This window comes from Paenibacillus campi, assembly GCF_034659835.1.
In the GTDB taxonomy this organism is placed as follows: Bacteria; Bacillota; Bacilli; order Paenibacillales; family Paenibacillaceae; genus Saccharibacillus; species Saccharibacillus campi.
The window spans coordinates 1-362,768 of the sequence record NZ_JAXSQZ010000006.1 but is presented as its reverse complement, the minus strand read 5'-3'; the positions used below and the strand labels follow the sequence as shown (position 1 = coordinate 362,768).

Annotated in this window: 281 protein-coding genes, 1 tRNA gene, 1 rRNA gene, 3 pseudogenes and 4 riboswitches; of the genes and pseudogenes, 204 read left to right on the top strand and 82 right to left on the bottom strand. The window is 46.5% G+C overall.

Translation table 11 applies throughout. The annotated features are described in order from the left end of the window. From U1I11_RS16155 to dnaA, 8 genes are all read right to left on the bottom strand, one after another. Positions 1 to 221 (bottom strand): 16S ribosomal RNA (locus U1I11_RS16155); the annotation flags it as partial. Between the two features lie 1,662 nt (positions 222 to 1,883). Next, on the bottom strand, positions 1,884 to 4,427 hold the full coding sequence (gene gyrA, locus U1I11_RS16150; protein WP_322907169.1) for a DNA gyrase subunit A: 2,544 nt from the start codon (positions 4,425 to 4,427) through the stop codon (positions 1,884 to 1,886). 412 nt (positions 4,428 to 4,839) lie between these two features. Further along, positions 4,840 to 6,759, bottom strand: coding sequence for a DNA topoisomerase (ATP-hydrolyzing) subunit B (gene gyrB / locus U1I11_RS16145; protein ID WP_322907168.1), 1,920 nt, complete (start codon positions 6,757 to 6,759; stop codon positions 4,840 to 4,842). A gap of 47 nt (positions 6,760 to 6,806) precedes the next feature. Continuing rightward, positions 6,807 to 7,058 carry an extracellular matrix regulator RemB gene (gene remB, locus U1I11_RS16140; RefSeq protein ID WP_322907167.1) on the bottom strand — a complete coding sequence of 84 codons (252 nt, stop codon included), beginning with the start codon at positions 7,056 to 7,058 and terminating at the stop codon, positions 6,807 to 6,809. 14 nt (positions 7,059 to 7,072) lie between these two features. Beyond that, positions 7,073 to 8,185, bottom strand: coding sequence for a DNA replication/repair protein RecF (gene recF / locus U1I11_RS16135; RefSeq protein WP_322907166.1), 1,113 nt, complete (start codon positions 8,183 to 8,185; stop codon positions 7,073 to 7,075). 17 nt (positions 8,186 to 8,202) lie between these two features. Beyond that, positions 8,203 to 8,421, bottom strand: coding sequence for a S4 domain-containing protein YaaA (gene yaaA / locus U1I11_RS16130; RefSeq protein WP_188778279.1), 219 nt, complete (start codon positions 8,419 to 8,421; stop codon positions 8,203 to 8,205). 232 nt (positions 8,422 to 8,653) lie between these two features. Continuing rightward, the gene (gene dnaN / locus U1I11_RS16125) at positions 8,654 to 9,796 is read right to left on the bottom strand and encodes a DNA polymerase III subunit beta (protein WP_322907165.1); all 1,143 of its coding nucleotides are present in this window, start codon (positions 9,794 to 9,796) and stop codon (positions 8,654 to 8,656) included. Between the two features lie 204 nt (positions 9,797 to 10,000). Continuing rightward, positions 10,001 to 11,353 (bottom strand): chromosomal replication initiator protein DnaA, encoded by a 1,353-nt coding sequence (gene dnaA, locus U1I11_RS16120; protein WP_322907164.1) that lies wholly within the window; start codon positions 11,351 to 11,353, stop codon positions 10,001 to 10,003. Between the two features lie 986 nt (positions 11,354 to 12,339). Between dnaA and rpmH the strand changes: the two genes are divergently transcribed. From rpmH to U1I11_RS16020, 20 genes are all read left to right on the top strand, one after another. Then, positions 12,340 to 12,474 (top strand): 50S ribosomal protein L34, encoded by a 135-nt coding sequence (gene rpmH / locus U1I11_RS16115; protein WP_017815451.1) that lies wholly within the window; start codon positions 12,340 to 12,342, stop codon positions 12,472 to 12,474. 153 nt (positions 12,475 to 12,627) lie between these two features. Then, positions 12,628 to 12,978, top strand: coding sequence for a ribonuclease P protein component (gene rnpA / locus U1I11_RS16110; protein ID WP_188778287.1), 351 nt, complete (start codon positions 12,628 to 12,630; stop codon positions 12,976 to 12,978). A gap of 76 nt (positions 12,979 to 13,054) precedes the next feature. After that, positions 13,055 to 13,912: a YidC/Oxa1 family membrane protein insertase gene (locus U1I11_RS16105; RefSeq protein WP_322907163.1), complete on the top strand. Its 858-nt coding sequence runs from the start codon at positions 13,055 to 13,057 to the stop codon at positions 13,910 to 13,912. An 80-nt stretch (positions 13,913 to 13,992) separates the two neighbouring features. Continuing rightward, the gene (jag, locus tag U1I11_RS16100; protein WP_322907162.1) at positions 13,993 to 14,784 is read left to right on the top strand and encodes an RNA-binding cell elongation regulator Jag/EloR; all 792 of its coding nucleotides are present in this window, start codon (positions 13,993 to 13,995) and stop codon (positions 14,782 to 14,784) included. Between the two features lie 173 nt (positions 14,785 to 14,957). Then, positions 14,958 to 16,334, top strand: a complete 1,377-nt coding sequence (mnmE, locus tag U1I11_RS16095; RefSeq protein ID WP_322907180.1) for a tRNA uridine-5-carboxymethylaminomethyl(34) synthesis GTPase MnmE — start codon at positions 14,958 to 14,960, stop codon at positions 16,332 to 16,334. A gap of 597 nt (positions 16,335 to 16,931) precedes the next feature. Beyond that, positions 16,932 to 20,120: a lantibiotic dehydratase gene (locus U1I11_RS16090; protein ID WP_322907161.1), complete on the top strand. Its 3,189-nt coding sequence runs from the start codon at positions 16,932 to 16,934 to the stop codon at positions 20,118 to 20,120. After that, positions 20,107 to 21,414: a lanthionine synthetase C family protein gene (locus tag U1I11_RS16085; protein ID WP_322907160.1), complete on the top strand. Its 1,308-nt coding sequence runs from the start codon at positions 20,107 to 20,109 to the stop codon at positions 21,412 to 21,414. Before U1I11_RS16090 ends, U1I11_RS16085 begins: the two co-directional genes overlap by 14 nt. A gap of 21 nt (positions 21,415 to 21,435) precedes the next feature. After that, positions 21,436 to 23,259, top strand: coding sequence for an ABC transporter ATP-binding protein (locus tag U1I11_RS16080; RefSeq protein WP_322907159.1), 1,824 nt, complete (start codon positions 21,436 to 21,438; stop codon positions 23,257 to 23,259). A 25-nt stretch (positions 23,260 to 23,284) separates the two neighbouring features. After that, positions 23,285 to 24,514 (top strand): erythromycin esterase family protein, encoded by a 1,230-nt coding sequence (locus tag U1I11_RS16075; RefSeq protein WP_322907158.1) that lies wholly within the window; start codon positions 23,285 to 23,287, stop codon positions 24,512 to 24,514. Between the two features lie 421 nt (positions 24,515 to 24,935). Next, positions 24,936 to 26,822, top strand: coding sequence for a tRNA uridine-5-carboxymethylaminomethyl(34) synthesis enzyme MnmG (gene mnmG, locus U1I11_RS16070; protein WP_322907157.1), 1,887 nt, complete (start codon positions 24,936 to 24,938; stop codon positions 26,820 to 26,822). A gap of 2 nt (positions 26,823 to 26,824) precedes the next feature. Continuing rightward, entirely contained in the window at positions 26,825 to 27,547 is a 723-nt protein-coding gene (rsmG, locus tag U1I11_RS16065) for a 16S rRNA (guanine(527)-N(7))-methyltransferase RsmG (protein WP_322907179.1), read from the top strand. 698 nt (positions 27,548 to 28,245) lie between these two features. After that, positions 28,246 to 29,064: a nucleoid occlusion protein gene (gene noc, locus U1I11_RS16060; protein ID WP_322907156.1), complete on the top strand. Its 819-nt coding sequence runs from the start codon at positions 28,246 to 28,248 to the stop codon at positions 29,062 to 29,064. A gap of 81 nt (positions 29,065 to 29,145) precedes the next feature. Continuing rightward, positions 29,146 to 29,907, top strand: coding sequence for a ParA family protein (locus tag U1I11_RS16055; protein ID WP_322907155.1), 762 nt, complete (start codon positions 29,146 to 29,148; stop codon positions 29,905 to 29,907). After that, a complete protein-coding gene (locus U1I11_RS16050) occupies positions 29,900 to 30,748 on the top strand; it encodes a ParB/RepB/Spo0J family partition protein (RefSeq protein WP_322907154.1) in 849 nt (282 codons plus the stop codon). Before U1I11_RS16055 ends, U1I11_RS16050 begins: the two co-directional genes overlap by 8 nt. 515 nt (positions 30,749 to 31,263) lie before the next feature. Continuing rightward, positions 31,264 to 32,451: an aminotransferase class V-fold PLP-dependent enzyme gene (locus tag U1I11_RS16045; RefSeq protein WP_322907153.1), complete on the top strand. Its 1,188-nt coding sequence runs from the start codon at positions 31,264 to 31,266 to the stop codon at positions 32,449 to 32,451. Positions 32,452 to 32,599: 148 nt separating this feature from the next. Next, a complete protein-coding gene (locus U1I11_RS16040; protein WP_322907151.1) occupies positions 32,600 to 32,749 on the top strand; it encodes a hypothetical protein in 150 nt (49 codons plus the stop codon). Next, entirely contained in the window at positions 32,737 to 33,243 is a 507-nt protein-coding gene (locus U1I11_RS16035) for a DUF4446 family protein (protein WP_322907150.1), read from the top strand. Before U1I11_RS16040 ends, U1I11_RS16035 begins: the two co-directional genes overlap by 13 nt. Before the next feature lie 458 nt (positions 33,244 to 33,701). Further along, the gene (locus U1I11_RS16030; protein ID WP_322907149.1) at positions 33,702 to 33,953 is read left to right on the top strand and encodes a putative Se/S carrier protein; all 252 of its coding nucleotides are present in this window, start codon (positions 33,702 to 33,704) and stop codon (positions 33,951 to 33,953) included. A gap of 45 nt (positions 33,954 to 33,998) precedes the next feature. Further along, positions 33,999 to 35,012 carry a mechanosensitive ion channel family protein gene (locus tag U1I11_RS16025; RefSeq protein WP_322907148.1) on the top strand — a complete coding sequence of 338 codons (1,014 nt, stop codon included), beginning with the start codon at positions 33,999 to 34,001 and terminating at the stop codon, positions 35,010 to 35,012. A 360-nt stretch (positions 35,013 to 35,372) separates the two neighbouring features. Continuing rightward, on the top strand, positions 35,373 to 35,597 hold the full coding sequence (locus tag U1I11_RS16020) for a DUF951 domain-containing protein (RefSeq protein WP_322907147.1): 225 nt from the start codon (positions 35,373 to 35,375) through the stop codon (positions 35,595 to 35,597). 532 nt (positions 35,598 to 36,129) lie between these two features. Here U1I11_RS16020 and U1I11_RS16015 read toward each other — a convergent pair. Then, a complete protein-coding gene (locus U1I11_RS16015; RefSeq protein ID WP_322907146.1) occupies positions 36,130 to 36,951 on the bottom strand; it encodes a purine-nucleoside phosphorylase in 822 nt (273 codons plus the stop codon). 345 nt (positions 36,952 to 37,296) lie between these two features. Here U1I11_RS16015 and U1I11_RS16010 point away from each other — a divergent pair. The 22 genes from U1I11_RS16010 (at position 37,297) to rlmH (ending at position 62,367) form a co-directional block, all read left to right on the top strand. Continuing rightward, positions 37,297 to 37,388 (top strand) — tRNA-Ser (locus U1I11_RS16010). A gap of 211 nt (positions 37,389 to 37,599) precedes the next feature. Next, the gene (gene rpsF / locus U1I11_RS16005; RefSeq protein ID WP_322907145.1) at positions 37,600 to 37,887 is read left to right on the top strand and encodes a 30S ribosomal protein S6; all 288 of its coding nucleotides are present in this window, start codon (positions 37,600 to 37,602) and stop codon (positions 37,885 to 37,887) included. Between the two features lie 42 nt (positions 37,888 to 37,929). Beyond that, positions 37,930 to 38,427: a single-stranded DNA-binding protein gene (gene ssb, locus U1I11_RS16000; RefSeq protein ID WP_322907143.1), complete on the top strand. Its 498-nt coding sequence runs from the start codon at positions 37,930 to 37,932 to the stop codon at positions 38,425 to 38,427. Between the two features lie 21 nt (positions 38,428 to 38,448). Next, positions 38,449 to 38,724: a 30S ribosomal protein S18 gene (gene rpsR, locus U1I11_RS15995; RefSeq protein ID WP_188778322.1), complete on the top strand. Its 276-nt coding sequence runs from the start codon at positions 38,449 to 38,451 to the stop codon at positions 38,722 to 38,724. Between the two features lie 383 nt (positions 38,725 to 39,107). Continuing rightward, the gene (locus U1I11_RS15990; protein ID WP_322907141.1) at positions 39,108 to 40,142 is read left to right on the top strand and encodes an LCP family protein; all 1,035 of its coding nucleotides are present in this window, start codon (positions 39,108 to 39,110) and stop codon (positions 40,140 to 40,142) included. Between the two features lie 212 nt (positions 40,143 to 40,354). Continuing rightward, positions 40,355 to 40,801, top strand: a complete 447-nt coding sequence (locus U1I11_RS15985) for a CBS domain-containing protein (protein WP_322907140.1) — start codon at positions 40,355 to 40,357, stop codon at positions 40,799 to 40,801. Between the two features lie 107 nt (positions 40,802 to 40,908). Next, positions 40,909 to 41,844, top strand: a complete 936-nt coding sequence (locus tag U1I11_RS15980) for a DUF2232 domain-containing protein (protein ID WP_322907139.1) — start codon at positions 40,909 to 40,911, stop codon at positions 41,842 to 41,844. A gap of 12 nt (positions 41,845 to 41,856) precedes the next feature. After that, entirely contained in the window at positions 41,857 to 43,866 is a 2,010-nt protein-coding gene (locus tag U1I11_RS15975) for a DHH family phosphoesterase (protein ID WP_322907178.1), read from the top strand. Continuing rightward, on the top strand, positions 43,863 to 44,306 hold the full coding sequence (rplI, locus tag U1I11_RS15970) for a 50S ribosomal protein L9 (protein ID WP_322907138.1): 444 nt from the start codon (positions 43,863 to 43,865) through the stop codon (positions 44,304 to 44,306). The genes U1I11_RS15975 and rplI overlap by 4 nt, the downstream gene beginning before the upstream one ends. Positions 44,307 to 44,308: 2 nt before the next feature. After that, positions 44,309 to 45,667: a replicative DNA helicase gene (gene dnaB / locus U1I11_RS15965; RefSeq protein ID WP_322907137.1), complete on the top strand. Its 1,359-nt coding sequence runs from the start codon at positions 44,309 to 44,311 to the stop codon at positions 45,665 to 45,667. 83 nt (positions 45,668 to 45,750) lie between these two features. Continuing rightward, complete coding sequence (locus U1I11_RS15960; protein ID WP_322907136.1) at positions 45,751 to 46,527, top strand: DUF3800 domain-containing protein; 777 nt, start codon at positions 45,751 to 45,753, stop codon at positions 46,525 to 46,527. A gap of 580 nt (positions 46,528 to 47,107) precedes the next feature. Further along, complete coding sequence (locus tag U1I11_RS15955; protein WP_322907135.1) at positions 47,108 to 48,394, top strand: adenylosuccinate synthase; 1,287 nt, start codon at positions 47,108 to 47,110, stop codon at positions 48,392 to 48,394. A 451-nt stretch (positions 48,395 to 48,845) separates the two neighbouring features. After that, entirely contained in the window at positions 48,846 to 50,411 is a 1,566-nt protein-coding gene (locus tag U1I11_RS15950) for a peptidoglycan DD-metalloendopeptidase family protein (protein WP_322907134.1), read from the top strand. A 397-nt stretch (positions 50,412 to 50,808) separates the two neighbouring features. Further along, the gene (gene yycF, locus U1I11_RS15945) at positions 50,809 to 51,543 is read left to right on the top strand and encodes a response regulator YycF (RefSeq protein WP_322907133.1); all 735 of its coding nucleotides are present in this window, start codon (positions 50,809 to 50,811) and stop codon (positions 51,541 to 51,543) included. A gap of 13 nt (positions 51,544 to 51,556) precedes the next feature. After that, entirely contained in the window at positions 51,557 to 53,404 is a 1,848-nt protein-coding gene (walK, locus tag U1I11_RS15940; protein ID WP_322907177.1) for a cell wall metabolism sensor histidine kinase WalK, read from the top strand. Continuing rightward, positions 53,401 to 54,750: a YycH family regulatory protein gene (locus tag U1I11_RS15935; protein ID WP_322907132.1), complete on the top strand. Its 1,350-nt coding sequence runs from the start codon at positions 53,401 to 53,403 to the stop codon at positions 54,748 to 54,750. Before walK ends, U1I11_RS15935 begins: the two co-directional genes overlap by 4 nt. Positions 54,751 to 54,883: 133 nt before the next feature. Next, positions 54,884 to 55,630: a two-component system regulatory protein YycI gene (yycI, locus tag U1I11_RS15930; protein WP_322907131.1), complete on the top strand. Its 747-nt coding sequence runs from the start codon at positions 54,884 to 54,886 to the stop codon at positions 55,628 to 55,630. A 6-nt stretch (positions 55,631 to 55,636) separates the two neighbouring features. Continuing rightward, positions 55,637 to 56,452, top strand: coding sequence for an MBL fold metallo-hydrolase (locus tag U1I11_RS15925; protein ID WP_322907130.1), 816 nt, complete (start codon positions 55,637 to 55,639; stop codon positions 56,450 to 56,452). A gap of 504 nt (positions 56,453 to 56,956) precedes the next feature. After that, positions 56,957 to 58,228, top strand: coding sequence for a trypsin-like peptidase domain-containing protein (locus tag U1I11_RS15920; protein WP_322907129.1), 1,272 nt, complete (start codon positions 56,957 to 56,959; stop codon positions 58,226 to 58,228). Between the two features lie 104 nt (positions 58,229 to 58,332). Next, complete coding sequence (locus tag U1I11_RS15915) at positions 58,333 to 58,500, top strand: CxxH/CxxC protein (RefSeq protein WP_188778351.1); 168 nt, start codon at positions 58,333 to 58,335, stop codon at positions 58,498 to 58,500. Positions 58,501 to 59,014: 514 nt separating this feature from the next. After that, positions 59,015 to 61,126 (top strand): acyltransferase family protein, encoded by a 2,112-nt coding sequence (locus U1I11_RS15910; protein WP_322907128.1) that lies wholly within the window; start codon positions 59,015 to 59,017, stop codon positions 61,124 to 61,126. A gap of 761 nt (positions 61,127 to 61,887) precedes the next feature. Next, complete coding sequence (gene rlmH / locus U1I11_RS15905) at positions 61,888 to 62,367, top strand: 23S rRNA (pseudouridine(1915)-N(3))-methyltransferase RlmH (protein ID WP_322907127.1); 480 nt, start codon at positions 61,888 to 61,890, stop codon at positions 62,365 to 62,367. Positions 62,368 to 62,802: 435 nt separating this feature from the next. Here the strand turns inward: rlmH and U1I11_RS15900 are convergent, their stop codons facing one another. Beyond that, positions 62,803 to 63,690 (bottom strand): LysR family transcriptional regulator, encoded by an 888-nt coding sequence (locus U1I11_RS15900; RefSeq protein ID WP_322907126.1) that lies wholly within the window; start codon positions 63,688 to 63,690, stop codon positions 62,803 to 62,805. Then, positions 63,687 to 64,160, bottom strand: coding sequence for a hypothetical protein (locus U1I11_RS15895; protein WP_322907125.1), 474 nt, complete (start codon positions 64,158 to 64,160; stop codon positions 63,687 to 63,689). Before U1I11_RS15895 ends, U1I11_RS15900 begins: the two co-directional genes overlap by 4 nt. Before the next feature lie 240 nt (positions 64,161 to 64,400). Between U1I11_RS15895 and moaA the strand changes: the two genes are divergently transcribed. The 8 genes and pseudogenes from moaA to U1I11_RS15855 all read left to right on the top strand — a co-directional run bounded on the left by moaA (position 64,401) and on the right by U1I11_RS15855 (position 73,756). Beyond that, on the top strand, positions 64,401 to 65,408 hold the full coding sequence (gene moaA, locus U1I11_RS15890; protein WP_322907124.1) for a GTP 3',8-cyclase MoaA: 1,008 nt from the start codon (positions 64,401 to 64,403) through the stop codon (positions 65,406 to 65,408). 65 nt (positions 65,409 to 65,473) lie between these two features. Next, positions 65,474 to 67,597, top strand: coding sequence for a molybdopterin-containing oxidoreductase family protein (locus tag U1I11_RS15885; RefSeq protein WP_322907123.1), 2,124 nt, complete (start codon positions 65,474 to 65,476; stop codon positions 67,595 to 67,597). Between the two features lie 325 nt (positions 67,598 to 67,922). Further along, entirely contained in the window at positions 67,923 to 68,909 is a 987-nt protein-coding gene (locus tag U1I11_RS15880; protein WP_322907122.1) for an NAD(P)/FAD-dependent oxidoreductase, read from the top strand. Between the two features lie 190 nt (positions 68,910 to 69,099). Continuing rightward, positions 69,100 to 69,330: a ferredoxin gene (locus tag U1I11_RS15875; protein ID WP_322907121.1), complete on the top strand. Its 231-nt coding sequence runs from the start codon at positions 69,100 to 69,102 to the stop codon at positions 69,328 to 69,330. Between the two features lie 509 nt (positions 69,331 to 69,839). Further along, a pseudogene (locus U1I11_RS15870) lies at positions 69,840 to 70,082 on the top strand (5-methyltetrahydropteroyltriglutamate--homocysteine S-methyltransferase); the annotation flags it as partial. A gap of 28 nt (positions 70,083 to 70,110) precedes the next feature. Further along, the gene (locus tag U1I11_RS15865; RefSeq protein WP_322907120.1) at positions 70,111 to 71,610 is read left to right on the top strand and encodes an aldehyde dehydrogenase family protein; all 1,500 of its coding nucleotides are present in this window, start codon (positions 70,111 to 70,113) and stop codon (positions 71,608 to 71,610) included. A gap of 464 nt (positions 71,611 to 72,074) precedes the next feature. Next, positions 72,075 to 72,836, top strand: a complete 762-nt coding sequence (locus tag U1I11_RS15860; RefSeq protein WP_322907119.1) for a type IV toxin-antitoxin system AbiEi family antitoxin domain-containing protein — start codon at positions 72,075 to 72,077, stop codon at positions 72,834 to 72,836. 407 nt (positions 72,837 to 73,243) lie between these two features. Next, the gene (locus tag U1I11_RS15855; RefSeq protein WP_322907176.1) at positions 73,244 to 73,756 is read left to right on the top strand and encodes a nucleotidyl transferase AbiEii/AbiGii toxin family protein; all 513 of its coding nucleotides are present in this window, start codon (positions 73,244 to 73,246) and stop codon (positions 73,754 to 73,756) included. A gap of 363 nt (positions 73,757 to 74,119) precedes the next feature. Here U1I11_RS15855 and U1I11_RS15850 read toward each other — a convergent pair whose 3' ends face one another. After that, on the bottom strand, positions 74,120 to 76,162 hold the full coding sequence (locus U1I11_RS15850) for a right-handed parallel beta-helix repeat-containing protein (RefSeq protein WP_322907118.1): 2,043 nt from the start codon (positions 76,160 to 76,162) through the stop codon (positions 74,120 to 74,122). A gap of 695 nt (positions 76,163 to 76,857) precedes the next feature. Then, a complete protein-coding gene (locus U1I11_RS15845; RefSeq protein ID WP_322907117.1) occupies positions 76,858 to 77,838 on the bottom strand; it encodes a YndJ family transporter in 981 nt (326 codons plus the stop codon). 289 nt (positions 77,839 to 78,127) lie between these two features. Between U1I11_RS15845 and U1I11_RS15840 the strand changes: the two genes are divergently transcribed. From U1I11_RS15840 to U1I11_RS15830, 3 genes are all read left to right on the top strand, one after another. Next, entirely contained in the window at positions 78,128 to 78,958 is an 831-nt protein-coding gene (locus U1I11_RS15840) for a serine/threonine-protein kinase (RefSeq protein WP_322907116.1), read from the top strand. Positions 78,959 to 79,146: 188 nt separating this feature from the next. Continuing rightward, positions 79,147 to 80,460, top strand: coding sequence for a TerD family protein (locus U1I11_RS15835; RefSeq protein WP_322907115.1), 1,314 nt, complete (start codon positions 79,147 to 79,149; stop codon positions 80,458 to 80,460). A gap of 290 nt (positions 80,461 to 80,750) precedes the next feature. Continuing rightward, complete coding sequence (locus U1I11_RS15830) at positions 80,751 to 81,275, top strand: hypothetical protein (RefSeq protein WP_322907114.1); 525 nt, start codon at positions 80,751 to 80,753, stop codon at positions 81,273 to 81,275. 152 nt (positions 81,276 to 81,427) lie between these two features. Here U1I11_RS15830 and U1I11_RS21690 read toward each other — a convergent pair whose 3' ends face one another. Beyond that, a complete protein-coding gene (locus U1I11_RS21690; protein WP_416235628.1) occupies positions 81,428 to 81,535 on the bottom strand; it encodes an IS3 family transposase in 108 nt (35 codons plus the stop codon). Here U1I11_RS21690 and U1I11_RS15825 point away from each other — a divergent pair. From U1I11_RS15825 to U1I11_RS15800, 6 genes are all read left to right on the top strand, one after another. Beyond that, positions 81,482 to 81,916 (top strand): hypothetical protein, encoded by a 435-nt coding sequence (locus U1I11_RS15825; protein ID WP_322907113.1) that lies wholly within the window; start codon positions 81,482 to 81,484, stop codon positions 81,914 to 81,916. The two genes, U1I11_RS21690 and U1I11_RS15825, sit on opposite strands and share 54 nt — an antisense overlap. A 184-nt stretch (positions 81,917 to 82,100) precedes the next feature. Continuing rightward, positions 82,101 to 83,843, top strand: a complete 1,743-nt coding sequence (locus tag U1I11_RS15820) for an ABC-F family ATP-binding cassette domain-containing protein (RefSeq protein WP_322907112.1) — start codon at positions 82,101 to 82,103, stop codon at positions 83,841 to 83,843. Between the two features lie 80 nt (positions 83,844 to 83,923). Further along, a complete protein-coding gene (locus U1I11_RS15815) occupies positions 83,924 to 84,067 on the top strand; it encodes an NUDIX hydrolase (protein ID WP_322907111.1) in 144 nt (47 codons plus the stop codon). A gap of 430 nt (positions 84,068 to 84,497) precedes the next feature. Beyond that, positions 84,498 to 84,764, top strand: a complete 267-nt coding sequence (locus U1I11_RS15810) for a SunI/YnzG family protein (RefSeq protein ID WP_322907110.1) — start codon at positions 84,498 to 84,500, stop codon at positions 84,762 to 84,764. Between the two features lie 32 nt (positions 84,765 to 84,796). Next, complete coding sequence (locus U1I11_RS15805) at positions 84,797 to 85,498, top strand: aspartate/glutamate racemase family protein (protein WP_322907109.1); 702 nt, start codon at positions 84,797 to 84,799, stop codon at positions 85,496 to 85,498. A gap of 259 nt (positions 85,499 to 85,757) precedes the next feature. Further along, a complete protein-coding gene (locus U1I11_RS15800) occupies positions 85,758 to 86,165 on the top strand; it encodes a VOC family protein (RefSeq protein WP_322907108.1) in 408 nt (135 codons plus the stop codon). Positions 86,166 to 86,315: 150 nt separating this feature from the next. Here U1I11_RS15800 and U1I11_RS15795 read toward each other — a convergent pair whose 3' ends face one another. Then, complete coding sequence (locus U1I11_RS15795; protein WP_322907107.1) at positions 86,316 to 86,699, bottom strand: RidA family protein; 384 nt, start codon at positions 86,697 to 86,699, stop codon at positions 86,316 to 86,318. A gap of 105 nt (positions 86,700 to 86,804) precedes the next feature. Between U1I11_RS15795 and U1I11_RS15790 the strand changes: the two genes are divergently transcribed. The 3 genes from U1I11_RS15790 (at position 86,805) to U1I11_RS15780 (ending at position 89,025) form a co-directional block, all read left to right on the top strand. Continuing rightward, entirely contained in the window at positions 86,805 to 87,140 is a 336-nt protein-coding gene (locus U1I11_RS15790; RefSeq protein WP_322907106.1) for a winged helix-turn-helix transcriptional regulator, read from the top strand. A gap of 121 nt (positions 87,141 to 87,261) precedes the next feature. Next, on the top strand, positions 87,262 to 88,209 hold the full coding sequence (locus tag U1I11_RS15785; protein ID WP_322907105.1) for a helix-turn-helix transcriptional regulator: 948 nt from the start codon (positions 87,262 to 87,264) through the stop codon (positions 88,207 to 88,209). Positions 88,210 to 88,281: 72 nt separating this feature from the next. Beyond that, on the top strand, positions 88,282 to 89,025 hold the full coding sequence (locus U1I11_RS15780) for a DinB family protein (protein WP_322907104.1): 744 nt from the start codon (positions 88,282 to 88,284) through the stop codon (positions 89,023 to 89,025). Positions 89,026 to 89,338: 313 nt separating this feature from the next. Here U1I11_RS15780 and U1I11_RS15775 read toward each other — a convergent pair whose 3' ends face one another. Further along, positions 89,339 to 89,719, bottom strand: coding sequence for a winged helix-turn-helix transcriptional regulator (locus U1I11_RS15775; RefSeq protein WP_322907103.1), 381 nt, complete (start codon positions 89,717 to 89,719; stop codon positions 89,339 to 89,341). Positions 89,720 to 89,999: 280 nt separating this feature from the next. Here U1I11_RS15775 and U1I11_RS15770 point away from each other — a divergent pair, with 280 nt between their 5' ends. Next, positions 90,000 to 90,599, top strand: a complete 600-nt coding sequence (locus U1I11_RS15770) for an NAD(P)H oxidoreductase (protein WP_322907102.1) — start codon at positions 90,000 to 90,002, stop codon at positions 90,597 to 90,599. Between the two features lie 234 nt (positions 90,600 to 90,833). Here U1I11_RS15770 and U1I11_RS15765 read toward each other — a convergent pair whose 3' ends face one another. Beyond that, positions 90,834 to 92,186, bottom strand: a complete 1,353-nt coding sequence (locus U1I11_RS15765) for an MATE family efflux transporter (RefSeq protein WP_322907101.1) — start codon at positions 92,184 to 92,186, stop codon at positions 90,834 to 90,836. Between the two features lie 314 nt (positions 92,187 to 92,500). On the opposite strand from U1I11_RS15765, the gene U1I11_RS15760 reads away from it, so the two are divergent. From U1I11_RS15760 to U1I11_RS15705, 12 genes are all read left to right on the top strand, one after another. Further along, a complete protein-coding gene (locus U1I11_RS15760) occupies positions 92,501 to 93,187 on the top strand; it encodes a TetR/AcrR family transcriptional regulator (RefSeq protein ID WP_322907100.1) in 687 nt (228 codons plus the stop codon). A gap of 234 nt (positions 93,188 to 93,421) precedes the next feature. Then, positions 93,422 to 94,774 carry an SMI1/KNR4 family protein gene (locus tag U1I11_RS15755; RefSeq protein WP_322907099.1) on the top strand — a complete coding sequence of 451 codons (1,353 nt, stop codon included), beginning with the start codon at positions 93,422 to 93,424 and terminating at the stop codon, positions 94,772 to 94,774. 521 nt (positions 94,775 to 95,295) lie between these two features. Next, the gene (locus U1I11_RS15750) at positions 95,296 to 95,799 is read left to right on the top strand and encodes an RrF2 family transcriptional regulator (protein WP_322907098.1); all 504 of its coding nucleotides are present in this window, start codon (positions 95,296 to 95,298) and stop codon (positions 95,797 to 95,799) included. A 57-nt stretch (positions 95,800 to 95,856) separates the two neighbouring features. Continuing rightward, positions 95,857 to 99,060, top strand: coding sequence for a bifunctional cytochrome P450/NADPH--P450 reductase (locus U1I11_RS15745; protein WP_322907097.1), 3,204 nt, complete (start codon positions 95,857 to 95,859; stop codon positions 99,058 to 99,060). A gap of 234 nt (positions 99,061 to 99,294) precedes the next feature. Next, positions 99,295 to 101,019, top strand: a complete 1,725-nt coding sequence (locus tag U1I11_RS15740; RefSeq protein WP_322907096.1) for a tetratricopeptide repeat protein — start codon at positions 99,295 to 99,297, stop codon at positions 101,017 to 101,019. 614 nt (positions 101,020 to 101,633) lie between these two features. Beyond that, positions 101,634 to 103,235, top strand: a complete 1,602-nt coding sequence (locus U1I11_RS15735) for a xylulokinase (protein WP_322907095.1) — start codon at positions 101,634 to 101,636, stop codon at positions 103,233 to 103,235. Between the two features lie 16 nt (positions 103,236 to 103,251). Next, entirely contained in the window at positions 103,252 to 103,947 is a 696-nt protein-coding gene (locus U1I11_RS15730) for an L-ribulose-5-phosphate 4-epimerase (RefSeq protein WP_322907094.1), read from the top strand. A 252-nt stretch (positions 103,948 to 104,199) separates the two neighbouring features. Next, positions 104,200 to 105,624, top strand: coding sequence for an L-arabinose isomerase (araA, locus tag U1I11_RS15725; RefSeq protein WP_322907093.1), 1,425 nt, complete (start codon positions 104,200 to 104,202; stop codon positions 105,622 to 105,624). A gap of 557 nt (positions 105,625 to 106,181) precedes the next feature. Then, positions 106,182 to 107,378 (top strand): PQQ-dependent sugar dehydrogenase, encoded by a 1,197-nt coding sequence (locus tag U1I11_RS15720; RefSeq protein ID WP_322907092.1) that lies wholly within the window; start codon positions 106,182 to 106,184, stop codon positions 107,376 to 107,378. A gap of 740 nt (positions 107,379 to 108,118) precedes the next feature. Next, a complete protein-coding gene (locus U1I11_RS15715) occupies positions 108,119 to 109,126 on the top strand; it encodes a glycoside hydrolase family 43 protein (protein WP_322907091.1) in 1,008 nt (335 codons plus the stop codon). Positions 109,127 to 109,769: 643 nt separating this feature from the next. Further along, a complete protein-coding gene (locus tag U1I11_RS15710; RefSeq protein ID WP_322907090.1) occupies positions 109,770 to 111,308 on the top strand; it encodes a malate:quinone oxidoreductase in 1,539 nt (512 codons plus the stop codon). A gap of 511 nt (positions 111,309 to 111,819) precedes the next feature. Then, complete coding sequence (locus U1I11_RS15705; RefSeq protein ID WP_322907089.1) at positions 111,820 to 115,968, top strand: glycosyl hydrolase 53 family protein; 4,149 nt, start codon at positions 111,820 to 111,822, stop codon at positions 115,966 to 115,968. A gap of 226 nt (positions 115,969 to 116,194) precedes the next feature. Here U1I11_RS15705 and U1I11_RS15700 read toward each other — a convergent pair. Further along, positions 116,195 to 116,389, bottom strand: a pseudogene (locus U1I11_RS15700) (helix-turn-helix domain-containing protein); the annotation flags it as partial. Between the two features lie 961 nt (positions 116,390 to 117,350). On the opposite strand from U1I11_RS15700, the gene U1I11_RS15695 reads away from it, so the two are divergent. Further along, positions 117,351 to 119,000: a rhamnogalacturonan lyase B N-terminal domain-containing protein gene (locus U1I11_RS15695; RefSeq protein WP_322907088.1), complete on the top strand. Its 1,650-nt coding sequence runs from the start codon at positions 117,351 to 117,353 to the stop codon at positions 118,998 to 119,000. 531 nt (positions 119,001 to 119,531) lie between these two features. Then, on the top strand, positions 119,532 to 120,050 hold the full coding sequence (locus tag U1I11_RS15690; protein ID WP_322907087.1) for an SRPBCC family protein: 519 nt from the start codon (positions 119,532 to 119,534) through the stop codon (positions 120,048 to 120,050). 190 nt (positions 120,051 to 120,240) lie between these two features. On the opposite strand, the gene U1I11_RS15685 is transcribed toward U1I11_RS15690, so the two are convergent. Both U1I11_RS15685 and U1I11_RS15680 read right to left on the bottom strand, forming a co-directional pair. Next, positions 120,241 to 121,035: an HNH endonuclease gene (locus tag U1I11_RS15685; protein ID WP_322907086.1), complete on the bottom strand. Its 795-nt coding sequence runs from the start codon at positions 121,033 to 121,035 to the stop codon at positions 120,241 to 120,243. Between the two features lie 281 nt (positions 121,036 to 121,316). Beyond that, entirely contained in the window at positions 121,317 to 121,931 is a 615-nt protein-coding gene (locus tag U1I11_RS15680) for a sugar O-acetyltransferase (protein ID WP_322907085.1), read from the bottom strand. Between the two features lie 405 nt (positions 121,932 to 122,336). On the opposite strand from U1I11_RS15680, the gene U1I11_RS15675 reads away from it, so the two are divergent. From U1I11_RS15675 to U1I11_RS15660, 4 genes are read left to right on the top strand one after another with little or no spacing between them, the layout of a single operon-like run. Continuing rightward, positions 122,337 to 122,891: a PadR family transcriptional regulator gene (locus U1I11_RS15675; RefSeq protein WP_322907084.1), complete on the top strand. Its 555-nt coding sequence runs from the start codon at positions 122,337 to 122,339 to the stop codon at positions 122,889 to 122,891. 40 nt (positions 122,892 to 122,931) lie between these two features. After that, positions 122,932 to 123,585 carry an HlyD family efflux transporter periplasmic adaptor subunit gene (locus U1I11_RS15670; protein ID WP_322907083.1) on the top strand — a complete coding sequence of 218 codons (654 nt, stop codon included), beginning with the start codon at positions 122,932 to 122,934 and terminating at the stop codon, positions 123,583 to 123,585. Between the two features lie 15 nt (positions 123,586 to 123,600). Next, positions 123,601 to 125,163, top strand: a complete 1,563-nt coding sequence (locus U1I11_RS15665; RefSeq protein WP_322907082.1) for a DHA2 family efflux MFS transporter permease subunit — start codon at positions 123,601 to 123,603, stop codon at positions 125,161 to 125,163. A gap of 48 nt (positions 125,164 to 125,211) precedes the next feature. After that, the gene (locus U1I11_RS15660; protein WP_322907081.1) at positions 125,212 to 126,726 is read left to right on the top strand and encodes an efflux RND transporter periplasmic adaptor subunit; all 1,515 of its coding nucleotides are present in this window, start codon (positions 125,212 to 125,214) and stop codon (positions 126,724 to 126,726) included. A gap of 508 nt (positions 126,727 to 127,234) precedes the next feature. Here U1I11_RS15660 and mtnK read toward each other — a convergent pair. From mtnK to U1I11_RS15635, 5 genes are all read right to left on the bottom strand, one after another. Further along, positions 127,235 to 128,449, bottom strand: coding sequence for an S-methyl-5-thioribose kinase (mtnK, locus tag U1I11_RS15655; protein ID WP_322907080.1), 1,215 nt, complete (start codon positions 128,447 to 128,449; stop codon positions 127,235 to 127,237). Between the two features lie 236 nt (positions 128,450 to 128,685). After that, a complete protein-coding gene (locus U1I11_RS15650; RefSeq protein ID WP_322907079.1) occupies positions 128,686 to 129,672 on the bottom strand; it encodes an ABC transporter permease in 987 nt (328 codons plus the stop codon). Further along, the gene (locus U1I11_RS15645; RefSeq protein ID WP_322907078.1) at positions 129,669 to 131,198 is read right to left on the bottom strand and encodes a sugar ABC transporter ATP-binding protein; all 1,530 of its coding nucleotides are present in this window, start codon (positions 131,196 to 131,198) and stop codon (positions 129,669 to 129,671) included. The genes U1I11_RS15650 and U1I11_RS15645 overlap by 4 nt, the downstream gene beginning before the upstream one ends. 216 nt (positions 131,199 to 131,414) lie before the next feature. After that, complete coding sequence (locus tag U1I11_RS15640) at positions 131,415 to 132,515, bottom strand: sugar ABC transporter substrate-binding protein (RefSeq protein ID WP_322907077.1); 1,101 nt, start codon at positions 132,513 to 132,515, stop codon at positions 131,415 to 131,417. A 597-nt stretch (positions 132,516 to 133,112) separates the two neighbouring features. After that, the gene (locus U1I11_RS15635) at positions 133,113 to 133,742 is read right to left on the bottom strand and encodes a LysE family translocator (RefSeq protein ID WP_322907076.1); all 630 of its coding nucleotides are present in this window, start codon (positions 133,740 to 133,742) and stop codon (positions 133,113 to 133,115) included. Positions 133,743 to 134,443: 701 nt separating this feature from the next. On the opposite strand from U1I11_RS15635, the gene U1I11_RS15630 reads away from it, so the two are divergent. Beyond that, on the top strand, positions 134,444 to 135,337 hold the full coding sequence (locus U1I11_RS15630; RefSeq protein ID WP_322907075.1) for an alpha/beta hydrolase: 894 nt from the start codon (positions 134,444 to 134,446) through the stop codon (positions 135,335 to 135,337). Positions 135,338 to 135,535: 198 nt separating this feature from the next. Here U1I11_RS15630 and U1I11_RS15625 read toward each other — a convergent pair whose 3' ends face one another. Then, complete coding sequence (locus U1I11_RS15625; protein WP_322907074.1) at positions 135,536 to 136,450, bottom strand: phosphatidate cytidylyltransferase; 915 nt, start codon at positions 136,448 to 136,450, stop codon at positions 135,536 to 135,538. Between the two features lie 119 nt (positions 136,451 to 136,569). On the opposite strand from U1I11_RS15625, the gene U1I11_RS15620 reads away from it, so the two are divergent. Further along, positions 136,570 to 137,133, top strand: coding sequence for a hypothetical protein (locus tag U1I11_RS15620; protein WP_322907073.1), 564 nt, complete (start codon positions 136,570 to 136,572; stop codon positions 137,131 to 137,133). Positions 137,134 to 137,264: 131 nt separating this feature from the next. On the opposite strand, the gene U1I11_RS15615 is transcribed toward U1I11_RS15620, so the two are convergent. Both U1I11_RS15615 and U1I11_RS15610 read right to left on the bottom strand, forming a co-directional pair. Further along, positions 137,265 to 138,341: a bifunctional transcriptional activator/DNA repair enzyme AdaA gene (locus U1I11_RS15615; protein ID WP_322907072.1), complete on the bottom strand. Its 1,077-nt coding sequence runs from the start codon at positions 138,339 to 138,341 to the stop codon at positions 137,265 to 137,267. 469 nt (positions 138,342 to 138,810) lie between these two features. Then, positions 138,811 to 139,707 (bottom strand): diacylglycerol/lipid kinase family protein, encoded by an 897-nt coding sequence (locus U1I11_RS15610; protein WP_322907071.1) that lies wholly within the window; start codon positions 139,705 to 139,707, stop codon positions 138,811 to 138,813. A 276-nt stretch (positions 139,708 to 139,983) separates the two neighbouring features. Here U1I11_RS15610 and U1I11_RS15605 point away from each other — a divergent pair, with 276 nt between their 5' ends. Next, a complete protein-coding gene (locus U1I11_RS15605; protein WP_322907070.1) occupies positions 139,984 to 140,181 on the top strand; it encodes a hypothetical protein in 198 nt (65 codons plus the stop codon). Between the two features lie 21 nt (positions 140,182 to 140,202). Then, complete coding sequence (locus tag U1I11_RS15600) at positions 140,203 to 140,418, top strand: hypothetical protein (RefSeq protein ID WP_322907069.1); 216 nt, start codon at positions 140,203 to 140,205, stop codon at positions 140,416 to 140,418. A 68-nt stretch (positions 140,419 to 140,486) separates the two neighbouring features. Here U1I11_RS15600 and U1I11_RS15595 read toward each other — a convergent pair whose 3' ends face one another. Together U1I11_RS15595 and U1I11_RS15590 are read right to left on the bottom strand one after the other, a co-directional pair. Beyond that, on the bottom strand, positions 140,487 to 141,188 hold the full coding sequence (locus U1I11_RS15595) for a hypothetical protein (protein WP_322907068.1): 702 nt from the start codon (positions 141,186 to 141,188) through the stop codon (positions 140,487 to 140,489). A gap of 484 nt (positions 141,189 to 141,672) precedes the next feature. Continuing rightward, positions 141,673 to 143,316 (bottom strand): glycoside hydrolase, encoded by a 1,644-nt coding sequence (locus tag U1I11_RS15590; RefSeq protein ID WP_322907067.1) that lies wholly within the window; start codon positions 143,314 to 143,316, stop codon positions 141,673 to 141,675. Between the two features lie 299 nt (positions 143,317 to 143,615). Between U1I11_RS15590 and U1I11_RS15585 the strand changes: the two genes are divergently transcribed. Further along, on the top strand, positions 143,616 to 143,978 hold the full coding sequence (locus tag U1I11_RS15585; RefSeq protein WP_322907066.1) for a hypothetical protein: 363 nt from the start codon (positions 143,616 to 143,618) through the stop codon (positions 143,976 to 143,978). A gap of 441 nt (positions 143,979 to 144,419) precedes the next feature. Next, a complete protein-coding gene (locus U1I11_RS15580; RefSeq protein ID WP_322907065.1) occupies positions 144,420 to 145,028 on the top strand; it encodes a type II toxin-antitoxin system PemK/MazF family toxin in 609 nt (202 codons plus the stop codon). A 160-nt stretch (positions 145,029 to 145,188) separates the two neighbouring features. Here U1I11_RS15580 and U1I11_RS15575 read toward each other — a convergent pair whose 3' ends face one another. Then, complete coding sequence (locus U1I11_RS15575) at positions 145,189 to 146,124, bottom strand: prenyltransferase (RefSeq protein WP_322907064.1); 936 nt, start codon at positions 146,122 to 146,124, stop codon at positions 145,189 to 145,191. 216 nt (positions 146,125 to 146,340) lie between these two features. Between U1I11_RS15575 and U1I11_RS15570 the strand changes: the two genes are divergently transcribed. Continuing rightward, positions 146,341 to 146,688 (top strand): zinc ribbon domain-containing protein YjdM, encoded by a 348-nt coding sequence (locus U1I11_RS15570; protein ID WP_322907063.1) that lies wholly within the window; start codon positions 146,341 to 146,343, stop codon positions 146,686 to 146,688. Between the two features lie 440 nt (positions 146,689 to 147,128). Beyond that, the gene (locus U1I11_RS15565; RefSeq protein WP_322907062.1) at positions 147,129 to 148,187 is read left to right on the top strand and encodes an LLM class flavin-dependent oxidoreductase; all 1,059 of its coding nucleotides are present in this window, start codon (positions 147,129 to 147,131) and stop codon (positions 148,185 to 148,187) included. Between the two features lie 545 nt (positions 148,188 to 148,732). On the opposite strand, the gene U1I11_RS15560 is transcribed toward U1I11_RS15565, so the two are convergent. Next, positions 148,733 to 149,926 carry a hypothetical protein gene (locus U1I11_RS15560; protein WP_322907061.1) on the bottom strand — a complete coding sequence of 398 codons (1,194 nt, stop codon included), beginning with the start codon at positions 149,924 to 149,926 and terminating at the stop codon, positions 148,733 to 148,735. Positions 149,927 to 150,283: 357 nt separating this feature from the next. Here U1I11_RS15560 and U1I11_RS15555 point away from each other — a divergent pair, with 357 nt between their 5' ends. Beyond that, positions 150,284 to 151,300: an SDR family oxidoreductase gene (locus U1I11_RS15555; protein WP_322907060.1), complete on the top strand. Its 1,017-nt coding sequence runs from the start codon at positions 150,284 to 150,286 to the stop codon at positions 151,298 to 151,300. Between the two features lie 250 nt (positions 151,301 to 151,550). Here the strand turns inward: U1I11_RS15555 and U1I11_RS15550 are convergent, their stop codons facing one another. Continuing rightward, positions 151,551 to 151,979: a MarR family winged helix-turn-helix transcriptional regulator gene (locus U1I11_RS15550; RefSeq protein WP_322907059.1), complete on the bottom strand. Its 429-nt coding sequence runs from the start codon at positions 151,977 to 151,979 to the stop codon at positions 151,551 to 151,553. A 119-nt stretch (positions 151,980 to 152,098) separates the two neighbouring features. Here U1I11_RS15550 and U1I11_RS15545 point away from each other — a divergent pair, with 119 nt between their 5' ends. Then, positions 152,099 to 152,770 carry an NAD(P)H-dependent oxidoreductase gene (locus tag U1I11_RS15545; protein ID WP_322907058.1) on the top strand — a complete coding sequence of 224 codons (672 nt, stop codon included), beginning with the start codon at positions 152,099 to 152,101 and terminating at the stop codon, positions 152,768 to 152,770. 242 nt (positions 152,771 to 153,012) lie between these two features. Here the strand turns inward: U1I11_RS15545 and U1I11_RS15540 are convergent, their stop codons facing one another. After that, positions 153,013 to 153,771 carry an MBL fold metallo-hydrolase gene (locus tag U1I11_RS15540; RefSeq protein WP_322907057.1) on the bottom strand — a complete coding sequence of 253 codons (759 nt, stop codon included), beginning with the start codon at positions 153,769 to 153,771 and terminating at the stop codon, positions 153,013 to 153,015. A gap of 137 nt (positions 153,772 to 153,908) precedes the next feature. Further along, positions 153,909 to 154,316, bottom strand: coding sequence for an Lrp/AsnC family transcriptional regulator (locus U1I11_RS15535; RefSeq protein ID WP_322907056.1), 408 nt, complete (start codon positions 154,314 to 154,316; stop codon positions 153,909 to 153,911). Positions 154,317 to 154,483: 167 nt separating this feature from the next. On the opposite strand from U1I11_RS15535, the gene U1I11_RS15530 reads away from it, so the two are divergent. Then, a complete protein-coding gene (locus U1I11_RS15530; RefSeq protein ID WP_322907055.1) occupies positions 154,484 to 156,073 on the top strand; it encodes a histidine kinase N-terminal 7TM domain-containing diguanylate cyclase in 1,590 nt (529 codons plus the stop codon). Between the two features lie 317 nt (positions 156,074 to 156,390). On the opposite strand, the gene U1I11_RS15525 is transcribed toward U1I11_RS15530, so the two are convergent. From U1I11_RS15525 to U1I11_RS15515, 3 genes are all read right to left on the bottom strand, one after another. Next, on the bottom strand, positions 156,391 to 157,185 hold the full coding sequence (locus U1I11_RS15525; RefSeq protein WP_322907054.1) for a sulfite exporter TauE/SafE family protein: 795 nt from the start codon (positions 157,183 to 157,185) through the stop codon (positions 156,391 to 156,393). A 425-nt stretch (positions 157,186 to 157,610) separates the two neighbouring features. Next, entirely contained in the window at positions 157,611 to 158,642 is a 1,032-nt protein-coding gene (locus tag U1I11_RS15520; protein ID WP_322907053.1) for a YkgJ family cysteine cluster protein, read from the bottom strand. A 130-nt stretch (positions 158,643 to 158,772) separates the two neighbouring features. Further along, the gene (locus U1I11_RS15515; protein WP_322907175.1) at positions 158,773 to 160,410 is read right to left on the bottom strand and encodes a glycoside hydrolase family 43 protein; all 1,638 of its coding nucleotides are present in this window, start codon (positions 160,408 to 160,410) and stop codon (positions 158,773 to 158,775) included. A 674-nt stretch (positions 160,411 to 161,084) separates the two neighbouring features. On the opposite strand from U1I11_RS15515, the gene U1I11_RS15510 reads away from it, so the two are divergent. Next, complete coding sequence (locus U1I11_RS15510; RefSeq protein WP_322907052.1) at positions 161,085 to 161,876, top strand: class I SAM-dependent methyltransferase; 792 nt, start codon at positions 161,085 to 161,087, stop codon at positions 161,874 to 161,876. Positions 161,877 to 162,283: 407 nt separating this feature from the next. Here U1I11_RS15510 and U1I11_RS15505 read toward each other — a convergent pair whose 3' ends face one another. Further along, positions 162,284 to 165,004: a DUF4084 domain-containing protein gene (locus U1I11_RS15505; protein WP_322907051.1), complete on the bottom strand. Its 2,721-nt coding sequence runs from the start codon at positions 165,002 to 165,004 to the stop codon at positions 162,284 to 162,286. A 490-nt stretch (positions 165,005 to 165,494) separates the two neighbouring features. On the opposite strand from U1I11_RS15505, the gene U1I11_RS15500 reads away from it, so the two are divergent. The 3 genes and pseudogenes from U1I11_RS15500 to U1I11_RS15490 all read left to right on the top strand — a co-directional run bounded on the left by U1I11_RS15500 (position 165,495) and on the right by U1I11_RS15490 (position 169,008). Further along, positions 165,495 to 166,055 carry an ECF-type riboflavin transporter substrate-binding protein gene (locus U1I11_RS15500; RefSeq protein ID WP_322907050.1) on the top strand — a complete coding sequence of 187 codons (561 nt, stop codon included), beginning with the start codon at positions 165,495 to 165,497 and terminating at the stop codon, positions 166,053 to 166,055. A 418-nt stretch (positions 166,056 to 166,473) separates the two neighbouring features. Beyond that, on the top strand, positions 166,474 to 168,180 hold the full coding sequence (locus U1I11_RS15495) for an ABC transporter ATP-binding protein (protein WP_322907049.1): 1,707 nt from the start codon (positions 166,474 to 166,476) through the stop codon (positions 168,178 to 168,180). Continuing rightward, a pseudogene (locus U1I11_RS15490) lies at positions 168,177 to 169,008 on the top strand (energy-coupling factor transporter transmembrane component T family protein). The gene U1I11_RS15495 and the pseudogene U1I11_RS15490 overlap by 4 nt, the downstream one beginning before the upstream one ends. A 519-nt stretch (positions 169,009 to 169,527) precedes the next feature. On the opposite strand, the gene U1I11_RS15485 reads toward U1I11_RS15490, so the two are convergent. Further along, positions 169,528 to 170,385, bottom strand: a complete 858-nt coding sequence (locus U1I11_RS15485; protein WP_322907048.1) for an alpha/beta fold hydrolase — start codon at positions 170,383 to 170,385, stop codon at positions 169,528 to 169,530. Positions 170,386 to 170,923: 538 nt separating this feature from the next. On the opposite strand from U1I11_RS15485, the gene ypfJ reads away from it, so the two are divergent. Beyond that, positions 170,924 to 171,784 (top strand): KPN_02809 family neutral zinc metallopeptidase, encoded by an 861-nt coding sequence (gene ypfJ, locus U1I11_RS15480; protein WP_322907047.1) that lies wholly within the window; start codon positions 170,924 to 170,926, stop codon positions 171,782 to 171,784. 547 nt (positions 171,785 to 172,331) lie between these two features. Beyond that, positions 172,332 to 173,126: a TIM barrel protein gene (locus U1I11_RS15475; RefSeq protein ID WP_322907046.1), complete on the top strand. Its 795-nt coding sequence runs from the start codon at positions 172,332 to 172,334 to the stop codon at positions 173,124 to 173,126. Positions 173,127 to 173,235: 109 nt separating this feature from the next. Here U1I11_RS15475 and U1I11_RS15470 read toward each other — a convergent pair whose 3' ends face one another. Next, on the bottom strand, positions 173,236 to 174,606 hold the full coding sequence (locus U1I11_RS15470; RefSeq protein ID WP_322907045.1) for a hydroxysqualene dehydroxylase: 1,371 nt from the start codon (positions 174,604 to 174,606) through the stop codon (positions 173,236 to 173,238). A 635-nt stretch (positions 174,607 to 175,241) separates the two neighbouring features. Here U1I11_RS15470 and U1I11_RS15465 point away from each other — a divergent pair. The 9 genes from U1I11_RS15465 (at position 175,242) to U1I11_RS15425 (ending at position 191,800) form a co-directional block, all read left to right on the top strand. Next, positions 175,242 to 178,133: an S-layer homology domain-containing protein gene (locus tag U1I11_RS15465; RefSeq protein WP_322907044.1), complete on the top strand. Its 2,892-nt coding sequence runs from the start codon at positions 175,242 to 175,244 to the stop codon at positions 178,131 to 178,133. Between the two features lie 63 nt (positions 178,134 to 178,196). After that, entirely contained in the window at positions 178,197 to 182,189 is a 3,993-nt protein-coding gene (locus U1I11_RS15460; RefSeq protein WP_322907043.1) for an S-layer homology domain-containing protein, read from the top strand. Between the two features lie 126 nt (positions 182,190 to 182,315). Next, a riboswitch (TPP riboswitch) is annotated at positions 182,316 to 182,418 on the top strand. A gap of 118 nt (positions 182,419 to 182,536) precedes the next feature. Next, positions 182,537 to 183,241 carry a thiaminase II gene (tenA, locus tag U1I11_RS15455; protein WP_322907174.1) on the top strand — a complete coding sequence of 235 codons (705 nt, stop codon included), beginning with the start codon at positions 182,537 to 182,539 and terminating at the stop codon, positions 183,239 to 183,241. Further along, positions 183,238 to 183,840, top strand: a complete 603-nt coding sequence (locus tag U1I11_RS15450) for an ECF transporter S component (protein WP_322907042.1) — start codon at positions 183,238 to 183,240, stop codon at positions 183,838 to 183,840. The genes tenA and U1I11_RS15450 overlap by 4 nt, the downstream gene beginning before the upstream one ends. Next, positions 183,818 to 185,758, top strand: a complete 1,941-nt coding sequence (locus U1I11_RS15445; RefSeq protein ID WP_322907041.1) for an ABC transporter ATP-binding protein — start codon at positions 183,818 to 183,820, stop codon at positions 185,756 to 185,758. Before U1I11_RS15450 ends, U1I11_RS15445 begins: the two co-directional genes overlap by 23 nt. Further along, positions 185,755 to 186,489 (top strand): energy-coupling factor transporter transmembrane component T family protein, encoded by a 735-nt coding sequence (locus U1I11_RS15440; RefSeq protein ID WP_322907040.1) that lies wholly within the window; start codon positions 185,755 to 185,757, stop codon positions 186,487 to 186,489. The genes U1I11_RS15445 and U1I11_RS15440 overlap by 4 nt, the downstream gene beginning before the upstream one ends. Positions 186,490 to 187,281: 792 nt before the next feature. Continuing rightward, a complete protein-coding gene (locus U1I11_RS15435) occupies positions 187,282 to 189,063 on the top strand; it encodes a sensor histidine kinase (protein ID WP_322907039.1) in 1,782 nt (593 codons plus the stop codon). Then, positions 189,038 to 189,766: a LytR/AlgR family response regulator transcription factor gene (locus U1I11_RS15430; RefSeq protein ID WP_322907038.1), complete on the top strand. Its 729-nt coding sequence runs from the start codon at positions 189,038 to 189,040 to the stop codon at positions 189,764 to 189,766. Before U1I11_RS15435 ends, U1I11_RS15430 begins: the two co-directional genes overlap by 26 nt. A gap of 180 nt (positions 189,767 to 189,946) precedes the next feature. After that, entirely contained in the window at positions 189,947 to 191,800 is a 1,854-nt protein-coding gene (locus U1I11_RS15425) for a carbon starvation CstA family protein (protein ID WP_322907037.1), read from the top strand. Positions 191,801 to 191,931: 131 nt separating this feature from the next. Here the strand turns inward: U1I11_RS15425 and U1I11_RS15420 are convergent, their stop codons facing one another. Then, positions 191,932 to 192,450 carry a hypothetical protein gene (locus U1I11_RS15420; RefSeq protein WP_322907036.1) on the bottom strand — a complete coding sequence of 173 codons (519 nt, stop codon included), beginning with the start codon at positions 192,448 to 192,450 and terminating at the stop codon, positions 191,932 to 191,934. Positions 192,451 to 192,657: 207 nt separating this feature from the next. On the opposite strand from U1I11_RS15420, the gene U1I11_RS15415 reads away from it, so the two are divergent. Next, positions 192,658 to 192,990 (top strand): DUF3139 domain-containing protein, encoded by a 333-nt coding sequence (locus tag U1I11_RS15415; RefSeq protein WP_322907035.1) that lies wholly within the window; start codon positions 192,658 to 192,660, stop codon positions 192,988 to 192,990. 262 nt (positions 192,991 to 193,252) lie between these two features. On the opposite strand, the gene U1I11_RS15410 is transcribed toward U1I11_RS15415, so the two are convergent. Next, positions 193,253 to 194,656, bottom strand: a complete 1,404-nt coding sequence (locus U1I11_RS15410) for an amino acid permease (RefSeq protein ID WP_322907034.1) — start codon at positions 194,654 to 194,656, stop codon at positions 193,253 to 193,255. Between the two features lie 426 nt (positions 194,657 to 195,082). Here U1I11_RS15410 and rlmN point away from each other — a divergent pair, with 426 nt between their 5' ends. The 5 genes from rlmN (at position 195,083) to U1I11_RS15385 (ending at position 200,016) form a co-directional block, all read left to right on the top strand. Continuing rightward, positions 195,083 to 196,180, top strand: coding sequence for a dual-specificity RNA methyltransferase RlmN (rlmN, locus tag U1I11_RS15405; RefSeq protein ID WP_322907033.1), 1,098 nt, complete (start codon positions 195,083 to 195,085; stop codon positions 196,178 to 196,180). A gap of 365 nt (positions 196,181 to 196,545) precedes the next feature. Then, positions 196,546 to 197,646: a glycosyl hydrolase gene (locus tag U1I11_RS15400; RefSeq protein WP_322907032.1), complete on the top strand. Its 1,101-nt coding sequence runs from the start codon at positions 196,546 to 196,548 to the stop codon at positions 197,644 to 197,646. Positions 197,647 to 197,671: 25 nt separating this feature from the next. Next, positions 197,672 to 198,547, top strand: coding sequence for a GGDEF domain-containing protein (locus U1I11_RS15395; RefSeq protein ID WP_322907031.1), 876 nt, complete (start codon positions 197,672 to 197,674; stop codon positions 198,545 to 198,547). Positions 198,548 to 198,578: 31 nt separating this feature from the next. After that, a complete protein-coding gene (locus tag U1I11_RS15390) occupies positions 198,579 to 198,716 on the top strand; it encodes a hypothetical protein (RefSeq protein WP_322907030.1) in 138 nt (45 codons plus the stop codon). A gap of 4 nt (positions 198,717 to 198,720) precedes the next feature. Next, the gene (locus tag U1I11_RS15385; protein WP_322907029.1) at positions 198,721 to 200,016 is read left to right on the top strand and encodes a glycosyltransferase family 2 protein; all 1,296 of its coding nucleotides are present in this window, start codon (positions 198,721 to 198,723) and stop codon (positions 200,014 to 200,016) included. A gap of 369 nt (positions 200,017 to 200,385) precedes the next feature. Here U1I11_RS15385 and U1I11_RS15380 read toward each other — a convergent pair whose 3' ends face one another. Beyond that, positions 200,386 to 201,879, bottom strand: coding sequence for a peptide MFS transporter (locus tag U1I11_RS15380; RefSeq protein ID WP_322907028.1), 1,494 nt, complete (start codon positions 201,877 to 201,879; stop codon positions 200,386 to 200,388). Between the two features lie 348 nt (positions 201,880 to 202,227). On the opposite strand from U1I11_RS15380, the gene greA reads away from it, so the two are divergent. Together greA and U1I11_RS15370 are read left to right on the top strand one after the other, a co-directional pair. Next, the gene (gene greA, locus U1I11_RS15375) at positions 202,228 to 202,716 is read left to right on the top strand and encodes a transcription elongation factor GreA (RefSeq protein ID WP_322907027.1); all 489 of its coding nucleotides are present in this window, start codon (positions 202,228 to 202,230) and stop codon (positions 202,714 to 202,716) included. A gap of 701 nt (positions 202,717 to 203,417) precedes the next feature. Next, complete coding sequence (locus U1I11_RS15370; RefSeq protein ID WP_322907026.1) at positions 203,418 to 204,596, top strand: metallophosphoesterase; 1,179 nt, start codon at positions 203,418 to 203,420, stop codon at positions 204,594 to 204,596. Between the two features lie 130 nt (positions 204,597 to 204,726). Here the strand turns inward: U1I11_RS15370 and U1I11_RS15365 are convergent, their stop codons facing one another. Both U1I11_RS15365 and U1I11_RS15360 read right to left on the bottom strand, forming a co-directional pair. Beyond that, the gene (locus tag U1I11_RS15365; protein WP_322907025.1) at positions 204,727 to 206,625 is read right to left on the bottom strand and encodes an ABC transporter permease; all 1,899 of its coding nucleotides are present in this window, start codon (positions 206,623 to 206,625) and stop codon (positions 204,727 to 204,729) included. Beyond that, positions 206,600 to 207,364 (bottom strand): ABC transporter ATP-binding protein, encoded by a 765-nt coding sequence (locus U1I11_RS15360; protein ID WP_322907024.1) that lies wholly within the window; start codon positions 207,362 to 207,364, stop codon positions 206,600 to 206,602. The genes U1I11_RS15365 and U1I11_RS15360 overlap by 26 nt, the downstream gene beginning before the upstream one ends. A 372-nt stretch (positions 207,365 to 207,736) precedes the next feature. On the opposite strand from U1I11_RS15360, the gene U1I11_RS15355 reads away from it, so the two are divergent. Then, positions 207,737 to 208,150 carry a copper amine oxidase N-terminal domain-containing protein gene (locus tag U1I11_RS15355; protein WP_322907023.1) on the top strand — a complete coding sequence of 138 codons (414 nt, stop codon included), beginning with the start codon at positions 207,737 to 207,739 and terminating at the stop codon, positions 208,148 to 208,150. A 199-nt stretch (positions 208,151 to 208,349) separates the two neighbouring features. On the opposite strand, the gene U1I11_RS15350 is transcribed toward U1I11_RS15355, so the two are convergent. The 3 genes from U1I11_RS15350 to U1I11_RS15340 all read right to left on the bottom strand — a co-directional run bounded on the left by U1I11_RS15350 (position 208,350) and on the right by U1I11_RS15340 (position 210,967). Further along, the gene (locus tag U1I11_RS15350; protein WP_322907022.1) at positions 208,350 to 209,342 is read right to left on the bottom strand and encodes a sensor histidine kinase; all 993 of its coding nucleotides are present in this window, start codon (positions 209,340 to 209,342) and stop codon (positions 208,350 to 208,352) included. Further along, a complete protein-coding gene (locus U1I11_RS15345; protein ID WP_322907021.1) occupies positions 209,339 to 210,052 on the bottom strand; it encodes a response regulator transcription factor in 714 nt (237 codons plus the stop codon). Before U1I11_RS15345 ends, U1I11_RS15350 begins: the two co-directional genes overlap by 4 nt. A gap of 537 nt (positions 210,053 to 210,589) precedes the next feature. Beyond that, complete coding sequence (locus U1I11_RS15340) at positions 210,590 to 210,967, bottom strand: YxeA family protein (protein WP_322907020.1); 378 nt, start codon at positions 210,965 to 210,967, stop codon at positions 210,590 to 210,592. A gap of 523 nt (positions 210,968 to 211,490) precedes the next feature. Between U1I11_RS15340 and U1I11_RS15335 the strand changes: the two genes are divergently transcribed. From U1I11_RS15335 to U1I11_RS15305, 7 genes are all read left to right on the top strand, one after another. After that, positions 211,491 to 212,561: a YdcF family protein gene (locus tag U1I11_RS15335; RefSeq protein WP_322907019.1), complete on the top strand. Its 1,071-nt coding sequence runs from the start codon at positions 211,491 to 211,493 to the stop codon at positions 212,559 to 212,561. Positions 212,562 to 212,856: 295 nt separating this feature from the next. Further along, a complete protein-coding gene (locus tag U1I11_RS15330) occupies positions 212,857 to 213,756 on the top strand; it encodes a DMT family transporter (protein WP_322907018.1) in 900 nt (299 codons plus the stop codon). Positions 213,757 to 213,907: 151 nt separating this feature from the next. Beyond that, positions 213,908 to 214,012: riboswitch (purine riboswitch) on the top strand. 307 nt (positions 214,013 to 214,319) lie between these two features. Beyond that, on the top strand, positions 214,320 to 214,949 hold the full coding sequence (locus U1I11_RS15325; RefSeq protein ID WP_322907017.1) for a xanthine phosphoribosyltransferase: 630 nt from the start codon (positions 214,320 to 214,322) through the stop codon (positions 214,947 to 214,949). Beyond that, complete coding sequence (locus U1I11_RS15320) at positions 214,949 to 216,298, top strand: nucleobase:cation symporter-2 family protein (protein WP_322907016.1); 1,350 nt, start codon at positions 214,949 to 214,951, stop codon at positions 216,296 to 216,298. The genes U1I11_RS15325 and U1I11_RS15320 overlap by 1 nt, the downstream gene beginning before the upstream one ends. Positions 216,299 to 216,913: 615 nt before the next feature. Then, a complete protein-coding gene (locus U1I11_RS15315) occupies positions 216,914 to 217,348 on the top strand; it encodes an Lrp/AsnC family transcriptional regulator (RefSeq protein WP_322907015.1) in 435 nt (144 codons plus the stop codon). Between the two features lie 14 nt (positions 217,349 to 217,362). After that, positions 217,363 to 218,046 (top strand): LysE family translocator, encoded by a 684-nt coding sequence (locus U1I11_RS15310; RefSeq protein WP_322907014.1) that lies wholly within the window; start codon positions 217,363 to 217,365, stop codon positions 218,044 to 218,046. Positions 218,047 to 218,188: 142 nt separating this feature from the next. After that, entirely contained in the window at positions 218,189 to 219,196 is a 1,008-nt protein-coding gene (locus U1I11_RS15305; protein WP_322907013.1) for an asparaginase, read from the top strand. Between the two features lie 663 nt (positions 219,197 to 219,859). Here the strand turns inward: U1I11_RS15305 and U1I11_RS15300 are convergent. Together U1I11_RS15300 and U1I11_RS15295 are read right to left on the bottom strand one after the other, a co-directional pair. Then, complete coding sequence (locus U1I11_RS15300; RefSeq protein ID WP_322907012.1) at positions 219,860 to 220,198, bottom strand: general stress protein; 339 nt, start codon at positions 220,196 to 220,198, stop codon at positions 219,860 to 219,862. Positions 220,199 to 220,885: 687 nt separating this feature from the next. Continuing rightward, on the bottom strand, positions 220,886 to 222,685 hold the full coding sequence (locus U1I11_RS15295) for an ABC transporter substrate-binding protein (RefSeq protein ID WP_322907011.1): 1,800 nt from the start codon (positions 222,683 to 222,685) through the stop codon (positions 220,886 to 220,888). A gap of 269 nt (positions 222,686 to 222,954) precedes the next feature. On the opposite strand from U1I11_RS15295, the gene U1I11_RS15290 reads away from it, so the two are divergent. Together U1I11_RS15290 and U1I11_RS15285 are read left to right on the top strand one after the other, a co-directional pair. After that, the gene (locus U1I11_RS15290) at positions 222,955 to 224,724 is read left to right on the top strand and encodes a DUF4153 domain-containing protein (protein ID WP_322907010.1); all 1,770 of its coding nucleotides are present in this window, start codon (positions 222,955 to 222,957) and stop codon (positions 224,722 to 224,724) included. A gap of 52 nt (positions 224,725 to 224,776) precedes the next feature. Beyond that, the gene (locus U1I11_RS15285; RefSeq protein WP_322907009.1) at positions 224,777 to 225,280 is read left to right on the top strand and encodes a hypothetical protein; all 504 of its coding nucleotides are present in this window, start codon (positions 224,777 to 224,779) and stop codon (positions 225,278 to 225,280) included. 128 nt (positions 225,281 to 225,408) lie between these two features. Here U1I11_RS15285 and U1I11_RS15280 read toward each other — a convergent pair whose 3' ends face one another. Both U1I11_RS15280 and U1I11_RS15275 read right to left on the bottom strand, forming a co-directional pair. Beyond that, entirely contained in the window at positions 225,409 to 226,065 is a 657-nt protein-coding gene (locus U1I11_RS15280; protein WP_322907008.1) for a universal stress protein, read from the bottom strand. Between the two features lie 540 nt (positions 226,066 to 226,605). Further along, a complete protein-coding gene (locus tag U1I11_RS15275) occupies positions 226,606 to 227,103 on the bottom strand; it encodes a hypothetical protein (RefSeq protein WP_322907007.1) in 498 nt (165 codons plus the stop codon). A 388-nt stretch (positions 227,104 to 227,491) separates the two neighbouring features. Then, positions 227,492 to 227,672, top strand: a riboswitch (cyclic di-AMP (ydaO/yuaA leader). 122 nt (positions 227,673 to 227,794) lie between these two features. Here U1I11_RS15275 and U1I11_RS15270 point away from each other — a divergent pair. The 5 genes from U1I11_RS15270 to U1I11_RS15250 all read left to right on the top strand — a co-directional run bounded on the left by U1I11_RS15270 (position 227,795) and on the right by U1I11_RS15250 (position 231,617). Further along, on the top strand, positions 227,795 to 228,208 hold the full coding sequence (locus tag U1I11_RS15270) for an MDR/zinc-dependent alcohol dehydrogenase-like family protein (RefSeq protein ID WP_322907006.1): 414 nt from the start codon (positions 227,795 to 227,797) through the stop codon (positions 228,206 to 228,208). Positions 228,209 to 228,474: 266 nt separating this feature from the next. Then, positions 228,475 to 229,146: an oxidoreductase gene (locus U1I11_RS15265; RefSeq protein ID WP_322907005.1), complete on the top strand. Its 672-nt coding sequence runs from the start codon at positions 228,475 to 228,477 to the stop codon at positions 229,144 to 229,146. Positions 229,147 to 229,426: 280 nt separating this feature from the next. Beyond that, positions 229,427 to 230,161 carry a hypothetical protein gene (locus tag U1I11_RS15260; protein WP_322907004.1) on the top strand — a complete coding sequence of 245 codons (735 nt, stop codon included), beginning with the start codon at positions 229,427 to 229,429 and terminating at the stop codon, positions 230,159 to 230,161. 157 nt (positions 230,162 to 230,318) lie between these two features. Next, positions 230,319 to 230,918 carry a GNAT family N-acetyltransferase gene (locus tag U1I11_RS15255; protein ID WP_322907003.1) on the top strand — a complete coding sequence of 200 codons (600 nt, stop codon included), beginning with the start codon at positions 230,319 to 230,321 and terminating at the stop codon, positions 230,916 to 230,918. A gap of 198 nt (positions 230,919 to 231,116) precedes the next feature. Next, positions 231,117 to 231,617: a DinB family protein gene (locus tag U1I11_RS15250; RefSeq protein ID WP_322907002.1), complete on the top strand. Its 501-nt coding sequence runs from the start codon at positions 231,117 to 231,119 to the stop codon at positions 231,615 to 231,617. A gap of 325 nt (positions 231,618 to 231,942) precedes the next feature. On the opposite strand, the gene U1I11_RS15245 is transcribed toward U1I11_RS15250, so the two are convergent. After that, positions 231,943 to 232,878 carry an aldo/keto reductase gene (locus tag U1I11_RS15245; protein ID WP_322907173.1) on the bottom strand — a complete coding sequence of 312 codons (936 nt, stop codon included), beginning with the start codon at positions 232,876 to 232,878 and terminating at the stop codon, positions 231,943 to 231,945. 970 nt (positions 232,879 to 233,848) lie between these two features. Between U1I11_RS15245 and U1I11_RS15240 the strand changes: the two genes are divergently transcribed. The 6 genes from U1I11_RS15240 to U1I11_RS15215 all read left to right on the top strand — a co-directional run bounded on the left by U1I11_RS15240 (position 233,849) and on the right by U1I11_RS15215 (position 242,081). Beyond that, the gene (locus U1I11_RS15240; RefSeq protein WP_322907001.1) at positions 233,849 to 235,282 is read left to right on the top strand and encodes an ABC transporter substrate-binding protein; all 1,434 of its coding nucleotides are present in this window, start codon (positions 233,849 to 233,851) and stop codon (positions 235,280 to 235,282) included. A 162-nt stretch (positions 235,283 to 235,444) separates the two neighbouring features. After that, positions 235,445 to 236,545 carry a carbohydrate ABC transporter permease gene (locus U1I11_RS15235; protein WP_322907000.1) on the top strand — a complete coding sequence of 367 codons (1,101 nt, stop codon included), beginning with the start codon at positions 235,445 to 235,447 and terminating at the stop codon, positions 236,543 to 236,545. Further along, on the top strand, positions 236,545 to 237,639 hold the full coding sequence (locus tag U1I11_RS15230) for a carbohydrate ABC transporter permease (RefSeq protein ID WP_322906999.1): 1,095 nt from the start codon (positions 236,545 to 236,547) through the stop codon (positions 237,637 to 237,639). Before U1I11_RS15235 ends, U1I11_RS15230 begins: the two co-directional genes overlap by 1 nt. 730 nt (positions 237,640 to 238,369) lie before the next feature. After that, the gene (locus U1I11_RS15225; RefSeq protein WP_322906998.1) at positions 238,370 to 239,152 is read left to right on the top strand and encodes a class I SAM-dependent methyltransferase; all 783 of its coding nucleotides are present in this window, start codon (positions 238,370 to 238,372) and stop codon (positions 239,150 to 239,152) included. A 396-nt stretch (positions 239,153 to 239,548) separates the two neighbouring features. Then, a complete protein-coding gene (locus tag U1I11_RS15220) occupies positions 239,549 to 240,964 on the top strand; it encodes a hypothetical protein (RefSeq protein WP_322906997.1) in 1,416 nt (471 codons plus the stop codon). 223 nt (positions 240,965 to 241,187) lie between these two features. Beyond that, positions 241,188 to 242,081, top strand: coding sequence for a hypothetical protein (locus tag U1I11_RS15215; protein WP_322906996.1), 894 nt, complete (start codon positions 241,188 to 241,190; stop codon positions 242,079 to 242,081). 36 nt (positions 242,082 to 242,117) lie between these two features. Here the strand turns inward: U1I11_RS15215 and U1I11_RS15210 are convergent, their stop codons facing one another. Beyond that, the gene (locus U1I11_RS15210; RefSeq protein ID WP_322906995.1) at positions 242,118 to 242,609 is read right to left on the bottom strand and encodes a hypothetical protein; all 492 of its coding nucleotides are present in this window, start codon (positions 242,607 to 242,609) and stop codon (positions 242,118 to 242,120) included. A 1,198-nt stretch (positions 242,610 to 243,807) separates the two neighbouring features. Between U1I11_RS15210 and U1I11_RS15205 the strand changes: the two genes are divergently transcribed. The 5 genes from U1I11_RS15205 to U1I11_RS15185 all read left to right on the top strand — a co-directional run bounded on the left by U1I11_RS15205 (position 243,808) and on the right by U1I11_RS15185 (position 250,875). Next, a complete protein-coding gene (locus tag U1I11_RS15205) occupies positions 243,808 to 244,479 on the top strand; it encodes a GntR family transcriptional regulator (protein WP_322907172.1) in 672 nt (223 codons plus the stop codon). Between the two features lie 497 nt (positions 244,480 to 244,976). Next, on the top strand, positions 244,977 to 246,338 hold the full coding sequence (locus U1I11_RS15200) for a GntT/GntP/DsdX family permease (RefSeq protein WP_322906994.1): 1,362 nt from the start codon (positions 244,977 to 244,979) through the stop codon (positions 246,336 to 246,338). A 183-nt stretch (positions 246,339 to 246,521) separates the two neighbouring features. Beyond that, positions 246,522 to 248,063, top strand: a complete 1,542-nt coding sequence (gene gntK / locus U1I11_RS15195; protein ID WP_322907171.1) for a gluconokinase — start codon at positions 246,522 to 246,524, stop codon at positions 248,061 to 248,063. Positions 248,064 to 248,236: 173 nt separating this feature from the next. Then, positions 248,237 to 249,433, top strand: coding sequence for a GGDEF domain-containing protein (locus U1I11_RS15190; RefSeq protein WP_322906993.1), 1,197 nt, complete (start codon positions 248,237 to 248,239; stop codon positions 249,431 to 249,433). Between the two features lie 245 nt (positions 249,434 to 249,678). Then, on the top strand, positions 249,679 to 250,875 hold the full coding sequence (locus U1I11_RS15185) for an aminotransferase-like domain-containing protein (protein WP_322906992.1): 1,197 nt from the start codon (positions 249,679 to 249,681) through the stop codon (positions 250,873 to 250,875). Positions 250,876 to 251,167: 292 nt separating this feature from the next. On the opposite strand, the gene U1I11_RS15180 is transcribed toward U1I11_RS15185, so the two are convergent. Then, positions 251,168 to 252,013 carry a methyl-accepting chemotaxis protein gene (locus tag U1I11_RS15180; protein WP_322906991.1) on the bottom strand — a complete coding sequence of 282 codons (846 nt, stop codon included), beginning with the start codon at positions 252,011 to 252,013 and terminating at the stop codon, positions 251,168 to 251,170. Between the two features lie 335 nt (positions 252,014 to 252,348). After that, on the bottom strand, positions 252,349 to 252,618 hold the full coding sequence (locus tag U1I11_RS15175) for a YkgJ family cysteine cluster protein (protein ID WP_322906990.1): 270 nt from the start codon (positions 252,616 to 252,618) through the stop codon (positions 252,349 to 252,351). A gap of 162 nt (positions 252,619 to 252,780) precedes the next feature. Between U1I11_RS15175 and U1I11_RS15170 the strand changes: the two genes are divergently transcribed. Next, positions 252,781 to 253,050 (top strand): hypothetical protein, encoded by a 270-nt coding sequence (locus U1I11_RS15170; protein WP_322906989.1) that lies wholly within the window; start codon positions 252,781 to 252,783, stop codon positions 253,048 to 253,050. Here U1I11_RS15170 and U1I11_RS15165 read toward each other — a convergent pair. The 3 genes from U1I11_RS15165 to U1I11_RS15155 form a co-directional block, all read right to left on the bottom strand. Further along, a complete protein-coding gene (locus tag U1I11_RS15165) occupies positions 253,014 to 254,132 on the bottom strand; it encodes a 5-methyltetrahydropteroyltriglutamate--homocysteine S-methyltransferase (protein WP_322906988.1) in 1,119 nt (372 codons plus the stop codon). The genes U1I11_RS15170 and U1I11_RS15165 overlap by 37 nt on opposite strands. 226 nt (positions 254,133 to 254,358) lie before the next feature. Beyond that, positions 254,359 to 255,588, bottom strand: coding sequence for a peptidase T (gene pepT, locus U1I11_RS15160; RefSeq protein ID WP_322906987.1), 1,230 nt, complete (start codon positions 255,586 to 255,588; stop codon positions 254,359 to 254,361). A 327-nt stretch (positions 255,589 to 255,915) separates the two neighbouring features. Beyond that, positions 255,916 to 257,556 carry an NAD(P)H-binding protein gene (locus U1I11_RS15155; protein ID WP_322906986.1) on the bottom strand — a complete coding sequence of 547 codons (1,641 nt, stop codon included), beginning with the start codon at positions 257,554 to 257,556 and terminating at the stop codon, positions 255,916 to 255,918. Positions 257,557 to 257,848: 292 nt separating this feature from the next. On the opposite strand from U1I11_RS15155, the gene U1I11_RS15150 reads away from it, so the two are divergent. Continuing rightward, a complete protein-coding gene (locus tag U1I11_RS15150) occupies positions 257,849 to 258,442 on the top strand; it encodes a YjgB family protein (RefSeq protein ID WP_322906985.1) in 594 nt (197 codons plus the stop codon). Positions 258,443 to 258,800: 358 nt separating this feature from the next. On the opposite strand, the gene U1I11_RS15145 is transcribed toward U1I11_RS15150, so the two are convergent. Next, on the bottom strand, positions 258,801 to 259,628 hold the full coding sequence (locus U1I11_RS15145; protein ID WP_322906984.1) for a class I SAM-dependent methyltransferase: 828 nt from the start codon (positions 259,626 to 259,628) through the stop codon (positions 258,801 to 258,803). Between the two features lie 228 nt (positions 259,629 to 259,856). Here U1I11_RS15145 and U1I11_RS15140 point away from each other — a divergent pair, with 228 nt between their 5' ends. Together U1I11_RS15140 and U1I11_RS15135 are read left to right on the top strand one after the other, a co-directional pair. Then, on the top strand, positions 259,857 to 260,177 hold the full coding sequence (locus U1I11_RS15140) for a hypothetical protein (protein ID WP_322906983.1): 321 nt from the start codon (positions 259,857 to 259,859) through the stop codon (positions 260,175 to 260,177). 93 nt (positions 260,178 to 260,270) lie between these two features. Beyond that, the gene (locus U1I11_RS15135) at positions 260,271 to 261,341 is read left to right on the top strand and encodes a branched-chain amino acid aminotransferase (protein WP_322906982.1); all 1,071 of its coding nucleotides are present in this window, start codon (positions 260,271 to 260,273) and stop codon (positions 261,339 to 261,341) included. Positions 261,342 to 261,862: 521 nt separating this feature from the next. Here the strand turns inward: U1I11_RS15135 and U1I11_RS15130 are convergent. Continuing rightward, positions 261,863 to 263,347 (bottom strand): cohesin domain-containing protein, encoded by a 1,485-nt coding sequence (locus U1I11_RS15130; RefSeq protein ID WP_322906981.1) that lies wholly within the window; start codon positions 263,345 to 263,347, stop codon positions 261,863 to 261,865. A 472-nt stretch (positions 263,348 to 263,819) separates the two neighbouring features. After that, complete coding sequence (locus U1I11_RS15125; RefSeq protein ID WP_322906980.1) at positions 263,820 to 264,719, bottom strand: helix-turn-helix domain-containing protein; 900 nt, start codon at positions 264,717 to 264,719, stop codon at positions 263,820 to 263,822. Between the two features lie 342 nt (positions 264,720 to 265,061). On the opposite strand from U1I11_RS15125, the gene U1I11_RS15120 reads away from it, so the two are divergent. Continuing rightward, positions 265,062 to 269,213 carry a non-ribosomal peptide synthetase gene (locus tag U1I11_RS15120; RefSeq protein WP_322906979.1) on the top strand — a complete coding sequence of 1,384 codons (4,152 nt, stop codon included), beginning with the start codon at positions 265,062 to 265,064 and terminating at the stop codon, positions 269,211 to 269,213. A gap of 62 nt (positions 269,214 to 269,275) precedes the next feature. On the opposite strand, the gene U1I11_RS15115 is transcribed toward U1I11_RS15120, so the two are convergent. Beyond that, positions 269,276 to 269,737 carry a DinB family protein gene (locus U1I11_RS15115; RefSeq protein ID WP_322906978.1) on the bottom strand — a complete coding sequence of 154 codons (462 nt, stop codon included), beginning with the start codon at positions 269,735 to 269,737 and terminating at the stop codon, positions 269,276 to 269,278. 153 nt (positions 269,738 to 269,890) lie between these two features. On the opposite strand from U1I11_RS15115, the gene U1I11_RS15110 reads away from it, so the two are divergent. The 22 genes from U1I11_RS15110 (at position 269,891) to U1I11_RS15005 (ending at position 294,994) form a co-directional block, all read left to right on the top strand. Continuing rightward, a complete protein-coding gene (locus tag U1I11_RS15110) occupies positions 269,891 to 270,112 on the top strand; it encodes a response regulator transcription factor (RefSeq protein WP_322906977.1) in 222 nt (73 codons plus the stop codon). 83 nt (positions 270,113 to 270,195) lie between these two features. Then, positions 270,196 to 270,777 (top strand): hypothetical protein, encoded by a 582-nt coding sequence (locus tag U1I11_RS15105; protein ID WP_322906976.1) that lies wholly within the window; start codon positions 270,196 to 270,198, stop codon positions 270,775 to 270,777. Between the two features lie 26 nt (positions 270,778 to 270,803). Then, a complete protein-coding gene (locus U1I11_RS15100; RefSeq protein WP_322906975.1) occupies positions 270,804 to 271,820 on the top strand; it encodes a BtrH N-terminal domain-containing protein in 1,017 nt (338 codons plus the stop codon). 15 nt (positions 271,821 to 271,835) lie between these two features. Further along, positions 271,836 to 273,287, top strand: coding sequence for an alkaline phosphatase family protein (locus U1I11_RS15095; protein ID WP_322906974.1), 1,452 nt, complete (start codon positions 271,836 to 271,838; stop codon positions 273,285 to 273,287). Between the two features lie 10 nt (positions 273,288 to 273,297). Further along, positions 273,298 to 274,644, top strand: a complete 1,347-nt coding sequence (locus U1I11_RS15090; RefSeq protein WP_322906973.1) for a DegT/DnrJ/EryC1/StrS family aminotransferase — start codon at positions 273,298 to 273,300, stop codon at positions 274,642 to 274,644. A gap of 1 nt (position 274,645) precedes the next feature. Then, positions 274,646 to 275,467, top strand: a complete 822-nt coding sequence (locus U1I11_RS15085) for a transketolase (RefSeq protein WP_322906972.1) — start codon at positions 274,646 to 274,648, stop codon at positions 275,465 to 275,467. Between the two features lie 8 nt (positions 275,468 to 275,475). Then, positions 275,476 to 276,450, top strand: coding sequence for a transketolase family protein (locus U1I11_RS15080; RefSeq protein WP_322906971.1), 975 nt, complete (start codon positions 275,476 to 275,478; stop codon positions 276,448 to 276,450). Positions 276,451 to 276,465: 15 nt separating this feature from the next. Continuing rightward, positions 276,466 to 276,627, top strand: a complete 162-nt coding sequence (locus tag U1I11_RS15075) for a lysine biosynthesis protein LysW (RefSeq protein ID WP_322906970.1) — start codon at positions 276,466 to 276,468, stop codon at positions 276,625 to 276,627. A gap of 3 nt (positions 276,628 to 276,630) precedes the next feature. Next, positions 276,631 to 277,479 carry a lysine biosynthesis protein LysX gene (gene lysX / locus U1I11_RS15070; protein WP_322906969.1) on the top strand — a complete coding sequence of 283 codons (849 nt, stop codon included), beginning with the start codon at positions 276,631 to 276,633 and terminating at the stop codon, positions 277,477 to 277,479. Beyond that, a complete protein-coding gene (argC, locus tag U1I11_RS15065) occupies positions 277,476 to 278,501 on the top strand; it encodes an N-acetyl-gamma-glutamyl-phosphate reductase (RefSeq protein ID WP_322906968.1) in 1,026 nt (341 codons plus the stop codon). Before lysX ends, argC begins: the two co-directional genes overlap by 4 nt. A gap of 27 nt (positions 278,502 to 278,528) precedes the next feature. Further along, positions 278,529 to 279,650, top strand: a complete 1,122-nt coding sequence (locus tag U1I11_RS15060) for an acyl-CoA dehydrogenase family protein (protein ID WP_322906967.1) — start codon at positions 278,529 to 278,531, stop codon at positions 279,648 to 279,650. A 7-nt stretch (positions 279,651 to 279,657) separates the two neighbouring features. Then, positions 279,658 to 280,671 carry an acyl-CoA dehydrogenase gene (locus U1I11_RS15055; protein WP_322906966.1) on the top strand — a complete coding sequence of 338 codons (1,014 nt, stop codon included), beginning with the start codon at positions 279,658 to 279,660 and terminating at the stop codon, positions 280,669 to 280,671. After that, complete coding sequence (locus U1I11_RS15050; protein ID WP_322906965.1) at positions 280,668 to 283,970, top strand: non-ribosomal peptide synthetase; 3,303 nt, start codon at positions 280,668 to 280,670, stop codon at positions 283,968 to 283,970. The genes U1I11_RS15055 and U1I11_RS15050 overlap by 4 nt, the downstream gene beginning before the upstream one ends. Positions 283,971 to 284,016: 46 nt before the next feature. After that, on the top strand, positions 284,017 to 284,856 hold the full coding sequence (locus tag U1I11_RS15045; protein WP_322906964.1) for a [LysW]-aminoadipate kinase: 840 nt from the start codon (positions 284,017 to 284,019) through the stop codon (positions 284,854 to 284,856). Beyond that, positions 284,849 to 285,964 carry a M20/M25/M40 family metallo-hydrolase gene (locus U1I11_RS15040; protein ID WP_322906963.1) on the top strand — a complete coding sequence of 372 codons (1,116 nt, stop codon included), beginning with the start codon at positions 284,849 to 284,851 and terminating at the stop codon, positions 285,962 to 285,964. Before U1I11_RS15045 ends, U1I11_RS15040 begins: the two co-directional genes overlap by 8 nt. 21 nt (positions 285,965 to 285,985) lie before the next feature. Further along, complete coding sequence (locus U1I11_RS15035; RefSeq protein WP_322906962.1) at positions 285,986 to 287,374, top strand: alkaline phosphatase family protein; 1,389 nt, start codon at positions 285,986 to 285,988, stop codon at positions 287,372 to 287,374. Beyond that, positions 287,361 to 287,912 carry an adenylyl-sulfate kinase gene (cysC, locus tag U1I11_RS15030; RefSeq protein ID WP_322906961.1) on the top strand — a complete coding sequence of 184 codons (552 nt, stop codon included), beginning with the start codon at positions 287,361 to 287,363 and terminating at the stop codon, positions 287,910 to 287,912. The genes U1I11_RS15035 and cysC overlap by 14 nt, the downstream gene beginning before the upstream one ends. Positions 287,913 to 287,921: 9 nt before the next feature. After that, positions 287,922 to 289,895, top strand: coding sequence for an alkaline phosphatase family protein (locus U1I11_RS15025; RefSeq protein ID WP_322906960.1), 1,974 nt, complete (start codon positions 287,922 to 287,924; stop codon positions 289,893 to 289,895). A gap of 24 nt (positions 289,896 to 289,919) precedes the next feature. Then, the gene (locus U1I11_RS15020) at positions 289,920 to 291,224 is read left to right on the top strand and encodes an MFS transporter (RefSeq protein WP_322906959.1); all 1,305 of its coding nucleotides are present in this window, start codon (positions 289,920 to 289,922) and stop codon (positions 291,222 to 291,224) included. Between the two features lie 268 nt (positions 291,225 to 291,492). After that, positions 291,493 to 292,206, top strand: coding sequence for a 2,3,4,5-tetrahydropyridine-2,6-dicarboxylate N-acetyltransferase (dapD, locus tag U1I11_RS15015; RefSeq protein WP_322906958.1), 714 nt, complete (start codon positions 291,493 to 291,495; stop codon positions 292,204 to 292,206). Between the two features lie 102 nt (positions 292,207 to 292,308). After that, a complete protein-coding gene (locus tag U1I11_RS15010) occupies positions 292,309 to 293,436 on the top strand; it encodes an N-acetyldiaminopimelate deacetylase (RefSeq protein ID WP_322906957.1) in 1,128 nt (375 codons plus the stop codon). Positions 293,437 to 294,157: 721 nt separating this feature from the next. Continuing rightward, complete coding sequence (locus U1I11_RS15005; RefSeq protein WP_322906956.1) at positions 294,158 to 294,994, top strand: YitT family protein; 837 nt, start codon at positions 294,158 to 294,160, stop codon at positions 294,992 to 294,994. Between the two features lie 273 nt (positions 294,995 to 295,267). Here U1I11_RS15005 and U1I11_RS15000 read toward each other — a convergent pair whose 3' ends face one another. Both U1I11_RS15000 and U1I11_RS14995 read right to left on the bottom strand, forming a co-directional pair. After that, positions 295,268 to 297,250, bottom strand: a complete 1,983-nt coding sequence (locus U1I11_RS15000; protein ID WP_322906955.1) for a methyl-accepting chemotaxis protein — start codon at positions 297,248 to 297,250, stop codon at positions 295,268 to 295,270. Positions 297,251 to 297,888: 638 nt separating this feature from the next. Beyond that, positions 297,889 to 299,049, bottom strand: a complete 1,161-nt coding sequence (locus tag U1I11_RS14995; RefSeq protein WP_322906954.1) for an aminotransferase A — start codon at positions 299,047 to 299,049, stop codon at positions 297,889 to 297,891. A gap of 679 nt (positions 299,050 to 299,728) precedes the next feature. Here U1I11_RS14995 and U1I11_RS14990 point away from each other — a divergent pair. The 4 genes from U1I11_RS14990 to U1I11_RS14975 are packed head-to-tail and all read left to right on the top strand — an operon-like array spanning position 299,729 to position 303,523. Continuing rightward, on the top strand, positions 299,729 to 300,838 hold the full coding sequence (locus U1I11_RS14990) for an ABC transporter ATP-binding protein (protein ID WP_322906953.1): 1,110 nt from the start codon (positions 299,729 to 299,731) through the stop codon (positions 300,836 to 300,838). Continuing rightward, positions 300,828 to 301,640, top strand: coding sequence for an ABC transporter permease (locus tag U1I11_RS14985; protein ID WP_322906952.1), 813 nt, complete (start codon positions 300,828 to 300,830; stop codon positions 301,638 to 301,640). The genes U1I11_RS14990 and U1I11_RS14985 overlap by 11 nt, the downstream gene beginning before the upstream one ends. Beyond that, the gene (locus tag U1I11_RS14980; protein WP_322906951.1) at positions 301,630 to 302,454 is read left to right on the top strand and encodes an ABC transporter permease; all 825 of its coding nucleotides are present in this window, start codon (positions 301,630 to 301,632) and stop codon (positions 302,452 to 302,454) included. The genes U1I11_RS14985 and U1I11_RS14980 overlap by 11 nt, the downstream gene beginning before the upstream one ends. Position 302,455: 1 nt before the next feature. Beyond that, positions 302,456 to 303,523, top strand: coding sequence for an ABC transporter substrate-binding protein (locus tag U1I11_RS14975; protein WP_322906950.1), 1,068 nt, complete (start codon positions 302,456 to 302,458; stop codon positions 303,521 to 303,523). A 276-nt stretch (positions 303,524 to 303,799) separates the two neighbouring features. Here U1I11_RS14975 and tenpIN read toward each other — a convergent pair whose 3' ends face one another. After that, a complete protein-coding gene (gene tenpIN, locus U1I11_RS14970; RefSeq protein WP_322906949.1) occupies positions 303,800 to 304,285 on the bottom strand; it encodes a type III toxin-antitoxin system TenpIN family toxin in 486 nt (161 codons plus the stop codon). Positions 304,286 to 305,249: 964 nt separating this feature from the next. On the opposite strand from tenpIN, the gene U1I11_RS14965 reads away from it, so the two are divergent. The 8 genes from U1I11_RS14965 (at position 305,250) to U1I11_RS14930 (ending at position 316,606) form a co-directional block, all read left to right on the top strand. Then, on the top strand, positions 305,250 to 306,206 hold the full coding sequence (locus U1I11_RS14965) for an aldo/keto reductase (RefSeq protein WP_322906948.1): 957 nt from the start codon (positions 305,250 to 305,252) through the stop codon (positions 306,204 to 306,206). After that, the gene (locus tag U1I11_RS14960; protein WP_322906947.1) at positions 306,206 to 307,225 is read left to right on the top strand and encodes a zinc-binding alcohol dehydrogenase family protein; all 1,020 of its coding nucleotides are present in this window, start codon (positions 306,206 to 306,208) and stop codon (positions 307,223 to 307,225) included. The genes U1I11_RS14965 and U1I11_RS14960 overlap by 1 nt, the downstream gene beginning before the upstream one ends. A gap of 75 nt (positions 307,226 to 307,300) precedes the next feature. Then, entirely contained in the window at positions 307,301 to 309,670 is a 2,370-nt protein-coding gene (locus U1I11_RS14955) for a glycoside hydrolase family 95 protein (protein WP_322906946.1), read from the top strand. A 435-nt stretch (positions 309,671 to 310,105) separates the two neighbouring features. Then, positions 310,106 to 311,425 (top strand): extracellular solute-binding protein, encoded by a 1,320-nt coding sequence (locus tag U1I11_RS14950; RefSeq protein WP_322906945.1) that lies wholly within the window; start codon positions 310,106 to 310,108, stop codon positions 311,423 to 311,425. Positions 311,426 to 311,551: 126 nt separating this feature from the next. Then, a complete protein-coding gene (locus U1I11_RS14945; RefSeq protein ID WP_322906944.1) occupies positions 311,552 to 312,442 on the top strand; it encodes a carbohydrate ABC transporter permease in 891 nt (296 codons plus the stop codon). A 16-nt stretch (positions 312,443 to 312,458) separates the two neighbouring features. Then, on the top strand, positions 312,459 to 313,283 hold the full coding sequence (locus U1I11_RS14940) for a carbohydrate ABC transporter permease (RefSeq protein ID WP_322906943.1): 825 nt from the start codon (positions 312,459 to 312,461) through the stop codon (positions 313,281 to 313,283). 301 nt (positions 313,284 to 313,584) lie between these two features. After that, entirely contained in the window at positions 313,585 to 315,438 is a 1,854-nt protein-coding gene (locus U1I11_RS14935) for a sensor histidine kinase (RefSeq protein ID WP_322906942.1), read from the top strand. Next, positions 315,419 to 316,606 (top strand): response regulator, encoded by a 1,188-nt coding sequence (locus U1I11_RS14930; protein ID WP_322906941.1) that lies wholly within the window; start codon positions 315,419 to 315,421, stop codon positions 316,604 to 316,606. Before U1I11_RS14935 ends, U1I11_RS14930 begins: the two co-directional genes overlap by 20 nt. Positions 316,607 to 316,808: 202 nt before the next feature. Here U1I11_RS14930 and U1I11_RS14925 read toward each other — a convergent pair whose 3' ends face one another. Beyond that, positions 316,809 to 317,567 carry an NAD(P)-dependent oxidoreductase gene (locus tag U1I11_RS14925; RefSeq protein ID WP_322906940.1) on the bottom strand — a complete coding sequence of 253 codons (759 nt, stop codon included), beginning with the start codon at positions 317,565 to 317,567 and terminating at the stop codon, positions 316,809 to 316,811. Positions 317,568 to 317,600: 33 nt separating this feature from the next. Further along, the gene (locus tag U1I11_RS14920) at positions 317,601 to 317,894 is read right to left on the bottom strand and encodes a DUF6509 family protein (RefSeq protein ID WP_322906939.1); all 294 of its coding nucleotides are present in this window, start codon (positions 317,892 to 317,894) and stop codon (positions 317,601 to 317,603) included. A gap of 549 nt (positions 317,895 to 318,443) precedes the next feature. Between U1I11_RS14920 and U1I11_RS14915 the strand changes: the two genes are divergently transcribed. After that, positions 318,444 to 319,007 carry a guanylate kinase gene (locus tag U1I11_RS14915; protein ID WP_322906938.1) on the top strand — a complete coding sequence of 188 codons (564 nt, stop codon included), beginning with the start codon at positions 318,444 to 318,446 and terminating at the stop codon, positions 319,005 to 319,007. A gap of 756 nt (positions 319,008 to 319,763) precedes the next feature. Here the strand turns inward: U1I11_RS14915 and U1I11_RS14910 are convergent. Then, positions 319,764 to 320,639, bottom strand: a complete 876-nt coding sequence (locus tag U1I11_RS14910; RefSeq protein WP_322906937.1) for an NAD(P)-dependent oxidoreductase — start codon at positions 320,637 to 320,639, stop codon at positions 319,764 to 319,766. Between the two features lie 499 nt (positions 320,640 to 321,138). On the opposite strand from U1I11_RS14910, the gene U1I11_RS14905 reads away from it, so the two are divergent. Both U1I11_RS14905 and U1I11_RS14900 read left to right on the top strand, forming a co-directional pair. Next, positions 321,139 to 321,780, top strand: a complete 642-nt coding sequence (locus U1I11_RS14905; protein WP_322906936.1) for an NAD(P)-dependent oxidoreductase — start codon at positions 321,139 to 321,141, stop codon at positions 321,778 to 321,780. Positions 321,781 to 322,195: 415 nt separating this feature from the next. Next, complete coding sequence (locus tag U1I11_RS14900; protein WP_322906935.1) at positions 322,196 to 323,398, top strand: ROK family transcriptional regulator; 1,203 nt, start codon at positions 322,196 to 322,198, stop codon at positions 323,396 to 323,398. A gap of 485 nt (positions 323,399 to 323,883) precedes the next feature. Here the strand turns inward: U1I11_RS14900 and U1I11_RS14895 are convergent, their stop codons facing one another. The 4 genes from U1I11_RS14895 to U1I11_RS14880 all read right to left on the bottom strand — a co-directional run bounded on the left by U1I11_RS14895 (position 323,884) and on the right by U1I11_RS14880 (position 331,184). Continuing rightward, positions 323,884 to 328,950 carry a DUF4132 domain-containing protein gene (locus U1I11_RS14895; protein WP_322906934.1) on the bottom strand — a complete coding sequence of 1,689 codons (5,067 nt, stop codon included), beginning with the start codon at positions 328,948 to 328,950 and terminating at the stop codon, positions 323,884 to 323,886. A gap of 53 nt (positions 328,951 to 329,003) precedes the next feature. Then, entirely contained in the window at positions 329,004 to 329,330 is a 327-nt protein-coding gene (locus U1I11_RS14890) for a hypothetical protein (protein WP_322906933.1), read from the bottom strand. Between the two features lie 225 nt (positions 329,331 to 329,555). Next, entirely contained in the window at positions 329,556 to 329,978 is a 423-nt protein-coding gene (locus U1I11_RS14885) for a hypothetical protein (protein ID WP_322906932.1), read from the bottom strand. Positions 329,979 to 330,380: 402 nt separating this feature from the next. After that, a complete protein-coding gene (locus U1I11_RS14880; protein ID WP_322906931.1) occupies positions 330,381 to 331,184 on the bottom strand; it encodes a VLRF1 family aeRF1-type release factor in 804 nt (267 codons plus the stop codon). A gap of 544 nt (positions 331,185 to 331,728) precedes the next feature. On the opposite strand from U1I11_RS14880, the gene U1I11_RS14875 reads away from it, so the two are divergent. The 9 genes from U1I11_RS14875 to U1I11_RS14835 all read left to right on the top strand — a co-directional run bounded on the left by U1I11_RS14875 (position 331,729) and on the right by U1I11_RS14835 (position 338,906). After that, entirely contained in the window at positions 331,729 to 332,673 is a 945-nt protein-coding gene (locus U1I11_RS14875) for a hypothetical protein (RefSeq protein ID WP_322906930.1), read from the top strand. Positions 332,674 to 332,932: 259 nt separating this feature from the next. Then, positions 332,933 to 333,196, top strand: a complete 264-nt coding sequence (locus U1I11_RS14870; RefSeq protein WP_322906929.1) for an AbrB/MazE/SpoVT family DNA-binding domain-containing protein — start codon at positions 332,933 to 332,935, stop codon at positions 333,194 to 333,196. After that, positions 333,193 to 333,618 carry a type II toxin-antitoxin system death-on-curing family toxin gene (locus U1I11_RS14865; protein ID WP_322906928.1) on the top strand — a complete coding sequence of 142 codons (426 nt, stop codon included), beginning with the start codon at positions 333,193 to 333,195 and terminating at the stop codon, positions 333,616 to 333,618. The genes U1I11_RS14870 and U1I11_RS14865 overlap by 4 nt, the downstream gene beginning before the upstream one ends. Before the next feature lie 356 nt (positions 333,619 to 333,974). Then, the gene (locus U1I11_RS14860) at positions 333,975 to 334,646 is read left to right on the top strand and encodes an NAD(P)H-dependent oxidoreductase (RefSeq protein WP_322906927.1); all 672 of its coding nucleotides are present in this window, start codon (positions 333,975 to 333,977) and stop codon (positions 334,644 to 334,646) included. A 201-nt stretch (positions 334,647 to 334,847) separates the two neighbouring features. Next, positions 334,848 to 336,005 (top strand): YhgE/Pip domain-containing protein, encoded by a 1,158-nt coding sequence (locus U1I11_RS14855; protein WP_322906926.1) that lies wholly within the window; start codon positions 334,848 to 334,850, stop codon positions 336,003 to 336,005. 37 nt (positions 336,006 to 336,042) lie between these two features. Beyond that, positions 336,043 to 336,669 carry a TetR/AcrR family transcriptional regulator gene (locus tag U1I11_RS14850; protein WP_322906925.1) on the top strand — a complete coding sequence of 209 codons (627 nt, stop codon included), beginning with the start codon at positions 336,043 to 336,045 and terminating at the stop codon, positions 336,667 to 336,669. 785 nt (positions 336,670 to 337,454) lie between these two features. Beyond that, positions 337,455 to 338,012 carry an alkaline shock response membrane anchor protein AmaP gene (gene amaP / locus U1I11_RS14845; protein WP_322906924.1) on the top strand — a complete coding sequence of 186 codons (558 nt, stop codon included), beginning with the start codon at positions 337,455 to 337,457 and terminating at the stop codon, positions 338,010 to 338,012. 17 nt (positions 338,013 to 338,029) lie between these two features. Further along, positions 338,030 to 338,227, top strand: coding sequence for a DUF2273 domain-containing protein (locus U1I11_RS14840; protein ID WP_322907170.1), 198 nt, complete (start codon positions 338,030 to 338,032; stop codon positions 338,225 to 338,227). Between the two features lie 226 nt (positions 338,228 to 338,453). After that, entirely contained in the window at positions 338,454 to 338,906 is a 453-nt protein-coding gene (locus U1I11_RS14835) for an Asp23/Gls24 family envelope stress response protein (RefSeq protein WP_322906923.1), read from the top strand. A gap of 105 nt (positions 338,907 to 339,011) precedes the next feature. Here the strand turns inward: U1I11_RS14835 and U1I11_RS14830 are convergent, their stop codons facing one another. After that, the gene (locus U1I11_RS14830; RefSeq protein WP_322906922.1) at positions 339,012 to 339,584 is read right to left on the bottom strand and encodes a thymidine kinase; all 573 of its coding nucleotides are present in this window, start codon (positions 339,582 to 339,584) and stop codon (positions 339,012 to 339,014) included. Positions 339,585 to 339,730: 146 nt separating this feature from the next. Beyond that, the gene (locus tag U1I11_RS14825) at positions 339,731 to 340,099 is read right to left on the bottom strand and encodes an Hpt domain-containing protein (protein ID WP_322906921.1); all 369 of its coding nucleotides are present in this window, start codon (positions 340,097 to 340,099) and stop codon (positions 339,731 to 339,733) included. Positions 340,100 to 340,141: 42 nt separating this feature from the next. Here U1I11_RS14825 and U1I11_RS14820 point away from each other — a divergent pair, with 42 nt between their 5' ends. The 5 genes from U1I11_RS14820 (at position 340,142) to nfsA (ending at position 345,554) form a co-directional block, all read left to right on the top strand. Next, complete coding sequence (locus U1I11_RS14820) at positions 340,142 to 340,612, top strand: response regulator (protein ID WP_322906920.1); 471 nt, start codon at positions 340,142 to 340,144, stop codon at positions 340,610 to 340,612. 349 nt (positions 340,613 to 340,961) lie between these two features. Then, complete coding sequence (locus U1I11_RS14815; protein ID WP_322906919.1) at positions 340,962 to 341,333, top strand: metal-sensitive transcriptional regulator; 372 nt, start codon at positions 340,962 to 340,964, stop codon at positions 341,331 to 341,333. 31 nt (positions 341,334 to 341,364) lie between these two features. After that, positions 341,365 to 341,577: a copper ion binding protein gene (locus U1I11_RS14810; RefSeq protein WP_322906918.1), complete on the top strand. Its 213-nt coding sequence runs from the start codon at positions 341,365 to 341,367 to the stop codon at positions 341,575 to 341,577. A 571-nt stretch (positions 341,578 to 342,148) separates the two neighbouring features. Next, positions 342,149 to 344,644, top strand: a complete 2,496-nt coding sequence (locus tag U1I11_RS14805; protein WP_322906917.1) for a heavy metal translocating P-type ATPase — start codon at positions 342,149 to 342,151, stop codon at positions 344,642 to 344,644. A 166-nt stretch (positions 344,645 to 344,810) separates the two neighbouring features. Then, on the top strand, positions 344,811 to 345,554 hold the full coding sequence (nfsA, locus tag U1I11_RS14800; RefSeq protein WP_322906916.1) for an oxygen-insensitive NADPH nitroreductase: 744 nt from the start codon (positions 344,811 to 344,813) through the stop codon (positions 345,552 to 345,554). A gap of 273 nt (positions 345,555 to 345,827) precedes the next feature. Here nfsA and U1I11_RS14795 read toward each other — a convergent pair whose 3' ends face one another. The 6 genes from U1I11_RS14795 to U1I11_RS14770 all read right to left on the bottom strand — a co-directional run bounded on the left by U1I11_RS14795 (position 345,828) and on the right by U1I11_RS14770 (position 351,339). After that, a complete protein-coding gene (locus U1I11_RS14795; RefSeq protein ID WP_322906915.1) occupies positions 345,828 to 347,213 on the bottom strand; it encodes an MDR family MFS transporter in 1,386 nt (461 codons plus the stop codon). A 244-nt stretch (positions 347,214 to 347,457) separates the two neighbouring features. Continuing rightward, the gene (locus U1I11_RS14790) at positions 347,458 to 348,243 is read right to left on the bottom strand and encodes a TatD family hydrolase (RefSeq protein ID WP_322906914.1); all 786 of its coding nucleotides are present in this window, start codon (positions 348,241 to 348,243) and stop codon (positions 347,458 to 347,460) included. Continuing rightward, positions 348,240 to 349,100, bottom strand: coding sequence for an ABC transporter ATP-binding protein (locus U1I11_RS14785; RefSeq protein ID WP_322906913.1), 861 nt, complete (start codon positions 349,098 to 349,100; stop codon positions 348,240 to 348,242). The genes U1I11_RS14790 and U1I11_RS14785 overlap by 4 nt, the downstream gene beginning before the upstream one ends. A gap of 1 nt (position 349,101) precedes the next feature. Continuing rightward, entirely contained in the window at positions 349,102 to 349,884 is a 783-nt protein-coding gene (locus U1I11_RS14780; RefSeq protein WP_322906912.1) for an ABC transporter permease, read from the bottom strand. Beyond that, positions 349,884 to 350,174, bottom strand: coding sequence for an MTH1187 family thiamine-binding protein (locus U1I11_RS14775; RefSeq protein ID WP_322906911.1), 291 nt, complete (start codon positions 350,172 to 350,174; stop codon positions 349,884 to 349,886). The genes U1I11_RS14780 and U1I11_RS14775 overlap by 1 nt, the downstream gene beginning before the upstream one ends. Before the next feature lie 184 nt (positions 350,175 to 350,358). Next, entirely contained in the window at positions 350,359 to 351,339 is a 981-nt protein-coding gene (locus U1I11_RS14770) for an ABC transporter substrate-binding protein (RefSeq protein WP_416235627.1), read from the bottom strand. Positions 351,340 to 351,503: 164 nt separating this feature from the next. Further along, a riboswitch (TPP riboswitch) is annotated at positions 351,504 to 351,613 on the bottom strand. Between the two features lie 152 nt (positions 351,614 to 351,765). Between U1I11_RS14770 and U1I11_RS14765 the strand changes: the two genes are divergently transcribed. The 7 genes from U1I11_RS14765 to U1I11_RS14735 form a co-directional block, all read left to right on the top strand. Then, positions 351,766 to 352,182, top strand: a complete 417-nt coding sequence (locus tag U1I11_RS14765; protein WP_322906909.1) for a pyridoxamine 5'-phosphate oxidase family protein — start codon at positions 351,766 to 351,768, stop codon at positions 352,180 to 352,182. 503 nt (positions 352,183 to 352,685) lie between these two features. After that, positions 352,686 to 352,886: an aspartyl-phosphate phosphatase Spo0E family protein gene (locus tag U1I11_RS14760; protein ID WP_322906908.1), complete on the top strand. Its 201-nt coding sequence runs from the start codon at positions 352,686 to 352,688 to the stop codon at positions 352,884 to 352,886. A 356-nt stretch (positions 352,887 to 353,242) separates the two neighbouring features. Beyond that, positions 353,243 to 354,919 carry a hypothetical protein gene (locus U1I11_RS14755; RefSeq protein ID WP_322906907.1) on the top strand — a complete coding sequence of 559 codons (1,677 nt, stop codon included), beginning with the start codon at positions 353,243 to 353,245 and terminating at the stop codon, positions 354,917 to 354,919. A gap of 292 nt (positions 354,920 to 355,211) precedes the next feature. Then, positions 355,212 to 357,500 carry a bifunctional 2',3'-cyclic-nucleotide 2'-phosphodiesterase/3'-nucleotidase gene (locus U1I11_RS14750; protein ID WP_322906906.1) on the top strand — a complete coding sequence of 763 codons (2,289 nt, stop codon included), beginning with the start codon at positions 355,212 to 355,214 and terminating at the stop codon, positions 357,498 to 357,500. Positions 357,501 to 358,474: 974 nt separating this feature from the next. Continuing rightward, positions 358,475 to 359,497 carry an EAL domain-containing protein gene (locus tag U1I11_RS14745; RefSeq protein ID WP_322906905.1) on the top strand — a complete coding sequence of 341 codons (1,023 nt, stop codon included), beginning with the start codon at positions 358,475 to 358,477 and terminating at the stop codon, positions 359,495 to 359,497. A gap of 595 nt (positions 359,498 to 360,092) precedes the next feature. Continuing rightward, positions 360,093 to 361,160: a copper amine oxidase N-terminal domain-containing protein gene (locus U1I11_RS14740; protein WP_322906904.1), complete on the top strand. Its 1,068-nt coding sequence runs from the start codon at positions 360,093 to 360,095 to the stop codon at positions 361,158 to 361,160. A gap of 214 nt (positions 361,161 to 361,374) precedes the next feature. Beyond that, on the top strand, positions 361,375 to 362,768 hold a 1,394-nt coding region (locus tag U1I11_RS14735; protein ID WP_322906903.1), incomplete at its 3' end, for a DUF5704 domain-containing protein.

Below are 362,768 nucleotides of genomic sequence, written 5' to 3'. Positions count from 1 at the left end.
GCTCCGTCTTTCGTTCCTCTCCCATGCAGGACAAGAAAGTATCCGGTATTAGCTACCGTTTCCGGTAGTTATCCCAGGCTAAAGGGCAGGTTGCCTACGTGTTACTCACCCGTCCGCCGCTAACTATTAGAGAAGCAAGCTTCTCGTCAAGTCCGCTCGACTTGCATGTATTAGGCACGCCGCCAGCGTTCGTCCTGAGCCAGGATCAAACTCTCCAATAAAGTGTTTGACTTGCTCATTTGTTGCTGGCGAGAACATTGCTGTTCTCTATAGTTTGAAGAACCGAAGTTCTTCACTCACTCGTTGTTCAGTTTTCAAAGATCAAACTCTTTCGTCGCTGCTCAGTGTCTCTCGCAACAACTCTTATATCATATCATGTTGTGTTTCGTTCGTCAAGCACTTTTTTTGAAGTGTTTTTCAGCTTCAACATGCTTCATGGACGAAGTGTATGATATGTTTTCTTTCATTGTCACTCGTTCGCGACAACTTTTATACTTTATCATCTTCTCAGCTATTCGTCAACAACTTTTTTTGAAAGTTGGTTCAAGCTCGTTTTGGAAACAAGTTTGAATGAAGAATGTCTTTCGAAAACTTATACATAAGACTATATCATACTCTAAAAGATATAGTCAACACTTGTTTTAGCAAAACTTCAAAATTATATTTTTACTGTGATATCGCTTGTTATATGGCTGTTATATAGATGGATTGCAGTTAATGTTGGATGCACTTCGCTTCGTTCATTTCATTAAATACAGAAATTGATTACATTATTATAGAATACGTATATACCTTCTTATTGCCGAACTCTATGTACAGTTAACGATGATGACCAACACGCTGTTACTCTTAACGGATGTATTTAAACGTTACTAGTTATCATTTGTATTTTGATCAGCTGATCGCTCCTGTATAATTAACGCTTTGTCTAAAAATAAACTGGTTAGATAGTTAGTTTAATCTATCCATTTGATAGCCTAACATTTATTAGTTAAAAATCACTTGTTTTAGTCTCTTATTATTTTAGTGCTCGACTTTCTTCTGGTTATACACCTCCTCATAGTAGTCAAACAAGAAACTGGTTCTCATTATATAGTAGCTGTTTCGTCTAATACGTGTTTTCTGTTTATACTTATATCTTCTTCGTTCAGCGCCTACTTGCTTTATGTATGAAAAATAGCAATCATATCTTGATCGAATTGGGTGTTAGACTCTTAGTTTTATTTTTAATGCTGCTGTTATGAATGTATTTGTAAAGCAACTTTAATAAAATACTACATCCTATCATTTGATAAAAATTGTCTATGACTTAGCAAACTGATTATCCGCTATATGCGTATGTATAATTGAGTGCGTATATAGTTGTAATCCGCGATCAGATTGCAAATTATTTATGCTACCTCTATTTTGACTAGGCGGCGTTTTCAAACGATTCTACGTATCCTTTTGTTGTTTACAAAGGTCGTTTTTAAAATGAAACAACATCTTGTACAGCTTACTCTGACGCAAACTACCCGTATCGAATGGTCTATAAAGCAGCTTGCAGACATGTTCTAACTTGTGTACTTTCGCTTTATATCGATTCCATATAAAATAAAAAATGCTGCAGCGTTCCGTCCATATTTGGACTTTAGAGAACACTGCAGCTCTTTATTATAATCGTTATCTATCATCTTTATCGAATAACCTTCTATAACAGCACAATCTGTGTAGCATCATCATACGAATCCGCGTCTGTATGATTTGTCATGTTACAGTCCAAATACACTGTCGCTCCATGAATTTGTGAGCTGGACAACAATACGGTAATTGGGCTGTCTGGATCAGGTCTCGATTAGAACTTACAGATGGTCTACACAAATCGCTAAAAACGATTATATCTATTATTCTGTTGGTTCGTTCTCGGATGCTTCTGTAGAAGCTTCAGTAGCCGTTGTAGCGGATTCCATTCCTTCTGTCTCCGCGCCTACTTCTGTTTGCTCTAGCTCATCTTCTTCGCTGTCCTCACTTTTCGCGGTCACGCACACGGTTGCGACTGCATCCTCATCGCGGATATGAATCAAGCGTACACCTTGCGTATTACGTCCCATCGTCGAAATCGTCTCAATCCCCATGCGAATGAGCGTACCGCTAGTCGTAATAATCATCAAGTCATCGGTATCGCCAACTACTTTCAGACCAGACAACTCACCGTTTTTGTCGGTAACATTCATCGTTTTGATCCCTTTACCACCGCGACTTTGCAGACGGTATTCTTCACCTGATGTGCGTTTACCGTAGCCTTTGGCGGTTACGATGAGCACTTTCATATCGTCGCTCACAATATCCATACCGACGACACGGTCGCCTTCATCCAGCGTAACACCTTTTACACCGGTAGCGCTGCGTCCCATCGAACGCACATCGTTTTCATTAAAGCGGATCGACATTCCGTAAGCAGTACCCATAATGATATCCTGCTTGCCATCGGTCAGTTTCACTTCGATCAGTTCATCGTCTTCACGCATATTGATCGCGATCAGACCGCCTTTACGGATGTTCACATAATCATCCAGACGTGTCTTTTTCACAACTCCTTGGCGTGTACCAAAGAATAGATATTGATCGCCCTCGAAGTCCTGTACCGGGATAACCGCATTCACCGATTCACCCTGTTCAATCTGAATCAGGTTGATAACTGGTGTGCCGCGTGCGGTACGTCCCAGCTCCGGAATTTCGTATGCTTTGATCCGGTACACTTTACCTTTGTCGGTAAAGAATAGCAAATGATGATGAGAGTTCGTTACGAACAGATGCTGGACAAAGTCCTGATCCTTCATATCAACGCCCATAACCCCTCTACCGCCACGACGTTGGCTACGATATGTCGTTACCGGAGAACGTTTAATATATCCGGTATGCGTCACCGTTACGACAACTTCTTCCTGCGGAATCAGGTCTTCATCCAGAATGCTTTCTTCGCCCACGGTAATCTCTGTACGACGTTCATCGCCAAAGCGCTGTTTGACTTCGTTCAGTTCTTCGCTAATAATTTCCAAAACTCTGGATTCATTAGCCAAAATATAACGATATTCTGTGATCAGACGTTGCAGCTCGTTGTATTCATTTTCTATCTTGTCGCGTTCAAGACCAGTCAGACGTTGCAGACGCATATCCAAAATCGCCTGTGCCTGCTCCTGGCTTAACGAGAAGCGTTCGATCAATGCTTCACGTGCTGCCTCTGTCGTTTGTGAGCCGCGAATCAGTGCGATCATTGCATCGACATTGTCCAGCGCGATACGCAAGCCTTCCAGTATATGAGCGCGCGCTTCGGCTTTTTTGAGATCGAATTCAGTACGACGACGAATCACTTCGATCTGGTGCTGAATGTAATGATAGATCACTTCTCGCAAACCGAGCAGCTTTGGCTCGTTATTTACGATTGCCAGCATATTGACACCAAATGTCGATTGCATCGCTGTATGTTTGTACAGATTGTTCAGTACAACATTCGGATTCACATCACGGCGCAGCTCGATCACAATTCGCATACCGTTACGATCGGATTCATCGCGTAGATCGGTAATGCCTTCGATACGCTTCTCACGTACTAGCTCAGCGATTTTCTCAACGAGACGCGCTTTGTTCACTTGATACGGAATTTCGTTTACAACGATACGTGCCTTGTTATTGTTTTCTTCGATAGTCGCTTTTGCTCTCATCGTGATCGCTCCGCGACCGGTCTGATACGCTTGACGAATGCCGGAACGACCAAGAATATAGCCGGATGTCGGGAAATCCGGGCCGTGGATATAATCCATCAGCTCCATCGACGTAATATCCGGATTCTCAATCATCGCCTGAACACCGTCGATCACTTCGCCCAGATTATGAGGCGGAATGTTAGTCGCCATACCGACAGCGATACCAGACACCCCGTTAACGAGCAGGTTAGGATAACGAGCCGGCAATACGACCGGTTCGCGTTCTTCACCGTCATAGTTAGGAATAAAATCAACGGTTTCTTTATTCAGATCACGCAGCATTTCTAGCGCCATCTTGGACATACGTGCTTCAGTATAACGCATCGCAGCTGCCATATCGCCATCGACCGAACCGAAGTTACCATGACCATCAATCAGCATATATCGCATCGAGAAGTCCTGTGCCATACGAACCATCGTATCGTAAACAGCAGTATCTCCGTGCGGGTGGTATTTACCGATAACTTCACCGACGATTCTCGCCGACTTTTTGTAAGGCTTATCCGGTGCCATGCCGAGTTCCGACATTGCATATAAAATACGCCGGTGTACCGGTTTGAGTCCGTCACGCACGTCAGGCAAAGCCCGGCTGACGATAATACTCATCGCATAGTCCATAAAGGACTCGCGCATCTCGGTTCCGATATCCCGGTCTTTAATTTGCGAAAATTTTTCTTCCGCCATGCTAAGCTTAGCCTCCTTATTGCAGCCTTCGTTTGCACAATTAAATGCGCTCTCGTTCTGCCTGTGAATGACCTTGATCACCCACAACTAAATTCTGTATAAAAATAAGTTTCCTTCTTGCCAGAATGATAGGAAAATTGCTCGCCATAAGGGCGAAATATTGATGCTGCTATGCCCGGTGCTACATCACTTTATTATACCATTTTTTTCGTGTTATGTCCTGTGTTTTCACGCTATTTACAGTACTTTTCAGGCTGTTTAGACATAAATGGCTGCCTGCAACATCACCTGCTTCATCTCACGCTCATCCAAAAGCAAAAGGGGCATCCACCATGTGGCAGATACCCCTTGCTATTTGCATATTTACACCGATTTGCTTATCGTTCATGTCTGTATAACAGCAACGTACGAGTTAGAAATCGAGGTTTTTAACGTATTTGGCATTTTCCTGAATGAAATCACGGCGCGGCTCTACATTGTCGCCCATCAACGTATCAAAAATCGCATCCGCCAAAATCGCATCCTGAATGCTAACTTGCAACATAATCCGGCTTTCCGGGTCCATCGTCGTTTCCCACAGCTGGGAAGCGTTCATCTCACCCAGACCTTTATAGCGCTGTACGTTGAATTTGGCATTTTCGCCAAAGGCTGCAATGATCTCGTCGCGCTCACGTTCCGAATTCGCATAAACCGCCGTTTTGTTGCGCTCGATTTTGAACAGTGGCGGCTGTGCGATATACACATAACCTGCCTCAATAATCTGACGCATATAACGGTAAAAGAACGTCAACAGCAATGTACGAATGTGCGCACCGTCCACATCGGCATCGGTCATAATGATAACTTTATGATACCGAGCTTTCGATAGATCGAATTCATCGCCAATGCCTGTACCGAGCGCCGTAATAATCGCACGAATCTCAGCATTGCCGAGAATACGATCCAAACGCGCTTTTTCCACGTTCAAAATTTTACCTCGTAGCGGCAAAATCGCCTGAAAGTGACGATCACGTCCCTGCTTAGCAGAGCCGCCCGCAGAGTCACCTTCAACGATGTACAGTTCGCTGATCGAAGCATCTTTGGACGAGCAGTCTGCCAGTTTACCTGGCAATGCGCTCACTTCGAGTACACTTTTACGACGGGTCAGCTCGCGCGCTTTACGCGCTGCTTCTCGTGCACGGGAAGCTTGTAAAGCTTTATCGAGCACACGACGTGCTACAGAAGGGTTCTCATTGAGGAACTCCTGCAATTTTTCGGAAAATAACGATTCTACGATGCCGCGTACTTCACTGTTGCCAAGCTTTGTTTTCGTCTGACCTTCAAATTGCGGTTCTGGAATTTTGACGGAGATGATCGCCGTCAAACCTTCACGCACATCTTCACCGGTCAAGTTACCCGTATTGTCTTTGAGCAAGCCATTGCGACGGGCATAATCGTTAATAATACGCGTCAATGCGCTCTTAAAGCCGGATTCGTGTGTACCGCCTTCATGCGTATTGATGTTGTTAGCAAAAGAATAGATGCTCTCGGTATAGCCTTCGTTGTATTGCAGGGCAACTTCAACCTGAATCTGTTCACGCATGCCTTCCACATAGATCGGCTGCTCGTTAATCACTTCGCGATTCTGGTTCAAATACTGCACATATTCGATAATACCGCCTTCGTATCTGAAATGGTTCGATACTTCGGTGCGCTCATCCGTTAACGTCATAGCGATGCCTTTGTTCAGAAACGCCAGCTCACGAATACGTCCAAGCAATGTATCGTAATCATATACAGTCGTTTCGGTAAAAATTTCATGATCCGGTCTGAATGTTACGGTCGTGCCTGTACCTTCATCCTCGGTCATATCGCGCAACACTTTAATGTCTTCGACTGGTGCACCACGCTTGTATTCCTGCTCGTACACTTTGCCTTCACGTTTAACGACTACACGTACATGCTCAGATAATGCATTCACAACAGACACACCAACACCGTGCAAACCGCCGGACACTTTATATCCGCCACCGCCGAATTTACCGCCGGCATGCAATACGGTCATTACGACTTCGAGTGCAGAGCGCTGTGTTTTCGCCTCTACGCCTACTGGAATACCGCGTCCGTTATCGACAACAGTCACGCTGTTATCTTCATGAATCGTTACTTCGATATGATCACAGTACCCGGCAAGCGCCTCGTCAATACTGTTATCTACAATTTCCCAGACCAGGTGATGCAAACCTTTGGAGCTGGTCGATCCGATATACATACCCGGACGTTTACGTACCGCTTCCAAACCTTCAAGCACCTGTATCTGACTGGCATCATAAGCCGGTTGATTCGTCGACATGCTATTTCACCTACTTCTGTATTTTAGACAGCCGTCTCAAGCTGTAACTAAGCGTTCATCAAAAAGCTGTTCGTCCGCTTTTTCAGTGTGGCAGAGGAAATGGGGGAGTAATACACTTTATTTTTGGTCACTACGATCGACTTCGGTTCTTCTTCACCGATCGCTTCGACCTTTTTGTCTTCGTGGGCAAAGCTGACGAATTGTTTGGAGATTTTGGATGACTTTTCAATCGATATATCGAAAATGGCAACAAGCTCCGAAAAACGGATGATCTTCTCGCCACCCAAATGTATATACATGGAACGGTCCTCCCTTACTTCTCAATATGCCCTTGATGGACATGGAAAATCTGGGCTTCCTTCAGACGACCGGCATTAAGGCTTTCGATTCCGGTAGCCGTGATGAAAGTCTGCACTTTGTCCTGAAATGTCTCAATCAACTGAGTTTGACGGTAAGGATCAAGTTCGGATAAAACGTCATCCAGCAAAAGAATCGGGTATTCCCCGATTTCTTCGTGAATTAATTCGATTTCAGCCAGTTTCAGTGATAAAGCGGTTGTGCGCTGCTGACCTTGTGAGCCAAACACCGCTGCTTCATTGCCGTTAATGTGAAAGGCAAGATCGTCCCGATGCGGACCTGCCAGAGTCGCACCACGGCGATATTCCTGTTCTTTCACTTGTGATAATTTTATCATAAATTGCTCAAATAAGACAGCTTCATCTTCTTCTTCCACCGCACCAAATGAGGGTACATACGATAAAAGAAGCTGCTCCGTGCCGCCGGTTATCCCCATGTGGATATTTTCCGCCCAGCCTTGCAGCTTGTGGATAAAACGTTTACGTTTCTGCACAACTTTGACACCGTGTTCAACTAGCTGCTCATTCCAAATATCGAGCATCGTATTGTCTTTGCTGCCAGAACCCCAAGCTTGCTTGAGAAAGTTGTTGCGCTGCTGAAGCACCTTCTGATACTGCTGTAAATGATGCAAATAGCTCGGTTGCACTTGACCGATCTCCATATCGAGAAAACGGCGGCGTATGCCAGGTGAGCCTTTCACGATTTCCAGGTCTTCCGGCGCAAACATGACCGCATTGATCGTGCCGATAAAATCGCTTAGCTTGCGCTGCTCCAGCCCGTTAATCTTTGCTTTTTTGCCGCGTGCGGAAAAATTCAGTTCCAGCTTTACTTTGCCGTACCGTTTGTCCGCATCGCACGCAATGCGCGCATGATCGGCGCCAAACGAAATCAACTCTTTATCTTTGCTCGTTCGATGCGACTTGGACAATGCTAGCACAAACAGCGCCTCGATCAGATTCGTTTTGCCCTGTGCATTTTGCCCAATAAACAAATTGACCGGAGCAAAACAATCGAGCCTCAGCTGCTCATAGTTGCGATAGTTTTGTAGGCTGATTTGGTTGATGAACATGGATAAGCTCCTCCGGTCTATTGCCCGCTCTGAACCTTAAAGCTGCCTTCGCCTTGTACTTCAACTTCATCGCCAGGATAAAGTTTGCGGCCGCGACGTTCCTCTAGCTCTCCGTTAACTTTGACCATTTGCTCTTGCAGCAATGCTTTGGCACTGCCACCGGTCGACACGCAATCCGCCAGTTTTAAAAATTGATCAAGCTTAATATATTCCGTGGAAATGGAAATGTTTTTCATAATCTTTATAAACCGTCCTTTCGACGATAAGGTAATGGGACCGATCCAAATGAATAGCCAGGTCTTAGCATCATACCATAGTCAAACTTGCACTACTATGATTATGGGCAAAGTACCTGGCTCTTTTTTGCCGAATCGGCGTGTATGGTGGATAAAATGTTATGAATTTCGGCATAAGATGTTATACACATGTGCATAACATTTGGCGCCAATCAAACTATTCACAGAAGGATTAATTTGTCGTGCGGTAAGGCAGAATAATGTACAGGCTGCGGCTTTCATCGAGCGGCTTAATGATGATCGGACTCATAATGCCGGTAAACTGAATTGAAAGCTGCTCGCTTTCGATCACTTTTAGCACATCTAGCATATATTTAGAGTTAAACGAAATACGCAGCGGTTCACCTTCAAACCGAGCGATATCGAGCTGTTCGGTGACGCGTCCCAGCTCGGAGGAGCTAGAGGAAATTTCCACAGCGCCGTTTTCGAGCGTTTGCATCCGTACGATATTCGTTTTTTCCTCACGGGAAAGCAAATAAGCGCGATCGATCGAGTCCGCCAGCTTTTTTGTATCGATAACGAGTTCGGTTTTGAAGCTGGTCGGGATGATTTTGGATGTGTCTGGATAGGTGCCGTCGAGAATGCGTGAGTAGAACAATACGCGATCGATTTTGAACAGCACCTGATTGTCGGCAACGACGATATCGAGCAGTTGATTTTGGTCGGGAATGATTTTGCTTAGCTCATTCAGCGTTTTGCCGGCAATCACGACATTGCTAAAACGAACGCCGGTATCTTCGCCCAGATTTACCGTACGGCTAGCGAGACGGTGACGGTCAGTAGCGACAAATTTCAGTTCGCCTTCAACGAGATTCCAGAGCACACCGGTTAGGATCGGCGTCGTTTCCTGGGTGGAGATGGAAAAAGCGGTCTGCTTGATCATGTTTTTCAGCAGATCACCAGGCACGGAAATTTGTTGATTTTCTTCGATGTTAGGCAGTACCGGGAATTCTTCCGGATCAAGACCGACAAGCTGGATATCGGTAGCACCTGCACGGATAAACGTTTGAAAGCCGTCTTTGACTTCCATTTCGATTTCTTGCGAAGGTAGCTTTTTAATAATTTCGACGAAAAATTTAGCTGGCAATACGACGCTGCCTGGACGTTCGATCTCAACGATCGTTTTGCTGTCGGTTTCAGCGGGTATGAAAGATTGAATGGAAATATCGGTATCGCTCGCTGTTAATGTCACACCGGCGTAGCTCACATCGAACTTGATTCCGCTCAAAATGGGAATCGTCGTCCGACTGGAGATCGCTTTGGATACATGTTGTATCGCTTCGTTCAGATGGTTTTTGGAAATTTGAATCTTCATGTTTTCACTCCTAATCAGCATCGTTCATGCTTGTCCCTATCCTTTTTGTAACCGGCACCGTGAGGTGGCTGTAGCAAGAAGAATGTTTTAATTATTTAATAGCAGTAGTAGTAGGGGCACTGAATATGTGGATAAGTGCCCAAAAGCCGCATAAAACTAAGCCTATCCACATGTGTATAAAGTGTGTATAGGCTTGCTTGTTGTTCAGGATGGATTTTTGATTTTGTCCATCAAGCTGTTTACTACTTTAAACAAATCCTGGTCGGATTTTAGTGACTGGGATATTTTTTCGTGCGCATGGATTACTGTCGTATGATCGCGACCGCCAAATGCTTCACCGATCTTGGGCAGCGAGTAATCGGTCAGCTCGCGCGATAAATACATAGCGATCTGACGCGGAAACGCGACCGCTTTTGTCCGTTTACGCGCCTTGAAATCTTCAAGCTTCAAGTTGTAATACTCGCCTACCCGTTGCTGAATGTCCTGAATGGTGATCATTTTGGGACGGCTGGACGGAATGATATCCTTTAGCGCTTCGGCGGCAAGATGTGAAGTCACATCCTGATTCGTTAGCGACGAATAGGCGACAACACGGATGAGCGCGCCTTCCAGTTCACGTATGTTCGTATCGATCTGATTGGCGATATACATCATCGCTTCGTTGGGAATGTCCAGATTTTCGGCTTTTGCTTTTTTGCGCAAAATCGCAATCCGTGTCTCCAAATCCGGCGGCTGGATATCGGTAATTAACCCCCACTCAAACCGCGACCGCAGACGTTCTTCCAGCGTCGGAATTTCCTTTGGTGGACGGTCACTGGAAATAATAATCTGCTTGCTCTCCTCATGTAGCGCGTTAAACGTATGGAAAAACTCCTCCTGCGTCGATTCCTTTCCCGCCAAAAACTGAATATCATCGATCAGCAAAATATCGATGTTGCGGTACTTGTTACGGAAGCTTTCGCCCCGGTTATCGCGGATCGAGTTAATGAACTCATTGGTGAATTTTTCGGACGAAATGTAGACGACTTTGCTGTTCGGATTATGCTGCAAAATATAATGCCCGATCGCATGCATCAGATGCGTCTTGCCAAGCCCTACACCACCATACAAAAACAGCGGGTTATACGCTTTGGCTGGCGCTTCCGCAACTGCCAGCGAAGCCGCATGGGCAAAGCGATTGCCCGCTCCGATCACAAATGTATCGAATGTGTATTTAGGATTGAGCATATTGGCGACCGGTTCTTCTGTCTGCACGGCTGCCGGTTGTGCTGGTGTGTGCTGCAAAATAAGCGCTTCTTCTGGCATCGCTTCTTCAATAACGAATTTGACATCTACTTGTCTGCCCAAAAACTCATATACTGTGGAGCTCACCAGCTTAGTGTAACGGCTTTCCAGCCATTCGACAGCGAAGGTAGTCGGTGCTGAGATCACGATCGAATGTTCCGTAAATGTCAGCGCTTTGGTTGCCTTGAACCAAGTATCAAAGCTCGGCTTGCTGAGCTTTGTCTGAATGATTGATAGTATTTGCTGCCATAATTCGGAGGTATGGCTGTCCACAGACTGTCACTCCTTTTAAACTTCCAATTGTGGCTGAAGCCATGCGAGGATATCGAAAGTGATGAAAATATTTATAATCAATAGCGTACATTATCCCCATATACCAAGGCTGTGGATAAAATAAAAAATGGATAAGAGGAAATTGTTCACAACTTTATCCACAGGTTGTTGATAATTTTTAGATTAATCCTATCTATTCACAACGAAAACAATATCATAATAGCAAAAAGAACCCTTGATTTCAATGAAAACTAACATTTTATCCACAAATTCAATCTGTTGTGTATAAAAGTTATGCACACCACTAGATATTGTTTATAAATTGTTTGGAACCTAGGTAGAGGCTGTGGAAAAAGTTTTTTCACTATTCACAGGAAAAATAGCTATCCGTGGATAACTGTGTATAATTTACGGAGCGGTTATGATTGTGGATAAATCGCTTGTAGTACATAAAGCATACGAAATATGAAGTTCAGTTATAGTTCATACAACAAAGTTTTAGCTTGACCTAATTTGAATATGTATCGCTCGCATGTTTGCACGCCATTTAAGTTCGCTAGCTGCTCACAAAATGACGCTCAAGCTAGCATGCTCTGGAGAAGGTAGTTTGGATCATTTTACCTATCGTCATGCGGGGATATACAACGCTGGGGGATATACAACGCTAATGAGGCGATTGATATGACCTATTTATGTGTTGGAGCAAATGTTACGCAGCAGCGTTTATGTCCATGCAATCGCCAAAATGATCGTTTTGCAGTCTGGCGCTCTCATCGACGTTTTATGTTATCTTTTCCCCCGCATCTATAGAAGTAAAATTTCAAATCTTCAGCGTAAGCGATCGATCGCAAAAATTATTGTACCAAAATGCAGAAAATCCATTGACGGCATAGTCATTTCCGTGATTAAATATAAATTGGTATTTTTATGTGAACAGACATAGAATCAATAATGGGATATAGTTTAACTGCAAGGAGGTGCACAATATGAGACCGACGTTTAAACCAAACGTAAGAAAACGCAGCAAAGTACATGGATTCCGTAAAAGAATGAGTACAAAAAACGGCCGTAAAGTGCTGGCGGCTCGTCGCCTTAAAGGCAGAAAAGTCATCAGTGCCTAATATGTACACAAAGACCACTGCGGTGGTCTTTTTTTCTTAATTAGAGACAATGAAGCATTTTTGCCCTGCATCATCGTATGGCAAAAATAGAGTGTACCGGCTGGCTGCCAGTGGCTTATATGCCGGATACGCCATAGCTAAGGAGAATGAAAGGTGCAAAAAAAGCTGCGTTTGCGAAACCGCGCTGACTTCAGTCGCGTATACCGTCATGGACGGTCTTTTGCCAATCACCAGTTTGTGGTGTACTGGTTTCAAAAAAAAGACATCGAGCAATTCCGCATGGGCGTCTCCGTCAGCAAAAAGGTAGGTAACGCGGTTGTGCGCAACCGGATGCGCCGGGTCGTGAAAGAAATCGTGCGCCATCATGCCGAGGAGATCGTACCGCATATCGATATGATCTTTATCGTACGCAAAGGAGCGCTTACGCTTTCGTATCAGGAGCTGGAGAAAAGCATTTTGCATGTGTTGCGTAAATCTTCGCTGCTTAAACGCTCGCGGCGGTAACGCTTTCGGTTTATTTGTGCTGTCAAATATGATATGATTTGCAAGGAAATGCAATGGTCAAGAGAGGGGTTATGAAGTGTCGCAATTGAAGACTCGTGGGGGAAAATGGTTCCTCCTTATCGCTGCTCTGGCAGCGGTAGCCCTGTTGGCTGGTTGTACGCCTAGTACGGTACAGACCCATACAACAGCAGATTTATTAAACCACGGATGGTGGAACCGGTATGTCGTGTATTGGTTTGCGTATGCACTGGACACATTTGCCAACTGGTTTGGCGGCGAATATGGTCTGGCTGTCCTTGTCCTGGTGTTGATTGTACGTACATTAATTTTGCCGTTGACAATGAAGTCTGTGAAAAGTTCCAAAGCGATGCAGGCGATTCAGCCGCAAATTCAAAAATTGCGCGAGCAATACAAAGATGATCCACAAAAGCAACAAGCGGAAACGATGAAGTTATTTCAGGAAAATCAGGTGAATCCGGCTGCCGGTTGTTTACCGATGTTAGTGCAGATGCCTGTCATAATAGCTTTGTATAATGCGATTTTGTACAATAGCGAATTAAGAGAGCATACGTTTTTATGGTTACAACTTGGACAGCCTGACAAATTTTTCGTTTTGCCGATTTTGGCTGCGGTCACAACGTTTATCCAAACATGGATGATGATGCGTATGAATCCGGCGTCGATGCAAGGACCTATGCAGATTATGATGTATTTATATCCGGTCATTATTTTGTTTATGGCGTGGAGTTTCCCGGCAGCATTGCCGTTGTACTGGATTTACAGTAATATTTATACAATTGTGCAGAACTACTTTTTGTATCGCAACAAGCAAACGGTTGTTACCGATTTGGGCGTCGCTGTAGATACACGCGATTTTAAAACGAATGCTAACCGAAATCGCAACAAAAAGAAATCTAAAAAGAAACGTCGTTAATTATAAATAGTATTTCTTTTACCGAAATCCGGAATGTTCTCAAGTATCCCGACTACGATTGAGGAGGGCCGAACATATAGATGACTACAGTCATTGCGTCTGGAAAAACAGTTGATGATGCTATTGCAGAAGGACTTGCCCAACTGAATACGACCAAAGAATATGTGAACGTAACCGTGTTGCAGGCACCTTCCAAAGGATTCCTCGGCTTGATTGGCGTTAAATCAGCCAAAGTAGAGCTGACTTTGCTAGATGTGCAGCCTCTGGCAGGCAATGGGGCTGACCGTGTGTCCCCATCGGCACCAGCAGCTCAGGCGCAACGCCAGAGTGCCTCATCTGCAACGGTCGAAGCTGTGCCGGTTATGGACGAAGACGAAACGGAACATACGCCGCAACAGTCTAGCGGTTCCCGCGCGTTCGCAGCTGTTGAGGCATGCGACGAAGCGGCTCAATTTATTCGCGATGTTGGCGACAGTATCGGGTTGGAACTGGATGTGGATGTTAAACGCGGACGTGACGGTTATGTGATGAGCATTTCCGGTAGTGATCTGGGCTTGCTAATCGGGCGTCGTGGTCAAACGTTAGATGCGCTTCAGTATCTCGTTAACATCGTAGCTAACCGCTATTCTGACAAATACATTCGGATTATGCTGGATGCGGAAAATTTCCGTGATCGTCGTCGCAAAACATTAGAGGAATTGGCAGATCGTCTGGCTGGTAAAGTGATTCGTTCCGGCAAAGAAGTCGTGCTGGAGCCGATGTCTTCACAGGAACGCAAAGTGATCCATGCCCGTCTGCAAAACCATACTAAGGTGAAAACGGCGAGCAAAGGTGATGAGCCTAATCGGCGTGTCGTAATTACGTTGCGCTAAAGCTTGCGCACGTACCATCATTTTGCCAAGTGAACACAATCAATAGCTACAATAATGACCGGCTACTCCTCGGAAAGCTGGTATATATGCAATGATTTTTTGCCTATGGCAGAGAATCATTGCTTTTTCTTTAGTAGATGTGGAAAGTGATTAGAGAGAGGTGGAACAATATGATGATTAGCGATACAATCGCAGCTATTGCCACAGCGGTTGGCGAAGCAAGCATTTCAGTTATTAGAGTGAGTGGGCCTGAAGCGGTGGAGGAAGTAAGCCGTATTTTTAAAGGAAAGATCGCGCTGGAGCAAGCGGACAGCCATACCGTTCATTACGGATTTATGATCGACCCGCACACTGGTGCCAAGCTGGAAGAAGTGCTAGTGACGATTATGCGCGCCCCACGTTCGTTTACGATGGAAGATGTGGTAGAAATCAGCTCACACGGCGGTGTAGTAGCTGTACGGCGTGTAATGGACTTATTGTTGCAGCAGCGCATTCGGATTGCCGAGCCGGGGGAGTTTACGAAGCGTGCCTTTTTAAACGGACGGATCGATCTGTCGCAGGCGGAAGGTGTGATCGATCTTATTCGCTCTAAATCAGATCGTGCCTTTTCGGTGGCACTTCAGCAAGTTGAAGGGAAGCTATCGCGTCAAATTAAGCCATTACAGCAAACATTGATTGAAACGCTCGCTCATATCGAGGTCAATATCGATTATCCCGAGCATGATGTCGAATCGTTCACTTCGGAATTGATTAAGGAAAAATCATCTGCCGTGATGACGGAAATCGATAAACTGCTGCGGCTAGCAAATGAAGGCAAAATACTGCGTGAAGGCATTACGACTGCGATCGTTGGGCGTCCGAATGTGGGAAAATCTTCATTGCTTAACGCGCTCGCACATAATAATAGAGCGATTGTAACAGATATTCCAGGCACGACGCGTGATGTGATCGAGGAGTTTGTCACGATTAACAATATTCCATTAAAGCTGCTCGATACAGCCGGTATTCGCGAAACGATGGATGTAGTGGAAAAGATCGGGGTTGAGCGTTCGCGTAGTGCCGTTGATGCTGCTGATCTATTGTTATTAGTACTGAATAATAGCGAGCCACTGCATGAGGATGAAATCGAACTGATGCAGCAAATTAGCGGTCGTCAGGTGATCGTGATTTTAAACAAAATCGATCTGCCGTCTCAGTTGGATCGTCATGTATTGCTGCACTATTTTGATCAGCAACAGATTGTGGAAATGTCGGTTCGTGATGATCAGGGGATCGATCGGTTGGAATTAGCGATTTCAGCCTTATTTTTCGGTGGTAAGCTGGAAGCGCAAGATATGACTTATGTGAGCAATGTGCGCCATATCGGCTTGCTCAAGCAGGCGAAGCAGTCATTGCAAGAAGCGTATGATGCTGCCGATCAATTCGTGCCGATCGATATGATTCAAATCGATGTTCGTTTAGCTTGGGAACAACTCGGTGAAATTATTGGCGATTCTGCTCCGGATTCGTTAATTGATCAAATTTTCTCGCAATTCTGTTTAGGTAAATAGCACCATTTTATTTGTATACAATTTTAAAAAAGAAAAATGTAGTATTTTTTAGAAAATTTTAACTATTAGCGGTACTGTTAAGTTTGAAATGCAGTGTACGAAAGCGTTTTCCATATTTTTTACAAAATAATACGGAACAATCATTGCAGGCATTATACCTCGTTTAGGCTAGGTATTAATGCCTGTTTTTTGCATAAAAATAAAATCATATAAAAAAATACATATATTTACTTATGAGTAATTTAGCTTTAGTGTTTTGTGTAGCAAGAAACAGTATAGCTAGCGTTTGTAAATTTCTTTCGGCACACCATGATAAAAATAAATCTAAGGGAGCGATATGAAATGAACAAAGAACTGTTTGAGTTGGATTATCAAGTACAAAATATTGGTACAAACGAAGTGGAGCCAAATACGATCAGAACGACAGTATGTTGGGTCACTAAAATTACATGTAAAGTTACCTGTGGATGCAATCTGACTAGCATGTGTACACCAGGCTGCCCATTCTAATCGCTTCATACGTACTTAATTTCAAATTGAATTAATACATTTGTTTATCATGGTGTGTCTAAAAAACTTTATAAAGGAGTACATATAATGCCCAAAACCGCTTATTTGTATCGCCCAATGAATTATTTTATGATCAGAACGCCGATTATACATATGAATCACTTGTTTAAAACAGCAGATTACACAACGGAACACCAGCATGAACCGACCGACAATGAATATGATGAGCTGTTAAGTTATATGAACCATCCTGTCATTCGAGAAGCGATTGCGGTATCAAGCCCGTCGCTGTACAAACATTTTATGAAAAACAAACTTGATCATAAGCAGAAGAAAAAGCTGGAAAATAGTATATTCAAATATGTAAATCGTATTTCTACACGTCCAACACCGTTTGGTTTGTTTGCCGGCGTAACGATCGGGGAGTTTGGTGATCAGACGCAGCTTGAAATAGCTACTGCCGCTCAGCATCACAAAAGAGCTAGAGCGGACATGCAATGGCTACTAAAATTAATTAAAAAAATGATGAGTGATGAACAGATTGTGGAACAGCTACAGCTCATCACGAATGAGGCAAATTATAAAATTGGCGATCGGCTTAAAATCCCGTTTATTAACAATTACGGCGATATGGATCAAAAAGAATTTAACAGCATCTCGGTCAATTACAATGAATTAGTCGGATTTACGTTAACACAAGCATCAAAACCGATCCCGATGCTGGAGTTAACGCAATTGATTCAACAACAATATCAAGATGTGGAATTACATACGATTAAAAATTTTGTACACGGCTTGATACGTAATGAGTTTTTGATGAGTACGATCCGCCCTACGTTTATGGATGAAGACCCGTTCCAATATTTGATCAATCAGCTCGAACGATTAACCGGGATCGACGCATTAACAGAGCAATTGAAACGGATTAAACTCCATATTGATCAATACAATCAAACGACGATCGGTGATGGATTAGCGTCTTTTAATGCCATTACCGACATGATGAATGAGCTGATTGAAGCGCCGAATCCGTTGCAGATCGATGTAAAGCTTACTATGAATGAGGCGATCTTGAACGAGCATATCGGTCAGATGGTTAGCGATACGGCTCATGCTTTGTGGAACATCACCCCACAGACGATCTGGTTTAAACATTTGAATTTTTATGCAGAACAGTTAGTCGAGAAATACGGTATCGCTACAGAAATAGGATTGCTGGAATTATTGGATGAAGATTGGGGGCTAGGTGCTCCACCTACATACGATAATCCGCAAAGTTATCAAACGTATACAGAACAATACCATGAAGATTTGGTCTATTCCAAAAAATTAATGGAATTGGTGCAGCAAGCGATGATCACCGGGCAGCCGATTGAATTAACCGATCCGATCATCGAAAGTTTAAATGTGTTTGAATCGAATATAACAAAGCGTCCTGCTCCGTCGATGGAGCTGTATGCATCGATTTATCATACTGACGATCATGACAAGGGCTATCGCTTAGTAGTGGGACCTACGAATGGATCGAATGCGGCGGGCAAAAGTTTTGGACGTTTTATGGATATGTTAAACGATCAAGTAAAGCATCAGTTTGCGGCGATGACGACTGAACAGGAACAACAGGAAGATGTCATTTTTGCTGAAGTCGTTTATTTGCCTAAATATTCACGGACGATGAATGTTTCGATCACATCGCCTGTATGCAATTACCAGATTGTGCTCGGAGCGACACCTTCGCTTAACCAGTCTCAAATCGCTCTGTCTGACCTCGTCGTTGGCGTCGTAAATGGACGGCTGTATATTAAATCCAAAACATTAAACAAAGAAGTTGTACCTGTCACGACTCATATGTTGGATGTGACACAAAGCACACCGAATGTATATCGCTTTTTGTGCGAAGTTGGTGTAGCGAGATATGAAAACTGGCGTGGTTTTTATTGGAGTCTATTATCCGAGCTTTCGTATTTGCCGCGTGTCGTTTATAAACATAACATATTGTCGTTAGCGACTTGGAATCTCAATGGCAAAAGTTTGAAAATCGCGCCGTCCGCCACATTCGAGCAATGGCAAGAGGCAGTACACGGCTGGATTAGCACCTACAATGTTCCACGTTATGTGTATGTGACCGAATCGGACAATCGTATTTTGTTCGATCTGAACAGTGAATTACATGTGCAGCAATTGTATATGGAATGGAGTAAGCTCGGTGATCAAGCGGTGATGGTGCTGACGGAAACCGGGTTTGATAACATCGAGCAGTTTATCGTCCATGATCATAAGCAGCGTAAATATAATATGGAATGTGTATTCCCTTTAACACTTGATCCGGCGCAACAGTCCGTATATGAGCAGTATCAAATGCAGGAAAATACGACTATCCGCAGCCATTATACGATTGAGCAAGCGTTGGATTATACGTATTTGCCAGGCACAGCATGGACCTATTTTAAAGTGTATGGTGTGAAAAATAGATTAAACGAATTTTTTAATCGTTATTTGCATCCGTTTATTTACAAGCAAGACGATGTGTCATTTGAGCAATTCTTTTTTATGCGTTATGCCGATCCGGAGCCGCATATTCGCATTCGTTTTAAAAATGATTCCGCGCACCAAAATCAAAAGTTGTTAGCTGATTTTAGTATGTTTATGAATCAGTTAAAACAAAAAGGAATGGTGTCTTATTTTACGATCGATACGTATGTGCCGGAAATAGGCAGATATGGAGGGCCTTCATTAATTGCTGCCGCCGAAGCTGTGTTTGATGAAGATAGTCGGTTTGCGCTGGAATGTCATCGTTTGCTGGCAGATCAACAGTTTGGCTTGTCGATGCAATCGCTTGCTATGATCAATACGATCGATTATGTTGCATGCTTTTTCCCAGAGCAAGAGCAGCAATTAAATTGGCTTAGTCAATTTACTTCTTTTAAAAATTATACAAAAGAGTTTAGAGCGGTTCGCACTGCGTATATGAAAATTTGCGATACGACCAATGAGTGGGAGCAATTGCGCACTTCGCCGGAAGGTCAGTTGCTTTATCCATTGCTGCAAAAGCGTCGCCATCGTATCGAAGCGTACGTACAGCAGATGAACAGTCTGTCTCGTGTTAATCATACGCTCGATCATATCGTTTCCAGTTTTATTCATCTAAGTTTAAATCGTTTGAACGGCTGTTCAAATGTGGAGGAAGAAAAAATCATCACATTAGCGAATCATACGCTCTATAACATTAAAGCGAAAAAAAGCAAAAAAGGAGTCATTTTGAATGTGGAGGAGTGAACAGATTGAGCTGATGAGTGAACAGATTGCGCCAATCGTGGAACATTTAAAAACGACGTATCGTGACCCGGAGCAAATGATGCAGTTGTATAGCGATAAACAGGCAGATGTATTTGAAATGTGCTCGCTTGCTGCTGGCATTCCTGGCATTTGTATTGTCGTGTCCGTATTAGATCAACTGTATCCGCAAGAAAATTGGCAGCCTATCGGTCATCAGTATGCGCTCAAACTGCAATCGATGCTTAATGAAGCTGATGTACAATCGATTGGATTGTGGACAGGCTTGACTGGTGTAGCGCAAGCGTTCAGATTGTTGTCCAATGAACAGAGAGCGTACCGCCAAGTGATCCAAACGTTGGATGAATTTATGATCGATCAGTTGCACGAACTGATCGATCATGCTACCGACAATTTGCATGGCAATGTAGAAATGTCCGATTACGATGTGATTGAAGGGTTAACCGGGATCGGTCGCTATTTTATACAGTATTATGATCGTGACCATCCGGCAGTGATTGACATTATTCAATATATGATTCAGCTTACCGAATCATTCGTGCATGATCAGCAGCTTGTGCCTGGATGGTATATATCGTCGGCTAATCAATTTCTGCTGCATGAACAAGCCAAATATGCACAAGGTAATTTTAATTTGGGTTTATCGCATGGCATAGCGGGACCACTTGCTTTGTTAAGTACAGCATGGTGCAAAGCAATAGAGCTGCCTGGACAATACGAAGCGATCCAAACGATTGTCGATTTTTATCAAGCTAACTCGTCCAGCGATGAGATTGGCACGATATGGCCGGAACGCATTTCATTTGAACATTATAGCGGTTCGGAATTTATGGTGGATATCCGTAACAATGAATCATGGTGTTATGGCTATCCAGCGATCTGTAATGCGCTTTTGCTCGCTAGTGAAGCATTGCAAAATAACGAGTTACAACATGATACATTACAAGCGCTGAGCGGGTTGGCTAAACGGGAGCTGCAACAGCTTTCGATCCATTCGCCTACTTTTTGCCACGGATATGCCGGTTTATTACATATGAATGCACATATTCAGCTGCGCTATCCGTTGCCAGAGCTAATGGCTGTCAATGATCGTCTGCTCCAGCAAATGATGAAATCGTTTGATCCACAGCAACCGTTAGGTTTTTTGAATGTCGAATATGAGGAAAGTAGCCCTCATCCGGGTTTGTTAACAGGCAGTGCAGGCATTTTGCTCGTGCTGGCTGAATATATGCATGGTCACCATAGCTCATGGGACCACATCTTTTTATTACATTAATGAAATGAGCTGGAGGTCGACTTGAATTCTAACCATGAAAATATAAGCTTTTCACAAATTGTGCAGGCGTTTAAATATTGGCCTAAATTGTTCTCGCTATTTTTTAATGTGAATAAATTTTATGTGATCTGTATTGCGATTTTAACGATTTTCACCGGGATTAGTCCGATCATTTCGCTCTATTTGATTCAATCGTTAGTTAATGCGCTCGCTACACCTGATGGCGTCCATTTTAATTATGTGGCGCTTATTTTTGCCAGTTTTATCGGGTTTTTGTTTTTGAAGGAAATGTTAAGTTTGCTGCATAGCTATTTGGAAGGCATTTTTCAGTCGTTATTGACGAATAAGCTGAATGCGCTGATTTTGGAAAAGGCAGCTACGCTCGGTCAGGAAGATTTCGAAAATGCGGAGCTGCAAGATCAGTTAAAACGTGCGCAACAGGAAACGAGCTACAGACCGTATCAAATTTTCGCACAAATGCTGTCTATTTTTACGAGTTTTATTACGATCGTATCGTCGGTATTGTTTTTATTGTATTGGAAATGGTGGTTGGCACTTATTTTGGTATTGTTGCCATTTATATCGTTTCAAGCGTTTATTAAGCTTAGTAATTACGAGTTTATCGTGCAGTGGAAGCGTAGTTATCAAAACCGGAAATTGTGGTATGTTACGCATTTGCTAACGCATGATAAAGCGTTTAAAGAAGTTAAAACGTATAATTTTAGCGGTACATTGGTCGAGCAGTACAAGACGATTGTTCATCAATTTTTCCTGCAAGATAAAGGGATAGCGACCCGCCGCTTTAAAATGACGGCGCTCTTTAATTTGATCAATGTCGCCTTTATTTCGGTCTGCATTTATCTAATTATTCGCGCTACGTATGTAAAAGAAATTTTGATCGGCAGCTTGGTCAGTTATATTCAAGCCGTGATGTTGGTGCAAAGTACGGCACAAAGCTTAATTTATACCGTCATTAATCTTTGTCAGCAAAATATGTTTATTGAGCAATTGTTTATGTTTTTAAATCATTCTTCCAAAGACCCGTCATTTACTAGAACTAATCATGACCCGGTACAATTGACGGACATATACGAAATTGAATTTAGACATGTATATTTTGCTTATCCGGGCACTGAACATAATGTGCTTAACGATTTGAATTTGGTGTTGAAGCGTGGGGAAACGTACGCATTTATCGGTAAAAACGGTTCAGGCAAATCGACGTTGATCAAATTGATTGCTCAGTTGTACGATACGTATGACGGTGAAATTTTGATTAATGGTTTAAATATTAAACATTATGATGTGCAATCGGTTCGTGATCGAGTCGGCATTTTATTTCAGGATTTTATGCAATATGAGATGTCGCTGCGTGAAAATATTTCTATGAATGATGGCGGTCATCACGCTAATGATCGATTGATGATGGCAGCGATGCATAAAGCAGGCATGCACGAGTTTCGTCATAAACTGCCCAATGGATTGGATACACAGCTTGGCAAATGGTTTCCGGAAGGACAGCAGTTATCCGGTGGACAATGGCAACGGGTGGCGATTGCTAGAGCTTTTTTCAAAAATGCCGATGTGTGCATATTGGATGAACCGAGCGCTGCGCTTGATCCGGAAGCCGAACAAAAGGTGTTTGAGCAATTTAATGATTTGATGACAGGAAAAATCGGCATTTTTATTTCCCATCGTTATACATCTACCCGGATGGCGCAAAAAATTGTCTACATGAAACAAGGAACCGTACTCGCTGAAGGCAATCATGAAACATTGCTGAAAACATGCCATGAATATTATGAGTTTTATCATATTCAAGCATCGGCTTATCAAGAAGCATGATGCAAGAAAGGAATAGGAGGCAGAAATGTTCTTCAAATCCGATCATAAACAAAAGTTGGCGTGGACGCGGCAACAATGCTGCCCAATTGTAAAGTCGAGCGCTGAGAGCACTTATGATTTTAGTTCGCTCACGTCGATTTTAAAACATAAACGTGTCGTTTGGTTAGGCGAGAATGGGCATCAAATCGCTGAAGTAAATCATTTGAAAGCCGAACTAGTTCGTTTTTTGTACGAGCAGCTTGATTTTAAAGTGGTGATTTTTGAAAGTGGAATTGGGGAATGTTTTGCCGCTAACATAAACAAACAACATAAGCAAGCACAGGCATTAATGCAGCAGTCCATTTTTTCACTTTGGCATACAGAGGAGATGGTGCCGCTGTTTCAAATGCTGTCTAATACCGATTTGCAGATGGCAGGTATGGATATGCAGCCTTCAGCGGATATGGCGCATATGTATGAAGTGATCGCACACAATGAGCAGTTGTCTGCCGATGGGAAGGAACATTTTAGAACAGTCCAGCATTTTTGCAAACATTGGTATGCCAAAATGAGTACGTATCGTGCCAAACATCGCTTTCGTAAACAATTGCCGGCTGATTTGAAAAATGAGTATGAGCTTGCAAAACAGAATATGCAGCAACGATGTATAGAGGTGGAGACGGAATTGCACGCATTGCTAGCACAGACAGATGATGACGATGCATCCTTATTTCAGTTTCTGTTGCACTATTTAAAAAATTTGCAGCAATTTATAGCAGTCATCGATCAACCGGTAACCGTTTATATCGAACGCAGAGATCAGCAAATGGCGGAAAATGTGAATTGGTTGCTGCATCATTATTATCCACATCAAAAAGCGATTATATTGGCGCATAATAATCATATTTTTAAATCGACCCGTTCGGTAAACAGCTTTTGTGCGGCAGGTTCACAAATTAGCGATGATTTGCTGCAAAGCTCGTATTATATAGGCACATTTATGTATGAAGGAGAAACGCATACGGCTAGCGGTGTCCAATATAAACTAAGTAAACCGCCGAAAAACAGTGTAGAAGCGTATATGAATGCAAGTGATCATTTTATTTCCTTTATGGATGTACAGTCGGTTGCACATACGGAATCGTATAGCTGGTTGAATGATAAAGTGTATTTTATGGATTCCGGCACGATTGCGAAACGAATGATCGTAAAGCAAGAGTTCGATGGTTTGTTTTTTATTAAAACGATCTCTTTGCCGCATTATATTCATAAATAGCTGCTAGGGCGTGTACGCAAACTCGTATATTGCTCTAACACGCCAAATTTGCGCACACACTTAATTGTGCAATAGTGTTGCTATATCGTTTGGCGGAATCGTCAGTAGCATCGTATCAAGCGCAACTTAGCTATTGTTCAAAAAATCAGCGCTCATTGTTTGTACTACAGCCCTCTATGACACAATAGGGGGCTTTTGCATAGCTTCAGCGATGTATTGAAATCGATTACTTTAAAATAATTATAATTAGGTGACCATAAAGTTCATTTTCATGATAAAATTCATTAGATGTGCGGTATACTTGATTGTTGAGCAGTGTATACTAAACATGCAACTACAACGTAATCTATTGCACATGTCACTTTATTAATAAAGTTTTCGGATATAGAATTCGGGATATAGAAGTAGAGGAGGAATACCCATGAGCTATGTGGGTGGAGAATACGACGTTATCGTCATCGGTGCTGGTCATGCGGGTGCTGAAGCAGCGCTGGCAGCGGCACGGATGGGCTGTAACACGCTGATGGTGACTATTAATCTGGATATGATCGCATTTATGCCATGTAATCCGTCGATTGGCGGCCCGGCTAAAGGTCATGTTGTGCGTGAAATCGATGCGCTCGGTGGGGAAATGGGTCGTAATATCGACAAAACATTTATTCAAATGCGGATGCTAAACACCGGTAAAGGCCCGGCTGTACATGCGCTGCGTGCGCAGGCGGACAAGTTTCTGTATCAGCATGCAATGAAAGAAACGATGGAAAATGAGCCGAATTTAACGCTGCGTCAAGGGATGGTCGATCGCCTTGTGATCGAAGATGGCGTCTGTACAGGTGTAATTACACAAACCGGTACGACATACAAAGGCAAATCGATCGTATTGACGACAGGTACGTATTTGCGTGGCAAAATCATTATGGGTGAGCTTGCGTATGAAAGCGGCCCGAACAACCAGCAGCCATCGCTAAAGCTGTCCGAACATTTGCGTGAGCTTGGTTTTGAGCTCGTACGCTTTAAAACGGGTACACCACCGCGTGTACATCGCGATACGATCGATTTTAGCAAAACGGAAATTCAGCCTGGTGACGAGCAGCCGAAATTTTTCTCCTATGAAACGAAATCGTCCAGCAATGAGCAAATGCCGTGTTGGTTGACGTACACATCGGAAGAAACGCACCAGATTATTAACGATAATTTGCATCGGGCACCGATGTTCTCTGGCATTATTGAAGGGACAGGTCCACGTTATTGCCCGTCGATTGAAGATAAAATCGTCCGTTTTAGCGATAAGCCAAAGCATCAGATTTTCCTAGAACCAGAAGGCAAAAACACTTCGGAATATTATGTGCAAGGTTTGTCGACCAGTTTGCCGGAAGATGTACAGCTGCGTGTGTTGCGCTCGATTCCGGGTATGGAAAATGTCAAAATGATGCGTAACGGTTATGCGATCGAATACGATGCGATGGTGCCAACACAATTGTGGCCAACATTGGAAACGAAGCGTGTGCCAGGTCTATTTACCGCGGGTCAGATTAACGGTACTTCCGGTTATGAAGAAGCAGCTGGACAAGGTGTTATGGCAGGCATTAATGCAGCTCGCCGTGCACAGGGCAAAGCAGGGATCGTGCTCGATCGTTCACAAGGTTATATCGGCGTATTGATCGATGATCTAGTAACGAAAGGGACGAATGAGCCGTATCGTTTGCTCACATCGCGTGCGGAATATCGCTTGCTGCTGCGCCACGATAATGCCGATCTGCGTTTGACTGAAATCGGTTATGATATCGGTCTGATTACCGAAGATCGTTATCATCATTTCCTTGATAAAAAAGCAAAAGTAGAGCGTGAAATCGAGCGTCTGCGCAAACAAAAAGTAAAGCCGGTCGATGTGAACGATATGCTGGAATCGCTGCAATCCGCACCGCTGCAAAACGGCACTGATCTGCTGACCGTACTGCGCCGTCCAGAAGTGACGTATGCGCATATCGAAACGATCTCGCCGGCATCGGAACAACTGACTGACGATATGAAAGAGCAAGTTGAAATTCAAACGAAATATGCCGGTTATATCGAAAAACAGCTTGCCCATGTGGAACGACTGAAAAAGATGGAGCAAAAGAAATTGCCGGAAGATATCGTCTATGAAGAAGTGAAAGGGTTGGCGATTGAAGCGAAGCAAAAGCTTGCCAAAATTCGCCCATTGTCGATCGGACAAGCTTCCCGTATTTCAGGTGTCACACCAGCCGATATTTCGATTTTGCTCGTCTATTTGGAGTACTATAACCGCGTAACTGCATCACGGGGGTAATGATGGATTTAATACAGCAACAGTTTACCGAGCTGCTGGCAGCTAAAGGCATAATGCTGAATGAACAACAGCTCCAGCAATTCGAAGCTTATTATGAAGAACTGATCACCTGGAATGAAAAGATGAATTTAACTGGGATTACCGAGCGCGATCAAGTGTATACGAAGCATTTTTACGATTCGCTAACCCTTGCTTTTTATACCGATATGAGCGCGGTATCTACGATCGCTGATATCGGCTCTGGTGCTGGTTTCCCTGGCATTCCGCTTAAAATTGTGTTTCCACATCTAAAGCTGCGCATTATCGATTCGCTGAACAAGCGCATTACATTTTTGCAAAGTGTAGTCGATCGACTCGGGCTGGAACAGGTGGAACCGATCCACGGACGTGCCGAAGAATGGGGACGCAAACAAGGTTACCGTGATGCCCATGATCTCGTTACGGCACGCGCGGTAGCACGACTGGCGGTATTGAATGAATTTTGCCTGCCCTTTGTAAAGCCAGGCGGTACGTTTGCGGCGATGAAAGGCAGCGACCTTACTGAGGAGATCAAGGAAGCTCGCCGTAGTTTAGCACTGTTAAAAGGCAAGCTGGGACACGTACACCATTTTCAGCTACCGATTGAACAGTCTGATCGCCATATCGTACTGATTGAAAAAGAAGCCGCTACTCCGGCAAAATATCCACGTAAGCCGGGTACGCCGCTCAAAGAACCGCTTATTTAATGGCAGCTTGTGCTATATTGGAACTGAATAATAGCAGTATAATGATGTGGTTGAACGTGGCGGTTGTACGATGCTATGTATAGATCATGTGAATGGATAAACTGAACAGAATCGGCAAGTAATAGCGATTGTATTATCAATATAGCTACAAATAGAGATCACGATATGCAGCCCCTTTATCCGCTACGGTGGAAAGGGGCTTTTTAATATGCACAAAATAAGATTATGTTGCAGTTTATGATAAGGGATATAGGTATGACTTAGTATGTGTAAACATAACGGGTTACATTATAGCTATGAAAATCAAAATGATACTTACTGAATGTTTCACGTGGAACATTGAATAAACAGCTTTGCATCTGATTTGTAGCCTATAAAATAATAGATATACTTGGATCATGTATATTACGAAACAATTAGCGGCAGTTCGATGATAACGTAACTTTTACAACTATAACATAGCGAAAAACGCTGCAAATGATCACCGTTTTCCAAAACGATTTCAATGCCAAGTTTTCACAGAAATTTATACAGTTATCGTAGGATTATGTAGGGAAAAGTGATAAAATGAGGAGACGAAACATGCCTCGACTAGAGGTGTACAGGCAGCCAACCCGCTTGCCGGTTATCGGATTTTAAGTACGCCTGCTTTTTATAGACAGGTGCTGCTATCATAAGATTAGGTGGTCTCATACGGAATGAAAGAACAAATTTCCAAATTGTTTGGTCTGTCCGAACGAGTAAATGGGGATGAAGTCAAACAAATCCCGGTTGCGAACATCACGACCAGTCCATATCAGCCCCGCACAATATTTGATGATAACAAAATCGATGAATTATGCCAGACGATTAAAACGCATGGTGTTATTCAGCCGATTGTTGTGCGCGTACGCGATGGAAAATATGAGATTATCGCAGGTGAACGGCGTTGGAGAGCGGTAAGCAAGCTCGGTTTACCAACTGTGCCAGCGATTGTACGTGAATTCAACGATTCTCAGGCGGCTTCCATCGCGCTGATCGAAAACTTGCAGCGTGAAGGGCTGACTTCGATTGAGGAAGCAATCGCGTATCAAAAGCTGCTTGATCTGCATTCGCTAACACAGGAAAGTCTCGCTCAGCGACTTGGTAAAAGCCAGTCGACCATCGCCAATAAAATTCGTCTGTTGCAACTTCCGGAGGAGATTAAGCAGGCGCTGATGGCGCGCCAATTGACCGAACGCCATGCGCGTGCATTGTTGTCGCTCGATAGTGAGGAATTGCAGCTGCGCATCATGAAGGAAGTTATCGAAAAAGAACTGAATGTGAAGCAAACCGAAGCGCGGGTTGCTTTTTACAAGGAGAAAAGTCAGACGAAGAAAAAATCCAAGCGTGTCTCGTATAGCAAGGATGTTCGTCTCGCACTAAATACGATCCGTCAATCGATCGATATCGTATCTGGCTCAGGGCTTGCCATTGATACGTCCGAGCAAGATCATGACGATCATTACGAAATTGTAATTAAAATACCAAAGCGCTGACAGACAGGCGGCATGATGCCGCTTTTTCTGTATTCACAAAGCCGCACATCAAGTGACTTTCATAACATTGGGGTGAAGTAGTTGTCCAAAGTGATTGCGATAGCGAATCAAAAGGGTGGTGTCGGCAAAACGACCACATCCGTAAATCTGGGCGCTTGCCTAGCTACACTAGGTAAACGTGTGTTGTTGATTGATATCGACCCGCAGGGCAATACGACCAGCGGTGTTGGCATTAATAAGGCGGATGTGGAAAATTGCATTTACGATGTTATTATTAATGATATAGCGCCAAGCGATGCGGTACAATCGACAGCGATTGAAGGGCTCGATATTATTCCGGCGACGATTCAATTAGCTGGGGCAGAAGTAGAACTTGTGCCGGCGATTTCGCGTGAGCTGCGCTTAAAAAATGCAATTGAGCAGGTCAAGCGAGGCTATGACTACATATTGATCGATTGTCCGCCTTCGCTTGGTATTTTGACGATTAATTCATTGACAGCTGCCAATTCGGTCATTATACCGATTCAGTGTGAGTATTATGCGCTGGAAGGATTAAGTCAATTGTTGAATACGGTTCGACTTGTGCAAAAACATCTGAATACCGATTTGCAAATTGAGGGCGTTTTGCTAACGATGTTAGATGCACGTACGAATCTCGGTTTGCAAGTAATTGAAGAAGTGAAGAAATATTTTCAAGATAAAGTATACCGGACGATTATTCCGCGCAATGTACGATTAGGTGAAGCGCCTTCCCACGGAAAAGCGATTATCTCTTATGATCCGCGTTCCAAAGGGGCAGAGGTATATTTAGAGCTGGCAAAGGAAGTGGTATCATATGAGTAAACGTCTCGGTAAGGGACTGGATGCACTGATTCCTTCCCTGTCTGTAAGCGAGGATGATAAAGTGATCGAAATTCCAATCAAAGAACTGCGTCCAAATCCGTATCAGCCACGTAAAACATTTGACGATGAAGGCATGCAAGAGCTAGCAGATTCGATCGCCCAACACGGTGTCATTCAGCCGATTATCGTCCGCAAAGTATTAAAAGGTTATGAGATCATTGCTGGTGAACGCCGTTTCCGTGCGGCACAAATCGCTGGCAAAACGACTGTTCCGGCTGTTATCCGTCCATTTAGCGATCAACAAGTAATGGAAATTGCGCTGATCGAAAATTTGCAGCGTGAAAACTTAAATGCAATGGAAATTGCGACCGCTTATCAAGCATTAATGGACGAATTTAAGCTGACCCAGGAAGATTTGTCTGCTCGTGTCGGTAAATCGCGTTCCCATATCGCCAACTTTCTACGACTATTATCATTGCCAGAAGAAATTAAAGAGTATGTTTCACGTGGAACATTATCGATGGGACATGCACGCGCACTTGCCAGCATAAAAAAAGAAGATGTACTGCTCGCGCTCGCTCATAAAGCGATTGAGGGTGAATGGAGTGTACGTCAGCTAGAAGAAGCGGTGCAAAACCTGGAACAAAAACGCAAACATCAAGATGCCGATAAGGAAAAGAAAGCTGATCCGTACTTGGCAGATGTGGAATACTCATTGCGTGATCGTTTCCAAACAACGGTGAAAATCCGCAATAGCAGTAAAGATAAAGGCAAGATTGAGCTGAGTTATCATAATCGGCAGGAGTTGGAACGACTGCTGGAAATGCTGAATAAGCTGTAATAATTACTAGAGGGATTAATAGGTAGCATGATGTGCAGCGTATAGAAATGCGAACAGAGACGCTAAAGACTGTATCCTATTAAGACACATTTGAAACTAGCAGCAGTTTATTATTATGATATAAAAAGTGAATATTAAAACGGATAGCAATTTTTAAGTATAGTGGTGAGTGTACGCGAGTGTATGTATGTAACTCGTCATAAACTGATATACAAATAGCGATCATAACCGCTTATTAAGCATTAATCGAACGCTAAAATTTTAGCTTTACTTATTACATCAGCTACAGCGTTCATTGTGTAAACGATGCTTTATGCTCCGCATAGCGTGTGTGCTCCATTGTCTATCTTATACAACAAAAACTATAATCAGGCTGATTGGACGCCCGTCTTTGTCATGTCGGGTGTCCAGTTTCATGTTTAATAGGCTGCACATATTCAATAGTTGTTCTCGTAGCATCAATTAACTGCTCCAATAACTGCTCCAATCATTAACTTATGTCTGATGGAGGGTATATGTTGAACGTTCATAAATCGGTTCTAGCTACAGCGAATGATATTGTTTATTTGGATCATGCAGCTACATCATGGCCTAAGCCGCCTGCTGTACTGGAAGCTGTTCAGCAGGCGTTAGCGCATGAGTCCGCCAATCCGGGCAGAGGTAGTCACCGGATGGCTGTACAGGCGAGCCGTACATTGCTTAAAGGACGGCAACTGCTGGCGAAGCTGCTGGATGTGCGCAATCCGGTCGATATTGCGTTTACAGCCAATACGACGATCGCGCTTAATATGGCGATTTTTGGTTATGTGCGTCCTGGAGATCATGTGATTGCGACGATGACGGAGCATAATTCGGTCTGGCGACCGTTAGAGGCGTTACAGCGCTCGGCTGGTGTGCAGGTGACCTATATTCCGGTTGATGCGCACGGACATATACAGCTTTATGACGTAGAACGTGCGTTTACCGCCAACACACGGCTATTAATCTGTAATCACAGTTCCAATCTGCTAGGCAGCATACTGCCTGTGGCACAATTGGCACAGCTTGCTCATCGGCATGGTGCACGTATTTTACTCGACATTGCGCAAAGTGCCGGACATATTCCGGTTCATTTGCAGGCGTGGGGAATCGATATGGCAGCATTTCCAGGGCATAAAGGGTTGCTCGGTCCCCAAGGAACAGGCGGGTTATACATCGCCCCAGACCTTGATCTATCGCCTTGGTTATATGGCGGTACAGGCAGTCAATCCGAGCAAGCGGATCAGCCATCGGTTCGTCCGGATCGTTATGAACCAGGCACGCCTAATACACCTGGTATCGCAGGCTTGGCGGCAGGTGTACAATTTGTGCTTGATCAAGGTGTCGAAGCGATTGTTGCCCATGAGCAGCGACTTGTGACACGTTTAATGGATGGTTTGTCCAGTATAGACGGATTACATGTGCTAGGACCAGCAGTAGGGGAACTACGAACCGGTATCGTCTCCTTTACAATGGAGCAAAAAGACCCGGCGCAAATTGCTTTTCTGCTAGATCGCCATTATGGCATCGCGGTGCGTGCCGGTATGCATTGTACGCCACTTGCCCATCGTGTAGCTGGTACGCTGGCGACAGGGGCGGTACGAACGAGTGTAGGCTACGGTACAACCGAGCAGCATGTGGATCATTTGCTAGAGGCGATTCGCTTCATTCAACGTACAGATTGAGCATCATTGAGGATCAAAGTAAACATGAACAGCGTAAAATTGTATACCGATTAAGGTAAAGCAATCAGTCACTTTTTTAACAGATTACAAATTTGTAACGATAATGGAACAAACTCGTTCAGCCAAGTATAATTCTATAGGATTCACAATGAACGAGGAGCCGCATCAGCCGGCACAAATGAACGAAACGATCATGACGGATGGCGGACAGGCAGAGCACAGGCGCTCTATCGGCAAAAGACAGCAGCCTGGCAAGGTAAAGAAACAAGAGGAGAGCGGACAACGATGGCGGAATTGAACAGTCTGGTTGCGGAGCAACTATTTTTGATTTTGGGTGTGGTCGCATTTCTAATCCTGTTGCTATTAATTATAGTCATAGTACAGGGTACCAAGCTTCGTAAAATGCGCAAGCGGTATGAATTGATGATGTCCGGCAGTGGCGTGGAAAATTTGGAATCGTTACTGCTTGATTTAAAACTGCAAATGGATTCGTTGGAAGATGGGGAAAAGCAAAAATTGGCACGCTTTGCGGCGATTGAAGCAAAGCTGTATAAAGTACAGGCGTATACAGGCATTAAACGTTATAATGCGTTTGCTGATCATGGCAGCGACCTAAGCTTCTCGGTTGCACTGTTAAATGAAAATATGGATGGATTGGTGCTGACCGGTTTGCACAATCGGGATAGCTCCTATGTGTACGCCAAACCGATTGCAGGTGGTCAATCGACCTACAATTTGTCATCGGAAGAACAGGAAGCGATTAGCCTGGCACGATCTTCAGCGAAAGGCTGAGCAGACAGCAGCAGCGACTGAGCCTGCCTAGCCGCAAACAGACATAGCGATCGATATTATGAACCGTCAAATGTAGCGCTGTAAAGCTGGCGCAGCAGTTGACGGTTTTTTCGTTAAGTGTATTTTCAAATTGCTAGATAAACCGTCCATTTAAGCTCGTCAAGATAACCATTTGGCAGAAACGAGTTGTTAATGAATAGATTCATCAGATCAATACAGTGTTGGCGTATGATGATTGATCTGACATAACAAGCATTACTGTAACAGTGACATTGAACAACTCGATTCATTTTGCGTACAATAGGGATATTATGTGGAGCTGTATCGTGTTATGGCAAACGTATAACTTTCACATTTAGCATGAGCTAAGTAATCGCTACAATTGCCAATAGGATGTATACAACCGGCTGTATCAAGCTTGTGCGTGACAGTCGATGCCAGGAGGGGTAAAAGTAAAGATGGGTACAAATCTGGTGATGGCGTTTGACTCGACTCAACAGGCGTTGCGTGCGGAAATGCTGCTGGAATATGCGGACATTGAAAATGATATGTTTCCGACTCCTAAGCAAATTACAGCAGGCTGCGCGCTGTCGCTACAGTTTCCTGGCGAGGAATTGGAGCAAGTGCAGCATATAATCGTGCAGGAGCAGGTGGAGATTAGAGGGATATTTCGCCAGCAGGGGGATACGTATATTCGAGTCGATTTATAATTTATAACGATAACAAATTATGATCAACAGCAAGGAGGACAATGTATGAAATTGTATACTACAGCAAACCAGTGGATGACCGGTCTGCTGAGCAGCGGAATTACGGATAGTGCTACAGGGGAGATCAATCGTTTTACAGACAGCTTATGGGCATGGGTAACGGATGGGGCGATGTGGACCCATTTTGCTTTTTCGTTAATTCGGATTATTATTATTTTTGTACTGACTCGTGTAGCGATCAAGCTAATTAACAAAGTGTTGGAACGTTCATTATCAGGGCGTGATAAGAGTCGGATTGCAGCCAATCCAAGACGGTTCGTCACGATCGGTGAATTGTGTAAAAATGTCGTTTCCAGCGTATTTAATTTTATTATGATTATGCTTATTTTGAACGAGTTTGGCTTTAATTTGGGGCCGTTGCTGGCAGGTGCGGGGGTAGCTGGTCTGGCAATCAGTTTTGGCGCACAAAGTATTGTAAAAGATATTATTACCGGTTTTTTCATTATTTTTGAGGATCAATTTGCGGTGGGCGATGTGATTCAGACCGGTACATATAAAGGCACAGTACAGATGGTTGGGCTACGTACGACACGGCTCGTAAGTTGGAATGGTGAAGTGAATATTATTCCAAACGGCTCGATTCTCAGTGTAACGAACTTTTCACTTTCCAATTCGCTCGCTGTTGTCGATATTCCGATGAGTATGGATCGTTCGCTGGAAGATGCACAGGAACTAGTCATTCGCGCCACTGAAACGATGAAAGCGGACAAACTGGAAGTGCTGGACGTGCCGGAAATGCTCGGTATTCAGACGCTCACGACTGGCGAATATTCACTGCGCATTATCGCCAAATGTCAGCCCAACTCACGTGCAAGTGTGGAGCGGGCGATCCAGACGGCGGTAAAACAAGAGTTAGATGCGGAAAAAGAGCGTGAGCGGCAAGCAGAGGAGCAAAAAGCTGCCGCAGAAGCTGAGCGTATGGCAGCACAACAAACAACAGGAGAGCCGCTGCGTACGGATGCTAATGAAAAACGTGATCCGAACATTTCCAATGACTAAAATGGTAAATACGCAATACGAGTGCATACGGTAGATCATAACGAATTAAACGAAAGATTGAAACAAACTGAAAAAATGAAAACAGCTTTAGCATTGTAATCATTACGTTATCCACATAATCGAAAATGACAATCCCAACGATTCAAAACGTACAATAAACGACCTGCCATAAATGAGAGGCAGGTCGTTTTGCAATACAGAATTTTATCCACAACACCCAAATCGCACAAAATCTGCTAAAATAGTTGTGGATAATAACATGCCTATTGAAACGGAATGAATACACATCGTTATCCACAGGCTAATCACAATTGTAGGATGACGTATAAATGGGGCAAATGAGCGGAGGGAGCGAACCGAATGGAGCGCAAGCAATTTGAGCTAGGTGATATCGTACAAATGAAAAAGCCGCATCCGTGCGGAAGCAACGAAATGGAAATTATTCGCATGGGCATGGATATTCGCATCAAGTGCGTAGGCTGTAAACACAGTGTGCTCGTGCCACGAGCCAAGTTTGAGAAAAATATGAAAAAGGTACTTCGTTCCGCAGCTGATCCGAATGGGACAGCATCAACGATCGAATAATGGAGCGACGATCAAGGTCGGTTTGACGAATATACAGTCGTATATCGTCGTTTGTAGACGTTATGCATTAGGCTGTAAAGAAGTTAACCAAAAAGGAGTCATAAACAGTTTATCCACAGCTATAGAGAAAGCATAGGTGCAAAAATGTAAAGCGCTTTATAACCAAAAAGAGATGAAAAAAGGTTATCCACTGTGGATAACCTTTTTTGATAGCGATAAAGCTAATCTATCGGCAATAGCTGCTACTATAGATCAGCATGCTATGCAAATCAGCAAGCAAAAGCTCGACCTCTTTTGCTAAAATCCTAATTGCAAGAATGCATAATCTGCCTCATTTTGCTGCATCATCATATTTACAAATGAATATTTTCTGCAAATAAATGATAATAGCATAATTTCAGCAATATACAATACTATTATCATTTATGACGAAAAGACTATTAACTACAAATGGTTCATTACCAAAAGACAACATCCCCAAATGGTAATGACGTTATTACGCTGATTGTATATCAATCCGTCCTTATGGTGTTCAAACCGCTTGCAAAATGCCTTTGATTAGCCCTACAAATGTCGTTCTTACTTTAGCAGCAACTTCGATCACTTCATCATGACTGAGCGGCTGATCGAGAATGCCACAAGCCATATTAGTCAAACAGGAAATGCCGAGCACTTTCATACCGCCATGTACGGCGACGATCGCTTCCGGTACGGTAGACATACCGACTGCATCTGCGCCAAGTGTACGAATCATACGGATTTCGGCAGGTGTCTCATATGCAGGCCCTGTCCACCACGCATATACACCTTGTTGTAAAGAAACGCCTTGCTCCGCCGCTACGCGCAGTGCAATTTCACGCATTTGTGGATGATATGTTTGCGACAAATCGGGAAAACGTGTGCCTAGCTCCGGATTGTTCGGCCCGATTAGCGGATTGTTCATTACCAGATTAATATGATCGGTAATGAGCATCAATTCGCCAGGAGCAAAACTGGTGTTCACTGCGCCACAAGCATTGGTGACGATTAGCTTGTCCACGCCGAGCGCATGCATGAGGCGCACCGGAAACGTAACTTCAGCTAGTGTAAAACCTTCATAGTAATGGAGGCGTCCTTTCATAGCGATCACCGTCTGACCCATCAGCTGACCGATGACCAACTCATTCGCATGTCCTACCGCAGCGGATGTAGCAAAATGAGGGATTTCCTCATAAGGTATAACGGTCGCTTGCTCGATTTCGTCGGCAAGCCCGCCTAACCCGGAGCCGAGAATTAAACCGATTGTCGGTGTGATCGCACCTGTGCGGCTCCAAATATAATCTTTGGCTGCCTGAATATGTTGTGATTGATGCATACTGAACATTCCCCCTGGTTGAAATAAGATTGACTGTCTGCGCGCTGTTTTATCCGTTTACTTTTCTAAATTGTACGTTGCGGGTCATAAGCGTTGCTGCACTTTTAGTGTAAAAGATGCCGTATACCGTGTAAACAAACAGGCGCGTACAGCATCGTTCGACTGTATTCATCGTCATCTTCGTCTGTGTCATCCTATCGTCATTTGCGCCATCTCCTCGTCATTTCTGTACACGTAATAAAAATGTAACCGTATCTATTGCCAAGTCGAGCTGGATAGAGTATAATCAATTTTGTTGTAAATTGATTGCTTTGTTCGGTACGATAGAACAGCGATTATAGTCATGGAGAGGTACCCAAGCGGTTATAAGGGGACTGACTCGAAATCAGTTAGGCGTCTTAGGGCGTGCGAGGGTTCGAATCCCTCTCTCTCCGCCATCCCATTATTGATTTATGTTACATATATGATTCGTGACTAAGCTCTGTTGCAGTTTTCTGCGGCGGAGTTTTTTTATTTTATGTACTTATATTAACAATTAAACTGTTGTACATAGCTTCTATATATGATATGATATTATAGTTCGAGTTTGTGCTCGTTCCTTGCTCCTGGCATTGATCAGGGGCCTTAGTCCAAGAGGAGGTGAAAACTATGCGCAACTATGAAGTAATGTATATCCTGCGTCCAGAACTGGAACAGGAGGCTGTTGAAGCGTTGACTGAACGTTTCAAAGGCATCATTGCAGCTGATGGTGAAGTAACTGCCCATGATGTTCAGGGTAAGCGCCGTCTTGCGTATGAGATCAACAAAATTCGTGACGGTATCTTTGTTCTGGTGAACTTTACAGCAACTCCTGCTGTCGTTTCCGAGCTTGAGCGGATCATGAAGATCTCTGATGACGTTATCCGTTATCTGATTACTGTAGACGTAACGAAGTAAGTTTATTTTTGAATTGTAAACTCGTTTGAGGAGGGGATTGGATTGTTAAACCGTGTCATTTTGATCGGACGGTTGACCAAAGACCCGGAACTTCGCTATACACCAGCAGGTGTGGCTGTGACGCAGTTTACGCTGGCAGTGGATCGTCCTTTTACGAGCCAGGGTGGAGAGCGCGAAGCGGACTTTATTCCGGTCGTAACTTGGAGACAATTGGCAGAAACCTGCGCCAACTACTTGCGTAAAGGCCGCTTAACAGCGGTTGAAGGTCGCATTCAAGTGCGTAATTATGAAAATAATGAAGGTAAACGTGTATACGTGACTGAAGTTATTGCTGATAATGTACGTTTTCTTGAATCGAGCCGCGAGGGTGGTAACAGCAATAGTGGAGGCAATCGTGAGGAAGCACCTTACGGCGGCGGTAGTAGCAATAATGTTAGCAACCGCAGCAGCAATGGAAACAGCTCTTCTCGCGACAATCATGATCCATTTTCCGATGACGGTAAACCGATAGATATTTCCGATGATGATTTACCATTTTAATGTAAGAAAGGAATGAATCAGATGAGCTTTAATAGACGTGAAAGCGGAGATGGCGAAGGCAGACGTCCAGGTGGACGCCGCGGTCGCAACAAACGCCGTAAAGTATGTTACTTCACTGTAAACAAAATCACTCACATCGACTATAAAGATACGGACCTGCTTCGTAAATTTATTAGCGAGCGTGGCAAAATCTTGCCGCGTCGTGTGACTGGTACAAGTGCCAAATATCAGCGTATGCTGACGACTGCGATTAAACGTTCCCGTCAAATCGCATTGCTGCCATACACTACTGAATAGTATCTGACTTTGCAGTTTAGCTGCAGATCAGACGGAGCGTACAGCGCCGTATTTCCTCGTGAAATCGGTAAGTCTGTGCGCTTTTTTGTATAGTAGGTATGTAGATTGTAATGGGAGCGATGTATAGGTTGCTATAAAGCGATATAGGTTATGAAGTACGTATCATTCGGTGAATATACATACGCAAAAGGAATGTGACGTTGTAAGCAGCGTTTGTGAAAAGAAGGCAAGTATGCACGCCTGATTCGCCAAAACACTTGCAATGATGCCGATCATCCGCCACACTGAAGTTGGTGGGTAAAGTCACACAATTTGTGTCAGTGTGCGCATCTTACGTTTAATGAATTGAAAACATACGCCTGCCTGAAATGAGGAATGGGACAATGACAAGAAAGCAAAAAATAGCGTCTGGAATCGCGGCAACGTGCATCGTGTTAGTCGCGAGTTTGTGGATATGGTGGAAGCCAATTTCAGCGACCATGTTTGACTGGTTTGTTGCCGATTCACTGCAATCTCAGCTTCAGCAGACGTATCAGCCTGTACGTCAAATTGGTGGCGAACAGCAAGAGACGACCCCGGCTGTAGTAATGACGGAACCGTTCTCGATTTTGCTCGTCGGCAGTGATCAGCGTGAGAACGAGCGGGCACGTTCGGACACGCTTATTTATGCTGTGGTGCGACCGCTGGACAATCGCATTTTGCTCATTTCGATTCCGCGTGATACGTATACCGAAATTGTCGGGCGCGGTCGGATGGACAAGATCAATCATGCTTATGCATTTGGTGGTATCAAAATGACGATGGATACGGTTGAGCATTTTCTAGACGAAAAGCTGAATTATTATGCGTCGATTAATTTTCACGGTCTAGTCGATGCCGTCGACGCGCTTGGTGGGGTGAAACTGCCGATCGACAAAGATATTGTGAACCGTGATCCGAATCATGAGCAGTTTACCGTCAAAGCGAACAAACCGATCTATTCGGGACAGGAAGCGCTTTATTATGTGCGTTACCGTGAGGATAGCGATTTTAATCGTACAAAACGGCAGCAGATTTTTTTGCAGGCGATGGCGGATCAGGCGTTTCAATTAAAGCAGCTTGATCGCGTGCCAGAGCTGCTTACGATTATGGGCAATAATTTTAAAACCGATATGCGTCCTGAGCAATTGACCGGAATCGTCAGTCAGTTGCTGCGAACTGGCGAGCCGGAAGTGACTTCATTTACGATCGCAGGTGACGGCAAAAAGATCGATGGTGTGTATTACGATATGCCGCATGAAGATGAATTAAAAGAAGCCAAACAACTGATCGATGATTGGATGAGCAAGGAAGGGCCGGATGCAGCGCCGTCCGTACCAAGCCGCGAAGCCGCTGAAGGCGGTGCGGAAGCGGCGACGCCAGCGTCGGAAGTACGCTAACTTGGACAACTTGCTTTATTGTAATCTGTTTATCGCTTAAAATAGAAAAGAAGCATCGTCACTTGCCATACGGCACGATATCGATCTACTGCGATAGAGCTAGCGCAGACGTTAGTCATACGCTGTACTGTCGCTACATGGAGTCATTCTTTGCTGCACCAGGCTCGATTGTGGAGCCTGAAGGCGTAATACGACGAGGAGGAAGTTTGTTCATGAATATCGCGTTTTTTCTGCTGCCCAAGCAGGAGGTCGTTTGCGTTACCCTTAATTCGACGCTGCGCCAGACGCTGGAACGGATGGAATACCACCGCTATACATCAATTCCGATGCTGGATAAGAACGGAAAGTACGTCGGTACGATTACGGAAGGGGACCTGCTCTGGTTTATGAAAAATTCCGGTGGCAAGGTCACGTTTGAAAATGCTTCAAAGTTTCTATTGTCGGAAATTCCGTTAAAGCGAGATGACAAAGCGGTATCGATTGATGCCAATATGGAAGACTTGATTAATCTTGCCAAAGTACAAAACTTTGTGCCGGTCGTTGACGATATGAACCGTTTTATCGGCATCGTGCGCCGGAGTCAGATTATCGAATATTGTGAGCAATTTGTACGTGGCGGCGAATATGCTGCTGACAAAAACCGCATCTCCGGCAGCTAAAGTAGGAGACATAACCCGCTGTATAAATCCGTGCGTCCGTGCCTTTGTCTATGCTATAATTATGAGTAAATCTTTTTTAGCGATGCCGAACAACTTGTGCGTAAGAGGTGAATCGTTTGAAACTGCGCTGGACATCCATAGCTTGGAGTGTTGCATATCTGCTCCTGCTGCTATCTTTAATAACATCTGTCAGAGTCATCGGTATGCTATTTCTCATCGTACCCATCGTCGTGCTGTATTCAACATTGACCTTGCGCCAATTCATTATGCATATGATTCCGGTATGGCTGATCGCCTTGATTTTTGCCGGACATGCGGGCTTGTTTTTACCGTTGCTCGGATTGTTTTTTATGATCCCGGGCATTGTAATGGGCAGGATGTACAAAAAATTCACACCTGCATTACGGATTATTTTTGCCGGTGGATTGACGACATTGCTGGAACTGCTCGTATTGTTGCTAATTGCGACTACCGTATTCCATTTCAGTCTCGGTCAGTATGTGCGTGATGTGATCGAAATTGCAATCACGCCGCTGCGTGCGATGGCGGATGTGAACAATGATCTGAGCGATGTGCTAACACCGGAGTATATTATCGGGCTGAGCAATTATACGCTAACGCTCATTCCGAGCGGACTCATTATTGCCTCCTTTACGATGGCGATCATTACGCATGCGATTTCGCGTCCGCTTTTGGAAAGTATGGGCTATTCGGTACCGCGTCTGAAACCGGCGCGTGACTGGCGTTTGCCGCGCTCGCTCATTTGGTATTATTTGATCGCTGTATTTCTAGAAATTATTGCGCGTGCGAATATTACCGGTGTGCTTGCCGCGATTGTATTAAACTTTATGCCGCTAGTGCATCTGGCGTTTACGATCCAGACGATTGGCTTTGTATTTTTCTGGGCGAACTATCGGAAATGGGGTTCTTTCCTGCCCTTTGTGCTGTCGATCGTTGTCATGCTCATTCCGCCACTGCGGATTATCGGCATTATTGATCTAGCATTTCCGCTCCGCGAGTATATTACGAGATCGAAACGGTAAGGGTGATGAATGATGCCTAATTTTTTGCTAAACCGCTGGCACGGATACCGGTCAGTATGGGCATCACTGCTCATGCTCGTACTTGTGATCGTGCTCTCCTGGTTCAATTGGATCGTCGGGCTGGTGGCGCTATGTGCGGTCGCCGTGTTCGCGGCGATTCTGGTTCGTTCAGAGCTTGCCTTTCGTCGTGAATTGGATGAATACATTGCCGGTTTGTCGTTTCGTATTCGGCGTGTCGAAGAAGAAGCGGTCAGTACGCTTCCGTTTGGTCTTGTTTTGTATGACAACAAGTTTTCGATTGAATGGCATAACCGTTATATCGCTGGTCTGTTTGGTCGCAAGACGTTGGTCGGTTCGCCGCTTGACGAATGCTTTCAAGATTTTCAGGAGTACTATAAAAAGGCGCTGGACGCTCGTAAAGAAGCATCCCGTGATAAAAGTGCGATCAAAGAAGTACGTTTTGAGCTAACCCATGCCAATCGCACATTGCAATGTATCGTGTTGACGGATGAGCGACTCATTTATGTGCAAGATGTGACCGAATTTGCCGGTTTGCGTGATCGGTATGAAAATGAGCGGCTGGCGATTGGCGTTGTGCTGCTCGATAACTTTGATGAAGCTTCACAAGGGATGGACGATCAGCAGCGTGCCAGTCTGATTGCACGCGTAGCGACGCGTATTACCGATTGGGCGAAAACGTACCGTATTTATGTGCGCCGTCTGTCATCGGAACGCTATTTGCTACTGCTTGATCGCAAATCGCTGCGTGAGTTGGAGCAGAGCCGATTTGTCATTTTGGATGAAGTACGTGAGATGACGGCAGATTTGAAAGTTCCGCTCACGCTTAGTATCGGCATTGGCTTCGGTACACAGACGATCAGCGAGCTGGGCGAGCTGGCGCAATCGAGTCTCGATATGGCGCTTGGACGCGGTGGTGATCAGGCGGCTGTGCGTGCCGAGCAGCGTTTATCGTTTTACGGCGGCAAATCAAATGCGATTGAGAAGCGTACACGGGTGCGTGCGCGTGTAATTGCGCATGCGCTGCGCGATCTGATGCTGGATAGCGATCAAGTGTTAGTGATGGGGCATAAAATTCCGGATATGGACGTCGTTGGTGCTTGCATCGGGATGCTCAAGGCAGCGGATATGTATGAGGTTGAAGCGTATATCGTGCTGGACGGTGTCAATCCGTCGATTGAGCGTATGATGGAGCGCATTAACAATGATGATCGACTGTCAGTACGTTTTATTACGCCGGAGGAAGCGCTCAGCATTATGACCGAACGTACATTGATGGTCGTCGTCGATACGCATAAAGCGTCGATGACGATTGAGCCAAAGCTGGTGGAACGCGCGCGTCGTGTCGTCGTCGTTGATCATCACCGCCGGGGCGAGGAATTTATCAATGAGGCAGTGCTCGTCTATTTGGAGCCGTATGCATCATCGACCTGTGAGCTGGTGACCGAGCTATTGCAATATATTCATGATAAAGTGCAGTTTACGACATTGGAAGCGACGTCACTGCTGGCGGGTATTACGGTCGATACGAAGCATTTTGCACTGCATACCGGGTCGCGTACATTCGAAGCGGCAGGCTTTTTGCGCCGCAACGGTGCCGATACGGTAATGGTACAGCAGATGATGAAAGAGGATTTGTCCGAATATATCGCCAAATCGGAAATTATTCGGCAGACGCGCATCATTCATGAACATATCGCGCTAGCGGTAACCGCATCTGGTCAACAGGTGTCACAGTTACTCATTGCACAGGTGGCGGATTCGCTGCTGAATATGAACAATGTGTATGCGTCGTTTGTCATTAGCGAGCGGATGGATGGCTTAATTGGCATTAGCGCCCGTTCGATGGGCAAAATGAATGTACAGGTTGTGATGGAACGGCTAGGTGGCGGTGGTCATTTGACGAATGCTGCTGCACAGCTCGAAGGCAATATTGCAGACGCTGAAGCGCGTTTGCTGGACGTATTGAATCAAATGAATGAGGAAGAGGGGTTATTCGAATGAAAGTCATTTTGTTAAAAGATGTTAAAGGAACAGGTAAAAAAGGCGAGGTTAAAGAAGTATCCGACGGTTATGCACAAAACTTTCTAATTAAAAATGGTCATGCCAAACCGGCAACCGGCGGTAATATTAAAATTTTGGAAACACAGCATGCGGCGGTTGAGCGTCACAAACAAGAGGAAAAAGAAGCTGCTCAGGAGCTAGGCAAAACGCTGGAGGAGCTTACGGTACAATTGAAAGCCAAATCCGGTGAAGCTGGTCGTTTGTTTGGCGCCATTACGAGCAAACAAATTGCAGAAGCGCTAGCTAAACAAGGCCACAAAATCGACAAGCGCAAAATTGAGCTGGATGAGCCAATCCGTACGTTAGGTGTGACGCAAGTAACGGTCAAACTACATCCGGAAGTGAAAGCGACGCTTAAAGTCCAAGTTACAGAGGAATAAGCATGGGCGGCGAAATATTTTACGACCGAGTCCCACCGCAAAATCTGGAAGCTGAACAGGCGGTTCTGGGTGCGGTATTGCTGCAATCAGAAGCATTGATCAGCGTCATGGAGCGCATTGACACCGAAGACTTTTACGACAAATCCCATCAATTGATCTATGAAGCTATGGTCAATCTGGGAGAAGAAAATCAGCCGATTGACCTGATTACATTAACATCCCTGTTGCAAGATCGCGGGCAGCTTGAGGATGTTGGCGGTGTTAGCTATTTAGCCAAACTGGCTAATGCTGTACCGACAGCAGCCAACGTAGATTATTACGCACAGATTATTGAAGAAAAATCGATGCTGCGGCGACTCATTCGGACAGCAACACAGATCGTCAGCGAAGGGTATACCGGTGGCGAAGATGTGGGCAGTATGCTGGGCGATGCCGAGCGCAAAATTCTCGAAATTTCCAATCGGCGCAGTGGCAGCGGCTTTATCGCTATTCGTGATGTGTTGATGGAAGTGTTCGAGCGGGTGGAAATGCTAAGTGAGAATAGCGGCAATACGACCGGTATTCCGACTGGCTTTATCGATCTGGACAAAATGACTGCCGGTTTCCAGCGCAGTGACTTGATTATCGTCGCGGCACGTCCATCGGTAGGGAAAACGGCGTTTGCGCTCAATATCGCGCAAAACGTCGCTGTACGTGCCAAAGAGACGGTCGCTATTTTCAGCCTGGAGATGTCGGCGGCACAACTTGTACAGCGTATGATTTGTGCGGAGGCGAATTTGGACGCAAGCGTCATGCGTACGGGTGAATTTAAGGAAGAAGACTGGATGAAGCTGACGATGGGCATCGCCTCATTGTCTGAATCGGACATTTATATCGATGATACGCCTGGCATTACCGTATCCGAAATTCGTGCCAAATGCCGTCGTCTGAAAAAGGAAAAAGGGCTTGGCATGATCGTGATCGACTACTTACAGTTGATCTCCGGTCGCGGTAAAGCAGGTGAGAACCGGCAGCAGGAAGTATCCGAAATTTCGCGTACGCTAAAACAGATCGCCCGTGAGCTGCATGTGCCGGTCATCGCACTGTCACAGCTTAGCCGCGGGGTCGAGCAACGTCAAGACAAGCGTCCGATGATGTCTGACTTGCGGGAATCCGGATCGATTGAGCAAGATGCGGATATCGTATCATTTCTGTATCGGGACGATTATTACAATCAGGACACCGAGAAAAAAAACATTATCGAGATCATTATCGCCAAACAGCGTAATGGCCCGGTCGGTACGGTCGAATTGGTGTTTTTGAAAAACTTTAATAAATTCGTTAATTATGAGCGTGTCCAGTCGGATATGTTTATAGGGTAAAATCAAAATCATTAGGGTACTATTTAAAACAAATTGTAGTTATAAATAGTACTTCTAATGATTTTTTGATTTTTAAAATGTATGTGAACGTATTTGTAAAGGAAAGGAGAGTTATCATTATAGCTTACATAGATGAGAGCGGTTTACCGCATCCTAAAGACAGTACTAAAAATCCAGTTTTAGCAGCAGTTTGTATTCCAAAAGAAGAAGTGCGATCTATAATGCAAAAAATGTATAAAATAAAGCTAGATATCTTTGGAGAAAATGATGTAGAACTTAAAGCTGTAAATGTATTAAAACCTAAGTCTCTAACACGCAATATAAATAACAAAAATTTTGCTGATCGTGTAGTTCATGAAGTTATAAATACTACATTAAACTTAAAAATTTTTGCTATCGTAATGGATCAGATTTCTACTCCATTATTAACTTCTAATGATACATTCCCTAATCATTATCGATTTCTTTTGCAACGTATAAATGGTTATTCTACTATTCGCGGTAAAAAATGCATTGTAAGCTTTGATTCTCAAAATGAAGGAAATGACAAGCTGATTTCTAATAAAATGAAAAATTATTTATTTCGTTCTGGAGAAGGAAATAATTGTAGTTCTATTATAGAGTCAGCCTTTTTTGTAAGTTCTAAAGTGGAAGAAAGTATACAACTTGCTGACTTGTGTGCAGGTATTATCAGACATTATTATGAACATTGTATTGATGCGATAGAATTAGATTCTTTTTCTGCTTGGATTACGGAAATGTATTATATCATTCAATCTCGTACATGTTTAGTTCCATCACCACTTGGAGACCGACAATTGCAAGGAATATATAAACTACCACGAAAATTTCTAATTTGATACAGAAATTGACGAATTGCATATACAGTGTTAATCTTTAAATAAGACTGGCTTTGTGGTTCTGTCTAGGAGCTGCCGTGCGCTAGTCTTGTTTATTTTAAGGGTATAGTGATGTTCTTAAACATTAAGAATATCACTATACCCTTTTGTATTTCTATACTTAGTAAAACTTGGTTAAATATAAAGAATATAATTTTTACAATCACATTACTTCACTTTCTATCAACAATTTCCGAACGATGATAATTTTACATCATGTTATCGTTCGCTTTTCATTTGACTTTAAAAAATTGTCCTGTTACACTGTAAATGCTGCGGTAAAGCGCAATAGTGCTTATGGATGTAAGTATGCTGTCAGATCGGAAAGCGACTGATCTTTTACCGCAATGGGACGAACTTCCGCCCGCGAAAACGGTTTGTATGCTTGCATTTGCCTAGCCGTTCCTCGCAAGGAGGTTTCATGCTGTGTTTTTGTAGCGCTGGTGAGCCGGTTGTGGCGTTGATGCCAAGCAGGTAAGCCGCTAATGCAGAAAGCGACAGCGCAAATATACGGTGTACATACACCTACGGAGGAATGAATATGTCAACTGTAGTCGTTGTGGGAACACAATGGGGAGACGAAGGCAAAGGTAAAATTACCGACTATCTTTCGGAGAGTGCGGACGTTGTTGCACGTTATCAAGGCGGTAATAATGCTGGACATACGATTTTGATTAATGAGAAAAAATATAAATTGACGATGGTACCATCCGGTATTTTCTATGAAGATAAAGCCTGTGTAATCGGTAACGGTATGGTCATCAACCCGGCTGCATTGATCGATGAGATCAACTATGTGCATGAAAACGGATTTTCGACGAAAAATCTGTCGATTAGCGATCGTGCGCATGTCATTTTACCATATCATATGGTGCTTGATCTGTTGGAAGAAGAACGCAAAGGCCCGAACAAAATCGGTACAACCGGTAAAGGGATCGGCCCTTGTTATATGGACAAAGCTTCCCGCGTCGGTATTCGGATCGCTGATCTGATGGATGCACAAGAGTTTGAGCAAAAGCTGCGCCATCTCGTCAAAGAGAAAAACCAGGTCATTACGCAAGTATACGGCGGTGAGCCGGTTGATGTAGAGCAAATTTTGTCTGACTATCTCGGTTATGCCGAAACGCTGCGTCCGTACGTGCGCGATACGTCGGTTGTGCTAAACGATGCGATCGATGACGGCAAAAAAGTGCTGTTTGAAGGTGCACAAGGTGTAATGCTCGATATCGACCAAGGTACGTATCCATTTGTTACATCGTCCAACCCGTCCGCAGGTGGTGTATGCATCGGTTCCGGTGTAGGCCCTGCGCGTATTCAGCAAGTGATCGGCGTAGCCAAAGCTTATACAACCCGTGTTGGCGATGGCCCATTCCCAACCGAGCTGCATAATGAAATCGGTGATACGATTCGTGAAAAAGGTCATGAGTATGGCACGGTTACAGGGCGTCCACGTCGTGTAGGCTGGTTCGATACGGTCGTTGTACGCCATGCGCGCCGTGTGAGCGGAATTACTGGTCTGTCTTTGAACTCGCTCGATGTACTGACCGGTCTGGACACTGTAAAAATCTGTACAGGTTACAAATACAAAGGCGAATTTATTACGCACTATCCGGCAAGCCTGAAACATCTGGCTGACTGTGAAGCGGTATACGAAGAAATGCCGGGTTGGAGCGAAGATATTACCGGTGTGAAAACGCTGGAACAATTGCCTGCAACGACGCGCAACTATGTGAATCGTGTCTCCGAGCTGACTGGTATTCCGATCGCAATCTTCTCGGTTGGTCGTAACCGTGAGCAGACGAATCAAGTTGCGCCAATTTACACTTAATTTATAACGCTACTGATCAGGTCGAAATGGAGTAGATCGATTAGCTGTTACAGTATTTTCCGGTTACTGTACAGTCATAGGCGGCAGACCGACGATCGTCGCTATAACTCGTCTCCATATCCGTGCTGCTCATATGATTGAATATAGAAATGACCCGTAACAATATTCATTGTGCTATGAAAGGCATCCCGATGGGATGCCTTTTTGTGATGTACGGATGAGGGCGGGATTGGAACAGAATAAGAGCTGTTATATGAATTGTAAAGTTGAAACTGTAGCAGGGATTATGGTAAAGTAAACGGGGAGTTAAAAAGGTTAATTTTTTGACACTTTTATATGACAGATTTTAATAATTTTGGTGGAATTTCATTTTACTACTAATCGCGCTTAGATGGATAAGGAACGGGACATGAGGATTGAATTTTAGCATGAACAGCAAAAGGAGACGGTCATGAAAAGTTTGAAAGGAAAAGGGGAAGCTAATCTGCCGCAACAACATTCCAAGACTGAGCCACAACAACAGGCACAGTCACCGGCAGGGGAGCAGGATACACAGTCAAACAAATGGTATACGATCACAGTTGATCATCTGCGTCAGGGGAAAAACAAAGTGCGTCGTCGTTTGCTGGTCGTGATGGGCAGCGTTGTAGTAGCAGGCGGGCTTGTTTTGGCGGGGAATCATTATGTGACAGCGAACACGGTTCCTTATTATGTCGTGTCAGTCAAAGGGCAAGCGATCGGCAGCATTTTGCATAAGTCGGAGCTGGATCAACTGTTTCAACAAAAGCGTGCCGCTTATCAGCAAAAATATCCAAATGCGAATATGGTGCTGAACACAAATGGCATTACGACGACCGAAGAAAAAGCGTTCAAAGCGCAAGTTAATTCCAAAAGCACGCTACAGCAGCTTGATAAAATGCTGACCGCTTATGCTAAAGGCGTTGAAGTAACGGTCGGCGGTAAAGCGATCGGGGTCGCCAAAGATCAAGCAACGATCGATGCTGCACTGCATATCGTCGAAAAAACATACACGCAAAAAGCCGAGACAGCAGCGATCAATATGAACAAAAGCTCGGTCAAAAAACTGGCGCAGAGTTATGCTTACAGCAAAAAGGTAAACAAGCTCGAATCGGTTAAAATTAATCAAAAGGTCACCGCCAATCCGATCAAAGCGAATCCGCAAAAGCTGCTTAGCAGCAAGCAGCTCGCTAAAGTGATGTTGACCGGTGTGGAAGCGCCGCTGAAATATACAGTACGCGAGGGCGATACGATTAGCTCGATCGCAGCCAGCTACGATATTCCGCAAAAGGAAATTTTCGCTCATAATCCAGACATCAAAGAAACTTCGATGCAAATCGGGGATGAGCTGACATTGACGGTGCCGCAGCCGCCGGTTACGGTGACGACAGTCGAAGATTATTCCGAGCAAGTGGTCACCGAACCGGATGTGGAAATTCGCAAAAGCGATAATATGCGCGCAGGCGAGTCCAAAGTAATCTCTGCCGGTGCACAAGGTTTGAAACGGATCGATTATCGCGTGGTGAAAGCAAACGGTCAAGTGTTGCGCGAGGAATGGGTAGGTCAGGAAGTTGTGAAGGAATCATCACCGAAAATTATCGTTAAAGGCACGAAGGTTGTTGTCGGTGAAGGTAGCGGTAACTTTATTTGGCCGGTTAGCGGTGCTATCGTAACGAGTCCGTTTGGTGAGCGTTGGGGACGATTGCATAAAGGGATCGATATCGTCGGCAGTTCGTCTGTTATGGCAGCCGATGATGGTGTCGTTACGTATGCCGGTACGATGACCGGTTACGGTAATGTGATCATTATTAACCATCGCAACGGCTATGAGACATTGTACGGTCACCTGAATCAGATCGATGTGAGCAATGGTGCAGTCGTTGAGAAAGGTCAACATATCGGTGTGATGGGCAATACGGGTCACTCGTTTGGTAGGCATTTGCATTTTGAAGTGCATAGTAGCGGTGCGTTGCAAAATCCGTTATCGTATTTGCGTTGATAGAAGGTAGTGTAGTGGCTTGTCTCGTTTTCAGTTATGAACGGCAGCTACATTCATATAGTTGCGAGCATTAACAATTTCCTATAACTATAAAGCTTTTTGACCAACAGAGTCAGATTGTTGCCTATTGTATTGAAATTGAATATAGGTTGCAGCATAGTATAGATAACAGTTCCCACCCGGCTTAGCAGGTCATAATTGATCTGATGCATAAAAGGGTGGGCCATTTTTTTATGTGCTATGCCGTATACATAAGTTCTAAATGAGTGGATCGGTAATATGTTGCAAACTTGCTTTTATTTCCAATGTTAATGAATGCTCTCCATCGCCCCCACAAGAATACGTCTACATAATATGATAAAATAAAAAAATCAAAGCCGTTATGAGGTGAAGCACCATGCAGGGGAAAATACTAGTCGTTGACGATGAACAACCGATTGCCGATATTTTGAAATTTAATCTTGAAAAAGAAGGCTATGAAGTCATCTGTGCCTTTGATGGTATTAGTGCGGTGGAGCAGGCATTTGCAGAGGAGCCTGATCTCATACTGCTTGATCTGATGCTGCCCGGCAAAGATGGTATGGATGTGTGCCGTGAGGTGCGAACCCGGCTCGATATGCCGATCATTATGCTAACCGCCAAAGATGCGGAGATCGATAAAGTGCTCGGATTGGAGCTTGGGGCAGATGATTATGTGACTAAGCCGTTCAGCACGCGTGAATTGCTGGCGCGAGTGAAAGCCCATATGCGCCGCCGTCAGAAACAGCCCACTGTTACAGCCGCCGTTGTTGTACCGACAGTGGATGAACCGAAAAATGGGTTGGCGCTGTTCGGCCTGTTTATCGATACCGATATGTATATGGTGTACAAAGATGGCGAACCGCTTGATCTGACCCATCGTGAATATGAACTTGTTTATTATATGGCTAAAAATGCAGGTCGGGTGATGACCCGTGAACATCTGTTGCAGGCGGTATGGGGATTTGAATATTTTGGGGATGTGCGTACTGTCGATGTGACGATTCGCCGTCTGCGCGAAAAGATCGAAGACGATCCGAGCAAGCCGGAGTATATTTTGACTCGGCGTGGGCTTGGTTATATGATGCGCAGCCCGAAAGCGGGAGGCATGTAAGGTGAAGCGCAAGCTGCGTCTGTTATCCGGCTTCAGCCGCACCATTCAGGCGCGGCTGATTATTATTTATGTGCTGCTCATTTTGATTGCGATGCAGCTCATTGGTGTGTATTTTGTCAGTGCGATGAAAAACTCGCTCACAAGTAATTTTACCCAAGATTTGCAAGAGCGTGCACAGCTATTATCGGTGCTGGCGGCGGATAAATGGTCAGGCAGTGGGGAGACATTTTCCAGCTCGGTGAACGATCTGAAGCTGATGGTGGACAATTTGTACAATATGAGCGGCACACAAATTCAGGAAATTCAAATATTGGATGTGAGCGGACGGATTTTGATTTCATCGATGAATAACGATTCCGGCACCGAGGCGCGCCGTAATACACAAACCGTCGTTAGCCGTGCATTACAAGGCATTAGAGACAATGAAGAATATATTATCGACGATACAGGTGAACGCAAGCGTGTCGTTGCCGAGCCGATCATTAGCGGTAATCGCACGGTCGGTGCGGTTTATATCGTGGCATCAATGGCAGAGCTGTATGATACGATGAAACGTATCAATGGTATTTTTCTGTCAGGCATATTGATTGCACTCGGGATGACGGCAGTGCTCGGTGTTATTTTGGCGCACACGATTACGCAGCCGATCAAAGAAATGACCAGGCGGGCGAAACAGGTCGCTGAAGGGGAATTTGATCATCATATGACCGTGTACAGCAATGATGAGATCGGTCAACTTAGCGAAGCGTTTAACTATATGACCAGTCGATTACGTGATGCGCTCGCGCAAAATGAGGAGGAAAAGGAAAAGCTCGCCTCCATTTTGAAAAATATGAGCGATGGTGTGATCGCTACCGATGAACATGGCTGCATTATTTTGGTGAACCGCGTCGCTGCCGCGATGTTAGGTGATACCGAATCACATCTATCCGGTAAAGAGCTGTCCGTTTTACTGCCGCTGTCTGAAGCGGAGCAGACGAAGCTGCAACACGGCACGCTCCGTCAGACGATTTTGAAGCTGGATGCGCATGAAGAAGGCAGCAACTCGGTTGTCCGTGTTACATTTAGCCCGGTGCATCGGCGCAAAGAGCATAGCGGTGCAGGCGGTGTGATCGCCGTATTGCAGGATGTGACCGAGCAAGAGAAGCTGGAAGCGGCACGGCGCGAATTTGTCGCCAATGTATCGCATGAGCTACGTACACCGCTCACAACGATTAAAAGTTATACGGAAGCATTGGAAGATGGCGCATTGGACGAACGGGCGCTGGCGGAACGCTTTATCGGTGTCATCCGTAACGAAACACAGCGTATGATCCGGCTCGTTAGCGATTTGCTACATTTGTCGCGTCTTGATTCAAGCGAAGCGACACTGCGCAAACAGCGTACCGATGTGCTGGAATTGTTGGAAGATACGGCAGATCGTTTTTATGTGCAAATGAAGCAAAAACAGATCGAATGCACGATCGATTTGCAGCCAGGTGTTGGCAGCGTCTGGATCGATCGCGATCAAATTGATCAGGTGCTCGATAATCTCGTCTCCAATGCGCTTAAATATACGATGGAAGGCGGCAGCATTACGTTAGGCGCTTACAGTGCGCCGGATGAAGATATGTTGGCGCTACGAATTCAGGATACAGGTATGGGGATTCCAAAGCAGGATTTGCATCGTATTTTTGAGCGGTTTTATCGGGTTGATAAAGCGCGCTCGCGCAATATGGGCGGAACAGGGCTTGGACTGTCGATTGCCCAGGAAATAGTGTTCGCTCATAACGGTACGATTGAACTGGAGTCCGAACTTGATCGAGGCACTACCGTCACCGTACGGTTACCGCTGCATGAGGAAGGGAATGTGGACGCATGAAGGAAAAGCTCAAATCCGGCATGCTTGCCGCACTTATTGTCGTCAGTTTGATCCAGAGTTATTTTCTGATTTATCGTATGCCTGGTGCCAATTCGGTCGTTAATTCGGAAGCCGGTTATGTGCAGGCAGAAGATATCGGGCCACGTTCCAGTATCGAGAATTTGATTTTCCCTGATAAAATGATCGTGCATATGGGCGGTAATCGGCATACGCTTTTCTATCCATCTTCATCCGAATATACATCCATCTATAATCAGGTACGCAAAAGCAGTTTCGGTCAATTTCGCCGCTTATCGGTGCAAAGTATGGACTGGAACCAAATTCGTAACGATCAAGGGATCGAGCTGCTGTTTAGTAGCGGCATTCCGGTCAGTTTGCTGGAACGCAGCATGCGCATTAACCCGGATTCGCTGTTTGAAGGCGATGCGGTGAATCGGATTTGGCTGTATACGGCACCGGATGATCGTACGACACGGGCGTTCTTTTTTAGTGCGAGCGGGGATGTTGTCTATGAAGCGACCGATATGGAGCTAAAAGCCGACGATATTAGCCGTAGCGTACAGCTCGGCACTAATGGCATTAGTTATCAGTACACGGCAGCCGGTTATTATTTGCCGCGCACAACGATTGCAGCAGCAACGGTAACGTTAAAGCTGGACAGTTTGACGACCGAGCAAATGCAGCGTAATCTGTTTTTTGATCCAGGTGCTACACGTAACATCAATGAGGAAAATGGTACGGAAATTTATACCGATAGCAAGCGCAGTTTGCAAGTGGATACCCGGCAACGCTGGATGATCTATACCGATCCGACTGCACCGACATCCGGTACGAACAATGTGAGCGATAATGTGCTGTCAGCGGTTGATTTTGTCAATCAGCATGGTGGATGGCCGGGTACGTATACACTTAGTATGGGTACAGGCAACAGTGACAAAAATGGCTTTGTATTCCGTCAATATTACGGTTCCTACCCGATTATAGAAACCGATCAATTTAAATTTGGTTATATCCGGCTGGCGGTAGAGCGTAATACGGTATCTACGTATGAGCGCTCGATGCTCTATTTGGCATCAAATCAGACAGTGCAAAAGTCGTCTAATAAAGCCGCTTCCGCCAACGGAAATGAAGATACAGGCATTCATTCCATTGTACAAATCCGCCAACTGCCTGCTGGACAACAGCTTTTGCAAATGATCAAACTACAAATTCCAGCCAGCAAGCAAATTGTTGATCTGTCGCCTGTATATCGCCCTTCACTCGGCAACGGTGTCATTGTGTTAACGCCGGTATGGATGGCTAAATTGCAAGATGGCAGCACCCAATTTCTGACCGTAAACGAATGAGTACAGCCTATCGCTGTCCGCATCATCAGAGGCAGGCGGCAATAGGCTTTATGTTTAACGAATAATAAACAATGCATAACGAGCAAATCGACAATACAGCCGCAGCAGGCTGATGACAGGCAGGAGGAAGACGATGGATTGGGGACGAGCCAAAAGTGTACTGATCAGTGCCTTTTTATTGCTGAATATCGTATTGGGCTACCAGCTCTGGATGGATGTGCGCGATCAGGCTCAATCGAACCTGGATATCGCTTCGCTCAGTGAAAATGCGCAGCGTGCACTGGAAAATAAACGCATTCAGGTGACCGCTCAAATTCCACGCGAAACGCCGATGTTGGCGCCAATTCCATATCAGAGTACAGCATCATCCGGCAACCAGCCTGTCCCGCTGCAACGCCCGGTCGATAGCCAGTTGATTTTTAATGAGGATGAGCTTGCTGTGCAGCTTGCCTCACAGATTCCGAATATCGGACAATATCAATATGATGCTTTTATTGCTAAACAGGGAATTTTTGTGTTGCATCCGCTACTAAATAACGATTTACCCCTGTTTAATATGAATCTGGAGCTGTATTATAGTAATCAGAAGATTATTTCTTACACTGTCCCACGTTTTACATTGGAGCAGGATCGTGCAAGCAAGCCGAATCAGGAAATTTTGTCGGCATCAACTGCACTAGGCACACTAATTGAAAACGATCTGCCGGAAGGCGCGGTCGTTAAAGATATTACGCTTGGTTATTATGGACAAAAGATCAGTGACAATTTCCATATCGCAGTACCGGTATGGCGCATTGCACTGGAAAGCGGAGCCTTTTATTATGTACAGGCAATTACCGGGGAAGTGACCACAACCCCAGCGGCAGAAAATGAGGAGTAGACACGAATGATAGGCACGGGTATACAATTTACAGTATTATCGAGCGGTTCAACAGGCAATGCCACCATCGTTCGCAACAAAGATGCAGCCTTGTTGATCGATGCAGGGCTAAGCGCAAAACGGATCGATGAATTGATGAAAGAGCGTGATTTTAGCGGCGATCAGTTGGAAGGCATTCTGATCACACATGAACATTCCGATCATATTCGCGGTTTGGGTGCGGTCGCACGCAAATACAATTTGCCGATCTATGCCAATGAACAAACATGGCTAGCGATGGAAAAAGCGGTCGGCAAAATTACACCGGAACAAAAGCAAGTGATGCAGACGGGCGACTATTTAAGCTTTGGCTCGCTGCGGATTGAGTCATTTGGCATCTCGCATGATGCGGCAGAGCCGGTCGGTTATTTTTTTCGGGATGGTGAGCAAAAGCTAAGTCTCGCTACCGATCTCGGTTATGTGAGCGACAAAGTAATGCAAAGTATTGCCGATTCGGATGTGCTCGTATTGGAAGCGAATCATGATATCGAAATGCTGCGGATGGGTCGTTACCCGTGGAATACGAAGCGGCGTATTTTGAGCGATATCGGTCATTTGTCGAACGATACGGCTGGCGAAGTGCTTAGCGAGCTGCTCAGCAAAAAGCTGAAACGTACGTATTTGGCACATTTAAGCCGTGATCACAATATGATGGAAATCGCCAAAATGACGGTACGTGATGCGATGGAAAGTCGGGGCTGCTTTTATAAGGAGCATGAATTTAAGCTATGTGACACGTATTATGATCGTCCTACACCGTGGGATGCGCTAAGTGAATCTTGAACCGGAGCGGTGAATGGTATAAAGTGGGAAAGTACGGTCTAAGTTATACAGCAAGCGCTTATATGATGTTATCGAACACAACACATAAAGCTTGTAGGCGCTACGATGAACAAAATGAACATAGAGGCATACACCGCTGCCAACTCAAGCGGTGTTCAAGTTGACGATGATCGTTATGCGTTGTTATAACGTTTTGCAATTGGTATATGAGCGTATTTGAATCGTTTTGATGCTCTATTCATGACGATGCGCGAGTTATAAAAAGGTCGTCATAGGTGGAAAGTTGTGCTTCATTCGTCTGTATCCATTTGCCAATGAATAAAAGATGCCATCGCAGATGAACGTATGGCTCATACAATACACAGTAAGCAAAATTGAGGCAATACAACATATATTATTAATAATAGGTAAGCAAAAAGGGTAAAAGCTGCTTGCGCCGATAGGCGATGCAGATCAAGGTGGGTAGAGTGACACATAGGGAAACACAGCAGAGGAGCGATGAGTATGGCGCTATTTGATGACGATTTCTACTCCACCAAAGTATCCCGCCATTCCAAACGACATGTGATGGCGGATGAGCGTAATTCATCATTTCGGTCTGTTTACGAACCGGTGCGTCGTGGGATGTCCACCGTTCGTGTCGTCATGATTAGCGCGCTCACAAGTGCGGTGACGATCAGTGCGATTATGGGCGGACTATTTCTGTATCATGATCATTATTCCGGTGCGGCTACTGCAAGCGGCATGCTGCCGACTCAGCAAACGTCAGGCAATCCGTATGAGAGCATCGTTCAGGTTGCCCAGCAAGTGCGCCCCGCCGTCGTCAGCATCGTAAACTACAAAGATGACAACAAACCGGAAATGTCCACATTGGATGAATCCGCGCTCGGTTCTGGTGTAATTTTCCGCAAAACGGACGGCAAAGCGTATATCGTCACTAACAATCATGTCATCTCCGGCGCAGATGAAGTCGATGCGGTGCTGACCGATGGCACGATGTTAAAGGCAAATGTGATCGGTTCAGACTTTATTAGCGATATCGCGGTATTGTCTGTCGATGGCAAACATATCGATCATACCGTCGCGCTCGGTAACTCCGATCAGCTTCGTCCAGGCGAAACCGTGCTCGCTATTGGCAATCCACTCGGATTTAATGGTACGATGACATCAGGTATTGTTAGTTATGATCATCGTCTAATCCCGGTGTCGCTTAATCAGGATGGCAATTATGACTGGGAGCAGAACGTCATTCAAACCGATGCGGCGATCAATGAAGGCAATAGCGGCGGCGCACTTGTCAATATGCGCGGTCAGCTCATCGGTATCAATACGATGAAAATTTCCGATACCGGCGTAGAAGGTCTCGGTTTTGCGATTCCGATCAATGAAGTGATGCGCAATGTACAACAATTGCTTGATCATGGCAAAATTAACCGCCCTTATCTGGGTGTGTACAGCATCGATCTAGATAACGAATCCGCCTACCGTTCCTATGATGCAGAGGCGAATAGCGATGCGCCCAAACTTCGTTTGCCTGACGATGTGACCAAAGGTGCAGTTGTGCTTGAAGTGAGCGGTCCTGCCAAAGACGCAGGTTTAAAAGTTAACGATGTGATCGTCCAGCTGGACGGACAAACGATCGGCTCGACACTTGAACTGCGCAAATATTTATACGACAAAAAACAAATCGGTAACTCGATTAAAATAACGTATTATCGTGATGGACAAAAACAGACGGCTACGACAACGTTGCTAGATACACCGGAGCGTAAATAGCGGTTGGCAAACAGCGCCACATAATGGCTAGCGTTGGCACACTGAAACAACGGAACAGTAACGGTTATCAAGCCGGAACTGCGGGAAAAGGGAGCTTATTATTTATGTATGTAGTATGCAAAGAGCATGTAGAAGACGCGCTTGAAGCGTTTGTTGATGAATATGAAGATGCACCGGATGTGGTCGATCTGAAAGAAACGGAATTTTCCGATTGGGACCCACCTGCAAAATGTGTTTATTGTGATCAGCACGGCGAATTTCTGGTCGTCTGATCTCCCTGCCGATCCGGCACGATCATGAATCTGCTGATCACGGAGCTATACGATATCGGCTGCTGGCTGAATTGCAATTCAGCCAGCAGCCGATTGAATACGAATGCGATACACTACTCAACATACCAGCCATACATTCCCATTAGCGAGTATAGATCATGATGCCATACAGGGTAGGGACCGCAATTTCCGAGTCCTTGTTTTCCTGTGTCTTTATTGGGCACAGATGCAAGGCGAACATGATTAGGTTAAAAGTAAAATACGACGTTGCTGTAAACCAATTTTAACTCGTTTGAGACGATTCGCGCAGAATACTTGGATATAATGGGTCTTGTCGATTCCTGCCAGCTGTGCTGTGCACGGAATAAGAGTGACCACTGGAAAGGATAAAAGAATATGAAAGACATCAAGGCTCTGAAGCTACGAACGGAACACTTGACGCTAATGCAACATAACTGTTGTGAGATCGCCGTGGCAAACGGCTTAACTATACATAGAGGGCGGTGGACTTATTATGTCTAAGCCGCTCCAGCAGCATCGTTATATGCCGGGTTTGGATGGATTGCGCGCATTCGCGGTGCTGGCGGTTATTTTATATCATTTGAATACGGACTGGGCACCAGGTGGATTGCTCGGGGTAGGCATCTTTTTCGTATTATCCGGTTATCTGATCACCGATATACTTGCAGGTCAATGGGAACGTAATCAACGATTTGATATGATCGACTTTTGGAAAAGGCGTGCACGTAGGCTATTGCCAGCAATGTACGTCATGATCGTCGTCGTCGGGCTATGGTGTCTGATCGGAGATCATGGTCGTCTTGCCGCACTACAGGGCGATATTCCGGCTGCGTTATTGTATGTGAGCAACTGGTGGTTTATTTTCCACAAAGTGTCGTATTTTGAAAGCTTTGGCCCAGCTTCCCCACTCGGTCATTTATGGTCGCTGGCGGTGGAGGAGCAGTTTTATCTGTTATGGCCGTTTATGCTAATGCTGGGGCTTAAATTTTTGCCGAAGCGCGGTAATTTGGCAGGCTGGATTATGAGTTTGGCGCTGATCTCCGCCTTGCTGATGGCGGTATTGTATGTGCCCGGTTCAGACCCAAGCCGTGTATATTATGGCACCGATACACGCATTTTTGCACTGTTAATCGGTTCCGCACTGGCGATCGTTTGGCCAAGTATGAAGCTAAAGTCCAATGTATCCGCCCCGGCGCAAACGTTACTGGATGGCGTAGGGTTAGGCGCACTGCTCGTGTTAGTCTGGTCGATCTGGCATACAAACGAATACGATCCATTTTTGTACCGTGGCGGTCTAGTACTGCTCTCGCTTGTGACCGGTCTGCTGATCGCTGTGCTGGCACATCCGGCAAGCCGGCTAGCTGTGCTCATCGGCTGCAAGCCGCTGCGCTGGCTCGGACAGCGTTCATACGGACTGTACCTATGGCATTATCCAGTCATTACGCTGAGCACGCCACAGGTCGATACCGGCGAGCCATCGATCGTGCGCGCGATACTTCAAGTATTGGTCAGTCTGGCATTGGCAGAGCTGTCATGGCGCTTCGTCGAACAGCCGATTCGTCGCCAAGGCTTCCGCTACGCGTTCGGTCGTGTCGGCAGCTCCAACTGGCGCAGCCGTCGCGGTTGGATGATCGGTGGTGCATCTGCCGCTGTATTTATCATGTTGGCTGCTGTGCTCGGTCATCTGTTAACGAACAAAGCCGTCTCAGAAACGGCAGAAGCGCAGCAACAGCCTCAATCCGTGTTCATCACAGGCTCATCTTCTACGACAACACCGACCAATGTGTCGCATACGAATAAAGATGGCAAAGAAGGCGATAAAAATGCTTCCGGTTCTGGTGAATCCAGGTCGTCGGAAGGTAAAACGACAGATCAAGATAGTCAATCAGCGACACATAAAAAGGATACAAACAAAGACGAAAACGGAGCTGTTGCAACGGACGGTAGCAACGATACATCTTCTACCTCAGATAGCGATTCATCCGACAAATCAACATCCGGTAGTGATACGAATGACACTGGAACAGATAACAGCGACGATTCCGGTTCGACGAGTGGCAACGGGCCAAAGGCAGCCGCACCAGCGCCATCGTTACCAGCCGCCGCAACGAAGAAAAACTTGGATGAGATCGTATCCGGTAACGGCGTTACCGCCATCGGTGACTCGGTAATGCTGGACGTCGCGCATTACCTAACCGAGACGATGCCAGGCATTACGATCGACGGTCGTGTCGGCCGCCAGATGACCGAAGCACCTGACGTGATCCGCCAGTTACGCCGTGGCGGTCATCTCGGTTCTACCGTCATTCTCGAACTGGGCACGAACGGATCATTTACGCAAGAACAGCTCGAAGATTTACTGGATGAGCTAAGCAGCGCCCGCAAAATTATACTCGTCAACACCCGTGTCCCACGCCCGTGGGAAACGCTCGTCAACAATACGATCAATACGGTTGCTGCCGAGGATAGCCGCATTCGTGTAGTCGATTGGTATTCTGCGAGTAAAGGACAAGACAGCTTCTTCGCGACAGATGGCGTACACGTGAATCCGGCTGGAGCGCGAGTGTATGCGACGATTGTAGCTGAAGCGGTGAAAGGGAAATAATAAGCAGAATAAAGATTTACACAATATTCCAATAATGTATTAAATATTGAAATTGGATTGCCGATAGTAATGAAGGAATGAAATAAGATTGGCAAGCGCTCTCTTTGCGCCAACCGTAGGTGGTTGGTGTGGAGGGAGTTTTCAATTTGGGTGGGGGAGTGGCGCACGAAGTTTCTATAGTGCACGATAACAGTAGTTATCCAATGGTAGGAGAGATGGTAGTTTATGCTGTTCTAGTAGGCTGTCTCAAATGAAAATTGTGTTTGAACGTCCCTAAATCTGTTCAACACCAAGCGATTGTTGGATCGATAAATTGTAAATGTATTTAAGACAAGCTTCTAGTAGGCTGACCGCGTTAAATCAGTAGTTTGATCGTACAGAGCAACGATGTTCTCCTGCTACGATTCCAGTGTATCTTTCATAAGATGGAGTGAATCAGACATTGCATTTAAGCTGGTCAGCCTACTGCATAGCGGGGAATCTTTTCGATATAAGGCGACTATCTGATCTTAGTTGCATTTGACTTAGTTTATCATGAGTTTATTTTAAAGGAATAGGGTTAGGGTAGAGATGAAAGGGATTTTTTGAATGTTATGTTGTAACGAATGGGGATGTATGGAACTGACATGGGCTAGCGTCTGGGATTGGAGAGGATGGTATACTTTAGTTAAGAGTTAAGGCGAAAATTTACTTTATGAGGCGAATGGTCTGGTGACTATTTTACATAATGAAGTATTTAATACGGGAAAAGGGGCAGATATATGCATATTCAAATTATCGGTGTGGGCAAATTAAAGGAGAAGTATCTGGTGCAAGGGATCGCAGAGTATAGTAAGCGACTTGCACCGTATATTAAGTTTCAAATTACCGAGGTGAACGATGAGAAAGCGCCGGACACGCTCAGTGATGCCGAGGTGAAGATCGTCAAGGATAAAGAAGGCGAGCGGATTTTGGCGCAGCTTAAGCCGGATGCACATGTGGTGGCATTGACGCTGGACGGGAAGCTGTGGAGTTCAGAGGAGATGGCGGCGGAGATTGATCGACTCGGGACGTATGGGAGTAGTCATGTAGTGTTTGTGATCGGTGGGAGTCATGGGATTGGAGATGAGGTGCTGAAACGAGCGCAGCAGCGACTTTGTTTTGGACGAATGACGTTGCCGCATCAGTTGATGCGGTTGGTGCTGGTGGAGCAGGTGTATCGGGCGGTGAAGATTAATCGGGGGGAGCCGTATCATAAGTAGGGGAAATGACCATAATAGAACGCAAGAGTTCGAAGAAGCCAGCTCAGCTCATCGTCTGGAGCGCGATGATTCGTGCTTCAACTTCATGATTGAGAAACTTTACCATTTTCTAGAAAGCGGACGATTAACCCATCTGCGGGCAGATCAAAGCACTCGGTCAGAAGCCGCGCGCTGCAAAATCAAAACAAATACTCACAGAGCCGCCAGAGCCGCGCTTCTGCCACTATGCAACAGCAACCAAGCAGATAACAACTTGCATCAAACCAGGCTTCAGCATGCAGCCGTTTTCTGATTGGTGAACTTAATAATGAACTTGATCCTATACGATCCACGTAAGACATAGCTTTTTGCATTACTCGAAAAGGCAAGCTTCACCATTCAGTCGATAGCTTCATTAACGACACGGAGTACATTTCAAACTATCCTCACCCACCCTCACTCCATGCTAGTCAAATCGAGAAAAATCTCAATAAACTCGATCACAGGTGAGGTCACGCGATACTGCGCGATAATTGGGAAATTGATCTCAGGCATGGGGGTTTGCAGCACTTGCAGCTTACGGGATTGTACTTCATCAGCAACACTATAGAGTGGAAGGATACATAACCCTAAATCAGCTTCGACCAGTCTTTTTTGCATAGTCAGACTGCCAATTTCAAGATGACGACTAACCGTTCTTTTATACAGCAGACGGTTATAATGCTGGAAAGACGCGATAATAGACCCGAAAGGGTCTTCTTTTGGGAAAGTGATCCATTTGGCATCGGCAAGCTGTTGGATGGAATGAGGTTCTTTAATATATTGGCTGTTATAGGCGGCGATGATGGCTAATTGTTCATTGCCGATTTTGATTTGCTCTAAATTTTTGACATTGTTATCTTGAAAATATTTAATGCCGAGATCGACTAGTCCATTTGCGACCATCTCGGTAATTTTATCGTTCGTAGCCGTATACAACTTAATATCGACCAAAGGATACATTTGGCAAAAGTGTCTAAACACAAGCGATAGCCTTGTTTCTGCAAGTACATCCACCATTCCGACGGTGAATGTTTGTAGGTTCTCGGATACGGAACGGATGGCGTGCTCCATCTCCTTCATATCCGCCATAAAAGAGATACAGTACTTTAGGAAAACTTTCCCCGCTGGCGTCAAAACGAGCTTCGGCCCGATTCGTTCGAACAGCTCATATCCTAAATCTTTCTCCAAAACTCCGATTCTTCGACTAATCGCAGGCTGAGAAAGATGAAGATTTTCCGCTGCTGCTGAGATGCTGCCATAGGCGTTGATTTGCGCAAAAATCTCCATATCTCTAATATTCAAGGGACATCTCTCCAAACGGTATCAGGCATTTCTGCCAGAGTATTGCTTTGAATTTCGAGGAAGGCATACGCTTTGCGCAGCAGCTTATCCTGATCTTTGTCATAAAATGATCTCAAAATCTTGTAGGAACCGCTCTGCTTGGATAAGCGATTCGTCTGAGCTTTCATAGCAAGCGTTCCGCACAGGACGGCAACGGCAGGACTATGCGAGATGAGCCATTCTTGCAGCCTCATCCATTCATCGCTGACACTACGGCTGAAAATTAGAGCATGACCATATTTGTCATACGAATACCGTTTGTCGGCGATAATTTTCGCTTTCATATGCGGCATGCTTAAAACGAGACTTTTAATCAAATCGCATATCTTTTTGCACTCCATATAATCCAACTGATCGGTGACGCGCCAGACTAACACATTATTTTCTCTATCCAATTCATATATTAATTTTCCCAAGTAGTTATGGAACATACAATCAATCCTCACCTTTATCTAGTAGATCAATAATAACATATTTTCCGAGCCTTTAAGTAACATTAAATGAAAGGAAATCTGTCTTAATATTATGAAAAAATCATCTTTATATTCGTTTTGTTATAGGGGGTATGTTAAATCTGCATTGGATTCTCGAATAAAATAAAAATATAATAAAAAAAACATCATTCATAGTTTTAAATGTTAATTTACATCACATTATGAAGGGGTGACCAAGTGACAGAATCTATATTACAGGATCGGTTCGGGCGGAAACATGATTACTTGCGCATCTCAGTTACCGATAAATGCAACTTAAGCTGCGTGTATTGCATGCCTGAGGAAGGAATGGAATTTGAGCCTGAAGAAAAGTTGCTGTCTGATGATGAAATCGTCGAAGTGGTCACGGTCGCTGCCAGCATGGGAGTTCGTAAGCTTCGCATAACAGGCGGAGAGCCTTTAGTGCGAAGAAATTTGGATCGATTGATTTCGAGATTAACTACCATTCCAGGTATTGAAGATACGGCGTTAACGACGAACGGTATATTTCTTGCAGCTAAAGCCGAAAAGCTGAAGGCAGCAGGATTGACGCGAATTAACATCAGTCTTGATTCCATGCGAGCAGACCGGTTTCGGCTTATTACGCGAGGGGGAGACGTACGCAAAGTACTGGCGGCGCTTGAAGCCTCTATCCGGGTTGGATTCGATCCGATCAAAATTAATGTCGTGCTAATGAAAGGCATGAATGACGATGAAATAGACGATTTCCTAGCGTTAACGCTAAATAGTAAGCTGACCGTCCGTTTTATCGAATATATGCCGATCGGTCATGAGAGCAACGATTGGAGAAGCCAGTATGTGCCGCTGTCAACCGTATTACAGCGCTGCCAGGCGCTCGGGATGTCCTATCAGCGTATTCATGAAGTGTATGGCAATGGCCCCAGCGACAATTACCAAATCGCCGGCGCGCAAGGATCGTTCGGATTAATTCATCCAGTCAGCGACCATTTCTGTTCCAATTGCAACCGATTGAGGTTAACGGCGGACGGCATGATCAAGCCATGTCTCTACTGGAACTACGAGACCAATGTTCGCCCAGCAATCGGTCAGCCGGAGCTGATCGAGCATGTATTAAAGCAGGCGCTCGCCCAGAAGCCGGAGACGCATGAAATGGCTCAAGCGTTAGCTAACGAACAGCGTTCTCACCAGCCAACAGTCAGAAGAATGTCGCAAATTGGAGGATAGTATGCTGCTGTGCTAGTCCGATCTAGCTTGACTACAAAATGATATATAAGGAGTTGACGAGAACTATGAGTACACCATCTGTTCTGTCCAAACGTGTCGTAAAGGCAGCCTGTCCGCTTGATTGTCCTGACACTTGCACGATGTTGGTGACGATTGAAGATGGTGTGGCAACATCGGTCAAGGGCGACCCGACACATCCTATGACTGCCGGGCATCTGTGCGCCAAAATGAATCATTATCAAGAGAAAGTGTATAGCACGGAGCGAATTTTGTATCCATTGAAGCGGATCGGCGCGAAAGGTGAAGCCCAATTCGTAAAAATAACGTGGGATGAAGCACTTGACGAAATAGCGGCAAAGTTCAAATCGATCGTGTCCGAATACGGCTCGCAAGCGATCTTGCCTTACAGTTACTTGGGCACTCAAGGGATTCTCAATGGACTAACCGTCGGCGACGCTTTTTTCCATAAGCTGGGCGCTTCCGTATCCGAACGTACTTTTTGCGATAGCGGCGCAACATCCGCCTATGATTTTACACTTGGGCCAGCAGTGGGCTTGGACCCGGAAAGTATCGTTCACTCGAAATATATTATCATCTGGGGAGCTAATGTGCTGAGCAACAATCTCCACCAATGGAAGTTTATGGCGGAAGCGCGCAAACGAGGCGCCAAAATTGTCGTTATCGACCCTGTTCATACGAAGACGGCTGCACAAGCGGATTGGCATATCGCGCTTCGTCCAGGTACAGATAGCGCTCTGGCGCTCGGCATGATGAATGTAATTATCAACGAGAATCTGATCGATGCCGATTATGTGGCGAACTATACGGTCGGATATGCGGAGCTTAAAGAGCGGGCGCAGCAGTTCCCGCCTTCCCGAGTCGCGGAGATTACAGGTTTGTCTGAAGAAACCATTGTGCAATTGGCTCGCGAATATGCGACGATTCAGCCTGCGGCTATTCGGGTTGGTGTCGGGATGGAACGCAACCGCAATGGCGGTCAGTCTATGAGAGCGATCGCAAGCCTGCCAGCGCTAGTCGGAGCGTTCCGCAAACCAGGCGGAGGTATCCTGCAACTGAGCTTATATAACTTCCCGCTCCGCTGGGATCGTATGCTTCGTCCGGATATGATCAAGCCTGGTACTCGGGTCATTAACCAATGGCGTCTTGGCAAGGCATTGGCTGGAGAAGTGGAAGGCCCACCGGTCAAGGCGCTGGTCGTTTACAACTCCAATCCTGCCGTATCGACAGCCGATCAAGGCGGAGTTCTACGCGGTCTCGCTCGGGAAGATTTGTTTACGGTCGTCAGCGAGCAATTTATGACCGATACGGCTCGTTATGCTGATTTGATCTTACCGGCAGCGTCTCAGCTTGAGCAACTCGACATTATGTTCTCTTGGGGACATCATTATCTGACGTTGAATCAACCTGCCATTGCTCCACTAGGAGAGGCTGTCCCGAATACGGAATTGTTTCGTCGCCTGGCAGAGCGGATGGGATTTGACGATGATTGCTTCAAATTGACCGATGCAGAAATGGTAGAGCAATTTTTGGAATGGTCAGCGCCTCAATTGCAAGGAATTACAGTGGAGAGCCTTCAGGAAACCGGGTTTGCGCGTTTAAATTTGCCGCATCCGGACGAATATGCGCCGTTCGCAGAAGGCGGTTTCCCAACGCCTTCGGGTAAAGTGGAATTGTATTCCGCTACGGCAGCTAAAGGAAATGTAGTATCTATTCTGTTCCGCGAAGGCTATAGCGAATTTCAGCCTGGCGAGCCGTTGGACCCGTTACCAAATTATCGGGAGTCTGCGGAGCTGCATCTTAAAGATAAGTATCCGCTAAATATGATATCGCCCAAATCACACGCATTTATCAATTCAAGCTTTGGCAACTTCGATCGGCAGCGGCGGATTGTCGGGGAGCCTCACATCGTGCTGCACCCGAACGATGCTGACAAGCGTTCCATTCAAGATGGCGAGAAAGTTAGGATGTTTAATTCACGAGGTTCGATGGAAGTCGTCGCTAAAGTTAACGATACCGTGCTTCCAGGTGTGGTAGTAGCTCCGGTAGGTTATTGGTCAAGCCTTTCCAACTCACCTACATCCAATGCGCTGACCGCTTTGGAATACGCCGATTTCGGTCGCGCGCCCACTTTTTCGGATACACAGGTGGAAGTGGAAAGCGTTAAATAACGGAATAACATAAAAGTTTCTGCTTCGTCGATCAATAGGCGAAGTAGAAACGATAGGCTGGATTGCCGTTTGTAAGGTGGATGTTCGAGCACAGAACTAACGCACATTATCGCAGAGTGACGACTTGATGATTTGTAGCTTTAGGAGCGACCTTTCAATGCCAAAGCTCGCACAGATGCTTGTGGTCGATACCGTTGCCGCAACCGGTAACGTGTCATCCCAATTGTTGGCTAGCTCACTATGGACAACATAAATATTATCTGCCGCTTTCAAGGCTTGGTCGAACGAATCGCACAATATAGTACGGAGAGGGAGATCGTGCATAATGGAACAGACAACGGATTTAATTGTTATCGGAGGGGGGCCTGTCGGGTTGTTCGCCTGCTTCTATAGCGGCATGCGGAAGGCTACCGTCAAAGTTATTGATAGCATGCCACAACTGGGCGGACAATTAGCGGCTCTATATCCGGAGAAATATATTTACGATGTGGCTGGATTTCCCAAAGTTACGGCACAGGAGCTGGTGGATCGGCTTGTCGAGCAGATGAGACAATTTCCGGTACACATTCAGCTGGAGGAAAAGGTACTTTCGGTCGCTAAGCTGGAAGATCACAAATTTGCGATCACAACGGACAAAAACATCCATTATGCAAAGGCGGTTATTTTGACAGGTGGAGCGGGAGCGTTCCAGCCGCGCCGCCTAAACCTGCCGGAAGCGCAACGATTTGAAGGGGGGAATTTGCATTACTTCGTAAGTGATATTCAGCGATTCGCGGGCAAGCGAGTGCTGATCACCGGCGGCGGTGACTCCGCGGTGGACTGGGCACTGATGCTTGAGCCGGTAGCAGCACAGGTCATTCTTGTGCATCGGCGCGATAAATTCCGTGCTCACGAGCACAGTATCGACAAATTGAGAAGTTCGAACGTAGACATACAGACGCCTTGGGAGCTGGATGAGCTTCACGGAGAAGGCACTGTGGAGAAGGTAAAACTGCGCCATACGACTTCCGGGCAAGAACGGCAGATCGAGGTGGATGAGGTGATTGTCAATTACGGCTTTGTTTCTTCGATTGGACCGATTGCGGAGTGGGGATTGGCGATCAAAAGTGGATCGGTTGTCGTGGATACGCGTATGGAGACGAATATACCGGGCTTTTTTGCGGCAGGTGACATCGTCCATTATTCTGGCAAAGTGAAGCTGATTGCCGCTGGCTTCGGCGAGGCACCAACGGCGGTCAACAATGCGATAGTGTATATCAATCCGGAAGCAAAGCTATCGCCTGGTCACAGCAGCAATATGACGTTTGCATAGCACAAATGATATTTCAGTAGATTAGACGACTAGCTTGTTTCATTCTAATTGAGAATATGCCTGGCTACGAATCGCTTGATCATGAATACGGTTAAGTACGTTTAAACCTGTATATCGTTACACGATTATGAGACGCTTATATTATAAATTAAAATGAAACAAAGTATTATGATCAATAGGAGAGTTTAGTATGGCTATTTATACTTGGGTAGATCAAGATACTTGTATTGCTTGCGGGGCTTGTGGATCAACAGCTCCCGATATTTTCGAATACAATGATGAAGGACTAGCGGAAGTCATCTATGCCGGTGACGGGAATAGCGGAACGACCCAAATTCCTGCCGCCCTGGAAGACGATCTGCATGACGCGGTGGACGGATGTCCGACAGATTCGATTAAGTTAGCTGATGCACCTAAATGACTTTTCTAGCTTTAATTTCCCGTGAACCTGTATGCTTCGTTTGCCGGTTAAGACGATTGAAGGTATGATGCTTTATTGAAGATATGATGCTTTTATTTTTAAAGAAGCCACTCCATATACGGAGTGGTTTTGTGTTTGGATATAGATATATTGTATGGTCAAACTGCACTTTGTGTTTAGCTATATCGTGGGGAGAACTATATTATACATAAATACGACAATCGATGAACGATTGCTATAGCTATGTCGCTGCCAGCGATCGTATACGAACGTGTACGAATGATCAATACACTTAAACGAAACGCTAGCTATAGCCCAAAAGTATGACCAGACATGCCTTTTTCGTATGACAGCACTTCTTTTCACTCATGTTATACTCATTACAATAAACAGCAGGAGCAAGTCATATGATCCCTTTTCGACACGATCACGTAGGTAGCTTTTTACGTCCTGGCAACTTGAGTCAGGCGCGTGAACTATATAAAGCAGATAGCATCACGTATGAACAATTGCAGCGAAAAGACCTGAAAATCGTGCTCGGTCTGCTCACATCCAAAACCGGTGAGTTAGAACATAAAGCACATATCCAAGCCCGGATTGCTGAAGCGGCTACGTATGTGCCGCTGGAACAGCTTTGTTTAAGCCCGCAATGCGGATTTTCGTCGACGGAAGAAGGCAATATTTTAACCGAAGACGAACAATGGCGTAAGCTGTGTTATGTGAAAGAAATTGCCGACGAAGTATGGACGTAATCTATTTAGATAAAAAAGGGGTTATCAAATGACAATTCAAGCAGACCAGGATGCTGTTAACGTCATCACCGTTGCAGCGTTGATCAATGGACAGAATGTAAAGTCGCTTTCCCAATTAGCGAAAGAGAATCCGGCTAACCCGACCGAGATCGTCGGTTATTTCCCTGTCACGACCAAAGAACAAGCTGTCGAAGCGATCGAAGCAGCGGCAGCAGCTTTTCAAACATGGAAGAAAACCGCCATCGCAGACCGCATTACAAGCATGCGCAAAGCGATCGCGAAGATTAGAGCAGCCGAGAACGAAATTGTGCATTTGCTATCTAGAGAGCATGGTAAACCGCTATATGATGCGCACGGCGAAATTTATGTTTCGTTAATGTGGATGGAGTTTGTTTGCAATGAAGCGACAGCGGCTCTGCAAGGAGAGGTTCAAGAGCATGATCACGGCAAAACGATCGTTTCGTATGACCCGATCGGCGTAGTCGCTGCGATTAGTCCGTGGAACTATCCGATCGCATTGTCTACGATCAAGATCGCTCCTGCCTTGTTGGCGGGTAATACAATCGTGCTTAAACCAAGTCCGTATGCGCCGCTGGCAGCAGCAAAAGTAGCGGAGATTATCGCAAGCGAATTCCCGGCAGGCGTCATTAATGTCGTGCATGGGGCTGCCGATGTGGGCGCTGAACTGACTACGAATGCCCATGTGGCTAAAATCGCTTTTACAGGCGGAACCGAAACCGCCAAGCATATTATGAGAGCCGCTTCGGACACAATTAAACAGATGACGCTTGAGCTTGGCGGCAATGATGCAGCGATCTTCCTGGACAGCTTTGATGTGGAAGATGAGCGCGCGATGCGTCGGATTGTCGTTTCCAATTTCTTGACGACTGGGCAGATTTGCATGATCGCTAAACGTGTGTATGTACACCGTTCGATCTACGATCAGTTTGTGGACAAATATATCGAGGCGGCAAATCGCTGGATTCGCATCGGTGATCCATTCGATCCAGAGACGACAGTCGGACCGGTCAACAATGTGAAGCAGCGGGATTACGTGCTAAGTCTGGTCGAAGATGCCAAGCAGCGCGGGGCGAAGGTGATCCCGCTTGGTCGCATTTTGGATCAGCAGCGGTTTGAGCAAGGATACTATGTGCAACCGACGCTCGTGCTCGGTTGCGATGTGCATGATCCGATCGTGGTGGAAGAACAGTTCGGCCCGACAGTTCCGATTTTGCCATTTGATAATGAAGAACAGGTAATTCAGCTGCACAATGAAAGCATCTACGGATTGACGAGTTCGGTGTGGGGGCAAGAGGAAGATGCGATTTCGGTTGCGCGTCAACTCGAAGCCGGAACGACGATGATTAATACCGCTGCCGTTCAGGGGCTGGACGTGCGGTTCCCATTTGGCGGCGTTAAGCAATCCGGAGTTGGTCGCGAATATGGCACAGAAGGTATTCGCACGTATACAGAACAGCATGTGATCAATGTGCCGAAGCTGCTTGATCTGCCTTATATTCCGGAGTAAGTAGTGTAGACGTTGTGTGGAACTTTTGGCTGTAGATGGTGAGGATCGATTTTAATCAAGCGCCCTGTTTACTGATTGTTGAGAATCGGTAAATAGGGCGTTTTTGTATTTTTGTAGTAGGAAGGCGAAGTTGGGTGTTCCAGAGGAAGTTTCCGGCCAGTTGAGAGCCAATATGCAGCGAATGTAAGATATAACACAATCGTATGAGTATCCATTAATCGATTGCAGCCGAGAAGATGGATTAGTATTAAGTAAACGTATCCTTTATTAAAAGTACAAGCAATCATATGTTCAATAAAAATTCCGTTTTGAAAATTCTCCCTATTTTCAAAAACGATTAACACTTTTTTATAAATGTATACTATTTATTTAAAAAATCATTAAAAATGATTTTAATATTAAACAAAATATATACACTTATTTTTATGTGTATATATTTATAATAAATAATGGAGGTGATTGATTTGGATGATATCATCCTAAAGCAAATAAAAGAAAGTTTTGAACAGTCTGGTCTTACGGAAGAAAGTTTTTTTGAGATTATACGACAAAATCCTAATATTAATAGTATGGATGATTTTATTTTAGCGATTAAGGAACAATATAAGCTGGTAGATTTGAACAATAATTATAAAAATAACTCGGACATACAACAACTATTTAAGGAACATAACGGGATTATTGATTCAGCTTCCCTTCGGGAAAAAGGGTTTAGTTATTATCAGTTAAACAAGCTCGAGAAAATGGGTATAATTACAAAAGTAAAACGTGGACTTTATGCGCTATCAGATGTCAAAAAAGAGTTGCATGATATGGTGGAAGCGGCATTGTATGTACCTAGAGGGGTACTATGTCTCTATTCCGCATTGGCTCATCATGAACTAAGTACATTTACCCCTAGTGAGTATAACTTTGCAATATCAAGGAAGGAAAGCAAACCGTCACTTCCAATTTATCCACCAATTCGTCTGCACTATTTTGATAATTATACATTCGGTATAGGCATTGAGAAGTTCAGTATAAGTGGGCATTCTGTAAAAGTTTACGATCTTGAACGGACTATTTGCGATGTCGTAAAGTTCAGAAACAAACTGGATACTAATATCGTGAAGGAAAGCCTAAAACAGTACTTCACTCATAGAAAGGTCAATTATGGTAAGTTAATTCAGTATGCGGAGAAAATGAGGGTTAAATCTATATTAAATAATTATCTTGAGGTGTTGTAATTGGTTACGAACATCGCTGCTTCTGTGATTGATAAACTTAAGAATATTGCTAAAGAAAATAACAAAGCCTTTAATGTAATATCTATTCTTTACTATCAGGAACGTTTTCTTAAACGCTTGTCCATGTCCAACTATAAGGAAAATTTCATCCTTAAAGGTGGATTATATTTATAGTCAGTCACAAAATTCAAATCTAGACCGACGAGGGATATGGATTTCTCTGGTCGAAGGTTAAGCAATGACTCCGTTATTTTGGCGAATATTATTATGGATATTTGTAAGTTACAGCCTGATGATGTTGAAAATGACGGAATTGTTTTTCATACTGAACAGACCCAACATATGATCATTAAAGAAGACCTGAGTATGAAGGTGTGCGCATTACAATTCCTTGCTCACTTGGTAACATGAAAGAAAGACTACAGTTGGACATTGGTTTTGGTGATGTTATCATCCCCAATCCGCAAACAATCCATTATCCTGTACTGTTACCTCATATGAGTACATCGGAATTATTGGTTTGCACGAATGAATCAGTCATTGCTGAAAAGTTTGAAGCGATGGTTTCCTTATCAGTTGTGAACAGTCGAATGAAAGATTTCTATGATATCTTTACACTGGCACGAACCAATTCGTTTGAGGGGTCTTACTTGTGCAAGGCAGTTTCCGAAACGTTTAAGCGGAGGGCAACGATTACTGATAAAGATCATATTATTTTTGCTAAAGAGTTCTACAATGACAAGCGTCGATTAACAATGTGGAGTAACTTCATTAGGAATTTAAAGCCTGATGATTCGCCTACTTTTCAAGAAGTAATGGAATTCATTCGTGTTTTTCTCAAACCGATTTACAATCATGTACTGGATGAAAGGGATTTTTTTGGTGAATGGAACCACCACAACGCAAGTTGGGAAGACTGACAAGCTAAAAATCAATGAAATTCGATTTATGCCACTTCGCTATTGACCTAACATTAATTTTGAGTAACTCTAGAATTAGAACTATCTACGAGAGTTTATTTACTAAATAATAAGGCTCAGTTCTAAAGATTCAACCTAGCGTCCGCTACTTAATTCTATAAATAATATGGAGAGCTATACCATAAGTAGAATGGACATTTCCCGGTGAAAAAAGAACTCTCTTAAGGAGAGCGAAGCATTAATGACCATCCTACAATTATTACTTAATTTTACTATTAAATCCTCTAGACCGATAAGCGAAGTAGAAATTTCACACATGAAAAAGATTCAGCCACCCAAACTGGCTGAATCTTCTCTAAAAAACTAAATCTCAAACTCAACCGCACCATGTTCAGTAAATTCAAATGGCCCCGCCGTCACAACGCCATCTAGTCTCTTTGTCCCGAAAAAGTCAGTATCCAACGGATACGAACTGCCATCCGGCTCCTCATATCCCATATTTGCATGATACGCTTTCCCAAGCAGCTCTGTTGTAACTAGCATCGCAGTTCCAGATTGTCCCCGAATCAATTCAGACGCATGTGTCTGAATATGTATCTTAACCGTACCTTGCGCAGCATTAGTTTCAACATGAACAACTTTTCCTGTATAACTCTCCGTCCTAGCTTCATGCCGACTCGGAACCGCCCCATTCAGAAACATATTCCCACCCATCGCAACCGGAAGCACCGCATTGCCGATAAAAAAGTCCTTTGCCGCCTCGCCCAGCTCGATAAGCTCCTCTTTCGTGTACTCCCACCACCGCTTATCTTTTACATTTGGATGCTGATTATAGCCACCCAACCCGACAGCATGCAAATAACAAATCGAATCATCCGGCACACCATCCATTACCGTCTTGCCATCCGCTCCAGCTTCATCCCTCGGTTTAAGCGGAAGATGTTCAAAAAATGTAATCGGAACCGGCTCCCGCTTAGCGTCCTCATCACCATCACCCAAAAATATATTGTTATAGTAGCGATCATCGCCACCTGTAATATTCGAGTACCCCGCCAGCGCTGTCTCATGTGGAAAATGATACGGTGTAGTCCGAGTAACCTCGGCACGAACGACAAACTGCCCTGCAAACAAATTATGTGCAAATGCTCCACCTTGCGCCATATTTCGGAAATTCATCGGTGACAGAAACAGATTATGATCGACCATATACGGCCCATGACACACTTCAACGAACAGGTCTTCCGACAAGTTATCAAAAAATACATTGCGGCTAATTCGTGTCCCTTGTGCTTGCCAATCGAGCCAAAGTGCACGGTAACAGCTATACAGCGTATTGTCACTAATTTGCGTATCTAATGCAGCATGCAGTTTAATACCGGCGACTTCTGCACCGTGGCGCAGTCGTTTATGATGAATATTGTAAATCCGATTCCGATAAATGTGGCTAAACGCTGCGCCCATATGACCGACAATCCCTGCCTGTTCGCAATCATGAATCACATTGCCACGCACGATATGACTGCCGACCGTATCCTTATGCCAGCCGGAGCGTAATGCTCGCAAAATCACTTCCTGCTCCCGCTGCGTTCCACCTTTACTTTGCTGCTCCAACGACTGCCGATGCCCTGTACCGATAGCAGTACCGAGACTAATGCCAACGCATTTCGATTCGCTGATCGTATTGTTTTCAATGATCCAGCCTTTGCTCCAATGCGGCCCGATCAAACCTTCCTGGTAGTCCGTCGGCGGTGCCCATTGAGGAGAGGCTTGACGAAGGGTGAATCCGCTTACAGTAATATAGTTAAGCCCTGGTTTTTCCGGCCAAAAGCAATGCGGACGCACGTTGATTTCGACATTTTCATGCCGAGGGTCTTTCCCGCCCAAATTCGCCCAGATGGTTGTTGTCGTCGCACCGACTTCGGCATACCATGTTAACAGTGAGTCGTCGGGATATTTCGCTTCCGACCAAACGCTAGGCTTGCGAACGCTTTCAATATTAGCGCATTCATACAATGATTTCCCATCCAAATACACATCGCCAAGATGAACCGGGAACTGTCCATCAAACAACCAGTCTCCACTAAGCTCGGTTTCAAACGGATTACGTACGGAAAAGAGCGAATTGGGCACTTCGGTACTCCACACATCATCTCCTTCCGACTGCCAATTCGTAATCTGCTCCGCGCCTGTAATGACCACTTCCCCATCGCCTGCCGAACGATAGACGATTCGATGCTCGGCGGTTCCTCCATGCGCGGGATTTACCCATTCCCGGTACACGCCGGCATGTACAATGACCGTATCCCCAGCGAGCGCATAAGCAGCAGCGCGCGATATCGTACGTAGCGGTTGCTCCGCTGTTCCTTTGTTCCGATCATTTCCATGTATGGATACATGATATTCCATAACGATTCTCCTTTTTCCTACCTTAAATGGCTATAAAAATAGCTTACAAACCGCAGGCAGGCTCATTTTAAAATGATGGTTATATCGAATTATTATACTAGAAAGTAGAGGTGATGAGAGATATAGGAAAGTGGAAGTTGGGTGAATAAGTGCCGTAGAAATGTACATGTTTATCGGACGGAAGCTGTTTGGCTAGTAGACTGATCGCGTTAAATAGGCAGTTTGATATTGTATAGCAGACATAGGCTGAGGCTACGATTGCAGTGTTTTTTTCATAAGATGTAGTCCATCCGACATGAATTTAAGCTGGACAGCCCACTAGTAGTCTGTCTCAAATGAAAATTGTATTTGAACGTACCTTAACCTATTCATCATCAAGCAATGGTTAGATCGACAAACCGTCAATGTATATGAGACAATTTACTAGTGACTTGTCTCAGAAAGATGTAAGGTTGCATTCATCTGAAACCTGCTTGAATCGTACAGGTTTCAGATGAACGTAACCCTTGGAGGATTTGAGACAAGCTACTAGATGATATGTTCAAATCGTTATGCTCGTCATGTTATAGTGCGAAAAATTACGTTACAAATAAGATGAGCCACATGCACAGCGTCATCTAAACAAAACTAATCGCATCAGACGGTTTTTAAAGCAGTTTGAAGACATGCTCTACTATAATCGTTCACAAATGAGCTCACGCATCTAGTGGCATTGGCGTACGATTTCCCCGAAAACAACCTGCCATCCATACCCATCCGATCAACCCACATAATACAAAGCCAAACGCATGTAACGCCCCGTAAATGGGAATGAAATCAAAAATCGTTAAATTAAACATTCTTTTCAGCAGCGGATACAACATGGAAACGACGACAACGGTGTAAAAGGCGAGGCAAGAAACAATTAAACACAAATTTGCCGCTTTGTATAGCATGTTTCGCTTTAAATATGTCAGCAGATAGGTGGTGTAAACGAAGATATTACAAGCAAACAGCGTAACACCAATGTATTCGAGTGGCTTGGACCAAATCATACCGATCGCGATCAAGATCGGCCCGATAATATCGATCGCCACGACCCACGGATACCAGCTTTTCTTCGTCATCATCCGCCCCAGCATGCCGATAAAAATCGGAACGATTGCTGATGAAAAATGAAAGTGAACCGCACTTAATGCGTGTGTTGCGGGATGAGCCTGGAATAGATGGAATTGATACTGATATAAAGTAAACCAAATGCCTCCGATAAAAAAATAAACAAGTCCTGCGCCGATCGCAATTTCCGCTGTTTTTCCTTTATGTACGGTTATCGTAGCTAGCCCATACAAACCGAGCAGCAATGTGAGCAATAGCCAACCAAGTGAGAGTGTGCCCGGTATAACGGTACCTTGTAATCCCCATAGTTTAGCGCTCATTACAGACAAGAGGGCAAGCAATGCGGCGGGGAACTGAAACCATTGTATTGCCGTATAGATCGTCTGTTGCCAGGCGTGTTTGGCGTCATAGTTTAATAGTAAAATGACTAGAGGGACAATCACAAAAGCGGCAAACAGCAGGAATTTTTCGACGAGTGCAAATTGGAAATAATTTAGGGAGAATATGAGCATGATTAGGACTGCACCTGGAATAACGGGTGCGAATAAGGATAGTATTCGTTGTTGCTGGAAATGAGGCATGGCGGCTCCTTTTTGCATAGGATGAATAGTATATAAATAAGTGTTGCTGTTGTCATAGTTTAACATAGTTATTCGTTGCTAGACCTGCTATAGTAAGCTGCGCTGTGTATAGGAACGTACACAAGTAGAGTTATCGTTAGTCCTATCATCCATCAAACGATCGTATTATGCCCGTATATACTACACGAATGAAAGTGGGAATTCATGAGGAATTTTATTGTTTGCGGAGCAAGTCCATAGTGCGGCGAGGCATTTGGCAAAGATTGATCGGAACAGGGGGAGGGGCGAGATGATCACTAAAATGATCGATGGAATGACGTTTCAGTTACAAGCAGACTTTGATTTTCATTTTCTGTCTGCATATGGCAAAGTGTTTGCTGTATTTGACAGGCAAGATTCTGGATATATCTGTTTTGGTGTGCATAATGATCAGCGGAAGCTTTTTATCAAAGTAGCAGGTGCAGCAACGGTATTCAGCGCGATCAGTACACAGACGGCGATTATGCGACTTCAAGCTACCGTTTCAGTTTATGAGGATTTGCGTCACCCGACCCTGATTGCAATGATTGAACATAAGGCGATCCAAGGTGGCTATCTAACCGTATTTGAATGGTTTGAAGGAGATTGCATGGGCAGGCAATACGATTCGTATGCGAAATTTTTGGCGCTGCCGTTAGCGCAGAAATTTGATATGTACGCTGACATTTTGCTGTTTCATATCCATGCCAATGAAAAAGGATATATTGCTTTGGACTTTTATGACGGTTGTATCATGTATGATTTTGCTGTGGGGGAAACCCGAATTTGTGATATCGAATTTTATGCAAAACGTCCAGTGATAAACACGATGGGGCGTATGTGGGGTTCAAGTCGTTATATGTGTCCAGAGGAATACCAACTAGGGGCGGAGATTGATGAAAGGTCGAATGTATTCCTAATGGGCGCCACAGCTTTCCAACTGTTTGGCGGTGGGACAGAGCGGAACGTTGATACATGGCAAGCTAATGAACAGTTATTTAAAATTGCTTTGCGAGCGGTCAGTGTGCATAAAGAGGATCGCTATTCATCGATCGATGCATATTTCAAAGCGTGGGATGCCGCTATGAAGCGTGGCAGTTAAGCAAAGCGATATCTAAGAAGATTACTCGGCAAAATAGGGCTGTCCAAACAGCATTCTAATTGTACCTATATGCATATCCTAACTAATTCCTTTATGTGTTAATATAAGGGGGTTAGTACATAGTTTTAATTGTTATGTTTACACAAACAAACGGAATACAAGCCATTAACGAATGGAGTGATTTTGAAATGAATCAATTTCTTCCAATGGGTGCTAATACTAATTTGAATGCTGCAAACGGTCACATTACGATCAGTCACGACCTATCTCCTTCCATTGATATCTCTCTAACCGCATTCCTGCTCACCGACGCCGACAAAGTGCAAGGCGATAGCGGCATCATTTTCTACAATCAACCAACTAGCGCTTCCGGTACAGCCACTCTTTTGCCATCCGAGCAAATTGGCAATACAAAAGTGCATAAGCTGCAATTTGCGCTGCACAAAGTTCCTGTCGGCATTACCAAAATAGCGGTCACATTGACCGAGGATAACAACACCGGCTTTGCGAATGTGCACAATTTGCAAGCAGAGATCACCGCCGGAAATACAACTATTCAACTCATACCGTCCCCATTTACCAATGAAAATGGGATTATCATATTAGAATTGTATCTCAGAAACGGTCAAACAAAAGTCAAATCGATCTGGCGCGGATTTCATTCCGGGTTGGAAGGTTTGTGCAACAATTATGGTGTGGAATTTGAAGTAGATGATCCGCATCAATCTTCTGCATCCCCAACGATTCCCAATCATGTAGCTTCATCTACACCTCAATCTGCACCTCAACCTATCGTTCAACCGCCTGTTGCGCCTACCTCTGTGTCTGCACAGCCAGTTGCTCCACCTACGTCTACTCCTGCATCACAACAACATCCGTTATCTTCATCGATCAATTTGCAAAAGGTAACCGGTATGATCAATCTGGAAAAAGGACAAACATCCGTTATAATCGAAAAAACACCGGAGATTACAGCTACGGTATCGTGGCAGACTGGTACGGATTATGATATTTATGCTTTAGTTTATACGAAACAAGGCAAGCAGATCGATGTTGCTATGTTTGGGGCGAAAGGTGTAAAGCCTTTGCAAAGTTTTGGTGATGGTGCGGTCGAGCATATGGGCGATGTGGGGAGAGACAAACAGGCGATCAAGACAGAGGTGATCCGATTACGGCTACGAGATGATATCGTTGCCGTCGTGCCTGTCGTATATTCCGCTCAGTCTAATGGAACCGGCTCATTTTATAAATATAAAGTGTCGATGAGTATCGATAATCATCATGGCACCTCTGTCACGATTTCCGCCAAAAATGCCAACAATAAAAATACGGTATATACATGTGTACCCGGAATTTTGCATAATACGCCAGATGGCGTCATCATTAGCCCATTGGAGCTGTACAGCAGACCAGGTTCAGAGTTTAGACCGAAGCTGCGTATGGGGGCGGCTGATATGGTGGAAGTGATCATGGATGAAGGGCCTGTTAATGATTTCAAGTAATCTGTTCTGCTTTAGATAAGGAATCAATATAAGCTCAAGCAGATAAATGGCTTGAGCTTTTTATACTATATCGTATCCTAATGATTAAAAAACGATTTGATTACAAATCTAGGAAGCTTTAGAAAAGTAATTTGTATTAGAATAGCTGTTTTTAATGGGTCTAAGTTACTTTTTTAATTATTAATGAAGATCAAATCTATTGAGTATCAATAATTTGAGTATTGACAATAAATTGTTACTTTTGTAACCTTTATAATGAGGATCAAAGAGGATGAAAGAAGGCGGATGGATTGATCAATAAATTTTGGACAACAAATGAAGATGAGTATTTTTTAGCTACAATTATAGATGTAGTGGGCGATAAGTCTGGAACATTGAAAGATGCTTTTCAAATTGTTAGTAAAAAGCTGGATAGATCAATGCCGGGGTGTAAAGCACGTTATAAAAATAAAATTAAAAATCAGGTTCCGCAACATATTCAAAGCTTGATTTTTGCAAATAATCCAAGAAATGCTTCGTTTAAAAGTAAAGGACATAAAGAGGAGGACTTATTTGAGCTTAGTAAAGATGAGCTTAATGAGGTAAGTGAGTCTGAAAACGGTAACTTAATTGATATTGTCGAGCATAATGAAGAAATGAAGCTTATTCCTCAAGATAGAGCTGCTCTGACTGATGATGTCCCAACAGAACAAGATTTATCTGACCTCCCACATTTATTAAAAGAACTTATGGAAGTTGATGCAAGAAGATTAATTATAAAAGAGAAAATAAAAATATATCATGAATTCATTGGTAATGTACTGAGCAATAAGTAAAAGAGTGTGGAGAATCTAGCCTATACCTTACGAAATAGCCGCTCTTAAGGAGTCTAACGGTTCGCAATCAGATTCTGAAAGTAATATTCTAAAATCTAAATTATAAAACTGATAATTGGTTATACTCCTGTCAAGTAAACAGATGTAAAAAGCTAAGCTATGAGCGCGCATCGGTACTCAACCGGTGCGCGCTGTTTGAGTTTGTCTTGAAAACGCTGATAGATATAAAAGTAGATGTAATCCTCGGCAGCTTGATGAATTTTGGCTTCGGATTTACACTGTTGAATATCGACCTTCTCCTTTTTCCAGAATGGAAAGTCAGTGTGGACGCAATAGACTCGGATTATTACGTGATCATCATGAGCTTCCGCTATAAAGACTATGTACGCCTCAAAGAAGGCGGATACCACTCTGTAGGCAAATTTGGTGACGATATTTATGCGTATGAAGTTTTAACAGGCTTTACAGATACACCGGAGTATCATCAAATTTCCAAAGCGGAATTCGATTCATTTGAAGTTTGGGGTCGGAGCGATAATATGGATATGCAGAAATTTTATGAGATCGCCGGGCGTCCTGTGCTGTGTAGCGGGTATTTGGGAAAAGCGGAGTTGGATACGTCATTGCTGCAATACCTGTAGCATAGGTAAGCAAGCTCATCGGGGGATGTAGATAGCGCATCTATTTAGGCGCGCGTACGATCCACAAATTCGTTGTACTCCCACATAAACAATGGTACTCTGAGGAGTGGCAAACATAAACCGGATGTTATGCAGCACATCCAAGTATCAACCCCCATTTTAGCTGCAAAGAAAGGTAACACAAATGATCAAAGTGGATAAACTATCCTTCTCTTTTCCGCAGAAGGAATTGTATACAACTATTTCATTTACACTAGAGGAAGGTCAGCATTGCGCCTTTATCGGAACGAGTGGCAGTGGTAAAAGTACGCTGGTCGATATTTTGCTGGAACCTAACAACTATTTGTTCGACGGTAAATTGGAGATCGATCCAGCTTGCACGATCGGGTATGTTAGTCAGTTCTCCCAAATGGACAACACACAAGCGGTTACCGTATTTGATTATATCGGTGAAACGTTTATTAAGCTGCAACATGACATTAACGCCATCTACGCCGAAATGGAAACGACTGACGATATGGAGGCGCTGATGGAGCGGTGCCAATTGGCGCTGGACGCATTCGAGGCGATCGATGGGCATAATTTTGAAAATACGATCAATAAGCAGCTTAATCTTGCTAACTTGATCAAACTGAAAGATACGAACGTATCTTCATTAAGCGGTGGCGAATTCAAATTGATTCAAGTGATGAAAGAAATGCTTAAGCGCCCGGACTTGATCATTATGGACGAACCTGACGTATTTTTGGATTTTGAAAATTTAAATGCGCTCAAAAAGCTAATCAATGCCCACAAAGGCATGTTGCTCGTCGTCACCCATAACCGCTATCTGCTCAATCATTGTTTTAACAAAATTATTCATCTGGAAAACAAAGAGCTGCAACAGTTCGATGGACGATATATCGACTATAATTTCTCGCTGTTACAGACGAAGATTGAGATGCAGGAAATTGCGGTAGCAGAAGCGGAAGAAGTGGAGCGCAATGAAGTCATTATCGACAATCTACGCACGATTGCGACGTACAATTCCGATGAATCCCGCGGCAGAGCGTTAAAAGCGAGAATGAAGCTACAGGAACGCTTGGAAGCGAGTCGTATTAAAGCACCATTCGTACATGTGAAGCAGCCGACGATTCAGTTTGAGTTGGAGCAGCCGTTGGAGCCAGATGCGGTAGTTGTAAGCGTACAGGGCTATGGTGTTACTTTCGATGAACTGTTGCTGGAAAATGTAAGCTTCGAGATTGGAGCGACGGATAAAGTGGCGATTATCGGTGCCAATGGCACCGGCAAAACGACGCTACTGCGTGAAATTGCGCAAAATCGCCATGAAGCGATTGCGATTAATACGGATGCGAAAGTAGCGTATTTGTCACAAATTCAAGACGAAACGCTGCAAAGTTCCAATACGATGCTCAACGAGTTGATCGAAGCTGGCTTCGCAACGTATGATGATGTGCGCGCATACCTGGCTACGTATGGCTTTGAAGGTGAAATTTTGAATCAGCAGATTGAATCGTTGTCTGGTGGTGAGAAAAATATGCTGCAACTGGCGAAAGTGGCTGCCAGTGGAGCGAATCTGTTGCTGCTGGATGAGCCGACGAGTCATCTGGATATTTATACGCAAATGGCTTTAGAGAAAGCGATTGTAGCGTATAAAGGGGCAATTGTGATGATTTCGCATGATTTTTATTCGGTTGTGAACGGGATGGATTATGTGCTAATCATCGATAAGCAGACGATTCGGAAAATGAGCATGCGCAAGTTCAGACAGATGATCTATGCGAGCCATTTTAGTAAAGATTATTTGCAGGCTGAGGAGAAGAAGAAGGCTGTAGAGATGCAGATTGAGCTGGCGTTGCAGGCTGGGGAGTTTGAGAAGGCGAAGGTGTTGGTGGAGGAATTGGAAGGGTTGATTGGGTTGGTGTAGGGGGCTTGAGGTTATCGTCGGCTATGGGATCAAATATATCTCATAGCCGTTTTAACCATTGCCCCAAAGGAGTTCACACTTTGAAACTACGTGCAAATGCTTTAGAAATGGTCATGCATCATCAAAAAACACTCGTGGAACAACAATACGGCAAGTATTCCACTGGCACAGGATTTTATTACAGACCTATCGGTGGCATGATTGAATTTGGAGAGCATTTCTAACAAACGATCGTGAGAGAGTTTCAAGTGGAAATTGGCGTACAAGTGACGAGTCGAAAGTATGTACAATGCCTAGACATTATTTTCCAAATCGACGGTAATATCGGTCATAAAATTACGCAATAAACTCTTTAAACTGAACACACTTTACCATGCTGCAACCTAGACTGGCTTTGGATCAGAATCGCCCATCTGCTCTAAAATCTCCTCCGTCCAATCGATCGTTTGCGGTTTGGTTTGTAACTACAGTTCCGGTCGCTTTTGTAGCAAAAAAGCGAGAATTTCAGCGATATGCTTCGGTCGGGCGAAGTGAAGTTTTTATATGCTTATCTGTCTCCTTTATTTCCGTCTATGTATCGCGCTAAAAATGGATTTTCCTCCCACTTATGCTATCATAAACGTATCCCGTTTTATCCAAAGGAGGAATTCCAACATGCTAGCACTCGACGTAAAGAAAGTAGATCAGGATATCATTATCAAGCACCAACTTACCAAGATTGTCATTCCAGTTGCCGACATCATTAGCGTCTCACTAGATGATACGTATGGTGGCAAAGAAGCGGATGCGATTCGAATCGGTATGCCCTATGGAACGACCGATCGGGTGGCAATTCAGACGAAGCATAGGAACTACATATTGTTCACTACGAATTATACGCAAATTATGAATACGATCAACTCCGCGATTGAAGTTGGATAAATCCCTAAAAAGAAAAGCAAGGAGCGCATGCGATGAAAACGATAGGTTTGATCGGTGGGATGAGCTGGGAATCTTCGATGCTCTATTACCAGATCGTGAACGAAACGGTGAAGCGGCGGCTGGGTGGGCATCATTCGGCTCAATGTTTGATGTATTCGGTAGATTTTCAACAAATTAAAGACCTTCAGCATCGAGGGGATTGGGCAGCGGCGACAGAGATGATGGTGGAAGCGGCGCAAAAGCTGCAAGCCGGTGGAGCAGATATGATTGTCATTTGCACGAATACGATGCATAAAATGGCGGCTGAAGTGATGCAAGCGGTATCGATTCCTTTACTACATATTGCCGATGCGACAGCAAGCCGGATTGTGGCGGATCGTGTGCACAAGGTTGCGTTGTTAGGCACGGCGTTTACGATGGAACAAGATTTTTATAAAGGGCGTCTAGTTGATACATTTGGGCTGGACGTTATCGTTCCCGAGGCGGAGGAGCGTGCGATTGTGCATGATGTAATTTATGAGGAACTATGTCTTGGGATAATCAATGAGTCATCCAAGCAAAAGTATATCGACATTATTGATCGTCTGGTCGATCGGGGAGCGGAAGCGGTCATTTTGGGCTGTACGGAAATTACGATGCTGATCGGTCAAACAGATTGCCGAATTCCGGTGTATGATACGACACGGCTGCATGCGGAGGCGGCGGTTGCGTTTGCGCTGGAACAGACGGATTGAAATGAGGTTATACATTAAACTGTACAGTTGAAGCTTTGTTGAAGCTTGAAGTATGTGAAGTATAAGGAGAGCACACTAATTCAGATTGCTGAAAATAACGAGCAATATTTTTGGAAAAGGTTACTGACATTACGCTGTCAGTAGCCTTTTTTTATAATTGTGTCTGTGGAGAGCAGCACAGGAGTAGCGATATATACTATCTCTACTTTCTCCCTCTACCATTTGCAATTGCATTCATCACAAGGAAGGATGATAGACGTTGAATTTTACTTCTGTACGTGTCATTACAGACGATATCGATCGTCTTGTTTTATTTTATGAAAAATTGTTGAGGGTTGAAGCCGAGCGACTTGCACCTGTATTTGCGGAGCTGGTGTTGCCTGCGTGTACGCTAGCGATTGGGCATTCGCAGACGGCGCAGTTATTTGGTATGGATGCGGTGCAGGCAGCGAGCAATCGTACGGTTATTTTAGAGTTTCGCGTGGACGATGTTGAAGCCGAATATGTACGTTTGCACACATTGGTAGAGCAGTGGCAATGGGTGCAAGAGCCGACCACGATGCCGTGGGGCAATCGCTCCTTGCTTGTTCGCGATCCGGATGGGAATCTGGTGAATTTGTTTGAGCCGGTGACAGAAGAAGCGATGCGGCGGTTTGATGGTAGATAAATAAGCAAGCGATTCAAAACATCGATTCCAGCTTTATGCGCACAGTATAGAATATTCGGACAAAGGAGCAACTGCACTGGCAGTCCTCCTTTGTCAACGATATTCATTCGACGTCTGCGATTCTTTCTACGATCTACTCCTGACTAGCTATTATCCGGTATGCGCAACAGCACGAATCTCGACCAGTTGCTCTGGAAATGCCAAATACGTAACACCGATCATACTGCCTGCTGGACGATGCTCGCCAATGTATGCTTTGAACAGCTCAATCGCCATCTCTCCATGTGCCTGTGCATCGGTTAAATAGAGCTCTACATAGGCTAAGTTGGATTTGGTCACACCGAATTGTTTTAATACGCGATCCAGATTGTGCAGTGTTTGTCGTACTTGTGCTTCAAAATTGTCTGTTCCTACCAATTCGCCGTCTGCATGATGGGAAAATTGACCGGAAATATAAATGGTGTGGTCGACGCGATAGCCCTGAGAAATGCCGTGATCCCATAGGGAGTGGTTATACGTTTGAATCGTTGTCATAAGCGTAGCCCCTTTACTTTGAATTAAGGCTAGTATAAACTGGGCAAAAATGATACGGTAGTACGCACATTAAAGATAGGTACGATCTGAAAGGATAGTGTAACGATGGGCATGATGGACTTAAAAGGGAATGATACAGTTATTGCGGACACGCCATTCGGTTATACGATGTCGGTCATTGGCGGTAAATGGAAGCTGGCGATTGTGTACTTGCTGGCGGCGCGGCAACCGGTTCGTTTTAATGAGATGCAGCGCCAGCTAGGGAAGATTACGTATAAAGTACTGAGTGCACAACTGAAGGAGCTAGAAGCAGACGGACTGGTAAAGCGTACGGAGTATCCGCAAATTCCGCCTAAAGTAGAATACTCGCTCACACCGAGGGCAGAAACGCTGCTGCCTGTGCTGGAACAGTTATGTGAATGGGGGGCAAACAATCGATGACGTGTTGATGACGGTTCGAAGCGTACTATGAAGCGTACTATATGGAAGCCACTACCGAAACTCCATCAGCATCATATACGGTACAACGGTCATGCGCTCATACCGAAAGGATGAACACTATATGAACAAAACAGACCGGATGCTGGCGATCGTCATTGAGCTACAACGCTATGGCATGCGGCGAGCGGAAGATTTGGCAATGCAGTTTGAAACGAGTGTGCGCACGATTTATCGGGATGTGCAGGCGCTGAGTGAGGCGGGCATTCCTGTAATCGGTGCGCCGGGGATAGGGTATTCGCTGCTGGACGGGTATTTTCTGCCTCCGGTTAGTTTTACGGCGGAAGAAGCGGTGACGTTGCTCGTTGGTGCGGACTTTGTGCATATGCTACTGGATGCGGAATATGGGACGAAGGCGCGTCATGCGCAGAAGAAGATTGAAGCGATTTTAACGAAGCCGGTGCAGGACGAAGCGACGCGGGTACGCTCAGCGATTCGCTTGCTGCATGAGCGCATGGCAGGCACGACTGCACTAGACAAGGAGCGAATGGAGCCGCTGCGACGAGCGATTTTACATAAGCAAAGCGTACATTTTCATTATTTTAAAAGTTTATCTGAACCGGAGCAGTCACGGCATAGTGTACGCACGGTTGATCCGTATGGGTTGGTATTTACACAGGTGGCATGGATGTTAGTTGCCTTTTGCCATGAGCGGCAGGCGATTCGGCATTTTCGGCTATCACGTATGCGAGAGTTGACAGTGTTGGAGCAGACGTTTGAGGTGCAACCGGGTTTTGATCTGCATGCACGCAAATCGCTAGATGATCGTCATGTGCTCGTACAAATGCGCTTCGAAGCGTCTGTCGGAGCACAGGTGCAGGAGACCGGAAATTTCTATATGGAATCACTGGAACCTGATGACGACGGCTGGCTAGTGACGTTTCGGGTGCGACGCATCGAGGAGTTAGTACAATGGACGCTAAGCTGGGGAGCGGCTGTCGAAGTATTAGAGCCGGAATCGCTTCGCCAGCGACTGCGTGCAGAAGTTGAAAAGATGCATAAACGCTACTGACATAATGCTGTCAGTAGCGTTTTGTTATGCTGAATCCATCTTCCATATTGCCTATAAGGAGCTGGTTAAGCAATGAATAAAACGAAACAGGTAGCTGTCCATGAAGTATTACGCCGTTTGGAGCAAACGGTGAATGATTATGTGGAAACGTTGGAGCGTGTATCGCTAGCGCAATTGCTATGGAAACCTGCCGTAGATGAATGGTCGCTTGGTCAGATGCTAATGCATCTTATTCAATCTGCACAGGGAATGCAATTGGCTCATGTTCGGCATTGTTTGGCGGTAGCGGGGATGTATGTAACTGAAGCCGATTATGCCAAGATAGCAGCGGAGCATGCAACACGTATAGCAAATGTGCCAAAAACGCTGCAAGGTGAAGCATTATTTCAATATGGCAGTTTTCCCGCAGAGCGTATTCAAGTGCCGCCATCGCCGCAATATACGCCACTACAGCCGGACAATAAGCAGCAACTGATAAATGGGTTGCAGGAAACAGTTCGTCAGATGGTTGAAGTGGCGCCAGTTGTGACGGATGTGCGTGCACAGTGGCTGGCAAGATCAGCGGTGAATGGATGGGAAATCGACAGTATGGATGGCGAGGCAATAGATACTCTAGAGCAGAGGAAGTCAGCGTATGTTGAACAACATAGCGAAAGCTGTGCTGAACGTGCTGAGCTATCGCTACCAACTGCTACGCATCCGCGCTTAGGTGGACTGAACGCATGGGAATGGTTTTGGCTGGTAGAGATGCATTATCGTCATCATTTACATCAGCAACAGCGGTTGGAGGATAGCTGGAGGCAAGCGCATGCTTAAAGCGGACAAAGCCGTAAGAGATGCCGATACGTGTGAAGCGGATCAACATGCAAAAGATAGGAGCATGTATAAAGTTGATAAGCATGTGGATGTCAACATTAGGTGCAATAAGACATGCATGTGTAACGGCATTTGCATAATTACATCACCATCCTATTGGAACCGTGTCGTTTCACAAGCTCATGTACAGCGTGGGGTTGCAGGCAGATTTGCACAATTATGCTACGGTAAAGCGGCGCTTTTGCGTAAAATGAAGCAGGGCGATTGATTTGTGTATTATTTGCCGCGCACTGTGTTAAATAAAAAGGAATGCTCAAAATTTGTCCAACACTTTGGACTTATCTCCGTATACTTTATCCAGATGCTGTTCTCCCCAATAACAGAGCAAATCGAGTGCAGGCTTGAGTCCTCGTCCATATGCTGTCAGTTCGTAATCGACGCGGGGCGGGATTTCACCGTATACGTTGCGTAAAATAATATCGTCTTTTTCAAGCGCTCTGAGCTGGGTCGTTAGCATCTTTTGCGTAATTTCCGGAATAAGGCGGCGCAGCTCGGATGTGCGTTTGGAGCCGTTGATGAGATGGTAAATAATTAGCGGTTTCCATTTGCCGCCCATGACTTCGAGTGCAGCTTCAACGCCGACTTTGTACTTTTTGATAGGCTGCTGGTCATTTGGCTCGGTGTGGTCGGTCATAGTTAATTCCTCCTTTGCCAAGATTGGATATGGAGAGCGTATCGTTTGCCCTCGTACGGAACGAGGCGAGCGCTAGTGATGATCGATAGATGCGGATCGATTTGTGCGCTGCTCCTCGTCGCCACAATGCAAGTACTTGGATGTTCCTAACGTACATAAACGTGCCTATGGCACATCAAAGTGCGTACTTCCGCGTGTCTGTAACCATGTTTATAATAGCATCAGACACAGGGGAATGACTACTCTGCATATCCATTACAAAGCGAGGAATGATAACGCTATGAACGTATTGATTGTAGTTTCGCATCCAAGACCGGATTCATTGACTTTTCAAGCGGCAAACCGTTTGGCACAGGGACTGACAGACGCCGGGCATACGTATGAGCTATTGGATTTGCATGCGCTTGGTTTTGATCCGATTTTGCGGGGGATCGATGAGCCGGATATGACGGTGCAGCAGCAAACGTTTTCGCCGGAAGTGCAGCGGGAGATGCAGCGCCTCCAACAGCATGATGCGGTAGCGTTTGTATTTCCGCTCTGGTGGTGGCATTTGCCAGCAATGCTGAAAGGGTATATCGATCGGGTGATGAATAATGGTTTTGCTTATGGCGCCAATCAGCTTCATTTGCAGCAAGTTTTGTGGCTGACGCTGACAGGTGTATCACAGGCGCAGATGGATAAGCGCAATTACAGGGAAGCGATTACGCATTTGCTTAATGTTGGCATTGCCGATTATTGCGGAGTATCCAACTCCAAAGTGGAATTTTTGTATGAGACAGGCGGAATGGAGCCGGCACATTATGAGCGCTTGTTAGAACAGGCGTATCGCGCCGGGCTAGAATATGCGCAGGAGCCGGTGCGGGTGGAGGAGCGGCAGTAATAGCGCAGCAGTAAGTAGATGGGAGAGCTGTAAAAGTTCGAATCATCGTACTCATTTTGAGTAGCCTAAGTTAAATTAGACTGCTACACATGAATAAAACGATAGCAGCATGAATTATAAGCGATAGATAACAATAACAGCCCGCCAAATGAGAAGTTTGGTGGGCTTTATGCTTATATGCGCACAAATGGAAATGTACTTTTTTAGAACACGATCTTACTACATCAGATGATGTTATTGCACTAAACTTTCCACATCCGGCTGTAGTCGATGCCGCAAGCTGTACAACAGCCCCGCGCCAACGAGAAATGCTACCGTATCGGCGATGACAAGCGACCAGACGACACCGTGGAAGCCGTTTAGCTGATTGGCTACAAACAGCACCGGAATAAGCGTTACCCCTTGAATGACCGACATGATCAATGCCGCCGTACCTTGCCCGGTCGCCTGGAAAATGCCCATAAACAACGTCGTTATCCCGGTAATGAACAGCGATAGAAAGGTTACATGCAAAATATAACTGCCCATCATAATCAACTGTGGATCGCTCGTAAACAACCCGATCAGATGATCCGCTACGAGGTAGACGACGATACCAAACACGATCGCAAGCGTCACGATCGTTTTAATCGTAAAATGAATCGTCTGCTTCATCCGCACGATGTTGGCAGTGAATGAAAAGGCGATTAATGGCACGACCCCTTCACATAACCCCATTAGCACAAACTCTGGAAATTGCATCAGGCGCGATGAAATGCCATACGCCGCCACCGCCCGATCGCCATATTCAATCAGAAAATAGTTAAACATGAGCGACATCGCCCCCAAGAAAACGCTCATAACAAACACCGGTGTGCCGATTTTGCATACATTGCTCATTATTTCCTTGCTCGCTTTAAATGAGCGAATCGAGATGGTCAGAAACTGACTGCGGTAACCGAGATGGTACGTGTACAAAGCGCTGCCGATCAAATTGGAGGCAGCCGTCGCCGTCGCCACACCGATTACGCCCCAATGCAGCACGAAGATGGCAACCGCATCGAGCAATACGTTCATGATCACACTCACAATCATGCCCACCATCGAGGTAATTGCTGAGCCTTCAGAACGCACGATATTTTCAAGGCTAAAAAATAAGATTACAAATGGCGAGCTGAGCAGCATAACCGTTACATATTGTTTCGTATAACCAAATGATTCTGGCGTAGCGCCGAGGCTGGCGACAATGTTGTTAATAAGCGGTAAGCCTGCCAATATGACGAGCATGCCCAGCAGCAAGCTGCTATAAAAAGCGAATGAGGAGACATGCTTTACATCTTCATATCGTTTTTCGCCGAGCAGACGGGAAATAAACGTACCGCCGCCCATACCGATCAAATTGCCAAGTGCCATAATGACAGCCAGCAACGGTAATGTTAGCGCAAGTGCGGTTAGCATCGCGGTGTTGTGCAGCGTGCCGAGAAAGTAGGCGTTTAAGATTGAATAAATGACACTCATCGATGTGCCGAGCATAATCGGGAGCGCAAAATAGGCGACAGATCGGGCAATCGGAGCTTTTTCAAAATAATGCAAGTTGGCGGTATCCATCGTATCACTGCTTTCTGTTGGTAATGTGAAGCATCGCGTATAAAGTGACCCAAGTGACGGTAAGTGTTCATAAAGCTATGAAAGAAATGGCTCGTTATGAAGCGGATGTAGAGGGATGCAGCTACATAAACTGTCACGCTAATGTATCGCTGCAATCGCTTCATAATTGACAACAGTAATAAAAACGATCATTCGATGCTAATCTAACACTGTTAGTTTGTGCCTTACAGTGTTAGATGTTATCATGAGCATAGCCAAATGTAAAGTATAAACTTACAGTGTTAGATAAAATGCAAATTAAAGGATGAGCCCGTATGAAAAAACAACAGCCTCAAATTTCGGAGGAAAAGATTTTGGAAGCATCCTGGGAGCTGCTCGGTACAGATGGGATCGAAAAATTAAGTATGCGGCGCCTTGCCGAGCGGCTTGGTATTCAGGCACCTTCGCTGTATTGGCATTTTAAAAGCAAACAGCATTTGTATCAGGGACTGGCGAGTCAAGTGTCCAAAACGATTGTGGAACAATGTAGCGGCAATGGCGATTGGAAGGATCGATTAAGCGAGCTGGCAATCACGATGCGGCAGGTGCTGAATCGTTATCCATGCTCAGCGCAGATCATGATGATGACGATGCCGTCCGATCCGGACATTATTCGGTTTATGAACTATATGTTAGGTTGCGTAGAGGATACGCCGCTGGAAGCGGAACAAAAAATGCAAGTGGTGACGACGCTGCTAAATTATGTACTCTTTTTCGTGATGGATCATTACCAGCATATGCGTGCGGTCGAAGCGATTCCCGAGCAGCAGCACTCCACATTGGAGCAGGAATTGCTACACACGATGGATACGATGCGTGTAGAAGATAGCTTTTTGTTTCGGCGTATGTTTACGGATCAATTGTTTGAGCTGATGGGTTCGGATCAGTCGTTTGCATTTGGTTTGCGTGTCGTTTTGTTAGGGATTGAGCAAGTGGTTGCGGAGCAGGGGCAGCAGCAGTGACATGGTGAACTAGTGTTGGGCGTATTTTCAAACTGTTTTACAGACAACTTGATGGGGTTGGTGTTTATTAGGCTATGCTGTTTTGTAACTCATTTCATTTTTGAAACGTAATGATGTTGATCGATGAAATGACGAGGGTTTGAAGGCACTGCCTAGTGGAGCAGAATCAAGATGCGGAATCATGACAAATTGCTGGATGTATAAAATAGTTCAGCGATCAAAGGAGCGATTCGGATGACTACGAACGATATGGCGACTCGGCTTGCAGCGATTCAGCGTAAATTGGAGCAGGTTAAAGCGAACGACACCGAGTTTACGGAATTCGGTTCCGCTTCGCATCAATATACGATGCAACCGCCGCTGGAGCGAGCGGAATTGGAACGGTGGCAGGCTATGCACGGCATAACGCTACCGGAACCGTTTGCCTGTTTTTTGCTGACGATTGGTAATGGTGGAGCCGGGCCGTATTATGGCATCTATACGCTCGCTCAAGCGACTGCTTATACCGAACCGGACGCATTATCTTTGCCGGCTATATTGCGTCCGCGGATGCCCAAAGCGGAATGGAATGAGTTGATTGCCCCGCTCATCGCGGATGATAACATTTCCGATGAGCAATACGAACAGGTGAAAAGTGAGCGATTAGGCGGTATGCTGTGCATCGGTACACAAGGGTGCGATTATGATATGTATCTCGTGCTGGACGGGCAATATCGTGGTAGATTGGTGTATACGAACGATTTTTATGAGGATACTCCATTTTTCTTTGTATATGACGATCATTTTGTGGACTGGTATGAACGCTGGTTGGATGAAATTATACTCGATTATGATCGCAGTTGGTTTGGTAGCCGGATGCCTGGGGATGAAGCAACATTGTTAGCGGCGTATGAACAGACGACAGATACGGCTATGCAAGCTGAAGTGCTGGATGCGCTGTTTAAATTTAAAATGATATCGGCGGACGGATTAGCATTTTTGCATACGCTGGCAGTGCGTGATGCTGCTTATGATGCGGCAGTCCGTCAGCAGCGTTTAATTGCCATTCGTTTAATTTGTAAAAGTGCGCCGCCGCAAGGTAAGCCTTATGTCATTGCATTGTTACAGTCCGATGATGCGGATGAGCTGCTGAGCGGTTTGCAGATCGTCTATCATACGCGTGAACGCTGGAATACAGCGGAGTTTGTGCCGATTATTGTGCAGCAACTGCACCGAATCGATAACGCGGAAGCGCTACGTTATGCAGGGTACAGTCTGGATGGACAAGCAGGCGTAATGTTGCGCGATTTCTCCACTGCATTGCTTAGTCGGGATGAACAGTTACAGTTGGCGGCGATTTATGCGACCAAAGATTGTCCTGACAAACTTGCTGACATCCAGCTAGTGGAGCAACTATTGGCTGACGCTTCGCCACAGATTCGGCACCAAATTGTGCTATATTGGGGCATGATTGCCGATGAACGTTTACTGCCGTATTATGCCGAGCTGTGGCAGCAGTATCGGAATCAGCCGACAGTTAGCGAGAAATTGCAGCACGGATTGCAGCAGCTTGGCTTGCCGGCGGATTATTGGGAGCGTCAGCGTTAATTTTGCATAGACGGCTTGTAACATATCGATCGCAAATGAAGGCATATACGCTAACGGATCGCTGCGAATCGTGCAAGCTGTTATGCTCGTTGATCTGCTTGAAAGATCGCTGCGAATCCGTATGTTATTTGCGTAAAAGATAACAGAAAGTACGCTCTCCAATGTGCTATCATCTGCTCTTATAGTCTGTAGGATAATATGAAGGGTGGAAAATATAGCCGATCAGTGAGCGTATACGCTGTATAGCCTGTTCGTACATTATCCGCAAACATAACAGATGTAAACGAACCTTTTCCCGGCAGTCTGGCTGGGGAAAGGTTATTTAGCATGCAGTTTACGTCAACGGGTTACTGAGGCGTAAACTTGAAATGTAGGTTGGGAGAGATTTACAATAGATATACGACATCATTGTGGATATGAAATGTCCAGTTTGAAATGATGGATGATGAGCTGTCATAGATTCGTAATTCATTCGTTTGATCGTATGGTCAAATGAAGTGCGCAATAAGGAGGTTGAGCATTTGAAATTTAATCCGAGCTTGGAGCAGGCGATCTGTTTACTCGTTTTGCTCGCTACACAGCAGCCGGGTGTGCCATTATCCTCGGATCGGGCGAGCGATATTCTTGGTGTATCCCGTTCTTATTTTCGCAAAATTACGCGCAAGTTAGTGTTGCAAGGCATCGTCCGTTCAGCACCTGGTAATAATGGCGGGCTATCGCTTGGACGGGCGCCTGCTGAAATTACGTTGTTACATGTGATCGAAGCGATGGAAGGTGAGCTGTCATTGTATGCAGATGGTGGCGTGATGCGCAATATTTTTCAAGATGGTACGTATGTGGAGCGCGGCGTCGAGCTGCTAAATGATGTGTTCGCTGGTGCGGATGGGCTGCTCAAGCAGTATTTTTCCGGTTTTACACTAGCGAGCATGATGGAGCAATCGATGGGCAACGACCATTCTACACTGAATTGGAATACGACCACACTGCGCGAGTGGCTGAACAATGCAGGCATTCGCTTGTCTTAATGGATCGGTAAACTAACACTGACATATATGCATCATTAATCGGGAGGTACGAACAACATGGAAAAAAATACATCGATTCCGCAATCCAAAACGTATGGGCCGCTGGGCAGTATTCCGCTTATTGATCGTGATACCCCTTCAATTTCGCTCGGTGAGCTGGCGCATCAGTATGGGCCGATTTATCGGTTTGAGCATATGGGTGGGCATTCCGTCCTGATTGTGACAGGGCAGGAGCTGATGAAAGAGCTTGAGGATGAGCAGCGTTTTGATAAAAGTATCGGCGGCTCATTGGAAAAAGTACGTGATTTTACCGGCGATGGGCTGTTTACAAGTCGTACGGACGAACCGAACTGGCGTAAGGCACACAGCATTTTGATGCCTGCGTTCAGTCAGCAGGCGATGAAAGGCTATCATAGTATGATGGCGGATATCGCGCTGCAACTTGTGCAAAAATGGGCAAGGCTAAACCCGGATGAAGCGGTTAATGTGCCGGAAGATATGACACGGTTAACGCTCGATACGATCGGTCTGTGCGGGTTTAATTATCGGTTTAATAGCTTTTACCGTGAGGAAGCGAATCCGTTTATTCAAAGTATGGTGCGTGCGCTCGATGAAGCGATGCATGCAACGACCCGTTCACCGCTGCAAAGCAAGCTGATGGTCGCTAAACGCAAACAATACAAGCATGATATCGAATCGATGTTTTCGCTCGTCGACAAAATTGTTGCCGATCGTCAGCAGCAGGGCGATCACGGCGAAACCGATCTGCTCGCACGGATGCTCAATGTGGCTGATCCGGAAACCGGCGAGACGCTCGATAATGAAAATATTCGCTACCAGATGATTACGTTTCTAATTGCCGGGCATGAAACGACGAGTGGATTGCTGTCATTTGCGACCTATTTTCTGCTGAAAAATCCGGCTGCACTTGCCAAAGCAAGAGAGGAAGCGGAACGTGTCATCACCGGCGATGTACCGACGTATCAGGAAGTGTTGCAATTACCGTATATCCGTATGGTGCTGAACGAATCGTTGCGGTTATGGCCAACAGCGCCAGGTATCGGTCTGTATGCCAAAGAAGATACAATTATCGGCGGCAAATATGCGATTGCCAAAGGCGATGAAATTCGCGTCATTTTGCCGGAGCTGCATCGTGACCGGGAAGCATGGGGCGATGATGTCGAACAGTTCAAACCGGAGCGTTTCGCTGATCCGGCTAAAGTGCCAAGTCATGCGTACAAGCCGTTTGGCAACGGGCAACGTGCATGTATCGGGATGCAGTTTGCACTGCATGAAGCGGTGCTCGTGCTGGGGATGATATTGAAGCATTTTGAGCTGGCGTTTAACGGCAATTATGAGCTGAAGATCAAACAGACGCTCACGCTCAAACCGGATCGATTTACGATTAAAGTCAAATTGCGCAGCGATCATCTGCCAGCGTTTGGAGGTGCCGAAGCCAATGTAGCGGCTACCGCAATAGGCACAGACAAGCAGCAGAGCGTTACAGCGGAACGAGTAGGTGCGTTAAGCGGACTCAATGATCGACCACTGTTAGTACTGTACGGCTCCAATATGGGCACATCAGAGTCGATTGCCCGTTCGCTCGCAGACACCGCCAGTTTGCACGGGGTGCGCAGCGAGGTGGCAGCGCTCAATGATCGTGTTGGCAATTTGCCGCGCGAAGGTGCGTTGCTAATCGTCGCTTCATCGTACAATGGCAAGCCGACGACCAATGCCGTACAGTTTCTGCAATGGCTTGACAATGCAGATGAGGGCGAGTTGGAAGGTGTTACTTATGCCGTATTCGGCTGTGGTGATCATAACTGGGCGAGCACGTATCAGCAGGTGCCACGTATGATCGACGAGCAGATGGAGCAAAAGGGTGCGAAACGCTTTTCCGCTCGCGGTGAAGGCGATGCTAGCGGTGATTTTGAAAAGCAATTGGACGATTGGAAGCAAACGATGTGGGCGGATGCAATCGAAGCGTTTGGGCTGCGATTTAACCGGGATGCCGAGCAGGAACGCGCTGCGCTTAGCTTGCAGTTTGTGAGCAATGTGGCGGAGACGCCGCTCGCTTCGTCGTATGAAGCGGTGTATGCTACTGTGCTGGACAATCGTGAATTGCAGCAAGCGGGCAGCGGACGAAGTACACGCCATATTGAGCTACAGTTGCCGGATGATATGGAATACCATGAAGGCGATCATCTGGGCGTGCTGCCGCACAATCCGGCAGAGCTAGTACAGCGTGCGCTGCGGCGCTTCGGGTTGCAAGCGAGCGATCAGGTCGTGTTGACCGCCAGCGGCTGGAGTGCAGGCCATTTGCCGCTGGATCGTCCGGTACGTTTGCAGGAGCTGCTCACATCAAGCGTTGAATTGCAGGAACCCGCTAGCCGGGCGCAATTGCGTGAATTAGCAGCTTACACCGTCTGTCCGCCGCATAAACGCGAGCTGGAGCAATTGCTGCAAGAAGAACAATATTATAGCGAAGTGCTGTACAAACGGGTAACGATGCTTGATTTGCTGGAAAAATATATGGCGTGCGAAATGCCGTTTGAACGCTTTTTGGAGTTGTTGCCTGCATTGAAGCCACGTTACTATTCGATTTCCAGTTCACCAAAACAAACGCCGGAGCGGGTGAGCATTACGGTCGCTGTCGTAAATGCACCTGCCCGCAATGGATCAGGCACATACAAAGGTATCGCCTCCAATTATCTTGCTGAACGCACGCCGCAGGAGCAAATTCTCGTGTTTGTACGCACACCAGAATCCGGTTTCCAATTGCCGCAAGACCCGCAGGTGCCGCTCGTAATGGTAGGACCGGGTACAGGGGTAGCACCGTTCCGTGGTTTCCTGCAAGCGCGAGCCGCTTTGCAGCAGCAAGGGCAAGAGCTGGGCGAAGCGCATCTGTATTTTGGCTGCCGAAATGCGGCGGATTTCCTGTATCGCGACGAATTGGAGCACTATGCACAACAGGGCATCGTCAGCTTGCATACCGCTTTTTCACGTGAAACGCCAGAGCAGAAAACGTATGTACAACATCTAATGGCGCAAAATGCTGAGCAAATTATGGATGTGCTGCACGAGCGCGGCGGAATGTTGTACATTTGCGGAGACGGCACACGTATGGCACCCGATGTGGAACAAGCGCTACGAACCGCTTATCAGTCGCGTTATGGCAAAGATGAGCAAGAAGCTGCGGTTTGGCTGGATAGGCTACAACAGCAGGGGCGGTATGCTAAAGATGTGTGGGCTGGCGTGTAATTGGGCTGAGGCTACGTATTCTAGATGTAGATTAGATTAATATGAATAATGAAGCAAACCCCATAGAAACAATCATATATGTACAACAGATATGTACAACAGGGAGTCGTAAGTTTGCGGCTCTCTGTTGTCTTTTGTATGCCTGGTATTGTTTTGCCAAAGACCTGAATCGGTTCGTGCATCTGTAGTATGATGGATAACATCAACAACATTGAAGAAAGCAGGACTTTATCTATGACAGAACAATTGAATCAACGGCAACGGTATCGTTTTAGCGAGGCGCCTATTTGGCAGCTGTTGCGGACGTATTATGAGCGGCATGGTCTGGACGCTTGGCGCAATGATCAAGTGCCGCAATATGTAACGAGCAATCCGATGATTGCGGCGGCGTATGTGGATATGATCGTTGCCTTTTTGCTTGATCGCAAGCAGCAAGGAGGGGCGCAGGAAACGATCTATATCGTGGAAATTGGGGCAGGTGCTGGGCGCTTAGCTGCTCATATGCTGCATGAATTATGTCGGGTACGTGATGAAGTGGTGGAGGATTTGCCGTCATTTTGTTATGTGATGACCGATTTGGCAGCGGACAATGTGGCTGCTTGGCAGCAGCATCCGGCGCTGCAAACGTATATCGCACAAGGGGTGCTTGATTTTGCCTGTTTTGATGCATTGTCAGATACGGAGCTAACGCTTGCGGTGAGTGGTCATCCATTACGTGCAGGCGGATTGCAGGAGCCGATCGTACTCGTTGCAAATTACTTTTTTGACAGTTTGCCGCAGGAATTGATCCGGCTTGATCATGGGCAGGTGTATGAAGCGGAGGTGGAGCTGGACGAGTTGGCAGCGCCTGAGTTTGCGTTAGGGACGGCTGAGCATCGTGATGTGGACAATGAGCAGCATATGCACGAACAGGCTACGATGTCCGCTGAAACGAACATCATCGATACAACTTCCATAACCGATCGATCCGACATAGTGAACGAAACGGATAAGGCAATAGACGATCATTTTACGTACACCGGGCTAAGTTATACGTATCGTCATACACCGGCATATGAACAGCCTGATCATCCGTATGCCGATTTGTTGACGCTGTATCGGGAGCAATTGGAAGATGCGTATGTGTTGTTGCCGCTAGTTAGCATCGATTGTTTGCAGCGTTTAAATGCTTTGTCGACGGCGGGCTTTGTGCTCATTACCGCTGACAAAGGAGAGCATTTGCTGGATAGCTGGAATTTGGAAGAACCGCCCCAGCTTACGTTAAATGGTGGCGGTGGATTTTCGCTTAATGCAAATTATCATGCGATCGGCTATGTGTTCCAGCAGCAAGGGGCGCAAATTATGTTTCCACGGCATCATTATAACGGCATTAATGTAGGCTGTATGCTACATGTGGCACAGCCGCGCCGTTATTCCGGTTTACGCTTGGCATACGATCGGGCGGTGGCGCGCTTTGGACCGGATGACTTTTATAGTTTGAAGCAGTGGATGGATGAACGAATCGATGAGCTGGAATTGCCGCAATGGCTCGCTTTTTGGCGGCTAGGCAATTATGATGCGGAATTTTTTATTCAGAGTACGGAGCGCATTTCGCTGCTGCTGCCGGAAGCGAGCGATGAGGAAATGCTTGATTTGCTGCACGGAATTAGACGGATGTGGTCGTCTCATTATGCGATGGCACAGCGTTATGATCTGGCGCTCGATACAGGACTGGTGCTGTTCGAGATGGAGCGGTATGAGGAAGCACGCAGCTATTTGGAACAATCGATCGCAGAGGAGCAGGACGATGTGGTCGCGACGGTATTTTACTGTCTGGCGATCTGTTGTCTGGAGCTTGGAGCAATGCAGCAGGCAAGCGATTATTTGGAACGGTTATTGCAGATGGAACCGCAGCATGAGGAAGCGCTCGGATTGATTGAGGCATTGCAGGCTGACGATGCGGACGATGAGACAGATTGAGCTTTCATAGCGCATCGATCGGGCGGAATGGATCAGCATATCAGTTTTATGTATCGTTTGCATTCGAAAAATAGGTTGCTGTTATCATTAATCAGACCGCATCTACGTATGACGGTCTTTTTTCATACTGTTTATGTGGGATTGATTAGGTGCGCATAGATCAATCGCCCCGGAATGAGCATGTAGCAGCACTTCATATCGTCATTTACATACTTGTACGTACATATAATGATATCGTTAACAAATATCGTATAAAATACAACAACAGTTATAGCATCGATGTTATTATCCCTTTATTTTACGCCAATTTACGTCTATTATAGTTCATCATTGCAGTCGTTCAAAAGCTCATCCTTGCTCCTAAATAACATGCCTCCAACACCTTTATTAACCTTGTAACGATAACCTTTAGCTAAAATTGACAAATGTACGTACAATAACTATACTGAAATTGTTGATTGAAAAGAAAGCGCATTCTTTTGGAAGCTAGATAATATGAACGATATGAACGCGGAAGCGGGAGCGCTCCATCCAAAGCAATTTGCGCCAGATGGAGTATACACTGACCGTGCTCTGCAATGAAAAACGGGATTGGGGAAAGGAGTCACACGATCATGAGTGATAGGAGTGCAAAAGATGTTATCACTAGCGGAGCTGCTGCGCTTGGTATCGAATTCGGATCGACCCGCATTAAGGCGGTGTTGATCGACAAGCAATTTGAGACGATTGCATCGGGCAGCTATGAATGGGAAAACCAGTTAAAAGACGGCTATTGGACATATGACCGGGACATTATCATCACAGGCATGCAGACCGCTTACCGTGAATTAAAGCAAGATGTGCAGCAGCGTTATGGTGTGACATTACGGCAGATCGGTTCGATCGGCTTTTCAGCGATGATGCACGGTTATATTGCACTGGATGCCGAGGGCGAGTTGCTCGTTCCTTTCCGCACCTGGCGCAATTCGACGACAGGTGCAGCAGCGCGTGAATTAACCGAATTGTTCGGGTTTAACATTCCGGAACGCTGGAGTATTGCACATCTGTATCAGGCGATTCTAAATGATGAACCTCATGTCGCTCTGCTCGCTTCCATCACTACATTGTCCGGTTATATTCATTCATTGCTGACCGGAGAGCGTGTGATCGGCATCGGTGACGCTTCCGGTATGTTCCCGATTGAAGATGCCAGCCATGCATATCATCCAGCGATGATCGAGCAATTTCATAACCATATCGCTAGCAAAAATTATCCGTGGACACTAGTGCAGTTATTGCCGACGATTCGGCTTGCTGGCGAACAGGCAGGCGAGTTGACCGCAGCAGGCGCTGTTTTGCTTGATCCGGATGGCGACTTGCAAGTTGGCATTCCATTTTGCCCGCCGGAAGGTGATGCCGGTACCGGTATGGTAGCGACGAACAGTGTGCGTAAGCGCACCGGTAACATCTCGGTCGGTACATCTGTATTTGCGATGATCGTACTCGAACATGAGCTGTCACGCGTCTATCCCGAAATCGATATGGTCACTACACCGGACGGCAGCCCGGTCGGTATGGTACATGCTAACAACTGTTCCAGCGATCTGAACGCCTGGATGGGCTTGTTCCGTGAATTTGCGGTGGCGATGGGCTATGAAAGCGATCCGTCCAAGCTGTTTAGCGTATTGCTGAACAAAGCGCTGGAAGCCGATCCGGATGGCGGCGGTTTGCTAAGCTATGGTTATTATTCCGGCGAAAATATTACCGGTTTGGAACATGGACGACCATTATTCGTCCGTACACCGGAAAGTCGGTTTAACCTCGCCAACTTTATGCGTACCCATCTGTTCACCGCTTTTGGTGCACTCAAGCTCGGTATGGATATTTTGACGGAACAAGAGCGGGTCGCGATCGATTCGGTGCTTGCGCATGGCGGTCTGTTCAAAACGCCTGTTGTCGGTCAGCGTATCGTGGCGGCAGCGCTGAATGTGCCGGTATCGGTTATGTCGACGGCAGGTGAAGGCGGAGCATGGGGAATGGCATTGCTCGCTTCGTATGCGGTCGATCGTGAACCGGGGCAGTCGCTTGCCGATTTCTTGGAACAACAGGTGTTTAGCGGCGTATCGGCAGAGCGGATCGAGCCGGACGCGGCGGATGTGGACGGATTTGGCAGCTTTATCGAACGGTATCGTCAAGGGCTGGCGATTGAACGCGCAGCGGTTGAACATCTGAGCTGAAACGGAGGCATCCAATATGTTAGAGCAACTGAAAGAGCAAGTATATGAAGCGAATTTGGAACTGCCCAAACACGGGCTGGTTAAATTTACATGGGGCAATGCCAGCGCGGTCGATCGCGACAGCGGCTTGTTCGTTATTAAACCGAGTGGTGTAAGCTATGACCGTATGAAGCCGAGCGATATGGTCGTCGTTGATTTGGACGGCAATGTAGTGGAAGGCGATATGCGTCCGTCTTCGGATACGGCGACCCATGCGGTGTTGTACAAACATTATGAGCAGATCGGCGGCATTGTGCATACGCACTCGACTTGGGCAACGATCTGGGCGCAAGCGGGGCTAGATGTGCCGGTAATGGGCACAACGCATGCGGATACATTTTATGGTGCCGTGCCATGCGCACGCTTTCTAACACAGGCGGAAATCGACCGTGGTTATGAAGCGGAGACAGGCAATGTCATTATCGAGACATTTGAGCAGCGCGGGCTGGATGTGATGGCGATTCCGGCGGTGTTGCTGCACGGACATGCTCCTTTCACATGGGGCAAAGATGCACAGTCAGCGGTCGTGAATAGCGTCGTACTGGAAGAAGTGTGCAAAATGAATCTGTATGCGCGCCAGCTAAACCATTTTGCCAAAGAGCTGCCGCAAGGCATTCTGGATAAGCACTATTTGCGCAAGCATGGGAAAGATGCGTATTACGGGCAGAAATAACGTTATACAGTATGGATGCTGTAAGCGTACAAAGCAGTGCCTAAATGACATCGTATATGTGCATGCCGATCGATTGGCGTTTGCAAATGCTTGATGTACGGTACGAATGAATCGGGGCAAACGGATAGCACGAGTACGTATGCAGCGCATCGTTGATGTTCGTGTTGCAATTCCAGTAGTAACGATAGATTGAAAACGGCGGGTATTACCAAACCTAGCCATACCTAATAATCCGAAAAGAGGATGATAAGCATGACAGCAACAGCAGCGAAACAATTTTGGTTTGTTGTAGGTTCACAGCATTTGTATGGAGAAGAAGCGCTCGGACAAGTAAAAGCTAACGCGCAAAAAATTACCGATGCGCTAAATGCAAGCGGTGTGCTGCCGTATCCGCTCGTATTGCAAGAGCTTGCCGTCAGTGCAGAAGCGATCACAAACGTGATGAAAGAGATCAACTACCGTGATGAAGTAGCCGGAGTGATCACTTGGATGCACACTTTCTCACCTGCGAAAATGTGGATTCGTGGCACGAAGCTGTTGCAAAAGCCATTGCTGCATCTTGCGACACAATATAACGAAAGCATTCCGTGGTCTACGATCGATATGGACTTTATGAACTTGAATCAAGCGGCACACGGCGACCGTGAATATGGCTTTATTAATGCACGCTTAGGCAAACAAAACAAAATCGTGGTCGGTTACTGGGAGCGTCCAGAAGTACAGCAGCAAATTGCGGACTGGATGGATGTGGCGGTTGCTTACAATGAGAGCTTTAACATTAAAGTTGCCCGGTTTGGCGACAATATGCGCAATGTTGGCGTAACGGAAGGTGACAAGGTAGAGGCGCAAATTCAGTTTGGCTGGACGGTCGATTATTTTGGCATCGGTGATCTGGTCAAAGAGATTAGCGATGTGACCGAACAAGAAATCGACAAGCTAATGGCGGAGTACAAAGAGCTGTATGACTTTGATTACGGCGATTATGAGCAAAGCGCCTGGGAAGCAAGTGTGCGTGTGCAGGCAAGCTACGAAATTGCGCTCAAGCGTTTTCTCGATCGCGGCGGCTATAGCGCGTTTACGACTAACTTTGAAGACCTGTACGGCATGAAACAATTGCCAGGTTTGGCGGTACAGCGTCTGATGGCACAAGGCTACGGCTTTGCTGGTGAAGGTGACTGGAAAACAGCCGCGCTTGATCGCCTGCTGAAAGTGATGAGCCATAACCAAAATACCGGCTTTATGGAAGATTATACGTACGAGCTGGCAGCGGGACAGGAAGCGATTTTGCAATCGCATATGTTGGAAGTTGATCCATCGCTGGCGGCAAACAAACCGAAAGTTGTCGTTTCCCCGCTCGGTATTGGCGATCGTGAAGACCCGGCACGCCTTGTGTTTGACGGTAAAGCAGGCGAAGGTGTCGTCGTATCGATGGCGGACTTTGGCACCCATTACAAACTGCTTATTAACGAAGTGTCTGCATTTGAACCAACCGTGCCAGCACCAAAGTTGCCTGTAGCACGCGTGCTATGGAAGGTAAAACCAAGCTTCCAAGATGGCGTACGCGCATGGATCGAAAATGGCGGCGGTCACCATACGGTCGTATCGTTGAACTTGACGACCGATCAGATCGTAACGTATGCCAAGCTGGTCAATCTGCAATATGTCGTGATTAAGTAATATGTATACACAGTCATTACGTCGTCATCGCTAGCATACGGCGTACATGCAGCATATCGGTAATGTATATGTATATGTATATGTATATGTATATGTACAATGTTTGGCGCTGAAGATGACAAGTAAAGCGCATCGTTACAGCCGAAATGAAATAGCGTGACGCAAATAGGGATGCCTGTCAAAATGGGTGTCCTTATTTGCTGTATATCGCTTGTCGTATGGATCGTTTTTTCGACAAATCGTCCTGCTTTAGGATGATCGTATAAGGAATGATCGGTAGGCTGCTAGCTATTGAGAAAGCAGCTGCATATTCAATATTAACAATAAGGCGCTACCATTCAAACATGGTGTCCCAGCCGCTACGTCCAACAACAAATTCAACGACACGTCCTACAGCCGAGCGTCTGCTTCGACGGTTAGTAGTATGCGACCAATGTTGTAACACTTAGCGGTGGCAAATTACACGAATCACACGCCTGACCACAATATTTATGTATATGCTGTTACCGTCGTGCACGATTGGGTAAAAACGGAAAAAGAGCCAAAGGAGGAACAGCATGTTATATGTCCATGCAAAAGCAAAGCTAGTCCTGTCTGCGCTGTTGCTTGCCCTGCCGTTGTCTGCCTGTGCTACCGAACGTGAAGCGATGGAAACCGGAACGGAAACGACGTTGCAAGAGGAGGTACGGCAGCCAGTAATGGCGGCGGAGCGCACAACAGCAACGAATTCTGGTGTGAGCGGTAATGTCGATTTGGTCGATTCGTTGCAAGGCGGCTATACCGAGCTAGCAACTGGTTTGGATATCCCGTGGTCGCTGCAATTTGCTGGTGATACCGTGTACATTACCCAGCGTGGCGGCGGTATTGTACAAGTAAAAGACGGTAAACAAACCGTACAAAAAGTACAGACGAGCAAGCCGCTGCGTGTCGTTGGCGAAGCAGGCTTGACCGGGCTTGTGCTTGATCCTGATTTTGCCAATAACCGCAGCGCTTATATTTACCATGCGTACACGCAAAACGGCAAAGGCATGAACCGAATCGTCAAAATAAAGCTGACCAATGGTGTCTGGAAAGAACAAAAGGCGCTGCTTGAAGGCATTCCGGGCGGACGCATTCATGAAGGTGGACGACTTGCTTTTGGACCGGACGGATTGCTGTACAGCACTTCCGGCGAAACGGGACAGCGTGAACTGTCGCAAGATCGCTCCAGTCTGGGCGGCAAAATTTTGCGGATGACCAAAGACGGCAAAGTGCCTAAAGATAATCCGTTTGCCAATTCGTATGTGTATGCGTACGGATTGCGCAACTCGCAAGGGCTTGCCTGGACGTCCAATGGTACATTATATGCGTCAGATCATGGCCCAAGCGGCGCACCGATTCCAGGGGGCGGCACCGACCGTACCGGATTGGATGAGATCAATATTATTAAAAAAGGCGCCAATTATGGTTGGCCGAAAGTGATGGGTACACAGACAGCCAAAGGTATGACCGCTCCGATCTATGTAGCCGGTGCGCGTGCAATCGCACCGTCCGGCATTGCCGTGACACCGGAAAATACGATTCTGGTGGCGACGCTGGCAGGCGAAAGCTTAAAGCTATTCGATCCATCTACCCGCCAAATGACGAATATATTAACCGATGTGGGGCGTGTGCGTGATGTGGCGGTGCATAACGGGCATATTTATGTGCTGACTAATAACACAGCTCGCGGTTCGGCGGCAGACAATGATGATCGGTTGTTAAAATTGAAATAGGTTGGCAAAACGGAATGGCGAATACATCACAATTAAATCGTCTAAAGCGCTTAAATTATGAATTTATACACATATAGTAGTGCTTTGACCGCATTAAATAAGCAGTTTGATCGTGCAGAGTAGAGATGTTTTTAGACTACGATTCCAGTGTATCTTTCATAGGATGTAGTCAATTAGATATTGAATTTAAGCTGGTCAAGCTAGGGCGTGTACGCAAACGCGTAGGCTGCTCCACCGCGCTAGGTTTGCGTACACGCCCTAATAGCTTCTATATAAGCGACAAATAAGTTGCTACGATGCTACAATCGCTAGGCTAAAATATAGAAAAACGTTGTACATGATGTTGACTGTTATCCATAATCATCTACAGCAGGCAGTGCCCGTAAAAAGCAACGGGAACTGTCTATTTATGTGTGCAGCAGCAGTTTTAAATGTAGGCTGATAGAAGCGCGAGATGAATTTGCATAAGAAAAGAGAAGTTTTAATACTCGTTTTTATTTGGCATTTCGCGCCATGAACGAGTATACTACAATTATATTGTACGGACATTAGAGCAGTAACGGGCTAAAGTGGATGCTTGTGCTTGCAGCTTGATCGGCTGTGTATTTGTAGCTAGATGTCCAATACAGACAACGACCGCTAGCAGGCTGTTCTGATGGATAGGTAGGCGCTAAGCTATATTTTCATAAAATAAATTGAAAGCGTATTCAGTCACAAAACGTGCAAAGGAGTTGTTACTCATGCTGATCTACAATGCTGCCTCCGATGTGTCCCAACCACAAGATCATCATCGGCTGGAACATATTCCGGCTCATGATCCGTTTGTGCTGGCGGATGCAAATACACAAACGTATTATTTGTACACAGGTGGTATGCCGGATTTGCATGGAATGGATCGTTATGGTGTACTGCTGTACAAAAGCAATGACCTGGAGCGATGGGCGGGACCGTATATCGTATTTGAGATTCCAGACACGAGCTGGGCACATCCGCAGCATGGCGCATGGGCACCGGAAGTGCATGCATATAAGGGACGCTATTATTTGTTTGTAACATTGCATCATGAAGGGCGATCATTGGAAGGCGAGCCGATTCAAGGTTATACGAAGCATTGGCGCAGTACGGTTATAGCGGTGAGTGATACACCGGAGGGACCATTCGAGCTGCTGCATGAGGAGCATCCGCTATTGCCGGAAACGATGATGACGCTGGATGGTACGCTATATATTGATGAACAGCAGCAACCGTGGCTCGTTTACTGTCATGAATGGGTGCAGACAATCGATGGGACGATCGAAGCGATACGGCTACAGGAAGATTTGTCGGCAGTGGTAGGTGAGCCGATAACATTGTTTAGCGGTTCGGCAGCGCCGTGGCTGTCTTCAATATCAGCGCGACAAGCGACAACGGCAACGGAATCAGCACAGCTTCAGCCTGAGCCGCAAGTGTATGTAACCGATGGCTGCCAGCTGTATCGCACATCAGGTGGCACGCTTATGATGCTCTGGTCAAGCTATGAGCATGGCAGCTATGTGCAGACGATCGCTCGTTCGATTAGCGGCAAACTTGCCGGGCCGTGGGAGCAGCTTGATCCGCTCGTGCGTGACGATAGCGGGCATGGGATGTTGTTTCGTACGTTTGATGGCAGATGGAAATTAATTTTGCATCGTCCGTTTCGAATACCGGAATCGCGCTGTTGGCTGTTTGAAGTGGAGGATGTGGGCGATCGCTTTAGATTGGCGCAATGAGAAGATTTTGTCGATTCGGTTCGATTGACTTGCGCATAGAGGCTGGCAAGGGGATTGAACGCAAACGATCGTATTGATGATGTGTGTGTAAACACGAAATTGATCGCTTGATTTTACGAAAAAGGCGTATCGGATTTTATATTTTTTGTATACGATGAATATTGTACGGTGTATATATTCGATTCGTAGCTTGGCTGGCGATTCGTTCGATTGGATGAGCGTTGTGATTTTATACTAAACACTATAATTTCGAAACGTTTTGCTGTATAATATATGTCAAAAAATATATAATAGATGAGATGGATCGCAATACGATCTGCCAACATATGCGCTGGGATGATGTCTACGTGGCAGTAAAATGCTGCAATCCGCGTGCCATGCTCGTTTTTTCGTCCTGTTAGCCCTTTTCGAGCAAACTTTTCATTTTTTACCAACTCTAAATAGTATATAATTAGATGATGACTGTCGATTGTATTTTTAAGGGACTTTAATTGCGTTATAATGAAGGTATTGGTTGATCGCCCGATCGGGTAATGGAAAATAGTCAGTCTTATGATGTTCCTGAGTGGAGCCTTGCTTCTTGGATTACCTGAGCAGGAGCGACTGCTCTTTTTTGCAAATATACGAGATAAGGAAGGTTTTTATGAGCAGCGTACAGAAAAAAACAGACGTTATCTTAATTGGTGCCGGGGTCATGAGTGCGACACTGGGATCATTGCTGAAAGAGTTAGCCCCAGAATGGGAAATTAAAGTGTTTGAGAAATTGGCAAGCCCTGGAGAAGAAAGCTCCAACGAATGGAACAACGCCGGTACCGGTCATGCGGCACTGTGCGAACTGAACTATACGTCCGAAAAGCCGGATGGCTCGATCGACATTACCAAAGCGGTGCAGATCAACGAGCAATTCCAGCTATCCCGTCAATTTTGGGCGCATCTGATTCAAACCGGAGTGCTTCATCATCCACAGCAATTTATTAAGCCGATCCCGCATATGAGCCTGGTGCTTGGCGAAAGCAATGTGTCTTTTTTGAAAAAGAGATTTAAAGCGCTTACCCAAAACCCGCTGTTTCAAGGAATGGAATATGCGGATGAACCGGCAAAGCTTAAAGAGTGGATTCCACTCATTATGGACGGACGCACATCCAGCGAACCGATTGCCGCAACTAAAATCGACACCGGTACAGATGTGAACTTTGGCGCGCTAACGCGCATGATGTTCGATTATTTGAAAGAAAAAGGCGTCGAAGTCCATTATAAGCAGAGCATCAAAGATATTAAACGTACAGAAGACGGTTCATGGAACGTGAAAGTACACAATCTCGACAACGGTCGGGTCGAAAACCATAGCGCACGCTTCGTATTTATCGGCGCAGGCGGCGGCAGTTTGCCATTGCTGCAAAAAACCGGCATTCCGGAATCCCGCCAAATCGGTGGTTTTCCGGTCAGCGGTGTGTTTATGGTCTGTAAAAATCCAGATGTGATTGAACAGCATCATGCCAAAGTGTATGGCAAGGCAAAAGTAGGCGCGCCGCCGATGTCTGTCCCGCATCTGGATACCCGTTATATCGATAACAAAAAAGCACTGTTATTCGGTCCCTTTGCCGGTTTCTCGCCAAAGTTTCTGAAAACAGGCTCCAATATGGACTTAATCGGCTCCGTCAAACCTAACAATCTGCTGACGATGTTGGCGGCAGGCATGAAAGAAATGGCGCTCACTCGCTATCTCGTACAGCAAGTGATGCTGACGAGCGAGCAACGGATGCAAGAACTGCGTGAGTTCATTCCCACTGCCAAAAGCGAAGATTGGGAGCTGGTCGTTGCCGGTCAACGCGTACAGGTCATCAAAGACACACCAAGCGGCAAAGGCACACTGCAATTCGGCACCGAAGTGGTAAGTGCTGCCGACGGTTCTGTCGCCGCACTGCTCGGCGCATCGCCTGGCGCATCGACCGCTGTACACGTTATGTTGGAAGTGCTGCGTCGCTGCTTCCCGCAAGAAATGCCAGCATGGGAGCCGAAAATCAAAGAAATGATTCCATCCTACGGCGTATCGCTATCTGAACATCCTGACCTGTTCCGCCAAATTTTCGATTCAACGTCCGAGACGCTGAAATTGAACGGGCATAAGCCAGTGACGACAGGTGTGGAAACGTCGCCGGATGTAGTGACGCGGAGTATTTGAATAGAGGCGGTATAATAAAGTTCGTTTATAGTCCTGCAAGGAGAAAAGGTAGTGTCACCGCTCGTTTAATCTTGCAGGACAGCACGTATTAGCATGGATACTGCCGAGCATATAGCATGTGCAATCATATGCGATCGAACAAATATTTAGTTTGCATTGAATGAGGAACAGTCACCGATTTGAATAATAAATCTGATATGCTGGATTATAGGGAAATCGTCAACTAAGGAGCAGAACCTCATTAAACGGTTTGCTCCTTTTGTATGTTGAAAAATTATTTGTATCTAATTAAATTGCAGTATAAGACATATTCTTGGCTATTCGGTATTTAAACTACGACTTATTTGTTCCAATCCTCCCAAATCCCTTGCTTAAAAACACAAAATATTGCAATCCTCCCCTACTCCCCTTTCCGACCGTCTGCTATAGTGATCACAGTTATAATGTAAGCGCTTTACAAAAAGTGGAAACGAAGCGCAAAACGGTTGATAGAGAGAAGGGGGATACATAAATGGGAAGTAAGAAACGGGCAGCGCTGTTAGTATTCATCGTAGCGATCGTATTAAGCACATTGCCGCTTGGGACGGATCATGCAGCGGCGGCGGATGGGGAGGTTATGCTAGCTAATGCTAGTTTTGAAAGTGATTTTTGGAGCGATCATTCATGGGAGGTCGCTGCGTCCGATTGGAATGCAGTCGAGCTTAGTCGGTATGCGTACGCTAACGATTCATTTATTACTGCCGCCGCAGGCAGTTATGCATTTAAATATTGGATCAAAGACAGTGCAACTTCCACACAGCAAATTACGGTCAGCCAATCGGTTTATGCGCTACCTGCGGGTAGTTATGAGCTGACACTGCAAGCGATGGGCGGCGGGGGGAGCGAAGCGGCGCAGGTGCAAGTATTTGCAGGCGATGCACAAGGAACCGCTATCGCGACGACCGGTTATAACAACTGGGGCACACTCAAGCTACAGTTTGTGTTGAAGCAACCGACAACGAATGTAGTCATCGGTGCGCATATTGCTGGCAATGCGAAGGCATGGGGCTATGTGGACGATGTGCGTCTTAAGCAATTGAGCAGTGATCCATCACAGCCGGTTACAGCGGACATTGTAGTGAAAAAGATCGATGGGCTTAGCCCCGATTTTATTAAAGGTGTCGACGTATCGAGCATCATCTCGCTAGAGCAAAGCGGTGTGAAATTTTATAATGAGCAGGGCGAAATTCAGGACATTTTCACAACGCTTCATGCGGCAGGTGTGAACTATGTGCGTGTACGTGTATGGAATGATCCGTATACCGCCGCCGGTAAAGGTTATGGTGGCGGAGACAATGACCTCGCCAAAGCGATTGAAATCGGCAAACGAGCGACCGCTAACGGGATGAAGCTGCTGGTCGATTTGCATTATTCGGATTTCTGGGCAGACCCGGCGAAGCAGCATGTGCCTAAAGCATGGGCAAACTTAAGCTTTGCGGACAAAGAGCAGGCGGTTTATGATTTTACAAAAAACAGTTTGCAGCAGATCATTCATGCCGGTGTGAATGTAGGCATGGTGCAGGTTGGCAATGAGACGAACGAGTATTTTATCGGGGAAAAAGATTGGACGAACATTAGCAAACTGTTTAACAAAGGCAGTCAGGCGATTCGGGCGGTTGATCCGCATATTCTAGTTGCGCTACATTTTGCGAATCCGGAAGCGGCGGGGCGATATGCTTTTTATGCCAAATCGCTCGCTGACAATGGCGTCGATTACGATGTGTTTGCTTCATCATATTATCCATTTTGGCACGGTACACTTAGCAATTTAACCGCTGTGTTAAAGCAGGTGGCAGATACGTATGGCAAAAAGGTGATGGTCGCGGAAACGTCTTACGCCTACACGGCTACAGATGGGGATGGCCATGAAAATACAGCGCCACGCCGTAGCGGGCAAACGCTGGATTATCCGATCACCGTGCAGGGGCAAGCGACATCGGTGCGCAATGTGATGCAGGCGGTGGCGAATGTAGGCTCGGCGGGAATCGGTGTCTTTTACTGGGAGCCAGCTTGGTTACCGGTTGGTCCAGCCCATGAGCTGGCACATAACCAGAAATTATGGGAACAATACGGCTCTGGCTGGGCGTCCAGCTATGCGGGCGAATATGACCCGGATGATGCTGGCAAATGGTATGGCGGCAGTGCGGTCGATAACCAGGCATTGTTTGATTTTACCGGGCATCCGTTGCCATCGCTACATGTGTTCAAATACGTCAATACCGGCGCAACCGCTCCGCTCCAAGTGGATGCGATCCAATCGGTTTCGTTAACCGTCAACGCTGGTGATTCGATAACATTGCCGGAAACGGCGACAGCTACGTACAACGATAGCAGCACTGGCATCGTGCATGTCGTCTGGAATGAGCAGCAACTGCAACAGGCGATCACTAGCGGTGCAGGCAATTATACGATCGATGGTCAAGCAGATGGTGGGTATCCGGTACAGGCGTATCTATCGATCCGTAAGCCGAATTTGCTGCTGAACGGCAGCTTTGAGCAAACCGACCGCAGCATGTGGAAAATAACGTATGGCGACGGGTTGTCTCCCCATACAGACTACCAAAATAAAGCGTCCGATGCCAAAACCGGGCAGTATTCGCTGCACTTTTACAATGCGGACAACGTGAATTTCCGGGTTGAGCAAGCTGTGTACGGATTGAAGCCGGGTTATTACGATCTGTCTATGAATATTCAAGGCGGCAATGCGACCGCTGCCGATATGAAATTGTACGCCAGCACAGGTGGACAAACGGTGGAACAGCCAACAAGCGTTAACGGCTGGGTGCAATGGAGTCAGCCGGTGATCCATGATGTGTATGTGGCAGATGGATCGCTAACCGTAGGTGCGCTCGTTCGTGCCGGAGCCGGGGCATGGGGCACGTTAGATGACTTTTATTTGACATTTGTACGGGCTGCGGATAGTGTGTCTGCGCCGGAGCCGACGCCAGTACCGGAGCCAACACCAACAGAACCAACGCCGATACCGCAGCCAAGCGTAGAGCCGACACCGACACCAGAGCCGCTGCCAGTACCTGTACCGACTCCGACACAATCAACGCCAGCACCAACAGAAACAGCACCAACAGAATCAACGCCAACACCAATACCAACAGAACCAACGCCGATACCGATACGACTGCCTGAATCCAATGCGGGCAGTAGCTCCTCCGGTTCATCCGGTAAGAGCAGCGGTAATGGAGCAAGCCCAGCGGCACAAAGCCAGCTTATTAATAGTGCTGCAAATACGCAAACTGGTACCGTTACGTCCGCATTTACACTTCAGCGCGATCTGCGTACAGATGGGCAGGTGCGTGAACAGATTAGCTATACTGCGACGGAAGCGAATACCGCTTTACAAGCGATACAATTAGCAGGGGGAAATCGTGTCCATCTGGTCGTACCGACAAGCACAACACCAGCGACAGAAATTGGCTTTACGTTACCAACCGATACAGCACGTACGCTATCGGCAGCTTCCGCTAGTCTGGAACTAAGCACGTCAGCGATCGGGCTAGTGCTGCCGTCAGCGACACTTGCCGTATTAAACGAACCAAGCCAGTTTACGATCACTACCAGAACGGGGACGGCTGTTGTGAATGCGGCTGTCACGCGTGCGAGCAGTGATCCGCTCGTGCAACAAGCCGCTGGTCAGGCAGCTATTCATGTGATTGGCAAACCGGTTGAAATTACGACGAATGTGCAAGGCAAGCCAGTTCAGCTCTCCTTACCAGTACCGGCACAGCAATTGCCTGCTGATGCTGCTGAGCGTGCCCGCTTCCTGAAGCAGCTTGTCGTCTATGTGGAGCATAGCGACGGCAGTAAAGAGCTGATTCGACCGGAGCTGACAACCGGAACGGATCAAGCGCTAGCGATGCAGTTTACTGTCAGCAAATTTAGCACATTTACATTGCTGCAATTGGAACCGTTTAAGGCAACCGATAAGGCAACTGAGTCAGCAATAGGATCAGTACAGCAGATGAAAGCTTATATGCAAGGCTACTCGGATCATACATTCCGTCCGTCACGCACCGTAACCCGCGCCGAGCTAGCTGTGATGCTAACCCGCATAGTGGCAGCCGGGCATAACGTTGCTATAGCAGACACACAAATCGCTACAATTGCAGCAGATCGGTCGACTGCGACTGCTATTACCATCGCTAACCGATATCATGATGTGCAGGCAGACAACTGGGCGCTATCTGCAATTGGAGCAGTGACTGATGCGGGCTGGATGAAAGGGGATACGTCGAACCATTTTGCACCAGCGCGTGCGATCACGCGTGCTGAGTTGGCAACGGTACTGTCTCGCTGGATGAAGCTAAACGGTGCCGAGGCGACCTATTCATTTCACGATACGGTGAACCATTGGGCAGCAACAGATATTGCGCGCGTGCAACAGGCAGGTTATATGCAAGGCGATCCAGACGGCAGTTTTGCGCCGGATCGTACATTGACCCGTGCGGAGGCGGTGACGCTGTTTAATCGGGTGCTAGGGGTGAAGGCGAATACATCTACGGAAACTGCGCTCCATTCGACCACGGATACGTCTGTAGTTTGGGCGGATGTGCCTTCCTCTTATTGGGCAGCCGATGATATTACGCTAGCTACGGGCTTACAATAAATTCATATTATAGTTTAGCTGCCTGTACGCAAACTTCGCTTATACAAATAAAACTGCAATAAAAAACCTACCTACATCCTGGTACAGTGCATCCCTTTGCAATGAACATTAGGAACCCCTTCGGGGAAACGCATGAGCATTGATTTGGGGATGCAGCTTACCGGATATAGGTAGGTTTTTCACTTTTGCAGTAGGATTGAACCATTTCATTCGATACGACTACCGGATCGTTCGTGTAAAAATACTTACTTTTCACATTGAAAATTTCCTTGAGTTGATTAATAATTTGTATCTTGGGAGCCGTATAGCCGTGTTCATACTGCCATACTGCTTGTTCCGTAATGCCTAGCATGTCGGAGAGTTGTTTTCTGGAATAACCGCGCATGATTCTTAGGTTGGTAAGATTCTCACCGATGAACATGCAAGTTCCCTCCTTATTTAATCGAAACCATTTTATGAGTCTAGTGACTTGTCTCAAGAAGATGTAAGGTTGCGTCCATCTGAACCCTGCTTGAACCGTGCAGCATTCAGACGAACGCCATCCCTGAATAAATTTGAGACAAGCTACTAGGTTGTCTTGTTCGGCAATAATGCTAATATCATATGCGACTGGATCAAGAATATGCTCGGCTTCCGGAGCCAATAGTTCGCGTTCTTCATTCGTTAATTCAGCACCGGCAATGAGTTCAGATAAGTCTTCAATCAAGTAAGCGATATTGTCTGCCGGATTCGGTAAATAATGCAAAACTTTAGCCATTTGATACGCATCATCCAATGCATAAGTCAAAATGTGAAATTCATCATAGTATCTTTGCAAATGATGTAGCTCCTCATTGACTTGGCTCTCTTGCTAATCTTCATTTTTTGTTTGCAGTCGAATCGATGTGCAATATATTCGTGGTATTCATCTACCATAGCATCAACAATCATTTTGCTATGATCTGCTCTGAATTTATATTGATCCATCCAAACCCCTCCACATTTTTAGACTGAGAAATTTATCTATATTACTAGAAAAAACGAGATAGTAAAATGATTTTTCTCAAAAAAACTAAAGTTTAATCGGTGAAATTATAAAAATATTAAAGTGGGTCATCCTTGTACCATACTATTAAAAATTAGAATAAAAAAACCGATCTACCTCATAAAAATTCCGAAAACAACTTCAAAAGGTGCACTTAAACACGTACTATAAGGTAAGAATGAAGAAATATCTGTTGAAGAAATACCTGTTATGACACCCCGCCATTTCGTATGCAGTCGGACAAGCGATGTTGTAATCATCCAGATGAAATCAGAGGCAGAAATGTAAGCGTTATCTTTTCGAAGCGATAACGTTTATGTTATCGCTATCCTATGTTCATCACACAGGAGGGTTTTGTATGTTTAACCGTTTGGCAATGTCACCAACTTTGTTTCGTCGCACCGTTATGATCGTCTTGTTACTGGCGCTTAGTATAACCGGTAGTTGGCTCTCACCTGCTTATGTACATGCCGCATCGATCGGTGTGACCGACAATGGTTCGACGATCGTCGTTACTACAGGCGCTGGACTGCAATATACGGTCAATAAAAACAACGGCGATCTCATTTCTAGCAAAATGAACGGCACCGAACTAAGCAGCTCCGGTGGTAAAGGCTCCCATATCGGCTCTGGTCTCGGCTCTGGTGCCGAAGTCACTTGGAACACATCCCCGTCCGGCTCAACCGTGCTCATTACAGCCAAAACAGACACATTAACCCACTACTACGCATCCCGTAATGGCGAAAATATAATTTACATGGCAACATACATAACGGCTGAACCTGCGGTTGGCGAGCTGCGCTATATTTTCCGTGGCAACAGCAATGTGCTTACCGGCGTACCGATAGCCTCCGATTTGCGCGGTAATACCGGCGCGATCGAAAGTAAGGATGTGTTTGGCTTTTCTAACGGGCATACTGCTTCCAAATATTACGGCAATGATCAGGCGCGCGAGCTGAGTGTTCGCGGTGTGACGGGCAACAATGTCGGTGTGTTTATGGCGTATGGCAATCGGGAAAAAAGTTCAGGCGGTCCTTTTTTCCGTGATATTCAATTTCAAAGTGGCGGCGATACCGAGGTGTACAATTACATGAACTCTGGTCATGAACAGACCGAGGCGTTTCGGATGGGCTTGCATGGCCCGTATGCATTGATCTTTACGACCGGTGGAGCGCCAGCCGCACCGGATTTTAGCTGGATGGCTGGGCTGAATTTGACTGGCTGGGTATCGAGTCGTGGTGCGGTTGTGCTGAACGGTTTGTCCGGGATGGATAATAACTATGGGTATACGATCGGTTTTGCAAATAGCACTGCCCAATACTGGGCAACTGCATCGACAAGCGGCGCTGCTGTTAGCCGTGATATGATTCCGGGCACCTATACGATGACCGTGTATAAAGGGGAGCTGGCATTGCACACCGAAAGTGTAACGGTGAACGCTGGCAGTACGACGACAGTGAATACACGCACGATTACCGGCGATCCGGCGACCCGTGCTGCGATCTGGCGCATCGGTAACTGGGACGGTACACCGCGTGAGTTGCTGAATGGACAGACGATTCCGCTTCGTCATCCATCCGACAGCCGCAATGCAAGCTGGGGTCCAGTCACGTATGCGGTAGGCAGCGCAACCAATCGTTTCCCGGCGATTCAATTCCGTCAGCAAAATTCGCCAACGACGATCACCTTCAATCTGGATGCCGCGCAAGCAAGTGCACCACATGTGCTTAATATCGGCATTACCGCCGCTTACATTGGTGGACGCCCAAGTGTGACTGTCAACGATACGACACTGACCAATCCGGGCGCATCGGCGCAGCCGAACTCGCGCAGCTTTACGATCGGTACGTATCGTGGCAACAATCATACCTTTTCATGGACAGTGCCTGCTTCAGCACTGCGTACAGGCTCCAATACGTTGAAAATTACGCCGATTAGCGGTTCTAGCGATCTGGGTACGTGGCTGAGTGCAGGCTGGGTGTATGATGCGGTAGAGCTGTTGCAGTGAGAGCGATGAACTAAATCTGAAATAGCCTACAATTCAAAGGTTCACTTACTGTTGCTTCGTGCAGCAGAGGTGAGCCTTTTGGTCGTTATAACGAGCATTTTGACCATGCTTTATTTGAATGTTCAAGCGACTTTGAGTCGGTATAGATAGCGATATGTACGAGAAGTCCAAATGAGGATATAATACCGCGCCTATTGCCAATATTGCTGTTCATGTTGCAACGCTGCCTTACAGCTAAATAGTTCAAGCGACTCCAAGCCTGCGCAAATGTATTCGTTAGACAATACGCTTTTGTTTATATAGTAAAATGGCTGCAAAATAATTCCTGTTTTCCCAGTACAACTATAACGGGTGATGATGATATGATACAGGTAAGCGCAACCATTACGGTAGCGTATGTAAACGAGCCGGATAGCGTATCATTATGCAGCTATAGTGCTCGTACCGTGTACTTGATCGATCCTCTTTTCACTCAATCGGTTATCTCGACTTGAAGTGCCCAATTATTCGAAGCTCAGGAGGTTATCATTTATGTCAGATCAGATGATTATTAAAACCGACGGTCAGGAACTCACATTGGAACGTATTTTCGATGCACCGACAGAGCTGGTATTCCAAGCGTTTGCCGAAGCAGCGCAGCTTCGCGAATGGTGGGGACCCCACGGCTGGGAGCTGACGGTATGCCAGATCGATTTTCGCCCAGGTGGTGAATGGCATTATTGTATGACCTGTATCGATAAAAACCAAGGTGATTTATATGGACAGGAATCGTGGGGCAAAGCGGTCTACGATCTGATCGAAAAACCAAGCCAGATCGTGTACACTGATTATTTCTCTAATGCAGACGGCAGTGTGTCTGAAGATATGCCAAGCAGCCGCATCCAGACCGTATTCCATAACCAGGCAGGCAAAACGAGACTGATTAGTCGCGCTTATTTTGATTCAGAGGAGTCGCTTCAGCAGGTGATGGAGATGGGCATGGCGGAAGGCATTACGCAGACATGGGATCGGTTGGAGGCGCATTTGGAGCGGGTGAAGAAGTTCAAATAAAAGTTATTGCATACACGATGACATAGTAGCCAAGCATGAATGACTAAACCACACAACAAAAACGAAGCTGATCCGCTGTGGATCGCTTCGTTTTTTGAATTGGAATCGTATGAAACGCGATGGGCACGATCTGTAATATGTGCGCTGGAATGTCTATGATGAAGGCGATTACGTTTTGTCACACATTGAGTTATCCCCTATAATTCGGGCCTGTAAATAAATTATAGCGCACTCCGCCAGAACCGATGCTAGAATTGCATGGTCCGCACAAATACCGATGATTGGTTGTATCGCTGTACCATTCATTACGTGTATCACGATCTGTATTGTAACCCGTCGTATTCCAATGTGTAGCTACAGGTGTAATATGATCGATCGTCATACTTGTTTTGGCTACTTGTGTATTACAATGCGGACATAAACACTGACTAGTATTTAGCGGATTTTGATGGTTAGTTTTATAAGTAGTCAGTGCATCTTTAGCTTGTTGACTATAAGAGCTTGGATAATTGGAATTACGCACATTGCCTGTAATTAGACCTTCCATGTGACGATCTAATTCTCTCAAAACAGCACTCGCAGAATTTCGTGTAAGTGTTCTGATTTCTTCGATCGTCTCCATAGTTAATGAGCCTGTACCAAAATTATTGTATAGATTATATAAATTTACATACTCTGTAGGATCGGTATCATCCCGCTCATTCATTGCATCTAATGCGATATCAATTGCATTTTCCATAGAGTTAACCGTAGCTGCATTCAACTGGACTGTACGCTGAATCACAGGTCTAGCTTGCGAAGTCGTTGAACTCCCCTGACTTGCCAGCCATTTGCCAAATTGCTGATTCCCTAATTGAGCGGATAATTGCAACAGCTGACGTGAGGCAGGGGCAGCAGCCGTTGGGGTTGACTGGGATTGTCGCTGTATGGCAGGCGTGTGAATCGATGGTAAGGCTGGTTGCTTGGACGTCGGATCATGGTACATACGTATCCTCCTCTCATAACGATAAATGAAACAAAAGCGATTCAAATTATGCGTACATGCCAACGTGAACAACTCATTTGCTCTAATCTGCGCTTCGCCGCCTAGCGTATCTGTTTGCAACCTTTTGCTACACGGCGTGGCGATCGATTGTCTACTTTCCTATCTGACCACTCGCTTGTTGATTCAGGCGAGTAATCCAACTTCGCTTGCGCAGCCTGCTTGTTATCCATCATCGACATCGTGGAAATCGTAAGCGATTTCGGTCCGCTTACCACGATAACTTATAGATCATCTGCTGTGATATCGAACGGACGATCGCGGTAATAATACGCGCGATCTTGTTCTGTAATCGTACGAATGACTCGGCACGGATTGCCGGCGGCGACTACGTTAGCCGGAATATGTTTGGTCACGACGCTGCCAGCGCCGATCACGACATTATCGCCAATCGTAACGCCGGGTGTAATAACCGCATTACCACCGATCCATACATTATCGCCAATCGTGATCGGCAGCGCATATTCATAGCCAGCATTACGCGGAATGTGATGAATTGGATGTCCGGCTGTATATAACGATACATTGGGCGCAAACATTACCTCATGTCCAATCGTCACTTTGCCGCCATCCAAAATCGTACAATTGTAATTTGCATAAAATTGATCGCCCACTTCGATATTGCTGCCATAATCGCATCGAAACGGCGCTTCGATATGAAGCTCACTGCCCGCTTTGCCCAATATACTGCGCATAAGTATATCGCGCTGTTCATACTCATCCGGGCGCAGACGATTGTAATCGTACAATTTGAGCTGGCATGCTTCACGTGCTTCTTTTAGACCATCGAGTGCAGATTTGTACGGCAGACCTTGTTGCATCCGTTGTTTCTGGTTCATCTGTGTTGAACTCCTTTGGCTGGAAAATAGGTCAAATCACCGCTGATGATCGGATGGGATAGAGTATGGACTGTTGGGGTAAGTAACGACGATTTCATCAGACAGCATCATAAAAAAATTCCGTAATTAGGTATAACGTAATATGCGTTTGTAGCGATGTCAAACGAAGTTTGCCTGCTTGCTTTAGCGGTTGCAGTGGCACTGTTTGTGCAAGGCTATTATTTTTACAAAAGTAGGTTACCTAATAGATTGACACACTAACTTAAATTTTGTATAGTATCAACAGAATTACTCTGTGCAGAGTACTTTATACAGAGTTTTGTACGATTACAGTCATCATAAAATGAACATTGTACTTTTATACCGATAGTATGAACGAACGATAAGAAGGAGAGTGGCAACCTATTGTCTTTGCAAATTTATATTCTCGGCTCGTTATGGGAGCGTGATATCCATCCTTATGAGATCAAAAAGCGCATTACCGAAAATACAGGCGGCACCGTTAACATTACCGACGGCAATCTATATTACAATTTCGATTCACTGCACAAAAAGGGTTATATCGAGAAGATCGAAGTTGTGCAATCCGACAACTACCCGGACAAAAGCTTTTATCGTATTACAGACAAGGGGCGTACGGGGCTGCGGAATATGATTTACAAAAGTTTTGCCAAGCCGAGCGATGTCAAATCGTTGATGGCGCCGCTGTTATTTTTACAGCTGGTCGATCGGAAGCGGATCGTATTTTTATTGCAGGAGGCGATCGAGCAACGCGAAGTTGAGCTGACGACGATGCAACAGCGCATCGTGGAGGGCGCAGCGAGCAGCAACGAAACTGAGGAACAGCAATTGTATGCGTTTATCGTCCGCTATTCGCTGTCGAGACGAGAACATGAACTGGCTGCATTAAAGGAGATGCTCGGCGTGGTTGAGCAGATGCATAACGGGCAGTCATCCTAATTTAGATACAGGCAAAATTTACATGGTTGAGGTGGAGAAATTGAAGAAGAAACTCGTATTATCGATTCTGGTTGTGCTGCTGCTCATTAGCGGCGGGACGCTCGGTTACTACTATTGGTATGAAGGCAAATATTATATCAAAAGCGATGATGCCCGCATTACAGCCGATCAGTACAAGGTGATGCCACAAATTAGCGCCAAATTAACCCATCTCGACGTGGAGGAAGGCGATACACTAACACGCAATCAGCCGATTGCCGAGCAGGACGTATCCGGCTTGCCACCGGAAAACATTAGCAAGTCGATTTTGCGTGCACCGATCGATGGCACGATCCTTAAACTGTATTCCAGAACAGGCGAGATCGCTTCGCCAGCCGCTCCGGTAGCGATTATGGCAGATATGAACAATCTGTATGTGTCCACCAACATCGAAGAAACGGATATTAATCGTGTGAAGCTCGGTGAGCTTGTCGATATTACGCTTGATGCCGACAACAATCAGACGATTCAAGGTAAAGTACGCCGTATCGGTCAGGCGTCCAACTCGGTCTTTTCCGCTATTCCGGCACTGAATACAAGCGGTAACTTTAACAAAGTGACACAGCGGATTCCGGTCGAAATTGCGCTGAATGTACCCAAAGGATTGCAGTTAATTCCCGGCACGAATGTGGAAGTTAAGATTCATACACCGTAAAAGGAGCGTGTTTCGATGTCAACGGAAGCTTTACACACCGCTCCGGTCGGGCCGGAAAGTTTTACAGCGCGTGAACGCTGGTTTGCCTTCTTTGCGATCGTACTCGGCACGTTTGTGGCGGTGTTAAACAACAGCCTCATTAACGTGGCGATTCCGCAATTAACGAACGATCTAGGCTCAACGACGACGCGTATTCAGTGGGTAATTACCGGCTATTCGCTCGCTTCCGGTATTGTCGTGCCGATTACCGGCTTTATGGAGCAGCGCATCGGCTATAAGAAATTTATGATGTTGGCGTTAGCAGTGTTTGCATTGGGCACGCTGATGTGTTGTTTTGCCTGGAGTGATATGTCGCTAATTGTGGCGCGTATTATTGCAGGTCTCGGCGGCGGTCTCATTATGCCGCTCGGGATGACGATCATCTACAAAATTATGCGGCGTGAGCAGGTAGGACTAGCGATCGGTCTATGGGGCATTGCTGCGATGGCGGCGCCAGCGATCGGACCGACGTTAAGCGGTTATTTGATCCAATGGTTTAACTGGCGCTTTCTGTTTATCGCTTGTTTACCGATTGCGATGTTTGCGATTTTGATGGTATTTCTATTGATCAAAGAGCCGCCAAAAAATCAGCCGATCAAATTCGATCTGACCGGTTTTCTGTTAGCGGCGACATGTGCAGGTACATTGTTATATGCACTTTCAAACGGTTCTTCGTCCGGCTGGACGTCTTTTAAAATCGTAGGTTTGTTTTTTATCGCATTTTGGGCGCTTGTGTTTCTGATCGTCGTGGAACGTGGCAAAGATAATGCGGTGATCGATGTATCGCTGTTTAAAAACTATAAATTTTCGATCAGTGTGATCGCATCCAGCTTTGTCATGATGGGCATGATGGGCGGAACGTTTCTGGCACCGATCTTTTTGCAAAATGTATTGTCGTTTTCAGCGATTGAGACCGGGCTTACTTTGCTGCCGCAAGCGGTGGCGATGGCAGCGATGATGCCGATTGCTGGTAAACTGGTCGACCGTATCGGCATCGTGCCGCTGGCGGTTGTTGGATTAACGTTAACGAGTTTGATGACATATCATCTGCATGTGCTGTCTCCGCAAACATCCAGAGGTTGGTTTGAAGTCGTTATGTCGCTGCGCGGGATGGGCATCGGGCTATGTCTGATGCCATTATCGACGGTCGGGATGAATGCGATTGCGGATGAAGTATCACCGGCAAAAGTGAGCAGCGCCTCGGCTGCTTCCAACTTAATTCGCACGATTGCTGGCTCGATGGCGATTGCGATTTTAACGTTTATTATGCAGAGCCGCGCCGCGCTGCATACACAGCATATTGCTGAAGCGGTAACGGCGGATCGTGCGCAATATTTGCAGTCTGTGCTGGGCAGCTCATGGTTATCGAGCGTGAGTGGGCTGATTTCGCTTGATGCTTATGCGCGCGGGATTGCCGATGCATTCCTGTTGTCAGCGATTCCGTTATTTTGCTGTATTCCGCTTATGTTTTTGTTTCTTGTCCGCAAGAAAAAGCCCCAACCTGCACGTATAACTGAGGAAATACAGACCGCACGCTAAACGCATCATCGGTATGCAATCCATTACAGAACGAAAGGGAAACGAGCTATGAGAACAACAAAATGGGAAATGACTGCCGCTGCACTCGTATTAAGCACGGTGCTGCTGGCAGGTTGCTCTAATGCGAATGAAGCTGCATCCAATATGAATGTGACCGTCAAGGTCGCTTCCGCCCAGCAAGGACGGATCGGTCAAGGCGAAGTATATACCGGTACGGTCAATCCGTCCGCAACGGTCAATATCGTACCGAAAATGATGGGCAAAATCGCCGCCGTCTCCGTCGATGTCGGCACACAGGTGAAACCAGGTCAAGTATTGTTCAAATTGGAAGATGACGATTTGCAAAATAATTTGAAAATCGCACAATCGAACGTCGATGCCGCCGCTGCCGGTGTACAAACGGCACAAGCTTCGCGTGAATCAGGCATCGTCGCCGCCAATTCCGGTGTCGTCGGTTCGAAAAGCGGTGTAATCTCCGCCAAAAGTGCAATTACACAGGCACAAAATGGAATCAATCAGGCGCAATCCGCTGTCAACCAGACGAATACGGCACTAAAACAAGCACAGATTGGTGTATCGACCGCTAACAATGTGATCAAACAAACGGCAGAGGCGCTCAAAACCGCGCAATCTACATTAACACGTACACAGTCGCTGCTAAGCAACGGTTTGGCTACACAGGCTGCACTGGAACAGGCGCAAGCTGCCGTCAGCAGTGCACAGGCAGCATACAATAATGCAGTCAATGCCAAAGCAAATGCAGAAGATCAACTGCAAGCTGCTCAAAATGCGGTAACTACAGCCAATAAAAGCCTCACTACAGCACGCGAAGCGTACAGCAACGCCACTAGCGGCTATGCAAACGCTAGCGACGGCTATAGCAATGCCCAGCGTCAAGTGGCAGTAGCACAGAGCACGGCTGGCATCGCAGCAAGTCAGCAAAAGTTGACACAAGCACAGCTTAGCGTCAATATCGCCCGTGATCAACTGAACAATGCGGTCGTCAAATCACCGCTAAACGGTATCGTCGTCACCAAAAATATCGAAGTCGGCGAAATGACACCGACAGGCGCAGCTTCACTCGTCATTACCGATTTGGATACCGTGCATATTATTATTTATGTACCAGCTAGTGAAATCGATCATGTGCAAACAGGAAATGCGGTACAGATTAACGTCTCCGCCTCCGATGTGCTGGCAACCGGGCAAGTAACACGGATCGATCCACAATCGACCGATGGCAATGGCTATCCGGTGGAAATCGCTGTTTCCAACAAAGACGGCAAACTAAAACCGGGTATGCTCGCCAATGTAAGCTTTATCGGCAATGATGCCAAAACTGGTCTGATCATCCCAACCAAAGCGGTCGTCAAAGACGGTAACGATGCTTACGTGTATGTTGCTGTAAATGGCAAAGCTGTACGCAAACAAGTCACGCTTGGCACGATTAGCGGTTACCAAACGCTCATTACGAGCGGTTTAAAAGCAGGCGATCAAGTGATCGAGAACAACCAGGCATTGCTGGATGACCATACGACGATTACGTTGTCGCAAAATGGATGAGTGAGCGATAACGCTAATATCGTGTTAAAGAAAGGGATGCAGGAGCAACCGGTGCGGGCTGTGATCGGATACAATTTGAGCAACGCCGCTAAGGTTGAGCGTATACGTGAGCGTGTACAGCGTATGAATAGACAGATTTCATCGTCATGGAATATGCAGAAAAGAAAAGAGAGCCGCATCGTCTGCGTGCTCTCTTTTTCTACATGTAATGATGATCGTTCCCGTTACATGCTCGTTAGTTATCGTTCTTTCACAAGTGTAGTAGGCTGTCTCAAGTGAAAATTGTGTTTGAACGTACTTCAATCGATTCAGTACCAAGCAATGGTTAGATCGACAAACCGTAAATTTATTTGAGACAAGCTACTAGTGACTTGTCTCAAGAAGATGTAAGGTTTCGTCCATCTGAACTCTGCTTGAACCGTGCAGCATTCAGACGAACGCAATCCCTGAATAAATTTGAGACAAGCTACTAGTTCTGATCACATCTATTTATTGCAAGCCTGTCTTCCTACGCATGAACATGAATTTCCGCACCTTGATCCGCTTGCTGCAATGCTTGCACAATCTGCTCGGCATTGCGATAACGGCTGCGGTTAACGATGAAGTCGCGTGCCAGGCGTGCTGCACTCGATTTAATATGCAGGCGTTTAGCATCATCCTCAATCGCTTCGATATCTTTGGCATGCGCCAGTCCGATCACACGCCGCATCATTTCGCTGCCAGCATAGCCGACTGTATCTTCCAAAATATGTTGTAACTGATAATCCAAATAGCCCGGCACATGGGCAAAATATTCCTGATTATCCTGCTGCCACAGCTCGGTATACTGAGCTTGGAACACATCCCATACGGTCGTCACATGGCGCAGCAACGCACTGCGTGTATCGTCTTGACGAGCGAATGCTGACAGCAGCGTATTGGCGATAAACAGCCCGATATCATAGCCGATTGGTCCGTAAAAGGCAAACTCTGGATCGATCACCTTTGTTTCGTCATCGCTCGCAAAAATACTGCCGGTATGCAAATCGCCATGCAGCAATGCTTCGGCAGAAGTCATAAAATGCTGTTTGAGCTTGGCGCCTTCCAGCAGCAGTGCATTGTCTTGCCAAAGCTGCTTGGCAAGCTCGCTTAGACCGGGTTCCACCGCATTGCTCTCATCGTTGATTAGCGGATAGGTGAATACGAAATTTTCGGTAATTTTGCACAGTTCTGGGTTATGGAATTGCAATGCCAGCTCGCGCCGCGCATCCGCACCGAGCGCAAAATCCGAAGTGCCGTACAGCGTACGCGCCAAATATGCACCGATATGTGTGGATAGCAGCGGATAGATTGCCCCTTCAGCAAAGCCAGTGCGCACAATTTTCAATCTGGACAAGTCTTCCATTACCGTAATCGCATACTGCTCATCCGTATGATGCACGACCGGCACATAATCCGGTGCATAGCGGGCAAAAATTTGCAGCGCTTCACTTTCCATCCGCGCCCGTTCCAGCGTCAGCGGCCAGCTTTCTCCGATCACACGCACATAAGGCAGTGCCTGCTTAATAATGATGCCGCGTCCGGTTGCGGACTCCGTAATATGAAAAACGAGATTCAGATTGCCGTCTCCAATCTCACGACAACTTAGCTCTGTATCGCCAGCAAACAGATGCAGTTTGACGGCAAGCGCAATCGCTGTCTGTTCGTTTAACGGCTCATACGTTCCTTGGGCAGCTATGCTCATAATCGACCATCCCTCCTATTTTGTGTACGCCAACCAAGTTAACTTTCAATTTTGATTGTATGCTGAAGCCGTTATAAATAAAATGGTGCGCCCGTTTCAAAATTAAAATTATGCTCGGTTAAGCGACCAAAAGTCGTCCTCCCTTTATCTCCTTGCCGCAGTGAAATGTACTGCATACATTGCACATCAATAATGTTGCCTTAAGCGCCGATTCGTAACTTGAAGCGCAGTTAAACTTACACCTTTTGTCGAGCACGGTGCACAAACGTAACCGCAAGTGCCAATACGAGTACAACGCCTTTGACGATATCGGTAGCGTAATATTGTACGTTGAGCATCGTCATGCCGTTAACGAGAATGCCCATCAGTACAGCGCCGAAAAAGGTGCCGATGACGTTAGGGCGACCTGCGCCGAAGACGGAATAACCGACAAATACGGCTGCCAGTGCGTCCATTTGCATCGAGGAACCGGCATCGACTTGTCCGGAGCCGACGCGGGCGGCGAACAGAATGCCGCCGATCGCCGCGAAAATGCCAGATGTGACATAAGCGAGCGTACGGATACGGTTGACGCGTAAGCCGGATAAGCGTGCCGCTTCTTCATTGCTACCAGTCATAATCATTTGGCGACCGCCGCGTGTATATTTGAAAAATAGATGCATCCCAATGACCGCCAAAATCATTAAAATGACTGGAAACGGAATGCCCAGCAACCTGCCTTGACCGATCCATAGAAATGAATCGAGCATGACGCCTGGCGCTTTGGTGCCATCCTGAAATTGCATATTGTTGTAGATTGCATAACCTTTAGTGTACGTACGGTGAATCCCGCTAATGATGTACATGACCGCCAGTGTGGCGAGCAAATCGGGAATCCGAATTTTGACGATTAATAAGGAATTGAGCAAGCCAACGAGCGCACCGAGAATGAGCGGTACGATAATGACGACGATGAGTGGCATTTGATACCAGACCATGATCGCTGCCGCGACGACGGTCGTGAGCGATACGGTCGAACCTGCGGACAGATCGAAGCCGTCTACGGTGAGCGAAACGGTAATGCCGATCGCGACAAAGGTGACGATCGAGATCGAGCGCAAAATATCGGTAATATTGTTGTACGTCAAAAAGTGTGTGTTATACACGGAAAAGAAAATCAGCACCAGACCGATAAAGATCAGCGCTCCATAACGATATGACAATTGGCCCAACTGGTGTTTCATACAAGTTCCTCCCGGCCTGCGCTGGCGTAATATAACAAATCCTGATGCGAAGCTTCGCCATAAGCGAATGACTTAATAATCCGTCCGTCACACATCACCAGTATGCGATCAGCCAGTCCAAGCGCTTCTTCAAACTCGCAGGTCAGATACAAAATGCCTTTGCCCTGCTGAGCCAAACCGCCGATCACCTTAAAAATATCGCGTTTGGCTCCAATATCGACCCCTTTGGTCGGTTCATCCAAAATGTAAATGTCAGCGTTCGTTTCCATCCATTTGCCGATCGCTACCTTTTGCTGATTGCCGCCGCTTAAATAGCCGGTTAGCTGGCGATCCGATGCGGCTTTGATGCCAAGCGCACCGATCAGGCGATCGCCGTGTTTGCGTTCAGCGCGTCCTGAGATGATGCCGAGCGACGTAATCTTTTGCAGCATCGGTAGACTGAGATTGTGCAGTACCGATTGTTTGACGAGTATGCCTTCCTTACGCCGTTCTTCCGGCACAAGCACGATGCCTGCTTTGATCGCTTGCTGTGGCGAGCGCGCCCGCACTCGTTTGCCATTGAGTTCGATCGTACCGCGCTCCGGCACATCCGCACCGAATAGCAGCTTGGACAGCTCGGTTTTGCCAGCGCCGACAAGTCCGACGATCGCAACAATTTCGCCGCTGCACACTTCAAGGCTCACATCCTGCACATGTCGTCCTGCTGCCAGATGGCGTACAGACAGTAGCGGATCGCCAATATCGACAAACACTTTTGGATATTCTTCTTCAAACGCACGCCCTAGCATCGAATGTACGACTTCATTCGCGTTCGTGTCGGCAGTAGGCAATGTGCTCACCCGCTTGCCGTCCCGCATCACCGTAATTCGATCACATACCCGGAAAATTTCCGGCAAACGATGCGAAATGAAAATAACGCCGATGCCTTGCGCTTTCAGTTCCTGCATAATCGTAAACAAACGCTGCGCTTCTTCGATACTAAGCGGTGCGGTCGGCTCATCCAAAATGACAAACCGCGCTTGTTCCGCCATCACGCGCGCGATTAGCACGAGCTGTTTTTCCGCCAATGTTAGCGTGCTCACCTGTTTGCGTGCATCGATCGCAAAGCCGAGCCGTTTGAGCATATGTTCCGCTTCAGCATAGAGCGATTTCCAATTTACGATTGGACTGCCGCCGGAAGCGGTAATACGATGCAGCAAAATATTTTCGGCTACCGACAATTGCGGAATAAGCGACGTATCGACTTCTTGGTATACACATTGAATGCCAGCACGCTTGGCGGCGGCAGGTGAATCGATCGTGATCGGTTTGCCGTCAATCGTAATGCTGCCCTGGTCGGCGCTGTAGGCACCGGACAATATTTTCATCAGCGTACTTTTGCCTGCGCCATTGGCACCGAGCAAAGCGTGAATCTCACCGCTGTTCACCTGAAAGTCCACATCCTGCAGCGCGGGTACATTGGCAAACGATTTGAACATACCGGTCATCTGGAGGCTGCCACCGGCTGTCGCTGCGGAATTACTCATGATGATGCTCCTTTCTGTTGCTGCTTGTAATAGCAAAGTATCCACCTGCACGGGCATAAACCGCACAGGTGGATCGGTACTATTATAGGTTGATAGAGATGATCGCGGTTAGACATAGCGGCACTGTCGGCATATAACAGCGGTACAGCAAACATCAAAGCGAGCCTGTTCATTCACCGCTATGTGCGTACAATGATCATGTCTGACTGACGCTACTTATTTGCCAGCAGCGACGGAAGCTTCCAGCTCTTTCAATTGATCGGTATTGCCTTGATCGCTGTCACCCCAGCCTTTTACGTACTGGTTCAGGTCAGCGGTCGTTACTTTTTTGTCTTTTGGCAGTTCTTCGCGAGTGACGTATACCGGTTCCAGCTCGACTTTGTCATCGGTTTTGTTACCGGCGAATTTCTGATACAAATAACGAACTTGTACGCGACCGATTGTAGTCGGATCAACGGCTGCGGAAGCGACCCACGGGCTTTTCGGGTCTTGGATCATGCTCAAGTCCTCATCGCTCATATCGATACCGTACACTTTGATTTCATCGCGTCCGGCTTGTTTGATCGCATTCGATGCACCTTTGGCAAATTCATCCCATGCTGCCCATACAGCGGTAATATCGCCTTTGTTCGGGTATTGCTTCAAAATCGCTTCCATTTGTGTTTGGGCATCCAACTGCGCGTTGTCCGCTGTACCAAAAGCGGCGATTTCTTTAATGTTTGGATATTTTTCCTGGAACTTTTTATAGGAGATTTGGCGCGATTCCATCGGTGGGAAACCAGCGACCCAGATTTTTACGATATTGCCTTTGCCGCCTGCATCTTTGGCAAGCTGCTCCAGCGTCATTTCAGCCATTTTTTGATCGTTTTGCGCCAGGCTCGTTACGCCTTGGATGCCGTCCAGTGCAGAGTCAAACGCCACGACCGGAATGCCAGCTTGCACCGCTTTTTGCACACCAGCAGTCAATGCGCCTGCATCGCCGTGGTCGATCAAAATACCGTCAAATTGACCTTGGTTTACGGCTGCATCTAGCGAGGATGCCATTTTGCTCAAATCGTTGTCTGCGGCAATGACGGTCACCGTACCGCCGTATTTGGCGACTTGATTTTTAACCCCGTCTACATATTGTGCGGAAAATGTACCGTTGTTCAGACGCATAATCAATGCAATATTTTTACCTGCGAGCGGATTGCCGGATGTTTTCTCTGCGCTTCCGGAGGCAGTCGTATTGGCGTTACCACTTCCACAAGCACTTAGCACGACGGCGAAGATCACCAGGATAGCAAGCAAGGCTGTCGATTTCAAACGAATATTCATTTTCTTTTTCCCCCTGTACATGGTTGCATTAAAGCTTTAAATGAGTTATGACCAGCGATATTAGAATTTAATATAGAAGCTAAAACCAAGTATGTCAATTGGTTTTGTGAAAATAAAAATAATGACTTTTTTACTTCTTATAAAATTCAGGATAAATGGATATTAATGTATGAATTATGAATAAAAATAAATAGGATCGTCGTAAAGAGTGTTGGAACATTCAGGGTATGTCTGCATATGATTTCTTGTATTTGTAAATTATGACGGATCATTTTGGCATCATGGATAAAATGGAGCAGCCGGCGAAGCAAAATGGGGATAGTTCATATCTATGCATGTTCATAGGTGAAGCTCATACCCGTAACAATAGCGAACTTGCGTAAGCCTGGATATTAGTTTACCACCTTATATGATATTGGGGAGTGGGTGTAGGTATATCTTTTTCCTATAACAGATTGGAGATAGGAGCGAGCATAAGCAAAAGGTTGGAATACAAACAAAGGCAACGGTATATCGATTGCAGATGCCATCGCCGCAGTCGCGCTATTAAACATTTTATGCCCAGATCAACATCGTACGAATGAAGTGCTTCATCTACTAACGGCTGCTTAAAGCGACTTTCAATCCAATCACGGCAAAAATCACACCTTGAATCCGGTTCATATGGTGCGAAATGAGCGGGCTGCGCAGCATCAATCCCCGTACACGATCGGCAAACAGGCTAATTAAGCCGAACAGCAGCAATGCTTGCAACAGGAAAATCGTGCCGAGCACGAGCATTTGCACCGGCACCAGCCCGGCTTCACGGTGGATAAATGGTGGTAACAGAGCAAGGAAAAATAGCGATACTTTCGGATTAAGCACATTCATCAAAATGCCACGGCGATACAATGCTGTTAACGTATAGTGCGGAACACGATGGTCTCCGCTCCATGCGGCACCGCTCTGCACACGAAAGGAACGCCATGCCAAATAGAGCAAATAGGCGGCACCGGCATATTTGACCAGATTAAAAGCGAGTGCCGATTGATAAATAAGCACCGAAATGCCGAGCGTAGCGGCTGTAATATGTACAATTAGCCCGGTACAGAGACCGAGTGTGGTGGCAAAACCGGCTCGTTTGCCCTGTACGATACTCTGGGCAAGTACAAACATATTGTCCGGACCAGGAATAAGTGTTAGCAACATAGCCGTGCCAAGAAACGAGACAAGCGTCCATACATCCATATGAAATCAGCTCCTTTATTACACCTCGTGTTTGAAACCCACAAACACTAAAGGTATGGTTTTTGCTGTGCAAAAACCTTTTTTCATTACACCTCGTGTTTGAAACCCACAAACACTAAAGGTATGGTTTTTGCTGTGCAAAAACCTTTTTTTATTGCACCTCGTGTTTGAAACCCACAAACACTAATTGCTATTGATTATAACGGGATTTGCTGGAAATGGCATTTGTTTGCAGACAAATGCAAGTTTGGCGGGTAGAAATGACGTTGTGGGCATGTTAGCTATAGCGGATAGTTATAGGCAAATAAGCCAATGGCGCGCCATGAAAGGGGGTATACGCTAGAATAGGGAACATTTGTCTGGTCAGTTATGTATTTGCTTGGCTCGCTTCGTTGCAGCATTCATTGTAGCAGCAAGTTTGAATCGTCGATAAAATGGGCATATAGTAAAAGTAAGGCAAATAGCAGACTATAATTGTGTAAACAGAGCAGTACGATGCACGGTCAATTATCGCGCTGAACATATACGTGTACAACAGCATCATAATCGATGCTGTACATACCGCATTACAGTCAGTACAGCTCAGTAGTAACAACTACAGATAGCATGCTGTCTATTGCCTATTCATGTTAACCGGTTAGCAGGCGTTTGTATTTCATGCTATTTTTGCATATTTCAAATGACGAAACGGAGTGAATCACATGAACCAACAGCAACAGATCGAAATGGCACGTCAAATTAGAGAGCGGAGTTTTGCACAGGTGGATGGCTCGGTGCTGGCTCCGCCGCATCTGCCGGCAGCACAGCGCGAACAAATTCGGATTCCAACTTCGCTTGTGGACGCGCGCGCCAATGTGTATCGTCCGCTTGAGCAGGAAGTGCCATTGCCTGTGTTTATTAATTTGCACGGTGGTGGCTTTATTATGGGAGCACCGGAAATGGACGATCCGTGGTGCGCTTTAATTGCGGAACGTACCGGCTGTGTTGTTGTGAATGTCGATTATGTGCTAGCACCAGAGCATAAATTTCCGGCACCTGTCTATCAGTGCTATGAAATTGCGCAATGGGTGTACCAACATGCCGATCAATTAGGGATCGATCCGCAGCGAATGGCGATCGGTGGGCATAGTGCAGGCGGCAATCTATCGGCGGCGGTGTGTATTTTGAATCGTGAGCGTGGCGATGAGCTGCCGATCCGGTATCAGATTTTGGACTATCCACCGCTTGATTTGGCAACCGATCCGGGTGATAAGCCTGATTTTGCCGAAGCGATTCCGGCGGAGATGGCACGTACATTTAATGCGATGTATATCGATCATGTGGACGATGCGCGCGACCGACTCGCTTCGCCAGTTTGGGCAGCGGATGAAGCGTTACAAGGGTTGCCGCCTGCGCTTGTCATTACGGCAGGCAAAGATTCACTAGCTGCTGAAGCGAAGAAATATGCGCAGCGTCTGCAAGCAGCTGGTGTGCCGGTGCTGTATCGCGACTATCCGGGTGAAGCGCATGGTTTTACGCATAACGGTACTGCCGCCAATTCGTTGGAAGCATGGGAGCTGATGGCAGATCAGTTGCAGGCGGCATTTGCAAAATAGAAATAAATAAACAATAAATAAAACACAATAGACTAATAGCCACCATTGCCTGTCACTCGGCGCTGGTGGCTATTGAAGATGGGCAGATCGTTGCAACGGATGATGAACATCGTCCTACGTCTCCCTTAAAAATCAGGTGTGTATGTCATATGATCAAGATCATAGGGCAGATGCTGTACATAAGCGAAAACTGTACGTTTACATAAAATCAAATACATAACGCACGACATGAAAAAAGACGGGCGCCGTATACGTCAAACTATCGACTCGACTTAAATAGCTTTCTTTGAGCGCTTCGGCACGGTCGCTGTCACCGATCAGCAAATCACGCTTAAGCACCGACAACGTTAAACTGCCAAAAAATCCGGCAAGGCTCGTTAACGCCCCAATAATGAGCGCAAACTTCCAGCCAAATGGGGTCAAATACGGATGAATCCAATACGAAGCGAGCGTCGTTGCCACAAATGCACAGGCAAACCCTTCCCATGTAATATGCGGATTCGAAGTCGGCACGATGCGGCGTTTGCCGATATACATCGATGCCACATAATGCACCACATCGTTCAGTTGGGTTAGCACGACGAGGAACAGCACTAAACCGCCACCATATTGCGGCGTCGCAAACGGAAAATACGCCAAATGGCTAAGCCCGAACACCATAAGCATAAGCCCCCATTGGGTCGAGCTGACACTGCGTAAAAAGCCGCCGGTTCCTTTGTTAATTAAACGTGGCAACGGCAACAGCAAAAACACATAAATCGGGATAAACACGATAAACATGCCGTACCAGCCGATATAAATCCAGTAAAATTGCAGCGGAATCGCCAAATACGACCATAAGAACAGCCGCCGATCGGCTTTGCGGGTGCGAATCATCGAATAATATTCTTGAAGCGCAAAAAAGGTCAACACCATCAGCGATAGCAGCGACACGATCGGATTAAACAATGTCGCGAGGCAGAAAATAACAAACATCCCCCACCATGTCTTAATGCGCGCGCCAATCACGCGATAATCTTTTGCCGGTTGCAGTTTGCCGATCACTATGTATACGACTTGAATGACGAGCATTGCCGCAAAAATTAAACTAAGCGTAAGCACAGAAGCACTCATATCGCCTCACCATCCTATCTTCCCATCCATAATTGTCTGTCAAATGATGACTGAGCAGACAGGTACTCCTATGTTATTATGAAGCAATAACGTTAACTTGATAAGAGGGGAATCGCAGCATGAGTGAAGCACAGGCAGAAAAGTCAGTTTATATTTTGCTGACCAACACCGGAACATTATTCACGCGCATGATCCAATTGTATACGAAGGCACCGTACAACCATGCTTCGATTTCATTTGACCGGGAGCTGCAAGAGCTGTACAGCTTTGGACGCAAACATCCGAGCAACCCGCTGCACGGCGGTTTTGTGAAGGAAAATATCGCGACAGGTACATACAGCAAATATCCGAAGACGACCTGTGTCATTTACGAGCTGAACGTAACGGAGCGTGAAGTCGAGAAGATGAAGCGTGTGCTGAACATTTTTATCCGCAGCAGTCCGAAATATGGCTACAACTTGCTCGGTGTGATCGGCGTGGCGCTACAGGAGCCGGTGGAGTTTAGCAATTCTTATTTTTGCTCGCAATTTGTAGCGGAGATTTTGCATCGTTCCGGTATTAAGTTGTGGCATAAATTGCCTGCATTGGTAACGCCTAATGATCTGCGGATGAGCGAGCGGCTACGGATTGTGTATGAGGGCAAATTGCGCGATTATCGCCCAGAGACAGAGGAAGCGGATTAGGCTAGTGGCAAGGTAGACAGATCGGTTAAAAAGGCGCAACAGGAAGCAACTGTTTATGCGTCAAAGTCCATTTCTCAAACAGAGCATCGGTAACGACAAATCGCTCATTTACGTCTATATAAACAACAAATTCAACTACTTTCCTGCTCCGTCGCTGCCTGCATGCGCTGCTTATATTCATGCTTTAGCAGCCAATCTTTACGCGTCAGCCCACCTGCATAGCCGCCCAGTTCGCCGCCTGATGTGATCACACGGTGGCATGGGATAATGACGGCGAGCTGGTTGGAACCATTCGCTCGTGCGACCGCGCGGGAAGCGGTTGGGCGTCCAAGTGCGCTGGCGATTTGCTGATACGAACGCGTTTCGCCGGACGGAATTTGCATAAGCTGCTGCCATACACTTTGCTGAAATGGGGAGCCGATCATACGAATCGGTGTGTTAAACTGCGTTAATGTTCCGGCAAAATAGTGTTCTAGCTCGCGCTCAATCTCATCGATCGGTTCCGTGCGCCCCGGAATGATCGCCGCCTTTTCCCGTAGTCGCAGCCGCTCCACTTCGCGCTCTAGCCCGCGTCGGTCGACGAATTCCAGCAGTACGAGCGACTGCTCATCAGCGATCGCCAGCATCGGGCCAAGCGGTGTGTCAAGCCAGGTCGCTTTGAGCACATGATCGCCGTCCAACCGTGTCGGAGCATTGCCCATAATGCGTGCAAACGCATCGCGGAAGCCGCTGCTCGATTCGTAGCCTGTATCTAATTGGCTATCGATCACACTGCGACCGGAGCGGATATTTTGGAGTGCAATGCCCATCCGGCGTGCCCGTGCGTATTCGACAAATGTCATACCAAACCGCTTTTTGAACTGGCGTCGTGCGGTCGATTCGTCGATGGCTAGCTCGCGAAAATCTTGCGTTTTCCAGCGCTTTTCCGGATTGCGTTCGACCGCTTCCACCAATGTGCGGATGACGGCAGACACATGATTCGGGTGGGACAGTGGACGACAGCGCTGGCATGGGCGAAAGGAAGCGAGCAGCGCTTGCTGCGCCGTCTCGAAAAAGTCGCAATTTTCAAACTTTGGCTTACGCGCCGGGCATGTGGGACGGCAGAAAATACCGGTCGTTTTGACACCAACGTAAAATAAACCTTCATATTCCGTATTTTTGGACACTAATGCCTCGTAATATTCCTGTTTGCGATCCAGTGTAATCATCCGTACACGTCCTTTCCTGTATCGACTTCATATATGTATTATATCGTCTGTACGGTTGGAGAAGCGCCGAAAATCAGGCATGTATTTTGGTGTTTTGAGAAAATAGGATGAGGAATAGAGGGGATAGAGAGCGTATATTGTACGTAGCTTGCCGTTTATTCATAGGTCTATTTTTCTAATAGACAAAATTAATATGTAACATAGTCAATATAGCGAGTGTATGTTATACGTTTGCACGACAAACGAAGATGGAACGGTATTCAAGCGCGAGCACAAAAAATGAAGGGTGATGTTCAAGCCCTTCATTTTTATGCCCTATTTAATTCAATCGACGATTCGTCACATAGTGATCATTAGCGTTGTGGTCATATCGGATTCGGAGTGCTATCATTTTGGCAGCAGTCGGAGTACGATTTGCTAATCCGCCGATTGGCTACGACGATAAACTTACATACATGCAGCTCCAACCTTACTCCGTATCCTCCGGCACGATCACTTCCACATACGCCGGCAAAATATGCATTTCAATCGGCAATGCTGGGCCTTCTTCACCATCCACATTCGTTCGTACCGGTTCATCCGAGCGCACGACGATTTGGCGTGCGGTGAAATAAGTGACATCATGATGCGCTTTGAGCTGACCGAACAGCAGTGAGGTGCCTACGGCGAGCGAGTTGAGCAGACTGAGATTGTGGATAATAAATCCGTGCAGCAGTCCGTCATCGACTTTAGCATCCGGGGCGATCTGCTCAAAGCCGCCGACCGAATTCGTTAATGTGGCGAGAAATAATGGCGATTCACCAGACCATGTTTTGCCATCATATTCGATCGTTAGTGGCGAAGCAGCACCACCGAGTAGCTCTTTGAACCCTTCGCGAAAATAGGCGAACGCGCCTAGCTTGGATTTATCTTCCGAGCTGACCGAAGATAATGATTCGGCAAGCGATCCAGCAGCGACAACATTGGCGAACAGCCGATCATTAAGCCGCGCCATATCTACTTTACGCCGTTTAGGTGATAACAATGTACGAATCGCTTCGTCCGTATGGAGCGGAATATGTAATGCTCGTGCAAAGTCATTGACCGTTCCGAGCGGGATAACACCGAGCAGCGGACGATGTTCCTGATCGAGCAACCCGTTAATCGTCTCGTGCAGTGTACCGTCCCCACCGACCGAGATGACCAGATCAAAACAATCTGCACAGGCGGACGCGCAATATTTGGTCGCATCGAGTTCTTTGGCAGTTTCATTGATTACCACATCATAGTCGGCTTCATCACGCAGCAGTTGCTCGATTTTGTCCACATACTGCTGCGCCTGCTCTTTACCGGAGGAAGGATTAATAATAATCATAGCTCGCTTCACGGGAATGTTCCTTTCTGTATTTAAAGTGATATTTGCCCAGCGATATGTCTTACTTGTATATACCCCAAAATTACGGCTGTGCTCTATGATTTGTGTTAGTGTGTAGTATTATTCATCCACCCAAAAGTACGTAGAACAAGTTTGCCTACTGCCGATCAGCTGTTATGTATGCAGAAGTATACTGGAACCATTTATGTACTGTGAAATGATTAAATGTTTTTAGTAGTGGACATGTAGCTTCTACTAACAGGGGGCAAAACGTTTGGGCAGAAAGTAATGGAAGATGTGAAAAGTAATATCATACCTAATGCAAGACATGGTGCAGAAGCAGGTGCTGTTGAAGGAGCGATCGCTTTTTCGGAATTTGGTCCACCTGAAGTTATTATGGGAGGGATTACGGGAGCCTCTTTCGGAACGCTTGGAGGAGTTATAACAACGGGTTGGCAAGCGATAAATAATGCGATTTTCAAATAAATTGCTAATGGAGTGAGCGCAATGAGACCAAAAACAGCCTTCCTTTTAAAAAACTCTTTCATTACAGGAGTTATTTGTAATGTAACTATAATGATACTGCTCGGGATCGACCATAGCTTTACAACTGCAAAAGATACATGGATTCAGCTAAGCACATGGATTCCAGTATGTTTTATTATCGGTTATGGAATCAGCGAAGTGAAATGGAGATTTAAACATGGACGATTTGGCAAATGAATAGGCTAACCGTTACATGCTTTGGCTGAATCTCGTACTGGGTTGGATATAAAAGTATAGTAAACTATTTACCCCGGATACTCAATATCCTGCTCACTATACACATACGCATACCAGTTTGCCGAGCCGGTAATGGAATAGGTGAGTCGCATGAAGCCGTTTGGGTTCATATCCAACTGGGCAGAGGTGATGCCTTGTTCGTAAAAGTCACCGTTCACTACATAATGAATCGTATTCGGGTCGGCAAGCAATACGTCAATCTTGCCGGCAAACGGTTTGTTCAAACTGCCAAAGGTGTGTACAAGATGGTAGGAGATAATGCGTTTGATTGAACGGGTCGAGCCGTTTTGCTCGGTTTCGCAGTATAGTTTGACATACGGGGTAAATGTATCGGTTGCATGAAAAAAAGAGGTGAATACGACATAGCGCGCCTGCTCGTTCGCCATCGCCTCAGCGCTTTGATCGGTTGCAATCCACTGGCGCGCTTGCTCCATCGTAATGTTCGTATCGGTTGCCATTTGTGCGGCGAGACCGTCCAGTGTCATACTTTCGCTTGTGATCGTACGTGCCGGTAAAGCGCCGAGTGCGGTAGGGCGGCTCGTTTCGGCTTCGGCGGTGTGCTCGTTATTCGCGACCGCAAGCGGAGCAGCCGCTTGACCTGCCAACAAATCCGGTGATGACGTAGAGACAACGTGACGCTCGTTAGCAACATGCACATACGCTACGAGCGCAATCGCGGCAGCAAGCAGTGCGGCAGCTTTTTTTTGCATCGTCATCTCTCCTCCCGTAAAATGGATGTTGCGACAGCGGGGTAGCGGCGGATGGGGACAAACTACATAGCGTAATACCGAATGACGCACGATGATGCATTACGCATCGGTGCAATAAACAAGCTCGGTACGATAAACAAAAAGTAAAGCAGCAAGTTCAAGCGACGATAACAAAAAACAAGCAGTAAACAAGCAGGTTCAAGCGACGATAATCAATGAAAGCTACGCTATGAAAAGCGATCGATAGGAAAGCCATAAATATACGAACAGATCATCTAAACGAACGTTTCATCTAATTCTCTAAATTTTAGCATAATTGGAATCCTAATAGTTAACTACCCGAAAATAAAAACAGGCTTTCATCCACGTTTGCCTCATGTGTATAAGCGGCAGTGAGCGCGTGGATAAAAGCCTGTTTAGGTTAGCTTTGTGTGAGCACATATTTCATTTGCATCCAGCAATGAATTGGTGATCCAGCGTACGCTCAGTTATGCCCAACAAGCGTCATCACCGAGCGAGCCGGGATCGTCACCGTCTGTTGTACTGGAACAGCGGGCAGCGCTTGCAGATCACTCGTATCGGATGTCAAATAAGGCTGGAGTTGTGTGACCGCTTTGCCACCTGGCAGCTGATCGATATCCAGCTGGACTGTACGTGCTTCATTGCTATAGTTTACAAATACGATCGACAATTGCTGATCATCGTTGTGGTAATAAGCGGAACCCATCAGCCCATTCGGATCGTTCGCGCCATCGAGGGCGATACGTTCTGCGCCTGGACGCACGAAGCGGCTGTAATTGCCCATCGTCCATAGCAATTTGGATTCAATAATCGATTCCGGGTCGCCGGGCTGTTTGTAATCGGTGTAGATCAGTCCGTCTTTGTAGTCTTCTTTGGATACGGCGAGCCACCATTGCCATGCGGATGCCTGTGTTTCCACTAGATCAAAATGGATCACACGCGCCACATCCAGCGCTGTTTTCATCGTCAAATCACGTCCAGGCCCACGATCGCCCAAAATGCAATATTCCGACATCCAGAACTGTGCGGACGGAGTGTACCGTTCCAAATTTTCATGCACAAGCTGGCGCAATCGTACGAGTCGATCATCGCCTTCATTCGGCTGATCTGACCAGTAGGCATGGGCGCTAATTTTGTTGCCGAGCAGCGCTGCGGTAGTCGGATCGCCAAGCAGCTCGCGGATGTATTCGCTATATTTGCCTGGATAGTTGCCACCTGCGTTGCCGCTCGTATATTGGCTGCCCGGTTTGCCGGTAAACTTGGCATACAGATCATTGTCCAGCAATGACAAATATTCGACCGCTTCAATCGCATCGATTTCGGTAGACAATCCGTGCTGTTTCAGTTGTTGGTGCAGGGCAGTCAGTACAGCTTTAATATCGTCGATATTGTAGCGATTGCCCTCCTGTCCGGCTTTGTTCCAATCCCATGTCGGTTCGTTGATTGGGCTAATATAATCGAAACCAAGCTTTTGCTTGTCAAAATGCTCCAGCACATCGGCAAGGAATACGGCATAATCATGTACCGCCTCCGGCTTTAGATTCGTGCTGCCGACCGAATCGTCAGGCTGTCCATGCCCGTTTTTGGTCATCCACACCGGTGGGCTGTTTACAAAAGCGACCGTTTTGCCAACACCGCGCTGCTTGGCAGCTTGCAAAAACCACTGCTGTCCTGACTGCTTTGACCAATCGTATGGAGCTGTAGCGCTGGACTTAAAGCTGTCAGCACGCCGCCACGGATCGCTAATAATCGTTTGATCGGTTTCGGTACTGCCCGCCCCGATGTTAAAGCGCCAGATCGACAGACCAATACCCTTGTCTTGTGAAAAGAGCAGATCAGCGATTTTCTGCTTGTTTTGCTCTGACCATTCGGAACCGATATGGTCGATGCTCCATGCACCTGAAGCGCCAAAACCATCGATCTGCTGGTACTGCTGTTGTCCATTGACATGAATTTGTTGCACCTCACTAACCTCCTTGGAGATGGTAGCGTTATCCTGTGCGTGCGTCATCTGTGAGGCTGTGCCCGACAGAAGCAGCGCGGCTAGAGACAATGCTCCGAGCTTCACACCCATACGCATTCGTTTGCTTCCAGTATGCTGCATCATATTGAACCTCCTTCAATCGGATTGTAAAGTAGCAGCAACCATCGTCTTCAGTATGCTGCCAAACTATGTAGAGCCGTATGGAAACAGATACAATATGCAAACGCATATCGATGTATACGCTTACATTAAAAGTATAGAACATTCCAATTGATTTATGTATAGGGAATTTTAGGCAAATTAATTTCAGTATCGATTTAGCGTTCGATTTGGATAACCGATTGAAATAACAAAAGCTACACTTTATATTTGAAAATATGACCCAGAACAGGTCGATGATCGATGGAAAGTGAGGAGTTGCGATGAAGCCTGTTAGCGAGGAAATTCAATATATGTCCATTGTATCGTTGGAGTCAACATACACCAAGCTGTTACATGCTCATCAAAGTACAGTCGCTAAAGGTTCATCCACAACACGGATTGCAAAGAGGCTACGTGCAGTGAAGATCGGGTTGGACAGTGTAAAAGAGATGTGGCGAGGCGAGCGGTTTGAGTATGACGAAGCAGGCATATTAGCGTCCAAACAAATGCTGAAAAGTATCCTTCCATCGATCGAACAACAAATCGCCAAGGCAAAACAAGGCAGCCCGCAAAAAACATTAAATGAGCATCGCTTAACAGCGCTACAATTGGCAATCGAATCGTTAAAGAGCCGTCTGCACTAAGATTATGACCAATCCAGGCTGAAGGGGCTAAGATGAATGCAGATCGCGATTCATCCTTCATGATCGTTCAACTACAATAATGGAGTGTAAATCTAGTGAGCATTTCAAAAATTTAAAATATCAGTTTATATCCAAGAGGGATTTTCATTTTCTTCAATCTAAACAATTTAGAAAATATCTAGAAAAGGATGTAGGAAAGTATCTAGGGAGTGTACGCAAACTTAGCGTATTGGGGCAGGCACTAGTGCGGTACGGAATAAGGGGAAGGACTCCCGTCTCGCACAGGAATCAACGAATAGAGAAAGAAGGTTAGGTAGATGTTTCCTATCAATGAAGAAGAAGTAAAAAAACATATTAACTCTGATCCTACTAAAAAAAATCCACCAGAATATCTATTTATTTCAAGTATTGAAGACTCAATTTTGGAACCTTTATGATCATTTGAGTCTTCAGTCTGTTTATGAAATGGGACAGTGGATTATTAGCACAAATCGCTTATTAAACAATTATTCTTATGAAAATGGAAAGGATTACCCACGTGGAACGATTATTCAAGTTGATCTAGGTGCAGCAAATTTTCGATACGAGCCCTCCTTTGCTCATCCATGTATTGTATTAGTATCTAGGAAGTCAGCTCTTTATGTAGTACCTTGTAGTTCAAAAAAATATGGTAAAGGCTATAGAGATATTATTGATGCCACAAATTTAGATGGATTTTTAAAAAATACAGGTGTACAGGTGGAGTCTGGTAGATGGATTCATCGTAACCGTATCATTCAACAACATGGGAAGGCTAGTATGTCATTACTTACAAAAATTGATAATCATTTAATTCAATTAAATCCAACAGCTCGTACTAAAATTGCATCAATACATCATATTCAACGTGATTTAGATCATAACAAACAAGAGCTTATGAATGCACAGGAAATTATAAAAGAGAGAGAACAAGAGATATTTATGTTGAAAGAGCAAATTAAAGCATTGGAAGATCGATCTAAGATTGTGGAAGAACATTCACATTTGAATAAAAGCACGGATGAAGTATAGATATATACTTTATTGAGTTTGTCTTGACGTTTTCACTTTTTGTTATTATAACTTTAATTACAGAAGGCCACCGGCCGCATTGCTCATACTATTTTAGTATGATATCACAGAGAAAAGGATTTGAACTTAGTTCAGGTCCTTTTTTTATTTTGATTCTGTTTTACACCCCAATACCAAGCAACACCGCTCCGGCGATCGCGAGTAGCAGCAGTTTCTTTTCACAGGCGGTCACGGAAGCGGGATTGTGCACGTCCATTTGCCAAATCCACCAGAACGATAGCAGCACGATGATGCCGATACTAGCAGCGGCAATATACCGCCCGCTGATGGCAAGCCAAAGCGAGCATAGGGCGATCAGCAGCATATAAGCTAGCGCTGGCAAACGGCTAAATTCGACACCCCAGCGGTCAGCACACCAGACCACACTCGTACGTTTGACCGGCGAAGCTTGACGATCTGCGTCCAGATCAGGAATATGATGCACCATTACCCAAGCGATACAATAGAGCGCGTTAATGAGCGCATTTTGCACCGACCAGAGCGGAAATTCGCCGGTTGCCAGCCATGCTCCGCCTAGCCCCAAAAACAATGCGGACGGAAAAGTGCTGATCCATTCGCCGGCGAGTGGATAGTAGCTAAGCCGCAGTGCAGGCAACGAATACGACGCCGCACCCCAAATGCCCACCAGCAGCAAAATCGCCAATCGGTACTGTCCGGTCAGCAGCAAGATCACATCCAGCACGAGCAAAATACCGGTTAACCATAGACCGAACCGATACAGCAGCCCTGGTGTAATCCGTCCTTCCTGAATGACACGACTGCCGCCGGACAGCATTGCCGGGCTATGCTGATCTGTACCTGACAGATGATCGATATAGTCATTAAGCGCATGTGTGAGCATACCGTGGATGAGAATACAGCCGACTAGCAGCACCACAGAGATGAGCACAATGGTCGATATGGGAACGTCTCCGTATGTAACCAGCGGGAAAACGCCGGAGAAAATAATCGCCACACTGGAGCAAAGCACAGCGATTGGACGTACTAGACGCAGCGCATTGCGTAGCGTCAACGCCTGCAAAATGTAATGGCTCATGCGACCCTCCCTTTCAGCACTCATTTTGTCGTTCTTTCATGTATACCACCACTGCGCATTCGTTTAACAGGTTGGAAAGCATTTAGAGGGCGTTTAAGGGAATTGTTGGTACTTTCCCGAAAATATTTGCAATTTGAATGGAAATATCCGACATTGTCAGATGATGCAGTCTGTGGGAAAATAGGCGCATTGAACTCATGAATGGAGAAGTGAACGATGAACGAATTGCCAAATTGCCCGCAATGCAACTCTGCTTACACGTACGAAGACGGTAGCGGTCTGCTCGTATGCCCGGAATGCGCCCATGAATGGACAGCAGGCGGTGAAATGGATGGAGCGGAAGACGCGTTTGTCGTACGCGATGCCAACGGCAATATATTGCAGGACGGAGACAGTGTGACGATTATTAAAGACCTCAAAGTTAAAGGCAGCTCATCCGTCTTGAAAATCGGTACCCGTGTCAAAAGTATTCGTCTGATCGCAGAAGGCGACCACAATATCGATTGCAAAATCGACGGTTTTGGTGCGATGAAGCTCAAGTCTGAATTTGTGAAAAAGGCATGATCTAACCGCATTAGTATTGCTGTAACGCTGCACTATTATAGCCTGCTGTTCGCTGATGAAGCGTAGCAGGCTATTTGGCGTGGATCGTTTTGCATTTGCTGCGCATGGTCTGCCAGTCGTTGAAGCGAAATGAATTGGAATAGGAACGCGAATTGGAGCCTTGCATGATCGTGATACTAGCACATTAGCGCTACTATAATGGAGTAGAGGTAAGGTGTGGGCAGTAGTTGTAGTTACGAATGCTGCAAAACGGTAATCCAGAAAGGCTTGCAATAAATGGAGAAATAGTTTTAAATAAAGATATATAATATTTTGAAATAAAGATATTTAGCGGACATTTGAATACGATCGGTTTTGCAGCGATCTTCATTTCATATAGCAACATCGATCACGAAGGACATTAACGATAATATGCAACCAACACAGGGAGGTTATACAGCATGGAAATAGGAATTAGTACATTTGTAGAGACAACGCCGGATACGGAGACAGGGCAGACGATCAGTCATGCCGAGCGCATTCGTCAAGTAGTGGACGAGATTGTGCTCGCGGATAAGGTCGGTTTGGATATTTTTGGCGTAGGGGAGCATCATCGTGCCGATTATGCAGCGTCTGCACCGGCTGTTATTTTGGCAGCCGCAGCTGCGCGCACCGAGCGCATTCGCTTGACGAGTGCGGTAACGGTGCTATCATCGGCTGATCCGGTACGTGTATTTCAAGAGTTTGCCACTGTAGATGCGATCTCGAATGGACGGGCAGAAATTATGGCTGGGCGTGGCTCATTTATCGAGTCATTCCCGCTGTTTGGATATAATCTGGACGATTATGACGCATTGTTTGACGAAAAGTTGGAACTGCTGCTGCAAATTCAGCAAGCGGAAAAAGTAACCTGGCGCGGCGGTCATCGTCCGGCGATCGACAATCGTGGCATTTATCCGCGTCCGGTACAAGACCTGTTGCCTGTCTGGATCGGCAGCGGCGGTAATAGCGAATCGGTTGTGCGTGCAGGCTTGCTCGGTCTGCCGCTCGTGCTGGCGATTATTGGGGGGCGTCCGACCCAATTTGCCCCGCTCGTGGAGCTGTATTACAAAGCTGCCGCACATGCCGGACATGATACGTCCAAACTGTCGGTTGCGTCGCATTCCCACGGCTTTATCGCCGATACGAACGAGCTGGCGGCGGACAAGTTTTTCCCGTCTACACAGGCGGTAATGAATGCGCTTGGACGCGAACGTGGCTGGGGTCCTTACACACGCGCCAGCTTTGACGCTGCGCGCAGCTTTGAAGGTGCCCTCTATGTCGGCGATGTCGAAACGGTTGCCAACAAAATTATTCATCTGCGCAAACAGGTCGGTATTACCCGCTTTATGCTGCATACACCGGTTGGCACGATGTCCAACCATGACGATGTGCTGCGTGCGATTGAATTGCTCGGTAAAGAGGTGGCGCCGATCGTGCGCGCGGAAATTGCGCGGTGGGAGCAGGAGAACGGGAAGTAATACGATGCGATGCAATGTGGAGTATGAAGTGTAGTTGAGGCAATCATGTAAGTGAATATGTATTTTAAAATAAATTGAATTCGAGTCATTAGTCGATTGATTTTGTGATCTATATAAGCTTATGATCAGCATAAGAGTTCTCGCCCGCACGTTGCCGATGGCAAGTGGAACAGGGCGGGACATTTTTTTATAAAGTTAGTTTTTTAATGTCAAATGAATGCATATTAAAAAAGCCGACAATTATAAAGTACATCAAGAAAGAGCAAGCTTTTTTGGAGAACAATCGGGTCTATGGAATCATTTATAACTCTAAATATTTAAGTAAAGATCAGGAAATTTGGACAAATTAGGTAGATAGACTTGCAGACTTAATATCAACAATTAACGAGGTCGATCTTGCTTTTCTTGCTTTGAGGGGCTTTCCTTCAAATTGGAACGAGCTACTGACTTCGCCATCATATGCGTTGAAAGACAAAAGGCTACCGACATCGTATCGGCAGCCTTTTTGTATCTATTTATGACCGGATCATCATCGCTCAAACTATTCAAAACTTAGCTGGATAGCGCTTCACAATCGCTTCGGACAATGTATTCGCGGTTTTCCACATATGGTTATAACCCGTACGTAGCGCTTCGTATGATTTGGCATAATCGCCGTTATGGTACGAATCGAATGCGGTAATGACATGGGCACCATGCATCGCATTGGCTTGATAGGTAGCCGTTTTGTTAAGCGATGGCAGGCGACCGGTTTGGAATGCGGTTAAGTCAGCGACAAAGCCGCCCAGATCGGTTTTAGCTGCTTGGCGTTTGGCAGTATCGCCTGCCAATGTTGCGTTCAGGTACATCACGTAATCGTTAATATGGCGATTCCAGAGCGTATTAAATGTTTGCGCGGTTGCTGTGCCAAAAATAAGTTTATGGGTCGCTGTCAATGCATCGGTATTGCGGTTCAGCGCTGCTTTTACATTGGGCAGGTCAGGCGCGTTATCATTGCCTTTTTGCATAACGAGTATGGACAGAATCGCATGTTCACCGAGCGCTTCGCCTGTTTTTTGACGGAAATAGGCGGCATCGGTCTGTGTCGTCGATTGTTTAAAACGGGACGGATAGCGTTTAGTCGTTGCGGTGGCGAGTGAAGCGCCAACCGTACTTGCGCGTACATAAGCATTATGCACTTCGGAGTAAGTAGTACCGTATTGCCCTTTCGCATAGGCGTCAAAGGAACGGATCAGTGAATTATTATGTGCGGTCAAATCTTTGAGCAATTGCTGCTCGTTAATGTACGGGTTTTGCTGTTTTAGTATCGTCACCATCATCGATGTGGCGGATTTGATGCTAGCGAGAGCGCCTTGCTGATTCGTCGTATTTTTGTCGCGCATCGCTACCGCGTATTCGCTAAAGCGTTGATTGTGTGTATTCCACTGCGCTTTTAGCTCGGCAGCCGCTTGATCGGTGTAGGTGCCGGTCAGCAGTGAAGCGATGCTGTTCGTATTGGCGTTCAGTGCGTCCAGCGCTTGCTGGGTGTCTTTGGCTTGATTAAACTGTTTTTGCATAACAAGCATGGCTAGATAGCTATGTTCGCCAAACACTTTGGCAGCGGTTGCGCGCAAATCGGCAGCAGGTGTTTTAGTCGTTTTGGCAGTTGCTGCAAAAGTGCTAGTAGGCGCCATCCCAAAGCTGAAAATAAGAGATAGGCAGACGAGCAGGAGAGTGAGTGTGCGGGATTTGCTTTTCATTCATGTCGCTCCTTTAGGGGATAAGTTTATACAGGATTAATAAAGAAGAATGATTTATTTGAACCATAAATATTACCAGATAAAGAATTATTTTGTGGAACATGCGGCTAATAAGCATCATGCGCGTATACGTTCTGGATCGTCACACGACAGATGCAGTAGAAGTCGGACAAAATCGGCATGCCAAGTTGATAAAGTTAAGTTTGGCATTTGTAACCGCTTCCTTAAGCGTGGTATGGTTAACGAGGCAAATGAGCCGATTTGCTCGATCGAGCCAGTAGATCAGTTAATGAACACAGTTAATGAACAGACGGACGTTATAGCACAGCGTCCATTTCATTTCATGGAGGTGCAGCAATGAAAGCATTGTTTATCGGAGGCACAGGCACGATTAGTGAATCGATTTCCAGACAATGGTTGGAGCAAGGACATGAACTATTTTTACTTAATCGTGGCAACCGCAATGAACATTTGCCGGATGGGGCATATTGGTTGCAAGCCGATATTAATGATGAGCAGCAGGTGGCGAGCCTAATCGCGGAGCTGGAGTTTGATGTGGTCGCTGATTTTATCGCATTTGTGCCGGAGCAATTGGAGCGGGATTATCGGTTGTTTGCCGGACGGACGAAGCAGTTTATATTTATTAGCTCAGCATCCGCATATCAGACACCATTGTCCGATTACCGGATTACCGAAGGTACACCGCTCTCGAATCCGTACTGGGACTATTCGCGCAACAAAATCGCCTGTGAAGATTATTTGCTAAAACAGTACCGCGAACAAGGCTTCCCGATTACGATCGTGCGTCCAAGTCATACGTACAGCGATCGCGCATTACCGCTCGGTGTACATGGTGCCAACGGAAGCTGGCAGGTGGCGCGCCGCATGCAGCAACATAAACCGGTCATTATTCACGGAGACGGCACATCGCTTTGGACGCTAACACATAGCGATGATTTTGCACGTGGATTTATCGGATTGATGGGCAATTTGCATGCGCTAGGTGAGTCGGTACATATTACTTCAGATGAATCGGTCACCTGGAATCAAATTCACGAGACGATCGCGGATGCATTAGGTGTGAAGCTGAATGCGGTGCATGTGGCATCCTCATTTCTCGATGCATGCAGCAGCGAAGATTATCGCGGTAGCCTGCTTGGGGACAAAGCGAATACGGTCGTATTTGATAACAGTAAGTTAAAGCGGCTCGTACCGGGCTTTAACGCTACGATCCGTGTCGATCAAGGCATTAAGCGTGTCGTACAACATATTCTCGCCCATCCGGAGCTGCAACAGGAGGATGGCGAATTTGATGCCTGGTGCGACCGCGTGATCGCGGCATTGGAACAGGCAAAGGCAGCGCTGCAACAGTAACAGTAAGCTGTCTTAAGTGAAAATCGCGTTGGAACGTACCTTTTAAAATAGGATTCGGTTTGTAGCATAATATGCTCTTTGCTCCGTTATGCTGTATTGAACGAATCGATAGGTGTTATCAATCGTAAGCGCAGTCTGTTTTTGAACATAAATACAGATAAAATAGCCGCAGTCCATAAGCCGGAGTGCGGCTATTTGCGGTGTGCCTGTAGGGGGCGGATGATGTTGAATAGGCTACAACATATCCTCCTCAAAAAAACACCTGCTTTTGCAACAACTGTAACGCCTGTTCGACCTGTTCCACTTCCTCGGCGGTCAGATGTTGGATGCGTTCGTGGAAACGGACTTCGATTTGGCTAAAGATGTCGTCCATTAGCTGCTTACCGGCGGCGGTCAGGTAGATCATCTGTTTTCTGCCGTCGGACGGGTCGGATGTTTTCGCGCACAATCCTTTTTCGCTAAGCTTGCGCAGTTCACGGCTCGTATTCGGCAGTGACATATTCATACACACACTGATCGAGCTAGGTGTTTGCGGCGGGCTGACGGCAAGATATTCCAATATTTTATATTGAACAGGCGTGATCGTGTCGTGCTGAATATCGCTTGTCATCGCGGTCGTCGTTTGGTGGACGGATGTAATAAATGGAATCAATTGCTGAAATAGTGCAGAATGCTGCATATACTCACCTCTCTTTCATAAAATAACAAAGTCATTATCTTAAAACAATTATCATTTGACAACTAAATCAGAAATTGGTATCGTTTTAGTTATCAAATGATAATTAAAGGTGGGCGAAAATGAACATATTGCTGATCTATACACATCCGAATCACAATAGTCTCTGTCATGCGATGCTAGAGCAAGTGCAGCGCGGACTTGGAGCACATGTACATCACAATCGGATCGAAACGAAAACGATCGATCTGTACGCGGAAGGTTTCCATCCAGCGCTGCTGTTTAACGAGCATAAACGCAGACGGGATATGCATCGTGATCCTGAGCTGGAACTGTATCGGGAACGCGTGCGCTGGGCAGATCAACTTGTATTCATTTATCCGATCTGGTGGGGCAGACCGCCAGCGATGCTGCTTGGCTTTTTTGATCGGATGATGGCATCCGGTTTTGCGTATCGGCATCGCAAACCGTATGATTTGTTGCCAGAAGGGTTGCTGCAAGGCAAGTCGGTCGTATGTATTTCCACGATGAAAGGGCCATCCGGTTATTTGCAGCTCTGGCTCGGCAATGCCCATCGTATATTGATGCGGCGTGCATTGTTTAACTATATCGGCATTCGTAAAGTAAAGTTCTGGGAGTTCGGTGGTATGGAACAAGCGCATGGCAAGCAGCGGCAGAAGCTGGAACGGGTGTATCGTTATTTTCGCGATTTACGGCTTGTGAGTGAGAATAAGATAACGCTGAATGGAGCGGAAAGTGAGGCGTCGGCAGGTGCGAAACAGTCGCTGGGGTAAGGATCACACGTTGTTATGCAGCATTTTATTCGCTATGTTAACTTTATCTGGCATGAGCGACATGATTAAATGATCATTAGATGATTAGCCTTTACGATTGGCTGATCCGTGATGAGCAGGCACAATAAAGCGGCTGTACATTAGCTTTAGCAAAGTACAGCCGTTTTTAATTACAATTTCGATCATAGCAGCGATTTCACCAAGTATCTTAAGCAGCTCAAGCAGCTTATTCACTTGCCAATCTACAGCGTATAACACTCGCCATCTTCCGGCACAAGCACATGTCCATGCATGCCCTTTTCCGTTACAAATGCCCGTAGCTCCTCACGCGACAATGCCCAGTGATTGACCGCTTCCATATGCACTGAAATGATCGTCGCCTGCGGCGCAGCTCGAAACACTTCGTAAATATCTTGCTTGCCCATTACGAGCGAGCCACCTTGCACAAATTGATTGTCCCCGCCATTGACGACAATGACTTGCGGCTTGTACGTATCCAGCGCTTGCTGTACGCCATCATACCAGACGGTATCACCGGCTACATACAATGTTGCCTCCTGCTCGTGTTGGAATACGACGCCGCACACTTGTCCGGTTCGTTGCAAAATCGCGCCTCTGCCGTGCTCGCCTGCCGTTTTGCTCAAGCAGATGCCTTGAAATATCGTATGTTCATCCAGCACAGTCACTTGCTTGAAGCCATCTTGCCGTACTTTGGCGGCATCGGCTTCATTTTGCACAAACATCGGCACATCGTGCGACAGCACTTCGGCAGCGCGTGCATCGTAATGATCGAGATGCAGATGGGTAACGATGACCGCATCCACTGCGGCAAGCTGCTGCACATCGACCGGCAAGCCGACGAGTGGATTGTATTGATCTTGTCTCACTGAATCGGTAAATGGAGGATATGTTCCTTGCTCCGCCAAAAAAGGATCGATCAGAAACCGCACCCCTGCATAATGGACGACCAGTGTCGCATTGCGAATGAATTGTATATTCATATGAGTAACCCCTTTACTTTTCGTAATCATTGTATACAGTTTATTGTAGCGAGGAAACGAAGGCAAAGGAATGGGCTAGCTCAAGTGTTTGTTTCATTTGACTTGAATAATGAAAGTGATGTCTCTATTGTAGCGATTTATTTGCTGATGACGATCGATAGCTGGTAATTGACATAGCGATTTAGTTCCACTAGAAATTTATCCAATTCGAGATTGGACGGAAAGCGGCATTCTAGCAAATAACAGCCTTTACCGCTCACTTTGTAATTGGCGCACACATATTCCGGCTGCGTATCGACAAAAGCAAGATACGGCTGATGATGCACATGCTGTGTCACAATCGTCAAAAACACATGCACTGGATAACCGAGGCGGGCGGGATTTGTTTTGATCGTATAACCTTCGATTATGCCTTGTTCTTCCAAACGTAGGACACGGGTAGCGGTAGCCTGTCCGGTCAGATGTATGCGTTCGCCAAGCTCTTTCATCGTCATCCGACCATTTTCGGTCAGATGGGCTATAATGTGCTGATCGATTCGATCCATAAGTGTATGTTGTCCTTTCACTGCGTGTATATAAAATATCTTTTTGGTTCATTCGACAAAAAGCGCTATACTGTGCCACTCTGTCCTCCGATATAATAAGTAGAACGATACAATGCCGGACTGGAAGTTATGTTATACAGATTTATCATCGGTAAAGCAGGTGAGGAATGGAACAAGAGTTATTAACCTATGCCTTGATCATTATGTTGGGCGGTCTGCTAAGTTTGGGATTATCGTTCTATGCGCTGTTTCGATTGCAGGATACGCCAGGTGGAGTATATTATTGCCTCGCTACGTTTTTGACGTCTATGTTTGGTTTTTCGTATTTGTTTGAATTGTTAAGCTCAACGCTGCAATCGACCTGGTTTTGGCTGCGTGCTGAATATGTGTTTTTGCCGTTTATTCCGGCGGTTACGTTGTTGATGTGCTGCGCTTATATCGGTTATCGTCCGCAGCGCTGGATGCGTATAATTTTGTTTGCGATCCCGTTGTCAACATTAGTGATGCAGCATACGAATGAGTGGCATCATCTGTATTATACATCGATCGCTTTGAGCACGGATACGCCATTTCCGGTAACTCGGATTGAACATGGGCCGTATTTTTATGTTCATTCTCTATATTTATACGGTTGCCTTGCGCTTAGTGTGCTCCTGTTGCTGAATCAGGCGCGCCGTATACCGGTTCGGTTTCGACTGCAAATTTTTATGATGATCGCGGGTTTGTTGACACCGGTCATTGCCAGTCTATTTTATGTAAGTGGGCAAAGTATGTATGGCATCGATCTGGGACCGGTATTTATTAGCGTATCGTTTGTATTTCACAGTTTTGCGCTGTTTCGTTACCGCATGTTTGATGTGGCGCCGATTGCGCGCGATATCGTATTCGAAAGTATGGCGGATGGCGTGCTCGTCATTAATGAAAATGATGTCGTTGTCGATTACAATCGCGCCATGAAGCAGCTTATGCACGGATTGACTGCGAATCTGATCGGTCGCCGTTTAACCGATATTTTGCGAAGCCGACCTGATTTGCAGCAATTGCTGGACACAGGCAAAGATTGTGATTATGTGTATCGGTATGAAAATATGCGGTATTGCTATCGGATTCGCTTCTCGCCCGTATTCAACAAAAGTAATATCCAAGTCGGACGTATTATTCACGTCTCCGATATTACCGAACAGGCAGAATTGCAAGATCAGCTTCAGTATCTCGCAGATATGGACGGGCTGACCCATCTGTTGAACAAAACAGCGCTCATGTACCGTGCCGAACAAGAGCTAGAGCAGCTCGCCAGTAGCGGTGGCGGGCATCTGTCGATATTGATGTTTGATATCGATGAGTTTAAGCTGGTGAACGATACATTCGGTCATGAAGCAGGCGATGTGGCGCTATTGTATTTGGCAGAAGCGGTGCGAGAATATGCGGATGAATGCATGCTCGCCGGTCGTTATGGTGGCGATGAATTTATTCTGTGCATGCCTGGCAGTGATGTGCACACAGCTTGTGCAATGGCGGAAAAGCTGCGCCGACATATCGCCAGCGGCGAAATTTGCATCGATCGCGAGCAACTGCGCATTACGTCCAGCTTTGGCGTTGCCTCGGTTTACGTTCCATCCGGAACAAGGGAGCTATCGACTAAGCTGCTCGTGAAGCAGGCGGATCAGGCGTTATACGTCTCCAAACGTGCCGGTCGTAATCGTGTACAGGTGTATGGAACGGCGGAAGTTTCAGCGGAGACAGGCAGTGTGCGATGAAAGCTGGAATGTAGTCGCACACTTTTGTACATGCGAAAAGCACGGTTATACAGGCAGTTGCCGATGCCTGGATAGACAGAAAAGGCATGGCGTTTTCATAAGCACACAGGCAGTGCGTGCTAAAAAGCGGGCTTCATTTTTGTACTGTGTTTTATTTTATTGCATTTTGAAGCGAGCGTGAACTTTAACGTCTACAATCCATTCAAAAAAGCGTCTGTTACGTTGACTGCAACAGACGCTTTTTACGTATTCATTTATCGTTACGTCTACATCTACAATCGCATGATGCAAGCACGATGACGCCAATCAACAAAGCTTTACCCTTTAAATAACATCCGCACCGCCACCACAAACAAACATATCGCCAGCACGCGCACGACCGCTTTCGCCGGAATTTTCGACGCAATCCGTGCGCCAATCTGTCCACCGACCAGTGCGCCAAGCGCCAGCCAAATAAACTTGTCCCATAACACATGTCCGAGGCTAACATGCGAAATCGTCCCGACGAATGATGACAGCAAAATCGAAAACATCGACGTCGCTGTAGCAATATGCGGCGGAAAAGCGAGAAACAGAATCATCGTCGGCACCATTACCGAACCACCGCCGATGCCAAACAGACTCGACAGAAAGCCGACAAACAAGGCGACAATACAGCCAAACGATAGATTAAACGAATATTCATACACCTGCCCGCTTTGATCAAGCAGGCGATGACTTACATTCGGACGCAGCCAGCCACCACGGCTGGAAGTCGGTTTGAAATTAATCAACACCGCCATTATCATTAGAAAGATGCCAAGCGCAACAAAAAACGTACGGCTGCCTACGACCGTTGTTGTTAATGCGCCCAGCACAGAACCGGGAATCATCGCGACCGAGAATGCGATTCCGCTGCGATAATCGATGCGGCGCTGACGTGCGTACGCAATCGTACTGGAAATGGCACTTACGAACAGCACCGCCATCGACGTGCCGGAGATGCTGGCTACCGGAATCGTATACAAAAATGCCATCACCGGCACGATAATAAAGCCACCGCCCAGCCCGGCGACCGCCCCGCAAATCGATGCGAGCATACCGACAGCAAGCAAAAGCAATGATTCAAGCATAAATATCCGTATCCTTTCCCGCTAAATTCATCCATGTAAGCAGTATAGCATGGAGCAGCATCCATTTACCCGCTTGAACGCTTAATCTAATAGATACGAACACGAGACACGGAGCGATTTCAATTGTTGATGCTGTCTATAAACACTCGACGTACAGTCGAAACTCGACGCCAGGCAGGGAATTTCAATCGTTGATGCTGTCTAGGGACGTTGTATAGGTCGTCAAGCAGATGATACAGACTAGGCAGTGTCTTCAAACGTTCAGCGTTGTCATTTTATTGTTCAAGTGGGTCGCGTTTTAAGTGAGTTGAGCTGCGTATACAAGCGCAATCTCACGAATAAACGCATCGAACTGCCTAGGAAGCCGTTTGAAGACACGCCCTAGTCAATCCGACGAGAACAACGCTAAAACAGACCGCCCCCGCTTAGGAGCGATCTGTTCCGTATGCAGCCATCTGTGCATTATGCTGTTCCAATGACAGCTCAAAATTATCGCGATTGCCGATCTGTGTCGTCGCACCACCGCCGTGGCGTTGATACAGCACGAGCCAGTAAAAGATCGGGTACTGACGTAGTGGCTGGCGTTGAGCGCCAACATACACATCGGCAAGCTGCTCATAAGGTTGCCAGTAATCGGCAATATTCGGCGTAATGCGGCGATGCGCACGGCTGCTCGGAATATGTTCGCATACCCGTTCCGAACTGAAACGCTCGCGCCATGTGCCATAAAATGTATGGGAACTGCCATGTGTACGGCAAATGAACGGGCGTACCGGATACACGCGGCAGATGCCTTGTTCCGGATCAAGCAGCGGACAAGCAAAATTATTGCGTCCGGCATGATGGCGAATCGAATCCAGCTCTTGTTTGCGATTCGTCCGGTTGACGAGCGCCGCATACATCGGCTCATTGTGCTGCCGAAATTGCTCCAAATTACGCTCTGCTTGCCGGAAAGCAGCATCGATATCCGCCTGGCTCCAACTATGTTCCATATACGTTAACAACAGCTCAAATTCGACCTGTGATACCGGAAAATAGTCCGAACAACAGCTACTGCAACCTGCTGCACACGGCGGATGTTTGCTCGTGTTAGCATGATACTGTTCGATCGTCGTATCCACCTGTTTGTACAATGCGGTCATATGCATCGCCCGGCTATTCGCCGCTGCGCGTGGATGGCAGTCTTTCAGCGCACGTCCACTGCCGCAAAAGCACGGACGGTCTGCTGACAGCTTGGATGCGGCTGCATTGCGGTCATTCGCTTGGATCGATAATGGATCGTATGGCTGTTGCTGCCGATTTGGTTCGTTATGTTCAGTTTGCCCGATCGCTTGTTGTGTAGCATAAGGCTGCCGGGAATGTTGTTCATTCGCGTGTGGCTGTTGTTGAGCGGTGTCTTGGTTGTGACGATGACGATTGTGTTGTCGTTTCTGATGGCGCTGTGGCATGGGAATCATATCCTTTCCGCTCCGCTGCTGTTGCCGATGGCTGGCTGGGCAGCAGCCGATTCGGACGCACTGTCATCCCGGCATCATCCGGCACGGCAGCACGCCACAGCGAAGCTTATGTTTCCCATTATACCTCAACTTATAATGTAACCCGACAATCGGCTTCATGTTCCAGCTCTTTGTACATAAAATAATCAAAATCCGCATGGCGACGTCTGCCGCCCATATCGATACAGTTCATCCCGACAAATGCGCCGGTGAAAAAGCCGCCACCCTGCACATAATCGTCAGACAGCTTGTAACATTCCAGCTCGACTGGCACCGTATGCCAATGTTGCCCGTCAAATGAATAACTGTACCGATATTGCTGCACACGCACTTCAACTTTAATATGCACCAGCTCGGTTTCTTCCGGCACTGGAATCGGCTTGCGTCCGAACGGCTGCGCAAATTGCCCGTTATCGCAAATAAGCATATCGAGTACACGTCCATATTTTTCATGCCAGGTCACTTGCAGTGTCGACCAGTTTTCCGTGTTGTAATAACACGTTAATCCGGCGCTTTGCTGGAACGTTTCCGGGCGGAAGTCGATCGCTGTCGCAGCGTCAAACGAAAAAGCTTGCCAGCGACGTGCCACATATGCCTGCGTAAACAGCGAGCTAAGCGATTCGCGTCCATACAGACGCAAATAGCCCGGACGTGTTTCCAGACAAGCGATTTCTTTAGTAAGCGGAATGCGCAGCGTTTGGAAATGAATATTCAGCTCTGTGCTGTCAAAATCATCGTGTTCCGCGTAATCTTGCTCCCATGTTACCGGCTCCATTTGCGGTGCAGGTACGTCCACCTTGCCTTGTTTGCCGCCAACGACCATTGGCCAACCGTCCACCCATTCGATCTGCTGTAAGGCGGTTTCGCGTCCAAGCGGACAATAGCCACGATTGTCCAAAATCGGCAGCGTATCATTAGGCAGCGGTCGTCCGGTCAGATGTGCCAAATACCATTCATCTGTATGGGTATGCAGAAGTGAGGCATGACCGCATTTTTGCAATGGATGGCGAGGGTCTTGCCATGCGCTTAGCATCGGATAATCCGGCTGTGTTTCGTACGGCCCGAACAGATCGCGTGAGCGTGCGACCGTCTCGGCGTGTTGATACGTCGTCCCCCCCTCTGCGACGAACAAATAATAATAGTCATTTACCCGGTACAGATGCGGGCCTTCGGTATAACGCAAATCGGTGCCTTTGTAAATGATCTGCGGCTCACCGATTAACTGCCCTGCTTCATGATCGTATTCCTGTAACGAAATGCCATAAAACGGATGATGGTATGTACGATGATCCCAATACATATTGAGCAAATATTTACGTCCATCTTCATCATGGAACAATGAGGCATCAAAGCCAACACCGTTCAGCAAAATCGGCTCTGACCATTCGCCATCAATCGTATCGCAGGTGACGAGATAGTTCAGGCAGTCTTTCCAAATGCCACTAACGACTTTGACATCGGTATATACAAGCCAAAATTTGCCGTCATAATAACTTAAGTCAGGCGCCCAAATGCCGCCGGAGTTCGGATTGCCTTTCATATCAAGTTGGGACAAGCGATTAAGTGGACGATGTACGAGATGCCAGTTCACCAGATCGCGGGAATGATGAAGTTGTACGCCGGGGAACCATTCAAATGTCGATGTAGCGATATAATAGTCTTCCCCGGCACGACAAATGCTCGGATCGGGGTTAAAGCCGCGTAATACAGGATTTTGGATTGTCATGATTTGTACCTCCATCGGGATTTGTTTAGGACGTGTACGCAAATTAGTGTCTCGGAGCATCGACCACTGTAGCTGTAGCATACGAGTTGGCGTATACGCCCTAACATAACACTGCCTTACATATGCCTTAGCGGGCACTCCAACCATTTCCACATAAAGCGCTTACAAATAAGCTGTAAATTATACAATAATCGTTTACAAATGGGACAGCGCATAGGACGGCAATCGATGCTGCAATCGATGTGAATGATACACTGACGGTTGACAAAGCTTGTCGACCGAGCAATCCAGCGGGAATAAATTGTACAGGTCGTATACCGTTTCTGCACAGCTAAAACAATAGGCAGTATGACACAGTAATGGATAACTGCCCATATTAACCAAAACAAAAAACTTTGTATAATGGTTAAACTAACTTTTCTTGAAGGTAACACAATTTACGCAGGAGCGCAATGCGTAAACCGGATTATGGTACAATGAATGGACGCAAACGATGTAAGCGGCTTGTAATCCGGCGCTGAACTATGATCGATTTGCCGATCAAGCGCACTCCTAAGATCGATCTGTGAATATAGGCTACAAATTCAAGCGCTGAATTCAATTTAACAGTTGATCCATAACGGATACTTGCCAATCGCACGGTATTATTTTAAACGCACAATGGAGGCTAATTAGCTATGCAATCATCCGATCAAAATAAATCTGCCTGGAATGGCAGCACGTATCAATCATGGCTGAATCGATTTGGTACACCAGAGGAAGCTGCCGCCAAAATCGTCGCTGATCCTGCCAAACGTGTCAGCGGTGCACTGCTTCATATGGGCGGAGACATTACCGGACAGCGCATTATTAATCTGATGGGCTCGAACGGTAACAAGGCGGTCGCGCTTGCACTGCTTGGTGCGGAGCTGACGGTCGCGGATTTTTCAACGGAAAATGAGCAATACGCACTGGCATTGGCAGCAGCGGCTAGTGTACCGCTGCATTATATCGTTGCGGATGTGCTGGAACTGCCGCAGACGTTGAACGGAAGCTATACGATCGCTTTTATGGAGTTTGGCATTTTGCATTATTTTACCGATCTGCATCCACTGTTTGAAGTGGTGGCAAGACTGCTACAGCCAGGTGGTAGACTCGTATTGCAAGATTTTCACCCGATCTCGACCAAATTGATCTCCTCGCGCGGCACGACTGCCAAAATTCGCAAACATAAAGTGGACGGCGATTATTTTGACACTTCGCTAGTCGAAAAGGAAGTGTCCTATTCCAAATATGCCGCATCCGGTCAAATGGAAGAAGCTAAACAAAAAGTGTATTTACGCAATTGGACGCTCGGCGAAATTGTGACGGCGATTGCCGATACCGGTCTGATCATTAAAACGCTGGAAGAATTGCCGAACCAGTCATCCGATGTGTTTGATAAAGGCATTCCAAAGACGTTTACGATCGTAGCGGAAAAAGCACACTAATCGCTAAACCATTCATCCATAAGCAAGCCAAAAAGCACGAACAGTTCGATCTGCGTGGCAGCCGTATAGGAAAGATGATCCTATGCGGCTGTCTGTAGACGGTGTTCGTGCTTTTGAGTATAACGATCCAAATGTGTCGCTCGGTGTGGATGAAGGCTGTTATAACAAACGATTTTGCGTATCAAAACGTTGTACGCTGGCAAAACATTGGCTATAGTCAGCTGGCTGTTTGTATTGAATGGAATGAATAGTAAGCCGACTAAGTTAAATTTTAACGATTGTGTACTGATATGTTTACCAATAAGAGCTTGAACTAGCTTCAATGCGCAAATGCAGTTTGATCAAAGTAATAGATTACCGATGATGCCATCCGATCGGATACCGTATACGCTGTTAGAAACGCCACTTTATAACGTCGGCTTCTGTTTAAAATCGACTTTAAAAGGAGCTTTGATCAGCAATTTACTCAATTCTTCCGCAGAGATCGGCTTGCTGAACAGATAGCCTTGCATCTCATGGCAACGAATTTTTTTGAGCGCTGATGCTTGTTCGTGATTTTCCACTCCTTCAGCGATCACATTCATATTCAGGCTGCGCGCCAAATTGACGATAGAGCTAATAATCATATGGTTGGCACGACTGCTACCGATGCGGCTAGTGAATTCACGGGCGATTTTGAGCTTGTCGACCGGAAAGTTTTCCAAATAGGCGAGTGATGAATACCCGGTGCCAAAATCATCGATAGAGATCGATACACCGAGCTGTTTCAGCGCATTCAGCTTAACGATGACATTGTTAATACTCGTCATCGCTATCGTTTCGGTAATTTCCAGATCGATATAGGCGGGATTAACACCGGTCTGCTTCAGAATGCGTGCGACGGTGGTGACAAAGTTTTCTTGCTCAAATTGCCGTGCCGACAAATTAATGCCGATTTTGATCAAATGCCCTTCATTTTGCCAGCGCTTCGCTTGTTCACAAGCTTCCCTAAGCACCCATTCACCGATCGGTAACATCAGCCCGGTTTCCTCGGCAATCGGGATAAACTCACCCGGCATAATCATACCGAGCGTTCCATGCTCCCAGCGAATGAGCGCTTCGACACCGACTACACTCCCACGTGTTGCATCGATTTGGGGCTGATAATGGAGCATCAATTCATTGCGATAAAGCGCCTGGCTCAGTTCCTTTTCCAGCATTAGCTTTTTGGAATAGATCAGATCGTTGTCGTTATAAAAGCGATAATGCCCTTTGCCGTTCTTCTTCACCTGATACATGGCGATATCGGCTTTTTTCATCAGTGTAATCGGAGATTCATCTTCACCATCGTAGAGGGCGATCCCGATACTTGGCGTAGCGATAATTTCATAGCCTTGAATAAAATGCGGCGCATTCATACTATCCAAAATACGCTGTGCTACGACCGATGCTTCGCGTGTATCTTTCATATGGCGAATGAGCAGTGTGAATTCGTCACCGCCCAGCCGTGCAACCATATCGTTATCACGTACACAGCTCTGTAAACGTTGCGCGACTGAACGCAGCAGTTGGTCACCGACATCATGACCAAGTGTATCGTTAATATTTTTGAAGCGATCCAGATCGATAAACAAAATCGAAAACAGCTCCTCATTAACACGGGCAACTTGAACGGTTTCGCTCAGCTCGCTCTCAAAGGCGGCACGGTTCATCAGCCCGGTCAATGCATCATGATAGGCGAGATAATGAACCTGTTCTTCATGGCGTTTGTTCTCGGTAATATCTTTGGCGATGCCATACATACCGACGACTTTACCTTGTACGATAATCGGCACATTCGTCATACGCACCGGAAACGAATCCCCCCGGCAATTGCTAAGTGTTGTCTCGTAAATTTGCGGATGTCCTTGCAACACCATCTCAATTCGTTTCAGCACATTGTTAGTTTGCGCATCACAGAAATAATGGATCGCATACTTGCCGATCATCTCTTGTTCACTGACACCATGCATTAGTTCCGCTTGTGGATTGGCGCTTTCAATTCGTCCGTCCAAGCCGATCGCCATGATCGCATCGGGGTGAAAATCAACGATGGAACGGTAGCGATTTTCGCTATTTTCCAGCTCAAGTTTTTTGTCGTACAGCGTGCGTGCCAGTCGGTGATTTTCTATAATGACCATCACCTGCCGGATCATTACGAGCACAATCGCTAGCCCTGTTCCGATCGTTAACATATACCGTCCATCTGCATTCAAGATCATAAACAAAAATAGCGCTGTAATGCCCAAATACGGAATTACCAGATGCGGAATGTCCAGCCGTGGCTGCTCGGGTTTTAATACACGAGATACATTTGGATCACACGGCTGCTTCAGCTCATCGATATGCACGATGCCTGCATAGCCAGCTAGCAGCAGACCCGCGGTGAACAACGGGTCCAACCAGCTACCTGAATTGTCATTGTTAAGCGTAATACTATACAAAAATAAAGTGTCACCGACCACCTGTAGTAACAGCCCAGCACATAAAAACAGCACGACCTTACTAGAGAGCGTCCGTATCTTGCTCAAATACAAACTTGACGCACCACCAAGCAGCACCAGATCACTGATCGCATAAGTGATCGACAGCAGTACTTCCGGCGAAATATACGACATTCCTGTCAAAGCGATAATAAATCGAATCAGAAAATGCCAGCTTAACGTCGTTAACACCGTCATCAAAATGGCAATATCGAGCAAAAGCCGAATAACTGACAAACTACCCTTTTCTCGTTGCAGTTTATAAAAAAACGCCAGCATATAAAAGAGCACTTGGATCACATAAAAAATATCGGCATAGCTTGGAAAAGGAACTTTGACATTCATCACGTTCTCATAAGTAAGCCAAATCAGCTCAGCGACTGTATAGCTGATACAACCAAGTAGCAGTAGCAACCAAAACGGTCGATGCCTGCGTTTGCTGCTCATCCAGGCGATATATAACCAGTAACAAGCGATAATCGTGCCGGTCACACTTAGCAGATTGCCACCTAGTGTGCGTACGATTTCGTTATCCGACCAAGCCCAAATCCACACATAATATATAACGATGAAGCCGATCATAAACAGAAGTGACAGCGGCCTTGCGGTTTGAGCCTTTTTAGGCATATTCATTCCCTCTAATTTTAATTTGTTTAGTTAATAATACCCAAATATAGACGGTGTATACCTAAATGTATAATGAATTTTATAGGTCTAAAGGTGTGATAACTTAACTAGTTAAATAGTACGTTATTTCATATGTAATTGAAATACATAATGCATTGTTTTTTATGGGAAACAGGGATTAAATTTAAAAAATAGCCGGTATAAGCATACTCATATCATTGATTAACATATCGATTAAAATGATCTAGTTTCCTTTTAACGAAATAGCGATAAACTTCGGTGTGACGAGTCGAACGTTGTAGCGGTTAGCGATCGCGATCTTTTTAGAGGGGGTGTTGCTGCAATTACACCTATTTACGGTGTCAAAAGTCTGTCATTACGCGCGGAAACTATAGTATTTCCTAACATTCGATTGTATAATCGAACAGAAAGTAAGGAATGCGGTACATACCGCTAACTGTTTATTTTAGATGAAAAGAGGGGTTAGAGGATGGCAGGATCAAGCGGATTATCGGTGAAAACGATCGTTGCGATCGGGATCGGTTCGGCACTGTTTGTCATTCTGGGCCGTTTTGCTTCGATACCAAGTTTTATTCCGGACACGAATATCGAAACGACCTATGCGTTGCTGGCGTTGTTTGCGCTTTTGTACGGGCCGTGGGCAGGGCTATTGATCGGCTTAATCGGTCACACGCTGAAGGATGCTATTTTCTATGGTGCACCGTGGTTTAGCTGGGTGATCGCTTCAGCATTGTTCGGTTTGATTGTCGGTCTGATGACACGCCGTATTCGCATTGCAGATGGGGAATTTGGCGGCAAGGAGATCATCCGCTTTAATGTGGCACAGCTAACCGCCAATATTGTATGCTGGCTGATCGTTGCGCCTGTGCTGGACATTCTGATCTATTCGGAGCCAGCGAACAAAGTGTTTGTACAAGGAATTGGGGCAGCGGTGTCCAATACGTTGTCGGTAGCGATCATCGGTACACTGCTGGCGATTGCATATGCCAAAACAAGAACGAAGCGCGGCAGTTTGAGCCGGGAAGCTTGATCGGTGTGTCGTGTACGGCAATATCGGTCAGGACGGCAGTTGCCGTGTGCTGCAATAGAGTGTTACAGTGAGTGCTACAGTAAGTAAGCGATAGACCGGTGGGTATCACCGGTCTTTTTCGTTGACAGGATGACATGCTTCATTGTTCGATTTTGATAGAGATAGACGTGCAAGGATGTAGTGTAATGGACACTTCTAGATAGCAAGCTATGCAGGTGAGCCGGAGATGGATGGCTCGTCTGTCCGAGTAATGGATGCTCATTGGTAGCGAGCGCTTGCAAGTGATAACGATTCAACATCGTGCGGATCGTTATCGCCGGTCAGCGAGAATGCGCATATTGATATAGAGATTAAAGCTAGAGCAAGGCTGCGAGTAGCGTGATGGCGGCTCGTTTATAAGCCAGGAGGAAGGAAAGGTATGAGAAAACCAGTCATTGAATTTGGGCAGTTTAGCTTTCAATATCGTGCGCAAGCAGAGCCGACGCTGCACGAGATCAATTTGACCGTTTATGAAGGCGAGAAAGTGCTGATTATCGGGCCATCCGGTTCAGGTAAAAGCACATTGGCGCATTGCATCAATGGGCTGATCCCGTTTATGTACGAAGGGGAGACGAGCGGCACATTGCACGTAGCTGGACAAGTGGTTAGCGAGCGCGGCATTGCGCTATTGTCGGACGAAGTAGGCACGGTGATGCAAGACCCGGACGGGCAATTTGTCGGTTTGACGGTGGCGGAAGATATCGCTTTTAAGCTGGAAAATGATGCTGTACCACAAGCGGAGATGATGCGGCGTGTGTTTGCTGCTGCCGATACGGTCGATTTTGCCCATTTTTTGGAAGCATCGCCGCATTCGTTATCCGGTGGGCAAAAGCAAAAGACGACGCTTGCTGGCGTGCTCGTCAGCGAAGCGGGCATTTTGCTGTTTGACGAGCCGCTTGCAAGCCTTGATCCGCATACTGGCAAGCTGACGGTCGAGCTGATCGATTGCATTCACCGTGACACCGGCAAAACGATCGTTATTATCGAACATCGGCTGGAAGAAGTGTTGGCGTGTCCAGTCGATCGGATTATCGTTATGCATGAAGGGCGTATTATCGGTGATATGACGCCAGATGAGCTGCTTTGCACTGAGCTGCTGCGGACGACAGGTATTCGTGAGCCGTTATATTTGACTGCACTGCATTATGCCGGTTGTCAGATTACGAAGCCGATGCAGCCTGGTCATATCGACCGTATTCAGCTTGCCAACTGTGTGGAGCCATTGCAGCGTTGGTATGACTGTATCGCACAAGAAGCGCTACCGATGATCGAGCAAACTGTACTAGAATTGGAGCATGTTTCGTTTAGTTATGAAAAAGGGCAGCCGCTTTTGCATGATGTATCGTTTGCGATTGGTAAAGGGGAGATCGTCTGTATTGCCGGACGCAACGGGGCAGGCAAGTCGACGATTTCGAAGCTGATTTGCGGCTTTTATAAACCTGACAGCGGACGGATATTGCTAGGCGGGCGTGATCTAAGCGGATCGACGATCAAAGAGCGAGCGGACAAAATCGGCTTTGTGATGCAAAATCCGAACCATATGCTGTCCAAGCCGCTGCTGTATGATGAAGTGGCGCTGGGGCTGCGGACGCGTGGTGTACATGAAGATACGATCCGCGAGCGCGTGCATCATGTGCTTAAAGTGTGCGGTCTGTATCCGTTTCGCAGCTGGCCGATCTCGGCACTGAGCTACGGACAGAAAAAACGAGTGACGATCGCTTCGATTCTCGTGCTGGAACCGGAAATTATTATTTTGGACGAACCGACCGCCGGACAGGATTTCCGCCATTATAACGAGATGATGGAATTTTTGAATCAGTTGAACCGGCAGGGGATGACGATTATTTTGATTACCCATGATATGCATCTGATGATGGAATACGGTCAGCGTGCGATCGTGATGGCAGACGGGAAAAAGATCGCGGACGATTGTCCATCCCGTGTGCTCGTACAGCGTCATATTATCGCTGCCGCCAATCTCAAGCAGACGTCACTGCATACGCTTGCCGAGCGTGCGGGCATTGCCGAGCCAGCGGAATTTGTCGGACGGTTTATCGCTTATGACAGGGGGCTACGTCATCCATGAGTACGAAAATGCTCACGTATACGAACCAAAATACGCCTATTCATCGGCTAACCGGGGCGAGCAAGTTGTTGTTTTTTGTATTATGGGCGCTGACGGCGATGATTATTTATGATACGCGCTGCCTGCTGGTGATGTTGGTCATTGCGATCGTTATTTTTGCTATGTCACGGGTGCCGCTGTCGAGTTATTCGTTTGTGCTCGTATTGATTTTGATCTTTTTTTGTGCTGAATCAGATTGCGATTTTTCTGTTTGCTCCGTTGTATGGGGTAGAGTTGTATGGTACACGGCATAATATTGTGCATCTGTTTGCCTGGTATACGCTCACTTGGGAGCAGTTATTTTACCAGTTTAATGTGGCGCTAAAATATGCTGTCGTCGTGCCGATCGGCTTGCTGTTCCTGCTTGTGACCGATCCGAGCGAATTTGCCGCTTCGCTTAGTCGACTTGGCGTTAGTTACAAAGTGGCATATTCGGTCGCCATCGCGCTGCGCTATATTCCGGATATCCAGCAGGATTTTCAAAATATTTCGTTCTCTGCTCAAGCGCGTGGTATCGATATTTCGCGCAAAGAAAAGTTTGGCAAACGGCTCAAAAATATCGTGTCCATTTTGCTGCCGCTCATTTTGACGAGTGTAGAACGGATCGAGAAAATTAGCACCGCGATGGAGCTACGCGGCTTCGGTCGCGGCAAAAAGCGCACTTGGTACCGCGCCCGCCCACTGCGCACAGGCGATTACATCGCGATCAGTATGGCGATCGTCGTGACGGTAACGTGTATGGCGGTAACGTTTGCGGATGGGTCGAGGTTTTATAATATTTTTAAGTGATGAATAGGTGGACGGTGAATATGTCTTTTACAAGTCGAAAAGCATGTACTTGTGAAAGGCATATTTAGTTTGTATTAATTTAAATTTATTACTTAAATTTTAATATATGTAATTAATTAAGATTAAATAAGTTGGAATTTAGGAAAGAGGAGTTGAATGATGATGAATTGTTCTCATCGTTAAGTATGTGCGACTAATTAGTTTTTGAGCGAACTTGTTTAAATAAGTAAACTATAGGGAATACTAATACAGTCAATAAAATCCCAGCAATCAAAGCTTGCTCGCTATTGATAAGATTGGATTGATTTAAAAGAAAAAGGACAACACAAACAAGCTCGTCCTGCTCAAGGTATCCACCAACTGAGACAAGGACGAGCTGTCGTTATTTATAGGTTTAGACTGTGAAGTTATAGGGCGAGATGTTCGCCAGCTTATTGCTGTTAGGAGCGAGATCGCTTGGTTGATTTACCGGCTTGTTTGTACGGATCATCCGGCAATCGGTAGTTCTGCGCTGTCCGCTTACAAATTCTGACTTGCTGGACGCGGAATCTGGTTCGTCGCTGCCATCTGATCGAGGAACAGCAGCAGTTCTTTGTTGAATTTGTCCATTTCGTCAAACATCATCGCATGTCCGCTCTGTTCAAATGGCACCACACGCGCATCGGTAATGCTCTCGCTCAGCAGCTGGGCAAATTGCGGATCACAGATTTTGTCTTTCATACCCTGGAAAATAACGGTCGGCACATTGACCGCCGCCAGATCGCCGCGCAAGTCTTCGTCACGTAGAGCGATTGCCGCTTTGATCGTACCGTGATGAGACGCTTGCAAACAGAGCGATTCCAGCCATACCATCATGCCGGCGCGCTTTTTGTCATGCGTAAATTGCAGACCGAATTTGCCTAGCATTTTCGGGCGGTCTTCATAGGTTGCTTCGATTAGATCGTTTGTCAAATCATCCGCTGTCATCAGTCCATAATCAAAATCAGGACGCTTCACAAATACAGGTGCCGCCGCGCCCATCAGCGCGAGTTGGGCAATGCCATGCCCTTGATGGCGTGCCATATAACGGATCGCTACCGCACCGCCCATCGAGAAGCCGACAAGTACCGCATTGTCCAAATGAAGCTCATCGATGACCGCGCGCACATCGTCTGCCATCCGATCATACGTATATCCGTCCCACGGTGCATCCGATTTGCCAAAGCCCCGGAAATCGATCCCGATACAACGATACCCATTTATCGGCAACCGGGAAAATTGATATTCAAACATCAATTGATTCGCTGGCCATCCATGCAAAAAGATCACCGGAATTCCTTCACCGAGGTCTTGCACAAACAGTTTCACGCCATCTTCAACTTGTATATATTTGCCCATTCTAATCGCCTCCATTTTTATATTCGTCCATCTTGCTAATATGACGCTGTTTTTTGCTTTATGTTCACCATGAATGCAAGTGATCCGGCACGTTGCTAATACTTTAAACCATTCCATTTCCGCACAAACCTTGCTGTCTGACTGAACGGTTAGCGATTAACCAATAAGCTAGCTAGCTTATTTGCCGCTATGATTGGCGGTATAACCGCATTCGTCTAGGTTTGTTCATGCCTATAAATTTCGTTTCTTCCCATCAGCATTGCGGGTACAATAGTTGAGATGGAAGCAATAAGGTACGTCCATATCGTATTGTGGCACATGAAAGCCGAGCTGGATCAACCACATAGCCAGTGCTCAACAACACGTAGTATGTCGATTCACGTCACATAATTATCAATAATACGCTTGATTGGGTACATCGATTGCCAATGATCCTATTTGCCAATCCAGCCGAAGCGCTGAATAGCACTGTTGGCACAAACTAGCATACAGGCGTATTAGCAATCAAAATAACAAACAACCCCGAGGAGGTCAGCCGATGAAGTGGCAAGGAAGACGAACGAGTAACAATGTGGAAGATCGCCGCGGTATGGGCGGCAAAAAGCTTGTTGGCGGTGGAATTGGCGGTATTATCGTCATCATTATTGTCATTTTGCTCGGTGGCAATCCGTCCAGTTTGTTAGGCGATCTCGGTTCAAGCTCAAGCAGCACGACACAGACTGCGAGCAATTATCAAGGTACAGAGCAGGAGCAAGAGCTGGCGAATTTTGTGTCGGTCGTACTAGCGGATACCGAGGATGTGTGGAGCGATATATTCCGGCAGCAAGGGCTAACGTATACGAATCCGACGCTTGTATTGTATAGTGGCAGTGTGCAATCCGCCTGTGGGATGGCAAGTTCGGCGGTTGGGCCTTTTTACTGTCCTGGCGATCAGAAATTGTATATCGATCTGAGCTTTTATGATGAGTTGAAGCAGCAATTCCAAGCACCAGGGGATTTTGCGATGGCATATGTAGTCGCACATGAAGTCGGTCACCATGTGCAAAATTTGCTCGGTACGATGGACAAGCTGGAGCCGTATCGTCAGCAGTTGAGCGAGCAGCAATTTAATACGAAGTATCAGGTACGATTGGAGCTGCAAGCGGATTATTATGCCGGTGTATGGGCGCACTATGAACAGGGCAAAAACTTGCTGGAGCAAGGTGATTTGGAGGAAGCATTAACAGCGGCAAGCGCGGTAGGTGATGACACGATTCAGCAGCGTACACGCGGCTATGTCGTGCCAGACAGCTTTACACACGGTACATCCGAGCAGCGCAAACGCTGGTTTTACAAAGGCTTTGAATCCGGCAGCTTGACAGGTGGCGACACATTCAGTGTTAGCAATAGCCAGTTGTAAACGAGGATCGGTTAATATGGATTTTATATCGTTAATATCGATGGTATGTAATGGTGACAATGCTGTGTTATACAAATTTATAATAGTGCTGACCGGTTATGTTTAAAAATAGTGTAATTGATGATGATAAGATTGAACTACAGCTGTATGATGAGATACTGCCAGATGAATGGGTCATTGCGAATAGGCGATGCGATTGCGACTGGCTCGGATCAAATCCGGTATATGAATAGGCTGTAAGGGAGTCAACGGAAACGGATCATCTACGACATAGAGAACGTCATTCACAGGCTGTCTTTTAATGAGCACATTAGGATCATATATAGTTATACATTGCACCCGAATTATAGACTACATCGACCTTGCCATCCGTTTGCCTAGCATTCGTAACGTCAAGGTCTGTTGGTATGTCATTTGGTCACGGTAGCGCCACGTTCATCTTCCATTGACAATAGCGTGATATGCTAAGCGGGGGATTAGCGAATGAGTGGTAGTTTATATTAAAATAAAGACAGACATATAACGGAAGTGGAAAAGGAGTGGGATCATGAATAACATACGCCTAAAAAGCAATTTGAATCGTGCAAGTTTGGATAACCGTCTGCAATATGATCCGGAAATTATCGAGCTGTATTTGCGAACCGATGATTTGCAGCAGGAATCGCTCATTCGCGAGCGCATTCAGGAGCTGAAGCAGCGTGGCATTCGTGTATATTTGCACCATCCGAGTCGGTATAATGGCAAATACTTGGACATTATGAGTACAGAGCCGGAGATGTATCGATTTTACCGTGAGTCGACCGAGCAACTCGTAAATATTTGTCAGGAGGAAGGCAGTCAGTGCGTCATTCATGCGAATTATTTACGCAGTGACAATCCCGAAATTTCACGCGCACGCACGCTTGCATTGCGGCAGGAAATCGAGGCGATTTTGACGTATGGGCGGGATACATTGCTGTGGGAAGATTCGACCGAAGGGCTGTTTTGTTATAACAATCCGTATTTGATCGATGAGGTGATCATTCCGCTCAAGCTGCCGATTAATGTCGATGTTAGCCATACATTTATTAGTTTTCGTGGCGATAATGAACGTCTGCGTGAAGTGCTAGAACGGACAGCGCCGTATGCGGTGTATTATCATCTGGTGGACAGTATGGGGCAGTTCCACGACTCCTTGCCGCTAGGACAAGGGCTGATCGATTGGAAGATGGTCAAGTCGTTTGTGCAAGGTAAAGAGTATATTTTTGAAATTAATTTGGAGGGCGCACATATCGACTGTACACCGATGGTGGAGAGTGCACGCTTTTTCGATCAGCTTCGTATTGAAGCGGCAAATTTGTAATGCTAATAAATTGGTGACGCTCAAAAAGGCTCTGCCAAGCCATCACTAGCCTATTGGATGCTAGGTGACGGGGCAGAGCCTTTTTCATGTGCATTTATGATGCATACAATTAACGCACAGTTTCCTGCTGCGCTTTGAGCAGAGCACGTGCAGCGCGTTGACCGGAAATAACAGCGCCTTCCATCGTGGCAAGCAATGGCTGATTCGTATAATCGCCAGCGAGCAATAAACCTGGAATGGGAGTCATCTGTCTTGGACGGTGTTTTTCATTACCTGCGGACAGGCGATAAAAACTGTTGTGTTTGCGGATAACACGATAATTCGTCATCGTATTAGCACCGGAAAGACCGATCTGTTGCAGTGAGGTAAGCGCCCGCTTCCATACTTCCTCATCCGGCAAATCGATCAACTCATCCGGGTTAACCAAAATGAGCGAGGCGCGACCACTGTCGCGTTTGAACGTTGTGCGTGATTGCTCGCTGAACGAACCGAGCTGAGTGCCGGGTCCAAACAAAGTATGGTCGGCATGAGCGAGCTTTTCCTCCGCTTCAAACTGCACCGTCACATACGGCATGCTTTCCAGCTTCATCAAATCCGCCAAACCTTCGTGTTCGCCAAAATGCTGTCCGACCAGTCGTTTCGCCTGCCCGATATCGACTGCAACGATCGTATGCTCCGCCTGCAAAACCGTACCATCTTGCAGCTGCACACCGTTCACCCGTCCATCCTGTACGCTCAGTTGTTCCACTGGCGCATTGGTTAACACCTGACCACCACGCTGCTCGATTGCACGGGCAAGCGGCGCAGTCATTACATCCGTCATCCCGCCTTCAAATGCACCAATCCGCACCAATTGCGGACGCGGCAAAGCAGGCGCAAACAGTCCAAAAAACGCATAACTCGAATACTGCTCCACCGGCAAAAAGAAAATCCCTGACGATAACGGCTCAATCAGCCGCTCCAATGCATCGATCGTGACCCCATGCTCAAACGCATAATCGCGAATCGGAATCCGATCCAACTTGTCGGGATGAGCGATATAATCTTTAAAACCAGCCGTAAAAAACGGAATTAGCGACGCTTTGTCCATCGGTGACAACAAATGATTGTTACCAAGCGCGCCAGCAATCGTTTTAAGTGGCGCTTTGAGCGGGTCTAGACCGAAAATACCTTGCGCTTCCGGATGACAAATTTGCGCGGTTTTTTCCCAATGTACGATTTTGTCTACTTCAATCCCTGCACGCTCGAGCAGCTCCGGCAAAGCAACATAATAGCCGATAAACTTATGAAACCCTGACTCTACCGCCATCCCATCCTCATTCCAATTTGCTGTCCGCCCACCTACATGCGGCGCAGCCTCCAATACCGTCACCGCGATCCCTTTTTCAGCAAGCTCAAACGCACAACTTAACCCTGCCAACCCAGCACCGACAACGATCACCTGTGCAGTAAATTCGGATTGCTGCGATATGTCACTCATTCCGTGCACCTGCCTTTCCTAAGCAAATAATGGCATTTTATTATCTACCATTATTAACCTATTTCAGCAAGTATGCTTTGCCAGTACGACCAACTCTCCGATGTATACATAACACAAAAGTCACCTAACTACTGTTAATACCGCTGCATCTGTCTACCTTATGTTCGCATAACATAGAACTAACAGCACCTACAACACTCTCATAAATAATGTACAAGCGATGCAGGCAGGCATACCTTCAAATGATCTCAATGAATTATTGCACAACATTACAATAGCTATGTTCGCTAAACTACCTCGTAAAACAGATTCGTGTCCATTTAAAAGCAGCTACTCCTGCTCCAATCCAAAACAGACATTAAATATGCCTGAACATATACGGTTCACCATGAGCTACAAGTCAGATACTCATATTCCCAATCAGATCGAAAAAAGTCACCCGTACAGTAACATTCAGCTAACAACACAATCTCAAATGCGCGGAAAATTTTTATTGTTTATACAATAAAAACCCTTAGAAAATAAGCAATACCGTCCGATAATGTGTGTGTTATCCTGATTGCAGTTACGAAAAAAAGTCAGGTGACCATACGATATGGATCAAATATAGCAGACTAATCAACGGGGGTTTATCGATGGCGCAAGAGTGGAATCACGAGGTTTACAAATGGCTGTTGGCAGCTGTGCTGGCAGGTACGGCATGGGTGCCTGCATCCGCAAGTTTTGCCGCTGGGGAAAGCGATCTTTCGCAGGGAAGCGTCTCCGGCAATCGCAGTGCAATCGTAGCATTAAACGATCTGAATGAGCTACCAGCTGCTCAGATGCAAGGTATTACTGCAGCTGTGCAAAAAGGAATATTGTCCGGCTACCCGGATGGGTCGTTCCGTCCGCAAATGAATATGACTCGGATGGAGTTTGCCGTCGTCCTGGCAAAGGCGCTTCAATTGGCACCGGTTACGGACAGCACTTCTTTTAGCGATGTGAAAAGCAATTGGGCGAGCGGTTATATCGAAGCGGTAAAACGCGCTGGTTTGATGAACGGCGATGCGAACGGCAAATTTAATCCGAATGCATTAGTGAACCGTGAGCAGTTGGCGGCGATTTTTGTGCGTGCAATTGGTGCTGATAATATGCACAGTGATCTGACCGGAGCTGCGGCGAATGGAGGAGACGTAAGCCGATGGGCAGATGCCGCTGTCAAGACGGCATTAGCACTTGATCTATTGCCTGCCGGAGCGAACGGATTCGGTTCATCCCAGCCGGTCAACCGTGCCGATGTGGCGCAATTGATAATGAATGTATTGCAATCCGAGCAACGTTCAGCTAGCATCACCGCTGTAAATGGCGATCTAGTTACTGTTGACGGTAAAAATTATATGATCGGGCAACAGCTTAAGCAACTGTTTAAAACCGATAATCTGAACGCATTAATCGGGTCGACGATTACGTTTGAATCGCTCAACCATCGTCTGGCGAATCTGTCTGCGATTGAGTTGAAAACAAGCGGCACTGAGCAAACACCGCTCGTGTTTGACGCAGCCAATGCTTTTTCCGGTAATCTTACACTGTCCGGCGATCATATCGTTGTGCAAGGTAGCGGGTTCAATCAGATTAATGTGCAACCAGGTGTAACTCAGATTGAACTGCAAGCAAATATGAAAAAGTTAATCATTAATACCGATCAGCGTTTGCAAATTAAAGGTATAGGCGAAATCGGGCAAATTCAAGTTCAGTCTCCAGACAGCCGTATTCAGCTAGACGAACGCATTGTGCCAACGCAAATTAAGCTGCCGAGCGGCGTTAACGACAAGCAAATTATTTTCGGTGCATTAATATCATCTACTCCGTCCGGTACAGGCGGTTCTACAACGGTTCCCTCCGTTAACATTAGCGATCGTAAAGACAACAAACGCAATCATATTCCCGTCGTAACGCGTCCATTGTCTGATCGTTCGGTTACGCTTGGCGATGACGAGAGCATGATCGAATTGGACGGACTGTTTCAAGCTGAAAATGGAGATGCGCTAACTTATGCGGCAGTCAGTTCGGATGTGTACGTTGCTGATGCCAGCATTCAGCATTCGCGTCTGCGCGTCCATCCAAACGCTATCGGCACTACCCGTATTTCCGTCACTGCTCAAGATACAAAAGGCAATACAGCACAATCGTCATTTACGTATACGGTCATCGCCGCTACGTATGAGCAGCTCAATCACATCCCGCTCGTACTGAACATACCAAGTGATCTGAATTTGCTGGCAGGCATGGCATCGGCGCCAATCTCGCTGTCCACACTGTTCAGTGATCCAGATGATGATGTGCTTAGCTATACGTATACGGTCGATGATACGAGCGTTGCCAGCGCAGCGCTAACGAATGGTGAACTGGTGCTGTCAGCGCACAATGCTGGCACAACAGGCGTAACGATCAATGCGAGCGACGGTAAAGGCGGCAGTACGTATGTGCGTTTTAATGTGCAAGTGCAGCCAGTGATCCCGATCAATCACAAGCCGATCGTGATTCGTCAAATGGACAATTTGACACTGAGCGCAACCGATGCTGTATATTCGATCGATCTGTCGAAGCTGTTTAGTGACCCGGATGGCGATCCGCTCGTCTATGATGCATTGGTGACGATGCCATTTATGGTCGGTGCAACGTTGACCGGCAATAAGCTGGATTTGCAACCGATGGGAGCTGGGCAGTTGACGATTATTTTGCGTGCATTCGATCCGTCTGGTAAATATGCGAGCCAAATGTTTACAGTACAGGTGACTGTTCCTGCATTGAACAATGCCCCTTATATTAAACAAACGCCAGCACCGTTCAGCCTCGGCTTGCTCGATAAGCCATATACACTTGATCTGGCGACGATTTTTGGCGATCAGGATCATGACACATTAAGTTATACGGCGATCAGCTCGAACATTGGTGTGCTGCAAACGTCGGTCAACGGTTCGCTGTTAACGGCTACACCGGTTGGCGTAGGAACTTCGACACTTACGCTTAACGTCAATGATAGTCATGGCGGTACCAATTCGGTCAACGTCAACGTATCGATTGTCAAAAACGGGCCGTTTATTTCGGAACTAGTATGGAAAGACGATCAAAGTCAAGCGATTGAGCTGTATAATCCGACGACTACACCGATTCAATACGATGATCTCGTACTGTTGCTGTCCAATATGAATCAAACGTTTAATTTTAACGATCCTAGCGTGCTGACTACCAAATCCACACTCGTCGTTCATTCAAACTTGAGTATGCTGAACAGCGAAGGGGCAACCTATTATGGCAATCTTGGAATGGGCAATCCTGACTTTCCTGTATCGCAAACAGGTCCAGTAACCGTCAAATTGTATTACAAAGGTCAATTGATGGATATCGCCACTTTCTCGGCGGATCAAACGCTGCGCAGGCTCGATCGTACCGTCGGCAATCCGAATGGGTTTAACAGCGCAGAATGGAATATCACTACAGGCGGCAACGATACCGACCTCGGCGTGTACGCACCGGTAAAACCGTAAACGTTCATGGGTGGCTGCTATAACATTGGCTGAGTTTAGTTTGCGAGAAGGGTAGGATTATGCATGAACAAACAGACAACCCGCGCGCTGAAAGTAGCGGCAGCATTGCTCGTTGCGATGCCAGCCGCTCCATTTCCACTAGCCGCAGAAGCGGCACAGGCGACGCAAGTACAAGCTATTTCAACTGTACAAGGACAAACATTAACAGATATCGATGAGCTGTCTACTATACAACAAGAGCAGCTGCATCGCGCGCTGGCGGTTGGGCTAATTCAAAGTGCGCCGGATGGGCATTTTCGCCCACAGGCATCGTTAAGCAGGCAGGAACTTGCCGCATTGCTCGTGCAGGCGCTCCATTTGCCTGTATTACAGCACCAGTCATCTTTTCGCGATGTATCGCAATCGGCATGGAGCGCACCGGCGATTGCAGCGGTCAAACAGGCAGGTTTGATGCAAGGCGATCGTGACGGACGATTCCGTCCTTATGATTCGGTGACCGTTCAGGAATTGATTGCGCTGGCGGTGCGCACTTCCCAAGTTAAGCCGGTCGTCGCTGCCGATACGAAACTGCCGCAGCAGTGGAGCGGTGCGAGTGTATGGGCAGAGCCAGCATTGCTCGCGGCATCTCAACATCAGCTGTTAAGTGAGTTCAGCGGCACATTGTCGCCCAAAGCAGCCGTCAAGCGTGCGGATGCGGTCAGCATTTTGCTATCGGCATTATTTCCGCAGGGGCGTGCTGTCACTGTACAGACCGTCGCGGACAAGCATATACAGCTGAACGGCATCACATATGAAATCGGTCAAACGGTAACAGGGTTGCTGAATGATCGTAATAGCGCGGCATTGGCAGGAGCGCAGCTAACATTTGAGCGTAGCGGACGTACGATCACGTCGGTACGTTCGTTGCAACTGAACGCCGCCGGTCATGCCGCAGCTGCAAATCAATCGGAATTTAGCGGCAATATGCAGCTGGATGCGGGCAATACGGTCATTGATGGCGATGTGACGGTGGCAGGCGATTATACATCATTGCTAAATGCGCACATTAAAGGCAAGCTGATGATCAGCGAGCATGTCGCCAATGATTTTTATTCCGCAGGACTTCAAGTAGAAGGAACGACGATCGTTAAAGGTGGGGATGATAATACCGTCGTATTTAACAGCGCCGTATTAAACGATGTGAATGTGAGCAAACAGGATGTACACATCGTACTGGATGCCAATTCGGTCGTATCTACCGTTAATGTGAATACAGATGCCAATATTGAAGCTGGCTCGGTATTGCCGCTCGTCAATATTAACAACGGAGCGAGCAATGTAAAGCTGCAAGGTAATGTAACGAATCTCAATGTGACGAACAACCAATCGACACAGCTGACTGGCACCAGCTCTATTGCGCAACTGAATGTGAGCGGAACCGGCTCGCTAGCACTCGGTACGACAGGTACGGTACAGACGTTACAAGTCACCAATCCGGCGGCATTGGTCAGTGTAGGCGTTGCCGCTCAAGTCGGTAATGTGTCATTGGCGAACGGGGTAGCGAGCAATAATGTGAGCGGGATAACGACGACAACCGGTTCGCCGGGCACGACGAACGGCCCGGTCAGCTCTGGTTCTTCCGGCACTAGCAATCGTACGCCGCTCGTCACGGCAGCGATTACGGATATCGTCGCCACTGAGAAAACGAACGATCAGGTGATCGAATTAAACGATCATTTTAATGATCCTGACGGCGATTTGCTCGTCTATGCCACATCATCATCCAAATCAACGGTTGCCAAAACATCGGTAAGTGGAAGCAAACTGGCGGTTAGCCTGCTGTCTGCAGGCACGTCTACCATTACGATTGCTGCCAATGATGGCAGAGGCAAACGGGTAAATGCTACGTTTAAAGTGACCGTGAATGGCAATCCGATAAGTACGAACGCCGCCGATCAGACGCTCACATTGGAGCAGCCTGGCGTAGCGCTGACGCTAAGTGATTATTTTACCGATCCCGAGCAAGGGACGCTAACGTATGACGCCACTGTAGATCAACCGAGCCTCGTTAAGCTGACACTGAACAATAGCGGTCAATTGCAACTCGACCCATTGCAAGTCGGTACCGCTACCGTAACAGTAACGGCAAAGGACAACGCGATTACCGATGATGGCATACCAGGACAGGCGACGATCACATTCCAAGTGAACGTGTTGCCGGTTCCTAACCATAAGCCTGTTGCTACGCCATTGTTGCCTATAACGGTAACGGTGCGTGGTGACGATGAAATCGTTGATCTGGGCTATACGTTTACCGATCCGGATGGCGATCCGCTACAACTGTCCGCTGTTTCCAATGATACCGGCATCGCCAGTACGACATTAAGCGGTCATCAGCTTGCCGTGCATGCGGTCAAAGCAGGAGTTACGCAAATTGCGATCACGGCAAAAGACGGACGCGGCGGTCAAACGGTCGTCGACTTGACGGTGACAGTATTGCCAGCGCCCAATCGTAGCCCGGTTGTGGCGAACATACCACAAGCAGCAACGCTCATTATAGGGCGAGCGGCAACGACCGTCGAGCTGTCCACTTTATTCTCTGACCCGGATGATGATGTGCTGACGTATGAAGCGGTGACAGCAGATGTGTATGCAGTACAGACTTCGATCAGTGCCAGCACGCTGAGCATTACAGCCGCAACCGCAGGCAATACAACGATTAAAGTGTACGCACGCGATGGACGCGGCGGTGAGATTACGACGAATATTCCGGTGACGGTATTGGAAGATGCTACGATCGCCTTCATTCCGAAGCAGATCGTTAATCTGAACAAGCCGCCCGTATGGTTCGGACTGTTGCCGTATTTGCAAAATCTCGACATCGATTCGGTCAGTGTAACGGCGGATACGTATGATCATGCTACAGCTACCGTATCAGGCAAAAATGCCCGTATTTTGCTCACGCCGCTCCAGATCGGTGACACGACCGTCACATTTGACGTTTATGACAAATACGGTCGTCGCAACAGTTCTTCATTCGCTTTGCAAGTCGTCAAAATCAACCATGCGCCAACCGTTGTCGCTTCCATCTCGGAGCAAATGCTTACCCCAGGCGTGACGATGGATCGCGACTATGATCTGGGTCAATTGTTTAGCGATGAGGATGGCGATACGCTGACGTATACGTTCACATCAAGCAATCCGAATGTGACTAACGCCTCAATCAACGGCAATACGCTCACACTCAAAGCAGGCACGATCAATGGTGCATCCGATGTGGTCATTACCGCTGATGATGGTGCAGGTGGAACGGTACAATATACGCTAAAAGTGCATAATGCGCTGCTGGTGAACGCAGCGGTCATTACGGTCAATTTGAAATACGGCATCCAGGCGATCGACTACGATCTATCCGATCTGTTCCCAGGTCAGACCTCATTCACGACGTATATGGGCACTGCCAATTCAACCTTTACCGGCCCGACGGCATTAAACGGTACGTCGCTGTCATTGACTTCGCTGCCGGTTATGCAGTGGGTCGTCGGTGCAGACGGACGTGCTGCCGTATTTACGGTCAAGCAAGACCCGATCACGACGAAAGATATGTATTTCTCACAATATGTAGAAGGTTCGAACGGACGGATCGCACTGCTGATGAATACGAGTTCGGCTACTAGCACAACTAAAGATTACAGCCTCACCTTTTATAAATGGATGAAACAAACGAATACGATTAGCAGCTTTACGCTCCCGTTATTGTACGACGGCAGTTCGCAAGGCATGAACTATATCGTAATTAACTCGACGTTTTACGACTTTTTTGATATTACGAACGCCGCTTATTTTAACGATGAAGCGATGATGTACTCGCCAAACGATTACAATTTGACCGGTATCGTGCTGAAGCGTGGCAATACCGTGCTGGATGTGCTTGGTGATCCGACTTCGCAAACTCCGATCCTGCCAAACGGCGGTACGATTTTGCGCAAAGACGGCATCGGTTATGGTTCCAATCCGTTTCATGTAGCGTATGAGTGGAATAAGTATCCAAAAGACACGTATCAATTTATAAAATAGACCGCTTTCCATTGCATTGACAGTTGTGCCGCTTGACATACTGAATCTCGCTGTGTAGAGTAAAAGGCAATTAAACAGCCTTACCGCCAGCCGCTACGATTGCGCCTGGTGCAAGGTTTATACGAGAAAGACCACTAGGGGAGCCATATACTGGCTGAGACGAAATTGCTTCGGACCCTTGGAACCTGATCTAGTTCGTACTAGCGTAGGAAAGTGGAGCTTGTGCAGGGATAGCATCATGTATGCCGTTTATACTGCCGCTCCATTTGGGGCGGCTTTTTTGCGTACCCCTTTAGCTCAGGGAGGCTCTTTCCGCATACTTTTATTGGCAAAGGAGCGAGGAAATGATGCGATTTTCACAGGAAATTAGAGCGGCAGCCGATCCGGTATTTGAGGCGATTTACAATCATCCTTTTGTGCGGGGCATTGCCGACGGCAAGTTGCAGCCGGAACAGCTTATGCATTATGTAAAACAGGATTTTGAATATTTAAATGCCTTTATGCGCATTTACGGCATGGCAATCGCCAAATGTCAGCATCGTGACGATATGGCGATGTTTAACGAGCAGATCGGTTTTGTGCTGCATAGTGAAATTCACCCACACAACAATTTTTGCCAAGTTGCAGGGGTGCCGTATGAGCAATTGCAAGGTTATCCACTTGCACCGTCAGCGCACAATTATATTCGTCATATGCTGACGGCAGCGCAAGAGGGCGATTTGGGCGATATTTTGGCGGTGTTGCTGCCATGCCCGTGGACGTACTGGGAAATCGGTAAACGGCTGCTGGAAGAAGTGCAGCCGGATGCATCGCATCCGTTTTACGAGTGGATCGACTTTTATGGCAATCGCACCGATACGATTACCGCTCGTTTTTGCCAGCGACTGGACGAGCTTGCCGAGCGGACGACGGCGGAGCATCGGGAGCGGATGAAGCGGCATTTTATTTTGAGTTGTCAGTATGAATATTTGTTTTGGGAGATGGCGTATACGCTGGAAGATTGGCCGGTACCGCTCGACGATGATAACGCTGTGGAGGTGACACACGTATGAATCGGACGTGGAATATGAAGGAGGTCGTGCTCGCGGTTATTTTATCCGTAGCATGTGGGGTCGTGTATCTCGGCTGGTCAACGCTGTGGATTCCGATCTCGGCATTGGTCGGGCCGGTTGGAGCGGGCTTTATGTTTGGCATCTGGGTTATCGCCAGCCCGATTGTCGCTTATATTATTCGCAAGCCTGGCGCGGCGTTGATCGCTGAAGTGGCGGCGGCGGCGGTCGAGATGCTGACAGGTAGCCATTTTGGACTGTCGGCGTTATTGATCGGCATATTCCAAGGTTTGGGCGCCGAGCTGGCGTTTGCGATATTCGGTTATCGCCGTTTTAATGTATGGACATTAATGCTGTCCGGCGCGCTGGCAGCGGTTGGTAGTATGATCTATAGCGTTATTGCGAACGGGATGGGCTATTACACGTTAACGATGTTCTGGCTGACGCTAGGCATTCAAGTCGTAAGCGGTATCGTGCTGGGCGGACTGCTCGCCCAAATCGTCGTCGAAGCGCTGGCGCGCACCGGTGTGTTAAATTCATACGAGCTGATGAAAGCGCGCCGCAGAAAAGGAACAGGCAATGGTCTTCCAACCGGTTCCTAAGCAGACCTATCTTGGCTGCGATCATCTGTCAGTACGCTTTTACAGTCAGGAGCGCCCGGTATTGCAGCAGCTTAGCCTAACGATCCGGCAAGGCGAAAAGGTGCTCATTCTCGGCCCGAGCGGCAGCGGTAAATCAACGCTGCTATCGGTATTGGCAGGCATTATTCCGCAGCATGTTGAAGCGGAGCTAGAAGGGCATGTACAAAGCCAGCCCGCATGTGGCGTCATGTTCCAAGACCCGGATTCGCAATTTTGTATGCTGCGCGTAGACGAGGAAATTGCCTTCAGTCTGGAAAATCGCTCGATTCCGCGCGCACAGATGGAGCCGCTAATCGAGCGGGCGATGGAGCAGGTCGGACTGCATATTCCGCGTCAAACGCCGATCGAAACGCTATCCGGTGGGATGAAGCAGCGGCTCGCACTGGCGTGTTTGCTCGCATTAGAGCCGGAGGTGCTGTTTTTCGACGAGCCGACCGCCCAGCTTGATCCTGTTAGTCGTAATGATGTTTTTAAGTTATTACACCAGCTTAGTAATAAAGGGCACCATACGATGATTGTCGTAGAGCATGTGCTGGACGGATGTATCGAATGGATGGATCGGGTCATATTGTTAGATCGTAATGGTCGCTTGCTTGCGGACGGTTCGCCCGCTGAGATCATCGCCAATTATCGCCAGGAGATGGAGCGAGCGGGTGTATGGCTGCCACGGTTGTTCCCATATCGCTGGGAAGACGTGCGCCGCAATCCTGCTCATCCGCTGGCAGTGGAATTGACCGAGCAGCTACAGCAACGTCTGGAACGGCGAAATGGGCAAGCAGGCGCTAAGGCAGACATAGACATGTTATCAACGACCATGACTACAATGCTAGCAACGTCTGACGAGCATATACCGACCGGCGCTAAGCCAGACAGAGCAACGACGCGAATAATCGCAACGCCAGCAACGTCGGATGAGCATCATTCGACTGGCGCTACAGCTCTATTTGAACGCACACCGATTCAGTCGAGCGATGATAAGCAAGTAGCTAAAACGGATGGAGTAGCTGCAAATGCGATACATGCTGCGCAAGCTGTACAAACGGACAGCACGGCGCCATCGATTGGGCATACCGAGTATGCTGCAACCGACACTTACTCGTCCGCAAGCGATAAACTACCCGCTTTACTGCAAACGGATCAGCTAACGATCGGCTATGGACGTCAAGCGATTATGCACGGGTTACATGTACACATCCCTGCCGGTCAATGGGTGGCGATCGTAGGCGAGAACGGCAGTGGCAAAAGCACATTTTTGAAAAGTTTACTGCGCCTCGTGCCCGCGCTGTCCGGTACTGTGCGTTTGCATAATAAAGAGCTGCGCAAATGGCATGATCGCGAGCTGTATGCCCGCGCAGGCTTTGTGTTCCAAAATCCGGAGCTGCAATTTGTGACCGATACGGTATACGATGAAGTCGCTTTTGGCGGGCGGCAACGTGGATGGGATGAGCAGCAGCTACAGCAGCGAACATTGCAATTGCTGCGTGAATTTGGATTGGAGCATTTACGAGACGAACATCCATTTGCACTTAGTCTTGGGCAAAAGCGTCGACTGAGCGTGGCGACGATGCTGCTGTTTGATCAGGAGTTGTTGCTGCTAGATGAGCCTACATTTGGTCAGGATGCGCGTACAGCAGCAGAACTGATCGGTCGGCTGCATCGCCGTCAGCAAGCGGGCACGACGATCGTGATGGTGACGCATGATATGGAGTTGGTCGATCGGTATGCGGATCGGGTACTGCTATTTCAAGCTGGTGACATCGCCTATGATGGCGATCCACCAGGCTTGTTTTTGAACGGAACATTGCTGCAACAGAGCGCGATCGAAGCGCCGCTACCATACCGTCTCCATTTGGAACGAAAGGGGCTGCATCAGCTATGAAAAGCAATGGTTCATGGTTGTCCACACTCAATCCGTCCGGCAAGCTGATCGTGCATGTGCTCGTTATGGCGGTATTAATGGGCATTCGCGACCCGCTGCTTACGCTGGCAATCTGGCTAGTCGCCGTCGTGATCGGCATTAGCATCGGCGGTTGGACGCCTGTCTATTTGCTGCGCCGCTTGCTACCGTATACGCTGTTTTTCGTACTCGTATGTTGGATGCTAGCGGCGTTTGGCAAAGGCGAGCATGTACTGTGGCAATCGGCATGGTTTCGCGTGACGACCGAAAGCTTGCATAATGGGCTGCTAATCGGCTTGCGGATGCTCGGTTTTGTCACCTATGGCATGCTGTTCACTTCTACTACCGATTTGAATCGGTTGATGATGAGCCTCATTCACCAATTGCGTTTGTCGCCCAAATGGGCATACGGCATGCTGGCAGGCTTTCGGTTTATTCCACTTTTCCAAAGCGAATTGCAACAAATGAAAATCGCCCACCGCATTCGCGGCTACCGCCACGGACATGGTGGCAAAGCGTTTCTGCGCTATGCACTCCCCCTATTCAGCCAAGGCGTCCGCAAATCCGAACGCATCGCGATCGCAATGGAAGCAAGAGGTTTTACCGGCACACGAGAGCGCACTTATTATGTACACCCAGCGTTGACCTATCGTGATGCGGTGTATGCCGTGGCATTGCTTGGTGCGACGGTGCTGTTGATCGTATGGTTGTAAAGCGATCGCAAAAGAACATTGTCGATTTTCATTCAATTTGTACAGCGATGCAGTTCATTTGACTTCTACAACACCCTGCTCCATCCAGATGGGGATTAAGCTGTCAGCAGACACGTTCTCACAAAATGAATAAACACCAACGAGCACCGATCCCGAATCGGTGTTCTTTTCGCTAATCGAACGGATTGAAGGTAACTGATACGACATGTACATAAATCGTATAGTCGACTGGGTAGGCAGTTCGATACGGGGAGTTTGTGTCAGAGTAAGCTGTATGAGTTCTTGTTTCATTTTCATCATCAAGCGATAGTCAGATCGACAAACTGTAAATGTACTTAAGACAAGCTGCTAGTTCCAGTGAAGCGACTACATATTGTTAAGCTTCCCCCAATATGTCCCTTGCTCCTTATAAATAGCCTGTCTACAATCAAGCATTAAGGGATACGCGAAAATTGTATGTTGCAAGCCGCACTTCATTGCGGGAAGGAATAAGAGGTAAGGACGATCGCTTTAACTATGTCGTTTGGGATTGTATAGATTATTACTGTACATAAGATCATGTAGCGGATGCAAAAACAATGGGCTGCACAGTTGGTGTACGCTGCGTATGTCATAAGCGATATATAGATTGGTATACGCTTACATGCTAAAATGGCGATATTAATATATCGTTCATTTGCGTCAGCCTGTGCTATACATTGTACATGCAAACGATGTGAATGATGCAGATTGCGCAAATGATGTAAATTAAATCGTATACACGGAGCATTGCCATCTAAAGGAGGGCGAGTGATGATTCATCTGTTGCCGTTAATGCTGGAACGGGTCGGGATTTTGATCATTCTCGCCTTTGTGCTGTCCCAGTTTAAAATTTTCCGCCATATGGTGCACAATCGGCGTGGACGGGTCGGCACGTTGCTGCTAATCGTCGTGTTCGGTCTGTTTGGAGTGATTAGCAATTATACCGGGATCGAAATTCATCTGAACGAAGTCGTCTCGCAAAACTGGCTAAGCGGGATTGACTCCAGCAGTGCGATCGCCAATACACGCATTATGGGCGTTAGCATTGGCGGTTTGCTCGGCGGCCCGTTGGTCGGTCTGGGCGTTGGGTTGATTGCGGGGCTGCATCGTTATCCGCTAGGCGGTTTTACGGCGCTGGAATGTGCGATATCGTCGGTGCTGGCGGGCGTTGTGTCCGGCTGGCTTGGCAACTGGTATCGTCGTCACGGTCTTGTGCCGCCGTGGTTTGCGGCGCTGGTCGGAATGGCGATGCAGGCGGTGGAAATGCTGCTCATTGTGCTCTTTTCCAAACCGTATGGGGATGCGGTGATGCTTGTGCAGACGATTGGCATGCCGATGATTTTGCTGAATGGGTTTGGGACGCTATTGTTTATGCTGATCATTCGCTCGATTTTAAAAGAACAGGAACGGCAAAGCGCATCGCAGACACAGCTGGCGTTTCATATTGCCGACCGGACATTGCCGTTTTTTCGGCAAGGGTTGAACCCGGATTCATGCCGGGAAGCGGCGCATATTTTGCTGCGGCTAACCGAGGCGGATGCGGTGTCGATTACGGATCGCACTCATATTTTGGCGCATGTCGGTGCGGCGGCGGATCATCATGTGGCAGGGCAGGAGGTCGGCACCGAATTGACGCGCACCGTGTTGGAGCAAGGCAAGCTGATGCTTGCGCACTTGCCGCAACATATTCGCTGCTCGCATCAGGATTGTCCGCTAGAGGCGGCGGTCGTGCTGCCGCTGCTTGTGCATGGCGAAGCTGTGGGCACGCTCAAGCTGTATTTTTGCCAAGCGAATCATCTGAGCAAAGTCGAGCAGGAGCTTGCCGAAGGGTTGGGCAAGCTATTTTCGGCACAATTGGAATTGGCGGAAGCTGAGCAGCAAAGTGCACTACTGAAAACAGCGCGCATTAAAGCGTTGCAGGCGCAAGTACATCCGCATTTTCTGTTTAATGCGATCAATACGATTTCGGTGCTATGCCGTACCGATTCCGAGCGTGCGCGCCGGTTGCTGCTGGAACTCGGTACGTTTTTCCGCAGCAATTTGCAGGGGGCACAGCAATTGCTCGTGCCGCTGCACAAAGAGCTGGACTATGTGGAGGCATATCTTCAATTAGAGCAAGCGCGTTTTCCGGATAAATATAAGGTGGAACTGCATATCGAGCCAGGGCTGGAACAGGTACAATTGCCGCCGTTTATCATTCAGCCGCTAGTGGAAAATGCCGTTCGGCACGGCTTTCGCCGCCTGCAAACGCTTGGACTAATCCGGGTAACGGTCAGCAGTGTTGCCGGTGAGCTAAAGCTGATCGTCGAAGATAACGGCACCGGCATTGCTGCCGATCGGCTGGCATTGCTTGGGCAGGAGACGACTTCATCTAGCGAAGGCAGTGGAACGGCATTGTACAATATTCGCGAGCGGCTAGAAGGCATTTATCGTCATGCGGCAAGCTTTGCTATTCGAAGTGTGGAAGGTGAAGGTACGGCGATTCATATTACATTGCCGCTGCAATATCAGGAAGGGGGGAAAGTGCATGCTGACAGCGTTTATCGTGGATGATGAGCCGCTCGCCAGAGACGAGCTGGTCTATTTACTGAGACGAAGCAAGCTGGTCGAAGTGGTCGGTGAAGCGGAACGATTGGAGCAGGCGCATGAAGAAATTGTACGGCTTGAGCCTGAACTTGTATTTCTCGATATCGAGCTGGCGGAGCATAGCGGACTAGAACTGGCACGGCAATTGCTTGATCTGCCTAAGCCGCCAGCGGTTATTTTCGCAACTGCTTTTGATGAATATGCATTGCAGGCGTTTAATCTGAATGCGATCGACTATGTGCTAAAGCCGTTTGATGAGCGGCGTATTCGTCAGGCGCTGGACAAGCTTGTACGTTTGAAAAAGGAACCGGCTATTCCCGCTCCTACTTTCCCACGCGCACAGCTGCAAAAGCTTGCCGTCTCGCTGGATGATCGTATTCTCATGCTCGATACGGAGCAAATTATCGCGCTTAGCTCAGAGGAAGGCAAAGTGATCGTCGCAACGGCAAAAGGCAGATTTACGCTAAATGAGCCGCTTGCTCATATGGAACGACGGCTGGACAATGGGCGCTTTATGCGCGTGCATCGCAACTATATCGTCAATCTATCCGGTATTACCGAAATTCAGCCGTGGTTTAATTCCACCTATCTGCTTGTGATGAGCGATGATTCGCGTATTCCGGTCAGTCGCAGTTATGTGAAGCAGTTACGCGAGCAGCTTGGGTTTTGAATAGTGTGTTGGAGCGATTGTTTTTGGACGATTGTAATTGGGCAACCGATTGTTGCAACTCATCCGGTTATTCCGGCAATTCGGCGTGAAACCCTTATGATTACGCTTACATTTGCTATCTTTAAGCATATAGACGAGACAAAAAAGGCAAGCTTAAGGCGATAAGGGAGGAATGATGGGATGAGTGCAATTCCAATTATGATCGCTACGATTTGTGTACTGTTGATTGCGTACAGACTGTATGGAACATTTATGGCGGTTAAAGTGCTAAAGCTTAAACAGATGGACGAACAGAGCCAAACGCCAGCTTATAAGCTGGAAGACGGTAAAGATTATGTACCGACGAACAAAGTCGTTTCGTTTGGACATCATTTTGCTGCGATTGCCGCTGCTGGGCCGTTGGTTGGGCCAATTTTGGCGGCGCAGTTTGGTTATTTGCCGGGGCTAATCTGGCTGTTGGTCGGTGCGGTCGTCGGCGGTGCGGTGCATGATGCGGTCGTATTGTTCGCTTCGATGCGCAAGGACGGGCAATCGCTGTCCGAAGTCGCCAAAAAGGAGCTTGGACCGGTTGCCGGTTTTTGTACAGGGTTGGCGATGTTGTTTATTATTACGATTACGATGGCAGGACTATCGCTCGTCGTGCTGCATGCGCTAGAGCGTAATCCGTGGGGTACATTTGCGGTTGGGATTACGATCCCGATTGCGATGGCGGTCGGTCTGTATTATAAACGTACCGGAGATTTGAAAACGCCTTCGATTATCGGCTTTCTGCTTATTATGGTCGGCGTAGCGGTCGGGCCGTTTATCCAGCATTCGGTAATTGGACAATGGCTGACATTGGAAATGTCCACATTGGCGATTATACTGCCAGTGTACGCGTTTTTTGCGGCGGCATTGCCGGTCTGGTTGTTATTGGCACCGCGTGATTATTTGAGCAGTATTATGAAAATCGGTGTGTTTGTCGCGCTTGTCATCGGTGTGTTTATCGTCAATCCGGCGATTTCGTTTCCGGCGGTAACCGAATTTATTCATGGCGGCGGCCCGATTCTTGCTGGCCCGGTCTGGCCGTTTATTTCGATTACGATTGCGTGTGGCGCGATTTCAGGTTTCCATGCATTTGTCGGTTCAGGCACAACGCCGAAGATGTTAATGCGCTGGACGGATATTAAGTCGGTCGGCTTTGGCGCGATGCTGGTGGAATGTTTGGTAGCGGTGATGGCGCTGATCGCGGCAATTTCGCTGCAACCAGGTGACTATTTTGCGATTAACTCCAAGCCGGAAGTGTTCCAGACGCTTGGCATGTCAACCGTGCATTTGGCAGAGCTAAGCCGTGAGATCGGCATCGATCTGGAAGGACGGACAGGCGGTGCGGTGACACTGGCGGTCGGGATGACGTATATTTTCAAAAGTATTCCGTGGTTTGAAACGATGGCAGCGTATTTCTTCCAGTTTGTCATTTTGTTTGAAGCGGTATTTATTTTGACAGCGGTTGATGCGGGTACACGGGTATCGCGTTATTTGATTCAAGATTTCTTCGGTGAGTTTTATAAGCCGCTCAAACGGCTGGATTGGATGCCGGGTGCGATACTGGCAAGTGCGCTGGCGTGTTTTGCCTGGGGCTATCTGCTCTTTTCCGGCGATATCGGTTCAGTGTGGGCACTGTTTGGTGTATCGAACCAGCTAATGGCATCGATCGGGCTAATTATCGGAGCGACGGTTATTTTGAAATTTGCCGATAAACGTCGTTATATGCTCACTTGCTTGATCCCGCTGGCGTATTTGTACGTTACAGTCAACTATGCAGGCTACTGGATGGTGCGACATGTGTATTTGAACCCGGAAGCAGGCGGGTTTAGCGTACTGAATGGTGTGCTGTCGATCATTATGCTGATTCTTGGCGCAATCATCTTAGTGACAGCGATCTTGAAATGGCGCGAGCTGTGGAGTGATCCGAAAGGGTTGAATACGCAGGTAATAGGCAAGGCGGAGCATAAAGCGGAGCCGGTGGTGCTGGCGTCTTCGTCGCGGTCTTGAAAGGTGGATGCTTGAAGATATACTGATATACAACTCAAAAAATGGACAGCAGGCTTATACCGCTGTCCATTTTTTGTATTATTTTGAATTATTAAAGCAATTATTAGTCAATATAATTTTAAGATATTATTTTATGAACGGTTAAAACTGGTAACCTTCACAACTTTACTGGAAATATTGATTTGATTAGGTCCGATAAACTGAGCATGTCCAATAGCTCCACTTACATTAGTGTCTGATATGTCTCGATTAACTCCGTACCAATACGCCTGCCAAACAAATTTAGAACAGTAATTATCAGCAACATTATCTGTGTAAATATTAAAGCTATAAGATTTTAAACGATTTATATTATTTTTTGCCCAAGTTCCAGCTTGTAATCCTCCTCCATTTCGCACTCGTAATACTGTAAAAGGATCACCGCTGTTAAAATTGGAGATATAAGCTTGTAAAGAATCTCTTTTTCCTGGACCATAAGGATGAGAATGATATACAGCATAATCTGGACCCACAATTCCAATATGCCCAACAAGAAAAGTCGATACAGTAGCGGTAGTGTAAATTAAATCTCCAGGTTGCATAGCGATGCCATTAAGATATGTAGGACCGATTTGAGCAGAAGGCGCTATACTAAAATTATCATGTGGCAAATATGTATTATCTGTAACAGTGGAACTATTTGCATAAGCAGAATTACTTAAAAAAAGAATAAAAAAATAGAAAAAAAAGAACTAAATAAAAAAGGGGAGAAAATTTTCTTCAATGTAAATACCTCCCTAAATATGTTATTTTAGTTAATTAAAGTTGCTTGCAGAATAAATGTCAATCATTATGTTCTTAGATGAGGAGGCGTTACGATGAATAAAAAAACAATTGTTTTTATAATAGGAATTATTTTTATTTTTATTATTATTGTCTCTAAAATTGTTGAATACAATATTGAGGAAGAAGTGAAAAACTATCTCATAAATGACAAACATATCAATATCAATAACATCGCCTATTTAAAAGCAGAGATCGGTAAAGCTCCATTATTGGCTGTTGAAGTTCGTTTTACTGATGAGCCAGGCATGCGTTATTTTTACAGACGAGAGCATGGACAAATCGTTCAATTTAATACAGCTCCGCCTATTGGATCAGATGTAAATGGAAACTATACGTATAAACATAAAGAGCACTCCGATGAATAGTGAGTTCATCGTCTATAAATGAAGATGCAGGTCTAATTTATAGTGTTGTTGATCTCTAAACAACGTTTTTTGCGAATGCACCAGACTACACAGCTTCGGAGTCTGAGCATCTACATACAATTGTAAGCTGTAGGTGCTTAGACTCCGTAAGAGAAAGCTTGTTTTATGGTTTGTTTTAGAAGATGTTGCTCCTACCACATCCGTTTGCTTATCTGCTTTAACAACAGTTCAATCATCATCATACGCGTACTTGTATCAGCCGTCACGCCTGCTTCGCTCGCAGCTGCCGCAACAACAACGGATAAAACACAATCCCGCTCACAATCATCAACACGCCAAATCCAAACGTCTTCCAATCCGCGGTGCCGGCATAGATGACCCAGACCGAATATATCGTCGCCAGCACCGCGATCACACCGTCACGCACACGGCTTTCCTGTGCGCCATAGCCTTCACCGGTGGCAACGAGCCGAAGCTGGTACAGCGCTGAGATCAAATACGGGACTAAATATGCCAGCGTCGCAATCGCAATAATAAAATCAAACGCCTGCGAGATCGAGCCGGAGATGGTGGAGAAGATAAGCAATTGTCCGATGCCGTTCGATACCCATAGTGATAGACGTGGCATGCCTTTGCTGTTCACATCGCGGAACGGGCGCAGGAATACGCCTTGACGCGCCGCTTCATACGGCACTTCCGCACTGAGTAGCACCCAGCCGATCGTAGAGCCGATTAAGCTAATCAAACCAAGCCCGGCAAGCAGATAGCCGCCGCTTGGACCGAGTACCGCACTCATTGCATCGACGAGCGGATTTTGCGATTGCATCAACTGATTGCCTGGCAGCAAGCCCATCGTCAAAATGCTAATACCGACATACAGCGCCAGCGCAATCAGCAGACCGACCATCGTCGCGCGCGATACATCCTGCTTGCGTTTTGCCCGTGCAGCGAATACCATCGCTGATTCGACCCCGATAAACGCCCATAACGTCACAACCGCCGCACTGTTCACCTGTGACAGTAGACCGACCGTCTGCCCGTCCGCATTCATATGTGGCGCTGCAAATGGCCCGATATTCGCCTCTTGGAACGCAAACAATGCGATCACAATAAACAGCGCAAACCCGATCACTTTGGTGGCGGTCGCCAGCAGGTTCATTTTGCCCGCCCCTTCGATCCCGCGCAAAGCAAGTGTATGTGTACCCCATAACAGCAACGAACAGACGATAAAGTTAAGCGCATTGCCGGTTTTAATATCAAAACTGCCGATCGCAAACCAGACGGCATCGCTTTTCATTGCCGGAATGAATGTAGACAGATAGCTGGAAAAGGTCGTAATGACCGCAACAAAACCCGCCACATTGCCGACCCAGTAGCCCCATGTGGACATAAAACCGGACAGCAGCGCGAATACCGGCTGGTTAGGGAACAGCTCTTTGGCATAAATTTGCGGCCCGCCGCTCAATTCCGGCTTGCGCAGCGCCAAATTGCCAAATACGAGCGCCAGCATCAATACGCCAAATCCAGTCACACTCCAAGCCAGCACCGTACCGGCTGGATTGGACACTTCCGCTAGCGAACGCGGCAACATAAAGATACCGGAACCGACCATATTGCCCACAACAAGGGCGGTCAGAATCCAGAATCCAACTTTATTTTGACTCATATAATGGAACTCCTTCCGTTCGGAAAAGGTTAACGTTTGAAACGATGTACATATCATAACAGTATCCTACTATACACTTTTCTCTGGTAAAGCGAAAGAGTGTTTTTTTGAAAATGAAATGAATATCTTAAATTTGCTGTATCGATTTGCATGTTATCTATTGTTTTCAGCGCTGAATTTTGGGACAATAGAATGCATAAGCAGTATAGGACTGGCGATTGGACAGCCGGGTCTGTACTGCATTTTATTGTGTCCGTCCATGAAATGATTAACGAGCGGTTGTCATGAGCGTCATTTCGATCATATACGTTTCGTTGTACGATAGATCGTAAGCAACATTACTGCTGTCGATGACTGCCATTTTGATGATGTCATTCAATCATTGAATGATGCAGCTCATCCATACAGGTGAAAAGAGGGTTAACGATGAACAAACGATCCATTTACGGATTAACATTAAGCCAGCTGGCGGATTGGCTGGAGCAGCACGGACAGAAACGTTCGCGCTCGGTGCAAGTGTGGAACAGTCTGTACAAGCAGCGCGTGTTGCGCTTTGCAGATATGGATGTGCGTGAGGAATGTCGTACATTGCTGGCGGAACATTTTAGCATGCGCACGTTGGAAGAACATGTGAAACAGGAAGCAGCGGACGGTACGGTGAAATTTTTGCTGCGTTTGCAAGATGGCAATTTGATCGAAACGGTGCTGATGCGCCAAAAATACGGTCAATCCGTCTGTGTAACGACACAGGTCGGCTGTAATATCGGTTGCAGCTTTTGCGCCAGCGGTTTGATCAAAAAAAGCCGTGATCTGAACGCCGGCGAGATCGTCGAGCAAATTATGAAAGTGCAGCAGCATTTGGACGAGCAAGGCGAAGGCAAGCTCGTTACGCATATCGTCGTGATGGGCATTGGCGAGCCGTTTGATAATTTTGACAATATGGTCGATTTTATTAATATCGTCAAAGACCAAAAAGGTCTCGTGATCGCACCGAAACGCATTACCGTCTCCACTAGCGGCTTGCCGGACAAAATTCGCGAGTTTGCCGACAGCGATCTGCTCGTCAATCTGGCGCTGTCCTTGCATGCGCCGAACAATGAGCTGCGCACACGTATTATGAAAATTAACCGCGCGTTCCCATTGGAGCAGCTGATGGATGCGGTCGACTACTATTTGCACAAAACGAATCGCCGTATTATGATGGAATACATTTTGCTGCAAGGCGTTAACGACCAGAAGCAACATGCCCAAGAGCTTGCCGAACTGCTGGCAGACAAAAAGCAGATGACTAGCATTAACTTGATTCCGTACAATCCGGTCGATGAGCATAGCCAATATCAGCGCAGCCAGCAGGAAGATATTCTCGCCTTCTACGATGTGTTGAAAAAGAACGGCATTAACTGCACGATCCGCATGGAGCACGGCACCGATATCGACGCCGCCTGCGGTCAATTGCGCAGCAAACAGATGAAAAAGGCAGAACGCAGTCGTGATAACGGCTCGGCAACGCTGATTAGCGGGTAATACGCTACTATATGATTAAGCGTATGATTGTAGTGCATTGTGAGCTGTACTTGTTCATGTTTGTTCATGATTGATAAACAATCCAAGCCATCGGTATGCGTATCGATGGCTTTATGTATAATATGCTACTGTAACAATTTTTTTCACGATTTCTCTTTGAAATTCTCTTATCCCATCCGATAAATAATTAAATGAAAAATTTAGTGAATTCAATGTAAATCGCTTGATTGGCTCTATACGAATACGGCAAGATATGTGAAAATAATTCCAAAGAGTAAGCAACAAAGCGACAATGTAAACCTGCTTGTCTACGAATCCAATCCATAACGAGCTGGCTCTATTGAAGTCCGGCAAAGGAGGTGCAAATGCGCGTAACTCAAAACCGTCGCGTCCTCATCGCACTCGTCATCGGAATTGCAGTCATTGTGATCGGGCTGACCGCTCTGTTTACGATCCGGGCGTTGAACCAACAACCATCGCCTACCGCATCGTTCATCGAGCAGTCGATGGTCAATGCTAACGGTACGATCGCTTCGTACTTAAAACCTGCTCCTTCCACTGACCCCAATGTCGTCGCTGGACGAGAGGCATTGTCCGAGTCGCTCGGATTATGGATGCAATATACGTTGTTGGAAAATAGTCAACCCGATTTCGATCGAAGTTACCAGCTGCTTAATCAGTATTTTATGTCGCCCCAGCATTATATTTGGTGGAAACTGCAACCAGATGGACAGTCAATTGTCCATACGTATGCGCTTGGGGATGATCTGCGGATCGTCAGCGCTTTGCTGGAAGCGTATGGACGCTGGAATGTGCCGGGTTATTTGACGACATCTAAACAAATTACCGATACGCTGTGGCAATATGGACTGAATAACGGTTATTTGGTCGATTATCATGATTTTGAGCATAACACGTCTAGTAATCTGCTTAGTTTGACGTATATCGATACACTTGCTTTTGAACGGATGAAACAATACGGACTCATTAGCGATGAATTGTATGAGCGGCATATGCAGTTGCTGCGCACGATTCCGAATGATGGACTGTTTTATCCGCGTACATTTGATGTGATCAATGGCAAGTATGGTTATGATACCGAGGTTAATCTGATCGACCAGTTGATCATCGGCTTGCATCTGGCGGAAATGAATCGTCCACCGGACAAGCTGGTTGCGTTTTTGAAGCAGCAATTTGCTGAGGATGGGCATCTGTATGGACGTTATTATGCGTCCAATCATCAGCCAGCGGTACGGTATGAATCGCCTTCGGTGTACGGGCTGGCGATTTTGCTCGCTGTACAGATGAATGATCGCGCATGGGCACAGCAGCTGTATGAACGTATGATCATGTTCCGCGCTTCGACAGGCAGCGATATCGGCGGTTATGTATCGGACGGAGACACACACGCATTTGACAATTTACTTGCGCTGCTGGCGGAAACGACGCTGCAGCAGATACGTTAAACCAATGGATAAAGGAAGCGGAAAAATGAAAAAACGTATACCGATTCGGCGTACGATGATCGGATACACGTTGCTTATTGTAGTTGCCATCCTCGAACAATTGATTTTGTTCTGGCATGTTGCTATGCAGCAAAGCTTCGGCGTGACCGAGCTGCTTGTGATGCTCGGCTCATTGCTAGGTCTAATCATCGGCTTTTGGCTGCCGCGAGGCGTGTCTGTCGTACTAATCTATATCTTTTTTGTGACGTATTTTGTATGGATGGTGACGATTGCACCGCTGAATACGGTCGTCTTTTTTAATATATTTTTGATCCCGGCGAACACATTGTTGGCGCTAGTCGTCAAATACAGCCTGATCGATACGCGCAGGCTGTATGAGCGGCTAGAGGAGCTGCATCGGATCACACCGCAGGTCGATGTGGATACGACGCTAGGCAACCGGGAGGCGCTGAATGAAGCGCTGATCAAGCATTCCAATCTGGCGCGTCGTTATGCGGATGAATACAGCTTTTGTATGGCGATGTTCAAAATTGAGTTTTTGCCGCTTGTGCAGGAATCGGTCGGATCGGCAGGTTATGCGCGCCTGCTGCTTGAATTGTCCGATACGATTCAGAAACAGCTTCGGTTTGAAGATTATAAATTTTCGATCGACAATGGTCGCTTTATTATTATTTGTCCGATGACGAACAAAGATTATTTGCAGCCACTCACCCGGCGTATTCGTGATGCGATGATGAATGTGCATTTCCCCGATGCGAGGGGGCGGGAACTGCAACTGGTCATTCGCTCTGGTGCGCTCGTGTTTCAAAAGGATCAATTTGAAAAGTATGAAAGCCTCGATTCTGTGATCGCTGCCTTGGAACGGAATACGGAAACCGATCTGATCGGTGAATACATTTGATCGGTATCATACATGTAGGAGAAGATGAAGTATGACTTACACCGAATGGTTTATCCCATTATGTACGGCAGTCAGCATCCTATTTTTTATCGCCATTACGCTATTGACGATTGCGACGCTTCGGTTTCGTAGCCATGTGAATCGTAAATACAATCGAGGGCGGGGGTAATACGATGGCGGATGGCATTCTAATTTTTTCGATCATTAGCATCTGGATCGCCGTGCTGGAAGCGATCATCATTATGGCGGGAGCGATTCGCTTTTTGTCGCGTCAAAATAAAGCAGGCATTGTGTTTCCGGAAAGTATGGACGACTATCCAACTGTTACTGTGATGGTGCCAGCTCATAATGAAGAAGTTGTAGTCGGCATTACGACCGAGCATATTTTGAGCCTGAACTATCCGTCGCATAAAGTGCAGGTGATCGTCATTGCCGACAATTGCAGTGATGGCACGGCGGAATCATTATATCGCTTAAAAGAAAGACCGGAATTTGCCGGGCGCGACTTTACGATTATTGAGCGTACCGGAACTGGCGGCAAGTCCGGCGCATTGAATGAAGCGCTCAAAATTACGAAGGGCGAGTGGATTCTCGTCTATGACGCGGATGCTGCACCAGAGCGCAATGCGTTGATGTTTCTAATGCAAAAGGCATTGGAGGAGCCGGACAAATACGGCGCTGTGTTCGGACGCAACAAAGCGCGTAACCGTGGGCAAAATTTCCTTTCGCGCTGCATTAATTTGGAGCTGGTGACGATCCAGCGTGTGCACCATACCGGACTATGGGAGCTGTTCAAAGTCGGGACGATTCCAGGCACAAATTTTATCGTCAAAACCGCGCTCATCCGCGATATCGGCGGCTGGGACCCGGATGCGATTACCGAGGACACGGCGATTACGTTTGATATTTTGACGCGTGGGCAATTGATCGCACTCGCTCCGCAGGCGGAAGCGTATCAACAGGAACCAGAGCAACTAAGCGTTTATATGAGTCAGCGGCAACGCTGGTCAAAAGGCAATTACCGCGTTATTTTGGACAATATTCATCATCTGTTTAACAATTCCAGTTGGCGCATCAAAATTCAGGTGCTATATTATGCAGCTAGCTATTTTTGGTTTATGGTCGCGATCATTATTTCGGATATTATTTTTGTAGCGAATATCGTGTACCAGATTATTGCGCTATTCGATCCGCATGTGCTCTCACCGTTCCAGTTTGCCGGGGATGTGTACGTGTATCTCGTCATTTCATGGGCGCTTATGTATTACATTTATGTGCTACAAATCAATCTGGCGCTCGCCTCGGATATCGGGCAGAGCAATACGATGAACTTTGTGCTCGCCTGTATTTCGTATTTTACGTACGCGCAGTTGTTCCTAATCATCTCGATCAAAGCGTTTTACTCGCTGATGGTCGATATTATGACCGGACGTAAGTCGAGCTGGTATAAGACGAAGCGATTTAACTGAGTGCTATAACGGAGCGATTTGGAATAGGAACAGGGTGAAGTTTGATCCACTCCATCTTACGAACAGCACATCTCCATCACGGAATAAATTTATGTTTGTTATACAACATTCGCCTTTACCGCCGTTAACATACGCTGTTTGTCGGAGTGCGATATACGCGCTGTACGGATGGGCACGTCTACAGTCATAAGCTAGAGAAAAACCGAGGCGGATCGATCGCTCTATACAGCGGTCGACTAGCCTCGGTTTTTATATGGAATGTGTGTGTCCAGCTTGGATAACTTTGGAATGTTTGATCCGCTGGGCATGGCGATAGTATACGTTTGCTGTAGCCTGTCCACTAGTTTTACTTCTCGCTAGCAGGCAGTGTTATTTGATGCCTTTCATATAGCTCTGAATTTTCGGACCCATTACGAACAAAATAATACCGAGCACGATCGAGACACCGCCGATTGCACCAAAATAAAGCAGTTCAGTCTCTTTATTGTACAGCGTCGTCAACACGGCATTAATCGCTTGTGCCGCTGCATTGGACAGAAACCATAAACTCATCGTTTGGGCGGAAAAGGCGGCTGGCGCAAGTTTGGTCGTGGCGGACAGACCGACCGGCGACAAACATAGCTCACCAAGTACGATAATAAAATAACTGAGTACGAGCCAGAGCGGGCTAACGAGTTCATGTTCACCGCTAAAATAAACAGGCAGCAAAATGACGAGGAACGATAACCCGGCAAACAAAATACCGATCGCAAACTTGCGCGGAATAGACGGCTGGCGATCGCCCAGTTTCATCCAAATCCAGGCGAAGACCGGCGCCAGCACAATAATAAACAGCGGATTAAGCGACTGAAACCAGGTTGGCGAAATGTTGATGCCCATATATTGTAGCTGGGTACGCTGATCCGCAAACAGTGCCAATACGGTCGATGTCTGCTCCTGAATCGCCCAGAACATAACCGCTGCGATAAACAGTGGGATATAGGCGGTCAGACGCGAACGCTCTACATCGTTCGTTTTCGGACTGCGATACATGACGACAAAATAGCAGATCGGGATCAATACCCCAAGCACCGCTACGACGAGCACGAACGTTTCCAGCGTCAGCCAGCCGAACGTGATCGCCAGCGCCAACAGAATCGCTACGACAATCGCACCGATACCGATGAGTTTGGCTACTTTGCGCTGTTCTTGTGTGCTCATCGGATTCGGAACGATCATACCGGCAAGACCGAGACTGCGCTTACGGGTAATCATAAACACGATCAAGCCGATCAACATCCCGATCGCCGCCAGCCCAAAGCCAAGATGGAAATTGTACTCGGTGCCAACCGTACCGACGATAAGCGGTGCGATAAAGCCACCTAAGTTAATGCCCATATAAAAAATGCTAAAGCCGGAATCACGGCGCGCATCTGCTTCGCTGTACATCTCGCCAACGATCGTCGAGACGTTAGGCTTCAGCAGACCGGTGCCGAGCACGATTAGCCCCATCGAAGTGAACAGCATCGCCGCTCCACCGGGGAAAGCAAGTACAATATGACCGAACATAATCAATATGCCGCCATAAAAGACGGAGCGCGATGGCCCGAGCACACGGTCAGCTAGCCAACCGCCGATAATGCCGGACATGTAAACGAGCGAGCCATAGATAGACATAATGGCAGTTGCCATCGTCTGATCGAGACCAAGCCCACCTTTACTCACCTCGTAATACATGTAGTAGATCAGAATCGCTCTCATGCCATAATAAGAAAAGCGCTCCCAGAACTCCGTGAAAAAGAGTGTGAACAGTCCGCGTGGATGTCCGAAAAATCCATGCTGAGGCACACTATCGACGATCTCTTGTTTTGTTGGATTGGACACGTTACGTTATACCTCCTTGAAATGGTCATGTCCGGAGCAGTGGAAAGGAGTCGTGAGCGTCTTCCTTCTGCTGTCCATAACACTGCCCACTACCGTACCTTGTAAGTTGCTTATTGCAATGTACTTACACGTTTGGTAAGTAGGCGAACCATTACGATATAATATAATGTGCATATACGCAATCGAAAAAATTGGAAAAAGATGATATTTTCGTGTAAAAATGAGTACATTTTTCGAGGAAAGCAATTATACGACATGTCCCTTTTCCAATCGCATCATTTAATTTGCCGTGAAGCGGGGCAAATAGCGCCAGGTAAGGTATAATACAAAATAAGGAGTTGAGAGTAAATGGCAAACGAAAATGAAGAAGTTATTTTGACCCCGGAAGGGCTCGCCAAGCTTGAAGATGAGCTAAAAGAGCTGAAAGGTCCACGCCGTAAAGAGCTGGCGGCACGTCTAAAAACAGCGATCAGCTATGGCGATTTGAAAGAAAATAGTGAATATCACTCCGCCAAAGAAGATCAAGCGTTTATGGAAACACGTATTTTGACGTTGGAGCGGATGCTGCGTAATTCGCGCGTCATCAGTGCGGAGCAAATGGACACCTCGAAGGTGAGCATCGGCTCGATCGCGGTGCTGAAAGATATTGAATTTGACGAAGTGATCGAATATCAGCTCGTTGGTCCTGCGGAAGCGGACCTTGCCAACAACAAGTTGTCATACGAAAGTCCGCTTGGCAAAGCGCTGATGGGGCATCAGGCGGGAGATAAAATCGCCTTTGAAGCACCGATGGGCACATTCCATTATGAACTGTTGGAGATTAAGCCGGGTCAGTAATGAATACGGCTGATGACCAGGGCATGTATGCGTACACGTAGTATGTTCGGATAGCCACCACTGCGGCAAAACATAATGGCAGCTGTGTGTACTAGTGGATTGTCTCAAATATATTTACGGTTTGTCGATCTAACCATTGCTTGATGATGAATCGGTTAAGGTGCGTTCAAACACAATTTCCATTTGAGACAGCCTACTAGTATGCTGACCAAGTTAAATTCAAATTTTGAATGTGCATTAAATTGTTTGTAAATAAGAGATTGATCGAGTTTGAAAACGCAAATTAATCGCGGTCAATGTACTAGACTTGAACGAGTCGCTACCCCTCCACAGCACAGGCACACCTTGATCGAAGCTGGAAACAAGCAGCATGAGCGATTGGCTGCTCGTCATCGTAACTAGGATCGGTTAGCGCTATAAAGGATTGGCGGCTCGCCACGTAGTTGCTGCTGTTGCTGTGCGTACTTCTGTACACATCGTCAGCCGTATAGCCGCTTACCGTACACTTTAAAATTAAGGCGATGCCAAAGCTGCTGTCTGTATTATACAGGCAGCAGCTTTTTGCTAGTTGTTACTATATTTATACACGTTACGTTTTGTAAATCGATGATTGAAGTTATATACTGAATGAAGATTGAAATAATACAGTCAGTGGCATACTATTCGTATGTCAGAATATGATGGAATAGGGGATACCGACTTTGTGGATAGGGATTGCAATACTGATAGTGTATCATCTGCTCATCTTGTACATCGGCTGGAACGGTTGGGTATGGCTCGCTACGATGTTTCCACAGCAGATGTTACCACGTTATGTGTGGGTGATCGTGCTGCTGATTTTGGCATATGCGCTGTTTCTCGGTTTTTGGCAGAGTGAAATTAGCGCCTTCAAATGGATCGGCGCGGTCTGGATCGCGTTAGTGTATTTCTCGGTATTATGGTTGCCGGTGATGAACCTCATCTTATGGCTGCTGCGCTGGTCGCCGTTATCGATGACAACCGCTGTCATCTGGGCAGGTTGGTTGACGCTGGCAGGACTTATTTTGACCGTATGTATAGGTGCATATAACGCTTACAGCCCGGTCGTACGCTCGTATGCGATCGAGATCGATAAGCCGGTTACCGGCAAGTCGGAACTGAATATTGTGATGGCGTCGGATATGCATTTTGGCGCGCTGTCCAATGAAAGTCATGCTCGCCGTCTGGTGGAAGGGGTCAATGCATTAAAACCTGATCTGATTTTGCTGCCAGGCGATATTATCGACGATAATTTACTGTATTATACAAAGACCGATATTCCGAACATTTTAAAAGGATTTCAGGCACCGGTATATTCTTCACTCGGCAATCATGATCGTTTTGAACAAGGTGTGGATTTGGTCGATGTGTTGAATAAAAGCAATTTGCATGTGTTATATGATGAATCGGTCGTACTCGATAATGGCATTACGCTCGTCGGACGTCGCGATTATAGCGATCGACCACGTACCGAACTGGGCAAGCTGCTGGACGAAGTCGATCACACGCATCCGGTCATCGTACTTGATCATCAGCCGTATGAGCTGGATGCAGAGCAGAAGCTGGGCACTGATCTGGTGTTATCCGGGCATACGCATCGCGGGCAGATGGCACCGTTCTCGCTAGTGACGAAGCGGATTTTTGAAAATGATTGGGGATATTTGCGCAAAGGGCAGCTACATTCGATCGTATCCTCCGGCTTCGGCTTCTGGGGGGCGCCGCTGCGCATTGGTACGCGGTCTGAGATTGTGCAGATTCATGTGAAGTTTCGCGGGGCGGCTGCGGGAGCAGACGTGAATACAGGAGCAGGTAATTCTGGTGGGACGGCTGGTGCTTCGGTTTCAGTTGATGGAGGGGCTTGAAGCGATAGTGGAATGAAGACGTGTATGCGAGTGAGTTTGCGTACACACTTAATATGCAAAAAGGACGCTGTTCTCCGTATGGAGGACAGGCGTCCTTTTTGTATTGCAGCACGTAGCGGTATTGCAGCGCTCACTGCAATGCTTCACGCACCTGCTTGATATAGAAGAAGCGTACGATGAAGAAGTACACGACTTGGATCATAAAGAAAATGCCGAGCACGGTTGCGCATTCTGTTAGTAATTGGGCGTTAAACAGATGGGCGAGTGTCGTTAGTGCGATGGAGCCGTGCAGCAGGGCGATGATAATAGGGGCGAAGAACAGCAGCGCAATTTGCCTTGTTAGCACGCGATTTAGCTCGCGGTCGGTCAAGCCGAGTTTGGCGATAGCGCGGAATTTTTGTTTGTCTTCGTCCAGATCGCTGTAGAGACGGAAGTAGAGAAAGCTGCCTGCTGAGACGAAGAAGACGATGCCGATGAACAGTCCGATGAATAATGAGATGCCGTATAGACTTTGTACGATATAGAGCGTGTACATCGGGATGTCTGTCATGTAATGTTCGTCGTATTGTTTGATCGTACCGTTTGTCAAAATTTGTTCAGCGGCTGTGATCCATTGTTTTTTGCTGGCATCGCTTTGCCATACGTACGCTTTGGTAACTTTAACGGGCGAGCCGAGGCGTTGATACTGTTCATCCGAGACGATGAGCGTTTCACTGCTGTCCGGAATCGCTTGTGAAATGACCGTTTCGGCAGGTTGCAGCTTAATTCCACCGGATAGGCTGATGCCGTGCTGTTTTAATCGATTTGCCGCTTCCAGCCGGTTGTCGCTTGATATAGCGATTGCTGCTTGATTGCCTTGTACTCCGATCGGCGTCCCGCCAAGTAAAGCATTGGCTTGGTTGAATGCGGTGACGTTGATGATTACGCGTTCAGTTTCATCTTGTTGTAGCTTATAGTAGTTCAGCGTCAGTTGCAGTTGTTGAGGCTGAATACCCGCAGCTTGAATTGCCCGGTTGATCTGTTGCACATGGGCATCGCGCTCGGTATCGCCAGCTTGTGAAATATAGGTGATCGGATATGTTTGTGCAGACGGCGCACCATTGTGCACAAGCAGCGTCTGCATGCCATACAGTGTGCCGATCGCGCAAAACGATATGGTTGATACCATCGCCACTAGGAAAAAGGTGCGTGCATTATCTTTCATCCGATACGACAGATCGGACAGCAGCAACATATTCGTACGGTGCCAGAAAAAAGAGGGGCGTTTTTTCAGGCTGCCGATCACATACACGCTCAGTTGAGTAAACAGCAAATAGGTGGCGATGCTGACCATAACAATAATCGGCAGCAGCAATTGCACCGCCATTTCGGTAGTAATGGATAGTGACAAGCTATAGCTAAGCGCCAGCAGAATCACCACAAGCAGCGAGAGCCAGACGGAAGCACGTGGCTCGCTTTTAGGTGCGCGCTGGCTGCGGATGAGTGAGATCAACGATTCGCTGCGCACAATGGCGGCGATAAACAGCGACATAAGTACAAACAGCAGTAGAAACGACACTACCGTAATCACAATTGCCTGCAAAGGGATGTAAAAGTTCAACCGTTCATCAAGCACCAAAATATTTTCGCCAATGAGCAAAATCGCTTTGGCAAACACAAGTCCGATTAGGATGCCGCCAACCGTTGCACCAGCACCGATCCATATATTTTCCAGAAACACCATCCGCTTTAGCTGACCGGGTGACATGCCTTGCAACATGAGCAGACCGAATTCACGTTTGCGTGTTTTCAAAAAGGCGCTCATCGAATAGAGGACAAAAAAGAATGAAAATGTATAAATGAGCCATTTGGATGTCGACAACGCTTTGTGCGCGTTCACGTGTATATCGTTCCCGTTCAATGCCGGATGATACGCAAATACAGCAAACGTAAAAAAGATCATGACCGTAAACATGCTGCTTAGAAAATAAGCGGCATACAATCGTTTGTTGCGCAGCACGTTATTAAACGCGAATTGACGAAATGTCACTGGAATGCCCTCCTAACAAAGACAGTGTATCGATAATTTTTTGGAAAAATGCCTGCCGATTATCGCCGCGATGAATCTCGCTATACAGCTGTCCGTCACGGATAAAAATAACGCGGCTACAATAGCTGGCGGCGACCGCATCATGGGTGACAAGCATCATCGTTTTGCCTTGCTCATGGTTTAATTGTTCCAGCATCTCCATCACATCACGTGCTGATTTGGAGTCCAAATTGCCGGTTGGCTCATCGGCAAGCAGCAATTGTGGCGAATGAATCATCGCGCGCGCAATTGCGGTTCGTTGCGCCTGTCCGCCGGAAATTTCGTACGTGCGTTTGTTCATAATCGAGCTGATGCCGAGTCGTTCAGCGATGGCAGCGGCTTTTTGCTTCATTTCACTGACCGGACGACCGTCGAGTGTGAGCGGTAGCACGATATTTTCTTCAATGGTGAGTGTGTTCAACAGATTGAAGTCTTGAAATACAAAGCCAAGTTCCCGGCGGCGAAACTCAGCTAGCTCGTTTTTGCGTAATTGGTTCACATTGCGTCCGCCGATCAAAATCTCGCCTGTTGTAGGACGATCGATCGTGGCGATCAGATTGAGCAGCGTCGTTTTGCCGCTACCAGACGGGCCCATAATGCCGACAAATTCGCCGTCCTCAATCGTAAACTGAATATCGCTTAGCGCCTTATATGCGACTTTACCTTCATAAATTTTACTGACATGCTGTACTTGTAACATGCTGAAAAACCTCCCTGTATGCGTGATCACCGTTGCAGGTTTTGACTGTCTATACGTTGATCCGATATTTTGTTGTAAGCTGCGTGCGGGTTGCTGTTGCGGTATGAACCTGTATAGCTACAGTATAGAAGGGTTGCCGATGATGGACTATCGAATTGCCTTTCATCTGTCTTACAGTGATGTAAGGTGGGGGCTTGCATACGCGAATTTTTGTTGCTTTGGGACTTATATGAATTGGCGGAAAAATCAATTACACTAAAAGTGGAACTGCTAAGAGCTACGTGTTCTCGGTGAATGAAATAAAATGAACAGAACGGAGTAAGACGATGCTAAAAAAATCGGTTTGCTATTCGTTCTAGTTGGTGCAATGCTATGCACGAACCCGATTCAGACAAGTTGGGTTGCTATACCTGCTATAGCTCGGGGGTACACTTAAGCATAAATGGAGAGAATGTAAAGACAGATTATGAAGCTTATATTGTCAGGGCGACTCAAACCGCTTATGTACCGATCCGTTTTGTAACCGAAGCACTTGGAGGGACGGTAAGCTGGGATAAAACAAAACAGCAGGTTACGATCCATTCCAAAGATAAAAAAGACATTATTTTAACAGTAGGTAGTAACGTAGCCTATGTGGATGGAGCGCAAAAAGTTTTGCCTAATTCTCCGCAATTGACCACGCCTAGAGTTATAGTTCCGGTTCGCTTTGTATCTGAAGTGATGGGCGCCAAAGTGAACGCATATAAACATACCGATGACGTAGAATATATTGATCTAAAATGGTGAACAATATAGGACACTTATTGGATCACTATGAGCCTGTTGAGATAAAAATCAATACAAAGAGTCATCGTTAATTCGATTGCTCTTTGTATTGATAACATATCTCCATCACCCGTTAGACAACATCAGCGAGCCGCTCAAGGACATACCTTTTTATTGATGATATGTCTGCATCACTCTCTGACCGCTCATGCCTATCCCTCTATGCCTTCACCTGATACGACCGCAACAAAACCCGTACCGTTGTGCCTTCACCAGGCGTAGATTCTAGTTCTAATTTATGATCAAGCCGTTGTGCTGCTTCTTTGGTCAAATACAGACCCATGCCGGTCGATTCGCGGAAATGGCGACCGTTTTCGCCGGTGAAAAAAGGGTCGAATACGCGCCGGATATCATGTGCCGGGATGCCGACGCCGTGATCTTGCACTTCGATGATGGCGTGATCATTAGCGATCCGGGTAATGAGATGCACTTTTTTTCCGCTGCCGGATGAATATTTTACCGCATTGCTCACCAGTTGGCTGATCATGAAAAAGAGCCATTTTTCATCCGTTTCAACGACGATTTGTCCGGATTGTTCCTGTACGTCAGGGTATACGCCGCTGCGGATAAAGGAGCGCTTTTGCTCATGTACGACTTCGCTAATTAACTGTGACAGCACGACTGGTTTGACATGAAAATCGTGCTGGAAATTGCGCAAGCGTGCCATATACAGCACCATATTCAAATTGGCGCGCATTTGCTCGGCTTCCTCACGAATGCTGGCAAATTCCGGTTCGTCCACCTGCTGCACGGTCAATTCAATGACTGATAACGGCGTTTTCATCTGATGTACCCATTGATCCATAAACGTCAGATGCTCGCGCTGCTCGTGTCGATTAGCATCCAGTTGCTGCTGGTAATAACGATATTGCGTGCGCAATAGCTCTTGCAGCGCTTCACCAATTGGCGTCAAATCGCGCTGTAACACGTCTTCCGGCACTTGTAGTGGTTTGCTAAGCAATGCGTAAAAACGTCTCCGGCTTACATAATGGTATGCCAAATAAACAGCGGTCAGAAATGCGCCCAGAAATACCGAATATAGCGCTGGCAGCAGATGATGATACCCATCCAGCCAGTAAATGCCGAGCACGCCAAACAGCACGACCAGTTGCATTATGATCAACAGCCTATGCTCACGCCAAAATAGCTTCATAGCAGCTCACGTCCTGACGTCGATTCCGGCAAATGTAGGCGGTAGCCGATACCTCGCACCGTTTCTACTGCTTGCTGCAATCCTAGCTCGTACAGCTTTTTACGCACACGGGTAATGTTGACGTTAAGCGTATTTTCATCGACAAAGGTTTGGTCATCCCACAGCTTTTCCAGCAGTGCTTCACGGCTGGCGACACGCGGATAACGTTCCATTAGACTTTCAATAATGTCCGCTTCTTTTTTGGTCAGCGCGACGAGCTGTTCGCCATAGGTCAGCTCTAGCCGTTCGGAATATAGCGTCAGCGCTTCTTTTTGCACGATTCGTTCCTCCTGCCTGGTGGCGTATTCGCCATAAGCACGCCGCAGTTGGCTGCGAATTTTTGCCATCACAACCCCGTAATCAAACGGCTTTGTAATGTAGTCGTCTGCACCGTTTTCAAGCGCCATAATTTGATCCATCTCACCGGCACGCGCTGAAATAAACAGCACTGGACAGATGGAGTGATTGCGAATTTGACGGCACCAATAATAGCCGTCATAGCTCGGTAAATTCACATCCAGCAGCACCAGATCAGGCTGCATCGCTGTAAACTGCTCCATAACCCGTTCAAAATCAGTCGTTAATACGACCCGGTAGCCATAGCGTTCCATTTGAGCTTGCAGCAAACCGGCAATTTTATGGTCATCCTCGACAATCATAATCGTTTGCATGATGATCCGCTCCTATTCGTTGTGGGCATAAAAAGATGATTGGACTTGTATCCGGCTTAAATATCGGTATAATCAGTTTGTTGTTATTGTATGTTCGTAAACTGATTTGCAGATCGCCGCGTATAAGTTGGTATATACATGCTAGTAGTAACTTGTCTCAAGAAGATGTAAAGTTGCGTCCGTCTGAACCCTGCTTGAACCGTGCAACATTCAGACGAACGCCATCCCTGAATAAATTTGAGACAAGCTACTAGACGGCATGTTCAAACGTTCATCATGATTTCAGCCGTCAAGCAGCCGCAATATGATCTACACATCGATGGCATACCGTATGCCAATGCTATACGTTGTATCATATACTTAAACCGTTATCCGAATAAACGAAAGCAAATACCCTGCGGATGTCAGCTACTATCGCTCACAAGGCAGGGTATTCAACCTTTGCATACAACCAGATCGTATCTATACCGCGCTATAACGGCTCGACTCTCTCTGTTTATGCAAAGTTTATCCAAATGATTGCAATCGTGTTGCCGTTTACTGCCCGCTCGCTGTTTGCAAATGAGCGCTTACGGTAGCAGGTAAATCTGCTTGTTTTACCTCATTGTACGATAAAATATAACCGCCTTTGGAGACGAGGCGGATATAGGCGCCTGAGCGTAATTTTTTCGTGCTTGTAAATGTCGTCTGCTGCATGGTTCCATCTTCATGCCAAGCGGGTAATGTGTATTCGACCGTTCCAAATGAACCCGTTTTGACGGCGCTGTTATCGATTTGCACATACGCATATTGTTCACGCATAAACGGATTGAATTGTACTTGATTGCGTTCAGACATGAGGTGATATAACCCGTAACCGACTACCGCCGTGGCGATCACAATCAGTGCGCTTAACGTTAAAATCCACTTTTTCATTTAAATAATCGTCCTTTCAAATAGGATGCACCTAGAGCGTATATGCAAACTCTTAGGCTGCGTACCGCAGCGGTAGATGCTCTAACGCAATAGTTTGCGTACGCGCTCTAGTAGGCTGACCAGCTTACATTCAGTGTCTGCTTCACTCCATCTTCTGAAAGATACACTGGAATCGTAGCAGGAGAACATCGCTGTTCTGCACGATCAAACCACTTATTTAACGCGGTCAGTCTACTAGCTAGCGGATACGTTCATATCGCGTCCACTCCGGTTGCTATGCATCGGATTGTAATGAAATAAACATATGCCTACTCAGCCGCTATTGCTGTTACTATAGAACTAATATCGCTGTACAGTTGCTGTTCATGTTCATATTCCCATCGTACCGGATCACGCTGCCAACGGGGATCGATTTGGCTTACGGTAACCTTACATTACTGTAAGACGGCAACGTCTTTTCAAAAGATCGATGTTTTACATACAATAAAGAGACAATCGAATGATGAGCTGGAGGAGATGGAGGATGAGGGTATACATACTAGGTGCGGCACTGCTGTTGCTGGCGTTGTTTGCGTTTAGCCATGCAGCAGATCGAAGGCGATTGCAAAATGGGGTCTATTTGACGAGTGGGCTGCTACTATTGCTGTTTGCCTTTGCCATTTATATGCTGCGTAGCCCGGATAGTTTTTGGCAATATGCTAGTTTGCTGCTGCTGTTGATCGCGGTTGCGCTTTTGCCGGTCATGGTGCTGGCGATCAGTGTCGGGCTGTTGTATAACGGGCGTATTTTGCTGAAACGGGAAGGGTGGAAGTTGCGTAATACGATTCCTGCACTGGCAGGGATTGCTATTATCGTCGTGCCGGTGCTGACATTATTAGCACCGCCGGTGCGCTGGGTGCAGTTGCCGGTATTGCTGCTGGAGCTGTATATGATATATTTTGGCTTTTTGTTTGTCTGTTATCTCGTATCGTCGTTTTTGTATAACCGGTATAAGCCGCAGTATATGACCGATTTTATTATCGTGCTTGGCAGCGGGCTCATTCGTGATCGGGTGCCGCCGCTGCTTGCCAGCCGACTCGATGGCGGAATCAAGCTATACCATCAGCAAAAGCTGCGTGGACAGGCACCGGTGTTTATCGTCTCCGGCGGGCAAGGTGCGGATGAACTGATTTCCGAAGGTGCGGCGATGCGGCTGTATTTGCTGCAACATCACATTCCGGATCATCATATTATTGTGGAAGATCGTTCGGTTAATACGATGCAAAATATGCGTTTTTCGCGCAGCATTATGGATGATATTATGGGCGCACGCTCGTATCGCTGTGTGTTTGTTACGAATAATTTTCATCTGTTTCGCGCAGGCATTTATGCACGGATTGCCGGTATTCGTGGCGACGGAATCGGCACGCATACGGCGCCGTATTATTTGCCCGGTGCCTTTATTCGTGAATATATTGCCGTGCTGGTGATGCATAGGCGGATTCATGTGTCGATTATGCTGTTTATGTTACTGAGCATTTTGACATTGTTCGAGTTGATTCCGAATATGATGTATATGCTGGCGGATAATGCACAGGATTCGTTTACACGTTAATCGTACTTGAGCAGACTTAGTACATTGACCGAGATTAATATGAGTTTTGAAGCCGGATCAAGCTCTTACTGATAAGGTACTTCGTACACAATCCAAGTTGAAATTTAACTTGGTCTGCGTACTCAGGATTGGCTTGAAATTGCATACCGACTCGGCATCATGGAAAGCAATGCCTGATTTTCGTTCATCACGGTTCCGTATGTTCGTTATAATCGAAACATGAACTATAAAGCAGTTAGCCGAGTGTCAGCATAGTGCAGTTGACAACTGGCTAGCGTGCCGGGATGGAGGAACGATGATGAGAATAAAAGATACCGTGATGCTGCTAATGCTTGCTGCGCTATGGGGCGCATCATTTTTGTTTATGCGGGTTGCGGTGCCTGTGCTCGGTCCGATCGTGCTGATCGATTTGCGCGTATTGATCGCCGCTATTGCACTGTTGCTGTACGCCGGGTTATTGCGCCAGCGACCACGATTGCGGCACCGCTGGCGTGCGTATTTGTTGCTGGGGGCTTGTAATGCTGCGATTCCGTTTTGTCTGATTGCGGCGGCAGAGCTAAGTATGACCGCTTCGCTGGCGGCGATTTTGAACTCGATGACACCGCTGTTTGCAGCGATCATCGCCAGCATATGGCTGAAGGAAAAGCTGACGCTGCAAAAGGCGCTTGGTCTACTGCTCGGCATCGCCGGGGTGACCGTGCTAATGAGCTGGAATATGCAGCATGAAGCGGCAAACGCAAACCATTGGGGCGCGGTATGGATGTCGCTTGGTGCAGCGCTCTTTTACGGCATTGGTGGCATTTATTCCGCCCAAGCATTCCGTGAGGAACAGCCGCTTAATCTGGCAATTGGACAACAGCTGGCGGCAGCATTGTTGCTACTACCGTTTGCGCTATTTCATTTACCGACGGCATTGCCTAATGCCGCAGTCATCGGCTCAGTACTGGCACTGGCGGTATTGTCGACTGCGCTCGGTTATTTGTTATATTTCCGCTTAATTCTGAATGTGGGCGCGGTGCGCACTGTAAGTGTAACGTTTCTCGTACCGATTTTTGGCATCGTATGGGGCTGGATGTTTCTCAGTGAAGCATTGTCGGTCGGTATGCTGCTGGGGTTGTCGATTATTTTGCTTGGTGTAGGGTTAGTTATGGGGCTGACGTTTAAACGGCGCCGTGCGGATCGGTCGTCACTGTGAATAGGAACCCATGACAGCCTCCCAAGTATGCCCATACCACTGCATAACAACTATGAAAATATGAAAAACAACCTTGAAAGCAAGCATGAATACGTGTAGTATACATATATAATTTCATAAAGCGGCGCCAAATGATCGCTAATTAGCGCATCATTGGCTTGACCGCGGCACTCATATAATATTTGGGAATAGGGCCCTGAAGTTTCTACCGGATAACCATTGCAATTATCCGACTATGAGTGAAGAACGTGCTGGCTGCTGTGCTACCCGAAGGAAGGGAGCCGCAGGCGGGAATAGGCAGACTAGTAGCTTGTCTCAAATTTATCCAGGGATGGCGTTCGTCTAAATGCTGCACGGTTCAAGCAGGGTTCAGATGGACGCAACCTTACATCTTCCTGAGAAAAGTCACTAGACTGCATATTCTGTATTGAAACAACTATACAGACAGGCTTCACTTAAGCGCATCGACTTAAGGAGCCTGTCTTTTTTGTTATGTACGGCATGGGTTCAGTTGGACATAGGTACTACCTATACGATGAGAGCGATACAGGGGGAATAATGAAATGAAAATATTGGAGCAGCGCATACAGGCGGAAGGTAATATTTTATCCGAGCGTGTGTTAAAAGTAGACTCGTTCCTTAATCATCAGGTCGATACACAGCTCGCTTTGGCGATTGGACAGGAATTTGCGCGTTTGTTTGCGCATGAACAGATTACAAAGGTGCTGACGATTGAAGCGAGTGGCATCCAGTTTGCGATGGCAGCCGGGATTGCATTAAACGTACCGTTTGTATATGCGAAAAAGAAAAAAGCGATCACACAAGGCGATCAAGTGTACGCCGCCACCGTGCATTCGTTCACACGTGGCGAGACGTACCAGGTGACGATCGTACAAGATTATGTGCAGCCTGGGGAGCGCGTATTGATCGTTGACGACTTTCTCGCCACCGGTGCAGCTTTAATCGGGCTAGCGGATATTGTAGAGCAGGCAGGCGCTACGCTCGTTGGTGTCGGTTGTGTGATCGAGAAGACGTTTCAAGAAGGACGCGGTTTGCTCGAGCAGCGCGGCATCCCGATTCAATCGCTCGCACGTATCGCAGCGATGGCACCGGGCCGTGTTGAATTTATAGCGGAGCAACCGTTAATCGGACAGACGGAATTAAGCCAGAGCAGAACAGGAGCGGGTGTATAATGCTGGCAAAACATAAAGTGTTGGCGCTTGGTTTACAGCATGTGATGGCGATGTATGCTGGCGCGATTGCGGTGCCGCTCATTATCGGTAATGCGCTGCATTTGACACCAGAGCAGCTTGCGTATTTAATCGCTGCCGATATGTTCACTTGCGGATTGGCAACGCTGTTGCAAGTGCTCGGGACGCGTTATTTTGGCAGCGGGTTGCCGGTTGTGCTCGGTTGTACGTTTACGGCGGTCGGACCGATTATTGCGATTGCATCAACGAGCAATTTGCCGACCGCGTACGGGGCAATTATTGTTTCCGGCTTGTTTGTCGTGCTGGCGGCACCGTTATATGGGAAACTGTTGCGCTTTTTCCCGAAAATCGTAACCGGCTCGGTCGTAACGATTATCGGGCTGTCACTCATTCCGGTGGCGATGAACAATGTAGCTGGCGGTCAAGGCAGTGCTGACTTTGGGGCGCTGCACAATTTGCTGCTGGCGTTAGTAACGCTCGTTGTTATTTTGTTAGTGAATCGGTTGGCGACCGGATTTTTGCGTTCGATTTCGGTGCTGATTGGACTAGCGGTCGGTACGCTACTGGCATATATGATGGGCATCGTTCATTTTGGTGCCGTTGGTGAAGCATCGTGGTTGCGTGTCGCGCAGCCGTTTTATTTTGGCATTCCGCAATTTAGCTGGGTGGCGATTGCGACGATGATCATCGTTAATATCGTCAGCATGGTAGAGTCAACCGGTGTGTACATTGCCGTTGGCAAAGCGATCGAGCAAAAGGTAGAGCAGCGCCGGATCGTGAGCGGTTTGCGCTCGGAAGGTTTGGCGATTATGTTGGGCGGTATTTTTAATGCGTTTCCGTATACGGCGTTTTCGCAAAATGTTGGCTTGATCTCGCTGACGCGTGTGAAGACGCGCAATGTTATTTTCGCGGCAGGTGGTATTATGGTCGTGCTCGGTTTGCTGCCTAAACTGGCGGCACTTACGACCGTCATTCCGAGCGCTGTATTGGGTGGGGCGATGGTCGTGATGTTTGGCTCGGTAGCAGCGTCTGGCATGTCGATTTTGGCAGAGGTGAATTTGCGCAATGACCGCAATCTGATGATCGTGGCGTGCAGCATCGCGATCGGCGTCGGTTCAGCGGTATTGCCAGCGATCTTCGGGCAAATGCCGGGCTTTTTGCAACCGCTGCTGCAAAACGGGATCGTTACCGGTTCGATCGCTGCGGTGTTGCTCAATTTGCTGCTAGCGGATAAACATACGACAGAGACGGAGGACGAAGATGGATCGGTGTCTGGTCTTGGGATGGATGCAGGTGAGAGCGCGTCGGTAGCAACGACTGTGAAGCAGTAAGCTGTCTGATTAGGATGTATACTCAAATGTATGACGGTACGAAAGGCTGGTGTGACTCGTTTGCGCTAGCTGATCTGTATACGAGGCGTATGTTGCTTGTCACTAGACATATGCACCGATAATATGACGATTACGATCGTTGAACAATACAGTGCCTATAATTCAGTTAAGTTTGCATACACAGCATGCTCTCTTGATGTAACGAAACATAGTAGCAGTGAAAGTTCTAGCCTAATACGCACAACTGCGGACGCATCGACAGGCGCTCACCTGTACGATGCGTTTTTTGGCGTTTGGGCGTAAAGCTGGATGGCAGAGAGGAGGGGCAGTTTCATGTTCCGAGACGATACAATCGGTCTAACCCCACTCCATCAAGGCGAAGCAGCAAGTGAAAATCGCCTGCTTAAAATAATAAAGTACAGCGGCTTTAGCTAAAATGAATACGATAAAAAATAAAGTTTCGATGCTATAATTTCTGCATTTTTATCGTATTTCCGCAAAATATTGCAATGATTAAGCCTAAACCTATAATTAACTTTAAATCATAAAGCCCACGTTTGCGGCTGACAAGCGTGCTCTGATTGCTACTATTTCTGAATGAAGCGAGGTTTTGTTATGGATGAGCTGGATCGACGGATTGTGGAGTTGTTGCGTCGCAATGGACGGATGAGCAGTTCGGATATTGGCAAAGAGATTCATCTGTCTGTACCCGCTGTGACGGAGCGCATTCGTAAGCTGGAGCAGCAAGGTGTGATCGAGCAATTTACCGTACGGCTCAATCCGAAAGCGCTAGGACGCTATTGCACCGTATTTATTTTGGTTAACGTACAAGGATATGAAGAAACAGAGCAATTTCGCCGTGCGATCATCCAGTCAGAGTATGTGCTGGAATGTAATCATATTGCCGGTGAATATGATTATTTGCTCAAAGTTGCCTTGCCGGACATCGAAGCGCTGGAACATTTTATTAGTCGGACGCTCAAAGCGACCTATGGTGTAATACGAACGAATACGATCTTTAGCTTATCCCAGCTCAAAGCTGATCTGTAAACGAGGTGGATACGATGAACATTACGGATTGGCTAACTACCGAACTGCACAGTGTGTTTAAAGGCATGCTGCTTGGCTTGCTGGTGGCGGCACCTGTAGGACCGATCGGCATTTTGTGCATTCAGCGTACACTGCTGTACGGCTGGCGTATCGGTTTATTAACCGGATTGGGAGCAGCAAGTGCGGATGGATTGTATGCGGCAGTGGCAGCTTTTGGCTTAATTTCTGCGGTTAGTTATGTGACGGCAGCAGAGCCGATCATTCGTATTATAGGGGGAATGTTAGTATTGTGGATCGGTGTGAAACTGTGGCGTAGTCGACCAGCGACACATGCAGCACAGGACAAGTACAGCACATGGGGCGCTTACGGCTCCACTGTACTGCTCACACTGTCCAATCCGCTTACGATCCTATCGTTTATCGGCTTATTTGGCGCTTCCGGTATTACCGTGTCCAGCGGCGGTGCAAATGATCTCGTACCGAGCGGCACAGCGGTAGCGCTGTTGCTGTCGCCCGGCGCGCTTGCGGCTGGTGTACTAATCGGATCGGCTTGCTGGTGGCTTGCACTGAGTAGCACCGTACAGCTGCTCCGTCTGCGTACACTTGCGCCGAATTGGATGCAGCCTATTAATCGACTATCCGGTGCATCGTTAATATTGCTTGGTGTGCTGGCGATCGGACAAATATGTTTCCGTTAAAAAAGCATTATAGCGCTTATTAGCAAGCATTGCTAAACTATTGCGAATTTCTCGCTTTTTCGTCGAAACCTAATTTACACTCCCCTCCAAAAGTGTTACATTAAATTGTTGTCAGGCATACGATACGGAGGGAAGACGGGCGATGAAAAATATTTTGTTTATTAATACAGGCGGTACGATTTCTTCTTCAGCAGAAGGGCATGGTTTGACACCGACACAATCGGCGGAAAATATCGTGGCTGCTGTGCCGGAGCTGAAAGGCATTTGCAATATTGCAGCGATGAATTTGATGAGTGTGGACAGCACGAATATTCAGCCAGAGGAATGGGTCACGATTGCACGTACAGTGCATGAGCAATTGCCTAGCTATGACGGCATCGTTATCGCACATGGCACCGATACGATGGCATATACCGCGTCAGCGCTTAGCTTTATGCTCGGTAAGCTGGACAAGCCGGTTGTGATTACAGGCTCGCAAGTGTCCGTGCTTGCCGAGTACAGCGATTCCCGCAAAAATATTAAAGATGCATTCCGCACCGCATCCAGTAACTTAACCGGTGTATTCGTCGTGTTCAATGGCAAAATTATTAATGGCGCCCGCGCTTCCAAAGTGAAAACGAAAAGTTATGATGCCTTTGAAAGCATTAATCATCCGTATATCGGCTATTTGGAGGAGGACGGGATCGTTTTTAACGATATTCCCAATACTCGTCAAACTGAAGGGCATATGTATAATGATGTGTATTCGCCGGATGTGTTTTTGCTCAAGTTGATTCCGGGTATGCGACCGGATATTTTTGATGCGGTACACAAACTCGGTTACCGTGGCATCATTGTAGAAGGTTTTGGCATGGGCGGTGTACCGTTTAAAGAGATTAATCTAATCGACAAAATCGAAGAACTGGTACAGGTCGGTGTGAGTATCGTTGTGACGACGCAGTGTTTGTACGAAGGCGGCGATTTAACGATTTATGAAGTCGGACAGCGCGCGCTGGAAAAAGGCGTCATTCCTTGCTACGATATGACGACCGAGGCGCTGACGACCAAAATGATGTGGGTACTCGGGCAAACATCCGACCCGGCACAGGTGGCACGGATGATGGCGACTAATTATGTCGATGAAATTACGTTGCCAGACAAACAACATTGAGTCGGTTGTGAGTGGAGAAGAATGTCCATTTGGATGTATAAATTAGGCGTAGCATCGATAAGCATATGTCCGTGCAATCGTCACAACATGACGTATTATGAATCGTCTGTATCGATAGGCTTCGGCGTCGATAGAGGCGATTTTTTATTGCTCGATAACTTGCATTATGACATACTTACATAGCAAATTTAAGCTTGGAAAAGTTAATTTTAGCGCGAAATCAACGCAAAAATCGATCAATGATAGCGTGTTATAATGAGCATCATCGTATTGATATCGGTTCAATGGCGCGAAATTTATTTATCCAAATCAAGCTATTTATTTAGCGGGATATAGCTAGCTGAATATAGTGGGAAACGACCGTAACACGTATGGCATCTTCTGCTCTAGGAACAGGATGATGCTAAAACCGAAGCAGAGCGAAACGTAACCGGATGGCTATCCTTTGGCAGCGTACGCATGTGAAGCGAACTTGCGCACAATGTGCATTTTTATATACGGGATTTTCAGTTCAATAACCGAACAATATACCAAAAAGAGAATCCCTGTACATTTGTACGGGATTCTCCTCATTCACGTTTATCCATGTCTACTCGCCGTTAAAGCGAGTAGGGTGGAACATCTACGCTCATAGCGCTTTCCCAGCGCGGGCAAACTTGCGGATCAGTCTTTATTGTTATTGTTGGAACGTGCCTGACCGCCTTTACGTCCTGCTTCTTCACGGCTCATACCATCAGAGTCGCTGCGCGCTTTACCGCCTTCGCTGCCGATCTCTTGGTAAAACTCTTTACCGTGCGATTCGGATGTTGCTTCGCCGCCTTTTTGACCGATCTCTTGATAGAATTGTTTGTCATGAGAATCGGATGTGGATTGACCGCCCTTTTGACCGATTTCCTGGTAAAATTCTTTGTCGTGATTTTTAGAAGTGGCTTCTCCACCTAGGCGACCAGCTTCTTCTCTGCTCATTTTGCCATCGTTGTTGTTACGATTATTGTTTGCCATTTTCTATTCACTCCTCATAAGAATTTTTCGTAATTTCGGTGCGCCATGTTAGCGTCACGATATGTTATTACCCTTACCTAAGTAGAATAAACAGCCAAAAGAGAAGAATATTGTTTTATTCTATTTTTATTTCATCAAATTTTTACGTTGCATATAGCTAGCCCACTAATGAATTGACCAAAATTAATGTGGGTGATGAATATGGCTAAACTGTTATGAATAAGCATTTCAGCACAGAATCAAAATTGAAATTTAACGTAGTCTGCACACTGGGCTGTCTCACGTAAAAATTTTGCTTGAACGTACCTTAATTAATTCATCATCAAGCGATTATTCGATCGACCGACTGTAAATGTACTTAACACAAGCTACTCCATTAGAAATCGGGATCAATGCACACCTTATGTTATTACCCGTACAGCTGAGCGATTTGGCAGCTGGCTCGGCACAAAAGAAGGGCTATTTTTATGGCGCGTTCTATATGTCTTTATGCCTTATAGTGCCTGGTCGCTGCTAGATCGTAAGACATACACATACACCTAAATATAGACGGGCAGATGGGGATTGCATACGGAGCGATAATCCATTTTTCTCGCTAATTGCTAATGCAGCAAGCACTATAACTTTGATGAGAGCATAGAGCGCTACGACAGTCATCCTACTCCTACAGCTTTACCCAGCCCATATTCAAGCGAGTGGTTTGCCCGGTGGTAACCAAATATGACGCAGATCGACCCAGCCTTGGCTGTTAAATGTAATGCCACGCACAGTAGGCAGATAGGTCGTTTGCATCGGCTTTTCGTATAACATATGCAGCTGATAACTTTGCACGAGACGCTGCTCAATTTCATCGAATAGCTGTTGCCGCAGCTTGGCATCCGGTTGCCTGAGTACGTCTTGCAGCCGGTACGCGATATCGGTCGTTACATACGGTTCCACATGTCCTGCCATCGTCTGGTACAGATCGAATACGCGCAATTGCTCATCCTGATCGCGAATGAGCGAGAAGACGAGCAGATCGGATTCCATCCGTACATCGCCTTTGAATTGCTCGATTGGAACGGAGCGCACTTCGCATGTATATCCGGCATGCTGCAAGCTTTCCGCTATATTGATCGCATCACGTCGATAGTGTGGAATCGTCAAAATACGTAGCGGTGGTAGTTCGGAAGGAAGATAGGCATTGTTCGCATCTTTTATCCGTTGCTCATGTTCGTCATTATGCTGGGAACGATCTGTTGCGGTTGTCGTTTCAGCAGCAGCTGCAGCCGGGTTTGGATTAGCATGAAGCAAGCGCAAACAATGACAAATATGACGGCGTACGTCCGGCTGTTGCAACACACCTGGCTTGTGCGTATTAAATGTCACAAATTTGCGTACCGACACCGGCGAAGGCAGCTGGCTCCAACTTCCACCCTGCTCGCCTTCCACAGGGCCAGGAATGACCTGAAACGGCGAAGCGGTCTCGCTTTCAGCGCGTGCCCTTTTATCATAATCCGTACTGTGCACTCGCCACGGAATATGAATAATTTCCACCTGATCCAGGTGTGGTCTACCGCGAAAATAAGGCTTAAACGCCTCCAATACGACCCGATCTTGATCCCGCTCCACTAACCGAAATGGCCCGGTGCCACTCGGACGATACCCAAACTCCTGCTCATCCGTACGATTTAAACTTACCGGCACAATGCCCGCCCGGCTTGTACATAGAAACGGCAAAAAAAGCTCACACGGCTGATGTAACCGAATGACGACCGCATTGCCTTGCAGCGCTTCAACCGTAGCGATTTGCTGAAAAATAAAGCGATACAACGCCGGGCGCGAACTGTGAATAAGCCGCAAAAACGTATATACGACATCATCCGCCGTCAACGTTTGCCCGTGATGAAACAACACATCTTTGCGCAAATAAAACGTCCACACTGTGCGCGTCTCATCCGTCTCCCAAGCATGCGCGAGATGAGGCACAATACGCCCGCTGTCATTTTCTTTACGCACAAGCCCATCGAAAATATGACTGGATACAAACGACTCTGCCAGCAGATTCATATAGAGCGGATCGACCGTATGAATCTGCTGCCGCATCGGCAGCCGGAGCTGGTCAATTTGCCGATCATGCCGCATTTCCGAATGTGGGCCAAAATACGTTAGCAACCATTGCTGCAACTGATCGTCCAGCTCTGGCGAACGTGCTTGTTCGCGAATTTGCTCAATGCTAGTGCGAATATCTCCGCGCCGAATCGTCTGCATCATCGATTCAAGCGCGATCTGCTCCGCTGTCACTAGAAACCGCAGCAATGAACGTTTACCGCGTCCACGCTGTGCTTGCCAGTCGATCCAGCCCGCCTGCCGCATATTGCCGATAATCGTAAGCGCACTGCGATGGGTACGCTCCAGCACGTCAGCAATCTCGCCTAACGTCACCGAGCGCCCTTCCGGATTAGCAAATTGACGATGCAGCAGTAAAAATTGGCGATGCAACTTCATATGAGCGACCTCCTTGTTAAGCCGTTGTCGAGCTGCTATTAATGAGTCCATTTATAAAATACGAAATGAATCGGTTCAATTCTTCTATTTATTTTCTTATTTTAACATCTACAATGAGACTTGTACGACAGGGGAATCGTCCGTTTCTGTTGGATGATCAGGCAGGTCGCTCCCTGATACGAGCAATGGTGTTATCAAAATAAAGTTTGGATTTCACATACCGCTAAACAAACACCTCGATAACTAATTCCTGATAAGGAGGTATAACGATGTATCAAAAACTGATTGTCGCCCCGCAGCGTGCAGTGATTGCATGTATAACGGCGCTCGTGCTGGCGGTTATTCATCATTATTTATTTTACGGGCATGCGATTGGTGTGTCGTATCCGGTGTTTGTGATTTTGTTTTATTTCTATATGTACACGTATGCAGGTGATCGGTTGCGAGCAGGTTCTGTCATTAGTCGGCTGCTGACGAGCGCGATTATATTGCTGTCGTTAACGTATGCACTGTTTACGAATCCGCTTTTTTATGCGCTGAATATGCTAGTTGTGCCCGGTCTTATTTTGATTCATATGGCGTATATGCTGAGTGCAAGGCGTCCGCATTGGAGTAGCCCGGCGGTGCTGCAAGCCGCGTTGGAGCAAGTGTTCATTCATATGATGGTTCATTTGTCGACACCGCTGCGATTGCTGTATGAGCAGGTCACCAAACGGATGCAGCAAGAGCGAAAGCGTACGCTGGCGCGTATTTTGATCGGTATCGTCGTCGCCTTGCCGCTACTCTGTGTCGTATTGCTGTTGCTTACTGCTGCGGATCGTCTGTTCGGTGAGTTATTGTCGAATTTGCCAGCATGGTTTACCGGTCTGTCTCCCGGCACGGCGCTCGTGCACACGGTATGGATCGTTGGTATGACATTGGTGCTATTCGCTTATTTATGGGGCTTTGTATGTCCGCTGCATCGTGATTCGCTAAGCGGGCGTTATAGGGCTGGGCAATATGAATCGTCGTCAGCATGTACGCCGGCGCAAGCAAGCGTTGCTATGACAGACAATACTAATCTGGAATCGATATTATCGAATCAACAGCGTGCATCGTTACGTCATCAATTACCGCATGTAGATGATGCGGCTACACTATCCATCATTGCTCCAACAAACGCTGTCTGCGCCGAGCAGCAGGCACTATTGGGCAAGCAAACGGCTGTTGCCTCCACTCATTCTCAAGCTACAGCGGTACAGTCGGATGTACCGTCCAAGCCTGCCCAACCCGCAGTTCCATTACGCCTTGATCCGCTCATAGTGGCAACGGTGCTAGTGCTGGTGAATTTGGTTTATATGTTATTTGTTTGGTTGCAATTTACGTATTTGTTTGGAGCAGGGCAAGGTAAATTGCCGGATGGCAGTACGTATGCCGAATATGCACGAAGTGGATTTGGTGAGTTAGTAGTAGTGACAGGCATTAATTTCACATTGTTGTTATCCGTGTTGTATCGATGCGCACCAGCCAGTGTCCGTCTAACTAAGCTGAATCGCTGGTTGTTGTTCATTCTAGTCATCTGCTCCGCCGTGATGCTCGGTTCTGCTTGTACACGGCTCGTGCTATATGAGCAAGCGTATAGTTATACAAGTACCCGTTTTCTCGTGCATGCGTTTATGCTGTTGCTTGGGCTGCTGTTTGTGCTGGCGGGATTGCGTATTTGGTTCGCCCGTTTACCGCTAGGCAAATGCGTATTGTTGCTCGGTTTAAGCGCGTATGTAATTTTGAATTATGTCGGCATGGACAGTTGGATTGTAGAGCGCAATCTAGAGCGGTACGCGCAGAGTGGGCAGCTGGATCAGGACTATTTATTGCATTCGTCCGCAGAGACGGTGCCGCTATTGTTGCAGTTTGCCGAGCAGCAACCACAGCTTGGGCTGGAACGGCGTTTGCGCGCGAGTTATGCCTACATGCTGGAACAAGATCATAGCTGGCAAGCATTTGACTGGTCTACGTACCGGGCAGTGCGCGCGCTTCGTCTCAACGATGCTGGATGGTGACGACGGTTGGAATAAAATGTTCAATTCACAATCATTCAAGGAGTGATCAACGATGATGATCCCTGTACATTTGCAATGGGAGATTGATCCGGCACGATTGCCGTATCGACAATGGTTTGGCACAACCGGCTTGGCGGCAAGGCTGACCGCAGAAACGGCGATATGTGCGGACGATAAAGGCAGTCTGTTTGGAAATACGCATGCAATGGACAGTGCTGACGACAACTATCGTTTGGCTGAATCGTTTACAGGTACAAGTACAATTGAACATGATGTGCAACTTTATATTACAAGTCGTAGCGTGCACAGTTGGGATACGCTAGGCAAATTGCGTTTACAAGCTGGAGAGCTAATAGCAATGGACAGCTTGGAGCCAGGCAGCCAATTTTGGCTGTGGGAAGGGGACGTGCTCGCTGTAGTGACAGTGCTCGATTGTACGATCGCAGTGTCGGAGCTGTCCATGTCGCTGCAATCTTCTTTTTCTAGGAAAGATGCAGCAACACGGCACATAGTACATCATAGCTTTGACAACAGTACAAGCCGCCCGGTGTTTTAACCGGGCGGCTTTATTATACGCAGCCACCGCACCGCAGCCACCGCACCGCAGCCACCGCACCGCAGCCACCGCACCGCAGCCACCGCACCGCAGCCACCGCACCGCAGCCACCGCACCGCAGCCACCGCCTAATTGCTCGCTTCCAGCATCCGCTCCAATGGCTCTGTATCGATTAATATGCCTTTGCGCACTTTCAAATATTGATATTCCCCATCGATATGCAGCTTAAGCAATCCATTTTCAAAGTCGGTATGCATTTCTTTGAAAAAGACGCCTTCCGCTACGACAGGTTGATCGGTTTCATAACGAATCTGGTAGCCTTTTGGCGTACGGATTACATCTACTTCGACCCCATCCTCATGCGTTTCTTCCAAATTCGCCTTCATCCGCTGTACGGCGACGATATGCAGGTCGATCGCGCCCAGATGTTCCAACAGATCGTTCACGAGCGAGCCGCGTGTAATTTCTTCCCAGAACGAACGCACCGATTGTCCGATAATCAATTGGGTTACCCCATGCTGGTGCGCTACGTCTGCGATCGCTTCTGCCAGCTCACGATCCTCATTGAGCTTTACGAGAAAGGTGCCGCCCGCTTCTTCGGTCAATTTTTTCCATGAATTATAATATTGCTGCATATTCATATCCAGTTCACTTACCGGCTCGCTAAGTACGCTAAGTACAATTAGCGGGGCATGCAATAGCTCTGCCAGGCGAATGCCACGCCGGATTAGCCGCTCCCCGTTTACACTGTAATGAACACCAACCATAATTTTCTCTCCGCTCATTGCGATAACAACGCTCCTTTAATCCGTAATAGAGTGTTCTTCAGCATAGCTGCGCGGTCGTTTCTCTTTGACTTTGACAAAATCGTAAAGTTTACCGCTGTATAGCCATTCGTGTGCAACTATAGAGGCACCGGGCAGACCTTATCCAGCTATGCCGCCACATTCGCCCCAACTGACTGCCGATGCTGACTGGCTACATGCGCTAATACATAGATAGCGGCTGTGCTGAGGTGACGAACACATTGACCGTAATGAATGTGCAAGGTATAGCCATTTGGCGTCGATTACGATCTTCTAGCTTGACTGTGGTACATTTAAATTTTGGCTCTGTATTCACATTGCTATCGTGCAGAACGTGAAACAGATTTAAAGGTAAGCTTCATCTCGGTCAATGCACTAGGGCGTGGCTACACTAACACGCCATGCTTGCGTACACGCCCTAGCTCGTCATGCAAATGCAAACCGGATATCGAGCGATCTACTTACGCATTCTCCTGTTGCCCTGCCGCTCACCCTTTATAGACACTTAACCAGCATAACTCAAAAAGAATAATAAGATTGGCAATAATAACTAAGAAATTCCCGCTCCGTAGGCGGTACTGTCATTCCTGCCATATGATGAATATGCCGCCGTATCGACTCGCTGCTCGGTGTATCCGAGCTTTCGCTCAGCGCCTTTTGCCACGACGCCAGTGCCTCTGCTGCTAGATGAGTACGTGTAAAGCCCCATTGCTGTTCATACTGGTGTATCATTGCGAACGCTTCTGCCGCTTGCCGTCGTTTCAAATGTCGGAATACTTGTCCCCACTTGATCAGATCAAGCTGTGCTGCTCCATCGGAAAACTCAAACTCTGCCCACCCGAACGCACCGCTGCCTGCGATACGCAGCAAGCCGCAATGCAGCGGACGATACGCTTCTGGCAAAGCGAGTTTTGTCTGATCATACAAAAACAGCTCCAAACGGTGAATATGCGCCTCAACGATGACGGATTGGGCACGTACAGCAGATGGAATGAGCGGAATGACAGCAGATTGCATACAAGGATGCACTCCTTTACATGTAAGGTTTAGTTGTGAGCCATCATAGGTCATTTTGCAGTGGACGTAAATGGCGGATAACTACGTTAGATTGTCATGTACGTCATTGGCGAGCCATGTAATCGGATTCATTGTATCGATTCACGGTAATTCATAACGAATGCTCCGTTTTACTCAATTTGATATAAAATTAGAGCATTCATCAAAAATATGACGCAAGCGAGCGAAAATGGAAGCAAAACGTTGACTGTACACTGCGTAATCAACAAATAGCTACAAAATGCGAAACTGTGCGTCTTTACTTTGTCAAGGCAGGAGAGTATGATTCGTGTCAAGTTCATAAATTACGGTGTACGACATAAATTGGCGCCGTAACCAGCTTAATGTCCGTGTATGCAGGCAAATCCGTCTGTAGCCGGAGAGCGGGGGAACCAGCGAACAGCTCGTAAGCGGAACTGTTCAGGGGTGAATCGGTACGGTAGCTGTCCAAACGTGCAGTCTACAGTCTGTAGGGAGACTCTTACTTCCGAATCCGTCAGCTAACCTCGTAAGCTGAATATAAGAGAGGCGACAATGATCATGACATCCGGTAAGCACAGCTATGCCTGTGTGTGGAATGTTTGAGAAGCTGGCGAGAAATCTCTTGTGCAGCTTCTTTTTGTTTGCCTTCACCCAATTGGAGGAGAAAGAGATGGAGTTGGAGCAGGAATCGGAGCTACCGAAGGAGTATGTGCTAGTATGTCCAGCGACGCGTGCAGGGGAGCAGTTTATGCAACTGCTTAAGATCAAAGGGATCGACTTTATCGCGCTCGTAAACAGCTATGCAGACAAGGTAAAACTGGAGCGAATGGGTGTGACTCATGTGCTGTTGCTTGATACACAGCGACAGCAAGAATGGACGATTCCACCACTGGCGGTCGGCAAAGTGTATTTGTTTGAACGCAGCTTGCCGCTCTGCTGCCGGTACATTCAGATGTGCCGCACATGGACGAGCGAACCGATCTATGTGATTACCGAAAGCAGCAATTCACGCATGATCTACAGAGGGCTTGGTGCCGATCATATTGTGCATACGAATGGCGGCAGTGTCGCCTTTTTGCTCTGAATAGCATCGCAGCTGTACACCCGAATGACGCGTAGTGTGCGCATTCGGGTGTACAAGTTTACACGATAATTCCGCTACGCATACACATACGTTGCAGCTACACAGCATGACTCCCTTTTCTAAAAGGAAGGGCGTTTCCAATCAATGGAAATGACAACATATTGCTCGCTCCCATACATGTACACGATTAAACCGCTGCGGTCGCTCGGCTGTAACATTATATCCGTACAGCTATACAACCGCTGCGATGGAAAGGAAATAAGCGAATGAGCGAACGAATTGCACTGATCGCAGGCGCTACCGGGCTAGTAGGACGCGCACTAGTCGATGTGCTGCTGCAAAACGAGACGTATGATCGCATCAAAGTGCTCGTGCGCCAAGTCGTACCCGAGTGGCAGCAGCACGAACGCTTGCAGCAGCTTGTTGTCGATTATGATCATCTGGAACGACATGCCGCCAATCTGCAAGCGAACGACGTATACTGTTGCCTCGGCACAACGATCAAACAAGCAGGCAGCCAAGCGCGCATGTATGAAATTGACGTCACCTACCCGCTGCGGTTGGCAGAGCTTGCGCGCCAGCAAGGAGCGACGCATTGGCTCGTCGTAAGTGCGATGGGCGCGGATGCCAGCGCACGCATTTTCTATTCCCGTATAAAAGGTGAACTGGAGCAGCAATTGCGTACGCTCGGCTATCCGTTTCTATCGATCGTTCAGCCCTCATTACTACTCGGTAAACGTGAGCAGTTTCGCGCTGGCGAGCGAGCCGCTGCGGTAGCATCCAGCGTATTGTCGCCGCTGCTGCGCGGCAATCTTGCCAAATACAAGCCGATTCAGGCGGAGACGGTAGCGCGGGCGATGTATCGTCTTGCATTGGAGCTGCAACGAGGGACGAATGTGTATACATCGAGCCAATTGCAGCAGCTCGGTTCGGAGTGAAGGGCGGTAGGATGGAAGGCAGACATAGGCACGAATCGTTATCATATCTTATGAAAAACACATTGGAGTCGTAGCATGAGAACATCGCTGCTCTGCAATAGCAAACGGCTTATTTAACACGGTCAAGCTACTAGCTTATGCTGCCCAACTCACTGTACGTCACATGACAGAGCGGCTACAATAGTAGGATGGACTCGGCTATTTTGCGTAGTGAACGTAATTTGCCGGGCAATTTACATGTGCGGCTACGAGCTGCGATGAAACGGAGAATGAATACAATATGTCACAGATGGATGCCAAGCAGGCTGCTTCATTAATTGAGAAATGGATCGCTTTTTACGATATGGATAATCCGCAGGCATGGGATCGAGACGACTATGCCTTTGTGCAGCAAGCGTGTCGCGATATGCGTGCGGCAGTGCAGACGCTGCGCGGCAAAGGAAATACCGTTGCCGCGCAGCAACGCAAGCTGGCGGATGGGCTGGAGGAATTTATTGAAGATTCATTTATGGATGATCCGCATGAATGGGAGCCGGAAAACCGTGCTTTTGTCAAACAGGCGATGGAGGCGCTACAGTATACGGCAGCTCAGCTACGCAAATCAGCCCCTGTTGCTGGAAAGCCTGTGCCAGGTGGTGCCAAGCCGCATAACCAAGCTGTGCACAGCAAGACGACTGCACGCCCAAATGTTACGCATAACAAAGGTACCAACCATCGTGCTACGAACCAAAGCGCTACTAACAAGAGCAGCACAAACCGCAGCGCCACCTATACAAATGCTACCCATCAAAATGCTACCAGTAACAACAGCACAAACAAGCATAGTACAAGCAAAAACGCTGCAACTAGAAGCACCGCAAGTATAGGCGCACCGCATCGGGCTGCTACAACAGGCAAACCCGCTACAGGCAAAACGAACAACAGCAACACGTACAAGCCTACCACTGGCAAAATCAATGAACAGGCAAACGGACAAGGTAAAAGCGGTCGTAAAGGCAAACCCGGAGGACGTTAAGTTCTCGGCAATAGTGGGATAGTGTTTTGTTATGCCACACCTCTTTTCACTGCATATCGTGCTTGAATAACGCAAACACGATAAGTATAGTGTGTTGCTATGCCCACCTTTTTTGTTGCACCCGTGTTTACATGCACAAACACTATAGGAGGCTGATATGAACAGTAATCCAGATATCGAACAAGCGGCGCTGGAACATGTCGTTCAGATAGAACTTTGTCCGGCTGCGGACAAACATATTATTTGCAATATGTATCCTTTTTATTTGTATGATTTATCGGAAATATGGGAACGGCTGCCGAATCGGTATGGCGTATTTGAAGACGATGATCATTGTGCTACACTTGCTCAGCAAAGTGAGATGTTTCATATTTGGTGGCGTCATCCGGGCACATTGTTTCCATTTTTGCTTCGTGTAGATGGAACGCCGGCAGGTTTTGCGCTTGTCTCGACACCGCCGTACGTACCGACAGGGGAGCAGGTCGATTATTTTTTGCATGACTTTTTCCTGATGCGTCCGTTTCGTGGCAAAGGCATTGCGCAGCAAGCGGCTAAACATGTGTTTGACACCTTTGCAGGACGCTGGGCGTTGCATACGAATCCAACTGGACGCAATATGCATACCCGCCGCTTTTGGCGCCAGTTGCTGACGGATTATACAAGCTACAAATACGATGAGCAGCCGTTTGAATCGGATGAACAGGAGCAATTTTTGACGTTCCGGTTTGTCAGTCATGCGGCGTCAGCGTCAGTGTAATTTCTATATAAAATAATAATCCGATCATCAAAGCTGCACCAAAGCATTTGTTGCCTAGCGATAGTGCACGTTTGCACACGAAGTGACCGCTCTGTACTTCATTTATGCCTTCAACCTAGGAGTTCAATCCACATATGTGCATAAGTTGAAATTCACTGCTGAATGGGATACATTAAGCTGGAAATGGAGGATACGAATATGAATGTTACAGCAGAACAAGCCTTTGCGAGAGCGTTAGTGCAGTCTTTAGTAGGCGAACGGGGGCATCTGCCGATTGCGCGTGCGCTGTCAGATATCGATTTGCAGCTGGCAGGTCAGCAGGTCGCAGGGCTTCCGTATACGATTTATCAGCTCGTCAGTCATATGCGGTACTGGCAGGACTTTATGCTAGCCCATGTGCGCGGCGAGCAGCCATCCCGCCCGCCGTCGGTAGCCGATAGTTGGCTAGAGCATACGAATGCAGCTGATGAAGCAAGCTGGCAGGTCGTGCTTGATGATTTCCTGCAAGGGATCGATAGCGCCTGTGAGCTTGCCAACACATTGGAGCTTGCCCAGCCGCTGGCATTAATCCCAACCGAAACGATTGCCGGATTTCTGCGCAATATCGCTTCCCATAATACGTACCATCTTGGTGAGATCGTCATCATCCGCAGATTGCTCGGATCATGGCCGCCACCAGGCGGAGGCTATCCGGCGTAAATGAAGGTCATTTTGTGAAGCACGGTCAAGGCAATAGACGTGTTTGCTGGACAAGTGCGTAATGGAACGGATGAATAGGTGGGCATGTTTAGCATCATTGATCATCGCAGCGACATAAGAGACAGTTTGTATCTTTTACAGCTGCAATGATAGATAGCATAGTTAACCTGAATAATACCAGCATACAGACGCTTAATGCAGCGGCTCTGTATGCTGGTATTTGCATTTCTCTAATAATGAAGTTGGACGGTTCGGAAATAGAGGATGCGTTGCAGACGACTGACTGTTCAACGCTTAACCGATAGATTCAACGTATCCGTTTCGTTTATGCAAAAATATGCTCGATCTGCTCGATCTCCTGCGGAGTCAACTGTACAGCTAGCGTTTTCAAATTGTCGAGCACTTGGTCAGCACGCTTGGCGCCTGGAATAATCGCATCGATCGAGTCGCGAGTGAGATACCAAGCGAGTACGAGATGGGCGATTTCGATACCTTTTGCCTGTGCGATCGGACGCAACATATCGACCTTTTGCAAATTTTGCTGGAACGCTTCGCCGGTAAACAACGGACTTTTGGCACGCAGATCGTCAAAGCGTGTATCCGCATCATATTTACCAGCAAGCAGACCGGATGCGAGCGGAAAATACGGGATAAAGCTAATTTCATGCGCTGCCGTATATGGCAATAGCTCCTGCTCAGCAGAGCGTTTGAACAAATTGTACTCAGCTTGCAGCACATCGACATCACCGTGCTTGTTCGCCTCTTTTAACTGGTCAATCGAGAAGTTGGACACGCCAATCGCCCGAATTTTACCTTCGTCTTTCAGCTTCTTCAGCTCACCAACCGCTTCATCTTTCGGTGTATGCTCATCTGGGAAATGAATATAAAACAGGTCGATATAATCGGTTTGCAACCGCTGCAAACTGCCTTCCACACTGGAACGCAAAAAGGCAGGCGAGTTATCGAACACAACATCACCTTGCTCGGTAAATTTATGCGCCCCTTTGGTGGCGATGACCAGTTTGTCACGCCCGCCTACCTCTTTGAGCACTTCACCGATTAATTCCTCCGAACGTTTCGGGCCATAAATAAAAGCTGTATCGATAAAGTTCAGCCCATGCGCAATCGCAGTGCGCACGACCTCTTTGCCTGCTTCTTCATCGAGATTTGGATACAGATTGTGACCGCCAACCGCATTTGCGCCAAGTCCGATCGGATTGACGAGCAGCTCGCTTTTACCAAGTTTCGTATATTGAGTCATCATTCATTCAGCTCCCTTTCGTATAACATAAGGCGATAATGACATATTAGACATTGCAACCGCTTGCTGAAACGCGAACGGACAATAAACCCGCTGCCACCAAGCGGATTAGCGGAAATGATGCTGGCAAATGAGTACGATAGCAGTTTGAGCACTATTTTAGCGTTTCTTTTGTATAAATAAAATAAATCATTTTTATCAAGAAAGTGTTATTTTTGAATAAGTACTAGTGGATGATTATCCAGAAAATATTGAAATAAATACGGCAAATAGAACATATATCCGTCAGCAAAGCGCTAGATCAGTTCGCTGACATTATAAAAAACCGCCTTTTTCTGCCGCATATTAAACGAGGTCGGCAAGGGATAAATAAGGAAAAGTTTACCTTTATACAGAACACGGTGCGTACGATTGCACAGCATTTGGCGGCAAAAATGGAATTGGTTCCACAATTGTCCGTTTGCCCGAAAAAGGAATCGGTTTCACAAGGGTGATCGAGTCGTCGAATCGATACTGTAAATGGTTCAGAACGTTGAATTGACAGCTTTTTTTGAAATACCAATGTTGCAGTTGGTGACGATGGTGTAGCGCATGAAAATCGTATTTTGGCATCGTTTTTAAATATGCTTATGATTAATGATTTTGCTGATGAAAGATAAGGGCAAAAAATAATATTTTCATTTATAAAAAAAGGATTGCTTATCTGGAAGCGGTATCATAAAATGTTCTTGCGAGCAACTGTAAACGCTTACAGTCAGATGGCTGATTTTGTCAAGCTTTACCAAACATCAGGATCATTCAACGAACGCAAGAATTTGATAAAATTTTGTAATCGTTATCAAATTATTGTTTACTTTTCCTGATAAAAATAAGAAAATGGGATAAAAGTAAAAATTATCTATTTGTAACTAAGTGTTTGTGCTCAGAGATCGCAAAAAGGGATGTATATTCAAAAGAGAGGGTTGAGTCCATGAAACAAAGCAAACTGAAAAGAAATGGTTCTTTAAGTTTAATGCTGGTGTTGTTGTTCTCCGTCGTGCTAAGCGCTTGTTCCGGAGGTAATGGCGCCAATACAACAAATAACGCGCAAACCGGCAGCGAAGGCACAACCGGTACAACAGCAACTACAAGCGGTGCCGACTTGATCAAAACAGCACAAGTTCCGGCTGGCTCTGATCTGGAAAAGGCGCTAAATGGTGAATACAAAGGTAAAAAAGTAACGATGTACGGCCCGTTCGTTGATGCGGATGAGCAGAAGTTCAATGCCAGCATCAAAGCATTTGAAGAAGCGACCGGCATCGATATCGCGTATGAAGGCTCCAAAGAGTTTGAAGCGACGATCAATGTGCGCGTAAATGGCGGTAATGCGCCGGATATCGCGGACTTCCCACAACCGGGCTTGCTGGAAACATTTGCGAAAGCCGGCAAAGTAGTTGACGTATCGACATTTATGGATGCCGATTATATGAAAAAACAATACAAACAAAGCTGGCTGGACATGGCGCAAATGCCAGGTGCAGACAACAAAAATATTACCGCTGGCGTCTGGGCGCGCAGCAGTGTGAAAAGCTTAGTATGGTACAACAAAAAAGCGTTCGACGAAGCAGGCTACACCATTCCAAAAACATGGGATGAAATGATGAAGCTGACCGAGCAAATCGCTGCTGACGGCGACCCTGCATGGAGTATCGGTATCGAGAGCGGCGCGGCAACCGGTTGGCCTGCTACCGACTGGGTAGAGGACATTATGCTGCGTACAACGACGCCTGAAAACTATGACAAATGGGTCAAAGGCGAGCTGCCATTCACCGATCCAATCGTGAAAAATGCAGTCGAGAAAATGTCCCAAATCTGGTTTAACAAAGACTATGTATACGGTGGACGCAGTTCGATCGCAACGACGAACTTCGGTGATGCGATCGCTCCACTGTTCACCAATCCGCCCAAAGCATGGCTGCACCGTCAAGCCGGCTTTATCACTTCCTTCATTCCTGAAGGCGTGAAACCGGAAGATTACGACTGGTTCCCATTCCCATCGATCGATGCGCAATACGGCACACCAGCGCTAATCTCTGGCGACATTTATGCGATGTTTAACGATCGTCCTGAAGTGCGTGCAGTGATGGAGTTTTTCACTACAGCCGAATCGCTGCAAAGCTGGATCAAATCCGGCGGTGTAACACCTCCAATGAACGGTACACCGGATGATTGGTTTGCGAACGAGCAAGAGCGTCGTATGTCCGAGTTTGTGCAAACAGCCAAAACGATTCGTTTTGACGGTTCCGACTTAATGCCTGGTGCTGTTGGCGCAGGTACATTTTGGAAAGGCATGACCGACTATGTGAGCGGTACAGCCAACCTCGATCAAGCGATGCAAGAAATTCAAGCCGGCTGGAAAAAATAAACCGGTGAAGGCGTGTATGCAAACGACGAATAAGCTTGTGTACACGCCTTCATACCAATTGAGACCAACCGCCAAAACGGACCGGGATTAATTCGGTCCGCTTTGGTTTGATTAGAGCTTGTTTTTCCGATTTGTTTGCAAATTGTTGAAGGGGGAAAGCCAATGGACGTAAGCAAAACAGTGGATACGCGTGCCAAGCAACGATTCACGCCCAGAATCATTCTGTTATCGATCCTTGTCCCGTTACTGAATCTCGGACTGCATACGCTGATCTTTCTGTTTTTTAGAGGATCGGAATTGCCGCCGATCTTTAATGCACTGCTGGCGGTCATCTGGGGCATATTCGGCATTTATTCCATTTATTTTTCCTTAAACTGGGTCGTGGAACAGTACCCGGATAAATGGAAAGAACGCGTAATCCCGTATGTGTTCGTTGGCCCGGCGGTATTGCTGCTTGGCTGGCTGTTATTTTTGCCAACGCTGCGTACGCTGTACTTAAGTTTTTTTAATGCCGATTCGACCCAGTTTGTCGGGCTTGCCAACTTTGTGGCGGTATTTACCGACCGACTGCTCGTAACGGCGCTGCGTAACAACTTGATGTGGGTTGCCTTCGGTACGTTAGCATGCGTCATTCTCGGTCTGTTGGTTGCGGTATTGGCAGATCGCAGCAGCTTTGAGCGTGTTGCCAAAGCGATCGTGTTTATGCCGATGGCGATCTCGTTCGTCGCGGCAGGCGTCATCTGGAAGTTCATTTACTACTATCAACCAGGCAACGATCAAATCGGTTTGCTGAATGCGATTATCGTCAATATGGGCTTTCAGCCGCAAGGCTGGCTCAGTATGGTGCAGCCGTGGAACAATCTGTTCCTGATCGTTATTCTCGTCTGGATGCAGACCGGGTTCGCAATGGTTATTTTCTCGGCTGCGATCAAAGGCATTCCGGAAGATATGCTAGAAGCGGCACGGATGGACGGTGCGGGCGAAATTCGCATTTTCTTCAAAATTATGCTGCCGGTCATTTCCAGCACCGTACTGGCGGTAACGACGACCATTATCGTGTTCACCCTGAAAATATTTGACGTCGTAATGATCATGACGGGCGGTCAATACGGGACGGAAGTCGTAGCGACCGAGTTTTATCGTCAGTTGTTTATGTATCAGAATGCAGGCTACGGCTCGACGCTGGCGATTGTGCTGCTCATTGCCGTCATTCCGGTCATCATCCTGAACGTGCGTCAGCTTAAGAAGGGAGGAACATTGTAATGCGCAAAGCCAAAGGACAAAAACGCAAAGCGAGCTGGATCGTCAATCTGGTGCTTGGCATCATCTGTGTCATCTGGTTTATCCCGACGCTGGGGCTGCTCATCTCCTCGGTGCGCCCGGCAGCCGACATTTTACAAAGCGGCTGGTGGACGGTGTTCCCGCATCGTCAATGGGACACGGTAAGTCAGCTTAAGCTTGATCGCGATACCGATCTGCGACAGCCGATTACAGTTAACGGCAAAACATTTACCGACGATCAGCTTAAAGCCGGTGTCGAAGATGGCAATCAGCGTCTAATCTGGGAAAATCGCCGCGCCCGTACGGTGGATGTGCAAGAGAAGAAATGGGGCGCGTCGAGCAATTTTACGCTGCAAAACTATGAAACCGTGCTTGGCGGTAAAGAATACAAAATTACGCAGCCGGACGGTACGATCAAAACCGAACAGGGCAGCGGCATGGGACGCTCGTTCTGGAATACGATCGCGGTCGTTATTCCATCGACCGTCATTCCGATCTTTATCGCTTCCTTTGCAGCATATGCGTTTGCCTGGTTAAAGTTTAAAGGGCGTAAAATTTTCTTTGTCGTCATTATCGCATTGCTCGTAGTGCCGTTACAGGTTGCGCTAATTCCGATTTTGCGGGATTATACGACGCTTGGACTGAACGGTACGTACTTCGGGATATGGATGGCACATACGGCGTTTGGCTTGCCGCTGATCACGTACTTTATGTACAACTCGATCAGTCAGTTGCCCAAAGACTTGTTCGAATCGGCATTTATGGATGGAGCGACCAACTTTACTATTTTCTCCAAGCTGATTTTGCCGCTGTCCGTACCGGCGCTGGCATCGATCTCGATCTTTCAGTTTTTGTGGGTATGGAACGATTATCTCGTATCGCTCATCTTCCTCGGCTCACAGCCTGATGTGCAAGTATTGTCGATGAGCATCGCCAACCTGGTCGGCTCGCGTGGTAATGACTGGCATCTGCTCACAGCGGCTGCATTTGTATCGATGTTAACGCCGCTGGCTGTATTTTTCGCACTGCAAAAGTATTTTGTACGCGGCTTGCTGGGCGGTTCGGTTAAAGGCTAATCCGTCAGCACAGTATAAGACAGTATGTCCAATTGGTGTACAGACGCTGACCGATCTGGCTAATGATTCGTCAGCATAGTACAGACCCTATGGCAGGTAGATCGGAGTCCAGAATCAGGTATGCCCCCTTCTGCTGCGATTCGCTCTGCTACCTGTCTTGTCAGTGTTATTAGTGTTATTATTGAACATCACGCCGTCTGTGCGCCGGTTGCTGCGCTGCTGGAATGGGCAAACAGGCAAGTTGGCTGTTTATGCTTGGTGTAGCGATGACATTCCATGCGTCTGAATTTGAAACGGAGTGAAATGCACGGCGATCCAGACAAGTCCAAGTCCGGTGCCAAAGCTGCCGCTGAGTCTACTAAGAAAGATCAATTCGATCATAAATGGCAGCAAAAGTGCATAGACTGACAAGTGTGCGGAGTAAACTACCACGATGCACGTATGCAATATGTTTTACGTATGTTGCACAACGCTCAAGCTAAACACGTTAAATGATGGGCTTCGCATACCGATGATGTGTAGGTGCTAACGGTAGAAGTAGTGAATAAACTCGAACTATCCAGAATGGTCAAAAGAGTGCTGTCGATTCATTTGGCGGCACTCTTTTGTCTATGTTTTATACATAATGGATTAGGGAGTACGCAGGGACGTTTATACAGACAACGATGTGAAAGCGGACATTGTACAACCAAAGGATGACTGCATTGACAGACGACAGGAGGAATCAGCATTGAATACATACGCAGCCATCCTATTCATAATCATACTCATCGTAGCGATTCCAGCGCTGCTCTTGCTTGTGTATTATAGCTGGCGTAATGGCATATCCCCGTTGCCTGCTTCGGCATCGATTCGTAGTGAAGTGAGCAAGCAGGTACAGACGGTAACCGCGCAACTGGCTAATGTTAGAAGGCAGGAGCAGGAACGAATGCGGTTTGCAAGAGATGCGGGGCGTGCGGGTACAGGGATGACGTTGCAGCAGCCATCCAACAGCGAGACGGCAATTCGATCAAGGAAACCTCATAAGGAGCAGGGGATAGCAGATGCTCGTCATCAGCATGAGCAAGACGTGACAGCTACACTACTCGCTACATTATGCGCTCAGCAGCAAGCGATCCATGTCGTGGAAGCGGGTTCTGGCTGGGGCACGCTGGCACTACGTATCGCTGCGGAGTGTCCAACTGTACAAGTGATCGGAATTGAAAATTCACCATTACCGCTGCTCTGCTCACGCCTATTCGCTTGGCTAAAACGTGCTGATATCCACTTTCAGCAAGGCGATCTGTATCGATATCATTATGAACAGGCGGACGTGATCGTCTGTTATTTGTTTCCGCGCGCGATGCGCAAATTAAGCTCACTACTGGAACATCAATGTCGTCCGAATACGTATGTGATTAGCGTCTATTTTGCCTTGCCAGACTGGGAACCGGAACGGGTAATCATTTGCCAGGATTGGTATCGCACACCGGTGTATGTGTATCGGTGTGGGCATCGGAGTTATTTAGTGTGAGTAATTAAGATGCAGTTTCCATATCGTATCAACGAGCGATACGGACAATGATCGAACAAATATACGGATGCCGAAGCCGCCTGACGACAATGCGAACAGGCGAAAATTCACAACAACACATCGTCGACCATAGTTAAAGCGGATCGACAGTCAGCCAATTCAAGTGGTGGTAAAGGCAATTCCATTTGCGACATTGCCTATCATTGAATCCTGTGTACACGGCATAAAGCAAGCGGCAACGAGCAGTCAGCTACGATGTAGCTGGCTTATTTTTTCGTTGACACTGCATATTTATTCATGCTAAATTCATTGCAATATTTTAATTCGCATCGGAATTATAAGAATTGGAATATACTGTGTTTTTCCTACCATTCCCCTATCTGAGGAGGCATTTGTTTGAAAAAGATAACCCGTTTCACACTGGCGGCACTTGTTGCTGCACCTGCTGTATTCGGAGCAAGCGTGTTGCCGACTGCATCCGTGTTTGCAGCTGTACCACAGCAGACGGCAGCCAAAGCATCCGCTCTGTTAAACACTAACGGCAGCGCCGCACACGAGGAAACCGCGGCGGAATATGCACAATTTTTGCAAGCAAAATACAATATTCAACTTCCGCAGCAGGTGAAACGAGGCGACTTTTTGCGAGCGCTTGCCGCGATCGTACCGGCTGCGAACACAACGGCAGCAGCCGCGAAAATACCGACATTTACCGATCTCAAGCGAGGTGATGCTGCTTATGATGCAGCGGTGACGCTGTCCCAGCAAGGGATTGTAGCGGAGCAAACGATTCATGCAGACGCTCCGTTAACGGTCTATGCGGCTGTGTTTGCTGCCGTAAAAGCAGCAGGCTTCAAAGAGCTTGCCTACACGTATCCGCAAACGAAAATAACCGCCGCTTTTGCCAAAGTCGGTATTGCAGCAAACCGTGTACAAGGACAAGCCGCACAGGAGCTTGCCGCTGCGATCGACACCGGGCTTGTCCCGTCAAAACTGTACCCGTCACTGCGTAAAGGCGGTACGATTGACCGCAATACCGCGAACATCCTGCTCGGCAAGACGCTGACCAGTTTGGGCAAATACAAAAACGAACTGGGACGCACAAGCGACAGCGATATTTACGAAAAGCTATATGCCGCTTATCGTACTGCCGATCTGATTCAAGCGCCGGAACTGCGTACGATCGTCGATCAGGCGCTGCGCAGCAATCTGGTGACCGGATACAATCTGAAAGACAGCCGTTATAATTCCAATTTTATCGATAGTCTAACGATTACGTATGGGCATGATGATATTAAACATGCGGTGCAATTGATCGGCTTACTGCGTAGCGAAGGCATCGATGCAGACGTACAATTCCAGCCGAAAACATCCGCGTTTATTTACCTTAAGGAATGGGGCACACCAAAGGAAACAGCCGATTATAAAGTGACTCAGATCGAAAATGGTAACTATATCGCTTATGCAAAAGAGTACGATATTCAGTTTGAATTTAACGATGCTGCCGATAAAGAGCGCTTTAACCAGATTATCGCAACTTACGCCAAAAAGAACAGCGATACGAAAACACCGCTAATCTACGGTTCCTGGTGGCAGCCGCTGTACTATTCACCAACCGAGCTATCCGGTTACCCGGTCATTTCCAATACGAAAATTACACTCGGCAACCAGTATGCCCAATCGTTCTCGCTGCCGAGCCAAGCATCTGCCATCCGCGACGGATTCCGCAAGCTTGCCCCGGACGATACGATTACAGGCTATGATTTTTGGGTGGATCAGCCGTTTTTTAATTATTTGAATGGGGAGTCGGAGTGATAGGGGAAGCTGAGCTAAAGCATAAATTTATAAATAGCTTGGATTCATGGCAGCCCCGAATCCAAGCTATTTTGTATATATTCAAAGTCGAACACAATCCACTTTTGTTTTCTGATATGGTAATTATTTGATTTAGATACTTTTTTATAGTAATATTTAAAACTGTTAATAATTTAGTTAGAGCGAATATATACTTAAAATTTTAATCAGTAAGGAGGAGTATATGAAAAGTTTAAAGATTTCTTTTTTTATTCTTTTAGCTGTCTCAATGTTAATATCACTTCCTGTTTCAGCATCAGAAACTTCAAATCATTTATTGAATAATAGCGAGATTCAAAGGTTAAAAAGTTTTGGATTTACTGAAGAAGAATTACTTACTTATACACATGCAGATTATAATGCTTTTAATCAAGCTGTTGGGGATGATGTATACGGTGAAGTTGTTAATGAAACTACTACTTACTATAAAGTGACCAAACAAGAGACGATTCCAGTCGACGAGAACGAGGCGGTCGCAGGAGCTAACCAGGCTAATTTAAATAAGACTTTAGGTTTAGGTGATTTTCGCATCCAAGCTTTGCCATCAGATAGTACAGATTCAGGGTGGTTAAAAATGACACTTTCTGTATCAAAAGTTCTTGATTCTAGTGGCAATTGGCATGGTGTTTATAAGCTTAAAAATTCTTGGAAATGGCTTAGTTTCCCAACCTTCAAATTACACGATGTAGTAGGTATAACATTCAATCCTAATTTAACGTATATCCAAGATAGTGAGTTTGCACAATATCGTTATCGTGATGGAAGTGTTGGGCATACATGGGCATCGAAGACCTATAATAAGGCACCGCATAAATCAGCAAGTGCTGGAATAGCTTTTGAAATTGATATGCAACTTTATGGAGCAGATGGTGGCTCTACGGATCAACACGAAGGCTATATGATGATCAATGTTAAGCGTAATAGTAGTAGCGCAACTTCTACAAATGCTTATGGTCATTATGCTCATATAGCTATAAATGCATCTTATAGTGTTAGCATTACAACTGGTTCTATAAGTGTATCTGGAGTAGCTAAAAAGTATTATGCAAATGACACAGCAGTAAGCTGGAGTATTTAACAAAAGAGGTCGCTCATTTTGAGCGACCTCTCTCTTTTAAAAGCTTTCCTTTAATATTATGTTTTGTTGTTTGTCTAAAAACTCAATTGTAACTTGTGGAGTTGGATTCCATATTCTTTGATCTTGAACAACTAAATATATCTCATGGTTATATTCATAAGTTTTACTTTCGCCGTCTATGATTAAGTTATATTTACTTGCATTTTTAAGAATATTATCGTTTTGAATAATAAGACCAAACGATCCTGGTTCTAACCCACCAAACACAATACCATTTCTAGGAACACTATGACTAGTATGCGAGTTCCCGTTTCTTTCATATACATATACACTATTACTTTTATTTGAAAATAAGTAATACTTTGAGTCACTGATTCTTACTATATTAGGGTCTTGTATTTTCTCTTTTTGAATAAAGGCGTTTATATTTTCCGATTGTATAGATTTAGTATCATTATTAGAATTATGAAATAAGAGAAGTGATCCTAAAATAATTATGCCTGCAATTGCAGTAGTTCTCAACAGCATAATAAAGCCTCCTTACTGTTCTCATTTAACATTTTAACCTAATTTAACTATAATGAACAGATATATGTTAAATTCTTACATCGTGAAAAATTGAAGTGTATAGATATTTATTTATAAAACGCTTACAGGAAAAGCTTTACATTCGTAAATAGGAGTAGTAACATAAAAATCAAAGTTTTAAAGTTGTATACAAGTACACAACAATTTCTTTTATAATAAGCATTAATCTTCGTGCAATGTTTTCTTTTAGCGTAGAGGTTATTGTGATCATGCGTTTTTGCTTATGTCGCTCCTATTAATATTCAAGCGCCGTATCACACTATCGTCTAAAGCTCGGCAAGCAAAGGGGGCGTTGATGCGCGGTAAAACAACACGGTTGCTGTTGCAGCAAACAAGCAACGCCAGCGCCGTCTACAGGTAGGTTGGGGTTATTATTCCATGCCAAGCGTTATTGCTCCAATCGGATTGTTCATTGAAAACGATACATCCGTTCTGCCGGTTTGTGCTAAAATCGGGATAATGACAAGCAGCAGCTGGTGCTGCATAAAGCACAACAGCATAGCGTGCAGAAGCATAGTAGGCTGTCTCAAGTGGAAATTGTGTTTGAACGTCCCTAAATCGATTCAGCACTAAGCGATGATTAGATCGCTAAACTGTAAATGTACTTGAGACAAGCTAATAGTGTCTTGACCATGTTAAATATTAATTTTGATTATTTGCTGAACTGGCTATATTTCAAGATTTAAACTATCTTCAAAATCTAAATTCATCTCGGTCAAGCTAATAGTAGGCTGTCTCAAATGAAAATTGTGTTTAAACGTCCCTAAATCGATTCAGCACCAAGCGATTTTTGGATCGCCAAACTGCAAATATATTGAAGACAAGCTAATAGTGCGATGACCGTTTTAAATATCTAGTTTAATATTGTACAGATTCCCTGTCTAAATAAGGACATCTAGCAGATGTAAAACTAATATTGAAAATCGTCAAAGTGATAGTGCATTGACCACATTTAATTTGAATTTTGGGGCGGATTCAATCTCTTATTTGTAATAGTTTCAGTATACAGCTACAGCTTAAATTTAACTTGGTTATTAGAGTAGTATGCACGAACAGGATCAGCAGCTCCTGTTCACCTATTCTATGCGGCTCACGTTGCTTGTCCACTAGCGATTATGCACAGAAGGGAACGTTGACGATGCAATATCCATCCGCCTGGCTACAAGGGGCTTCCCGTGGGGAAATGATTGCCTGTGAGTTAAGGCTGCATATTATAAATGAAACGATCAAGCCGGGAGAGATTATTTCAGAAAATCGTATTGCCGCCGAGTTTGGCAGCAGCCGTTCACCGGTACGTGATGCGCTGAAGGCGTTGGCGGGCGAAGGTTTAATTCGGCTGGAACGTATGGGTGCGGTTGTACTGGGGCTAAATTTGGAAGATGTGAAAGAGCTGTATGATGTGCGTTATTTGATCGAAAGCTTTGTGCAACATCGACTGGCTGAAGGACAGCATGAAGCATTGCTCGTGCAGCTTGATCGTACGATCGACAAAATGAAGCTGGCGGTTAAACACGGTGATTATGTTGATTTTGCATATCAAGATTTTATGTTCCATGAAACGATTGTGATGCAGGCACAGCATAAGCGTATGATCCATCTGTGGAACAGCATTCGCGGGATCGTCATGACCGTCATTTTGATCACCACCGAAAAAGGCTTCCAAACCGGAGCAGAACGTATGAACTGGGTCGCTGACAAGCATTATAAAATATTAAATGGACTGCGTTCCCATGATGCGGATACGATTCGCCGTGCTGTCGATGATTATTTTGCCGATTCTGCACAAACATTAAGTCGTACATTGCCTTAAAATAGGTGCTGTATTTCATCGCTGCCATCTAGCTTGCTTGTGAGTTGGATAATGAAAAACAGATACAGTCAACGATACCTATCATTCGCTTTAACTTGTCGACAAGTATACAAGAATGCTAAAACAGCGCCACAACTACGCTTTATGAGCATACATTATACATCGATCCTAATTCATTTGAATGTTAAAGCTGGTTTAAGCGTTATGTTATGCCGATGCTAGCACAAGGTTAGTGTTAGTCTGTAATTTGGTCAACCTGCTAGTTTGACCGAGATTCATTTGATTTTTGCAGATAGCTTAAGTTTTTAAGGATGAGGACATTAACACATCATCAAAATTGAAATTTAACTCGGTTTGCGTACATGCCCTAGCTGATCACAACAACTTATCAACATGACACAGCAGATCAGTGATTTTGTAAGCGCTCTATTAACTTACGGAAAATATTTCAAATTTGCAAAAACTACTTTGATAATTTTCATAGGGAGGTTATTTCCTTGGATCAATTGTTTGGGCTTAGCCATCATGCCACACTGCTCGTGTGGACGTTGATTGCGATCGTATTTCTGATTGTATTAATCGCCAAATTTAAATGGAACCCGTTTGTAACGCTGCTATTGGCGGCATTAATGCTTGGCTTGTTAGCTGGTATGAATCCGCAAGCACTGATTAAATCGATCACTGGTGGACTTGGCGGTACGCTTGGGACGATTGCGATCGTCATCGGTTTAGGGACGATGCTGGGCAAAATGATGGCGGAATCCGGTGGTGCTGAACGGATTGCGACGACGCTAATCGACCGGTTTGGCGAAAAGCGTGTACATTGGGCGATGATGTTAGTCGGCTTTATCGTCGGGATTCCGGTCTTTTTTGAAGTCGGGTTGATTTTGTTAATCCCGATCGTCTTTTTGGTAGCACGCAAAACCGGGCTATCACTGCTGAAAATCGGGATTCCCATTTTGGCAGGGCTATCAACCGTGCACGGTTTGGTGCCACCGCATCCGGCTCCGATGATCGCAATTGATGCGTACAATGCCAACCTGGGTCGGACGATTTTATATTCACTGATCGTCGGGTTGCCGACAGCGATTATCGCTGGGCCGATCTTTGGCAAGTTTATCGGTAGCCGAATTGACGTGCAGCCACCAACGGAACTAGCAGCGCAATTTGCATCGAGTGGTGAGCGCCAATTGCCTAGTTTTGGCATTACATTGTTTACGATTTTGCTGCCGGTCATTTTAATGCTGACCGGATCGATCGCTACGATCGTTGATCCACAAGCGGTCAACGGGTTTACGCATGTAGCTGAATTTATCGGTAATGAGATTATTGCGCTTTTAATTGCAGCGGTATTTGCCTTTTTCTCACTTGGGTTTGCACGTGGTTTTAGCAAGGAAGACATTTCGCGGTTTACGAGTGACTGTTTGGCGCCAACCGCTGGTATTATTTTGATTATCGGTGGTGGCGGTGCTTTTAAGCAGGTGCTAATCGATAGTGGTGTCGGCAAAGCGATCGCCGATATTGCCAGCCATAGCCATATTAATGTCATTTTGTTCGCCTGGCTGGTCGCGGCGCTGATCCGCGTTGCTACCGGCTCGGCAACGGTGGCGATGACGACTGCCGCTGGTATCGTCGCGCCCGTGCTCGCTGTAAGCACAGGGGTGAATGTAGAGCTGGTCGTGCTGGCAACCGGTGCTGGATCGCTCATTTTGTCGCATGTGAATGATGCGGGGTTCTGGATGATCAAAGAATTTTTCGGGATGACGGTCGGGCAGACGCTCAAGTCGTGGACGGCGATGGAGACGATTTTGTCGGTCGTTGGTTTGATCTTTATTATGATTTTGAGTGTGTTTGTGTAAAAACGAATTAGCAGAGCGGGAAGTAACTTTGTTCCTGTTCTGTTTTGCTTTGTTTATGTACTACAAACGATCCGTATGAGATGAACGCAACAATGATGTTTATTTTACAAAACAAGGGTGATAACGATGAATCAAGCTATAACGAACAGTACACGATCTTGCTCACATGATGAGGCGGCAAATATGCCGTATTATATGATCGGGGTCGATATTGGCACGACGAGCACGAAGGCGGTTTTATTTCAGGAAAATGGAACGGTAATAACGACAGCGAATATCGGTTACCCGCTCTATACACCTACGCCAGCTACCGCAGAGCAAGACCCGGATGAAATCTGGCAGGCGGTGCTCGATACGATCGCTAGTGTGATGAAGGAGAGCGGCATATCGCCGCAACAGGTGTTGTTTGTATCGTTCAGCTCTGCGATGCATAGCCTAATTGCGGTCGATGAGCAAGGCAAGCCGCTAACGCGCTGTATTACATGGGCGGACAATCGCAGTGCACCGTATGCGCGTAAGCTCAAGCAGGAGCTAAACGGACACGATCTTTATATGCGTACGGGCACGCCGATTCATCCGATGTCACCGTTAACAAAGCTAATGTGGCTCAGTGAGGAGCAGCCTGATCTAGTTGCGCGTACGTATAAATTTATTTCGATCAAAGAATATGTGTTTGCCCGTCTGTTCGATCAATATGTAGTCGATCATTCGATTGCATCGTGCACAGGTTTGTTTCATTTGCGACAACTTGATTGGGATGCAGAAGTGCTACGCATTGCCGGAATTTCGGCAAGCAAGCTATCTCGTCCGGTGCCAACGACATATAAGCTGCAAGGAATGAGCGCTGAAGCCGCGCTAGCGATGGGGCTGTCCCGGCAGACGCCATTTATCATAGGTGCTAGTGATGGTGTGCTGTCCAATCTGGGTGTAGGTGCGACGGAGCCGGGCGTGGTGGCGGTTACGATCGGCACGAGCGGTGCGATTCGGACGGTAGTGAATGAGCCGGTCACCGATCCAAAAGGACGTATTTTCTGTTATGCACTTACCGCGGATAAATGGGTAATCGGTGGCCCGGTCAACAATGGCGGGATGCTGTTCCGCTGGGTACGGGATGAATTTGCCGCTTCCGAAGTAGAGACGGCAAAACGGCTCGGTATCGATTCCTATGATGTGCTGACCCGGATTGCCGAGCAGGTGCCTGCTGGCTCGGAAGGGCTGTTGTTTCACCCGTATTTAACTGGTGAACGCGCCCCGTTATGGAACCCGGATGCACGCGGCTCGTTTATCGGGCTGACGATGAAGCATCGCAAAGAGCATATGATTCGCGCGGTGCTGGAAGGTGTTATTTTCAATCTGTATACGGTGATGTTGGCGATGAAAGAGCAGATCGGTCATCCCGCCAAAATTCATGCGACCGGTGGCTTTGCCCGTTCTTCGTTATGGCGGCAAATGATGGCGGACATTTTCGACCAAGAGGTGAGCGTACCGGAAAGTATCGAAAGCTCTTGTCTTGGTGCGGTCGTGCTCGGTCTGTACGGATTAGGGCGAATCGAATCGCTTGATGCGGTCAACGGCATGATCGGTTCCACACATGCGCATGTACCGACTCCGGAGCATACGCATGTGTATCATCAGCTGTTGCCGATTTATGTATCGATTTTCCGCAGTCTGGAACAGCAATATAGTGCGCTAGCACAATTCCAAAATCGGGAACAAACGCATTAAAGGCATTAAAATTTTTATGCTGATTGTTTTGCAACTGTGCGCTTTGCCATTGATAAAGGTGATATACTAATTCCACAGTCATCCGTTTAGGCTGGCAAGTACGTATTGCCGCGTCTGTCCCTATCTCATTTATGCCAGGGCGCTGCGCAAGATACGGAGTTGTGAGATCGGCTATGAGTTTTAATTTGGATATGAAGACGATTTTTATATCGCTCGTGTTTGGTCATATTTTTACGGTCATTTTGATTAGTGCCTATCGCAGACGAACGGTAACAGATCATTCGGTCAATGCGTTTTTTTTATCCAAAATTATTCAGGCGCTTGCGTGGGCTTTATTGATGTTTCGTGGACTGGTGCCGGAGCTGTTGTCGATTGTGATAGCGAATGCATTACTGTTTATCGGCGCAGGGTTGGAGACAGGCGCATTGCTTATTTTGCAAAAAGCATGTTCACCTAGGATCAAAAAGTTGTATGTTAGCGGCACATTGCTCTGTATTGCAGGTTTTGTGCTCATTTATGGGCTAGGTGTGTCGGAAGCGACACGTATTGTATATGCTTCGATCGGAACGGCGTTATTTTTATTTTATCCGGTATACCATATGACGACCGACCGTACCGCTTCAACGTTGCGGCGGCTGATGGGCATATTGTACGGGATCGTCGCACTTAGTCTACTGCTGCGTGCCGCCGCTGCCATTCGATTAGGGGATCAGGTCGGTTTGTTTACCGAGGGATTGTATCAGAGCTTTTCATTTATTGCGCTATATTTGATTATGATTTTGGGCAATACCGGTTATGTGCTGCTGTCCAAGGAGCAGGCAGATGCCGATTTACTGCATATGGCGAGTTATGATGAGATGACCGGTGTACTCAATCGGCGTACATTTATGGTGGAGAGCCGTAATATGATTCATCAGTTAGCGATGCGAAAGGGGCAGGTATCGTTTATTTTGTTCGATATCGATGCGTACAAAACGATTAACGACACTTATGGTCATTTTACCGGGGATCGTGTATTACAACAGATGACCGAGCGGCTGAAAGCAAAGTTGTTGGAGCTGACCGGAGGACGGTATCTGTTTGGGCGTTATGGCGGGGATGAATTTGCCGTCTTGTTGCCGGATACCGATGAACAGCAGGCAGGCTGTATTGCCGAACAGTTGCGGCTGGCGGTGGCAAATAGTCGTTCGCACGTACTGCCGATTCCATATACGATTAGCCTCGGTGTCGTGTCGGTGCCTACGCAGCGGGATATCCAGCTAAATACGCTATATGAGCTGAGCGATCATGCGCTATACAATGCCAAACGAGCTGGTAAAAATCAGGTTGCAATTTACAATCGTGAACAGGCGGAAGCGGTATTAACGTAACGCTATCCCTGTATGAACGCTTGTTCCATATAAGTAAATAACTATACTTCAATCCTCTAGCGCTGGCTCTTTGGTCACGGTGGAGGATTATTTTTATCGCATAAATGACGGGGAACTATTTCCAGTCTATAGCGATATAGGATAAGCTAGAACAAACGACGAGCTGGCAGCCGGGTTGCATTAGACGTACGATGCAATCGCTGCATATATCGACTCGATCTTTATTGGGCAAGGAGAGAAACGGTATGAACTACAAATTTGCCGCACGGATGACGGCGATGAAGCCATCGATTATTCGTGAAATTTTAAAATCAAGCGCTGGGCAAGCGGTTATCCCGTTTGCGGCAGGCAATCCGGCTGCCGAGACATTTCCGTTGGAGGCGATTCGTTCGTTTACCGAGTCGATTTTGGCTGAAAATCCGATTGCAGCGCTGCAATACGGTGTGACCGAAGGATATGAGCCGCTGCGCGAGTGTCTGCTGCAACATGTGCAGCAGCGCTTTGCCGTCGATCCGACAGGCAACTCGCTGATGGTCGTATCCGGTGCACAGCAGGGCATTGAGCTGGCGTGTAAAGTGTTTTGCAGTGAAGGCGATACGATTATTTGTGAAAGCCCGAGCTTTATCGGCTCGCTGAACACGTTTCGTGCTGCTGGTATTCGGCTTGCTGGCGTACCGATGGAAGCGGATGGTATCGATCTGGAACGGCTGGAATATGCGTTGCAGCACGAGCCGAATGTGAAGCTGATCTATCTAATTCCAAGCTTTCAAAATCCGACCGGCATTACGACTTCGCTTGCCAAACGCCAAGGCATCTATGCGCTTGCACGCAAATATGATGTGATGATTCTCGAAGATAACCCATATGGCGAACTGCGCTTTCAAGGTGCAGATGTGCCTGTATTGAAATCGATCGATGACGATCAACGGGTAATTTATGTCGGCTCTTTCTCGAAAGTGCTGTCTGCCGGTTTACGGGTCGGTTATGTGTTAGCACCGGATGAGGTGATCCAGAAGATGGCGGTAGCGAAGCAAGGGGAAGACGTACATACTGCGACTTTGCCACAGATGATCGCCCACCGTTTTATGACCGAATACGATTATGATCGCCATATTGCACTCGTATGTGATGTGTATCGCCGCAAAAGCGAGCTGATGCTGCAAGCGTTAGAGCAGCAGATGAACCCGGCGGTTACATTTACGCGCCCGGATGGCGGATTATTCCTCTGGTGCGAGCTGCCTGCAAGCGTACCGATGCTCGATTATTGCAAACAAGCCGCTACAAACGGTGTTGCGGTCGTGCCTGGCAATGCTTTTCTTGTCGATGAATCGGAGCCGTGCCAAGCGTTGCGTTTGAATTTCTCTACGCCATCGGATGAGCAGATTGTGCGCGGGATCGATATATTGGCACAATTGTTTACGAAAAGTATAGCAGGCATGTGAGCGATAGCTGAGCAGCAATAACGATCAATTGTACTCTGATAAAAATGACAAAAACCGCCATCTGCATGTGGAGGAATCTAACAGCAACGGAGCGAGCAGGCGAGCTGATTAAGCTACATCTGTCTGTGCCGATGAACGTATAGATTCTCCCGCAAATGATGGCGTTTTTTGGTCTGTTATTCAGTAATATAAATCACGCTCTTGAAGTGATCCAAACGGTACGAAACGATAGTTTGCTTATTAAGTACAGTATGATGATCAAACACCATCCATGCTTACAAAGCGAGATTACTTAATTTTTACCAGGAATGGAATTGTAGTAATACATATTGTCCGCAATATCTTGCATCGATACACTGGCATTTTGCAGACGATCGATTACATCGGTAAACGAGCTAACGAGCAATGCCTGTTCTTTGGACGACGAGGTAATTTGTTCGATTTCACGTTCCATTTTGCGAATCGATTCTTGCACATCGCGCAATGCACTTTCGATATCACCGGTTGCTTGTTTGGCATTGACGGACAGCTTGCGCACTTCGGTTGCAACGACGCCAAAACCGGCGCCTAGTTCACCGACACGTGCTGCTTCAATCGCCGCATTTAGACCGAGCAAGTTTGTTTGTTCCGAAATTTCTTTGATTAAAGTAGCAACTTCGTTAATTTTGGATGACTTTTCCACGGTAATGCGGCTGTTATCCAAAATTTGTTCACTTGTTGCTTGCAGTTGCTGTGCATGAGAGGCAATATGTTGTACCATGTCGACCAGGCTTTGCGAGATCGATTGACTGTTGGATACGAGTTCATTCAGGTTTTGCGCATTCGTTTGCTCATAATAAATACCAAATACAGCGACCAATTCACCGTTTTCGTGCACAGGCACCATAATGCCTTCAAGCGGAGTACCAAACATTTCGGCAGGCAAATCGATAATTGTTGGATTTTGTTTGTCCGCCAACATCGCAAAGTTTTCAAATCCTGGTGCGACCGGGTCGCCTGTTTTAAAACCAAGATCAAAATTACCAATCTGCCGATAAAAAATAATGTGCGACTTGTCATACACTGAAACCGTTACGGATTCACGCAACGCTTTGGTGAAAAAAGGAATCGTTTGAATCAATGCTTCAATCATACTCATATCGGTACCCACCCTTATAATTATAAATTACAGTACATTGTATATGTATCGGGCAGTGCAGAATAAAAGTGTAGCGGTGCGCTCATAGTAAATGTTTTGTAGAAACTATATTTTTAGGGAAAAAATGAAATATAAGCATTATTTTATGGCGTATATATACATAATTAGTAATAAAAGTAGTGAAAACCTAACTTAATTCCACTACTCCATCATTTGAATCAGTTGAAAAAATTTTCGAAATATATTTAATCTACAGCTTTTTAGCGCAAAATCGTGCCCATATATACCGATCAGAGTGGAAATCGATGACTCACACTGCTTATGCACAAGCTAAATTAATGAGCATGCTCGCTGGGGGCGGTCAAACGTTCCAATTCCTCCAAATAAGCAAAAGCGTGCGCGTCCGTCGTTCCACACATATCAAGCGAAGCAGGCAATTCGCCGCAGACAGCAGGGCGTTCAGGTTGACCGAACAGACGACAGCGGCGTTCAGCAGTCAGATGGGGACAAGGCATTCCAGCAGGCTTGCCTTGCGGCAGCCCAGGCAGTGGTGATGAGATAGAGATGACGATACAGCAAGCAGCACAACCAGCGCGGCATTCCATGACAATAAGTTCCTCCTTACGTGTCCAAGCGATTCACCGGGCGATGTGATGCCGAGTGCAAGCACGCATGCAGTCCGATACCGATTAACTTGATCGGGTAGCTGCACAGCAATCGGGTATGGACGTTTAGCAAGCATATCGTTAATCGACACGACTGTCCAGATGCTGATTGGACTGGACGATCGATTGCATTTAAAATGCTTACAACAGCAACAGCAACAGCAACAGCAACAGCAACAGCAACAGCAACAGCAACAGCAACAGCAACAGCAACAGCAACAGCAACAGCAACAGCAACAGCAACAGCAACAGCAACAGCAACAGCAACAGCCAGCCGTGCATACTCCGTTTAAGGAAAACGCCGACTGGCTGCTATTACAAAACACTGCTTTCGATTATGACCATACCTCATCAGCGATTTCGATCACATGACGAAGCTTGTCCCACTGCTGTTGTTCAGTCAGCAAATTGCCTTCTTCTGTCGAAGCAAAGCCGCATTGTGGGCTCAAACAAAGCTGATCAATATTTACAAACCGAGCCGCTTCATCGATCCGGCGCTTAATCTCGTCTTTACTTTCCAGTTCGCCTGTTTTGGACGTTACGAGCCCGAGCACGATTTGCAAATCTTTGCGTTTAACATGGCTCAGTACATCGAGCGAACCGGAACGCTCATCATCAAACTCCATAAACAGACCGTTCAAATTTAGCTGATCCAAAATCGCATCGGCTGCACCGTCATAACCGCCCGCTGCTGTCCAAGTAGAGCGGAAATTACCACGGCAAATATGCATCGTAATGACCATATCGTCCGGGCGATCCGCGATCGACAGATTGAGCAGCTTCACCGCATCGGCAAGCATACGATCCGGGTCTTTGCCGTCCGCACGCAGCTTTTGCTTCGTTTCGTCCGAGAAAAACGATGCCCATGACGTATCATCAAGCTGCAAATAACGACAGCCTGCATCGTAAAAAGCACGCAATGCTTTTTGGTAAGCGAGACCGAGGTCTTGCAGCAGCACATCGCTGTCCGCATAACGCTCGGTGGCGATTTTACCACGGAATTGCAGCATATTCGGGCTTGGAATCGTCATTTTGGGCGTACGATCCGGGCTGACGATGCTATGCAGAAATTTGTAATCATCCAGATGCGGATGGTTCGTAAAATCAATCCGGTCGTTCACCTGAATGCCGCGTGGCTTAGTCGTTACCCCGTGAAACTGGATACCCTGTTCGGCTTGGAATGCTTCCACACCATCGAGATTTTCCAGAAAGTCAAAATGCCACCATGCACGGCGAAACTCGCCATCTGTAATCGACTGCAAGCCGATTTCTTCCTGTTTGGCTACAATGCGGCGAATTTCTTCATTTTCTAGCTCGCGTAATTGTTCGGCGGTAATGACACCAGCCGTATGTTGCAAACGGGCTTGTTTGATCTTTTCGGTACGAAGCAGACTGCCTACATGATCGGCACGAAATGGCGCCGTTGTGCGCAGCAGAGCGGATGGAGATGACATGATCAATAACCTACTTTCTTTATAGGAATAAACTATTATTGTGCATCGTAGCAGACATTTTCCAGCTTGTAAATCGTAGCGCTTGATTTGGGTGAAATCATACTCATCATACGAAGCGGTCAGCTATATGAATCGGCTAGTACAGCTGATGCTATCGCTATTCCCAACCTAGCGATAGGCAATCGGAACGCATGAACGTAACCGTTTCGTTTCATAACGGATGTCATTATGCCTCTTGTTCAAACAGGCGTGCGATCTCGACGATCACCTGTGTCGCTTTAACCATCGTATCGACAGAGGCATATTCATACTTGCCGTGAAAGTTTTCGCCACCGGTGAAAATATTCGGTGTTGGCAGTCCCATATACGATAGCTGTGCACCGTCCGTACCGCCGCGAACAGGTACAATATTCGGTTCGATGCCAAGATTTCTCATCGCTTGTCCGGCGATCTCGACGATATGAAACACCGGTTCGATCTTCTCTCGCATATTGTAATACTGGTCGCGCAGCTCCAATTCGATCTGATCTGCGCCATACGTTTGGCGGAATTCGTTAACGATGCTAGTGAGCGTATTTTTACGATGTTCAAATGATTCGCGGTCAAAATCGCGGATAATGTAGGACAATTCGGCACGTTCCACATCGCTTTTGAAGAAGTTCAGATGGTAAAACCCATCATAGCCATCCGTAAATTCAGGCGCTTCATCAACCGGCAACCGGCGATGTAGTTCCATCGCAATTTTGGCGGCATTGATCATTTTACCTTTGGCGGTGCCAGGGTGTACATTGGTACCTTTGCACACAACAAGCGCGGCAGCGGCGTTAAATGTTTCGTATTCCAGCTCGCCGAGCGGCCCACCATCTACTGTATACGCATACTGAGCGCCATAAGCGGCGACATCAAAGCGATGCGGCCCGCGTCCAATTTCTTCATCCGGTGTGAACGCTACGCGAATTTTGCCGTGCGGAATGTCCGGGTGATCGAGCAAATAATGCATCGCCGTCATAATTTCGGCAATACCGGCTTTGTTGTCTGCACCGAGCAATGTAGTGCCGTCGGTCGTAATGAGCGTATGACCGCGATAATGCTCTAGTTCTGGAAAATCAGCTGGGGATAACACAATTCGCTGCGCTTCATTAAGTACGATCTCGCCGCCGGTATACTCGACCAGCTGCGGTTTAACCCCTTTGCCCGTAAAATCAGTAGCGGTATCCACATGCGCCATAAAGCCGATTACCGGCACATCTTTGTCCGTATTGGCAGGCAGTGTCGCCATCAGATAGCCATGCTCATTGAGCGTAATTTCTTCCATACCAAGTGCCGCCAATTCCTGCTGCAATTGATGTAGCAAATCCCATTGTCCTGGCGTGGAAGGGCATGTATCGCTATCCTCGCTCGATTGGGTATCGATCTGTACGTACGAGGTTAGGCGTTCAATCAGTTCTTGTTTCATGATGGTGCTCCTCTCTGTGATGGAAGCGCAAGCGCTTTAGCTACGTAACGCCAACTCATACACCGTGTCACCGTATCGCTAACATCGATACCGATGGCGTTCAGCATCGTAAAATAAACCGATCGCAGCATCGCTTATCCGTTGCTGTAAGCGATAGGTCGCTATGCTTTGTGACAATCTTAACATAATATGCTTCATATCGACGATAGGTGTGACACGATACGCTCCGACTATGCTGTTATTGTAGCACAAAAAATAACGCTCCTAAAAAGGAGCGCATTAGTTTTTAGCTTATAGGAAAAAGCACGAATGACGCTTTGTGGCGCATCAGCTTGGGCGATGCGACGAAAGAGGCGGAACGTTGGAGCCTGGCTTATGTTGCCGATCACGAGCGATCAGCCGGAGCAGATGACGTCCAAATGCGTGCATAACGATCAGATGCACTTTAGCCTGCGTATATTTGTACAAAAACCACGGCAAAGATGGCATATAGTCATGAATGGCGATAACACATTCCTGTGTACCCGGAATTTGCTGGAATTCCAAGCGTCCTTCATGCGTTTCTTTAATGCGAGCAAACACGCCGCCAGTAATATGATACACCGCGCTTTTGTCATCACTGCGCTCAGGCGAAAATGTCAGTTCAAGCAGTGGCTTGCCGATAAAACGTAAAAACACTTGATACCGATATTCATCCACACGCTCTGTGCGTACGAGCGCAGGCATAAACCGTCCGAGCCATTCCATATAATATTCGCCTGCCCAGCGGGCATTTTTGCCGTCCGGCAGGATGACGCGTTGGATCGAACGCACATCAGACACTTTCGGATCGGTCGAGTCGGAAGCGCGTGTACTTTGACTGGAGCGGTGCTGTTGTTGCGCTTCCTCGGCTAGCGCTGTACGCGCCGCCTGTTCAAACGTGATTTTGCCATCGCTAATGCCTTTGACGAACTGGTTTTCATGCGCCACCATCGGGTGGGCAAGACTTTCCACTAGCGGATATACTATCTCACGTGGCATCCGCGTTACGAGCGTTACCCATAGCCGGGATAGATGGATCGTCAGCAGCGGCACATCGATAAAGAGGCGTCGTTTGCCCATCACTTCGGCGGTCTTTTCCATCATTTGCTTGTACGTCATAATGTCCGGGCCGCCCACATCGATCGCTCGCCCGTATAGCTGTGGTGAACCGATGCTTTGTTGCAACGCATGCAGCACATCCGGCAATGCGATCGGATGCGTTAGCGTGCGCGTCCATTCCGGCAATGTCATCATCGGCAACCGCTGTACGAGCCGCGCCAAAATCGGAAACGAGGAGCCTTGTGGCCCGACGATCAGCCCGGCACGAATCGTCGTAACCGGTATGCCGCAGGAGCCGAGCACCTGCTCGACTTCAAGTCGGCTGCGCAGATGGCGGGACAGCTGCTCACGCGGTACATTTTGCGGGATGATGCCGCTTAAGTACACAATCTGCTTAATGCCATGCTTACACGCCGCACGGGTAAAATGATCCGCCAAAATAATATCCATATCTTCAAATTTCGCCTGGGTCAGCTTGGCAGTCGGCAGCATCGAATGCACCAAATAAATCGCATAGTCTGCACCTGCCAGCGCTTCTTCCGCCGCTGACATCGAAAACAGATCACATGCTCGCCATTCGACCTGCTCGGTGTTATGTTCGGAACGATCATGCCGTGACAGGGCGATGACATCATAGTCGCGCACAAGTTGGCGCAGCAAATTTTTACCGATATACCCGGTTGCGCCGGTCAGCACGATACGTGGACGACGGGAAGTAATAGCGGAGCGTGCGCTGACTTCAGTGGATACGAGTGCTCGTTCATCGTTTGAACCGACCGCAGCATGAGTCGTTTCGGTTGCTTGTACAGCTACATTATTGTCGGATAAAGCCGGGGTAGATGATATGCCTGGAGCAGGGGAACCGTTAACTGTTTCGTTCTCGTTCATATTGTCACCTCATTCAATCGACAGTGTATGTTTTTCCAATACCCTGTTTGCGGCTGTTTCAACCGTCGATTCATCGTTGAAGGGAGGCAATAAGAGAAAAAGAACAGCCACCTATGCTAAAATATAACGTTAGCAACTACATTGTTACCGGATTGTGATATGACGGTAACTTACGTGCTAAATGACAGCAGTATAATGTAGCTGGTTACGATAAAACGTAACCTTTACGCTGTGGAGTCGTTTTCAGGCGCAATCGTACATTTTATTTAGATGAAGTACAGGAGGAATCAATATGCAAACATGGACAGCACCTATACGCAAAGCAGTTATCGCGGCAACACTCACAGGAGCTGTTGTTGCAGGCACCGTCGGTATCGATGCCGCGTTTACACCGCAGGCATCCGCTTCAGCGAGCAGCGATGCAGCTTACCAGCATCAGCTTGTCGTGAAAACGTTAAACAGCTTTTATAAACCTGCGCTGCAAGGCAAATTTCCAGGCGATATGAACAGCTTTACGATCGGCAAAACGACGCGTAGCGAGGTGATTGCTCGTATTGGCACACCAGATATGCCGCGTTCTAGCGTGAATGGCTATGACACATATAACGCTGATATGGGACATCCGGGTTATGCGTTCCATTTCAATAAAAATGGTGTGCTAGATGAGATGCGCTATTTCGGCACGAATGTTGAACGGCAGACGAATATCGGTGGTATGACGATGAAGCTGCTGCGTGAGCAATGGTATGCGCCATCCTCGGTGTCGACCATCGGCAAAGGCAAATCCAAACAGACCGAAATTACCTATTTGCGCGGGCATTACAAGCTCGAATTCATCTTCAACAGTAGCACCGATCTCGATCATATTAATTTGCTAAAAGCTTGAACAATTCGTCTGCGAACAGTGTAATCAAATAGTGTAATCGTGAAGCGAAGTATCGTATAACGACAAAACTGTGTCTGTACAGAACAGCAACTACATGAAGCTGGCTGCGCCATAACAGAAGTCGATCACCTAACAATGATCACCATTCATATAGCGAACTTTAGTGTATAAACTATGCCTTTATTTGAATCAAATGCTGCACAAATTCAGATAAAGCGCCATCCCTTTTTTGTGCAAAATAGCTATAATGTTGGCTGGCGCGTGAATGCAAACGTACACGTCCTAGTTTAACGATTCGTGCCCAGCCATTCACTACTAAAGCAAATGCCGAAGGCTACGATAGCCTTCGGCATTTGTATTATTTAATCCCCAACCGCATCCGGTAACTAAACAGCACATTCACGATGCCGCCCCGGAAAAAATCATCCGCCATCGCTTTAAGCACTCCAATCTCGGATTCCAGATGCTCGGCGACAGTGCCTAGCTTAAGTGCGGCTTGAATACCGCCCTGACTGAGCCATAGACCGACATAACGCTCGGCACTGCATGGTTCGGTATGGTGAAAGACGATCTCGCGTACAAAGCGAAAATGCCCGCTCTGCTCTAGTGTATGCAGATGAGTCGCTTTGTCGCGTCTAACCGATGCCTGTTCAGGGTCACCGTATTGTTCCAGCAACCGTTCCGACAAGTTGGACAGATGATAATATTCGCGTTCCAATTGCCAGTTCAGCACCGGCGGCCAATCACAATCATAAGCGGCGAAAATGCCGCCATCGGTCAATACGCGCTGCACTTCCTGCAATGTGCTAACCGGTTCCATCCAGTGGAAACATTGCGAACAGGTCACGATATCGACGCTGGTATCAGCCGCAGGCAGCTCATTGGAATATGCTTGCTGAAACGACATGCCTGCTACAGGCTGTTGTTCCAGTTTCGCTTGTGCTTGCCCCAGCATATCCGTATTGGCATCGACACCGATAATCTCCGCTGCTTTGCCAGCCCAGATCATCGTCGATAACCCGGTTCCACAGCCAACATCGAGCACCCGTTGTGGACGTTTTTGCAAATAATTGGTCAGCAGATCGGTTACAAGTAGCGGTGGCTGCGGCCGATTACGATCATACAGTTCATGAAATCCGTTAAAACGATTAATGTTTGGCAACGAATTATTATCGGGAATGTTCATTGCGCATTGCTCCCTTCGATTGGTGATGAATCATCGTGCTACAAATTAAATATAACTATTCCATTGTGATTATGTAGAATGAAATTATCAATTTCAAGAGGTGAATCATTTGAACGATGATTTCTATCATATGGCTGTAACAATGTGGACAGATGCCAATATCCTCTACAGATCGGAAGCCCAAAAAAGCTGGTTTAATACATGCTATCTTGTTGGCTATGTGTTGGAATGTTATGGGAAATTGTTATTGGTGTTAGCGGATCACAGCTTCGAGTAGACGATTTATTTGAAGAATATGAAGAATACACAAATATATTCAGAAACTTAAAAAATGTGCTTTCCAGCTTTCCTGCCAATGAAGATGAACTGAAAGACGCCTTACGCAATTGCGGAGTGCCATTGCATTCGGAACAAACGATGATTGATGAACTGGTTAACATCGGCGTTATGAAGTCATATCAAAGAAAGAAAAATAATCCGGTACCGTACCACATTCCAGATATCTTTTTGATCGGTTTAGGGCTTACGCGCAGAGGCTTACATAAATGATTATTATGCTTTGACCCTTTGCCACTGTGCAAGAAAGTGATATGATTTAATGAATTCATAATTAATTAGGACTATCGGTAAGGAGACATGGCGATGAGTATCGAGATCAAGATCGAAAAGACAACTGCACCAAAAGAGAAGCCTGCTACACAGGGGCTCGTATTCGGCAGCAAATTTACGGATCATATGTTCATTCTGGATTATGAACATGGCAAAGGCTGGCACGATGCCCGTATCGTACCGTATCAGAACATTAGCCTTGATCCAGCTGCCAAAGTATTCCACTATGGCCAGACGATTTTTGAAGGGCTGAAAGCGTATCTTGCTGCAGACGGACGTATTCTGATGTTCCGTCCAACGAAAAATATTGAGCGTCTCAATCTGTCCAATGAGCGTTTAAGCATTCCGGAACTCGATCCAGAGTTGGCGCTGGAAGCGCTACGTCAATTGATTCTGCTTGACAAAGATTGGATTCCAGAAGGCGAAGGCACATCACTGTATGTACGTCCATTTGTGATTGCGACTGAGCCTGCGCTAGGTGTTGCTCCATCGCTCAAATACAAATTTATGATCATTTTGTCCCCGGTCGCTGCCTACTATGCAGAAGGCATCAATCCGGTCAAAATTTACGTTGAATCCAAATACGTACGCGCCGTGCCAGGTGGAGTAGGGATGGCAAAAACCGCTGGTAACTACGCAGCCGGTCTGAAAGCACAAGAAGGCGCAACCGAACTCGGTTACTCCCAAGTGCTGTGGCTAGATGGCGTGCATCGTAAATATATCGAAGAAGTGGGCAGTATGAACGTGTTTTTCAAAATCGATGGCACGGTCGTCACTCCTGCGCTAAACGGCAGCATCTTGAACGGGATTACCCGCGATTCGATCATCCAATTGCTTAAACATTGGGAGATTCCAGTAGAAGAACGTCTGTTATCGATCGATGAGCTGGAGGAAGCGCATAAAGCCGGTACATTGGAAGAAGCATTTGGCACTGGCACCGCTGCTGTCATCTCGCCAATGGGCGAACTGAACTGGCAAGGCGAGAAAATGGTCATTAACGAAGGCAAAACCGGCGCATTGTCGGCAAAGCTGTATGAGACATTAACCGGCATCCAAAAAGGCGTGGAACAAGACCCATTTGGCTGGACGCTGGAAGTGAAGTAAGCAGTCCAACGTAACTGGAATAGATAAATCAAACAACCTGTCCGCTCAGCATAACTGTTGAGGTGACAGGTTGTTTGGCTTAGGATTATACATTTACGAAGGAATAAAGCGAACATTCATAATATGGGACAAACCGGACAATAGTCAGTGGAATCAGGCGTTTTTCACGGGTTTGACAGCGGCTGTTGAGTATGAGTTTGGGTGAAGTTCGTACGCTATTATGCACAAAAAAGAGCCAGCCGCTGCGAGACGACTGACTCTTTTTACTCGGTAAATCATGACATAGCCTAAACGGTTAAACAGCTATACGGCTGGCATACATCGAAGTTTAAGTATATCCTCTACACGAGCCGTTTGACTTGTGTCCGTAAAACTACTGGCGACCGAGTTGCCAGCATGCGCAAACCTTAGCAACCAACCCGACCACCGAGTAGGCTGTCTTAAATAAAAACGAAGTTTGAACATAACTCAACATGTTCATGATCAAGCGATGATGCGATCAACATACTTCGCAGCTTCCCTTATTTGTTCGGCGTGTACGCTTTGTTTTGCATAATTTGGTTGACGATATAGGTTAGGTCATCGTCACCGATTTTGTTGTCTTCGGTTTGGTCAGCATCATACAAATCTTTGTTCGTATCGGTTGCACTTAGACCGAAGTAGAATGCATCCAGCGACAGATCAAGCAGTGTATACTGACCTGATCTATCTACGTCCAAAAAACGGGGTGCTTCAATCAGTACTGTATCTTCCAGTACGTTGGCGGTTTCCAGATCGACTTCTTGGGTCGTATCCGCGATCCGTGCTTTCAGGGCATCGATTTTGGCGCTACCGGCAGCGATCGCTTTGAATTTCAATTTAACGATCGTTTGGTTACCGGTAATGGCAAATGATTTCCCTTGGCTAGCGACGATAAAGCGTAGTGCGCCTGGTGTCGTTTTGGTTTCGTTATACACTTTGTAGCCGGTCACTTCTTCATAGCCCGCGTATTCGACGAGTGTTGGATCATAGCTAAGGGAGAAGTCTTCGGCATAGATGTTGTTTACGTTTTTCAGTGCAATATTGGCGGTGAAAGTGTCACCGACTTTAATGCTGTCTGGATCGATGACAACGTCCAGCAGTGCACGTGGAGCTTCAAATGTGATACTGGCTGTGTTAGAAGCTGCACTTGTTGCGTATGAGTCGGCAGAATTGAAAGCTTTTACAATGTAATAGTAAGTATTTCCGGCTTGAACAGATGTATCGGTAAACGTTACATCTGAAATAGCTTTGGCGATTTCTGTAAATGGACCATTAGCATAGACCGAACGGGATACCGTATAATTGGTTGCTGTGTTGGCAGCGTCCCAAGTTAAAATGGCTGTATTATTTTTAGCTGTGACCGCCAGATTAGTCGGTGCTGATGGAGCAGTAGCCTCGTTAATGCGAACATAATCAATGCTTGCAGTTGAATTTCTTACAATATTGTCCATCTCGAACTGTTTACCATTAGCTACCTTTGTTGATAGGATACCGCTTTTGACCGCTACACCATCTTTAAAGATGATAAAGTTTTTATCTGCCTTGTAGATGACTCGCCATTCATGGTCACCAGTCGTATCAACGGTAATTTGTTGCCATGAACTACCATCTCGAATAGAGATGCCTTTTTTAAGCCAATTGTCCATATCTTTTTGAATATAACCAATTTTGATTAACCCGAGGTCTAATTGAGCAGCACTATTGGCACCAGTAGCACTGATATTGTAACGTGTTACAAATTCATAATCTTTCGTATTATCATATGTCCAGGTCGTCCATTCCGCAGTGTAAGCTCCTGAGAAAGCAGCAGTGGAAGTAGTATCGTTATTAGTATCACTCCAAATGCCGTTGGAAACACTCCCTCTTTTAAATGGATTGCTATTCATCTCATTGCTAATAAGCGATTTTGCCGACGCCGTGTGAAAAGCAAGTGTCATACTGACGAGCAACATACTGCACAAACCTAAAAACAGTTTCATTTTCATGCTTAATAAAACCCCTTTTGCTTTATATTTGAGCCATGTAAAAGAACATGGGGACTCACCTACATTAATGTTGGCTAGATTAGCGAATATAGGTTGTTTACAGTAGCTGTTCATACTGTAATCTTAGTGGCTTCGTGCCATTGTTTACTTTGTTCATGATGATGCGTTAAAACATATAATCTGTATAAAACTCGATAAGGTGATGCTAATGAAACATTAATGAATGGCGTAAATGTAATGTTTAACTGTGCTTACACGGTGATTCTATGTACTTTTTGCTTGGTAATTGGCTTCCCTTTTCTTTTATCGGATGTAAGATTCGATAAGTGAATACTAAAGATGTTTTAATTTTAAATTTTATGATGTTTTGGAGGGGGATGTGCTTATTTCAAGTAAAAGGGAGTGTTGGTTGATTGCTATGTAGAGCGAGGACGATTTTTGGCACAAATCGATTAATGACAGTAGCAGCCAGCTATTTAAGCTGATTGTTTGCTTGTAACGCGCTTATTTCTTGAAGTTGTTGATCGGTTATATGAACATAGTTTTCTTTATCGTACTCTTGAAAAATATAACGTGCTTTTTTAAATAAACTTTCCGCCTCCGCAAAAAAATATTGTGACTTTTTAATAAATGCTTTCTGATAAAACAGTTCCCCATACAAATAACTACTGTTCTCTCGCTTACAATTTACAATAGCTGCATCGCAGTATTTCTCGGCAGTACAATAATCGCCCATTTGTGTGTACGTTTTACTCAGATTATACAGCAATTTACTATACAATTTAGGGTCAGTCACCACCTCTAATTGTTCATACAATTTCTTGGCTTCATAAAATAAAATTAAAGCTTGGGAAAATTGCTTTTCTTCACATTTAAGGATGGCATAACTATTCAAAATATGTATATCTTGTTGGGTTTTACAAAAGGATTGTTTAAACGCTAAAGCTTGTTCAATATAGTGCTGGGCTAATGGCGTATTTTTAGAAATATAAAATTCAAAAATACTTTTATGCCACAATATAAATTGCTTTTCTTCAATTCCTTGAAAAGAAGGATTGTGTTCGTATTTTTTAATCGTTGTATTCATTTTTATATATTCTTTTTGCTGCACATATTCTCGAAGTTGTACTTTTACAAGTTGGACTAAATTATATTCAGGTATGTTAATGCGTTCCATAAAATAAGCAGGATGAATGCCTAATTTATCAGAGATGGACAATAAGGTGTAAATACAAGGAATAACTTTGCCATTCTCAATATGGCTAATTTCCGATTGACTACATATTCCATCTGCCAGCTCGCGCTGACTAAAACCGGTCGATTGCCGTAGTGATTTTAACAGCTTTCCGATTCTGTTTGCGATATGATCCATTTGTTCATCCCTCCTGAATATGATTATTTTAATCACTATAAAGGAGACTGGAAGGAAAATAAAGTAATTTAATGAAAAACATTATATTTATTGTCGTTATTAGAAATTTTAAGTCTATTTTTTTATACTATAATCTTCGTAATATTTAAATTTAAAGAAAAGGAGCCGGTAATGAAGCTAATCACAATCGTATCTCCTATTTTTTCCATGTTGGATTTAAGTTCTGATTTGAATGTAGCTGAGTCGTCTCATCCCGGTAAGGATTGTTTTACTCCGATTATTGCTATTGCACAATTGCCTTACGAGCATTAAATATTAGCAATTCAAGTGAGGAGAGAGAAAATGAGAACGATTGAACTACTTGAACAACTAAAAAAGCATAATATCAAATTTCGGTTACAAAATGATGAGCTTTATTATGAAGGTCAGTTACCGGAAAGGTTAAAAACCGATTTTGTCGAACATAAACAACATATTTTACATGCATTACAAAAGATTGAGCATAAAAACAATCGTTCTTCGATTCAGCCCTACCCTAAACCGAGCAGAATTCCACTCTCATTTGCCCAATATAGATTATGGTTTATTGAACAGCTCCAACCAGGAGACACTTCGTACAATATACAAGACGCTCGTCGAATAACAGGTAAACTCCATATTGAAATGCTACATCAAGCCCTTTATGAAATTGTATTGCGACAAGAAAGTTTAAGAACAACGTTTCACGAACATGAAGGTGAGCCTTTTCAACAAATTAACAATGATGTCCATTATTCCACTCAATTGATAGACCTAAGGGAGATGGGCAAGCATGAACAAGAACAAATGATCAAAAAAGTAATGAAAGAAGATTTACTTAAACCATTTGATTTTACCGATTGTTTATTCCGTACCACGATTATGCAACTGAATGAATTGGAACATATTCTCATTATGTCGATGCATCATATTATATCGGATGGATGGTCAATGGGGATTTTATTTAAAGAATTACAATTTTACTATCGATTTTTTGAGGAGCATGTAACAGAGCCGCTACCGCCGTTGAACATTCAATATGCTGATTATGCGCTATGGGAGCAAGAACAATTAAAGCACAAACAACTGGAACAGAAATTAAATTTTTGGAAAGACCATTTACAACATGCACCTGGATTAATTGAGTTGCCGCATGATTTGCCCAGAAAAACGGACGTGAAAAGCAAAGGAGCATCGTATACGTTTGTATTGCCAGAACAATTGTCGACATCGTTGGAACATATTTGCAAACAGCAGCATGCTACGATTTTTATGGGCTTATTTGCCTTATACAATGTTCTGCTTTACCGATATACACAGCAAAAAGATTTGATCGTCGGTACGATAACCGCTAATCGTGAGCTGGCTGAAATTGAGAATATAATCGGTTTTTTTGTGAATACGTTACCAATTCGAACGGAAGTCAAAGAAGATAGTTCATTCACACAATTGTTGGAACAGGTCAGAGATGCTTGCCTGCAAGCTTATAATCATCAAGAAGTTCCGTTTGAAATGATCGTTGACGAAATTAATCCTGATCGTAATCTAAGCTATACACCTTTGATCCAAACGATCTGTATTATGCAAAATCAAACCGTCCAAGGCGATCTTTCGCTGTCCAAGTTACAAGTTGAACCGATTGAAATTGAGTATGATCTTATCAAATTTGATCTATCGTTAGTCTTTTCCAAAAGCGCAAACTTGATTTCTTGTTATGTAGGCTATAATAAACAACTTTTCACCGAGCACAGAATAAAAGAGATGATGGACAGTTTTGTTCATTTACTAGGTGCGATCATACGAAATTCTGATCAAACCATTTCCAAATTAGCGATGATGTCGGAACAACAGCGAGCTACGCTAATTAAAATGGGACAAGCGAAAATAAAACGTACCGATAACATCTGTATTCATGAGTGGTTTGAACAGCAGGTGCACCAAAATCCGTCTCATACAGCCGTTAAATTCGAGCATGAGCAATTAACGTATGCCGATTTGAACAAACGTGCCAATCGGTTGGCGCATTTTATAATTGAACAAGGAAGTTTGCCTGGAGAAAAGATCGGTATTTGTTTGGAGCGATCACTCGACATGATCATCAGTATACTGGCTGTATTAAAAGCGGGTGGCACTTATGTACCTATCGATCCTCGTTATCCGGAACAGCGCAAACAATACATTGTGGACGATAGTCAAATTAAAACGCTAATTACGAGCTCAGCTATGGAACAAGCGTCACTGCATGCGTCGATACATTGCATTTTTGTAGAAGCGGAATGTATACAACAGCAAACAAGTGATAATATGGCGATCCCGATCGCCAGTGACCAGTTAGCCTATATTATTTATACTTCCGGAACGACAGGCAATCCAAAAGGCGTTATGATTTCGCATGCTAATGTCGTTCGGTTGTTCCAAAGTACCGAGCAGTGGTTTCAATTTAATGATCAAGATAAATGGACGCAATTTCATTCCTTTGCATTTGATTTCTCGGTTTGGGAAATATGGGGTGCTTTATTTTATGGAGGTCAGCTTGTTGTTGTGCCTTATTGGATAAGCCGCTCAACAGACGAGTTTTATCAATTGGTCGTGTCGGAGCAAATAACAGTACTTAATCAAACACCATCTGCTTTTTATCAATTTATTAAAGCTGAAGCAGATCGGCAGCACACATTGCATTTACGATATGTTGTCTTTGGTGGGGAAGCGCTAGAACCGCAGCGATTGCATGAATGGTTGGAGAAACATGGAGATAGGCAGCCAAAGCTAATTAATATGTACGGTATTACCGAAACTACCGTCCATGTAACGTATCGTCAAATTTGCAAAAACGACAATCAGCATAGCATGATTGGGGAGAAAATTCCGGATTTGGAGTTGTATGTACTTGATCCGTTTCTGGAACCTGTTCTGCCGGGCGTGACAGGAGAAATGTATGTAGGCGGGGCGGGGGTAGCACAAGGGTATTTGAATCTACCCGATTTGACCGGTCAGAAATTTATTGCCCATCCATTTGCTACACCTCGTAACGATCACGAGCGCTTATACCGAACCGGTGATTTGGCAAGGTACAACAACGAGTATGATCTGGAATATAGGGGGCGACAAGATGATCAAGTGAAAATACGTGGTTATCGTATCGAGTTGGGCGAAATACAGCGAAATTTGGAATCCCATCATGCCGTATTGCAATCGTTAATTACAGTATATGAAAATGTGCAAGGAGATAAAGGATTAGTCGCTTATTATACGGTGAACAATAATGCGATGGTAACAGAAGAACAACTGAAAATGTATTTGAAATCCATTTTACCGAGCCACTTTATTCCTGATTGGTTTATGGAAGTAAACGAATTCGTATTAAACCAAAATGGCAAAATAGATAAAAAAAGTTTGCCGACATTACAAAACAAACAAACAACCGCAAAACATATCGTCGAGCCAACTACATCGACCGAGATGATGATGCAATCGATTTGGATGAATATTTTGGGCATTGAACGTATAGGCACGCTGGATAACTTTTTTGATATGGGGGGGAATTCGTTTAATGCGGTTCGTTTAATACGAAGAATAGAAAAAGAATGTAATGTTAGACTGCCGATCTCATTCATTTTTCAGTTCCCAACCATTTATGATATGAGTTTAGCGATCGATCAAAAAATGACCGGCAGCACCAAAGATATTTTGGTGCAATTTCGACAGGGCGCTAGTAATTCGGTGCTATCTTTTGTGCATCCGATTGGAGGGAACCTTTTTTGTTACCAGCAGTTGATAACGTTGTTACCTGATCGTATGACGATTTACGGCTTTGAAGCGCCTGGTTTACATGATCATCAAGCAGCTATAAGTTCAATTCAACAACTAGCAGAGACGTATAATAACGAGTTGATAAGCAGACAGAGTGAGCATAGCACTCTTGTAGGCTGGTCGATGGGTGGGGTTATCGCCTATGAAATGGGATTACAGCTATATTATAAAACAGGCATCGCGCCACCTATTATAATGATAGACTGCTGGAGCAGCAATATGGGCAGCCCGGCAATTTCACAGCAAGCAGCATTACGACATTTTGGTGAAGATTTATTGAGGAGTTTGAAAATACGAGTATCGGTCAAGCAATTAGAAGAAATTGCAATGGAGGCAGAGCCTTTTCAACAATGGGTGAACATGATCAAACACAATAAGGAAGGATTTAGCGATATCGATACGGAGCAACTGAAAAACCGCTTTAAAATTTATACAGCTAATTTACAAGCATTATCGACATACAAACCGATGCAAAAATATCCGGGTCATATTACGTTGCTTCGTGCTGATGCCGTTGCAAACGGGGACGACACACTAGGCTGGGCAGACTGGTCTGAACATGATGTGAATGTGATCTCCATACGCGGCGATCATTATACGATATTGGAGGAACCTGGCTTATCTCAAATTGCGCGTAGTATTAAGGAATACAGCAGTGAATTTTGATCCGGTAGGAGAGGGGGGAAATGGCACAGTTAGCCGTCCATTTCCCCCTCCACTCAGATGACTTAGCTTACGCCTTGTTCAGGATTCCAGCTTTGTTGCTGTTTACGGATTTGCACGATTTGTCCAATATGATAAGCCATATGCTGTGTGATATTACTAAGCTCTTTCGCCCAGTCGTTTAGTTGTTCCTCTGATGTTGCTTGAATATCTTCTTTCCAGCGCGTCATAATCGCATCCAAATCTTTGATGGTATCTTCCCAAGACGATAAAGCATGAAATGTATCATTATTGTGAGCAGGATTTAATTCAGGATGAGGTGTCTCACCGTTGAATTTGGCTAAATATTCCTGGTTGTAATAAATGAGATGACTCATAATGCCGTGAATACTGTTGGTGCTTTCATTCGCTTTCCAGCTAGCTTCATCTTCAGACAGTCCTTTTAGTGCCTGTTTTAGGCTCACAAACCAACCGCTTTCATCATAATTAGCAGAAAATTGATCTAAAAATATCTCTTTTACTGTCATCCTATCACTCTCCCTAACACAATTTAATACTACCTATTCCATATAACTCTACTGATGCCTGTTAAAACATTTTTATCCATTATATGGATTTTATGCTCAGTTCATGACCAACTTAGAAGGTAGAAATAATTCGAGTAAAGGTGGAGATACATCATGAAGCCAAATGCCAAACAGGAATATAATTTAACGTTACGTGAACATCAAGTGTTAAATTTATTAGTCGAAGGTTTTAATCACCGAGAAATTGCGAATACATTATCTATCAGTTGTCATACTTCACGTGAATATATCGCACGGATTTACTCTAAACTTCATGTATCTAATCGGGTGCAATGTGTCATCAAAGCAATAAAAATAAATAGCGAAAATAGATAATAAACCCCTCAATTGCGTAATGGCAAACGGTTCAATTCTCTCTACAATGATGTACAACGCATAATAAAAAGGAGTGAACATTATTGTCCAGTTATTCGATTGAGAATTTAAATAAAAATCAGCATCAAATTGTTGATTTGTCTACTCACTTCAATAATGATGCGATCAGTTATGCTAGCAATTTAGCGGATGGAAGGTTTAATGTTTGGTGGAATACATTTCCTGCTGAAGAACTGCCGGACAGTCATACCGTAATTGAAATACAAGGGGTCCCTTTTTTGTTTCCTGCCAAAGAAGATGGCGAAATGAACAATTTGATTGCAGCAGAACAAATTATTGATGTACAAGCAGGAAACTATGATTGGATTTATATGCTGGCAGCTGGGGAACGGCGAGCGGAAGATACGGTTTATTTGCATTATACGAATGGAGAAGTGGATCAAGAGTGGATTCGGATTTCCGATTTCTGGCCTGGTGAATCGGTGTTTGGAGAGTTAGTCGGAATTCGTACCCAAAATATGCACTATCCTAATCATATTCAACGCGATCATCAGCCGACTATTTGGCTTCAGCGTATTCCTGTCACTAGAATTAACGCCCAATTAAATAAAATCTCACTTCCTTTTAATAAATCGATTCATATTTTTGCCATGACGATGATGTAGTTGCCAAATTAAACGGAGGTGGAATAATGAAGTCGATATTGGAGCCAGTTGAAATATGGAGACATGATTTGACGAGTTGTCTACAAGATAGTATCGCGACTGCTCTCATTCATGCAGGCATAGAACCACTGCCTGTGCTGGGCGCTCGGTGGAACTTTTATTATGAAAAAGGCGATTATCGGAGAGAAGAATATTACTATCCCTGTCAGGACAAAAATAATCCGGCAGAGTCGTTAAGTGCTTACTTTCCAGTACATACTCACTGGAACACGCCCAAAGATGAACAAGAGGCATGGGAACAGTTACAGGCTAAAATTCAGGAAGGCAAACCGGTTATTGTCGCAGTCGATAATTATTATTTACCTTTTCGACCCGCTTATCAAGATGTGCATACGAATCATCTGATTGTAGTGTATGGCATCGATACAGAGCAGGAAATTGTATATGTACTGGACAATAAGCCGCCGCAATTTAAAGGTGCGATTCCAATCGAAACGCTACGGCAAGCAAGAAACTCGTTAAATCCAGGCAGTGATCGGAGTCTATACTTTTATACCGATAACCCGATTGAAAACAGATGGTTAGATGTTGTGATTGAGAACTTTGTCGCTGAGCCGAACGAAGACTGGGTCAAACAAGTGATTAGCAAAAATTTGGAGGCATGGTCTGCAAGTTCAGAAGATGACACTTGGCTAGGCATTGATGGTATTGAACGATTATTGGCACAATTGCATACTCGCAGTTTGCTTAATGATCCTAATGCGATGGACGAACTGTATGTCGTCGGGTGGACGATTCAACAGCAGACAAGCTTGCATGGCGATTTTTTGATTTTTATAGGCAATAAACTGAATGTATTAAAGATTGTGGAAGTTGGACGAGACGTGAATCGGCTCGCTCATGCTTGGTCAAACTTAAGAATGTTAGGCGCTCATCATCGAGCATGTGGAAGTGAAATATCGAACCGGCTGGAAGAAGCCAGCTTACAATTAGTTTTAGAATACAGAAAAGTTCTCCAAAAAATGAAATCCATTATTTCATAAAATAGGAGTGTTAATTTGGGAAAATTAATTGTGATTGGTTTGGACGGATTAAGTGCGGAATGGGTCAATGCGTGGCAAGAACAATTGCCTAATCTTAAATATATGATGGATCGAGGCATTTCAGGAACGCTGAAAAGCATAACACAGCCGGTTACGCCGGCAGCCTGGACGTCGATCATAACCGGTCAAGATCAAGGGCATTTTGGATTTACTGATTTTATTTATCGCAAAAGCCGTGCTTATACGGATATTGGGTTTGTTCATTCCAAAAAAATCAATACGGCGACTATTTTTAAGCTAGTATCGGAACATCATAAAAAGGCGTGGTCCATCGGTGTTCCGATTTCTTATCCACCCGTGGAAATTAAAGACGGCGGTAGTCTCGCCTGCTTTATGGCTCCTAATCATACAGGTAAAATCACTTCTCCGCCAGCGTTCAAAGATGAGCTTACTCATTTCTTAGCTAGTCCGCTCGTGTTAGATGTAACGATCGACGAACATGATGTGGACTATATGGAGCTTAAACATAAGATTCATGCTATGGATCAGCAACGGTTTGATATTTTAGCTTATGTTATGGAGCAAAAAGAATGGGACCTTATCTTTGGTGTCTGTATGGGAACGGATCGAATCGGTCATTATTATGTGGAGTTCCAAGAGGAAAGCCATGAGCGATATGATGCCAACAATGCGTATAAAACAGCGATCAAAGATCACTATCAATACTGCGATCATCGCCTTGGCGAAGTGCTTAAACAGTTGGATGACGACTGCAATCTAATCGTGCTGAGCGATCATGGGATGCAGCAGTTGGATGCCAAATTCAATATTAATGATTGGTTGATTGAACGAGGCTATTTAGTGTTGCAACAACCGCTTCAAGGAACAAGCGGTCTGTTTCAAGCACCGATTGATTGGGGGAAATCATGCGCCTGGGCTTCCGGCTATGGAGGTCAAATTTATTTCAATACGCAAATCAGAAATGAACATGGTTTTATTGCTGAACATGAACTGGATGGATATATCGATAAAATGGCGGCTGAACTGCAAACTTATTTTGACGAACTTTCCATTGAACTGGAACTGTATACAGCGGATGAACTTTTCTCTGGCGAGCATAAGCAAGATTGTCCACATCTATGCTTGAAAATAAATGACTACAAAATACTGACCTCTGATCGCATTGGACATACCGAATTCATCACCTCGATTAAAGAGTTAGGACGTGATGGAGGGGCTCATTCAGCGGATGGCTTTATCGCGATGGTCGGCCCCGATATTCCTGCTGCTGGCACGTTTGACGATATGAACATTTACGATGTAGCCCCCTCGATCCTTGATCTTTTACATGTACCGAAGCCGCTAGATTGGGAAGGCAGAATTCTCCACGCTATCGGCGAAAACGTATATACAGATGCCGAAGAAGCGGAATTGACCAATCGATTGAAAGCACTCTATCTCGATTAAGGAGGCTAATATGAATAAATTAGCTATATTAGGTGGAGAAACTTCAGTGCCGGTCAATCTCAGAAAAGTGGAATGGCCGTTAATTACCGAAGCGGATGAACAAGCTGTGTTCAGAGCGCTGAAAAGTGGAAAACTGACCGCGATGGCAGCGGGTGAAGAAGAAGTTAGCGGTCTGGAACAAGAATGGGCAGACTATATCGGCGCTAAACATTGTGTGGCTGTATCCAATGGAACGACTGCGTTACATCTGGCTTTAAGTGCACTCGATTTGCAGCCTGGGGATGAAGTGCTCGTTCCGGCATTAAGCTTTATCGCGTCAGCGATTGCACCGTTGTATCACCTGCTGATTCCGGTATTTGTTGATATTGATCCGATCACATTTAATATGGATATTGAAGATTTGAAAGCGAAAATAAGCAAGCGCTCGAAAGCTGTCATCGTTGTGCATCTGCATGGGTTGCCGGCAGAGATGGACGAAATTATGCAGCTTTCAAAGCAGTTTCAGCTTAAAGTGATCGAAGATGCGGCTCAAGCGCATGGAGCTCAATATAAAGGCAAGTTTGTCGGTACGATCGGGCATATCGGAACTTTCAGTTTAAATGTTAGCAAAAACTTGCCGACGTGTGGTGAAGGTGGACTAGTGACTACGAATGATCCACACTTATACGATTCGATGCTGATGAATCGGCAGTTTGGAGAACGGGTTGAGCCTGGCAAGAAGCGAGAATATGTGCATCAAACGCTAGGATGGAATTATAAATTAAGTTCGATTCAAGCAGCGTTTACAAGAAGTCAGTTGCAAAGATTCGATCATGACCAGCAACAGCGACATGACAATGTAACGTCATTTCTTAATCGTATCGCAGCACTTCCAGGTATGATCGTTCCCGGTCATCAGCCGGATCGTACGCATAGCTGGCATATTTTGAGAATAAGATTTGATCCTGCGGCAGCGGGATTGTACGAACTTAGTCCGGGGCAGTTTTGCATAGTATTAAAAAAAGCACTTCTTGCTGAAGGCGTACCTTTATCCGAGTATCAGCAAGTTCCTCTGCAAGGTCATCAAGTGTTTCAAGAGAAAAAAGGCTATGGACAAAGTTATCCGTGGGCGTTATCCAGCCAACCGTACAATTATGATATTTACGATACGCCGCATACATTGCAAGTTATTGAGGACTCGCTTACATTGCAGAAAATGCATCTAAATCCTCAAAGTGCTCCATTGCTCCAATGTTATGCTGAAGCATTTGAAAAAGTGCTTGCTCAACTGGAGCTTCTGCAGGATATAGGGAAAAACATTCCGAATATCCCGCCCTGGCAAAAATTTGTGAAAACTGAAATTTCAGAGGTGTATTGAGATGAGCCATTCACCTTTAAAAATCGCTTATAACATGAGAAATCATATTTTAAAAATGGCTACTCAGCAAAATGGTGCCCATATAGGCGGTTCTCTCTCATCGGCGGATATTTTGGCAGTTTTGTTTTTCCATGTGTTGTCGCTTCGTCCAGATGAACCGGATTGGGTAGGGCGAGATTATTTTATTTTGAGCAAAGGACATGCCAGTGCTGCTTATTACGCTGTTTTGGCGGAAAAAGGTTTTATTTCCACCGAAGAACTGGATACGTATTGTCAGCCTGGCAGCAGATTGGCTGGTCATCCCAAAAAGGGGCTGCCCGGATTAGAGTTTCCTACAGGTTCATTAGGACATGGGTTATCGCTCGGGGCAGGCACAGCTTTGGCTTTACAGCGGGATGGCAAAGCGAATCAAGTATATGTATTGATGGGGGATGGGGAGTTACAGGAAGGAAGCATATGGGAAGCAGCGATGTTTGCCGCTCACCATAAATTAGGCAATCTGATTGGAATTGTTGATAAAAATAAATTACAGATTAGCGGCAGCACAAACGAAGTGATGAATATCGATCCGTTGATCCAAAAATGGGAAGCTTTTGGCTGGAACGTTAAGGAGGTAGACGGTCATTCCATTGCGGAATTAACCGAAACGTTTGATCAGCTTCCGTTGGAAACCGACGCTCCTTGCTTAATTATTGCGAATACGATTAAAGCTAAAGGAATTTCATTTATGGAAAACAATAAAAAATCACATTTTGTGAAATTTAATGCCGCCCTTTATAAAAAAGCACACAGGGAATTGGTTGCGACAGGAGAGGAGGAATAAACATTTTATTGAACCCGATCGTATCGAAACCGCTGACGGAATGGAGAGCAAAGTACAAAGGCTCTGCACGTGAAGTATGCAGACAAAGGCTGCTTGAATTAGCGAGCGACAATGCGGACATTTACTGTTTGGACAGCGATATGGGTGGACTGGAAACTTCGTTTGGCGCGATCTTACCGGATCAATATGTTCAAGTAGGAATTGCCGAAGCGAATATGATGACGTTAGCAGCAGCATTGGCGGCGCAGGGCAAGCTTCCGTTTGTACACACGATGGCTACTTTTGCCGCTACGCGCGCTTGTGAGCAGATTAAGATCGATATTGCTTACAATAATCTGCCGGTGAAGATCGTAGCGAGTCATGCCGGTATATCTGCCGGTTATCTGGGCCCTACTCATCATGCGTTGGAAGATATCGCGATTATGCGCGCACTTCCTAATATGACAGTCATTGTACCGGTGGATTGTTATGAAGCGAGTCTTGTGATGGAGGAAGCCGTTCATATGGCTGGGCCGGTTTATATACGACTTGGCAGAGAGCAGGAAAATAATATTTATGAACATGAATATCATTGGAAAGCAGGCACATCGGTCACTTTAAAAGAAGGGCATGATGTTACGATCATTGCCGCAGGAGCGATACCGGTGGAAATTGCTCTGCAAGCCGAACAGTTGCTGCAATTGCGAGGCATTAGTACAAGGGTCATTAATATGCATACGATTAAACCTCTTGATCAAGTGGCGATTGTAAAGGCAGCGCGTGAGACACAACTTTTAATTACAGTGGAAGAACATAATACGATCGGTGGATTAGGCAGTGCCGTTACAGAAGTGACCGCAGAAGCTCATCCGATACAAGTAATTCGGATGGGGTTTAAGGATATATTTTGCGAAGTTGTTGGCAATCATCGAGAGCTGTACGAAAAATACAACTTTACAGTGGAAAATGTCATCTCACAAGTCATCCATCATCTACATGATTAAAGGAGGAGTTTGATTATGAATTGTCCAGAATGTGATGCTACAGTAAGTCTGCCGGAAGATACGCGCGTGAATGAGGTTGTAACATGTGAGGCTTGTCAGACGGAGTTGGAGGTATTAAGCACGACGCCTGTTATTGTTGCGGTTGCTCCAGAAATTGAAGAAGATTGGGGCGAATAATCGTTGACTACACATGCTGTGTTTGCATCAAAAATTAGAAAAGAAGAAAAAGACATATTTCTGGCACTGGAACGAAGACAAATCCCCTATGAATATGTCGATAGCAGTAAAATTGGTTTTCACCTGCATGAAAACCGCACACAATCGTATCGCAATGTATTAAATCGGTGCATATCCGCTTATGCGGGCTTGTATGCGATGCAGTGCTTTGAGCGATTAGGCATCAAAACAATCAATCACAGCTCTGTCATCGATACGTGTATGGATAAGCTGAAAACTTCCGTTATATTAACTAAACATCATATTCCGGTACCGAAAACAGGGGTTGCATTTGATTGTGATTCCGCATTACATGTCATCGAAGAAATCGGATATCCGGTCGTGATTAAACCTTTAGTAGGCTCATGGGGCAGATTGTTGGCTAAAGTGAATGATCGTGATGCTGCCGAATGTATTTTGGAACATAAAAAAACACTCGGTTCTCCAATCCACGGTATATTTTATATCCAACAGTTCATTGAAAAGCCGGAACGTGATATCCGCATTCTGATCGCTAATCATCAGATTGTTGGTGGCATGTACAGAAGATCAGATCATTGGATCACCAATACAGCCAAACAGGCGGTTCCTGAACGTTGTGAGCTTGATGATACGATGATTACGCTTGCGCAACAAGCTGCCCATGCGGTTGGCGGCGGTTTGCTTGCCGTTGATTTGATCGAAAATAAGCATGGTGAAATGTGGGTCAATGAAATTAATCCGACGATGGAATTCAAAGGATTCGAACAAGCTACCGGCATCAATGTAGCGGATCATATTGTAGATTATATGATTAAGGAGTGTGATTCATGAACGTAGCCGTGATCGGCGCTTCTGGATATATCGGTGGAGAGTTACTGCGATTATTGTTGACACACCCTTATGTAAACGTTATCGCCGCAACGTCCAATCGGTTTAAAGGGGAACAACTGTCCACAATTCATCCTAATTTGCGAGGCTATACTGAATTAAAGTTTAGCGATCATCAGCAAGTTCCTAATTGTGATGTGTTGTTTTTATGTTTACCGCATGGAATATCGATGCAGCATATTGATGAATACAGTCAAAAAGCCCATTATATTATCGATTTAAGTTCAGATTTCCGGCTGAAAAACAGGAATGACTATGCCAAATGGTATAAAAAAGATCATATGAAGCCAGAATGGACGGAACAGTTCGTGTCAGGTATTCCCGAATTTTACCGAGCAAGCATTCAACAAGCACGCTATATTGCTGTTCCTGGTTGTATGGCGAATGCAAGTTTACTGGCGCTGCTTCCTTTGCACAAAGAAGGGGTTTTATCGGCTCATAAAGTTATTGTAGACGCTAAAACAGGGTCAAGCGGATCAGGTGCCAGTCCTAATTTATCCAATTTGCATGCTCAACGATCAGGGGTAATGCGGATTTTTAAACCTCTCGGTCATCGTCATGAAGCAGAGTTGCAGCAAGAAATAGACAGGCAATTTCAGTTTTCAGTCACAAGTGTCGAACTGGTGCGAGGGATACAAGTGATCGCTCATGTGACTTTCAATGAATGCTACCAAGACAAAGACCTATGGAAAATGTATCGTAAATATTATGAGCATGAGCCTTTTGTAAGGGTCATTAAACAGAAAAAAGGTCTGTATCGATACCCTGAACCGAAAATATTAGCCGGTACGAATTATTGTGATATCGGGTTTGCACTTAGTGATGATGGGCAAAGCGCCGTCATTATTTCCGCTATCGATAATTTGGTTAAAGGTGGAGCAGGCAATGCGGTACAGTCGCTTAATATTATCGGTGGCTGGGAAGAAAAAGCGGGATTGAACTTTATGGGCTTGCATCCGATCTAAGTATGTACAGCTGAGGAGGAGCCACTTTTGAATTCTATATTTACTGCGGAACATAGACAGTTTAGAGCAGAAGTAAGAGCATTGATCGACCATTATGATGGATATAGTACAACCGATTTAACGAATGATTATCCTTACCGTGAACTGTATCGGCAGTTAGGACGGCGTGGATGGCTAGCCATCAATTGGCCGATCCAATATGGCGGGTTGGCAAAAAGTACGATTGAAGCAGCGATTATTACGGAAGAACTGGGGTTAAGCAATTTTGCTGACCGCCCTCATAATTTGACGATCGATATTGCGGGTCAATTTTTGTTGCTTGAAGGAAGTCAGGAATTGAAACATAAATATTTGCCGGACATGGCACGTGGGACATCCTTTTTCAGCATTTTATATTCCGAACGGCAAGCAGGTTCGGATTTGGCGGCTTTAACTACACATGCCCAATATAAGCAGTCAGATGGTGTTTACCGCATATACGGCAGTAAAATTTACAATATGTATTCCGATAAAAGCGATTTTGCGATATGTGCTGTCAAAACGAAGGCAGGGGTTTCTAAATATGATGGAATTTCGCTCTTTGTTATTCCTTTAAAGCATCCGAACGTATCGATTAACGTTTTGCCGACCATTAGTGAAGAACAATTTTGTGAAGTGATTTTGGATGGGGTCGAAGTATCGGAAAAAGAATTAATCGGCGTGTTGCATAAAGGCTGGTCTTTATTAAACAAAGCATTGATGGTTGAACGAACAGGGCTTGATTTTAATATCAAAATCCGCAGATGGCTTCATATTATTCGTGACCAATTGATGCTGTTAACGGTACAAGACGAGCGTATTTTGAACGAGCTTGTACAATTGGAATTAAAAGCTGTAGCCGGTCAATTCATGTCATGGTCGACGATATATAAAAATAATCAGCATGTATTTGATGAACAACAATCGGCAATGTCCAAATTTTATAACAGTGAATTAGCGAAAGAAGTATATGAATTGATTTTGCATATGATGACTGGAGCAGCCAAAGATCATACGCATCTGCTGAAAACATTCGATAGCATATTGCGAGAAATTCCGGGCTTAACGCTGGCAGCAGGAACATCAGAAATTATGCTACACATTATCTCGTCTTCGTTTGCAAAGGTATAGGGGGAATATGATGAAGATTCTTCTAACAGAGGAAGAACGCATGATTAAAAATATGTTCAGAACGATCATGCAAGAAAATCATCAGGAACAAGCGGATATTTCTTGGGATACGCTCATCGCAACCGGCGCATTTGAGATGACATTGCCTGCCTATTTGGATGGGGAGGATTTGGAATTTGGCGTGGAAATTTTGCTGGCTGAACTGCTCGGCGAGCATGCTTCGTCCACTTTATTTTTTGACTCTATATTCGGTTTTGAATTACTGGAAGCACATTATCAAGCCCAAACGCCCCGAGAACTGATTGGAAAAAAGATTGGTATCGTTCCTGCCGATTCGTTGCGCATGAAAGTGAATAAGAGCACAGTAGACGTTGCTGGCACGAGCGAATATATCGCTTTTGCAGATCAGGCTGATTATTTCTTGTTCATCGATGCTACTCAATATGTAGTGCTGAAAACGTCCGAATTGAATCCAGCGAGCTATAAATTCGTGCAAAACAAGTATATGGGAGAAGCGTATTGTTATGATCTGGTATTGCATACAGGCAGTTTACCTATATTTCTGGCAGGACAGCTCGATGTGAATATATACCATCATCATATGATGAAAGCTTTATTAAGGTATTGCGCCTATTTTACAGGTGCTTGTGAACGCATGATTTATACAACGATTCATTATACTGCACAACGGCAGCAATTTGGCAAACCGATTATACAATTCCAAACGATCTCGCATCGGTTAGCAGCTTTGAAGGCGGAGACGATCGCTTTGAATAAACTGGTCATTCATGCTGCCTTCAACGTTAATGAAGATGAATTGTTATGGAGGAACATCAAATCATTATTCCAAATGACTCAACAACAAGCCCACAAAACAGTAAAGGAATGTATGCAATTTCATGGTGCTTACGGAATGACTGCGCAATCGATCATATCGCTGTTTTATCGGCGGATGATGGTGAATTCGTTGCTGTGGTCTAAATTGCCGCTGCAAATATTGGAAAGGAGTTATGTCATATGACTTATGAACATGGATCAGATCAAAAAAAGAAATTAGCCGCCTTTTTGCAAAAAAGAATGAGCAAAATGGATGAGCAGGCGATCCCTAACCGAGAGCCCAATTTGCCAGTGCCGTTATCGTTTGCTCAACAAAGACTATGGTTTTTCGATCAACTTTCTCCAGGCAATGTGGCGTATAATGATCCATTGATTTTTGAAATTCAAGGCACGATTGATGCAGCTGTTCTTGAAGCTTCCATCAATACGATCATTCAGCGCCATGAATCTTTGCGAACAACGTTTGAAACGGATGCGCAGGGAGAACCTATTCAAGTCATTAAAAGTCAACTGGAATTAACATTCAAGCATCAAAATCTAACGTCGGTTGCGGTAGAACAGCAGGAGGCGTACATTAGACAGCAATTTGATGAAGAAGCTTTATTGCCATTTGAATTGGACAAAGGGCCATTAATTCGGATCGGTCTGATTAAGGCAGGTGAGCAAAAACATTTCTTACAGGTGACCCTTCATCATATCGTATTTGATGGTTGGACATTAACTAACTTTTTAAAAGAATTGAAAGTCATTTATGAGGCTAAAATCTCCAATCAAATGATTCCGCTAGCTGAGTTATCGATACAATATCCCGACTTTGCAGTCTGGCAGCGGAAACAATTTCAAGGCAATCGTATGGAAAACCAGCATCATTACTGGCGTGAGCAATTGCAAGGTGCAAATACGATTTTGGAATTGCCTGCGGATGAATCCCGTCCTAATCAGTGGTCATTTGATGGTGATAATGAACGACTGATGTTGAACAAAGACATAGTGAACAACATTCAACAATTAAGTAAGCAGGAAAATGTTACGCAATTTATAACATTATTTAGCCTGTTTGCAATACTTATGTATAAATATACAGAACAAGAAGACCTGATCATCGGCTTTGCTAATGCCAATCGTAACAAAGTTGAGATTGAGCCATTGATCGGCTTTTTCGTAAATATGTTGCCTATTCGTACGAAATTTGATAGCAATATGAATTTCTATGATGTGTTGGAACAGGTACGCATCCATACGTTAGGGGCGATGGCGAATCAAGATATTCCATTTGAACAATTGGTGAAAATGACGAATGTACAGCGAGACGCCAGCCGTTCGCCGCTCGTTCAAGTGACGTTTTCGTTGCAAACGGCAAGTCATATTCCGAGCACATTGCATGAAGCTTCTTTTGAATTGGTAGAATATGTAATTCCAACTTCAAAGTTTGATATTAGCATGGATTTATCTGTACATGAAGACGGATTATTAATTTTTTGCAGCTATAATAAACGCATTTTCAAAAAAGCAAAAATCCAAACGCTGCTACAGCATTTTGAACATTTAGCACACACATTAATAGCACATCCGCGCCGCCCAATCTCGGAAGTTCCTTTGTTATCGAGTGCAGAACAACAACATCTTATTTCTACATTTGGCAAAAACGAAAAAGACTATGCCAGTCGTGGCAAATCCATTCATCACATATTTGCCGACATTTGCGTGCAATATCCAGACAAAATGGCTTTGAAATATAAAGATACGTATTTGTCTTATCAGCAGTTAGATGCCCTTTCCAATCAGGTCGCTCATTTTATTGCTGCTCATAATGATTCCAATCAACCTGTCGGCATATGTATGGATCGCTCGCTCGAGATGATTGTAGGTTTGTTAGGCATATTAAAATCCGGTTCCGCTTATGTGCCGATTGATTCCAGCTATCCTGTCGATCGTATCCATCGCATCATTCATGATGCAAAAGTCAATGTGATTCTCACATCCAACCAGCACGCCTCCACATTCGATTCCAATACGAATCAAGTGATTATTTATGACGAACAACAGCTTGAAAAGTATGCTGCTGCCCCTATCGATTATTCATTAAATGAAGCTAAGCTTGCGTATATTATTTTCACTTCTGGCTCTACAGGCACGCCCAAAGGTGTCAAAATCGGGCATGATGCGGTCGTTAACTTTACGTCTGCTTGTATCGATATGATGGACATTACCCCACAAGATCATATTTTACAATTTGCTTCGTTAAGTTTTGATGTGTCTGTATTTGAGATTTTTGCTGCATTGCTGTCTGGTGCTTCATTGTATTTAGATGACAAAGAAACGCTGATGCAGGCGGATTTGCTAACGAAAATTATGGTGGACAATCAGATTTCGATCGTCGATTTGCCGCCGGTTATGCTTACTTATTTGGATGCTGCCGCATTTCCGGCATTACGGTTGATGTTTATCGGTACAGAAGCTTTTTCAGGAGAGCTGGTCAACCGCTGGAAAACTACGACGCGCAGATTTATTAATGCGTATGGCCCGACTGAAGCAACATGTGCCGTTACGTTTGAGGAGTGTGAGGGGAACTACAAGTTTTCCCCACCGATTGGCAAACCGATGCCAAACCAAGAACTGTATGTTTTAAATAAACATAGACAGCTTGTGCCGATCGGCGTACCGGGTGAGTTATACATTAGCGGTGTCGGATTAGCGCAGGGCTATATTAATCAAGAGCAGTTAAATGAACAATTATTCGTGCCGAATCCGTATTCCACCACATTCCCGCGCATGTACAAAACGGGAGATTTAGTCAAATGGCTACCCAATGGCAGTTTGGAGTATTTGGGCAGAATCGATAATCAGGTGAAAATTAAAGGATTTCGGATTGAACTAGGTGAGATTGCGGCGGTTTTATACAAACATGAGCACATCCAAAACGTTCATATCACCGTGAGAGAAGACTTACCGAGCGGTAAAGGACTAGTTGCTTATCTGGTTGGTGTAGATCATGTGCCGAATTTGCCAGGGAAAAGTGAATTGCGCAATTATTTGGCACGCGATTTGCCGAACTATATGATTCCGCAATATTTTGAATATATCGAAGCTTTGCCACTCAATGCCAGCGGTAAAGTAGATGCCAAACAATTGCCGATTCCCGATTTTAATAAAAAAAATGACGCTGAATACAGTCAACCAACGACCCAAATAGAAAAAGAAATTGCGACGATGTATGAAACGATACTCGGGATCAAAGCGGTCGCAATCGATGAAAGCTTTTTCGATCTTGGTGGAGACTCCTTGCAGGCAACACAGTTAATATCCCGGCTCAAAAATCTGTTCCAAATCGATATTCCGTTGCAGGTGTTATTCGTTAATCCTAATATCGCTGACTTGATTCATGCACTCAAAGAAATTGAACCCGAGATTGAAGAACATTTGGAACTGCTATCCATATTGGAGGAGATGTCCGAAGATGATGTGAAAAGTTTGCTTCAATAATAGCGGAAGCCGGTTCGCCAACAATTTGCATAGAGTGAGGGATCGTATGATTGTAATTAAGCTAGGCGGCGCTGAGGGGGTTGATTACACCTCTTGCTGTAAAGATATAGCAGAATTGATCAACAATGGAGAAAAGGTCGTCGTTGTGCATGGAGGCTCTGACGTTGCTAATCATTTAGGACGTGCGTTAGGCATTGAGCCACAATATGTCACCTCTAGTACAGGCGTGACGAGCCGGTATACAACAGCGGAAACGATCGATGTTTTGAATATGGCGATGAAAGGAAAATTAAATTCAATCATCGTAAGTGCCTTGCTGCAAGCAGGTGTCCAAGCTGTAGGTCTCTCCGGAATCGATGGACGTTTGATTGAAGCAAACAAGAAAAAAGCGATTAAATCATTGCAAGATGGCAAGATGAACATCATTCGCGATGATTTGACCGGAAAAATCAGTCGCATTAATGCGGAGCTGCTATTGCTGTTAATCCATGAACAGTATACGCCGGTCGTCTCGCCCCCAGCCTATGATCCTGAATACGGGATGGTCAATGTAGATGCAGATCGAACGGCAGCGATGATCGCCAATGCTGTCGGCGCGAATACATTGTTGCTAATGTCCAATATACCCGGCTTGCTCCGTGACCAAAACGATCAGCAAAGTCTTATTCCTACAATCGATAGCGCAGATTTGCCACATCAGATGGAATTTGCGAAAGGCAGAATGAAATTAAAATTAATCGCTGCTGGTGAAGCGTTCAGTAGCGGTTCCGTGCAACAAGTCATTATTGCAGATGGACGTAAACATAGACCGATCTACGAGGCATTAAGCGGAAAAGGCACGGTGATTAAGCGAACAACTAGAGAGGAGACTTTACTTCATGAATGATGATTACAATGTGGAATTGTTAAAACAAATGTTGGAAATCCCTTCTTTTTCCGGGCAGGAAGGTGCGCTCGCTTATTATCTGACAGAACATGCCCGCTCACTTGGATTCGAGACGAAAGTAGATGCCGCCGGTAATTTTATCGCTGAAAAAGGAAAAAAAGGTACGCCGCTAATTCTGCTGCTCGGACATATGGATACGGTAGCTCCTTATTTAAATGTACATGAATCCGATGGCGTGCTGCATGGCAGAGGAGCGGTTGATGCCAAAGGATCGTTAGCTACTTTTATAATGGCGGCAGCAGCGGCAACGACCGAAAGTCGAATCGTCGTCGTCGGAGCGGTAGAAGAAGAAGTAGCCAGCTCCAAAGGTGCTCGGTATGTTATTGAACAGTATCATCCTGATGTGGTAATGATCGGTGAACCGAGCGGATTTTCCAATATTGTGATCGGATACAAAGGCAAAATTACATTAAACTACCATGTCAAAAGTTTGCTTACTCATTCCGCGAATGAGGAGGACAAAGCAACGATGTTAGCGATTGATTTTTGGAATCGTCTAAATGAACATATCGCAGACAGCAGTGTGAGTTATTTTAATAAACCGACCGCTGCCGCCACGAGAATGGATGGCAATATGGAGGAGTTTGTCATGGATTTATCGCTGCGCATTCCGCCAGATTACGACATGGAGCAGCTTAAACAATTCATTCAAACGATTCAAGGTGATGCGATCATTCATTATTCCGAGCTTACGCCCGCTGTTTTAAAACCAAGAGATTCGTTGGCTGCCCGCGCTTTGCTATCCTCCATCCGTTCATTTGGGCTGACCCCGAAAGTAAAGGTGAAAACCGGAACATCAGATATGAATATCGTACATGAAAAATTGCCGCTCGTGCCGATGATTGCGTATGGACCGGGCGATTCGATTCTGGATCATGCACCTAATGAGTGCATTGTGATTGAGGAGTATAAAGCCGCTATTCAAATATTAACAACAGGCTTGGAAAATATAGACGCCGAGCTGCTTCAACATCAGGAAAACGTATTTTCTGCAGAAGATGAAGAAGAAATTACGCAGCGTTTACAGGCACTTGGATATATTGACTAATTCTAATTCATGGAGGTAACTATGGCCTATTCAAAAGTATTAGTGATTGGACTAGACTGTTTGGCTCCGCAACTTGCCTTTGATCAATATATCGATGATATGCCCAATTTGAAAAGGCTCAAAGAAAACGGATTGTGGGGAGAGCTTGAAAGCACCGACCCGCCGATTACGATTCCGGCATGGATGGTAATGTCGACGAGCAAAGACCCGGGTACGCTCGGAGCTTACGGTTTTCGCCATCGCAAAGACGCTTCATATGACAAAGGCTGGATTGCGAATGGCTTATCTTTTCAGGAAACGACCGTTTGGGACTATATGGCTGAACATGACAAAAAGGTATGTCTGATCGGGTTACCGCCATCGTACCCGGTCAAAAGTGTCAACGGCTGGCGAGTAGGCTGTTTTTTGACGCCAAATACGCAAAGTAAATTTACTTATCCGGAACAACTGGCACAAGAAATTTTGGAAGTTGCACCGGATTATTTATTTGATATTAATTTTCGTACCGATTCAAGAGACGCATTGTTGGAACAATTGTATGTGATGACGAGAGAACGGTTTAAAGTGCTGCGCCATATGTTGCAAACGAAACCGTGGGAATTGTTTTGGTTTGTAGAAATTGGGACCGATCGTATTCATCATGCGTTTTGGAAATATATTGACCCTGAGCATCCTTTTTATGAACAAGGCAATCGATATGAGCATGTGATCCGTGAATATTATCAATATATCGATCAAGAAATAGGCACGTTGCTTGAACTTATTACCGATGATACGGCGGTGATGGTTGTGTCTGATCATGGTGCCAAAGGGATGAAAGGCGCATTTTGCATCAATCAATGGCTCTGTGATCAAGGTTATCTCGTGCTGAATGAGCAGCCCCAACAAGGCACATCGATTGAAAAATGCGATGTCGATTGGACAAAAACGGTCGCCTGGGCATGGGGGGGATATTATGCCCGCATTTTTATCAATGTTGAAGGCAGAGAGGCACAAGGGAGCGTTAAAGCAGACGAATATGAAAGTGTAATTACCAAATTGACGGAACACATCCAGGGGATTACAGACCATAAGGGGCGACAGATGAACAATAAAGTGTTCCGCCCACAAGATTTGTATCGCGAGAGCAGTGGAGACCCGCCTGATCTGATGGTTTACTTTGATGATCTGTCTTGGCGTTCAGCAGGTACATTAGGGTGGGATGATCTGTATTTGTTTGAAAATGATCTAGGTCCGGATGATGCTGTCCATGCCAAAGAAGGATGTTTTGTATTGTATCGACCGGATACACCGATCAACAATCAAAAGCTCGAAGGAAAGACGATCTATGATATTGCGCCTACACTGCTAGATTTATTTGAAATCGAACCAGCACATAATATGGAGGGGATTAGCATTGTCCAAAAATAATATTGTTTTATGGTTTACTGGTTTGTCCGGATCAGGAAAAACGACGATTTCCAACATTTTGAGTGCACGCTTGAAAGAGCTAGCTGTTGCTACAGAGACGCTGGATGGAGATGTGGTCAGACAAGAGCTATCTCCTGATCTAGGCTTTAGTGAGGCAGATCGAGAGCAGCACAATATGAGAATTATATATGTATCCAAATTACTGTCCCAAAATGGCATTGTGACGATCGTGCCGGTCATCGCACCGTTCAAAAGAGTACGAGACCATGCCCGCCAACATATCGAGAACTTTGTGGAAATTTACGTGAATACACCGATTGATGAATGCATCAAACGCGACCCGAAAGGATTGTATGAAAAAGCATTAAAAGGAGAGATCAAACAATTTACCGGGCTAAGTTCTCCCTACGAAGTTCCAGAAAATCCTCATTTAATCATTGAAACGATCAATCAAACGCCGGAACAATGCTGTGACCAGATTTTGACCTATTTAAAGGAACATAAATATATCGCCACTGCCGTCAGCCAAACGAATTAAAGGAGGATTATGATGAACAATAAAGTTGTCGTTATCGGCTTGGACAGTATTAATCCACTTACACAGACGTTTATTGCTGAGGGCAACATGCCTAATTTGCAAAAATTAATGAACAACGGCTTTCATTCGGAAATGATCGCTACGATGCCACCGACTACCCCTGTAGCTTGGACGACGATCGCTACCGGGGCGCATCCGAGCAGTCATGGTGTAGAAGGATTTTCGATGCATCAACCAGGCGGTTATTTGGATCAAAAAGTACACACAACGAACAGTACCGGCATTAAAGCGGAAACGATCTGGCAAGCGGCGGAAAGAAACAATAAAAAAAGCATATTGCTCAAATATCCGATGTCTTGGCCGCCGCTGGGAGGAGAGCAAGTTATCCAAGTAGATGGTGCAGGCGGCTGGGGTGGATTGAAATGTGTATGGGATTTGGCTCATTCTGCCTGCTGGGATTCCGCTGTTCAACAAAGTACGGCGCAGGGCGATCATGGCGACTGGATGACTCGTGATGCAGACAATCTTAATGAAGAATCCAAATTGCCGCTACCGTTAACTAAAGTAGTTCATGATGATAAACATAGTGCTGAACATTTCATCCTATGGGAGTCGGTCATCCATTTGCAGCTCAAAAAAGCGATGCAAGCGATCCCGATTTATATCGCTCTGTTAAGCAATAATACGGTAGCCTTCTCTTTGCACAAAGCGGATGAATATGATGCACAGGTAGGCTTACATGGATGGAGCGAGTGGATACACTTACAGGTGGATACGTCTGATAAAGGCAGACGAAATGGAAGTGTCCGCTTTAAAGTAATGGAGCTGGATGTGCAAAGTGGACGATTGCGGTTGTACCAATCGCAAATTCATGACAATGCCGGTTACAGCGCTCCTGCCTATATTGCGGATGAGTTATATGCCGCTGCTGGGCCGTTTGTGGAATGGACGGAATCGTATGATTTGTTGCAGGGCTGGATTGACGATGCGACGCAACTGGAAATTTATCAACAACATGTGGATTGGATGATCAAAGCAACCCGTCATCTGTTACACAACCATTCATACGATTTGTTTATGACCCAGCTTCATTTTTTGGATATGGCTTATCATATTTATTGGGGCGCGATCGATCCGGCACATCCTCAATACGATACCGAACAGGCTGCGCATTACAAACAGGTGCTCGCTGCCGCTCATACGATTGCTGATCAGTATGTGGGTGAAGTGCTGGCAATGCTGGATGAACATACAACGGTATTTATTTTGGGCGATCATGGGCAGGATGTATATCATACGAATTTCCTTGCCAATAATTATTTGTTAAAACATAATTTACTTCATATTAAAAAAGACCCAAAAAATGGACGAATTAAAATAGATTGGAATAAAACAAAGGTATATGCGAATGGGTATCGAATTTATATTAATCTGAAAGGTCGGCAACCTGACGGAATTGTTGAACCAACAGAATATGATGAGCTGGTCAATCGTTTGATTACCGATTTCAAAAAATTGTATGACGTCGACAGAGGATTGTCGCCAATCAGTATGGTGATGAACAGAAAGGAGGCGGAAACATTCGGGCTTTACGGCGATACAATGGGGGACATTATTATTGCGATGGCTTCCGGTTATCAAACAAGAAGTACGATCGACATTCCAACGAATGGCTGGATTAACGGAAAAGTTAGGCTAAATAAAGTTGCCATGTATAAACAAACTGAATTGTTTGCTGAATTTACCGGAGAACACGACACCTCTTTTCCGTTGAATAAAAATATAAGAACATTATTTTTTGCACACGGAAAAGGCATTCACCCGATGGAAAGGATTATTCCGTTAAATATGGTGAATGTTGCGCCTACGATTGCCGAGCTGTTAAATATTAAACCTCCAGCTAACTGCGAAGGTCATTCTTTTCTAGGAGAGCTTAAATCGAATTCGAAATTAGGCGTTGAGCATGTAGAATTTTATATATAGATCATATGTTGAAGGAGGTTAGTAATGAGCGGAAGAATGGCAAAAACAAAAGGTCTCTGGACAAATATTGATTTTCTCAAATTTTGGTTTGGTGAAACGTTAGCGATGTTTGGTTCAAGAGTAACCGGCTTGGCTCTGCCATTAGTAGCTGCACTCACATTGAACTCTACTCCTTGGGAAATGGGCGTGCTGAATGCTTTGCAATTTTCTCCGTATCTGCTTGTCGGCTTATTTGCAGGTGTGTATATCGATCGCTTACGCCGAAAACCGATTATGCTTGCAGCGAATATAGGCAGAGCTGTATTGCTACTTGTTATTCCATTCGGGTATATCTTTCATTTTTTGGAAATGTACCATCTATATGTGATCGGTTTTTTGGTAGGGACATTAACGTTGTTATTTGACCTTTCGTATCAGTCCTATTTGCCGTCTTTGGTCGGCAAAGAGCATCTGACAGAAGGAAACAGCAAATTGGAAGTGAGCCGGTCGCTAGCGGATGTTAGTGGCCCAGGCATATCGGGCGGATTGATTGCGTTAATGTCTGCGCCGATTGTATTAATTTTGCACAGTTTCACACTGCTGTGCTCGGCGTTCTCGCTTTTGTTAATCAAAAAGGACGAGCCTAGCCAAGCAAAAGTGGTAGCACATAAGCCTATTTTCCAAGAAATCGGTAAGGGAATGCGGTTCGTGTTTGGTAACAAATACTTAAGGGCGATTGCCGGAGAAGCTTCTACGTACAATATGTTTAGTCAAGTGATGGCGGCGGTTTCTATTATTTATATTACAAAACAATTGCAGATCACGCCTGCATTGTTAGGAATTATTCTCTCTACAGCAAGTATCGGCTCGATTATCGGTTCGTTGATTGCCAAACGCTTAGGCGATAAATACAGTCTGGGTAGTATTATTATCGTGACGATGATGCTCGGCTGTGGTGCTCCGCTACTTGTGCCATTAGCGAGTGGACCATTGCATGTGACAGTGCCGATTTTAATCATTTCGTACTTTTTTGGCAGTATGGGCGTCGTTATCTCTAATATTTATGTCGTTAGTATTCGGCAAACGATCACTCCTGACGATATGCTAGGCAAAATGAATGCCAGCTATCGATTTGTCGTGACAGGCGTTACACCGATCGGTGCCCTGTTAGGTGGAGCGCTTGGCAATCTGGTCGGTTTGCGCATGACTTTGTTGATCGGCGCGTTAGGTACGTTAACAGCGTTAATATGGGTGCTGTGCTCACCATTGGTTTCTTTGAAAAAAATGCCTGAAGAAACCGACGCAAATCTTCCGCTGAATCCGAACGCGAAAAAAGCAATGGTGGAATAAAATCGTTGCAGACAGGCGAACAATGATGGCAGCTCGTGACTGCGCCGCCCAAAGATTATGCACTATCTGTATAAACATTTGGTGTAAATATCATGGATCAATTGCGGCGGGTCTTCGATCTGTGCTATAAAGGATGTAGCTTCCATTAGGGGCTAACTGTGTCCGTACATTCGGTTATGACTCTATCGGGTCATACGGTTGAATAGAGCACACCGCTCCGAGCAGGAGGCGGTGCCATCACTATGAAAAAAGGAGCTGTCATCTACATATGTCGACTGAGATGAACACGCATGAAATTATTAACCTGATCAAAACGAGCAAAAAGAAAACGCCGGTTAAAGTACACTTGAAAGGCGATCTGGACGGTCTGACATTTCCGGAAGATGTAAAAACATTCATCAACGGCAACATAGGCGTAATTTTTGGCGATTGGGCAGACATTCAAGCCGTACTGGCTGAAAACAGTGCCAAAATCGAAGACCATGTGGTCGAAAGCGACCGTCGCAACTCTGCGATTCCGCTGCTGGACATGAAAAACATTAACGCACGTATCGAGCCAGGCGCATTTATCCGTGAGATGGTATCGATCGGTGATAACGCGGTCATTATGATGGGCGCGGTAATTAACATCGGCGTCGTCATCGGTGCAGGTACGATGATCGATATGGGCGCTGTACTGGGCGGTCGTGTACAAGTCGGTAAAATGTGTCATATCGGCGCTGGTTCCGTACTGGCAGGCGTAATCGAGCCACCAAGCGCGCAACCTGTTGTCGTTGAAGATGATGTACTGATCGGTGCTAATGTTGTTGTGCTTGAAGGCGTACGCATCGGTGAAGGTGCGGTCGTTGCCGCAGGCGCAGTCGTCACACAAGATGTGCCTCCATTTTCCGTGGTGGCGGGTACACCGGCACGTGTAATCAAACAAGTGGACGATAAAACAAAGTCCAAAACTGAAATTTTGCAAGACCTGCGTACACTGTAAGCAAAATTATACTTTGTTCCATACAGAAGGCTGTCATAGTGAAACTGTGACAGCCTTCTTATACTCTAAATGAAGCATTCGGGTAGGGGAGGAGTACATGTGATGACTAACGTTAATCTGATCGACATTCGTCGTGATTTGCACCGGATTCCGGAAGCGGGATTTCAGGAATTTAAAACACAGCGTTATTTGCTAGACTATATTGCGAGCTTGCCACAACAGCACATCGAAATACGGACGTGGAAAACGGGCATTGTTGTCTATGTGCATGGTACCGCACCGACGCGTCGTTTTGGTTACCGTGCCGATATGGATGGGCTGCCGATTGTGGAAGAAACGGGTTATGATTTTAAAAGTCAACATCCCGGTTATATGCACGCCTGCGGACATGATCTGCATATGACGATCGGTCTCGGTGTGCTGACAGCGCTCGTGCAGCAGCGGATGGCGGACGATCTGGTCGTTATTTTCCAACCTGCCGAGGAAGGGCCTGGTGGGGCGCAGCCGATGCTGGCAAGTGAGGAGCTGGCAGATTGGATGCCGGAGCAGATGATCGGTTTGCATGTGGCACCAGAGTATCCGGTCGGTACGATTGCGCTTAGACAGGGCATTTTGTTTGCGAACACGTCGGAGCTGTTTATCGATTTGATCGGCACGGGTGGGCATGCGGCGTATCCGCATCGTGCCAACGATATGGTCGTAGCCGGTTGCCAATTGGTCGGTCAATTGCAAAGTATCGTAGCACGCAATGTGAATCCGCTCGATTCCGCAGTCATTACGATCGGCAAAATCGAAGGTGGCACCAAGCAAAATATTATCGCTGAGCGTGCCCGTCTGGAAGGCACGATTCGCACATTGTCCGCTGACACGATGGTGCTGATCAAGTCGCGTATTGAGGCGCTCGTGAAAGGGATCGAAGCTGGATTCGACTGCCGCGCCGAGATCGATTGGGGCGCCAATTATATGCAGGTGTACAATGAACACCAGCTCACCGCCGAATTTATGCAATGGTTGGCTGGGCGTGATGATGTGACGTTGTGTGAATGTACGGAAGCGATGACCGGCGAGGATTTCGGTTATTTTCTAGAACGTATTCCGGGCTTTATGTTCTGGCTCGGTGTGGATACACCGTATGGATTGCATCATGCCAAATTGGAACCAAGCGAAGATGCGATTGGGATTGCGGTGCGGACGGTGACGGACTATTTACGCTGGAAAAGCAGAGCGTGAAGTCGTACGTGTTACAGTAATAGGGACGGATTCAGATGAAGCGGTTCGTTTATTCCTGCCAGCGAAACGGTCATTTATGCGTGTACTTTTCGGATGAAAGCAAGCGCTATTTTGTTAGGGGGTGTACGCAAACTCGTAGGCTAATGCTAGCCTATATCATTTGGCTCATCTGTCTAGCAAACGGATGAGCGTGCATCTTCATGCTCATTCATATTCATAAAGCACGCTGTATGTTCATGTAACAGCGTGCTTTTTTGCGTTAATCAGGCAACGAAATGAATAGACAAAGGATCGCAAAAAAGCTTTGACTTGCCGTAGAACGGGGCTTAAAATACTCATTTGGCGGGTAAGGATGGAAATGGGACTATGTTGCCGGTTTTAGTGCTAATTCCGCCGCTTTTTGGCGTTTATCAGTGTTTTTTCGTACTTTACAGCCGCTTCATTTCCCGATGATATAGTGCGGTCATAATAGATCAGATGTTGTATATATTTTGCATATCATCAATGGAATGCACTGTAGGCAGTAAACGATGACTATAATGAGGCTGCATGTACAGTATAGTTTGACGACAATAAATGGTGTCGAACGTTCTATAACGCAGTTTGAAGGCACGTAAAGGTATGACTCAATAAAGTATAGATGATGATTAAAGTACAAACAGCTATAGATGCTGAGCGCACTCCCATAGTGGGAAGGTAAATATAGAAAGGGTATAAGCGAATGAAAAAACGTATTTACGATTTGGTATTGCTGACAGTAGGCGCGTTTCTGTTTGCGCTGGCGGTCAATTTGTTTATTCTTCCGAACAATCTCGGTGAAGGCGGGGTAACCGGGGTGACGATTATTTTGTATTATTTGTTCCAATGGTCGCCCGGTTTGGTCAACTTGATCATTAACTCGTTTTTGATTTTGGTCGGGTATAAGTTTTTGGATAAGACGAGCATATTGTATACGATTATTGCGGTTGCGCTCAACTCGCTGTTTTTACATTTGACGGAAAGCTGGCGTATCAATTCACACGAGATTGTCGTCAATGCGGTATTCGCTGGCGTGCTTGTCGGTGTCGGGCTAGGGTTGATCATCCGTGCAGGTGGTACGACGGCAGGAACGGCGATTTTGGCGCGGATTACGCATAAATATTTGGATTGGAATATCAGCTATGGACTGCTGTTTTTCGATCTGATCGTCGCCTTTTCATCGCTGTTTATTATCGGGCCGGAACGTTTGATGTTGACGATTATTGCGCTGTATATCGGCACAAAAGTGATGGATTTTATTATCGAAGGTTTGAATCCGAAAAAGGCGGTCATGATTATTTCCGCCCATCAGGATGCGATCGCTGAAAAAGTGATTACGATTATGGATCGCGGTGTAACGGTATTGTCCGGACATGGATACTACACGAAAACACCAAAAGAAGTGCTATATATCGTCATTAGCAAACAGGAAGTATCGGTGCTGAAAAAGATCGTCCGCAAGGAAGACCCGAATGCGTTTATTACGATTCACGATGTGCGTGATGTGTTTGGGGAAGGGTTTTTGGAGCTGTCGAAGTGATGCATTAGCGTCTAAATACGCTTTGATAGCATGCTCGTCGTGTACTCATGATGGATAGACAGATGCCGATCTGATCATGCTTGTGCAAATTCAGTTTTGGCTGGATGGTGTAGCAGAAAACAGATAGTCAGTCTGAAACAGGGATGGAATCCATATCGTAAAGCCGGATCGCAAAGTTGGAGCGATCCGGCTTTTGATATATATGAAGTGTAGTTGTAGTGTAATCACGCTTTGTTTGTGATCAATTCCGGCGCTATAGCAAGCGATAGCCCGTTACTCGTTAATTTGGAAATGCTCGATTTCACGCTGTAAATCGTCTGCCAGCTTGGACAGCGACTGTGCGGATGAGCTGATTTCTTCCATTGAAGCGAGCTGTTGTTGTGCCGAGGCAGCGATATCGTGCATATTACCAGCATTTTTGTCGGCAATCTCGCTTACTTCGGTTACCGACCGTGCCACATCATCCGCATTGTGGCTCACATCGTTGATCAATGTATTCATTTCCTGCAAGCTGGACGAAATGGTGTGGGCGTTCGATTTGAGCTGCTGGAACTGCTGAGCGGATTGCTGTACACCACCTAGCCCTGCTTCCACGGACTGATGAATACGATCAAAGGTAGCGATCGATTCGTTAATTTCACGGATAATATCTTGCAACAGACCTTCGATATGACCGGCGGACTGGTGCGATTGCTCGGCTAGCTTTTTCACTTCACCAGCGACGACGCTAAAGCCTCTACCTGCTTCACCAGCACGCGCCGCTTCGATCGCCGCATTGAGCGATAGCAGATTCGTCTGCTCTGCGATCGTATTGATCGTTTTCAAAATCTCGCTAATTTGGGACGACTTGTGCGAAAGTCCATTAATAACGCTATATGCCTCATTAACCGCATGATCGATCTGTTCGATCTGGGCTACGGTACGGTGTACCAACTGATCGCCGCTATCCGCCATTCGGGTCGACGTTTGCGACAGATCAAGCAAGGAACCGGAGTGCTGCTGCACCTGATTCAGAAAGCTTGCGACTTCGCCCAATTGCTGGGCACTTTGGCTAATATGGCTGTTTTGGCGATCGCTGCCGCCGGAAAATTGTTCGATCGCTGCGGTAATCTGTTCGGTCGCTCGGCTCGTCTGCTCTGAGCTGGCGGTCAGTTGTTCTGAACTTGCCACCACATCACTTACCGTATCTTGAATCGAACCGACGAGCGAACCGAGCGAACGGTTCATATCGTTAAAGGCGACTGACAATTTGCCAAGCTCATCGCCGCTATTATCGTGTACCGCACGGGTCAGATCGCCCTGACTAATCGCATCGGCAACATCGACGATCCGGTTCATTCGTCTGCTGATAGAACGTGTGATCAACCATATGATCGTGCCGCCGACAATTAGAGCGACAATGAGCACAATTAATGTTTGATACAGTACCGGGCTAGATTTTTGTTCGATCTCACTCTGATTAAAGTTGCCGCCCACTTTCCAGCCGGTCAGCGGGCTGGTCGCGTAGCTAAGCTGCTTCGCTTTACCATCATACATATAGCTGAATTGCCCTTGTGCTTTATTTTCATTGATGATGCGTTTGGCAATATCATTCGTTTGTCCTGGCGGAATGGTCGGATGGGAAATAAATGCGCCGTCCGGTGCGATAATAAACGCATAGCCTTGCTCACCGATTTTGATGGTGGAGGCAATTTGCAGCAGGGAGGCGATGCTAATATCGAGACCGACGACACCGCTGTTATCACTCGTCTGCTTGGCTACGGTTACGGTCATCTTTTGCGTAGATGAAGACACATATGGAGGCGTGATGATCGCTTTGCCTGGGCTTGCTTCTGCCAACTTGTACCACGGACGTTTACGCGGATCATAACCAGCCCGAGTAGGGATATCGGATGATGTGTAAAATGCACCTTGATTCGTTCCAACATAAATCGCTTCCACATTCGTGCTGGCTTGATCATATGTACGCAAACGCTCCAGCAAATCGGCGCGGGTACTGTAAGTTTGTTGATTGATCGTTGATGCAAAATAATCGACAGCATCGATCATACGCTGCATATCATTATCTACTACAGCACTGAGCGTGTTGGAGCTAAGTGTGGCGCTCCCGATCAATTCGTTGCCAATAGCATGCCTTGCAATCATATACGATATCGTACTTGATACAACAAGCGCTGCAATCAGAATCGCGCAAAAGGAAAGCATTAGCTTTCTTCCAAGCGAAAGGGTAAACCATTTTGCTTTAAAATTCCTCATCTTAATCCTCCATTTTTCGCTATAGCTTAAATGTATACAAGTATTATCGGCAAGCCGTCCTAGCAATTTAGAGAGTAATCATGAAAAATATTGTATAAAGCGTTATCATTCTGAATATTTTCAGAAAAAAATAAAAAATGTACATAAGCATCCATGAGCACACACGATCATACATGAGCATGTATAAGCAAGGTAATGAAACGGTTTAATAGATGCGCACATCGTTGATCCATGTCCGCGTGTTCATTTCCTGCATGCTGAACGAAATGATGACAAGTGTTCGGCTTGAGCTGTTGGAACTGAGCTGCCGATTGCTGTATGTAGGCGGCTCAAACTTTGCCTTACCGATTGATGAATCCGGTCATCAGTTAAAATGGCTGTTCGATTGTGTACACCTATTATCGGTAAACGTTTTGATCAAATTAGAGCACAAGCATGATAAATTAGTTAAATAAAACTTTATTTATTTAAATTATGTTTAGAATATGTTTAGAAAGTGAACAGCAACATTCATAGCACCACGATACAGACGGCATTATGCTGTTTCGTAATAGAGTACATAAACAAATAAAAAAGGTTATCGTGCATCATATCGTTCAGCACGATAGCCTTCTACAAGCGATAGCCGTCTGTACAATTTAGCGAGTAAGATGCCCGACAAATTGCTCCAACCGATCCAAAGACTTCTCCAATACCGGCATCGCATAAGCATACGAAAGACGAATATACCCTTCACCATATACGGAAAAAGCATCGCCGGGCACGACAGCAACACGCGCTTCTTCCAGCAATCGCAGGGCAAATTCCATCGATGGTATATACAGATGCGCGATCGATGGGAACAGATAAAAGGCACCTTCCGGTTTTTCCAATTCCAGCCCCATCGCCAGCAGACGATCGTATACATAATCCCGCCGCTCACGGTAGGCATCACGCATCGGCAACGCGTCATCGATGCCGTTCGTCAACGCTTCCACCGCTGCAAATTGGCTGATCGAGCTAGCACACGATACATTGTACTGATGCACTTTGAGCATATGAGCGGTTAGCCATGCCGGAGCAAATGTAAAGCCGATGCGCCAGCCGGTCATGGAATGGGATTTGGACAATCCGTTAATGACGATCGTTTTGTCGCGCATGCCTGGCAGCAGCGAAATGGAACGATGCGGTTCATCATAGATGAGCTCGCTATAAATTTCGTCAGAGATGATGAACAGCTCGCGTTCACGCAGCAAGTTGGCGAGCCCTGCCAGTTCCTGCTCACCGAGTACACGTCCGGTCGGATTGGACGGATAGCCAATCGCTACCGCCTTTGTACGCGGTGATAGATGCGGTTCCAGCAGCTCGGCAGTTAGCTTAAAGCCGGTGCTACGTGTATCGACATATACCGGAATGCCGCCAGCGAGTCGAATGAGCGGCTCATAACCCGGATAGATCGGTCCTGGCAAAATCACTTCATCACCCGGCGACAAAATCGTGCGCAATGCCACATCAAGCGCCTGGCTTGCTCCAACCGTCACAATCACCTCGGTGTCCATATCGTACATTTGTCCATACCGATTCCGTACAAACTCGGCGGCGGCACGGCGCAGTGCTGGAATGCCCGCGTTAGGTGTGTACACCGTTTTGCCTTGCTGCATCGCTTGTTCGGCTGCTGCAATAATATGCGCTGGTGTCGGGAAATCGGGCTGACCGAGCGTAAGTGCTAACGCATCCGGATAACGCGCCGCTGCGGTCGCGATTTTGCGAATACCGCTAATTTGAATTTGATGCAATGGGGAGTGAATTAAATGTTCCATGAACAGTGCTCCTTTATCTTTAAAATAGAGGCGATTGACGGTGAATAGATACTATCTATATGAATGTGATCCGGTTGCTAGTATACAAAACGGATAATGATGTTAACCGTTCTGTACAATGATCTATACAAGCAATCGATCAAGTGGGAGCAGATTGGCATTTTGCTGCTCGGTAGTACAACCGTTAGCTGGATCGCTTGCGCAGCGAAAATAAGCCTACTCTGCAACGGTTGACCGCGCCATAATCTGCTTTTTATTATACATCGATTATGTTATACAACTGTAGCGTTGGCGCTTAGGAAATAGGATGTCCTTGCGATGCTCTAGACACTGGATAACGATGTCATCAAGCTGTATATTAGCCGCCTCCTATCCCAATCCGGTAAGTTGTATTGGTGAACTACGGATCGTATTGTGCTTACGTTACCATACCGACTCGCATTCGTCTTTGCATTGCCTGTATGGCAATTTGCACATGGCGACTTGCGGAAAGATTGTATATTTTACGAAAAATGCTGATAAACAGGGTGTTTTCTACAGATTTCAAACGTTATAATAGCACATGTACCTTTTGCGACAATCTCAATGAATGTCGGTAAGGAAAGGGAACGGGAAACGGTGCAGTGGAAAACGGGCATGATGCCGTATGTATTGATCCGGCTGCCACAAGGAGGCTGTTATGAGCGACAATTATATTATCCGGTTTGACGGAGTGAGCAAGCGTTATGATGATGGCACCCAGGTGTTGGAGCAGATCGAATTTGAGATTGAGCGCGGTAAATTTTACACGTTGCTCGGCCCATCGGGGTGTGGCAAAACGACTATTTTGCGCATGATCGCTGGCTTTACCGAGCCGAGCGGTGGCGATATTCATTTTGACGGCAAAGTCATTAACAAGGTGCCTGCCAACAAACGGCAGGTAAACACAGTATTTCAAGATTACGCGCTGTTCCCGCATTTGAATGTGTTTGAAAATGTAGCGTTTGGACTGCGTGTCAAAAAGATGAAAAAAGACGCGATCGAGACAAAAGTGCAGGAAGCGCTCAAATTCGTCAATTTGGAAGGCTATGGCAAACGGGCGATCGCGGAAATGTCTGGCGGTCAGCGTCAACGGGTGGCGATTGCACGTGCGCTCGTTAATGAACCGCAAGTGCTGCTGCTCGATGAGCCGCTGTCTGCGCTTGATCTGAAGCTGCGGACGGAGATGCAGTATGAGCTACGTGAAATTCAGCAGCGTTTGGGCATTACGTTTATTTTTGTCACGCATGACCAGGAGGAAGCGCTGGCGATGTCGGACTATATTTTTGTAATGAACAAAGGCAAAATCGAGCAGAGCGGCACGCCGAACGACATTTATGATGAGCCGATTAACCGCTTTGTGGCGGACTTTATCGGGGAATCGAATATCGTGCCGGCGCGTATGATCGAGGATTATTTGGTGGAATTTAACGGCAAGCCGTTTGAATGCGTCGATGCCGGTCTGCGTCCGAATGAAAATGTGGAGATCGTAATTCGTCCGGAAGATTTGGAGCTGACGACCGAGGAAAAAGGTAAGCTGCAAGTGCGTGTCGATACGCAATTGTTCCGTGGTGTACATTATGAGATTAGCTGTTATGACGATTCTGGGCAGGAATGGCTTGTGCATTCGACCCGCAAAGCGGAGCCGGGCAGTCGGATCGGGCTGGACTTTGAGCCGGAAGCGATTCATGTGATGCGGTTCGGTGAAAGCGAGGAAGATTTCGACCGTCGTCTGGAGGGCTACGGGGAAGGCGGCGACCATGCAAGCTAATACGCGCGCGATTTATATGCTGCCGTACTACGTCTGGATCGTGCTGTTCGTAGTAGCCCCTGTCGTGCTGGTCGGGTATTATTCCTTTTTTAATGTGGACGGGCAATTTACGCTGCAAAATTATCGGACGTTTTTTACACCGGTTTATTTGCAAATGACGCTCAGCTCGTTTTGGTATGCTTTTCTAGTGACGCTGTTTTCGGTGTTGATCGCGTATCCGGCGGCGTACTTGTTAACGCGTACGAAGCATCGGCAGCTATGGATTTTGCTAATCATTTTGCCGACTTGGATCAATTTGCTGCTGAAGACGTATGCGTTTATCGGTATTTTTGGTGCGTATGGGCCGATTAATGCGTTTTTGGAAGTGATCGGGATCGGGCAGCAGCAATTGCTGTTTAATGCGTTTAGCTTTGTGTTTGTATCGGTATATATTTTTGTGCCGTTTATGATTTTGCCGATCTACAATGCGCTGGAAGAAATGAATCCATCGCTCGTATCGGCGGCGCGCGATTTGGGCGCTTCCGGCTGGACGACGTTTCAACGCGTCATTTTCCCGCTGACGATTTCCGGGGTTAAATCAGGCTGTATGGCGGTGTTTATTCCGTCGCTGTCGCTGTTTATGATTACACGCCTGATCGCCGGGAATAAGGTGATTACGCTCGGGACGGCGATTGAGCAACATTTTCTCGTCACACAGGACTGGGGGATGGGTTCAACGGTGGCGGTCGTGCTGATCATTGCGATGGCGGCGCTGATGCTGCTGAGCGGCGGCTTCGGACAGGAGGTGCGTGATGGCAAATAAAAACGGCTGGGGCAATCTGTATTTGGTGCTTGTGTTTGCGGTGCTGTATGCGCCGATTTTGTATTTGATGTATTATTCGTTCAACAGTGCGAACAATATGCACCAATTTGAAGCATTTACGTGGAAATGGTATGGCGACGTGTTTCAGGATACGCGCCTGATTATTATTTTGATTAATACGCTTGTGATTGCGTTGTTGTCGTCGGCGTTGGCGACGATTATCGGTATAATCGGGGCGCTGGCGATCGATCGCATTCGGCGTCGCCGCTTGAAAGATGCGATGTTGTCGCTGAACAATGTGCTGATCGTCAGCCCGGATGTCATTATCGGCGCGTCGTTTCTCATTTTATTTACGATTGTGGGCATTAAGCTTGGTTTTGCGTCGGTGTTGATCTCGCATATTGCGTTTAGCATTCCGATTACGGTGCTGATGATTTTACCGCGTTTGCAGGAGATGAGCCCGACGCTGATCGATGCGGCGCGCGATCTGGGGGCAAGTCGGCGTGATGTGCTGAGCAAGGTCATTTTGCCGTTTATTAAGCCGGGTATTTTTGCCGGATTTTTTATGGCATTTACGTATTCGCTCGATGATTTTGCGGTGACGTTTTTTGTGACCGGGAACGGATATTCGACGCTGTCGGTGGAGATTTATTCCCGCGCCCGGCAAGGGGTATCGCTGTCGATCAATGCGTTATCGACACTCATTTTCCTGTTCACGACCGCACTCGTCGTCGGCTATTATATGATCACGCGCCGTACACAAGGGCGTAGTCGCCAACACGAGCCAGCTGCCGAAATGGGGGTGCCGAGATAAGATGAAAGCGATTAGTCGTACGTTTATCGTCATTATCGCGGTCGCGCTGCTACTGATGTTCGTAGCGAACCGCTTGAATGTGAGTCAGGGCTATGCGGGCGGCAATACGCTCACCATTTACAACTGGGGCGATTATATCGATCCGGAGCTGCTGACCAAGTTTCAAAAGGAAACGGGCATTACGGTCATTTACCAAACATTTGATTCCAATGAGGCGATGCTGACTAAAATTGAGCAGGGCGGCACGACTTTTGATGTGGCGATTCCGTCGGATTATGCCATTTCCAAAATGCGCGAGGAACATCTGTTAATCCCGCTCGATCATAGCAAATTGCCGAATTTGAAAAATATCGATCCATCGTTTCTTAATCTGCCATTCGATCCGGGCAATCAATATTCAGCGCCTTATTTTTGGGGCACACTCGGGATCGTCTACAATCCGAAGCTGACGAATTTGAAGTTTCATAGTTGGGATGATTTGTGGAATCCGTCGCTGCGCAACAATGTGCTGCTGACGGACGGTGCGCGTGAAGTAATCGGGATGGCGCTGAGCAGTCTCGGCTATTCGCTTAACGATACAAACGAGCAGCATTTGCAACAGGCGCTAGCCAAGCTAAAGCAGCTCACTCCAAACGTAAAAGCGATCGTTGGCGATGAGATCAAAATGCTGCTCGCCAACAATGAAGCGGCTGCCGGACTCGTCTTTTCCGGGGATGCATCCGAAATTATGAGCCAAAATCCGGAGCTGAATTATGTCGTGCCCGATCAAGGTTCCAATCTATGGTTTGACAATATGGTCATTCCGAAAACGGCGGCAAATGTGGACGGTGCGCTCAAGTTCATTAACTTTATGATGAACCCGGAAGTAGCGGCGCAAAATGCCGAGTATGTCGGCTATGCGACACCGAACGAAGCGGCACTAAAGCTGCTGCCCAAAGACATTTCCGGTGACGAGCGCTTTTATCCGCCACAGCAAGTGTTAAAGCGGCTTGAAGTGTTTAACAATTTGGGTAAAAAGATGCTTGTTCATTATAATGAGCTGTTTTTGCAGTTTAAGATGAATCGGTAGTGAGGGAGCATCGGTTGTTATTCAGTTTGTTGTATTTAACAGGTAGTAATGCTATGTATGAAACAAGAGAGCCATGAATGAAGTGCGATTAGAATGAGAAAGGAGCATCGATTATAAATCTGATGCTTCTTTTTTGTTTTAAGGATTATATTGATAAAAAAGATGTATGGAAATGAAATATCGTTAGTGAAATAGGATACTGACAGTTATATTACTATTTTAGTCTATTTTTAAATATAAAAAAGCATCCTTGAGGATGCTTAAAAGCAATTGATATTAGAGTTGCAATCCTAATTCTACATGATAATTTTGAAGTGTAGAATAACGGTACTCTCTTAAAATATTTTCATCATTCTTGTGCACTGCATGGATATACTTGTCTATAAAGGCTTCAAATTCATTAATTATTTTATGCTCAGATTTAGCAATTTTTAAATAGTCATTTTTTTCTGCCAACAGAAAGTCTCTTGTCGCTATAAAACGGTCTTCTGAAATAATTAAAGCTTTTGTATAATCTAGTCCATGGCGTACTCGTGTTCCTTCTGGGGCATGAATTTTGGTAGTGAAATTGTGCTTATGTCTAATATTCATTTTAGAACGCAATGGAATTGCAAAACGATATCCTTTTGTAGCAACTAAAAGAATACCGTAACCGCGACCTTTATCTTGACCATATTTAAACAATGTTTCGGATAAATGAATATTTTCTTGATAGAACTCTGGAGTTAATTGGTGAAATACGATTTTACGTTCATCAGTCACAAAAATAGCTCCCAGCAAATTAAATTTAAAAAAGAAAGACTCTATTAGTAGAGTCTTTCTTTTTTAAATTTAGATATATCTCATACATGGGCTTTATTTGTTTAACGTGGGGATACCCTTCCACCACTTCATACATGGGCTTTATTTGTTTAACGTGGGGATACCCTTCCACCACTTCCATACTATTACTATACATTGTTAGAGCAACGTAATCAAGATAATATACAATAATACATCAAATTTTCTGGTATGATTCCTCTTGTAACAAATAATAAATAAATTTTCACGATCATTTATCATTAATATGAAAAAATATATTTAAAAACTGCATAATGAGTAAAATGGATTTTCAAAAAAAGTGATCGAATTCGTTTTTTATTGAAGAAAGATGATAATTTAAACGTTGAATCTATTTGTGTGTTATCTGCTGAAAAATTATTTGGCAGGTTTGATTATTTTGAATAAGATAATGAATTTGGTTTATATTTACATTTTTTTGTAAAGAACATAGTGAACAAATTTTGACTAAATAACATATCAGAAAAATAAAGCAGTGAAGCAAAAAAGAGAGATTCAAATTCAACAGCAATCACCAACCGAAGAATGAGTATATGGCTAAAAGACTGCTGATCTGCACTATTGGTGCGGCAGCAGTTTTTTGTTGTCCAACGGTAGCGGCATCGACTCCACAATATATTCCACCATAAATAATGAAAATACCACATTTCAAAATGCCGCATGGAGTGATAACATATGGACAATGTGTAGTATAGCTAGGCGGCACAATGAATGGAGTCTGTACGGATGACGAATCAATACACGGATGAGTAAACCGGCGGACAGCGGTGTGCAATTTGTAAAATAGTTAACGTTAACAAAATGAGAGCGGTTGCTATGGATCGGAACATAGTCACGTTCCACTTGTTCGTTAAACTCATCGTACTCATATAAAGGAGGCTATAACATGAAATATCGCAAGCTGGGCAAGACGGGGTTGGATGTGCCGGTATTAAGCTTTGGCGCGTCGTCGCTAGGCGGCGTGTTCCGCAATACGGATGATGGAGAAAGTATACGTACGGTGCATACGGCGATTGATGCGGGGATGAACTATATCGATGTGTCACCGTATTATGGGCTAACCCGTGCGGAGACGGTGCTTGGCAAGGCGCTGCAATCCGTGCCGCGCGACCGATATTTGCTGTCCAGCAAGGCAGGGCGGTATGGGGAGCATGAGTTTGATTTTTCGAGTGAGCGTATTTTGCGCAGTGTGGATGAAAGTTTAGCGCGGCTGGGCACCGACTATTTGGATATACTGTTTTTGCATGATGTGGAGTTTGGTGATCCACTACAAATTGTGGAGGAGTCTGTGCCTGCACTGGAATTGCTCAAGCAGCAAGGCAAAATTCGTTATGGTGGCATTAGCGGCTTGCCGCTCTCGATGTTCGAATTGCTGTTGCCACAGATCGAAACGGATGCGATTTTGTCGTATTGTCATTATGCGTTGAACGATACGTCGCTGCTTGCCTTGCTACCGCTACTGGAAAGCCGACAGATCGGTTTAGTGAGCGCGTCGCCGCTGGCGATGGGTCTGCTAAGCACGCGTCCGGTCGCTGACTGGCATCCGGCAGATGAGAAGCTGCGCCGTCAATGCCATGAAGCGGCGCTGTACTGTCAGCAGCAAGGTGTGGAGATTGCACAACTGGCGATGCAGTTTGCCACTGCGCATGAACAAATTCCGACAACGCTCGTTAGCACAGCGAATCCGGACAATATTATTCGCAATGTGAACTGGATTGAGGAGCCGATCGATCCGGAACTGCTGGAACAGGTGCTGCGTATGTTGGAGCCTGTGCATAATGAAACATGGGCGAGCGGGCTAGAGCTGTACAATCGTCCTGCTGTACAAGGAGGAGAAGCGTAATGAATGGAGTCATTTGCGAAGATGTACGCCAGCTCATCTGGACGACAGATTTGCCGGAGCCAGAGCTGCAACCGGGGCACGCGATCGTCTCGATTCGTCGGATCGGTATTTGTGGCACCGATTTGCATGCATATCAAGGACAGCAGCCTTTTTTTACGTATCCGCGCATTCTCGGGCATGAGCTGTCCGGCATGATCGAAGCGGTTGGGCACAATGAACAAGGGCTGAATGTAGGTGATATCGTTAGCATCGTGCCGTATATGCATTGTGGACGCTGCGCGGCATGCCGAGCGGGTAAAACGAATTGCTGTCGCGAGATGCAAGTGATCGGTGTGCATATCGATGGTGGGATGCGAGAGCGAATCGCTGTGCCGCTTTCGCATCTGATCCCGGCAGCCGATCTGACGCTTGATCAGGCGGCATTGCTGGAACCGCTGGCGATCGGTGCCCATGCGGTGCGCCGCTCCGCGCTAGTCGCTGGGCAAACGGTGCTCGTTATCGGTGCCGGCCCGATCGGACTCGGAGTGATGGCGCTCGCTCGCCATCAGGGGGCACGGGTGATTGCGCTGGATATGAATGCAGAACGACTGGAATTTTGCCGTAGCTGGGCTGGAGTGAGCGATACGATCATTGCCGGGGAGACAACGGAAGCACAGCTGCTGGAACTGCTGGATGGCGAGTTGCCGACGATCGTATTCGATGCCACCGGTAGCCGTAGTTCGATGACGAATGCTTTTCATCTAGTTGGACATGGTGGTACGCTTGTGTTTGTCGGTCTGTTTAAAGGCGAGATTACGTTTAATGATCCGCATTTTCATAGCCGTGAGCTGACGTTAATGGCGAGCCGCAATGCAACGCTGGACGATTTCCAAACGGTTCGGGTAGCGTTGGGTGCAGGCTTTGCCGATCTGGAACGTTATGTGACGCATCGCTGTACACTGGAACAACTGCCGGATCAACTGGAAGGCTGGACAAAGCCAGAAGCTGGCGTGATTAAAGCGCTTGTGCGTGTGGACTAAAGAGCACTTTACCCAATCAACCAGCAACAAGCCGATCAAATGCTGTATTGGAGCAGCGGAGTGGAGGAATTACGGATGAAGATACAGTTTCAAAAGCCCGCCACCTATTGGGTGCAAGCATTACCGGTAGGCAATGGTCGTCTAGGTGGGATGGTATTTGGCGGGATCGAAAAAGAACGGATCGCGCTTAATGAAGATACACTCTGGTCGGGTTATGCACGCGATTGGAACAATCCGGACGCACGGCAGGCGTTGCCGCAAGTGCGGGCATTGATCGCACAGCAGCGTTATGTGGAAGCCGATGCAATGACTAGACAACTGATGGGACCGTACACACAGTCGTATTTGCCATTTGGCGATCTGCTGCTGACGATGGAACATGGACAACTAGGCAAGCAATATGAGCGCCAGTTGGAGTTGGCGACCGGCATCGCTTCAGTAGCGTATACGATCGGGGATGTGCGTTTTGAACGGGAAGTGTTCGTGTCGCACCCGGATGATGTGCTTGTCGTACGGTTGACGGCGAGCGTGCCGGGACAGATTAGCTTCCGCGCTAGCCTGAATAGTCCGCTCCGTCATACAACCGCTGTAGACGGCGCGGATTGGTTATTGTTTGGCAGAGCGCCTGCGCATGTGGAACCGAGTTATCGTGATGCAGCACAGCCCGTGCAATACGATGATCATGCGCCTGTGCTGAATTTTGGCGGGCGAATTTCGACTCATGTGCACGGTGGTCAGCTAACGACCGATTCAGCCGGCATCGCTGTGCGGGATGCGGATGCGGTGACATTGTATGTTGGCGCGGCGACCAGCTTTGATCCGGTGACAGGGCAGCATGATCCGGCGCGTAATCCGGCGGTAATCACGGCGGAACGTACGCGGCTTGCCGAGCGCTATACTATCGATGAATTAAAACAGCGCCATATTGCCGATCATCGGGAGCTGTATGACCGTGTTGATTTACAGCTCGGTGCATCGGTTGCGGATGAAAACATGCCAACCGATGAGCGGATTGCGACTTATGGAGCGAATGATCCGGGGCTGGTGGAGCTGTTGTTCCATTACGGGCGTTATTTGCTGCTCGGCAGCTCGCGTCCGGGCACACAGCCTGCTAATTTACAAGGCATCTGGAATGAAGATACACGTGCACCGTGGAGCAGCAATTACACATTAAACATTAACGCTGAAATGAATTATTGGCCTGCTGAAGTGTGTAATTTGCCAGAGCTGCATAAGCCATTGCTGCATTTTATCGGACGACTTGCCGACAATGGTCGCCAAACGGCAGCGGTAAACTATGGCGCACGCGGCTGGGTGGCGCATCATAATGCCGATCTGTGGGCGCAATCAGCTCCGGTCGGTGACTATGGTGATGGTGACCCGGTATGGGCATTTTGGCCGCTAGGCGGAGTATGGTTAACCCAGCATCTGTGGGAGCATTATACGTTTAGCGGAGATATGATGTATTTACGTGATACGGCGTATCCGCTTATGAAAGATGCGGTGTTATTTTGCCTCGATTGGCTGGTGGAAGATGAGCAAGGTCATTTGGTCACGTCACCGTCCACGTCGCCAGAGCATAAGTTTCTGACTACACAAGGCTATGCCGCCACAAGTGCTGCGTCTACGATGGACATCGTGCTGATCGGTGAGTTGTTCCAGCAATATATCGAAGCTGCACATAAACTGCAACTGGACGATGAGCTGGTCGCTACCGTACAGACAGCAGCACAACGTCTGTTGCCGCTTGGCATCGGTGCACAGGGGCAATTGCGGGAATGGTCGCAAGATTTTGCAGAGGAAGATACATATCACCGCCACGTTTCACATCTGGTTGGCGTATACCCAGGGCGCTTGCTCACCGCAGAACAAACGCCAGCGTTGTTCCAGGCGGCACGCCGTTCGCTGGAGCTGCGCGGCGACGGTGGAACCGGTTGGAGTCTAGGTTGGAAAATCGGACTATGGGCAAGATTCCGCGACGGCGATCGCGCCCATGCACTGATCGCCAATTTGCTCACACTCGTGCGTCCGGAGGGACCGCACCAGCATGAACGTGGTGGCGTATATCCAAATCTGTTTGACGCTCATCCACCATTCCAGATCGACGGCAATTTTGCCGCAACCGCAGGCATTGCTGAAATGCTCATACAATCGCATTTGGATTGGATTGAACTGCTACCTGCATTGCCATCGCAGTGGGCGGCTGGTTCATTTCGTGGATTGCGCGCACGCGGCGGGATCGAGCTTGATCTCACGTGGGCGAACCATCGTCCGGTACAGTTGCAGTTACGTGCTAGCACTGCGCGCGTATGTCGTGTGCGTACGGATCGCGCTGCCCTGCTCGATCGTGGTGACGGCAGTGAACGCCTGACACCGGATAGTGCCGGGATAGTGAGTTTCGAAGTGCAAGCGGGGCAAGCGTATGAGCTGCGGTTTGAGTCGTAAAAGGGATTGACGATCGCTCATCTTCAGTAGTTGTGATTTTCAAACATGGGAATTTACAGCTTATGCCTCATGTATAGATTGCGGTGCGAGATGGAAGCCCGTCCCTTTATGCTGTATCACAGTAGTTGATGCCGCAACCAAAACAGTTTGCTGGCATCCGCCAACCCTAAACTTACACAAGCTGACTGATCTTACAAATCAGTCGGCTTGTTTCGTCTGCACATCATGTATATTAAAATATTTTTGGTGTAACGCATACACGTTGTAAAAGGAACAGCAATCACCATATTCACCAACACCTTGAAATTACGAACCCCAATTCTTGATTTTCTGCATTGCTCTCGGTAAGCGTTTACACGATAATGTGAATATTCAGTTTGGGTTTGGGCTTTATGCTAGCACCCATTCACTCAACTTTTAAAGGGGCGAACGGAAATGAAAAAAACAGGCAAAGTATTGGCATTGTTGCTTGCGAGTGCACTGACGGTCGGGCTGACCGCATGCGGCAAAGACGAGGCAAGCAGCAGCGGAGCAAGCGGAAGTGGCACGAATGGGGAGAAGGTCACGATCACTTTTCAAAATATTTCACCTGACCCAACGACACCCGCTTACAAAATTATTCGTCAACTCGTAGCCGAGTACCAAAAAGATCATCCAAACGTTGAAATCGCGCTTGATACACTGAACACCGACCAACAAAAGCTGAAGCTGAAAACACAAGCAGCTTCGCGCGAAATTCCGGACATTACGATGGTTAACCCGGCAGCACAAATGAAACCGTATGTAGATGCAGGTTTGCTGGCGCCACTGGATGACATTTTGGACAAAGACGGCCTTCGTGATACATATCAGAAAGGTCTGCTCGATTATTACAGCAAAGATAACAAAGTATATGCGCTGCCGGACGGCAACAATATCGAAGTCGGCTTTTACAACAAAGCGTTATTCGCCAAAGCAGGCATCGCTGCACCACCGACGACATTTGACGAATTGCTGGCGGATGTGACCAAGCTCAAAGCAGCAGGTATTACGCCGATCGCCATCGGTGAAAAAGATTCGTGGACAGGCTCGTTCCTGTTTATGAACATTTTGCTGCGTACGAATGGCGGCCCTGGCTTTTTGCAAGATGTCGTTGACGGCAAAAAAACATTTAACGATCCAGCATTTATCGAAGCGGTAGAAGCGTTCCAGAAGCTCGTTCAAGCAGGTGCATTCCCTGAAGGCGCCACCTCGATCGACGCAACCGCCGGCGGTAATATGTTCCGTACCGGACAGGCAGCGATGTTCTTTATCGGTACATGGGAAACCGGCTCTAACGATGCGTCTACTGTCGGCAAAGATATCGGCGTCTTCAAATTCCCAACTGTAAACGGTAAAGGTAATCTCGATGAGTACATGCTGGCACCGGGTAGCGCCTATGCCGTATCCGCCAACAGCGAGCATCTTGCTGAAACGAAAGATTTCTTGCACTTCTTCACCTCCAACTATCCAAAAGTAGCGTTTGAGATGAAAAATGCAGTCGGTCTCGGTCAAAAAGTAGATGGCGATTTCAAAACAGCCGGATACTCTCCACTCGCAATCGAAATTTTGGATATGTTCAAAAATATTAAAGGCGGCGACCTGTCGTTTGACAATACGATGAATCCAGCCGTATCCCAAGTTCACTTGAGCAGCATTCAAAATCTGTTCGTCCAGCAAGTCGATCCAACACAAGTCGCTCAGGAGCATCAAGCGGCATTTGAATCGAATAAGTAAGCAAGCCCAATACGTTCAATCCATCCATTCCCGATATCCGACAAACTGGATATCGGTGGATGCGATGTGTCCATTTCAACTGTACGTACAAACATAAATGCTAATTAAAGGAAGGAGGAGAAGACAATGAATGTACTTAAAGTTCCGGCGCGCACGATTGCGGTGTTTGTATTGCCATGTGTGTTGCTGTATATCGGCACAGTGTTTATTCCGATTCTGGTGTCCTTCTACACGGCGACACTCAGTTGGGACGGAATTGGCGATGCCAAGTTTATCGGGCTTGCCAACTTCCATACGCTGCTGTTTGAAGACAACAATTTCTGGCCTTCGGTGCGGCGTACATTGATGTATGCGGTCTTCTCCATCGTGGAGATTCCATTCTGTTTGTTATTTGCAATTTTGTTAAACCGGTATGTGCGTAAGGGCAGCCGGCTCGTCACGATCTATTTTATTCCGGTCATTTTGTCCAACGTTATTCTCGGTCAATTGTGGAAAACGATCTATAACCCGACTTCAATGGGCGGTATGTTAAATGGTGTACTCGTGCAGCTCGGTCTGGAAAGCTGGACACATAGCTGGCTGACCGAACCGGCATATGCGATGTACGCGCTGTATTTTGTATCACTATGGCAATTTTTTGGCTATCATCTGCTCATTCAATTTACCGGGGTGCAAAATATTCCGGATGAGATTTATGAAGCGGCACGAATTGACGGTGCCGAAGGTTTTAAAGCCGATCGCTACATTACATTTCCGATGATCGTGCCGATTTTCAAAATTTCAGTCGTGCTTGCTTTTATCGGCTCACTGCAAGCGTTTGAGTTGGTCATGGTCATGACGGGCGGCGGCCCGGCGCATGCGACCGATACGATTGCGACGCATATGTACAATATGTCGTTCCTGTCTCAAAAATACGGCTATGGCAGTGCGGTAGCGACATTCCTCGTCGTCTTCTGTCTAATTATTACCGTCATCATTAACGGTGTATTCAACCGGATCGAACGCAAAGTGACCTGAAGGAGGGGCGTATACGATGTCCAAAATCAAAAAATGGTTTGTATATCTGCTCTTCGCCATTCTGGTCGTAACGCAGATTTATCCGTTGTTCTGGCTACTCATGTACTCGCTCAAAACGAACGAAGAAATTTTGAGCGGCAGATTTTTCGCACTTCCGATCGTACCGCAATGGCATAACTATGTCGAAGCATACACGTCCGGCAACTATTTGAAATACCTCGGCAACAGCGTACTCGTCACCACCGTGACGCTGCTGGCGGTCATTCTGCTCAGTTCGATGACCGCCTATGCGATCGCACGGTTCCGCTGGAAATACGGCCCGTATGTAATGCTGCTATTCCTGCTCGGGATGATGATTCCGATGCAGGCAACATTGCTACCGCTGATGATTATTTTCAAAAATCTCGATCTGCTCGATACACGCTGGTCGATCATCATTCCATACACCGCGTTTGCGCTGCCGATTGCCGTGTTCATCTTAAGCAACTTTATGCGCTCGATTCCGACCGATATCGAAGAATCCGCCTTTATGGACGGAGCGAGCGTATACCGGATTTTCCGCAGCATTATTTTGCCGATTTCGCTGCCGCCGGTAATGACGGTCTGTATTCTGACCTTTATTAACATCTGGAACGAATACATCGTCGCCGCCACCTTTATCTCATCGGAAAATCTAAAAACATTGCCGTTTGGCGTTTACAGCTTTGTCAGTCAATATTCCGTCAACTATGGCAATATCGGCGCGTTTCTCGTCATGGGTGCGCTGCCGGTGCTGATCATTTACTTTATTCTGTCCGAGCGCATTACTAAAGGTATGGTCGCCGGCGCAGTGAAAGGTTGATCATTTGACCCAATAAAAGCATAATTAGATAAATATTTGTAAAATAAACTCCTCACCTTACGCTCGGTCTGCTATGATCGTAAAGTGAGGGCTGGCGACAGCGTAACAAGTAGGGCTCCAATAGCCGCTTGCTGCTGTCGCTGTTTGGCTTTTTAGAGCAGAGTAGTGGAGTCGTGGCTTGTCTTACTTTAATGCGTGGTAGGGTGATCACGACAACCTACTGGGCGTGCATGCAAACTTGGTTGCTGCCACAAGCACACAAAGTTTACATGCACGATCCAATTACAAAGGAGGATTTGAATTGCCGCGCAGGTTTCGTTCGATTCATCATCGACTGTTTGTGCTGTTTCTCGTCTGTATGACCGCGATTTTGCTCATTGTGACGGTGCTATTTTACAATCGGACGACGACGCAGTTTCATGACAAATTGGGCGAGATCGCTCGCAAAAACGTGTCCCAGACTGCCGGTCTGCTTGATCTGCTGCTGGCGAGCTATGATAGTTTGTCCAAATCAATTAGCACAAATGCCGATATTTTGCGACTCGTTGCCGAGAAGCGTCAACTGCCACCACAGGAGGAATACGCCAACCAGCATGCGATTACGAATATGATGGGCACGATTTATTTTTCCCGTGACGATCTGGTCGGCATCCACATTATTGGCGAAAACGGCAAAATTTACGATTATGGCAACTATACAACCGTCGTCGATCCGAATTACGCCTCATCCGATTGGTATAAACAGATTAGTGCCTCGACGGGTAAAATGATCTGGCTCGGCGTCTTTTCCCATTCTTTAATCGATAAAATGGAAGATTCGCCAGTGTTTGCATTTGGTCGCCCGATCTTCGATTTGAACGAGCAGCACCAGATCGGTATCGTGCTGTTTGAAGCGAAAGCGGATACAGTCGTGGACGCGGTAGGCAATCTAAAGCTAGGACCGAACAGCCAAGTGAACATCGTAAATGGTGCCGGTCATCCGATCGAAATTTCGCTGGAGCCGAATCCGCGTCCAGCGCGTCTGCCGGAGCATCTGAAGTTGCCGGATGTGTCGGGTGAAGTTACCGTGCAACAAGAAGGCAGTACACTTGTCGCCGCCTCCAAGCTGGATAAGATCGACTGGACGATCGTAAGCACGACGCCAGCGCAAGATTTAAATGTGGAATTGACCCAGACGAAGCGCTATCTACTCATCGTAGTTACGATTCTAATTCTCGTGTCTGCGCTGATCGCATTGATCGTATCACGTACTATCTCGTCGCCGCTGGCGCGGTTAGTACGGCAAATGAAGCAGGTCGAGCATGGCAATTTTCGCGGGATGGTCAATGTGACATCGTATGAGGAGATTAACGGACTCGTCGCCTCGTTTAACCATATGGTGCAGCGTGTGGAGGAGCTAATCGAACGGGTAAAACGATCATCGGTCAGCGAAAAAAACGCCGAGCTGCACGCCTTGCAATCCCAGGTCAATCCCCATTTTCTGTACAATACGCTCGATATGATTTACTGGATGCTAGACGAAAAAGGCAATGATCGCCTGGGCGAAGTCGTGCTGTCATTATCGCAAATGTTTCGCTACAGCAGTCACTGGGAAGGTAAAGCCGAAGTGATGCTGCGCGAAGAAGTGGAGCAAATTCGGCATTATTTAACGATTATTCAGATGCGGCTTGAAGATCGGTTGACCGTCGATATTCGGATCGACGAGCGCTGGATGAATCTGATCGTACCGAAAATGCTGCTACAACCGGTAATCGAAAATGCCGTCAAGCATGGACTGGAAGCGCAGCGCGGACAAGGATTGCTCGTCGTGGAAGCGGTGCCAGATGAGCATTATCTCAACATACGGGTGAGCGATAACGGCGCTGGCATGACGGCGGAGACGTTATACCATTTGCATCGTTCATTGCTAGTGTCGGACAATGAACAACAGGATGAAGCCGCGCTTGCCGCACGCGGTCGCCAAGGTATCGGCATGCAAAATGTACACCAGCGGCTCCAATATATGTTTGGCGATGAATACGGAATCGGTATCGAAAGCAAGCCCGGACGCGGGACGCGGGTGACGCTGCGTTTACCATTGCCACAAGGTGATACGCCAGCTTATGGCATTCAGCCCAAAGAGGAGGATAAGCATCATGCATATTTTGATTACTGATGATGAAAATTTTATTCGTGAAGGCATCAAGCGTACGATTGAACATGCGTTTCCCGACGATGCTGTACATTTGGCGGCTTCCGCTGAAGAAGCGGTAGAGCTAATGAGCCGCCACCGAATGGACATCGTGCTGACCGATATTTTAATGCCCGGCATTAACGGGCTGGAACTGATGAAAATTTCGCGTCGCAAGCAGCCGCAGGCAAAATGGGTCGTCATTTCCGCCCATTCCGAATTTAGCTATGCCCAGCAAGCGGTGCATCTCGGTGCACGCGATTATTTGCTTAAGCCGATTGGCAAAACAAAGCTGGTCGAGTTAATCGAAACGTTGAGCGAGGAAATCCGCCAGCAACAGGCGCATGTGCAGGAGGAGGAGACGCTGCGCGAAGGGCTGCAATATTTACGCTCGGCGGCATTTCAGCGGCTGGCAGCAGGGTTAAGCGTGGAGAAATTGAGCTTGGAGCCATTGTTGGAACAGTACCCGGAATATTATTTATTATCCGTTAATTTGGGCGATGAACAGCGCAGCGGTCCACTGGAACATTTTATTGTGGAAAATGTGTTGACCGAGCTTATTCGCGCGTATGGGCGCGGTTTTGTCGTCAGTTTGGATCGTACGAGTCTGCTGGCGCTAGTTGCGCTCAATGCGGACGGTACGATCGATGAGTTACAGCAGTGTGTGCATGACCAGCTCGCTCGTTGCTTGAAGGCACAGCCGTTCACAAGCCTGAACTCCGGGCCGCATCACGGATTCCAGCAGATCGCCCAGCAAGCGAATCGACTGCGACGCGGGCAGCGTCCGATGCTATTGCCAGAACAGCCGGAAAGCAGCAGTGGCGACACGGCGATTCGGATGGCGCTGCAATATATCGATGCCCATTTTCAGGAGGAATTATCGCTGGAAAAGGTGGCGGCGGTCGTGTTTCTGAATCCGGTTTATTTTAGCCAATTGTTCAAGCAAAAGACCGGGCAGGGGTATAAAGAATATGTCATCTCACTGCGTATGGAACAAGCGTGCGAGCTGCTGATGAATCCATCGCTACGACTGGTCGACATCGCTGAACAGATCGGCTATGCGAGCGTACGGCATTTTACCCAAGTGTTCCGCAAAAAGTATATGCTAACGCCGACGGAATATCGACAGCAAAAGCAAGTGGTCGAGCAATAAATGTAGGCGGGAGAAATGAGCATTGACTGAAAGCGAGCAAGCTGACGTTTTTAGCCAATCCTTTCAATCTACACGACTGTATGAGGAATAAACGACTAGCAAACTGTCTTTCGTACGGGGATCGATTTCAATCTGCCCTGCTGTACGAATCGATCTGAATGTGCGGCAGCCTGGCAACGTAACGGACATTCGCTCTGCTTCATCAATCAGACAGCCCAATCCGGCAGCGAATATAACGTTCATCTTGCAACTGACTGTACACGACATAAGCGGTATCGCCAGTTGTAATGCGAGTGCCGCCTGCTGGCAACAAATCACGTTCCATTCGGTAAGCGCCGGTATAATCGCCATCCGGCAAATACGTCGGACAGACGATCGTCCATTGCAATGTCGATGAGTGCAGCCATTCATACACTTTGCGGTGTTCCTCGGCAGCACGTGTACTGCGTTGCCGGGATTCGGTAGTCTGGTAGCGATATTGGTCGGCGGCAGTACGACTTTGCAAAATGCCTGCTGTACCAATCGTGATCAAGCGCGAGCTGGACTGTTGCTCCATCAGCGGAATCAATGCTTGCATCGTTACGGTGAGTGCATCCGATTTGTCGGTGCCAATGGCGCTAATTACGGCAGCACTGCCACTTAATGCGGCAGCAAGCTCGTTACGATCGCGTGTATCACCAGTTAAAATATGCAGACGCGCATGTGCGGATTGCCCTCGTGTCCAAGCGGCAGCATCGGGCACCATTTCCAACTGGTCGGCAAACGAATCCGGCAGCAACTCCATTTCGCCACGAATCGGCATAGCTTGCGAATCGAGCGGTGGAATGCCGGTCGTAAACAGTTGCTCGTGCAAGCGTGCAGGAGAGCGCACCAGTACGGTCACATCATGCCCGGCACGCAACAAATATTGCAAAATAAGCCGACCGGTACGACCAGTCGCACCAAGCAATGTAATTTTCATTGTTCATTCCTCCCATTGTGAGGCGAGGCTCCGTTACTGTTCAGCATCTTGCCAGTGTGCTGCGCAAAATGCCGCGAGTTCCAGTTCCTCATCTTCTTCCAAATCAAATTCCAGCAGGCGATCGGTTCCTTTTTCCACCAGATCGTACGTTACGAGCTTGCCTTGCTCGTCTTCCACCCGATACACGGCGCGAACATAAACGCCATTCGGTGTGTACAGATCATCTTCTGCATCCACGTCCAAATCGATGCGGAATTCATAACGCTTGCCCGCCAAAATACCAAATGGATCACGAATCCATTCCACTTCATAACTTGTCATTTCCATACATGTATCCTCCTAGCGCCAGCACCTGCTGCGCTTATTCATTCGTATCTATGATGTTAAGTTAGCGCTGTAAGGTGTCAGATGTCGATATCCTTACCGCGAGCAGCATCCGTGTTCGCGATGAGCGCGCATGCCTATTTTATTATAGCATGGTTGTAAATAGAGACTGAAGGGCAGCACGCATCATACGAGGTTGCGTATACGCCCTAGCATCAATGTCTGTTTAACTACGCTTTAGCGATAGCTGCTTTTAGCATATAATACGAGCATATCGTGTCTGTGCGATCAGCCGATGATTTGGTAGATTGGTGTAGGCGTTTGCCGTGTAGTGATAGTGCAGTTCATACGATGTCAAGTGTTTATGTAGCGAGCTTGTTGACGAGAAGGCGGTAGGCTGCATCTTATGCTGCTACCATTTCAGAGGGGCTTATACATAACACCGATTTATAATATGCAATCTGCACATTTACTAATCGCCAAGACAAACTATCGATTTAGTTTATGTATTCATATGTACGATTCAACTAGAACACCACCGGAGGGGATAAGATGTCATTTTCCATCGTTATTTTTCAAGGACCAAGCGCTTCAGGTAAAAGTACATTACAGTCGCGTCTCGGTCTGCCACGTATCGTCACTTGGACATCACGTGCACCGCGAGCAGGCGAGCAAGATGGACGTGAATACCATTTTGCTACACGTGAACAGATTGAGCTGATGCACCGTCAAGGGCTTATGCTGGAAATAAACGAATATCGCGGCAATTTGTACGGTACGAGCATCGGTTCGCTGGAACAAGCCGGGCAGGATGGACAGCCGCGTTCTAGTGTAATGGAAGCCCAAGGAGCACGTTTGGTCAAACAACTGCTCGGTGAACGTGCACTGCTAATCGGCGTAAGCGCCAGCCGTGAGCAGTTAGAGCGCAGACTGTTTGAACGCAAAGTGAGCATACAGGAGCAGCAATTGCGCATGGCTTCATTTGACGAAGAAATCGCTGCACTTGCCCAATGCGATATTGTAATTCGCAACGATGCAAACCAATTCTGTGTGTCGGAGTCGATCATCGATTATATTCGTGCAGGGCTAGCGCGTGAAGGAAAGTCGTATGGATAAGGTATGGCGGTAAAATAAAATCATCGCGCGCATGTAGGCGTCAAAGTCGGTAAAGTATATTAGCTTGTCTCAAGTACATTTACAGTTTGTTTATCTAACCATCGCTTGGTGCTGAATCGATTTAGGTACATTTAAACATAATTTTCATTTGAGACAGCCTACTACTACCTTGACTGCTTTAAATGTTGGATTTCAATCCGCTGCATATCCTGATTTATAAAGGGAAGCTGTGCAACATCAAACTATATAGTTAAAACGGTCAGAGTACTACTACCTTGACCAAGTTCAATGTTAATTTGGATTGTGTGCTGAAATCCTGATCTATGCGATCTTAAAACAGCTTCAACACTCCAATTCATCTCGGTCAATGTACTATTCCGTCGTCTCTCGCTAATTTAGCGTATAGATATGTCCGGATCATTTGTGAATGAACAACAACCGCTACACATTACGGAATAACATAAAACCGCCCTACTGTCAGATGACGATCGGAATTGATCCGCAATCGCTCTGCATTAGGGCGGTTTTTTATAACAGTGAAGCGAGGCGGTGAATAGACATCGTTAGCAGTAGTATCTTTTCGTTTCACAGAATCATTTTTCGATCAAATGATCCTCATTCATATGCGCGGTGAACGATGGCTAACAAACATAAACAGTACCAATTTCGTAGCAAAAAGTTCAACAATACGCTCTGCACGAAGCGCTTACACTCACATTTTGCGAACTTGCTCTCGACCGACGGGTACAACGTATATTATTTGCGATTGCGCTCTTGTAACTCCAGCCAAATTGCCGCCATATCCAGCTCGCCTTTGCCATGTTCCACCGCCTCAGCAAACGTCCGGCTAGCGGCTGCCGCTAACGGTAGCTCGACATCTTTTTTACGTGCTTCGTCCACCAACAATCCGAGGTCTTTGGACAGCAAGCTGACCATAAAAGCAGCTGGGAATTGCTCTTGCAGCAGCATCGATTGCTTCGCATTAAGCAGCGGTGTAGCAACAGCGGATTGACCGATCATTTCCAGCAACTGTGCGCGCTTTAATCCGGCATGTTCACCAATGACTAGCGCTTCCGCAATTCCTTGCATCGTCACACCAAGCATTAAATTAATCGCTAACTTAGCCGAGCTCCCAGCCCCCACTTCGCCAAAATGAATCGTATGCTTGCCCAGCACATCAAAATACGGCTGACAGCGCTGCACAACATCCGTTTGCCCACCAGCCAAAATAACGAGCTGTCCTTGCTCCGCAGGCGCAACCGTACCGGATACCGGAGCATCCACATATGTCGCCCCAGCTTCCGCTGCCATTGACGCAAATGCGCGCGCTTCATCCGGGCTAATCGTGCTCATATTAATGAGGCATGCACCGGCACGAATATGCTGCAAAATGCCTGCTTTACCTTCCAGCACCGCTTGCACAGAATCGCCCTTAGTTAACATAATAAATACCGTATCCGCTGCCGCCACCGCCGCACCAGGTGATGGACATAATGTTGCGCCATCTTGTGTGAGCGCTTCAGCTTTCGCTTCCGTCCGATTGTACACTTGTACCGAATAACCAGCTTTGAGCAAATTGCGCGCCATCGGCAATCCCATATGCCCGGTGCCAATCCATGCGAGTTTGTTCATATGTACCACTCCTTGCTTTTAATTGAAATAAATGGAGATAAGAGGTTTCAGTAAACGACAGCTTGTACAATGATAACTATGCCTATAACAGCATGTCCACTATGTAATTCACCCGTACATTGCTTTAGTAAACGAATGAGGGCTAACGCTACCGTAACCTGTACGTATTGTAGCATGCTAATTCCGATAAACAATAACCGAGTTGTACATAGATACCGTCTGTACATAACACATATCGACATGGGAGCGTGGCGGTATGAACTCGGTCAACGATTGGACACCGTATGCTTTCAATCCACACGCTCGCACAGAGAGCGATCCAATCCATTGTCTCCAGTTCGTTTCAACTCGTGTTGTGCCTCCATACCCATTGCAGGCATTTACGTACAATAGACGGTTGACATGAGTTTTAATTGTAACTAAAATAGTTACATGTAAGTCGTATAAACAACAGCTCCACCCGATACACATGATCATACTAACCGAGGAGGATATAAATATGAAAATTGCAATTATCGGCGCAACAGGTAAAGCAGGCTCACTCATCGCAGAGGAAGCATTGAACCGTGGACACGAGGTAACCGCGATCGTACGCAACGCCAGCAAAGTGCAAAACGATAAGCTAAATGTGCTCGAAAAGGAAGCAAATGCACTGACTACCGACGATATTAGCGGCTTTGATGTACTGGTGAACGCATTTGGGACACCGCATGCCGAGCAGCATGTAACGGTTGGGCGTCATCTGATCGATATTTTGCAAGCTGCTCCTCATACGCGTCTGATCGTTGTAGGTGGAGCAGGCAGTCTGTATGTGGACGATGCGCAAACGACGCGTCTAATCGACACACCGGATTTCCCGGACGAATACAAACCAACCGCATCCAACCAAGGTCAAAACTTGACCGACTTAAAACAATCGTCTCGTATTCGTTGGACATTCGTAAGCCCAGGTGCTTTTTTTGATCCTAGCGGCCCACGCACAGGCAACTACACACTGGCAGGCGAAAAGCTGACCGTCAACAGCGAAGGCAACAGCTATTCCAGCTATGCCGATTACGCGATTGCGATCGTAGACGAAGCGGAAAAAGCCGCCCATGTCGGTGAACGCATTAGCGTTGTAACTGAGGCGCAATACAAATGATCTCAATTTTCGCCTGTCTAACATCGCAGCACTAAGACGATCTTATAAGTTCGCAAAAGGTTGCCTGCCCATCCAGATGGCGAGACATGCAGTGACATTACTCATTATGCGATATATGTTATGCCGTAAACGAAACGATCCGATCCGTATGATGACAATGAATATAGACAATAATGAGTACAGACAGCAATGAATATAGACGACAATGAGTATAAATGAGCAATAAATATAAATGAAACGCATAGTTAACAAGCTGCTGTCTGTATGACAGTAGCTTGTTGTGTTTGTGTATTTACAGCTACCCTATCCTATATCTAACTCCAAAAATGACATAAATCGATAGCATTCCCACTCAAAACCGGCTATAATAGCTTAAAACAATTCCGATAAGAATTATAGGAAATGGTGGGGCGATATGGCTAAACAGTTCAAAGGGATGCCGTCCGTCAAAAAAGCGGTGTACGATCGTATTGCGGTGCAGCGCGATATTTCCAAAGCGGACATTATGGAGCAATTCCAATTGACCAGCAGTAGTCTGACGCGGTTGCTGGATGAGCTGTCACGAGAAGGCTGGATTATGGAATCCGGCTTTGGACAGTCCACCGGTGGGCGCAGACCGATTTTGTATCAAATTAATCCAGGGCATCGGTATATATTCGGCTTGGACATTTCCCGTATTTATTCTGTGCTCGGTTTGTACGATATGGAAATGAAGCCGCTCGATATGGTGCGTTGGAATATGGACGAAGGGATGACACCGCAGCGACTGACTGGGCATGTAGGCGAAAAAGTACAAGAGTTATTGGAACGGCATCGTATCCCGCTCGACCATGTGCTCGGTTTGGGCGTCGGAGCGGTCGGACCGCTTAGTCGTGAGCAAGGGCGCATTTTGAACCCGCTTTATTTTGCCGCTGCCGGTTGGAACGATGTACCGCTCCGGCAATGGCTGGAAGAAGCGACCGGTTTGCCAGTCATCGTCGAAAATGGTGCCAATACCGCGCTGATTGGGGAACATTGGATAGTGCGCAGCGAGCATATTCGTCATATGTTGTATGTGCATGTGGGCACTGGTCTACGCTCTGCGATGCTATCGAACGGACGGATCGTGCATGGGGCGGTCGATATGGAAGGTTCGATCGGGCAAATGATTATCCAAACCGACGGCCCGCGTCTGCACGGCACTGGCAATTATGGAGCATTGGAAGCTTTTGCATCTGTACAAGCGGTCGAGCAGCAAGTGCGTGCACGTAGCAAAATGAACCGGGAACACTGGATTGGTGGCAGTTTGGCGATTAAGCCGGAAGCGATCAACTTTGCCACCATCGTGCAGGCGCTGGAATCGGGCAATGAATACGTACGGGAGATTTTCGCGCAATCTGCGGCTTATTTGGGCATCGGGCTGGCGAATCTGATCAATGTGCTGCACCCGGAGCAAATTATTTTGGGCGGCGTAATGATTAGCGCTGGCGATCTGTTTTACAACACTGCCATTTCGGTCGCTGAGCAAAATATTTATTATTCCGATAGCTATCGCCCGGAATTCTCACGCGGTATTTTGCAGGAGAGCGCGGTGTCGACTGGAGCGGCGGTCATGGTATGGAATGAGTATAATTTATAATCCGTGTGCGCAAACAATGCGATCAGCACGGCATCAGCATGAAGTCGAATGATTATGAATTAGCTTTATGCGCCAAAAACGATGTATCGCCTTGAGTTGTACTGTTGTGCCGAGATAAATTTTTAATTAGCTTTGTACGCGCAAAACCGGCGTAGAGGATTAATGTTGATTTTGCAGCGAACATTTTTGATCAGCTTTGTATACCCAAAACTCCAGTGACTGCCGTTTGCAGGCAAGCGCTGGAGTTTTGGGTATGGCTACTTTAGTATCGCTAGTGTGTGGCATCATCGTATCGCATGTGAGCGATGCCGAGTGGTTTTGTACCGATGGGTAGTGATTGCGGCGTAGCGTTATTTGTGATAAGAAAGATAAGCGCTCCTTGTTATGTTTGCTCAATGTCTCTACTTCATGTAAATGTACTTAAAACAAGCTACTAGTAATTAGCATGAATGCCCCTTAGCGTCGCACTTGGCTGTCGTTTCTTATCACTGCAACTGCTCCAAAATTTGCGGGTCTTTAATTTTGCGGTCTTCCGCCAGCAGTAAAATTTTGGACACTATTTCAGCGGTGCGTGGGTCTTCGTCCACAAACGGCAGGAATAGACGACCGCGATGCTGCGAGTGCACCGGTACGATATAAATCGCGCCGACCGTTTGTTTGTACACATTCGCGCTGCCGAGATGGACGCTATATTCGCCAAGCTGACCTTGAATAATGGCATGATTGCGATCGAGCGTTACATTGTCCAGCTTCATCAAACGGATCGTTTCCTCTACGATTACGCGGCGTAGCTCCACTGTAGTCAAACTTGCTTCCGGATCGACACCACCGACATGGGCGACGCTAACGACCAGATCAAGATCGCGCATCACTTCCGAAAATACGATCGGCGGCACCTGTTCCAGTGGAATCGGTTGATAAGTGGAGCGATCATGAAACTGAACCGTCTCCAATGTTGGCGCTTCAGTATCGGCTGGTGAGAACCAGTCGGCAAGCGCGTAAATGCTGGCGATCAAATTATGATGATAATCGACCTTTTGCAAGCCTTCTTCATAGTTTACCGTCCAGCCGCGTCCGCGCAGTAGAGCGCTCGTTTTACTCGGCTGTACTTGGTGTCCGGCATAGCGGCGTGATACGGTACCGCTTGCTTTTTCATCCGCATTTGGCAAATACAGTTCACGGAATACTTGCTTGAACGGTTCGCGCTGTACCTGATCACTGCGATCTTTTTGCTGGGCATGGAATTGACGTTCCATCGCATCACGCTGAAACGCTTGCCATTGCCCGCTTTGGAACAGATGGAGCGGATGGGCGATCATTACTTCGTCCGTTGGCTGTAGCACGACCGGTTCCGGCATAAAAGCGGTCATTAAACTTGAGCCATCTGCGGCTAAATAGCCGAGACTGCCATCTGTCACTTTGCGGAACACAAGTGCTTGGAACAGCGGTGCCAGCACCGGATTGTGCAGCAGCGTCGTAATCTCTGCCGCTTGGAAAGCAGTTTCGTTGATCATCGAACGTTCCAGTTCCTGGCGTGCACGTTTGTACTGATCGGTCAGCTCGGTTTTCAGCTCTTTGAGCCGGACGATATATTCATGTTTGTTCAGTCTTGCCGGCACAGACTTAAGCGGCTTGCCCTGTTTGGAGGCGCTTAAACTAGTCTGACCTTCGGCATCAATGTTCAGCCGTACGAATAATCCGTCCTCCACCTCATACTCGTTAAAATAAAACAGCAGCTCATCCAGCTTACGTGCTTCCAAATCCCATGTCAGACGAGTCACATCGGCATAACCGGCATTGCGCGCCAAATTGTCGAGCGCGATTGCCGCTGCGGTGCTTTCGCTAGCACGGCGCTGGGCGCCAAACGCTTTGCTTTGTTTTAGAAAGAGCTGGATAAATTCATAACGGGCACGTAAATCAGCGTCACGCCCATGACGATCAGCAAGCGGAATGAGGCTATATGCAAGCAGTTGATCTTTAGTACGTTTATCAGCAGCTTGTGTTTGCGTTTGTTGCAAATTTAGCTTGCCTAGCACCGCATCAGCAAATAGCTGACTACGGCGATGATTGGCACCGCCCGATATATATTTGGCACAATCGTACAGAATCGCAAACCGTTCCTCACCCAGCTCCGCATACGCTTGCTGGAACCAGTTTAGATCAAATGCACCGTCATTAAATTGCTGTGGTGTGATCGGTGAATAGTGAGCGACAATCGTTTCCTTTTCAGCCGAAAATGTTTCGTTAATATGCGCATGGAAGTACCATGCAGCACTGCGTAATCCGTCCCAGTTCAGATGCTTCGCAATAATCTCGATCCATTGCGGCGCATACATCGCCGCTTCCAGCAGACGACGCTCCGACACCGGCTGGCTTTGCAGCAGCTCTGCCAACAGTTGCTCGTCTTCGCCTTCGATTGGATAGCAGCTTCTAAGCAGATTGCTGAACATTTCTTTTTTGGTCAGATTGTTGCTATAGCTGTAAATATATCCGCGCACAAACGTTTCCTGTTGCAAATTGTTCAACAGAGCTACAAAATAGCGCATCCCGTAAAAACGCATAATGTTAGAAGCAAGTACAGATACCGGTGTCGGCAACTCACCGCGCTTTAATTCAATGTCCAGTAAACGGGCGATTAATGTTTCACGCAATGGCAGTAAATTTGGGAAGTGATCAACGATATGGCTATGCGCATACGTATTCGTCAATTGATGCATCAGTTGGCGTTTATTTTCTGGTTCATGCATAATAAGGCGATAAATCGCAGCATCGTTAATTAAGCCAATCTGATGGGCATAGGCGTAATCTTCCAGCGTATTAGCACCTTGCAGACCATAGTCAAGCCTGTCACTAATCTGTTCAATGGCATACATCGTACGGAATCGTTCTTTGAACTGCTCATCGTTCGTCCAGCGTTCGCGTATAGTACGTACCCACGGATTGATCAGCATATTTAAAATGCCAGCTTCTTTGTCCAGACGCTCCGCCGGAAACGATTGCAACAGTTGATGTACCGCCAGATTGCTCCAATGGAGTGATTGCGAATCAAGCATTTCATCCATCAGTGCAGTAATTAACGATTCGATCTGATTACGATAATCCAGCTTTTCCTTTGTTTGCTGAATCTCGGTGATTCGTTCCAGCGGATAAACGGACTCGATATAATCTTTACGCCAACCGTCTAACAGCTGCTCGTTTTCGGAGAAATGGTCACGATAATACCAGAAAAAGTTCAAATCGTGCACCGTACTATTCATCGCTTCCAGCCGGATATAAAACTGTAATTGCAACAGCTCATGCGCAGTCAGCTTCAATTCAGCAAAATACGTGCGCCACACGTCAGCAAGCGGATAATCGTCGAGCAGATTTGGCGCTGCTTGATCCGTTTCGCTCGTCGTACTCGGCGGTTGCTGGTGGATACGTTGCAAGCTATTGCCGACCAATTGATCGGCTTTGTATCCGTTGGCATAATGTACAGCATATTCCGCATTGCGATGGGTATACACTAAATCATTCAGCTCTTGGAAAATACGCTTGATTCGTTCCGGCTCCATCGTCAGCACATCGCTGCTGATCCGGAAACTGCCGATAGCGACCGGTTCATCCAAAGCGGCTTCCCGGTGCTGCGGATCATACAATCCAAAGCCATTACTTGCCGTATACTCCGCCTGCTGACTGTGCAGCTTGTCCAGCAGCACCTGTTCTTTGACGGTAGGTTTGGTGAACGAATCGGTAGCACCGACAAGGCGGGCAAATTGCTCCTGTCTGGACGATTGAGCTTGCAGCTCGGTGAGCAATTCCAGCCCAGCTAATCGTTGCAGCTCATTGTTGCTGCTTAATAAGCGCGGTACGACCGTCTCTAGCCGTTCCTCTGGTTGCGATAACAGCAGCCGAATACCGCTCTGCCGCAGCGAGCCGGTTTTAAGTCGGAACAGGTCTTCCATTCGCTGAATTTCTGCATCGCTTAACACGAAGTTGGATGCGCAGCGAATCGCTTTTTCACGGTTGCTTATACTTTTGTCGGACAATGCTGCCAGCGCAAAGTGGCGCTGTGCCGGATGTTCGCCATCACGAATCACATACTCAAGCACACGCCCACGTAAATCGGGCGACATCTGTTCCTTCAAATCGAGCACTTGTTCCAGTTGTACCGGATCAGGCGCATAGCTTGCCAAATAGAGCAGTTTGTCGATCAGGTCATCGGTGCGCAAATAATAAGTCGAAAATGACAATGTATCCGATACGCCGGACAGCTCAGCAGCAGGCATCAGCTCCAGCAAGGAACGAATGCGCACAAAATCGCGCTCACGCTCTGCCTGATCCGCCAGTTGCGGGGTATGTGGAGCACGAAGCACCCGCTCAGATTCAAGCGCATTATTTACAACATCCCAGGTGAACTCACAACCGTACACATAATTGGCGATGATGCTATCGACCAGTTCCGGATCGGTTGCTGGATTCAGCTCCTGCTCATGCAGCAACTTGCGGGCAATCTCGAAGCGTAGCTCTTTATTTTGACTATTCGTTAAGACGTACAATGCCACCAATTTACGATAGCGAATACCGGAAGCGATCACTTGCTGCAAACGTGATGGCAGATCATTTTCCTCATATACGGCGGTTGCCCATAAGCTAATGTAAATCTGATTGGCATTTTCGCTGCTTAGCCATTCGGTACGCAGCTGTTCATTTAGTAACGCGTCATGCACGTATTGCAGCATCTGCCCGGCGACACGTTGTTGAGACGCTTCCAAATTCATGCCTGTCCACACATCAACAGCACGTACGATCGAGCTATAACGAACGAGATCATGTTCAATAATCGTACCGAGCAGCACCGTCATCGCCTCGATCGTGCCTTCGTCCATCACTTCGGCAATCGTCTGGCGCAGCCCTTCTTGCAGGCGTGCAGCAAGCAGCAGATTAGCGACCGTCTCGTAACATTCCGGACGATGCGACATCAGCATCCCTTTGAGCATCGCATGTTTAAGCAGGGCGGTTTGATTTTCACCCTGAATAATGTCCAGCAATAGTTCGTGTACCGTTTCGTCCCCTTCATCGAGCGCGTATGCAATCAGGTCAGCAAGCGCTGATTCGTTGGGCATATGATGCCATTCATAATCTGGTCGTTTTAAATAGTCGTGCAGATTGAAGCCTGCACCGTACAGACGCAGCAGCGAACACATTTTGTCTAGCAATCGATTTGTATGTAAAAGCATATTACGTGTGCGATACGGACGACGCAAATAACCGATACTGTACGGATACTCGGCAGCATGCTGAATCATATAGTGCAATGGAGCGACCGCTTCCGCGCCAACTAGCTGCTCCATCACAGGCAGCAGCGTATCAAATAAACGGTGATCATCCCCGGCAGCCAGTTCATCCAGCTTGTGACAGAGCGGCTCATACGCCTCACTGTTATATACATACAAATGGGATATAAGCTGCGTAAACAGCTCAGCGATCAGCCGTTCGTCACCTGCTATCGTCTCGCTAATAGCGGAGAAACGCGTTTTCAGTTCTACCGTAATTTCATGCCAAGTTGCCATTGGAATGCTCCTTTCAAATGGGCTTGCTTGAGGTCATCTTGTTTTGGTATAGGTCAATAACATTGAGCGTCAACTTGCTGCAATAACGCCGACCAGCGCCGTTTGGACAATGAGCGATAAAATAATTGTTCCAGTTGCTCAGACTGCCTTTCATCGACATGCAATAGTAGCGCTTGTTTGGCGATTTTGGCACAGGGCTGCATCGAGATATGCGTGCCACCTGTTTTGGTTCGTACCGGAATATGCGCTTGCAGCAGATCAGCTAGGCTGCTCCAGCCTTCCCAGCTATAGCGGACGTTGCGTTTCCAATCGATCATATAGAGCGTGTACGCAGCTCGTTCTGCGCTTGTATGGTGGGCGATGATCCATGCCGATGGCACGATCTTTTGGCGTTATCTGCGGTTCATCGATTTGTGCTCACCTGTCTTTCGTTGCTTGCTGTACAGTACATGCGATGCCAAACGAACTGTAGTATAAACAAAATTTTTGTCGTTTACAGACAAGTGTGCACACCGCACAATTCCAAACGAACCGTAGTACAAACAAAATGAAATTATAAACGGAATACCATCGTAAACGAAATGCTATTTGTCATGCAGGCATCGTCACCATAAACGTCCTGCCAGCATCGTTAGCCGGATGAGTACGAGTGTGTCATTTTCCTGCAACGCAAGCGGCTGCGTCAGTTGTGTCAGTTGTTCATCACGCAGGAAAACGCGATATAAACCGTCTTGGAAGGCGAGCAATGCGGCAGCAATCGCTTGCTGTTCATCCGGTGTCCGTGTATCCTCCACATGTCCAAAGCCGATCTTACCGGTATGTGCGCTCTGCTGTACTTCCTGCTCGGTTAAATACGGCAAAATGCTGCCTGTACGCTGACGTTCGGCAAAGGCGTGCACACTTGAGCGTACGAGCATCGTCAGCAATTGCTGTAGCGTTGTCGGTTCGCCGTCCAGTGCAATCGTCTGCTGTATTAGACTGCTACGGCGACGTGATGGGCTTTTGACTGTGACTTGGATGTTCATCATATCCCTCCTTGTGTAATATCGATTTGGGCTCGAACGGTAGCTACATTTGCTCTAATGGTATGTGCAATGGTAGCTATATTTTGCGCGATAATGTTTCGGTCAGGCAGTCGATTGAATAGCATGTAACAACAGGGGCAGACCGCCTAGTGCACAATCGCTTATACGTTTGAATTTATATGTAAAATGGCTGCTACATGTCTGCGCCTTGCTTACCATGTTAATGTTATACGTAGCATAACACAAACTTTCGAATAGGAACAAGTGTTCTGTTTCGTTTTTGTCAAAAAAGCCCTCCGGCGCAGATCGAGATGACTTCGATCTGGCGGAGAGCTGTTGCTTTCAATCGTGGATAGCTAAAACAGTGATCGCCGTGCTGAAATAAGTGTCAGCGTGCGGCTGCGATTAATCTTGCAGGACGGCGTATGCTTCCTGAAGCACATCTTTTGGCTTCATATTGCTCAAGTTTTTCGGGACGACATGGACGGAAATGCGTGTGTTTAGCGCTTCTTTCACTTGGGAAGCCAGCTGCTTTTCACCGCTTAGGATGATTTCCTCCCACTGTTTTTCCTTTGCCATATTTTCAATTATCGGCACTAAGCGCTTAATCCAGCGTGGGCGAATCACATCCCATTGCTCGGTATAATGTTCGCGCTGTTTGTTCACGGCGGACTTCAAATCGCTCGTATTTTGGCTGGCACGTTCGCGCCATTCGTCACGGATCAAGTCCCATTCGTAATAATGCTCACCATGAATTTCGCATAGCAGGCTGTCGAGAATCGTAACGGTATCATTGCTTAGCTGTACAATACCGGCTGCCGGGCACCGCGACATAATCGCTTCCAGTTCTTCCAAATGCGGCTCGGACTCAAAATAAAATGCATTCGGTACGCCAGTTTGTACCTTTTCGCAGAAGAACAGTCCGCCTGCTGAATCGGTGACGATGATCAATCCTTTTTTCATGTCAGTGCGACTGTTTTCGATGCGTTCTTCCACTTTGGCTTGCATATCCAATAACATATCGAGATAACGTTTTTCCTCGCCAGCTTCGGTATACTCGGCTAGCTTTTTAAAACCGTTCTTGAGGCGTATTTTCCATTCCGGCTGGGTGTTGGCAGTTGGTTCAGTGTTCAGATAGATGGTCAAAAACCGTTCCGCCGATTGGGCAGAATACTTCTGAAGTGCTTTCCAATTTTCCATAAATCCCATAGTAGTACCTCCTCAAAGAGAGTTCCCTCTGTCTTTACCCGTAGACAAAAGGCTCAAAACTATTTTTACAAATTCTTCAAACAAGATCAACCTTACCTATAAATTGTGCGTATAAATATTAGATGATAATCCTAAAAAATAGGACATGGGAATAATGTCCTATTTCTCCTGTTTTACAACTATTACGAAACGAAATGATCTATAATTAAATAAAGTAAATTAAGTTATATTATGTAATTATTTGTGTGCATTCATGCCTGTTTTTCGATGATTATGCAGTTTTTGAACGGTTAAATCATCTGTATGATAAGTAGTTGCTTTAATGCTACTGCCATTTTTGATTTTGCTCAGCTCTTAAGCTCGATTGATTTTGCTCAGCTCTTAAGCTCGAATCGTAATCATACTCCAATTGTTTGCAATTGGTTCATAATATATAGCTGTCGTCGGGATGACTTATATTTTCTTAAGCATACAGGCTGGTAGAGTGAATGGAAGCGGTAGCAGAGCAGACGTTCATCGAGCCGTAAATAAGGAGAAGTTCGCTATGAAACTACATGATTGGCTGAAGTCGGCATCTCGCTCGGTACGCACGCACACAACAGTAACTGTAGGAGTGACGGCGCTGCTGCTAGGTAGTATCGTTTTGCTTATTATGTCTATTGTTGTTAAACCCCAGCAAGATGTTGCTTCCAATTCGTCTGATGCTTCATCAGTGTCGATCGCATCGGCAGCGATGGGAGACAAATCGATCTCGACGGCAACAGCTCCCGCTTCGGTGCAGTTGCCAACGGGCACAGTCATTCCGGTGGAAACATTGCCTGATCCTGCCCAAACGGCTATCGTTAGCTATCCTGTAGGCAAATTGGTTAGCAATGAGCCTGGCGGCAAGCGTCCGGTTACGCTCGCGGTTGAACGCCAGGTGAACGCGGATCAATGGCTTGGCGATAAGCTCGTATTTGGAGCGAAAGAGTCGGCACTTACAGTTGATATGCTGCGCAAAGATGGCGGCAATATGGGCGTATACTATATGCCTGCGGCAAAACCGGTCGATGTCGCTGATCTGTATTTTACAGTCACTCACGCGGGTAGCGAAATGTTGGCACGCTCCGATTATGGCTTGATCGTGCAAGCATTGTACGGCGAATTAATGATTCCAGCAGAAGCGGTCAAAGCATTGACTGATCGCGATATGAATGTGCAGCTACACACCGATCATACATTATCCAAGCCGGAAGGCGCACAATCTACATCGATGCAAGTAACAGTGGAAAATGGCGTCGGTAAAATGTACGTCACGTTGCCGATTGAAAATAGCGAATTGACCGCTAAGCAACTGCAACAGCTGCGCGTTCAATTACAAACAGCCGCTGGACAGCAGCAAGCTATCGATGCAACTTTAGTTAACTATAATGCGTCATCATCCTATTCGCATGGCTTGCGTTTCCGGGTAGTCGCTTCTGGAACGTATACGATTGTGCTGCCTGAGTAGGGATACTGGTGTTAGTATCGATACGAAGCTGCAATGGAGCTAACCGTACAACAAAACAACTTTGTTTTATGCTTAGCTAAACAAAGTGATATAACGGAAAATATATTCCCTTCCAAGCAGATGATGAAAAGACCTAATGACATCAAACGGTCGATACTTCGCAATGGAGGGGATTTTTATATCCATTTTTATTTTCTAACAGATTGAATTTTGTATGTATAATTGTTATAACGATTCAATGGGATAAGGAGGCATGAGCATGAATAGAATGCTTGAGATGGAACGAAAAGTGACTAAATTCGGTAATAGTTTGGGAATAACTATGACAGATGCTTTAAAACAGATTGGATTGGATCAAGGGGATACAGTTAGTATTGAGGTTGATCCAGAATCCGGACAAATTATGATCAAGAAATCAACAAAAGTTTCATTGCCTGTTGGAATTAGTTCAGATTTTATGACCACATTGACAGATGTTATTGAGGAATATGATCAAACACTGCATGGGCTGAAAGACAGATGATAAAGATTCGTTATTTATCTATTCAGGAAGTTATTGCTATTAATGTTGCTATGATTCAGCGTTATAGTCCAGCGGAATATATTGGCGTTAAAGAACCTGATTTGCTCGAACCAGCTGTATATCGCCCTCAATCTACAGCGTTTGGCGAAGATGCTTATCCTACTATTTACGAAAAAGCTGCTGCTTTATTTGAGTCACTTGGGCAAAATCATCCTTTTCATAATGCCAATAAACGAACAGCATGTACAGCATTAGTTATATTTCTGCGTTACAATGGTTTACACTTTAAAATGGATACTAAGAAGGCTGAAGATTTTACAGTCGATAGGGTTAATCACCAATTGGATCGCGGACACGTCGCCGCAATTATTGAAGCTCATTCTAATCCAATCATAACCGACAATCCTTTTAGATTGGGATAAACAGCATGAGATTATCGTACAATATGGAAACATGGTTTCAGGGACGCGATCTTATCGAGATCATGACGCTGTTGCACGGGCATCGTTTGGATACAAAAGTTGTATATAAAATAACGCAATTACGATAATTTGTAATCGCGTTATTTGTCGTTGCTGCGATCCGGTTTTGGCATAGCTACGGCTAAACATCAAACCGCTTCGCGCCGCCCAGTGACAGCATCATTACAGCATATTGCTACTGTCTTTTGCCAAAATAGCTGTTCGGCTGGTTGACAGTAGCACGCATCCATTTTATAATTTCATTGTTACTAAAAGTAAACATGTTATTAAACATATAAATATTGGAGGAACTATACGTGGATAAAGAGCTGAGAAAGCAACAGATTTTGGAAGCTTATCAATTCAGACATGCAACAAAAGCGTTCGATCCGGAGCGTAAAATTTCGGAGGATGATTTTGCATTTATTTTGGAAACCGGACGTCTGTCACCAAGCTCGGTTGGCTCGGAACCGTGGAAATTCCTCGTCGTACAAAATGAACAACTGCGCAGCAAGCTGCGTGAAGTGGCATGGGGCGCACAAGGTCAATTGCCGACTGCGAGCCATTTTGTGATTATGTTAGCACGTAAAAACGTGCGTTATGATTCGCCGTATTTACGCGAGCAAATGATTGAAGTTAAACAGATGCCGGAAGAAGTGTTTAACCAAGTATTGGGACGTTATCGTGAATTTCAGGAGCGCGATCTAAACTTGCTGGAAAGCGAGCGCAGTCTGTTCGACTGGGCATCCAAACAGACGTATATTGCGCTTGGCAATATGATGACTGCTGCCGCCGAAATCGGTATCGATTCTTGCCCGATTGAAGGCTTTCAAATCGATTTGGTCGAAAAGCTGCTACAAGCGGAAGGTTTGCTAGATGATAGTGAATTTGGCGTGAGTGTGATGGTCGCATTTGGTTATCGTACCGATAAAGAAGTGCGTCCAAAAGCAAGACGTACAACCGCACAAGTAGTGCAATGGATCAACTGATCGGCATTGCAATAAATAGGTAAGCAATACAGCACATACGCTTTCCGGATGAGGATGCGTATGTGCTTTTTGGGCTGTTTTATTATTTTAAATTTTAGCTTTGACAGTATGCGCTTACAGCTTTTATAGTAATAAAACAAATGTTTAAAACAACTGTTTGAAACGATCGAAAAGAAAAAAAGGGTAGGCAAAGGAGCAGATATGAAACCAATTTTGCAAGCATTTATGAAAATACCGACGACAGGTGTCGGCATCGCCACCGCGATTTTGTTTCAATTGATTTTTGCAGTCGTATGGATGACAGGGTATCATGGCATTACCGATCGTTTGGATCATTTAAGCGTGGCGATTGTGAATGAAGATCAAACGTTTGGCGAGCAGATCGTACAAGGTCTGAACGGCAAGCTGCCAGTCCATGTGGAAACAGGGCTGACGATGGAGCAAGCGCAGCAGCAATTGCAAGATCGCCATATTCAGATGATCGTGCAAATTCCGACTGATTTTGGCAAAATGGTTACGTCAGCTAATCCGGCGCAACTTCATTATCTCGTAAATGAATCGAATCCGGTTATGATCAAAAATATGATGACTAGTATCGCTGATCGTATTACCGCGAATGTGAACAGAGCGGCGATTCAAAGCGGGCTACAGGGCGTGTTAGGAGCTAACGGACAGGCATCTGCTCAGCAGGCGCAAGGCATGGCGGCGGCATTGTCGCAGCGTGTCGTTTCCAATATCGAATCGGTCAATCCGGTGCAAGGCATGAACAACCAGATGGTGCCGATGATGATGATTTTGGCATCGTATGTCGGGGCGATGATTATGGGGCAAAACTTTGAAATTTCCTCGCGTGCGCTCGCTTCCCGCTTCGGTCGCTGGCCGCGTATGACGGTGCGTTTGCTCGTGACTACAGCGGCGGCGGTTATCGTATCGCTCGTCGGCACCTCGCTTGTGGCGCTGCTGGGCGGACAACTTGGACATGGTTTCTTCGCATTGTGGGGCTTTCAGGCGTTGTTTTTGCTTACGTTTATGTTTGTAGCGCAAATGTTTCTGTTTGTGCTCGGAATGCCGGGCATGTTGTTTAACATTTTGATTTTGTCGGTGCAGCTTGTATCGTCAGGCGCGATGATGCCGCGCGAGTTGTTGCCTGCATTTTATCAATGGCTAGGTCATCTATTCCCGGCTACGTATGCGGTACAAGGGCTGATGAACATTTTGTTTGGCGGTAGTGGTACAGGGATGGATTGTGTGGCGTTAGTGCTCATTTTGCTCGTCGCATTGATCATTATTGCGATAGCGACAGCGCTGCGTCAAAATCGTATACCGGCTCCCGCTCCGGTCGTTATTACCGAATCGTAATTTCGGCTTAATTAACTGAACTGGGGAAGTGACTCGTTTGAACAAGGATGAAGAACATGTCAAATTGCGCATTTTGAAGGCGACACGCAAACTTGCTGCCGCCCGTGGCTTTGATGCGACGACCGTGCGTGAAATTTGCCGTGAAGCGGATGCGAACATATCGCTCGTATCGTATTATTATGGCGGCAAAGAGCAGTTGTTTGAAGCGATGCTAGCAGCGTTTTTGCTAGGCAAGCCGTTTTCCGATGCGCTGCGTCAGAAAGAGCTTGATCCGGTGAGTGGGGTGCAAAAGCTAGTCGCACGTCTATTTGAATTATGGCAGCACGATCCGGAAATTTCGATTATTTTACATCAGGAATTTGCGCTGCGTTCTGAACGTATTGAAGTCATTCAGCGGTATACATTGCCAGCGTGGAGCTTGCTGCGTCATTATTTGGAACAGGGGAGAGCGGAGGGGTTATTTCATTTTCGCTCGCTCGATCTGGCGCTCTTACAGATGATCGGCAGCATTATTTTTGCTAGCAATACGGTGAAGTCGTATCCGGTCATGCCGCTGCTGGATGAGCAACCATTAGCGCCGGAAGAACATCTGACACAATTAACCGGCAGTTTGCTCGCTTCGGTCGGTTATCCGGCACTAACGATAGGCGACAATAATGGATAAACGATGCTTGTAAGTGAGCGTATGCAGCAATGTACTCGAATCGAAATCGTACGTGTGCAGCAGGTCATCGCAACAAAGTGGCAGAAGCGGTTGAACTCAATCAAGCGGTATCGATATACGTAAACAGAGAGGGATTTGCAATTTAGACGGCATAAAGTCTAGGTTAGCAATCCTTTTTTGCTGTCCGCATGGATCGTATAATTATATCGTCATTATTTACATAATTCCTCCATCTAATTAACATAATTTACAATTTAGTCATATAAATAAGTGATTCAACTAGTAAAGAGGCTGGTTATTCTAATAACAGGTTTCAAGCTGGCACAAGCCAATTGCGCACGGCGCATATGCAAACTATCGCTTGAATGGAAGGCAGGTTAGGTGGACAAGTGCACGCATGTACAGGAGATCATATTCTGCTTGTTTCCATCATACAAATTATGTGTAACGAATACTAAGCAGAACGATTTCCAAATGATGCATACGTACGATAGTTCAGCTAACTTCTAATTAACAATTTTGTAATCTTTTCATTGCTGCGTATCGGATGTGCGTAATCGGTTGACGATTATGCGCGATGATGGTGAGCGATATGATGGACAGACCCGTTCTGTATCGTTAGGACGATAAGCTGTACGAATCGCTTAGCTAAAGCAATGCCGCAGCTTTAAACTAACCCATGTCAACATTGTGTAAGCAACAACTTGAACACCGATCCTGTGGCAATATGACATCGTTTGTATTGCCTCATTCCAGGGACTGTTCACAAGTGAAGGAGAGATGGCATGAACAGGCTGACACGTTTAATTTTTGTACTTATCGGACTGGTGGGAATGGCGGCAATGGCAGTGTTTGGCGCGATTGTGTACCCGCTCGGCAACTTTTCAAGTATGGTCGACAATTACTTGAATACACAGCCGTGGGCGTTACAAACGATCGCGATCGTTGCACTCGTATTGTTTATCGTTTTTGCGCTATTGTTTTTGATCGGATTGTTCGCTCGTCCCAAAACGCGGGCACTGTATATTTTGACACCGGTCGGCACGATTCGTTTGACCCAGAATATGATTGAACAGACTATTTTCCACGCCGTACAGGAGAAAAATGTGCTGAAACAACCGCAGGTGTATACCCGACTCAAAAAGAGCAACAATTCCGTATACACAACTATTCGCGGCGGCTTGATTCCGACGAGCCATGTGGTGGACGCAGCAAGCGAGCTGCAATTGCATGTGGAACAGCAACTGAAACAATTGCTGCAAATTGACCATGTGCGTGTCGAAGTTCGCATCGATGAGCGCCAGCAAGAAAAACAAAACAAAAACGTACCCCGTGTCATCTAAAGGAGGGATTGGGCTTGATGTTGGAACAATTGTTACCTTACCGTAGACGGATATTGTGGACATTGCTTGGATTGTTAGTTGGTATTTTGTGGATTACGATCGGTTTTAAATATACGCTGCTGATCGTCGCCTGTATGCTGGTCGGATTTCTGATCGGTAAATGGCAAGATGGTGCACTTGATGTGCAAAGATGGATTCAGTTTTTTACGAGGTAGCAAGCTTTACGAGGTAGCAAGCAGTACAGCAGTAACCGCAACAAGTATTCAGGATCATCGCTTTTCGGTGATACCGGGGCGAATCCTTTTATTATAAATATCGGGCAAGCTGAAGGGCATCGCTTGCCGCAAAGCAATTGAAGTTACCTGACAAAGTTTTGATGCGTGCTGCTATCAACCGATAGTAGCGCAATAAACCGATGGAACACAGAAAGGATGACTGAACATGGCAGAAACTAGACTGGATACAACGGAAACTCATGTACAAACAACACCTGTACAAGTACGCAAAAATTCTTTGACATTTGAGGATCAAGTAATTCAAAAAATCGCTGCACTGGCAGCTAATGAAGTACAAGGTGTATTGGCACTGGAAGGCGGCTTTTTCAGCAATTTGGCAGGTCGCTTCAGCAACTCGGAAAATGTCATTCGTGGCGTAGATGTAGAAGTGGGCGAGAAACAGGTTGCACTTGATCTTGTCGCTACTGTGGAATACGGCAAAAGTATCCCAACGATCTTTAACGAGCTGATCAAAAAGGTAAGCGAAGCGGTGAACCGGATGACCGGTCTTGAAGTAGTCGAAATTAACCTGAACATCGTTGATGTGAAAACACGCAAAGAGTTCGAATTGGAAACGAAAGGCCCGCAAGAAGAACCAAGAGCAGAACGCGTCAACTAATTCGCGTTTCGCGTGCCGTATAGCGGTATAGAACGATTGTCGTCATAAATGTGGCAGCCATGCCGGTTGATCTGTTCATCCGGTATGGCTGTTTTACTAGGCTAATTAGTAGATTGGCGGATTGTTGTAACATTTGCGGCAGACGGGATAGTAGCTTTCGTTACCGCCGATTTGAATCTGCTCGCCGGTGTATACAGGCTTGCCGTTTAACATCCGCATATTCATCGTTGCTTTGCGCTCACAAAACCAGCAGATCGTTTTCATTTCTTCGATTTTGTCGGCGTATAACAGCATATATTGACTGCCTTCAAACAGTTGATTTTGAAAGTCGTTTTTGAGACCAAAGCCCATCACCGGGATATTGAGCATGTCGACGATCGCGACGAGTTGCAAGACCGCTTCTTTTTTCAAAAACTGGCATTCATCGATCAATACGCATGAAGGCTTCGGTTTATAGTTTTTGACGATATCAAAAATGTCCGTCTGTTCATGAATCGCAATCGCCTGGCGACGTACGCCAATACGCGATGATACATAACCGATCTCGTCGCGTGTATCGAGTGCAGAGGTGAAAATAAGGACATGCTTGTTTTGTTCCTCATAATTATGGGCGACTTTAAGAATCTCAATCGATTTGCCGCTATTCATGGCTCCGTATTTAAAAAACAGTTGTGCCACTTCCAAATAGCCCCTTTCTCCGTAATTTCGCTCGTTCAGCCTGATCTATTGTATCAGGAAAAGGAGCACAGACCAACCCGGACAGAAGACGCAGCCAGCACAATGGACTAGACGGTGCCGTATAATACCCTACCGCGTGCAAACCGTTATGGCTGCTGTGGTGGTGCGGCAGCTGCCTCATGTAGTAGCTGTTCCAATTGGTGTACATATCGCTCTAATTGCTCGACATATTCACGTTTCCATATTTTGGGCGGATCGTTTAAAATAAAATGAATCATTTCTCCACATAATTCATCGATGCTGGCATACGATAGTGTTAGTGCCAACCCTTTGATCGCATGAATATGACGATGAACGCGATCGGCAACCGCGCTGCCTGCTTGTGGGTCAGGATCGTCGAATTGCCGGTAATCGGCAAAAATTTGGTGCAGATCGTGCATTTTAGTCGTGGCATCATGCAGAAAGCGGACTCTCGTCTGCTCGATAATTTGCCGATAGCGTTCTGCTTTGGACATGGGAAACCTCCCTTTATTAATGGATAAGGATGTGAACAGTAGATGAAAAAGATCGGTATAGTTGACGATAGCAATCCGTTTGTAATGCTTGTGCGGCAGTTACTGGAACCGGAGGACGTGCTGGTAGAATCGTACGAGGATGCTGCTGAATTTTTTCGCATTCCTTCGCGTATTACAGGCTATGATTTGATTATTTTGGATATTAATTTGCCGAACAGAGATGGTTTGGATGTGCTTGATCAACTTAAACGTAATGCTGCTACCCGCGATATTCCGGTCTTGTTATTATCCGGGGATTCGCGTCCCGAAATGGTCAGAAAAGGCGTGCGCAGCGGAGCGATTGACTTTTTGACGAAGCCGATCGATCCGCCACAGCTAGTAGAGCGTGTGATGGGGCATCTTGGTGTGTGCGAACCGCAGCAGGAAGCGATAGAAGGGGAAGCGTCCGCACCGTCTGCACAAGTGCAAACTACACAAGCAGAAGTGCCGAATGCCGGGACGAAGCACAGTTAATCATTTGCGGAAAACAGAAATAAGTGACGGTTTACAGCACAGTACAATCGTACCGTATAGCGTCATAGCGTTGTTGTTCCGGTTGTTGAGAGCGACAACAACCGGTCAATGCCCACGTTCTTCAGAATTAAATTCAGTGTAGCATAAATACGTTTACAAATGGAGCATAAACACTAGTTAAGCTTATTGGATCGTTCGGCAAGCGAATTGTACCCGTCATCAAGATGATGTACTTGCGCCTCTTGAATACCCTATGGGGGTATGTTAGAATGAATTTATAAACGATCTGTTGTTACCGCGCTAACGTTAAATTAAAGCGTACACAGCGGACGTGAAGGGGGGACAAACGATGGAAAACATCAATGTCAGTGAGCAACAACCGCTCGCGCTTAACCTGCCGTCTGCTGGCGAAGCGGAAACATGTGGGATTTGCAACCATTCCGGTCGCCACAGTCATCACGCTGACGAGATGAAGCATAATCTCGTGCGCAGACTGAATCGGGTTGAAGGTCAAATTCGTGGCATTAAAGGCATGATCGAAAAGGATACGTATTGTGATGATGTGCTGAACCAGATTGCTGCCGCACAATCGGCGCTTAATTCGGTCGGTCGCTTGTTGTTGGAAGGTCATATGAAAAGCTGTGTTGTCGAACGAATCGAAGCCGGTGAGCATGAAGTGATCGATGAGCTGCTCGTCACGATTAACAAATTGTTAAAATAACACGAGACGATGATCCAAGGAGGCTATAATTATGGCACAAGTAAAATTGGAAGTAGAAGGTATGTCCTGTCAGCATTGTGTGAAAGCAGTCGAGGGAGCATTAGCGGAGATCGGCGCTAACGGCAAAGTGAATTTGGAAAGCAAATCGGTTGATATTAGCTATGATGAATCCAAGCTTGACGTTGTGAAGCTGACCGAAGCGATTGAAGAACAAGGTTATGATGTAGTTTCGGCAGGCGCGTGAACAATGATTATTGGACTGGCATGACAGCATAGCGCATATGGAGCAGTGCCAGTCCAACCGAAATGAGAGTTATGAGCCGCTATGGACAGCTAGCAGACGGTTAGCAACTTTATGATGCTAGCGATTGCGCACAATATGCTGTTTGCACTGCTAGAAGATAGTGGCTCTGTATAGAACAGAGCGAGCGAGTCGCCAAGATGGGCATGATGAGTATAGCAATAAGATGGAGTATATGTTCATTTCATAAGCCTGATTCACAGATGGATAACTGATTGATAATGGATGAGTTAGACGGTGGAATCAGGCTTTTTTTAACTAATTTATATACCCCCCACCTGTATATTGGCGGATTGCAAAAGAAGTGGATTGCCAAAGCAGATGCAACAGACAGCGATACGGATAAGGGCAAATGACTAGCGATGAGGATGTATAAGCCAATCGGCTACGGTATACACATATAAAGTAACGATAACTTCTCGAAGGAACAATGGTGCGAGCACAACTATATGAATATAACCGTATGCATGTATTGTCCAGTCAAAAGTGATCGCAACCAAAGGAGTGAATAACGATGAATCCGAATGAAGACGGGGCAACTACCGCTGCCACAGACGCTGCCGCTGTGTCACAACGAGCAAGCGCTACCGATTTGCAACAATTAAAGCTACAAATTGGCGGGATGACATGCGCTGCCTGTGCGACACGGATCGAAAAAGGGCTGCAACGTTTGGATGGTGTCACCGAAGCGCATGTAAATTTGGCGCTGGAAAACGCGCTCGTCACGTATGATCCGCAGCAGTTGCAAGCGGAGCAAATTGAGCAAAAAATCGACAAGCTTGGCTATTCCGTGCTGCATGAAACCGTCTATCTGGACATTTCCGGCATGACGTGTGCCGCTTGTTCTGCACGGATTGAAAAAGGATTGCGGCGTATGGACGGCATCGCTGAAGCGCAAGTCAATCTGATGCTGGAAACGGCGCGTGTTAGCTTTGATGCAAGTAAAGTTAGCGTGCACGATATTACCGCTAAAGTGGCGCGGCTTGGCTACAAAGCGACCATTCAGGAGCAGGAAGGAGCAGAGGAGCGTCGCGATCAGCTTCAGCATAAACGCGGTTGGCAGCTGCTCGTTTCGTTTGTATTATCGCTGCCGTTACTGTGGACGATGGTGGCTCATTTTAGCTTAACATCGTGGGTTTATATGCCGCATGTGTTAATGATTCCGTGGGTGCAATGGCTGCTGGCAACACCGGTGCAGCTCGTCATTGGCTGGCAGTTTTACAAAGGCGCCTACAAAGCGCTACGCGGCGGCAGCGCCAATATGGACGTGCTGGTAGCGATGGGCACGTCGGCAGCTTATTTTTACAGCGTATTCCTAATGATTCGTGAATGGGTCGAGCCTGGATTTCAGGCGCAGCTTTATTTTGAAGTGAGCAGTATGTTAATTACGTTAATTTTGCTCGGGAAATGGTTTGAACACCGCGCGAAAAGTCATTCTTCGTCCGCGATTCGCAGTTTGATGAATTTGCGCGCCCAGCATGCGTTAGTAGAGCGGGATGGACAGGAGCTGCACATCGCTGCCGATGAAGTGCAGGTCGGTGATATCGTAATCGTGAAGCCTGGTGAGAAAATTCCGGTCGATGGCATCGTGCTGGATGGACGTTCTTCGGTCGATGAATCGATGCTGACCGGCGAAAGTTTGCCGGTGGACAAAACGGTCGGTGATGGAGTGATCGGCGCGACGATTAACCAAAATGGACGGCTGCGCTTCCAGGCGCAGCGGATCGGCAAGCAGACAGCGCTGGCGCAAATTATCGGGGTCGTGGAACAAGCGCAAGTGTCCAAAGCGCCGATTCAGCGGCTAGCGGATGTGATCTCCGGCATTTTTGTGCCGATCGTCGTCGGGATTGCTTTGTTGACGTTTGGGATATGGTATTTGGGCGTGGAACCAGGGCAGTTTAGCGGCGCGCTTGAAAAAGCGATTGCGGTGCTCGTGATCGCCTGTCCGTGTGCGCTCGGACTAGCCACACCGACTTCGATTATGGCTGGATCGGGACGAGCTGCCGAGTACGGCATTCTGTTCAAAGGCGGCGAACATTTGGAAACGGCGCATCGGATCGATACGGTCGTGCTCGACAAAACAGGAACGATCACACGCGGTGAGCCGGTACTGACCGATTGGCATGTTGAAACTGATACATTGCCAGAGTCACAGTGGCTTGCGCTGATCGCTGGGGCAGAAGGGGCTTCCGAGCATCCATTGGCACGAGCGATTGTGGCAGGCTTGCAGCAGCACGGTGTGGAAGCGGCAACTGTGCAATCATTTGACAATATACCTGGCAAGGGTATTATAGCGCTGAGTAGCGAGCATACGATTCGTATCGGTACACGCTTACTAATGCAGGAAGTCGGTGTCGTGACCGAGCAACTGGAAGCTTCGATTCAGCAACTGGAACAGCAAGGCAAAACGGTCATGCTAACAGCGGTGGATGATCGCTATGCAGGCTGGATTGCGGTAGCCGATACCGTAAAAGAGACGTCTGCCCAAGCGATTGAACGGCTGCAACAGATGGGGCTTCATATCGTGATGATTACCGGCGATAACGAGCGCACCGCCCGTGCGATTGCCGCCCAGACCGGAATTGAGCATGTGTTGGCAGGGGTGTTGCCGGAAGGCAAAGCTGCTGAAATTAAGCGTCTGCAACAGGAAGGTCGCATCGTAGCGATGGTCGGTGACGGCATTAATGATGCGCCCGCGCTTGCGACAGCCGATACCGGCATCGCCATCGGCACCGGAACCGATGTGGCGATGGAAGCTGCCGACATTACGTTAATGCGTGGCGATTTGGACGGCATCGCCGATGCGATCCTCGTTAGCCGTCGTACGATTCGTAATATTCGTCAAAACTTGTTTTGGGCGCTCGCCTACAATGTAATCGGCATTCCGGTCGCAGCTAGCGGTCTGCTGGCACCGTGGCTGGCAGGCGCAGCGATGGCATTCAGTTCAGTATCGGTCGTGCTAAACTCACTGCGTTTGCAGCGGATTAAGTTGCAGCGGGAGCGGGTTTGATACGTTGATACAGCTTCATTGGGATAGGTAATGAGGGAAAAGCGGAGATAACTTCGTGTACACATCAATCCGTCTGCTATGTTTATTTGGCTTATGATGTGTTAATAATGTAATATACTTATGAAACATTAGCAGAGAACGATAAGCAGACAGGAGTGACTACCGGATGAATGATACAATCCGTTTATTAATGAATCACCGCTCGATCCGCAGCTACAAGCCGGATGCGGTAACCGACGAACAATTAGAAGCGATTGTGGCAGCAGGACAGATGGCGTCCAGTTCCAGCAATGTGCAAGCGTATAGCGTAATTGCAGTGAAAGACCCGGAACGTAAAGCAAGTCTGGCGCGTATGGCAGGCAGTCAGCGTTATATTGAAGAATGCCCTGTATTTCTCGTCTGGTGTGCAGACTTGTACCGCTTGCAGCATGCCGTGCAAAAGCATCAGCCTGATCAGGAATCGTATGCAGATGCGGTGGAGAACTTTATCGTCGCGACAGCGGACGTCACACTTGCCGCGCAAAATGCGGCGATTGCGGCAGAATCGATGGGGCTTGGTGTCGTGTACATTGGCGGGATTCGTACCGATATCGAAGGCGTATCCGAACTGCTCGCATTGCCGGAGCTAGTGTATCCGATTTATGGCATGTGCCTCGGTTATCCGAATCAAGAGCCAGGTTTGCGTCCACGCCTACCGCTTAAAGCGGTATTGCATCAAGAAGCGTATCAAGCGGACACGACGCTGCAAGCGGTGGAGGAATATGACCGCACGATGGTACAATATTTGTCCGAGCGTACCGGCGGTACCAAAACGACATCGTGGTCAGAGCAAATGGCGCAAAAGCTAACGACACCGTCGCGGATGCAGTTGAAGGCATTTTTGGACAAAAAAGGATTTAACAAGCGTTAAGACGAACTGGATGAGGTAATATTGATCGGGGATAGCCTAACGCATATCGATACCGGATAATGCAATCTTGAATCGTACATGTCGGTCTAGTATACAGCAAAGCCCGTGTCATCATAGCGTGCACTCTTTACAATGGACATCAGCAACCTCTTTGGGTAAATGAAGGCACATTGGGAGTGAACGATAGGATAACAGCGGGCTTTTTTGTTTTGCAAAAACCGGTATAAAGCGGTTCGGTGTCGTAAAATATGTTGTTTTCCCGAGCTGAACAAGCTACTGCTGCTGATTGAGCAGCTTACTGCTTGGTGGCAAAAATAACGCTACGAGCAAATTGAGCACCGCCACTGCAAGCATAAGCAGAAACACAGCATGAATGCCGCTGGCGATCTGTTCAGGGTTGTCCGCCGTCACGATCGAGTTGAATACGAGACCGAACACCGCGACACTGACCGTTTGACCGAGCGAGTTCATTAACGTATTGGTAGACGTTGCCACACTGCGCATACGGAAATCGACTGCCCCTTGAATGATGACCATCGATGGTGTCACAATACAGCCCATGCCAAGCCCAATCAGGATGAGCGAAGCGACGATCAGACCGTAGGATGAGCCAGCTTGCATCATCGCGACGAGCAGACTGCCGGCTATGACGAGTACGGAGCCGAAGACGACGAGCCATTTGGCACCGATCCGATACATCAGTCTGCCGGACAATGTGGAAGCGAGCGGCCATGCGATCGACATCGGCATAAGCGCCAGCCCTGCCATCGTCGCGCTGGAACCGGATACGTCCTGCATCCAGAGCGCACAATATACGGTCACCCCCATCACCATCCAGCGGGTCGTAAAACCGAGAATATAAGGAATATTCAGCACTGGATTGCGAAATAGGCTAAGCGGCAGCATCGGTTCAGCCGCGCGCTGCTCAATCCACAGAAACAGACCGAGAAAGACGATTGTAACGAGAAACATAATGATAATAACTGGCGAATTCCATGCATATTCCTCACCGCCAGTGAGCAGCGCGAGCAGTAATGCGGTCATCCCAATCGTAAACGTAATCGCACCTGCATAATCGATCGCTTTTTGCTGTTTGGCAAATGATTCGTGATAATACAGGAAAATAAACAAAATCGCGATCATGCCGACCGGTAGATTAATAAAGAAAATCCAGCGCCACGAAATATAATCGACAAAATAACCGCCGACAAGCGGCCCGAACAGACCGGCAATCGACCAGACGGACGAGAAAATACCTTGTACTTTGGCGCGTTCTTTGCCTGGATACAGATCGCCGACAATCGTAAATGTAACCGGTGTGAGCGCACCGGCACCAATCCCTTGCAAGGCGCGGTACCAGATTAGTTCGGTCATCGAGTCCGCCAATCCGCACAGCATCGAGCCGACGACGAACAGACCGAGCCCAATCGCAAATACGAGCCGCCGTCCGTACAGATCACCAAGCTTGCCGAAGATTGGGGTCGCGATACAGGTCGTTAATGTATAGACGGAGAAAATCCAGCTAATTAGGCTGAGCCCGCCAAGTGAATCAATAATGCGTGGTGAAGCGGTACTGACAACGGTTGAATCGAGCGCCCCGATGAACAGGGCAGCTAGCAAGCCTACCGTTACCATCGAGCGGTTCGTTTGCTTGGACATCGAAGCGGTTTCCTTCTTTCTGTATTGGACTTGAGCTATGAATGGCAAATAACGCCAAATGAATGCGTTCAATATCGTATCCGGTTCGCCCGATTCGGTCAAGTGGCAAAATAACGCAGCGGCAGCAAGCTACCGTTAGCGGATGCTGTCCGTCTGTCATTATCGCTCATCAAGAGCCAGCTAGCGTATTGGGACAGTATGGCGTGGAGCTGGTATGTTAGCAGCTCTACTAACGTATATAAGCTTATAACCGATACAGTTTGCGTGCATTATTATACAATTGCCGGGCGGCATCTGCTTCCTCTAACCCTTGAATATGCGCCCACGCACGGCATACATCCCGCACCATGCCTGGCACTGTCGGCTGTCCGGCAAACTGCCCTTCGAACCGCCACGGCCCATCTGTTTCGGTCATCACCAGCTCACGCGGATACATAGCGGCAAGCTGGCGAATTTCCGGTTCATACGCAATATCTGGCGTAAACGAAATATAATATCCGCTGCGTGCTAGCCGCTCCACTTGCGCCGCCGCGCCTTTAAACCAATGAAAGTGAGCGCGTGTAATGCGATGCTGTTCCAGTAGCTCGCATACGATATCAGCATCATCATAGACGGCATGCAGCACGACCGGCTTATCATAGCGTGCTGCCAGTTGCAAATGCTGCTCCAACAGATCGATATAACCTTGCTCGTAAATGGTATTGCCTGTGGTAGCTAGCTCCTGCCGCCGATAATACGGAAGACCGACTTCACCGATCGCGATCGCTTTGTCGATTCGTGCTTCGATCCAATCCAGCAACAGCTTCATTTGCTGAGCGGATGGCAGCGGCTGTTCCGGATGATAGCCATATGCCGGTCTGATGATGCCCGGATAAGCGCGTGCCAGCGACTCGGTGCGTTGACATGACTCCCGATTCATCGATACGGCAATAAGCGTATCCAGCCCAAAACGTGGCAGCTCGCGCATAATAGAACGTACGTCATGATCGTCATATTGATCGAGATGAATATGCGTATCGATCCATGTCATCGTCCACTCACCTCGGCGCGAAGCAGCTCGGTCAGCCGTCTGCGCAGCGCGATAAAGGATGGCGTATCGACCAATTGCTCACGCCGTGGTCGCTCAAACGGCACCTCGATTCGTTCCAGTACAGTGGCAGGACGATTGGACAGTACATAGATCGTATCAGACAGCAGCAATGCTTCTTCAATATGATGTGTAATAAAGACGACCGAGCGTCGATTGTCCTCCCAGATGCGCAGCAACCAGCTTTGCATTTCACTGCGGGTAAACGCATCCAGCGCACTAAACGGCTCATCCAGACAGAGCAGCGATTGCGGCCCGAGCAATGCGCGTAGAAAAGCGACCCGCTGCTGCATACCGCCGGATAGCGTATGCGGATACGCTTGCCTGAATTCGCTTAAGCCTACTTTATCCAGCCACGTCCGCGCCAGTTGTAACGATTCACGTTGCGGCAGCCCGGCAGTTTCGCGGGCGAGCACTACATTTTGCTCAATCGTACGCCACGGAAACAGTGCAGGTTGTTGCGGCATATAACCAGCGCGCCCTTTTTGCCCATTGATGCGTGTGCCTTGCAGCACAATATCGCCGTCATCGGGCAGCACTACACCGCCGATCATTTGCAGCAATGTGCTTTTGCCAGAGCCGGATGGCCCGATAATCGATACAAACTCGCCCTCTTGTACGGTAAGCGAGATATTTTCCATGACATGCAGCTGTTTTTTGCCTTTGCCAAATGTTTTGCGCAGTTGTCGCAGCTCCAAAAAAGGCGCGTCCAGTGGCGGGAGATCGGATACAACCAGATTAGTGAAACCGCTGTTTGATACTGGGGACGGATGAGCGGTGGAGCGATTGGGATCGTTCATGTCATTGTCCTCCTTGTGCGCTATGATTCGTTCGTTGCCAGCGAATGCACCAATGCTCCAGCAGCACGATCAGCGAAAACATAATTAGACTAAGTGCGATCACGATTAAAATCGCCACAAACATACGGTCGGTGCGAAAGGCGGATTGCTGCAATATCATATAATACCCAAGTCCTCGATCACTGCTAATCCATTCTGCAATAATTGCGCCCATAATGCTGTAGGTCGCTGCAATACGTAGCCCGGAAAAGACAGCCGGCAAACTGTACGGCAATTCCAGCTTCCAAAAGATTTGTCGGCGTGTCGCCCCGATCATCTCCATATAATTGAGCATCGTCCGATCTGTACTAGCAAGCCCACCGAGCGCTGCGACCGTAATCGGGAAAAAGCAGACGAGTACAATGACGATCAGCTTGGACATGATGCCAAAGCCGAACCAGATAATGAGCAGCGGCCCGAGCGCGATGACCGGAATATTTTGACTCAAAATAAGCAGCGGATACAGTGCCCGCCGTAAAAATGGCACGATATGCAGTATGCCTGCCACGACTAAGCCGATTAACACCCCGATGCCAAAACCTTCCAACGTCAATTGTAATGTTGCCCATGTATGCCCAAGCAAGCGATCATAGCTGCTGCTCGCTTCGATCACGATTCGTGCCGGGCTGGGGAGAATCCAGTCCTCGATCCGAAACAGCGATGTCGCCGCCTGCCAGATGAGCAGGAACAAAACGACCGCCCCTAAGGGCGGCCATATGCCTTTCCACCAGTCACGTATGGACATTAGCGATATTTCTCGGTCAAGCCGTCCATGCTAATGCCGTCCGGACTGTGCGCAATTTTGATCTGTGAAATGATGCTAGGGCTGCCCTTCTCCACAAGCGCCTCATGCATCTGCCGAACGATCTCAAGCAGCTCTGACAGCTCGCCTTCCATCGTCGTTTCGAGCGGATGAACTTCATATTTCACACCGGACGATTGAATGACTGCAATGGCAGCATCTACATAATCGTAGGCATGCTCACCCGGCTGTGTTTTGGGGATCACTTGAATGCTAAGCAGTGTGTTAGCCATGTGTACGACCTCCTTGAATGATAGTCAGCGAATGATAGTTATCAGTACATTAATGCTTGTATGCATAGTGTAGGCGGGAAAGCATCCTCCACTTCGGTACGGAATAAGGAATGAACTCCCAGCTCGCACTAGAATTTACGAACGAACGAGCAGAGTGGGTTGCTACAATTAAATTACTTCTAAATTACTTACTCCCCTGCGCAGCAGGCAGAAACTCATTCGTAAACGCTTTGCTAGCATCGAGCGGTTTTTCCAGCAGTTTCTGTTTGTACATCCAGTCGGCATAACCTGTCCAAACTTGTTCTTTTTGCAATCCCCACTGGGATGCATCATCTTGATAGCGTGGCGACAGCCATTCCTGGCTCGCTTGCACCAGTTTGGGATCGAGATCAGGCACCGCTTTGGTCAAGATGTCGGCAGCTTTGTCGGGATTGGCGATCGCGTATTCATAACCTTTGGCAGTCGCGCTCATAAACGCTTTCACCAACTCCGGGTTTTGTTGAATTTGCTGCTCATTGGTGACGATTACCGGTGTGTAATAGTCGAGGCTTGGCGAGTAATCTTTGACGTACAGCATATCGAGCGGTTCGCCGCGCAGCTTCGCTTCGATACCAGTCCAACCGTAATAAATCCAGGCGAAATCAATCCCTTTTTTGACGGCGGTAAAATAGTCTGCATCCCCGATATTAACGCTTTTCACTTTGCTCACATCGCCGCCATCGGTATCCATAATCGACTTCATGACCGCTTCTTCTATCGGAGAGCCCCATGCGCCATACGCTTTGCCTTCCATATCTTTGGGCGTTTTGATACCGCGATCGACCGGTGCGGCAAAACCGGACGTATTATGCTGAATGACCGCTGCGATCGAGACGAGCGGTACGCCTTGTACACGCGCTTGCGTAACGCTCTCCTGGTAGCTAATGCCAAACGGTACTTTGCCTGACGCTACAAGCGTATCCGCGCCGCCCTGACCCGGCTGGATTATGTCTACATTCAGACCGGCATCCCGGTAATATCCCATTTGCTGGGCGACATACAGACCGGTATGGTTCGTATTGGGCGTCCAATCTAGTACGACCTGTACATTTTTAAGCGCTGGTGTTGTGTTGCCGTTAGCGGCGGTGGAAGATGTGGTCGTATCTTTTTGAGCGCATGCTGTCATGACGAGTAGTGCGGCTGCCATGAGCAGCATGCCAAGCGTCGTTCCGATTTTTCTCATTTCTGTTATTTCTCCCTTCGTCCTAACCCCATTTGTCAGTCAACGATCTGTATAAATGAAAAAAGCGCCCCGGATCGGGACGACATAGGTTCATATATGAGCTTACATACATGGCATGTGCTGCTTCCTACGCTGGCATTATCCAGATCAGGTCATAAGGGTCTGTATTCATTCAATACACTCTCAGCCGGCTTCCTCCAGCTCCCCACACGTTATGCGCTTTTTCTAGGTGTAATTATAGACGAGCTGGCATCTACTGTCCAGCAGGCGAGCAGGACGAGTGAGCGGTTCAGCTTGGAACAGAGCGGGTATGTAACGAATGGAGACATAATATCCCATTTTGATTTGAACTGCGAAAGGAGCTTGATCATGAGTACAGCAACTACAGAACAAGCAATCATCAAAGCCCTGTCGAACAATCCGTTTTGCTCATTTGGCACAGTGGAGAACAATAAGCCGCGTGTCCGTTATATGGCAGTATACAATGATGGATTACAAATTCATCTTGCCACGGACCGCAAAACACATAAAGTAGAAGAATTGGAACAAAACCCGAATTGCTATTTGCTGCTTGGCTACGAAAAAGGCGGCAATGAAGAAGTCGTACAGATCGAAGCGACCTGCAAAGTGTCCAGTGACAGTGAGCTGAAGCAACGCGTCTGGAAAGACGAGTTCAAAAAGTGGCTGGATGGCCCGGATGATCCGGATTATGTCGTGCTCGATATTACACCGCAATCGATCGAATATATCGATCAAGACGGCAATCGTCAAACATGGGCAGGTTAAGCCAAGTCATTGACCAGGCAGTCATCCGACAAAATCAGCGTGATCTGATACACTATAAGCGAACCTACGGCATCGTTGCCAGGGTTCGCTTTTTGCTTTATTTGACCGGGTTTGCGCCGGAATGCACGTTTATTCGTTATCGAATTTTGTAATATTACGGGATGAAAAGTGAATGCGCAAAACGGATTTTTTGTCAGTTTTTGCTTCCATTATCAGGATAAAATAGGGACTGAAGGAACTTGAAACAAGTTGTGCAATTAAGGTATAACGAATATAAAGCTACAAATTTTAGTTATTAAGCATGTGGCTCGTCATGATTGTATAGCGCAAAGAGCACATGACTATTTTTTATAGCAGGACATCGCAGCGGTGCGGGATGGAGCAATCCTACCGGCATAGGCGATGCCGTTGCCATACGGAGTTTTGTCCATAGCTGAAGCTGTTTCGCTTGCCAGCGTAGCCTATGGATGCCGGAAGGGTTAATCGACGGGAGGTGGTTTCCTTTGGATCTGCAAAAGATGGAGCAACAAATCGAGCAGGAGCGCCGGATATTGAATCAGATGGCTGCCGAGCATGGCATTTGCGACCACCGCGTAATCGATCAGTCTGAGCAACTGGATCGAATTATGGATTCCTATCTGCATCATAAACAGCGTAAAAACAAAAAATTGTCGCCTAATCTTGGCGAAGACTGTTTCTCTTAAGCGCTCATGTTAGCAGCGAGATCAATATACAGGCGTCCGATCGGCAGCTTGCCGGATAGGGCGCTTTTTTGTGTTTGGTAGCTTGGCTTATTCTCATTTATAGTATGCTGCCTATTTTAAAAAAAGGAATCGAAGCGGCTTAAATTTTCAAATGAATGATGTTTAACGTACAGTTAGTGCGTACATGTGCAAGATGAGCGAATATTCAGCTAACATCCTTAAAAAGTGCCTGCTTGCCATTGCCCGATTGTGTTAGCGGGGATATGGTTTATAGGCGAAAACAAGTTTATTGCCAGCAGCAGCGTCCATACAGCATACTGTGAATCATTCATTTGAATGCAGAAAGGACGATACGCATGACGAACGATCACGATCTCATCCTATCGATGTCACCGGATAAGCAATTTTTGATACAGCAAGCGATGCAGGAGTTAGACGCTCGTTATGATGCTAAGACAGCGCTAATCTGGGGCGAGCACGGTTTGCACGATACACGGGAAAGCGCCCATTATGCGCTCGGATTGCTGCTGCGCGGCGGTGCGGACGAGTGTAAGGTAGCGAGCGAAATGATCGGACAGGTGCTGAATATGCAGTTTCGACAGCCAGGTGAACTGTATGATGGCACATTCAACACAGCGCTGGAACGTCCGTTGCCGCCAGCGGGCTATACCGCATGGGGCAGCTTTTCGCCTGGATTTGCTTATGCCGGTTCAGATGCGCTGGATGAAGTGTATCGACGTTTTGCACAATATAGCGGGCTGACCGATAATGAGGAGTTGGCACAACGGTTTCGGCAGGCGACCGATGAAGTGTTTCCGCGCGTATGGGAAAGCTTTGATCCGAATTGGCGTGAATTTATCGCCTCGACATTTGCGGTCATATTAGCGCATTTTGAAGCGGATTTGTCGTTGGAACTCGTGCAACGTATCGATGAGGCGATGAAGCTAACGGTAGCGACATCGCTGGAACGGTATCGTACGCAATCGATTCCGACCAATACGAATATTGAGCTGATGCATCTGTTTATCACGCATTATTATGGACATCGCTATGGACAGGCGGAATGGATCGATCATGCCGAACAAGGTGCGATTGCGTTACATAACGATTATATGGAGCTGCATTCATTTGCCGAATTTAATTCCAGCACATATTATGGCGTCGATCTGACGGTGCTGGGCATGTGGCGGACGTACGGACGCACAGCATCGTTTCGCAGCATCGGGCTAGCGCTGGAACATGGGTTGTGGCAGGATATTGCGGATTTTTACCATCCCGTACTTGAAAATATTTGTGGCCCGTTTGCACGTAGCTATGAAAATGATATTACTGAGCATAGTTCGATCGGTGTGCTGCTCTATTTGGCGCTTGGCGAGTCACATCGCCATCTCACCCGTGTCAATTGCGAAACGAGTCATAATCCGCTGATTGCGCTAGTTGGAGTAGACATGCAAGAGCAGACACGGGCACAGCTTCGTTCGTGGGGAGGGGAGCGCTTTGTCACCCATCGGTTCCGTGAGCTGTGTGAACGCGATCTGCCGGGGCATAATCGCCATCTATGTACGGCAAAAGCATGGATGAGCGAGCGGCTGATGATCGGCGGTCTGTCTGGTAGTCGCAATACGAACGGGCAGATGCATCATGCGACCGCCCACTGGATGACGGCGGATGGACAGCGGTATTCGCTGCGTATGGTACGTAGACAGCAAGGGCAGAGCTGGAATACGCATTTGCGTGGAATGAGCTTTGAAGTGGATGTGGAGACGCGCAGACTGCATATTGCAGCAACGTTTCGGACAGCATTGCCGATGGAGCTTGTGTTTGAGCTGGATGGGCCGGAGCTAGCACAAATTCGACTGACGCCGGAAAGCTGGTATTTGCCCGGACTACAGATCGATGTGGACACCGCTGCTGCGCCATCTACACTAGTGCAGACATGTGCACGCGCTGAAATTGTATACACCATTTCCGGGGACGCGAAATGTGCGGCTGAACAGGAGCTGCGGTTTAGGCTAACATTTGCCGAACAATGACATTAACATTCTTTTTTTGACTTAATTTTTAAAAAATAGCAAAGAAACGTTAACTTCTACTTCAAATATGGGAAGCAATAGTATACAATTTTACCAAGCAATTGCACGCAAGGACGTTTGTTCACTTCCATTTTACCACTGGTCAATATTTAGTTAGAGAGAGATCAAAACGCTCTGTCTACGCGGTTCCTACATAGTTGGCTGTTGCCAACCTGTTTTACCGACCGTGTTTGGAAGCGATACAAAATGACTAGGATACGTGCTCAACATTACGCGGAAGGGGTTATGCATTTTGAAACTAGGAAAAAAGACTATTCGCAAAGCAGTGACCGCTTTGGTCGCACTGCAACTGTTTGCCGTGACCGCCGTTCCGGTATTCGCAGCCGAAACGACAGGGAATGCCGTCGTTAAAATTCGTCTGATGGAGACGACTGATATTCACACGAACGTCGTTAACTATGACTATTATTCTGACAAGCCGACCGATGAATACGGCTATGCCAAAACCGCCACACTGATCAAACAAGCCCGTGCTGAAGCGAAAAACAGCGTGTTGATCGACAATGGCGATCTGCTGCAAGGCACACCGCTAGGCGATTATATGGCAAAGGTAAACCCGCTGAAGCCGGGCGAAGTCCATCCGGTCTACAAAGCGATGAATCAATTCGGCTATGATGCAGGCAACTACGGTAACCACGAGTTCAACTATGGTCTGGACTTTCTCGCCAATGCAGTCAAAGGCGCTAACTTCCCGTATGTAAATGCCAACATCTATACCGATGATGGCACAGGCAAAGGCGAGAAAAACTATTTTACCCCTTACCTGATTCTCGACAAAAAAGTAACCGATGAAACCGGCAAAACGCATAATTTGAAAGTGGGCGTGATCGGCTTCGTGCCACCGCAAATTATGCAGTGGGACAGCGCGAATTTGAACGGCAAAGTCGTCGTCAAAGATATCGTCGAAACCGCCCAAAAATTCATCCCACAAATGAAAGCAGAAGGTGCAGACATCATTATCGCGGTGCCGCACTCCGGCTTTGAAGATATTCCGCAAACCGAATTGATGGAAAACTCAGTGCTGTATTTGAGCAAAGTTCCTGGCATCGACGCAATTATGTTCGGTCATGCGCATAAAGTATTCCCAAGCAGCGACTTTGCTGGCAAAACCGGTGTCGATCTGGCAAAAGGAACGATTAATGGCGTACCTTCCGTGGAGCCGGGCTTCTGGGGCGATCATCTCGGTATTATCGATATGGAGCTGATCCAGGATGGAAACAAATGGAAAGTGACCCACTCGACGGTTGAAGCGCGTCCCATTTATGACAAAGCGACCAAATCGGCACTCGTAGGCGCGGATCAAAGCGTCGTCGATTCCGTATACAAAGAGCACGAACAAACGCTCGATTACATTCGTGGTCCAGTCGGCACAACGACAGCCCGCATTACGAGCTATTTTGCACTCGTCAAAGACGATCCATCGATCCAGATCGTAACGAACGCACAGAAATGGTATTTGCAGCAAAAGTTGCAAGGTACAGATTATGAAAGCTTGCCGATCCTGTCCGCAGGTGCACCATTTAAAGCAGGCGGACGTTCTGGTGCAAACTACTACACGGATATCCCGGCAGGCACGATCGCGATTAAAAACGTATCCGATCTGTATGTGTATCCAAATACCGTCTACGCTGTAAAAGTGAACGGAGCGGAAGTGAAAAACTGGCTGGAATGGTCGGCAGGTCAATTCAACCAGATCGATCCGTCCAAAACAGCCGAACAGCCGCTAATTAATATGGACTTCCCAACGTACAATTTTGACGTGATCGATGGGGTGACGTATCAAATCGATGTCACTCAACCGGCAAAATACGATGGCAAAGGCAATATTATCAATGAAGCTGCCAATCGTATCGTCAATCTAGAGTATAACGGCAAACCGATCGATCCAAAGCAGGAGTTTATCGTAGCGACGAACAACTATCGCGCATCTTCGTCCAAGCTGGCGAACCCGGATGGCAAGCGCATCGTACTCGCTGCGCCGGATGAGAACCGTCAAGTGATCATCGACTATATTCGTGAAAACAAAACGATTAATCCGACCGCTGATGGCAACTGGTCGTTCGCTCCAATCAAAGGTAAAGCGAATGTCACGTTCAACACATCGCCTAACGCCCAAAGCGCATTGTCCACCAAAGCAGCTGTAGCGGGTGCAGGTGAAGCGATCGCTTATGCAGGCAGTGCGGCAGACGGATTTGCTAAATATACGATCGATCTGTCGCAGGCAGCTGCACCGGCAACAGGCAGTGAGCCAACGAAACCGGTAACTCCGGCAAAACCAGTGACACCGAGCAAACCGGCTACACCTGCGACTACACCAGCAACACCAGCGAAGCCAGTCACACCGGTGAAAACACCTGCCAAAGATACAGCTGAACAAACGTATACAGTTAAACGTGGTGACAATCTGTACCGAATCGGTCTGAAATATGGCGTATCTTGGGAAGAACTGGCGAAATTCAACAAGATTACAGACCCTAAACGTTTGCAAGTCGGAGATGTGCTTGAAATTCCAGTAAGCTGATTGTCCGCTACATGAATGGGATGAAGCCGAGAGCTGTGGTGTATAACACCACGGCTTTTTGCTTAAGTGTAGGTTGGCTGCTCGCTCATCATTTATGCTTCTTTAAAGTGAATAGTATCAATACATGTGATTGATGTGCATTCATTTTGGGTAAATACAAATATTTGTGAGCAATAATTCATGTACGATCATTGTATGATCATGCAATAGGTTGAATATACCTTACAATGAATAAAAGTTAAGAAACTAAATTATATACAAAGGATAAACCGGAACTTGAGTCTGCTTGCGTCTGAAATGTGTGCAGGGGGAAGCTTGTTAGCGGTCGGTGTGCGCTGTGAATACGGTATCGGTTGGATAGTTAACGCTGCAAGTGCCTAGTAGATTGTCTCAAATACATTTACGGTTTGTCGATCTAACCATTGCTTGATGATGAATCGGTTAACGTACGTTCAAAAACAATTTCCATTTGAGACAGACTACTAGTACATTGACCAAGTTAAATGTTAATTTTGATTGTGTACTGAAATGCTGATCAATGCGACCTTAAAACAGATTCAATATTCAAATTAATTTCGGTCAAGGTAATAGTAGCCTGTCTTACGTATATTTACAGTCGGTCGATCTAACGATCGCTTGATGAGGAATAGATTAAGGTGCGTTTAAACACGATTTTGACTTGAGACAATCTATTAGGGCGTGTCTTCAAACTGCTTTTTAGGCAGTTCGATGCGTTTTTTTCATTAGATTACGCTTGTATACGCAGCGCAACTCACTTAAAACGCGACCAACTTAAATAATAAAATGACAACGCTAAAAGTTTGAAGACACTGCCTAGCTTGGTAGCACGAGGCGTTTTGTTAGCTTTGTTATAAGAAAGATACAGTCTACAGTGGCATTCTGATCTGTACGAGCGTGCATAGCGTGCAGCAGCTTTGTTTAAGATTAGCCTATTGCACCTGGGGAGGGTAACTATGAATTGTAGCGAATGCAGCTATATTCAACCAATTGAAGATCAAGGAGTCGTGTCATTGCGGCCGATGACGGATTCGTTGGAACAGATGCTGATAGGGCAAGATTTTCAGTACGTAGTAATTGAAAAAACAGTATCAATCGATTATTATTCGCGAGAACAGATGCTGGATATTTTACAATGGGTGTGCCGATTGCCTATGGTGGAAGGAAGCGATTTGCAGGTGGGAATTTGGGGAGTAGGCAATATTGGAGGGGAGCCTTCCTGGCTTCCGGCAACGGTGATTATCTCCCGCTTGCAAAATTATGACATTGTAGATATTATCCGAAGACGTCAATTTACGAGCCATATGCAACCGATTGTCGACGCACAAGAGCAGGTGATCGCATACGAGTTTTTGCTGCGTCCGATTGTGGATGGGCCTTCTTTTCAGCCACATCGGCTATTTGATATCGCGCATCGGACAGGATTGCATTCGTTTTTGGATCGGGCGGCACGTATATCCGCGATTGAGACGAGTGCAGCGCATTTGCCATGTGGGATTAAGCGGTTTATTAATTTTTTGCCGTCATCGATTTACAATCCGCAATATTGTCTAAGCCATACTTTTGCTGCGATTGAGCGGTTAAAGCTGGAGCCAAAAGATTTCGTATTTGAAGTAGTCGAAACGGAAAATATTTTGCATATGCCTAAGCTACAGGAAATTTTTGATGTGTATCGCAGCAATGGTATTTTTGTGGCGCTGGATGATGTGGGCTCCGGCTACTCCAAGCCTGAACTGATCGACAAGCTTAAGCCCGATTATGTGAAGATCGATCGTGGACTGATCGATTACTGTGATCAAGACAAAGCGAAGCAACGGCAAATTATGCACATCGTAGAGCGTTCACTGGAAGCAGGCAGTCAGGTGCTGGCAGAAGGAATCGAACGACGCGAGGAGTTTGAATTTTGTCGCAGCATCGGCATTGATTTGGCACAAGGCTATTTGTTTGGCAGACCAGCAGAGCAGCCGTTAGTTAGGTGAGTCGTTGGGAGAATGGATATTGACAAGTGTGTACAAGTCTTTTAAGCTAAGTTTAAATCAATAATGACATGTGAAGCACACATGATTCCTAGGTGGGGATTATGTGTGCTTTTTAGTTGTTTCGGTAAGGTTGGAAGGAAACAGAAAGGTGGGGAAGGGGAAGGGGAAGGGGGTTGTATAGTTTGGAGCAGATGAATGATCGTTTACGGTTGTCAGTGGATAGTTTCGAATCACTTCATTTCGAATGACTTTATTTCGAATGACTTCATATGGAGTCGAAATGGTTTGTTTTATGTTCACCAGTCATTTTGCCAGCGTAGGCTGATGGGGCGTGCAAAAAAGGATGTTAATGGACAAATGATAACGAGATAACTTGAACAAATGATCTTGAAAAATGATGAAGAATGAACACGTATATATTTGATGTCCTAATATATTGCAATTAAATTATAAAAACTGGATGCACTACCGATAAAATGAAGAAGGATCACCTGTACGATCTGTCCTTGTTACGATACGTACGCTGTATGAGTTGACCTTACGTATCGTAATATGTAGCCGTACATAATGAGATGAACTTGAGGAGGAATTGAGCATGACAAAACAAACAACTGTAGCACAGCAGGTAACAGAGAACAAAGGCGCGATGGAAAGTGGGAAACGGTACACGATGGCGAATGTGAAAAAATCAATCCCGCCGCAGCGGCTCGCGAACATGATGATGGTGTCATTGGTGGGAGTCAGTCTGATTGCAAGTGCTGTACTTTTGTATCGTCCCCATACGACAGCGGCGGCAGTCCCAACATCTGCTATCGAAGTGCTGCTCCATGCGCGTAAAATGGCATTTCCGGATGCCAAACCTTTTCAAGATGAGCACGATGCGGTTATGGTGCCTATTCGTTTTATTTCGGAAAAGCTAGGCGCACAGGTCGGTTATTTGAATCGGAGTGGACAGCAAATCGTAACGCTACAAACGGCTCAGCATAGCGTGACACTGACGGTCGGCTCAGCAACAGCGGTAGTGGATGGGCAGAGCAAGACGTATGATAGCCAAATTATAGTGAAACAGCAGCGGACGTATGTGCCATTACGGCTAGTGAGTGAAGGGCTGGGACAGACGGTGGAGTGGGATCAGGTGGGGAAGTGGGTGTGGATTGGGGGGAAGGTGCCGCCTACGGTAGATGAGTTGGGGCTGGTTAAGGAAAATCTAAATCCTTACAAATCTTATTTTGCTAAAAAGCCAAATTGGTTGAATAACGAGTTTGGAGAACCTTATCAATATGTTATAAAAATCAAACCTTCAAATTTTCCATTATTGCTATCTGATTATATCTATAGTATCGATTTGTATACATTTCATGATAACAGTGCTTATACCGGTAGAACATATATCCGAGTAAGAAGTGATGCATGGTCGCCTAATTTGTATCTTTTAACTAACAAGGGCGACGTACGTTATAGATACGATCGTAAAGATTTAATGAAGAAAAACAATGATGGGACGGTCTATACATTTTATGCTATTTATTCTGAAAGAGATGAACTTCTCGATAATATTAAAGACGCTAAACCACTAACAATTCAGGATATCAAGTATGTAGGATTTCATACTAATTCTTCAAAAGATAGTTTGATTTTAATGGATAATCCATGGAGAGAATGATATGAAATGGTCTAAATGGCTTAATAAAAACAAGTATTATAGTGTATTTTTGATTCTGGTACTTTTTACTTTTTATATTTTATTTTCATCCGTACTTGGTTCCTATAGTGTACAAGCAGCCGATGTCTCTACGCCATTAAAGTATTATCAAGATGATTCAGAGAATACAATGAAAGCTAACTACAGGTATTTTGTTGGTATGATGTATTACGATATGTGGCATGGGTCAACATGGGCAAGTGGTAAAGCACCAAATAGAGGCGACTCTGGTACAGCAGAACAAGATTATCAATTTTCGTTTCCTGGGCGGACGATAAAAAGTATAGAAGTTAGTTTATACAAACATGATGCGCAAAATGCTATCTACTTTGAATCATCCAGAACAGAAAGACCTGAAGATGGAAAAACTATATGGCAAAAATACGTTGCTGCTATATCCATTGGAACGGAAGATAGTGCACTTACTTATAATAAAAGTGGAATTGGAACAGATACGGCTACGATTCCAACGGCTATTGTAATTAAGTTAAATGCAGACTCTCCTGAAGATATTACGAATAGTTGCACAACTCAATGCAGTCCCAATACTACTGGCTACCGCATCTACACACCTGTCCTGTTCCAAATCGAACTCACAGCCGACCTAAGCGTCCATTACAAAACGATCGACGGCAAATCGCTTAACGACATCTTCCCGCCGCGCATCGAACACATGAAGCCAGGCACTACATATGAATTCCAACCCCCAACCCATGAAGGTTACACCTATGCCGGCTACAAAAAAACAACCGATGGCAGCGATCCGTCGACAGCACAAGCGATCACCAAAGGACATCCGCCAGCTTTACAGCCGTATACCGGATCATTTGAACAGTATCGCATCTACCAATACTACGAAGTCGGACAACCGTGTCAACCGGGTCAAACGAGTGCCGACAATGAACAGTGTGAAGATGAAGCGCCGGCTTCCGACGGAAAAGGAGGATGTGCGTATACGATCCTGCCGCCCATATCAGCCCAAACGATGAGTAACCAACAGCTAAACCCCGAAGCTGCCGCCCACATTTTGAGCGATGATCGGGCGAATGGACGGCATTTTGATGCGACCCAAGGCATACCCACGAGTGAATATGTGTACGCCAATGCGTGGGGATATGCGTATTTGTTCCAGCATACATTTGCCGAAAGGAAAGGCACGATCCGGTATGACTGCGAAGTGAGGGTACGGTATAGCCTCAAGTGGCAAGAAAAGAACAGCCGCAAAACATGGAGCACACGCACCGCCAGTGAGACCAAAACGTATACGTTTAGCTTCACACGTCCGTATGCGTACTGGCAAATTCAGCAACTGCAAGTGTTGGGCATCGCCCAAGCGAAAGTAACGAATCATGCCTTGCCCGGCGGTACCGTGACGCTGCCAGCCGCGCATTACATGCCGCCGACGTTAACGAAGGAAGCCAGTACGGAGGTGAAGGATCATGTGCGTCCAGCTAACTCTGGCTCGATGACGTATAGCCCGAGCACGCTAGATGGAGGGAAATCGGGTCGACCTTCGCTGCCGAATGACCAAAGCAAGCTTCAACATCAAGTAGACAGCCAGACCGATGA

What these genes read in the sequence shown, in the direction of transcription:
- U1I11_RS15290 (WP_322907010.1), top strand. Translation starts at nt 222,955, where the DNA reads ATGTATCAAAAACTGATTGTCGCCCCGCAGCGTGCAGTGATTGCATGT.
- U1I11_RS15765 (WP_322907101.1), bottom strand. Translation starts at nt 92,186, where the DNA reads ATGGATACCGCCAACTTGCATTATTTTGAAAAAGCTCCGATTGCCCGA.
- U1I11_RS15400 (WP_322907032.1), top strand. Translation starts at nt 196,546, where the DNA reads ATGCGCGTAACTCAAAACCGTCGCGTCCTCATCGCACTCGTCATCGGA.
- U1I11_RS14910 (WP_322906937.1), bottom strand. Translation starts at nt 320,639, where the DNA reads ATGAACAAACTCGCATGGATTGGCACCGGGCATATGGGATTGCCGATG.
- U1I11_RS14810 (WP_322906918.1), top strand. Translation starts at nt 341,365, where the DNA reads ATGGCACAAGTAAAATTGGAAGTAGAAGGTATGTCCTGTCAGCATTGT.
- dapD (WP_322906958.1), top strand. Translation starts at nt 291,493, where the DNA reads ATGTCGACTGAGATGAACACGCATGAAATTATTAACCTGATCAAAACG.
- U1I11_RS15555 (WP_322907060.1), top strand. Translation starts at nt 150,284, where the DNA reads ATGAAAGCATTGTTTATCGGAGGCACAGGCACGATTAGTGAATCGATT.
- recF (WP_322907166.1), bottom strand. Translation starts at nt 8,185, where the DNA reads ATGTTCATCAACCAAATCAGCCTACAAAACTATCGCAACTATGAGCAG.
- U1I11_RS16035 (WP_322907150.1), top strand. Translation starts at nt 32,737, where the DNA reads ATGGCGGAATTGAACAGTCTGGTTGCGGAGCAACTATTTTTGATTTTG.
- U1I11_RS15975 (WP_322907178.1), top strand. Translation starts at nt 41,857, where the DNA reads ATGCCTAATTTTTTGCTAAACCGCTGGCACGGATACCGGTCAGTATGG.
- U1I11_RS14885 (WP_322906932.1), bottom strand. Translation starts at nt 329,978, where the DNA reads ATGATGAACATCCAAGTCACAGTCAAAAGCCCATCACGTCGCCGTAGC.
- U1I11_RS15820 (WP_322907112.1), top strand. Translation starts at nt 82,101, where the DNA reads ATGATCAAAGTGGATAAACTATCCTTCTCTTTTCCGCAGAAGGAATTG.
- U1I11_RS15320 (WP_322907016.1), top strand. Translation starts at nt 214,949, where the DNA reads ATGCTGGCAAAACATAAAGTGTTGGCGCTTGGTTTACAGCATGTGATG.
- U1I11_RS15355 (WP_322907023.1), top strand. Translation starts at nt 207,737, where the DNA reads ATGCACGAACCCGATTCAGACAAGTTGGGTTGCTATACCTGCTATAGC.
- U1I11_RS14875 (WP_322906930.1), top strand. Translation starts at nt 331,729, where the DNA reads ATGAAACTACATGATTGGCTGAAGTCGGCATCTCGCTCGGTACGCACG.
- U1I11_RS15650 (WP_322907079.1), bottom strand. Translation starts at nt 129,672, where the DNA reads ATGAAACACCAGTTGGGCCAATTGTCATATCGTTATGGAGCGCTGATC.
- U1I11_RS15550 (WP_322907059.1), bottom strand. Translation starts at nt 151,979, where the DNA reads ATGCAGCATTCTGCACTATTTCAGCAATTGATTCCATTTATTACATCC.
- U1I11_RS15285 (WP_322907009.1), top strand. Translation starts at nt 224,777, where the DNA reads ATGATGATCCCTGTACATTTGCAATGGGAGATTGATCCGGCACGATTG.
- U1I11_RS15205 (WP_322907172.1), top strand. Translation starts at nt 243,808, where the DNA reads ATGCAATATCCATCCGCCTGGCTACAAGGGGCTTCCCGTGGGGAAATG.
- U1I11_RS15915 (WP_188778351.1), top strand. Translation starts at nt 58,333, where the DNA reads ATGTATGTAGTATGCAAAGAGCATGTAGAAGACGCGCTTGAAGCGTTT.
- rlmH (WP_322907127.1), top strand. Translation starts at nt 61,888, where the DNA reads ATGCATATTCAAATTATCGGTGTGGGCAAATTAAAGGAGAAGTATCTG.
- U1I11_RS15115 (WP_322906978.1), bottom strand. Translation starts at nt 269,737, where the DNA reads ATGACAGTAAAAGAGATATTTTTAGATCAATTTTCTGCTAATTATGAT.
- U1I11_RS15740 (WP_322907096.1), top strand. Translation starts at nt 99,295, where the DNA reads ATGACAGAACAATTGAATCAACGGCAACGGTATCGTTTTAGCGAGGCG.
- U1I11_RS15935 (WP_322907132.1), top strand. Translation starts at nt 53,401, where the DNA reads ATGAAGGAAAAGCTCAAATCCGGCATGCTTGCCGCACTTATTGTCGTC.
- U1I11_RS15430 (WP_322907038.1), top strand. Translation starts at nt 189,038, where the DNA reads ATGCTGACAGCGTTTATCGTGGATGATGAGCCGCTCGCCAGAGACGAG.
- U1I11_RS15500 (WP_322907050.1), top strand. Translation starts at nt 165,495, where the DNA reads ATGGCAGGATCAAGCGGATTATCGGTGAAAACGATCGTTGCGATCGGG.
- U1I11_RS16040 (WP_322907151.1), top strand. Translation starts at nt 32,600, where the DNA reads ATGAACGAGGAGCCGCATCAGCCGGCACAAATGAACGAAACGATCATG.
- U1I11_RS15045 (WP_322906964.1), top strand. Translation starts at nt 284,017, where the DNA reads ATGATTGTAATTAAGCTAGGCGGCGCTGAGGGGGTTGATTACACCTCT.
- mtnK (WP_322907080.1), bottom strand. Translation starts at nt 128,449, where the DNA reads ATGAGCATAGCTGCCCAAGGAACGTATGAGCCGTTAAACGAACAGACA.
- U1I11_RS15440 (WP_322907040.1), top strand. Translation starts at nt 185,755, where the DNA reads ATGAAAAGCAATGGTTCATGGTTGTCCACACTCAATCCGTCCGGCAAG.
- U1I11_RS15275 (WP_322907007.1), bottom strand. Translation starts at nt 227,103, where the DNA reads ATGCAATCTGCTGTCATTCCGCTCATTCCATCTGCTGTACGTGCCCAA.
- U1I11_RS15040 (WP_322906963.1), top strand. Translation starts at nt 284,849, where the DNA reads ATGAATGATGATTACAATGTGGAATTGTTAAAACAAATGTTGGAAATC.
- U1I11_RS15315 (WP_322907015.1), top strand. Translation starts at nt 216,914, where the DNA reads ATGGATGAGCTGGATCGACGGATTGTGGAGTTGTTGCGTCGCAATGGA.
- U1I11_RS15230 (WP_322906999.1), top strand. Translation starts at nt 236,545, where the DNA reads ATGCGCAAAGCCAAAGGACAAAAACGCAAAGCGAGCTGGATCGTCAAT.
- yaaA (WP_188778279.1), bottom strand. Translation starts at nt 8,421, where the DNA reads ATGAAAAACATTTCCATTTCCACGGAATATATTAAGCTTGATCAATTT.
- U1I11_RS15950 (WP_322907134.1), top strand. Translation starts at nt 48,846, where the DNA reads ATGAAAAGTTTGAAAGGAAAAGGGGAAGCTAATCTGCCGCAACAACAT.
- U1I11_RS15235 (WP_322907000.1), top strand. Translation starts at nt 235,445, where the DNA reads ATGGACGTAAGCAAAACAGTGGATACGCGTGCCAAGCAACGATTCACG.
- U1I11_RS15755 (WP_322907099.1), top strand. Translation starts at nt 93,422, where the DNA reads ATGACTACGAACGATATGGCGACTCGGCTTGCAGCGATTCAGCGTAAA.
- U1I11_RS14925 (WP_322906940.1), bottom strand. Translation starts at nt 317,567, where the DNA reads ATGAAAATTACATTGCTTGGTGCGACTGGTCGTACCGGTCGGCTTATT.
- U1I11_RS15795 (WP_322907107.1), bottom strand. Translation starts at nt 86,699, where the DNA reads ATGACAACGATTCAAACGTATAACCACTCCCTATGGGATCACGGCATT.
- U1I11_RS15110 (WP_322906977.1), top strand. Translation starts at nt 269,891, where the DNA reads ATGAAGCCAAATGCCAAACAGGAATATAATTTAACGTTACGTGAACAT.
- U1I11_RS15630 (WP_322907075.1), top strand. Translation starts at nt 134,444, where the DNA reads ATGAACCAACAGCAACAGATCGAAATGGCACGTCAAATTAGAGAGCGG.
- U1I11_RS15410 (WP_322907034.1), bottom strand. Translation starts at nt 194,656, where the DNA reads ATGAGTCAAAATAAAGTTGGATTCTGGATTCTGACCGCCCTTGTTGTG.
- yycI (WP_322907131.1), top strand. Translation starts at nt 54,884, where the DNA reads ATGGATTGGGGACGAGCCAAAAGTGTACTGATCAGTGCCTTTTTATTG.
- U1I11_RS15710 (WP_322907090.1), top strand. Translation starts at nt 109,770, where the DNA reads ATGAGCAGCGTACAGAAAAAAACAGACGTTATCTTAATTGGTGCCGGG.
- U1I11_RS15295 (WP_322907011.1), bottom strand. Translation starts at nt 222,685, where the DNA reads ATGAAGTTGCATCGCCAATTTTTACTGCTGCATCGTCAATTTGCTAAT.
- U1I11_RS14775 (WP_322906911.1), bottom strand. Translation starts at nt 350,174, where the DNA reads ATGGCTAACACACTGCTTAGCATTCAAGTGATCCCCAAAACACAGCCG.
- U1I11_RS16075 (WP_322907158.1), top strand. Translation starts at nt 23,285, where the DNA reads ATGTTCTTCAAATCCGATCATAAACAAAAGTTGGCGTGGACGCGGCAA.
- U1I11_RS15910 (WP_322907128.1), top strand. Translation starts at nt 59,015, where the DNA reads ATGTCTAAGCCGCTCCAGCAGCATCGTTATATGCCGGGTTTGGATGGA.
- gntK (WP_322907171.1), top strand. Translation starts at nt 246,522, where the DNA reads ATGCCGTATTATATGATCGGGGTCGATATTGGCACGACGAGCACGAAG.
- U1I11_RS15005 (WP_322906956.1), top strand. Translation starts at nt 294,158, where the DNA reads ATGAAAAAACGTATTTACGATTTGGTATTGCTGACAGTAGGCGCGTTT.
- U1I11_RS15260 (WP_322907004.1), top strand. Translation starts at nt 229,427, where the DNA reads ATGTCACAGATGGATGCCAAGCAGGCTGCTTCATTAATTGAGAAATGG.
- U1I11_RS15495 (WP_322907049.1), top strand. Translation starts at nt 166,474, where the DNA reads ATGAGAAAACCAGTCATTGAATTTGGGCAGTTTAGCTTTCAATATCGT.
- U1I11_RS15600 (WP_322907069.1), top strand. Translation starts at nt 140,203, where the DNA reads ATGAGACCAAAAACAGCCTTCCTTTTAAAAAACTCTTTCATTACAGGA.
- U1I11_RS15875 (WP_322907121.1), top strand. Translation starts at nt 69,100, where the DNA reads ATGGCTATTTATACTTGGGTAGATCAAGATACTTGTATTGCTTGCGGG.
- U1I11_RS15020 (WP_322906959.1), top strand. Translation starts at nt 289,920, where the DNA reads ATGAGCGGAAGAATGGCAAAAACAAAAGGTCTCTGGACAAATATTGAT.
- U1I11_RS15545 (WP_322907058.1), top strand. Translation starts at nt 152,099, where the DNA reads ATGAACATATTGCTGATCTATACACATCCGAATCACAATAGTCTCTGT.
- U1I11_RS15920 (WP_322907129.1), top strand. Translation starts at nt 56,957, where the DNA reads ATGGCGCTATTTGATGACGATTTCTACTCCACCAAAGTATCCCGCCAT.
- U1I11_RS15925 (WP_322907130.1), top strand. Translation starts at nt 55,637, where the DNA reads ATGATAGGCACGGGTATACAATTTACAGTATTATCGAGCGGTTCAACA.
- U1I11_RS15605 (WP_322907070.1), top strand. Translation starts at nt 139,984, where the DNA reads ATGGAAGATGTGAAAAGTAATATCATACCTAATGCAAGACATGGTGCA.
- U1I11_RS15615 (WP_322907072.1), bottom strand. Translation starts at nt 138,341, where the DNA reads ATGATTACACTGGATCGCAAACAGGAATATTACGAGGCATTAGTGTCC.
- U1I11_RS14980 (WP_322906951.1), top strand. Translation starts at nt 301,630, where the DNA reads ATGGCAAATAAAAACGGCTGGGGCAATCTGTATTTGGTGCTTGTGTTT.
- rpsR (WP_188778322.1), top strand. Translation starts at nt 38,449, where the DNA reads ATGAGCTTTAATAGACGTGAAAGCGGAGATGGCGAAGGCAGACGTCCA.
- U1I11_RS15520 (WP_322907053.1), bottom strand. Translation starts at nt 158,642, where the DNA reads ATGATTCCCATGCCACAGCGCCATCAGAAACGACAACACAATCGTCAT.
- U1I11_RS14835 (WP_322906923.1), top strand. Translation starts at nt 338,454, where the DNA reads ATGGCAGAAACTAGACTGGATACAACGGAAACTCATGTACAAACAACA.
- U1I11_RS15050 (WP_322906965.1), top strand. Translation starts at nt 280,668, where the DNA reads ATGACTTATGAACATGGATCAGATCAAAAAAAGAAATTAGCCGCCTTT.
- U1I11_RS15565 (WP_322907062.1), top strand. Translation starts at nt 147,129, where the DNA reads ATGGAAATAGGAATTAGTACATTTGTAGAGACAACGCCGGATACGGAG.
- mnmE (WP_322907180.1), top strand. Translation starts at nt 14,958, where the DNA reads ATGATTAGCGATACAATCGCAGCTATTGCCACAGCGGTTGGCGAAGCA.
- U1I11_RS15240 (WP_322907001.1), top strand. Translation starts at nt 233,849, where the DNA reads ATGAAACAAAGCAAACTGAAAAGAAATGGTTCTTTAAGTTTAATGCTG.
- U1I11_RS14995 (WP_322906954.1), bottom strand. Translation starts at nt 299,049, where the DNA reads ATGGAACATTTAATTCACTCCCCATTGCATCAAATTCAAATTAGCGGT.
- yycF (WP_322907133.1), top strand. Translation starts at nt 50,809, where the DNA reads ATGCAGGGGAAAATACTAGTCGTTGACGATGAACAACCGATTGCCGAT.
- U1I11_RS15955 (WP_322907135.1), top strand. Translation starts at nt 47,108, where the DNA reads ATGTCAACTGTAGTCGTTGTGGGAACACAATGGGGAGACGAAGGCAAA.
- U1I11_RS15880 (WP_322907122.1), top strand. Translation starts at nt 67,923, where the DNA reads ATGGAACAGACAACGGATTTAATTGTTATCGGAGGGGGGCCTGTCGGG.
- araA (WP_322907093.1), top strand. Translation starts at nt 104,200, where the DNA reads ATGACAGCAACAGCAGCGAAACAATTTTGGTTTGTTGTAGGTTCACAG.
- U1I11_RS15460 (WP_322907043.1), top strand. Translation starts at nt 178,197, where the DNA reads ATGAACAAACAGACAACCCGCGCGCTGAAAGTAGCGGCAGCATTGCTC.
- U1I11_RS15635 (WP_322907076.1), bottom strand. Translation starts at nt 133,742, where the DNA reads ATGGATGTATGGACGCTTGTCTCGTTTCTTGGCACGGCTATGTTGCTA.
- U1I11_RS14900 (WP_322906935.1), top strand. Translation starts at nt 322,196, where the DNA reads ATGGCTAAACAGTTCAAAGGGATGCCGTCCGTCAAAAAAGCGGTGTAC.
- U1I11_RS15855 (WP_322907176.1), top strand. Translation starts at nt 73,244, where the DNA reads ATGAAAGAAAGACTACAGTTGGACATTGGTTTTGGTGATGTTATCATC.
- U1I11_RS15175 (WP_322906990.1), bottom strand. Translation starts at nt 252,618, where the DNA reads ATGGAATGCCGCGCTGGTTGTGCTGCTTGCTGTATCGTCATCTCTATC.
- U1I11_RS15055 (WP_322906966.1), top strand. Translation starts at nt 279,658, where the DNA reads ATGATGAAGATTCTTCTAACAGAGGAAGAACGCATGATTAAAAATATG.
- dnaN (WP_322907165.1), bottom strand. Translation starts at nt 9,796, where the DNA reads ATGAAGATTCAAATTTCCAAAAACCATCTGAACGAAGCGATACAACAT.
- U1I11_RS15305 (WP_322907013.1), top strand. Translation starts at nt 218,189, where the DNA reads ATGAAAAATATTTTGTTTATTAATACAGGCGGTACGATTTCTTCTTCA.
- U1I11_RS15840 (WP_322907116.1), top strand. Translation starts at nt 78,128, where the DNA reads ATGATCACTAAAATGATCGATGGAATGACGTTTCAGTTACAAGCAGAC.
- U1I11_RS14790 (WP_322906914.1), bottom strand. Translation starts at nt 348,243, where the DNA reads ATGACATGGATCGATACGCATATTCATCTCGATCAATATGACGATCAT.
- U1I11_RS15345 (WP_322907021.1), bottom strand. Translation starts at nt 210,052, where the DNA reads ATGCAAACGATTATGATTGTCGAGGATGACCATAAAATTGCCGGTTTG.
- U1I11_RS15575 (WP_322907064.1), bottom strand. Translation starts at nt 146,124, where the DNA reads ATGAGCCATTACATTTTGCAGGCGTTGACGCTACGCAATGCGCTGCGT.
- U1I11_RS15510 (WP_322907052.1), top strand. Translation starts at nt 161,085, where the DNA reads ATGCAATCATCCGATCAAAATAAATCTGCCTGGAATGGCAGCACGTAT.
- U1I11_RS15805 (WP_322907109.1), top strand. Translation starts at nt 84,797, where the DNA reads ATGAAAACGATAGGTTTGATCGGTGGGATGAGCTGGGAATCTTCGATG.
- gyrA (WP_322907169.1), bottom strand. Translation starts at nt 4,427, where the DNA reads ATGGCGGAAGAAAAATTTTCGCAAATTAAAGACCGGGATATCGGAACC.
- U1I11_RS16085 (WP_322907160.1), top strand. Translation starts at nt 20,107, where the DNA reads ATGTGGAGGAGTGAACAGATTGAGCTGATGAGTGAACAGATTGCGCCA.
- U1I11_RS15850 (WP_322907118.1), bottom strand. Translation starts at nt 76,162, where the DNA reads ATGGAATATCATGTATCCATACATGGAAATGATCGGAACAAAGGAACA.
- U1I11_RS15465 (WP_322907044.1), top strand. Translation starts at nt 175,242, where the DNA reads ATGGCGCAAGAGTGGAATCACGAGGTTTACAAATGGCTGTTGGCAGCT.
- U1I11_RS15385 (WP_322907029.1), top strand. Translation starts at nt 198,721, where the DNA reads ATGGCGGATGGCATTCTAATTTTTTCGATCATTAGCATCTGGATCGCC.
- U1I11_RS15505 (WP_322907051.1), bottom strand. Translation starts at nt 165,004, where the DNA reads ATGCCTAAAAAGGCTCAAACCGCAAGGCCGCTGTCACTTCTGTTTATG.
- U1I11_RS14920 (WP_322906939.1), bottom strand. Translation starts at nt 317,894, where the DNA reads ATGGAAATGACAAGTTATGAAGTGGAATGGATTCGTGATCCATTTGGT.
- amaP (WP_322906924.1), top strand. Translation starts at nt 337,455, where the DNA reads ATGAACAGGCTGACACGTTTAATTTTTGTACTTATCGGACTGGTGGGA.
- U1I11_RS14785 (WP_322906913.1), bottom strand. Translation starts at nt 349,100, where the DNA reads ATGAACGATCCCAATCGCTCCACCGCTCATCCGTCCCCAGTATCAAAC.
- U1I11_RS15535 (WP_322907056.1), bottom strand. Translation starts at nt 154,316, where the DNA reads ATGGATCGAATCGATCAGCACATTATAGCCCATCTGACCGAAAATGGT.
- U1I11_RS15470 (WP_322907045.1), bottom strand. Translation starts at nt 174,606, where the DNA reads ATGAGTGACATATCGCAGCAATCCGAATTTACTGCACAGGTGATCGTT.
- rpmH (WP_017815451.1), top strand. Translation starts at nt 12,340, where the DNA reads ATGAGACCGACGTTTAAACCAAACGTAAGAAAACGCAGCAAAGTACAT.
- U1I11_RS15255 (WP_322907003.1), top strand. Translation starts at nt 230,319, where the DNA reads ATGAACAGTAATCCAGATATCGAACAAGCGGCGCTGGAACATGTCGTT.
- U1I11_RS14915 (WP_322906938.1), top strand. Translation starts at nt 318,444, where the DNA reads ATGTCATTTTCCATCGTTATTTTTCAAGGACCAAGCGCTTCAGGTAAA.
- U1I11_RS15170 (WP_322906989.1), top strand. Translation starts at nt 252,781, where the DNA reads ATGCTGATTGGACTGGACGATCGATTGCATTTAAAATGCTTACAACAG.
- U1I11_RS15810 (WP_322907110.1), top strand. Translation starts at nt 84,498, where the DNA reads ATGCTAGCACTCGACGTAAAGAAAGTAGATCAGGATATCATTATCAAG.
- U1I11_RS15165 (WP_322906988.1), bottom strand. Translation starts at nt 254,132, where the DNA reads ATGTCATCTCCATCCGCTCTGCTGCGCACAACGGCGCCATTTCGTGCC.
- U1I11_RS15985 (WP_322907140.1), top strand. Translation starts at nt 40,355, where the DNA reads ATGAATATCGCGTTTTTTCTGCTGCCCAAGCAGGAGGTCGTTTGCGTT.
- U1I11_RS14815 (WP_322906919.1), top strand. Translation starts at nt 340,962, where the DNA reads ATGGAAAACATCAATGTCAGTGAGCAACAACCGCTCGCGCTTAACCTG.
- U1I11_RS15695 (WP_322907088.1), top strand. Translation starts at nt 117,351, where the DNA reads ATGTTTAACCGTTTGGCAATGTCACCAACTTTGTTTCGTCGCACCGTT.
- U1I11_RS15845 (WP_322907117.1), bottom strand. Translation starts at nt 77,838, where the DNA reads ATGCCTCATTTCCAGCAACAACGAATACTATCCTTATTCGCACCCGTT.
- U1I11_RS15690 (WP_322907087.1), top strand. Translation starts at nt 119,532, where the DNA reads ATGTCAGATCAGATGATTATTAAAACCGACGGTCAGGAACTCACATTG.
- U1I11_RS15560 (WP_322907061.1), bottom strand. Translation starts at nt 149,926, where the DNA reads ATGAAAAGCAAATCCCGCACACTCACTCTCCTGCTCGTCTGCCTATCT.
- U1I11_RS14820 (WP_322906920.1), top strand. Translation starts at nt 340,142, where the DNA reads ATGAAAAAGATCGGTATAGTTGACGATAGCAATCCGTTTGTAATGCTT.
- U1I11_RS14780 (WP_322906912.1), bottom strand. Translation starts at nt 349,884, where the DNA reads ATGTCCATACGTGACTGGTGGAAAGGCATATGGCCGCCCTTAGGGGCG.
- U1I11_RS15280 (WP_322907008.1), bottom strand. Translation starts at nt 226,065, where the DNA reads ATGAGCGGAGAGAAAATTATGGTTGGTGTTCATTACAGTGTAAACGGG.
- U1I11_RS15785 (WP_322907105.1), top strand. Translation starts at nt 87,262, where the DNA reads ATGAACAAAACAGACCGGATGCTGGCGATCGTCATTGAGCTACAACGC.
- U1I11_RS14855 (WP_322906926.1), top strand. Translation starts at nt 334,848, where the DNA reads ATGAAACCAATTTTGCAAGCATTTATGAAAATACCGACGACAGGTGTC.
- U1I11_RS15210 (WP_322906995.1), bottom strand. Translation starts at nt 242,609, where the DNA reads ATGCTGTTGAGAACTACTGCAATTGCAGGCATAATTATTTTAGGATCA.
- U1I11_RS14745 (WP_322906905.1), top strand. Translation starts at nt 358,475, where the DNA reads ATGAATTGTAGCGAATGCAGCTATATTCAACCAATTGAAGATCAAGGA.
- U1I11_RS15185 (WP_322906992.1), top strand. Translation starts at nt 249,679, where the DNA reads ATGAACTACAAATTTGCCGCACGGATGACGGCGATGAAGCCATCGATT.
- U1I11_RS15025 (WP_322906960.1), top strand. Translation starts at nt 287,922, where the DNA reads ATGATGAACAATAAAGTTGTCGTTATCGGCTTGGACAGTATTAATCCA.
- U1I11_RS15120 (WP_322906979.1), top strand. Translation starts at nt 265,062, where the DNA reads ATGAGAACGATTGAACTACTTGAACAACTAAAAAAGCATAATATCAAA.
- argC (WP_322906968.1), top strand. Translation starts at nt 277,476, where the DNA reads ATGAACGTAGCCGTGATCGGCGCTTCTGGATATATCGGTGGAGAGTTA.
- noc (WP_322907156.1), top strand. Translation starts at nt 28,246, where the DNA reads ATGAAAGAACAAATTTCCAAATTGTTTGGTCTGTCCGAACGAGTAAAT.
- U1I11_RS14985 (WP_322906952.1), top strand. Translation starts at nt 300,828, where the DNA reads ATGCAAGCTAATACGCGCGCGATTTATATGCTGCCGTACTACGTCTGG.
- U1I11_RS15625 (WP_322907074.1), bottom strand. Translation starts at nt 136,450, where the DNA reads ATGAGTGCTTCTGTGCTTACGCTTAGTTTAATTTTTGCGGCAATGCTC.
- remB (WP_322907167.1), bottom strand. Translation starts at nt 7,058, where the DNA reads ATGTATATACATTTGGGTGGCGAGAAGATCATCCGTTTTTCGGAGCTT.
- U1I11_RS14825 (WP_322906921.1), bottom strand. Translation starts at nt 340,099, where the DNA reads ATGTCCAAAGCAGAACGCTATCGGCAAATTATCGAGCAGACGAGAGTC.
- U1I11_RS15775 (WP_322907103.1), bottom strand. Translation starts at nt 89,719, where the DNA reads ATGACCGACCACACCGAGCCAAATGACCAGCAGCCTATCAAAAAGTAC.
- U1I11_RS16015 (WP_322907146.1), bottom strand. Translation starts at nt 36,951, where the DNA reads ATGCATCAATCACAACATATTCAGGCAGCCAAAGATTATATTTGGAGC.
- U1I11_RS15450 (WP_322907042.1), top strand. Translation starts at nt 183,238, where the DNA reads ATGAATCGGACGTGGAATATGAAGGAGGTCGTGCTCGCGGTTATTTTA.
- U1I11_RS14870 (WP_322906929.1), top strand. Translation starts at nt 332,933, where the DNA reads ATGAATAGAATGCTTGAGATGGAACGAAAAGTGACTAAATTCGGTAAT.
- U1I11_RS14960 (WP_322906947.1), top strand. Translation starts at nt 306,206, where the DNA reads ATGAATGGAGTCATTTGCGAAGATGTACGCCAGCTCATCTGGACGACA.
- nfsA (WP_322906916.1), top strand. Translation starts at nt 344,811, where the DNA reads ATGAATGATACAATCCGTTTATTAATGAATCACCGCTCGATCCGCAGC.
- U1I11_RS15415 (WP_322907035.1), top strand. Translation starts at nt 192,658, where the DNA reads ATGAATAAAAAAACAATTGTTTTTATAATAGGAATTATTTTTATTTTT.
- U1I11_RS15180 (WP_322906991.1), bottom strand. Translation starts at nt 252,013, where the DNA reads ATGAGTATGATTGAAGCATTGATTCAAACGATTCCTTTTTTCACCAAA.
- U1I11_RS15660 (WP_322907081.1), top strand. Translation starts at nt 125,212, where the DNA reads ATGAGAACAACAAAATGGGAAATGACTGCCGCTGCACTCGTATTAAGC.
- U1I11_RS14840 (WP_322907170.1), top strand. Translation starts at nt 338,030, where the DNA reads ATGTTGGAACAATTGTTACCTTACCGTAGACGGATATTGTGGACATTG.
- U1I11_RS14965 (WP_322906948.1), top strand. Translation starts at nt 305,250, where the DNA reads ATGAAATATCGCAAGCTGGGCAAGACGGGGTTGGATGTGCCGGTATTA.
- U1I11_RS15425 (WP_322907037.1), top strand. Translation starts at nt 189,947, where the DNA reads ATGAGTGCAATTCCAATTATGATCGCTACGATTTGTGTACTGTTGATT.
- U1I11_RS14795 (WP_322906915.1), bottom strand. Translation starts at nt 347,213, where the DNA reads ATGTCCAAGCAAACGAACCGCTCGATGGTAACGGTAGGCTTGCTAGCT.
- U1I11_RS15135 (WP_322906982.1), top strand. Translation starts at nt 260,271, where the DNA reads ATGAGTATCGAGATCAAGATCGAAAAGACAACTGCACCAAAAGAGAAG.
- U1I11_RS15035 (WP_322906962.1), top strand. Translation starts at nt 285,986, where the DNA reads ATGGCCTATTCAAAAGTATTAGTGATTGGACTAGACTGTTTGGCTCCG.
- U1I11_RS14895 (WP_322906934.1), bottom strand. Translation starts at nt 328,950, where the DNA reads ATGGCAACTTGGCATGAAATTACGGTAGAACTGAAAACGCGTTTCTCC.
- U1I11_RS15270 (WP_322907006.1), top strand. Translation starts at nt 227,795, where the DNA reads ATGGAGTTGGAGCAGGAATCGGAGCTACCGAAGGAGTATGTGCTAGTA.
- U1I11_RS15590 (WP_322907067.1), bottom strand. Translation starts at nt 143,316, where the DNA reads ATGATGCAGCATACTGGAAGCAAACGAATGCGTATGGGTGTGAAGCTC.
- U1I11_RS15885 (WP_322907123.1), top strand. Translation starts at nt 65,474, where the DNA reads ATGAGTACACCATCTGTTCTGTCCAAACGTGTCGTAAAGGCAGCCTGT.
- U1I11_RS15485 (WP_322907048.1), bottom strand. Translation starts at nt 170,385, where the DNA reads ATGGGCAAATATATACAAGTTGAAGATGGCGTGAAACTGTTTGTGCAA.
- tenA (WP_322907174.1), top strand. Translation starts at nt 182,537, where the DNA reads ATGCGATTTTCACAGGAAATTAGAGCGGCAGCCGATCCGGTATTTGAG.
- U1I11_RS15705 (WP_322907089.1), top strand. Translation starts at nt 111,820, where the DNA reads ATGGGAAGTAAGAAACGGGCAGCGCTGTTAGTATTCATCGTAGCGATC.
- U1I11_RS16090 (WP_322907161.1), top strand. Translation starts at nt 16,932, where the DNA reads ATGCCCAAAACCGCTTATTTGTATCGCCCAATGAATTATTTTATGATC.
- U1I11_RS15125 (WP_322906980.1), bottom strand. Translation starts at nt 264,719, where the DNA reads ATGGATCATATCGCAAACAGAATCGGAAAGCTGTTAAAATCACTACGG.
- U1I11_RS15620 (WP_322907073.1), top strand. Translation starts at nt 136,570, where the DNA reads ATGAGTGAAGCACAGGCAGAAAAGTCAGTTTATATTTTGCTGACCAAC.
- U1I11_RS15570 (WP_322907063.1), top strand. Translation starts at nt 146,341, where the DNA reads ATGAACGAATTGCCAAATTGCCCGCAATGCAACTCTGCTTACACGTAC.
- rpsF (WP_322907145.1), top strand. Translation starts at nt 37,600, where the DNA reads ATGCGCAACTATGAAGTAATGTATATCCTGCGTCCAGAACTGGAACAG.
- U1I11_RS15525 (WP_322907054.1), bottom strand. Translation starts at nt 157,185, where the DNA reads ATGCTTGAATCATTGCTTTTGCTTGCTGTCGGTATGCTCGCATCGATT.
- U1I11_RS15735 (WP_322907095.1), top strand. Translation starts at nt 101,634, where the DNA reads ATGAGTGATAGGAGTGCAAAAGATGTTATCACTAGCGGAGCTGCTGCG.
- U1I11_RS15265 (WP_322907005.1), top strand. Translation starts at nt 228,475, where the DNA reads ATGAGCGAACGAATTGCACTGATCGCAGGCGCTACCGGGCTAGTAGGA.
- U1I11_RS16025 (WP_322907148.1), top strand. Translation starts at nt 33,999, where the DNA reads ATGAAATTGTATACTACAGCAAACCAGTGGATGACCGGTCTGCTGAGC.
- U1I11_RS15000 (WP_322906955.1), bottom strand. Translation starts at nt 297,250, where the DNA reads ATGAGGAATTTTAAAGCAAAATGGTTTACCCTTTCGCTTGGAAGAAAG.
- U1I11_RS15445 (WP_322907041.1), top strand. Translation starts at nt 183,818, where the DNA reads ATGGTCTTCCAACCGGTTCCTAAGCAGACCTATCTTGGCTGCGATCAT.
- U1I11_RS14770 (WP_416235627.1), bottom strand. Translation starts at nt 351,339, where the DNA reads ATGACAGCATGCGCTCAAAAAGATACGACCACATCTTCCACCGCCGCT.
- U1I11_RS15190 (WP_322906993.1), top strand. Translation starts at nt 248,237, where the DNA reads ATGAGTTTTAATTTGGATATGAAGACGATTTTTATATCGCTCGTGTTT.
- rsmG (WP_322907179.1), top strand. Translation starts at nt 26,825, where the DNA reads ATGGATTTAATACAGCAACAGTTTACCGAGCTGCTGGCAGCTAAAGGC.
- U1I11_RS15100 (WP_322906975.1), top strand. Translation starts at nt 270,804, where the DNA reads ATGAAGTCGATATTGGAGCCAGTTGAAATATGGAGACATGATTTGACG.
- U1I11_RS14930 (WP_322906941.1), top strand. Translation starts at nt 315,419, where the DNA reads ATGCATATTTTGATTACTGATGATGAAAATTTTATTCGTGAAGGCATC.
- U1I11_RS15340 (WP_322907020.1), bottom strand. Translation starts at nt 210,967, where the DNA reads ATGAAAAAGTGGATTTTAACGTTAAGCGCACTGATTGTGATCGCCACG.
- U1I11_RS15730 (WP_322907094.1), top strand. Translation starts at nt 103,252, where the DNA reads ATGTTAGAGCAACTGAAAGAGCAAGTATATGAAGCGAATTTGGAACTG.
- mnmG (WP_322907157.1), top strand. Translation starts at nt 24,936, where the DNA reads ATGAGCTATGTGGGTGGAGAATACGACGTTATCGTCATCGGTGCTGGT.
- U1I11_RS15770 (WP_322907102.1), top strand. Translation starts at nt 90,000, where the DNA reads ATGAACGTATTGATTGTAGTTTCGCATCCAAGACCGGATTCATTGACT.
- U1I11_RS15595 (WP_322907068.1), bottom strand. Translation starts at nt 141,188, where the DNA reads ATGCAAAAAAAAGCTGCCGCACTGCTTGCTGCCGCGATTGCGCTCGTA.
- gyrB (WP_322907168.1), bottom strand. Translation starts at nt 6,759, where the DNA reads ATGTCGACGAATCAACCGGCTTATGATGCCAGTCAGATACAGGTGCTT.
- U1I11_RS15390 (WP_322907030.1), top strand. Translation starts at nt 198,579, where the DNA reads ATGACTTACACCGAATGGTTTATCCCATTATGTACGGCAGTCAGCATC.
- U1I11_RS16020 (WP_322907147.1), top strand. Translation starts at nt 35,373, where the DNA reads ATGGAGCGCAAGCAATTTGAGCTAGGTGATATCGTACAAATGAAAAAG.
- U1I11_RS15395 (WP_322907031.1), top strand. Translation starts at nt 197,672, where the DNA reads ATGAAAAAACGTATACCGATTCGGCGTACGATGATCGGATACACGTTG.
- U1I11_RS15330 (WP_322907018.1), top strand. Translation starts at nt 212,857, where the DNA reads ATGATGAGAATAAAAGATACCGTGATGCTGCTAATGCTTGCTGCGCTA.
- U1I11_RS15140 (WP_322906983.1), top strand. Translation starts at nt 259,857, where the DNA reads ATGTTATGGGAAATTGTTATTGGTGTTAGCGGATCACAGCTTCGAGTA.
- U1I11_RS15645 (WP_322907078.1), bottom strand. Translation starts at nt 131,198, where the DNA reads ATGAGTAATTCCGCAGCGACAGCCGGTGGCAGCCTCCAGATGACCGGT.
- U1I11_RS14755 (WP_322906907.1), top strand. Translation starts at nt 353,243, where the DNA reads ATGACGAACGATCACGATCTCATCCTATCGATGTCACCGGATAAGCAA.
- U1I11_RS14955 (WP_322906946.1), top strand. Translation starts at nt 307,301, where the DNA reads ATGAAGATACAGTTTCAAAAGCCCGCCACCTATTGGGTGCAAGCATTA.
- greA (WP_322907027.1), top strand. Translation starts at nt 202,228, where the DNA reads ATGGCAAACGAAAATGAAGAAGTTATTTTGACCCCGGAAGGGCTCGCC.
- ypfJ (WP_322907047.1), top strand. Translation starts at nt 170,924, where the DNA reads ATGAAGTGGCAAGGAAGACGAACGAGTAACAATGTGGAAGATCGCCGC.
- U1I11_RS14865 (WP_322906928.1), top strand. Translation starts at nt 333,193, where the DNA reads ATGATAAAGATTCGTTATTTATCTATTCAGGAAGTTATTGCTATTAAT.
- U1I11_RS15540 (WP_322907057.1), bottom strand. Translation starts at nt 153,771, where the DNA reads ATGAATATACAATTCATTCGCAATGCGACACTGGTCGTCCATTATGCA.
- rplI (WP_322907138.1), top strand. Translation starts at nt 43,863, where the DNA reads ATGAAAGTCATTTTGTTAAAAGATGTTAAAGGAACAGGTAAAAAAGGC.
- U1I11_RS15245 (WP_322907173.1), bottom strand. Translation starts at nt 232,878, where the DNA reads ATGACTCAATATACGAAACTTGGTAAAAGCGAGCTGCTCGTCAATCCG.
- U1I11_RS15790 (WP_322907106.1), top strand. Translation starts at nt 86,805, where the DNA reads ATGGGCATGATGGACTTAAAAGGGAATGATACAGTTATTGCGGACACG.
- U1I11_RS15895 (WP_322907125.1), bottom strand. Translation starts at nt 64,160, where the DNA reads ATGTTCCATAACTACTTGGGAAAATTAATATATGAATTGGATAGAGAA.
- U1I11_RS15665 (WP_322907082.1), top strand. Translation starts at nt 123,601, where the DNA reads ATGTCAACGGAAGCTTTACACACCGCTCCGGTCGGGCCGGAAAGTTTT.
- U1I11_RS15335 (WP_322907019.1), top strand. Translation starts at nt 211,491, where the DNA reads ATGAGGGTATACATACTAGGTGCGGCACTGCTGTTGCTGGCGTTGTTT.
- U1I11_RS16030 (WP_322907149.1), top strand. Translation starts at nt 33,702, where the DNA reads ATGGGTACAAATCTGGTGATGGCGTTTGACTCGACTCAACAGGCGTTG.
- U1I11_RS14765 (WP_322906909.1), top strand. Translation starts at nt 351,766, where the DNA reads ATGAGTACAGCAACTACAGAACAAGCAATCATCAAAGCCCTGTCGAAC.
- U1I11_RS14945 (WP_322906944.1), top strand. Translation starts at nt 311,552, where the DNA reads ATGAATGTACTTAAAGTTCCGGCGCGCACGATTGCGGTGTTTGTATTG.
- U1I11_RS15090 (WP_322906973.1), top strand. Translation starts at nt 273,298, where the DNA reads ATGAATAAATTAGCTATATTAGGTGGAGAAACTTCAGTGCCGGTCAAT.
- U1I11_RS15010 (WP_322906957.1), top strand. Translation starts at nt 292,309, where the DNA reads ATGACTAACGTTAATCTGATCGACATTCGTCGTGATTTGCACCGGATT.
- U1I11_RS15780 (WP_322907104.1), top strand. Translation starts at nt 88,282, where the DNA reads ATGAATAAAACGAAACAGGTAGCTGTCCATGAAGTATTACGCCGTTTG.
- U1I11_RS15745 (WP_322907097.1), top strand. Translation starts at nt 95,857, where the DNA reads ATGGAAAAAAATACATCGATTCCGCAATCCAAAACGTATGGGCCGCTG.
- U1I11_RS15215 (WP_322906996.1), top strand. Translation starts at nt 241,188, where the DNA reads ATGAAAAGTTTAAAGATTTCTTTTTTTATTCTTTTAGCTGTCTCAATG.
- U1I11_RS14740 (WP_322906904.1), top strand. Translation starts at nt 360,093, where the DNA reads ATGACAAAACAAACAACTGTAGCACAGCAGGTAACAGAGAACAAAGGC.
- U1I11_RS14940 (WP_322906943.1), top strand. Translation starts at nt 312,459, where the DNA reads ATGTCCAAAATCAAAAAATGGTTTGTATATCTGCTCTTCGCCATTCTG.
- U1I11_RS15435 (WP_322907039.1), top strand. Translation starts at nt 187,282, where the DNA reads ATGATTCATCTGTTGCCGTTAATGCTGGAACGGGTCGGGATTTTGATC.
- U1I11_RS14805 (WP_322906917.1), top strand. Translation starts at nt 342,149, where the DNA reads ATGAATCCGAATGAAGACGGGGCAACTACCGCTGCCACAGACGCTGCC.
- U1I11_RS15250 (WP_322907002.1), top strand. Translation starts at nt 231,117, where the DNA reads ATGAATGTTACAGCAGAACAAGCCTTTGCGAGAGCGTTAGTGCAGTCT.
- U1I11_RS15760 (WP_322907100.1), top strand. Translation starts at nt 92,501, where the DNA reads ATGAAAAAACAACAGCCTCAAATTTCGGAGGAAAAGATTTTGGAAGCA.
- U1I11_RS15715 (WP_322907091.1), top strand. Translation starts at nt 108,119, where the DNA reads ATGCTGATCTACAATGCTGCCTCCGATGTGTCCCAACCACAAGATCAT.
- U1I11_RS15640 (WP_322907077.1), bottom strand. Translation starts at nt 132,515, where the DNA reads ATGAATATTCGTTTGAAATCGACAGCCTTGCTTGCTATCCTGGTGATC.
- U1I11_RS15865 (WP_322907120.1), top strand. Translation starts at nt 70,111, where the DNA reads ATGACAATTCAAGCAGACCAGGATGCTGTTAACGTCATCACCGTTGCA.
- U1I11_RS14950 (WP_322906945.1), top strand. Translation starts at nt 310,106, where the DNA reads ATGAAAAAAACAGGCAAAGTATTGGCATTGTTGCTTGCGAGTGCACTG.
- U1I11_RS15145 (WP_322906984.1), bottom strand. Translation starts at nt 259,628, where the DNA reads ATGAACATTCCCGATAATAATTCGTTGCCAAACATTAATCGTTTTAAC.
- pepT (WP_322906987.1), bottom strand. Translation starts at nt 255,588, where the DNA reads ATGAAACAAGAACTGATTGAACGCCTAACCTCGTACGTACAGATCGAT.
- dnaB (WP_322907137.1), top strand. Translation starts at nt 44,309, where the DNA reads ATGGGCGGCGAAATATTTTACGACCGAGTCCCACCGCAAAATCTGGAA.
- U1I11_RS15130 (WP_322906981.1), bottom strand. Translation starts at nt 263,347, where the DNA reads ATGAAAATGAAACTGTTTTTAGGTTTGTGCAGTATGTTGCTCGTCAGT.
- U1I11_RS16045 (WP_322907153.1), top strand. Translation starts at nt 31,264, where the DNA reads ATGTTGAACGTTCATAAATCGGTTCTAGCTACAGCGAATGATATTGTT.
- U1I11_RS15150 (WP_322906985.1), top strand. Translation starts at nt 257,849, where the DNA reads ATGCAAACATGGACAGCACCTATACGCAAAGCAGTTATCGCGGCAACA.
- U1I11_RS15300 (WP_322907012.1), bottom strand. Translation starts at nt 220,198, where the DNA reads ATGGCAAACAATAATCGTAACAACAACGATGGCAAAATGAGCAGAGAA.
- U1I11_RS15155 (WP_322906986.1), bottom strand. Translation starts at nt 257,556, where the DNA reads ATGAACGAGAACGAAACAGTTAACGGTTCCCCTGCTCCAGGCATATCA.
- U1I11_RS15475 (WP_322907046.1), top strand. Translation starts at nt 172,332, where the DNA reads ATGAATAACATACGCCTAAAAAGCAATTTGAATCGTGCAAGTTTGGAT.
- U1I11_RS15680 (WP_322907085.1), bottom strand. Translation starts at nt 121,931, where the DNA reads ATGAACCAGAAACAACGGATGCAACAAGGTCTGCCGTACAAATCTGCA.
- U1I11_RS14880 (WP_322906931.1), bottom strand. Translation starts at nt 331,184, where the DNA reads ATGGGATTTATGGAAAATTGGAAAGCACTTCAGAAGTATTCTGCCCAA.
- U1I11_RS15325 (WP_322907017.1), top strand. Translation starts at nt 214,320, where the DNA reads ATGAAAATATTGGAGCAGCGCATACAGGCGGAAGGTAATATTTTATCC.
- U1I11_RS14905 (WP_322906936.1), top strand. Translation starts at nt 321,139, where the DNA reads ATGAAAATTGCAATTATCGGCGCAACAGGTAAAGCAGGCTCACTCATC.
- jag (WP_322907162.1), top strand. Translation starts at nt 13,993, where the DNA reads ATGACTACAGTCATTGCGTCTGGAAAAACAGTTGATGATGCTATTGCA.
- U1I11_RS14975 (WP_322906950.1), top strand. Translation starts at nt 302,456, where the DNA reads ATGAAAGCGATTAGTCGTACGTTTATCGTCATTATCGCGGTCGCGCTG.
- U1I11_RS15360 (WP_322907024.1), bottom strand. Translation starts at nt 207,364, where the DNA reads ATGTTACAAGTACAGCATGTCAGTAAAATTTATGAAGGTAAAGTCGCA.
- U1I11_RS15585 (WP_322907066.1), top strand. Translation starts at nt 143,616, where the DNA reads ATGAAGCCTGTTAGCGAGGAAATTCAATATATGTCCATTGTATCGTTG.
- U1I11_RS15720 (WP_322907092.1), top strand. Translation starts at nt 106,182, where the DNA reads ATGTTATATGTCCATGCAAAAGCAAAGCTAGTCCTGTCTGCGCTGTTG.
- U1I11_RS15990 (WP_322907141.1), top strand. Translation starts at nt 39,108, where the DNA reads ATGACAAGAAAGCAAAAAATAGCGTCTGGAATCGCGGCAACGTGCATC.
- U1I11_RS15835 (WP_322907115.1), top strand. Translation starts at nt 79,147, where the DNA reads ATGAATCAATTTCTTCCAATGGGTGCTAATACTAATTTGAATGCTGCA.
- U1I11_RS15685 (WP_322907086.1), bottom strand. Translation starts at nt 121,035, where the DNA reads ATGTACCATGATCCGACGTCCAAGCAACCAGCCTTACCATCGATTCAC.
- U1I11_RS15530 (WP_322907055.1), top strand. Translation starts at nt 154,484, where the DNA reads ATGGAACAAGAGTTATTAACCTATGCCTTGATCATTATGTTGGGCGGT.
- U1I11_RS15075 (WP_322906970.1), top strand. Translation starts at nt 276,466, where the DNA reads ATGAATTGTCCAGAATGTGATGCTACAGTAAGTCTGCCGGAAGATACG.
- U1I11_RS14990 (WP_322906953.1), top strand. Translation starts at nt 299,729, where the DNA reads ATGAGCGACAATTATATTATCCGGTTTGACGGAGTGAGCAAGCGTTAT.
- rlmN (WP_322907033.1), top strand. Translation starts at nt 195,083, where the DNA reads ATGAACAAACGATCCATTTACGGATTAACATTAAGCCAGCTGGCGGAT.
- U1I11_RS15085 (WP_322906972.1), top strand. Translation starts at nt 274,646, where the DNA reads ATGAGCCATTCACCTTTAAAAATCGCTTATAACATGAGAAATCATATT.
- U1I11_RS16050 (WP_322907154.1), top strand. Translation starts at nt 29,900, where the DNA reads ATGAGTAAACGTCTCGGTAAGGGACTGGATGCACTGATTCCTTCCCTG.
- U1I11_RS15350 (WP_322907022.1), bottom strand. Translation starts at nt 209,342, where the DNA reads ATGAAGCTATTTTGGCGTGAGCATAGGCTGTTGATCATAATGCAACTG.
- U1I11_RS15310 (WP_322907014.1), top strand. Translation starts at nt 217,363, where the DNA reads ATGAACATTACGGATTGGCTAACTACCGAACTGCACAGTGTGTTTAAA.